The sequence below is a fragment of the Burkholderia sp. AU39826 genome, from assembly GCF_020419965.1.
Taxonomy (GTDB): domain Bacteria; phylum Pseudomonadota; class Gammaproteobacteria; order Burkholderiales; family Burkholderiaceae; genus Burkholderia; species Burkholderia semiarida.
This window is the reverse complement of the sequence record NZ_JAIZQG010000002.1, coordinates 455,483-916,855: the sequence shown is the minus strand read 5'-3', so window position 1 is coordinate 916,855 and position 461,373 is coordinate 455,483. Positions and strand designations below refer to the sequence as shown.

Genomic DNA, 461,373 nt, shown 5'->3' with positions numbered 1-461,373 from the left:
CAACGGCATTGTCACCGACGTTCGCACCGGACAATCGGACGGTTCACTGACCTGCTACCAGCTGACGATTCGCGACGTGCTGTCCGTGATGGAGCGACGGACCAATTCGCGGTTGTTTCGGTCGAAGAGCCTGCCCGACATCCTGGGTGTGCTGCTTCAGGAATGGCGCCAGCGCAGCTCGGCGCTCGCGGGCGCATTCGAATTCGACCTGTCCGGTCTGCAAGCCGAGCGTTACCCCGCGCGGGAACTCACACGGCAGGTCAACGAGTCGGACGCGCACTTCATTCGGCGCCTGTTGCGACGGGAGGGAGCGACCGTATTCGTCAAGGCGGGCAAGGCCGGGGAGCGGGCGAGCGGCAATGCGCACGACACGCCGGTGCATACGCTCGTCTTTGCCGACGACTCGATGAAGTTGCCGCAGACGGCCGCCGGCACCATCCGCTACCACCGTGACGCCGCCACCGAAGAGCGCGACTCGATCACGCTGTGGGCGACGAGCCGCCGGTTGATTCCGGGCAAGATCGTCCGGCCGACGTGGGACTACAAGAGCGGCCGGATGTCCCAAACCGAGCAGGCGACGATCGTCGATCAGGGCGACAGTGGCAACGACCTCGGGCATTTGCTGGCCGACGTCGTGATCGATATCCCGCACGCCGGGGATTCGTCGTCCGATCTCGACCGAATCGGCAAGGACCGGATGCTGGCGCATGAACTGCGCGCCGAATCCGTCGACGGCGTGAGCAACGTGCGTGATCTGGCCGTCGGTCACTGGTTTGCGCTCGCGGAGCATCCGCAACTCGACACGTTGCCGGCCGAACAGCGGCAGTTTGTCGTCACGTCGCTTCATCATTGCGTGCGAAACAATCTGCCGAAGGAACTGAACGAGCGCGCGCAATCGCTGTTCGCGGCAAGCCGCGTGCTGTTCAACGCGGTGCCGACCGACGTGAGCGGCAAGCCGGGCGACGAAAGCGACAGGCGCTACGAGAACACGTTCTCGTGCGTGCGGCGCGGCGTGCCGCTGACGCCTGCCTACGATCCGCACGTCGACCTGCCGCCCGTGCATCCGATGACGGCCGTCGTCGTCGGGCCGGAGGGCGAGGAGGTGTTCTGCGATGAAATGGGCCGCATCCGGGTGCGGATCCAGGGGCTGAGCGCGGACGATCATGCGCACGCGCAGGGTGCCGGCACGAGCGGCACGCCGTCCGACAGCGCACCGGTGCGCGTCGCCTGCGCGCTAGCCGGGCCGAGTTTCGGCGCGAATACGTTGCCGCGCGTCGGCATGGAAGTGCTGATCGGCCATATCGGCGGCGATCCGGACCGGCTCGTCGTGATGGGTGTGCTGGCCAATGGGCCGAACATGCCGGCGACCTTCAGTCATACCGGCGCGCTGCCGGGCAACCGCTATCTTTCCGGCACGAAGACGAAGGAAATCAAGGGGCAGCGGTACAACCAGATCCGCTTCGACGATACGCCCGGGCAGATCAGCAGCCAGTTGGCGAGCGAGCATGCGTACAGTCAGCTGAACCTCGGCTATCTGACGCAGCCGCGCGACAACGGGCAGGGGGCGGCGCGCGGCGAAGGCGCCGAATTGCGCAGCGATGCGCACGTGGCGATTCGAAGCGGCAAGGCGATGCTGATTTCGGCCTGGGAGCGGCTGCGCGCCAGTGACGGCCACCTCGCGCGGGACGAGTATCTGCAACTGATGCAGGAATGCGTCGAGCTGTTCAAGAGTCTCGGCGACTATGCGGGCCAGCATCAGGGCGTCGCGCCCGACACGCAGCCGCACGATGCACTCGTGACCACGGTGAAAGGCTGGCCGAATGGCGAGGCGTCCGGCGGCGGTGAGTCGTCAGGCGCGCCGATGGCCGCGATCGGCATCACCGCACCGGCCGGCATCAGCATGGCGACGCCGAAGACCGTGACGACCCATGCGGGCGGCAACGTCGATGTCGTCGCGCAGAACCACCTGCAGTACACGAGCGGGCAGCGGATCAACCTGCAGGCCGGGCACGGTGTCGCGATGTTTGCGCACAGCGAAGGCGTGTCGGCAATCGCCAACCAGGGGAAAGTTGCGCTGCAGAGCCAGAACGACGACACGCAGATCGATTCGGCGAAGAACATCCAGATGACGGCGGGCGGCGGCAAGCTCGCGGGCATGGCCAGCGAGCAGGTCGTGTTCGTGACGTCGGGCGGCGCGTATCTGAAGCTGCATGGCGGCGATATCGAGCTCGGGTGTCCGGGGAGTTTCACCGTCAAGTCCGCGTCGCATACGTGGGCCGGGCCGGCGAGCATGAGCGCCGACTTTCCGAAGTTCGACCAAGGCTCGCTGGGGCGCGTGCCGAAGCTGGTACGCGCCACGGACGGGCAGCCGGTCGAGGGCATGGAAGCCGAGGTGCGAAAGGCGTCGGGCGAATTGATCAAGGGGAAGACCGACGCGCAAGGCAAGCTGGCGCCGGTCAGCAGCGATCAGTTCGAACAATTGGCGGTTCGCTTTTTCAAGTCCAGAACCTGAGCTGAGTCTTCAAGAAAAACAACATGTTCAACTACAACTTTGCGCAGAACCCGGGCGGGCAACCGTCGACGGACGACCCGTCGCAGACTTCGGTGGGCGGTGGACTGGGGACGACACTGTTCAACCGCAACGACCTCGAGTGCGTGATGCAGATGCCGTTGCCGGGCGTCGTCATTTTCGTGCACGGGGTGAATTCGGAAGGGGAATGGTTCAAGGACGCCGAGAAAGGGTTGTGTGCCGGATTGAACCGGCGCATGGGGCGTTATGACGATCAACTGTTCCATTGGGGGCCGGTGGCCGGGCAGATGACGCCGGTCAGCTATATCGAAAGCCTGACGCCAGACGGTTTCCTGAATCCGGACATGTCGTCGAAGACGTACATCAAGCCCGATCCGTCCTTTTCGCCCGTCATCCACTTTCGGTGGGGCTATGCCGCGAACGCGGAGGAGCTGAAGGAGTATGGCGACAAGATCATGCTCAACGAAAAGAATTACTGGGGCGGTGGCCCGTTCGCGGGCGGGTGTACGAGTTTGCCGGATCTGTGGAACGACGGGTTGAACGATCGGCTTTTCCTGTGGCTGACCGTCCAGCACATGAATGGCATCGGCAATCGAAAAATCTACTCCACGCCACCGCGCACTTACGGTGTGCTTGGCGCGCTGCGGCTTGCACGCCTGGTCGAGTCGATCCGCAAGCGGCAGGCCGACGCGCCGATCACGATCGTGTGCCACAGCCAGGGAAACATGATCGGCCTTGCCGCTGCATTCCTTGGAGACCGCTTGCCCGAGGTGACGGATCAATGGGGCAAGAAAGGGCGCTGCGTCGCCGATACCTATGTTCTCGCCAATCCCCCGTACAGTCTCGTCGAGGCCAACATGACCGACTCGTGGGCCCAGCGCGGGGTGCGCGACAAGAACGGGCACGTGGGGCGCGAGACCTATGTCGCGCGCAAGGAAACGCTGAGGGAGTACTTCGACATCCTGCGTGCCCGGGCCGAGCTCGAGATGCCTGCGGAGGATCTGGATCGCGCAATGGAAAACGCAAGACCGTCGAAGAACGGCGGCAAACCGTATAGTGCAGCCAAGGACCGCGAGGCGCACGGGTTGTACCAGAAAAACACGTACGGCAGAGTGACGCTGTACTGTTGCCCGCACGATCAGGTCATTTCGGCCTTGACCGTTCAGGGAATCGGCTGGCGCGGGATGAGTGTCGACGAGATCAGTGCGACGAACGGGTGGGGTGTTTTCTCGCAGCGCGTGTTCGCGTCGAATTTCGAGGTGGGCGGAGAGAACAAGCTCTATCGGTATTGGCAGGATGACTGGCGCAAGGACAAGAACCAGAAGGAGGGTTTCTGGTATCCGCCGTCACCACCCGCACGGTATGGTCTTGGACGAGGCACGCATTCCAATGAAGGGTGGATCGCGAAGTTTTTCACGATTGCAACGAGCCCGGCTCTTTACCTGTTCAATTTGACTAACATGGCGGTCAATGCCGATCCGCCGAAAGACTGGGAAATCCCGATTACGGCACCGATGCTCGACAAGGAGACTCGCTTCCTTCCGCAGGCGTTGCGCTACGACAAACCGTCGGGCGCTTGCGATGCGCAGGGGAAACAGATTGAGGAAGGGCGCTTCAACGAGAGTTACGATCCGCCGTCGGCTGCGCGCGATGCCAAGAAGGAGAGCAAGCGCGATGACGATCCGTACGACAACTTCGACGCGAAGTCGGAAAAATTCAAGACTGAGGGTGATGCGCTGAAAGCGCAGGGCGATGCGGCGTCCGAGGCTGCGCAGCGGTATGAGGATCATTCGATTCTTCGCATGGAAGCGCGGAGATCCGGAAATCGTCGCTGGGTCGACAAGGATGGAAATGTGGTCGGGGAGGACAATCCGGGGGCAGCGAGTGCTGACTATACGGAATGGCGGAACAAGGAGATATTTCAGATTCTGAACGGCGGGGACAAGAATAACCCCACCAACCATTCGACCATCATGACCAACAAGGACCATGCTGAAAAGGCGTTGGCTTATGATGTTGCAATTGGGCTTTGCTATCTGACGGAGGGTGACTTTGCAGATCTCAGAAAGCAGGCGGATTGGCGATTTTTGAATGGATTGGTGAGGGATGGTCAAAATGAATTATTTGCAGAATATATAAAAAAGGGAAAATATAAGGACATGTTCTTGCATAAATGGGTTAAAAATGATCCGGTCGCAAGCATGCCCGAAAAAATCTACGACGAGCGTGATGGAGGATTTTTCCTGCGGCTGGGGAGTGCGCTATGAAGGTGATTGTTGCCACCTGGCAGCGGCGATTTGGATTGGCGATTTTCGTCATGCTGTTGGCTGCGATCGTGTTGTATGCAACGATGACGCTGCCGAGTAGTGCATCTGCCGAAAACTCAAGTGCAGGAGATCTGATGAAGAGAATGGTGCTGGTTCCTGGATTGGTGGCTGTGTTGGTATTTGTGTTTTCGACCATGTTTGCGACGTCGAGTGCCGCGGCTGCGACACCACGCACCGTGGGCGACGCTGAACCAAAAAGTGACCCCGTGAAGCCTTTTGTGGCACAAGTCGTTGGCCTTGAATGGCTCAACCCTCTGCAACGCCGGGATTATCCGGCGGAGTGGCAGTTATTATGGACATTGGGTCTGGTTTCTGCGAACAAGAATGACGATATGGTGCGCGCCAATCCTAAAAAGTACTCTGCCGTTCGAGCGATCTCAATCATCGCGGATGGCAGCTCAGGACGCGAATCATTTGGTGGATTTTACGAGAAATATATCGACGAGTTACTCGTATTGTTCCGTATTAGATATTTTACAGATTCTAATTATTTCTACACCGTAAAGCCTGGTGATAGAGGTCGATGGCGTGAGTTGGCTGGTGTGCATGTTGAATTGGCAATTCCTGGTGGCCGTCTTGATCCCATCAAGGCAAAGGCGTATTTGCGTGATCAGATAATCAGCACGTTCGAGATCGGAAATTCATCGGCAAAAGACCTGTGGAGCCACGACACACCGCCGGACGTGCATGTGACATCGGGACAGGGGAATGCCGGCTTCACGTCGCTGAACGCGGCGCTGGACTATCTGGCCGCCCACCCCGACAAAAGCGCGTGGGTGATGAACTGGGATGCACCGAGCTTCCCGCCGAACGACGAACAGATCAACGAGAACATGGTGGTGCTGTTCCTCGCCGGCCCCGACCTGAAGACCGAGCGTGAGCCGCTGGCCTGGATCGGCAAGGCTGCACGAAGCAACGTCAAGGATTTCGAGGCAAAGCAAGGCGCGAGCCGTGCGGTGCAGGCATGGAAGTCGACGATCGATACGGCGGCGAGTAATGCTGGCGTGCCGGTGTCGTCGTTGAATTACATCGTGCACGACGCGGGCAAGGGCAGCGATGCTGCATCGGCACGCATTGCCTCACTGTCGCAGACGCTGACAGAAGTTCTGCCGGAATACGATTTCCGCACGCAGACCTTCAATACATCGGCGTTGCTCGGTGACATGGGTGCCGGCGCGGCGCTGACCGATGTGGCGCTGGCGATCGGCCGCGCGAATCACCTCGGTGGAAATGTGCTCGTAGCCGGAACGACCGACGCCGAGCATCCGACGGCCGTGGTGGTGGTTGCGCCGTCGAAGCTGACACCGATCGATCCCGGCAAGGACTGGTTCCGCGCACGCGGGGAGAACAACGCGTACTTGCCGTGGTGGGGCCGCCGTCACGACGCGCGTCCGGCTCCGCAAGGCTATTCGGAATAAGGAACACGCATGCGCGGAATCATTCGGGTCGGCGACGCAACGAGCCACGGCGGTCAGGTCGTGACCGGCAGCACAGTCAGCGAAGTGATGGGGCGGCCGGTCGCGCGGCTCGGTGATGCGTGTGTCTGTCCGATTACGGGACATCAGGCCTGCTTTATCGCCGAAGGCGATCCGCAGGTCATCGTCGACGGGAAGCCGGCCGCATTCGATGGTCACAAGACATCGTGTGGCGCGACGCTGATTTCGAGTCTGGCGTCGTCCGGACGGGAATGAATTATCGGACCGGCGCTCGGGATTGGTCGGCTCGATCGGGAATATTCATGCACTGTTTCACGCTTGCCAGACGCATCGGGTGCGTCTCGATCCTCGTGGCGACACTCGTGTCGGGTTCGCCGTTGCGGGCCGAGACGAGCGCCACATCGGCGCAATCTGTCGAAGGTGCATCTGCCGCGCCATTTCTTGCTCAAGTTGTCGGACTTGAATGGCTCAATCCGCTGCAGCGTCGTGACTATCCGACCGAGTGGCAATTGCTGTGGACGCTCGGGTTGGTGAAACCGAACGCCAACGACGACATGGTGCGGACAAACCCCAAAAAATACTCGACCTTGCAGGCGGTTTCCATCGTCGCGGACGGGCGGTGGGGGCGCGAGTCGTTCGTAGGTTTCTACAAGAAATATATTCGCGAACTTCTTGTGTTGTTTCGGACGCGCTACGTGATGAACCCCGATTATTTTTACACCATCGGCTCGAAGTACAAGCGGGAGTGGCGTGAACTGGCCGGGGTGCGTGTCGAACTCGCACTTCCTGCCGGCCGTCTCGACCCGGTCGCTGCCGGCGCGTTCTTGCGCGACGAAATGGTCAATGCGTACGAAATCGGCAATCCGTCCGCAAAAAATCTATGGAGCAGCGATACGCCGCCCGATGTGCGCGTGACGTCGGGCCACGGCAATGCCGGCTTCGCGTCGCTGAACGCCGCGCTGGACTACCTGGCCGCGCATCCCGACAAAAGCGTGTGGGTGATGAACTGGGACGCGCCAGGTTTTCCCCCGCAGGACGAACAGATCAACGAGAACATGGTGGTGCTGTTCCTCGCCGGCCCGGCTCTGAAGACCGAGCGCGAACCGCTGGCATGGATCGGCAAGGCGGCGGAAGGCAACGTCGAGGATTTCGACGCGAAGCAGGGCGGCAGCCGGGGAGGGCAGGCATGGAAGTCGACGATCGATGCGGCGGCAGGCAATGCGGGCGTCGCTGTCTCGTCGCTGAACTACGTTATTCACGATGCGGGCAAGGGCAGCGCTGCCGCGTCGGCAAGGGCCGCGTCGCTTTCGCAAGGGCTCGCGCAAGCCGCGCCGGAAAGCGACCTCCGCGACGCGACCTTCAACACGTCGGCACTGCTCGGTGACATGGGCGCCGGCGCGGCGCTGACCGATGTGGCGTTGGCGATCGGCCGCGCAAACCATCTCGGCGGAAACGTGCTCGTGGCGGGGACGACCGACGCCGAGCATCCGACGGCCGTGGTCGTGGTTGCGCCGTCGAAGCTGACACCGATCGATCCCGGCAAGGACTGGTTCCGCGCACGCAGGGAGAACAACGCGTACTTGCCGTGGTGGGGCCGCCGTCACGATGCGCGCCCGGCGTCGCAAGGCTATTCGTACTAGGGCGCGACGCAAGGGCTCGCGTTAAGCGATCTGTAACAATCAGCGGAATGGCGAGCGCTTAATACTTTCAAAATACTTTCCATTTCTCTTTGCCGACGTGCCCCGAGGAACCCGGATTCGTGCTCCATCAAGGCGCTTGTCCTGACGTTGCCGGAGGCAGTGTCGGAATTTCCGCCGCATATATTACAAAAAGTATGGAAAATGAAAGATTGGCCCGGCTTGACGCGCCGCACCGTCGCCCTTTATTGTCCGTCTGCCGCCCGTGAGAGAGCACCGACGGCAATCGCGGAAGCGCGCCTCGCGCGCACGACAACACGTAGCAAAAAGCAGAAAAGGAAACGGGGTAGCCACATGAAGCCGCTATTCGACGACAAGCAATCCGATGCGGTCAGCGATCGTCCTTCCCCCCCGCCTTCGTCACCCGTCGCCGTGCCAGCCGCCGTCGCCAACGCTGCCCACGTCGTCGCGCCGGCCGCGCAGCCCACGGAACACGCGCGCCTGATCACCGTCGACGAGATCGACCAGCTCGGCGCGACGCAGGGCACGCGGATCGCCGCCTTCTCCCAGCAGATTCTTGCGAGCGTCCGGGCCTCGGACGCCGACCAGTTCGGCGACAAGCTCAACGAGCTGATCGCGACCGCGAAAGGGCTCGACCCGCGCGGCGCCGACAAGGGCGGGCTGCTCACGCAGGTCACGCGGCTGTTCCGCTCGACCAAGGAAAAGCTGCTGTCGCAATATGAATCGGTGAGCAAGCGGATGGACACGCTCGTCGTCGAGCTCGAAAACCATGCGCAGCGCCAGAAGGCCGGCATCGACGAGCTCGAGCGGATGTACAACGACAACTACGCGCTGCACAAGGAACTCGCGCAGTCGAAGGCGCACGGCGAAACGGCGCTCGCGGCGCTGCGCGCGCATCTGGCGGCCGGCCAGCAGCCGGCGGACGACGCATTCGCCGCGCAGCGCCTGCTCGACGTGAAGCGCAAGGTCGACGCGCTCGAAAGCAAGCTCGACGATCTCGACCGCGCGATGCTGATGTCGAAGCAGCTCGCGCCGCAGATCCGGATGGAGCAGGACCAGAAACGCACGCTGACGTCGAAATTCATGACGATCAAGACCGTGCTGATCCCCGCGTGGACCAACGCATTCGCGCTCTACCTCGAACAGCTCAGCACGAAGCGCGCGGCGGCGCTCGCGAACGCGACGTACGACGCGGCCGACGAGGCGATCCGCGCGCAGGCCGACCTGAATCGCCAGAACGCGCAGGAAGTCGCGAAGCTCGGCCAGCGCCCGGTGATCTCGACCGACACGTTCGAATACGCGCAGCAGCAGCTGTTCGGCGCGTTCGACGACATCACGCAGATCATCGCCGACGGCCGCCGCCAGCGCGAGCAGGACGCGCCGCGCCTGCGCCAGCTCGAACAGGACCTGATCACCCGATTTGCTCCGAAGCAGAACTGACAACCAAGAAACCTGAGAGAACACCGCATGATTACGCTTGAGAAACGCGCGGCGAAGGTCGCGATCGTCCTCGAAAAACGTCAGATCCTGAAGCCGCCCGTCGTGCGCGTCGGCGCGGCGCTCGACATCTCGGGCTCCGCGAAGCCGCTGTACCAGTCGGGCGTGATCCAGGAGACGCACGACCGGATCCTCGGCATCGCGCTGAAGTTCGACGACAACGGCGAAGTCGATACGTGGACCTTCACCGAAGGCTACGACCGCCTGCCGACCGCGACGCCGGAGAACTACGGTTCGTACATTTCCGATCATGTGCTCAATGCGCGGATCGCCAAGTGGGGCGGCACGCAGTACGCGCCGGTGATGAACGACATCGTCGACTTCTTCTTCCGCGCGCCGGAACCGAAGCGCGAAGAAAAGCGCGGCTTCCTGAGTCGGCTGTTCGGCGGCGCGGACGATACGTCCGCACCGGCCGCTTCGGCGCCCGCGAACGGCCATCTGCCCGCTTGGGTGCTGTTCGTCACCGACGGCCAGAACCCGAAGAACGACCGCAAGCGCGTGCGCCAGCTGCTGGCCGACTCGCAGCATTTCCCGCTGTACTGGTCGCTCGTCGGCGTCGGCGATCCGAGCGAATTCGACTTCCTCGCGGAAGTCGCGAACGAAATGCCGAACGTCGGCTTCCTGCATCTCGAATCGCTCGACCTGAGCGACGAACAGATCTACGAACAGCTGATCACGCAGGAATTCTGCGACTGGGTGCGCGCGAAGTAAGCGTATCCCGCCTACCCATTTTTCGAACTCGATTACCCCATCATGTTGAAAGACTTCAAGATCCCGTTGTCGCTCACGGCGCTCGCGCTGATCGCGGCCTATCTCCTCGGCGGCGTGAAGGACATGCTGATCGTCGCGGTCCTGTGCGTGCTCGAAATTTCGCTGTCGCTCGACAACGCGGTCGTCAACGCGTCGGTGCTCAAGAACTGGTCGGAGAAGTGGCGCAACCGCTTCATGGTGTTCGGCCTGCCGGTCGCGGTGTTCGGCATGCGGCTCGTGTTCCCGCTGCTGATCGTCGCGGTGATCGGCCACATCGGCCTGTGGGACGCGCTGACGCTCGCGATCGAATCGCCGGACAAGTACGCGGCGGTGCTGACGTCCGCGCATCACGAGGTGTCGGCGTTCGGCGGCGCGTTCCTGCTGATGGTGTTCTTCAAGTTCATGCTCGACACCGAGAAGGACGAACACTGGATCGGCTTGCTCGAAGGCCCGATGCGCCATCTCGGCCGCATCACCGCGCTGGAAGTGGCGCTGACGCTCGCGATCGTGATCATCGCGTCGTTCTACGTGCCGGCGGCCGAGCAGGTCAGCTTCCTGCTCGCGGGCGCGTTCGGCGTGATCGGCTTCGTGATCGCGCACGGCGTGGGTGACCTCGTCGGCGGCGAGGACACGGGCACGCGCGTGGTGCGCGAAGGCGTCGCGGGCTTCATGTATCTGGAAGTGCTCGATTCGTCGTTCAGCTTCGACGGCGTGATCGGCGCGTTCGCGCTGTCGAACAACATCTTCCTGATCGCGCTCGGCCTCGGCGTCGGCGCGGCCTACATCCGGGAGATGACGCTCGTGCTGCTGAAGAAGGGCACGCTCGCGCAGTACCGCTTTCTCGAGCACGGCGCGTTCTGGGCGATCGGCGCGCTCGCGACGATCATGTTCCTGGGCGTGAAGTTCGAGGTGCCCGAAGTCGTCACGGGCCTGATCGGCGCGGCGATGATCGCCGCGGCCGTGTGGTCGTCGATCGTCGTGCAGCGCAGGGAAGACCGCGCCGCGGTGGCGGGCAAGTAAGCGCGTCGCGCGGCACGAAAACCATCAACGAAGGGGCTGCTCCATGCGGCCCGGCATCGCCGCCGGCGTAACGGCGGTTCCCGCAGAAGAGGTTCAGATGATCAATTTGTCGAAAGGCGGTCGCGTCAATCTGTCGAAGGAAGCGCCCGGCACGCAGAAATTCCGCATCGGTCTCGGTTGGGACGCGAACGCGACGGACACGGGCACGGATTTCGATCTCGACGTGTCGGTGTTCCTGTGCAAGTACGACGAGCAGAGCAATCCGAAGCTGATCTCGGATCAGCATTTCGTGTTCTACAACAGCGAAGTGCGCACGATGGAGCGCAAGGAAACCTTCATCCAGCCAGGCGACGATTTCCCGAAGCGCGGGATGCCTTCGTCGAAGTGCCTGGGCGTCGTGCATAGCGGCGACAACCGCACGGGCAGCGGCAGCGGCGACGACGAAGTGATCTTCATCGACATGACCAAGCTCGCGGCCGATGTCGAGGAAATCTCCGTGGTCGTGACGATCGACCAGGCCGAAGCGCGCCGCCAGAATTTCGGGCAGGTCCGCAACAGCTATATCCAGATTGCCGACGAGGTGTCGGGTACGGTGATCGCGAAGTATGCGCTCGAGGAAGACTTCTCGATGGAGACGTCGGTGCAGGTCGGCAGCTTCTATCGTCGCGACGGCCACTTCATGTTCAAGGCGGTCGGCGCGGGCTACAACCGCGGCCTCGGCGATTTCGTCCGCGCATACGGCGGCGCGGTCTGACTGGCGGCGGCCCGGCGCGCGGCACGCCGCCGCGCCGGGCAGGAAGCAGCAATGACGAATCCGTCCGACGAGCCGAAGCGGCTCGAGTTCGATACGACGCCCGAGCCTACGCCCGGGCGTCTTGCGTTCGACGCGCCGACGGCGGCCGGTGCGCCGGCGCGGCCCGCCCCGCGGGCGCTCGATCTCGGGCCGGCGCCCGCGTCCGATCGAGCCGTGCGTACGGCGCCGGCCGATGCGGTCGGCCGCGCGTTGTTCGGCGAATCGAACCATCCGCAGCTCGAAGCCTGTTTCCGCGCCGCACAGGCCAGCTTTCCGAATCTCTATCCCGACTACGCACCGCGCATCGAGCGGCATATCCGGCAACTGGTGCCGCTGAAGCTCGCGACGGTCGCGACGATCGGCGACGGTGCGCTGGAGACGGCCGGCAACCTCGTCGAAGCGGTCGCCGCGACGACGCGCGAATTCAACGAGCTCGGCGCGGCCGACATGATGGCCGGGATGCTCGCGCAGGCAACGCGCAAGGCCGGCATGTTCGAACGCTGGTTCGGCGGGGCGTCCAGCCATGTCGACTACCGCGCGGCGCTCGGCGCGCTGAAGCAGTCGCTCGGCTTTTTCCCGCGCCGGACCGAGGAACTCGCCGCGAAGGTTCGCCATGCGGAAGAGAACCTCGTGGTCGTGCTCGCGGCGCTGAGCGCGGTGTCGGACGTCGTGCGGGCGCCGGACGACGCGGGCGTCGAGCGCACGCTGTTCGATCGCCGCAACATCGTCGGGCAGGCCGTCCAGCAGATCCGGATGCAGCCGGCGCAACTGCGCGGGCTCGACGAGCGCGTGACCGATCTGCTGTCGCGCGCCGATCACCTGATGAACGTCGTGCTGCCGGCGGCGCTGGCCGCGCGGCCGCCGCGCTGAGGGAACGATGCGACCGCGCGCTTCGGTGCGCGTGGTCTCGTGTCGGGCGATACGGTTTCGCGCGGGTGGCCGCGACTCTGCTATCTTCCCGGCATCTCACCGCTTTCCCGCCGATTCCCCATGACCGACCGCATCGTCGCCGCCTTCGATTTCGACGGCACCATCACGACCACCGACAGCTTCCGCCATTTCGTCCGCCAGGCGGTCGGCACGCCGCGATTCGCGTGGGCCGGGCTGCGCGCGCTGCCGTGGATCTTCGCGATGAAGGCCGGGCTGCTGTCGCGTGGCGACGCGAAGGCGAAGTTCGCGTCGTTCGCGTTCGGGCCGATCCGCGAAGACGCGCTCGATGCACACGCGCGCACGTTCGTCGACAGTTATCTGCCGAGCCTCGTGCGTCCGGAAATGCTCGAACGCATTCGCGAACATCGCGCGCGCGGGCATGAAGTCGTGCTGGTCAGCGCGTCGCCGTCGCTGTATCTGGAGAAGTGGGCGAAGACGGTCGGCTTCGACGCGGTGCTCTCGACGCGGCTCGCGTTCGAGCGCGGTGTCTTCGCCGGGCGGCTCGACGGCGAGAATTGCTGGGGGCCGCAGAAGGTCGTGCGGTTGCGCGGATGGTGGGGCAACCGGCCGCCGAAGCAGTTGTTCGCGTACGGCGACAGCCGCGGCGACAAGGAAATGGCCGAGCTCGCGAACTGGTCGTGGATTCGCGGGCAGGGGCCGATGCCGCCGATCGGCGATTGACCCCGGCGCTGACGCCGCGCTGACGCCCCGCGCTGCCCGCGTTACGCGTCGGCCTGCGCGTCGCGCGTGCCGCGAGACGGACGATAGGCGCCCCAGCGATTCGCGCGGGCGAACGTGCCGACATCGTTGAAGCGCACGCCGACTTCGCGCAGCGCCGCATGCGCGGTGCGCGCGGTCAGCTGCCGGATGTAGAACGGGTCGCGCACCACGAAGTGATGGATCGCATGCGTGCTGCCGAAATTGAAGCAGAACAACTGAAACGGCAGCATCCACCACGGGTTCAGCACCTGCGTCTGCTGGATCACGTTGCGCGAATCGATGTCGCCGAAGTAATGCATGTTCGAGCTGACGAAGTTGATGCAGAAGCTGCGCAGGAAGTTCGGCCCGAGCCACACCACCGCGAGGAAATCGACGACGCTCATCACGCGTTCGACGACGGCCGGCACCGTCACCGCGTAGCCGAACCCATGCAGTGCGAACAGGCCGACGTGATAGACGATGAACGCGTGCCACAGCGTGTAGTACAGGTGACCGATCGGCATGTACGACGACAGCTGCTCGACGCGCAGTTGCAGGCGCTCGGACGGATCCTGCACCGGCTGCGCGGCCACGTACTGCTTCACCTTGCGACGCATCGCGGCCGGCCGCAGCACGACGGCGAGCATGCCGTCCGCGATCATCAGCGCGCGCTTCACGCCCCAGCGCTCCCCGTTGGTGATGCCGAATTCCTCGAGATCCGATTCGCCGCCCGATACCTTGTGGTGATGCAGGTGCATGCGCCGCCGCGTCCACGGGTTGATCGTGCCGGGCCGCGTGAGCCAGCACAGCGCCATCATCAGGTGATACGCCCACGGTGTCTTCTTGAAGTACATCAGGTGGATCAGGTCGTGCTCGAGCTCGTGGATCAACGACGTGACGAACGCGGCGAGCGGCAGCGCGACGTACCACGCGATCGCGCCGCGCGCATACAGCCACGCGATCGCGAGCATCGCGCCGACCGACACGACCATCACGGTCGCGCCGACGAGGTTCTGGTTGTCGAGCAGCGGAAACCGCGCGCGGATCGCGTCGCTCGCGGCGTTGACTTCGCGGCGGACGTACGCGACCTTGTCTGCGTCGTGGCGAAAGGCGGTTCGTGCGGGGTGGCTCATCGACCGGGATCCATGCGGAAGGAGTGGGGCGCAATGCCGATGCGACAAGCATAGGCGCGTGCCGGCGCGCGTGCGAGGGCCGCCGGTGCCAATCGTGGTGTCATTTCGGGCCACGTTGGCCGGCGGGCGCGCACCCGACGGATGTCGGCGCGCTAGAGTGCCGGCAAGGTGTCATGGCGGGCCAGCGACGCTACAATCCGCCGAAACCGCCCGGAGTGAGCCGTATGGTCCCGTCCGTTCCGGATGCCGCGCGCCAGTTGAACAAGGCGACGGTATCGTCCGCGTATGCGCTGTTCATGCTGATGCTGGCCGAGGAGCGCGGCATCGACGGCGGCCGCATCCTCGCCGGCTCGGGCGTCGAGCGTGACCGGCTCGCGCAGCCCGATGCGCGCATCACGCCGCTGCAGCAGGCGGCGATCGTGTTCAACCTGCTCGACGCGACCGACGATCCGTCGATCGCGATCGAGATCGGCCTGCGCAGCAGCCTGACGAAAGCGGGGCTGATCGGCTTCGGGCTGATGAGCTGCGCGACGCTTGGCGAGGCGATCGCGCTCGGCATCCGTTACCTGCCGACGCGCGTGCCGTTCTTCTCGGTGCGGCTCGCGCAGCTCGACGGCATCGTCGACATCGACGTGCGCGAAGCGTTTCCGCTCGGCCGGCTGCGCCAGTTCGCGGTGGAAAACTTTCTGGTCGAGACCGCGATCCTGTTCAATTCGCTGCTGTATCCGACGCCGGGGCGCACGCTGCAGTCGCGTGCCGAACTGCATTTCGAATGGCCGGAGCCGCCGTGGTTCGAGCGCTATCGCGCGCGCCTGCCGCGCTGCCATTTCGACGCGAGCGCGAACCGCATCCGCTGCGACGCCGCGCTGCTCGACGAGCCGATCGGCACCGCGAACGCGCAGACCGCGCAGATGATCGTCCAGCAGTGCGAGGCCGAACTCGCGCGGCTCGGCTACGCGGAAAGCATCGTCGAGCGCGTGCGCAACCTGCTGATCTGCGGCGAGGGCGGCTATCCGTCGGTCGACGATATCGCGCGCGAGCTGCATGTGTCGGCGCGCACGCTCAAGCGCAAGCTGGCCGAATACGGCGCGACCTATTCGGCGCTGCTCGACGAGATCCGGCTGCGCGACGCGCTGCGGCTGCTCGAAGGCACGCGGCTGCCGGTCGACGAGATCGCGGCGCGTGTCGGCTATACCGACCGCGCCAATTTCACGCGCGCGTTCAAGCGCTGGACGGGCGTGGCGCCGAGCGAGCGGCGCTGAACGCGCCGAACGGCGCACCCGCATCGGCGTGCCGGTTCCCGCGCGGGCGCGGATGCTTCTTCAAACCTTCAGACGTTCAAACGATCGCGATCCAGTTCGCGCCGCGGCCGCCCGGCACGCGCGCGTGCAGCGACAGCGTGCCGTCGTCCGGCGCGATCGCATACACCGCGACGTGTTCCGACTGTTCGCCGCAGGCGACCAGCCAGCGTCCCGACGGATCGATCGCGAAGCCGCGCGGCTGGGTCTCGGTGGGCGTCGCGTGGGTGGGCACGAATGTGCCATCTTCGTCGCGGCGATAGCCGAGCAACTGGCTCGACGTGCGCTCGCTGACGTACGCAAAACGTTCGTCGGGCGTCAGGTGCAGATCGGCGGCCCACACGGACGGCTCGGCGGGGGCGGGCGGGCGCGCATGGCCTTGCGCGAGTTCGGCGACGGCCGGATGGCGCGCGCTCACGTGCGGGTCGCCGAGCCGGCCGGTGTCGGTGTCCCGCGCGAAGGTCGCAAGCGTCGCCTGGAATTCGCTGACGACGACCAGCGTGCGGCCGTCATCCGCGAACCGCAGGTGACGCGGGCCGAAGCCGGCGGGCACGCGCGTTTCGCCGTGTTCGACCGCGCGCAGGCCCGTGGCGTCTTCGACCAGCGCGAAACCGAACACGCGGTCCGAGCCGAGCGAGCTGACGTACGCGAAACGGTTGTCCGGCGACACGATCACCGCGTGCGCATTCGCGATGCCGCCCGCGACCTGCAGCGGCGTGCCGTCGCCGTCGCGCACGCGCGCGGCGTCGTAGAGGCTCAGCGAATTCCCGCCGTACGATGCGCCGAGCAGCCAGCGGCCGCTGCGATCGAGCGACAGGTACGCATGGCTCGCGTCGATCGCGGTCGTGCCGATGCGTGCGAGCGCGCCCGTGGCGGCGGCGACGCGGAACGCGACGATCGTCGGCTGCGCGCCGCGCGTCGCGACGTAGAGCCGCGCGCGGTCGGCCTGCACCGCGATCGGCATCGCGGCGTCGGCCGCCGGATAGCGGGCGAGCGGCGCGAGCGTGCCGTCGCCGGCGAGGGAGAACGTGGCGAGGTCGCCGTCGACGGCATTCGAGACGACGACGGTCAGGCGGTCAGTGTTCGGCATGGCGGAGCATCGGGGCGTGCGTGAAGGGTTCGTCGGCCGGCCGGCCGCGCGGCGGATCGCTGCGCCGGTGCGTGCGCGCGAACAGCGCGGCGACCGCGGCGACGAGCGAAGCGATCGCGAGCGCATACAGCCCGCCCGTGATCGAACCCGTATGTTGCTTCAGATAGCCGAAGGCCGTCGGCGCGACGAAGCCGCCGAGGTTGCCGACCGAGTTGATCAGCGCGATCACGGCCGCGGCCACGCGCGTGTCGAGATAGCCCTGCGGGATCGGCCAGAACAGCGACGCCGCCGCCTTGAAGCCGAGCGCGGCGAAGCAGACCGACGCGAACGACCACACCGGATTCGGCGACGTCGACGCGAACAGCCCGCACGCGGCGAGCACGAGCGCGAACGCGAGCCAGCGCTGCGGATGCTTCCACTTCGACGACAGCACCGCGAAGCCGTACATCGCGCCGATCGCGATCATCCACGGAATCGTGTTGTACAGGCCGACCTGGAAATCGGTGAGGCCGCCCATCTTGCGGATGATGGTGGGCAGCCAGAACGTGGCCGCGTAGATCGTCAACTGGATCGAGAAGTACAGGAAGCAGAACAGCATGATCTGCGGATCGCGCAGCAGCGCGGTGGCGCGCACCGGCACGTTCGAGCGGACGTCGCGCGTCGCGCGCTCGTCGTCCAGCGCGTTCTGGAGGGCGGTGCGTTCGTCGGCCGTGAGCCACGTCGCGTCGCGGATGTGCGATTTCAGCAGCAGCCAGCTCGCGCCGCACAGCGCAACAGAGAACAGCCCTTCGATCAGGAACATCCATTGCCAGCCCGCGAGGCCGAAGCCGCGGATCGACAGCAGGGCGCCGGTGACGGGCCCGGACAGCACCGACGCGAACGCGGAGCCGCCGAGGAAGATCGCCATCGCCTTGCCGCGCTCCTGCGGCGGCAGCCATTGCGACAGGTACAGCACGACGCCGGGGAAGAAGCCGGCCTCGGCCGCGCCGAGCAGGAAGCGCAGCGCGTAGAACGACGTGTCGTTCCACACGAACGCCATCGCGGCCGCGACGATACCCCAGGTCGCCATGATCCGCGCGAGCCAGACGCGGGCGCCGTAGCGCTGCATCAGCAGATTCGACGGCACTTCGAACAGCGCGTAGCCGACGAAGAACAGGCCGGCGCCGAGCCCGTACGCGGCCGCGCCGATGCCGATCGACGCTTCGAGGTGGCGATCGACGAAGCCGACGTTCACGCGGTCGATGTAGTTCGCGATGAACATGATCAGCACGAGCGGCAGCACGTGCCACTTCACTTTCGAGACGGCGGACGCGAGCGGATCGCGGCCGGGCAGGGCGGACGAGGGCGGGTTCAAGGGTGTCTCCGGTCGGGTGTCGGCGGGCGGAGCGGCAGCCCGCGGCGGCATCTGCGTGGCGGTTATGTAGTATGTCGTCGTATGACATGGTACGCCGGAGTGTCCTCGAAGAGGTCGCGGGTTTACCCGGGAATTTATCAAAAATTACCGAAATCTCGAGATGGAAAGCGCCTGTCTTCACATCTGATGACGTATGACATAAGGCAACATTGCACCGATCGCTGCTTCAAGGTCGGGCCGGACTGGGCGCGAGGCTCGCGGTCGAGGCGGTGCGTGAGCGTACGGCGTGTGGCCGGCGCCGGCGGAGAAAACCGGCCTCGACGGGGCGACGTTCGATATTCACGCGCTCCGTACGGTGTGCCCATACAGGAAGTCGTGCCGCCGATGAAGCGGCAGCGGCGTGATCGCGACGATCGACACGCAGTCGACCCGCAAGCCGTTTACCGGGAGCACGACTACGCTGTATCGAAAGGCGCGCTCGCGGTTGCGGCAAAATATCTGGCGCCGGAACTCGGCGTGCTCGCCACGCGAGAACGGCCGCGATTTCATGCCTTGACGATGGAGCAACGGATCATGCAGGACAACCAGTACGCGCGGCACGTGTTCGCGTTCAACGGCGACGCGGACGGCCTGTGCGCGCTTCAGCAGTTGCGGCTCGCCGAACGCGTGCACGGCACGCTCGTGACCGGCGTGAAGCGCGACATCACGCTGCTCGAGCGGATCGACGCGCGCGCGGGCGACCTCGTCACCGTGCTCGACGTGTCGCACGACCAGAACCGCGATGCCTGCGCGCGGCTGCTGCGGGCAGGCGCGACGGTCCGCTATTTCGACCATCACTTCGCGGGCGAACTGCCCGACGATCCGCGCTTTCGCGCGCATATCGACACGGCGGCCGACGTCTGCACGAGCGCGATCGTGAACCGCTATCTCGGCGGCCGGCACGTGCGCTGGGCGATCGTCGCCGCTTATGGCGACGAACTGCCGGCGCTCGGCGATGCGCTCGCGCGCGAGCATGGGGTCGACGAAGCCGAGCGCTGCACCCTCGCCGAGCTGGGGCGCTACCTGAACTACAACGCATACGGCGAATGCGTCGGCGATCTGCATTTCGATCCGGCGGCGCTCGCGGATGCGATGTTGCCGTGGGCCGATCCAGTCGATTTCGTGCGCGAGACTGCCGTGTTCGCCGCGCTGCGCGACGGCTATCGCGACGACATGGCGCTCGCGTGCGCGCTCGCGCCGCTGCGCGAGGTGCCGGGCGCGACGCTGGTCCGGATGCCCGATCATCCGTGGGCGCGGCGCGCGACCGGCATGCTCGCGAACGAACGGATGCGCAATGCGCCGCATACGGCGCTCGCGGTGCTGTCGCCGCGCGCGGGCGGCGGGCTCGTCGTCAGCGTACGCGTGCCCGACGGCCGGCCGATCGGTGCGGACGAGTTCTGCCGCGGCTTCGCGACCGGCGGCGGGCGCAAGTGCGCAGGCGGCATCAACCATCTGCCGGAAGCCGAGTTCGACGCATTCGCCGAGCGCTTCGAGGCCGCGTTCCGGCTCGACTGATCCAGCATCGATGCGCCGTGCGCCGGGCGGCCATCGCGCGGCACGTGTATCGCGAAGCAGACCAGCCGGCCGCACAGGTGGCCACGGCAGGCTTTCCTGCGTTCGTCGATGCGCGGGGCAATGCGCCAGCGATGCGCTGGGCGCACGGACCGGTCGACGTACGACAGCCTCGCAAACATCACCTGCGTGCGGCCGGCACCGCAACCTTCATCGGGTCGGCGCCGCGTGTGTGGCCGCGCACGGCGTCGCCGTGATGCGCTAGCCGTAACGGCCGGCGTCGACACCGCGCAGCGCAGCCGCGACAATACGCATCTCCTTTCCCTTTCGTCATCGAGATGCCCGTGTCCGCCCAGTCGTCCGTTGCCCCAGCGATCGTATGGTTCCGCGACGATCTGCGCGTGACAGATCAGCCCGCACTGACGCGCGCGGTCGAATCGGGCCGGCCGCTCGTCTGCGTCTTCGTCGACGGCACGGACACGGGCGCCGGGCCCGCGCTCGGCGGCGCGGCGCGCTGGTGGCTGCACGGGTCGCTGGCCGGGCTCGACGCGGCGCTCGCGCGGCATGGCGGGCGCCTGCTGCTGTTGCGCGGCGACGCGCGGCGCGAAATCGAGCGCCTCGTTCGCGACACGGGCGCCGCGGCCGTGTACTGGAACCGCCGCTATCCGCAGCCACAGCGCGACGCCGATGCGGCGTTGAAGGCGTCGCTCAAGGCGCAGGGCGTGACGGTCGAAAGCAGCAACGGCAGCCTGCTGAACGAGCCCTGGGAGGTGCTGACGGGCAGCGGCGGCCCGTACCAGGTATTCACCGCTTACTGGCGCGCGGCGCGCCGCGATCGCACGGTGGCCGCGCCGCTGCCGGCGCCCGAGCGGATCGCGTTCCATCCGTGGCCGAAGGCCGTGCGCGAGCGCGCGCTGTCGCTCGATGCGCTCGCATTGCGTCCGCATGCGCCGGACTGGGCCGGCGGCCTGCGCGAGGCGTGGCCGGCGCCCGACGAAGCCGGCGCGCACGCGCAGCTCGACACGTTTCTCACGACCTCGCTCGCCGGCTATGCGGACGCGCGCGATCGACCCGATCGCCCCGCGACGAGCCGGCTGTCGCCGTTCCTGCGCTTCGGCAACGTATCGCCGCGACAGGTGTGGCATGCGGTGCAGGGCGCCGCGAACGCGGGTGGCGCGGCGTATGCGATGCACGCCGACAAATTCCTGAGCGAGCTCGGCTGGCGCGAATTCAGCTACATGCTGCTGTATCACTTCCCGGCGCTCGCGACCGACAGCTTCCGTGCGCAATTCGATGCGATGCCGTGGCGCGACGATCCCGCCGCGTTGCGTGCGTGGCAGCGGGGCCGGACCGGCTATCCGCTCGTCGACGCGGGCCTGCGCCAGCTGTGGACGACCGGCTGGATGCACAACCGCGTTCGAATGGTCGTCGCGTCGTTCCTGATCAAGCATCTGCTGATCGACTGGCGCGCGGGTGAAGCGTGGTTCCGGGACACGCTGGTCGATGCGGATCCCGCGAACAACGCGGCGAGCTGGCAATGGGTGGCCGGCTGCGGCGCCGACGCGGCGCCGTATTTCCGCATCTTCAATCCGGTCGCGCAGGGCCGGAAGTTCGACCCGGACGGCGCGTACGTGCGGCGCTGGGTGCCCGAGCTCGCCGGCCTCGACAACACGTCGATCCATGCGCCGTGGGAAGCGTCGCCGCTGGAACTCGACGCGGCCGGCGTGCGGCTCGGCGTCGACTATCCGGCGCCGCTCGTCGAGCATGCGGCCGCGCGCGCCCGTGCGCTCGATGCACTGGCCGCGTTGCCGAAGCGCCGCTGACCATGCGCCGCGGTTTGCCGCATCAATTGCAGAACGCGACGTGCTCGAGCAGCGCGTACGCGACGCCCGAATCGAGGTAGGCCGCGCCGCACCACGCGACGAACGCGAGCATGCCGGCGGCCAGCGCCGCGCGAATCACGCCCATGCCGCAGTGCCCGATGCCGGGCGTGCGACGCGCGCGTCGTCGATCGGCAAGTGCAGCAGCGCCGCGAGCACGCCGAGCGCGATCGAGCCGATCCACAGCGGCAGGTACGAGTGCGTCGCGTCGTACACGAGCGCGCCGAGCCATACACCGAAGAAACTGCCGAGCTGGTGCCCGAAGAACACGAAGCCGAACAGCGTCGCGATGTAGCGCACGCCGAACACCTGCGAGATCACGCCGTTCGTCAGCGGCACCGTGCCGAGCCACGTGAAGCCCATCACGGCCGCGAACACGTAGACGCTGGCGGGCGACAGCGGTGCGGCGACGAACGCGGCCATCGCGAGCGCGCGCACGAGGTACAGCACCGACAGTACGTACTTGCGCCGCAGCAGCCCGCCGAGATGGCCGCACGCGTAGGTGCCGGCCACATTCGTCAGCGCGATCAGCGCGAGCGCGACGCTCGCGTGGCGCGCCGGCAGCCCGTGGTCGAGCAGGTACGCGGGCAGGTGCGTCGCGATGAACGCGAGCTGGAAGCCGCACGCGAAGAAGCCCGCATTCAGCAGCCAGAAGCCGCGATGCGCGAACGCCTCGCGCACGGCTTCGCTGATCGACTGGTCGGAGCCGGCGGCGGCGGCCGCCTGCGCGGGCCGGTCGCGCAGCAGCACGGCGAGCGGCGCGAGCAGCGCGGCGACGAGCGCCAGCGCGATGAACGCGTGCCGCCAGCCGATGCCCCCGATCAGCTCCTGCGCGACGGGCACCATGCAGAACTGGCCGAGCCCGCCGATCGCGCCGGCGACCCCGAGCGCCCAGCCGCGCCGGTCGGGCTGGAACAGCCGGCTCAGCGCGCCGTAGATCGACGCGAACGCCGAGCCCGACAGCGCGACGCCGATCACGAGCCCGGCGCCGACCGTGAACAGGCCGGTCGTGGCCGCATGCGCCATCGTGACGAGCCCGGCCGCGTACAGCAGCATGCCGGCGACTATCACGCGCACCGAGCCGAAGCGGTCGGCCACCATCCCGGTGAACGGCTGCGCGACGCCCCAGATCAGGTTCTGCAACGCCAGCGCGAGCCCGAACGCCTCGCGCGACCAGCCGTGGTCGAGCGACACGGGCGCGAGGAACAGGCCCTGCACGTGGCGGATGCCGAGCGCGGCGCCCATGATCAGGCCGCCTGCCAGCACGGGCAGCCAGCGGCGCCGGACTTCCTGCTCGATCGGGGTCATGCGTGTCTCCGGATGAAGGCGCGCGGCGAAACGGCCGCGCTCGATCCGATTAGACGAGCGCGGCTGCCGTCGCTCAAGCGATCATTCGGTCAGGTTGGCATGCGTGGCGCGAATGTGAAGGGGGCGGCGTGAGCCTGCGGTCATGCGCAGCCGCCCAGCTGCGGGTTCAGGTCGACGCCGTATCGTGCGCGTGCATCGCCGCATCGCATTCGGCTGCTTCGGCGAGCATCCAATCGCGCACGTCGACGACTTCGCGGCGCGGGGCCGGATCGTGCTGAAACAGCCAGTAGCCGTACGTTGGCGGCGGCGTCCGCGTGTGCGGCCCGAGCGCCGCCAGCCGGCCGTCGGCGAGCATTGGCGCGACGAGCGCGAGCCGGCCGAGCGCGATGCCCTGGCCCGCGATCGCGGCCTGGATCACCTGGTCGTACTGGTTGAAGCGCAGCACGCCTTTCGGGCGCGCGTCGCCGAGCCCGGCCGCGTGCAGGTGCGCGTGCCATTGCAACTGCGGTTGCGGCGGCCCGTCGAATTCGAGCAGCACGTGATCGGCGATCGCGGCGGCGCTCGTGACCGGCCGCGCGGCGAGCGCGGGATGCGCGACTGGCACGACGATCTCGTCGAACAGCCGCAGTGCGCCGGCCGGTGCGCGCTCGCGCGGGCAGTAGCGGATGCCGAGGTCGATGCCCTCGGCGCGCAAATCGAGTACCTTGTCGTTCGCGGCGACGCGCAGGTCGACCTCGGGTAGGCGCGCCTGCAGCCGCCCGAGCCGCGGCAGCAGCCACAGTGCGGTCACGCCGATGCTGGCGGTGATCGTCACGGGCTGGCGCTCGCGTCCGGCGGCGAGCGACGCGACGGTGTCCTGCAGGCCGTGCAGCGCCGCATCGGCGACGCGGAACAGTCGCTCGCCTTCCGGCGTGAACGCGATCTTACGGTAGCCGCGCTGCAGCAACGCAACGCCGAGATGCGCTTCGAGCGCATGGATCTGACGGCTGACCGCCGACTGCGTGACGCACAGGTCCTGCGCGGCGAGCGTGATGCTCATGCGGCGGCCGACGGCGACGAAACCGCGGACGAGATCGAGCGACGGGAGACGGACGAGTGGCGTTGACATGCGCGTGACTCATGCGAACGGAGCGGCAAGATTGGTTGAGAACGCGGCGCGCGTCAAGTTCAATGGAGGCGGGGTGATTGCGGAGGGCGGGGCGTTGAGCAAGTGTTGAAGCGCTAACTCCATCCAGCCACGCCATGGGACCAGAGTAGGCGCTAAAGCGCTAACTCGGGTCGACCGCCGTGGGGTTGGAGTAAGCGCTGAAGCGCTAACTCCAACCAGCCACGCCATGGGACCAGAGTAAGTGCTGAAGCACTAACTCTGGTCGACCGCCGTGGGGTTGGAGTAAGCGCTGAAGCGCTAACTCCAACCAGCCACGCCATGGGACCAGAGTAAGTGCTGAAGCGCTAACTCGGGTCGACCGCCGTGGGGGTGGAGTAAGCGCTAAAGCGCTAACTCCACCCAACCACGCCATGGGACCAGAGTAAGTGCTGAAGCACTAACTCTGGTCGACAGGAGACACGATGACGATTTCGAACGAGAACAGCGGCGCGCCACAGGCCAATCGCACGGCCGACGCGTTGCCACCCGAACCCGTGACGCTGCGCGCAGCCGACGGCTACGAACTGCGCGCCCATGTCTGGCGCCATCGCGGCGGCGGCGCCGTGCGGCCCGTGACGGTCGTCAATTGCGCGACGTCGGTGCGCTGCGACTACTACTTTCGTTTCGCGGCCTGGCTGTTCGCGCAAGGGCGCGACGTGCTCGTCTACGACTATCGCGGCATCGGCGGGTCGCGCCCGGCGCGGCTCGCGAAGCTGCACGCGAACTGGCTCGACTGGGGGCGGCTCGATTGCGAAGCCGCGCTGCACTACGCGCGCGACGCGTTTCCGGGGCAGCCGCTCGACGTGGTCGCGCACAGCATCGGCGGCTGCGTGCTCGGCCTCGCGGCATCGAACGTGCACGCGCGGCATGTGGTCACCGTCGGCGCGCAGTATGCGTACTGGCGCGATTACCTGCCGGCCGAGCGACGCCGGATGTGGTGGAAGTGGCATGTCGCGATGCCCGCGCTCGCGGCCGTGTTCGGCTACGTGCCCGCGAAGCGGCTCGGCTGGATGGAGGACACGCCGCGCGGCGTCGCACTGTCGTGGGCGCGCTCGCAGCCGCGTTTCGAGGATGGCTACATCGGCAGCGTGCTCGACGACAGCGCCACGAGTCGCACCGCGTTGCCGGCGCGCTTCGCGGGGCTGTCGGCGCCGCTGCTCGCGATCGGCATCGACGACGACGCGTTCGGCACGGTCGACGCGATCGAGCGGCTGGCCGGCTATTACACGGGCAGCAACGTCACGCATCTGCGGATCGCGCCGGCCGACATCGGCGTCGACGCGATCGGCCATTTCGCGTTTTTCCACAGCCGCTTCACCGACACGCTGTGGCCCGTCGCGCTGTACTGGCTGCAACACGGCGTGCTGCCGGCCGATGCGCCGGGCGTCGTGCACGCGCTGCACCCGGCGTCGCGCGGGCGGCTGACGGGGAGCGGCTTGCCCGGCATCGCCGCGAACGGGTGACCGCGCATCCGCGCACGCATCGCGCAGCCCCGTTCAATGCCCGATCGTGTCGCAGCGGCCGCAGGCCGGCGCGATCGATTAACATCGGACCTTTCGTTTTACCGCACCGACTGTCGCGCGCCGATGTCCATTCCGTCCGATTCCGCTTCTTCCGTTGAAACGCCCCGCGCATGGCGCATGCATGCGCTCGACGTGCCGCCCGCCGCGGCGCGCGCCGGCGTGCGGATCGCGCGCGTCGATTTCGACTGGCGCGTGCCGCTCGTGTCGGCCGCGTATGCGGCGCTGAGCGATCACGAGCGCGCCCGCGCCGCACGCTTCCTGCGGCACGAGGATGCGGTGCGCAGCGCCGCGACGCGCGCCGCGCTGCGCGACGTGCTCGGCGCGGCGCTCGGCATCGCGCCGCGTGCGGTCGCGATCGTCGTCGACGCAGCGGGGCGGCCGTCGCTGGACCCTGCGCATCGCGCGTCGCTCGACTTCAACGTGTCGCACGCGGGCGAGCATGCGCTGCTCGCGTGGGCGCCGGCGGGCCGTGTCGGCGTCGATATCGAGGGCTGCAACCGCGCGACCGACTGGCGCGCGCTGACGCGCGAAGTGTGCGCGCCCGCCGAGATCGCGTATCTCGACGGTCTGCCGCCCGGCGCGCGCGAGGGTGAATTCATGCGCGTGTGGTCCGCGAAGGAGGCGCTGCTCAAGGCGCTCGGCACCGGCATCGTCGGCGGGCTGCGCGCGTTCGCGGTCGTGCCGCCGAGCGACGCGGCGACGCCCGCGACGACGATCGTCGAGCCGGCCGCGCCTGCCGCCGGCGTCGCGGCGTTCGACGCGGCGTGGCTCGACGCGGCGCCCGGCTACGCGGCGTGCGTCGCGTGGACGCGCGCGTAAGCCGGTGTCGACGCGCGGCGCTCACTCGAGCGGCGCGTCGTTCGGCGCCGCATAGCGCGCCTTGATCACGTCGCTCATCGGGAAGTCGAACGACAGCCCCTTCGGCGGCACCGGCTTCAAGAACCACTTGTCGTACAGCGCGTCGATCTCGCCGCTTTTCATCAACTGCACGAGCACGCCGTCGACGAGCGCCTTGAATTGCGGATCGTCCTTGCGCAGCATGAACCCGTACGCTTCCGACGATTGCGGCGTGCCGACGATCCGCCAGTCGGCCGGTTTCGCGGCGAGCTGGCGCACGCCCGCGAGCAGCACGTCGTCCATCATGTACGCGGCCGCGCGGCCGGATTCGAGCGTGAGGCGTCCTTCGCCGTAGTCCTTCGCGCTGATGATCTGCATGCCCATCTTCCTTTCTTCGTTCATCTTGCGCAGCAGGCGTTCGGACGTCGTGCCCTGGTTCGTCACGACCGTCTTGCCGGCGAGATCGGGGAAGTCGCGGATACCCGAACTCGTGCGCGTGAGCAGGCGCGTCGTCGCGACGAAGAAGGTGGTCGAGAACGCGACCTGCGCATGGCGCGCGGCGAGGTTGGTGGTCACGCCGCATTCGAGATCGACGGTGCCGTTCTGCACGAGCGGAATGCGGTTCTGCGACGTGACCGGAATGAAGCGCACCTGCAGGTCGGGCTTGCCGGTGCGCGCCTTCACCGCGGCGATCACGCGGTCGCACAGGTCCTGCGAGAAACCGACGACCTTGCCGCTGGCATCGACATAGGAGAACGGCACCGACGTTTCGCGATGGCCGATCGAAATCAGGTTGGCCTGGCGGATCCTGTCGAGCGTGCCGGACAGCGGCTCCGCCGCGAAGGACGCACCGTGCGCGAGCGCGCACGCGACGACGAGCAGGGGGAAGCCGAGGCGGGCGGCGAATCGTGACGGGCAGGGCATGACGGTCTCCGTGGCGAGCGATGATTCGTATGTTGCCAAAAATAAAATAATTGCAACAGATGTTAAGAGCCGGATCGCGGCGACCGGCGCGGCGGGCCTGCTGGGCATCAGGGAAACTCCCGAGTCGGAATAATGAAAAACGGGTTGTCTAGACAAGTGTGGGTGGCTACACTTCAATCCATTCCGAACTTGTCTAGACAGGATTGCTCACATGATTACGTTGACCCCCGGCCACCTGACGCTCCCGCAACTGCGCCGGATCGCACGTGAATCCGTGCAACTGAAGCTCGACCCGGCCAGCTTCGCGAAGATCGACGCCGGCGCGAAGGCCGTCGCCGACATCGCCGCGAAGGGCGAGCCGGCCTACGGCATCAACACGGGCTTCGGCCGCCTGGCGAGCACCCACATCCCGCACGACCAGCTCGAACTGCTGCAGAAGAACCTCGTGCTGTCGCACGCGGTCGGCGTCGGCGAGCCGATGGCGCGTTCGTCGGTGCGCCTGCTGATGGCGCTGAAGCTGTCGAGCCTCGGCCGCGGCCACTCGGGCATCCGTCGTGAAGTGATGGACGCGCTGATCACGCTGTTCAATGCCGACGTGCTGCCGCTGATCCCGGTGAAGGGCTCGGTCGGCGCGTCGGGCGACCTCGCGCCGCTCGCGCACATGTCGGCCGTGCTGCTCGGCGTCGGCGAAGTGTTCATCCGCGGCGAGCGCGCGAGCGCGCTCGACGGTCTGCGCGTCGCGGGCCTCGCGCCGCTCACGCTGCAGGCGAAGGAAGGCCTCGCGCTGTTGAACGGCACGCAGGCGTCGACCGCGCTCGCGCTCGACAACATGTTCACGATCGAAGACCTGTACCGCACCGCGCTCGTCGCCGGCGCGCTGTCGGTCGACGCGGCGGCCGGCTCGGTGAAGCCGTTCGACGCGCGCATCCACGAACTGCGCGGCCACCAAGGCCAGATCGACGCGGCCGCGTCGTACCGCGAACTGCTCGAAGGCTCGCCGATCAACCAGTCGCACCGCGACTGCGACAAGGTGCAGGATCCGTACAGCCTGCGCTGCCAGCCGCAGGTGATGGGCGCGTGCCTGGACCAGATGCGCCACGCGGCCGACGTGCTGCTCGTCGAAGCGAACGCCGTGTCGGACAACCCGCTGATCTTCCCGGACACCGGCGAAGTGCTGTCGGGCGGCAACTTCCACGCGGAGCCCGTCGCGTTCGCGGCCGACAACCTCGCGCTCGCCGCAGCGGAAATCGGCGCGCTGGCCGAACGCCGCATCGCGCTCCTGATCGACGCGACACTGTCGGGCCTGCCCCCGTTCCTCGTGAAGGACGGCGGCGTGAACTCCGGCTTCATGATCGCGCACGTGACGGCGGCCGCACTCGCATCGGAAAACAAGACGCTCGCGCACCCGGCGTCGGTCGACTCGCTGCCGACCTCGGCCAACCAGGAAGACCACGTGTCGATGGCGACGTTCGCCGCGCGCAAGCTCGCCGACATCGCGGACAACACGAAGCACATCCTCGCGATCGAGCTGCTGGCCGCCGCGCAAGGCGTCGACCTGCGTGCGCCGTACCACACGAGCCCGAAGCTCGCGCCGGTGATGGAGACGATTCGCAGCCAGGTCGCGCACTACGAACTCGACCACTACTTCGCGCCGGACATCGCGGTGATCGCGAAGCTCGTCGGCGAGCGTGCGTTCGCGAAGGTCGCGCCGTTCTCGTTCGCATCGGAACAGTAAGCCGATGAGCGCGCCGGTCTACCAGGAGATCAAGGATTTCATCCTGGCCCGCATTCACGCCGGCGAGTGGGAGGAGGGCGACCAGGTGCCGTCCGAGAACGAACTGGCGCGCGAGTTCAAGGTGGCGCGCATGACCGTCAACCGCGCATTGCGCGAGTTGACGGCCGAGCAGGTGCTCACGCGCATGAAGGGCGCGGGCACCTACGTCGCGCGGCCGAAGTACGAGTCGACGCTGGTGGCGATCCGCAGCATTTCGGAAGAGGTCGGCGCGCGCGGGCATGCATACCGCGCCAGTGTGCTCGGCCTCGACACGATCCGCGCCGACGAGGCCCTCGCCGACGAGATGCAGGTGGCCGTGCGCACGAAGCTGTTTCATTCGCAGGTGCTGCACTTCGAGAACGACGAGCCCGTGCAGCTCGAAGAACGGTGGGTGAATCCGGCGGTCGCGCCGGATTACGCCGAGCAGGATTTCACGAACACGACGCCGAACCTGTATCTGATGCGCGCGGCGCCGCTGCAGCGCGTCGAGTACCGGATCGAAGCGGCGGCCCCGGCGCCGGAGCGGCGCGAGCAGCTGCGGATGGACGACGTCGAGCCGTGTCTGGTTTTACATCGGCGCACCTGGTCGCAGGGCGTCGTCGCCTCGGTGGCGAATCTGTGGCATCCCGGCAGCCGTTATCGCTTCACCGGGCATTTCTGATTCCTTATTGATTTCAATTTCCCTCGGGAGCAGTCGTCATGAACCATCCGAAACACATCGATCCCCGTCTCGATCCGACGCGCACGATCCGCGCGCCACGCGGCAGCGAGAAGACGTGCAAGACCTGGTTGGCCGAGGCGGCCTACCGGATGATCCAGAACAACCTCGATCCGGAAGTCGCCGAGCATCCGCACGCGCTCGTCGTGTACGGCGGCATCGGCCGCGCGGCGCGCAACTGGGAATGCTATGACCAGATCCTCGCGTCACTGAAGGATCTCGAGGAAAACGAAACGCTGCTGATCCAGTCGGGCAAGCCGGTCGGCGTGTTCCGCACGCACAAGGATGCGCCGCGCGTGCTGCTCGCGAACTCGAACCTCGTGCCGCACTGGGCGAACTGGGATCACTTCCACGAGCTCGACCGCAAGGGCCTGATGATGTACGGCCAGATGACGGCCGGCAGCTGGATCTACATCGGCAGCCAGGGCATCGTGCAGGGCACCTATGAAACCTTCTTCTCGGTCGCGAACCAGCACTTCAACGGCGATCCGTCGGGCCGCTGGATCCTGACGGGCGGCCTGGGCGGGATGGGCGGCGCGCAGCCGCTCGCCGCGACGATGGCCGGCTTCTCGATGATCGCGGTCGAATGCGACGAGACGCGCATCGACTTCCGCCTGAAGACGCGCTACGTCGACAAGAAGGCGACGACGCTCGACGAGGCGCTCGGCATGATCGACGAAGCGAAGCGCACCGGCAAGCCGGTGTCGGTCGGCCTGCTCGGCAACGCGGCCGACGTGTTCGCGGAACTCGTCACGCGCGGCATCACGCCGGACTGCGTGACCGACCAGACGAGCGCGCACGACCCGATCAACGGCTACCTGCCGCAAGGCTGGACCGTCGCGCAATGGCGCGAAGCGCAAAAGGTCGATCCGCAGAGCATCGTGAAGGTCGCGAAGCAGTCGATGGCCGTCCAGGTGCGCGCGATGCTCGCGCTGCAGGAACGCGGCGCGGCGACGCTCGACTACGGCAACAACATCCGCCAGATGGCGCTGGAAATGGGCGTCGAGAACGCATTCGACTTCCCGGGCTTCGTGCCGGCGTACATCCGTCCGCTGTTCTGCGAAGGCAAGGGCCCGTTCCGCTGGGTCGCGCTGTCCGGCGATCCGGAAGACATCTACAAGACCGACCAGAAGGTGAAGGAGCTGATCCCCGACGATCCGCACCTGCACAACTGGCTCGACATGGCGCGTGAGCGCATCGCGTTCCAGGGCCTGCCTGCACGGATCTGCTGGGTCGGCGTGAAGGATCGCTATCGCCTCGGCCAGGCGTTCAACGAGATGGTGAAGAACGGCGAACTGAAGGCGCCGATCGTGATCGGTCGCGACCACCTCGACACGGGCTCGGTCGCGAGCCCGAACCGCGAGACGGAATCGATGAAGGACGGCTCGGACGCCGTCAGCGACTGGCCGCTGCTGAACGCGCTGCTGAACACCGCAGGCGGCGCGTCGTGGGTGTCGCTGCACCATGGCGGCGGCGTCGGCATGGGCTTCTCGCAGCACTCGGGCGTCGTGATCGTCGCCGACGGTACGGCTGACGCGCACGAACGTCTCGGTCGCGTGCTGCTGAACGATCCGGCGACGGGCGTGATGCGCCATGCGGATGCCGGCTACGAACTCGCGCAGCGGACGGCTCGCGAAGCCGGCCTCAAGCTGCCGATGCTCGGCCGCTGAGCATGACGGCGCTCGATCAGGCGCCGGTGAACGCAACACCGGCCGTCGCGGTGATCCGCGCGGCTGATCTCGTTGCGTCGCCGTGGAAGAACGGCGGTGGCGTGACGCGCGAGATCGGCGCGTTCCCGCCCGGCGCGGCGCTCGATACGTTCGCGTGGCGCGTGAGCGTCGCGGACGTCGGCACGGCCGGGCCGTTCTCGCGTTTCGACGGCGTCGACCGCACGCTCGTGCTGCTGTCCGGCGCGGGCATGACGCTCGCCGAAGCGGGCGGCGCGCGGCACGTGCTCGACGCGCCGCTGGCCCGCGCGGATTTCGCGGGCGAGACGGCGATCGATGCGACGCTGCACGACGGCGCGACGCGCGACTTCAACCTGATGACGCGCCGTTGCGCCGCGCGTGGCGCGCTCGACGTGTGGCGCGCGGGCGCGCACCGTCTTGCGCCGGCCGATACCGTGCTGCTGTTCTGCGCGGCCGGTGCGGTCGGCGTCGACATCGACGGCATGCACTACGCGCTGGAAGACATGGACACGTTGCGGCTCGACGGGCCGCGGCGTGCGTTTGACGTCGTCGTGAGCGGAAGCGGCGCGCTGCTCGCCGTCACGCTTGCCGTCGGCGAATGAGACTGAACGCATGAAACCGACTGTCTGGCATCACCTGAGGCTGTGTCCGCACGGCCATCCCGACGAGACGATCGACGACGCGGCGATCGCCGTCGACGAAACCGGCACGATCGCGTGGCTCGGCGCGCTATCCGCGCTGCCGCACGGTTACGCGCACTGGCGGCGCGAGGACCTGCACGGCGCGTGGGTGACGCCGGGCTTCGTCGACTGCCATACGCACCTCGTGTACGGCGGCACGCGTGCCGACGAATTCGCGCAGCGCCTCGCGGGCGTCAGCTACGAGGAAATCGCGCGGCAGGGCGGCGGAATCGTGTCGACGGTGCGCGCGACGCGCGCGGCCGACGAGACGACGCTGTTCGTGCAGGCTGCCGCGCGCCTGCAGCCGCTGCTCGCCGAAGGCGTGACCGCGATCGAGATCAAATCCGGCTACGGGCTCGACCTCGCGAGCGAGCGCAAGATGCTGCGCGTCGCGCGCCAGCTCGGCGAGCGCTTCCCGGTCAGCGTTTACACGACCTTCCTCGGCGCGCATGCGCTGCCGCCCGAATATGCGGGCCGCGCGGATGCGTACATCGACGAAGTGTGCGACCGGATGCTGCCGACGCTGGCCGACGAAGGGCTCGTCGACGCGGTCGACGTGTTCTGCGAACGCATCGGCTTTTCGCTCGCGCAGACCGAGCGCGTGTTCGAGGCCGCGACGCGGCGCGGGCTGCCGGTGAAGCTGCATGCGGAGCAACTGTCGAATGCGGGCGGCACGGCGCTCGCCGCGCGCTACCGTGCGCTGTCCGCCGATCACCTCGAATTTCTCGACGAAGCCGGCATCGAGGCGATGAAGGCGGCCGGCACGGTCGCCGTGCTGCTGCCCGGCGCGTACTACTTCATCCGCGAAACGCAACTGCCGCCGATCGAGCTGCTGCGCAAGCACGGCGTGCCGATCGCGCTCGCGACCGATCACAACCCCGGCACGTCGCCGCTTGAATCGCTGCTGCTGACGCTGAACATGGGCTGCACGCTGTTCCGCATGACGGTGCCCGAGGTGCTGCAGGGCGTCACGCGCCATGCGGCCGCGGCGCTCGGCCGCGCGGATCGTCACGGCGCGCTCGAAGTCGGTCGACAGGCCGACTTCGCCGCGTGGTCGGTCGGCTCGCTGGCCGAGCTCGCGTACTGGATCGGCCGGCCGCTGTGCGAGCAGGTCGTCCGCGGCGGCACGACCGTGTTTCGCCGGATGAACGGATAAGTTTCACGTCGGCCGGGCCGGGTCGTGACGGACCGGGCCCGGCCGACGCCTTGCATGGGACCGGGCCCGGCGCGCCAGCGCGCCCTCCGGTCGATCGCCGCGACGCAGGGGCGGGCGCGATGCGCTCGCGCCTGCCGGCCGCGGTACCGGGCCGGACGACACGCTTGCGTGCTGGATCCGGTCGATGAGGACTCCAATGACCGACACGATGTTGTTCGCGGACCATGCCTACCTGCCCGATGGCTGGCGCCGCAACGTGCTGCTGCGCTGGGACGCGGCCGGCACGCTGACCGACGTGACGCCCGACACCGACGCCCCGGCGGGCGTCGCGCGCGCGGCCGGGCCGGTGCTGCCCGGCATGCCGAACCTGCATTCGCACGCGTTCCAGCGCGCGATGGCGGGGCTCACCGAATACCGCGCGAATCCCGCCGACAGCTTCTGGAGCTGGCGCGACCTGATGTACCGCTTCGCGCTGAAGATCACACCCGACGCGCTCGCGGCGATTGCACGCTGGCTGTACGTCGAGATGCTCAAGTGCGGCTACACGTCGGTGTGCGAATTCCACTACGTGCATCACGCGCAGGACGGCTCGCGCTATCCGCGGATCGCCGAGCTCGGCTCGCGCGTGGTCGACGCCGCGCGAGCGGCCGGCATCGGCATCACGATGCTGCCCGTGTCGTACCAGTTCGCGGGCTTCGGCAACAAGCCGCCGCGCGACGACCAGCGCCGTTTCATCAACACGCCCGACGGCGTGCTCGAACTGCTCGACGCGATGCGTCGCGCGGCGCCCGAGCATGGCGGGCTGCGCTACGGCGTCGCGCCGCATTCGCTGCGCGCGGTGTCCGAGAACGGGCTGCGTGCGCTGCTCGACGGGTTGCCCGACGATGCGCCGGTGCATATCCACATCGCCGAGCAGACGGCCGAGGTCGACGACTGCGTGCGCGCTTACGGCGCACGTCCCGTGCAATGGCTGCTCGATCGATTCGACGTCGATGCGCGCTGGTGCCTCGTGCACGCCACGCACGTCGATGAGGCCGAGACGGCGGCGCTCGCGAGGCGTCGCGCGGTCGCCGGGCTGTGCCTGACGACCGAAGCGAACCTCGGCGACGGCGTGTTCCCGGCCGTCGACTATCTCGCCCAAGGCGGCGTGATCGGCGTCGGCTCGGACAGCCACGCATCGGTCGAGTGGCGCTCGGAGCTGCGCCTGCTCGAATACGGGCAGCGGCTCGTGCATCGCGCGCGCAACGTGCTGGCGAGCGAATCGCAGGCGCACGTCGCCGATCGCCTGTTCGACGCGTCGCTCGCGGGCGGCGCGCAGGCGAGCGGGCGGCGCATCGGCGCGCTGCGCGCAGGCAGTCGCGCCGACTGGCTCGTGCTCGATCCCGACCATCCGGCGATCGCCGAACACGGCAGCGCGGCCTGGCTGTCGGGCATCGTGTTCGCCGAGCACGGCGAGACGCCGGTGCTCGACGTCTATACGGGCGGCGAGCGCGTCGTGAGCGGCCGCCGCCATCGCGACGAAGCCGCCGCGTATGCCGACTACCGCGCCGCGCTGGCGCAATTGCTGCGCTGACGCGCGGCAACCGGCGCGCCGCATGCGCGCGCCGGCAGACTCTTACGGTGAGGCGACATGACTGAACAACCGGCTGTATTCACGCTGAAGCAGGGCACGCTGCCGCTGCTGATCTCGATTCCGCACGCGGGCACGCACATTCCCGACGACATCGCCGCGACGATGACGCCCGACGCGCGCTTCGTCGACGATTGCGACTGGCATCTCGAGCGGCTGTACGGCTTCGCGGCCGAACTCGGCGCATCGATCCTCGTGCCGTCGCACGCGCGTTACGTCGTCGACCTGAACCGCCCGCCCGACAACGAGAACCTGTATCCGGGGCAGGACACGACGGGGCTCGTGCCGATCGATACGTTCGACAAGGCGCCGCTGTATCCGGCGAACGCGCTGCCCGGCAACGTCGAGATCATGCGTCGCCGCGACCGCTACTGGCTGCCGTATCACGACGCGCTGCAACGCGAGATCGCGCGCCTGAAGGGCGAACACGGCCGCGTGCTCGTGTGGGAAGCGCATTCGATCCGCTCGCATGTGCCGCGTTTCTTCGACGGCCGCCTGCCGGACTTCAACTTCGGCACGTCGAGCGGCGCAAGCGCGGCGCCCGGTCTCGCGGAGGCGCTGGCTGCGCGTGTGCTCGCGCACGGCGGCTACACGGCCGTCGCGAACGGGCGCTTCAAGGGCGGCTACATCACGCGTCACTATGGCGTGCCCTCGACCGGCGTCGAGGCCGTGCAGCTCGAACTGTCGCAGATCACCTACATGGAAGAGACGCGTCCGTACGCGTACGACGAAGCGCGTGCCGCGCGGATCGTGCCGCTGCTGCGGACGCTCGTCGAAACCGCGCTCGCGCATCGCTGAGCACGAGCCGCCACGATGCGGCGGCGCGGCGCGAGGGCACGTCCTGCCCCGCCGGCCCGTAGCCGGCAAGCCGATGCAATGCACAAAACGGCATCGATCGCGCGGATCGATGCCGTTTTTTTCATCTGATCGGTGTCGTCATCGACCCCTGAAAAGTTGACGCAATTTTTAGGTGATATAAGCTGAATGTCAGGAAGTCGTCATGCGCGCACCGGCGGCGAGGCCATCGACGATGGCCGGCCTGCGCCGGAATGCGCGCGAGACATCTTGCTGACGTGTCGCCACGCGGCATTGCGACACGTGTCCTGCCTCCATCAGTCAGTCGAGTACGATCGTGAAAGCCGCCAGCCCTTCGATACGCCGGACGCGAAGTCCGTCGGCGGGCGCGCCGCCTCAGGCCGGGCCGAACCGGCATGCTGATCGCGGCACGCGCGCCGCCCCGTTACGCGAGCCTCGTTTCTTTGCCATTTCCCATCGCGGCCCGCGCCGCTTCAATCTCGTGACCGCGCACCTGTTCAGCGCGGTGCAGTGCGACGGCAGCGCGTCGTTGTTGCCCTAGCGTCCCTTTCCGCTTCCGTCCCGGGCCGTACCGCCTGTTGCCGCACCGTTCGCGCGGCGGGATCGCGTCTGCGCCTGCGCTGGCGCGGCGCGATTGCACGCGCGTGCGGCGTACCCATGGACCTGCGTCGTTGCGCGCACGAGCGTGTCGTGCACGATTACCGGAGAGACGCCGATGCGTGCGCGACCGATCGTAGCCGTCACCGCCGACCGCATCCTGCGCGGCGCCCATCCGAACCACGCGGCGGGCGAGAAGTACCTCACCGCGCTCGTCGACGGCGCCGGCGCGCTGGCGTTCGTGCTGCCCGCGCTCGGCGCGCGGCAGCCGGCCGAGGCGATCGTCGCGGCGGTCGACGGGCTGCTGTTGACCGGCAGCTATTCGAACGTCGAGCCGCATCATTACGGCGGCGCCGCGAGCGCGCCCGACACGCTGCACGATCCGGCGCGCGATGCAACCGCGTTGCCGCTGATCCGTGCGGCGATCGACGCGGGCGTACCCGTGCTCGCGATCTGCCGCGGCATGCAGGAACTGAACGTCGCGTATGGCGGCACGCTGCATCAGCGGCTGCATGCGACGACCGGCTTCGACGACCATCGCGAACGGCCGGCCGATCCGCTCGAACGGCAGTACGGTCCCGCGCACGTCGTGCGGCTCGCGCCGGGCGGCCTGCTGCAGCGGATCGCGCGCGGCGCGCGCGAGGCGACGGTCAATTCGCTGCACGACCAGGGCATCGCGCGCCTGGGCGCAGGGCTTGCCGTCGAAGCGAGCGCGCCCGACGGGCTGGTCGAGGCCGTCAGCGTGCGCGGCGCGCGTGCGTTCGCGCTGGGCGTGCAGTGGCATCCCGAATGGCGCTACGCGGAGCAGCCGCTGTCGCGTGACATCTTCGCGGCATTCGGCGCGGCGTGCCGCGCGCGGATGACGCACCGCCTTCATGTGGCCGGCGGCGCGACACCGTCGCCGGCCGCATCCGACATCGATATCGACTAACGAGACCGATCATGCAACCCGAACTGAGCGAATTCCTGCGTCAGCACCGCATTACCGAAGTCGAGGCGATCATTCCCGACATGGCCGGCATCGCGCGCGGCAAGATCATTCCGCGCAACAAGTTCGAATCCGGCGAGTCGATGCGCCTGCCGCAGGCCGTCATGGTGCAGACCGTCACCGGCGACTATCCGGAAGACGGGTCGCTCACCGGCGTGACCGACCCCGACATGGTGTGCGTGCCCGATCCGTCGACGATCTGCCTGATCCCGTGGGCCGTCGACCCGACCGCGCAGGTGATCCACGACTGCGTGCACTTCGACGGCTCGCCGGTCGAGATCTCGCCGCGCTACGTGCTGCGCCGCGTGCTCGACTTGTACAAGGCAAAGGGCTGGACGCCCGTCGTCGCACCCGAGCTGGAGTTCTATCTGGTCGACATGAACGCCGATCCCGACTTGCCGCTGCGTCCGCCCGTCGGCCGCACGGGGCGAGCGGAAACGGGCCGCCAGTCGTATTCGATCGAGGCCGTCAACGAGTTCGATCCGCTGTTCGAGGACATCTACGAGTACTGCGAAATGCAGGGCCTCGATATCGAGACGCTGATTCACGAAGTCGGCGCCGCGCAGATGGAGATCAACTTCGTGCATGGCGATGCGCTGTCGCTGGCCGACCAGGTGTTCCTGTTCAAGCGCACCGTGCGCGAGGCCGCGCTGCGCCACAACATGTATGCGACGTTCATGGCCAAGCCGATGGAGGGCGAGCCGGGCTCCGCGATGCACATCCATCAGAGTCTCGCCGATGCGCGCACCGGCCGCAACCTGTTCGCCGACGAAGGCGGGGCCGTGTCGCCGCTGTTTCACAGCTATCTCGCGGGGCTGCAGAAGTACACGCCGGCGCTGATGCCGATCTTCGCGCCGTACATCAACTCGTATCGCCGCCTGTCGCGCTTCATGGCCGCGCCGATCAACGTGCAGTGGGGGTACGACAACCGCACGGTGGGCTTTCGCATTCCGCAGTCGAGCCCCGTCGCGCGACGCATCGAAAACCGGATTCCAGGTGTCGACTGCAACCCGTACCTCGCGTTCGCGGCGACGCTCGCCGCCGGCTATCTCGGCATCACGCAACAGCTCGCGCCGACCGAGCCGATCGCATCCGACGGCTACGACCTGCCGTACCAACTGCCGCGCAACCTCGAGGAAGGCATCTCGCTGATGGCCGCGTGCGAGCCGCTTGCCGGCATCCTCGGCGACAAGTTCGTGAAGGCCTATCTGGCGTTGAAGGAAACCGAATACGAAGCGTTCTTCCGCGTGATCAGCTCGTGGGAACGCAGGCACCTGCTGCTGCACGTGTAAGCGTGCGGCGCTGTTTGACGGAGAAAACATGACCGATCGAAACGAAGCACTTTCGCAGTACTCGACCGCCGAATACCGCGCGCTCGACGCCGCGCACCACATCCACCCGTTCTCGGACATGGGCGCGCTCAATCGCGCCGGCAGCCGCGTGATCGTGAAGGCCGACGGCGTTTATCTGTGGGATTCGGACGGCAACAAGATCATCGACGGGATGGCCGGCCTGTGGTGCGTGAACGTCGGCTACGGCCGCAAGGAACTCGCCGACGCCGCGTATCGGCAGATCCAGGAACTGCCGTTCTACAACACGTTCTTCAAGACCACGCACCCGCCGATCATCGAGCTTTCCGCGATGCTCGCGGAAGTGACGCCGGCCGGCTTCAACCACTTCTTCTACTGCAACAGCGGCTCGGAAGGCAACGACACCGTGCTGCGCCTCGTGCACCAATATTGGCGCGTGCAGGGCAAGCCGCAGAAGAAATACGTGATCTCGCGCAGGAACGGCTATCACGGCTCGACGATCGCGGGCGGCACGCTCGGCGGCATGGGCTACATGCACGAGCAGATGCCGTCGAAGGTCGAGCACATCGTGCATATCGACCAGCCGTATTTCTTCGGCGAAGCGCAGGCAGGAGAGACGCCCGAAGCGTTCGGCCTCGCGCGCGCGCGGCAGCTCGAGGCGAAGATCCTCGAACTCGGCGCGGAGAACGTCGCCGCGTTCATCGGCGAGCCGTTCCAGGGCGCGGGCGGCGTGATCTTCCCGCCGTCGACGTACTGGCCGGAAATCCAGCGGATCTGCCGCAAGTACGACATCCTGCTGGTGGCCGACGAGGTGATCGGCGGGTTCGGGCGCACCGGCGAATGGTTCGCGCATCAGCACTTCGGCTTCGAGCCGGACCTGATCACGATGGCGAAGGGCCTGACATCGGGCTACGTACCGATGGGCGCGGTGGGCATACACGAGCGCGTCGCGCGCCCGATCATCGACAACGGCGAATTCAACCACGGCCTCACGTATTCGGGCCACCCGGTGGCGGCGGCCGTCGCGGTCGCGAACCTGAAGCTGCTGCGCGACGAAGGGATCGTCGAGCGCGTGAAGCACGAGATCGGGCCGTATTTCCAGCGCCGGCTGCGTGCCGCGCTGGGCGATCATCCGATCGTCGGAGAGATTGCCGGGGCAGGGCTCGTCGCGGGCGTTCAGCTTGCGCGCGATCGTGTGCGGCGCGAGCGGTTCGATGCGAATGTCGATATCGGCACGATCTGCCGCGACTTCTGTTTCAACGGCAACCTGATCATGCGCGCGACCGGCGACCGGATGCTGCTGTCGCCGCCGCTCGTGATTCGCGAGGCGGAGGTCGACGAGATCGTCGACAAGGCGAAGCGTGCGTTTGACGCGACGGCGCAGCGGGTGGGGGACGTTCGGTAAGGCGTTACCTGCGAGCGGACGCGGCGGCGCATGACGTGGCGCCGCGTCGTGCAGGACACGCGCGACGCCAAAACGAAAAGGGCCCGCGTCGTGAGACGCAGGCCCTTGAATTCTTTGGTGGGCGGTACTGGGATCGAACCAGTGACCCCTGCCGTGTGAAGGCAGTGCTCTACCGCTGAGCTAACCGCCCAAAGAAGAATCAAATTATGTCAGAGCTTTTGGGGTTCGTAAAGCCCTTTGTGCAAATTTTTTTCAAACAGCTGCCAACGCCATTGCACGCGCCGCGCGCTCAGCCCGCGAGCGCGGGCAGCGCATCGATCGATGCGCGCACGTAGCCGGCAAAGCGCCGCGCCACCGGTTCGGCGGTGCCGCTGCGTTTCAGCGCGAGCGTGCGCGATTCGAGCGACGCATCCTTCAGCGGCACGAACGCGAGCCGATCGCTTTTCGCCCGCTGCAGCACCTGCGGCACCAGCGCGATGCCCATTCCGAACTCGATCATCGACAGGATCGTCTGCCACAGCCGCGCCTCGTGGCGGATCAACGGACTGAACCCCGCGTTCACGCACTGCGCGATGATCAGGTCGTGATAATGCGGCGCGGCGTCGCGCGGAAACAGGATGAACGGTTCCGTCGCGAGCGTGGCGAGCGCGACCTGCCTGCGCCGCGCGAGCGGATGCGCGGCCGGCAGGCAGCACACGAACGGCTCCGCATAGACGGGCGCCGATTCGACGTCGGGCGGGAAGTGGCCCCAGTGCGCATAGCCGAGATCGATCTGGCCGCGCTGGATCGCCTGCACCTGCGCGTGCGTGTTCATCTCGCTCAACACGACCTCGACGCCCGGATAGTCGGCCTCGAAGCGCCGCACCGCGTCCGGCAGCCCGCGATACAGCATCGAGTGGACGAAGCCGATCCGCAGCCGGCCCGCGAGCCCCGACGCGGAGCGCACCGTCAGGCGCTCCGCTTCGTCCGCCTGCAGCAGTAGCCGGCGCGCCTCGCCGAGCAGCACCTCGCCCGCGTTGGTCAGCGCGACCGTCTTGTTGGTGCGCGAAAAGAGCTGCACGCCGAGCGCGTCCTCGAACTTGCGGATGTCGAAACTCAGCGCCGGCTGCGAGATGAACAGGCGCTTCGCCGCGCGCCCGAAATGCAGCTCCTCGGCAACGGCCACGAAGTAGCGCAACTGCCTCAGTTCCATGGTGTCTCCTCCCGGCGGCGGCATCGATAAGCGACATCTATCGTACCGGACAAATCCTGTATTGGACGCTTATCGATCGCGCGCCTACGCTCTGCGGGAGGCTTGACGCAGGGCCGGCCGGTGCCGCGACACCGGCCCGGCCAATGCGCAGGCAACCCAGGAGACGCACGCATGAACGATACCGCTCGCACGCCGGACACCGGCGCATCCAATATCCCCGACAGCCGGGGCCTCAATTTCTTCACCGTCGATCCCGATCTCGGCGCGTTGCTGAAGCTGCATCTCGGCGACGCGTGCTATGCCGAACTCGAGCCGCGGCTGCGCGCGCTCGGCGCCCGCGTATCGGGCGAACTCGACGAATGGGCGTCGCGCGCGGACAAGCATCCGCCCGTGCTCGAGCACCGCAACCGGCGCGGCGAGGCCGTGCAGCGGATCGACAAGGATCCGGCCTACGTCGCGCTCGAACGCGTCGCGTATGCGGAGCTCGGGCTCGCGTCGCTGAGCCACGGATCCGAAACCGTGCCGCCGCTCGTCAAGTACGCGCTGACGTTCCTGTTCGTGCAGGCGGAATTCGGGCTGTGCTGCCCGGTCAGCATGACCGATTCGCTGACGCGCACGCTGCGCCGCTTCGGCGATCCTGCGCTCGTCGCGCGCTATCTGCCGAAGCTCGCGTCGCGCGACTTCGACACGCTGTACCAGGGCGCGATGTTCATGACCGAGCAGGCGGCCGGCTCCGACGTCGGCCGGATCGCGACGCGCGCGACCCGCGAAACCGACGCGCACGGCGAGACCGTCTGGCGCCTGACCGGCGACAAGTGGTTCTGCTCGAACGCGGACGCCGATCTCGCGATGGTGCTCGCACGGCCCGACGGCGCGCCCGACGGCATCAAGGGCCTCGCGCTGTTCCTGCTGCCGAAGACGCTGCCGGACGGCACGCGCAACCGCTACCGGATCGTGCGCCTGAAGGACAAGCTGGGCAGCCGTTCGATGGCGAGCGGCGAGATCGTGCTCGAAGGCGCGCAGGCTTGGCTGATCGGCGAGATCGGCCGCGGTTTTCACCAGATGGCCGACATGATCAACATGTCGCGGCTGTCGAACGGCGTGCGCGCGGCGGGGCTGATGCGGCGCGCGCTGAACGAGGCGCTGCACGTCGCCGCGCATCGCGAGGCGTTCGGCCGCAAGCTGATCGAGATGCCGCTGATGCAGCGCCAACTGATGAAGATGCTGCTGCCGGCCGAAGCCGCGCGCGCGATGTTCATGCAGATTGCGTTGCTGTTGCCGCAGGCCGACGCGGGCGACGAGCAGGCGGCGCGCTGCGTGCGGATCCTGACGCCGCTGATCAAGTTCCGCGCCTGCCGCGACGCGCGCCGCGTGACGGGCGACGCAATGGAAGTGCGCGGCGGCACCGGCTATATCGAGGAATGGAGCGACGCGCGGCTCGTGCGCGACGCGCACCTCGGTTCGATCTGGGAAGGCACGAGCAACATCGTCGCGCTCGACGTCGCACGCGCCGCGCAGCGCGAGCATGCGCTCGACGCGCTGCGCACGTTCCTCGGCGATCGTCTGGGCGCGGCGCCGCTGCCCGACGCGAGCCGCACGGCGCTGCGGCGCATCCTCGCGCGGGCGTGCGATGCGCTCGCGAGGGTGGCCGGAGAAGGCGACGACGCGCGCGTGCGGCAGGCCGCGTCCGCGCTGTATTACGCGAGCGCGGCCGTGCTGATGGCCTGCGAGGGCGCACGGCTCGCACCGGATTTCAGGCGTCTCGCGCTCGCACACCTGATCGTGCGTCACAAGCTGCTGCCGGTCGATCCGCTCGCGCCGGCGCCGCGCGACGACGAATCGGTCGCGTCCGACGCGCTGCTGCGCGGCCTGCCGGTCGCGCTCGACACGGCGCTCGACCTGCTGCCGGAGGTCGAGCGATGAACGCGACGCGTGGCGCACTGAACGGCCTGAAGGTCGTCGACCTGAGCCGGGTGCTCGGCGGCCCGTATTGCACGCAGGCGCTCGCCGACCACGGCGCGACGGTGGTCAAGATCGAGCCGCCCGCCGGCGACGAGACGCGCGGCTGGGGGCCGCCGTTCCTCGGCGACACGGCCTGGTACTTCATGGGCGTGAACCGCAACAAGGAAGGGCTCGCGCTCGACCTGTCGCGCGAAGAAGGGCGCGCGATCCTGCGGCGCCTGCTCGAAGAAGCCGACGTGCTCGTCGAGAACTTCAAGCCGGGCACGCTCGCGCGATGGGGGATGGACTACGCACGCGACCTGCAGCCGCGCTTTCCGCGCCTGATCCACTGCGCGGTGACGGGCTTCGGCGACGACGGTCCGCTCGGCGGGCTGCCGGGCTACGACGCGGTGATCCAGGCGATGGCCGGGCTGATGAGCGTGAACGGCGAACGCGACGGCGACGCGACCCGCATCGGCCTGCCGATCGTCGACATGGTCACGGGGCTGAACGCACTCGCCGGCATCCTGCTGGCGCTCGCGGAGCGCGAGAAGAGCGGGCGCGGGCAGTCGATCGACGTGGCGCTGTACGACTGCGGCGTGTCGCTGCTGCATCCGCACCTGCCGAACTTCTTCGGGTCGGGCCGCGTGCCGGAACGCAGCGGCAACGCGCATCCGAACATCGCGCCGTACGACAGCTACCGCACGGCGACCGCGCCGATCTTCCTCGCGGTCGGCAACGACCGGCAGTTCGCGCGGCTCGTCGCGCATCTCGGCGCACCGGCGCTCGCCGGCGATCCGCGCTTCGTCGACAACCGCAGCCGCTGCGCGCATCGCCCGGAGCTGAAGGCGGAACTGGAAGCGCGGCTCGGCGCGCACGCGTGCGCGCCGCTCGCGCGCGACCTGATGGCGGCCGGTGTGCCGTGCGGGCCGGTGCGCACGGTGGCCGACGTCGCGCACGATCCGCATGCGCTGCATCGCGAGCTGTTCGTCGAGATCGGCGCGTATCGCGGCACCGCGTCGCCGGTGAAGCTGTCGCGCACGCCGGCCACCTACCGGTCGGCGCCGCCCGCGCTCGGCCGCGACACGCGCGCGGTGCTCGATCGGCTCGGCGTCGATCGCGCGCTTCAGCAGCAATTGCTCGATGCCGGCGTGCTGAAGGTCGGGCCGGACGAGACGTGACGGGCCGAGGGCGCCCGCAAACGAACGTCGTCCCGAACGGACCGACGCCGACATCAAGCAACGCAACGTAGCCCAACCTCGCGAGCCGGCGGCGCAAGATCGGCCCTCCGGCAACGCGCGCGACCGTCGCGCCGCCGATCACAAACATGGAGACATCGATGAGCCGTCCGCAATCCCCGCCCGCCGCGCAGCCGCGGCCTGGCCGCGCCGCCCTCGCGGCGTTCGTCGGCACCACGATCGAGTGGTACGACTTCTACATCTACGGCACGGCCGCGGCGCTCGTGTTCGGCAAGGTGTTCTTTTCCAGCACGATGGACCCCGGCGTCGCGACGCTGCTCGCGTTCGTCACGTTCTGGGCCGGCTTTGCCGCGCGGCCGCTCGGCGGGATCGTGTTCGGGCATCTCGGCGATCGCGTCGGCCGCAAGACGGCGCTCGTGATCACGCTGGTGATGATGGGGCTCGCGACGACCGGCATCGGGCTGCTGCCCGGCTATGCGTCGATCGGCGTGTGGGCGCCCGCGGGCCTCGTCGTGCTGCGCGTGCTGCAGGGCATCGCGGTCGGCGGCGAGTGGGGCGGTGCGGTGCTGATCGCGAGCGAGAATGCGCCGAAGCATCGCAGCATCCTGTATGCGGCGTTCGCGCAGCAGGGTTCGCCCACCGGCAACCTGCTGGCCACGGCCGCGTTCTTCGCGCTGAGCGCGCTGCCGACGCCGTCGTTCCTGATGTGGGGCTGGCGCATTCCGTTCCTGCTGTCTGCCGTGCTCGTGATCATCGGGATGGTGATCCGGCTGAAGCTCGAGGAATCGGTCGACATGCAGCGCGTGCTCGCGCGCAAGCGCACGGTGAAGCTGCCGCTGCGCGACGTGGTGCGCGACCACTGGGTCGTCGTGCTGCTCGCGGCCGGCACGCTGCCGGTGATCAACGTCACGTATTTCCGCAGCACGTTCGCGCTGTCGTGGGCGACCAAGGAACTCGGTTATGCGCAGGGTACGTTCCTCGGCATCCTGTCGATCTCGCTCGTCGTGCAGTTCCTGATGCAGCCGGTCGGCGCGTGGTTCGTGTCGAAGGTCGACATGCGGCGCGCGATGTGCTGGATCCTGATCCCGGAAATCGTGCTGATGCCCGTGATGTTTCATGCGCTCGCGACGGGTTCGTACTGGGTCGCCGTCGCGGGCATGTGCGTCTCGACGATTCCGTCGGCGATGTTCTACGGCGCGGTCGGCGGCGTGCTCGCGCGCGTGTTCCCGGCCAACATCCGCTATACGGGCCTGTCGCTCGCGTATCAGTTGAGCGCGCTCGTCGTCGGCGGCGGCACGCCCGTGCTCGCGCAGGCGATCCTCAATGCGACGGGCAGCATCGTCGGCGTCGCGATCGCGTCGGGGCTCTATGCGCTCGTGTCGCTTGTCTGCATGGTGGCGCTGCTCAATCGCACCGGACATCGCGCCGACGAACTGTCGAGCGCCGAGCGCAGCGATGCGGCCGAGTGGGGCACCGAGCATACGGGCGCAGGGAACCCGGGCGGCGAAGCCGCGCCACCCGACGATCGCGGCACGTTGAAACCCGCGGGTTGAGCCGGCAGGCTGGCGCGATGCGCCGAGGCGGCGGCGCGGCGATTCCGCGGCATCGGGCGCCGGGCGGGCCGCGCGTCTTGTTTGCCTTCGCTCGCGCCAGATCAGGTGTCCCAAAAGCAAACGGCACCGTGCGATACACGGTGCCGTTTGCTTGGGGCTTTTGCTTCACCTCGCGACGCCGCCGGCATGGCCGGCCGTCGCGAGTCGCGTCGTCGCTCAGCCTTCCGTCGGCGGCACGTAGCCGGACGCCTGGTCCGCGCCGTCGCCGAAGAAGTACTTCTCCGTCTGCTTCATCAGATACTGGCGCGCGCGCGGGTCGGCCATGTTCAGGCGGTTTTCGTTGATCAGCATCGTTTGCTGCTTGAGCCAGCCTTGCCACGCTTCCTTCGAGACGCTCTCGTAAATGCGCTTGCCGAGTTCGCCCGGCAGCGGCGGGAAATCGAGGCCTTCGGCTTCCTTGCCGAGCTTCGCGCATTGGATCATTCGAGCCATCGTGTACTTCTCCTGTAATCGGTGTCTGGGGGGAAGGGCAGTCGTGCCGGTGCTCAGAGCTGCTTCATCAGCACGAGCGACTTGCGCTGCCAGTTATAGAGTTTGCGGCGGTCTTCCGGCAGGTCGTCGACGCTGACCTTGACGAAGCCGCGCTTGAGGAACCAGTGCTCGGTGCGCGTCGTGAGCACGAAGATGTGCGTGAGGCCGCGCGCGCGGGCGCGCTGCTCGATGCGCTTGAGCAGGCGTTCGCCGTCGCCCGAGCCCTGCGCTTCGGGCGCGACCGTCAGGCACGCCATCTCGCCGATCTTCTCCTGCTGGTACGGGTACAGCGCCGCGCAGCCGAACAGCACGCCATCGTGCTCGATCACCGAGAAGTGGTCGATGTCGCGTTCGATCTGGTGGCGGCCGCGCCGCACCAGCGTGCCGTCCGATTCGAGCGGCTCGATCAGCGACAGGATGCCGCCGACGTCGTCCGGCGTCGCTTCGCGCAGGCTTTCGAGGTTCTCGTACGAGATCATCGTGCCGACGCCGTCGTGCAGGAACAGTTCGAGCAGCATGCTGCCGTCGAGCGATTGCGGAATCAGGTGCGCGCGGGTCACGCCGCCGCGGCACGCGCGGATCGAATGCTTGAGGAAGAATGCGTCGTCGCCCTGGATGTTGCCGGAATCGAGCAGCTCGGCGGCCGCGTCGAGCGACATTTCGCGCACCAGGTCGCCTTCGTCGTCGACGATGCCGGGCCCTTCGGTCAGGAAGATGATCTTGTCGGCGCGCAGCGCGATCGCGGCCGCCGACGCGACGTCCTCCATCGACAGGTTGAACGCCTCGCCGGTGGGCGAGAACCCGAGCGGCGACAGCAGCACGAGCTTGCGGCTCGCGAGCGAATGACGGATCGATTCGGCGTCGATCTTGCGCACGATGCCCGTGTGCGCGAAATCGACCCCATCGAGAATCCCCACCGGCCGCGCGGTCACGAAGTTGCCCGACACGACGCTGATGTGCGCGTGCGCCATCGGCGAGTTCGGCAGCCCCTGGCTGATCGCGGCCTCGATGTCGAGACGCACTTCGCCGGCCGCTTCCTTCGCGGATTCGAGCGCGCGCGCATCGGTGATGCGCAGCCCGTGCGAAAACTCGGATTCGACACCGTGCAGGCTCAACTGCTCCTCGACCTGCGGGCGCGAGCCGTGCACCAGCACGATCTGGATGCCCATCGCCTGCAACAGCGCGATGTCGGATACGAGCGCGTTCAGCAGCCCCTGCTGCACCACCTCGCCGCCGAACCCCACGACGAACGTGCTGTTGCGGAACTTGTGGATATAGGGCGCGACGGAGCGCATCCAGTCGACGAACTGCGCGTGGCTGGCGGCCGAATCGTCGGCGGCCGGCGGCGTCGCGGCGCCGGTCTGAGCGGGAGGGAGGTCGGTTTGGGAATTCATGGGCGGGATTATAATGCGCCCCCATGTCGAATGTTTCTAAAAGTCCCGCGCCGACGCGGGCCAATACGCCGTCGGCGAAGCACCCGGATGGTGCGGCCGACGCGCGCGAGCAGCCCGGCCAGCCGCCGCGCGGGCAGCAGGACAAGCCGGCGGGCACGCCGGCACATGCGCCGCGCGGGCCGCGCAATGACGAACGGCGCGGCGACGCGCGCCAGCCGGCCGCGAAGGGCGCGCCGCAGGCCGCGGGCGAGCGTGCCCCGCGCCGCGAGCGTGCGCCGCGGGCCGCCGTCGCACCGAACCCCGTCCCGCCGATCACGTACCCCGAAAGCCTGCCCGTGTCGGGCAAGCGCGACGAAATCGCGCGCGCGATCGCCGGCCACCAGGTCGTCATCGTCTGCGGTGAAACGGGCTCGGGCAAGACCACGCAGTTGCCGAAGATCTGTCTCGATCTCGGCCGCGGGCTCGGCGCCGGCGGCACGGGCCTGATCGGCCATACGCAGCCGCGGCGCCTAGCCGCATCGTCCACCGGCCGCCGGATCGCCGAGGAACTCGGCACGCCGTTCGGCGAGGTGGTCGGCTACAAGGTGCGCTTTACCGACAATCTCGCGCCGGGCGCGTCCGTGAAGCTGATGACGGACGGCATCCTGCTCGCCGAGACGCAGACCGACCCGTTGCTGAAGGCGTACGACACGCTGATCATCGACGAGGCGCACGAGCGCAGCCTGAACATCGACTTCCTGCTCGGCTATCTGAAGGAGATCCTGCCGCGGCGGCCCGACCTGAAGCTGATCGTCACGTCCGCGACGATCGACGCCGACCGCTTCGCGCGCCATTTCGGCACCGACGAGCGTCCGGCGCCCGTGATCGAGGTGAGCGGGCGGCTGTATCCGGTCGAGATGCGTTACCGCCCTGTGGCCGAGGATCGCCCGGCGGTGAAGAACGCGGAAGGCACGGGCGGCCGCGATCGCGTGAAGACCGCGCGCGAGGCCGAGCGCGACCTGATGGACGCGATCGTCGACGCGGTCGACGAGCTGTGCCGCGAAGGCCCCGGCGACGTGCTGGTGTTCCTGCCCGGCGAGCGCGAGATCCGCGAGGCGGCCGAGGCGCTGCGCAAGCACCATCCGCCGCATACCGAGATCCTGCCGCTGTTCGCGCGGCTGTCGGCGGCCGACCAGGACAAGGTGTTCAAGGCGTCGAACGCGCGCCGCATCGTGCTCGCGACCAACGTGGCCGAAACCTCGCTGACGGTGCCGGGCATCCGCTACGTGGTCGACACCGGTCTCGCGCGCGTGAAGCGCTATTCGTACCGGAACAAGGTCGAGCAGTTGCAGGTCGAGTCGATCTCGCAGGCGGCCGCGAACCAGCGCGCGGGCCGCTGCGGCCGCGTGGCCGACGGCGTGTGCATCCGCTTGTACGAGGAAAGCGACTACCAGGCGCGCGCACGCTTCACCGATCCGGAAATCCTGCGTTCGTCGCTCGCGTCGGTGATCCTGCGGATGAAGTCGCTGCACCTGACGGCGATCGAATCGTTCCCGTTCCTCGAGCCGCCGCCCGGCCGCGCGATCGCGGACGGCTACCAGTTGCTGAACGAGCTCGGCGCGGTCGACGACGACAACGCGCTGACGCCGCTCGGCCGCGAGCTCGCGCGGCTGCCGCTCGACCCGCGCGTCGGCCGGATGATTCTGGCCGCGCGCGACCAGCAGTCGCTGCGCGAGGTGCTGATCATCGCGAGCGCGCTGTCCGTGCAGGATCCGCGCGATCGCCCGATCGAAGCGCAGGAGCAGGCCGACCAGGCGCACCGCCGGTTTGCCGATGAGCGCTCCGAATTCCTGCAGTGGCTGAAGATCTGGGCGTGGTTCGAGGAAGCCGTCGCGCACAAGAAGTCGAATCGCCAGCTCGTCGACGCCTGCCGGCAGAATTTCCTGTCGCACCTGCGGCTGCGCGAGTGGCGCGACGTGCATTCGCAACTGCTGACCGTCGTGCGCGAGCACGGCTGGCGACTCAACGAAGTCGAGGCCACCTACGAACAGATTCATCTGGCCCTGTTGACGGGCCTGCTCGGCAACATCGGGATGAAAGCGGACGACGATCCGCATTACCTCGGCGCGCGCGGCATCAAGTTCTACCTGTGGCCCGGCTCCGCGCTCGCGAAGAAGGCCGGCCGCTGGGTGATGGCGGCCGAACTCGTCGAGACGAGCCGGCTGTACGCGCGCTGCCTCGCGAAGATCGAGCCCGAGTGGGTCGAGAAGATCGGCGCGCATCTGCTGAAAAAATCGCTGTCGGAGCCGCACTGGGAAAAGCGTCCGGCGCAGGTGAGCGCGTTCGAGCGCGCGACGCTGTACGGGTTGCCGATCTACCACCGGCGGCGCGTCGCGTTCGGCAAGCAGGACCCGGCGCGCGCACGTGAATTGTTCATCCGCGGCGCGCTGGTCGAAGGCGAATTCGACACGAAGCTGCCGTTCTTCGCGCACAACCGCAAGCTGCTCGCTGACATCGAGCAGCTCGAACACAAGTCGCGCCGCCAGGACGTGCTGGTCGACGACGAGCTGATCTACGCGTACTACGACCATGCGATTCCGGAAGGCATCCACACGGGCGCCGCGTTCGAGCGCTGGTATCGCGACGAGGTGAGGAAGGGCGGCCAGCCCGACGACAAGCAGCGGCTGCTGTACCTGTCGCGCGACGACCTGATGCGCCACGAGGCGGCCGGCGTGACGACCGACCTGTTCCCGAAGCGCGCGACGATGGCCGGCGTCGAGATGGCGCTTACGTACCACTTCGAGCCAGGCACGCCGCGCGACGGCGTGACGCTCGCGGTGCCGCTCTTCGCGCTGAACCAGGTCGACGCGCGCCGCTGCGAGTGGCTCGTGCCGGGGATGCTGAAGGAAAAGGTGCAGTTGCTGTTGAAGTCGCTGCCGCAGAAGCTGCGCCGGCACTGCGTGCCGCTGCCCGAGTACGCGGCGGGCTTCGTCGAGCGGATGGGGCGCGAGGGCTTTGGCGCGGGCGGGCTCGTCGAGGCGCTGATCGCCGACGTGCGCGGCGAGACGCAGGTCGCGATGAAGACGGCCGATTTCAAGCTCGAGACGTTGCCCGCGCACCTGTTCATGAATTTCAAGGTGATCGACGAGCACGGCCGCCAGCTCGCGATGGGGCGCAATCTCGCGCAGCTTCGCCAGGAGCTCGGTGCGCAGGCGCAGCAGCAGTTCCAGAAGATCGCGGCGGCGTCGACGCTCGCGCCGGGCGGCGACGCCGGCGCGGGCGATGCAGCCGGCACGCCGGCGCCGGCCGCCGCGCAGGCTTCGGCCGCGAAGGGCGGCAAGCCGGGCAAGGGCGCGGCCCCGCAGACGGCCGCCCCACGGATGGCCGCCCCGACGGAAGCCGGCGCGACGGCGTTGTACGAGAACCTGACGACATGGAATTTCGGCAAGCTGCCCGAGCTGCTGGAAATCCGCCGGCGCGGCCAGACGCTGTACGGCTATCCGGCGCTCGTCGACCGCGGCACGCATTGCGACGTCGAGGTGTTCGATTCGCCGGAGGAGGCCGCGCGCATTCACCGGGCCGGCTTGCGGCGGCTGTTCGCGCTGCAGTTGAAGGAGCCGATCAAGTTCCTGGAAAAGAACCTGCCGGGCCTGCGCGAGATGGCGATGCAGTACATGTCGCTCGGCACGCAGGACGAGTTGCGCGACCAGTTGATCGACACGGCGCTCGACCGCGCGTGCCTGCAGGACCCGCTGCCCGACGACGACGCGAGCTTCCACACGCGCCGCGACGAGGGCAGGAGCCGGCTGAACCTGCTCGCGCAGGAAATCGCGCGGCTCGTCGGGCAGATCCTGGCCGAATATACGGGCCTCGTGAAGAAGCTCGCGCAGGCGAAGCCGTTCGCGCAGGCCCATGCGGACCTGCAGCAGCAACTGGCCGCGCTGGTCGGCAAGCGCTTCGTGATCGACACGCCTTACGCGCAGCTTGCGCATTTCCCGCGCTATCTGAAGGGCATCGCGCTGCGGATCGACAAGCTGAAGGCCGATCCGGCGCGCGACGCGAAGCAGTCGGCCGAGCTGCTGCCGCTCGTCCAGCAGTACCAGCGCGCGGTGTCGCAGCGCGGCGGCGTCGCCGATGCGCGGCTCGCGGAATTCCGCTGGCTGCTGGAGGAACTGCGGATTTCGCTGTTCGCGCAGGAACTGCGCACGCCGATGCCGGTCTCTGTCAAGCGTCTGCACAAGGTCTGGGAGTCGATGCAGCGCTAGCGCGACATCGGTCGGCCGGGCCTGCACGGGCAGCCGGGGCCTGCGCCGCGGCGGCCCGTGCGGCCGCCCGGCGTGCGGCAAGGTGGCGCAAAAGCGGCGCAATCCCGGCATGGGTCAACCGGAGGGGCCCGCCGAACGTTCTACAATCACTGCTGTTCCACGACGTGAGTCTTCATGCGCACTTTCCTTTCCTTCGGCCGCACGCTTGCGCTGGCCGCCGCCGTGCTGGCGCCCGCCGCACACGCGAATAACGTGATCGTCCTCAATTCGGCCGAAGCGACGCTTTCCCTGATCGACCAGCAGACCCGCGAAGTCGTTTCCACGATGCCGACCGGCAAGGAACCGCACCATTTGATGGCGACGCCCGACAATGCATCGCTGATCGTCGCGAATTCGGTCTCGAACAGCCTGATGTTCCTCGATCCGAAGACGGGCAAGCTGCAGCGCACCGTCGAAGGGATCGACGATCCTTACCAGCTCGGCTTCTCGCCCGACCGCAAGTGGTTCGCGGCGGCCGGTTTGCGGCTCGATCGCGTCGACATCTACGGCTACGACGGCCGCGACCTGAAGCTCGTGAAGCGCGTGCCGCTCGCGGTGATGCCGAGCCACCTCGCGTTCACGAAGGACAGCAAGACGCTGCTCGTGTCGCTGCAGGTGTCCGGCGAGATCGCGGCGATCGATCTGCCGACGCAGACGGTCAAGTGGAAGATGAAGGTCGGCAAGGTGCCGGCCGGCCTGTGGCTCACGCCCGACGACAAGTTCCTGCTGGTCGGGATGACCGGCGCGGATTACGTCGCGGTCGTCGACTGGCGCAACCAGAAGGTCGTCAAGCAGATCTACACGGGCAAGGGCGCGCACAACTTCCGCTCGCTCGCCGACGGCACGCACGTCGCGGTCACCAACCGCGTCGCGAACACGATCAGCATCATCGACGAGAACGCGCTCACCAACGTCGGCGACATCACCGGCCTGCTGCCGGGCCCCGACGACATGGAGCTGTCCGCCGACAAGAAGACGCTGTGGGTGACGTTCCGTTTCGCGAAGAAGGTCGGGATCATCGATCTGGCCTCGCGCAAGCTGGTGCAGACGATCGCCGTCGGCCGCTCGCCGCACGGGATCTACTTCTACGACCGCGCGCCGTGGAAGGCGGCGAACGGCGCGTAACGGGCGGAGGCGGACGATGCTGCACCTGATCGATGCGTTCGTGTCGGACATCCAGACCTGGCTGTACGTCGACGTCGTGCAGCCGCTCCTCTTCAAGTTCAACCTGATGGACTACGACGAGGACACCTACGACGCGCTGTACTGGGTGATCATCGGCGCGCTGCAGATGGTGCTGATGTTCGCGCTGCTGCGCCCGCTCGAGGCGCTGCTGCCGGTCGAGCGCTGGAAGAACCGCCGTGCGGTGCGTGTCGACGTGATCTACACGGCGATCTCGAAGCTCGGCATCTACACGCTGTTCTTCTTCTTCGCGCTGCAGCCGGTGTTCGACAACTTCCAGGCGTGGCTGCGCCTGCATGGCGTGTCGAACGTCAACCTCGACTACCTGTGGCCGGGCGTGACCTCGCAGCCGATCGTCGCGTTCGCGATCTACCTCGTCGTGCTCGATTTCGCCGGCTACTGGTATCACCGCTGGCAGCACAAGTTCGGCATCTGGTGGGAGCTGCACGCGGTTCATCACAGCCAGCGTCAGATGTCGCTGTGGTGCGACGACCGCAACCACCTGCTCGACGACGTGATCCAGTCGTGTTTCTTCGCGGCGATCGCGCTCGTGATCGGCGTGACGCCGTCGCAGTTCGTCGTGCTGACCGCGGTCACGAACTTCCTGCAGAGCATCCAGCATACGAATGCGCGGCTGTCGTACGGCCGCATCGGCGAGCGCCTGCTCGTCAGCCCGATCTTCCACCGCCGGCACCATGCGGTCGGCTACGGCCACGAAGGCACCAAATATGGCTGCAACTTCGGCGTGCTGTTCCCGTGGTGGGACATGATGTTCGGCACCGCGTCGTGGAACCGCACGGTCGAGCCGACCGGCATCCGCGAGCAGGTCGAGGGCGTGTCCTACGGCGACGGCTTCTGGTCGCAGCACGGCCTGGCGTTCGTGCGGATCTTCCGGCGCCTGTTTCCCGCGAAACGCGGCGCGGCGTCGGCCTAATCCCGAGCGGGCCTTTCTCCCGTTGAACGGCTTTCCCACACGGCCCGCATGCGCTTTGGCGCATGCGGGCCGTGTGGTTTATCCTTTCCCCGTTTTTCTCCGTCAATCCACACTCCATAGGCTCGCATGAACGACTTGCTGCGTTCCTTCGTCCGGGCGCTCGCCAGCGCGCTGCACCCGCGCATGCTGTGGCTCACGCTGATGCCGTTCGTCGTCTCGGCGCTGCTGTGGGGCGCCGTGCTGTGGTTCTCGTGGCAGACGCTGATCGACGTCGCGCGCGGCGCGCTCGACGGCTTCGTGCTGACGGCCGCGCTGTATCGCGCGTTCGATGCGATCGGCATGTCGCAGCTGCACGCGGTCGTCGCGCCGTTCGTGGTCGTGTCGCTCGCGATTCCGCTGATCGTGCTGACCGTGCTGCTGCTGATCGCGACGATCTCGATGCCGGTCGTGATCAAGCACCTGTCGAACCGGCAGTTCGCGGCGCTCGAGCCGAAGCGGGGCGGCACCTTCTTCGGCAGCGTAGTCAATTCGCTCGGCGCGGCAATCGTCGGCGTCGTGCTGCTCGTCGTCACGATCCCGCTGTGGCTGGTTCCGCCGTTCTTCGCGCTGCTGCCGCCGGTGATCTGGGGCTGGCTCACGTATCGCGTGATGACCTACGACGCGCTCGCGCTGCACGCGAGCCGCGACGAGCGCCGCGCGCTCGTGCGCCGGCATCGCTGGCCGCTGATCGGCATCGGCGTCGCGACCGGGCTGCTCGGCACCGTGCCGACCTTCGTGTGGGTTTCGTCGGTCTGGATGATGGTGCTGTTCCCGTTCGTCGCGGCCGCCATGATCTGGGTATACGCTTTCATCCTCGTCTTCTCGGCGCTGTGGTTCGGGCACTACTGCCTGCGCGCGCTGGAGGACCTGCGCGCCAGCGCGCGCGCCACCGCAATCGACATGGGGCAGGCATGAGCATCGGCATCATCATCATCGGCGACGAAATCCTTTCGGGCCGCCGGCAGGACAAGCATCTGGCGAAGGTCATCGAGCTGCTCGGCGCGCGCGGCCTCGCGCTCGACTGGGCCGAATACGTCGGCGACGATCCGGCACGCATCACCGCGACGCTCGTGCGTGCGATCGCGTCGGGCGACATCGTGTTCTCGACGGGCGGGATCGGCGCGACCCCCGACGACCATACGCGCCAGTGCGCGGCCGCCGCGCTCGGCGTGCCGCTCGAGCTGCATCCGGAAGCGAAGGTGCTGATTTCGGAACGCATTCGCGAGACGCACGCCGACCCGGCCACGCCGGTCGATTTCGAATCGCCGGAGAACCAGCATCGATTCAACATGGGCGTGTTTCCGGCGGGCGCGACGATTATCCCGAACGGCTACAACCGGATTCCCGGCTTCTCGGTCGGCCATCTCCACTTCGTGCCGGGCTTCCCGGTGATGGCGTGGCCGATGATCGAATGGGTGCTCGATACGAAGTACGCGCATCTGCATCACGCGACGCCGCACGCCGAGCGCTCGCTGGTCGTGTTCGAGTTGCCGGAATCGACGCTGACGCCGCTGATGGAGAAGATCGAGCGCGATTTCCCCGGCGTGCGCGTATTCAGCCTGCCGAGCGTCGGCGACGCGGAGCGCGGCGGCATCTACGCGCGCCGTCACATCGATCTCGGCGTGAAGGGCGAGCCGGAAGCGGTCGCGGCCGCGTTCGTGAAGCTGCGCGAAGGCGTGCACCTGCTCGGCGGCGACGTCGTCGAGCCCGATACGCCGCGTGCCTGAGCGGCCTGCAACGGGGCCGTACCAAAAACAACGGGCCGCGCAATGCGGCCCGTCATCGGCATGTCATCGCCCGGCTCGACGATGAGGCTGTCGCAACCGGCGGGCGCGGCGCGCCGTCAGGCGCCGATCCACGGGAGTTTGCGGAAGCACCAGCCGTCGACCGTCTTGCGGTGGCCTTCGGCGTCCTTGGCGCCCTCGAAGCCTTCCAGCAGGTCGAAGGCCTTCGTGAAACCGGCCTGCGCGGACGCGACCGCGGCGAGCTTCGAGCGCGCGGCGCTGCGGCACAGGAACAGGATGGGCGTATCGGCCGGGAGGGCCGCCTTCAGTTCGTTGACGAATTCGGCGTTCGGCACGCCGCCCGGGTAGCGCGTCCATTCGACGTGCAGGTACTGGCCGTCGCCGACGAGCGGGCGGCCGACCCAGTCGAGCTCGGCGCGCGTGCGCACGTCGACGAGGCGCGCCGACGGGTCGAGCTGCAGCAGTTCGAACGCCTCGACCGGCAGCAGCGCGCCGGCGTAGTTGAGCGCGCCTTGTGCGCGGCGTTCGTCGGCCTTCGCGTAAAGCTGGTCGAGCGTACTCATGGCAGGGTCTCCGTATCGGTCAAACGAGCATTCTAGCGCGGCGGCGTCGCGCGGATGCCGGCGTGAGCGGTGGTGCAGGCACGGACCACGCGTTCACCAAAAAAGTGCAAAATGGCGCGAATGCACCAGGATGATTCGGCTTCGCCGCCGTATCCGCACGAGCGCACCATTGCGGTGCGTCCCGGCCAGCGCCAGTACGGCGGAGAGCCCTGCAATTGCGCAGGCGAGCCCCGCCACGGCGCGGGCTGGCGTGATCCGCGTCGGTTTTGCGATGGTTGGCACGGAAGCTGCTATATAGAATTCGGTCGAATCGGGGCGCGCTGCGCCAAAGCAAGACCCCGGTCAGCTCGATAAACGAGGCGGTTTCCCAGTCCGCCGGAATTGTTCAATCAGGAGAAGAGGTTATGAGTAAAACCGTCGCCGACGTCATGCAGCTCGTGAAGGACGAGGACGTCAAGTTTGTCGATTTCCGCTTCACGGATACGCGCGGCAAGGAGCAGCACGTGTCGGTGCCGGTTTCGGCGTTTGACGAAGACAAGTTCGAAAGCGGGCATGCATTCGACGGTTCGTCGATCGCGGGCTGGAAGGGCATCGAGGCGTCGGACATGCTGCTCATGCCGGATCCGAACGCAGCGTTCGTCGACCCGTTCTACGAAGAGTCGACTCTCGTGCTGACCTGCGACGTGGTCGAGCCGGCCGACGGCAAGGGCTACGAGCGCGATCCGCGTTCGCTCGCGAAGCGCGGCGAAGCGTACCTGAAGAGCACGGGCATCGGCGACACGGCCTACTTCGGTCCGGAACCGGAATTCTTCATTTTCGACTCGGTCCAGTGGAACACGGACATGTCGGGCTGCTTCGTGAAGATCAACTCGGAAGAAGCGCCGTGGTCGGCAGGCAAGGAATTCGAAGGCGGCAACACGGGCCACCGTCCGGGCACGAAGGGCGGCTACTTCCCGGTCGCGCCGGTCGACACGTTCCAGGACATGCGTTCGGAAATGTGCCTGCTGCTCGAACAGCTCGGCATCCCGGTCGAAGTGCACCACCACGAAGTGGCGGGCCAGGGCCAGAACGAAATCGGCACGAAGTTCTCGACGCTGGTTCAGCGCGCCGACTGGACGCAATGGTCGAAGTACATCATCCATAACGTCGCCCACTCGTACGGCAAGACGGCGACGTTCATGCCGAAGCCGGTCGTCGGCGACAACGGTTCGGGCATGCACGTTCACCAGTCGATCTGGAAGGACGGCCAGAACCTGTTCGCGGGCAACGGCTACGCCGGCCTGTCGGAACTGGCGCTGTTCTACATCGGCGGCATCATCAAGCACGCTCGTGCACTGAACGCGATCACGAACCCGACGACGAACTCGTACAAGCGTCTGGTCCCGCACTTCGAGGCACCGGTCAAGCTCGCGTACTCGGCGCGCAACCGTTCGGCATCGATCCGCATTCCGCACGTGTCGAACCCGAAGGGCCGCCGTATCGAAACGCGCTTCCCGGATCCGATGGCGAACCCGTACCTGTGCTTCACGGCGCTGATGATGGCCGGCCTCGACGGGATCCAGAACAAGATCCATCCGGGCGAAGCAGCGGACAAGAACCTGTACGACCTGCCGCCGGAAGAGGATGCAAAGATCCCGACCGTGTGCGCGGGCCTCGACCAGGCACTCGAAGCGCTCGACAAGGATCGCGAGTTCCTGACGCGCGGCGGCGTGTTCACGGACGGCATGATCGACGCGTACCTCGCGCTGAAGGAGCAGGAGCTGGCGAAGTTCCGCATGACGACGCACCCGATCGAGTTCGAGATGTACTACTCGCTCTAATCGGCGATGGCGCTTCGATTCAGCGCCGTCATGCCGGTTCGTTCCCGTCGCGCGGCTTGCGGCGGGAACGGCGGAGTCTGAAAGGGGACGGCGTCCGGCCGTCCCTTTTTTGTTCCGACGATTTTCATTTTCTGGCCCGGTGAGGCGCGACAAGCACGCAGATGGTTCTGAAGAATCTGATCAAGGCGAAAACGGGGCAGCCCGAACGACTGACGGACGACGAGCGGCTCGCGCGCTCGGGTCTGCTGGCGGGGCTCGAAGCACTGCCGACGGTCGTGATCGTGCTCGACCGCAAGACGCTGCGGGTCGCGTTCGCGAACCCGTCCGCGGAGGCGATGCTCGACATTTCGCGGCGGCAGCTCGCGCAGCGGCCGTGGGGCGAGATTTTCCCGAACGCGAACGAGCTCGCGTCGACGATCACCGCGATCGGCCAGGAACGCTTTCACGCGACGCACCTCGATACCGTGCTCGACCGGCCCGGCCGCGAACCGCTGCATGTGCATGCGATCGTCGGCTTCCTCGAGAACGCGCCCGATTTCGTGCTCGTCGAGCTGTTCGAGAACGAACGGCAGTCGCGCACCGACCGCGAAGAGCGCATCCACGACCTGACCGCGGTCAACAAGCAACTGATCCGCAACCTCGCGCACGAGATCAAGAACCCGCTCGGCGGCATTCGCGGCGCAGCCCAGCTGCTCGAATTCGAACTGGGCGAGCGCGAGCGCGGCGAATTGCGCGAATACACGCAGGTGATCATCAAGGAGTCCGACCGCCTGCAGACGCTCGTCGACCGGTTGCTGGAGCCGCACCGGCATCCGCATATCGTCGGCGACGTGAACATTCATGAAGTGTGCGAACGCGTGCGCGCGGTGATGCTCGCGGAATTCCCGCGCGGGCTCACGATCGAGCGCGACTACGACGTGAGCGTGCCGGACCTGCGCGGCGACAAGGAGCAGTTGATCCAGGCGCTGCTGAACATCGTGCGCAACGCCGCGCAGGCGCTGCGCGAACGAATCGCGCAGGGCGACGCGAAGATCGAGCTGCGCACGCGCATCGCGCGCAAGGTCACGATCGCCAAGCGCCTGTACCGGCTGGCACTGGACTTGCACGTGATCGACAACGGGCCCGGCATTCCGGAAGAGATCCGCGACCGGATCTTCTATCCGCTCGTGTCCGGGCGCGACGACGGCAGTGGCCTCGGCCTCACGCTCGCCCAGACGTTCGTGCAGCAGCACGACGGGATGATCGAGGTCGAAAGCCGGCCCGGCCGTACCGAATTTCAGATTCTGTTGCCGCTCGACCATTGAGCGGCGACATGCGATTCACCCATACCTGACCGACCTATGAAGCCGATCTGGATAGTAGACGACGACCAATCGATCCGCTGGGTGCTTGAGAAGGCACTCGCCCGGGACAGCTTCGCGACGAAGAGCTTCGCGAACGTGCGCGACGCGCTGGCCGCGCTCGACCACGAGACGCCGCAGGTGCTCGTGTCCGACATCCGGATGCCGGGCGGCTCGGGCCTCGAGTTGCTGCAGGCGATGCACGAGCGCCTGCCGGGCCTGCCCGTCATCATCATGACGGCGTTCTCCGATCTCGACAGCGCCGTCGCGGCGTTCCAGGGCGGCGCGTTCGAATACCTCGCGAAGCCGTTCGACGTCGACAAGGCCGTCGAGCTGATCCGCCGCGCGGTGGAAGAAAGCCTGCGCGGCGGCGCGCCGCAGGACGAGCGCGTGGCCGAGGCGCCCGAGATGCTCGGGCAGGCGCCCGCGATGCAGGACATGTTTCGCGCGATCGGCCGGCTGTCGCATTCGGCCGCGACCGTGCTGATCACCGGCGAGTCGGGCACCGGCAAGGAGCTCGTCGCGCGGGCGCTGCACCGTCACAGCCCGCGCGCGAACGGGCCGTTCATCGCGCTGAACACGGCGGCGATTCCGAAGGATCTGCTCGAATCCGAACTGTTCGGCCACGAGCGCGGCGCGTTCACCGGCGCGCAGACGACGCGGCAGGGCCGCTTCGAGCAGGCCGAGAACGGCACGCTGTTCCTCGACGAAATCGGCGACATGCCGTTCGACCTGCAGACGCGCCTGTTGCGCGTACTGTCGGACGGGCAGTTCTATCGGGTCGGTGGCCACAATCCGCTGCGCGCGAACGTGCGCGTGATCGCCGCGACGCACCAGAATCTCGAGTCGCGCGTGCGGCAGGGGCTGTTCCGCGAGGACCTTTACCACCGGCTCAACGTGATCCGGCTGCGCCTGCCGCCGCTGCGCGAACGCAGCGAGGACATCGCGCTGCTCACGCGCCACTTCCTGCAGAAAAGCGCGCGCGATCTCGGCGTCGAGCCCAAGCGCGTGTCCGACGACGCGCTCGCGTACCTGAGCTCGCTGCCGTTTCCCGGCAACGTGCGGCAGCTCGAGAACCTCGCGAACTGGCTGACCGTGATGGCGCCCGCGCAGACGGTCGAGATCAAGGATCTGCCGCCCGATCTCGTACCGGCCGGCGCGCCCGCTGCGCCGGCCGCCGCGACGGGCGACGGCACGGACGCGCTCGGCAGCGGCGGCCATGCGGCGGCCATGCCTGCCGCGGTTGGTGCCGCGCCGACGGCGGCCGCGCCCGTCGCCAGCGCGGCGAACGGCGGTGCGCCTGCCGGCTACCCGGTGTGGGAGCACGGGTTGCGCACCGAAGTCGCGCGGCTGTTGCGCGAGAACTCGGCCGACGTGATGGACGAACTCGCGCGCCGCTTCGAGGCGGCCGTGATCCGCGAGGCGCTCGACTTCACGCGCGGCCGCAAGGTCGAGGCCGCGGAGCGGCTCGGCATCGGCCGCAACACGATCACGCGCAAGATCCAGGAACTCCATCTGGAGCCCTGAGCTCGATTCGCGGCATGCGCGTGCCCGCGCATGCCGCGATCGGACATAATCGCGGTTTGCACGCAGTTTGCCATTCCGCCGATCCTCCATGTCCGATTCCTTCCGCTGGCCCGCCGGGGCCGACCCGTTCCGTTTCCTCGAAGCGCTCGACAGCAAGCGCGCCCGCACGTGGGTTGACGAGCAGAATGCGCGTACGCGCGCCGCGCTGCGCGACGACGATGCCTATCGCGCGCTGACCGCGCGTCTCGCGAAAGCGTATCTGCCGCGCGAACGCCCGGTGATTCCGACCCGCTGGCGCGACTGGGCGTACGACCTGTGGCAGGACGATCTCCACCCGAAGGGGCTGTGGCGCCGCACGCGCTGGGACGACTGGCGTGCCGGCCGTCCCGACTGGGAAACGCTGCTCGATATCGACGCGCTCGGCGCCGAAGAGGGCGAGTCGTGGGTGTTCGAGCAGGAGGCGATCCTGTATCCGGACGGCGATCGCGTGCTGCTGTCGCTGTCGCCGGGCGGCGCCGACGCGGTCGTCGTGCGCGAGTTCGATCTCGTCGAGCGCCGGTTCGTCGACGGCGGCTTCACGATCGACGAGCCGGGCCATCACACGGTCGGCTGGATCGATCGCGACACCGTCTACGTGAGCTGGGATCGCGGCGAAGCGCATGCGACCGCGGCCGGTTATCCGTATGAAGCGCGGCGCTGGGTGCGCGGCACCGCGCTCGCCGACGCGCCGGTCGTGTTCAAGGGCGAGCCGGACGACATCAGCGCGGGTGCGTGGTTCGATCCGATCGACCGCCGCCACATCGCGTGGCGCAGCGTCGATTTCTTCGATGCACACGCGTACCGGCTGACCGACGCGGGCGAATGGGCGCGCTACGACGTGCCGACGCACGTCGAGGTCGGGTTCTGGGAGGGCTGGCTCGTGCTGGAGCCGCGCCTCGACTGGGATTGCGATGGCGTGCGCCACGCGGGCGGCTCGCTGCTCGCGATCCGCGAGCAGGCGTTCCTCGCCGGCGCGCGCGACTTCACGACGCTGTTCGCGCCGCAGCCGACGACGTCCGCCTGTACGTGGACGCACACGCGCACCACGCTGATCGCGAGCTGGCTCGACGACGTGCACAACCGCACGATGCTGTGGCAGCCGCGGCAGCGCGACGACGGGTCGTGGACGTGGGATGCGCGGCCGTTCGAATGGCCGGGCGATGCGCAGATCGATGTCGAGCCCGTCGAAGCGACGCTGAACGACGAGGTGTACGTCGACGTCGATACGTATCTCGATCCGCCCGAATGCTGGCTGGCCGATCTGGCCGACCGCGCGGACGATGCGGGCGCGCGCCGCGTGCTGCTCGACCGGCCGCCGATGCAGTTCGATGCGTCCGGGCTCGTCGTGCGCCGCGCGAGCGCGCGTTCGCGGGACGGCACGGTGGTGCCGTACACGCTAATCGGGCCGCGCGATGCGCTCGACCCGACGGAGGGCATGGCGCGGGTCGCGCGGCCGTGCCTGTTGTCGGGCTACGGCGGCTTCGCGATCCCGAACCTGCCGGGTTACAGCGATGCGTTCGGCATCGGCTGGCTCGAACGCGGCGGCGTGATGGCGTTCGCGCACATCCGCGGCGGCGGCGAATTCGGGCCGCGCTGGCACGTCGACGCGCAGCGCGAACACCGGCAGCGTTCGTTCGACGATTTCATCGCGGTCGCCGAGGATCTGGCCGCGACGGGCGTGACGACCGCCGCGCAGCTCGGAATCGAGGGCGGCAGCAACGGCGGGTTGCTGGTCGCCGCGTGCATGATGCAGCGGCCGGAGCTGTTCGGTGCGGTGCTGTGCCGCGTGCCGTTGCTCGACATGCAGCGCTATCCGAAGCTGCACGCGGGCGCCGCGTGGCTCGACGAATACGGCGACCCGGACGATCCGCGCGAGGGCGCGGCGCTGGCCGCGTATTCGCCGTATCACCGTGTGCGCGAAGGTGTCGTGTATCCGCCGTTGTTGCTGACGACGTCGACGCGCGACGACCGCGTGCATCCCGCGCATGCGCGCAAGATGGCCGCGCGCATGCAGGCGCTCGGTCACGAACGGGTGTGGTACTGGGAGAACACCGACGGCGGCCACGGCACTGCGGACGATCTCGAACGCGCGCAAGCCGATGCAGCCGAATTCGGTTTCCTGTGGGCCCATCTCGGGCCGGCGCCCGCGCGGCGCTGATCGCGCGCGGGCGCGTGCGCGATCAGCCGACGATCGCGACGACGGGCGTGTGGTCGGACGGCTGTTCCCACGTGCGCGGCGTGCGATCGACTTCGCACGACGCGCAGGTCGCCGCGAGCGCCGGCGACAGCAGGATGTGGTCGATGCGCAGCCCTGCGTTGCGGCGGAACGCCATCATCCGGTAGTCCCACCACGTGAAGGTTTTCTCCGGCTGTTCGAAGCGGCGGAACGCATCGACGAAGCCGAGTTCGATCAACTGCTTGAAGTGCGCGCGCTCCTGCGGCGACACGAGATTCTGGCCTTCCCATTTCGCGGGATCGTGCACGTCGCGGTCTTCCGGCGCGATGTTGTAGTCGCCGAGCAGCGCGAGCTTCGGATAGCGTTGCAGCTCGGTGCGCAGCCACGCGTGCAGCGCGTCGAGCCATTGCATCTTGTAGACGAACTTGTCGGAGTCGAGCGCCTGGCCGTTCGGGAAGTACGCGGACACGATGCGCACGCCGTCGACCGTCGCGGCGATCACGCGCTGCTGCGGATCGTCGAAGCCGGGGATGTTGCGCACGACGTCCGATTCGTCGACGGCGAGCGTGTCGCGCACGAGGATCGCGACGCCGTTGTAGGTCTTCTGGCCAGCGAACCAGCTGCGGTAGCCGATCGCCTCGAGATCGGCGCGCGGGAATTTCTCGTCCGGCAGCTTCAGTTCCTGCAGGCACAGTACGTCGGCTCCGCTTTGCGCGAGCCAGTCGAGCACGTGCTGTTTGCGGACGTTGAGCGAGTTGACGTTCCAGGTGGCGATTTTCATGAACGGGAGAGTGCGTGCGGCGTGAATGCGAAGGCCGCCATCTTACCGCGAGCATGGGGTGCGAACGCGCGCGTCATGCGGTGCGTGCCTGGGCCGCGCATCGTCGCCCGGGCAGCGGAAGCAGAAACTGTGACAAAGGTATTGACGTGAGTACTTCCTCACCCTATAATTTACTTCTCTGACGCGGGGTGGAGCAGTCTGGCAGCTCGTCGGGCTCATAACCCGAAGGTCACAGGTTCAAATCCTGTCCCCGCAACCAAGCACACCAGACGATGTGCCGCGCAATCGACCGATGCGCACTTCGTCTACGAAAAACCCGGCTCCGCGCCGGGTTTTTTGTTTTCCGTGCCCGCTCGTTACGTCGGCGCGCCCGCGTGAAGCGAGTCGCGTGATTCGCGGGCCGGGCGCGCGGCGATGCGCACGCCGGGAGCGTGAATCCTGACGCACGGAACAATGCGGCGATGCTCTCGGGCGGCGATAGTCGATCCGCGCCGGCGCGCGTCATTCACCGCGCCGCCCACTCGACGGCAGCCTTTGCGTGCAGCGCGGTCGTATCGAAGACCGGCAGCGGCGAGTCGTCCGCGCCGATCAGCAGCGTGATTTCCGTGCAGCCGAGGATCACGGCTTGCGCGCCGCGCTTCGCCAGTGCGTCGATGATCGACACATACGTCGTGCGCGATTCCGCCGAAATGACGCCGTGGCACAGCTCGTCGTAGATGATCCGGTGCACGTCGTCGCGCCCGCGCTCGTCCGGCACGAGCACGTCGAGCCCGAACTTCTCGCGCAGCCGCGCCGCATAGAACGGCAACTCCATCGTATAGCGCGTGCCGAGCAGCGCGACGCGCTCGACGCCCGCGTCGCGCAGCGCGCTGCCGGTCGGATCGGCGATGTGCAGGAACGGCAGCGTCACCGCGGCTTCGATCGCGTCGTGCACGCGATGCATCGTATTGGTCGTCAGGACCACGAGATCGGCGCCGGCCGCTTCGAGCTGCCGGGCGGCGTCGGCCATCCGTTCGCCGAGCGCGGCCCAGTCGTGCGTGCGCTGCAGCGCTTCGATTTCGGCGAAGTCGACCGTGACCAGCACGCTCTTCGCGTTGTGATGCCCGCCGTGCAATGCCTTCGAGTGCCGGTTGATCATCCGGTAGTACTCGGCCGACGATTCCCAGCTCATGCCGCCGATCAGTCCGATCGTCTTCATCCGTTACCTTTGCGTTTCGTGTATCGCGGCAGACGAGTATAGGTGCCGCCGCCCGTGCCCGGCCGGTACGATCCGCACAAACCGGGCCGGTACGGCGCAGCCGGTGGCGGAGGGCCGGTGGCGGAGGGCCGCTGCCGGAGGGCCGCTGCCGGACGGCCGGTTGAGGCGACGGGCGAGGGGGCCGGCTCCGGACGGCCGGTTCGCGCAGCCGGCCCCTGACGTACGCGGCAGTTGAAACCGGCACTGTGTTTTTGTACAGTATCGGCACCGTGAACTCGACCACCATCCCGCCTGCCGATCCGCACGCACCGTCCGGCGACGCGCCGCCGCGCATGCGCAAGATCATTCATTGCGACTGCGACTGCTTCTACGCGTCGGTCGAGATGCGCGACGACCCGTCGCTGCGCAACCGGCCGCTCGCGGTCGGCGGCCGCCCCGACCAGCGCGGCGTGATCGCGACCTGCAACTACGAGGCGCGGCGCTACGGCGTGCATTCGGCGATGTCGTCGGCGCTGGCGATGCGCAAGTGTCCGGACCTGCTGATCCTGCCGTCCGCGATGGACAAGTATCGCGCGGCGTCGCGACAGATCATGGCGATCTATCGCGACTACACGCCCGACGTCGAGCCGCTGTCGCTCGACGAGGCGTACCTCGACGTCAGCGGGTCGTCGCGTTGCCAGGGCAGTGCGACGCTGATTGCGCGCGAGATCCGCGAACGGGTGCGCGACACGGTCGGCGTGACCGTGTCGGCGGGCGTCGCGCCGAACAAGTTCATCGCGAAGATCGCGTCCGACTGGAACAAGCCCGACGGGCTGTTCGTCGTGCGGCCGCCCGAGATCGACGCGTTCGTCGCGGCGCTGCCGGTGCGCAAGCTGCACGGCGTCGGCAAGGTGACGGCCACGCGGCTCGACCGGCTCGGCATCCAGACCTGCGCGCAATTGCGCGACTGGCCGCTGATCGATCTGCACCGCGAATTCGGCGCGTTCGGGCGGCGCCTGTACGAACTGTCGCGCGGGATCGACGAACGGCCCGTGCAGGCCGACCAGGAGCGCAAGTCGGTCAGTGTCGAGACGACCTACGTGACCGACCTGACGACGCTCGAGCAATGCGCGGACGAAATTCGCCGCCTCGTCGTGCAGCTCGACGCGCGGATCGAGCGCGCGGGCGCCGCGCGATCGATCCGCAAGCTGTACGTGAAGATCCGCTTCGCCGATTTCCAGCGCACGACGGTCGAGTGCGTGGCCGACGCGACGAATGCCGAGACGGCCGTCACGCTGCTCGCGAAGGGGTTGTTGCGGCGCGCGCAGCCGGTGCGGCTGCTCGGCGTTGGCGTGCGCATCGACGAGGACACGGCCGAGCGCCACGGGCAATTCCTGCTGTTCGACGACGAAACGGGCGACGACACGCCCGCGCCATGAAAAAAGGCACCGCCGAAGCGGTGCCTGTCGAGGCAGCCGGACGAACCCGGCAGCGCGCGCTCAGTGCGCGGACGCCGCCATCCCGTTGTGGCGCAGCAGCGCGTCGATCTGCGGCTCGCGGCCGCGGAACGCCTTGAACGATTCCATCGCGGGGCGGCTGCCGCCGACCTCGAGGATTTCGCGGCGATAGCGGGTGCCGGTTGCCGCATCGAGCACGCTGCCGCTGGCGGCGGCGGCTTCCTCGAACGCCGCATACGCATCGGCCGATAGCACCTCGGCCCACTTGTAGCTGTAGTAGCCGGCCGCATAGCCGCCCGCGAAGATATGGCTGAACGTGTTCGGCCAGCGCGAGAACGCCGCCTGCGGGATCACGTGATAGCGCTCGTTGATCTCGCGCGCGAACGCGGTCACGCCGGTGGCGCCGGCCGGGTCGAAATCGACGTGCAGCAGCATGTCGAACATCGAGAACACGATCTGGCGCAGCGTGCCGAGCCCGCTCTGGAAGTTCTTCGCGGCGATCATCTTGTCGAACAGCTCGCGCGGCAGCGCGGCGCCCGTATCGACGTGCGACGACATCGACGACAGCACGTCCCATTCCCAGCAGAAGTTTTCCATGAACTGCGACGGCAGTTCGACCGCATCCCATTCGACGCCGTTGATGCCCGACACGCCGAGCTCGTCGACGCGCGTGAGCATGTGGTGCAGCCCGTGACCGAATTCATGGAACAGCGTGATGACTTCGTCGTGCGTGAAGCACGCGGGCTTGCCGCCGACCGGCGCGGAGAAGTTGCAGGTCAGGTACGCGACGGGCGTCTGCACGTCGCTGCCGCGCTTCGCGCGCGAGCGCGCGTCGTCCATCCACGCGCCGCCGCGCTTGCCTTCGCGGGCGTACAGGTCGAGATAGAACTGCGCGACGAGCGAGCCGTCGCGGTTCTCGACGCGGAAGAAGCGTACGTCCTTGTGCCACACCGGCGCGTCGTCCGGCTTGATCTTCACGCCGAACAGCGTTTCGGTGACGGTGAACAGGCCCTTCAGCGCGGCCGGTTCCGGGAAGTACTGCTTGACCTCGTTTTCCGAGAACGCATAGCGTTGCTGGCGGAGCTTTTCGGCCGCGTACGCGACGTCCCACGGTGCGAGTTCGGCGAGGCCGAGCTCCTTCGCGGCGAACGTGCGCAGCTCGTCCCAGTCCTTCTCCGCGTGCGGGCGGGCGCGCGTCGCGAGATCCTCGAGGAACGCGATCACCTGCTGCGGCGATTCGGCCATCTTCGGCGCGAGCGACACTTCGGCGAAGTTGCGGTAGCCGAGCATCTGCGCCTCTTCGCGGCGCAGCTTGAGCGCGTCGGCGACGATCGCCGTGTTGTCCCATTCGGCCTTGCCGTCGCCGTATTGCGGCCCGAGTTCCGACGCGCGCGTCGCATACGCGCGATAGAGCGTCTCGCGCAGCGCGCGGTTGTTCGCGTACTGCAGCACCGGGAAATACGACGGGAAATGCAGCGTGAATTTCCAGCCTTCCTTGCCGTCCTTCTGCGCGGCCTCGCGGGCGGCCTCGATCGCATCGCCGGGCAGGCCGGCCAGTTCGGCTTCGTCCTTCGCGAAGTACGCGTACGCGTTGGTCGCGTCGAGCACGTGATCGGAGAACGCCTTCGACAGCGCGGCCTGTTGTTCCTGCAGCTCCGCGAAGCGCGGCTTCTGCTCCTCGGGCAGCTCGGCGCCCGACAGGCGGAAGTCGCGCAGCGCGTTGTCGAGAATCTTCTTGCGCTCGGTGGACAGCGTCGCGTATTCGGCGCTCGCGGCGATCGCCTTGTACTTTTCGTACAGCGCGAGATTCTGGCCGACGCTCGACCAGAACTCGGTCACGCGCGGCAGGTTTTCGCCGTAGGCAGCGCGCAGTTCGGGCGTGTCGGCGACCGCGTTCAGGTGGCCGACGATGCCCCATGCGCGGCCGAGCGGCTCCGTGGCCTGCTCGACCGTCTCGACGACGGCGGCCCAGGTCGCCGGCGTCTCGCTGGCGCTCGCGGCTTCGACTGCGCGGTTGGCGGCATCGAGCAGTGTATCGAGCGCGGGCGTCACGTGTTCCGGGCGAATCTCGCCGAAACGGGGCAGGCCGGAGAAGTCGAGGAGCGGATTGGTATGGGCGCTGGCGGACATAAGACTCCCTGTCTGTTGCCGGATGAACCGGGATGAAAAGGGTAACGGCGGCTGGGCGCGAGCGCGCCCGATACCGACATTATTGGGGCGCATCGCGTGCTTTCCAATCGTTAGTTTCTAATGACGCGATTGACGCAGGGTCGGATGCGCAGCGACGGGCGTGGCCGGGAACGGCATTCGGCGGCCGGCGGCCCGACGGTAGGCCGCCGCGGGCCGGGGCGGCGCAGGCGGGGCGAGCGCGGCTGGCGGGACACCGGCGCGCGCAAGCGCGCGCCGGCTGAGCGGGTAGTGCGTCAGGCCGCGGCGGCAGCCGCGCGTTCGGCGGATTCGATCGTGTTGATCAGCAGCATCGTGATGGTCATCGGGCCGACGCCGCCCGGTACCGGCGTGATGTAGCCGGCGACTTCCTTCACGCCCGCGAAATCGACGTCGCCGCACAGCTTGCCCGCGTCGTCACGGTTCATGCCGACGTCGATCACCGTCGCGCCCGGCTTGACCATGTCGGCGGTCAGGATGTTGCGCTTGCCGACCGCGGCGACCACGACGTCGGCCTGGCGCGTATGCGCGGCGAGGTCGCGCGTCTTGCTGTGGCAGATCGTCACGGTCGCGCCGGCGTCGAGCAGCATCATCGCCATCGGCTTGCCGACGATGTTCGAGCGGCCGATCACGACCGCGTTCGCGCCTTGCAGCGCGATGCCGTGCGCTTCGAACATCTTCATCACGCCGTACGGCGTGCACGGGCGGAACAGCGGCTTGCCGGTCATCAGCGCGCCCGCGTTCGCGACGTGAAAACCGTCGACGTCCTTTTCCGGCGCGATCGCCTCGATCACCTTGTGGCTGTCGATATGCGCGGGCAGCGGCAGCTGGACGAGGATGCCGTGGATCTTCGGATCGCGGTTCAGCTCGTCGATGCGCGCGAGCAGGTCGGCTTCCGACAGCGTGTCCGGGTAGGCATCCTTCTGCGAGAAGAAGCCGTTGTCCTCGCACGCCTTGATCTTGTTGCGCACGTAGACTTCGCTCGCCGGGTTGGCGCCGACGAGGATCACCGCGAGACCGGGCTGGTGGCCGCGTGCGGTCAGCGCGGCGGCGCGTTCGGCGGCCTGGGCGCGCAGGGTCTTCGAAAGGGCGTTGCCGTCGATGAGGAGGGCTGTCATGGTGGTGGGTTCTGCCGGGAAGTTGGGATGCGGGCGTACGGCGCCCGAAAGCGCCGTAGCAAAGCACGTAATTATACCGTTCGCCTGCTGCCGTCCGACAGCGAATCAACGGGAAGCGTCATGGCCGCGGCGCGCGCGCGCCGGGAAAAACGGCGCGCCGCCGCGCGAGTGGGCCGCATCGCGCGGGGCGGCAAGCGCCGGTTGCGGGCCGGGCGGCGCTGCCGCCGCGGCCCGGGAACACGCTCAGGCCTGTTTCTTCGACAGCGCGAGGCGCAGCAGGTCGGCCACCGTGTTGACGTTGAGCTTTTCCATGATGTTCGCGCGGTGCGCCTCGACCGTCTTGATGCTGATGCCGAGATCGTCGGCGATCTGCTTGTTCAGGCGGCCCGCGATGATCCGCTCGAGCACCTGCTGCTCGCGCGCGGTCAGCTTCGACAGGCGTTCGCTCGCGGCACGCTGCTCCTGCACGCTCTTGCTTTCGCTTCGGGCCTTGTCGAGCATCCGCTCGACGAGCTTGCGCAGCTCGGCTTCGTCGAACGGTTTCTCGATAAAGTCCATCGCACCCTTTTTCATCGTCGACACGGCCATCGGCACGTCGCCGTGACCGGTGACGAAGATGATCGGCAGCGCGGCGTTGTCGGCGATCAGGCGTTCCTGCAGCTCGAGGCCGCTCATGCCCGACATCCGCACGTCGAGGATCAGGCACGCGATCTGGCCGGCCTGCTGCGCCGGCTGGTACGCATCGAGGAACTGCTCGGCGCTCGAGAAGCATTGCACGCGATAGCCGTTCGCCTCCAGCAGCCAGCGCAGCGAGTCCCGTACGGCCTCGTCGTCGTCGACGACAAAGACGGTTTCCTGAGTGGTGGTGACAGGGCTATTCATAGTTCTCCCGTAACGGTATGTGATGCCGATGCCTCGCGCCCCCCTTGGCCGAGATCAGCGGGTTCCCCAATGGGCAGGCTGCAGTGGAACGTCGCGCCGGAAATGCGGCCATCCGGCTCGACGTTGTTGACCACCCACAGACGCCCCCGATGCGATTCGATGATCGAACGGCAGATGTTCAGCCCCATGCCCATGCCGTCGGACTTGGTGCTGTAAAACGGTTCGAACAGGCGCTCGGCGGTCGCTTCGTCGACGCCCGGGCCCTGGTCGATCACACGGATGTCGACGAAGCCCGCATCGATGTCGGCGACGACGCGGATCACGCCGTCCACCGACGCCGGCTTCACGTCGGCCATCGCCCGGCTGCGTTCTTCATCAGGTTCACCAGCACCTGCTCGATCAGCACGGGGTCGACATAAATAATAGGCATTCTTGCGAGGATTTCCGTGACGATCCGGATCCTGCGCTTTCTGGCCTCGATTTCGGCGAGCCCGACCGCGTCGGCGACGATGTCCGCGACCCGCGCCGGCTGGCGCTTCGGCTCGCTGCGCTTCACGAATTCGCGGATCCGCTTGACGATCATCCCGGCGCGCAGCGCCTGCTGCGCGGTCTTTTCCAGCGCGGGCTGCAGCGTCTCGGGCGTGCCGCGGCCGCTCTTCACGAGCGCGAGCGTGCCCGAGCAGTAGTTGTTGATCGCGGCGAGCGGCTGATTCAATTCGTGAGCAATCGACGACGCCATTTCACCCATCGTCATCAATCGGCTCGTGAACTGCAGCTTTTCTTCCTGCTGGTGCGCGAGCTCCTGCGCCTTCTTGCGGGTCGTGATGTCGGTCGCGATCTGCATCTGCGCGAGGTGGCCGTCCACCCACTGGATGTACTGGCGGCGCACCTCGAACCACTTCTGGATGCTCTCGACGTACACCTCCTGCGCGTCGGCGGTGCTGCTCGTCAGCGCGGCGGCCGGCAGGCCCGCGAACGCGTCGACCATGTCGATCGAGTCGGACGACGCCTGCGCGCGGTCGAAGCCGCCGCCCGACAGCTCCAGATGGCCGTCCGGGCGAATGCCGAACAGGTGGCGGTAGTAGCGGTTCGCGAACAGCAGCTCGGCTTCGTCGGCGGCGAGCACCGACACCGCGGCGTCGAGGCTTTCGAGCACCGTCGTGAAGCGCTCGTGCGCGGCGGCGAGTTCCTCCCGCGCGCGCTTCGGCTCGGTGATGTCGGTCATCGACGACATCCAGCCGGTCTGGCGGCCCGAGCTGTCGATCAGCGGCGATACGTACAGGCGCGCATGGAACAGCGTGCCGTTCTTGCGCCGCACGCGCAGCTCGAAGCCCGAGCTCGGCGCCTTGCCGCGCAGCGTCATGTCGAGCTGGCGCTGCATTTCCGGGTACGCGTCGCGCGGCCAGTACGGGAACGGCGCGACCTTGCCGACGAGATCGGTTTCGTCCCAGCCCGTCATCCGGCAGAACGCCGGGTTCACGTGCGTGATGCGGCCGTGCATGTCCAGCACGCGCATGCCGATCAGCACCGAGTTTTCCATCGCGCGGCGGAAGAACGCCTCCGCGTACAGCGCCTGCTGCGCCTCGAAGCGCTGGCGCGTGTGCTTCCACAGGCTCCAGAGGCTCCACAGCACGAAGCACGACAGGCCGGCGACGAGCCACACGAGCGTGTTGTTGGTGAGGTTCGTGAGCTGCGGGAACGCATACACACGCACCGTCAGCCCCTGGCCGGGCGGATCGAGCGGCAGGTCGTAGTGCGAGTCGCGCGGCAGGCGCGGGCGCGTCGACGTGGACGATAGCTCGCGGTTGTTCGAATCGGTGATCGAGATCTTGTACTTCGACGACAATTCCTGCGGGATGTCGTGCTTCAGGATCCCTTCGACCGAGAACACCGCGGCGATCGCGCCGAGATATTCGCGGTCGCCGCGCATCACGGGCGTCTGCAACGTGATGAAGCCGTTGCCGAAGTCGTCGTAGATCAGCGGCGAATAGGCCTGGCGGCGCGTGCTGCGCGCCTCGTCGTACGCGCCGCGCACGGCCTCCTGCATCTGCGCGTCGCCGGGCTTCGCGAGCCGCTGGCCGAGCAGCGGCGGATGCACGGTCGGCCAGCGCTGCACACCGGGCGCGGTGTACCAGTTCAGGTAGAGGATTTCCGGATGCGTCTGCATGACGTCCGCGACGGCCATCTGGAATGCGTTCTGGTCGAGCCGGCCGGATGCGAGGTCGCGCGACAGCGCCTGCAACTGTTCCTGCGCGCCCGTCATCGACAGGCGGATCTGCTGCTGGGCCCACGCGACGTTGCGAAAGAGGGTGTCTTCCTGCTGCTGCTGTTCGCGCCGGTTGAGGCTCCACAGGATGAGGCTCATCACGACGAGGAACACCAGGATCGACAGCAGCGGCGTCAGCAGATAGGAGTTGGACCACCACGGTCCGTGGTGCCAACGGGACGGCTGCGACTCCGCCGGCGGGCCCGGCGGTCGCGCCGAGCGTGCGAAAAGCCGATCGGTCAACATGGCAGGATTGTAGCGCAGCGCAATACATGGAAAACCGCTACCGGATATGTTGAACGGAAACGGTTTTGTTCCGACGAGACGGCCCGGGGAGCCCCGAAACAAGGGTGCAGCGCAGCAATATTCCGCATGGCGAGAAAAGATCTCACAATTCGAAAATTTTGTTGCGCAGGCCCGTCCACGCTCATTACAATCCGTCGGAGCTTGCCCGCAGCCGGTCGCGTCGCGTCGTCTGCACGAGAGCGATCCTCACATTCCAGGACCCAGGAGACGAGAATGTCCGCTGTACCGAACGAAGTGATGAAATATGTCGCCGCCGAACGTGACGACGACCCGCAAGAAACCGTCGAGTGGCTCGAGTCGCTCGATGGCGTGATCTCCTCCGTGGGCACTGGCCGCGCGCACTACCTGATCGAAAAGCAGATCGAATTCGCCCGCATGCACGGCGAACACCTGCCGTTCTCCGCCAATACCCCGTATATCAACACGATTCCGGTCGAAGCCCAGGCGAAGATTCCGGGCGACCAGGACATCGAGCACCGCATCCGTTCGTACACGCGCTGGAACGCGCTGGCGATGGTGCTGCGTGCAGGCAAGGACACGAACGTCGGCGGCCACATCGCATCGTTCGCATCGGCCGCGACGCTCTACGACGTCGGCTACAACCACTTCTGGCACGCGGCGTCCGACCAGCACGGCGGCGATCTCGTGTTCGTGCAGGGCCACTCGTCGCCGGGCGTGTACTCGCGCGCGTTCCTGCTCGGCCGCCTGTCGGAAGAGCAGCTCGACAACTTCCGCCAGGAAGTCGACGGCAAGGGCATCTCGTCGTACCCGCACCCGTGGCTGATGCCGGACTTCTGGCAGTTCCCGACCGTGTCGATGGGCCTCGGCCCGATCATGGCGATCTACCAGGCACGCTTCATGAAGTACCTCGAGTCGCGCGGCATCGCGAAGACGGAAGGCCGCAAGGTGTGGGCGTTCCTCGGCGACGGCGAGACGGACGAGCCGGAATCGCTCGGCGCGATCGGCATGGCGAGCCGCGAGAAGCTCGACAACCTCGTGTTCGTGATCAACTGCAACCTGCAGCGTCTCGACGGCCCGGTGCGCGGCAACGGCAAGATCATCCAGGAACTGGAATCGGAATTCCGCGGCGCCGGCTGGAACGTGATCAAGGTCATCTGGGGCAGCCGCTGGGATGCGCTGTTCGCGCGCGACAAGTCGGGCGCGCTGATGCGCCGCATGATGGAGTGCGTCGACGGCGAATACCAGACGTACAAGTCGGAGTCGGGCGCGTACGTTCGCGAGCACTTCTTCAACACGCCTGAGCTGAAGGCGCTCGTCGCCGACTGGTCGGACGACGACATCTGGGCGCTGAACCGCGGCGGCCACGATCCGCACAAGATCTACGCGGCGTTCCACGAAGCCACGAACACGAAGGGCGCGCCGACCGTCATCCTCGCGAAGACCATCAAGGGCTACGGGATGGGCGAGTCGGGCCAGGCGATGAACATCACGCACCAGCAGAAGAAGCTGCCGGTCGAGCAACTGAAGAAGTTCCGCGACCAGTTCCGCCTGCCGATCACCGACGAGCAGATCGCCGACGTGCCGTACCTGAAGTTCGAGGAAGGCTCGAAGGAACTCGAATACATGCGCCAGAAGCGCATGGACCTCGGCGGCTACCTGCCGCACCGCCGCGAGAAGGCGACGTCGCTGCCGGTGCCGGCGCTCGACGCGTTCGAGCCGCTGTTGAAGGGCACGGGCGAAGGCCGCGAGATCTCGACGACGATGGCGTTCGTGCGGATCCTGAACATCCTGCTGAAGGACAAGGCGCTCGGCAAGCGCGTCGTGCCGATCGTTCCGGACGAATCGCGCACGTTCGGCATGGAAGGCCTGTTCCGCCAGATCGGTATCTGGAACCAGGAAGGCCAGAAGTACGTGCCGGAAGATTCCGACCAGCTGATGTTCTACAAGGAATCGCAGACCGGCCAGATCCTGCAGGAAGGCATCAACGAAGCGGGCGGCATGTGCGACTGGATCGCGGCGGCGACGTCGTATTCGACGCACGGCGAGATCATGGTGCCGTTCTACATCTTCTATTCGATGTTCGGCTTCCAGCGGATCGGCGACCTCGCCTGGGCGGCGGGCGACATGCGTTCGCGCGGCTTCCTGCTCGGCGGCACCGCGGGCCGCACGACGCTGAATGGCGAAGGCCTGCAGCACGAAGACGGCCACTCGCTGCTGTGGGCGGCATCGGTGCCGAACTGCGTGAGCTACGACCCGACGTTCGGCTACGAACTCGCGGTGATCATCCAGGACGGCCTGCGCCGCATGGTGCAGGACCAGGAAGACGTGTACTACTACATCACGGTGATGAACGAGAACTACGAGCACCCGGCGATTCCGCAGGGCGAGCACGTGGCGGCCGACATCATCAAGGGCATGTACGCGTTCAGGAAGGCCGACGCCGACAAGAAGGCGCCGCGCGTCCAGCTGCTCGGCGCGGGCACGATCTTCAACGAAGTGATCGCCGCCGCCGACCTGCTGAAGAACGACTGGGGTGTCGCCGCCGACCTGTGGAGCGTGCCGAGCTTCACCGAGCTCGCGCGCGAAGGCCACGACGTCGAGCGCTGGAACCTGCTCCATCCGACCGAGGAGCGTCGCCTGTCGCACGTGCAGAAGTGCCTGAAGGACACGCAGGGCCCGGTCATCGCGTCGACCGACTACGTCCGTGCGCTGGTCGACCAGATCCGCGGCCAGATCGACCGCCGCTTCGTCGTGCTGGGCACCGACGGCTTCGGTCGTTCGGACACCCGCGAGAAGCTGCGTCACTTCTTCGAGGTCGACCGTCACTGGGTCACCGTCGCCGCGCTCAACGCGCTGGCCGACGAAGGCACGATCGAGCGCAAGGTGGTCGCGGACGCGATCGCCAAGTACAACCTCGATCCGTCCAAGCCCAACCCGATGACCGTTTAAACGCACACGCCGTGTAATGCCGCGCGCCGCTCCCGCGAGGAGCGCGCGCGGCCATGGAGACAGAAACAGATGAGTCAAGCGATCGAAGTGAAGGTGCCGGATATCGGCGATTACAAGGACGTGCCGGTCATCGAGATCGGCGTGAAGGTCGGCGATACGGTCGAGCCCGAGCAGTCGCTCGTCACGCTCGAGTCCGACAAGGCGACGATGGACGTGCCGAGCCCGGTCGGCGGCGTCGTGAAGGAAATCAAGGTCAAGGTCGGCGATTCCGTGTCGGAAGGTTCGCTGATCGTGCTGCTCGAAGGTAGCGCAGGCGCCCAGGCGAACGGCGCGGCTGCGCCGGCCGCGGCTCCGGCTCCGGCTCCGGCAGCAGCGCCGGCACCGGCCGCCGCGGCGCCCGCCGCCGCCCCGGCAGCCGCCGGCGGTACGCTCGAGGTGAAGGTGCCCGACATCGGCGACTACAAGGACGTCCCGGTGATCGAGATCGGCGTGAAGGTCGGCGACACGGTCGAGAAGGAACAGTCGCTCATCACGCTCGAATCGGACAAGGCGACGATGGACGTGCCGAGCCCGGCCGCCGGCGTCGTGAAGGACATCAAGGTGAAGGTGGGCGATTCGGTGTCGGAAGGCACGCTGATCGTGCTGCTCGAAACCGCCGGTGCACCGGCTGCCGCCGCGCCGCAGGCCAGCGCGCCGGCTCCGGCCGCGCCGGCGCCCGCGCCTGCTGCCGCACCGGCGCCCGCGCAGGCCGCGCCCGCACCGGCTGCTGCCGCGCCGGCCGCTGCGCCGTCGGGTGAATACCGCGCGAGCCACGCGTCGCCGTCCGTGCGCAAGTTCGCACGCGAACTCGGCGTCGAAGTCGCGCGCGTGCAGGGTAGCGGTCCGAAGGGCCGCATCACGAAGGAAGACATCACGGGCTTCGTGAAGGGCGTGATGACGGGCCAGCGCGCGGCACCGGCCGCGGCAGCCGCGCCGGCAGGCGGCGGCGAGCTGAACCTGCTGCCGTGGCCGAAGGTCGACTTCTCGAAGTTCGGCCCGTTCGAGGCGAAGCCGCTGTCGCGCATCAAGAAGATCTCGGGCGCGAACCTGCATCGCAACTGGGTGATGATCCCGCACGTCACGAACAACGACGAAGCGGACATCACCGAGCTCGAAGCGCTGCGCGTCCAGTTGAACAAGGAACACGAGAAGGCGGGCGTGAAGTTCACGATGCTCGCGTTCGTGATCAAGGCAGTCGTCGCCGCGCTGAAGAAGTTCCCGACCTTCAACGCGAGCCTCGACGGCGACAACCTGGTGTTCAAGCAGTACTACCACATCGGGTTTGCAGCTGACACGCCGAACGGTCTCGTCGTGCCGGTGATCCGCGATGCGGACAAGAAGGGGCTCGTCGATATCGCGAAGGAAATGGCCGAGCTGTCGAAGGCCGCGCGCGACGGCAAGCTGAAGCCGGACCAGATGCAGGGCGGCTGCTTCTCGATCTCGTCGCTCGGCGGCATCGGCGGGACGAACTTCACGCCGATCATCAATGCGCCGGAAGTCGCCATCCTCGGGTTGTCGCGCGGCCAGATGAAGCCGGTGTGGGACGGCAAGCAGTTCGTGCCGCGGCTCACGCTGCCGCTGTCGCTGTCGTATGACCATCGCGTGATCGATGGCGCCGAGGCCGCGCGATTCAATGCGTATCTCGGGGCGTTGCTCGCCGATTTCCGTCGCATCATTCTTTGATGAGCGGGGAGGGGGCTCGCGAGGGCGTGGGTTTGTTTTTGGTGCTCCACGCCCTTTCGTTGAACCTGTTTTGCCAACGGTCTGCTAGCGTCGCCCCTGCGCGGGGCGGCGGTCACTTTTCTTTGTCTTCCAAAGAAAAGTAACCAAAAGAAAGGCGCGTCCTTGGGCGGACGGCAAAGGTGGTCCTGCCCAACGTCCCGTGCTCTTGTCAGGCCGCATGGCGTCAGTTTCCGCTTTTTCGCCAGCCCCTCCCTCTCTCTCCGCAGTCAATCAAGAAGGGGACAGTCATGAGTCTCATCGAAGTCAAGGTTCCGGATATCGGCGATTTCAGCGGCGTCGATGTCATCGAAGTCAACGTCAAACCCGGCGACGTGATCGAAAAAGAACAAACCCTCATCACGCTCGAATCCGATAAAGCCTCCATGGAAGTGCCCAGCGACGTCGCCGGCACCGTCAAGGAAGTCAAGGTCAAAGCCGGCGAGAAAGTCTCGCAAGGCACCATCATCGCCATCGTCGAAGCCTCGGCAGGCGCAGCCGCTCCCGCGAAAGCACCCGAAGCGCCGAAGCCCGCAGCCGCCGCACCGGCGCCGGCCGCAGCCGCGTCGGCACCCGCGCCGCAAGCCGGCAGCTACGCAGGTGCCGCCGACATCGAGTGCGACATGCTCGTGCTCGGCGCCGGCCCCGGCGGCTACTCGGCCGCGTTCCGCGCCGCCGATCTCGGCATGAAGACCGTGCTCGTCGAACGCTATTCGACGCTCGGCGGCGTGTGCCTGAACGTCGGCTGCATCCCGTCGAAGGCGCTGCTGCACACGGCACTCGTCATCGACGAAGCCGCGGCGCTCGCGTCGCACGGCATCACGTTCGGCAAGCCGCAGGTCGATCTCGACAAGCTGCGCGACTTCAAGGGCGGCGTCGTCAAGAAACTGACGACGGGCCTCGCCGGCATGGCGAAGGCGCGCAAGGTCGAAGTGGTCACCGGCGTCGGCGCGTTCGTCGATCCGTTCCACATGGAAGTGCAGGGCGAAAACGGCAAGAAGGTCGTCAAGTTCAAGCAGGCGATCATCGCCGCCGGCTCGCAAGCGGTGAAACTGCCGTTCATGCCGGAAGACCCGCGCATCGTCGATTCGACGGGCGCGCTCGAACTGCGCCAGTTGCCCAAGCGCATGCTCGTGATCGGCGGCGGCATCATCGGCCTCGAAATGGCCACGGTGTACGCGACGCTCGGCGCGGAGATCGACGTCGTCGAAATGATGGACGGCCTGATGATGGGCGCCGACCGCGATCTCGTGAAGGTCTGGGAAAAGTACAACGCGAAGCGCTTCGGCAACGTGATGCTGAAGACCAAGACGGTCGGCGCGGAAGCGAAGGAAGACGGCATCTACGTGAAGTTCGAGGGCGAGAAGGCGCCCGCGGAAGCGCAGCGCTACGACCTCGTGCTCGTCGCGGTGGGCCGCAGCCCGAACGGCAAGAAGATCGGCGCCGACAAGGCCGGCGTCGCGGTCACGGATCGCGGCTTCATCGACGTCGACAAGCAGATGCGCACGAACGTGCCGCACATCTTCGCGATCGGCGATATCGTCGGCCAGCCGATGCTCGCGCACAAGGCCGTGCACGAAGGCCACGTCGCCGCGGAAGCCGCGCACGGCGAGAAGGCGTATTTCGACGCACTGCAGATCCCGTCGGTGGCGTACACCGATCCGGAAGTGGCGTGGGCCGGCAAGACGGAAGACCAGTGCAAGGCCGAAGGCATCAAGTACGGCAAGGCCGTGTTCCCGTGGGCCGCGTCGGGCCGCGCGATCGCGAACGGCCGCGACGAAGGCTTCACGAAGCTGATCTTCGACGAGGAAACCCATCGCGTGATCGGCGGCGGCATCGTCGGCCTGAACGCGGGCGACCTGATCAGCGAAGTGTGCCTTGCGGTCGAGATGGGCGCGGACGCGGAAGACATCGGCAAGACGATCCATCCGCACCCGACGCTCGGCGAATCGGTCGGCATGGCCGCCGAACTGTACGAAGGCGTCTGTACGGACCTGCCACCGCAACGCAAGAAGTAACGCGAGCGGTACGGCCGGCCACGCGCCGGCCGTGAAAAAACGCCGTCGCCCGGGTCATCCGGCCGACGGCGTTTTCTTTTGCGGGGCGTGCGACGGGCTCGAATGTGGCGGGCAGTTGCCGCCCGCGCACGTTCCGGCGCCGGAAACGAAAAAGCCGCGCTGCGCGCGGCTCTTTCAGGAGCAGGGGACGCTTACGCGGCCGGCTTGCTCGAACGACGTGCGGCGGCGGCGGTGGCAGCCTTCGTGGCGACGGCGGCAGCGGCGTTGAAGTTCGTTTCAGCGATTTCCACTGCTTGCTTCGTGGCCTTCTGAACCGTTTCGTACGTGGTGTTCGCAGCGTTCAGTGCCGACTTCAGTGCGGCGACGGCCGTTTCCGAACCAGCCGGGGCGTTCTTCGCGACGTTGTCGACGAGCGCCTGGACCTTCTTGTTCTGCTCGTCGAATTGCGCTTCGGCAACCTTCGCGAATTCGGCTTGCGTCGACGATGCGATTTCGTACAGGTGACGGCCGTACGACAGCACCTTTTCCGCGACCGGCTGCGACAGGCTCGCCTGCAGCGCGATCAGTTCCTGCGCGTCCTTCACCGACAGCAGGCGCTGTGCATTTTCCTGGCCTTCGGCCAGCGTCGACTTCACGACTTGCAGGTTGAGTTCGATCAGCTTCTCGACGCCTTCGAACGCCTTGGTCGTCAGACCGAACAGGCTTTCGAGGTTGGCTTTTTGGGCGGCGGCGATTTGCTCGGGGGTCAGCAAGGACATGTCAGGCTCCTGAAAAGCGATCGCGTCGATCGCAGGATAAAGGGCACTACACTGGGGAACTTCGGCGCCGCGTGCTTTGTGCAACGCAGCAATGAGGCCTATTTTAGGGCAGAGAAATCGGATGTCAAGCATTTTTTGTGCGTTGCACAATCGCGACAAATTATCGATAAAACAACGAGTTATCGCGCCCGTTCGGAATCGGTTTCAGGCGCGTTCCCACATGGTGCGCACGGCGGCGGGGCAAACGCGTCGCACCATGATCATGCACAGGTAAACCTGACAGGCCCATGGAACGTTATCCTTCTGTTCCTGTCGAAAAACGCGCCGTTTCGATGCGCGTGCCGTGGCGACGTGCCGCCGCCACGGTCGAGACCGGCGCCCTTGGCACGCCGAGCCCCGGATACGTAGTTTCCCCGCTTTAAATCGCCTCCAAAGTGACGTTATCTCAATTAACCGTGCGGTAATCGGGAGACGGGCGCTGTCGGGCAGTGCGTCCCATGGATTTTTTCGATGGGAGCGGGAGAGTCGATTGGCCAGAGGTGGGCCGACTCTTACATTCCGGTTTAAAGACGATCGGTAAGTGCCTAATATTGCTCTTTTTTTAAGCTTTAACTACACTTGCGGAAACCTCCCGCCCGCTTTGTCCAGACCCCAATGAAAGCCGAATCGTTTTCACCGCGCAGATTGTTGCAGAGCATGACGCTCGGCACCGCTGTGTCGGTCGCAGTCGCGTTGCTGGCGACTACCGCGTCCGTCACGCCTGCTGACGCCTTCGCCGCCACTGCGAAGACCCAAGCCGCCAAGAAAAAGGCCGTCGCTCCTGCTTCGTCCGCGAAGAAGAAGTCGGCCGGGGCGACCTCCGACAAATCCGCCAAGGTCGCCTCGGCCGATGCGCCGCGCGCGAAGGCGTCGCGAAAGCGCGTGACGCTCGCGGCGAACAGCGTGCACGGCGGCCATCGCGGCGCGGTGCGCAAGGTCGCGTTCCAGCCGCGCCGCCCGACGGTCGGCCAGGCGTTCGGCCTGCACGACACGCCCGACGCGCTCGCGCTGCGCTCGAGCGTCGCGTACGTCGTCGACCAGAATACCGGCGAGCCACTGTTCGACAAGAATTCGCACGCGGTCGTGCCGATCGCGTCGATCTCGAAGCTGATGACGGCAATGGTCGTGCTCGACTCGAAAGCGCCGATGGCCGACCAGATCGAAGTCACCGACGAAGACCGCGACTACGAGAAGGGCACGGGCTCGCGCCTGTCGGTCGGCTCGGTGCTGTCGCGCGAGGACATGCTGCACATCGCGCTGATGGCGTCGGAAAACCGCGCGGCGGCAGCGCTGTCGCGTTACTACCCGGGCGGCCGTCCGGCGTTCATCGCGGCGATGAACGCGAAGGCGAAGTCGCTCGGCATGACCGACACGCACTTCGAGAATTCCACCGGCCTGTCGAGCTCGAACGTGTCGAGTGCGCGCGACCTCGTGAAGATGGTCAATGCGGCGTACCAGTATCCGATGATCCGTCAGTTCTCGACCGATCGCACCTACGAGGTGTACACGGGCAAGCGCAACCTGGTCTACAACAGCACCAATGCGCTGATCCGCGGCAACGGCTCGTGGGACATCGGCCTGCAGAAGACGGGCTTCATCAACGAAGCGGGTGAATGCCTGGTGATGCAGGCGACGATCCACGGCCGGCCGATGGTGATGGTGCTGCTCGATTCGTTCGGCAAGTACTCGCGCTTCGCCGACGCCTCGCGCCTGCGCAACTGGCTCGATGCCGGCGGCGGCGAGCGCCTGACGGCGGCCAACACGCCGAACGGCGGTACCTGATCGTCCACGGCGGTTCGCCGCCATGCCGATCGCCGCAACGAAGAAGCCCCGCAATCGCGGGGCTTTTTTTGTCCGACGAATCGGGAGCCGGGCCGGTGCCGGGCCGACGGCGAGGCTTACGCCTGCCGCTGCAGCCCGTCCACGTCTTTCTCGGGCGCCGGCCGGTAGCCGAGCGATTCCGAGATGGTGAGTGCCGTCCGGCTCAACTGGCCGAGCCACGCGTCCTGCAGCCGGTCGGCCGGCGCCGACAGCGACAGGCCGGCAACGAGCTTCCCGGAATCGTCGTAGATGCCGGCCGCGATGCAGCGCACGCCGAGTTCGAGCTCCTCGTTGTCGCGCGCGCACGACTGCTGGCGGACGATCGTCAGCTCGCGTTCGAGCTTCGCGATATCGGTGATGCTGTTCTGCGTATGGCCGGACAGCCCCGTGCGCGTCGCATAGGCACGCACGCGCGACGTCTCGTCGGCCGCGAGGAACAGCTTGCCGACCGACGTGAGATGCAGCGGCGCGCGGCCGCCGATCGCGCGGACGACCTGCATTCCCGAGCGCTCGGAGTACGCGCGCTCGATATAGACGATCTCGTCGCCCTGGCGCACCGACAGGTTCACGGTCTGCCCGGTGAGGCGGTGCAGCTCGCGCATCGGCATCAGCGCCGCGTCGCGCACCGACAGGCGCGCCTTCACGAGATTGCCGAGCTCGAGCAGCCGCATGCCGAGACGGTACGTGCCGGGATCGGAGCGGTCGACGAGGCGGCAGGTCACCATGTCGTTGAGGATGCGGTGCGCGGTCGACGGGTGCAGTTCCGTACGCTGCGCGAGTTCCTTCAGGCTGACGGGGTCGCTGTGCGCGGCGAGCGCGTCCAGCAACCGCATCATGCGTTCGATCACCTGGATCGACGTTTTTGAATCGGGGGTGGGTTGGCTCATGTCGGGGGAGGAATCGATTGACGCGTCAGGCGGTGTTGGACCGATTGTATCTCGTATCGTGAAAAAAGCGAACGCCGTTCGAGGAAGTCCTCGTTTCGTGCGCTGCGGGCTTGCGCGCGGGCCGGCGTTGGTCTTGCCGGTCAAACGTCGGATAATGAGAGCCGTTTTCTCGAAGGAGCACGTATGCGAGTCGGTTTGTTCGTGACCTGCCTGGTCGACCTGATGCGCCCCGAAATCGGTTTTTCGGCGCTCAAGCTGATTCGCGACGCCGGCTACGAGGTGATCGTGCCGCCCGCGCAGACCTGCTGCGGCCAGCCGGCCTACAACTCGGGCGACCGCGCGCTGGCGCGCGACCTCGCGGAAAAGACCCTGCGCGAGTTCGAGCAGTTCGATTACGTCGTCGTGCCGTCGGGTTCGTGCGGCGGGATGATCCGCGCGCACTACGGCGACCTGTTTCGCGACGATCCCGAACTGATGGGGCGCTACACGCGCTTCCAGCAGAAAGTCCACGAACTGACCGATTTCCTCGCGAACGTCGCGAAGGTGTCGCTCGCGCCGGGCGAGTTCGCCGGGCCGGTCACCTATCACGATTCGTGCTCGGGCCTGCGCGAGCTCGGCGTGAAGGCGCAGCCGCGCGCGCTGCTCGCGCAGCGCGGCGTCGCGGTGACCGAGATGAAGGATTGCGAGCACTGTTGCGGCTTCGGCGGCACGTTCGCGGTCAAGTACGGCGACATCTCGGCGGCCATCGCGGACGAGAAATGCGCGAACGTGCGCGCGTCGGGCGCGGGCACGGTCGTGCTCGGCGATCTCGGCTGCATGTTGAACATCGAAGGGCGGTTGCGCCGCACCGGCGACCGCGACACGCGCGTGCTGCACGTCGCGCAGGTGCTGGCGGGCGACGTCTGACGCCCGGTTCCGCTCACTTTCCCCGATACCGCGATGCAAGTCCAATCGATGCATTTCAAGGCGCGCGCCGGCCAGAAGCTGGCCGACCAGCGCCTGCAGCAGAACCTGAAGAAACTGTCGACGAAGTTCGTGTCCGCCCGCGCCGACGCGATGACCCTGATCGACTTCCCGGCCACGCGCGCCGCGCTCAAGGCGCGCCGCAACCGCGCGCTGGAGAATCTCGACGTGTGGCTCGAGGCATTCGAGCGCGAGGCGACGCGGCGCGGCACGACGGTGCTGTTCGCCGAAACGACCGCCGACGCCGCGCGGCTCGTGGCCGACATCGCGCGCCGGCACGACGTGAAGAAGGTCATCAAGACCAAGTCGATGGTGTCCGAGGAAATGCGGCTGAACGCGGTGCTCGCCGAGATGGGCGTGCAGTCGATCGAGACGGACCTCGGCGAATACATCCTGCAGATCAACGACAACGAGCCGCCGAGCCACATCATTGCGCCCGTCGTGCACAAGGACAAGGACGAGATCGCCGACCTGTTCGCGCGCACGCACCGGCGCGAGCGGCTCACCGAGATTCCGGACATGACGCGCGAGGCGCGCGAGGTGCTGCGCCCGCATTTCATGTCGGCCGACATGGGCGTGACGGGCGGCAACTTCGTGATCGCCGAGACGGGTTCGGTGGCGATCGTGACGAACGAAGGGAACGAGGGCATGTGCACGGTCATGCCCCGCGTGCATGTCGCGGTGACGGGCATCGAGAAGGTGCTGCCGACGCTCGAGGATCTCGCGACCGCGATGCGGCTGCTGCCGCGTTCCGCGACTGGGCAGAAGACGTCGAACTATTTCTCGCTGCTGACCGGGCCGCGCGGGCCCGGCGACGAGGACGGCCCCGAGCACAACTATGTGGTGCTCGTCGACGGCGGCCGCACGGGCCTGATCGGCGGCGAATTCCAGGAGATGCTCCGCTGCATCCGCTGCGGCGCGTGCATGAACCATTGCCCGGTGTACCAGAAGGTCGGCGGTCATGCGTACGGCTGGGTCTATCCGGGGCCGATGGGATCGGTGCTGACGCCGAGCTACGTCGGGCTCGATCGCGCGCTCGACCTGCCGCAGGCGGCGACGCTGTGCGGCGAATGCGACAGCGTATGTCCGGTCGGGATTCCGTTGTCGCACCTGTTGCGCACGCTGCGCGAGAAGCAGGTCGAGCGCCATCTGCGGCCGTGGCGCGAGCGGGCGGCGCTCGCCGCGTGGGGTTTCCTTGCGCGGCGGCCGATGCTGTATGCGCTGACGACCAAGCTCGCGGTGCGCGTCCTCGAGCGGCTGGGCGGCAACGGCGGCATGCTGCGGCGCCTGCCGATGATGGGCGGCTGGATGAACACGCGCGACATGCCGACACCGACCGGGCGCACGTTCCGCGAACTGTACGCGGCGTCGCAAAGCCACCTCGGCTGACACTGTTCAGTGAGCAGCAACAGTGCGTTCGCTATTCGCATATTTATCTCGATAGATGCGATCTATAGAATCTTGGCTGTAGTCCCCGGAATCGGGTTTCGGGGTACGAGGTCAAGGAGGTACGCATCATGAAAAAGACAATATCGATGTACTGGCCGCTGGCAATCGTGGTTCCGCTGGCGGCGGCTGCCTATCTGCATGCGATGGCCGATGCGCCGTCGCGCGGCCCGCTCGCGGCTCATCAGGCGTCCGCCGAACTCGCGCGCGCGGTGTCGTTCGGGCTGGTCGACGACGCGGCGAAGCCGCTGCCGGCCGCATCCGGCGACGTCGTGATCGCTGCGCCCAAGGCGCTGTAAGGCACGTCGCCGTCGCTTCGCGCGGCGGCGCGATTTCGGGCGCCTTTGTATAATGGCGCGTTCTTCTTCCCACGCGGTTCGCCGCGGTTTTCCGATAGTGCGATGACCCGCGTAGCGATCTGTTTCGTCTGTCTCGGCAATATCTGCCGTTCGCCCACGGCGGAAGGCGTGATGCGCCACCAGGTGGGCGCGGCCGGGCTGGCCGACCGGATCGCGATCGATTCGGCCGGCACCGGCGATTGGCACGTCGGCGAGCCGCCCGACTCGCGCGCGCAGGCGGCGGCCCGCACCCGCGGCTATGACCTGTCGGCGCTGCGGGCGCGGCAGGTGAGCGCGGCGGATTTCGAGCGTTTCGACCTGCTGCTGGCGATGGACGAAGCCAACCTCGCGGAATTGCGCCGGCGCTGTCCGCCGGCGCATCGCGACAAGGTGCGCCTGCTGATGGAATTCGCGCCGGGCGCGGCCGAGACCGAGGTGGCCGATCCTTATTTAGGCGGCGAGCAGGGCTTCGAACAGGTGCTCGATCAGGTCGAGCGCGCGTGCGCGGGCCTGCTGGACACGCTGCGCAGTCGCGCCGCGCGCTGATCGACACGGGAAATTCAGCGGTCTGCGAATACCCTGTCGAAGACATGGATACTTGACTAAAATCGTCAAATATTTATACTTGACCAAAATCGTCAAGATTGCAGTCCCCTAGACACCATGAGACTCACCACCAAAGGCCGTTTCGCCGTCACGGCGATGATTGACTTGGCACTGCGCCAGGAGCAGGGCCCGGTGACGCTTGCAGGCATCAGCCAGCGCCAGCGGATTTCGCTCTCGTATCTCGAACAGCTGTTCGGCAAGCTGCGCAGGCATGAAATCGTCGAATCCGTGCGCGGCCCGGGCGGCGGCTACAACCTCGCGCGTCGCGCGCAGGACGTCACCGTTGCCGACATCATCATCGCGGTCGATGAACCGCTCGACGCCACGCAGTGCGGCGGCAAAGGCACGTGCGACGGCTCGAAGCAGCCCGACGGCCATTGCATGACGCACGAGCTGTGGTCGACGCTGAACCAGAAAATGGTCGAATACCTCGATTCGGTGTCGCTGCAGGATCTCGTCGATCAGCAGCGCGCACGCGAGGGCGCCCCTGCGGTGCTGCGCGACCGTCGCGCGCCGGAGCCCGTCGCCGCACCGGCCGAGCCCGTGCGCACGATGCCGCTCGGCCCCAATTCGGTGTTCAACATCGCGAGTTCGTGAGCGCGAAGGCGCCCGTCACACCCCATAACGCACATAGTCCCTGCACAGAATACCCGGAGCGACAGATGACCCAAGAGACTCTCCACCTGCCCATCTATATGGATTACAGCGCGACGACGCCCGTCGATCCGCGCGTGGTCGACAAGATGGTGCCGTACCTGCGCGAGCAGTTCGGCAACCCGGCGTCGCGCAGCCACGCTTATGGCTGGGACGCGGAGCGTGCGGTCGAGGAAGCGCGCGAACAGGTGGCCGCACTCGTGAACGCCGATCCGCGCGAGATCATCTGGACGTCCGGCGCCACCGAGTCGGACAACCTCGCGATCAAGGGCGCCGCGAACTTCTACAAGGGCAAGGGCAAGCACATCGTCACGGTGAAGACCGAGCACAAGGCCGTGCTCGACACGTGCCGCGAGCTCGAGCGCGACGGTTTCGAAGTCACCTACCTCGACGTGAAGGAAGACGGCCTGATCGATCTCGACGTGCTCAAGGCCGCGCTGCGCCCCGACACGATCCTCGTGTCGGTGATGCACGTGAACAACGAGATCGGCGTGATCCAGGACATCGAGACGATCGGCGAAATCTGCCGCGAGAAGGGCATCGTGTTCCACGTCGATGCCGCGCAGTCGACCGGCAAGGTCGAAATCGATCTCGCGAAGCTGAAGGTCGACCTGATGTCGTTCTCGGCCCACAAGACGTACGGCCCGAAGGGCATCGGCGCGCTGTACGTGCGCCGCAAGCCGCGCGTGCGCATCGAGGCGCAGATGCACGGCGGCGGTCACGAGCGCGGCATGCGTTCGGGCACGCTGCCGACGCACCAGATCGTCGGCATGGGCGAGGCGTTCCGCATCGCGCGCGAGGAAATGGCGACCGAGAACGAGCGCATCCGCATGCTGCGCGACAAGCTGCTGCGCGGCCTGTCGCAGATCGAGGAAACCTACGTGAACGGCGACATGGACCACCGTGTCCCGCACAACCTGAACATCAGCTTCAACTTCGTCGAAGGCGAGTCGCTGATCATGGCGATCAAGGACGTCGCGGTGTCGTCGGGCTCCGCGTGCACGTCGGCGTCGCTGGAGCCGTCGTACGTGCTGCGCGCGCTCGGCCGCAACGACGAGCTCGCGCACAGCTCGATCCGCTTCACGGTCGGCCGCTTCACGACGGAGCAGGAAGTCGACTTCGTGATCGATCTGCTGAACAGCAAGATCGCGAAGCTGCGCGAACTGTCGCCGCTCTGGGAAATGCACCAGGAAGGCATCGATCTGTCGACGATCGAATGGGCCGCGCACTGATACCGCATTGAATGCAACCGCGGGCGGATTGACGCACGCAGACGTAACGAGTCAAGGAGTCTGAGTCATGTCTTACAGCAACAAGGTTCTGGATCACTACGAAAACCCGCGCAACGTCGGTTCGTTCGCGAAGGACGACGACACGGTCGGCACGGGCATGGTCGGCGCGCCGGCGTGCGGCGACGTGATGAAGCTGCAGATCCGCGTCGGCGCGGACGGCGTGATCGAAGACGCGAAGTTCAAGACCTACGGCTGCGGTTCGGCGATCGCATCGAGCTCGCTCGTCACCGAATGGGTGAAGGGCAAGACGCTCGACGAGGCACTGTCGATCAAGAACACGCAGATCGCCGAGGAACTCGCGCTGCCGCCGGTGAAGATTCACTGCTCGATCCTCGCGGAAGACGCGATCAAGGCAGCCGTGGCCGACTACAAGAAGCGCCACGACACCAAGGAAAGCGATCAGGCAGCAGCCTGAGCGGCATCGAGCGTTGTGAAGGAACGCGGTGCGTCGTCCAGGCGCCCCGCGGCAAGGACATCATGGCAATTACACTGACCGAAAAAGCAGCACAACACGTCCAGAAATACCTCGTCCGCCGCGGCAAGGGTGTGGGCCTGCGGCTTGGCGTTCGCACGACCGGGTGCTCGGGGCTCGCGTACAAGCTCGAGTATGTCGACGAGCTGGCTCCCGAGGATCAGGTGTTCGAGAGCCATGGCGTGAAGGTCGTCGTCGATCCGAAGAGCCTCGCCTATATCGACGGCACCGAGCTCGACTTCGCCCGCGAAGGCCTGAATGAAGGGTTCAAGTTCAACAACCCGAACGTGAAGGACGAGTGCGGGTGCGGGGAATCGTTCCGCGTGTGACGCGGCTCCCTCCGCGCGATGCGGGCAAGAGGCGGCACGGGCCGCCTTTTTAATGTGCGGCGTTTGCCGCGCGACGAACCGGAATTGAACGCGACGATGGTTTCGCTGAAAGACAGCCATTTCGACCTGTTTCACCTGCCGGCGCAATTCGCGCTCGACGAGACGGCGCTCGACGCCGCCTATCGGACGGTGCAGACGCAGGTGCACCCGGACCGCTTCGCGGCGGCCGGCGACGCGCAAAAGCGCATCGCGATGCAATGGGCCACGCGCGCGAACGAAGCGTACCGCACGCTGCGCGATCCGCTGAAGCGCGCGTCCTATCTGCTGTCGCTGCGCGGCGTCGACATCGGCGCGGAAAACAACACGGCGATGGAGCCGGCGTTCCTGATGCAGCAGATGGAGTGGCGCGAGGGCATCGAGGATGCCGCGGCCGCCCGCAACGTCGACGCGCTCGACGCGTTGCTCGCCGAATTGCGCGACGAGAAGCGCGTGCGCGTCGAGCGCCTCGGCACGCTGCTCGACAGCGGTGCCGACCAGGCCGCCGCGGAAGCCGTGCGTCAGCTGATGTTCATCGAACGGGTCGCGTCGGAAGTGGGCGCGCAGATCGAGCGCCTCGAAACTTAACCGCGTGCCTCGCGGCACGCGCAGCAAACGGGCCGAGCGCCCGAACGAACCAAGATGGCTTTACTGCAAATTTCCGAACCGGGCATGGCGCCGGCGCCGCACCAGCGGCGACTCGCCGTCGGGATCGATCTCGGCACGACGAACTCGCTCGTCGCCGCCGTGCGCAACAGCGTGCCCGAAGTCCTGCCGGACGAAGCCGGCCGCGTGCTGCTGCCGTCGGTGGTCCGTTACCTCGAGAAGGGCGGCCGCCGCATCGGCCACGAAGCGAAGGAGCAGGCCGCGACCGATCCGCGCAATACGATCGTGTCGGTCAAGCGCTTCATGGGCCGCGGCAAGGCCGAGGTCGAAGGCGCGGCGAACGCGCCGTACGAATTCGTCGACGCGCCTGGCATGGTGCAGATCCGCACGATCGACGGCGTGAAGAGCCCGGTCGAAGTGTCGGCCGAGATTCTCGCGACGCTGCGCTATCGCGCGGAAGACACGCTCGGCGACGAGCTGGTCGGCGCGGTGATCACGGTGCCCGCCTACTTCGACGACGCGCAGCGCCAGGCGACCAAGGACGCCGCGCGCCTCGCCGGCCTCAACGTGCTGCGCCTGCTGAACGAACCGACCGCCGCGGCGATCGCCTACGGTCTCGACAACGCGGCCGAAGGCCTGTACGCGGTGTACGACCTCGGCGGCGGCACGTTCGACCTGTCGATCCTGAAGCTGACGAAGGGCGTGTTCGAAGTGCTGGCCGCGGGCGGCGATTCCGCGCTCGGCGGCGACGATTTCGACCACGCGCTGTTCGATCACGTGCTCGCGCAGGCCGGTATCGACGCGAAGACGCTCGCGCCCGAGGACGTGCGCTTGCTGCTCGATCGCGTGCGCGTGCTGAAGGAAGCGCTGTCGTCCGCGCCGGAGGCCGCGCTCGACGTGACGCTGTCGAGCGGCGCGCACCTCGTGCAGACGATTTCGCACGACACGTTCGCGTCGCTCGTCGAGCCGCTCGTGCAGCGTACGCTCACGCCGACCCGCAAGGCGCTGCGCGATGCACAGGTCACGCCGGCCGACATCAAGGGCGTGGTGCTCGTCGGCGGCGCGACGCGCATGCCGGTGATCCGCGACGCGGTCGCGAAGTATTTCGGCCAGCCGCCGCTCGTGAACCTCGATCCGGACCAGGTGGTCGCGCTCGGCGCGGCGATCCAGGCCGATCTGCTCGCGGGCAATCGCGGCACCGGCGACGACTGGCTGCTGCTCGACGTGATTCCGCTGTCGCTCGGTGTCGAGACGATGGGCGGCCTCGTCGAGAAGATCATTCCGCGCAACTCGACGATTCCGATCGCGCGTGCGCAGGAATTCACGACCTTCAAGGACGGCCAGACCGCGATGGCGATCCACGTCGTGCAGGGCGAGCGCGAGCTTGTCGCCGACTGCCGGTCGCTCGCGCGCTTCGAGCTGCGCGGCATTCCGCCGATGACGGCGGGCGCCGCACGCATTCGCGTGACCTATCAGGTCGACGCGGACGGCCTGTTGTCGGTGTTTGCGCGCGAGCAGTTGTCGGGCGTCGAGGCATCGGTCGTCGTGAAGCCGTCGTACGGCCTCGCCGACGACGACATCGCGAAGATGCTGGAAGACAGTTTCAAGACCGCCGAAATCGACATGCGCGCCCGTGCGCTGCGCGAAGCGCAGGTCGAGGCCGAGCGGATGCTCGAGGCGACGCAGGCCGCGCTGGCGGCCGACGGCGAACTGCTCGATGCCGGCGAGCGCGCGCGGGTCGACGCGCTGGCTGCCGCCCTGCGCGCGGTCGCGCAGGGCGACGATACGAATGCGATCGAAGCGGCGACCAAGGCGCTGGCCGACGGTACCGACGAATTCGCGGCGCGCCGGATGGACAAGAGCATCAAGCGCGCGCTGTCGGGCCGCCGGCTCGACGAGATCTGAACCCACGAACCGCGCATCGGCCGGCCACGGCCCGCGCGCTAATGAACCACGCGGCGCCTGGCGCCGCACCCTGACTGACGGAACGGACATGCCTCAACTGGTGGTGCTGCCTCACGTCGAACTGTGCCCGGATGGCGCGGTGATCGACGCGACGCCCGGCAAGAGTATCTGCGACAACCTGCTCGACAACGGGATCGAGATCGAGCATGCATGCGAGAAGTCGTGCGCATGCACGACGTGCCACGTGGTGATCCGCGAAGGCTTCAACGATCTCGCGCCGTCCGAGGAGGACGAGGACGATCTGCTGGACAAGGCGTGGGGCCTCGAGCCGACGTCGCGCCTGTCGTGCCAGGCGATCGTGAAGGAAGATTCGGACCTGGTGGTCGAGATTCCGAAGTACTCGATCAACCACGCGAAGGAAAATCACTGACCGAAACCGGAGGCAGGCGATGAAATGGACCGATTCGCGTGAAATAGCCATTGCACTGGCGGACAAGCACCCGGACATCGACCCGCAGCGGATCAACTTCGTCGACCTGCGCCAATGGGTGCTCGCGCTCGACGGCTTCGACGACGATCCGGCGCACTCGGGCGAGAAGATCCTCGAGGCGATCCAGGCGCACTGGATCGACGAATCCGACTTCGACGACGAGGACTGACCGACCCGGCCGGGGCCACGGCGTACGCTGCAATGGTGTACGCCGCGCCAATGAAAAAACGGCTCGTGAGCGCCTGCTCGCGAGCCGTTTTCGTTTTGGGCGAAGTGCCCGCGCGCGACGCGTGGGCAGCGACGCCGGCGATGACGCGATCGGGAGCTTACGCGCCGACCAGCGTGCCGTTCTCGATCCGCACGCGCTGGCCCTGGCCGAACGGCGGCGGGTTGTGGTACGTGAACGTGCGCATCGCGCCGCTTTCCATCTGCACTTGCACCTGATAGTCGGTTTCCGCGCGGACCTGTTTCTCGACCTGGTTGCCGGCGAGACCGCCGCCCAGCGCGCCGATGATCGTCATCGCGGTGCGACCGTTGCCGTGGCCGAACTGGTTGCCGAGCAGGCCGCCGGCCGCCGCGCCGCCCACGGCGCCGATGCCCGAGCTCTGGCCCGGCGTGCGCGTTTGCGTGATCGAGACGACCGTGCCGCAACTCTGGCAGTAGGCTTGCGCAGGCGCCGACGGCTGCTGCGCATATTGCGGCGGCTGCGGGGCGGTCGTGTGACGGCGGTGCGGCGCAGCCGGGCGCGGCGCGGGCTTCGGCTCGGCCTGCGCGACGGCGGCCTTCTGCTGCGCGGCGGCCTGTTCCGCGGCCTGTCGTTGCGCTTGCGCGGCCAGCGCGGCGCTGGCGGCCGCGGCCGTATCGACCGCCGGCTGCGACGCGATCAGCGCGGCCTGGGTTTGGCCGTTCTGTTCGTTGCTGCTGGTGGCTTTCGGGAAGACGCCCGTGATCGCTGCCGTCGCCGCGAGACTGGCGACGATGACGGCGCCGGCCGCGGTGGCGATCAGCGGGTGGAGGCGTTGCTTTTGCGGCGTGGTCTGATTCTGGTTGTCCATTTTTTTCTCCAATGTCGATCCGGATCGGCGCGTGGCGCCGGAGCTGGATCCCACGCTCGGGAGCGATCAGACTTGGCGTTCCTGCGCCTCGTTCTGGTCCCGTGGTCATGCGTGGTGACGCAACAGGAGTGTCGTCCACGGCCCCGGGGCACGCCGTATCAAGGTGTAACGAATTGCAGCGGGGCGTCGGCGGCGGTTTCCGGGAAAACCCGCAGAAGGGCGTCGCGACGAGGGAATAAAACGGGGGAGGATCGAAGGCCGGCGGACGCCGGCTGGCGGGATTTACGCGTCGTTACAAAGGCGACGCGTGCGCGCCGCGGGGCGCGGCGCACACGCGGTTGCGGCTGTCAGTCCTCGCGGCGCAGATGCGGGAACAGCAGCACGTCGCGGATCGTCGGGCTGTCGGTCAGCAGCATCACGAGACGGTCGATGCCGATCCCGCAGCCGCCGGTCGGCGGCATCCCGTATTCGAGCGCGCGGATGTAGTCGGCGTCGAAGAACATCGCTTCCTCGTCGCCTGCATCCTTCTGCTCGACCTGCTTCTTGAAGCGCGCGGCCTGGTCTTCCGGATCGTTCAGCTCCGAGAAGCCGTTCGCGATCTCGCGGCCGGTCATGAACAGCTCGAAGCGCTCGGTGATGCCCGGCACCGTATCCGATGCGCGTGCGAGCGGCGACACCTCGACCGGGTAGTCGATGATGAACGTCGGTTCCCACAGCTGCGCTTCGGCCGTTTCCTCGAAGAGCGCGAGCTGCAGCGCGCCGATGCCGGCGTTCAGGAACGCCGGCTGCGACACGTCGACGCCGAAGCGCTTCAGCTCGGTGCGCAGGAATGCGTCGTCCGACAACTGGCCGTCGGTGTAGTCCGGTGCGTACTTCTGGATCGCCTGCGTGATCGTCAGGCGATGGAACGGCTTCGCGAGGTCGAGTTCGCGGCCCTGATACTGGATCGTCGCGGTGCCGAGCGCGTCGATCGCCGCCTGGCGGATCAGTTGCTCGGTGAAGTCCATCAGCCAGCGGTAGTCGGTGTACGCGGCGTAGAACTCCATCATCGTGAATTCCGGGTTGTGCCGCGGCGACACGCCTTCATTCCGGAAATTGCGGTTGATCTCGAACACGCGCTCGAAGCCGCCGACGATCAGGCGCTTCAGGTACAGCTCCGGCGCGATGCGCAGGAACATCTGCATGTCGAGCGCATTGTGATGCGTGACGAACGGCTTCGCGGCCGCGCCGCCCGGGATCGGGTGCAGCATCGGCGTCTCGACTTCCATGAAGTCGGCGTTGTCCATGAACTTGCGGATCGACGCGATCGTCTTCGTGCGGGCGCGGAACGTGTCGCGCGTTTCCGGGGTGACGATCAGGTCGACGTAGCGCTGGCGGTAGCGCATTTCCTGGTCGGACAGGCCGTGGAACTTGTCCGGCAGCGGACGCAGCGCCTTCGACAGCAGGCGCAGCTCCTTGCACTGGACCGACAGCTCGCCCTTGTTGGTGCGGAACAGCACGCCGCGCGCGGCGACGATGTCGCCGAGGTCCCACTTCTTGAACGCGTCGTAGGTGTCGGCGCCGACGTCGTTCGGCGTCACGAAGAACTGGATCTGGCCCGAGCCGTCCTGCACCGTCGCGAAGCTCGCCTTGCCCATCACGCGCTTGAGCATCATGCGGCCGGCCACCGACACCTCGACCGGGTTCGCTTCGAGCGCGGCCTTGTCCGAATCGGCGAATTTCGCCTGCAGGTCGGCTGCGTGGTGCTCGGGCCGGAAGTCGTTCGGATAGGCGACGCCTTGCTCGCGCAACGCGCGCAGCTTCTCGCGGCGCTCGGCGATGATCTGGTTTTCGTCCGCCGTGACGGCGGGCTGCGTTTGGGTCGGTTCGGTCATGATGGTCGGAATTCGGAGTGGGGTGCGGCAACGCAAACGGAAAGGGCGGCGCGGGGCAGGCCGCGCCGCGGCGCTTACACGCCCTGTTTGAGGCTCGCGCTGATGAAGTCGTCGAGGTCGCCGTCGAGCACCGCACGCGTGTTGCTCATTTCGACGTTCGTACGCAGGTCCTTCACGCGGCTCTGGTCGAGCACGTACGAGCGGATCTGGTGGCCCCAGCCCACATCGGTCTTGCTCGATTCGAGCTTGTCCTGCTCGGCCTGGCGCTTGCGCATTTCGACTTCGTACAGGCGCGACTTCAGCATCGCCATCGCTTCCGCGCGGTTGCGGTGCTGCGAGCGGTCGTTCTGGCACTGCACGACGATGCCGGTCGGCATGTGCGTGATCCGCACCGCGGAGTCGGTCTTGTTGATGTGCTGGCCGCCCGCGCCCGATGCGCGGTACGTGTCGATGCGCAGGTCGGCCGGGTTGATCTCGACTTCGATCGAGTCGTCGATTTCCGGATAGACGAACACCGACGAGAACGACGTATGGCGGCCGCCCGACGAGTCGAACGGCGACTTGCGCACGAGGCGGTGGATGCCCGTTTCGGTGCGCAGGAAGCCGTACGCGTATTCGCCCGTGACCTTGACCGTCGCGTTCTTGATGCCGGCGACGTCGCCGTCGGACTCTTCGAGCACTTCGGCCTTGAAGCCCTTGCGTTCGCAGTAGCGCAGGTACTGGCGCAGCAGCATCGATGCCCAGTCGCACGCCTCGGTGCCGCCGGCGCCGGCCTGGATGTCGATGAAGCAGTTGTTCGGATCGGCCGGGTTCGAGAACATCCGGCGGAACTCGATGTCGCCGACGCGCGCCTCGAGCTTCGCGGCGTCTTCTTCCGACGCGAGAAGCGTGTCCTCGTCGCCTTCCTCGCGTGCCAGCTCGAACAGGTCGAGCGCGTCGCGCAGGTCGCTATCGAGTGCGGTGAGCGTCATGACGACGCCTTCGAGCAGTTTCTTCTCGCGGCCGAGCGCCTGGGCGTTCTTCGAATCGTTCCAGACGTTCGGGTCTTCGAGTGCCTTGTTGACTTCGGTCAGACGCGCAGCTTTGGCGTCGTAGTCAAAGATACCCCCGAAGCTCGCCCGCGCGATTGCGCAGGTCGAGCAGGGAGCTTTCGATCGCGTTGAGACGTTCCGCTTCCATGATCGTTCGCTGTTCCGGCTTCGTAAAAAAGCGGAATTATAGCCGATCGGCAAACTTGCCCGGTGACGCAAACGGTGCTCGCGCATGCGTGGAGGGCCCGTCCAACGCGGCGCGCGAGCGTGCGGCGGCGCGTCGCGGGACGGTCGCCGGCTCAGCCGGCCGCGTGTTCGACGATCAGCTGCACGCGCGTGACGCCGTTCCACGTATCGGCGACGAGCCGGTACGCGACCAGCGCGCGCGCCGGCAGCGGCTCGGTGTGGTTGAACCAGATCGCGTTGAAGCGCTGGCGGCCGCGCGCGAGCTGCAGCTTCAGGTGCTTTTCCTTCACGAGCGACTGCGACACGACGTCGAATTCGCCCGAGAAAAGCGGGGCCGGAAACCCTTGCCCCCACACGGCTTCGTCCAGCAGGCCGACGAACTGCGGCGTGAAGTACGCATCCTCGAGCTCGCCGTCGGTCTCGATCACGCGGGCCAGCGCGTCGTCGGACAGCCATTCGCGCGCGACGGCCTCGAACGCGGCCGCGAAGCGCGGCACGTTTTCGGTGTCGAGCGTGAGGCCGGCCGCCATCGCATGGCCGCCGAACGCGACGATCAGGTCCGGCTCGCGCTTCGACACGAGATCGAGCGCGTCGCGCAGGTGGAAGCCCGCGATCGACCGGCCGGAACCCTTGACGCGCCGGCCTTCGTCGTCGGCGTGCGCGAACGTGAACGACGGACGGTGGAATTTCTCCTTGAGCCGGCCGGCGACGATGCCGATCACGCCCTGGTGCCACGCGGGATTGAACAGCGTGATCGTGCACGCGTCGGCCGGATCGACGTCGGCGAGATCGGCGAGCGCCTGCTGCTGCATGCCGGCCTCGATCTCGCGGCGTTCGCGGTTCATCACGTCGAGCTGCTGCGCGAGATCCCACGCGCGGCCGATGTCGTCGGTGATCAGGCACTCGATGCCGAGCGACATGTCGGACAGCCGGCCGGCCGCGTTCAGGCGTGGACCGAGGCCGAAGCCGAGATCGAACCCCGACGCGGTGCGCGCTTCGCGCGCGGCGGCGCGGAACAGCGCGGCGACGCCTGGCTGCATGCGGCCGTTGCGGATGCGCTGCAGGCCCTGCGCCACGAGCACGCGGTTGTTGCCGTCGAGCCGCACGACGTCGGCGACGGTGCCGAGCGCGACGAGGTCGAGCAGGCCGTCGAGACGCGGCTCGGCTTCCTTGCTCGCGAACGCGCCGCGGCGGCGCAGCTCGGCGCGCAGCGCGAGCAGCACGTAGAACATCACGCCGACGCCGGCGAGGTGCTTGCTCGGGAACGCGCAGCCGGGCTGGTTCGGGTTGACGATCGCGCGCGCGGCGGGCAGCGCGTCGCCGGGCAGGTGGTGGTCGGTCACGAGCACGTCGATGCCGCGCGCGTTCGCGGCTTCGACGCCGGCGACGCTCGCGATCCCGTTGTCGACGGTGATCAGCAGGTCGGGCTTGCGCGCGGCCGCGAGTTCGACGATCTCCGGCGTGAGGCCGTAGCCGTATTCGAAGCGGTTCGGCACCAGGTAGTCGATCTGCGCGCCGAACATGCGCAGGCCGCGCACCGCGACCGCGCAGGCGGTCGCGCCGTCGCAGTCGTAGTCGGCGACGACGAGCAGGCGCCGCTTGTCGGCAATCGCGTTGGCGAGCAGCGACGCCGCATCGGCGCAGCCTTTCAGCTCGGTGGGCGGGACGAGGCGCGCGAGCGCGGTCTCGATGTCGGCGGGCGACTGCACGCCGCGCGACGCGTACAGGCGCGCGAGGACGGGGTGCAGGCCGTGGCGCGCGAGCACTTCGGCGTCGGCGGGCGCGACGGGGCGGGTAACGATCCGGGTCATACGGGGTGGCTGGTCATTCGAACAGGGAGGCGAGCGCGCGGCGGCGCCAGAACTTGCGCAGGTCGCCGCGCGTCGCGTGCAGCGTCACGGAGCTCGTGTCGCCGCACAGCGTGAAATCGACGCTCGCCAGCTCGCCGTTGTGCAGCGCGGCGAGCGCCGGCGCGAACCAGTCGCGCTCGAGCGCGGCGAGGCCGTCGTGCCACCGCGCCCAGTCCTGCTCGATGAACGGGGTGGTCAGCGCCGGCAGATCGACGAGCGTCGCGCCGTCGGCGGCGGGCAGCGCGACGAACGTCGCGGGCGGGCTGCCGGCTTCGGTTTGCGCGGCGCGCGCGAGGCCGAGCGCGGCGGGCGACGCGGACAGCACGCGCGCGAACGGCTTGCCGACCGGCTTCAGCGTACCCTGCGCATGGAACCAGATCGAATTGACGGCCGGCAGGCCGCGCGCCTCGCGGGCTTCGTTGACCGGATGCTGGAACCACGCCATCTGCACTTCGTTCTGCAGTTTCATCCACATCCGCGAGCGCTCGCCCGTATGGGCCTCGTGCGGCAGCCAGATCTCGATGTTGCGGCCGCTGGCGCGCAGTGGCGCGGCGCCGGCGAGGCGCGCGAGCTGGTCGCTCGACAGGTACCAGCGCGCCGGGTTCGGCGCTTCGAGCCGCACGCCGAGCTCCTCGATCAGCGGCCGCGCGACCGCGAGCAGCGCGGCCGCGTCGCCGTCGTCGAGCGCGAGGGCGGCCGGATCGACGAGCACCAGGTGATCGTGCGCGATTTCGACGTGCACGGGCTCGACGCATGCCCACGCGTGCGTGCCGGGGTCGCCGCCGTCGGCCAGCAGCATGTAGGGCGCGAGCGGCGCCTCGTCCGCGGCGTTGCCCTGCGTGGCGCCGAACCGGCTTGCCAGCCAGCGCTCGTGCGGCAGCGTGCGCTGGAAGTCCTCGCCGGCCACGCGCTCGACGAGGCTTGCGCGGGCGAGCAACTTTTGAAGCGCGGGGCTGTCCAGCGTGTGCAGGGACGAGGCCGCATCGGCCGCCGACGGCAGCGCGAACGGAACGAGAAAATGGAGGCGTCGGTCGTGCATGATGGTGCGCATTGTATGGCAAACTGCGCGCGTGATCGGGCCGGCTGACGGCCCGTTCGCGTCCGGCGGCCGTTTTTCGACCGTGCCGGGGGGCCGGCCGCTACCGGCCACGACCCGGCGGCGGTCCGGCCGCCGCGCACCTGTCCGCCGTAACCAGCAGAAAGGATTCGCTTGAAACTTCCGTACGAATGGCAGATCGGCTGGCGCTACACGCGCGCCGGCAAACGCACGACCGGCAACGGCTTCATTTCCTTCATCGCGCTCGTATCGATGCTCGGGATCGCGCTCGGCGTCGCGGCGCTGATCGTCGTGCTGTCGGTGATGAACGGCTTCCAGAAGGAGGTGCGCGACCGCATGCTGTCGGTGCTCGCGCACGTCGAGGTGTTCTCGCCGACGGGTTCGATGCCCGACTGGCAACTGACCGCGCAGGAAGCGCGCCGCAATCCGTCGGTGATCGGCGCGGCGCCATATGTCGACGCGCAGGCGCTGCTCACGCGCCAGGACGCGGTGAGCGGCGTGATGCTGCGTGGCGTCGAGCCGGCGCTCGAGCCGCAGGTGTCGGACATCGGCAAGGACATGAAGGCGGGGCAGCTGGCCGCGCTCGTGCCCGGCCAGTTCGGCATCGTGCTCGGCGACGCGCTCGCCGGCAACCTCGGCGTGACGGTCGGCGACAAGGTCACGCTGGTCGCGCCCGAAGGCTCGATCACGCCGGCCGGCATGATGCCGCGCCTGAAGCAGTTCACGGTCGTCGGCGTGTTCGAGTCCGGCCACTACGAATACGACAGCACGCTCGCGATGATCAACATCCGCGACGCCGAGGCGCTGTTCCGGATGAGCGCGCCGACCGGCGTGCGGCTGCGGCTCACCGACATGCAGAAGGCGCCGCAGGTCGCGCTCGAGCTGTCGCATACGCTGTCGGGCAGCCTGTACATCCGCGACTGGACCCAGCAGAACAAGACCTGGTTCTCGGCCGTGCAGATCGAGAAGCGGATGATGTTCATCATCCTCACGCTGATCATCGCGGTGGCCGCGTTCAACCTCGTGTCGTCGCTCGTGATGACCGTGACCAACAAGCAGGCCGACATCGCGATCCTGCGCACGCTCGGCGCGCAGCCGGGGTCGATCATGAAGATCTTCGTCGTGCAGGGCGTGACGATCGGTTTCGTCGGCACCGCGTCCGGCGTCGCGCTCGGCTGCCTGATCGCGTGGAGCATCCCGTGGCTGATTCCGATGATCGAGCACCTGTTCGGCGTGCAGTTCCTGCCGCCGTCGGTGTACTTCATCAGCGAGCTGCCGTCCGAACTCGTCGCGAGCGACGTGATCCGGATCGGGCTGATCGCGTTCGCGCTGTCGGCCGTCGCGACGCTTTATCCAAGCTGGCGCGGCGCGAAGGTGAAGCCGGCGGAGGCGCTCCGCTATGAATGACCGCGCGGCCGCATTCGCGGATTCACGACAACAACACAACGGACAGGATTCGGCAGGTATGCAGGAATACGTGCTTCAGGCGCGCGGGATCACGAAGGCGTTCGTGCAGGGCGGCTTCAACGTGCAGGTGCTCAACAACACCGAGCTGACGGTGCGGCGCGGCGAGAAGCTCGCGGTCGTCGGGGCGTCGGGCTCCGGCAAGAGCACGCTGCTGCACGTGCTGGGCGGGCTCGACGAGCCGAGCGCCGGCGAAGTGTCATTGCTCGGCAAGCCGTTTACGCAGCTCGCCGAGCGCGAGCGCAACGAACTGCGCAACCGCGCGCTCGGCTTCGTCTACCAGTTCCATCACCTGCTGCCCGAGTTCACGGCGCTCGACAACGTCGCGATGCCGCTGCGCATCCGCCGGATGACGACCGAGGACGCACGCGGGCAGGCACAGGCGATGCTCGAACGCGTCGGTCTCGGCCCGCGTGCGAAGCATCGGCCGGGCGAATTGTCGGGCGGCGAACGGCAGCGCGTCGCGATCGCGCGTGCGCTGGTCACGAAGCCCGCGTGCGTGCTCGCCGACGAGCCGACCGGCAACCTCGACGGCACGACGGCCGACACGGTGTTCAACCTGATGCTCGAACTGTCCGAGACGCTCGAAACGAGTTTCGTGATCGTCACGCACGACCCCGATCTCGCCGCGCGCTGCGACCGCATCATGCGGCTGCGCGACGGCGTGTTGCACGAGGAGCCGGCGCTGCCGGTGTAAAAAAGCCACGCCATTGGCCGTGCCGGGTTCGCCCCGGCACGATACAACGGTGCAGGACCGCTGCCATGTGGATCGACACGCATTGCCATCTCGATGCCGCCGAATTCGACGCCGACCGCGACGCGGTTGCGCACGCCGCGCGCGCGGCCGGCGTGTCGCGCATCGTGATCCCGAGCATCGGGCGCGACAATTTCACGACGGTGCGCGAACTCGCGCAGCGCACGCCCGGCGCGGCGTACGCGCTCGGCATCCATCCGATGTATACGCCGCAGGCGCGCGACGCGGATCTCGACCGGCTGCGCATGGAGATCGAGGCGAGTCTCGACGATCCGCGTTTCGTCGCGATCGGCGAAATCGGGCTCGACTATTTCGTGCCGGGGCTCGATGAAGAGCGCCAACAGTTCTTCTACCAGGGCCAGCTCAGGCTCGCGCGGGAATTCGACTTGCCCGTGCTGTGTCACGTGCGCAAGTCGCAGGACCGCGTGCTGGCCGGGCTGCGCCGTTTCGGCGTGCGGCGCGGCATCGCGCATGCGTTCAACGGCAGTTTCCAGCAGGCCGAAGGGTATCTGGCGCAAGGCCTGCATCTCGGCTTCGGCGGCAACGTGACCTTCACGCGCGCGCGGCAGATCCGCCGGCTTGCCGCCGAGTTGCCGCTCGACGTGCTCGTCGTCGAAACCGACGCGCCCGACATCGCGCCCGAATGGGCATACAAATCCCGCAACACACCCGACCAGGTGCCGCGCATCGGCGGCGTGCTCGCCGAATTGCGCGGGCTCGATACTGGCGAACTGGCCGTATGCACTTCGGCTAACGCGCTCGCCGCGCTGCCGCGACTCGCACTTTCGTCCGCATAATCGTTGCCGGAAGGCGCCGCCCGGGCAGGGCTGGCGCCGGGTCGACGAGGAGGCGGAATGCGCGTGTGGTGGATCGCGTTCGCGCTCGGCGTCGTCGTGCTGCAGCGGCAGGCGGCGTTGCCGGGGGCGATCGCATGGACGGTCGGAGCAGCCGTGCTCGCGGGCTGCGCGGCGCTGGGCGCGTGGTGCATGCGTCGACGGCGCACGCGTGCGGTCGTGGCATGCGGCTGGATGCTGTGTGTGTTCGCGGCCTGCGTCGCGGGGTTCGGCTATGCGGCCGCGCGGGCCGAGTGGCGGCTCGGCGACAGCCTCCCGCCGGAGTGGGAAGGGCGCGACATCGTCGTCACGGGTGTGATCCGCGGATTGCCGGTCGTCGACGAGACGGGGGCGCGGCTGCTGTTCGCGGTCGAATCGAACGATGCGGGGCTCGCCCGTTTTCCGCCATTGATCCGCTTGTCGTGGCGCGCATACGGCGCACCCGCGACACGCGATGCGCTTCCCGATTTGCGGGCGGCCCAGCGCTGGCGTTTCGTCGTGCGTCTCAAGCGTCCGCATGCCGAGGCCAATCCCGGCGTGCGCGACAGCGAGGCGGCGTGGCTCGCGGCAGGCATTCGCGCGATCGGCTATGTCAGTGCGCCGCGTCGGGCCGTATTGCTCGATGCGCGCGCGGCGGGATGGCGTGCATCGATCGACCGGGTGCGCGACGCGCTGCGGGCACGCATCGGCGAGGTGCTCGGCACCGATGCGGCGCACCGCGGCATCGTCGCCGCGTTGGCGATCGGCGACCAGTCGGGCATCGGCGACGACGACTGGCGCGTCCTGCGCAATACGGGCACGAGCCATCTGGTCGCGATTTCGGGTCTCCATGTCGGGCTGGTCGGCGCGATCGCCGGCTGGCTCGTGTCGATGGTGTGGCGCCGCCTGCGCTGGCGCGCGCGGGCCGCGACGCTCGTGTTGCCGGCGCCGTACGCGGCCGCGCTTGCCGCGCTGGTCGCTGCTGCGGGCTACGCCGCGCTCGCCGGCTTCAACGTGCCGGCACAGCGCGCGTGGTGGATGATCGCGGGCGGCGGCGTCGCGTATCTGGCCGGCCGCAGTGTGCCGACCTCCGCGGTGCTGTGCGCGGCGCTCGGCGGCGTGCTGCTCGCCGATCCGTGGGCCGTGCTGTCGGCCGGATTCTGGCTGTCGTTCGGCGCGGTCGCCGTGATCTTGCAGGCCGTCGCCGGCTGGCGCGCGGTGCGGGAACTCGATGAGAACGACGGGATCGACGAGAACGACGAAACGGGCGCGGAAAGCCGCACGGCCGGCTTGCGGAGGCGATTGCGCGGGTGGGCGACGCGCTGCCGGCGCCGCATCGCCGAGGCCACGCGCGTGCAGTACGCGGTGACGATCGGTCTCGCGCCGCTCACCGCCGCCTGGTTCGCGCAGGTTTCCCTGTCGGGCCCGTTCGGCAATGCGTTCGCGATTCCGTGGGTCAGCTCGGTCGTCACGCCCGTCGTGCTGGCCGGCATCGCGTTGCCGGCGCCGTTCGATGCCGGTGCGTTCATGCTCGCCCATACGGCGCTCGCACCGATGATGACGCTGCTCGGGCACCTGGCCGACTGGCCGGCCGGCGTGCTCTGGCTGCGCATGCCCGAGTGGCCGGTACTGGCGCTGGCATGCGTGGGCGTCGCGTGGGCGCTGATGCCGCGCGGCTGGCCGTTGCGCTGGGCGGCGCCGCTCACGTGGCTGCCGCTTGTCGCGCCGGCGCCCGACGCGCCGCCGGCAGGCGGCTTCCGGCTGACCGTGCTCGACGTCGGGCAGGGCGCGGCGGTGCTGGTCGAAACCGCGCGGCGGACCTTGCTGTTCGATGCGGGGCCCGGCGCGGAATCGACGCATGCCGGTACGCGGATCGTCGCGCCGGCGTTGCGGGCGCGCGGCATCGCGGCGATTGATTCGCTCGTGCTCAGTCATGCGGATGCCGATCATGCAGGCGGTGCTTCGGCCGTCTATGCGGCGACCGACGTGCGCCAGCTGCTGGCCGGCATCGCGCCGCGGCACCGGCTGTGGCGCGAGGCGCAGGCGGTCGGCGTGGCCGATCGGCTGCCGTGCGCGGCCGGGCAGCGCTGGACCTGGGACGGTGTCGTCTTTACGATGCTGTGGCCGCCGGACGGGGTGGGCACGGGTTCGTCGAACGGGCAATCGTGCGTGCTGCGCATCGACGCGGGCGGCACGTCGGCCCTGCTGACGGGCGACATCGAGGCGGCCGCCGAGCGCCGGCTGGTGGCCGATGCGCGCGATGCGCTGCCCGCGCAGATCCTGGTCGTTCCGCATCACGGCAGCCGCACGTCGTCGGTCGAACCTTTCCTCGATTCGGTCGGGCCGCGCGTCGCGGTATTTCCTGTAGGCTATCGCAATCGTTTCGGGCATCCGCACCGGACCGTGCTCGCCCGCTACGAGGCGCGCGGGATTCCGCTGCCGCGCACCGATCGCGACGGCGCCGTGCGGTTCGACGTCGCGCCGGCCGGCGGCGGGTTCGCATTCGCGCGCTATCGCGACGAACGGCGCCGGTACTGGATGGACCGGTAAGCGTGGCGACGGCCGGCGTGCCGTGCCGAAGCCCGGTTCCGACAGAAATATGACGCATGGGAATGGCACAAGCGCTGACGCACCCCCTCCCGTCGACCGCGAAGCATGGGACGAGAGTAAGCGCTAAAGCGCTAACTCCCGTTGACAAAGGAGACACCGGCATTTGAAGGACATCCTCCACTTCTCGCACGCGAACGGCTTCCCGGCGTCGACGTACCGGACGATCTTCGCCGAACTCGCCGACGACTACGAGCTGCGCTACATCGAACGGATCGGCCACGACCGCCGCTACCCGGTGACGCGCGACTGGCCGCATCTCGTCGAACAACTGCTCGACGATATCGGCAGCCGCTACGAGCGCCCGGTCTGGCTCGTCGGCCATTCGCTCGGCGGCTACCTGTCGCTGATGGCCGCGCTGAAGAAGCCGCAGTGGGTGCGCGGCGTCGTGATGATCGATTCGCCGATCATCGCGGGCTGGCGTGCCGGCGCGTTGCGCGCGAGCCAGTGGGCGGGGCTCGACGAGCGGCTGTCGCCGGCCGCGGCGACGCGCAACCGGCGCACGCGCTGGATGAGCCGCGACGAAGTCTGGCGGCACTTCCGCGAGAAGCCCGCGTTCGCGCGCTGGGACGAACGGATGCTCGCTGACTATATCGACTACGGCATCCCGCAGGCCGGCCCCGACGGCGCACGCGCGCTCGCGTTCGACCGGCAGGTCGAATACCTGATCTACCGGACGCTGCCGCACACGCTCGGCCCGCGGCTCGCACACGGCGCGCCGGTGCCGCTCGGCTTCCTCGCCGGCACGCGCTCGCGCGAGGTGCGGCAGGTCGGGCTCGATGCGACGCGCCGTGCGACGCGCGGGCGCATCGAATGGCTGGAAGGCAGTCATCTGTTCCCGATGGAGCGGCCGATCGAGACCGCCCGCGCATTGCAGCGGATGCTGAATTCGCTGAAGGCGGAAGAGGGCGGCATTTCGGGCGGCATTTCGCAGGCCGGCGCGCCGCTCGCGAGGCGCGCCTGACGTTTCGTCCCGTGCGCCGAGCGCCCGCCGGCGCATGCGCGTGGCGCCGACCGGCCGGCCGGTTCGCGCCGGCGCGCACCGCCGCGCACCGCCGCGCGGGGCGGTACGAAAGGGCGCGATCATCGCGTCAATTGCTGAGAAAAGGGCGGGCTTTACGGTATAATCCGTTTTTCCCGCGAGCATCCAGCGATGACCAAATATGTTTTCGTCACCGGCGGCGTAGTTTCTTCCCTCGGCAAGGGTATTGCCGCCGCCTCTCTCGCCGCGATCCTCGAATCGCGCGGTCTGAAAGTCACCCTCCTCAAGCTCGATCCCTACATCAACGTCGACCCCGGCACGATGAGCCCGTTCCAGCACGGCGAAGTGTTCGTGACGGAAGACGGAGCGGAGACCGACCTCGACCTCGGCCACTATGAGCGCTTCATCAGCACGAAGATGCGCAAGGCCAACAACTTCACGACCGGCCAGATCTACGAATCGGTGATCCGCAAGGAGCGCCGCGGCGACTATCTCGGCAAGACCGTGCAGGTCATTCCGCACATCACGAACGAAATCCAGGCGTTCATCGAGCGCGGGGCGGCATCGGCCACCTGCGGCGAGCCGGACGTCGCGATCGTCGAGATCGGCGGCACGGTCGGCGACATCGAGTCGCTGCCGTTCCTCGAGGCCGCGCGCCAGATGAGCCTGCGCCTCGGCCGCAACAGCGCATGCTTCGTGCACCTGACGCTCGTGCCGTACGTCGCGACGGCCGGCGAGCTGAAGACGAAGCCGACCCAGCACAGCGTGCAGAAGCTGCGCGAGATCGGCATCCTGCCGCACGTGCTGCTGTGCCGTGCGGACCGTCGCATTCCCGACGACGAATCGAAGAAGATCTCGATGTTCTCGAACGTGCCGGAAGACGCCGTGATCTCGGTGTGGGACGCCGACAGCATCTACAAGATTCCGCAGATGCTGCACGACCAGGGCCTCGACCGGATCATCTGCGAGGAGCTGAAGCTGTCGCCGAAGGACGCCGACCTGAGCATGTGGTCGACGCTCGTCGAAAAGCTCGAGAACCCGCAGCACGAAGTGACGATCGGCATGGTCGGCAAGTACGTCGACCTGACCGAGTCGTACAAGTCGCTGATCGAGGCGCTGCGCCATGCGTCGATCCACACGTCGACCAAGGTCAACATCGAATACATCGACTCGGAAGAGCTCGAGACGAACGGCGTCGACAGCCTCAAGCATCTCGACGCCGTGCTGGTGCCGGGCGGTTTCGGCCGTCGCGGCACGGAAGGCAAGATCGCCGCGGTTCGCTACGCGCGCGAGTCGAAGGTGCCGTATCTCGGCATCTGTCTCGGCATGCAGCTCGCGGTGATCGAATTCGCGCGCGACGTCGTCGGCCTGAAGCAGGCGAACAGCACGGAATTCGATCCGGACACGCCGGAGCGCGTGGTCGCGCTAATCACCGAATGGTACGACCGCGAAGGCAAGGTCGAGACGCGCACCGAGGAATCCGACCTCGGCGGCACGATGCGTCTGGGTTCGCAGCGCTGCCCGATCAAGCCGGGCACGATGGCCGAGGAAATCTACGGCAAGGACGTGAACGAGCGCCATCGCCACCGTTATGAAGTCAATAACCGCTTCGTGCCCCAGCTCGAAGCCGGCGGCCTTATCATCAGCGCCCGTACCCCGAGCGAGGATCTGCCGGAGATGATGGAGCTGCCGCGTTCGATGCACCCGTGGTTCGTCGGCGTCCAGTTCCACCCGGAATTCACGTCCACGCCGCGTGACGGTCATCCGCTGTTCAAGTCGTTCGTCGAAGCCGCGCTCGCCAACAAGCAAGCGCGCGGAGTGCAAGCATGAAGCTGTGCGATTTCGAGGTCGGTCTCGCTCAACCGTTCTTCCTGATCGCGGGTACCTGCGTCGTCGAATCGGAGCAAATGACGATCGACACGGCCGGCCGCCTGAAGGAAATCTGCGAGAAGCTGAACGTTCCGTTCATCTACAAGTCGTCCTACGACAAGGCGAACCGCAGCTCGGGCAAGTCGTTTCGCGGCCTCGGAATGGACGAGGGGCTGCGGATCCTCGGCGAGGTGAAGCGCCAGCTCGGCCTGCCGGTGCTGACCGACGTGCATTCGATCGACGAGATCGAGCAGGTCGCGTCGGTCGTCGACGTGCTGCAGACGCCGGCGTTCCTGTGCCGCCAGACCGATTTCATCCATGCGTGCGCGCGCTCGGGCAAGCCCGTGAACATCAAGAAGGGCCAGTTCCTCGCGCCGCACGACATGAAGAACGTGATCGACAAGGCGCGCGACGCGGCGCGTGAAGCCGGGCTGTCTGAAGATCGCTTCATGGCGTGCGAGCGCGGCGTCTCGTTCGGCTACAACAACCTCGTGTCGGACATGCGTTCGCTCGCGATCATGCGCGAGACGAACGCGCCGGTCGTGTTCGATGCGACCCACTCGGTGCAGCTGCCGGGCGGGCAGGGCACGAGCTCGGGCGGCCAGCGCGAATTCGTGCCGGTGCTCGCCCGTGCGGCGGTCGCGACGGGTGTCGCGGGCCTCTTCATGGAAACGCACCCGAATCCGGCCGAGGCGAAATCGGACGGCCCGAACGCGGTGCCGCTGAACCGGATGAGCGCGCTGCTGGAGACCCTCGTCACGCTCGACCAGGCGGTGAAGCGCAATCCGTTCCTGGAAAACGATTTCAATTAAAGATCGAATGAACCTTGCGACGGCTTCGCGCGTCTGTAGCGAAAGCGGTTCCGGCACGCACGCCGTCGCAGTTTGAAGAATCCATCGTCATTCTCAGAGGAAACCCATGAGTGCAATCGTAGATATCATCGGCCGCGAGATTCTGGATTCGCGCGGCAACCCCACCGTCGAATGCGACGTGCTGCTCGAATCGGGCACGATGGGCCGCGCGGCGGTGCCGTCGGGCGCGTCCACCGGCTCGCGTGAAGCGATCGAGCTGCGCGACGGCGAAGCCGGCCGCTACAACGGCAAGGGCGTGCTGAAGGCGGTCGAGCACATCAACACCGAAATCTCCGAAGCCATCATGGGCCTCGACGCGTCGGAACAGGCGTTCCTCGACAAGACGCTGCTCGAGCTGGACGGCACCGACAACAAGTCGCGCCTCGGCGCGAACGCGATGCTGGCCGTGTCGATGGCCGTCGCGAAGGCCGCCGCCGAAGAGGCCGGCCTGCCGCTGTACCGCTACTTCGGCGGCTCGGGCGCGATGCAACTGCCGGTGCCGATGATGAACATCGTCAACGGCGGCGCGCACGCGAACAACAGCCTGGACATCCAGGAATTCATGATCGTCCCGGTCAGCCAGCCGACGTTCCGTGAAGCGCTGCGTTGCGGCGCCGAAGTGTTCCACGCGCTGAAGAAGATCCTCAGCGACCGCGGCATGAGCACGGCGGTCGGCGACGAAGGCGGTTTCGCGCCGAACTTCGGCAGCAACGACGAGTGCCTGTCGACGATCCTGCAGGCGATCGAGAAGGCCGGCTACCGCGCGGGCGAAGACGTGCTGCTCGCGCTCGACTGCGCGGCATCCGAGTTCTACCACGACGGCAAGTACCAGCTCGCGGGCGAAGGCCTGCAACTGTCGTCGGCCGAATTCACCGACTACCTCGCGACGCTCGCCGACAAGTTCCCGATCGTGTCGATCGAGGACGGCATGCACGAAAGCGACTGGGACGGCTGGAAGCTGCTGACCGACCGCCTCGGCAAGAAGGTGCAGCTCGTTGGCGACGATCTCTTCGTCACGAACACGCGCATCCTGAAGGAAGGCATCGAGAAGGGCATCGCGAACTCGATCCTGATCAAGATCAACCAGATTGGTACGCTGACCGAAACGTTTGCGGCGATCGAAATGGCGAAGCGCGCGGGCTACACGGCCGTGATCTCGCATCGCTCGGGCGAAACCGAAGATTCGACGATCGCGGACATCGCGGTCGGCCTGAATGCCGGCCAGATCAAGACGGGTTCGCTGTCGCGCAGCGACCGTATCTCGAAGTACAACCAGCTGCTGCGCATCGAGGAAGACCTCGGCGACATCGCGAGCTACCCGGGTAAATCGGCTTTCTATAACCTGCGCTAACGCGCTACTATCGGGTTCGTCATCTCGACGCCGCTCTGTGCCTGTGCGCGGAGCGGCGCTTCTTATATCTGCGTCTCTTACATGCGGCTTGTCACTGTCGTCCTGATTGCCTTGCTGGCGCTCATTCAGTACCCCCTATGGTGGGGACACGGCGGCTGGCTGCGGGTGCATGAATTGCGTCAGCAGCTTGACGACCAGCTCCGGAAGAACGCGGACGAGAAGCTGCGCAACGAGCGCACCGCCGGCGAAGTGCAGGATCTGCAGAGCGGCACCGCGGCGATCGAGGAGCGTGCGCGCTACGAGATGGGCATGGTCAAGGACGGCGAAGTATTCGTGCAGTTCGTATCGCCGAACGCGCCTGCGGGGCCGACGAACAACACGCCGGCGAATACGTCGACGCGCGGTACCGTCTCGGCGGCGCCCGTGCGGGTGGTGCCGAATCCGCAGTCGATCGCGAAGCCGTCGCGGCATCATGGCGGCGACAAGGGCAAGGCCGCGCATCACTGAGCGCGATACCTCGAACCCATTGAAAAAGCGCGGGAAATACCGCGCTTTTTTATTTCCTACCAGTCGTCAATCGATCGGGCGATGCCTGCTCACCACCACCAGCCCGGGTAGCCGTAGCCGATGCCCGAGCCCCAGCGATTGCCCCATCCGCCGCCGTAATATCCGCCGTAGACCGTCACGGGCGGCGGCGAGTAATAAGCCCACGCGCGCGCGGCCGCTTCCGCCGCCATCGCGCTGTTCTGCTCGCGCAGGACTTGCTGATCGATCTCGTCGTAGCGCTTGCGTTCGGCGCTCGACAGCACGGGCGGCTGACCACCCGACGCGCCCGGTTCGGGCAGGCGGCTCAGGATCGTGGAAGTCGGCGGCGGCATCGCGCAGCCGGCAAGCGCGAGCGTGCCGGCGGTCATGCTCGTCAGGACGATGGTGCGGATGGCGCAAAAGGGGCGGCGATTCATGTGTTTCTCCTGCGGTGCGCCGACCGTGGAAAGCGGCTCGTGCCGAAGGCCGAACCTCCGGCGCCTGAGCCGCGCATGCGGCGCTCGTGCGTCATTATGCGCCCGTGCCACGCCGGTGGCGGGCACGGGCGCTCGGCCCACGCGCGGCTCAGTGACGCTGGTCGGTCGCGGGCGCGATACCGGTTTCGACACCGGGCGCCGCGAACAGTTGCGCGACGTCGACCGGATCGAATTCATAGCGCTGGTTGCAGAACTCGCAGTGGATCTCGACGTGGCCGCGCTCGACGATCACGCTGTCGACTTCTTCACGACCGAGCATGCGCAGCATCGCACCGACCTTCTCGCGCGAACACGAGCACTGGAAGCGCGTGCTGGCCGGTTCGAAGTGCTGGACGTTTTCCTGCCAGAACAGCCGCCGGAACACCACTTCCGGTTCGACCTCGAGCAGTTCCTTCGCGGACAGCGTGCCGCCGAGCGTGCACACGCGTTCCCACGTGTCGATATCGGTTTCGGCGTTGCGCGGCACGATGCCGCCGTCGCCCGGCAGCTTCTGCAGCAGCATGCCGACCGCGCGGTCGCGGTCGGCGGCGAGCCACAGCCGCGTGTCGAGCTGTTCCGAGTGGCGCATGTACTGCTCGAGCACCTGCGACACCGATTCGAGCGGGCCGTCGACGCCGTTCAGCGGCACGATGCCCTGATACGGCTGCTGACCCGGCAGCTTGTCGGCCGGGTCGAGCGTGATCACGCAGCGGCCGTGGCCGCTCGCGTTGACGAGCGACGCGAAGCGCGTGTCGTCGCCGATCGTCTGCGCGGCGTCACCCGAGAACTTCGCGGTCGCACGCATCGACAGATCGGACCCGCACTGGACGACCAGCATCTGGACCGGCCCGTCGCCGAAGATCTGCATGATCAGGGTGCCGTGAAATTTCAGGTTCGCGGACAGCAGCGCGCACGCGGCCATCATCTCGCCGAGCACCGTGCGCACGGGAGCAGGGTAGTCGCGGCGGGCGAGCACCTCCTGCCACGTGTTGCGCAGCGAAACGATCTCGCCGCGCACGGGCGCCGCATTGAACATGAATTTCTGTAACTGGTCGCTCACTCTTCTTCCTTGAAATCCGTGCGAATCACCCGATCCGCACGAGTTGCTCCTTGAAATGCGCGCGCCGCTCGACATACGTCTTCGCGTTTGCGCGCAGCCGCGCGATGTCTTCTGCCGACAGCTCGCGCACGACTTTCGCCGGTGCGCCGAGGATCAGCGAGTTGTCCGGGAACGTCTTGCCTTCCGTCACGACCGCGCCGGCACCAACCAGACAGTTGCGGCCGATGACCGCGCCATTCAAGACCACCGCCTGAATCCCGATCAGCGAACCTTCGCCGATCGTGCAGCCGTGGAGCATCGCCTGGTGCCCGATCGTCACGTTCTCGGCAATCGTCAGCGGAAAGCCCGGGTCGGTATGCAAAACGGCGCCTTCCTGGACGTTGCTGCCGGCGCCGACCGCAATCGTCTCGTTGTCGCCGCGAATCGTCGCGCCGAACCATACGCTCGCGTTTTCCTCGAGCACGACCTTGCCGATGATGGCCGCCGTATCGGCGACGAATACGCTTTCGTGGATCGTCGGGGTCGTATCGCCCAGCTTGTAGATCGTCACGGAGTCTCCTTGGTGATCTTCGATGACCGGCGCCGGTAGAATGGCGCGTCCGGTTTGCCCGGCGCCTGGCGCCGCGGAACAAACGCATATTGTAAACCGTCGCGTGCCTGTGCTCCCACGCCGCGTACGCAAGGTGTCCCTGTTTATGAGCATCGCGTCTTCTTCTTTCGGCACGGCGCCCGCCTGTGTGCGCAGCGTGGCGCTGGATGCGCTGCGAGCTGCCGAGCCGGCGGCGAAAGCCGCGCAGGTACGCGCGCTGCACGATGCGCTGCGGGCCGGGCAGGCCGCGATCGTGCCGTTGCTTCAACTGCGCGAACCGGCCGATCTGCCCGGGCGTCCGGCGCGGCCGCCGCTCGTCGAGCCGCGCGAGTTGCAGCGGCGCAGCATGCGATCGCCCGAAGGGCGCGCCGTGCTGCTGCACGCGCTCACCCATATCGAATTCAATGCGATCAACCTGGCGCTCGACGCGGTCTGGCGCTTCGCGGGCATGCCCGACGGGTTCTACGCGGACTGGCTGAAGGTCGCGGCCGAGGAGGCCTATCACTTCACGCTGCTGTCCGATCGTCTCGCGGCATTCGGGCATGCATACGGCGATTTTCCCGCGCACAACGGGCTGTGGGAGATGTGCGAGCGGACCAAGGGCGACGTGCTGGCGCGCATGGCGCTCGTGCCGCGCACGCTCGAGGCCCGCGGGCTCGACGCGTCGCCGCCGATCCGCGCGCGGCTCGTGCAGGCGGGCGACGATGCGTCGGCCGCGATCCTCGACGTGATCCTGCGCGACGAAATCGGCCATGTCGCGATCGGCAACCGCTGGTTCCGCCATCTGTGCGACGCAGCCGGCCGTGACCCCGTGCCGACCTATCGGCAGCTCGCCGAGCAGTACCACGCGCCGCGGCTGCGTGGTCCGTTCAATTTCGATGCGCGGCGCGATGCCGGCTTCGAGCAGGCCGAACTCGACGAACTGGCCGCGCAGGACGCGGCGGACGGGCGCACCGCGCATTAGCCGGATCGCGTTCGGCCGCGTCCGGGTGGTCGTGGGCCGGCTCGCGCGTCTCGCCGATGGTGTCTGCCGCCCGGCCCTCGAACGGCCTCGCCGCTAGAGCGGCACCTCGATTGCCGGCCGCCGGAACCGGAGCGTCGCCGCTATAATCGAACGACCATTCTTTTTTTGGCGGCTGCGATGAGTGCCTCGAGTTCTGTTTCCGATTTCGTCACGGTGCGCGGCGTCCGGCTGCATGTGCGGCGCTGGGGCCGGCCCGACGCACCGACGCTGTTCATGCTGCACGGCTGGATGGACGTCGCGGCGTCGTTCCAGTTCGTCGTCGATGCGCTCGCCGGCGACTGGCAGGTGATCGCGCCGGACGCGCGCGGCTTCGGGCTGTCCGACTGGCCGGTCGCGCGACAGGGCGGCGGTCACTACTGGTTCCACGAATACCTGGGCGACCTCGATGCGCTCGTCGACCGCTACGCACCGACCGGCGAGATCAACCTGGTCGGACACAGCATGGGCGCGAACGTCGTGTGCCTGTATGCCGGCGCGCGGCCGGAACGCGTGCGGCGCGTCGTCGACCTCGAAGGTTTCGGGCTCGCGCCGGCGCGAGCCGACCAGGCGCCGCGCCGGCTGCGCGGCTGGCTCGACGAACTGCGCGAGCCGCCCGCGCTGCGGCCGTACGCATCGCTCGACGACGTGGCGGCGCGCCTGATCAAGACCAATCCGCGGCTCGACCCGCGCCGCGCCGCGTTTCTGGCCGCCCACTGGTCGAAACGCGGCGACGACGGCCTCTACCATCTGCTGGCGGACCCGGCGCACAAGATGCCGGGCCCGCTGCTGTACCGGCTCGACGAAGTCATGGCGATCTGGAAGCAGGTGCGTGCGAAGGTGCTGCACGTCGAGGCCGTCAATTCGCCGACGCTTGCGCACCTTGCCGGCGACATCCCGCTGCCCGAATTCAAGGCGCGCTTCAATGCATTCCCCGACTGGCGCGAGAAGCTCGTCGAGGATGCCGGCCACATGGTGCATCACGACCAGCCCGAGCAGATCGCGGCGCTGATCGAGGCGTTCTGCGCGTAGGCCCGTGGCGCCGGCGGCAGGGCACGCGGGCGGCGCAATTGCGGCGTTGCAGTAGAATGAGGCCTTACCTGCGATGCTGATAATGAACGCCGATCTCCACTGCCATTCCAATGTTTCCGACGGGTTGCTGTCGCCTGCCGACGTCGCGCGCCGCGCGCATGCGGGCGGCGTGACCCTGTGGGCGCTGACCGACCACGACGAGATCGGCGGCCAGGCGGCGGCGCGCAGCGAGGCGGAAGCGCTCGGCATGCGCTACCTGAGCGGCGTCGAGATTTCGGTCACGTGGGCGTCGCGCACCGTGCACATCGTCGGGCTGAACATCGATCCCGCCCATCCGGCGCTGGTCGACGGCCTGTACCGCACGCGCCACGGCCGCGCGGCGCGCGCGCTGGCGATCGCGGAGCAGCTCGCGACGCTCGGCATTCCCGGCGCCTACGAAGGCGCGCTGAAATACGTGTCCAATCCCGACCTGATCTCGCGCACGCACTTCGCCCGCTTTCTCGTCGAGAACGGCCATGCCGAGTCGACGTCCGACGTGTTCGACCGCCTGCTCGGCGACGGCAAGCCCGGCTTCGTCGCGCATCGCTGGGCGTCGCTGTCCGACGCGGTCGGCTGGATCCGCGCGGCAGGCGGCGAAGCGGTGGTCGCGCATCCGGGCCGCTATCGCTATACGCCGGTCGAATTCGACGCGTTCTTCGGCGAGTTCATCGATCTCGGCGGCCGCGCGATCGAGGTCATTACGGGCAGCCACACGCCCGACCAGTACCGCGAATACGCGGACGTCGCGCGCCGCTTCGGCTTCGAAGTATCGCGCGGCTCGGATTTCCATGCGCCGGGCGAGGGCCGCATCGAGCTCGGCAGCCTGCCGCCGCTGCCGCCCGACCTGACGCCGGTCTGGGAGCGCTGGCTCTGACGCCGGGCGGCTTCGGGCCGCCCGTGTCGCCGCCGCTGCGCGCATCCGACTTCTCCCTCTTTACGTGTCCCCATGTCCCAGTTCTTCAGGATTCATCCGGATAATCCGCAGCCGCGCCTGATCAAGCAGGCGGTGGAGATCGTCAGCAAGGGCGGCGTGATCGCGATGCCGACCGATTCGAGCTATGCGCTCGCGTGCCATCTCGACGACAAGGACGCGGTCGAACGCGTGCGCCGGATTCGCGGCCTCGACGAAAAGCAGCATCTGTCGCTGCTCGTGCGCGACCTGTCGGAGCTCGCCAATTTCGCGATGGTCGACAACCGCCAGTACCGGCAGATCAAGTCGGTGACGCCGGGCCCGTACGTGTTCATCCTGCAGGCGACGAAGGAAGTGCCGCGCCGGCTGTCGCACCCGTCGCGCAAGACGATCGGGCTGCGCGTGCCCGATCACGCGATCACGCTCGCGCTGCTGGAGTCGCTCGGCCAGCCGCTGCTCGGCACGACGCTGATCCTGCCGCCGGACGACGAACCGCTGAACGATCCCGAGGAAATCCGCACGCGGCTCGAGAAACAGGTCGACCTCGTGATCGACGGCGGCGCGTGCCCGCGCGAGCCGTCGACGGTGATCGACCTGACCGGCGATGCGCCCGAACTCATCCGCGCGGGGCGCGGCTCCCTCGAACCCTTCGGGCTCTCGGCCGCATGACGCGCCGTGCCATTTTTGCGCGAGTGCGCTTGTTACAATAACGCGATATGGATGCTTCCCTGATACAGACCATCGCCGTCTACGCGCTACCCGTGATCTTCGCGATCACGCTGCACGAGGCCGCGCATGGCTATGCCGCGCGTCTGCTCGGCGACAATACCGCCTATGCGATGGGGCGCGTGTCGTTCAATCCGATGCGTCACATCGATCCGCTCGGCACGATCGCCATTCCGCTCGCTATGTACTTCCTCACCGGCGGCGCGTTCCTGTTCGGCTATGCGAAGCCGGTGCCGGTGTCGTTCGGCAACCTGCGCAATCCGCGCTGGGGCAGCCTGTGGGTCGCCCTCGCGGGCCCGGCCTGCAACTTCGTGCAGGCGCTCGTCTGGGGCGTGCTGACCCTCGTGCTGCCGGCCGTCGGCGTCGACGAGCCGTTCTTCACGCGCATGGCGTTGGCCGGCGTCAGCGCGAACCTCGTGCTCGGCGTGCTGAACCTCTTTCCGCTGCCGCCGCTCGACGGCGGCCGCATCCTGGCGGCGCTGCTGCCGACCAGGCAATCGATCGCGCTGTCGCGCATCGAGCCGTACGGTTTCATCATCGTCCTCGTGCTCGTCACGACGGGCGTGCTGACGAACTTCTGGCTGCGTCCGCTCGTCAATGTCGGCTATGCCGTGCTGAGCGCCATCCTGTCTCCCTTCGCCTCGCTTTTCTAACGACAATCATGTTCCCAGAACGTATTTTCTCCGGCATGCGACCCACCGGATCGCTGCACCTCGGTCATTACCACGGCGTGCTGAAAAACTGGGTGAAGCTGCAGTCCGAGTACCCGTGCTTCTTCTGCGTCGTCGACTGGCATGCGCTGACGACGCACTACGAGACGCCCGAGGTCATCGAGAAGAACGTATGGGACGTGCTGATCGACTGGCTCGCGTCCGGCATCGATCCGGCGCAGGCGACGCTGTTCATCCAGAGCAAGGTGCCCGAGCACGCGGAACTCGCGCTGCTGCTCGGCATGAGCACGCCGCTCGGCTGGCTCGAACGCGTCCCGACCTACAAGGAGCAGATGGAGAAGCTGAAGGACAAGGACCTGTCCACCTACGGCTTCCTCGGCTACCCGGTGCTGATGGCCGCCGACATCCTGCTGTATCGCGGCTCGCTCGTGCCGGTCGGCGAGGATCAGGTGCCGCACGTCGAGATGACGCGCGAGATCGCGCGCCGCTTCAACTACCTGTACGGCCGCGAGCCCGGTTTCGAGGAGAAGGCGCTCGAAGCCGCGAAGAAGCTCGGCGGCAAGCGCGCGAAGCTCTATCACGAGCTGCGCAACGCGTATCAGCAGGAAGGCGACGACGAGGCGCTCGAACAGGCGCGCGCGATGCTGCAGGAATCGCAAAGCCTGTCGATGAGCGACCGCGAGCGCCTGTTCGGCTATCTCGAAGGCGCGCGCAAGATCATCCTGGTCGAGCCGCAGGCGCTGCTGACCGAGGCGTCGCGGATGCCGGGCCTCGACGGGCAGAAGATGTCGAAGTCGTACGGCAACACGATCGGCCTGCGCGAAGACGCCGAGACGATCACGAAGAAGGTCCGCACGATGCCGACCGATCCCGCGCGCGTGCGCCGCACCGATCCGGGCGATCCCGACAAGTGCCCGGTGTGGCAGCTTCACCAGGTCTACACAGACGAAGCGACGCACGAGTGGGTGCAGAAGGGCTGCCGCTCGGCGGGCATCGGCTGTCTCGACTGCAAGCAGCCGGTCGTCGAGGGCATCCTGCGCGAACAGCAGCCGATGCTGGAGCGCGCGCAGAAGTACATGGACGACCCGTCGCTGCTGCGCGCGATCGTCGCGGACGGTTGCGACAAGGCGCGCAAGTACGCGACGGAAACGATGCGCGACGTGCGCGACGCGATGGGCCTGTCGTACAACTGATCCGGCGCATGAGTGAATCCGTCATCGCCGCCGCGGGCGGCCACGTCGGCCAGGCCGAGCCGTCGCGCTGGGTCGCGCAATGGGCGCGGCTCGTGCCGGCCGGCGGTGCGGTGCTCGACGTTGCCGCCGGCGGCGGCCGCCATGCACGCTGGTTCGCGTCGCGCGGCCATCCGGTCGTCGCGCTCGACCGCGATCCGGTCGCACTGGCCGCGTTGCGCGCGATTCCCGGCGTCGACGCCCGCGCGGCCGATCTCGAAGGCGCGCCATGGCCGCTGCCGGCCGACGAGCGGTTCGCGGCCGTGATCGTCACGAACTATCTGCATCGCCCGCTCTGGCCCCATCTATTCGATGCCGTGGCGCCGGGCGGTGTGCTGGTCTACGAAACCTTCGCGCAAGGAAACGAAACGGTCGGAAAGCCGTCCAACCCCGCGTTCCTGCTCGCCCCGGGCGAGTTGCTGGACGCCGTGCGCGGGCACCTGCGGGTGGTCGCATACGAGGACGGTTTCGTCGCCGCGCCGCGCGAGGCGTTCGTCCAGCGTCTTTGCGCGGTGCGCGAGGGCGCGACCCCGAAGGCGGGGGCGGGAATTCCACGTTACGAACTGCCCGGCTAATCCGCTACAATCTCAACGTTTACCGGTACACAATCAATCGCGTTTCATGGCTAACGGCACCCAAGACGGCATTCAAATCCGCGGCAGCATCCCCGCGATCGTCACCCCGATGCTCGAAGACGGCAGTCTCGACCTGCCGGCGTTTCGCAAACTGATCGACTGGCACATCGCGGAAGGCACCGATGCGCTCGTCGTCGTCGGTACGAGCGGCGAGTCGGCAACGCTCAACGTCGAAGAGCACATCCTGATGATCCGCACGGCGGTCGAGCATGCGGCGAAACGCATCCCGATCATCGCGGGCGCGGGCGGCAATTCGACCGCCGAGGCGATCGAGCTGACGAAGCACGCGAAGGCCGTCGGCGCGGACGCGACGCTGCAGGTCGTGCCGTACTACAACAAGCCGACGCAGGAAGGCATGTACCGCCACTTCCGGACGATCGCCGAAGCGGTCGACCTGCCGGTGATCCTGTACAACGTGCCGGGCCGGACGGTCGCGGACATGGCGCACGAGACGACGCTGCGCCTCGCGGAAGTCCCGGGCATCATCGGCGTGAAGGAAGCGACCGGCAACATCGATCGCGCCGCGCACCTGATCAAGGCCGCGCCGAAGCATTTCGCGATCTACAGCGGCGACGATCCGACCGCGATCGCGCTGATGCTGCTCGGCGGCCACGGCAACATCTCGGTGACCGCGAACGTCGCGCCGCGCGCGATGAGCGAGCTGTGCCGCGCGGCGCTGGCCGGCGACGTGCAGACGGCCCGCACGCTGCACATGAAGTTGCTGTCGCTGCACAAGAACCTGTTCATCGAAGCGAACCCGATCCCCGTGAAGTGGGCGCTGCAGGCGATGGGCAAGATGCAGGGCGGTATCCGGCTGCCGCTCACGGCGCTCGACGAGCGCTGCCACGATGCCGTGCGTTCGGCCCTCGTCGAGGCCGGCGTTCTCTGATGGCAAGGCGGCCGCGTCCTGCGGCCGCCGGCTCGACCCCTGATCAACCCGCACCGGCCGGCTCCGTCCGGCGCCGCTCCTGACGAGCGTTCTAGCAAGACGAAGGATTTCATGAAACGTTTCGCCTTTTCCTCTCGCGCCATCCAGTTGTCGGTGGTGGCGCTGGCGCTGGGCGCGCTCGCTGGCTGCGATACGCTGAACGATTACCTGGCCCCCGACCGGGTCAACTACAAGAACACCGGTTCGGCGCCGCCGCTCGCGGTGCCGAGCGACCTGAAGCCGGTGCCGACGACGCAGCAGTTCGTCGCGCCCCCGACCAACGCCGGGCTCGGCACGCTGCCGCCGCGGGCCACGACGAAGGCCGGCAACGCGACCGACGGCATCCCGAGCGCGCAGGATCCGCTCGGCATGCACATCGAGCGCGACGGCGACCGCCGCTGGCTCGTCGTCGACGGCCGCACGCCCGAGCAGCTGTGGCCGATCCTGAAGGAGTTCTGGCAGGAGAACGGCTTCTCGCTGAAGACCGATGCGCCGTCGACGGGCATCATGGCCACCGACTGGGCCGAGAACCGCGCGAACATTCCGGACGACTGGTTCCGCCGCACGATCGGCAAGGTCATCGATTTCGCGTATTCGTCGGGTACGCGCGACCGCTTCCGCACGCTCGTGAACCGCACGTCCGACGGCAACACCGACATCTCGATCACGCACAGTGCGATGGAAGAGATGATGGTCGGCCCGCAGGGCGGCACGTCGTCGCGCTGGGAAGAGCGGCCGCGCAACCCGGTGCTCGAAGCCGTGTTCCTGTCGAAGCTGATGCAGAAGTTCGGGCTGACCGACGCGCAGGCAAAGCAGTTGCTGACCGATGCGCGCCCCGCGACGGCGCCGGCGCAGGTCAGCGACACGAGCGGCGGCGCGGCGACACTGCAACTGGCCGAGTCGTTCGATCGCGCCTGGCTGCGTGTGGGTCTCGCGCTCGACCGGACCAACTTCACGGTCGACAATCGCGACCGCGAGAAGGGCGTGTACACCGTGCGCTATGCGAATTCGATGGAAGAGCTCAAGCGTGACGGCCTGTTCGGCAAGCTGTTCTACGGCGGCCCGTCGGCGGCGAAGCCGGGCAAGGAGTTCCTCGTCAACGTGCGCGCGCAAGGCACCGGCGGCACGCAGGTCGCGGTGATCGGCGCGAATGGCCAGATCGACAACTCGTCGGACGCGCAGCGGATCATCTCGCTGCTGCACGCGCAACTGAACTGAACGCGTGCGATTCGCCAGCCTCGGAAGCGGCAGCGAAGGCAACGCGCTGGTCGTCGAGGCCTCGAGCGGCACGACGACTACCCGCGTGCTGCTCGACTGCGGCTTTTCCGCCAAGGAGGTCGAGCGCCGGCTCGGCCGACTGAATCTCTGCATCGCCGATCTCGATGCGATCCTCATTACCCACGAACACAGCGACCACGTCGGCAGTGCGCTGACGCTCGCGCGCCGCGCGTCGCTGCCGCTCTACATGAGCTGGGGCACCGCGCGCGCGGTCGGCGCGGACGAGGCCGATGTCGATCTGCACGTGCTGTGGGGCGACGAGACGGCCGCGATACGCGATCTGGCCGTGATGCCCTATACGGTTCCCCACGATGCGCGGGAACCGCTCCAGTTCGTGTTCATGGACGGAAGCCGCCGGCTCGGCGTGCTGACGGACGTCGGGATGGCCACGCCGCACATCACGGCCGTCCTGAGCGGCTGTGACGCGCTGGTGCTCGAATCCAACCACGATACCGCGATGCTGGCCGCCAGCCGCTATCCGCAGTCGCTGAAGGCGCGGATCGGCGGCAACCACGGCCACCTGAGCAACGACGCGGCGGCCGACATCCTCGCGTCGCTCGAGCGCAGCCGTCTCCAGCACCTGGTCGCGGCCCATCTGAGCCAGCAGAACAATCTGCCGGAACTGGCTCGCCAGGCGTTTGGCGGCGTGCTCGGGACGGACGGGGAAGACGTGATCGTGGCCTCGCAGGACACGGGCTTCGACTGGCTGACGCTCGGATGAGCAGGGCGGGGCCGCCGCGGCGGCCCGAAGCGACTGCCGGGCGCTCGATTCGAAAGCGGCAGACGTAAAAAAACCGGCCCTCGGGCCGGTTTTTTTCAGCTGACGCTGAAGGCTTACTGGCTTGCGCCCGAAGCCGGAGCAGCCGTCGCTGCCGAAGCAGCCGACGCCACTGCAGCAGCAGCGTCGCTCGCAGCAGCCGTTGCCGACGAAGCAGCAGCCGAAGCGTCGCTCGCAGCACCAGCAACTGCCGAAGCAGCCGACGAAGCAGCAGCAGCCGCGTCGCTTGCAGCCGACGAAGCAGCTTGATCAGCGCTCTTGTTGCAAGCAGCCAGTGCAACAGCAGCCAACAGGGAAGCTACGAGGAGGGATTTCTTCATGATCACGTCCTTTTATGGTTAAAGGTAAGCAACAGCGCGAAACAATACCGGTAATGTGCTCCAACACCGACCTGGGCCGCTGGTGGAGATGCACTTCTTAGAGCGTGAATCTTCCCTACGGCTTGGGCGGAAATTATATGCACTTTCCTATCGACCGTCGACAAATGCGGGGTCAATACGTTGTCTTTCCCATACAGAATTTGATCTGTACGGGCATACGGGGCGACTCACACTAATTCCGGCTTCCGACCCGTATCCAGCCCGCACGATACCACTCGTGCAACAAGGCTGTCATCGAGGGAACCCGGGATAGTGTTACAAACCGTTTCGCCTCCATCTGGCGTTGATTGGCCAGTTCGGGCAGCCATTCATCGGCTTGCTCGAGTGGTCCTTCCTCGCCATTAATGAAGTACGAGCGCGCGTTATACATCAATGCGGCCCTTCTGTCGAGACGCACGCCGCGGCGAGACGCCTGCGTGACGAACGCCGCCTCGGACAGCGGGCGCTCGGGCGGGTCGAAAACGACGTTCGATTTGGGCTCGCTCAGATAGCAGCCGAGGAATTCGGCGACGTCGCGCTTGCGCCAGCGGATCGCGTCGACGATCTCGGCGACACGTTCGACCATGGCCGGCGGCAGTTGCGCGGGCGCATCGACGGCCGGCTGCTTCGGATCGCGGTAGAGATCGTCGCCGCCAGCGTCGCGCAGGCCGCCGCGCTCCGCGAGGTAGTACAGGAACTGGGCGCCCAGCTCGCCCGCGGACGGGGCCCGGAAGCCGATCGAGCAGGTCATGCACTCGCCCTCGGCGACGCCGTCATGCGCGATGTGCGGCGGCAAATACAGCATGTCGCCGGGCTCCAGCACCCATTCGTCGCTCGGCTCGAAGTTTTCGAGAATCTTCAGCGGCACGTCCGGCTGCAGCGACAGATCCTTCTGCGCGCCGACCCGCCAGCGGCGCCGGCCCTCGACCTGCAGCAGGAATACGTCATACGAATCGAAATGCGGGCCGACGCCGCCGCCGTCCGTCGCATACGAGATCATCAGGTCGTCCAGCCGCGCGTCGGGGATGAAGCGGAAGCGGTCGAGCAGCGCGCGCGCCGCGTCGACGTGCAGATCGAGCCCCTGCACGAGCAGGGTCCAGGATTTGCGCGTGACCGCAGGCAGCGAATCGGGCTCGAACGGGCCATGCACCAGTTGCCACTTGTTACGAAAATGGGTGATCAATCGCGATTCCGCGTCATAGTCGGCGGCGAGCTCGAACAATGCATCGCGCGTGACCGGCGACGCGACGCCGGGAATCGCCTGGCGGATCAGCAGCGGCTTCTTTTGCCAGTAGCCGCGCATGAATTGCGCCGGCGTAAGGCCGCCGAGCAGCGGCGTGGGAAGATCGGGGGGCGGCGCGCCGAGCGGGGCGGCAGCGGCTTGCCGCGGTTCGGCTTGAGACCGGTTGCGCATCGTATAATGAGACTTGTATTTGGGAGAATTGGATGAAAATCGCAAAAAACACCGTCGTGTCGGTCACTTACAAGCTGTCGGACACACAGGGCAACCTGATCGAGGAAAGCGACGAGCCGATGGTCTATCTGCACGGCGGCTATGATGGCACGTTCCCCAAGATCGAGGAACAGCTCGACGGCCACGAGGCTGGCTACCAGGCGCAGATCCAGCTCGAGCCGCAGGACGCGTTCGGCGACTACGATCCCGAACTTGTGAAGATCGAGCCGCGCGACCGTTTTCCCGAGCCGCTCGAAGTGGGCATGCAGTTCGAAGGCACGCCGGAAGACGGTGACGAGGAAGTCGACTCGCTGATCTATACGGTCACCGATATCGCCGAAGACAAGGTCGTGCTCGACGGCAATCACCCGCTGGCGGGCATGGCGCTGCGTTTCGCGCTGACCGTGAAGGACGTGCGCGAAGCCACCGAAGACGAAATCGAGCACGAGCACGCGCATGGCGCGGAAGGGCTCGAGATCGTCGACGAGGACGACGACGAAGACGGCGAGGCGCCGTCAGGGCGCACCCTGCACTGAGCTTGCCGGCAGGCCCGGCACCGGCCCCGATGCAGGGGGCGGCGCAGGCCACGACGCGCCGCCCGGTGCGGCGCCGTCGCCCTGCAACGGCGGCGCGACCGACGACGCATCGGGCAGCGCCGGTAGCGCGGGGATTTCCGGCATCTGCGGCAGCGGCACGTCGTCGCGCGGCACGAGCGGCAGCGTGGGCGGCACCGGCAGGTTCTTCGGTACTTCCTGCAGGCTCACGTTGAAGATCGTCTGTCGTGCCGACGATACGCTCACCTTCACCCACTGATTCGCCGGATGGCGCGGTCCGATCGTGACGCGCGTCACGTTTCCTACCAGCTCACCGTCGTCGCCATGCAGCGGACGGTCGATCAGAAAGCCGTTCGCCAGCGGTTCGCCGCTCGCGTGCACCACCAGTATCGGACCTCGGAACGTCGCCGCGGCCTTCACCAGCGTTCGTTTCAGCTCGCGGAAGCCGTCGCGTACGCGCGGCCGGTTGAAGCGCAGCCACGCGAAGCGCTCCGAGCGTTCATAGCGTTCGAACTGCGGATCGCCTTCGAAAATCACGACCATCGCGCGCGCTTCGCGCCGCTTCGCATATTCAGCCGCGTGGTCGATCCAGAAGCTGTTCGCGATCACGCGGTCCTCGAATTCGCCGTTGCGGCCGCCCGCCGTCAAATAATGGTTGTTCGGCGCCGGCACGTTGAGCGCGACGTAGACGATGTCGTCGCGCATCCAGCGGGCGTTCTCGCGATACGGCCGGAACCGTGCGACTTCGCTCTCCCGCGTAATCTGCAGCGCACGCGGGTCGGGCAGAGCAGAATCGGCGAGCAGCGTCTGCCGCAGGAAATCGAGCCGCTCGACCGGGTCGTAGCCGCCTCCCGCCGCGGTGTTGCAGGCGATCCAGTCGTCGTGGCCGGGAATGAACACGAGCGGCACGCGCGCCGAATCCAGGATCGCGCCGCGCTGCGAATACAGCGTGTCGCGGCATGCTTCCTTCGAGCCTTTGAGATCGCCCGCATAGACGACGAACGCGAGGTTGCGCTCCCGTGCGATCGCATCGAGCAGCCGCTGCGCGGCTGGTTCGTCCGCCGGGGCGTTGATGACGCCCGACACGACCGCGAACGAGTAGGGCGCGGCGCTGCGCTTGGGCGGCGCGGCCAGCGCACCGGCCTGCGCGAACGCAACAACCGCCGCGACGAGCGCGGCGGCGGCGCGGGCCGGCAGGCCCCGCGCAATGCGCTTACGCGTGCCCGTCGGCATCGTGCGACCGGACCAGCGTGCGCAGTTCGTACAGCAGGTCGAGCGCCTCGCGCGGCTTGAGATCATCGGGATCGATGTCGCGCAGTTTTTCGAGCGCCGGGTGCGGCGTGTCGGGCAGCGCCGGCGCATCCGCGCATTCGAGATCGTCGACGGCCGCCGGCGGCGCGCTGAAGAGATCGAGTTGCGGCGTGTGCTGGGAGGCCGACTGCTGTTCGAGATACGCGAGGTGCTTGCGTGCGGCGCGGATCACCGGCGCCGGGACGCCCGCGAGCTGCGCGACCTGAAGACCGTAGCTCTGGTTCGCCGGGCCTTCGTTGACCGCGTGCAGGAACACGATGCCGTGGCCGTGCTCGACCGCCGACAGATGGACGTTGGCCGCTTGCGGGAATTCGGCCGGCAGTTGCGTCAGCTCGAAGTAGTGCGTCGCGAACAGCGTGTAGCACGCGTTGTGCGCCAGCAGGTGGCGCGCGATGGCCCAGGCGAGCGCGAGGCCGTCGAAGGTCGACGTACCGCGGCCGATCTCGTCCATCAGCACCAGGCTTTGCGGCGTCGCGTCGTTGAGAATCGCCGCGGCCTCGGTCATCTCGACCATGAAGGTCGAGCGGCCGCCCGCGAGATCGTCGGCCGCGCCGATGCGCGTGAATATCCGGTCGATCGGGCCGAAGCACGCCGACTTCGCCGGCACGTAGCTGCCGACGTACGCCATCAGCGCGATCAGTGCGGTCTGCCGCATGAACGTCGACTTACCGCCCATGTTCGGCCCGGTGATCAACAACAGCTTGCGCTCGGGGCCGAACCGGCAGTCGTTCGCGATGAACTGCTCGACCTGCGCTTCGACGACCGGATGGCGCCCCTGTTCGATTTCGATGCCGATCTCGTCGGTGAAGGTGGGCGCGACCCAGTCGAGCGCGCGTGCGCGTTCGGCGAAGGCGGCGAGCAGGTCGAGCTCGGCGAGGGCTGAGGCGACGCGCTGGCATTCGGGGATGAACGGCAGCAGCGCCTGCAGCACCGAGTCGTACAGCGCGCGCTCGCGCGCCAATGCGCGTTCCTGCGCGGACAGCGCCTTGTCCTCGAAGGTCTTCAGTTCCGGCGTGATGTAGCGCTCCGCGTTCTTCAGCGTCTGGCGACGGCGGTAGTCGTCGGGCACCTTGTCGGTCTGGCCGCGCGTGACCTCGATGTAGAAGCCGTGCACCTTGTTGTATTCGACGCGCAGGTTCGCGATGCCGGTGCGCGCGCGCTCGCGCGCTTCGAGGTCGATCAGGAACTGCCCGCAGTTCTCCGAAATGTCGCGCAGCTCGTCGAGCTCGGCATCGTAGCCGCGCGCGATCACGCCGCCGTCGCGCACCATCGCGGCCGGCTCGGTGGCGATCGCGCTCGTCAGCAGGTCGAGGCATTCGGCGGGCGGCGCGAGCGCCGCGTCGACGCGCGCGAGCGCATCCGCGTTCGCGACGATCGCGCCGATGCGCTCGCGCAGCGCCGGCAGCGCGGCGAACGTGTCGCGCAGGCTCGACAGGTCGCGCGGGCGCGCGGACAGCAGCGCGAGCCGCCCGGTGATCCGTTCGACGTCGGCGATCTGGCGCAGTGCGCTGCGCAGCGCATCGAGGCTCGCGCTGGCCGGTGCATCGAGCAGCGCGCCGATTGCCTGCTGGCGCGACTGCGCGGCGACCGATGCGCGCGGCGGATGATGCAGCCAGTGACGCAGCAGGCGGCTGCCCATCGTCGTGCAGCAGGTGTCCAGCAGCGAATACAGCGTGGGCGACTCGGTGCCGCGCAGCGTCTCGGTCAGTTCGAGATTGCGGCGCGTGGCCGGATCGAGCCCGATGTATTCGGTTTCGTTCTCGACCTTCAGGCTGCGCACGTGCCGCAGTTGCTGGCCTTGCGTGGCCGCGGCATAAAGCAGCAGCGCGCCGGCCGCGCCGCACGCACTCGTCAGCGAATGCGCGCCGAAACCGTCGAGGCTCGCGACGTCGAGCTGGTCGCACAGACGCTGCGTGCCCGATGCGATGTCGAAGTGCCAGGCCGGCACGCGCTTGGTTGCGCCCGCGCCGGCGGGAATGGCGTCGGTTGCCCCGTCAGGCGTCAGGATTTCGGCCGGCCGGATGCGTTCGAGCGCGGCGGCGAGCTGCTCGGGCTCGATTTCGGCGAGCCGCAGCGCACCGCTCGCGAGGTTCAGCCACGCGAGGCCGATGTTGACCGCGACGCCGCGCTTGTTGTGGCCGGTGCACATCGCGAGCAGGTAGACGTCGTTCTTGTCGGACAGCAGCGCGGCATCGGTCAGCGTGCCGGGCGTGACGACGCGCACGACCTTGCGCTCCACCGGGCCCTTCGACGTGGCCGGATCGCCGATCTGCTCGCAGATCGCGACCGATTCGCCCATCTTCACGAGCTTCGCCAGATATTGCTCGACCGCGTGATGCGGGACGCCGGCCATCTTGATCGGCGTGCCGGCCGACGCGCCGCGCTGCGTGAGGGTCAGGTCGAGCAGGCGTGCCGCTCTTTCCGCATCCTCGAAGAACAGCTCGTAGAAGTCGCCCATCCGGTAGAAGACGAGCGTGTCCGGATGATCGGCCTTGATGCGCAGGTACTGCTGCATCATTGGAGTGTGGCCTGCGAAGGCTTCGGGCGACAGCGTGGTCATAGGTCAGGCATGAAGTTGTTGCTTGGGTTGCCCGAGTTTACCAGTGGCATCGACGTGAACGCGCGAAGTTGGCCGTTTGGTCGACTGCCGGCGCTGTCTTGCAGCGGCAGCCGAGTTCGCGCGGTCGCTCGCGAGCGCTTGCCACGAGGCACCGAAGAAAGGGCGCATGGCCGTGGGCGGCGCGTCTTTCGCCCTTCCGAAGCGTTGCAACGAGCGGGGCGGGCCCGGCGGCGCTCGGCTGGCGAGCCTGCGCGCGCCGACCCCGTGCCGCTAATCAGGACGCGTGCCCCGACGTCAGGCTGAGCGCGACCGCTTGCGCGACTTCGATACCGTCGATCGCCGCCGAATAGATGCCGCCGGCATAGCCGGCGCCTTCGCCGGCCGGATACAGGCCTTCGACGTTCATGCTCTGGTAGTCGTCCTTGCGTCGAATCCGGATCGGCGACGACGTGCGCGTCTCCACGCCGGTGAGCACGGCATCGTGCATCGCGAAGCCGGCGATCTTCTTGTCGATCTCGGGCAGCGCTTCGCGGATCGCTTCGATCACGTAGTCCGGCAGCGCGGTACTGAGATCGGTCGGCGTCACGCCGGGCTTGTACGACGGCTCCACCGCACCGAGCGACGTCGACGGCCGGCCCGCGATGAAGTCGCCGACCAGCTGGCCGGGCGCGCGGTAATCGCCGCCGCCGAGTTCGAACGCGCGCGTTTCCCATTTACGCTGGAACGCGATGCCGGCGAGCGGGCCGCCCGGATAGTCGTCCGGCGTGATGCCGACGACGATGCCCGCGTTCGCATTGCGCTCGGCGCGGGAATACTGGCTCATTCCGTTGGTGACCACGCGGCCGGGCTCCGAGGTCGCGGCGACCACCGTGCCGCCCGGGCACATGCAGAAGCTGTAGACCGCGCGCCCGTTGCTTGCGTGGTGGACCACCTTGTAGTCGGCCGCGCCGAGCTGCTTGTGGCCCGCGAACTTGCCGAAGCGGCTGCGATCGATCACGCCTTGCGGATGCTCGATCCGGAACCCGAGCGAGAACGGCTTGGCTTCGATATAGACGCCGCGGTCGTGCAGCATCTGGAACGTATCGCGCGCGCTGTGGCCCACGGCCAGCACCACGCGGTCGCACCGCAATGTTTCCCCGTTCGACAGCTTGAGCGCGCGCACCTTGCCCTGGTCGATTTCGATGTCGTCGACACGGGTTTCGAAGCGCACTTCGCCGCCGAGCTCGTGGATCGACGCACGCATTTTTTCCACCATGCTGACGAGGCGGAACGTGCCGATGTGCGGGCGGCTCAGGTACAGGATGTCGTCGGGCGCGCCGGCCTTGACGAATTCGTCAAGCACCTTGCGGCCATAGTGGTTCGGATCCTTGATCTGGCTGTACAGCTTGCCGTCGGAAAACGTTCCCGCGCCGCCTTCGCCGAACTGCACGTTGGATTCGGGATTGAGCACGCTCTTGCGCCACAGGCCGAAGGTGTCCTTGGTGCGCTCGCGCACGGCCTTGCCGCGTTCGAGGATGATCGGACGGAACCCCATCTGCGCGAGGATCAGCCCCGCGAACAGTCCGCACGGGCCCATGCCGATGACGACCGGACGCAGGAAATCGGCGTGCTCGGGCGCCTTGGTGACGAAGTGGTACGTCATGTCGGGTGTCACGCCGCAATGCGGCTTGCCGGCGATGCGCTCGAGCGCGGCCGCCTCGTCCTTGACTTCGACGTCGACGATATACGTGAGCTTGATGTCGGCACGCTTGCGCGCGTCGTGCGCGCGGCGGAACACGGTGTAACGGAGCAACCCGTCTGGCGCCACGCCGAGCTCAGCGAGGCGCGCGCGAATCGCGGCCTCGAGTGCGCTCTCGGGGTGGTCGAGGGGGAGTTTGATTTCGCTTAGCCGTAACATGGGGACTCGGATGCGATTGCCACGGCGCCGTGGCGGTGTTGATACAGGCGGGGCCGGCATGCCGGCGGCCTCGTTCGCCGCGCGCGCATGCCGGACGCAAACCATTCGCCGTCGTTGCGGCAGAAGCGGAGCGAGCGGCAACACGCCGACCCGCACGCGCCACGCGAGCAACTTCAGGATAGGCGCACGAAGCGATCCGTGTGCACGGAAGATTTATCCGTGCGCCAGACGATCGGCGCGCCATCGTGACGATGCCGCGCGAGCGGTTTGCGCGAAAGCCGCGCCGCGCGGGCGCGGCCCGGGCTTACTCCGCTGCCGGATGCACGCGGCTGTAGCGGTTCAGGATCGGGATCATCTGCGCGTAGATCTTCGGGTTCGCGGCGACGATCTCGTGGCGATGCAGGAAATCGGCGTCGCCCGTGTAGTTGCCGACGAGGCCGCCGGCCTCGGTGATCAGCAGGCTGCCCGCCGCCATGTCCCACACGTTGATGCCTTGCTCGAAGAACGCGTCGAGGCGGCCGGCCGCGACGTTCGCGAGATCGAGCGCCGCCGCGCCCGGGCGGCGCAGGCCCGTGCAGGCCTGCGTCATTTCGGTGAAGAGGCGTGCGTAGGCGTCGAGGCCGTCCTTCTCGCGGAACGGGAAGCCCGTGCCGACCAGCGCGTCGGACAGGCGGTCGCGGCGGCCGACGCGGATGCGGCGGTCGTTCAGGTACGCGCCGCGGCCGCGGGTAGCCGTGAACAGGTCGTTCTTGTTCGGATCGTAGACGACGGCCTGCGTGACGACGCCCTTGTGCTCGAGCGCGATCGAGACGCAGTAGTACGGGAAGCCGTGGATGAAGTTGGTCGTGCCGTCGAGCGGATCGATGATCCACTTGAATTCGGATTCGTTCTCCGATTCGCCCGATTCCTCCGCGAGGATCGCGTGATCGGGGTAGGCGGTCTTCAGCGTCTCGATGATCGCGTCTTCGGCGGCTTTGTCCACTTCGGTGACGAAGTCGTTCTGCTGCTTCTTGCGGATCTCGATCAGGTCGAGATCGAGGGACGCGCGATTGATGATCTGTCCGGCGCGGCGCGCAGCCTTGACAGCAATGTTGAGCATGGGATGCATGAGCCTGGATCCTGTAGCCGGCGGCACGGGCCGCCACGAAGTGGGACAACCGCCCGGAACGGCGCAAGCGTGCCGGGGCGAGGTGAGACGCGAATTGACAAAGAGCGGGGTACGACCCGCGCTGCGCCGAGCGCAACGCGTAAAGGCATGATTTTACCCGATTTTCGGCGGTTTCAGGCGACCGGCATGCGGGGAAACCCCCACTGGCCGTCCGGACGAGTGGGTTTGCGCGGGCGATGGCGATACCATACGGCCATTCTGATGAACCGAGTCGTATCGTAGTGGAAACCCCGCAGAACACCGCCGCGCCGTCCGAATCGGGCGCGGCCTCGTCCGCGCCGCCGTCCGGCGGCTTCACGTCCACCCGCTTCGTGCTCGTCGAGCCGAGCCACCCCGGCAACGTCGGGGCAGCCGCCCGCGCGCTGAAGACGATGGGCTTCTCGCGCCTCGTGCTGGTCGCGCCGCGCGTGCCGCACGTGCAGCGCGACCCCGACGCGATCGCGATGGCCAGCGGCGCGGACGACGTCCTCGCGTCCGCGCATGTCGTGCCGACGCTCGGCGAAGCGCTGTCCGGCGTTCACTGGTCGATCGCGCTGACCGCGCGCACGCGCGAATACGGGCCGCCGCGTCTTGCACCGCGCGCGGCCGCCGCGCAGGCAAGCGCGCAGGTCGGCGCGGCCGACATCGCGCTCGTGTTCGGCAACGAGCGCACCGGTCTCGCGAACGAGCATGTCGACCAGTGCAGCGCGCTCGCGCATATTCCGGCCAACCCTGCCTACAGTTCGCTGAACCTCGCGCAGGCCGTGCAGGTGCTCGCATACGAGTTGCGCGTCGCGTTTCTCGAACAGGCGAGCGAGCCGTCGGCGCAGCCGCCGGCCGAAGCCGGCACGCTCGCGCAGAGCGACGAGATCGAGCGGATGTACGTGCACCTCGAGAACGCATTGATCGCGCTCGACTTCCTCGACCCGCGCAATCCGAAGAAGCTGATGCCGCGGCTGCGGCGCCTGTTCGCGCGCACCGGCCTCGAGCGCGAGGAGGTCAACATCCTGCGCGGCATCGCGAAGCACATCCTGCTGAAGTCGGGCAAGCCGGGCGGCGACGCGTAAGCGGCCGACGCTCCGATTGCCGGGCGCGGGGAATCCGGTGGCAGGCCGTGCCTCGACCCACCGGAAGCGTCGAAGCTTCTATTTCTCCGACCGACCCACCCTGCAAGCGCCGCCACAGCAAGCGTCCCGGCAGAATACCCGCGCCGACGGCGGGGTGAACGCGCGGCCGCGTGCGGCCGCGCGCGACTGGCCCTACAATCGCCGGACATCATAAGCAAATGACCCGGTGCGATAACGGCCGGCATTGCCGGCGATGCGCGCCGGCCTTTTCCCAGACCACATCATGTTCACGAGACTGCGCGAAGACGTTGCAACGATTCGCGAGCGGGATCCCGCCGCTCGCAGTGCGTGGGAAGTGCTGACCTGTTATCCGGGGCTGCACGCGCTCGTGCTGCACCGATTCGCGCACGCATGCTGGCGCGCGAAACGCTACTGGCTCGCGCGGTTCGTGTCGCAGGCCGGCCGGTTCCTGACCGGAATCGAGATCCATCCCGGCGCGACGATCGGCCGGCGCGTGTTCATCGATCACGGCATGGGTGTCGTGATCGGCGAGACGGCGATCATCGGCGACGACTGCACGATCTATCAGGGCGTGACGTTGGGCGGCACGTCGCTCACGCGCGGCGCGAAGCGCCACCCGACGCTCGAGGCCGGCGTGATCGTCGGTGCCGGCGCGAAGGTGCTTGGCGGTTTCACGGTCGGCGCGGGCGCGAAGATCGGCTCGAACGCGGTGGTCGTCAAGCCGGTGCCGGCGGGCGGCACGGCGGTGGGCAACCCGGCGCGCATCGTGATGCCGGCGCAGCCGAAGCCGCAGGCCGAGCGTGCGGCGTTCAGCGCGTACGGGATCACGCCGAACGCCGACGATCCGATGTCGCTCGCGATTCACGGTCTGATCGATCATGCGGCGAAGGAAAGCCGCCGCGTCGACGAGATCGTCGCGGCGCTCGAGCGGCTCGGCACGCATCTGGAAACGCTGCAGGGCGCCGACGCGGCGCGCCTCGACCTGCGCAGGCTGTCGGCGGTGCTCGAAGGCAAGACGGTCGAACGCCAGACGTAACGAACGCGATCGACGCCGATCGCTGTCGGTCAGTGCGATAGCAGCGGCGGCGTCAGTCGAGCGGCATCGCGTGGATGCCTTCCGCGTCGACGCGCAGGTAGCCGCCGCGCGGCGTGCCGTGATCGAGATCCCAGTCGGGCAGCACCCAGCGGATCCCGCCCGGCTCGGCGTGGCGCGCGGGGCGGTGCGTGTGGCCGTGAATGATCACGCTCGCGCGGCTTTTCCGGAACAGCGCGGCCACGCCTTCTTGCGTGACGTCGTACACGGCCGACGCAGGGCGCATGCGGCCCGCTTCGCTGCTCGAGCGCATGCGTTGCGCGAGCGCGCGGCGCCACCGGAACGGCCACGCGAGAAACAGCCATTGCGCGACGCGGTTGCGCGCGAAGCGACGGAACACCTGGTAGCCGCGGTCGGCCGTGCATTGCGCGTCGCCGTGCGCGAGCACGATGCGCTGGCCGAACGCCATGATCAGCGAAGGGTCGGGCAGCAGCATCGCGCCGGCGGCCTTCATGAAGCGCCGGCCGAGCAGGAAATCGCGGTTGCCGTGCATCACGTAGAGCGCGATGCCGCGTTCCGAGAACGTGTGCATCAGCGCGGCCATACGCGCGGCGAACGGATCGTCGTCGAGGACGTCGTCGCCGATCCAGTATTCGAACAGGTCGCCGAGGATGAACACCGAATCGGCGCTGTCGGCGGTGTATTTGACGAAATGCTCGAACGCGGCGACCGTCTTCGGAATCGCCTCGCTCAGGTGCAGATCGGACAGAAACAGGAACGGGCGTGCGGCTTGCGCGTACTCGCGCTCGCCCGGCACGCCCGCGGAGACGCTTCGCGGCGGACTCTCCTGCAACATCGAAGTGCCTCCGTAACGGCGGGTGCGTCAGACCACCACGGCCTTTTCGATCACGACGTCGTCGGTCGGCACGTCCTGATGGAAGCCGGCGTTGCCCGTCTTGACGCCCTTGATCTTGTCGACCACGTCCTGGCCTTCGACGACCTTGCCGAACACCGCGTAGCCCCAGCCCTGCGGCGTCGGCGACGAGTGGTTCAGGAAGTCGTTGTCGTTCACGTTGATGAAGAACTGGGCAGTCGCCGAGTGCGGATCGTTCGTGCGCGCCATCGCGATAGTGTAGTTGTCGTTCTTCAGGCCGTTGTTCGCCTCGTTGTCGATCGGCGCGTCGGTCGGCTTCTGCTTCAGGCCCGGCTCGAAGCCGCCGCCCTGGATCATGAAGCCGTTGATCACGCGATGGAACACGGTGCCGTCGTAATGGCCCTTCTTCACGTAGTTCAGGAAGTTCTCGACCGTCTTCGGTGCCTTCGCGGCGTCGAGCTCGAGCTTGATCACGCCGTGGTTCGTGTGCAGTTCAACCATGATGAATTCCTTCGGTGAGGCAGTTTAAATGGCACGCGGCCGGTCGTGCGACGCGGCCGCGTGAGGCGCCGGACGTGCCGGCAGGTGCTTACTTCGAGACGATGCTCGCCGATTCGATCACGACCGGTTGCGCCGGCACGTCCTGCATCGGGCCGCGCGAGGTCGTCGCCACGCCTTCGATCTTCTTCACGACGTCGAGACCCGACACGACCTTGCCGAACACCGCATAGCCGTTGCCGTCCGGGTTCGGGTAGTCGAGGCCGCCGTTGTCGACGGTATTGATGAAGAACTGCGCGGTGGCCGAATTCGGGTCGCTCGTGCGGGCCATCGCGATCGTGCCCGTCAGGTTCTTCAGACCATTGCGGCTCTCCAGCGGGATCGGCGCGCGGGTCGGCTTTTCCTCGAAGTTGGTCTTGTAGCCGCCGCCCTGGATCATGAAGCCCTTGATCACGCGATGGAAGATCGTGCCGTTGTACTGGCCGGCCTTCACGTAATCGAGGAAGTTGGCGACCGACTTCGGCGCCTTCTCCGGGTAGAGCTCGACGCGGATGTCGCCCTGCGAGGTCTTCAGCTGCACGACGGGGTGCGCGGTGGCCGATTGCGCGAATGCGGGCGCGGTCGCGAGAAGGGCGGCGCCGCCAAGCGCCAGCAACAGACGTTTCATTGCGATCCTCAGGTTGGGAGGGAAGGAAGGCCGCGCCGCTTAGCGCGACGGCGCGACGTACGGCGCCGCCAGTGCGCCCGACGGACCGCTGAACTGGAACGTCGGCGACATCGGCAGCGTGGTGGTGCTCACGTTCGCGGCGGCGCGCTCGGTGTAATCGCGCGTGGCGGGCGTCGTCGCGCGCGCGTTCGGCGCGGCTTTCGACGGCGACACGATCTTCTGCAGATCGGCGAGGCGCTGCGCGGTCGCGCCGCTCGTGCGGCCGAGCGATTGCGCGCGCTTGTACGATTCGGCCGCGAGGCGCAGGTAGAGATCGCCGAGGTTCTCGTACGCGAGCGTGTAGCTCGGGTTCGACTGCGTCGCGGTGACGAGCGCGGTGCGCGCTTCGTCATAGCGGCCGTGCTTCGCGTAGAGCGCCGCGAGGTTGTTGTACGGCTCGGGCAGCTCGGGGTACGCCTGCGTGATCGCGACGAACTGCTGGATCGCGTCGTCGTCGCGGTTCAGGCGGGCCAGCACGGTGCCTCGCTTGAACTGCGCCTGCACGTCGTGCGGGTTCGACGCGATGCGCGCGTCGAGCTGCGCGAGCGCCTGCTTCCACTGCTTGCCGGCGATCGACGCGTCGATTTCGGGCGTGCCGTCGGCGACCGCCGGGGCTTTCTGCGCATGCGCCGCGGGTGCCGCGAAAAGCGTCAGCGCGACGCCCATGACGGTGGTCGCAACGAGGGTCGCAGCGCTCGGCGCGCGGCCGCGATGAGGTTTCATAGGCGTAAATCGGAATGTTATACTCCGAGCCATTCTAACAAAACGTCTGCGCGTTCCGGCGAGCGGCAGACAGTCTTTCTTAGCCTCTCGTGGCCGTCACCGCTGTGCTTGCAGCCTGACCGCCCCATGTGATAACGAGGACGCGCGGCCCGGCGCCGCAGCAGATGGTCCGTCCGTTTCACATGCTGGGCGAGCTTCGCCAGGGCGGTTTCCTTCGGCTCACGGTTCATCTCTATGGAATCACTGCGCATCTACAACACGCTCGCGCGTGACAAGCAAGTTTTCGTGCCGCGCCAGTCCGGCGAAGTGCGGATGTACGTATGCGGGATCACCGTCTACGACTATTGTCACGTGGGCCACGCGCGCATGCTGGTCGTGTTCGACCTCGTCCAGCGCTGGCTGCGTGCGATCGGCTACCGGGTCACGTACGTGCGCAACATCACCGACATCGACGACAAGATCATCCGGCGCGCGGTCGAGAACGGCGAGACGATCAAGTCGCTGACCGATCGCTTCATCGGCGCGATGCACGAGGACGAGGCCGCGCTCGGCATCCAGCGGCCCGACATCGAGCCGCGCGCGACGCAGTTCATCCCGCAGATGCTCGGCATGATCGAGACGCTCGAGACGAACGGCTACGCGTATCAGGCGGCCGATGGCGACGTCAATTACTCGGTGCGCAAGTTCGCGAGCTACGGGAAGCTGTCGGGCAAGTCGCTCGACGACCTTCGCGCGGGCGAGCGCGTCGCCGCGAACGATGCGAAGCAGGATCCGCTCGACTTCGTGCTGTGGAAGCGCGCGAAGCCGGAAGATCCGGAAGGCACGTCGTGGGCGTCGAAGTACGGGATGGGCCGCCCGGGCTGGCACATCGAATGCTCGGCGATGGGCTGCTCGCTGCTCGGCAATCATTTCGACATCCACGGCGGCGGGCAGGATCTGCAATTCCCGCACCACGAGAACGAGATCGCGCAGAGCGAGGGCGCGACCGGCGAGACGTTCGTCAATTACTGGATGCACAACGGCTTCGTGCAGGTCGACAACGAGAAGATGTCGAAATCGCTCGGCAACTTCTTCACGATCCGGGAAGTGCTCGAGCGTTACGACGCGGAAGTCATGCGCTTCTTCATCGTGCGCACGCATTACCGTTCGCCGCTCAATTACAGCGACGTGCATCTCGACGATGCACGCGCATCGCTCACGCGTCTGTACACCGCGCTGAAGGACGTCGAGCCCGACACGCTCGCGCTCGACTGGAACGAGCCGCACGCACAGCGTTTCGCGGCCGCGATGAACGACGATTTCAACACGCCGGTCGCGGTGGCGACGCTGTTCGAGCTGGCGGGTGAAGTCAACCGCACGCGCGACGCGTCGCTCGCACGGCAACTGAAACAGCTGGCGGGCCTGCTCGGCCTGCTGGGCCGCGAACCGCGCGCGTTCCTGCAGCAGGCGTCCGGCGCCGCGCAGGCGGGCGGGCTCGCGGCCGACGAGATCGAAGCGAAGATCGCCGCGCGCGTCGCGGCGAAGCAAGCGAAGGACTATGCCGAAGCGGACCGGATCCGGGCGGAATTGCTCGAAGCCGGCATCGCACTTGAAGACAAACCGGGCGGATCGACCGAATGGCGTCGCGTATGAGCGCGGTGCGTTCCACTGACCGATCCGTCAGGTAGGAGGCAAGATGGCAACGGCCAGAAAAGCGCCGGTCAGGCGCGCGACCCCGGTCGCCGCGCGTCCGGCAGCCAAGCGCGTACCGGCGGCGAAGGCGGACGCGACGCGCGCCGTGCCGAACGGCGCGCTGAACGGTCATGCGCAGCCGGCGGCCGCGCCGCCGGCCGCCGACGCGGCCCGCAAGACACGTGCGTCGGAAGCGGATGGCGAGGAGGTCGTCGTGCGTCCCGCCTATTGGGACAAGGCATGCGCGGACCTCGTCAAGCGCGACCGGATCCTGAAGAAGCTGATTCCGAAGTTTGGTCCCGCGCATCTCGTGAAACGCGGCGACCCGTTCGTCACGCTCGCGCGCTCGGTCGTCGGCCAGCAGATTTCGGTGCCGTCCGCGCAGTCGCTGTGGGCGCGCATCGAGGACGCCTGCCCGAAGCTCGCGCCGCAACCGGTGATCCGGCTCGGCGCGGACAAGCTGATCGCGTGCGGGCTGTCGAAGCGCAAGACGGAATACATCCTCGATCTTGCGAAGCATTTCGTGTCGGGGGCGCTGCACGTCGACAAATGGACGTCGATGGACGACGAGGACGTGATCGCGGAACTCACGCAGATCCGCGGCATCAGCCGCTGGACCGCCGAGATGTTCCTGATCTTCAACCTGTCGCGGCCGGACGTGCTGCCGCTCGACGACCCGGGCCTGATCCGTGCGATCAGCGTCAATTACTTCAGCGGCGAACCCGTCACGCGCAGCGAGGCGCGCGAGGTCGCGGCCAACTGGGAGCCGTGGCGCACCGTCGCGACCTGGTACATGTGGCGCAGCCTCGATGCGCCCGACGTCGACGCCTGAGTGCAGGCTATCGAGTTTTGAACATCAATAGTTGAGAGCCGGTTTTGCGCGCCGCCCGCGCGGGTAGAATACGCGCTGCCGCAAGACCCAAGGATTCGAACACATGAAGACCACGTTTCTGGATTTCGAACAGCCGATCGCCGAACTCGAGGCAAAGATCGAAGAGCTGCGATTCGTGCAGGACGACTCGGCTGTCGATATTTCGGAAGAAATCGAGCGGCTGTCGAAGAAAAGCCAGCAACTGACGAAGGACCTCTACGCGAACCTGACGCCGTGGCAGGTTTCGCAGATCGCGCGGCATCCGCAGCGTCCGTACACGCTCGATTACGTCGCGGAACTGTTTACCGATTTTCACGAGCTGCATGGCGATCGCGCGTTCGCGGACGACCTGTCGATCGTCGGCGGTCTCGCGCGCTTCGGCGGCCATCCGTGCATGGTGATCGGTCACCAGAAGGGCCGCGACACGAAGGAGCGCGCCGCGCGCAACTTCGGGATGCCGCGTCCGGAAGGCTATCGGAAGGCCGAGCGCCTGATGCGTCTGGCCGAGAAGTTCGGGCTGCCGATCTTCACGTTCGTCGACACGCCGGGCGCGTACCCGGGCATCGGCGCGGAAGAGCGCGGCCAGTCGGAGGCGATCGGTCGCAACCTGTACGTGATGGCCGAGCTGAAGACGCCGATCATCACGACGGTGATCGGCGAGGGCGGTTCGGGCGGCGCGCTGGCGATCGCCGTGGCCGATACCGTGATGATGCTGCAGTTCTCGACCTACTCGGTGATCTCGCCGGAAGGCTGCGCGTCGATCCTGTGGAAGAGCGCTGCGAAGGCGCCCGAAGCCGCGGAAGCGCTGGGCCTGACCGCGCACCGCCTGAAGGCGCTCGGCCTGATCGACAAGATCATCAACGAGCCGCTCGGCGGCGCGCATCGCGATCCGAAGGGCATGGCCGCGCTGCTGCGCCGTGCGCTGGCCGATTCGCTGCGCCAGTTCCAGGGCATGAGCATCGATGCGCTGCGCGAGCGCCGCTTCGAGCGCCTGATGGCCTACGGCAAGTTCAAGGAAACCACGCCGGGCGCATGACCGGCCGTGTATTCAATGCGCGCGCCGCGGCGCGCGCGTCCCGCTCGTGATCCCGCCCACCGAATTCTCCGCCGACCGTGTCGTCCTCGACGCGGTCGGCGTTGCGCTTTCCGGCCTGCCGCCGGATGCGCGCATCGCGATCGCCTACAGCGGCGGCCTCGATTCGACGGTGCTGCTCGATGCGACCGTGCGCGTCGCGGGCGCATCGCGCTGCGTCGCGTTGCACGTGCATCACGGCCTGAGCGCGAATGCCGACGCATGGGTCGCGCATGCCGAAGGGCAAGCGGCGCGGCTCGGCGTCGCATTCGAATCGATGCGCGTCGACGTGCCGCGCGACAGCGGGCTCGGTATCGAGGCGACGGCGCGCGAGCGTCGCTACGCGGCGCTCGACGCGATGGGCGAACGCCACGGCGTGGCAGCGCTGTGGCTCGCGCAACATGCGGACGACCAGGCCGAGACCGTGCTGCTGCAACTGTTGCGCGGTGCGGGAATCGCGGGGCTTGCCGCGATGGCGCCGCGTTATCGCCCCGACGGCGTGAGCATCGAGCGCGTGCGCCCATTGCTGCGACTGTTGCGCGCGCAACTCGAGCGCTATGCGGAGCAGCACGCGCTCGCGTGGATCGACGACGAATCGAACGGTGACACGCGCTATGCGCGCAATGCGCTGCGCGTCGACGTGCTGCCGGCGCTGGCCGTGCATTTCCCTGGCTTTCGCGATGCGCTCGGTCGCGCGGCGCAGCACGCGGCGGCGGCTCAGCGGTTGCTCGACGATCTGGCCGAGCTGGATTTCGCCGTCGCCGCGCGCGATGACGGGCAGGCGCTGTCGCGCGACGCGCTGATCGGATTCGACGACACGCGCGGCGCGAACCTGCTGCGCTTCTGGATGCGCCGGCTCGGTTTGCCGGGCGCGTCGGCCGCCCGGCTCGCCAACATGATGCGACAACTGCGCGCGGCGCACGATGCGCATGCGCTGCGCGTCGATCACGCGGGGCAGTGCCTGCGGCTCTATCGCGATGTCGTCTACTGGGAAGCCGGCGACAGCAGCGAACCGGCCGACGACGGTACGGGTACGCCGCAACCGGAGGCGGCGCTCGCATGGGACGGACAGCAAGTGTGGCACCTGCCGGCATGGCGCGGCACGTTCGTGTTTGCGCCCGCCGACGCGGGCAGCGCCGACGCGGTGCCGGAGGAGCTGCTGCGCGGTGCGCGGCTGGCGGTGCGCCCCCGGGCCGGAGGCGAACGGATGCGGACGTCGCCGGGCGGGCCGGGCCGAACGCTGAAGAACCTGTTCCAGGAGCGCGGGGTGCCGGCCTGGCAACGCGACGTGCCGCTGCTGTTCGCGGGCGACCGGCTGATCTACGTGCCGCGGCTGGGTGTCAATCGCGACATCGGCATGCCTGACGGGGCGGCACCCGGCGCCGCCGCATGGCGCCGGATCGAGTGGCGTCCCGACCTGCTGATCGCGTAACGGCGGCACGCTTCCGGCGGCGCGATGGCGCGCCCATTTTCACCATTTGGTAAACAGCGCCGGAACGGTCGCCGCCACGGCGCGCGGCTTGTCAAGCGGGCTTCTATCGGGTACGCTCGGTCGTTTGCTCGGCTCGATTTTTGAGCGTTTTGTGCAGGTTTTCCGCGTGACGTACCCGGTTTGCGCGGCCTGATCGGCCTTCCGGGCAAAATCCGTCACGCTTGCGTGTTGCGTCCCAGCCGTCCCCCTTGTCGTCCGTCCACAGCCACAAGCCGCGTGACCGAACGGCTATGCGGCCTGCCCAGCGCGCCCGTGCGGCTTCTCCTCCAGTTCAGAACGACAATGGCACTCATCGTACACAAATACGGCGGCACTTCGATGGGCTCGGTCGAGCGCATCAAGAACGTCGCGAAACGCGTCGCAAAATGGCATCAGGCCGGGCACCAGATGGTGGTCGTGCCTTCGGCGATGTCCGGCGAAACCAACCGTCTGCTCGGTCTTGCGAAAGAGATTTCGAGCCAGCCGAGCCCGCGTGAGCTCGACATGATCGCGTCGACCGGCGAGCAGGTCAGCGTCGGCCTGCTGTCGATCGCGCTGCAGGAAATCGGTGTCGAGGCCGTGAGCTATGCCGGCTGGCAAGTGCCGATCAAGACCGACAGCGCGTTTACGAAAGCACGCATCCACTCGATCGACGACGAGCGCGTGAAGGACGACCTGAACGCGGGCAAGGTCGTGATCATCACGGGCTTCCAGGGCGTCGATCCGGACGGTCACATCACGACGCTGGGCCGTGGCGGCTCGGACACGTCGGCGGTGGCGGTGGCGGCTGCGCTCGGTGCCGAAGAGTGTCTGATCTATACCGACGTCGACGGCGTCTACACGACCGATCCGCGTGTCGTCGAAGAGGCGCGCCGCCTCGACCGCGTGACGTTCGAGGAGATGCTGGAAATGGCCAGCCTCGGCTCGAAGGTCCTGCAGATCCGCTCGGTCGAATTCGCCGGCAAATACCAGGTGAAGACGCGTGTGCTGTCGAGCCTGACCGATCCGCTGATTGCGCTCGACGAAGAAATGCGCTCGGGCACCCTGATTACTTTTGAAGAAGACGAGACCATGGAAAAGGCAGTCATTTCCGGCATCGCGTTCCAGCGCGACGAAGCACGCATTGCGGTGATGGGCGTGCCCGACAAGCCGGGCATCGCATATCAGATCCTCGGCCCGGTGGCCGATGCGAACGTCGACGTCGACATGATCATCCAGAACCAGAGCGTCGAAGGCAAAACCGACTTCACGTTCACGGTCGGTCGCGGCGACTACCAGAAGGCGATGGACATCCTCACCAACCAGGTGCAGGCCCATGTGAGCGCCGAGCGCGTGCAGGGCGATCCGAAGGTGTCGAAGGTGTCGGTCGTCGGCGTCGGCATGCGTTCGCACGTGGGCGTCGCGAGCAAGATGTTCCGCACGCTGTCGGAAGAGGGCATCAACATCCAGATGATCTCGACGTCCGAAATCAAGATCTCGGTGCTGATCGACGAGAAATACATGGAGCTGGCCGTCCGCGCGCTGCACAAGGCTTTCGAACTCGACCAGGCATCGTGAATTTTTCGTGATGCATTGAAGAAAATGCATCACGGAATTTGACGTACGGTTCGAAACCCTATATTATCTCGTTCTCGTCGCACTGCCTCCCTGGTGCGAGCGAAAGTTTGGGAGACGTGGCCGAGAGGTCGAAGGCACTCCCCTGCTAAGGGAGCATCTGGGCCAAAACCTGGATCGAGGGTTCGAATCCCTCCGTCTCCGCCAAAAGCGGTGACAAAGCCCCGCAAGTTCTCGGACTTGCGGGGCTTTTTCTTTTTCAGCCCCTCACTAGGCCCATCAGCAAGCGTGCGCTGGGCAGGGCTTGTCGTCGGTGTGAGGCATTTATTGATGCCGCGGCGCTGTCTTCGATGGCGAGTGCCGGACGGAAAGGGAATCGAGGGAGAAAGGTGACAAGGGACGCGAGCCGTTCGGTTCTGCGAGGCACTGAAGGTGGGGCTGCACGCGAGACTGTGTGATTGTCCAGTACGTTGTCATCGGTTGCTGCCCGGACAGCGGAACCCACGGCGCAGCCGGCGGCGCTGCCGGCGAGGTCGGCAATTACTGCACCTGCGAGCCCGCCGAAGACCATCCCGAGTGGTCCAGCGATCGAGCCAACGACTGCGCTGGTTTCCGCGCCGGCGAGCGCGGCTACCATGCCGCCCGTTGCCCCCGCGACGCTGCCGATCGTGCTACCGGCCTTGCGGCCGCGATTGCGCGAGTCGATACGCGAGGACAGACGACGCGGACAGCGGATTGCCGGATTGGGCGACGACGGCGCGGTGGCCTTGGTTGGCGCCGGGTCGGGTTTGCCCGGTTCGCTCCATCAACGATTCGATCGCGTCGCGCAGGTCGTGGCGGCCTTCGCTCGCAGCCGGATGCGAAGGCGGTTCTTCGCGCCGGCCGAACGACGGATAGCTATCGGCCGATTCGACGCTGGCTTCGCGCGTTGCGTGAATGACGTGATCGGGATGCGGCGCGAGTGCTTCCTATTCGTCGAATTCGTCGACGGCGGTGCGCTGAGTGGTGGCGCTGTGAGTCGGCGGGGGAGTGACAGGCGTGTGTCGGCGTGCTGGCCAGTCCTCAATAGCGAGCCAATGGAAACCCACCGCGACCATGGGAACGATCGCGAGGCCCAGCCCGATCAGCGCAAAGGTTGGGGGATCGGGGGTCACGAGAACTCCTGAGTGAAGTGCGCCGATGCGGAGACGCATCGGCGGAGCGGCCGTAGAAAGAAAATTGATTATCGGTTGTGCGCCAAGTCGCCCTCGCAATTCTGTCAGGGATTTTTGAGATGATGGGTAAGGTAATATTCGCCCGGATTGCCATTACAATGCCGCCGCATCGTTGCGGACGATGGCGATATGTAACTTGCCACGGTCGGGATGCCCGGGCAACGATTGACGTTCTTTGACGCTGACTTATACGTTTCAATTAGATTCCAGCGATGTTCGATGCCGTGAGAGCGGATCGAAAGAAAAAATCGCGAGTAGACCAAAATCATGAACAAGAACCAATATCGGCTGGTGTACAGCCGCGTGCGCGGTATGCTGATTGCAGTCGAAGAGACGGCCGGCAGGACGGGGAAAACAAGTGCGGGCGAAACACGCCGTGCCGCCAAGTGCGGCGGCGGGTATCCGGCAGCGAAGTTCGCGCTGCGCGTCGCCGCATTCGGCGCGTTGGTCGCCGCCGGCGCGAATCCAATGTGGGCGACTGCGCAGATCGTCGGCGCGGGGCCGCACGCACCCACGGTGGTGCAGACGCCCAACGGTCTGCCGCAAGTCAACATCAACAAGCCGAGCGCTGCCGGCGTGTCGCTGAACACCTACAACCAGTTCGACGTTCAGAAGAACGGCGCGATCCTGAACAACGCGTCGGCGATCGTCAACACGCAGCAGGCCGGCTATATCAACGGCAATCCGAACCTGAGCACGGGGCAGGCGGCGCGCATCATCGTCAACCAGGTCAACAGCACGGCGGCCAGCCAGATCAAAGGGTATGTCGAGATCGCAGGGAGTCGCGCGGAAATCGTTCTCGCGAACCCGGCCGGGATCGTCATGGATGGCGGCGGTTTCATCAATACGTCGCGCGCGGTTCTGACGACCGGCGTGCCGCAGTTCGGCGCGGACGGTTCGCTGACGGGCTTCAATGTAAGTCGCGGCTTGGTGACCGTGCAAGGCGCGGGGCTGGATGCGTCCACGGTGGATCAGACCGATATCATTGCGCGCGCTGTACAGGCTAACGCCGCGATCTATGCAAAGAATCTCAACGTAATCGCGGGTGCGAATCAGGTCAATCACGACACGCTGGCCACGACGCCGATCGCGGGTGACGGTCCTGCCCCGGCTGTCGCGATCGATGTGGCTCAGTTGGGCGGCATGTATGCCAATAGGGTGTTTTTGGTCGGCAACTCCGCGGGCGTGGGTGTCGCGAACGCCGGCACGATCGCGGCACAGGCGGGCGATTTGACGCTGCAATCGGATGGCCGGCTCGTGCTCACGGGCAAGACGACTGCTAGCGGCAATCTCGCGATGTCGGCGGCCGGCGGTATCCAGAACAGCGGCACGACGTATGCGCAGCAGTCGCTGTCGGCCAGTACGCGCGCCGATCTCACGAACACCGGGACACTCGCGGCGCAGCAGAACACGACGGTCAACGCCGGTAACGTCAATTCGACCGGCACGCTCGCCGCGGGTGTAAGCAACGACGGCTCCGTTGGGCACAGTGGTGACCTGAGCCTGACGGCGTCGGGCCAACTGAACGCAACGGGCCAGAACGTCGCAGGCGGCAACGCGTCGGTGAACGGCGCCAGCGTGAATCTCTCCGGCTCTCAGACGGCAGTGAACGCTAATCTGTCGCTGAACGCGGCGGCTGGCGATTTGAACCTGTCGAACGCGACGACGAGCGCGCAAGGCGCTATCCAGGCGAACGCGTCGGGCACCGTGATCAATGACCACGGCATCCTGTCGAGCGGCGGCGGCATGACGCTGACCGGCGGCAATCTGTCGAACCAGGGCGGAAAGATTTCGTCGCAAGGCCCACTGGCGGTTGATGTCGGAGCGCAGATCGCCAACCAGTCCGGCGAACTGGTATCCGAAAGCACGATGGCAGTGCGGGGCGGAGCAATCGCGAACAACCGAGGGACGATCCAGAGCGCCGCCGGCATGACAGTATCCGGCGCGTCGTTGGACAACACGGCGGGCCGGATCACATCGCTCAACAGCGATGGCCTGACAGTGACGACCGGCGGTGCGTTGACCAACGCCGCAGGCACGACCGCGAACGGCGGGCAGGGCGGCATCATTGGCGGCAATGGCGACGTCACCGTGCGAGGCGGTAATGTCGCGAACCACGGCAGGATCACATCCAATGCAGACCTGCATGTCTTCGGGCAATCGGTCGACAATGCCAATGGCGTTTTGCAGGCCGCACAGAAGGTGGCGGTCGATGCGGGCGCGCGCCTGACCAACAACGGCGGTTCGATCGCCGGTCAGGCCGCCACACTGACCGGTACGACCCTCGACAATAGTGCGGGCACCGTGCAGGCCAACCAGGTGTCGTTGAATGCAACCGACCTCGTGAACCACGGTGGCACGATTACGCAGACCGGCACCGGCGTGATGAGCGCGAACGTGTGGGGGACGCTGGACAATTCCAACGGCGGTACGTTGCAAACCAACAGTACCGACCTGACGCTCGGGGCGGTGACGCTCGTCAACGATGGCGGCACGATCACGCATGCCGGCAATGGTACGTTGACCATCGATAACGGTACGGGCCGAGTGTCGAATGTCGGCGGCACTATTACCGGCAACGGGCGTGTTGCAGCTCGAACGGGGATGCTGAACAACACGGCCGGGGTAATCAGCAGCCAAACCGGATTGACGGCAGCCGTCGCCGGCGCGCTCGACAATACCAGAGGCAAGCTGCTGTCGAATGCCGACCTCGGCATCGCAGGCGGCACGCTGAAAAACGATAACGGGAGGATCAGCGCGAATACGAACGCTTCGATCCGGAGTGGAACCATGTCGAACAGCGGCGGCTCGATCGCTGCGTCGACGCTGAGCGTGACCGCGAGCGAACTGCTCGACAACAGTCAAGGCACGCTGGAGGCGAATCAACTCGCATTGACCGCGCCGAATTTGACGAACCATAACGGGACGATCACCCAGTATGGTTCGTCGGCCATGAACGTCGACGTCAGCAACGCGATCGACAATTCGTCGGGCGGCGTGATCCAGACCCGCAGTACCGACCTTACGCTGTCTCCTGCGACGCTGATCAACGATCACGGCACGATCACGCACGTCGGGACTGGCACGCTGACGCTCGGCAATGGAGCGAACGCGATCAGCAATGCGGGCGGGAAGATCGTCGGCAATGGCCGGGTCGACGCCCGGTCCGCAACGCTCGACAACACGGCGGGTTCGATCACTGCGCAGATGGGGCTGGCGGCCGAGGTCAGCGAAACGCTTAATAACGCGAACGGCAAATTGCTGTCGAGCACGGACCTGGGCGTGACCGCCGGTATGCTCGTCAACGACGGTGGACAAATCGGCGCGAGTGCGAATGCGACGATCCAGACCGGGTCGATGACGAACAAGCAAGGGTCGATCGTTGCACCGAATCTTGTTGTGAAGGCCAGCAACCTGCTCGATAACAGCCAAGGCAGACTCGAGGCAAACCAGCTCGCATTGACGGCGGCGAACCTGGCAAACCGTGGTGGCACGATCACTCAATACGGAACGTCGGCGATGGCTGTCGACGTCAGCGGCACACTCGACAACTCGTCGGCCGGCGTGATCCAGACCAACAGTACGGACCTCACGCTCAGGCCGGCCGAGCTGAACAATGCGGGCGGAACGATCACGCATGCCGGTACGGGTACCCTGACGATCGCGCCGGGCAATGGAGCCGGCTCGCTGAACAATGCTTCGGGCACCATCGTGACCAAGGGGCAGGCCATCGTCAACGCGGGCAACTGGAACAATGCGAACGGGATTCTCGCCGCGCAACGCGGTGTGAACGCGGCGATTGGCGGCGACGTGAACAATACGCAGGGCCTGCTGCGCTCGAATGCTTCACTATCGCTCTCGGCCGGCGGCGCAATATCCAACCGCGGCGGTCACGTCCAGGCGGGCCAGTCGACAGCCGGTGACGCGAGTACGCTCGATCTTCGAGCGGCGTCGCTCGACAATACGGACGGTGCCGTCGTCGATCTCGGCACGGGCCAGATGAACGTCCACGGTGGGGCCTGGATCGCGAATAGCCATGCCGGCAACGTGTCAGGCATGGGCGCGATCACCGGCAACGGTGATGTCACCATCGGCGCGGCATCGATCAGTAACACGCAAGGCGGTCAGCTCAGCGGCGGCTCCCTGCACGTAAACGCAAATACCGTCGACAACAGTGGCGGCGCGATCGGTAACGTCGCGAATACGAACGGCGACGTGACCGTGGCGACAGGCGGTGCGATCACGAACACGAATGGCCGAGTCAGTTCTACGCGCAATCTGACGATGTCGGTTGCCACGTTGCTGGGCGGCGGGGCGTACAGTGCGGCGCGCGACGTGAACGTGAATCTGCAGGGCGACTACGTGTCGACGTCCGACACGAAGTTCAACGTCGGTCACGATCTCACGTTCACGCTGCCAGGCACCTTCACGAACAATGCGAACCTGCAGTCGGTGAACAACCTGAGCGTCAATGCAGGCAACATCGTGAACGTGGGCGCACTGACGGCAGGTGGGCTGTTGCGGACGCAATCGGCCAATTTGTACAACACGGGCGCGCTCGTCGGCGCGAGTGCGTCGCTCAATGCGACGGGTACGATTTCGAACGTCGGGCCGACTGCGCTGATCGGCGGATCCGACGCCAACGGCACGCTCGAAATACTCGCGCGTGACATCGAGAACCGGGACGATACGTCGTCCGCCGACACGATGGCGACGACGGCCCTCTTCGGCATGGGTAAGGTCGTATTGGCGGGCGGCAAGGACGCGAGCGGCAATTACACGAATGCGGCGCTGGTCAACAATGCGTCGGCGCTGATCCAGTCCGGTGGCGACATGGAACTGCATGCGGACCGCGTCACGAACACGCGTCGTCAGATGCAGACATCGGGCGGGACCACGAGCGTCGATCCCGCGGTGCTGGAGCAACTTGGCATCAGCATGTCGGGTTGCATTGCGTACTACATGGCCGCTTGTAGTGGTCAGGATGTTCATTGGATCAACCTCTCGCGCGATCCGAACTTTCCGGATTACGATCCGGCACCCATCATCGCGAAGCTGCAGGCCCAGCCGGGCGGTGTATTTACCGTTCCGCCACACGATGGGCAATGGAACAGCGGTTATCAATACACGACTTATACTGGCACGGCAGTGGCGAGCACGGTTACGGCGTCGAGTGCTGCCGGTCAGATCGTATCGGGCGGCAAAATCAATGCGACGACGGTCGGGAACCTTCAGAACTACTGGAGCCACATCACGGCCGTGGGCAACGTCGACATGCCGCAGCATTACGACGGCGACGGTTGGGCGGCTTCCGGCCAGCAGGCGCCGGCCGTGACTGTCACGTATTCGGGCTATTACCACTACAACAACTACGACAATAGCGAGCACAACTGGACATTGCCGTTCGGCGACATGCCGTTCGTCGGCGGTCACCCCGGCGGTTACGCCCAGGCGGCGCCGGCCGATGTCAAGAAGTATGCGATTGCCGGTTACGACTCGACGTTGGGCTCGAACGGCACGATCTCGGGCACGGGCGTCAGCATCAACAACACGGCGGGCAATGCGTCGATTCCGTCGCTCGGGCTGCTCCCCGGCCAGGAAGTGCCGGGTCTGACGTTTGGAAGTCTGAACGGTAATGCCGCGGTGTCGAAAACGTCAGGCGGTATGGTAACGGGGCAGGTTTCCGGCACCGGCGCGGAAGGCGGGACCGTAACGAGCAAGCCCGTTCAGCCCATCAGCCCGATCATTGCCGGCGCGACGGCGCAAAGGGTGCTGGACAACCTCGCGATTCCGCAGGGCGGGTTGTACAGGCCGAGCCAGTCGCCGAACGCGAGCTACGTTATCGAGACGAACCCGGCGTTCACGAATCAGAAGACCTTCCTGTCGAGCGACTACTTTTTCAACCAGATTGGCGTCGATCTGACGCACGTCCCCAAGCGTCTCGGCGACGGGTTCTACGAGCAGCAACTCGTCAGAAACGAGGTGACGGCGCTCACGGGCAAGGCCGTGCTCGGCCCGTACACCGATTTGCAGGCGATGTATCAGTCGTTGATGGCTGCTGGCGCGGATCTGGCGAAATCGCTTGATTTGCCGGTGGGTGCGAGCCTGTCCGCCGATCAGGTATCCAAGCTGACCGGCAACGTGATCATGATGGAAACGCGCATGGTCGACGGTCAGTCGGTACTTGTGCCGGTCGTGTATCTGGCGCAGGCGAACCAGCAGAACGTCAATGGTCCGCTGATCACCGCCACCGATATCGATCTGAAGGACGCGCAGAACTTCACGAACAGCGGCACGGTGAAGGCCGACAACACGCTGTCGATTCAGGGCAAGCAGATCGACAACGCGTTCGGCGCGCTGCAAAGCGGCGGGCTGATGTCGCTGACGACGGACGGTCAGGTCGATTTGACTTCGGCCAAGGTGAAGGCCGGCAGCCTGAATCTGAATGCCGGTGGCGATCTGATTCTGAACACTGCGACGAACACCAGCACCCAGGTAAGTCGTGACGGTGCGACGAGCGTCAAGACGACACTCGGGCCGACCGCGCAACTCGATGTGGTCGGCGATGCGTCGATCAAGACCGGCGGAAATTTCCAGCAGATTGCGGGTAGCCTGACGGTCGGCGGCAATCTCGGTGCTAACGTCGGCGGTGACTGGACGCTCGGCACGCAACAGGTCGGCGAACACAAGGTCGTCCAGCGGGCGAACGGCGTGTCGAACACCGATCTCAATAGCGTGGTCGGGAGTTCGGTGAAGGTGGGGGGGCAGTCTAACGTCGTAGTCGGGGGCGACCTGACGGCAAAGGGGGCGCAGATCGACCTCGGCCAAGGTGGGACGATTGCCGCCAAGGGCAATGTCACGCTAGGAACGGCGAGTTCTACGTCGACGGTGAATGCGAACAGTTCGGGTGACGACGGCAGCCGAAGCTATGCGGGAACGCTGCATTCATCGAGCCAGACGCTGGCCGGCACGACGCTGACCGCTGGCAACACAATCAATATCGTATCGGGCAAGGACATTACGCTAAGCGGCAGTGCGATCAGCCTGGAGAAGGGCAATGCGAATCTGCTGGCGGTAGGCGACGTGAATGTGGGCGCGGCGACTGAGTCACGCGAATATAACTCGCACGAAACGCACAGCCACAGCAACGTCGTCAGCGGTTCGAAGGTCGCGAGCGGGATCGATCAGACCGCGACCTATAGCGTAGGCAGCACGATTTCCGCGGATGGCGTCACGGTCAAGAGCGGGCGGGACATCAACGTGACGGGAAGCAATATCGTCGGCACGAACGATGTGGTGCTGTCGGCTGCTCGCAACGTGAACGTCACGACATCGCAGGATACGGTTCAAACGTCGACGTACTACGACAAGAAAGAAACCGGCCTGATGTCGAACGGCGGGCTGTCGGTGTCCGTCGGCTCGCGTTCGCAATCCAACAAGCAGCAAACCGCGTCGGTGACGAACAACGGCAGTGCGATCGGCGCGCTGAACGGGAATTTGACCGTAAGCGCGGGCAACGATCTGCATGCGACCGGCAGCGTTCTGCATGCCGGTAACGACGTCGATCTTTCCGGCAAGACGGTGAAGATCGATGCGGCGACTGATACGACGAACTTCGCCGAGCAGCAGCAGTTCCGCCAGTCGGGCCTGACGGTTGGGGTGACCAATCCGGTCCTGGCGGCAGTACAGACCGGACGGCAGATGGCGAACGCGGCGCAAAACGTGGGCGGCGACCCGCGCCTGATCGCGCTGGCGGCAGCGACCACGGGCCTTGCGGCGAAGAATACCTACGACTCGCTGAAGCAGATGGGCGGCGATCCGATGAAGGCGGCGGCGAGCGTCGGAATTAATGTGTCGCTCGGGGCCAGCAAGAGCGACAGTCAGATGTATGCGCAGTCGAGTTCTGCGGTGGGGAGTACTGTATCGGCAGGCCGCAACGTGTCGATCTCCGCTACGGGCGCAGGTAAAGACAGCAATATCGACGTGGTCGGCAGCACGATTTCGGCTGGCAACGACGCGAAGCTGAAGGCCGATGGGAATGTGAAACTGCAGGCGGCGGAAAACACCAGCAGTCAGCACAGCACGAACAGCGGATCTAGTGCTTCGGTGGGTTTGTCGTTCACCGTCGGCGCAAAAACTGGCGTTGCGCTTACGGCAGGCGTTGCAGGCAATCGCGGCAACGCGGACGGCGATTCGTCGACGTGGACGAACACGCATGTGACCGCCGGCAACCAGCTCGCGATCCAGTCAGGCGGTGATACGAATCTGAAGGGCGCAGTCGCGTCGGGCAAGCAGGTGGTCGCCGATGTCGGCGGCAACCTGAACATCGAGAGCCTGCAAGACAAGGACCATTACGGCTCGAAACAACAGAACGCAGGCGTTTCGGTGAGTGTGTGCCCACCGCCGTGCGTATCGAGTGTGGCCGCTAGTGTGGGCCAGACGAAGATGAATAGCGATTACGCGAGCGTGATCGAGCAATCCGGAATCAAGGCGGGCGACGGCGGCTTCCAGGTCGACGTGAAAGGCAATACCGATCTCAAGGGCGGCGTGATCGCGAGCAGCGACCAGGCCGTCCAGGACAATCTGAACACGCTGAGCACCGCGACGCTCACCCATAGCGACATCGAGAACCACGCATCGTACGACGCATCGTCGATCGGGCTTTCGGGCGGCTATGGCGGCACCATCGGCAAGGATCAGAAGGGCAAGGCGGATAACGTGAATCCGGTGCCTGGGACCAGTGTGCCGAGCAAGGGCGGGGTGTCAGTTGCGTCACCGGTGGTGATAGGCGCATCGGGTGACGCGAGCTCGACCACGAAGAGCGGTGTGAGCGGTGGTACGGTCACGATTACCGATGGCACGAAGCAACAGCAACTGACGGACCAAACTGCCGCCGAAGCGGTAGCGAACATCAATCGCGACACGTCGAACACGAGCAGCGCGCTCGCGCCGATCTTCGACAAGGACAAGATTCAGGCCGGGTTCGACATCACGAGCCAGTTTATCAATCAGGTCGGAACCTTCGTCGACAATCGTTTGAAGGAAGCGGACGCGGCACGGGCTGCCGCCAAGAATCCGAATTTGACGCCCGAGCAACGATTGCAGGCGCAGCAGCAGGCCGACCAGTTGACGGCGGAATGGGGCCCAGGCGGTACGTACCGGCAAGTGCTGTCCGCACTGACCGCAGCTGCGGGTGGCAACGTGACCGGTGGCGCCGGCCAGTTTGCGCAGGCCGGTGTGGTGAATTACCTGCAGCAGCAAGGCGCGTCGTACATCGGCAAGCTGGTCGAAAACGGCACGGTGACGGAAGGTAGCCCGCTGCATGCTGCACTGCACGCGATTGTTGGATGTGCGGGTGCGGCTGCCAGCAGCCAAAGCTGCAGCGCCGGCGCGATGGGCGCGGCGGCATCCAGTCTGCTGACGAATCTGTTTGCGCCCCCGTCTCCTGACATGACCGAGCAGGAGAAGGAAGCGAAACAAAATCTGATTTCGTCCATCGTGGCCGGCGTGGCGGCTGAATCCGGGGTGGGCGGCGCCTCGGGCGCGGCCACGACAACGACCAGTGCTGCCGCGGCCGCGCAGAACAATTGGCTTGCGACTGAACAGAAGGTGCAGGCGCAGAAGGAGTTGATGGCCTGTGCGAATCTGATGTGCGCTGTTCAGACAACAGGAAAGTGGGCAACAGTATCGTCAGTACAGGATGCCGCGACGCTGGCCGGATTTGGCAAGGGGCTTGCGCAGGCAGGCTGGAACGACGTTAGTGGGTTGGCGGAATTCCTAAGTGACCCGGTGACCGGGCTGAAAGGGATGTATGACTTGATCAACAGCAAGGAGATGCGCGACCAGCTTGGACAGGCCGTCGTTGACAACCTGAATGCCAAGATCGGAGAGATTCAGACCGCGCTGCGCGTCGGCGGGACTGATCAGGCGCTGCAACTCGGTGAAAATATAGGCGATCTGGCCTGGCAGGTCGGGTCCGTGGTGGCTGGCGTCGGCGGTGCTGTGAAGGCCGGCGTGGGCCTTGCCAAGGTCGGCATCACGGTCGGTCGCGATATGCTTGATAGCATGGCGCTCGCGGGGCGTAGTGCGACCGTGGTCGATGCCGGCATTACGTGGGGGAAGGGCATTGGTACGCAGGGACTTCCGTGGGAAAATTATCTTGAGACTAAGATGCCTGCGGGATCACGTTTGCCACCGAATTTCAAGACGTTCGATTTCTACGATATTGAAACCCGAACAGCGACAAGCGCCAAGACATTGGACACGACATTGCAATCTCGGGTCACCAACCCGCAGCAGGTATATGCGTCGGTGAAAGGCAACATTGACGCTATGTTGAACTATGACAAACCTTACACCCTCCTTGGCACGCGGGTCGATCCTGCACAAATAGTGAGTAAAGAACTGCAACTTGCAGTGCCGGAACAAACAAACGCGGTGCAGTGGGAGCAGATCAATCGGGCTATCCAGTACGGTGAGAGCCAGGGTGTTAAGGTTGTTGTGACAACGGTAAAGGGGAAGTGAATTGAGTGACGTTAAGCCTTGGCGCGGTGCGGCCATTTATCGAAATCGAGATTTCATTTTCATTGGAACGCAGTCTGGATATAGTGTTTCAATCGCAGATCCGGATGGCGGTGCACATTTCCTCGACACAGATGCTGATGACGAAACACTCGGTCGTTGTCTCAACGATGCGTTGTCGAAAAGCCGTTTCATTACCCCACAGCAACGTGCGGAAAATCAGCTTTTCTTCGACTTTCGGCTGGTTGGAGAGAACTATAAGAAATGGGTCGATGGCCTTCTTACACGGTTTGGGTACAAAACCAAGCAAGCCCTGTTCAAGAAAATGATCTTGTGTCATGCAAAAGTAGTTGACGGTGTTCTAACGCTTGATCCAAACCGTCATGACAAGCTCGAAGCGTGGGAAGGGTTAGGCGACGACGCCAAAGTCATCCTTCCATCCGATTCTTCAGAAGCAGAAATCGGCGCTGCTCTGCGAGTCGCGTTGGAGCGATGCATTCCTTAAATCGACGAACCCGATTGATAAGAACAACATCCATGAGCATTGTCCGACGGGGGAGTTGCATTGCGGCCTCGCTGCTGTCCGTGACAGTAGGCGTAGCTGCACAGGAAATCCCGCAACATACGATCATTCCGGGTAACGATCAGCAATCCAGACAGCAGGAAGAGGCGCGCCAGCGTGAACGGGCGGTCTCCGCACCCGGGGTGCGATCGGGCGTCGTGGCGCGCGTTGGGTATCCCACGCTACCGTCGGAAACGCCCTGCTTTCGAATCGAGCGTTTTGCGCTCGACGTACCCGATGCGCTACCCACGGCCCTGAAATCGCAAGGCGCGTCGGCATTGCCGATGGATCGCTTCGCCTTCGCGCGTGAATGGCTTGAGCACTATGCTGGTCAGTGCATCGGAAAACAGGGCCTCGACATCCTCGTCAAGGGTTTGTCGCAAGCGATCCTAGCGCGCGGGTACGTCACGACGCGTGTGCTACTTCCTGAACAGGATCTCTCGACCGGTATCCTCAAGTTTTCGCTGATCCCGGGTGTGGTCCGCCACGTGCGCTTCGCCGATGAGAAACTGCGCGGCACGTGGAAGACCGCATTTCCAACGGGCGACGGCGAACTGCTGAACCTGCGCGATCTCGAACAGGGCCTCGAGCAAATGAAACGCGTGTCGAGCCAGGACGTTTCGATGCAAATCGTTCCGGGCGAGCTGCCCGGCGAAAGCGATGTCGTACTCGACGTGAAGCGAGGCAAACCGTGGACCGTCGTCGCGTCCGTCGACAACTCAGGCACGCGTGCGACTGGCAAGCTGCAAGGCAATCTGTCGCTCGGCATCGACAATCCGCTCGGCCTGAACGACATTTTCAACGTCGGCGTGAGCCAGGATCTGGAATTTGGTGACAAGCGCCTCGGCTCGCATGGCTGGAACGGCTTCTATTCGATCCCGTGGGGCTACTGGACGGCCACGCTGTCCGCTTACACGAACACGTACTACCAGCAGATTGCTGGCGTGAATCAGACATTCGTCGCGAGCGGCAATTCAAAGACGGTCGATTTCAAACTGGCCCGCGTGCTGTCGCGTAGTCAGAACGATGTGTTCGGCGCCTACGCTCGCCTGTCGCGTCGTTTCGGACAAAGCTTTATCGAAGACACAGAGATCTCGCAGCAGCGCCGCAACAACACGATGATCGAACTCGGCCTGACCGATCGCCACTACTTCGGCGGCGCGCAGTTTGATGGCTCACTTGCATATCGTCAAGGTGTCGGTGGGCTGGGTGCTCAGGACGATACGATGGCAGCGGGTGGTGGACCGACCTATCGCTTCAAGATGGCGGTGCTCGACGCGAACTTGTCGGTGCCGTTTGCCATCGGTAAGCAGCCATTCCGCTATGTCGGCACATTCCACGGCCAGTACACCGGAAACACGCTTTATTACATCGACGACTTGACGATTGGCAGTCGCTATACAGTGCGCGGTTTCGATGGCGAGACGATGCTCGCCGCAGCACGCGGCTTCTACTGGCGCAACGAATTGCAGGCGCCGATCGGGCAGACGGGACAGGCAGTTTATGCGGGGCTCGACTACGGTCGCGTATGGGGCCCGCAGCCTGTCGCCCTCGTCGGGACGCACTTGGCCGGCGCCGTGATCGGCATAAAGGGGAGCGTGGGCACGCGATTCGGAGCCTATGCGTACGATCTCTTCGCGGGTACGCCTGTCTACAAGCCGTCGGGTTTTCCGACCGCGCGAGTGACGCTCGGTTTTCAGGTGACTGCTCAGTTCTGAAGACAATGAGCCAAGGTACTTCTTCGACACGCACGCGTCGCAGGCAGGCCCGGTGTGGCATATGTCGTCTGGTCGAGATTGCCGCCGAGCGGGGCTTGTGGGGCCGCTTGAGTTATTAGGGCACGGCCGCACGAGAAGGGGCGGGCGAGGGCACCTCATTGCCCAATATGCGCTGCACTACATCGAATGAAGTAAAAATGAAAGCACTTCTGTAAGGCAGGGAGTGCCGTGCGATCGCGAGATCGCGGAATGCCGACCTTGCCGTTCCGACCCTTCCAAATGCCCTGCCGACATCAAAAATGCGGCGCTGCGTCTATTTTCGTCGCGCCCGACCTCGGGCAATACAAAAAATTGCTCATAAAAATCAGCGAACTACGCTGACGCCGAAAAACAGTGCTCTGCTGCGCTGCAGAAAATAATCAATCGCCTTATGCTGGTTAACCCGATCGCGTTTGAGCGGCATCAAGTTTTCCGCTGATGTCGCTTTACATTTAGCCAACATTGGCGATTCACGAAATCTACCTGTCGATTTGATTTCGTTCCTTTCGTCGCGCCTGTCCCCGATGCAGGGTGCGACTTCCTCAAGGCGTTGTTGACATGCATGATTTTCCCTTCCTGAGCCTGGCCATCTGGGTTCCGATACTGTTCGGCGCGGGCCTGCTGCGCGCCGGTTCCGATCAGCATTCACGGCGAATACGGCTGATCGCGCTCGTCGGCGCGATCGCCGGACTGGCGCCCGTCGTGCCGCTGGTTGCCGGCTTCGACGCGCATTCGGCTGCGATGCAGTTCGTCGAAAGACGCGACTGGCTCGCGGCATTCAATGCCGGATGGCGGGTCGGCATCGATGGCGCGTCGCTGTGGCTCGTCGTGCTGACCGCGTTCACGACGCTCGTGGTGGTGGTCGCGTCGTGGGAATCGGTCACGGTGCGCGTCGCGCAGTACTACGCGTCGTTCCTGATCCTGTCGGGGCTGATGGTCGGCGTGTTCGTCGCGCAGGACGGGCTGCTGTTCTTCATCTTCTTCGAGGCGACGCTGATCCCGCTGTACCTGCTGATCGGCACGTGGGGGCGCGAGCGCCGCGTGTATGCGGCCGTGAAGTTCTTCTTCATCTCGTTCGCCGGCTCGCTGTTGTTGCTGATGGCGATGCTGTACCTGTACGCGCAGTCGCATACGTTCGACATGGCCGTATGGCGCACGCTGCAGCTCGGCTTCGCGCCGCAGTTGCTAGTGTTCGTCGGCTTTTTCGCCGCGTTCGCGGTCAAGGTGCCGATGTGGCCGGTCCACACGTGGCTGAGCGACGTGTACACCGACGGCCCGACGGGCGCCGCGCTGATGCTCGCGATGCTCAAGCTCGGCGGGTACGGGTTCCTGCGCTTCGCGCTGCCGATCACGCCCGACGCGAGCCATTTCTTCGCGCCGGCCGTGATCGCGCTGTCGCTGTTCGCGATCGTCTACGCGAGCCTGATCGCGCTCGCGCAGACCGATCTCGGCAAGCTGCTCGCGTATTCGACGGTCGCGCACATGGGAATCGTCACGCTCGGGCTGTTCCTGTTCAACCGGATCGGCGTCGAAGGCGCGATCGTGCAGCTCGTGTCGTACGGCTTCGTGGCTGGCGCGATGCTTTTGTGCGTGAACGTGCTCGTGGACCGTACCCGGCAGCGCGAGATCGCCGCGTACGGCGGCGTGGCGGGCGTGATGCCGCGTTTCGCGACCTTCACGCTGCTGTTCGCGATGGCCAACGTCGGCCTGCCGGGCACGTCGGGGTTCGTCGGCGAGTTCATGGTGATCATGGGCGCGATCCGCTTCAACTTCTGGATCGGCGCGATCGCGGCGCTCACGCTGATCCTCAGCGCGTCGTACACGCTGTGGATGCTCAAGCGCGTCGTGTTCGGCAAGGTCGCGAGCCAGCAGATCGCGAAGCTCGCCGACCTGAACCGTCGCGAGATCGTGATGTTCGCGTCGCTCGCGCTGATCGTGCTGGCGGTCGGCATCGATCCGAAGCCGTTCACCGATGCGATCGATCCGACCGTCGGCAAGCTGATCCAGGAAGCGAGCCATTCGAAAGTGCCGGCAGGGGACGCCCCCGCGCCGGCGCTGCCGTCGTACATGGCGTCGACGCACGACTGATCGCGGCACGTCGAGCCGCGCCACGCCGCGCAAGCCCGCCGCATCGCGCGGCGCGCATGGTTGCGCGCGCATCGATCCGAAGCCCGGCACGGCAAGTGCCGGGCCCGCTTTCGGCTGCGTGAAATTGCCCCGCGACAATGTGACTCACGGCAGATTTTGCAATGATGATTTGCCGCATGCACCGGTTTTTCATCGCACTCGCGCGACGTATGATTCGGCCAATTTCGTGAATCGAATGCGCATCGGGCATACGCAAACGGATTCAATGACCCGCGGGGCTGTGTGATGAGAAGAAGGGCTTCAAGAGGCTGGGCGGCGCTGATGTCAATCGGCGCGGCGTTGAGCCTGTCAGGTTGTAATTTAGATGTACTAAATCCGAAAGGAAGCGTGGGCGCGGCCGAAAAGGCGCTGATCGCGACGTCCACCTGGGCGATGCTGATCGTCGTCGTGCCGGTGATCCTGCTCACGTTGTGGTTCGCGTGGCGTTACCGCGCGTCGAACCGCAACGCCGCGTACGCGCCGAACTGGTCGCACTCGACCGCGATCGAGGTCGTGATCTGGACGGTGCCGACGCTGATCATCCTGTTCCTGGGCGTGCTCACGTGGAAGACCACGCACGAGCTCGATCCGTACAAGCCGCTCGAATCGGCCGTGAAGCCGATCGACGTCGAGGTGGTCGCGCTCGACTGGAAGTGGCTGTTCATCTATCCGGAGCTTGGCATCGCGTCGGTGAACCAGCTCGCGATTCCGGTCGGCACGCCGGTGAACTTCCGCATCACGTCGGATTCGGTGATGAATTCGTTCTTCATCCCGCAGCTCGGCGGCCAGGTCTACGCGATGGCCGGCATGCAGACGCGCCTGCACCTGATCGCCGACGAGCCGGGCAACTACGCGGGCACGTCCGCCAACTTCAGCGGCCGCGGTTTCTCCGACATGAAGTTCCGCACGCTCGCCGAGCCGCGCGAGCAGTTCGATGCGTGGGTGCAGAAGGTGAAGGCGTCGCCGGAACGGCTCGACGCGACGGTGTACGGCACCGTCGCGCAGCCGAGCGAGAAGGCGCCGGTGCGCTATTTCTCGTCGGTCGATCCGCGGCTCTTCCACAACATCATCGCGAAATACAACGATGGCCACGTCCTCGACCTGAAGGACGCCGCCTGCGGCACGAAGGGGTAACGCATGTTCGGCAAACTCACACTTTCGGCGATCCCGTTCGATCAGCCCATCATCATGGGGGCCGGCGCCTTCATGGGGCTGGTCGTGCTGGGCATTCTCGCCGCGCTGACGATCACCGGCCGCTGGAAATGGCTGTGGACGGAATGGCTGACCACGGTCGACCACAAGAGACTCGGCGTGATGTACATCATCGTCGCGCTGATCATGCTGCTGCGCGGCTTCGCCGACGCGATCATGATGCGCATGCAGCTCGCGCTCGCGTACAACGCGCCCGGCTACCTGCCGCCGCACCACTATGACCAGATCTTCACGGCACACGGCGTGATCATGATCTTCTTCATGGCGATGGTGTTCATGGTCGGCCTGATGAACCTCGTCGTGCCGCTGCAGATCGGTGCGCGCGACGTCGCGTTCCCGTTCATCAACTCGCTGTCGTTCTGGATGACGGCGGTCAGCGCGATCCTGATCAACGTGTCGCTCGTGATCGGCGAATTCGCGCAGACGGGCTGGCTCGCGTACCCGCCGCTGTCGGAGCTGCAGTTCAGCCCGGGGGTAGGGGTCGACTACTACCTGTGGGCGCTGCAGATCTCCGGCGTCGGCACGCTGCTGACCGGCGTGAACTTCTTCGTGACGATCATCAAGATGCGCGCGCCGGGCATGACGCTGATGAAGATGCCGGTGTTCACGTGGACGGCCCTCTGCACGAACGTGCTGATCATGGCGTCGTTCCCGATCCTGACCGCGACGCTCGCGCTGCTCGGCCTCGACCGTTACCTCGGCATGCACTTCTTCACGAACGAAGCCGGCGGCAACGCGATGCTGTACCTGAACCTGATCTGGGCGTGGGGCCATCCGGAGGTGTACATCCTGATCCTGCCGGCGTTCGGGATCTTCTCGGAAGTCATCGCGACGTTCGCGAAGAAGCCGCTGTTCGGCTACAAGACGATGGTGTACGCGACCTGCGCGATCATGGTGCTGTCGTTCCTCGTGTGGCTGCATCACTTCTTCACGATGGGCTCGGGCGCGAACGTGAACGCGTTCTTCGGGATCATGACGATGATCATCGCGATTCCGACCGGCGTGAAGGTGTTCAACTGGCTGTTCACGATGTACCGCGGCCGGATCGAGTTCACGACGCCCGTGCTGTGGACGATCGGCTTCATGGTTACGTTCACGCTCGGCGGCATGACCGGCGTGATGATGGCGATTCCGGGCGCGGACTTCGTGCTGCACAACAGCCTGTTCCTGATCGCGCACTTCCACAACGTGATCATCGGCGGCGTGCTGTTCGGCTATCTCGCGGGCTTCAACTACTGGTTCCCGAAGGCGTTCGGCTTCAAGCTGAACGAGAAGCTCGGCAAGGCCGCGTTCTGGTTCTGGCAGGTCGGCTTTTACGTCGCGTTCGTGCCGCTCTACGTGCTCGGCTTCATGGGCATGACGCGCCGCCTGAACCACTACGACAACCCGGCATGGCATCCGTGGCTGCTGGTCGCCGCATTCGGCGCCGTGCTGATCGCGATCGGCATCGCGTGCCAGCTGCTGCAGCTGGTGGTCAGCATCCGCAACCGCCATCTGCCGGAATACCGCGACACGACGGGCGATCCGTGGGGCGGCCGCACGCTCGAGTGGGCGACGTCGTCGCCGCCGGCCGACTACAACTTCGCGGTGATCCCGCAGGTGCGCACGCTCGACGCGTACGCGGACATGAAGGCGCGCGGCGAAGGCCGGCCGAACCCGGCGGCGATTCGCGACATCCACATGCCGTCGAATACGTGTGCGGGCCTCGTGATCGCGATCTTCAGCCTGGTGCTCGGCTTCGCGCTGGTGTGGCACATCTGGTGGATGGCGATCGGCGGGCTCGTGGGCATCATCGCGACGCTCGTGATCTACAGCTCGCGCGATAACGACGGCTATTACATCCCTGCGTCGACGGTACGCAAGACCGAAGACAAGCAGCCGACGCGGCGCACGGTCGCGCGCGTCGACGACGTGGAACTGGAGGCCAACTGATGTTGCAGAAAACCTTGAGCGCGACCCTGCTCGAGCACGACGACCATCCGCCGTCGCATTCGGTGTTCGGGTTCTGGCTGTACCTGATGACCGACTGCGTGATCTTCGCGGCGCTGTTCGCGACGTTCGCGGTGCTGGGCAATCAGTACGCGGGCGGTCCGACCGCGAAGGACCTGTTCGACATTCCGGGCGTCGCGGTGGAAACCGCCGCGCTGCTGCTGTCGAGCATCACGTACGGTTTCGCGATGCTCGCGGCGTACAAGCAGCGGCGCGGCGCGCTGCTCGCCTGGCTCGCGGTGACGTTCGTGCTCGGCGCGGCGTTTCTCGCGATGGAGCTGCGCGAGTTCTCGCACCTGATCGCGGAAGGCGCCGGCCCGCAGCGCAGCGCGTTCCTGTCGGCGTTCTTCACGCTGGTCGGCACGCACGGGCTGCACGTGACGGCGGGCCTGTTGTGGATGATCGTGCTCGCCGCGCAGATCATGTCGCGCGGCGGCGACCTGACCGATCGCGACCTGCGGCGCCTGACGTGCCTGAGCCTGTTCTGGCACTTCCTCGACATCGTGTGGATCTGCGTGTTTTCCTTTGTCTATCTCGCGAGCGTGATCTAAATGGCCCATTCGCATTCGTCTCAACTCGAAGAAGGGCACGGCAGCGTCGGCGGCTACGTCGCCGGTTTCATCCTGTCGGTGCTGCTCACGGCCGCGTCGTTCGGCCTCGTGATGGGCGGCGTGCTGTCGCCGCATGCGTCGCTGATCGGGCTCGCCGTGCTCGCGTTCGTGCAGATCGTCGTGCACCTCGTGTACTTCCTGCACATGAACGGCTCGTCGGGCCAGCGCTGGAACGTGATGGCGTTCAGCTATACGGTGCTGACCGCGGCGATCCTGATCGTCGGCACGCTGTGGGTGATGCACAACGTCAGCATGAACATGATGTCGCGTTGAGCGCCGGCGTGGCGCGTCGCGTCCACGTCGATGCGCGTTCATGAAGAAAGGCGGCACGCGCGTGCCGCCTTTTTGCTTTCCGGCTGCGTTGCGCCGGCCGTGCGGTCAGTGGTGCGCGCCCGCGTCGGCCGTCAGCGCGTGCGTGCAGTCGGCGCGGTATTCGGCGGCGAGCCGATGCTTCGCATCGGCGAGATCGTCGGGGTAATACGGGCTGGCGTGGGCCGGCTCGTAGCCGACCTGCTCGAGTTCGGTCAGCTCGCGCACGAGGTCCGCGCGCGTGACGCCGCTGCCCGTATGCACGAACGGGTACGCGGTGCATTCCTGCGGGGTGAGGTGGGGCCCCGCGAACGCGGCGGTGCTGGCGCATGCGAGCAGCATGCAGGCGAGGGTGGTCGACAGTTTCATCCGGTAGCTCCTGGTTTCGCGGCCCGTTGCCGCACGATGTCAGCGTAGACGGCCGCGGTCGCGGGGCAGGCGACGGACGGATGAAACATTTTTCACGCGCGCTTGCCGCGATGCCGGATGAAGCTATTTTCATCTTGCGCCGCACGGCGATCGCGGCGCTTACGATAGTGGCGGGCGCGTGGTATGCGCCCGTCTCGGAGTTCATTGCGAGGGCAACCATGCGAGTACTGACGGTCGAGGACGATGCGGTGACCGCGAACGAAATCGTCGGCGAACTGACCGCACGCGGCTTCGCGGTCGACTGGATCGACAACGGCCGCGAAGGGATGATGCGCGCGATGAGCGCGTCGTACGACGCGATCACGCTCGACAGGATGCTGCCGGGCGCGGACGGTCTCGCGATCGTGACCGCGATGCGCACGGTCGGCATCGACACGCCGGTGCTGATGCTGAGCGCGCTCGGCGACGTCGACGAGCGCATTCGCGGGCTGCGCGCGGGCGGCGACGATTACCTGACGAAGCCGTTCGATTCCGGCGAACTGAGCGCGCGCATCGAAGTGCTGCTGCGCCGCCGGCAGGCATCGGGCGTGCCGCAGCAGACGCTGCTGAAAGTCGGCGCGCTCGAGCTCGACCTCATTTCGCGCCGCGCGCGCCGCGGCGCCGACGAGATCGCGCTGCTGCCGACCGAGTTCCGCGTACTCGAATTCATGATGCGCAACGCAGGCCAGACGATCACGCGCACGATGCTGTTCGAGGCCGTGTGGGGTTATCACTTCGATCCCGGCACTAACCTGATCGACGTCCACATGGGCCGGCTACGCAAGAAGATCGATCCGCCCGGCGCGAACCCGATGATCCAGACGGTGCGCGGATCGGGCTACATGCTCGCTTGACGGAGGCTCGGATGGACGCAGCCCGCGCGGCGAACTTCACGCGCCGCTGGCATACGACGACGTTTCGCTGGCTGTGCGCGTACGCGGCGATCTTCTCGGTGTCGCTGCTGCTGCTCGCGGGCGTGATCAGCGTGGCCGCGACCCACACGATGACGCGCGACACCGACGAGGTGCTCGCGTGGCAACTGATCTATTTCGATTCGATTCCCGATGCCGAGCTGCCGCTCGCGATCCATCGGCGGCTCGAGCACGAGCACATGCACACGAATTTCTACGGGCTGTTCGATGCGAGCGGGCGCCGCGTGGCGGGCGACATCACGACACCGCCCGCGCTGCGCACCGATCGCCACGGCCGTACGCTGGACCGCACGCTCGTGCTGCTCGACGGCCAATCGTCGCCGATCGCGCGCGCGATGGCCGTGCGCCGCGACAACGGGATGACGCTGGTGGTCGCGCGCGACCTGTCGCATTTCATCCAGATCCGCGACGTCGCGATTCGCGGGCTCGTGATCGGCGGCGTGATGATCCTGATCGCGGGCGTCGCGGGCGGCAGCATGCTCGGCATGCGGCAGATGCGCCGCGTCGCCGCGATCCGGCGCGTCACGCGGCAGATCGCCGAAGGCGATCTCGGCAAGCGGCTGCCAGTGGGCGGCTACGACGAACTCGATCTGCTCGCGCATCTCGTGAACCACATGCTCGACGAAGTCGAGCGGCTGATGGGCGAGGTGCGGCATACCTGCGACGGGATCGCGCACGACCTGCGCACGCCGCTCGCACGCGTGCATACGATGCTGGCGCGGCTCTCGGGCCAGCCGTTCTGCGCACACGATCCCGCGTCGGCGGCGCTGCTGGCGTCGGCGCGCGACGAGACCGACCGGCTGCTCGAACGTTTTCGCGCGATGCTGCGCATCTCCGAGATCGGCACGCTGAGCCGGCGCGGCGGTTTTGCCGCGGTCGACGTCGCGGCCTTGCTGCGCGATGTGTGCGAGCTTTACGAACCGCTGGCCGAGGCCGTCGACGTGTCGTTCGCGCTCGACGCGGCCGCGGTCGACGGCATCCATGGCGACCGCGCGTTGTTGTTCGAGGCGTTCAGCAATCTCGCGGACAACGCGATCAAGTTTACGCCGCCGGGCGGCCGTGTGCGCGTCGTGCTCCAGGCGACGCCGCACGGTCCGCTCGTCCGGTTCGAGGACACCGGGCCCGGTATCCCGCCCGCCGAGCGCAATGCAGTGCTCGAACGCTTCTATCGCGGCGAACGCACGCGTCATGTGAACGGCTCCGGGCTCGGGTTGAGCGTCGTGTCGGCGGTGATGCGCGTGCACGATTTCGCGCTGCGAATCGGCGATGCGCGGCCGGCCGGTGCGGCGATCACGGTCGAATGCTGGCCGCGCTCGCTCGCGTGACGGCGCAGGAACCCGATCGATGCGCATCCTGCTGATTGCGCCGCCGAACCCCGGCGCGTCGCGGCTCGACAAGGCGTTTCGGGAAAGCATGCACGGCGTCGAGCGCGTCGACGAATGGCGCGATGGCTGTTTTGCGGCGACGCAGGGCCGGTTCGACGCGATCGTGATCGTCGCGACCGATGCCGCCGCGCGCCCGGCGATCCTCGAAGGATTACCGCGGCTCGCCGCGTCGGCCGGCGGCGCGACGATTGCCGCGATCGTCGCCGGCGCCACGCCCGCCCGGCGCGCGCAAATGCTGAAGGCCGGCTGCGACGTATGTCTTGCCCATCCGTGTTCGTTCGTCGAACTGCACGAGCGGTTGCGCGCGCTGTGGCGCCGCGCGGGCGTCGTCGCCACGCGTGAATCGGTTCGACTCGATACGGCCACGCGCGCGCTCGAGGAGCATGGCCGGCGGCTCGCGCTCACCGCGCGGGAATTTCGCGTGGTCGAATGCCTGCTACGTGAAGCGGGGCGGCCGGTCGGCCGCGACGCCGTGCTGCGTTATGCGTGGGACGATGCCGACATCGAACCCGAGACGGTCAATGCGCTGGTCGTGCGGTTGCGGCGCAAGCTGGTTGCACACGCGTTCTCCGCCCGGATCGAAACGGTCGCGAGATTCGGTTTCCGGTTCGATACGGGCGGGTGACGGATATCGGCGCTCGGCAAGAAGGGGTTTGACGGGCCCGGTCCGGCCCGCCCGGAGGGCGTGGGGCCGCTTGACGCCGGGCGCGACGCGGGATGAAAGATGTTCAAGGGAGGAAAGAGCAGGGGACGGGGGCGGGCGCCGATTGTTACAAGACGTTAGCGCGGGCTTCCCGTTGCGATGCCGCGCATCAGTTCTTACAAACTTGAAATATGCGGGCGCGGCGCTTGCCGCTATAGTCGAATCACACATGACACAACCAGAAGAGGAATCCATGAAGACTTTGCGTGTTGCCTCGCTCCTGACCGGTATGACGGCCTTGCTCGTGTCGGGCGCAGCAATGGCGGGAGTCAATGTCGGGATCAACGTCGGCGTGCCGGCACCGGTCTACGTCGCGCCCGCGCCCGTGTATGCGCCGCCGCCTCCGCCGCCGGTCGTCTACCAGCCGGCGCCGGTCTATGCGCCGGCGCCCGTGTACGGGCCGGCGCCGGCGATCGTGATCGGCTGGCACGGCGACCGCTACTGGGACGGCCGCCGCTACTGGGGCCGCGACGAATGGTATCGCCACCATGGTCGCGGCTGGGGCGATCGCGGTCACTGGGATCACGGCCGCCACAACGGCTGGCGCTGACGGGCGGCTCGCGCATGCGTGCCGCGTGCGCGACAACTGCTCGCGAAGAAGACCGCCCGCGTCGGCGGTTTTCTTTTGGCTCGACGGATGAATGGGTAGAATCGCTCCACGTTACTACCCTCATTCGACGACAGGGCCTCTATGACGAAGGGTTCGCCCCGGGCCGCCGCCACGCGCGCCCGCTTCGGCGTGCTGCGGGCTGCCGGCCGCGTGGCCGCGGTGCTCGCGCTGCACGCGGCGCTCGCCGCGCCGGCCGCGCACGCGGCCTATGCGATTGCGCAGTACGGCGAGCCGAAGTATCCGCCGGGCTTCAAGCATTTCGACTACGTGAATCCCGACGCGCCGAAGGGCGGCACGCTCGTGCTCGCGAACCCGAACCGGCTGACGTCGTTCGACAAGTTCAATCCGTTCACGATGCGCGGCAACGCCGCGCCCGGCATCGACATGCTCTTCGAGAGCCTCACGACGGGCAGCTCCGACGAACCGGCGTCCGCATACGGGCTGTTGGCCGACGACATCGACGTCGCGCCGGACCGCCGTTCGGTCACGTTCCACCTGAATCCGCGCGCACGTTTCTCGAACGGCGATCGCGTGAGCGCCGACGACGTCAAGTTTTCGTTCGATACGCTGAAGAGCAAGCAGGCCGCGCCGCAGTTCGGCGCGTATTTCGCGGAGATCGCGAAGGCCGTGGTCGTCGATCCGGCGACCGTGCGTTTCGAGTTCCGCAGCGCGAATCGCGAGCTGCCGCTGATCGCCGGCGGCGTGCCCGTGTTCTCGCGCAAGTGGGGATTGCGCGCGGACGGCTCGCGCATCCCGTTCGACCAGCTCGCGTTCGAGCAGCCGATCGGCAGCGGCCCTTACGTGATCGAGCGCTACGACAACGGCCGCACGATCACCTACCGGCGCAACCCCGCGTACTGGGGCGCCGACCTGCCGGTGCGGGTCGGCACCCACAACTTCGAGCGGATCGTCTACAAGCTGTACGGCGACGGCGTCGCGCGGCTCGAGGCGTTCAAGGCCGGCGAATACGACGTGCTCGTCGAGTACATCGCGCGCAACTGGGCGCGGCGCGACGTCGGCAAGCGCTTCGACAGCGGCGAACTGATCAAGCGCGAATTCCGCCAGCATAACGGCGCCGGCATGCAGGGCTTCTTCATGAACCTGCGCCGGCCGCTGTTCCGCGACGTGCGCGTGCGCCAGGCGCTCGACCTCGCGTTCGACTTCGAATGGCTGAACCGCCAGCTGTTCTACAGCGCGTACACGCGCCTCAACAGTTATTTCGCCGATACCGACCTGCAGGCGACCGGTACGCCTGGCGAAGGCGAGCTGAAGCTGCTGGAGCCGCTGCGCGCGCAGCTCGATCCGGCCGTGTTCGGCCCGATGGTCACGCAGCCGGACACGAACCCGCCGGGCTCGCTGCGCGCGAACCTGCTGAAGGCGCGTGCGCTGCTCGCGCAGGCCGGCTGGACCTATCGCGACGGCGCGCTGCGCAACGCGAAGGGCGAGCCGTTCGCGTTCGAGATCCTCGACGATGCGGGCGGCGCGATGGAAGGCGTCGTGACCGCCTACCAGCGCAACCTGGCGAAGCTCGGCATCGACGTGCGGTTTCGCACGGCCGATTACGCGCTGCTGCAAAAGCGCCTCGATGCGTTCGACTACGACATGACGACGATCCGCCTGCCGGGCGTGCAGGTGCCGGGCGCCGAGCAGTACTCGCGTTACGCGAGCAAGTTCGCCGACGAGCCGGGTTCCGACAACTTCATCGGACTGAAATCGCCGGCCGTCGACGCGTTGCTGCACGCGCTCGGTGCCGCGCAGACGCGCGAGGAACTGCTCGACGCGACGCACGCGCTCGACCGCGTGCTGATGCACGGCTACTACGCGGTCCCGCAGTGGTACAGCACGACGCACCGCATCGCGTACAAGCGCACGCTCGCCTATCCGCGGACGCTGCCGCTGTACTATTCGGCCGAGGGCTGGGTCGTGTCGACCTGGTGGGCGAAGCCCGATCACTGACCCGCGCCGGCCCTTCGTCCAACCCACCACCCGATCACGAGTCGACGCCCTATGTGGAGCTACATCCTCAAACGCCTGCTGCTGATGATCCCGACGCTCGTCGGCGTGCTGACGCTCACGTTCGCGGTGATCCAGTTCGTGCCGGGCGGCCCGGTCGAGCAGGCCGTGCAGGAGTTGCGCAAGGGCGCGACGGAGCAGGGCGCGACGCCGTTCGGGATGCGTGCGCACACCGGCGTCGACGCGCAGCAGCTCGCGCAACTGAAGGCGCTGTACGGCTTCGACAAGCCGCCGCTCGAACGCTACTGGCTGATGCTGAAGCGCTTCGCGCGCTTCGATCTCGGCGACAGCTACTTCCGCCACCAGAGCGTGTGGGCGTTGGTCGTGCAGAAGCTGCCCGTGTCGATCAGCATCGGGCTGTGGACGTTCTTCCTCACGTACCTGATCTCGGTGCCGCTCGGCATCGCGAAGGCCGTGCGCAACGGTTCGCCGTTCGACGTCGCGACGAGCCTCGTCGTGCTCGTCGGGTACGCGATTCCGGGCTTCGTGCTCGGCGTGCTGCTGCTCGTGCTGTTCGGCGGCGGTTCGTTCTGGCAGCTCTTTCCGCTGCGCGGCCTCACGTCGGACAACTTCGCGCAGCTGTCGCTCGCCGGCAAGGTGCTCGACTACCTGTGGCACATCGCGCTGCCGATCACCGCGTCGGTCGTCGGCAGCTTCGCGGTCGTCACGATGCTCACGAAGAACGCGTTCCTCGACCAGATCCGCCGGCAATACGTGCTGACCGCGCGCGCGAAGGGGCTCTCCGAGCGCAGCGTGCTGTGGAAGCACGTGTTCCGCAACGCGATGCTGCCGCTAATCGTCGGCTTCCCGGCCGCGTTCATCGGCGCGTTCTTCACCGGCAGCCTGCTGATCGAGACGCTGTTCTCGCTGGACGGCCTCGGGCTGCTGTCTTACGAATCGGTCGTGCGGCGCGATTACCCGGTCGTGCTCGGCACGCTGTACCTGTTCACGCTGATCGGGCTCGCGACCAAGCTGATCTCCGATCTTTGCTATGTGTGGGTCGATCCGCGCATTCAATTCGACAACCTGGAGCGCTGACATGAAACGAGCCGTTCGCATGCCCGGCGTCATCGGGCGAGGCGCGCGATGAACCGGGCCGTCGCATCCCCCCGCATCGATGCCGCGCGCGCGCGCGTGTCGCCGTCGCCCGCGCGCCGCGTGTGGCAGCGCTTCAGGCAGCAGCGCCTCGGCTACTGGAGCTTCGTGATCTTCGTCGTGGCCTTTGCCGCGAGCCTTGCGGCGCCGCTGTGGTCGAACGACAAGCCGCTCGTCGTGCGCTACGACGGCCAGACCTATTTCCCGATGTTCCATGCGTACCCGGAGACGACCTTCGGCGGCGATTTCCCGACGCCGGCCGACTATCTCGATCCGTACGTGCGCAAGCGGCTCGAGGCGCCCGGCAACTTCGTCGTCTATCCGCCGAACCGCTATTACTACGACACGCTGAACTACTTCTCGAACGTGCCGAATCCGGCGCCGCCGTCGCGCGAGAACTGGCTCGGCACCGATGCGCAGGGCCGCGACCTGCTCGCGCGGCTCGTGTACGGGTTCCGTGTGTCGGTCGAGTTCGGGCTGATCCTGACCGTGATCGGCACGCTGCTCGGGATCGCCGCGGGCGCGGTGCAGGGCTTCTTCGGCGGGCGCATCGATATCGTCGGGCAGCGGCTGATCGAGATCTGGAGCTCGCTGCCGGAGCTGTACCTGCTGATCATCTTCGCGTCGATCTTCGAGCCGAGCTTCCTGCTGCTGATCGTGCTGCTGTCGCTGTTCGGCTGGATCGGGCTCGCCGACTACGTGCGCGCGGAATTCCTGCGCAACCGCACGCAGGACTACGTGCGCGCGGCCCGCGCGATGGGGCTGACGAACTGGCAGATCATCTGGCGCCACGTGCTGCCGAACAGTCTGACACCGGTGATCACGTTCCTGCCGTTCCGGATGAGCGGCTCGATCCTCGCGCTCACCAGCCTCGATTTCCTCGGCCTCGGCGTGCCGCCGCCGACGCCGAGCCTGGGCGAGCTGCTCGCGCAGGGCAAGGGCAATCTCGATGCGTGGTGGATCTCGCTGTCGACGTTCGGCGTGCTGGTCGCGACGCTGCTGCTGCTGACCTTCATGGGCGATGCGCTGCGCAACGCGCTCGACACGCGGATCGCCGATTCGGTGCGCGCCGCGGGAGGCCAGCGATGAGCGAGTCGACCGTATCGACGCAACACGAGCCGCTGCTGTCGCTCGAGCGTCTGCACGTCCGTTTCGGCGACACGGTCGCGGTGGACGACGTGACGCTCGCGATCGGGCGCGGCGAGCGCGTCGCGCTCGTCGGCGAGTCGGGGTCCGGCAAGAGCGTGACCGCGCTGTCGATCCTGCGGTTGCTGCGCGACGCCGAGGTCACGGGCGCGATCCGCTTCGCGGGGCAGGACCTCGCGGCCAAGAGCGAGCGCGAGATGCGCGGGCTGCGCGGCTCGGACATCGCGATGATCTTCCAGGAGCCGATGACGGCGCTCAATCCGCTGTATACGATCGGCGTGCAGATCGGCGAGACGATCGTGCTGCACGACGGCGTATCGGCCGTGGAGGCGCGCAAGCGGGCGATCGCGCTGCTCGCGCGCACCGGCATCGCGGAGCCGGACAAGCGCGTCGACAGCTACCCGCACCAGTTGTCGGGCGGCCAGCGGCAGCGCGCGATGATCGCGATGGCGCTCGCGTGCCGGCCGCGCCTGCTGCTCGCCGACGAGCCGACCACCGCGCTCGACGTGACGATCCGCGCGCAGATCGTCGATCTGCTGCTGGAACTGCAGCGCGAGGAAGCGGAAAAGCGCGGGATGGCGATCCTGCTGATCACGCACGACCTGAATCTCGTGCGGCACTTCGCGCAGCGCGTCGCGGTGATGGAGCACGGCCGGCTGGTCGAGAGCGGGCCCGTCGAGCGGATCTTCGCGGCGCCCGAGCATCCGTATACGCAGCGGCTGCTGAACAGTCGGCCGCAGCGGGCGGTCACGCCGGTGATGCCGATCGCGCCCGTCGTGCTCGACGCGCGCCACGTGAGCGTGCAGTTCGCGCGCAAGCGGCCGGGCTTCGCGGGTTGGTTCGGCACGGTGCCGGTGACGGCCGTGGCCGACGTGTCGGTGTCGGTGCGGCAGGGCGAAACGCTCGGGATCGTCGGCGAATCGGGATCGGGGAAGTCGACGCTCGCGATGGCGCTGCTCGGGCTGCAGAAGACGGCCGGCGGCGAGATCGAATTCCAGGGACGCGCGCTGTCGACCTATCGCGGCCGCGAGCAGACCGCGCTGCGCTCGAACATGCAGGTGGTCTTTCAGGATCCGTTCAGTTCGCTTTCGCCGCGTCACACGATCGAGCGGATCGTCGGCGAGGGGCTCGAGCTGCACCGCCCGGACATGACGCCCGATGCGCGCCGCGCGAAATCGCTCGCGGTGCTGCGCGAAGTCGGCCTAGACCGCACGGTGCTGCACCGTTATCCGCACGAATTCTCGGGCGGCCAGCGCCAGCGGATCGCGATCGCGCGCGCGCTGGTGCTGGAGCCGCGCATCCTGATCCTCGACGAGCCGACCTCGGCGCTCGACGTGTCGATCCAGCAGCAGGTGCTGAAGCTGCTCGCGAATTTGCAACAGAAATACAACCTCGGCTACGTCTTCATCAGCCACGACCTGGAGGTGATCGGCGCGATGGCGCACCGCGTCGCGGTGATGCAGGACGGCGCCGTCGTCGAGTCGGGGGAGGTGGCCGACGTCTTCGCGAGACCGTCACATCCTTACACACAAAAGCTGTTGAAAGCGGTCTGGAAAGCGTGATAGGCGTCCAATGGTCTGACCATCTCGATTGTATTTTTTAATTTGTTTTGACAAACGATTACGCGCTGGCTAGTATCGACCGAAATTTTCCGCCAATCAGCTGATTTTTAAGCACATTCCATCGACCAATGCAGCATCGATCCCTGACCCAGGCATGCGCGCGCACCATCGCCGGGCTATTCATCGGCGCCCTGTTCGCAGCAGCTCCCGGCGCGTTCGCCGACGAAGTCAGCAGTTTTAACCAGAATGTCACCAATTCGACTCAGATCGGGTCGGGTTCCTCCCTCCAGCAGACCAGCGCGCAGCCGTCCGGCGGCGCGAAGTCGTTCCTTGCCGGCATGGCGGGCAAGGCAGGCGACGTGGTGGTCGGCGCGCTGAACATGATCGGCGTGCGGTATCGCTGGGGCGGCAACTCGCCGGATTCGGGCCTCGACTGCAGCGGTTTCGTGCGCTACGTGTTCCAGGACACGCTCGGCATGTCGCTGCCGCGTCGCGCGGAAGAGATGAGCCGTGTCGGCGAGAAGGTGAGCATGAGCAACCTGAAGCCGGGCGATCTCGTGTTCTTCAACACGATGCGCCGCACGTTCTCGCATGTCGGCATCTACATCGGCGACAACAAGTTCGTGCATTCGCCGTCGACGGGCAGCACCGTCCGCGTCGACGATCTCGACAGCGGCTATTGGGAAAAGCGTTTCACCGGCGCGCGCCGGATCGAATCGGAATTCCCGATGAAGCCCGAAGACCTGCGTCAGCGCGTGCGCGCGACGCTCGGCGACGATTCGGCGAACGGCAGCAACTGACGTTGGCCGGTCGGTCAGGCCGGACAATAAAAAACCCTGTCACCGGAAGGCGGCAGGGTTTTTTGTTTTGAGGCCGGCGCGGACGACGGACGAGGCGGAAATCGTTCGTCGGCCACCGGCAGGCGCGTGTGCCGCGGCCTCCCGCCCATCGTGTTATGCGGCGGCAGTCACGCCACGCGCCGCCGCGAGCTTGCGCTGCAGTTCCGGCATGATGCGCGCGACCGCTTCCTCGCCCGCGAGGATCGCCGCGTTGCGCTGGTTGAAGTCGCTGCCGCCCATCGCCGCGAGGTTCGGACGAATCACGACGTCCGCATACTTGTCGAGTTCGTAGGTCTTGATCGTCTGACCCATGATCGTGAAGGTCTGCAACAGCATCTCGATCGGGTTGTTGGTCGCCGCGCCGTCGGGCCGGGCCGAGATGTCGACCGCGATCACGAAGCTCGCGCCCATCTTGCGCGCGAACGATGCGGGCACCGGGCTCACGAGGCCGCCGTCCACATATTCGCGGCTGCCGATCTTCACCGGCTCGAACACTGACGGCACGCTGCACGACGCGCGCACCGCGAGCCCCGTGTTGCCTTGCTGGAACAGGATCGGCTGGCCGCTTTGGAGGTCCGTCGCGACGATGCCGAGCGGCTTCGCCATCTTCTCGATCGGCCGGTTGTTGAGCGTCTTGTTCAGGAAATTCTGCAGCGCCACGCCTTGCAGCAGGCCGCGCGAGCGGAACGGCAACGCCCAGTCGCTGATCGACGCCTGGTCCATGTCGAGGGCGATCTTGTTGATCTGCAGCGCGTTCATGCCCGACGCGTAGAGCGCGCCGACCACCGAGCCCGCGCTTGTCCCGGCGACGATCTCGATCGGGATGCCGCGCGCCTCGAGCGCCTTCAGCACGCCGATGTGCGAGAAGCCGCGCGCGGCGCCGCCGCCGAGCGCGATGCCGATCTTCACCGGCTTCTCCTGCGGCAATGCCGTGCCGGGGCGGGACTTGTCGCCGAAGGACGTACAGGCGGCGAGGCTGGCGGACGCGCACGCGATCGTGAAGTGGCGGCGCGACAGGCGAGGGGACGACATCGAATGGTTCTCCGGCGGCTTGGCGCGGCGGGTCGTGCGGCCCGCGGCTGCGATGGTTTCCGAGGCCGCGCGGTGGGTTCCGTGCGGCCGGCGCGGCGCCGGCTGGCGGCCGCGGCGCGCACATCATAAAGCAAGCGGCGCGCTTGGCGCGATGTCCGGCGCGAGTATAATTCCGGCTTCTTTCCCGTTCCGGGCGTCGCCGGCTCCGTTGCTGTCCACGCTGCCGCCACCGTCCCGCGTCGAATCATTCATGCGCCCCAGGCGTTCGAGTTACCGTTTATGACCCGTCCTGTCCGTACCCGCTTCGCGCCGAGTCCCACCGGCTTCATCCACCTCGGCAACATCCGCTCCGCACTCTATCCGTGGGCGTTCGCCCGCAAGATGAAAGGCACGTTCGTGCTGCGCATCGAGGATACCGACGTCGAGCGCTCGTCGCAGGAAGCGGTCGATGCGATCCTCGAAGGGATGCAATGGCTCGGGCTGGATTTCGACGAAGGTCCGATCTACCAGATGCAGCGGATGGACCGCTATCGCGAAGTGCTCGCGCAGATGCTCGAGAAGGGCCTCGCGTATCCGTGCTACATGTCGGCCGAGGAACTCGACGCGCTGCGCGAACGCCAGCGCGAGGCCGGCCTGAAGCCGCGCTACGACGGTACGTGGCGTCCGGAGCCCGGCAAGGTGCTGCCGGAGCCGCCGGCCGGCGTGAAGCCGGTGCTGCGCTTTCGCAATCCGCTGACGGGCACGGTCGTGTGGGACGACGCGGTGAAGGGGCGTGTCGAGATCTCGAACGAGGAACTCGACGACCTCGTGATCGCGCGCCCGGACGGCACGCCGATCTACAACTTCTGCGTGGTGGTGGACGACATGGACATGGGCATCACGCACGTGATCCGTGGCGACGACCACGTGAACAACACGCCGCGCCAGATCAACATCCTGAAGGCGCTCGGCGGCGAGCCGCCCGTCTATGCGCACCTGCCGACCGTGCTGAACGAGCAGGGCGAGAAGATGAGCAAGCGGCATGGCGCGATGAGCGTGATGGCGTACCGCGATGCGGGCTTCCTGCCTGAAGCCGTGGTCAACTATCTCGCGCGTCTCGGCTGGTCGCACGGCGATGCGGAAATCTTCTCGCGCGAGCAGTTCGTCGAATGGTTCGATCTCGAGCATCTCGGCAAGTCGCCCGCGCAGTACGACCACAGCAAGCTGAGCTGGCTGAACGCGCACTACATCAAGGAAGCCGACAACGCACGCCTTGCGGAACTCGCGAAGCCGTTCCTCGACGCGCTCGGCATCGACGACGCGGCGATCGCGACGGGCCCGGCGCTCGATGCGGTGGTCGGCCTGATGAAGGATCGTGCGACGACGGTCAGGGAGATCGCGGAAGGCGCGACGATGTTCTACCGTGTGCCGGCGCCCGACGCGGACGCGCTCGCGCAGCACGTGACCGATGCGGTACGGCCGGCGCTGGCCGATCTCGTCGCCGCGCTGAAGGCGGCCGAGTGGACGAAGGAGGCGGTGTCCGCCGCGCTGAAGGCGACGCTCGCCGCGCACAAGCTCAAGATGCCGCAGCTCGCGATGCCGGTGCGTCTGCTGGTGGCGGGCACGACGCATACGCCGTCGATCGACGCGGTGCTCGTGCTGTTCGGTCGCGACGTCGTGGTGTCGCGCATCGAGGCCGCGCTGGCCTGAGTTCGTGCGTCATTGAAGCTGTCTGCGCGTGAGCGCGCGGCAGCTTCGCAAAAAATTTCGCACGAATCGCAAAAAGGGTATTTACAAGATCAAAGTAGGTCCATATAATCTCATTTCTGTTCTGCAAGGGGGTATAGCTCAGCTGGGAGAGCGCTTGCATGGCATGCAAGAGGTCAGCGGTTCGATCCCGCTTACCTCCACCATCAGAACAAACCGAATTGATTGGCGAAGCAGCGGTAAGTAATAAATGCTTCACAAAATGATTCAAAGCAGTTAGAATTTCGGCCTTCGCTGTTGACTGGAAGTAAATAGCGAAAGTCAGACAAATCTGAAAAGATTTTGTCCCCTTCGTCTAGAGGCCTAGGACATCACCCTTTCACGGTGAGTACAGGGGTTCGAATCCCCTAGGGGACGCCAGATTCAGCGGCGTTTCGTAGAAGTGTCGCGAGGCTTGCAGGAACGTAACCGACGTCCTGCAGGTTGGGTAAGAAAGCTGGAGCGGTAGTTCAGTCGGTTAGAATACCGGCCTGTCACGCCGGGGGTCGCGGGTTCGAGTCCCGTCCGCTCCGCCAGAACGAAGCCCGTTCAAGACGTTTTTGAGCGGGCTTTTGTATTAAGGATGTAAGCAGTACGTTGTCCCCTTCGTCTAGAGGCCTAGGACATCACCCTTTCACGGTGAGTACAGGGGTTCGAATCCCCTAGGGGACGCCAGATTCAGCGGCGTTTCATGGAAGTGTCGCAACGCGTGCAGGAACGTGACGAGATCCTGCAGGCGGTAGTGCAGAAAGCTGGAGCGGTAGTTCAGTTGGTTAGAATACCGGCCTGTCACGCCGGGGGTCGCGGGTTCGAGCCCCGTCCGCTCCGCCAGAACGAAGCCCGTTCAAAAGCGTTTTTTGAACGGGCTTTCTCGTTAAGGATGTAAGCAGTACGTTGTCCCCTTCGTCTAGAGGCCTAGGACATCACCCTTTCACGGTGAGTACAGGGGTTCGAATCCCCTAGGGGACGCCAGATTTCGGCGTCGTTCGAACAAACGACGCGCCGGCAGGAGGTAACCGACGCCTGCCAGGCAAGCAGCAAGACTGGAGCGGTAGTTCAGTCGGTTAGAATACCGGCCTGTCACGCCGGGGGTCGCGGGTTCGAGTCCCGTCCGCTCCGCCAAAAAATGAAGAAGCCCGCCTCGTGCGGGCTTTTTCATTTGCATCGTTCGCCGTGCCCGCGCGCGGGCACGTGACTGCGGAGTGGAGGAAGCCGCCTGCGCGGCTTCCGGCGGGACTCGAAGGGCTGCGCGTGCACGCGCGGCCGCGGCCTGCAGGATGTAGGCGAGTCCCGTCCGCTCCGCCAAAAAATGAAGAAGCCCGCCTCGTGCGGGCTTTTTCATTTGCACCGTCGCTTGCGCCTTCCGCTCATGCCTCACCCCGCATGCTGCATCGAGCACCGCGCCCCTACGAGAAATTCGCGATTGCATCCGTACGCGACTGCGCTATCGTGGCGGGATGCGTTTCCGACTCCTGCGCGATGCTCGATCCGACCGACCTGCGACTCCTGTATCAGCTCCGGCCCGCGGAGCCCGATGATTTTCCGTATGCCGAAGCGTTGACGCACGGCAACATGGGCGGCTACTACAAGCGCCATGGGCTCGTATGGCGCAGCGACCTGTTCTATGCGAGCTGGCGCGAATCCGAAAACTTCATCCTCGAGGCCGACGGCGAGCGCATCGGCGTGCTGCGCGTGACCGAGGAGGGCGATTCGCTGCATATCCGCGACGTGCAGATCGCGGCCGGCCATCGCGGGCAGGGCGCCGGCACCTACATGCTCGAGATGTCGCATCGCTGGGCACGTGCGCGCGGGCTGCACGAACTGCAGTTGCGCGTGTTCGTCGACAACCCTGCCGCGCGTTTGTACCTGCGCATGGGCTACCAGGTGACCGGCCCGCGGCTCGCGCAACTCGGCTCGATCCGCCACATGGTGCGGCCGGTCTGACGGCCCGGCGCGCTGGCGCGCGAGGATCAGCGCGCCGTGTCGATCGCGCCGTCGTCGTCCCGCGCGTCGTCGTCCGCGACGCGGCCTTCCGGGCCTCGATGTTCGTAGCCGCGCAGCATGAACGCACGCGGGCTTTCGCCGAATGCCCGGCGGAACATGGCCGAGAACGCGCTCTGGCTCTGGTAGCCGAGTTCGCGCGCGATATGCGACAGCGGGCGCCCCTGGTTCAGCAGCGGGATCGCCCGCGCGAGCAGCGCCTGCTGACGCCACTGCGAAAAGCTCACCCCGAGTTCCTGCTTGAAGAGTCGCGAGATCGTGCGCGTGCTCGCGCCGACCTCGCTCGCCCAGTGTTCGAGCGATTCCGCATGCGCGGGGTGCGCGAGTACGGATTCGCACAGAAGACGCAACCGTTTCTCGTCGGGCATCGGCACCGCGAGCGGCAACGGTTCGGCATGACTCAGTTCGTCGAGCACGAGCCCGCACAGCAGGTGCTCGCGCGCGGTGCTCAGCTCGCGCGCGTCGAGTGCGACGATCAGTTCGCGCAGCAGCCCCGTCACCTCGACGACGCGGCACGCATCGAGGCCGCCCGGCACGATCGATTCGTCGATGTACAGCGTGCGCAAGTAGGCCTCTTCGACGATCGTGACTTCGTGCGTCACGTGCGGCGGCACCCAGATCGCGCGGGACGGCGGCACCATCCAGGTCGTGCCGGTCGTCGCCACGCGCAGCACGCCGCGCGATGCGTATGCGAGTTGCGCCCACGCATGCGTGTGCAGCGGAATGCGGTGGCCGGCATCGACCTGCCGTGCGCGCACGCGCATCGGATGAACGGCGGTCGGCGCGAATTCCGGCGGGATGTCGATGACGTCGTACGGGTTCGATACGTCGGCTGGAGCGGGCGGATTCATGAACGGTTCGGGCGGCGCGGCGGCGATGCCGTCATTTTAGAAGGCGCAGCGCGTGCGCATGCGGCGGTTTGTCGGGTCATCATGCCGGGTTCAAATGAACTTTGTGTGGGCATCGGCGAATCCGGAGCGGCGCCGCAGCCGCGCGCGCCGACCGTTCGAACCATCGGGCCGGTATCGCGGTCTATCGATGCGTGCGCCAGATCGCGCCCATCGTGCACCGATCGCACGCAAACACGGCAACACACGAATTGAAGAGGAGAACCACGATGCGCCACGTATTCGTCTATGGCACCTTGAGAGCCGGACAGGCCAACGACATCGGCCATGCGGCCGCCCGCCACGGCATCGCCGCGCCGACGCTGCTGGGCGCGGCCGCGCTGCCGGGTGAGCTGTACGATTTCGGCACGTATCCGGGCATGATTGCCGGGACGGCCGGCAAGTCGCTGGTGTGGGGCGACGTCTACGAGGTCGACGAGCGGCTCGTCCCGGTGCTCGACGAGATCGAGCGCGTCTATCCGGGCGTCGACTCGCTGTTCAAGCCGCAGGAGGTAACGGTCGAGCTCGGCGGCCGGCAGTATGCCTGCCTGTATTATCCGGTCGCCGCGCACGCGGCAGCCGGGCGCCCGCGTATTACGTCGGGCGACTGGGTCCAGCACCGGCGCGAGCAGGAAGCCGCCGCCTGAGCGTGCCTGCCGGCGGCGGCTGGCATCGCCGGAAAAAGGAAGCGCCCCGCGGGGCGCTTCTTTCATGCCGTCCTCCATGCGGCCGGCGGTGCGGCGTGGGGCCGGCCGCCGATCGCAACGGACGTGCCGTCAGATTTCCTCGTACAGCGGCAGCGTCAGGAATTCGGTGAAGCCTTCCGACGTCGACATCTGCTCGAAGATCGCCGCGGCGCGTTCGTACGGCTGCGTGTTACCGCCGACCGCGCGCTTCACGTTGTCGAGCTCGATCTTCGCGAATCCGCGCACGAGCTCGGCCGTGACCTTGCGGCCGTCGTCGAGCACGCCCTTCGGCGAGCGGATCCATTGCCACACCTGCGAGCGGGAAATCTCGGCCGTCGCCGCGTCTTCCATCAGGTTGTGGATCGGCACGCAGCCGTTGCCGTCGAGCCACGCGCCGAGGTAGTGGATCCCGACGTTGATGTTGTTGCGCAGGCCGGCTTCGGTGATCGGCGCTTCCGGCTGGAAGTCGAGCAGGTTCTTCGCTTCGACCTGCACGTCGTCGCGCTGCTTCGCGATCTGGTTCGGCTTGTCGCCGAGCACCTTGACGAATTCCTCCATCGCGATCGGCACGAGGCCCGGGTGCGCGACCCAGCCGCCGTCGTAGCCGTCGGTCGCGTCGCGCTGCTTGTCCGAGCGCACGCCGCCCATCGCCTTGTCGTTCGCTTCCGGATCGTTCTTGATCGGAATCAGCGCGCTCATCCCGCCGATCGCCGGCGCGTTGCGCTTGTGGCAGGTCTTCAGCAGCAGCAGCGCGTATGCACGCATGAACGGCACCGTCATCGTGATCTTCGAACGGTCGGCCAGGCAGAAGTCGCGGTCGTTCTTGAACTTCTTGATCGCCGAGAAGATGTAGTCCCAGCGGCCGGCGTTCAGGCCCGAGCTGTGCTCGCGCAGCTCGTACAGGATCTCGTCCATCTCGAACGCGGCGAGGATCGTCTCGATCAGCACCGTCGCGCGGATCGTGCCGCGCGGCACGCCGACCGCTTCCTGCGCGGCGACGAAGATGTCGTTCCACAGGCGCGCCTCGAGATGGCTTTCCATCTTCGGCAGGTAGAAGTACGGGCCCGAGCCGCGCGCGAGCAATTCCTTCGCGTTGTGGAACAGGAACAGCGCGAAATCGAAGATGCCGCCGGACACGCGCTGGCCGTCGACCGTCACGTGCTTCTCGTCGAGGTGCCAGCCGCGCGGGCGCACGATCAGCGTCGCGACCTTGTCGTTCAGCTTGTACGACTTGCCGTTCTGTTCGAGCGAGATCGTGCGGCGCACCGCGTCCTTCAGGTTGATCTGGCCGTCGATCTGGTTCGTCCAGCTCGGCGCGTTCGAATCCTCGAAGTCCGTCATGTACGAATCGGCGCCCGAGTTCAGCGCGTTGATGATCATCTTGCGCTCGACGGGGCCCGTGATCTCGACGCGGCGGCATTGCAGGTCGGCCGGCAGCGGCGCGACCTTCCAGTCGCCTTCGCGGATCGCCTTCGTCTCGGCGAGGAAATCAGGGCGTTCGCCCGCGTCGAGGCGCTTCGTGCGCTCGATGCGGGCCTGCAGCAGCGCCTGGCGGCGCGATTCGAACGCGCGGTGCAGCGCCGCGACGAGTGCCAGCGCGTCGGGCGTCAGGATCGCTTCGTAACCCGGCTTGATTTCGCCGGTGATCGTCATGCCTTGCGGCAGCGTGATCGGGGTGCTCATGAGTCTCATCTCCTTGGTCGGTCAGTTGCGGTTTCGGTGAAGGGGGAAGGCGGCATCCGCGAGCGTCATGCACCCGGGCCGGGGCGCGTGCGGTTCGCGGGTCTGCCGGACGGAGCCGGGGCGGGTGTGGCGAGGAAGGCGAGCAGGTCGGCCATGCCGGTGCCGGCGCCGTCGGGCGGCGCGCCGAGTTCCTCGGCGGGCGCGCCCGTGCGATTGAGCCAGAACGTCGTGTAGCCGAACCAGGTCGCGCCGGCGACGTCCCACGCGTTCGACGACACGAACACGATGTCGCGCGGATTCGCTCCGAACGCGGCGGTGCCGAGCGCATAGGCGGCCGGACTCGGCTTGTACGCGCGCACGGCGTCGGCCGACAGCACGCGATCGAACAGGCCGGACATGCCCGCGCTCTTGATCGCGATGTCGAGCATCTGCGGGGTGCCGTTCGACAGGATCGCGAGCGGCCGGCGCGGGTCGAGCGCGCGCAGCTTGCGCAGCGCGGGCACCGTGTCGGGATAGGTGGACAGGCACGCGTATTCGTCCATCAACCGCTTCTCGGCCGCGCCGTTCAGCGCGAGCCCGAGCCGGCGCGCGGCGAACCGCAGCGCATCGAGCGTGATGTCCCGGAACGGGCGGTAGTGCGCGCCGGCCGGATCGGCGAGCGTGCGCAGCTGCGAGTATTCGATCTGCTTGCGTCGCCACAGCTGCGACAACCGTTCCCCGTGTCCGGGGAACATCTGCTCTGCCGCGGCCAGCACGGCACGCACGTCGAACAACGTGCCGAATGCGTCGAAGAGAATGGCGTCGGGAGAGGAGAGTGTCGTTGTGGCCGACATAGCCTTGCGCTCCAGTTTCAGAGGTCGGGTCGATTGTATTCGTGATAGAAGATGCTAAAAAATACGCTAAACATCACTTGATCTTTTACTTTCATATACCTAATCTGAGCGGCTCAAGCTATTTGAAGGGCGGCGATGCCGTCCTCTCGCGAGCGTCATGGACCGGTTCAAACAGATCGAAACGTTCGCCGCGGTCGCGGCAAAAGGCAGCCTGTCGGCGGCCGCGCATGCGGAAGGGGTCGCGCCGGCGATCATCGGCCGCCGCCTCGACGCGCTCGAGGAGCGGCTCGGCGTCAAGCTCCTGGTGCGCACGACGCGCAAGCTCACGCTGACGTTCGAGGGTTCGGCGTTCCTCGAGGATTGCCAGCGCATCATCAACGACATGCAGAACGCGGAAGCGAGCGTGTCCGCCGGCGGCGTGAAGGCCAGCGGCCACCTGCGCATTTCCGCGCCAGCCGGCTTCGGCCGCCGGCACGTCGCGCCGCTCGTGCCCGAATTCAGCGTCGGGCACCCGGACGTGTCGGTCACGCTCGACCTGTCCGACCGGATGGTCGATCTCGTCAACGAAGGATTCGATTGCGCGGTGCGGCTCGGCGAGCTGCCCGACTCGTCGCTGGTATCGCTGAAGCTCGGCGAGAATCGCCGCGTGTGCGTCGCGTCTCCCGCATATCTCGAGCGGCGCGGCATGCCGGTCACACTCGCGGAACTGGCGCGGCACAACTGCCTCGCGCTCGCGGCGAACGCGAACCAGCAGCGCGGCTGGACGTTCCAGGAGGACGGCAAGGTCGTGTCGATCCGCGTGAACGGCACGATGGAATGCTCGGACGGCGCGGTGCTGCACGAGTGGTGCCTCGCCGGCCATGGCCTGGCGTGGCGCTCGTGGTGGGAAGTCGGCGAGGACATCGCGGCCGGCCGGCTCGTCAGCGTGCTCGACGCGTTCGCCGCGCCGCCGATCGGCATCCATGCGGTGTTTCCGCAGCGCCGCCATCTGCCGTTGCGCGTGCGCCTGTTTCTCGATTACCTGAAGCATACGTACGAGCGGCCCGGCTATTGGGGCGGGTAGGCGACACGCGCCCGCGTGTTTCCGATATGAGGGCGAACCCGCTGGCGGCGCGGCGTGCGCGGTTTCGCGCACTACAATCGTAAGAGGCATGCGCGCCGTGTCGCGGCCGGCTCGGCCGGCGCCGCGGCGTGTGGCGTGCAATCGACGAAGGAGGGCGCGATGTTCCGGCACATCCTCGTTCCAACCGACGGTTCCGAACTGTCGCAAAAGGCGATCGACGGTGCGATCGACCTGGCTCGTGCGGTCGGCGCGCGCGTGACGGCCTACGCGTGCCTGCCGCAATACCCGTACTCGCCGTTTTCCGAAGTGATCATCGAGCCGCCCGCGGATTTCCGCGCGCGCAGCGAGCGCGAGGCGCGTGCGCATCTCGACGAGGTGGAAGCGGCCGCGCAGGCGGCCGGGGTCGCGTGCGACACGTGGACGAGCGTGCATCCGTCGCCGTATCTCGGCATCATCGAGGCGGCCGAACGCGGCGGGTGCGACGTGATCTTCATGGCGTCCCACGGACGCCGCGGGCTCGGCAGCCTGCTGATCGGCAGCGAGACGCAGCGCGTGCTGACCCATACGAAAATTCCGGTGATCGTCTATCGGTAGGGCAGCGCCGGCCGTGGCCGGGCGGCTGCACCGCGGAAAAAGGGCGCGCCGGACCAAGCCGGCGCGCATCGTTGCTGGCGGCCCGCAGGCCGCGCGGCCGGTCGCGCGATGGGACTCGCGCGCCTGCCGTCTCCTCCCTGATTGTTGTTCCGGTGGCCGACGCCGCGGCGTCGCGAGACGCGGCGGGCATCGGCGTAGCGCCTGCGCGCGTTATGCGACCTTCTTGCCGTCGAAGAACTGTTCGTCCTCGGTCGACCCGTGCAGCGCGGTCGTCGACGCTTCCCGTTCGACCGTCTGCGTGACCGCGTCGAAGTAGCCCGTACCGACCTCGCGCTGATGCTTGACGGCCGTGAAGCCCTTGTCGGCGGCCGCGAACTCGGCCTGCTGCAGTTCGACGAACGCGCTCATCTGCGTGCGGGCATAGCCGTGCGCGAGGTTGAACATCGAGTAGTTCAGCGCATGGAAGCCGGCCAGCGTGATGAACTGGAACTTGTAGCCCATCGCGCCGAGCTCCTTCTGGAACTTCGCGATCGTCGCGTCGTCGAGGTTCTTCTTCCAGTTGAACGACGGCGAGCAGTTGTACGACAGCAGCTTGCCCGGAAACTGCTTGTGGATCGCTTCCGCGAACTTCTTCGCGTACTCGAGATCCGGCTTGCCCGTTTCGCACCAGATCAGGTCCGCGTACGGCGCATACGCGAGGCCGCGCGAGACCGCCTGCTCGAGGCCCGGCTTCGTGCGGAAGAAGCCTTCCACCGTGCGCTCGCCCGTCAGGAACGGCTTGTCGTTGTCGTCGACGTCGGACGTGATCAGATCGGCCGCTTCCGCGTCGGTGCGGGCGATCAGCACGGTCGGCGTGCCCATCACGTCGGCCGCGAGACGCGCGGCCGACAGCTTCGCGACGGCTTCGCGCGTCGGCACGAGCACCTTGCCGCCCATGTGGCCGCACTTCTTCACCGACGCGAGCTGGTCCTCGAAGTGAACGCCCGATGCGCCTGCCTCGATCATCGCCTTCATCAGCTCGAACGCGTTGAGCACGCCGCCGAAACCGGCTTCCGCATCGGCGACGATCGGCGCGAAGAAGTCGACGTAGCCTTCGTCGCCCGGGTTCTTGCCTTCCGACCACTGGATCTGGTCGGCGCGCGTCAGCGTGTTGTTGATGCGCTTCACGACGAGCGGCACCGAGTTCGCCGGATACAGCGACTGGTCCGGGTACATTTCGCCCGCGACGTTGGCGTCGCCGGCCACTTGCCAGCCGGACAGGTAGATGGCCTTCAGGCCGGCCTTCACCTGCTGCATGGCCTGGTTGCCGGTCAGCGCGCCGAGTGCGTTGACGAACGGCTCGTTGTTGACGAGGCTCCACAGTTTTTCCGCACCGCGCTTGGCCAGCGTGTGTTCGATCGGGACCGAGCCGCGCAGGCGGACCACGTCCTCAGCCAAGTAGCTGCGCTTGATGCCCTTCCAGCGCGGATCGGTTTCCCATTGCTGTTGCAGTTCCTGTGCCTGTTGCTGACGCGACATGATGAGCTCCTTGATGCGATGTATGCCTGCCGAATCTGACGGGGATGCTGTTCGCGAAGCGGGGAAGCAGTGCGTTCCGTTTCGCGAGGTCTTGTATAAGAGTCTAGGCAAATCGACGGGAGTGAAACAGGGGCCGCTTCGTGAGGTGCGTAATTTTTTAATTGTTTTGAATCAATAGCTTGCGCGCGTAGTTTCGAGATAAGAAATGCATTTTCCTATCCTGCAATCGCGTGGGTTGTGCCGTGCAGCATGATTTTTTACGACACAAAAATTTTTTCCGTATTGTGAAATATGCGGAAGGGGCGAAAAAAAACCGGCGCGGATGCGCCGGTCGGCTGGGATGGGCGGGTTGCCGATCCGCTGGGCGGCCGACGGCCGCCCGTGTGTGCTTACGATGCCGAATTGCTGCGGCGCGGGCCGCCGCTGCGCTGGCCGTCGCGACGCGGGCCGCCGTCGCGGCTGCCGCCGGGCTTGCCGCTCCAGCCGCCGCCATTGCCGCCGCCGTAGCTGCGGCCGTTGCCGCTGCCGCCATAACCGCCGCCCGGCTTGCCGCCGAAACGGCGACCGCCGTTACCGCCGCCCGGACGGCCGCGGCCGCCGGTGCCGCCGTTACGGGGGGGCGCCTTGCGCGGCTCGAAGCCTTCGATCACGTTGACCGGCAGCGGCGAGCGCACGAAGCGCTCGATGCGCTTGAGCGCGCCTTGCTCGGCGTGATGCACGAGGCTCACCGCGATACCCGAACGGCCCGCGCGGCCGGTACGGCCGATACGGTGCACGTAATCTTCCGCGAACTTCGGCAGGTCGTAGTTGAACACGTGCGTGATGCCCGGGATGTCGATGCCGCGTGCCGCGACGTCGGTGGCCACCAGCACGCGCACGCGGCGCTCGCGCAGCGCACGGATCGTGCGGTTGCGCGCGCCCTGCGGCAGGTCGCCGTGCAGCGCGGCCGATTCGAAGCCTGCGTCGGCGAGACGGCCGGCGAGCTGGTCGGCGTCGATCTTGGTCGCCGTGAAGATGATCGCCTGGTCGAGCGCGTCGTCGCGCAGCAGGTGATCGAGCAGGCGATCCTTGTGATCGCGGTCGTCGACGTAGTGGACGGTCTGCGCGATGTTCGCGCGCGATTCGAGGCGCTGCTGGATCTCGATGCGTTCCGGATCCTTCAGCAGGCGGCTCGTCAGCGAACCGATCTTGCCGTCGAGCGTGGCCGAGAACAGCATCGTCTGGCGCGATTCCGGCGTGGCGGCGACGATCGTTTCGATGTCTTCGATGAAGCCCATGTCGAGCATGCGGTCGGCTTCGTCGAGCACCAGCATCTTCAGTTCCGACAGGTCGATGCGGCCGCGCTCGAGGTGGTCGAGCAGGCGGCCCGGCGTGGCAACCAGGATTTCCGGGTTCTTCGCGAGCAGCATCAGCTGCTGGCCATAGGCGACGCCGCCGAGGATGCTGACCGTGCGCAGGCGCTTCAGGTGCTTGCCGTACGTCGACGCGGCCGTCGTGACCTGCATCGCGAGTTCGCGGGTCGGCGTCAGCACGAGCAGGCCCGGGCGCGCGACGGGTTGCGGGCGGCGCGCGCGGCGATCGCCCTGGTTCGGTTCACGCGGGGCGCGCGGTTGCTGCGCCTGCGTCTTCTGGAGCTGCGCGAAACGTTCGATCGCGGGCAGCATGAATGCGGCCGTCTTGCCCGAACCGGTCGGGCTCGACACCAGCAGGTCGCGGCCGGCGATGCCGGCCGGAATCGCGCGCTGCTGGACCGGCGTCGGCTTCACGTAGCCGGCGGCCTGCAGCGCGGAGATGATCTCCGGCGACAGCCCGAGCGACGCGAAGCTCGGCTCGTCCGACGCCGGTTCGACCGCGGCCGGTGCGGCGGCGTCGTCGAGACCGAGCGCCTGGTCGGCGATCGCGTTGAGCGGGCTGGTGTTGATGCTCGAAGTCATAACAATCCTTGAAACACAGTGGGTGAAACGTCGGCGCCAATCGCGCATACCCAAGTCGTCGGATTCAGCGAGCAAATCGGGAAACGGGTGCAATCCGCCGAACCGTCGGCGGATGAGGCATTAGAAGCTGTTTTGGGTGCGGCGCGCTTCAGGAGCGGGGCCGCCAGCCTAGTTGACGACCGCAAGGGTCGAAGCAGGAGGGGACAGGTTCTAAACCGGATTGGAGCTTAACGCTACGAGGCGTCGGGCCGGAACGGCTTGCGAGCCGAGCGCGGGAGATGACGCAGGCAGCATTATAAAGAAATTTGCTGCGCTGCGCCACTGATTTGATTGCCTATTGCGATGACCGTGATTCGGTCAGGACGCCGTGCCGTTTTTCAGCGATTCGACGAGTTCGACGTACTGCTGCTTCGCCGCATCCTGCGACGTGCCCTTCAGGGCTTCCCAGGCATCGTACTTGTATTTGCCGACGATGTCGGTGAAGCCGGGCTTGTCGCCGTGCGCATCGCCGTCGGTCGCCTGCTTGAAGAGCGCATACAGGCGCAGCAGGGTCAGGTTGCCCGGCCGTTCGGTCAGTTGCTTGACGTCGATCTGGGCCTGGTCGAATTGCGCGGTGAGGTCGCTCATCGGGTGTCTCCGTAAGGGTTTCAGGTCGGCCGATCTTAACAAGCGGACCGCCGCGCGGGGTCGAGCGATCCTTCCAAACCGCGGACGACGCCGCACGCGCGACAGATCGGGCCCGATCGCCCGTGGGAGCGGGGCGGCGCATTACAATGTCGCCCATGACGCAAACAGTGCTCCTCGCCATCGATACGTCGACCGAATACTGCTCGGTCGCGTTGCTGCGCTCGGCCCACGCCGATGACGCCGTTTCCCCCCCGCAAACCTGGGTCCGTCACGAGCTGACGGGCGCCGTGTCGAGCACGCGCGTGCTGCCGGCGATCCAGGAACTCTTCGCCGAATCCGGGCTGACGCTCGCCGACTGCGACGCGATCGCGTTCGGCGCGGGCCCGGGCTCGTTCACGGGCCTGCGGACCGCGACGGGCATTGCCCAGGGCCTCGCGTTCGGCGCCGGGCTGCCGGTCGTGCCGATCGGCACGCTGCTCGCGTGCGCCGAACATGCGCGGCTGCGTACGCCCGGTACGACCCGCGTGCTCGCCGCGCTCGACGCGCGGATGGACGAAGCCTACTGGGCGGATTTCGAATGGGACGCCGCCGCCGGCGACTGGCGCACGCGGCATCCGGCGTCGCTCGACGCACCAGGCGCCGTCGGCGTGCCCGACGCGCCGTTCACGCTCGCCGGCAATGCGGCCGCAGCGTTCGGCGCGCAATTGCCGGCCGCCGCGCGGGCGGCCTCGATCGACGGCGATGCGTTGCCGCATGCGCTGGCGGTCGCGCATGCCGCGCTGCGCGCGTTTCGCGCCGGGCGTGCGGTGCCGGCCGACCACGCCGCGCCCGAGTACGTGCGCGACAAGGTCGCGCAGACGACGGCCGAGCGCGTCGCGGCACGAGCGGCACAGACGGGCGGGGCGAAGGGATGACGGGCGTCCTGCTGAGCGACCGCTATCTGGCGCCGATGACGGACGCCGATCTCGACGAGGTCGTCGCGATCGAGCACGTCGCGTACGAATTTCCGTGGAGCCGCGGCAACTTCGAGGATTCGTTGCGCAACGGCTATCTGGGCGTGTGCCTGCGGCACGTGACGGGGTCGCTCGTCGGCTATTGCGTGCTGATGCCCGTGATCGACGAGATGCATTTGCTGAACCTGTGCGTCGCGCCGGCCGCGCAGCACGCGGGCGCGGGCCTCGCGCTGCTGCGCGAGGCGGTGCGCATTTCGCGCGCGGAGGGGCTCGACGGCGTGCTGCTCGAAGTGCGGCCGACCAATTCGCGCGCGATTCATCTGTACGAACGCTTCGGCTTCGTGACGATCGGCCGGCGCAAGAATTACTATCCGGCGAAGCATCGCAGCCGGGAGGACGCGATCGTGATGCGTCTGACGCTGAACAAGGACGAGGGGGACACGCATGGCGTGGGCTGAAGCGGCGCTCGAGGAACTGGGTCTCGCGCAAATCTGGGTGCGGCGCGGGCAGCGCGCGGACGAAGGCGCGGCCGCCGACGCGCCGGCCGTCGTACAGGCCGCGACGGCCGACGATGGTCACGCCGTCGCGGCCGAGCGGCCGGTGCGCGCCGCGCGGGCGCCGGTGCGGGACGATGCGCCCGCGGCCGTCGCGCATGGCGCGGCCGGCGGTGTGCCGGCTCGCGAGTCGCCGGCGGCGCACGGCGTCGTCGATCGCGATCGCCCGCCCGCGCAGGCCGCATCGACCGCATCGGCGGCATCGCCCGATACGATGCCGCCGAAGGGTGACGCGCCGCCGGCAGGTGACGACGATTTCGCGTGGTTCGACGCGGCACCGCCGGGCGAATCCGTGCCCGTGCCGGCCGTCGAATCGCGCCCCGCCGGCATGCCGGTCGCCGCGCTCGACTGGGATGCGCTGGCCGAGCGCGTGGCCGGCTGCACGCTGTGCCGCCTCTGCGAGAAGCGGACCAACACCGTATTCGGCGTCGGCGACCGCGAAGCGGACTGGATGCTGATCGGCGAAGCGCCGGGCGAGAACGAGGACAAGCAGGGCGAGCCGTTCGTCGGCCAGGCCGGCAAGCTGCTCGACAACATGCTGCAGTCGCTGTCGCTCAAGCGCGGCGACAACGTCTACATCGCGAACGTGATCAAGTGCCGGCCGCCCGGCAACCGCAATCCGGAGCCGGACGAGGTCGCGCGCTGCGAGCCGTATCTGCAGCGCCAGGTCGCGCTCGTGAAGCCGAAGCTGATCGTCGCGCTCGGCCGTTTCGCGGCGCAGACGCTGCTGAAGACGGACGCGAGCATCGCGTCGCTGCGCGGCCGCGTGCATGCGTACGAGGGCGTGCCGGTGATCGTCACGTACCACCCGGCCTACCTGTTGCGCAGCCTGCAGGACAAGGCGAAGGCGTGGGCCGACCTGTGCCTCGCGCGCGACACGTTCCGGCGTGCGCAAGGCGCCGACGCGAACGGTCCGACCGGGCCATGACGACCGGCGCGGCGTACGCGTTCGTCGATACGCTGCATGACGTCGCGGTGCGCGATCTGGGCTGGCTGCTGGCCAGCCCGAGCCTGCTCACCGCGGTACCGGGCGCGTCGCTCGCGCGCCCGTGGCCGGATGCGGCGGGCCAAGCGGCCGTCGAAGCCTGGCTTGCCGCGCTCGATGCGCACCCCGGGCCGCTGCATCGCGCGCTCGACGGGTTCCGGCCCACGCGGCTCGGCCGCTACGCCGAATGCCTGCTCGAATACTTTCTGACGCACGGGCCGGCGCTGCGGCTCGTCGCGGCCAATCTGCCGCTGCGCAGCAATGGCCGCACGCTCGGTGAAGTCGATTTTCTGGTCGATGCGCCGGACGGCCGGCGCCTGCACTGGGAACTCGCGGTGAAGTGCTATCTGTGCGCGCCGGTGCGCGGCGGCGCGGCGCTCGCCGACTTCGTCGGCCCCAATCTCGTCGACCGCTTCGACCGCAAGCGCAGCCGGCTGCTCGACCATCAGTTGCGGCTCGGCCAGCACGACGCTTTTGCCCGGCTCGGCTACGGCGCGCCGTCCGACGCGCAGATGTTCATCAAGGGCTGGCTGTTCCATCCGCACGGCGCGCCGGTGTTGCCAGTATCCGCCGAAATCGCGCCGGATCACCCGCGCGGTTTCTGGCTCACGCACGCGCAGTGGCCGGCGTGGGCGGCCGCGCAGCGTGACGGCGCCGCATGGAGCGTGTTGCCGCGACTGGCGTGGCTGGCGCCGCGGCGTGCCGTCGCCGGCGCCGGTTTCGAGCCCGAGCCGCTGGCGAGCGCACCGGAGTTGCCGGCCGTGCTGGCGGCGCGCGGAGCGCCCGACCTGATCGCGATCCACGAAAGGACCGGCGACGGCACGTGGCGCGAGACGGCGCGCGGTTTCGTCGTGCCCGACGACTGGCCGGCGCGCGCGCAGGCGTTCGCCGCACAGGATCGCTGACGCCGCGCGAGCGGCCGCTCACCACCAGCGATGAAAATGGTGGACCGGGCCGACGCCGTGGCCGACGTCGAGGTGGGCGCTCGCGACGATTGCGCCGGTCAGGTAGGTTTTGGCCTCGCGTACCGCGCTTTCGAGGTCGGGCTGCTGCGGCAGCAGCGCCGCGATCGCCGACGACAGCGTGCAGCCGGTGCCGTGCGTGTTGCTGACCGGCACGCGCGTGCCGTCGAGCCGCACGGTGCGCGTCGTTTCGACGAGCCAGTCGGGACTCGCGGACGCGTCGGGCAGGTGGCCGCCCTTCATCAGTACGGCGCGTGCGCCCGTCTGCAGCAAGGCCCGGCCTTGCCGGACCATGTCGTCTTCGGTGGTGGCGGGTGCGTCGTTGAGCAGCGCGGCTGCCTCGGGCAGGTTCGGCGTGACGACCGTCGCAAGCGGCAGCAGCGTGTCGCGTAGCGCGTCGACGGCATCGGGCGCGAGCAGCGCGTGCGCGCTCTTCGAGATCATCACCGTGTCGAGCACGACGAAGCGCGGCGCGTAACGGCGCAGCGCGTCGGCCACCGCCTGCACGATCGCCGCGTTCGCGAGCATCCCGATCTTGACCGCATCGATGCGGATGTCGCCGAACACCGCGTCGAGCTGCGCGGTCACGAAGGCGGCGTCCGGCGCATGCACGCCCGTCACGCCGCGCGTGTTCTGCGCGGTCAGCGCGGTGATCACGCTCGCGCCATACGCGCGGAGCGCGGAAAACGTCTTCAGGTCGGCCTGGATGCCCGCGCCGCCGCCCGAATCGGAGCCGGCGATCGTCAGGATGTTGGGTATCGGGTGCGTCATGAGGGCAATGCGCCGGTTCGAGGCCCGGCGCCGGCGGACGAAAACCGAAAGTGTAGCGTCAGTGCCGCGATTCGCCGATCAGCGCGACCGAGTCGAACTGACGCTGGTTCGCCTGATGGCGGCGCATCACGAGCCACATCGTCAGGCAGACGAACGTGCCGAACAGCACGATCACGACGCCGACCGGCACGTCGAGCCACACGAGCACCGCATACAGGCACAGCATCACGAGCACCGACAGGTTCTCGTTGAAGTTCTGCACCGCGATCGAATGGCCGGCCGACAGCAACACGTGGCCGCGATGCTGCAGCAGCGCGTTCATCGGCACGACGAAGTAGCCGGACAGCGCGCCGACGCCGATCAGGAAGATGTAGGCGACGATCAGGTAGAACGGCAGGCGCAGATGGCCGACATGCACGGCCCAGTGCGACGGGAACAGGTCGCGCGTGTAGAACGCCATCAGCATCACCGCGATGCCCATGATGATGCCGACGGGCAGCACGGTCAGCGACTTCTTCAGCGGGATCCGGGCGGCGGCGGCGATCGCGCCGGCCGCGACGCCGACCGCGACCACGGCCTGCAGGATCGCGCCTTCGGACAGCGACATGTTGAGCGACACCTCGGCCCACTTCAGCACGATGAACTGCAGCGTCGCGCCCGCGCCCCAGAACAGCGTCGTGACCGCGAGCGAGATCTGGCCGAGCTTGTCGCGCCAGAGCACCATGAAGCAGTCGGCGAAATCGGTGAGCAGCTTGACCGGGCCGCGCTCCTGCTTCGGATAGCGGGCGCCCGTGTCGGGAATGCGCAGGTTGAACAGTGCGGCGACCACGTAGATCGCCATGATGATCGCCATCGCCGCTTCGGCGGGCGTGCCGATCCAGGCGGGCGTGTGCGCGATCACGTGCGACGCGATGTGCGGGCTGATCAGCGCGCCGCCGAGCACGGTGCCGAGGATGATCGAGCTGACGGTCGTGCCTTCGATCCAGCCGTTCGCGGCGACCAGCCGGTCGGCCGGCAGCAGCTCGGTGAGAATGCCGTACTTGGCCGGCGAGTAGGCTGCCGCGCCGAAGCCGACGATCCCGTACGCGATCAGCGGGTGGGCGCCGAACAGCATGATCAGGCAGCCGATCACCTTGATCGAGTTCGTGATGAACATCACGCGGCCCTTCGGACGTGAATCCGCGAACGCACCGACATACGCCGCCAACACCACATACGACAACACGAAGAACAGCTTCAGCAGCGGTGTCATCCAGTTGGGGGCGTGGAGATCTTTCAGCAGGGCGATGGCGGCGATGAGGAGCGCATTGTCGGCCAGCGACGAAAAAAACTGCGCGGCCATGATGGTGTAAAAACCTTTTTTCATCTGATGCGATGCTTTCGTCGCTGCGGCAGGGCCGCGTAGGCCGCCTGGTATGCGATCGGCTTATTCCGTTCGAAATGGGTTGTGCGCACGGCTTTATAACATGAAAATACGCGAATTCGGACTAGCAAGATTCCCCGATCGTTCCGCAAATTGTCGGCTTCGGTGCTCAAAAGGCGCGGTAAGCTGATGATTCGCAAGCGTCTTTACGTAAATTTCCCATGCCGCGCCCGATCTCCGCCACCATCCACACCGCCGCTCTCGCGAACAATCTCTCCGTCGTCCGCCGCTTTGCCGGCCCGTCCAAGGTCTGGGCGGTCGTCAAGGCCAACGCGTACGGCCACGGTCTCGCCCGCGTGTTTCCGGGCCTGCGCGGCACCGACGGTTTCGGCCTGCTCGACCTCGACGAGGCCGTGAAGCTGCGCGAGCTCGGCTGGGCCGGCCCGATCCTGTTGCTCGAAGGCTTCTTCCGCTCGACCGACATCGACGTGATCGACCGCTACAGCCTAACCACGACGGTCCACAACGACGAGCAGATGCGGATGCTGGAAACGGCGCGGCTGTCGAAGCCCGTCAACGTGCAGCTCAAGATGAACAGCGGGATGAACCGGCTCGGTTACGTGCCGGAGAAATACCGCGCCGCTTGGGAGCGCGCCCGCGCGTGCCCCGGCATCGGCCAGATCACGTTGATGACCCATTTTTCGGACGCGGACAACGAGCGCGGCGTCGCCGAGCAGCTCGCGACGTTCGAGCGCGGCGCGGAAAACATCGCCGGCGCGCGCAGTCTCGCGAATTCGGCGGCCGTGCTGTGGCATCCGGATACGCACTTCGACTGGGTGCGGCCGGGGATCGTGCTGTATGGGGCGTCGCCGTCCGGGCTGTCGTCCGACATCGCGGACACGGGGCTGAAGCCGGCGATGACGCTCGCGTCGGAGCTGATCGCGGTGCAGACGATCGGAAAGGGGCAGGCGATCGGCTACGGCTCGACGTTCTCCGCGCAGGCGCCGATGCGCATCGGCGTCGTCGCGTGCGGCTACGCGGACGGCTATCCGCGCGTGGCGCCCGAAGGCACGCCGGTGATCGTCGACGGCATCCGCACGCGGATCGTCGGCCGCGTGTCGATGGACATGATCACCGTCGACCTGACGCCGTGCCCGCAGGCCGGCGTCGGCGCGCGCGTCGAGCTGTGGGGCAACGCGCTGCCGATCGACGACGTCGCGCGCCATTGCGGGACGATCGGCTACGAGCTGATGTGCGCGGTCGCTGCCCGCGTGCCGGTGCGAGCGGAATAAGGGCGTCGCGCGTGGCCAAACAGAAAACCGTATACGTCTGCAGCGAGTGCGGCGGACAGACCCCGAAATGGCAGGGCCAGTGCCCGTCGTGCCAGGCGTGGAACACCCTCGTCGAATCGGTTGCCGAGTCGCCGGCCGCCCATCGTTTCCAGTCGCTCGCGAAGCGCGCGCCGGTGCAGCGCCTCGTCGACATCGAGGCCGCCGACGTACCGCGCTTCTCGACCGGCATCGGCGAATTCGATCGCGTGCTGGGCGGCGGGCTGGTGCCGGGCGGCGTCGTGCTGATCGGCGGCGATCCGGGCATCGGCAAGTCGACGTTGCTGCTGCAGTCGCTCGCGGATATCGCGAGCGAGCGGCGCGCGCTCTATATCAGCGGCGAGGAATCGGCCGCGCAGATCGCGTTGCGCGCGCAACGGCTCGCGCTGCTCGACGGCGGCGCGCCGGCGGCCGAACTGAAGCTGCTCGCCGAGATCCAGCTCGAGAAGATCCAGGCCGCGATCGATGCGGAGCGGCCGGACGTGGCCGTGATCGACTCGATCCAGACCGTCTATTCGGAGGCGCTCACGTCGGCGCCCGGTTCGGTCGCGCAGGTGCGCGAGTGCGCGGCGCAGCTCACGCGCATCGCGAAACAGTCGGGCACCGCGATCATCATGGTCGGGCACGTGACGAAGGAGGGCAACCTTGCCGGCCCACGCGTGCTCGAGCACATCGTCGACACGGTACTGTACTTCGAAGGCGACACGCATTCGTCGTTCCGGCTCGTGCGTGCGTTCAAGAACCGTTTCGGCGCGGTCAACGAGCTCGGCGTGTTCGCGATGACCGAGCGCGGGCTGCGCGGCGTAGCCAACCCGTCCGCGCTGTTCCTGTCGCAGCACGAGCAGGTCGTCCCCGGCTCGTGCGTGCTCGTCACGCAGGAAGGCACGCGCCCGTTGCTCGTCGAAATCCAGGCGCTCGTCGATACGGCGCACGTGCCGAACCCGCGCCGGCTCGCGGTCGGCCTCGAGCAGAACCGGCTCGCGATGCTGCTCGCGGTGCTGCACCGGCACGCGGGCATCGCGGCCTTCGATCAGGACGTGTTCCTCAACGCGGTGGGCGGCGTGAAGATCACCGAGCCGGCCGCCGACCTCGCGGTGCTGCTCGCGATTCACTCGTCGATGCGCAACAAGGCGCTGCCGAAAGGGCTGATCGTGTTCGGCGAGGTGGGTCTGGCGGGCGAGATCCGGCCGTCCCCGCGCGGGCAGGAGCGGCTGCGCGAAGCGGCGAAGCTCGGCTTCACATCCGCGCTGATTCCGAAGGCGAATGCGCCGAAGCAGCCGATCGAAGGGCTGAACGTGATGGCCGTCGAGCGGCTCGAGCAGGCGATCGACCGCGTGCGCGATCTTGAATGAGCGGCCCGGCCCGTGCACGGGCCGTATCGAGCCGGGCGATCTGTCGCGTAATTCGCTGTAAAGAATATGTAGGCTGATGTAACCCGCCGGACATCGCTTTTCCCTATCCTTGGCCGGATTGTCGAACCGCGCAATGCGAAGGGAACCTATGTTGAAATCGTATGGGGAAGCGCCTGGCGGACGCCTTTACAACCTGCGCGGCTGCCGCGTGTCGGAGCCGATCCGCCAGCCGTGGGGCGGCGGATGCCGGATCGTCGAATGGATCGACGAAGAAGGGCGGCTGGCGCGCAAGGTCGTGTCCGAGGACGTGACGGAAGCGGAAGTCGCCGCGGCGATCCGCCGGCCGACCAAAGGGCGCCGGCACCTGATGGGCGACGACGAGCAGATGCCGCGCGACACGCTGCCGCGCCGCTGAGCGGATGGTGCGGCGGGCATAAGGGCCGGCCGCCGCAGCCGCGTCGGACGCAGCGGTGACAAAGAGGCCGGGCGAGCGTGTCCGGCCTCGTCGTTTCCGGGGGCGGGGCGCGGCCAGGCGGGTTCGTGGGGCGTCGACACCCGACCGCCGCGGCGCACCCGCCGCCGATGAAGCGATCGGCTACGGCGCCCGGGCCGCGTTCAGCCGATCTGCTCGAGTTCTTCCTGCACGGCGAGCCAATCGGCCTCGACCGTCTCGAGCCGAGTCGTGACCTCGCCGAGCTTGCGGATCGCGTCGGTCAGCTCCGTCTTGCGCGCGGCCTCGTAGCTCGCCGGATCGGCGACGAACGCGTCGAGGCGCGCTTTCTCCGCGTGCAGCGTTTCCATTTCCTTCTCGAGCTTCGTGATGCGGTTCTGCAGCGGCTTTTTCAGTTGCGACAGCCGCTGGCGTTCCTCGGCGGCCAGGCGTTTCTGATCCTTGCGGTTGATGCCCGGATCGGCGCCCGCGGCTGCCGCGCTGTCGGCCTTCGCGGCCGCGCGTTGCTCGGCCGCATGCTGCAGCAGCCAGTCGCGGTAGTCGTCGAGGTCGCCGTCGAACGGCTGCAGCCGGTGCTTCGCGACCAGCATGAACTGGTCGGTCGTCGCGCGCAGCAGGTGGCGATCGTGCGACACGAGGATCAGCGTGCCTTCGAATTGCGCGAGCGCCATCGTCAGCGCGTGGCGCGTTTCGAGGTCGAGGTGGTTCGTCGGTTCGTCGAGCAGCAGCAGGTTCGGCTTTTGCCAGATGATCAGCGCCAGCGCGAGGCGGGCTTTCTCGCCGCCCGAGAACGGCCCGACCGGGCTGGTCGCCATGTCGCCCGAGAAATTGAAGCCGCCGAGGAAGTCGCGCAATTCCTGTTCGCGCGTGTCGGGTGCGAGCCGCGCCAGGTGCGTGAGCGGCGAATCGTCCTCGCGCAGCGTTTCGAGCTGGTGCTGCGCGAAGTAGCCGATCGTCAGCCCCTTGCCGTCGCGCACGTGCCCGGACAGCGGCGCGAGCGTGCCGGCCAGCGTCTTGATCAGCGTCGACTTGCCTTGGCCGTTCGCACCGAGCAGGCCGATGCGCTGGCCGTTCTGGATCGACAGCGCGACGCGCTCGACGATCGGGATGTCCGTTCCGTCGTCGGCGTGGTAGCCGCAGCGGACGTCCTCCATCACCATCATCGGGTTCGGCGCGGCGTCGGGCGTGCGGAATTCGAACGTGAACGGCGACGCGATGTGCGCGGGCGCGATCAGCTCCATCTTCTCGAGCGCCTTCATCCGGCTTTGCGCCTGCTTGGCCTTGGTCGCCTTGGCCTTGAAGCGGTCGACGAAGCTCTGCAGGTGCTCGATCGTCTTCTGCTGCTTTTCGTAGGCGCTTTGCTGCAGCGCCAGTTGCTGCGCGCGCAGCACCTCGAACTGCGAGTAGTTGCCGCCGTAGCGCTTCACCTGGCGATTTTCCAGATGCAGCGTGACGTTGCAGATCGAATCGAGGAATTCTCGATCGTGCGAGATCACGATGAGCGTGCCGGCGTAGCGGTGCAGCCAGTCTTCAAGCCAGACGATCGCGTCGAGGTCGAGGTGGTTCGTCGGTTCGTCGAGCAGCAGCAGATCGGAGCGGCACATTAGCGCCTGCGCGAGGTTCAGGCGCATGCGCCAGCCGCCGGAGAAGCTCGCGACGGATTCGCGGGTTTGCGCGAGCGTGAAGCCGAGGCCGAGCAGCAGCGCTTCGGCGCGGGCAGGCGCGGTGTAGCCGTCGGCATCGGCGAACGCCGCGTGCGCGTCGGCTTCGGCCGCGCCGTCATGCGCGGCCGACGCGGCGGCGATACGCGCCTCGATCTCGCGCAGCGCGGTGTCGCCGTCGAGCGTATAGTCGAGCGCCGAGCGGTCGACCGCGGGCGTTTCCTGCGACACGTGGGCGATCCGCCACGACGGCGGCATCGAGAAATCGCCTCCGTCGGAATGCAGCTCGCCGCGCAGGACGGAAAACAGCGTCGACTTGCCGGCGCCGTTCGCGCCGATCAGGCCGGCTTTCTCGCCGGGATTGAGCACGAACGAGGCCGACTCGAACAGCGGCTTGGTGCCGCGCGCAAGGCTGAACTGATTGAAACGGATCACGGCGGAAATGGCTGGCCAAAACCGCTATTCTAGACTGCGCGCCGCGTGCGCCGGGCATCGGCCGATCGGCGGATGCCGCAACGGCGCGATTTCGCCTAGACTCCACGTCGATCCGGTTTCGTAAAAGGAGTGCCCGATGTCCACCCTGTATTCGTTCAGCGCGGAGACGCTCGCCGGTGCGCCGGTATCGCTCGACGCATATCGCGGCAAGGTGCTGCTGATCGTCAATACCGCGAGCGAGTGCGGTTTCACGCCGCAGTACGCGGGCCTGCAGAAGCTGTACGACCAGTACGCGGCGCGCGGCTTCTTCGTGCTCGGCTTCCCGTGCAACCAGTTCGGCAGGCAGGAGCCGGGCGACGCCGCGCAGATCGGTGCGTTCTGCGAACGCAACTACGGCGTCACGTTCCCGATGTTCGCGAAGATCGACGTGAAGGGCGACCATGCGCATCCGCTGTATCGCTACCTGACCGACGAGGCGCCCGGCATTCTCGGCCTCAAGGCGATCAAGTGGAATTTCACGAAATTCCTGATCGACCGCGAAGGGCGCATCGTCAAGCGCTACGCGCCGTCCACCAAGCCCGAAGAAATCGCCGCGGACATCGACAAGCTGCTTTGACGGCGACGCACGGCATGCGCCGCGGCCGTTACAGGATCGGCGCGAACAGCCGCGCGACGTGCATCGCGATGCGCCGCCAGGCGGGCGACCGACGGTATTCGTCCGCATCGACCTCGTATGCCTGCGCGAAGTCGGCATCGAGCATCGTTTCCACCTCGTCGGCGAACGCGCGATCGACGGTCATGACCATGACCTCGAAATTGAGGCGGAACGAGCGGTTGTCGAGATTCGCGCTGCCGACCGCCGCCGCGATGCGGTCGATCAGCACGACCTTCTGGTGCAGGAAGCCGGGCCGGTAGCGGAACACTTTCACGCCCGCATCGACCAGCTCGCGTGCGTAAAGCTTCGACGCCTCGAACACGACGTAGTGATCGCGCCGGCTCGGGATCAGGATGCGCACGTCGACGCCGCGCATCACGGCGAGCTTCAGCGCGCAGACCACGGCTTCGTCGGGAACGAGGTACGGCGTGGTGATCCAGACCCGTTCGCGGGCGGCATTGATCGATTCGACGAAGAACAGCGAGCCGGTTTCCTGCTTGTCGGCCGGCCCCATCGGCACCGCGAGGCAATGCATGCCGTCGCCAGGCTGCGCGGGCGGCGGCAGCGCGATGGGCGGCAGCTTCTGCGTCGCCCAGTGCCAGTCTTCGGCGAACACGTATTGAATACTCGCCACCACGGGGCCGCGGATCTCGATGTGGGTGTCGCGCCATGGCGACAGCCGCGAATTCGCGCCGAGATATTCGACGCCGACGTTGTGGCCGCCGACGAACGCGCGATTGCCGTCGACGACGACGATCTTGCGGTGGTTGCGGAAGTTCAGCTGGAAGCGGTTGACGAATTTCCGGTTGGTCGCGAACGGATGGACCTCGACGCCGCCCCGGCGCAACGCGTCGACGTAGCGGTGCGGCAGGTCGAAGCTGCCGATGCTGTCGTACAGCACGCAGCAGCGCACGCCGGCCGCCGCACGCGCGAGCAGCGAGTCGCGCAGCATCCGGCCGAGCGCGTCGTCGCGCACGATGAAGAACTGGACGAGCACGTAGTCGCGCGCGGCGTCGATCGCCGCCAGGATGGCCGAGAACGTCGCGTCGCCGTTGACGAGCGTGCGCACCGAATTGCCGCCGAGGAACGGCATGCCGCCGAGCCGCGTGAGCGCGAGCACGGCGGCCTGTCCCAGCGCGTCCGCGGCCGGCCCGTCGGTCGCGTCGGCGGTGCGCCACGGCGAGCGAGGCGTGTGCGTGCGCAACATTTCCAGCTCGTGGCGCCGGGCGTCGACGTAGCCGGAGAATTTGCTGCGGCCGAGGAACAGGTACGGAACGAGCGTCAGGTACGGCATGGCCGTGAGCGAGACGGCCCACGCGATCGCGCCTTGCGACGTGCGCGTGTTCATGATTGCGTGGCACGCCGCGACGATCCCGAGCACGTGGATGATCAGGATCAGGGTGCCGAGATGTAGCCAGTCGAGGGTCATGAGTGCGTAAAGAACTGCCGAGGGACTGCCGGGAGAGCTCCCGAAGGGATTCCGCAGGTCGTGCGGCCGGGCGGCCGCCTACGCGCATCTTACCCAACCGTGCGGCGCAACGGTGCGCCGCACGGCGGATGGCCCGCACACGCTCAGGCCTTGCGCGGCAGGTCCGATGCCTGGATCAGGAACACCGCGTCGTCGCCCGCGCTGGTGGGCAGCCACGTGAGCTCGAGGCCGCCGAACGCCGCTTCGACGTTCTCGCGCTCGTTGCCGATCTCGACGACGAGCACGCCGTCGTCATGCAGCCAGCGGTGCGCGTCGGCGACGATGCGCCGCACGATGTCCATCCCGTCGTCGCCGCCGGCGAGCGCCATTTCCGGCTCGTGCCGGTATTCGGGCGGCAGCGCGGCCATCGACGTGGCATTGACGTACGGCGGGTTCGTCAGGATCACGTCGTAGCGCGAGTCGGGATCGGTGCGGAACGCGGGCAGCGGTGCGTAGAGATCGCCACGGTGCAGCCCGATGCGATCTTCGAGGCCGTAGTCGCGCACGTTGATTGCCGCGACTTCGAGCGCCTTTTCCGACAGGTCGACCGCGTCGATCTCCGCGTTCGGGAACGCGCTCGCCGCGAGGATCGCGAGGCAGCCGGAGCCGGTGCACAGTTCGAGCACCGCGCCGACCTGCTCGGGATCGGCGACATACGGCTGCAGCCCGTCGTCGAGCAGTTCGCCGATGAACGAGCGCGGCACGATCACGCGTTCGTCGACGTAGAAGCGGTGGCCGTGCATCCACGCTTCGTGCGTGAGGTACGCGGCCGGTACGCGATCGGTCGCGCGTCGTTCGATCACCGCGAGCACGGCCGCGATTTCGTCGGGCAAGAGGCGCGCGTCGAGGAACGGTTCGAGCGTGTCGAGCGGCAGGTCGAGCGTATGCAGCACGAGGTAGGCCGCTTCGTCGTACGCGTTGTCGGAACCGTGGCCGAACGCGAGCTTCGCTTTCGAGAAGCGCGTGACCGCGTAGCGCAGCAGGTCGCGGACCGTGGCAAAAGGTGTCGTCATGCGAGGCTCCGTCAGGCGATCAGTTGTTCGAGCACGCGTCGGTACACGTTCTTCAGCGGGTCGACGAAGCGCAGCTCGATGTGCTCGTCGATCTTGTGGATGCTGCCGTTCGGCGGGCCGAACTCGATCACTTGCGGGCAGATGCGCGCGATGAAGCGGCCGTCCGACGTGCCGCCCGTCGTCGACAGCTCGGTCGTGATGCCGGTCTCGGCGCGGATCGCGGTTTCCAGCGCGCCCGACAGTTCGCCGCGCGGGGTGAGGAACGGCAGGCCGCTCACCGACCACTTCAGCGTGTATTCGAGGCCGTGCTTGTCGAGGATCGCATGCACGCGGGCCTGCAGGCCCTCGACCGTGCTCGCGGTCGAGAAGCGGAAGTTGAACAGCAGGTCGGCGTGGCCGGGGATCACGTTGGTCGCGCCGGTGCCGGCGTGCAGGTTCGACACCTGCCAGGTGGTCGGCGGGAAGTATTCGTTGCCGGCGTCCCACTGCTCGGCGGCGAGCTCGGCGAGCGCCGGCGCGAGCAGGTGGATCGGGTTCTTCGCGAGGTGCGGATACGCGATGTGGCCCTGCACGCCCTTGACGACCAGTTCGCCGGACATCGAGCCGCGGCGGCCGTTCTTGACGACGTCGCCGAGCTCGGCGGTCGACGTCGGTTCGCCGACGATGCAGTAGTCGAGCCGCTCGCCCCGTGCCTGCAGCAGCTCGACGACCTTCACGGTGCCGTCGGTGGCCGGGCCTTCCTCGTCGCTCGTGATCAGGAACGCAATCGCGCCGCGGTGGCCGGGATGGGCCGCGACGAATTCCTCGGACGCGACGACGAACGCCGCGAGCGACGTCTTCATGTCGGCCGCGCCGCGGCCGTACAGCTTGCCGTCGCGATGGGCGGGGATGAACGGCGGCGAGGTCCACTGTTCGAGCGGGCCGGTCGGCACGACGTCGGTGTGGCCCGCGAACGCGAGCAGCTTGCCGTCACGGCCGTCGGTGCCGCGCTTGACGGCCCACAGGTTGGTCACGCCGTGCGACGCGATGGTCTCGCATTCGAAGCCGAGCGCGGCGAGGCGCTCGGTCATGATCTGCTGGCAGTGCTGGTCGTCGGGCGTCACGGACGCGCGGGCGATCAGCTGTTCGGTAAGGGCTAGGGTGGCGGACATGGTTCGGACCACTTTCGATAAAAAATGCCGGCGCGGTGGCCGGCAGCGACAGGGCGTCGGGCCAGCGCAAGCCCGTTATTAGCGTGAACAGGCCCGCCCGCAGGCGCGGCGCGGGCCGCCCTATGCGGCAAACAGCGCCGCGTATTGGTCGGCCGCGAAGCCGAGCGATTTCACGCGGCCGTTGACGACGAGCACGGGGCGCTTGATGACCGACGGCTTGTGGATCATCAGCGCGACCGCGCCGGTCTTCGTTTCGGCGGCCGCCTTCATCGCGTCGTCCAGGCCGCGCCACGTCGTGCCGCGCTTGTTCACGAGCGCGTCGAGCGACACGTCCTTCAGCCAGTCTTCGATCAGCGGCGCGCTGACGCCGAGCTTCTTGAAATCGTGGAACTCGAATTCGACGCCGTGATCGTCGAGCCACACGCGGGCCTTCTTCACGGTGTCGCAGTTCGGAATGCCGTAGACGACCACGGTGTGCGGCTTCGCCATCAGTCGCCTCGCAGCAGCTCGTTCAGGCCGACCTTCGCACGCGTCTTCGCGTCGACCTTCTTGACGATCACCGCGCAGTACAGGCTGTGCGAGCCGTCCTTCGACGGCAGGTTGCCGGCGACGACGACCGAGCCGGCCGGGATGCGGCCGTAGCTGACCTCGCCCGTCTCGCGATCGTAGATCTTCGTGCTCTGGCCGAGGTACACGCCCATCGAGATCACCGAGTTTTCCTCGACGATCACGCCTTCGACGACTTCCGAGCGCGCGCCGATGAAGCAGTTGTCCTCGATGATGACCGGGTTCGCCTGCAGCGGCTCGAGCACGCCGCCGATGCCGACGCCGCCCGACAGGTGCACGTTCTTGCCGATCTGCGCGCACGAACCGACCGTCGCCCACGTGTCGACCATCGTGCCTTCGTCGACGTACGCGCCGATGTTGGTGTACGACGGCATCAGCACGACGTTCCTCGCGATGAACGAGCCGCGGCGCGCGATGGCCGGCGGCACGACGCGGAAGCCGCCCGCGGCGAAGTCTTCAGCCGTGTAGTTCGCGAACTTCGACGGCACCTTGTCGTAGAACTGCGAGTAGCCGCCGGCCGGCATCGGCGCGTTGTCCTCCAGGCGGAACGACAGCAGCACGGCCTTCTTCAGCCACTGGTGGACCGTCCAGTTGCCGTCGATTTTCTCGGCGACGCGCAGCGCGCCCTTGTCGAGTTGCTCGATCGCGTGAGCGACGGCCTCGCGGACGTCGGCGGGCGCGGCCTTCGGCGACAGCTCGGCGCGGTTTTCCCAGGCGGTATCGATGATTTGCTGAAGTTGTTGCGACATGTTCGTTTTCGCAGGAGATGGATGGAATTGATCGGGATGGACGTCTTACCGCGCGAGAGCCCGGCAGAAATCGACGATGCGTTGCGCGCCCTCGACGCATTCGGGGGTGCCCGCGACGAGCGCGATCCGGATGAAATCGCGGCCCGGGTTCGCGCCGTGCGCATCGCGCGCGAGGTACGAGCCGGGCAGAACCGTCACATTATAGTCGGCGTACAGGCGGCGGGCGAACTCGGTGTCCGACAGGCCGGTGCGCGACACGCTGGCCCACAGGTAGAACGCGGCGTCGGGCAGTTTCACGTCGATCACGTCGGCGAGCATCGGCGTGACCGTATCGAACTTCTGCCGGTACAGCGCGCGGTTCTCGCGCACGTGCGCCTCGTCGTTCCACGCGGCGATGCTCGCGTGCTGCCACACCGGCGACAGCGCGGCGCCGTGATACGTGCGGTACAGCAGGAATTTCCTGAGCAGCGCGGCGTCGCCGGCGACGAAGCCCGAGCGCATGCCCGGCACGTTGGAGCGTTTCGACAGGCTCGACAGCATCACGAGGCGCTCGAAGCCGCGGCCGAGGCGGTGCGCGGCCTCGAGGCCGCCGAGCGGGGGCGCCGCTTCGTCGAAATAGATTTCCGAGTAGCACTCGTCGGACGCGATCACGAAACCGTGGCGGTCGGACAGCGCGAACAGCTCGCGCCAGTCGTCGAGCGTCAGCACGGCGCCTGTCGGGTTGCCCGGCGAGCACACATACAGCAGTTGCGTGCGCGCCCACACGTCGTCGGGCACGGCCGCGTAGTCGCACGCGAAGTTGCGGGCCGGGTCGCTGTTCGCGAAATAGGGTTCGGCACCGGCCAGCAGCGCCGCGCCTTCGTAAATTTGATAGAAAGGATTCGGACAGAGTACGATCGCCTTCTTGCCGTCCGCGGTCGCGCGCGCGTCGATCACGGTCTGCGCGAGCGAGAAGAGCGCCTCGCGCGAGCCCGACACCGGCAGCACCTGCGTGGCCGGATCGACGGCCGGCAGCCCGTAGCGGCGCTCGAGCCAGCGTGCGATCGACATGCGCAGCGCGTCCGAGCCGGCGGTGGCCGGATACGACGCGAGGCCGTCGAGCGCGGCCACCACGGCGTCGCGGATCAGCGCCGGCGTCGCGTGTTTGGGCTCGCCGATGCCGAAGCTGATCGGTTTCAGGTCGCCGGAAGGCGTCACGTCCTTGAACAGGGCGCGCAGCTTTTCGAAGGGATAGGGCTGGAGCGAGTCGAGTCGAGGGTTCACGGGCGAAGCGGCCATCGCGGCCGGTTGGAGCGAAAGAAGCGGCGGGCGCGCCGCGCGGCTGCGAACGGCGCCTCGGGCGCGCGGGTCGCAGCGGATGATTATAGCGTGACGGAATGCGGTCACGGCCTGCCGGCGCGGCGGCCGGGGCCGCTCGAATAAAGGGTATCGAACCAATTGACGTCCTCGTCCGCCTAAAGGCGGAGGATTCCCACACCTGGCGATGCACGTCCGCATCGGAGAATGTTCAGCGCAGCGTTGATATCACGATCATGTTCGACACCACAGTCACTGCAGGTCCACTCTCTTATTCGCAGTCCCGCGATACCTTTCGGCCGCGTCGTGCTGTCTTGCGACCCGCACGACGAACAGGACTGGGTCGAACCGCTTTCGTCGACTTCCTCGAACGTGGCCCCGTGCGCGATCGCTTTGTAGCGGAGCTTGTTTCGGAAGGACGACCAGGATGCGTCGTAGACGCTCTTCGCCATCCTGGTTCTGGCAAGTTTGACGGCAGATACGTCGCCGACAGCGATGTAATCGAAACGCCGCACCAGATCGAACGCGAGCTTATGCTGGAAATCGGCACGGGCATTCGCGACCTTGGCGTGCAACTTCGCGATATGACGCTTGTGCTTTCGCGCCCGTTGCGCTTTCTCCAGCTTTTCCGCCGCCCGTCGACCGAACTGTTCATTGGGCAGCTTCTCGCCGGTCGAAAGTGTGGCGAAGTCTTTCAGACGAGATCGATGCCGACGCCGGAACGGATCGGGCGGGCCTGCACATCGGGCATCTCGATCACGATGTTCAGGAACCAGTTGCCGCGCGCATCCTGCGCAAAGTTGGTCCCGTCCTTGATCTTGCCTTCGGGAAGCGCTCGGCTGTTGAACACGCGAAACGTGTTGCCGGCGAAACGGAACGCGTCACCCTCGCGCTTCAGGTCACGGCCCTTCAGCGGCACCCAGCCCAGCGATTTCCTGCCGCGATAGCGCAGGTAGGGCCGTCGGTGCTGACTGCGCGACTTCGCATATTGCTCGCACGTCGCGTTGATCGTGCCGGAGTGGATGCCGAGTTCCTTGCTGCTCCCCGTCGTCAGCACGTTCAGATCGAACCCCGTCGGCCACTTCTTGCTCCACTTGAGCGCGTGCTTCTGCGTGTCATTGCAGAAGTTCCAGACGTAGTTCACCGCGCGGCTCTGCTTGTTAAGCAGTCCGTTGAGCGATTTCACCCGGTAGCGGTAGACAAGGATCATGCCGGTGATCCTAACCTGTGGGAAAAGCTGCCTGTCAACAGCACGCCTTTCCTTCCCGCCATCAATGGCGGGGTTTCTCGGAGCAAATTCTGATGAACAACGCGGTACGCGGCAGCCTGCCGACGCTGGCCATCCTGATCGGCGCGTCGGTATGGGGCCTGATCTGGTATCCGCTGCGGATCCTCGCGTCGCTCGGCGTGACGGGCACGCTGGCGAGCGCGCTGACGAGCCTCGTCGCATTCCTGTTCGTGATCGTCGCGCGGCGCCGCACGATCGCGACGCTGCGCTGGCACTGGGTGCTGCCGGGCATCGCGGTGACGGCCGGCGTGACGAACCTCGGTTTCGTGTGGGGCACGATCCACGGCGAGGTGCTGCGCGTGATGCTGCTGTTCTACCTGACGCCGGCCTGGACCGCGATCTACGCGCACTTCCTGCTGCGCGAGCGGCTGACCTGGGCCGGCGCGGGGCTTGCGGCGCTGTCGATCGGCGGCGCGATGCTGATGCTGTGGTCGCCGGCGCTCGGCTTGCCGCTGCCGGCCAACCCGGCCGAATGGGCGGGCCTCGCGGCCGGCCTGAGCTTCGCGATGAGCAACGTGCTGGTGATCAAGGCGAGCCGCGAGCTGCCCGACATGCGCGCGGAAATGCGCACCGCGACGCTGTTCGGCGGCGCGGCCGTGTTCGGCGCGATCGCGTCGCTGTTCGAGGGGCTGCCGGCCGCGCCGGCAAGCGGCCAGCTTGGCGTGGCCGCATTGATCATCGCGGCGATCGGCGTGACGATGGCGTCGAACAACCTGCTCGTCCAGTACGGCCTTGCGCGTGTGCCGGCGAACCGTGCATCGATCATCATGCTGTTCGAGATCGTGATCACCGCGCTGTCCGCGTGGGTGTTCGCGAACGAGCTGCCGAGCGCGCGCGAGTGGGCGGGCGGCGCGTGCATCGTGCTGGCGACGCTGCTGTCGAGCCGGGTCCATCGTGCCGCGCCGGCACCGGACAAACCCGGCGACGGTCGGGACGGCGCACGCGCGATGGTATGATGGAAGCCGTTTGCGGGGCCCAACGCTGGATGCGCGCGGCCCCGTTTTTGAATTCCGGGGCGCGTGGCGCGCAGGGGCTCTCCGGCCCCGCGCCGTGCGGCCCCGTCCGTCTCACACCTTCTTCACATCCGATACCGCCGTGCGTCTGAGCTCGATCAAACTCGCTGGCTTCAAATCCTTCGTCGATCCCACGCATTTCCAGGTTCCGGGCCAGCTCGTCGGCGTGGTCGGCCCGAACGGATGCGGCAAGTCCAACATCATCGATGCCGTGCGCTGGGTGCTCGGCGAGTCGCGCGCGTCCGAGCTGCGCGGCGAATCGATGCAGGACGTGATCTTCAACGGTTCGACCGCCCGCAAGCCCGGCAGCCGGGCCAGCGTCGAACTGATCTTCGACAACTCCGACGGCCGCGCGGCCGGGCAGTGGGGCCAGTACGGCGAAATCGCCGTGAAGCGCGTGCTGACGCGCGACGGCACGTCGAGCTACTACATCAACAACCTGCCGGCGCGCCGCCGCGACATCCAGGACATCTTCCTCGGCACGGGCCTCGGGCCGCGCGCGTACGCGATCATCGGGCAGGGCATGATCGCGCGGATCATCGAGGCGAAGCCCGAAGAGCTGCGCGTGTTCCTCGAGGAAGCCGCCGGCGTGTCGAAGTACAAGGAACGCCGCCGCGAAACCGAGAACCGTCTGCACGACACGCGCGAGAACCTGACGCGCGTCGAGGACATCGTCCGCGAACTCGGCGCGAACCTCGAAAAGCTCGAGGCGCAGGCGGTGGTCGCGACCAAGTACAAGGAACTCGTCGCCGATGGCGAGGAGAAGCAGCGCCTCTTGTGGCTGCTGCGCAAGAACGAGGCGGCCGGCGAGCAGCAGAAGCAGCAGCGCGCGATCGAGCAGGCGCAGATCGACCTCGAGGCGCAGACGGCCAAGCTGCGCGAAGTCGAGGCGCAGCTCGAGACGCTGCGCGTCGCGCACTACTCGGCGAGCGACGCGATGCAGGGCGCGCAGGGCGCGCTCTACGAGGCGAACGCCGAGGTGAGCCGCCTCGAAGCGGAAATCAAGTTCATCGTCGAATCGCGCAATCGCGTGCAGGCGCAGATCGCCGCGCTGAACGCGCAGCGCGAGCAGTGGCGCGCGCAGGCCGAGAAGTCGCAGGACGAGCTCGAGGAAGCCGAAGAGGCGCGCGCGATGGCCGACGAGAAGGCCGCGCTCGCCGAAGACAACGCGGCCGCGAAGCACGATGCGCTGCCGGCGCTCGAAGCGAAGTGGCGCGACGCGCAGGCGCAGCTCAACGACGAGCGCGCGCGGATCGCGCAGACCGAGCAGTCGCTGAAGCTCGAAGCCGCGCACCAGCGCAACGCCGACCAGCAGCTCCAGCAGCTTCAGCAGCGCCACGAGCGCCTGAAGAGCGAAGCGGGCGGGCTCGACGCGCCGGACGAGACGCAGCTCGAAGAACTGCGCATGCAGTTGGCCGAGCAGGAAGAGATTCTCGCTGAAGCGCAGGCGCGCCTCGCGGACGCGCAGGAAACGGTGCCGCGTCTCGACGGCGAACGTCGTGCCGCGCAGGAGCGCGTGCAGGCCGAAGCCGCGCAGATCCACCAGCTCGAGGCGCGCCTCGCCGCGCTGAAGCAGCTGCAGGAGAACGTGCAGACCGAAGGCAAGGTGCAGCCGTGGCTGGACAAGCACGAGCTCGGCGCGCTGCCGCGGCTGTGGAAGAAGCTGCACGTCGAGGCCGGCTGGGAAGCGGCGCTCGAGGCCGTGCTGCGCGAGCGCCTCGCCGCGCTCGAAGTGTCGAATCTCGACTGGGTGAAGGCATTCGCGGCCGACGCGCCGCCCGCGAAGCTCGCGTTCTACGCGCCGCCCGCGGCTGGCGAGCCGCCCGCCGCGGCGGCCGGGCTGCGGCCGGTGCTGTCGCTCGTGCGCATCGACGACGCCGGTATCCGCGCGGTGCTGAACGACTGGCTCGGCAACGTGTACGTCGCCGACGACGTCGCGCAGGCGCTCGCCACGCGCACGCAGTTGCCGGCAGGCGGCGCGTTCGTCGTCAAGGCCGGCCACATCGTCACGCGCGTCGGCGTGCAGCTGTACGCGGCCGATTCGGAGCAGGCCGGGATGCTGGCCCGCCAGCAGGAAATCGAAAACCTGACGCGCCAGGTGCGCGCGCAGGCGCTGCTCGCCGACGAGGCGCGCACGGCGGCCGTGCGGGCGGAAGCCGCGCACACGCAGGCCACGCAGGCGCTCGGCGACGTGCGCGCGCAGGCCGAGCGCGCGACGCAGCGCGTGCATGCGCTGCAGATGGACGTGCTGAAGCTCGCGCAGGCGCACGAGCGTTATACGCAGCGCAGCACGCAAATCCGCGAGGAACTCGAGGAAATCGGCGCGCAGATCGAGGAGCAGCGTGCATTGCGCGCGGAGTCGGAAGCGAATTTCGAGCGCTTCGACGGCGAGCTCGCGGAACTGCAGGCGCGCTTCGAGGACAACCAGCTCGCGTTCGAGTCGCTCGACGAATCGCTGACGCAGGCGCGTCAGGAAGCGCGCGACCTCGAGCGCGGCGCGAACGACGCGCGCTTTGCCGCCCGCAACGCGGCGACCCGCATCGACGAACTCAAGCGCACGATCCAGGTCGCGCACGAGCAGAGCGAGCGCGTCGCCGCGTCGCTGGAAGACGCGCGCGCCGAACTCGAGACGATCAACGAGCAGACCGCGCACACGGGCCTGCAGGACGCGCTCGAGATTCGCGCGGTGAAGGAAGAAGCGCTGCAGGCCGCGCGCATCGAGCTCGACGACCTGACCGCGAAGCTGCGCGCGTCGGACGAGCAACGGCTCGTCGCCGAGCGTTCGCTGCAACCGCTGCGCGACCGCATCACCGAGCTGCAACTGAAGGAGCAGGCCGCGCGCCTGTCCGTCGAGCAGTTCGCCGAGCAACTCGCGGCCGCCGAGGTCGACGAGGCCGCGCTGGCCGCGAAGCTGACGCCGGATCTCAAGCCGTCTTACCTGCAGGGCGAAGTCACGCGCCTGAACAATGCGATCAACGCGCTCGGGCCGGTGAACATGGCCGCGCTCGACGAGCTGAAGGCCGCGAGCGAGCGCAAGGTGTTCCTCGACGCGCAATCGGCCGACCTGATCGACGCGATCACGACGCTCGAGGACGCGATCCACAAGATCGACCAGGAGACCCGCACGCTGCTGCAGGGCACCTTCGACGAGGTCAACCGTCATTTCAGCGATCTGTTCCCGCGCCTGTTCGGCGGCGGGCAGGCGAAGCTGATCATGACGGGCGACGAGATTCTCGATGCCGGCGTGCAGGTGATGGCGCAGCCGCCGGGCAAGAAGAACGCGACGATTCACCTGCTGTCGGGCGGCGAGAAGGCGCTGACCGCGACCGCGCTGGTGTTCGCGATGTTCCAGTTGAACCCGGCGCCATTCTGTCTGCTCGACGAGGTCGACGCGCCGCTGGACGACGCGAACACCGAGCGTTTCGCGAACCTCGTGCGCGCGATGTCCGACAAGACGCAGTTCCTGTTCATCTCGCACAACAAGATCGCGATGGAGATGGCGCAGCAGCTGATCGGCGTGACGATGCAGGAGCAGGGCGTGTCGCGGATCGTCGCGGTGGATATGGAAACCGCCGCGGGTTTTGCCCAGAATTGACGTTTGACGAAACCGGACCGCGTTCGCGCGGCGCATGGCGCCCGTTCGCGGTCCCGACGAAAAAGAATTGCTGATGGAGCGTGCATGGACGAGTTGACACTCGGTTTGATCGGCGCGGGCGCCGTCGTGGTGGGCGGCGTCGTGGTCTACAACGCATGGCAGGGCGCGAAAGTGCGGCGCAGGATGCCGCGCCCGATGCCGGAGGAAGCGGCCGAGGCGATGAACCGCCCCGAGCGCGACGAAGAGCCGCCGTTCATCGAGCCGGTGCGTCAGCCGGTGCGTCGCGAGCCCGCGGCGCCGGTCTCCGCGGGTACGGCGGCCACGGCCGAAGCCGCGCGCGTCGAGCCGACCTTTGGTGCAGCCGCGGGCGGCGCCGCGCCGGCCGATACGCCGGCCGACCTGCAGGCCGAGGCGACGGGCGTCGACACGTCGGCCCAACCGACCGAACCGGCCGCGGGCGAGGAAGCCGTGCCCGCCGCCACGCACGAGGCGGCGGCCGAGCCGACCGAACCGGTGTTGCCGGCCGCGACGACGATCTCGTCGGCGCCGCCCGCGATCGTCGATCGCCGGATCGACTGCATCGTGCCGATCCGTCTCACCGGGCCGCTGCCGGGCGACAAGATCCTGCCGATCGCGCAGCGGCTGCGCCGCGCGGGCAGCAAGCCCGTGCACATCGAAGGCAAGCCGGAAGGCGGCCAGTGGGAGCTGCTGCAGAACGGCGTGCGCTACGAAGAGCTGCGCGCGGCCGCGCAGCTCGCGAACCGCGGCGGCGCGCTGAACGAGCTCGAATTCTCCGAATTCGTGACGGGCGTCCAGCAGTTCGCCGACGCGATCGACGGCGCGCCGGAATTCCCGGACATGATGGAAACGGTCGCGATGGCGCGCGAGCTCGACGCGTTTGCCGCGCAGTGCGACGCGCAACTGTCGATCAACGTGATGTCGGACGGCGCGCCGTGGTCCGCGAACTACGTGCAGGCGGTCGCGTCGCAGGACGGGCTGCTGCTGTCGCGCGACGGCACGCGCTTCGTGAAGCTCGACGCGAAACAGAATCCGGTGTTCATGCTGCAGTTCGGCGATACGAACTTCCTGCGCGACGACCTGACGTACAAGGGCGGCAACATGATCACGCTGGTACTCGACGTGCCGGTGGCCGAAGAGGACATCCTGCCGTTCCGGCTGATGTGCGATTACGCGAAGTCGCTGTCCGAGCGGATCGGCGCGCGCGTCGTCGACGATTCGCGCCGGCCGCTGCCGGAGTCGACGCTGCTCGCGATCGAGCAGCAGTTGATGAAGCTGTACGCGAAGCTCGAGGAAGCCGGCATTCCGGCCGGTTCGCCGGTCACGCGCCGCCTCTTCAGCCAGTAACGCGATCGCGCGGACGGCGGCCCCTGGCGCCGTCGTTCGTCGCCGCGGCGCACACCGCTCGGTGTGCGCCGCAGCATGCCATCGGGCCCGCATTGCGCACCCCGCCGCGGCGTCAAACTGAGATAATCGGACATCCGATTTTTTCAGAACGAATCTGCCGCCAGCATGGCCCGAACCCAAGCCGAACCGCCAGCCAGCCAGCCCGACGCGCGCGCCGCGTGGCTGCGCGACCAACTCGAGCGGGCGAACTACGCCTATTACGTGCTCGATCAGCCGGATCTGCCCGACGCCGAATACGACCGGCTGTTCCGTGAGCTGCAGCAGCTCGAAACCGACCATCCCGAACTCGTGACGCCCGATTCGCCGACGCAGCGCGTCGGCGGCGAAGCGGCCGGCGGCTTCACGCCGGTCGTCCACGATGCGCCGATGCTGTCGCTGAACAACGGCTTCGCCGACGAGGACATCGTCGCGTTCGACAAGCGCGTCGCCGACGCGCTCGCCAAGACGACCGATCTCGCCGGCTCGGTGACGGACCCCGTCGAATACGCGTGCGAACTGAAGTTCGACGGCCTCGCGATTTCGCTGCGCTACGAGCAGGGCGTGTTCGTGCAGGCGGCGACGCGCGGCGACGGGACGACCGGCGAGGACGTGACCGAGAACGTGCGCACGATCCGCTCGATTCCGCTGAGGCTGAAGGGCAAGCACGTGCCGGCCGTGCTCGACGTGCGTGGCGAGGTGCTGATGTTCAAGCGCGATTTCGCGCGCCTGAACGAACGCCAGCGCGCGGCCGAGCAACGCGAATTCGCGAACCCGCGCAACGCGGCGGCCGGCAGCCTGCGCCAGCTCGACTCGAAGATCACCGCGCAGCGGCCGCTGTCGTTCTTCGCATACGGGATCGGCGTGCTCGACGGGATGCCGATGCCCGACACGCACAGCGCGCTGCTCGACTGGTACGAGTCGCTCGGCCTGCCGGTGAACCGCGAGCGCGCGGTCGTGCACGGCGCCGAAGGCCTGCTCGACTTCTTCCGCAAGGTGGGCGAGAAGCGCGAGTCGCTGCCGTACGACATCGACGGCGTTGTCTACAAGGTCAACCGGCGCGACGAGCAGGAGCGCCTGGGCTTTGTGTCGCGCGCGCCGCGCTTCGCGCTTGCACACAAGTTCCCTGCGCAGGAAGCGCTGACGAAGCTCGTCGCGATCGACGTGCAGGTCGGCCGCACCGGCGCGATCACGCCGGTCGCGCGTCTCGAGCCGGTGTTCGTCGGCGGCGCGACCGTGACCAACGCGACGCTGCACAACGAGGACGAAGTGCGCCGCAAGGACATCCGGATCGGCGACACCGTGATCGTGCGCCGCGCGGGCGACGTGATTCCGGAAGTGGTTGGCGCGCTGCTCGACCGGCGCCCGGCGGATGCGGCCGAATTCGTGATGCCGACCGAATGCCCGGTGTGCGGCTCGAAGATCGAGCGCCTGCCGGACGAGGCGATCGCGCGCTGTACGGGCGGGCTGTTCTGCCCGGCGCAGCGCAAGCAGGCGCTGTGGCATTTCGCGCAGCGCCGCGCGCTCGACATCGACGGCCTCGGCGAGAAGATCATCGATCAGCTCGTCGAGCTGAATCTGGTGCGCACGCCGGCCGACCTGTTCAATCTCGGCTTCGCGACGTTGGCCGAACTCGACCGGTTCGCCGAGAAATCCGCGCAGAATCTGCTCGATTCGCTCGAGAAGGCGAAGCATACGACGCTCGCGCGCTTCATCTACGGGCTCGGCATCCGCCATGTCGGCGAATCGACCGCGAAGGATCTCGCGAAGCATTTCGGCTCGCTGACGCCGATCATGGACGCGTCGATCGAGGAACTGCTCGAAGTCAACGACGTCGGGCCGATCGTCGCCGAGTCGATCCACCAGTTCTTCGCGGAAGAGCACAACCGGACCGTGATCGAGCAGTTGCGCGCGCCCGGCAAGGTCACGTGGCCCGAAGGCCCGCCCGCGCCGAAGGCGCCGCAGGGCGTGCTGGCCGGCAAGACGGTCGTGCTGACGGGCACGCTGCCGACTCTCACGCGCGATGCGGCGAAGGAGATGCTCGAAGCGGCGGGCGCCAAGGTGGCCGGTTCGGTGTCGAAGAAGACGGATTACGTGGTCGCGGGCGCCGAAGCCGGCAGCAAGCTCGCGAAGGCCGAGGAACTCGGCATCCCCGTGCTGGACGAAGACGGTCTGCACCAACTCCTGGAGGGCAATACGCCATGATTCGCGAGATCCTGAAGATGGGCGATCCGCGCCTGCTCGAAATCGCCCAACCGGTCGAGCGGTTCGATACCCCCGAGCTGCACGAGATCGTCGCGGACATGTTCGAGACGATGCATCACGCGAACGGCGCCGGGCTGGCCGCGCCGCAGATCGGCATCGGGCTGCAGATCATCATCTTCGGCTTCGGCAACAACAACCGCTATCCGGACGCGCCGCCGGTGCCCGAGACCGTGCTGATCAACCCGAAGATCGAGTATCTGCCGCCGGACATGGAAGAGGGCTGGGAAGGCTGCCTGTCGGTGCCGGGCATGCGCGGCGTCGTCAGCCGCTACGCGAAGGTGCGCTACAGCGGTTACGACCAGTTCGGCCAGAAGATCGATCGCGTCGCCGAAGGATTCCACGCGCGCGTGGTCCAGCACGAATACGATCACCTCATCGGCAAGCTGTATCCGATGCGGATTACCGACTTCACGCGCTTCGGCTTCACCGAGGTGCTGTTCCCGGGGCTCGATCCGGCCGACGACGACTGATCGTCCGCGCTTTGCGCGGAAAAGAAAAAGCCCGCGCAAGCGGGCTTCGTCATGGCACGTCGCGCGTGCCCGAGGTCAGAACGTCTCGTCGGCCGACAGGTAGCGCCATTGGCCCTGCGGCAGCGCGCCGAGCATCACGCGGCCCATCCGCACGCGCTTCAGGCCGATCACGTCGAGGCCGACCAGTTCGCACATGCGGCGGATCTGGCGCTTCTTGCCTTCGCGCAGCACGAAGCGCAACTGTTCGCCGTTCTGCCAGCTCACCATCGCCGGCTTCAGCGGAACGCCATCGAGCTCGAGGCCGTGGCGCAGCTTCGCGAGCGATTCCGCCGGGAAGTGCTGGTCGATGTCGATCAGTCGCTCGCCGAAGCGCACGCGCACCAGGTATTCCTTGTCGATGTCCGACTGTTCGCCGATCAGCTGCTTCGCGATCACGCCGTTCTGCGTCAGCACGAGCAGGCCGGTGGAGTCGATGTCGAGACGGCCGGCCGGCGCAAGCGCATGCAGATGCTGCGGCGAGAAGCGCAGCGGCGAATGATCGCCGCTCCAGCGGTTCGCGCGCGTGATCAGCACGGACGCCGGCTCGTAGCCGTCTTCCGCCTGGCCCGACACGTAGCCGACCGGCTTGTGCAGCAGGATCGTCACCTGCGCGGCCTGCGCGGCGCTCGCCCGCTCGTCGATCTCGATCTTCTGATCGGCGCGCACCTTGGTGCCGAGCGTGTCGATGCGTTCGCCGTCGACGAGCACCCAGCCCTTTTCGATCCATTCGTCGGCTTCGCGGCGCGAGCACATGCCGAGCTCGGACATCCGCTTCGACAGGCGCATCAGGCCCGTTTCGTCGCCGTAGTCGACATCGGCCGCCGCCGCGCGCTTGACGGGTTGCGCGGTCTTCACCGCGCCGAACGAACGGCGCTCGCCGTCGCGCGCGGGGCGGGCCGGGCGATCGCCGAAGCTGCGCTTCGCGCCTTCGCCGGCCGGCTTGTCGCGGTAGGACGGGCGTTTGCCGTCGTCGGTGCCTGCCGTGCGGCGCGGGCGTGCGTCGTCATCACGACGGGGCGGGCGATCGGACGACGGGCGGCGGTCGCCATAGCTGCGCTTCGCGCCTTCGCCGGCGACCTTGTCGCGGTAGGACGGGCGTTTGCTGTCGTCACCGCCCGCTGCACGGCGCGGACGCGTATCGTCGTCGCTGCGGCGCGGCGGGCGATTCGATGACGTATTGCGGTCGCCATAGCTGCGTTTCGCACCTTCGCCGGCGGCCTTGTCGCGATAGGACGGGCGCTTGCTGTCGTCACTGCCTGCTGCGCGACGCGGACGGGCGTCGTCATCACGGCGGGGAGGGCGGTCGGAAGACGTGCGACGCTCGCCGAAGCCGCGCTTCGCGCCTTCGCCGGCCGCGTTGTCGCGATAGGACGGACGCTTGCCTTCGTCGGCACCGGCACGGCGCGGCCGCGCATCGTCATCGTTGCGGCGCGGCGGGCGATCCGACGACATGCGACGATCGCCGAAACCGCGCTTCGCGCCTTCGCCGGCCGCGTTGTCACGATAGGACGGACGCTTGCCTTCGTCGGCACCGGCACGGCGCGGCCGCGCATCGTCATCGTTGCGGCGCGGCGGGCGATCCGACGACGTGCGACGATCGCCGAAGCCGCGCTTCGCACCTTCGCCGGCCGCATTGTCGCGATACGGCGCGCGCGTGCCGCGCTCGGCGCCGCCGTCACGCGGCGCGCGCTTGGCCGGTGCGCGATCCGCGCCGGGGCGTTCGGCGCCGGCGGCGCCGCGCGGATTGAACGAGCGCTCGCCGGTGGCGGCCGCCGCGGGCGCCTTCTTCGGGCGGGCCGGCTTGTCCGCCGCGGGCGGCGCGGCGGGGCGTACCGCCTTGCGGGCGACGAGGCTGCCGGAGCGGACGGGGGCGCGAGTCGGCGACGCCGGCTTCGGATTCTTGACGGTTAATTTGGTGCGCATAAACGCTGGGATTCATTCAGACTGCGATCGCACGCAGCAATTCGGTTTCGAGCTGGATCTGCAGGCGGTTGTCGGACAGGCCGGCACCCGCGAGCAGGAAGATGTCTTCGACGCGCTCGCCGAGCGTATTGATCCGCGCCGCATGGACGCCGATCCGATGTTCGGCGAGTACGCGCGCGATCGAATAGAGAAGGCCCGGCCGGTCGTTGGCCGACACGGACAGGATGTAGTACTGACCGCGCTCGTCGGCCCGCAGGTCGACGCGCGGCGTGATCGGAAACGTCCGCGACAGCCGCGACAGGCGGCCCTTCGACGGCTCCGGCAGCGATGCGGTTTCGGCCAGCCGCGTCGCGAGCTGCTGCTCGACGAGATTCGCGATGTCGCGGTAGCGCACGTCGCGTTCGGTCTGCGTGACGATGAAGTTGTCGAGCGCATAGCCGTGCCGTGTCGTGCTGACGCGCGCGTCGAGCACCGACAGCCCGTTGCGGTCGAAATACGCGCAGATGCCCGCGAACAGGTCGGGGCGGTCCTTCACGTACACGAGCACCTGCAGCGCGTCGCCTATCGGCGACGGCCGCGCGCGGACGATCGCGGTTTCGGCGTTCACGTGCCGGTACAGCACGCGCGTCTGCCACGCGATGTCGGCCGCGTCGTGACGCAGGAAGAAGCCGACGTCGAGCTGATCCCACAATGCGCGGTGCGCGTCGTCGGGCACGGTTTCCAGGCGCAGCAGCGCCAGCGCCTGCTCCTGCCGCGACTTCAGCTCCGAATGCGCGTCGGGGTTCGCGCCGCCGAGCACCGCGAGCGTGATGCGGTACAGATCCTCGAGCAGCTTGCCCTTCCACGTGTTCCATACCTTCGGGCTCGTGCCGCGGATATCGGCGACGGTCAGCAGGTAGAGCGCGGTGAGGTAGCGTTCGTTGCCGACGACTTCGGCGAAGCGCTTGATGACTTCGGGATCGCTCGTGTCCTGCTTCTGCGCGACCTGGCTCATCGTCAGGTGATGCTGGACGAGCCACACGATCAGCGCCGCGTCGTCGCCGTCGATCCCGTGCTCGCGGCAGAAGCGCCGCGCGTCGGCCATCCCGAGCGTCGAGTGATCGCCGCCGCGGCCCTTCGCGATGTCGTGGAACAGCGCCGCGACGTACAGCACCCACGGGCGCTCGAAGTTGCCGATCAGCTGGCTGCAGAACGGGTATTCGTGCGCATGCTCGGCCACCGCGAAGCGGCGGATGTTGCGCAGCACCATCAGGATGTGCTGGTCGACCGTGTACACGTGGTACAGGTCGTGCTGCATCTGGCCGACGATGCGGCGGAAATTCAGCAGGTAGCGGCCGAGCACGCTCGTCTGGTTCATCAGCCGGAACGCATGCGTGATGCCTTCGGGCTGCTGCAGGATCCGCATGAACGTGCGGCGGTTCTGCGGATCGCGGCGCCACGCGTTGTTCATGATTTCGCGCGAGTTGTACAGCGCCCGCAGCGTGCGGGCGGACAGGCCTTTCACGCCGCGCGTCGTCTCGTACAGCAGGAACGCTTCGAGGATCGCGTCGGGATGGCGCTCGAACACGCCGTCGTCGACGATCTCGAGCATGCCCTGTTTCTCGACGAAGCGATCGGCCGACAGCACGCGCGTGATGCCGCTCGTCGCGGGGAAGAGCTGCGCCTCGATGTTCTGGATCAGGATCGTCGCGAGCTGCGTGACGGCCTTCGCGGCCCAGTAGTAGCGGCGCATCAGTTGCTCGCTCGCGCGCTTGGCCTGCGTCGGCTGGTAGCCGAAGCTCTCGGCGGCCTGCGTCTGCAGGTCGAACACGAGCATGTCCTGGCGGCGCCCGGCGATCACGTGCAGCCGCGCGCGCAGCGTCTTCAGGAAGCCTTCGTTGCGACGCAGCTCGCGTGCTTCGCGGTCGGTGATGAGCCCGCGCGTGTCGAGTTCGCGCCAGCTGCTGCCGAAGCCGGCCGCGCGCGCGATCCACAGGATCGTCTGCAGGTCGCGCAGCCCGCCCGGGCTTTCCTTCACGTTCGGCTCGAGGCTGTACGGCGTGTCCTGGAACTTCGCATGGCGCTGGCGCATCTCGAGCACCTTCGCGGTGAAGAACGCGCGGGCGTCGAGCGCTTCGTGGTAGCGCACGGTGAAGCGCTCGAACAGCGCGGTGCTGCCGACGATGCGGCGCGCTTCGAGCAGCGAGGTCTGCACCGTGACGTCCTGCGACGCCTCCTCGATGCACTGCGCGACCGTGCGCACGCTGCTACCGATCTCGAGGCCGAGATCCCACGCCATCCCGATGAAGCGCTCGATGCGCGCGTCGAGCGCCGCGTCGTGCGCATCGGGCAGCAGCACGAGGATGTCGACGTCGGAATAGGGCGCGAGCTCGCCGCGTCCGTAGCCGCCGACGGCGACGAGCGCGAGCGTCGCGGGCAGCTCGCATTCGTCCCACACGCGCTTCAACGCGTCGTCGGTGAGTTTCGACAGCGCGTGCATCAGCGACGCGACGTTCGCCGCGCGGCGAAAACGCTCGAGCATTTCCGTCTTGGCGGCCTTGAATTCGGCGCGCCGCGACAGCGCTTCGGGCGAGGGGGCAGCGTGAGCGCTCATGGGCAGCCGTTCAGGTGCGAAAGTGGGGCGGGCTGGCGTGACGTCGCTCAGACGGCGGCGGCCGGTTGCGCGAACACGGGGCGCGCCGGCGTGCCGGCCGACACGGTCAGCACTTCGTAGCCGGTTTCGGTGACGAGCACCGTGTGCTCCCACTGCGCGGACAGGCTGCGGTCGCGCGTCTTGACCGTCCACTGGTCGGGCATCGTGCGGATGTCGCGCTTGCCGGCGTTGATCATCGGCTCGATCGTGAAGATCATGCCGGCCTTCAGCTCGACGCCGGTGCCCGGGCGGCCGTAGTGGACGACCTGCGGATCCTCGTGGAACACCGTGCCGATGCCGTGGCCGCAGTATTCGCGCACGACGCTGTAGCCTTGCGCTTCCGCGTGCTTCTGGATCGCGTAGCCGATGTCGCCGAGGTGCGCGCCGGGCTTGACCTGGTCGATGCCGAGCCACATGCATTCGTAGGTGGTCTGCACGAGGCGCTTCGCGAGGATCGACCCCTCGCCGACGATGAACATCCGGCTGGTGTCGCCGAAATAGCCGTTCTTGATCACGGTGATGTCGATGTTCAGCGCATCGCCGTTCTTGAGCACCTTCTCGCCGGGAATGCCGTGGCAGATCACGTCGTTGACCGAAATGCAGGTGGCCTTCGGGTACGGCGGATAGCCGGGCGGCTGGTAGTTCAGCGGCGCGGGGATCGTGCCTTGCTCGTTGAGCATGTACTCGTGGCAGAGGCGGTCGAGTTCGGCGGTCGTGACGCCCGCGACGACGTGCGGCGTGATGAAGTCGAGCACTTCGCTCGCGAGACGGCAGGCGACGCGCATCTGGGCGATATCGTGTTCGTTTTTGAGCGTAATAGCCATCGAGGTATGCCTGCAATGCGGTGAATTGACGGATTATCGCACCTTATGGCGGGCCTCGCAGCCCCTGCGGGCCGCGCGGATGCGGGTTTTCGCGGATTGTCCGGCCCGCTGCCGCACGGCACGCGAAAGTGCCGCGCGACTTGAGAGCGGACAATTCCGCGTGCTATACTCTCTGGCTAAGTCGATATCCAAATGCCGAAATTTCCCCGTCTTGGGGCGGCATCGCGATGAAAGGCTTACGGCACGGGCGTTTTGCACGTGCCGAATCGCAAGCCGGCGCAACCAGGGTGCCGGCCGCGCGGCATCCGCGCCCTTCGGGCGGGTTCGCGCGGCGGTACGGCAGCCGGCTTAAGACCCAACCCTCGTGGAGAATTTACATGGCAGTCACGATGCGCCAAATGCTGGAAGCGGGTGTCCACTTCGGTCACCAGACGCGCTTCTGGAACCCGAAGATGGCTCCGTTCATTTTCGGTCACCGCAACAAGATTCACATCATCAACCTCGAAAAGACGCTGCCGATGTTCACGGACGCACAGAAGTACGTGCGCCAGCTGGCAGCGAACCGCGGCACGATCCTGTTCGTCGGCACGAAGCGCCAGTCGCGTGACACGATCGCCCAGGAAGCGCAGCGTGCGGGCATGCCGTACGTCAACGCACGCTGGCTCGGCGGCATGATGACCAACTTCAAGACGCTGAAGGTGTCGATCAAGCGCCTGAAGGACATGGAAGCGGCTGTCGAGGCAGGCGAGCTCGAGAAGATGAGCAAGAAGGAAGCGCTGCTGTTCGAGCGCGAAATCGCCAAGCTGCAGAAGTCGATCGGCGGCGTGAAGGACATGGGCGGCATTCCGGACGCGATCTTCGTCGTCGACGTCGGCTACCACAAGATCGCCGTCACGGAAGCGAACAAGCTGGGCGTGCCGGTCATCGCCGTGGTCGATACGAACCACTCGCCGGAAGGTGTGGATTACGTGATCCCGGGTAACGACGACTCGAGCAAGGCAGTCGCGCTGTACGCGGAAGGCGTGGCCGACGCGATCCTCGAAGGCCGTGCGAACGCGGTCAACGAAGTGGTCCAGGCTGCACGCGGCGACGACGAGTACGTCGAGGAAAACGCGTAACTGGCCCCGAGCCGGCGCAAAAAGGGGGCTCTCAACAGGCCCCCTTTTTTTAAGCTTGTGCGCCGGACCTGATCGCGCCGAATCGGCGCGGGTCCGGAAACGAATCTCGGCCGTTCGCGTCCAAGCGGGCGGCGTTGTGAATACAGACTCAAGGAGCGAATGATGGCGGCAATTACCGCAAGCATGGTGGCAGAACTGCGCGCAAAGACCGACGCACCGATGATGGAGTGCAAGAAGGCGCTGACGGAAGCCGACGGCGATCTGGCCAAGGCTGAAGAACTGCTGCGCGTCAAGCTCGGCAACAAGGCGAGCAAGGCCGCGTCGCGCGTGACGGCGGAAGGCGTCGTCGCATCGTTCGTCGGCGGCAACGCAGGCGCGCTGGTCGAACTGAACTGCGAAACCGACTTCGTCGCGAAGAACGACGACTTCCTCGCGTTCTCGAAGACGGTGGCGGAACTCGTCGCGACGCAAAACCCGGCCGACGTGGCGGCACTGTCGGCGCTGCCGCTCGACGGCTCGACCGTCGACGCAGTGCGTCTGGCGCTGATCGGCAAGATCGGCGAGAACGTGTCGATCCGCCGTTTCGTCCGTTTCGAAACCGCGAACAAGATCGCCACGTACCTGCACGGCGCGCGTATCGGCGTGATCGTCGAGTACACGGGCGCGGACGAGCAGGTCGGCAAGGACGTCGCGATGCACATCGCGGCGATGAAGCCGGTCGCGCTGTCGTCGGCCGACGTGCCGGCGGAACTGATCGAGACGGAACGCCGCGTGGCCGAGCAGAAGGCCGCGGAATCGGGCAAGCCTGCCGAAATCGTCGCGAAGATGGTCGACGGCAGCGTCCAGAAGTACCTGAAGGAAGTGTCGCTGCTGAACCAAACGTTCGTGAAGAACGACAAGCAGACGATCGAGCAGATGCTGAAGGCAGCGAATGCCGCGGTGCAGAAGTTCGCGCTGTTCGTCGTCGGCGAAGGCATCGAGAAGCGCCAGGACGACTTCGCCGCCGAAGTGGCCGCGCAAGTCGCCGCAGCAAAGCAGCAGTAAGCAGTCAGGCAGTAACCGCGGCGGGCGTCCGCTCCGCCGCGGCCGGCGGCGCCGCCGGCCGGCCGGGTACCCCGGCCCGGTCGTCGGCGCTTGCCCGAATCAGTATTTCGCCCCTACAGTTCGTGGTTGTCATCCTCTCGTCGCTCGGAAGCCCCTATGTCCAATGCCTATAAACGCGTCCTCCTCAAACTCTCCGGCGAAGCGCTGATGGGCGACGACGCCTTCGGCATCAATCGCGCGACGATCGAGCGGATGGTGGCGGATATCGCAGAAGTCGTGCGCCTCGGCACGCAGCTCGCGGTCGTGATCGGTGGCGGTAATATTTTCCGCGGCGTCGCGGGCGGCGCGGCCGGCATGGACCGCGCGACGGCCGACTACATGGGGATGCTGGCGACGATGATGAACGCGCTGGCGCTGCAGGACGCGATGCGCCACGCGGGCATCGAGGCGCGCGTGCAGTCGGCGCTGCGGATGGACCAGGTCGTCGAGCCGTACATCCGGCCGCGCGCGATCCGTCAGCTCGAGGAAGGCCGTGTCGTGATCTTCGCGGCCGGCACCGGCAACCCGTTCTTCACGACGGATACCGCGGCCGCGCTGCGCGGCTCGGAAGTGGGCGCCGAAGTCGTGCTGAAGGCGACCAAGGTCGATGGCGTATATTCTGCCGATCCGAAGAAGGATCCGTCGGCTACGCGCTATACGACGATCAGCTTCGACGAGGCGATCAGCCGCAACCTGCAGGTGATGGACGCGACGGCGTTTGCGCTGTGCCGCGACCAGAAGCTGCCGATTCGCGTGTTTTCGATCAACAAGCCGGGTGCGCTCAAGCGCATCGTGCTGGGCGAGGACGAAGGTACGCTCGTCCACGTGTAAACTCCCGCGGATGCGGGCGACTGACGGCGGGCCACCGGCTATGTGCAACTGGCTGCGGGTTGCCGGCCGCGGCGCGCGACATGCGCCGGTCGGCGCTCGCGTTCTTTGAAGGTTTGAAGGTTCGGAGGTTGAAATGAGTGTCGCTGATGTCAAGAAGGGCGTCGAGCAAAAGATGCAGCGCTCGATCGAAGCGTTCAAGAACGATCTGGCCAAGATCCGTACGGGCCGTGCACACACCGGTCTGCTCGATCACGTTCAGGTCGACTACTACGGCTCGATGGTGCCGATCTCGCAGGTCGCGAACCTGACGCTCGTCGACGCGCGCACGATCGGCGTGCAGCCGTGGGAAAAGAACATGGTCGCGAAGGTCGAGAAGGCCATCCGCGAAGCCGATCTGGGCCTGAATCCGGCCACGGCCGGCGACCTGATCCGCGTGCCGATGCCCGCGCTGACGGAAGAGCGCCGCCGCGAGCTGACCAAGGTCGTGAAGAGCGAAGGCGAAACGGCCAAGGTCGCGATCCGCAACCTGCGCCGCGACGCGAACGAAGCGCTCAAGAAGCTCGTGAAGGACAAGGAAATCTCGGAAGACGACGAGCGCCGCGCAAGCGACGACGTGCAGAAGCTGACCGACAAGCACGTGGCCGAAGTCGACAAGCTCGTGCAGACCAAGGAAGCCGAGATCATGACGGTCTGACGACCGTCCTCGCGCGCCGCCTTCTTCCCGCATTACTGTCTCAACGGCCATGACCTATACCAGCTCTACCGTTCGCGTGCCTGACGTCGGCGTCGTGCCGCGTCACATCGCGATCATCATGGACGGCAATGGCCGTTGGGCGACCGAACGCCGCTTGCCGCGCGTCGCGGGGCACACCCGCGGCGTCGATGCCGTGCGGGCGGTGGTCGAAGGCTGCGCGCGCGCCGGCGTCGAATACCTGACGCTGTTCGCGTTCAGTTCGGAAAACTGGCGCCGGCCGAACGACGAAGTGTCGTTCCTGATGCGGCTGTTCATCACCGCGCTCGAACGCGAGGTGGGCAAGCTGCATGCGAACGGGATCCGCCTGCGTGTCGTCGGCGATCTCGACCGTTTCGAGCCGCGCATCCGTGAACTGATTCGCCGCGCCGAAACCAAGACGGCGCGTAATACCCGTCTGACGCTCACCATCGCGGCCAACTACGGCGGCCGGTGGGACATCCTGCAAGCGACGAAGAAGCTCGTCGAGCAGGCCGTGCGCGAAGGTCGCGAGATCGAAGTGACCGAGGACGCTTTCGCGCCGCACCTGGCGATGGCCTACGCGCCGGAGCCCGATCTCTTCATCCGCACGGGCGGCGAGCAGCGCGTCAGCAACTTCCTGCTGTGGCAGCTCGCGTACGCCGAATTCTATTTCACCGACAAGTACTGGCCGGATTTCGACGGCGCGGCACTGGCCGACGCGATGGCGTCGTATACCGAGCGCGAGCGCCGTTTCGGGCGCACGAGTGCGCAGCTCGAACCGCAATCGCAGAACGCCGACTCCCTTTCATGCTGAAAACCCGTGTGATCACGGCGATCGTGATGCTGGCCGTGCTGCTGCCGGTGACGCTGTTCGCGCCGCTCGCCGGGTTCGGCGCGCTGATCGGCGTCGTGCTGGTGTTCGCCGCGTGGGAGTGGGCGCGCCTGCTGAAGCTCGGCGGCGCCGCGCCTGTCGTCTATGCGCTCGTCGCGGCGCTCGCGCTCGCGGCCACCGCGCCGCTCGGCGTCGACGCGGCTTCGTCCCGTCCCCTTTTCATGGCGGCTGGCGTGTTCTGGCTGCTGGTCGGCCCGTTCGCGCTGCGGCGCAAGCCCGAACTCGCGGGCGGCGTGTGGCGACCGTTCCTGCTGGCCGCCGGCCTCGTCGTGTTCGCCGCCTGCTGGCACGCGCTCGTGGCAGCCCGCGCGCAGGGCGTGCCGTTCGTGCTGTCGCTGCTTCTGGTCGTCTGGCTGGCCGATATCGGCGCATACTTCGCCGGCAAGGCCTTCGGAAAGCGTAAACTGGCCATCACGATCAGCCCCGGCAAGAGTTGGGAAGGCGCGATCGGCGGCTGGTTCGCGGTGATGGTCGTCGCCGGTGTCGCGATGGCCGTACACGCTTTCGAACCGACCCTGTTTTCCGCGCTCGCCGCGCGCTACGGAATGCCCGGCGCGTGGGCCGCACTGACGCTGCTGGTTGCATACAGCGTGATCGGCGACCTGTTCGAGTCGCTGCTGAAGCGGCAGGCGGGCGTGAAGGATTCGAGCGGACTGCTGCCGGGCCACGGCGGCGTGCTCGATCGGGTCGACGCGCTGCTGCCGGTGCTGCCGCTCGCGATGCTGCTGCTTGGTTAAACCATTATTTCTGTTATGCAAAAACGCCTGACATTGCTCGGTTCCACGGGCTCGATCGGAGACAGCACGCTCGACGTGGTCGCGCGCCATCCCGAGCGCTTCTCGGTCTACGCGCTGACCGCGCACCGCAACGGCGACAAGCTCGTCGAGCAGTGTCTGCGCTTCGCGCCTGAAGTGGCGGTGGTCGGCGATGCCGCGACGGCCGCGCACGTCGACGCGAAACTGCGCGCGGCGGGCAGCAAGACGGTCGTGCTGCACGGGCCGCAGGCGCTCGTCGACGTGTCGAAGAGCGACGGCTGCGACACGGTGGTCGCCGCGATCGTCGGCGCGGCCGGCCTTGCGCCGAGCCTGGCGGCCGCGCGCGCCGGCAAGCGGATCCTGCTCGCGAACAAGGAAGCGCTCGTGATGTCGGGCGCGATCTTCATGGACGCCGTGCGCGACCATGGCGCGATCCTGCTGCCGGTCGACAGCGAACACAACGCGATCTTCCAGTGCATGCCGCGCGACGCGGCCGAGCACGGCGGGATCTCGAAGATCATCCTGACCGCGTCGGGCGGCCCGTTCCGCACGCGCGAGCCGGCCACGCTCGTCGACGTGACGCCGGACGAGGCGTGCAAGCACCCGAACTGGGTGATGGGCCGCAAGATCTCGGTCGATTCCGCGACGATGATGAACAAGGGCCTCGAGGTGATCGAGGCGCACTGGATCTTCGGGCTGCCGGGCGACCGGATCGACGTGCTGATCCATCCGCAGAGCGTGATCCATTCGCTCGTGTCGTATCGCGACGGCTCGGTGCTCGCGCAGCTCGGCAACCCCGACATGCGTACGCCGATCGCGCACGCGCTCGCGTTTCCCGAGCGCGTCGACGCGGGCGTCGATCAGCTCGACCTCGCGCAGATCGCCCAGTTGTCGTTCGAGAAGCCCGATTACGCGCGCTTCCCGTGCCTCGCGCTCGCGCTGAAGGCGCTCGAGGAAGGCGGTATCGCGAGCGCCGCATTGAACGCGGCGAACGAAGTGGCGGTCGAAGCATTTCTCGAGCGCCGGATCGGCTTCATGGCGATCGCGGCGACGGTCGACGCCGTGCTCAACACGCTGCCGAACCGCGCGCCCGACGGGCTCGACGACGTCCTCGCGGCGGATGCCGAGGCTCGCCGCCTCGCCGCCGCGATCATTGCGAAAGCGCCTGCGCCACGCGTGGAGCGTGCGGTCTGAATGGAGTGCTCATGAACGTACTGGTCGAACTGGTCGCGTTTGCGGTGGCGATCGGGGTGCTGGTCGTCGTGCATGAGTATGGACACTATCGCGTCGCGCGCTGGTGCGGCGTGAAGGTGCTGCGTTTCTCGATCGGCTTCGGCCAGCCCGTCGCGCGCTGGGTCAGCCGCAGGACGGGCACCGAGTGGACGCTGTCCGCGCTGCCGCTCGGCGGCTACGTGAAGATGCTCGACGAGCGCGATCCAGGCCCAGGCGGCATTCCGCCCGAGGAACTCGGGCAGGCATTCAACCGCCAGTCGGTCTACAAGCGCATCGCGATCGTCGCGGCTGGACCGATTGCGAACTTCCTGCTGGCAATCGTGCTGTTCTCCGCCATATTCGCCACCGGCGTGACCGAGCCGACCGCGATCGTCGCGCCGCCGGCCGCCGGCACGGTGGCGGCTCGCGCGGGCTTCGACGGCAGCGAGACGGTCGTGTCGATCCGCGACGTGCGCGTGAGCGACGCGCAGGGCGGCGAGTCGGAGCCGGTGCGATCGTGGTCGGACCTGCGCTGGAAGCTGCTGTCGGCCGCGCTCGACCATCGCGAGGTCGTGCTCGGCGCGCGCGACGGCAATGCGACTTTCGATTTCCGCGTCGACCTGCGCAACGTGCCCGACAGCCAGCTCGACGACGACTTCATGGCCCATCTCGGCTTCGAGGCCGGCGGCGGCACGTTGTCGGTCGCGTCGGTGCAGCCGGGCAGTGCGGCGGAGCAGGCGGGCCTGAAGGCCGGCGACAAGCTGGTCGCGCTCGACGGCAAGCCGATCGGCGGCGCGTCGCGTTTCATCGATACGGTGAAGCACCATGCGGGCCAGCCGCTCGCGCTGCAGATCGAACGCAACGGCGCCGCGCGGACAGTATCGATCGTGCCGCAGATGCAGCGCGACGACGAATCGGGGCAGCAGGTCGGCCGGATCGGCGCGGCGCTGTCGATGCACGCGCCATCGGTGGACGTGCGCTACGGGCCGATCGAGAGCCTGCGGCTCGGCGCGCACCGCACGTGGGACATTTCCGTGTATTCGCTGAAGATGTTCGGGCGGATGATCACGGGCAACGCGTCGTTGAAGAACCTGTCGGGCCCGGTGACGATCGCCGACTACGCGGGCAAGAGCGCACGGCTCGGTCCGTCGGCGTTCCTGTCGTTCCTCGCCCTTGTCAGCATTAGCCTTGGCGTCCTGAACTTGTTGCCGATTCCCGTTTTGGACGGGGGGCATCTGTTATATTATGCGGTTGAAGCCGCGACCGGGAAAGCCGTCTCGGAGCGCTGGCAGCTGATTCTGCAAAGAGCCGGGTTGATCTGCATCGTCGCGTTGTCGGCGATCGCGCTGTTCAACGATCTGGTTCGGTTAATCCATTTCTGAAGCGTCAGGCGGCGGCCGCTGGCCAGCCGCCCGATTTGATGCAGCTAAATATTGGGGATGCATGTTGTTCAAACCTCATCGCTTTGTACCTAAGACAGTTGCAGCGGCCGCGCTCGCCGCGCACGGCCTCGCGGCGCATGCAGCGGCACCGTTCGTGGTGCAAGACATCAAGATCGAGGGGCTGCAGCGCGTCGAAGCGGGTTCGGTGTTCGCCTATCTGCCGATCAAGCAGGGCGATACCTTCACGGACGACAAGGCATCCGAAGCAATCCGCGCGTTGTACGCGACGGGCTTTTTCAACGACGTGCGCGTCGCCACGCAGGGCAACGTCGTGATCGTGCAGGTGCAGGAGCGGCCGGCCATCGCGTCGATCGACTTCACCGGCACGAAGGAATTCGACAAGGACAACCTGACGAAGGCGCTGCGTGCGGTCGGCCTCGCCGACGGCCGCTACTACGACAAGGCGCTCGTCGACAAGGCGGAGCAGGAGCTCAAGCGCCAGTACCTGACGCGCGGCTTCTATGCGGCCGAAGTCAAGACGACGATCACGCCGGTCGACGCGAACCGCGTGTCGATCCTGTTCGCGGTGGCCGAAGGCCCGAGCGCGAAGATCCGCCAGATCAACTTCATCGGCAACAAGGCGTTCAGCACGAGCACGCTGCGCGACGAGATGCAGCTGTCGACGCCGAACTGGTTCTCCTGGTACACGAAGAACGACCTGTACTCGAAGGAAAAGCTCACGGGCGACCTCGAGGCCGTGCGCTCGTACTACCTGAACCGCGGTTACCTCGAGTTCAACATCGAGTCGACCCAGGTATCGATCTCGCCGGACAAGAAGGACATGTACCTGACGGTCACGCTGCACGAAGGCGAGCCGTACACGGTGTCGGGCATCAAGCTGTCGGGCAACCTGCTCGATCGCGAGGCCGAACTCAACAAGCTGATCAAGATCAAGCCGGGCGACCGCTTCTCGGCCGAAAAGCTGCAGCAGACCACCAAGTCGATCGTCGACAAGCTCGGCGAATACGGCTACGCATTCGCGACCGTCAACGCGCAGCCGGACATCGACCAGGCGAACCACAAGGTGAACCTGAACCTCGTCGTCGATCCGAGTCGCCGCGTGTACGTGCGCCGCATCAACGTGGTCGGCAACACGCGTACGCGCGACGAAGTGGTGCGCCGCGAAATGCGCCAGCTCGAAAGCTCGTGGTTCGACTCGAACCGCCTCGCGCTGTCGAAGGACCGCGTGAACCGCCTCGGCTACTTCACCAACGTCGACGTGACGACGGTGCCGGTCGAAGGCACGAACGATCAGGTCGACGTGAACGTGAAGGTCGACGAAAAACCGACCGGCGCGATCACGCTGGGCGCCGGCTTCTCGTCGACGGACAAGGTCGTGCTGTCGGCCGGCGTGTCGCAGGACAACGTGTTCGGCTCGGGCACGAGCCTGTCGGTGAACGTCAACACCGCGAAGAGCTACCGCACGCTGACCGTCACGCAGGTCGATCCGTACTTCACGGTCGACGGCATCAAGCGGATCACCGACGTCTACTACCGCACGTACCAGCCGCTCTACTATTCGACGAGCTCGAGCTTCCGGATCATCAGCGCGGGCGGCAACCTGAAGTTCGGCATTCCGTTCTCGGAAGTCGACACCGTCTACTTCGGCGCGGGCTTCGAACAGAACCGCCTCGACGTCGATTCGAACACGCCGCAGAGCTACCAGGATTACGTGAACGAGTTCGGCCGCGTGTCGAACACGGTGCCGCTGACGGTGGCATGGTCGCGCGACGCGCGTGACAGCGCGCTGATTCCGAGCCGCGGCTACTTCACGCAGGCGAACATGGAGTACGGCGTGCCGGTCGGCAAGATCCAGTACTACAAGGCCGACCTGCAGGCGCAGTACTACTATTCGTTCTCGCGCGGCTTCATCCTGGGCCTGAACCTGCAAGGCGGCTACGGTAACGGTATCGGCAACCCGTACCCGATCTTCAAGAACTACTACGCGGGCGGTATCGGCTCCGTGCGGGGCTACGAGCCGAGCTCGCTGGGCCCGCGCGACACGAAGACGAACGACCCGATCGGCGGTTCGAAGATGCTGGTCGGCAACATCGAGCTGACGTTCCCGCTGCCGGGCACCGGCTACGACCGCACGCTGCGCGTGTTCACGTTCCTCGACGGCGGTAACGTGTGGGGCAACGCGCCGGGCGGCACGAGTACGGGCGCCAACGGCCTGCGCTACGGCTACGGTGTGGGTCTCGCGTGGATCTCGCCGATCGGCCCGCTGAAGCTGAGCCTCGGCTTCCCGCTGCAGAAGCACGAAGGCGACCAGTACCAGAAATTCCAGTTCCAGATCGGGACGGCGTTCTGACCGAACGCATGACAACAGCAACGAGAGGGTAATTTTGCTAACCGGTAAGTTTTCGAAACGAGTGATGTGCGCGCTGACCGTTGCGCTGGCCTTGGGCGCGGCAACGGTGCACGCACAGGACGTCGCCCGCATCGCGGCGGTCAATTCGGATCGGATCCTGCGCGAGTCGGCGCCCGCGAAGGCGGCGCAGACGAAGCTCGAAGCCGAGTTCGCGAAGCGTGACAAGGATCTGCAGGACCTGGCGGCCCGTCTGAAGTCGATGTCCGATTCGCTCGACAAGAACGGCACGTCGCTGTCGGCGGCCGATCGCGCGCAGAAGCAGCGCGATCTCGCGCAGCTCGACACCGACTTCCAGCGCAAGCAGCGCGAGTTCCGCGAAGACCTGAACCAGCGGCGCAACGAAGAGCTGGCGGCCGTGCTGGAAAGGGCGAACAAGGTCATCAAGCAGATCGCCGAGCAGCAGAATTACGACCTGATCGTGCAGGAAGCCGTGTACGTCAGCCCGCGCATCGACATCACCGACAAGGTGCTCAAGGCGCTCGCGTCCGGCTCGACGAACTGAACGGAGCAGACGACGAATGGCATTGACGCTTGAGGCACTCGTAAAGCGGTTCGGCGGCGAGATCGCCGGCGACGCACAGTGCACGGTCGGCGGCCTCGCGCCGCTCGACCAGGCAGGCCCTCAGCAGCTCGCGTTCCTCGCGAACCCGAAGTACCTGTCGCAGGTCGAGACGACCCGCGCCGGCGCGGTGCTGATCGCGCCGAAGGATCTGGAAAAGCTGGGCGCGGCCGCGAAGGGTCGCAACTTCATCGTGACGCCGAATCCGTACGCGTACTTCGCGCGCGTCGCGCAGATGTTCATCGATCTCGCCACGCCGCCGCGCGCGGCCGGCGTGCATCCGAGCGCGACGATCGATCCGGCCGCGAAGGTCGCCGCGACCGCGGTGATCGGCCCGCACGTGACGGTCGAGGCCGGCGCGGTGATCGAAGACGGCGTGCAGCTCGACGCGAACGTATTCGTCGGCCGCGGTACGACGATCGGCGCCGGCTCGCACTTCTATCCGAACGCATCGGTGTACCACGGCTGCAAGATCGGCCCGCGCGCGATCGTCCATGCGGGTGCCGTGATCGGCTCCGACGGCTTCGGCTTCGCGCCGGATTTCGTCGGCGACGGCGACGCGCGCACCGGCAGCTGGGTCAAGATTCCGCAGGTCGGCGGCGTGACGATCGGCCCGGACGTCGAAATCGGCGCGAACACGACGATCGACCGCGGTGCGATGGCGGATACCGTCATCGAGGAATGCGTGAAGATCGACAACCAGGTCCAGATCGGCCACAACTGCCGGATCGGCGCGTACACAGTGATCGCCGGCAGCGCCGGCATCGCGGGCAGCACGACGATCGGCCGCCATTGCATGATCGGCGGCGCGGCCGGGATCGCCGGCCACGTGACGCTCGGCGACTATGTCATCATCACCGCGAAGTCGGGCGTATCGAAGTCGCTGCCGAAGGCCGGCATCTATACCAGCGCGTTCCCGGCCGTCGACCACGGCGAGTGGAACAAGAGCGCCGCGCTCGTGCGCAACCTCGACAAGCTGCGCGAGCGCATCAAGGCGCTCGAAGCCGCGCTCGCCGCCCAGGGCGGCACCCACGCCTGAGCGCATCATGCGAGACCATGAACCGGGCACGGCCAGCGCAACCGGCCCGGTTCGTCAGACTGGGCCGCGCGGCGGCCCGCTTCAGCCTTTGCATCACCACCGCGCAGCCTCTGCGTGAGACGAACCATCATGAGCACTGAAAAAATCAATCTCGACATCCACAAGATCCTCACGCTGCTGCCGCATCGCTACCCGATTCTGCTCGTCGACCGCGTGCTCGAACTCGAACCGCACAAAGGGATCAAAGCGCTGAAGAACGTGTCGATCAACGAGCCCTTCTTCCAGGGGCATTTCCCGAAGCGGCCGGTGATGCCGGGCGTGCTGATCCTCGAGGCGCTCGCGCAGGCCGCGGCGCTGCTGACGTTCTCGGAAGAGCAGCCGAAGGATCCGGAGAACACGCTGTATTACTTCGTCGGGATCGACGGCGCGCGCTTCAAGCGCGTGGTCGAACCGGGCGACCAGCTGATCCTGAACGTGACGTTCGAGCGCTACATCCGCGGCATCTGGAAGTTCAAGGCGGTGGCGGAGGTGGACGGCAAGGTCGCGGCGGAAGCCGAGCTGATGTGCACGGTCAAGACGGCCGACGCGGCGCCCTGAGCGACGCGGCACGCATGGGCAACATAACGCGAGCAACGCGACACATGATATCGAGAGGCAACGGCGCATGACCAGGATTCATCCTACCGCGATCGTCGAGCCGGGCGCGCAGATCGACGAATCGGTCGAGATCGGCCCGTACGCGATCGTCGGCCCGCACGTCACGATCGGCGCGCGCACGACGATCGGCTCGCACAGCGTGATCGAAGGCCATACGACGCTCGGCGAGGACAACCGCATCGGCCATTACGCGTCGGTCGGCGGGCGTCCGCAGGACATGAAGTACAAGGACGAGCCGACGAAGCTCGTGATCGGCAACCGCAACACGATCCGCGAATTCACGACGATCCACACGGGCACCGTGCAGGACGTCGGCGTGACGACGCTCGGCGACGACAACTGGATCATGGCCTACGTGCACATCGGCCACGACTGCCGGGTCGGCAACAACGTGATCCTGTCGAGCAACGCGCAGATGGCCGGCCACGTCGAGATCGGCGACTTTGCGATCATCGGCGGCATGTCGGGCGTGCACCAGTTCGTGCGCATCGGCGCGCATTCGATGCTGGGCGGCGCGTCGGCGCTCGTGCAGGACATCCCGCCGTTCGTGATCGCGGCGGGCAACAAGGCCGAGCCGCACGGGATCAACGTCGAAGGGCTGCGCCGGCGCGGCTTCTCGGCCGACGCGATCTCGGCGCTGCGCAGCGCGTACCGCGTGCTGTACAAGAACAGCCTGTCGCTCGAGGAAGCGAAGGTGCAACTGCGCGAGCTCGCGGAAGCGGGCGGCGACGGCGATGCACCGGTGAAGGCGCTCGTCGAGTTCATCGACGCGTCGCAACGCGGCATCATCCGCTAAGCGATGCCGCTTCCGACCAACCAGCTCCGGCTCGCGATGGTGGCCGGCGAACCGTCGGGCGACCTGCTCGCGGCCTCGCTGCTCGGCGGCCTGCGCGAGCGGCTGCCCGAATCGGCCCAGTATTACGGGATCGGCGGGCCGCGCATGATCGCGCAGGGCTTCGACTCGCACTGGCAGATGGACAAGCTGACCGTGCGCGGCTATGTCGAGGCGCTGGGCCAGATTCCCGAGATCCTGCGGATTCGCGGCGAACTGAAGCGCCAACTGCTCGCCGAGCGGCCGGACGCGTTCATCGGCGTCGACGCGCCCGATTTCAACTTCAACGTCGAACAGGCCGCGCGCGACGCGGGCATCCCGTCGATCCACTTCGTGTGCCCGTCGATCTGGGCGTGGCGCGGCGGCCGGATCAAGAAGATCGCGAAATCCGTCGACCACATGCTGTGCCTGTTCCCGTTCGAACCGGCGATCCTCGACAAGGCCGGCGTCGCATCGACCTACGTCGGTCATCCGCTCGCCGACGAAATCCCGCTCGAACCCGATACGCACGGCGCGCGCATTGCGCTCGGCCTGCCGGCCGACGGCCCCGTGATCGCGGTGCTGCCGGGCAGCCGGCGCTCGGAGATCGCGCTGATCGGCCCGACGTTCTTCGCGGCGATGGCGCTGATGCAGCAGCGCGAGCCGGGCGTGCGATTCGTGATGCCGGCCGCGACGCCCGCGCTGCGCGAACTGCTGCAGCCGCTCGTCGACGCGCATCCGCAGCTCGCGTTGACGATCACCGACGGCCGTTCGCAGGTCGCGATGACGGCCGCCGACGCGATCCTCGTGAAGAGCGGCACCGTCACGCTGGAAGCCGCGCTGCTGAAAAAGCCGATGGTGATCTCGTACAAGGTGCCCTGGCTGACCGGGCAGATCATGCGCCGGCAGGGCTACCTGCCGTATGTCGGCCTGCCGAACATCCTGGCGGGGCGCTTCGTCGTGCCGGAGCTGCTGCAGCATTTCGCGACGCCCGAGGCGCTCGCCGATGCGACGCTCACGCAATTGCGCGACGACGCGAACCGCCGCACGCTGACCGAAGTGTTCACTGAAATGCATCTTTCGCTGCGGCAGAACACGGCCGCGAAGGCGGCCGAGGCCGTCGTGCGCGTGCTCGAACAACGCAAGGGGCGCGCATGACCGCAGTCCGTGCGCCACGTCGCAATGCGTCGGCCGACGTGCAGGGCGGTTTCGATTTCAGCCGCCCGGACGAGATCGTCTGCGGCGTCGACGAAGCCGGCCGCGGCCCGCTCGCAGGGCCGGTGGTGGCCGCCGCGGTGATCCTCGATCCGGCTCGGCCGATCGACGGGCTCGACGATTCGAAAGCGCTTTCCGCGAAGAAGCGCGACATGCTGTACGAGCTGATCGTCGCGCGTTCGCACGCGTATTGCGTCGCGTCGGCGAGTGTCGACGAGATCGATACGCTGAACATCCTGCACGCGACGATGCTCGCGATGAAGCGGGCCGTCGAAGGCCTGTCGGTGCTGCCGACGCTTGCGCAGATCGACGGCAACCGCTGCCCGACGCTGAGCGTGCGCGCCGAGGCGATCGTCAGCGGCGACGCGCTCGTGCCGAGCATCTCGGCCGCGTCGATCCTCGCGAAGGTCACGCGCGATCGCATGCTGGTCGACCTGCACGAACGCTTCCCGGTGTACGGCTTCAACGTGCATGCGGGCTACGGCACCGCGAAACATCTTGCCGCACTGCGCGAGCACGGCCCGTGCGAAGCGCACCGGCGCTCGTTCGCGCCGGTTCGTGCGGCGCTCGATCTGATTCGATGAAAAGCATCACTTCCCGCGACAACCCGCTGTACAAGCGCCTGAAGGCGCTCGCGGGTTCGACACCCCAGCAGCGCCGCAGCGGCCAGGCGCTGCTCGAAGGTTTCCATCTCGCGAGCGCGTACCTCGATACGGGCGCGACGCCGGAGCTGTGCGTCACGACCGAAGGCGCGCTCGGCCACGCGGAGGCGCAGGCGATCGTCGCGCGCATCGACGCGCAGCGGGTCGTCTCGCTGCCGCACGCGCTGTTCGGGCAGTTGTCGAACGTCGTCAACGGCGTCGGCTTCCTGCTGCTGGTCGACCGGCCGGCGCACCCGCTGCCCGCGCGCGTGACGCATACGTCGATCGTGCTCGACGGCGTGCAGGATGCCGGCAACGTCGGCTCGATCCTGCGCAGCGCGGCGGCGGCCGGCGTGCGTCACGTGTTCTGCGCGCCGGGGACGGCCTATGCGTGGTCGTCGAAGGTGCTGCGCTCGGGCATGGGCGCGCATTTCCTGTTGTCGATCCATGAGGACGTCGAAGCCGCGGCGCTTGCCGAACGCCTCGACGTACCGGTCGCGCTGACCGATTCGCACGGCGCGCGGGCGGTCTACGACTGCGATCTGTCGGGGCCCGTCGCATGGGTGTTCGGCAATGAAGGCGCCGGCGTGTCGGCATTCTGGCGCGACGCGGCCACGCATCGTGTGACGATTCCGCAGCCGGGTGGGATGGAGTCGCTGAACGTCGCCGCCGCCGCCGCGGTGTGCCTGTTCGAGCAGGTGCGGCAGCAGCGGCCCGCGTGACGCCGCACGCGCGCAATTGATTACCGTAAAACGAAACAAGGCCGCGTTCGACGCGGCCTTGTTGCTTTCGGCGGCGGCTGGACAGCCGCCCGCGCATCCGCGCTCAGTACGACTGCCGGTCGAGGCGGATTTCCTGCAGGATCGTCGTCGCGATTTCCTCGATCGACTTGTGCGTCGACGACAGCCACTTGATCCCTTCGCGGCGCATCATCGCCTCGGCCTCGTTGATCTCGTAGCGGCAGTTCTCGGGCGCCGCGTACTTGCTGCCGGGCCGGCGTTCGTTGCGGATCTCCGACAGGCGCTGCGGGTCGATCGACAGCCCGAACAGCTTCTCGCTGTACGGCGCCAGCGCCGACGGCAGCTTGCCGCGTTCGAAATCCTCCGGAATCAGCGGATAGTTGGCGGCCTTCACGCCGTACTGCATCGCGAGATACAGGCTCGTCGGCGTCTTGCCGCTGCGCGACACGCCGACCAGGATCACGTCGGCCTCCGACAGGTTGCGGTTCGACTGGCCGTCGTCGTGCGCGAGCGAGAAGTTGATCGCCTCGATCCGCGTCTTGTATTCCTCGGTGTCCGCGTTCTGGTGGCCGCGGCCCATCGCGTGGCTCGACTTGAGCTCCAGTTCCTGCTCGAGCGGTTCGACGAAGCGCTGGAACATGTCGAGCACGAGCGCGTTCGAGCGTTTGACGATGTCGTTCGACTCGCTGTCCACGAGCGTCGTGAACACGATCGCGCGACGGCCGTCGTGCACGGCGGCCTCGTTGATCTTCTCGACGGTCGCGTAGGCCTTGTCGAGCGAGTCGACGAACGGCACGCGCACGAGACGGAATTTCTGGTCGAACTGGGAGAGGATCGAGTGCGCGAAGGTTTCGGCAGTGATCCCGGTGCCGTCGGAGACGATGAATACGGTAGGCAGCATGAATCTGGACGTCGAGCGTGAAGGGCGGTTGCGCGGACCGCTGGAGGTTCGCCTCCACACGCAGTGACAAGGTCGCGCCACATCCGGCAGCCGGCACGGTAGAATAGCGGCAACCTGTTGGATAAGCAATTGCGGGGCGGGGCGCGAACGGCGGCCCCTAGCTGGGCCGCACGATTCCAGAATTCCCGGCAAGTCTGGCGATTTGTCTGAAAATATCGCCCTTCTGCCGGGATTTTTGCAAATCGGGTCTGAACATTTTCGCCGCTGCGAATGCTTATCTAACAGGTTGCGCAAGACGCGCCGCGCCTTTTTGCAAGCGCCCGCGTTCGAGCCCACTTGCGCGATCGAGCATTTTTTTCACACTTAGGGGCTTGTATGACTAACGCAGCAAACGTCGCAAAGGACCAGGCGTATGTAATTCCGTTCGAGCAGTTGCGGATGACCGATGTGGAAATTGTGGGCGGCAAGAATGCGTCGCTCGGCGAGATGATCAGCCAGCTTTCCGAAGCAGGCGTTCGCGTACCCACCGGTTTCGCCACGACCGCGCTCGCATTCCGCGATTTCCTCAAGCACAACGACCTCACTGATCGCATCGCCAAGCGTCTCGAGTCGCTCGACATCGACGACGTGAAGGCGCTCGCCGAAGCCGGTGCCGAAATCCGCAAGTGGATCGTCGACGCGCCGCTGCAGCCGCGCCTCGAGCAGGAAATCCGCGCGCAGTTCGAAGTGCTGAAGAACGGCTCGCCGAGCGAGCTGTCGTTCGCCGTGCGCTCGTCGGCGACCGCGGAAGACCTGCCCGACGCATCGTTCGCGGGCCAGCAGGAGTCGTATCTGAACGTCGTCGGCATCGACGACGTGCTCGACCGCATGAAGCACGTGTTCGCGTCGCTGTACAACGACCGCGCGATCTCGTACCGCGTGCACAAGGGCTTCACGCACGCCGAAGTCGCGCTGTCGGCCGGCGTGCAGCGCATGGTCCGCTCGGACGTCGGCGCCGCCGGCGTGATGTTCACGATCGATACCGAATCGGGCTTCAAGGACGCCGTGTTCATCACGTCGAGCTATGGCCTGGGCGAAACCGTCGTGCAGGGCGCGGTGAACCCGGACGAGTTCTACGTGTTCAAGACGACGCTCGCGCAGGACAAGTATCCGATCATCCGCCGCTCGATCGGCTCGAAGCTGATCAAGATGGAATTCACGCAGCCGGGCGAGCCGGGCCGCGTGAAGACGGTCGACGTGCCGCACGAGCAGCGCAACCGCTACTCGATCACCGACGAAGACGTGATCGAGCTCGCGAAGTACGCGGTCATCATCGAGAAGCACTACCAGCGTCCGATGGACATCGAGTGGGGCAAGGACGGCCGCGACGGCAAGATCTTCATCCTGCAGGCACGCCCGGAAACGGTGAAGAGCCAGGCATCCGGCAAGGCCGAGCAGCGCTTCAAGCTGAAGGGTCAGTCGCAGGTGCTCGCGACGGGCCGTGCGATCGGCCAGAAGATCGGTGCGGGCCCCGTGCGCGTGATCCAGGATCCGTCGGAAATGGAACGCGTGCAGCCGGGCGACGTGCTGGTGGCCGACATGACCGACCCGAACTGGGAGCCGGTGATGAAGCGCGCGGCGGCGATCGTCACGAACCGCGGCGGCCGCACCTGCCACGCGGCGATCATCGCGCGTGAGCTCGGCGTGCCGGCGGTGGTCGGCTGCGGCGATGCGACCGACATCCTGAAGGACGGCGCGCTCGTCACCGTGTCGTGCGCGGAAGGCGACGAAGGCAAGATCTACGACGGGCTGCTCGAGACGGAAGTCACGGAAGTGCAGCGCGGCGAACTGCCGGAAATCCCGGTCAAGATCATGATGAACGTCGGCAATCCGCAGCTCGCGTTCGACTTCTCGCAACTGCCGAACGGTGGTGTTGGCCTCGCGCGTCTCGAGTTCATCATCAACAACAACATCGGCGTGCACCCGAAGGCGATTCTCGAGTACCCGAACATCGACCAGGACCTGAAGAAGGCGGTCGAGAGCGTCGCGCGCGGCCACGCGTCGCCGCGTCAGTTCTACGTCGACAAGCTGACGGAAGGCGTCGCGACGATCGCGGCGGCGTTCTATCCGAAGCCCGTGATCGTGCGTCTGTCCGACTTCAAGTCGAACGAGTACAAGAAGCTGATCGGCGGTTCGCGCTACGAGCCGGACGAGGAAAACCCGATGCTGGGCTTCCGCGGCGCGTCGCGCTACATCGCCGACGACTTCGCGCAGGCGTTCGAGATGGAATGCCGTGCACTGAAGCGCGTGCGTGACGAGATGGGCCTGACCAACGTCGAGATCATGGTGCCGTTCGTGCGGACCGTGAAGCAGGCGGAGCGCGTCGTCGGCCTGCTCGAGAAGTTCGGCCTGAAGCGCGGCGAAAACGGCCTGCGCCTCGTGATGATGTGCGAAGTCCCGACCAACGCGATCCTCGCCGAAGAGTTCCTGGAACACTTCGACGGTTTCTCGATCGGCTCGAACGACCTCACGCAGCTCACGCTCGGCCTCGACCGCGATTCGGGCATGGAACTGCTCGCAGTCGACTTCGACGAACGCGACCCGGCCGTCAAGTTCCTGCTGAAGCGTGCGATCGATACCTGCCGCAAGATGGGCAAGTACGTCGGTATCTGCGGCCAGGGCCCGTCCGATCACCCGGATTTCGCGCAATGGCTGACCGACGAAGGCATCGCGTCGATCTCGCTGAACCCGGACACGATCATCGATACGTGGCAGGCGCTCGCCAACCGGAAGTAACGATCCGTCATGCGACTTCGGCGAAAGGGCGGTCCACCGCGTTTTCGTTGAAGGCAAAATGCAAGGTTCATGCTATAAACACCCCGGTAAGCACCGGGGTGTTTTTTTTCGTCGGTACGCGCCGGCTGCCCCTGGAGCGCCGGCCGCTTCGCCCAGTTGCGAGCGCGGCGAATATAGTGAGCATCGGGGGCGTTTTTCGGGAGACCACAATGATGTCGGGGCATCTGTTCTGGTGGGTCGCGGTGGGCGTGCTGGTCGTCGCCGAGTTGCTGACGGGCACGTTCTATCTGTTGATGATCGCACTCGGCTTTCTCGCGGGCGGCTTGCTGCAACTGGCCGGTTTCGCGCCGCACGTGCAGTTCGGCGCGGCGGCCGCGGTGGCGATCGTCGCGATGATCGTGCTGCGCCGGTCGGGGCTCGGCCGCAAGCAGAAGCGCGACACGTCGGCGAATCCCGACGTCAATCTCGATATCGGCTCGACCGTCACGGTCGACGCGTGGCGTGACGGCCGCGCGCGCGTGCAGTATCGCGGCGCCGACTGGGACGTCGAGCTCGCGCACGGCGAGCGCGACGATGCGCACGTGTACCAGGTGAGCGCCGTGCGCGGCAATTGTCTCGTGGTCGTGGCGAAACCCGCGGGCTGATCGTCCGCCAATACAACAAGGAGGGAATATTTCATGGATTCGCTGATCATCTGGGTTGTCCTGCTCGTCATCGCGGTCGTGATCGTGTCGAAGACGGTGAAGATCGTGCCGCAGCAGCATGCATGGGTGCTCGAGCGCTTCGGGCGCTATCACGCGACGCTGTCGCCTGGTCTCAATATCGTGCTGCCGTTCGTCGATCGGATCGCGTACCGGCACGTGCTGAAGGAAATTCCGCTCGACGTGCCCAGCCAGGTCTGTATCACGCGCGACAACACGCAGTTGCAGGTGGACGGCGTGCTGTACTTCCAGGTGACCGATCCGATGAAGGCGTCGTACGGGTCGAGCAACTTCGTGCTGGCGATCACGCAGCTCGCGCAAACCACGCTGCGCTCGGTGGTCGGCAAGCTCGAACTCGACAAGACGTTCGAGGAACGCGATTTCATCAACCACAACATCGTGTCGGCGCTCGATCAGGCCGCGGCGAACTGGGGCGTGAAGGTGCTGCGCTACGAGATCAAGGACCTGACGCCGCCGAAGGAAATCCTGCATGCGATGCAGGCGCAGATCACCGCCGAGCGCGAAAAGCGCGCGCTGATCGCCGCCTCCGAAGGCCGCAAGCAGGAACAGATCAACCTCGCGTCGGGTGCGCGCGAAGCGGCGATCCAGAAGTCCGAAGGTGAGCGGCAGGCCGCGATCAACCAGGCGCAGGGCGAAGCCGCCGCGATTCTGGCGGTGGCCGAGGCGAACGCGCAGGCGATCCAGAAGATCGCGAGCGCGATCCAGTCGCAAGGCGGGATGGATGCCGTGAACCTGAAGGTCGCCGAGCAGTATGTCGGCGCGTTCGCGAATCTCGCGAAGCAGGGCAACACGCTGATCGTGCCGTCGAACCTGTCGGATCTCGGCACCGCGATTTCGTCGGCGCTGACGATCGTCAAGAGCGCGGGGGCGGCGTCCGGCGCGAAGGGCTGAGCCGATATCGATGCGCGCGCGGCTGCCGCGTGCGCATCGTCGCGCAGCCGCGCGACCGGCAGGCGCGATTCACGGCGTCCAAAGCAACACGGCCCGCTTCGAGCGGGCCGTGTCGTTTGCGATGAATGCCGTGTGCGTCAGGTGCCGGCGCGCATGATGCGTGCCTTCTCGCGTTCCCAGTCGCGCTTCTTCTCGGTTTCGCGCTTGTCGTGCAGCTTCTTGCCTTTCGCGAGTGCGATGTCGCACTTCACGCGGCCGCCCTTGTAGTGGAAGTTCAGCGGCACGAGCGTGTAGCCGCGCTGCTCGACCTTGCCGATCAGTTTCTTGATTTCCTCGCGGTGCAGCAGCAGCTTGCGCGTGCGAACCGGGTCGGGCTTGATGTGCGTCGAAGCCTCGGGCAGCGGACTGATATGGGTCCCGATCAGAAAGATCTCGGCGTTCTTCACCACGACGTAGCCTTCCTTGATCTGGCCGCGTCCGGCGCGCAGCGCCTTGACTTCCCAGCCCTCCAGCACGAGCCCCGCTTCGTAGCGTTCCTCGATGTGATAATCGAAGTGCGCTTTCCTGTTGTCGATGATGCTCATGAAAGGATTGGGCCAACTCGTTTAAAATCACGATTTTAGCAAAGCGGGGCGGCAATTGCCCGGCTTGGCGTTTCCACTTTCAGCGATGCCGCGCGATTTATGGCAGATGTCCAGAAAACCGTATTGATTCGCCATTCGGCGGAACAGATGTTCGACCTCGTCACCGACGTGGCCGACTACCCCAATTTCCTGCCCTGGTGCGGCGGTGTCGAGATTCGCCGTCAGGACGAGAGCGGAATGGAAGCGCGCATCGACATCAACTTCAAGGGCATCAAGCAGCATTTCGCGACGCGCAACACGCAGCAGCGCCCGACCCGCATCGACATGGAGTTCGCGGACGGGCCGTTCAAGAAGTTCACGGGTTCGTGGCGCTTCATCCCGCTGCGCGCCGATGCGTGCAAGATCGAATTCGCGCTGCACTACGAGTTTTCGAGCATCCTGCTCGAGAAGATCATCGGGCCGGTGTTCAGCCACATCGCGAACACGTTCGTCGATTCGTTCGTGAAGCGCGCGGACCAGCGGTACGGAAAGGGGTGACGCGATGCTGTCGATCGAAGTCTGCTACGCATTGCCGGACCGCCAGACGCTGATTCCGCTGTCGCTGCCCGAAGGGGCGACCGTGCGCTCGGCCATCGACGCGAGCGGTGTGCTCGCACTGCACCCGGAGATCGATCTCGCGCACGCGAAGACGGGCGTCTACGGCAAGCTCGCGCCGCTCGATGCGCCGCTCGTCGATCACGACCGCGTCGAGATCTATCGTCCGCTGATCGTCGATCCGAAGCTCGCACGCCAGCGGCGTGTCGACAAATCCCGCCGCGACGGCTCGATCGAGGGCCGCAAGTGGATGCACAAGGACGCGCGCTGACGCGTCGTGCGCTCAGGTTGGTCCGATCAAACGCCGCGGCGCTCAGTGGGCCGCGGCGTTTGCGTTTGCGGGCGCGCCGCCCGGCGTGTCGCCGTGCCGTCGCACCGAGCCGTATACGCCCGCGAGCAGCAGCACGAGCGCGGCGATCTCGAGTGCGCGCGGCATCCGCTGGTCGTACACGAACGCATACAGCATCGCGAACACGGTTTCGAACACGATCAACTGGCCCGACAGCGTGAGCGGCAGCCGCTTCGACGCGGCATTCCACAGCCCGTTGCCGAGCCACGACGCGCCGATCGCGAGCACGAGGTTCAGCAGCCAGAACAACTGCCAGCGCGATGCCGGCACGGCCGCCTGCACGGTGCCGGCCGGCAGCGCGAGGATCGCCAGCCAGCAGAGCCCGCCGATCAGGCCCGTCACGACACCCCACAGCACCGACCATTCGTTGCCGCCGAAGCGGTGATGGCGCTGCAGGTAGCGTGTGTTCGCCACCGCATACCAGGTCCAGCTCGCGAGCGCGCCAGCCGCGCAGGCGATACCCGCGAGCTTCTGGGCGAGCGTCGTCGCGTGCGCGGCTTCGGACGTAAACAGATCGACGTTGATGCAGACGATGCCCGCGATCACCAGCGCGAGCGGGACGGCGAGCCGCCGCAGCGGCATCGCGCCGTGGTCGCCGAGGCCCGCGAGCGTGACGGTCACCGGCAGCACGCCGACGATCAGCGAACTGGGCGCTATGCCGATCAGGTGCACGGCGCCGGACAGCAGCATGTAATACGCGACGTTGCCGATGACGGCGAGCCTCACCAGTGCGACGAGGTCCGCGCGGGTCAGCCGATCGAGCAGCGAGCGGGCGGCCGGCAGCGCGGCCGCGAGCGACACGAGGCCGTACATCGTGTAGCGGCCGGCGCTCAGCAGCAGCGGCGAGAAATCGGTCAGCAGCCGCGGAACGAGAAACACCATGCCCCACAGGGCGCCTGCCAGGACACCGTACACCACGCCGCGCTGCATCGACCGCTCCGAACGAATGACTGAGGTGCGCGCATCTTAGCGATGCCGGCGCGGCGGCGTCTTGTTCATTCCTGCACTCGCGGCCGGCTGCGGCCGTCACGCGGCTTCGGCGGGCGGCGAATCATTCGTCCGCCGAATCGGGGGTTGGCCGCGTGCCGTCGCCGGCAGCATCTGTGCGCGTCGGGCGGCGCACGGCACGCAGCTTGCCGCTGTTGCCGCCGCCGCAGTAGAAGCGGTCGCGGCCATCGGATTCGAGGCCCGACACGCCGACGCCGGGCGGCATGTCGACCTGCTCGAGCACTTCGCCCGTGCGGGGATCGATGCGCCGCAGGTCGCTGCGGTCGGCTTCCCACGTGCCGTGCCACAGCTCGCCGTCGACCCACGTCACGCCGGTGACGAAGCGGTTCGACTCGATCGTGCGCAGCACGGCGCCCGATTGCGGATCCACCTGATGAATCTTGCGCTCGCGGTACTGGCCGACCCACAGCGTGCCTTCCGCCCACGCGAGCCCCGAATCGGCGCCGCCGCCGGGCGCCGGAATCGTCGCGAGCACGCGGCCCGATTCGGGGTCGATCTTCTCGATGCGGTCCTCGACGATCTGGAACAGGTGGCGGCCGTCGAACGCCGTGCCCGCGTGCGCGGCGACGTCGAGCGAGCGGACGATCGTGCCGCGCTCGGGGTCGAGCGCATTCAGCTTGTCGCCGGACGCGTACCACACGTGCCGCCCGTCGAACGTGACGCCGTGCACGCCGTCGACGCCCGGAAACGGGCCGTACTCGTGAAGGATGTCTGCGGTGGAGCGCTTCATGTTCGTCACCTCGTCGTTCGATGAGGCCATCCTAATCGCCCGGCAGCGCAAGCGGGAGTAACAAGGTCGTCGCGAATCCGGGCAGCGGCGGCGTGAGCCAGCGGCGCGCGCGTCCGCGGCCGAGTGTCTGCACCTTGCCGGTTTGCGCGAGCGCATCGAGCGCGCGCTGCACGGTGCGCTGGCTCGCGCCGAGCGCGAGCGCCAGCGCGGAGCTCGACCACGCTTCGCCGTCGGCGAGCAGCGCGAGCACGGCCGCGTGCCGATCGTCGACCGGCCGCGCGAGGACGACGGTTTCGCGCACGCCGAGCGGTTCGAGCGCGAAGCCGCGCGGTGTCGCGACGACGTTCGCGAGCGGGCGCAGCACCGCGCGTAGCCGGCCGATCTCGACACGTAGCCGCGCGCGATGCGATTCGTCGGCGTGTTTCGCGCGGAACGCGGCGTAGACGAGCGCGTTTCTCGACACGTCGGCCGGCCAGGCTTCGCCGAGCGCACGGGCGAGCACGAACAGCACCGGGCGTCGCGCGAGCGACACGGTCGTGCGCGCATCGCGCACCGTGTGGCGGCACGCGTCGACGACGAGCGCATTCGACTCGAACAGCGTCTCGACTTCGTCGAGCGGCACGAGCCGCGACGTGCCGCGCGCGATGAGCCGCGCGGCCGGTGCGTCGAGCACGCGCGCCGCGGTGTCGACCTCGGCCGCCAGCGCGGCGATGCCGGCGGCGCGGGCGGCTGTCCGTGCGCGGTCGAGCGCCGCGCGGGCCGCGTGCGTGCGGATGCGGCGCATCGCGATGCCGGCCGCGATCAATTCATGGGCGGCGCGCGACGCGGGCGGCAGCGGCGCGGGGTCGAGATGCGCGAGCAGCCGCTCGGCCTCGTCGAGATGGCCGATCAGCAGCAAGCGTCGTACGCCGAGATAGCGGCCATGCGCGGCGTTCGCACGGTCGCCATGCGCGTCGAGCGTCGCGCAGGCCGCGTCGAGCGCGCGCGTCGGCCAACGCAGGTCGCGCGACGCGAGCGCGATTTCCGCTTCCGCGACGACGCAGCGTGCCCGTGCGACCGCTTCCTTCGCGCCGAATGCGCGTGCGGCGCCGCGCACGAGCGACCGTGCCCGTTCGAAATCGCCGAGCTGCGCCAGCGCGATCCCGCGCAGCGCGAGCGCCGGCGCATCGTCGCGCAGCGCGACGCGGTTCAGCGCGCCGAGCGCGTCACCGGCCGCGAGCGCGTGCGCGGCCGCCGTGATCAGCGAATCCATTCGAATCCCGACACACTTGTCACTCCCTTCGGTCCGATGCCCGCCACTAATCTAGCACCACGCACACGGCCCGTACGCCGCGCCCGGAAACCCATCGGAAGGAGGACCCCACCATGACGACCCATCTCACCGGCACCCGCGACGAATGGCTGGCCGCGCGCCGCGCGCTGCTCGACGCGGAAAAGGCGCTGACGCGGCACAGCGACGAACTCGCGCGGCAGCGCCAGGCGCTGCCGTGGGTGCGCGTCGACAAGACCTACCGGTTCGACACCGAAGCAGGGCAGGCGACGCTCGACGACCTGTTTGGCGGCCGTTCGCAACTGCTCGTCTATCACTTCATGTTCGGCCCCGACTACAAGGCCGGCTGCCCGTCGTGCTCCGCGCTCGCCGATGGCTTCGACGGCTTTGCCGTGCATCTGGCGCATCACGACGTGACGCTCGCGGCCGTGTCGCGCGCGCCGCTCGCGAAACTGCTCGCGTACCGGCAGCGGATGGGGTGGACGTTCCCGTGGGCGTCGTCGGTCGGCAGCGATTTCAACTTCGACTTCAACGTGTCGTTCACCGAAGCGCAGCAGCGCGCTGGCGACGTCGAATACAACTATGCGAAGGCTGGACACGCGATGGACATGGATCCGCCGCCGGCGCCCGTCGTGCAGTTCGCGGCCACGTGCGGCACCGATCCGGTCACGTATGCGCTCGATCGGCCGGGAATGAGCGCGTTCGTGCGCGAGGACGGCGCCGTCTATCACACGTATTCGACCTACGCGCGCGGCCTCGACGGATTGTGGGGGATGTACCAGTGGCTCGATCGCGCGCCGCGCGGACGCAACGAGGCCGGCCCGTGGTGGCGCCGTCACGACGAATACGCGCGTGGCTGAGCGGGCCGGCCACGGGCGGGAGCGCGCGATGACGCGAACGGCAACCGGCGAGGCGGCCCCCGATCCTCGGGCATTCGGCGTGGCGGCCACCGCCGTGTTCGCGCTCGCCGCGGTGGCGACGCTCGCGCAGCATGCGTCGATGGCCGCGATGGGCGGCGAACCGATGCCCGGCGGCTGGATGGCCTCGGCCGCCTGGCTGCGGCCGTGCGGCCAGGGCGCCGGCCGCGCATTCGCGGCGTTCGCCGGAATGTGGGGCGCGATGACGGTGACGATGATGCTGCCGGTGCTCGCGCCGCAGCTCTGGCATTTCCGGTGGCGCATCGGCCCGCAGGCGGCGGCGCGGTCGGCCTGGCTCGTCGTCGTCGCGGGGGCGGGATATTTCTCGGTCTGGATGGCGCTCGGGGCGCTCGTGTTGCCGGCCGGCGCTGCGCTGACGGCGGCCGCTGCCCGTCTGCCGGCGCTCGTCGGGGCGATGCCGTTCGTGGCCGGCGCCGTCGTGCTGGCCGCGGGCACGTTGCAATTCACCGGGTGGAAGGCGCGGCGGCTCGCGTGCTGCCGGCACCCGACGGCGCACGACGTGCATCGGCCACGGGCAGCGGGCGTCACGGCATGGCGGTACGGCGTGCACGCCGCGATCCGATGCGGCGCATGTTGCGGGAATCTGATGGCGGTCGCGCTGGCGGCCGGCATGATGGACCTGCGCGTGATGGCCGCCGTGACGGTCGCGATCGCCGTCGAACGCGTTGCGCCTGCCGGCTGGCGCGTGTGGCGGATCGTCGGTTGCGGGACGGTGGCGGGCGGCATCGCGATGATCGCCCGTGCGGCCGGTCTGGTGTGAGGTCGGGCAGGCAAGCCGCTTCGGCGTGCGGGTCGCCGGGCCGTGCGCGGCCGCCGCCGTCGCGCCCGTGTCGCCTCGCCGCGACACGCGCACGTGCGTCCGGCCGCCGGCTGCGCGAATGGCTCGACGCAGCGGTGAAACGAAAGTCGATCGAAAACGAACCGAACGGCGATCCGAACGATTCGGCCCCCGAACCGCCGAAACCGGCTAAGCCGTTGTTCGTGTTGTGAAAAATCACGGCGCTTCGCGTATAATTCGCTTTTGCGCCCATAGGATTTGCCATGCGTCTGATCCAAAAAGCACTCACTTTCGATGACGTGCTCCTCGTTCCCGCCTTCTCCGACGTTCTCCCGCGCGACACCAGCCTCAAGACCAAGCTGACCCGCAACATCTCCCTGAACATGCCGCTCGTGTCCGCCGCGATGGACACGGTCACCGAAGGTCGCCTCGCGATCGCGATGGCGCAGCAGGGGGGCGTCGGTATCGTCCACAAGAACCTCACGCCGGCCGAGCAGGCCCGCGAAGTCGCGAAGGTCAAGCGTTTCGAGTCGGGCGTCGTCCGCGACCCGATCACGGTGCCGCCGCAAATGAAGGTGCGAGACGTGATCGCGCTGTCGCGCCAGCATGGCATCTCGGGCTTCCCGGTCGTCGAAGGCCCGCAGCTCGTCGGCATCGTCACGAACCGCGACCTGCGTTTCGAAACGCGCCTCGACGAGCCGGTCAAGTCGATCATGACGCCGCGTGAGCGCCTCGTCACGGTCAAGGAAGGCACGCCGCTCGCCGAAGCGAAGGCGCTGATGCACAGCCACCGCCTCGAGCGCGTGCTGGTCGTCAACGACGCGTTCGAGCTGCGCGGCCTGATGACCGTCAAGGACATCACGAAGCAGACCGAGCACCCAGACGCGTGCAAGGACGAACACGGCAAGCTGCGCGCAGGCGCGGCGGTCGGCGTCGGCCCGGACAACGAAGAGCGTGTCGAGCTGCTGGTGCAGGCCGGCGTCGACGTGATCGTCGTCGATACCGCGCACGGCCACAGCAAGGGCGTGCTCGAGCGCGTGCGCTGGGTCAAGCAGAACTTCCCGCACGTCGAGGTGATCGGCGGCAACATCGCGACGGCCGCCGCCGCGAAGGCGCTCGTCGAATACGGCGCGGACGCGGTCAAGGTCGGTATCGGCCCGGGCTCGATCTGCACGACGCGCATCGTCGCGGGCGTCGGCGTGCCGCAGATCAGCGCGATCGCGAACGTCGCGGAGGCGCTGAAGGGCACCGGCGTGCCGTGCATCGCCGACGGCGGCGTGCGCTTCTCGGGCGACGTGTCGAAGGCGCTCGCGGCCGGCGCGAACGCGGTGATGATGGGCAGCATGTTCGCGGGCACCGAAGAGGCGCCGGGCGACGTGTTCCTGTACCAGGGCCGCCAGTACAAGTCGTACCGCGGCATGGGTTCGGTCGGTGCGATGAAGGACGGCGCGGCTGACCGCTACTTCCAGGACAACTCGGCGAACATCGACAAGCTCGTGCCGGAAGGCATCGAAGGCCGCGTCGCGTACAAGGGTTCGGTCAACGCGATCCTGTTCCAGCTGGTCGGCGGCGTGCGCGCGAGCATGGGCTACTGCGGCTGCCGCACGATCGACGAGCTGCACGAGAAGGCGGAATTCGTCCAGATCACCGCGGCGGGCATGCGCGAGTCGCACGTGCACGACGTGCAGATCACGAAGGAAGCACCGAACTACCACGTGGACTGATCGCCGATGAAACCGCTGCTGCGAGCCGTGCTGATCGTCGATGCCGTGCTGCTGCTGGCGTTCGGCGCGCTGTTCGTGCTGACGCCCTGGCAGGCGCTGTTCAACGCGCTGCAACTAGCGAACATCCAGCCCGCGATGCTGGGCCAGGCGTTCGGCATCGCGCTGCTCGGGCTCGCGTGGCTCGCGTTTCATGCGGCGTTCAACGGCGATCTCACGGCGCCCGTCGCGCGCCCGGTCGGCCACGTGTACTGGCTGACCGGCGTGCTGACGGTCGTGTGGTCGATCGGCACCGGCAGCGGGCCGGCGCTCTCGGCCGCCGGCCGGGTGCTGTCGGCCGTGGCCGGCGTCGCGCTGATCGTGCTCGGCCTCGGCGGCGTGCGGCTCGCATCGGCCGTGCGCCGGCGCGAAAGGGCCGGCAAGGCGCAGGCGCTCGAGGGCCGCGATGCGAAGCGTCCGGTCGAACCGGCGCCGGCCTCCGTGGCGCAGCCGCGAGTCGAGCCGGTCGTCAGCCGTCCGGTGGCGCCTGCGGCGCCTGCGGCGCCGGCCGCGGCTACCCCGTCGGCAACATCCGACCGTGCGTCAGGCAGCGTCGCGTTCGACGCGCGCCCGCCGTCGCAGGATTGACCGGCGATGCGTCGCGCGAGCCGCCTGCCGCCCGACGCCGCTGTCCATGCTTTTGACGCAGCGCTCGATGCGCTGCTTTTCTTATTCTCTTCATCCCGTCCGCAGCCATGCACGACAAAATCCTGATTCTCGACTTCGGTTCGCAAGTCACCCAACTGATCGCGCGCCGCGTGCGCGAAGCGCACGTCTACTGCGAAATTCACCCGAACGACGTGTCCGACGACTTCGTCCGCGAGTTCGCGCCGAAGGCGGTGATCCTGTCGGGCAGCCACGCGAGCACGTATGAAGACCACCAGCTGCGTGCGCCGCAGGCCGTGTGGGATCTCGGCGTGCCGGTGCTCGGCATCTGCTACGGGATGCAGACGATGGCCGTGCAGCTGGGCGGCAAGGTCGAGTGGAGCGACCATCGCGAATTCGGCTACGCGGAAATGCGTGCGCACGGCCATACGCGCCTGCTCGACGGCATCGAGGATTTCACGACGGCCGAAGGCCACGGGATGCTGAAGGTCTGGATGAGCCACGGCGACAAGGTGGCCGAGCTGCCGCCGGGCTTCGCGCTGATGGCGTCGACGCCGAGCTGCCCGATCGCCGGCATGGCCGACGAGGCGCGCGGCTACTACGCGGTTCAGTTCCACCCGGAAGTCACGCACACGGTGAAGGGCCGGCAGATCATCGAACGCTTCGTGCTGCAGATCGCCGGCGCGAAGCCCGACTGGATCATGAAGAACCACATCGAGGAAGCCGTCGCGAAGATCCGCGAGCAGGTCGGTGACGAGGAAGTGATTCTCGGCCTGTCGGGCGGCGTCGATTCGAGCGTCGCGGCCGCGCTGATCCATCGTGCGATCGGCGATCAACTGACGTGCGTGTTCGTCGACCACGGCCTGCTGCGCCTGAACGAAGGCAAGATGGTGCTCGACATGTTCGAGGGCCGCCTGCATGCGAAGGTCGTGCACGTCGACGCGTCTGACCAGTTCCTCGGCCATCTGGCCGGCGTGACCGATCCGGAAGCGAAGCGCAAGATCATCGGCCGCGAGTTCGTCGAGGTGTTCCAGGCGGAAGCGAAGAAGCTGTCGAAGGCGAAGTGGCTCGCGCAGGGCACGATCTACCCGGACGTGGTCGAATCGGGTGGCACGAAGACGAAGAAGGCGACGACGATCAAGAGCCACCACAACGTCGGCGGCCTGCCGGAAACGCTCGGCCTGAAGCTGCTCGAACCGCTGCGCGACCTGTTCAAGGACGAAGTGCGCGAGCTGGGCGTCGCGCTCGGCCTGCCGCCGGAGATGGTGTACCGCCATCCGTTCCCGGGCCCGGGCCTCGGCGTGCGGATTCTCGGCGAAGTGAAGCGCGAGTACGCGGATCTGCTGCGCCGCGCGGACGCGATCTTCATCGAGGAACTGCGCGGCACGGTCGCGACCGCGCAGGATGCGGCGGCCGGCCTGTGCGGCGACGCCGACGTCGGCAAGAGCTGGTACGACCTGACGAGCCAGGCGTTCGCGGTGTTCCTGCCGGTGAAGTCGGTCGGCGTGATGGGCGATGGGCGGACGTATGACTATGTGACGTCGTTGCGGGCCGTGCAGACGACCGACTTCATGACCGCGCATTGGGCGCATCTGCCGTATGCGCTGCTCGGCCGTGCGTCGAACCGGATCATCAATGAAGTGCGCGGGATCAACCGGGTCGTGTACGACATCTCGGGGAAGCCGCCGGCGACGATCGAGTGGGAGTGATTCGGCGTCCGGCATCGGCCGGCATCTGCTGGCAGTAAAACACACCTAAGCCCGCGATTTTGCGGGCTTTTTTGTATTCCTGTCTGGTAATGGCTGGTATCTTCCGGCACCCTCAAGCACGTTTTCCTTATGGTATGAACGATGGTATCGTTTCTGCGTGATGCCATGACGTGCTGTCGATACCATGCGCCTGCCTTGCGGCGCATCATGGTATTGGTTATGGGTAACACATTGATTTTTCGTGTTTTTCATCCGGAATTGGACGGTCCTCAGATCATGGTATTTGAACCGAATCTGAACATCGATCATGCTGACCGATACCAAGCTGCGCAACCTCAAACCGAAGGACAAGCTGCACAAGGTGAACGACCGCGATGGCCTCTATGTTGCCGTCACGGCTGCCGGGGCTATCTCGTTTCGTTATAACTATTCGATCCACGGCTGGCAGGAGACCATCACGTTTGGCCGGTACGGAGTCGAGGGCATTACCCTTTCGGAGGCGCGCGAGCGTCTTGGTGAGGCCAAGAAGATAATTGCGGCCGGAAAGTCGCCGGCCAAGGAGAAGGCGCGGGACAAGGCCCGCATCAAGGATGCGGAGACTTTCGACGCCTGGGCGGAAAAATGGCTGCGTGGGTACCAGATGGCTGACTCCACGCGGGACATGCGGCGTTCAGTCTACGAGCGCGAGCTGAAGCCCAAATTGGTAGCCAGAAGTTGGCGGAGATTACGCATGAAGACCTGCGGATGTTAACGGACGCCATCGTGGAGCGCGGTGCTCCGGCAACCGCAGTGCATGCTCGCGAGGTGGTATTGCAGGTCTTTCGCAGGGCTGTCGAGCGCGGGCAGAAGGTCGAGAACCCCGCAGAACTGGTGCGCCCAACATCCATCGCCAAGTTTGAGCCGCGTGATCGTGCGCTGACGCCCGAAGAAATCGGATTGATGTACCAGTACATGGAGCGCATCGGCACGAGACCATCCATCCGGGCCGCCGCCAAGCTGTTGCTGCTGACGATGGTGCGCAAGAGCGAGCTGACCAACGCGACCTGGAACGAGATCAGTTTCAGTGACGCGCTTTGGACGATTCCGAAGGAGCGAATGAAGCGACGCAATCCGCATCTGGTGTTCCTGTCCCGGCAGGCGCTGGATATCTTCATTGCCCTCAAAACCTTTGCTGGTGGATCGGACTACGTGCTGCCGTCGCGGTATGACTCGGACTCGCCCATGAGCAGCGCCACGCTCAACCAAGTGCTGACGCTGACATACCGGCTGGCGCAGAAGGAGGGGAAGTCGCTCGCCAAGTTCGGGCCACATGACTTGCGGCGAACGGCCAGCACGCTGCTGCATGAGGCCGGCTACAACACGGACTGGATTGAAAAGTGCTTGGCGCACGAACAGAGGGGAGTCAGGGCTGCCTACAACAAGGCTGAGTATCGAGAGCAGCGCACGGAGATGTTGCAGGATTGGGCGGACATGATCGACGAATGGACGCTAAAGCAGCCAAAGGAGCTAGCCAGTTGAAATCTGCGGTTAGATGTATAGGCCGAGACCTGACCGGTCAGTCAACGTCAGCTTAGGTCTCGGACAATACGACCACTCGTCGCCAATGGCGGTGATCGACTGCTGCCTGATGCGGTCGGCCGAAGCTAACCCATTGCTGCCTTTCAGTTCAATGCCGAGGGCTATCGCAGATTGCGAACTGGAACGGCCATTCGCGCAGTGTCTCGACTGGCAAGTGATCGGCCTTTGCGGAAATCCACGCGTGAGCCACGATCTGATTGCTTCCGGCCGTGTTCGAGTCGTTCGCCTCACTATCGGGTGCGCCTAGGGTTCCCGCAGCCCGGCCTCGGCTCGCGGAATAAAGCCAGTGGGGGATGGCACCCTACTCCGCGACATGGGAGACGCGCCATGTATCATTCGGAACTGACGGATTTCCGGCCGGCTAGAAGGGGTTTCCACTGACGGAGGCCTTTGGGGGATCGAGGCGCGGCGCGATCTACGGTCGAAGTTACGTCCCGACCGATGTCTAAACCTTTTGTCATGCGGCGCAGGTTCGAACTCAATTCATGAAACTTGAGCGACTACATCTCTACAATTTTCGGTGCTTCCAGAAGCTCACCATCGACTTCGATGAGAAGCTCACGGTCATTACCGCTAATAACGGTGCTGGAAAGACAGCACTACTTGACGCAATTGCCATTGGATTCGGTCGGTATCTTGTGAAGCTTCCGGGAGTCACCGGTCGGAGCACATCCGAAACCGATCTTCACATTAGTAGCGGCGAACAGCGCGCACCATTTCTTGCCATGGGATGGGAGGCTCGGACACAAGACGATCGAGTCATTGCTTGGTCCGGAGCACGTCGGCGTGACACATCTAAAAGCGTTCTTAATTCCCGAAAGGCGGCAGCCAAAGACCACGAATGGATGAATTGGGGGTTAAGCGGAATTAACGAATTCGTTGATGATATCGTCGAGGCGGAAGCGGAAAATCGATCTTACTTCCTTCCGGTAATTGCGTATTATGGAACCAACCGAGCGATTAGAGAGGAAGTGCATCGTCGCCGTAACTTTAGGAAATCGTTTTCGCGTTTTGATGCACTCGCCGGTGCATTGGACCCGGATTCGCGATTTCGCGCGGCGTTTGAGTGGTTTAATGCCATGGAGGATGCCGAGAGGCGGGAGCGGGATGCTCGACGAGATTTTGCATTTCGACTGCCTGAACTTGAAGTTGTGCGGGAAGCTGTAGTGCGGCTCCTCGGCGAGGATTTCATGGCCCCTCGCACTGAAATTCGCCCGTTGCGATTTGTTATTGATCAGAAGATCGATGAGCAAAGGACGCGGACCTTGCGAATTAGTCAACTGAGCGATGGCTACCGTGTCGTCCTCGGAATGACAATGGACCTGGCACGCCGGATTGCGCAAGCGAATAAACCGCGCGATGCAAAAAGCGCCTTAGATTTACCTGCCATCGTGCTGATTGATGAGGTTGATCTACATTTGCACCCCTCTTGGCAGCAACGAGTCTTGACCGACCTAACCAATGTCTTCCGCGGCGCCCAGTTCATCGTTACCACGCACAGTCCTCAACTACTGACGACCGTGCGTCGGGCGAATATTAGATTCCTCGCCAAGAACGAAGAAGATACCTTATACGTCGGAATTCCAGGGGAGGAGACTTATGGCATCGAAAGTCAAAATGCGCTCAATGATGTAATGCGAGTTAATCCGACGCCCCCAGTTCCGCCTGCCGATTGGTACGCGAATTACGTAGCCATGATTGAAAATGGAGCGCATGAGGGCATGGAAGGGCGTGCTTTACGAAAAAAGCTAATCAATCTATACGGCTCAACTCACGATTTGATTTCGAATGCAGACCGTCTCATACGATTTCAGAAATTTAAATTAAATCGGAAAAAGAAAAATACGTGAGGATTGGTGTATGCATAAATTAAATCGCGGCTTAGTCGAGGCCCCACCATGCCTTTCAAATTATGATCACACGACGCACGAATGGAGCGACTTTGGTGGAGGCTGCAAGCGTCGTCTTCGGCTCGCGCTTCAGTCAATGCAGGGCGAGAAAATATTGGCGGACGACGCAGACGACTGCGAGGAGTCAATTTCCGGACTTCGATGTGCGTATTGTGAGGCTCAGATCTTCCATGGTGGTCATATTGAACATTTTCGGAGAAAAAACAAAGCCCACTTTCCGGAGTTGATGTTCTCGTGGACAAACCTCTTCATTGCCTGTGGGTCTCTGGAGCATTGCGGACACTACAAAGATCGAAGGGGCAGCTTTTATGATCCGGACGAGTTAATAAAGCCTGATGAGCATGATCCGGACGAATACCTGTATTTCCACTCTTCAGGCGAAGTCAGAGTCAGGGAAAGGACGCCAAAGGTGCAGGCAGAAGAGAGGCGCGCGGCTGAAACTATCAGAGTTTTCAATCTTAACGCCGGCTCATTGCGCGGGAAGAGAAAAAGTGCTGTCGATCGATACAGGAATCCCGAAGATCTTGAAGAGATAATGAGTTGGACTGACGAAGATCGAGCTCTTTATATTCAGCAAGAGATTGATGAGACTCAGTGGCTCCCATTTAGCACCACGATTCGCCATTTCTTTGAGAAGCTGAAGTAAATAACCTTCCCTCAGTTTTTGTGGCGTAGATGTCTATGTACAAGATGAAATGCGAGGAAACCTGGCGGAGGCGCGCTTAGAGTATGAGCCGGGTAATACTGCTATGACGCTAGCCCACAAAACTGTCCCATTTGAAAGTGGAAAATTCCAGCATGACGTTGTCATCGAGACCAGGAGGTCATGCCGTGAAGAAGAGTAAGTTCACCGAAGAGCAGATCGCATACGCATTGAAGCAGGCCGAGCTGGGTACGCCTGTCGCGGAGGTCTGCCGCAAGATGGGGATCAGCGACGCGACGTTCTACAATTGGCGGACGAAATATGGCGGCCTGTCGCCCTCGGAGCTACGCCGGCTGAAGCAACTTGAGGAAGAGAACGCCAAGCTCAAGCGGCTCGTGGCCGATCTGTCGCTGGACAAGGCCATGCTGCAGGACGTGCTGTCAAAAAAATCTGAAGTCTTCTCGGCGCCGTGAGCTTGTCACGGACTTGATGCAGCGTTTCGGCGCAAGCCAGCGACAGGCCTGCGCATTGTTGCAACTGTCCCGTACGGTCTACCGCTACGAGTCGGTCGCGCGGGATCAAAGCGTACTGGAAATGCGCATCAAGGAGATTACGGAAGTGCGGGCGCATTACGGTGCGCCCCGCGTGTACGTGATGCTTCGCCGGGAAGGCTGGAGAGACAACCACAAGAGAGTAGAACGCGTGTATCGCGAACTGGGCCTTTCGTTGCGCCATAAGCGACCTCGACGGAACAAGTCGGCTCGCCGCCGCCAGCCGAAGCAGTCAGTAAGTGCAATCAACGAAATCTGGAGTATGGATTTCGTTGCGGACGCGCTGTTTGATGGTCGACGCTTGCGCACGCTCACGATCGTGGACAACTACACGCGGGAATGCTTGGCGATTGAAGTCGATGGCTCATTGCGTGGCGAGCACGTTGTCGCTGCGCTGACTCGGCTCGCGCATCATCGTCCGCTTCCCCGCTATATCAAGGCAGACAACGGCAGCGAGTTCATTTCGAAGGCGCTCGACAAATGGGCGTACGAAAATGGCGTGGAGATTGACTTCTCGCGTCCTGGCAAGCCGACCGACAATGCGAAGAATGAATCCTTCAACGGGCGCTTTCGGGAGGAGTGCCTCAACGCACACTGGTTCTTGTCGCTGGAAGACGCCAGACGCAAAATCGAAGTCTGGCGCGAGTACTATAACGAGACGCGTCCTCACTCTGCGCTGCAGTGGATGACACCGGCGGAATTCGCCCGCCAGTGCACCGATCGGGCCGGTTCGGCCCGCCCCGAAGAGCCGGAATTTTCCAGCTAAGACTGGGACGGAAATTGGGCTAGCCTCAATTTGCGCCGAAGTGAGTTAGTCGGGCTCATCAGCGGCTATCGCTTGGATTTTAGCGGCTAAAATGACATGTAATCTTGGGTGGGGGCGGATCGAGCCAATCCCTGATGTGTCAACGAACAGTCAGGGTGGACAGCATGTGCTCACATGGCATGTTCATCAAGCGGTAGTTTTCTCGACATAATGAAGATCACGGCTGACATCGACGCAGCGCGGATCGAATATCTAATGAGACGGACGGGGCATGTATCTCGACAAGCTGACGCTGAACAATTTTCGTTCCTTTGCGGAGTCGGAAATTCCACTGTGCAAGGATCTCACGCTTTTCGTCGGAGAGAATAATGGCGGCAAGAGCAACGCGATCGACGCTATCCGCCTCCTGACCGCGCCGCTCGGTGGGCGGCGAGAGCTTTATTGCGAGACGACCGACGTCAGGTTTGGAAGTGCAGAGCGAAAGTTTGAGCTAAGCGCCACCTTTACGGAATTGAGCCCGGCGCAGCAGGGCCGGATGATCTCGGCCGCGACCGATGCGGCAATCAGTGGATGCGCGTTTGGTCTCAAATATGATGAGACGACCCGGCGCTTTCCAATCCGGCCGACCCTGTGGGCGGGGCATCAGCGGGGGAATCCTGAGCCTGGGTGCCATGAGATGATCCGCCACGTGTATTTGCCGCCGTTGCGCGATGCGAAGCGGGCGCTTGCCTCGGGCAATCCGACGCGGATTTATGCCCTGCTGAACCACTTCCTTGAAGGTGGTGATCCGGAGGATCTGGCCAAAAGCCTGCGGCGCGGTGCCGAGGCGGAGATTCTCGGCAAGGTTGGCGGAGCTGTAGAAATTGGTTTGAGCGCCTTAACGGCCGGTGTTCGTCGCCAAGCGGCATCGTTGGGTTTCGCGAGCGATGAGAAACTGATCGATATCGCGCGTGACCTACGCTTCAAGCTCGCCGATCACGGCATCGAACCTGAAGATCTTCGCTACTCAGGGCATGGCTACGCGAACCTTCTCTACATGGCCACGATTGCAGTCGAGCTGGAGAAGATTAACGACGCTGACCTTACGCTCTTCCTCGTCGAGGAGCCGGAGGCGCATCTTCATCCGCAGCTGCAAGCCGCAGTCCTGAGCTTCCTAGATGAGCAGGCTGAGAAATCACGCAATCCGCGCAAAGGCCACCAAGGGCCCGCGGGAGAGTTGCAGGTAATCGTGGCGACCCATTCACCGAACCTGTCGGCGTGGGTTGAAAGCAAGAGGCTTGTCTTTTTCCGCTCCTTTCTTCCGGCACCGGTGAAGGATGCTCCCGGAGACGTTGGCGAGGAACCACAGCCGCTGGCCGAGGCGCCTGCCGAGATCAGGCCAGAAATCGAGCCGATCCCGGTCATGCCGGTCGGTCACCCGCGACGCGTGACGCGATGCATTCCGCTTGCGGCGCTGGCGCTCGATCCGGTTGAGCGCCGCAAGGTCGATCGTTATCTTGACGTGACTAAATCGGCCTTCCTCTTCGGAGGTCGCGTGCTTCTGGTGGAAGGCATAGCCGAGGCGCTTCTGCTACCGGTTATGGCCAAGAAGATCGTGTTGAAGGACGATGCGGATCGGCTTCGCATCTTCCGCTCGGCCGTGTTTGTGCCGATCGACGGGGTCGATTTTCAGCCATATGCCAAGCTTCTTTTATCGCCCTTCAATGATGTGCGGATCGCAGACCGTCTCATCATTTTGACGGATGGCGATGGCGGGGACGTGGCAGAGGGCGCGGAGAGGCCCGGCGCCGCGCGGAAGCGCGATCTGGATGCGCTAGCCGTTGGGCTGGGCGCAGGCGAACTACTAGAGGTCGTCATCAATGACTATTCACTTGAGACGGAGTTGGTGCGTGCCGGCAACGCGGCCGTCCTCAGGAACGTCTATCTCAAGCTGCACCCGCGCTCTGCTGACAAGTGGGACGCCGCAGTCGCGCTGGCTGACGTGGCGCAGGCGGTGGCGATCCAGAAACTGTTCGAGACGACGCGCAAAGGGGACTTCGCTCAGATCGTCGCCGAGGAAATCAATAGGGGTACGGCATTCACGGTGCCGGTCTATCTGAAGGCGGCAATTGAGGCGCTGGTAAAGTGATCGCCGAGCCATTTAAGCCGACCGATGAGCAACGGCGGGTGATCGAACATTCTGGCTCGGCGTTCGTCGCTGCGTGCCCGGGCGCTGGTAAAACCCGCGTTATGGTCGAGCGAGCGCGGAAGCTTCTTGGCGATAGACCGACAGGCCGCGGAATTGCCTTTCTGTCCTTTACCATCGCCGCAGTCTCGGAATTGGAGGACCGATTGCGTCGAGAGGGGCTTGTCGAGACTCCGGTCTTCCCGCATTTCATCGGCACCTTTGACGCGTTTCTCTGGCAATTTCTCATCGCGCCGTTCGGCATTGACGGCTGCGACGCAAGGCCCAGATTGATCCCCGACAAGGATGATTGGTCGATACAGCCATTTGCGGGCGCACAAGCCCTGCCGCTGGAGTGCTTCGACCGTACAACGGGAAACGCAATCCCGATTCTGGTCCAGCGCCACGGATTTCGCGGCAAGATCAAGGCGCACGAAACAGCGGCGCGGAATACGCGCGCGCGATTTTGGGAGCGCGGTGAACTCGACTTCGCCGATGCGCGTTCCGTCGCACTTGCGCGCCTTCGCGATCCCGCGTGTGGTGCGGTGCTTGGGCCGGCGTTTGCAGCGCGCTTTCTCGAACTCATTGTTGATGAGGCGCAGGATTGCAATCCAGTCGATTTGGAGATTATCGATTGGTTCCGCATGGCGGGCGTGCCTGTAAAGGTGATTTGTGACCCAAACCAGGCAATTTACGGATTCCGCGGCGGCGTGGCGCGGGAGCTTGGTCAGTTCGCAGAGACATTCGACATGGCGGAGCGATTGCCCATGAACGGAAATTTCCGTTCGAGTGGGCACATCGCAAAGGGAATCGTGGCCTTGCGCGCACCCGACATGCGCGCGTCAGTCGACAAGGCTCTCGGAGAGTATCGCGACGAGCCGACGGCGGTGCATATCCTGTCATATTCCGGCAAAGGCGTGCCCTCGACAATCGGGGCAAAGTTCCAGGAACTGGTGGCGGCGATGGGCCTTGCAGCGCGAGATTGCCCAGTGGTCTCGGCAACACGGCGGACCGGCGCGAATGCCCTTGGCTATCCCCAGGATTCAGGAGTTCGAGATCTCAGCTACAGGCTGGCAGTCGCGGTCAGCGATTTTCACCTCTCGTTCGAGGTCGGAGGGCGGAAGGACGCGCTAGTCGCCATCCATCGGATCATGCTCGAAGTGAGTGGCCAGATAGCTGGAAAGACATATCATCAGCATCTTGCCGACGGTGACATTGCTCCAGAAACTTGGCGACCAGATGCTCTAGCGTTGGCTCACGCCCTTCAGTTCAATCCGGAGCGATTTGCCACCGCCGAGGCATGGCATGATGAGGCACGCCGACTGCTAGCACCATTGCTCCCGGCGGACGGTCCATCCATCAATCAGCGTCTTCGTCGCAATGGTGATTTGGAGAAAGCACTGTCGGGTGCACCGGCGTCTGGCCACGCCGCGCGGACGATCCATAGTGTAAAGGGCATGGAGTTTCCCGCAATCTGCGTAGTGATGTCGCCAAGCACAGCCAAGGGAATTGTCGACTTCCTGACTGGTGGCGTAGCGGGTGACAACGAGGAAGCCCGCAAGATCTATGTCGGAGCATCGAGGGCGCAACGCCTTCTGGCGATCGCGTTGCCGCGGACGCAGGCTCCCCGCCTTCAGCGCTTGATGGCGACAATGGGTGGGGCGGTCGAACTCGTTGCACTCTAGCACCATGCGTTACTTGGCCTCCGGAGCGCTTTGGGCCGCTCGCTTGTGGATTGTGGCGGCATCGATCATCTGCGCTCGGATCCAAAACTCCTTGACCGAACTCCTGACCATAGCTAGTTCATAAACCGTGAATTACCGCTACGCAGAGGCATTAGATGGACAAAGTAACAATAGTAAGTATTGCTAGCGCTCTTGGACGTTTTGCTAACACTATGAGGCTTTACGGCGAGGCCTACTTGAGATACCGAGACTTGGCCGCGATCGACCGAGAGGAGGCTATCCACAATCTCGATCGAGCATTCGAGCATAATCTCGAGGGATTTCATACCTTGTATGATGTGTCGCAGCAGGTATTCGATTTCCATGGCCATCCAGATTGCAGCCTGCTAATTTCTCTACGCAATGCCCTCCACCATCGTGATCATCCCTTGTTCCACAGCTTGCTCCAGACGATTTGGTTAGACGGGAAGCCAGAACGGCTGCTGGGAGTTGAGTACCTAATGGCTCGCCATCGAACAACAGGCGGGAATCCTCCGCCGATGATGCATCTGATCAAGTTAGAAGACGTTTATGAACGACTCGATCCGCGTCGTGAGTCGGTCTATTTAAATCAAATGGGTAAGGCCAATGCCCTATCTAGGTTCGTCACTCTGGAAAATGGTCTTGCGTTCGAGAAGGTGTGGGATAAAGCAAAAAAAGATCACTACCCTTTCAAGCAAGTGTATTTAGATGTCTTGCCAATATTCAACAGTGCTGTTTCGCGCATTTTTGCTGTGTTGGATGCGGCACGAATTCCATTTCAAGGGTTTGACGCGAATGTCTACAAATCTACGTTTATGCAAGAATTGATAATAGATTCTCAACATTTCGATTTTTTCGGTCTGCGCATGCATGCGTTACAGATAGAAACCGGTCCGAAGCTCACAATTCAAGAAGCCTCTATCAGCCGGGGCTGTACCTATGGGTAATGGAGGGTGAGTAGACGTTATGCCATCGGGGCAAGATGATGTGGGGTGTTAAGCTCCCGGCAAGGAGAGCGGAATCAAATGAAAGACATATCGCATGACGAGGTTATGGCTGAACTGTTCCGTGCCGATTTAACCTATTCAGCGGACATGCTTGCCGAAGTCGGCCATGAGGGCAGTTCGGCCGAACTGGCCATACTGTTGGGATAGATAGCCGTGGAGTTCGGACAGGATGGCACCGACTCGGATTGTAAAACGGGGCAACTATGACCCAAGCAGCTTGGACTCGTGACGGTCGTCCGGTGGACGCAGCCTCCATTCCCGGCGGTGAGTGGGATGCATTGAAACAGACGGCGCAGTTAGGTGACTTCGTCATGCCGTGCTGCAAAGCACCGGCCGTGCTCAAGACAAGCATCAATGGTATGCCTTTCTTCGCCCATTTGTCGGACGAGTGCAGTACTGCGCCCGAGACGAAATGGCACAAGTCGGGCAAGACAGCAGTGATGGCAGCCTTAACCGACCTGGGGATCGAGAGTCGTGACGAAGTACCGGGTCGATCGCCGAGCGGTAACAAGTGGGAGGCCGATGTTCTCTTCTCGTTTTCCGGTCGTACCATCGTAATTGAACTGCAACGCTCCTACCAACACCTACGCGACTTCACGCGTCGGCAGGAGCGGTACACTGCATCGGGCGTTGAGTGCTATTGGTTAGTACGCGAAGAGACATTCATTACCCTAGCCAAGGCTACTTCGCGCCTGCTGTTGAAGCGCGATTTCGGTAATGTATTTCCTCCTAGCGGCATCGGCACCGGCATGCTGGCCGAGTTGCCGGTAGCGATGCTGGACACCGAGGGCGAGCAGTTGATTCAGTTCGGCGGGTTCAAGGTCGCGACTGTGCCGGTGTGGCTGGCAGGCATCCTCAATGGTGAATACCAATATCGCGGTGGCTCGTGGAATCTTGGTTGAGCTTCAGTGTTCAACATGGCATTCTTGATGGCATTGCATTGAGGTTGTCTTCTAATGCATTGAAAAAAGAGCGTTTTTTTGTGTTGTTAATAATCGAGTGGGAGTGAGCATTTCGGCTAAATCGGCGTTCGATTCCGCTTGTGTCGTGGCGCATCGCTTGATGTCGCGATAGTTCGCAAGCGGATGACCGATTCGGTTGGCTTGCTGCCCCGGCTCACGCAGGGGCAAGAAGCGGCCTGGCAATGGATTGCCAGGCCGTTTTGCGTTAACGCATGAAGTCGGCGAGCGTGGCGTTTTCCGTTCCGGGGCCGGATACGTCACACATGCGCCCGCCCGAGCGACCGCAGATACATCGGCACTTTCGCCTTGGTCGTCGCCTGAACCCGTGACATCAGCGCATGATCGATGCGATCCAGCCCATAAGTCCGCGAAATGTCCTGCTGCAACCGGCACCACAGATGGCCGGCCATCTCCGCATCGACCATCGCGCGGTGCGCACGGCCCGATTGCGGCAGCCGCAGCATCTCGGCCAGGCTCGACAGGCGGTGACTGCGCGCGTCCGGGTAGATCCGTCGCGCCACCAGCATCGTGCACGCAAACGCATGGTCGGCCGACATGCCGAGCATCCCGAGTTCCGACTGCCAGAAGCGTTTGTCGAAACCGGCGTTGTGGGCCACGACCGCATGCTGGCCGACGAACGCCGCCGCTTCCTTCATGACTTCGGAAGCCGGGGGCGCCGCCGCGATCATGTCGTTCGTGATGCCCGTGAGCGCGACGACGTCGGACGGGATGCGTCGGCCTGCATTCATCAAACTCTGGAAACGGTCGACGACCTGCCCGTCGCGCAGCAGGATGACGGCAATTTCGGTTGCACGGTCGCCCAGATTCGGCGACAGCCCGGTTGTTTCGAAGTCCAGTACCGCGACGGTTTGCATGGTTGAATTCGGGTGCTTCATTAGAGGATGTCGAGTGTGGCCGAGAGGGTAGCATCTTCGGGCGCGCGAACGGCGGGTTCGTCGAGCGGGCAGGCTGTCGATTGACGATAATGAAAATCTCGCTCCAGGCCAGTCGGACATGCTGCCGTGACTCAACTGACGCTACCCGGATTCGATGCGCCGCCGCCGGTTCCCGTGCACCGCTTCTTTTTCGCCGTGATGCCGGATCCGGCCACGGCCGTGCGCATTGCCGGCATGGCCAACAGCTTGCGACTGGAGAAGGACAGTCCAGTGGGCCCGGAGCGTCTGCACATCACGCTCGGCTCTCTAGGCGACTTCGCGTACGTGCCGGACGCTACGCTTGCGCGGGCCCGCGCGGTGGCGGACCGCATGGATGGGCCGTCTTTCTCCGTGAAGTTCGACAGGATCATCAGCTTCAACGGGCGGCCCGGTCATCAGCCGCTCGTGCTGATGGGGCGGGCCGGTCTGGGACACTTGATCGACTTTCGACGGCAGTTGCGACGTGCGCTGAAACAAGAGGCGGGGCTGAGCATTCTTCCTGCAGGTTTCACCCCGCACGTGACGCTGCTGTATGGCGCGCCAAGGCCCGATGAGTATCGGATCGAGCCGATTACCTGGTCCGTCTTCGACTTCGTCCTGATCGATAGCTGGCTCGGCAAGTCGCACTACGACGTGTTGGGGCGCTGGCCGCTGACGACCGGCAGCCCGTCGGGATGATTTTCAGTCTCGACCGCACCCGCGATAACGAAGATGAATCAGCGGATAAGGCCGCCCTTGTCCATCCAGCTCCGATCGCCCGCAGCGCTCGAATCCGAGCCGTTCATAGAATCGTGCCGCCGCTTCGTTCTGTTCGTTGACGTCGGTCGACAGGTCGGGATGGCGCTTGATCGCCTCTTCGACGAGCAGCCGCCCGACCCCCGCGCGATGGTGGGCGGGATCGACGAACAGCGCTTCCATGTGGCTGCCGTCGAGCAGCATGAAGCCGATCGGGCGATCGGTTTCGTCGACGGCCAGATCGAGCGGTGCGCTCGGCAGAAACGCGACGACTTCGCATTCGATCGCGCGACGATCGTCTTCGCTCAGGAAGTGATGCGTGGCATCGACGGCTTGGCGCCAGATGTCCAGTACGCGTGTGCCGTCGGCCTCGGTGGATTGTCGAATTCTGATCATGGTTTGATATGGGATGACTTGGCGCTCGCCGGGGGCCGCCTCGGTGACGGAGCGAACGCGTCGCGGTAATGCACAAGCGACAGCGAAGTGTCACGCGGATGGCAGTCGCGCGTGCTCCAGCACCGCCGCCCGCTCCATCGCCCGTCGCGCGACATCGCGCACACCCGCGCTCATCGGCAAATCGTCGCGGTCGAGTTCGTCGAGGCCGAACCAGCGCGCGTCGAGCGCGTCGTCGCCGGCGGCTGGCGTGCCGCGCAGCCATCTGCACAGCACCGCGACCATGATGAAATGCTGGCGCACGGCGCCGTGCGCATCGTAATCGAACGCGTCCAGCGCGGTAAAGGCGTCGAGCGCCTCCACGTCGATCGTCGTTTCTTCCGCGATCTCGCGCACGACCGCCTCGGCAAGCGGCTCGCCCGGCTCGATCTTGCCGCCGGGGAAGCCCCAGCAGCCGGCATCGGGCGGGTTCGCGCGGCGCACGAGCAGCACGTCGCGCTCGCGCAGCACGATGCCGATCACGGCGGGAACGGGGCGCAAGGGTGCAGCGTTGCCGGTAGCGGACGTGCCGGTAGCGGACATGGTCGGGCCTATCCGTTGGTTCGAACAAATGCGGGCGCGGGGGCACCGCTCATCGCGCGTCCCCGGTACGCCGTTCGATCGCGCGGATCACGGCGACCATATCGGCCGCGCCATGTCCGGCCTGTTCGGTTTCGCCGTAAAGCGCATGGCAGATGTCGAGCAGCGGCGACGCGATGCCGATGCCGCGCGCGGACTCGGCGACGAGGCGCGCGTTTTTCAGCACGTCGCTGATCGCGGCCTGCACCGAGAAATCTTCTGTGACGAACTTGCCGAGCTTCACGCGCGACACGTCGCTCGCCATCGGGCCGGCATTCAGCACGTCGGCGAAGCGCGCGAGGTCGATGCCGTGACGTTGCGCGAAGTGCGTGGCTTCGGCGAGACCGGTGACCATCGTGATCAGGAACAGGTTGACCGCGAGTTTCATCGTCAGCGCCGCCGGCACGTCGCCGCACACGAAGCTGTCGCGGCACAGCGGCTTCACGAGCGTGCGGATGGCATCGACATCGTCCGGCGCGCCGGCCAGCATCACGACGAGCTGACCGGCTTCGGCCGGCTTGCGCGAGCCTGATACCGGCGCCTCGACGTAGCGGCCCGACGCGGCGGCGATGTCGTCGGCGAGCGCGCGAGAATACTCGGGCGCATTCGTGCCCATGTTGACGATCGTGTGTCCACCGACCCGCGCGGCAAAAGCACGTGTGCCGCGGGCGAGAGCGGCATCGATGGCCGCGTCGTTCGCGAGCATCAGGATCACGGTGCGGCAGGACGCGAATACGTCGTCGATGCCGTCGGCCACCCGTGCGCCGGCGTCGCGCAGTGCATCGTCGCTGCCGTGCGAACGACTCCACACGACGAGCGGCGTGCCGGCCCGCGCGAGATTGAGCGCCATCGGCGTGCCCATCACGCCGAGGCCGATGAATCCGACTGCGGTTTGCATGATGCTGCTCCCACGGTGGGTGATGCGATCGTGGGCGTCAGTATCGCAGCGTTTGCGCATGCCTGCCATCCGGCCCGCGCGACCGCGGCAGCCGGGTCATCGCCGCGACGCGATCTCCGCCAGGTACGGCCACGGATAGATGCCGCGTGCATGGCCGTCGCCGAACAGGAAGCGCACGCCGTAGCCGAGCGCTTCCACGCCGTCCAACGTCAGGCTGGCCCGCGCGTCGATATGGCCGCCATCGAAGCGGATTCTCCGGCATTGCGCACACGGGCAATCGCCGCGCAACCGCGCATAGCCGATGCGTTGCGTGACGCCGCCGGGCCAGTGCAACGTCAGTGCATGCGCGGGGTGATCGAGTTCGATTTCGGTCGGCGCGATCATCGCGCCGCCTCGTCGATCTGTCCGATCGCGATCCGCGCGGCCTTGCGGACTTCGGGGTCGCGATCGTCGAGTGCGCCGTGCAGCGCGGGCAGCGTCTCCCGGGCTCGCAATTCGCCGAGCGCGAGTGCGGCTTCCTTGCGCAGATTGCTGATCGCATGCGAGAGCAGCGCGACGACGGCCGATGCCGCGGCCGCATCGCGCAATTGGCCGAGTGCGCGGACGGCGCGCACGCGCACCTGCCAGTAATCGTCGTCGAGCGCGGCGACGAGCGGGTCGCGCGCAACGGCGGCGCGCAGCTTGCCGAGCGTGGCAGCGGCTTCCTCGCGTACCTGCCATGCGGCGTCGCGCAGCGCGGCGAGCAATGCGGTGACGACGGCCGCATCGCTCGCCGAAGCAAATCCGATTGCGCCGACCGCGGCGCGGCGCACGTCCACATCGGTGTCCGTGGTCGCGACGCGCGCGAGCGGCGGCAGCGCGCGGCCGTCCTTGAGCCAGCCGAGCACGACGACCGCCTCGGCGCGGACGTTCGCATCGCTTGCATCGAGCGCGCGCAGCGCCGGCGCGAACGCATCGGGGTCGCGCAACTCGCGCAAGCCGCGCAGCACGGCGGCGCGCACGAACGGCTCGGGCCGGTCGGCCCAGCGGCACAGCACGGCGCCCGATGCCGCGCTCTTCAGTTCGGACAGGCTTTGCGCGGCGGTCGCGCGCACGCCGTCGTCCGGATCGAGCAGCGCGTGGCACAGCGCGTCGACGACATCGGGCTGCTCCCACGCGTCGAGCACGCGTGCAGCCTCGCGGCGCACATCGGCCGACGCATCGTCGCGCAGCGCCGCGACGAACGACGGCACGAGTTCGGGCGCTTCGAGGTCGGCGAGTTCGAGCAGCGCGATGCGGCGCACCGATGCATCGGCTGCGGCGAGGCGCGCGACGAGCACGGCGTGATCGGCGTGATCGCCGGCCGGCACGCCCGGCAGCGGAAAAGCGGAGGAAGAAGCGGTCATGGATAAAGTCGGTGCGGTGGACGGGCCGGCATGCGTACTGATGCGACCTTCGCGCAATAGCGCGAGACAGCGGCGCTCGATGTCGACGAAAGCCGGCTCGGTCGTGCCGTCGCCGGTGCGGGGCCGTGCGCCGTGTCAGCGCAGCAGGTAAGGGATGTCGACCTTGACCGCGCCGGTCGGGCAATCGCGTTCGCACGGCATGCAGTACCAGCATTCGTCGAACTGCATGTAGGCCTTGCCCTTGGTGACGTCGATCGCGAGCAGGTCGAGCGGGCATACGTCGACGCACACGGTGCAGCCCTTGTCGGCGATGCACAGCGACTCGTCGATCGTCACGGGCGCGCTGCTGCGCTGGAAGATGTCGTGCGGGGTATGCGGCATGGCAAGGTTCCTCAAAGGGCGGCCGCGAGCGCGGCCGGTTCGCGGATGCGCAATTGCGCGTAGGCGCCGCGTTCGTCGTCGGCAAGCGGCACGACGTACGGCTCGACCGGCCGCTTCTCGCTGCGCATCGCGCCTGCGGCATCCTTGCGCAGCCAGGTGTGGCAGAACCATTCGGCATCGTTGCGATGCGGAAAATCGACGCGATGGTGGTACAGGCCCCAGCGGCTTTCGGTGCGGAACAGCGATGCACGTGCGGCCATTTCCGCGCAGTCGCGGATCGCGCGCACTTCGGCCGCGCGCATCAGCTCGTGCGGATGGTTCGCTTTGATCTCTTCGATATCCTCGGTAATGGCGTCAAAGCGTTGCAGCCCGATTTCCATCTTGCGCGTCACCTTCGGCGGTTGCAGGTAGTCGTTCACCATGCGGCGCAGCTTGTACTCGACCTGCGCCGGCGCGAGGCCGCGCTCGCGCAGCAGCGGTGCGAGCACGCGGGTGCGCTCGGCGTCGACCTGTTCGTCGTCCACCGGCGCATGGTCGCGGCCGGCCACGTAATCGGCCGCGTTCTGCCCGGCGAACCAGCCGTACGTAAACGCCCCGAGCATGTAGTTGTGCGGGACGGCCGCCATGTCGCCCGCTGCGTAAAGCCCCGGCACGGTCGTCTCCGCGCGTGCATTCACGTACACGCCGGATGCGCTGTGGCCGCTGCAGAAGCCGATTTCGGAGACGTGCATCTCGACCATCTGGCGGCGGTAGTCGGTGCCGCGCCCCGCATGGAAGCGGCCGCGGCTCGGCCGTTCGTTCGTATGCAGGATCTGCTCGATGGTTTGGATCGTTTCTTCCGCGAGATGGTCGAGCTTCAGGAATACCGGACCGTTGCCGCTTTGCAGTTCCTGGTAGAACTCCCACATCATCTGGCCGCTCCAGTAGTCGCATTCGATGAAGCGTTCGCCCTTGCCGTTCGCGGTGAAGCCGCCCAGGGGCCCCGTCACGTACGCACACGCCGGGCCGTTGTAGTCCTTGATCAGCGGATTGATCTGGAAGCATTCGAGATTCGCGAGCGCCGCGCCCGCGTGATAGGCCATCGCGTAACCGTCGCCCGCGTTGGTCGGGTTCTCGTACGTGCCCATCAGGTAGCCCGATGCCGGCAGGCCCAGGCGGCCGGCCGCGCCGCAGCACAGGATCACGGCCTTCGCGCGGATCGCGTGGAACTCGGCGGTGCGGCAGTCGAAGCCGAGCACGCCGCTCGCGCGGCCCTGCGCGTCGGTCAGCACGCGCGTCGCGACGATCCGGTTCGTGATCGCGATGCGCGCGCGCTTCAGTTGCCGGTACAGCACCTTCTTGATGTCGTGTCCTTCCGGCATCGGCAGCACGTACGAGCCCATGTGATGGACCTTCTTCACCGCGTAGTCGCCGGTGCCGTCCTTCTCGAACTTCACGCCCCAGCGGTCGAGCTGCTCGATCGTCGTGAAGCTGTGCGCCGCGTACGCGTACACGGCCGCTTGATCGACGATCCCGTCGTTGGCGATCGTGATCTCGCGCGTGTACTGCTCGGGCGTCGCATGGCCGGGAATCACCGCGTTGTTCAGGCCGTCCATCCCCATCGAGATCGCGCCGCTGCGTTTGACGTTGGCCTTCTCGAGCAGCAGCACGCGCAGCGACGGATCGCGCTCCTTCGCCTTGATGGCCGCCATCGGCCCGGCCGTGCCGCCGCCGACCACGACGATGTCGTATTCGTGCACATGGGTGTTCATCGTGGGTTCCTTGCAGGTTTGCGCGTCTTCTGCCGGTCGACGCGCAACCGGTACTGGAAGGCGTCGCCGCGGAAGTACAGGTATTCGTAGTCGATCGGCGCCCCCGACGCGTCGTGCGTGAGGCGCTCGATGCGCAGCACGGGGCTGCTTTCCTCGACGTGCAGCGCGTCGACGATGTCGTCGTCGGCGAGGATCGCGTCGATCGACACGTCGGCGTGGCCGAGCGGGATGCCGCAGTCGTTCTCCAGGATCAGGAAGATGTCGCGGGTCGCGAGATCGGCGCCCGCGAGCCGCTTGCCGAGCGCCTCCGGCACCCAGGTCTGTTCGAGCGACACGGGTTCGCGGTTCAGCAGCCGCACGCGATGGATCTCGACGAGCGGCGCGCCTTCCGGCACGTTCAGCTTCGTCGCGAGATGGCGATCGGCCTTCACGGTGCGCAGGCTGCGCAACTGGTTGACGATCTCGTAGCCCATCGACGACATCGCCTCGGCGAACCCTTGCAGCGACGTCACGTTCTGGAAGGCCTTCGGCTTCGACACGAACGTGCCCTTGCCGTGCAGCTTGAACAGCAGGCCTTCCTTCTGCAGGTCGCCGAGCGCCTGGCGCACCGTGATGCGGCTGACGTCGAACATCGCGCACAGTTCGTGCTCGGACGGCATCCGGCTGTGCGGCGCATAGGTGCCGTCGAGAATGCGCGCGCGCAGCGTGTCCTTGATCTGCACGTAGAGCGGGGCCGCTGACAGCGGCACGACGTTGGGTGGGGGCATCGGTCAACTTGTTATGACAAGATGAGGCGAGTGTAGCCAGCGCAAGGGCGCGCCCCAACCAAGCATTTCTGATTTCGATTTCCCGTGGCGGAAAAAGGGGGGCGGCGGCGCGAGCGGGTGACCCGACCCTTGCGAGGCGAGCGGGATCGCCGACAATAAAAGGCGTGGCCCGATGCGCGCCGCATGTCGATTTCCGGATGCGTCGCCCGTCGTATCGATGTCGACCGGGCAGTGCGCCGCGCCATGCGGCCGGCACCCCGGTTTTCCGCGAATGGCGCAACGAACGAGGAGAAACCCCATGACACGCCACATGCCGGATTCCCGATACCGCTGGGTCATTGTCGCCGCGGGCGGCCTGATGGGCTGCGTCGCGATCGGCGCGATGTTTTCGTTGCCGGTGTTCCTGCGGTCCATCGCGCACGATACGGGCTGGTCGATGACCGGCATTTCCGCGGCGATGACGCTCGGCTTCATCGCGATGGCGTTTGCGAGCATGGCGTGGGGCAGCCTGTCGGATCGCGTCGGCACGCGGCCCGTCGTCATCGCGGGGGCCGTGCTGTTGTCGGCCAGCCTGGCGCTCGCGAGCCGCGCGCCGTCGCTGCTGGTGTTCCAGCTCACCTTCGGGCTGGCCGTCGGCAGCGCGACGGCCGCGATATTCGCACCGATGATGGCGTGCGTGACCGGCTGGTTCGACACGCACCGCAGCCTCGCGGTGTCGCTCGTGTCGGCCGGCATGGGAATGGCGCCGATGACGATGGCGCCGCTGGCCGCGTGGCTCGTGTCGGTGCGAGACTGGCGCACGTCGATGCTGCTGATCGCCGTGCTGGCGGCCGTCGTGATGATTCCGGTGTCGCTCTGGTGCGCCGGGCGCCCGCGCTTGAGCAGGCGCCCGCGCCCGTGCAGGCGGCGGCCGAGTCGGCGACTGCCGGCGCGCCGGCCCCGACGATGTCGGTCGCGGATGCGCTGCGCTCGCCGCAGTTCATGGTGCTGGTGCTGACCAACTTCTTCTGTTGCGCGACGCATTCGGGCCCGATCTTCCATACGGTCAGCTATGCGGTGACCTGCGGGATTCCGCTGATCGTCGCCGTGTCGATCTACAGCGTCGAAGGGCTGGCCGGCATGGGCGGCCGGATCGCGTTCGGGATACTCGGCGACCGCCTCGGCGCCAAGCGCATGCTGGTCGCCGGACTGCTCGCGCAGGCGTTCGGCGCGCTCGGCTACTACTTCGTGCGCACGCTCGACGGCTTCTACGCGGTCGCGACGCTGTTCGGCTTCATCTATGCGGGCGTGATGCCGCTGTATTCGGTGCTCGCGCGCGAGAATTTCCCGCTGCGCATGATGGGCACGGTGATCGGCGGCTGCGCGATGGCCGGCAGCCTCGGGATGGCCGCGGGCCCGGTGGCCGGCGGGCTGATCGTCGATGCGCTCGGCAGCTACGGCTGGCTGTACCTCGGCTCGTTCGCGATCGGGATCGGCGCGTTCCTGATCGCGACGCTGTTCCGCCCGTTCGCGAAAGCGCGACAGGAAACGGTGGCTGCGTAATCGGGCGGGGAGTGGGGCGCCTCGCGTTTTCTCGGGGCGGGCAGTGGCCAGCGCCTGGCTCGGATAAAAAATGGGTCGGACATCGCGCCCGTTCGGACGCGGTCGAACGGCGCTCGGCCTGCTGCGGCGCAGCAGCGCGGCAAGTGGCTGCGATCGGCGCGCATGCGCTGCGATTCGGCCCCTAAAAGCACAATATCGAGCATGTATTCGAAGGGCCTGTCATACCGGCGTCACCCTGATAGAATTCGGCCTGCCGCATTGTTCCGATTGACTGATGAGATTGCTTGACGCTCTGGTCGAACAACGTATTGCCGCCGCCGCCGCGCGGGGCGAGTTCGACGATTTGCCGGGTACCGGCGCGCCGCAGGCGCTGGATGACGACCTGCTCGTGCCCGAGGAGGTGCGGGTGGCTAACCGTATCCTGAAGAATGCGGGCTTCGTGCCGCCGGCCGTCGAACAACTGCGCGCGCTGCGCAACCTGCACGACGAGGTGCAGGCGGTCAGCGACCGCGCCGCGCGCTGCCGGCTGCAAGCGAAGATCCTCGCGCTCGACATGGCGCTCGAATCGCTGCGCGGCGGCCCGATGGTGATGCCGCGCGACTACTGCCGGCGTATCGCGGAACGCCTGTGCGAGCGCGGGCTCGACGAAGCGCCCGCCGAAGCGGGGCCGATGTGACGTCCGGCGCGCTGCCCGACGCAGCCCCTGCTGGCCTTGCGGCAGCCGCCTCGGGCGCCGAACCCGTCGCCGATTCTCCCGTTCTGGAAGCCGCGCCCATCTCGGCGCGCGATCTGCATTTCATGCGTCTTGCGCAGGCCGCCGCCGAAGAGGCGCGCGCGGCCGGCGAAGTGCCGGTCGGCGCGGTGCTCGTGCGCGGCGACGAAGTGATCGCGCGCGGCTTCAACCATCCGATCGGCGGGCACGACCCGTCCGCGCATGCCGAAATGGCCGCGCTGCGCATGGCCGCGCAGCACCTGCGGAATTACCGGATGCCCGGCTGCGAGCTGTATGTGACGCTCGAGCCGTGCCTGATGTGTGCGGGCGCGATCATGCACGCCCGCATCGCGCGGGTCGTCTATGGCGCGGCCGACCCGAAGACGGGCGCGTGCGGCAGCGTGATCGACGCATTCGCGAATCCGCAACTGAACCACCACACCGAAGTGACGGGCGGCGTGCTCGCCGACGAATGCGGCGCCGCGCTGAAGTCGTTCTTCGCCGAGCGCCGACGCGCGCTGCGCGAAGCACGGCTTGCCCGCGACGCCGAATCCGGCGCGTCATAGGCGCGTCGCCGCCGCGCCCGTCGTTGTGGGCGCGCATGGTTTCGTGAACCGCCCACGGTTCGGACCCTCTAAGCAGGTTTGACGACCTCCGACACCTTCCGCCATGTCCTTCCAGCCCGCCGCGTCCTATACCATCCGCCTGCTGGCGCCGTCCGGCTATCCGCACGACCCCGACGCGATCAACCGCGCGCTCGAGCGCCTGAGCACCGCGCAGCAGCGCATCGAGAACATCGAGGCGACGCAGCGCCGCTTCCAGCGTTTCGGCGGCACCGACGGCGAGCGGGCAGGCGACCTGAACCGCCTCGCCGATCCCGCACGGCCGTTGCCGGACATCGGGCTCGCGGTGCGCGGCGGCTACGGCGCCGCGCGCATCCTGCACGGGCTCGACTATCGCGGGCTCGAACGCAGGCTGCGCGACCAGCCGGTCGCGCTCGTCGGTCACAGCGACTTCACGGCGATCCAGTTGGCGCTGTACGCGAAGGCGCGCATCAAGACGTTCGGCGGCCCGATGCTGTCGGCCGATTTCGGCGCGGAAACGCCGAGCGACTTCACGATGCAGCATTTCTGGCAGACGCTGACGCAGCCGAGCACGACGATCGTGGCCGACGCCCCGCAGGTGCAGGCGGTGAACGTGACGGGCACGCTGTGGGGCGGCAACCTCGCGATCCTCACGTCGCTGGTCGGCACGCCATACATGCCCGACATCGAGGGCGGCATCCTGTTCATCGAAGACGTCAACGAGCAGCCGTTCCGGATCGAGCGGATGATCTATCAGTTGCACCTGTCGGGGCTGCTCGCGCGCCAGCAGGCGCTCGTGCTCGGCCAGTTCACCGGCGCGCGGCCGTTCGAGTACGACAACGGCTACGACATGCAGGCGATGATCGATCAGGTGCGCGCGGTGGTCGGGATTCCGGTCGTCACGGGGCTCCAGTTCGGCCATGTGCCCGACCTGTTGACGCTGCCGTTCGGCGCACAGGCGCAACTGGTCGCGAATGCGCACGGGTTCAGGCTCACGCTGTCGGACTATCCGCATCTCGGCTGACGCCGGCGATGCCGGCGCGATCGATCGAAAGGCGGGGTTCCCGCCTTTTTCTTTATGCAAATGCGCAACTAACCGTCGATATTTTTCGTTGACGCCGACCTGAGTTTCGCCCGGTTTTGCACCATTTTTGTCAACAAAATGGCCGCGCGGGTATACGACGAGAAGGGCCCCCGTCTTGCCTGTGAGGCTTGATATGCATGGATTTCGTGCGCGTTGCACCGAATGGAGGCACGCCGGCGCACGCCGATTGTGCGAAATCCTTCAAAAGAATTGTTGACAATCTTTGTGTCCACCCTAGGATGAGGACCATCACACGATGCCGATCATGAACGAGCCCGATTCCCCTCCGTCCGGTGCGGCCAGCCCTGAAGCGATCGCCGAGCGGATCCGCACCGCGATCCTCGAGCATCGGCTCGCGCCCGGCGCGAAGCTCACGGAGGCGCAGCTCTGCGACGTGTTCGGCGTGAAGCGCGGAACGATCCGCCAGGCGCTCGCGCAGCTCGCGACCGACAAGCTGGTCGACCTGGAGCCGAACCGCGGCGCGTTCGTCGCGAGCCCGACGCTGCAGGACGTGCACGAAGTGTTCGAGATGCGCCGGATCATCGAGCTGGCCGTGGTCGAGCGGCTCGCGACGGGCCCCGGCGCCCGGCGGCTGAAGGGCGTCGCGGCGCTGATCGACAAGGAGCGCAAGGCGTTCGAGCGGCACGACTTCGCGGCGTGGATCCGGCTGTCGGGCGAATTCCATACGGCGCTTGCCGCGCTGATGGGCAATGCGACGCTCAGCGAGTGCCTCGAAGGGCTCGTCGCACGCTCGACGCTGATGTCGGCGCTGTACGAATCGCACGGGCGCAGCCCGTGCTCGTGCGACGACCACGACGAGATCCTCGCCGCGCTGGAGGCGGGCGATCCGAAGCAGGCGGTGACGCTGATGGCGCGCCACCTGCAGCATGTCGAACTGAAGATGCTGGACCGGCCCGCGCAAGGGCAGGTCGATTTGCGCGAAGTGTTCGGCGGCGCCTGAGCGGCGACGCGAACGCGGCCGCGCGCCACAGAACGAGCGAAATGCAGGCCCCCGGCGTTTGCCGCGGGCCGCTGGTCCGACTCCGGGCGACGATCCGGGGCGATATCGATGACGGTGGAGCGGCCTTGCGGCCGCGTCAAGGAGAAGTCATGGCTCAGTTCAGTGTGGTGCACGACAGCGCCTATCCGGCGGAAGAAGGCGGCGAGGGCGGTGGTCCGGCACTGCCGGATGGTTACAGCGAACGTCTGTACAACGAAGATTTGGCACCCCTTAAAAATCAGACGTGGGGTGCGTACAACATCTTCGCGTTCTGGATGTCGGACGTCCACAGCGTCGGCGGCTACGTGTTCGCGGGCAGCCTGTTCGCGCTCGGGCTGACGAGCTGGCAGGTGCTGATCGCGCTGATCGTCGGCATCGGCCTCGTGAACGCGCTGTGCAACCTGATCGCGCGGCCGAGCCAGCAGATCGGCGTGCCGTATCCGGTCGCGTGCCGCGCGACGTTCGGCGTGCTCGGCGCGAACGTGCCGGCCGTGATCCGCGGGTTGATCGCGATCGCGTGGTACGGGATCCAGACGTATCTGGCGTCGAGCGCGCTCGTGATCGTCGTGCTGAAATTCTTCCCGCAATGGCTGCCGTACGCGGACGTCCATCGCTACGGCTTTCTCGGGCTGTCGGCGGTCGGCTGGGCCGGCTTCATGCTGCTGTGGGTGCTCCAGGCGTTCGTGTTCTGGAACGGGATGGAGACGATCAAGAAGTTCATCGATTTCGCGGGCCCGGCCGTCTACGTCGTGATGTTCATCCTCGCCGGCTACATGGTGTGGCGCGCGGGCTGGCGCAACATCGGCATCAACCTCGGCGGCGTCAAGTATCACGGCGCGGAAGTGATTCCGGTGATGATCACCGCCGTGTCGCTCGTCGTGTCGTACTTCTCCGGGCCGATGCTGAACTTCGGCGATTTCTCGCGCTACTGCCGCTCATTCGGCGACGTGAAGCGCGGCAATTTCTGGGGGCTGCCGGTCAACTTCCTCGCGTTCTCGCTCGTCACGGTGATCACCACCGCCGCGACGCTGCCGGTGTTCGGCGAACTGATCACCGACCCGGTCGCGACGGTCGGCCGCATCGACCATCCGACCGCGGTGATCCTGGGCGCGCTGACGTTCACGATCGCGACGATCGGCATCAACATCGTCGCGAACTTCGTGTCGCCCGCGTTCGATTTCTCGAACGTCGCGCCACGCCTGATCAGCTGGCGCGCGGGCGGGATGCTCGCCGCCGTCGCGTCGATCTTCATCACGCCGTGGAACCTGTTCAACAACCCGGCCGTGATCCACTACACGCTCGACGTGCTCGGCGCGTTCATCGGCCCGCTGTACGGCGTGCTGATCGCCGATTTCTATCTCGTCAAGCGCGGCCGCCTCGTGCGCGACGACCTGTACACGATGTCGGAAAGCGGCGCCTACTGGTATACGGGCGGCGTGAATCGCCGTGCGCTTGCGGCGCTGCTGCCGGCCGCGGTGATCGCGGTCGCCTGCGTGATGGTGCCGGGTTGGGAGGGCGTCGCGAATTTCTCGTGGTTCATCGGCGCGGGGCTCGGCTTCGTGTTCTACCGGATGCTCGCGAGCGCGAAGGCGTAAGGAGCGGGCGATGAAGATCCGACTGATCAATCCGAATACGACGCAGCGGATGACCGACGCGATGGGCCGCTGCGCGCGCGAGGTCGCGGCCGCCGGCACGGAGATCGTGGCCGTGAGCCCGCCGATGGGGCCGCCGTCGATCGAAGGGTATTACGACGAGGCGCTCGCGACGCCGGGGCTGCTTGCCGAGATCGCGCAAGGCGAGCGCGACGGTTGCGACGCGTACGTGATCGCGTGTTTCGGCGATCCGGGCCTGTATGCGGCGCGCGAGCTTGCGCGCGGGCCGGTGATCGGCATCGCCGAGGCCGCGATGCATGCGGCGAGCGTGCTCGCGCCGGGATTTTCGGTCGTGACGACGCTCGCGCGCACCTGCGGGATGGCGTGGCACCTCGCGGAGCGCTACGGGATGAAGCGGTTCTGCCGCAACGTGCGCGCGACCGATGTCGCGGTGCTCGAACTCGACCGGCCCGGCTCGGCCCCGCGCCGGATCATCGTCGACGAATGCCGGCGCGCGCTCGACGAGGACGGCGCCGACGCGATCGTGCTCGGATGCGCGGGCATGGCCGAATTCGCGCACGAGATCGAGCAGCAGATCGGCGCGCCGGTGGTCGAGGGCGTCACGGCGGCCGTGAAGTGGGCCGAGGCGCTCGTCGCGCTGCGCCTCGCGACCGCGAAGCGCGGCGACTACGCGCGCCCGCTGCCGAAGCGCTACGACGGCGCGTTCGCCCGCTTCAGCCCGCCGGATGGCGAAGCGGCGCAGCCGGGCCCGAATTTGCCGCAACCGCACATACACACCGTCTGACACGCACTATCTGCGCCGCTGTATGGGCGCGTATGAGCGTTTTCGCTACACTGGGCCGTCATCGCATCGGCTCGTGCGGCCGGCCTCGCGGGCGCCGTGCAGCCGATGCGAACCCATTACTTCAGCAAGGCTTTCGCCGCACCTCGAACCCATGCCACTCGATCCCAACTATCCTCGCGACCTGATCGGCTACGGCCGCCATCCCGTGCAGGCGAACTGGCCGGGGCGCGCCCGCGTCGCCGTGCAATTCGTGCTGAACTACGAGGAGGGCGGCGAGAACTGCGTGCTGCACGGCGATCCGGGCTCCGAGCAGTTCCTGTCCGAAATCGTTGGCGCGGCCGCGTACCCGGACCGCCACATGAGCATGGAGTCGATCTACGAATACGGGTCGCGGGCCGGCGTGTGGCGCATCCTGCGCGAGTTCGAGAAGCGCGGATTGCCGCTGACGGTATTCGGCGTCGGCATGGCGATCGAGCGTCATCCGGAGCTTGCGCGCGCATTCGTCGAGCTCGGCCATGAAATCGCGTGCCACGGCTGGCGCTGGATCCACTACCAGAGCATGACGCCGGAGCTCGAAGCCGAGCACATGCGCCTCGGGATGGAGGCGATCGAGCGCGTGACGGGCGAGCGTCCGCTCGGCTGGTACACGGGCCGCGACAGCCCCAATACGCACCGCCTGGTCGCCGAATACGGCGGCTTCCTGTACGACTCCGACAACTACGGCGACGACCTGCCGTTCTGGATGGACGTCGAGGTGTCGGGCGGCCGCACGTCGCCGCAACTGATCGTGCCGTACACGCTCGACACGAACGACATGCGTTTCGCGACGCCGCAGGGCTTCAACACCGGCGACCACTTCTTCCAGTACCTGCGCGACGCCTTCGACGTGCTGTACGCGGAGGGCGACGAGGCGCCGAAGATGCTGTCGATCGGCATGCACTGCCGGCTGCTCGGCCGGCCGGGCCGGTTCCGCGGGCTGCAGCGTTTTCTCGACCACATCGAGCAGCACGATCGCGTATGGGTGACGCGCCGTGTCGATATCGCGCGTCACTGGCGTGAACATCATCCGTATCAGCCCAATCATCGAAACGAAGGGAAAGCATGAAGGCGATGCGTTACACGTTGGAGCAACTGAACACGATGGCGCCCGGCGCATTCGTCGCGGCGCTGTCGGGCATCTTCGAACATTCGCCGTGGGTGGCCGAGGTCGCCGCGGGCAAGCGGCCGTTCGCGAGCATCGACGCGCTGCACGAGACGATGTCGGATGCGGTGGAAACCGGTGGCGAAGCGCGCCAGCTCGCCCTGATCAACGCCCACCCGGAGCTGGCCGGCAAGGCCGCCGTGCGCGGCGAGCTGACGGCCGAGTCGACCCGCGAGCAGAGCGGCGCGGGCCTCGACCAGTGCACGCAGGAAGAATTCGACAAGCTGCTGACGCTGAACCGCACGTATCGCGAGAAATTCGGCTTCCCGTTCATCCTCGCGGTGCGCGGCTATGACCGGCACGGCATCATCGCGAACTTCGAGTCGCGCGTGAATCATTCGCGCGACGAGGAGCTGCGCGCGAGCCTCGACCAGATCTACCGGATCGCGCGCTTTCGCCTCGACGACCTGATCGACGCCTGACGTCGCCGTCTGACACCGCACTCTGGGCCGCCGCGTCGCGGCGGCCCGATCGCCTCACTGAAACAAGGAAACATCATGGCTGTTCCGCTTCTCGATCCGAACGCACCCGATTTCACGCGGCGCTACGTGAACCTTGCCGACCCGCGTCTCGGTGCGCAGGCGCTCGAGGCCAGCGACGATTTCTTCGCGCCGAAGGAGCGGATGCTGAACCCCGAGCCGGCCGTCTTCATTCCCGGCAAGTACGACGATCACGGCAAGTGGATGGACGGCTGGGAAACGCGCCGCAAGCGTACGACCGGCTACGACTGGTGCATCGTCAAGCTCGCGCGGCCGGGCGTGATCAAGGGCTTCGACATCGACACGAGCCACTTCACCGGCAACTTTCCGCCGGCCGCGTCGATCGAGGCCGCGTTCGTGGCCGACGGCGCGCCGACGCAGGCGACCGACTGGGTCGAGATCGTGCCGTCGACGACGCTGCAGGGCAACAGCCACCACTACGTCGAAGCGAGCGACGCGCGTGCGTTCACGCACCTGCGCGTGAACATCTACCCGGACGGCGGCATCGCGCGCCTGCGCGTGTACGGCCAGCCGCAGCTCGACTGGGCCGGCGCGAGCGCGACCGAGCAGTTCGATCTCGCGGCGATGGAAAACGGCGGCTACGTGGTGGCCGCGAACAACCAGCACTTCGGCGTCGCGTCGAACCTGCTGCTGCCGGGCCGCGGCGTGAACATGGGCGACGGCTGGGAAACCCGCCGCCGCCGCGAACCGGGCAACGACTGGGCGATCATCGCGCTCGCGCAGCCGGGCGTGATCCGCAAGATCGAAGTCGATACCGCGTTCTTCAAGGGCAACTACCCGGACCGCTGCTCGATCCAGGCCGCGTACGTGTCGGGCGGCACCGACAGTTCGTTGATCACGCAGTCGATGTTCTGGCCGGTGCTGCTCGGCGAGCAGAAGCTGCAGATGGACAAGCAGCACTACTTCGAACATGAGATCGCGTCGCTCGGCCCCGTCACGCACGTGCGGCTGAACATCATTCCGGACGGCGGCGTGTCGCGCCTGCGCCTGTGGGGGACGCTCGACAAATGAAGACGCTTGCCATCGAACCGCTGACCAGGGAAGCCTTCGCGCCGTTCGGCGACGTGATCGAAACGGAAGGGGCGAAGCAGATCCCGATCAACCTCGGCACGACGATCCGCTTTCACGATCTCGCGAAAGTCGACGTGGCCGACGAAGGCGGCCGCCCGCTCGTCAACCTGTTTCGCGGCCAGCCGCGCTCGCTGCCGTTCGAAGTGAAGATGCTGGAGCGGCACCCGCTCGGCAGCCAGGCGTTCGTGCCGCTGAACGACCGGCCGTATCTCGTCGTCGTCGCGCCGGCGGGCGATCTCGATCCGGCGAAGATCCGCGCGTTCGTCACGAGCGGCTGGCAGGGCGTGAACTACGCGAAGGGCGTGTGGCATCACCCGCTGATCGCGCTCGGCGGCGTCAGCGACTTCATCGTCGTCGATCGTGGCGGCGACGGCCTGAACCTGAACGAGCAGGATCTGCCGGAATCGCTGTGGCTCACCGACGACGCGCTGCATGCGTTGACGGCCTGAGTCGGGCCGATCGTCCGTCGATCGAAACCCGCGCGATTCGCGCGGGTTTTTTCATGCGCGTCGTTTTCAGGCGAATCAGGCCGCCGCGCCCTTGCGCGTATCGCGCGCACCCTGACCGCGGCGGCGGCGGCTCGCGACCGGCGCATGCCGCGCCATCAGCTCGGCCACCCAGTCGACGAATACGCGCAGCTTCGCGCTGACGTGCCGGTTCGGCGGGAAGGCGACATACATCGGCATCGGTTCGAGTTGCCACTGCTCGAACAGCGGCACCAGCTCGCCGCTCGCGCGATGCGCGGCGGCCATGTAGTCCGGCAGCCACAGGATGCCGAGCCCCGCGAGGCCGGCTTCGAGGTACGCATTGCCGTCGTCGACCGCGAGCACGTAGCGCCCGCGCACGTTGACCTGCTCGCCGTCGCGTGCCATCGCGAACGGCAGCGTCTTGCCGGTGCGCGCCCACAGAAAGCCGACGACCCGGTGATGCGTATCCTCGAGTTCATCTGGATGCGATGGCGTGCCGGCGCGCGCGAGATAGGCGGGCGATGCGTACACGCCGAGCCGCAGGTCGCCGATGTGGCGTGCGACCAGCGCGCGGTCGGTCGGCTCGCCGCCGCGCACGACGCAATCGACGTTCTCGCCGATCACGTCGACCACGCGGTCGCTCACGCCCATGTCGAGCTGGATGTCCGGATGGCGCGCATGAAACGCGGGAAGCGCCGGGATCAGGATCAGGCGCGCGAACGGGGTCGGCACGTCCACCCGCAGCCGCCCGCGCGGCGACGCCGACGCCGCGGACAGGCTCGTTTCGGCATCGTCCATGTCGGCCAGCAGCCGCACGACGCGCTCGTAGTATGCGGCGCCGTCCGCGGTGACGACGACCTTGCGGGTCGTGCGATTGAACAATTTCACGCGCAGTCGCGCCTCGAGCTGCTGCACCAGTTGCGTGACGGTGGTGCGGCTCATGTGCAGCGTGTCGGCTGCCTTCGTGAAGCTGCCGGCTTCCACCACGCGGACGAACGCCTGCATTGCGTCGAATCGATCCATCGGGTCGGGGCTCCGCGTCGGTCGCAGATTGTTTGGGGCGAGCAAACAGTGTTGGACAGGGTTGCCGGTTTATCCGCCGCGCAACGGTCCTTAAAGTGCCTCCATCGTTGATGCAAGGGCATGTCGCCCGACAAGACCGATGGAGGTGTCGAATGGCAAAGCGTAGCGTAGTTTTCCCGCCGGGTCGCCAGGCGCTGTACGACCGCAACCGTTACTCGCCGGCGCTGCGCTCGAACGGCTTCCTGTTCGTGTCCGGGCAGGTCGGCAGCCGCGAGGACGGTTCGCCCGAGCCGGAACTCGGCGCGCAGGTCCGCCGCGCGTTCGACAACCTGAATGCGGTGCTGCGGGCGGCCGGCTGCACGTTCGACGACGTCGTCGACGTGACGGTGTTCCTCGTCGATCCCGAGGCGACGTTCGAGCGCGTCTGGGAAATCGTGCCCGAATACTGGGGCGACGCACCGCATCCGACGCTGACCGCCGTCGGCGTGACCTGGCTGTACGGCTTCCAGTTCGAGATCAAGGCGATTGCGCGGCTGCCGGAGACGGTCGACGCGTGAGTCGAGCGTTGCGGTTCGACGTTCCGCGAAGCGGACGACGCGATGCGCGGCTGACGCGCGAAGCGCATTCAGCCCCGCGCGGGCAAAAAAAACGGGCCCGTCACCGGGCCCGAGAACGAAGAGGCTGGCGCCGGCGAATGATTTCCGGCGCCCGGCGGGCGGCTTACTTGACCGCGCCGCCCTCGAACCACGCGGCGAGCTTCGTCCGCTCGTCGTCGGTCATGTGCGTGACGTTGCCGATCGGCATCGCCTTCAGGCGCACGGCCTGGTCGTAGATGCGCTGTGCGTTCTTCGACACTTCGTCGGGCGTGTCGAACATCACGCCGGCGGGCGCGCTGCCCATCAGCGTCGGCTTGGCCGAGTGGCACGCGACGCAGCGCTGCTGCAGGATCGGCATGATGTCGTTGATCACGATCTTCGGTGCGTTGGCCGCTTGCGCTTCCGGCGCCACCGGCTTCGGCATCGTCCACACCAGCGCGCCCGACAGCAGCGCGACGCCGCCGATCGGCAGGTACCACAGCTGCTTGCCGCGGTGACGCATCACGAAGAACTGGCGAATCAGCGCGCCGGCCAGCATGATCAGCACGAGCACGACCCAGTTGAACTTGTTCGTGTACGTCATCGCATAGTGGTTCGACAGCATCGCGAACACGACCGGCAGCGTGAAGTACGTGTTGTGCACCGAACGCTGCTTGCCGCGCTTGCCGTAGATGGGGTTCGGCTCCTCGCCCTTGAGCATCTTGTCGACCATCTTGCGCTGGCCCGGGATGATCACGAAGAACACGTTCGCCGACATGATCGTCGCGAGCATCGCGCCGACGATCAGGTAGGCGGCCCGGCCCGAGAAGATGTGGCATGCGAGGTACGCGGCGATGACGACGTATAGGCCCACGCAGATGCCGAGCACGCGGTCGTTGGTGCCGAGGATGCGGCACAGCGAGTCGTAGACGATCCAGCCGGCCGCGAGGAAGCCGAGCGCGGAGGCGACGGCGACCACCGGGCCCATGTCGAGCACGTTCTTGTCGATCAGGTACGTGTTCGGGGCGAGCAGGTACAGCACGAAGAACAGCGTGAAGCCCGACAGCCACGTCGTGTACGACGGCCACTTCGACCAGTGCAGGTCGTCCGGCATTTCCGGCGGGGCGACCGTGTACTTCTGCATGTTGTAGAAGCCGCCGCCGTGGACGTGCCACAGCTCGCCGAACACGCCGCGCTTGCGCTGGTTCGCGTCGGTCGGCGGTTTCAGGCTGTTGTCGAGCGCGACGAAATAGAACGACTCGCCGATCCACGCGATGGCGACGATGACGTGCAGCCATCGCAGCGCGAGGTTCAGCCAGTCGGTGATGAAGCCTTCCATGAAACTCCTCCAGACTCAGATCGTTTGTCTTGATGCAGGCGCTGATTCGTGTGTCAGCTGCCGCGATAGGTGCTGTACGACCACGGCGACACGAGCAGCGGCACGTGGTAGTGCGCGCCGGTGTCGGCGATGCCGAAGCGCAGCACGACGCGGTCGACGAAGCGGGGTTCGGGCACCTTCACGCCGAGCGACGCGAAGTAGTCGCCGGCATGGAACACGAGTTCGTATTCGCCGGCGGCGAGCGCGGCGCCTTCGAGCAGCGGTTCGTCGCAGCGGCCGTCGCTATTGGTCAGCACGGTCTTGATCGCGCGGCGCGATTCGCCGTCCAGCGCGTAGAGGTCGACCTTGATGGCCGCGCCGGGACGGCCGTGCGCCGTATCGAGTACGTGGGTAGTGAGCTTTCCCATTCGTTGTGTCCTTGTGTGAATGCGAGGTTCGGCGGCGACCCGATCCATGACTGTGCGGCGGATCGAGGCTCCACGTCACGTGGCTACATACCCGTCGGCGAGCGTGAAGCGAGCGCCGTGCAGGCATTGTAAAAAGGTTCCCCGTGCAAATACGTGCGCGATATCGAAGATAATGCGCCGCGCATGAGCGGCTGTCGACGGCCCGCCCGACAGGGCTTCGCGCGTGGATGCCGGGCGCCCGGCGGGGTGGCGGGCGGCGTACCATACCGAATCCCTGAAGGACGGTATTCGGGATCGCGCATTGTGCGCGGCGCGCGCTTGGGCGATCCTCCCGCCGTGCGCGTCGGCCCGTGGCCCGCGCGTACCCCGAAGACGGCGAGCACGCCGGGTAACCGGGCCAGGGCGTTCGAACGGACGCAGGCACCGGGGCGTGCCGCGATTCAGCGTTCGAACGGCTGTGTGACCGCCTCCAGGGCAATCCGGGAGGCAGACCGACGCGGAGAACGCATGAATCTCGAGCAGCACGCCGGCGCACGCGCGCCGAACCCCACCTCATCCCGCCCGACGACGCTGCTGGTCAAGCACGCCGACGTGCTCGTGACCATGGACGACACGCGCCGCGAGCTGCGCGACGCGGGGCTCTACATCGAAGACAACCGGATCGTCGCGGTCGGCCCGAGCGCCGAGCTGCCCGACACGGCCGACGAAGTGCTCGACCTGCGCGGCCACCTCGTGATCCCGGGGCTCGTGAACACGCATCACCACATGTACCAGAGCCTCACGCGCGCGGTGCCGGCCGCGCAGAACGCCGAACTGTTCGGCTGGCTCACGAACCTGTACCGGATCTGGGCGCACCTGACGCCCGAGATGATCGAGGTGTCGACGCTCACCGCGATGGCCGAGCTGCTGCAGTCGGGCTGCACGACGTCGAGCGACCATCTGTACATCTATCCGAACGGCAGCCGGCTCGACGACAGCATCGGCGCCGCGCGGCGGATCGGCATGCGCTTTCACGCGAGCCGCGGCGCGATGAGCGTCGGCCAGCGCGACGGCGGGCTGCCGCCCGATTCGGTCGTCGAGCGCGAACCGGATATCCTGCGCGACACGCAGCGCCTGATCGAGACCTATCACGACGAAGGGCGCTACGCGATGCTGCGCGTGGTGGTCGCGCCGTGCTCGCCATTCTCGGTGAGCCGCGAGTTGATGCGCGACGCGGCCGTGCTCGCGCGCGAATACGGCGTGTCGCTGCACACGCACCTCGCGGAGAACGTCAACGACATCGCATACAGCCGCGAGAAGTTCGGGATGACGCCCGCCGAGTACGCGGAAGACCTCGGCTGGGTCGGTCACGACGTGTGGCATGCGCACTGCGTGCAGCTCGACGATGCGGGCATCGGCCTGTTCGCGCGCACCGGCACGGGTGTCGCGCATTGCCCGTGCTCGAACATGCGGCTCGCGTCCGGCATCGCGCCGGTGAAGAAAATGCGGCTCGCGGGCGTGCCGGTGGGGCTCGGCGTCGACGGTTCCGCGTCGAACGACGGCGCGCAGATGGTCGCCGAGGTACGCCAGGCGCTGCTGTTGCAGCGCGTCGGCTTCGGGCCCGACGCGATGACCGCGCGCGAAGCGCTCGAGATCGCGACGCTCGGCGGCGCGAAGGTGCTGAACCGCGACGACATCGGCGCGCTGAAACCCGGCATGGCCGCGGATTTCGCCGCGTTCGACCTGCGTCAGCCGCTGTTCGCGGGCGCGCTGCACGATCCGGTTGCGGCGCTCGTGTTCTGCGCGCCGTCGCAGACGGCGTACACGGTGGTGAACGGCAAGGTGGTGGTGCGCGAAGGGCGGCTGGCGACGCTCGATCTGCCGCCCGTGATCGAGCGTCATAACGCGCTTGCGCACGCGCTCGTGGAAGCGTCGCGCTGACGCGTCGGCGCGGAGGTCGCGCAGCACGTTGCGGATCGGGTGCGTGGCCGTTGCGGCCACCGCCCGCCGCGCAACCCGCCGCGGCCACGCGCAACGGCGTGACCGGCGCGCGCGCGGGGCGCGCCCTGTGCGCTTACGCCTCGATCAGCGTGCGGGTGGCTTCGGCGACGAGGCTGCGCAGCCAGCGCACTTCGTCGGAGTAATGGCAGCGCTCGTGCCACAGCTGGTAGTACTGCATCGGCGGGAAGTCGAGCGGCGCGGGCACGACCGACAACGGCAGGAACTTCGCGTAATGATCGGCGAACAGCCGCGTGGTCGTGAAGATCAGGTCCGACTTCACGAGCACGTAAGGCGCGAGGTTGAAGTACGGCAGCGTGACGACCACGTGGCGCTTGAGCCGTTCGCGCGCGAGATGCACGTCGATCGCGCCGCGCTGGCCGACCGAGTACGGCGTCGGCGCGAGATGCGGCGCGTTCAGGTACTGGTCGAGCGTGAGCCCGCCGCGCTTCGCGAACGGGTGCGTGTTGCTCATCAGGCAGACGATTTCATCGACGAACAGGTTCGACAGGTGCAGTTGCTCGGGTGGCTCGGGCCAGTTGCCGACGACGATGTCGAGCTTGCCGTCTTCCAGCGCGAGCTCGTAGTCGAACGCGGGGCCGAGCGAGTGGAACTCGAGCGTCGCATTCGGCGCGGCCAGGCGAAAGCGTTCGACGACGGTCGGCACGAACAGCACGTTCAGGTAGTCGGGGCAGCCGATCCGGTAGCAGCGGATCGACGTCGCCGGGTCAAAGTTGTGCTGCTGGAACTTGATGCGCTCGATTTCGCGCAGCGCGTTCTGCACGGGCTCGAGCAGGCGCAGCCCGTATTCGGTCGGCACCATGCCGGACTTGCCGCGCACCAGCAGCGGATCGCCGGTGATGTCGCGCAGGCGCCGCAGCGCGGCGCTGATCGCCGGTTGCGACTGGTTCAGTTTGACGGCCGCGCGCGTGACGCTGCGCTCCATCAACAAGGTGTGCAAGACGCGCAAGAGGTACGTGTCGATCGCCTCGCGTTGCTGACTCATGTTATCTCCGGGTTATATGGCTGGGCTGATCGAGGAGTGGGTGGGGTATATCGTTTTTAATATGAACGAAAATCAGCGTCAAGAGATGGATACCCGCAGGCATCCGCCGGCCGGGCCGCGACAAGGGGCCTGAACGGATGGGCGCGCGGCGCCGCGCGGATCCGTATTGCGCGGATCCGGACCGCGGCGCGGCGGGTGGCGACGGGCGCGTCAGTCGTCGATGCGCATGCCGACCTTCAGCGTGACCTGCCAGTGCACAACCTGATCGCCTTCGATGTGGCCGCGGGTTTCGGTCACCTGGAACCAGTGCAGGTTGTGCAGCGTCTTGCCGGCTTTCGAGATCGCGTTGCGAATCGCGTCGTCGCTCGATTGCCGCGACGATCCGGTCAGCTCGATCATCTTGTACACGTGGTCGCTCATGATGCCTCCCTGGGATATCGATCTGTTTTGCCGGTGCAAGGTGCGGTCCCGAGGCGGTCCCGCTACGGTTCCGCTACGGTTCCGCTACGGTTCCGCTACGGTTGCGCGTGCGTGCCCGGCTTCTTGAGTGATAGGTATGATGGGCGGCAACTGCAACCCATATCGGAGACGACGAACGTGGAAGTCGGATTTTGCGGACCGGGTTTGATGGGCGCGCCGATGATTCGGCATTTGCTGGCGGCCGGGCATCGCGTGAGCGTGTGGAACCGCTCGCGCGAGAAGGCCGAGGCGCTGGTGAAGGACGGCGCGCAGGTGGTCGGCACGCCGCGCGAGCTGGCCGAGCGCGTCGAGACGGCGTTCGTGTGCGTGCTCGACGGCCGGGCGGTCGGCGACGTCGTGTTCGGCGAGCACGGGCTGCTTTCCGGTGACGCGAGCGCGCGTCGCGTGCGGCGCATCGTCGATCATTCGAGCATTCCGCCCGCCGTCACGCGTGACTATGCGGCGCGTGCGGCCGCGCTCGGCGTCGGCTGGGTCGATGCGCCGGTGTCCGGCGGCGTGCCGGGCGCGCAGGCCGGCACGCTCGCGGTGATGGCCGGCGGCCGCGCGGCCGATCTCGATGCGGTGCGCCCGTTGATCGATACGTACGCGTCGCGCATCACGCACATGGGCGACGCGGGGGCGGGCCAGACGGCGAAACTGTGCAACCAGGCGATCGTCACCGCGACGGTCACCGCGATCGCCGAGGCGGTCGGCCTGGCGCAGGCGAGCGGCATCGACGCCGCGCGCCTGGCCGAGGCGCTGGCCGGCGGATGGGCCGATTCGGTGCTGCTGCAGACGTTCGTGCCGCGCATGACGTCGGGGGGCCATCCTGCGATCGGCGCGCTGAGTACGTTTCAAAAGGATGTCGACGCCATCGCGGACGCCGCGCGCGACACGGGCGCGGTGATGCCCGTGTCGGCCACCGTGCAGCAGGTGCTGAGGCTCGGCGCCGCGCAGGGGCTGGCCGGCGCCGATTTCGCCGCGTTCATCGACATCGTGCGGCCGGGCAACGGTCGCCGGCAGGCGCCGTGACGGGCAAGCAGGGCGCGTGAATGGCAGATGGGCCGCCCGGAGGCGGCCCATCGAATGACTGGCGGATCAGCCGAGCGAGCGGGGTGTCGTATCGCCGGCGTTCTGGCGGCCGAGGCCGCCGCGCAGGCTCGCTTTCGTGCCCGCACCAAACTCGGGCAGGATGCGCGCACGCGCGCGACTGGCGAACACGAGGAAGCCGAAGCCGTTCGCTTCGTACCAGTAACCACCGTTCTCGAGGCCGTCGAGGGGTTGCTCGAGCGCGTTGGCGATCGATTCGATGCAGCGCTTGCGCAGCTCGGCGATGGCCGGATAGGGCGGCTGCGCGCCGCGCACGCTGCACAGGAGCACGTCGAGGCCGGGCAGCACGTGCGCATAGAGGACGGGCTCGTCCTGCGCGCGGGCGCGGGCAATCTTGGTGTCGAGCTGGGCAAACGGCTTCGAGTGGCGCAAGACCGCGAGGAACGACTCCTGGCCATCCTGCGGCGCACGCCGACGTTTTTTCGGGAAGGACATAAACACTCGCCTCAAAAACAATTGCAAGAAATGCGGCACTTTCATGCGACCCACTCCCGGCTATGTACGCCGCATGTCGATCCTTTATAGCACACGAAAATGCTGCATTCGTGCAGTACGACGATCAATGTCTCCCGTCGACCTGCTCGCCATGATCGACACAGCCAGCGTCTTGGCGCCCGTACTGTCGTTTAGTCTCCATCATAGACCTGCTTTTCCCGCGCGTGCATTCGCCCGTCACAAAAAAGTGAGATGGGCCGCATGCGGCGGTGCATCGCATGCGCAATAAAAAGGCCCGCACGGGGCGGGCCTGGCACGCGAAGCGTGGCGCGATCAGCGCTGCTTGAGCGAATCGCGGATCTCGCGCAGCAGCACGATGTCTTCCGGCGTCGCGGCCGGCGCGGCTTCTTCCGGCTTGCGCAGCTTGTTGATGAATTTCACCATCAGGAAAATGATGAACGCGAGGATCACGAAATTGATCGCCACGGTGATGAACGAACCGTAGCCGAATGCGGCGACGCCCGCGGCCTGCAGGTCCTTGAACGAATCGGGATTACCCTTGAACGACGGGGGGATGGTGCCGAGCAGAATGAACTTGTTCGAGAAATCCAGGCCGCCGGTCAGCACGCCGATGACCGGCATGATGAGGTCCTTCACGACCGAGTCGACGATCTTCGAGAACGCGCCGCCGATGATCACGCCGACGGCGAGATCCATCACGTTGCCCTTGACGGCGAACTCCTTGAATTCCTTGATGATGCTCATGAGCGGCTTTCTCCTGTTTGGGGGCGGGGGAGGCGTGCCGCGACGCGCAGGATTGCCTTGCGTCGAATGAGGGTCGGTGGCACGCCGATGGCCGCATGATAGCGAACGTGCCCCATTGCCGGTAGTCCATCTTGAAATGATTGACAAATCCGCGCATCGGCAGCGGGCGGCCATGCGGCAGCGCGCGGCGTGCGCGGCCGGGCGTCGAGACGGACGTCGACGCCTGGCCGTCGGTGCTTCAGGTGTTGTCGTCGGTCCAGCCGTCGTCGTTGCTGCCGAGGTCCATGCCGCCACCGCCACCATTGCCGTCGCTCCAGCTCGAATCGTCGCCGCGGCCGAGGTCGAAGCCCGGGTCGGCCTCCTGCCGGTGGCGTTCGCCGTCGACGATCACGTCGCGTTCGACCACGCGCTCGCGGCCGCCCGACATCGCTTCGCCGAGCAGCACGCCGGTCAGGAGCCCGCCCATCCCGCCGCCGAAACCGCCGCCTTGCTGAATCACGACGGGCGGCTGCTGTTGCGGATAGGGCTGTTGCGGCGGATAGGGCTGCTGCTGATACGGCTGGCCCTGGGCGCCCGTCATGCGGTCGGCTTCCTGCGCATACACGGAGCCGCTGCCGTTCGCCGGCGCCGCGGGCTGCGCCGCCGGGTCGGGACGGCCTTCGACGCGCGCCTTCACGCTGGCGTGGCGCTGTTCGAGTTCATCGACGCGATACGGCGGCACCGGATTCTTGCCGCTCGAGAGCGTCTCGACGAGCGTGCGCGCGTCGTTCTCGATCGCTTCGAGCTCGCCGGTCAGCGCCGCGGCGCCGGGCGCCGTCGACAGCTTCGCATCGAGCTTCAGCGGCCGGATGTCGTTCAGCACGTCGGTCGCGCGCTTGAGCTGCGTGCGGCGTTCGTCGTCGGCGCGGCCGTCGTCGGCCGTGCGCGCGCGTCGCAGCGTCCAGCGCAGCACCAGCGCGATCACGGCGACGATCAGCCCGAGGCCGATCCACATGCCGGTCGACGGGCCGTGTTTTTCGGCCGGCGCGACGGCGGGAGCGGGCCCCGGCTGCAGGGTGCCCGCCTGCGTGGCCGACGGCGTGTTGCCGCTCACGCGCGCGGCATCGGCGCGAATGCGCGACTCCGTCTGCGCGAAGCGCGACGCGTCGGTGAACTTCAGTTGCGGATCGAGCGATTTCGCGCGCTGCAGTTGCGCGAGCGCGTCGGACGCGCGGCCTTCCCGGTCCAGCACCTGCGCATACAGGTAGCGCGCGTGCGCGTTGTTCGGATGGGCATCGATGACTTGCGACAACTGCGTGTCGGCTTGCTGCCAGTTGCGCTGCGCGATCGATTGCTCGACCTGCTGCAGCGACGGGACCGCAAACGCGGCGGACGACAGCAACATCAGCGAGAGGCCGAGTGCGGCGAGAGATTTCTTCATGGTCGAACCGGGCGCGAGGCGCCCGTCTCCTGACGATCGGTTCGCGCCGCGCGCCCGGGCCGGGGCGCGACGCGGGGGCTCGCGGCGGCGGTTACTGCGCGGGCGTATCGAGCTGCTTCTTCAGCGCGGCGAGACGATCTTCGACCGACGGGCCCTTGTTCAACGCGGCGAGCTTGTCCTCGAGCGCCTTGCCGCTCGACGTGTCGGCCGAATTGAGGCGCGCGTCCGAGCGGGCGTTCTGCAGCGCGACCTTGTCCTCGAGCTTCTGGAAATCCTCGGACAGGTTCTTGCCGCCGATGCCGCCCAGCGCGCTGGCGGCCACGTCCTTCGCCTGCGCGATTTCCTGCTTGGCCTGCAGGATGTTCGAGCGCGCGTTGAGGTCGTTGCGGCGCTGGCGCATGTCGGCGATCTGCCCCTTCAGCTTGTCGACCGACGGCTCGAGCGTCGCCAGTTCGGCCGCGAGCGCATCGCGCTCGGCTTCCGCGTTGGACTGTGCGGCGAGCGCCTCGCGGGCGAGCGCTTCGTCGCCGGCCTGCAGCGCACGCTTCGCGCCGTCCTCGTACTTCTTCACCTTGTCGTCGGCCGCATCGCGCTTGCTGCGCTGGGTGGCGACCTGTGCCTCGATTTCGATCAGCGAATTCTCGGCACGGCCGATGCTGTCGTCGAGCTCCCGCACGATCTGCCGTGCGTCGCGCGACGGATCCTGTACCGAATCGGCCGCATCGTTCAGCAGGCCTTTGATCGTGCGCGAAATAGAGTCGAAAAGCGACATGAAATCCTCCGTGGTTGAAAGGCGCCGCGTGACCGCGGCAATGCCCGCTGCGAGCTGGTCCCGCTACGGTCCCGCTACGGTTCCGCTTCGGTCCCGCTACGGTTCCGGCCCGCGTGAGCCGGCGGATATTACACCACCGGTTCACTTAAATACGGCTTAAACGCGCGAGTTCAAGCGGCTCGTGCATCAGGATGCCAAACCTTTCGCGGCTGAAAGAAACGCGTGCGCACGCGCCGTGTCGCGTGTCCATCATAGGCCGAGGATGCCGACAATACGTGCCGGAAATCACGGCATTGCGGGAATTTTTACAAAAAATCGCGAAGGCCCCCGGTCGATTTCATTAAAATGCGCTGTCACGTCGCGGGAACGGATCGCCGCGCGGCGGGGTCTGTCGACGTGACAGCCGCATCTCGATGCACCCACTCTGATTCATCCGCTTGCATTTCCGCATGCGTCCGAGGGCGCCACGACCGCCCGCCATTCCGACATGCCAATTATCAAACGACCGCCTTCTTCTTCCGACAGGAACGAACCCCACTACACGCTGCGCCGTTCGCCGTCCGGAGCCTATTACCCCGATGACGACGATCGCGACGACGGCCGCCGTGCGCAGCAGCGCGGCGGCGGAGGCGGAGGGCGCCGCCGCACGTTCGGCTCGCGCGTCGCGCTGTGGTTCGTCGGCCTCATCGCGACGCTTGCGGTCGTCGGCGCGCTGATCGTCGGTTACGCGCTCGTCGTGATGGCGCCGCAACTGCCGTCGCTCGATGCGCTGACGAATTACCAGCCGAAGGTGCCGCTGCGCGTGTTCACCGCCGACCACGTGCTGATCGGCGAGTTCGGCGAGGAGCGCCGCAGCCTCGTGCGCTTCCAGGACATTCCCGACGTGATGAAGAAGGCCGTGCTCGCGATCGAGGACTACCGCTTCTACGAGCACGGCGGCGTCGATTTCCTCGGCATCCTGCGCGCGGGCGTGGCCGACCTGATGCACGGCGGCGCGCGTCAGGGCGCGAGTACGATCACGATGCAGGTCGCGCGCAACTTCTTCCTGTCGAGCGAGAAGACCTACACGCGCAAGATCTACGAAATGCTGCTCGCGTACAAGATCGAGAAGGCCCTGACGAAGGACCAGATCCTCGAGCTGTACATGAACCAGATCTATCTCGGCCAGCGTTCGTACGGCTTCGCGGCCGCCGCGCGCGTGTACTTCGGCAAGGACCTGAAGGACATCACGCTCGCGGAAGCGGCGATGCTCGCGGGGCTGCCGAAGGCGCCGTCCGCGTACAACCCGGTCGTCAATCCGAAGCGCGCGAAGGTGCGTCAGGAATACATCCTGAAGCGCATGCTCGACATCGGCTACATCACGCAGCCGCAGTACGACGCAGCGATCAAGGAAGAGATTCACGTGCGCACGCCGGGCAATCAATACGCGGTGCACGGCGAGTACGTCGCCGAGATGGTGCGGCAGATGATGTACGAGCAATACAAGGACGAAACCTACACGCGCGGGCTGACCGTCACGACGACGATCAATTCGGCCGACCAGGAAGCCGCATACCAGGCCGTGCGTCGCGGCATTCTCGACTACGAGCGCCGCCACGGTTATCGCGGCCCCGAAGCGTCGATCAACCTGCCCGCGACCGGCGACGAGCGCGACGAGGCGATCGACGACGCGCTCGCCGACCACCCGGACAACGGCGACCTGCAATCGGCGGTCGTGCTGTCGGCATCGCCGAACGCGGTCGAGGTGCAGTTCGTCGGCGGGGCGACCACGACGATCGGCCCGGCCGGGCTGCGTTTCGTGTCGGCCGCGCTGGGCCCGCGCGCGAACAACGCGCTGCGCATCAAGCCGGGCTCGGTCGTGCGCGTGCTGAAGGACGGCAAGACGGGCTGGCAGGTCGTGCAGTTGCCGCAGGTCGAAGGCGCGCTCGTCGCGATCGCGCCGCAGGACGGCGCGATCCGCTCGCTCGTCGGCGGCTTCGACTTCAACAAGAGCAAGTTCAACCACGTGACGCAGGCGTGGCGGCAGCCGGGCTCGTCGTTCAAGCCGTTCATCTACTCGGCGTCGCTCGACAAGGGGCTCGGGCCGGCGACGATGATCAACGACGCGCCGCTGTATTTCCCGCCGAGCGTGCCGGGCGGCACCGCGTGGGAGCCGAAGGACGACGACCAGCCGGACGGCCCGATGACGATGCGCACCGGCCTGCAGCGTTCGAAGAACCTCGTGTCGATCCGGATCCTCGCGTCGATCGGCACGCAGTACGCGCAGCAATACGTGACGCAGCGCTTCGGCTTCGATCCGGCGAAGACGCCGCCGTACCTGCCGATGGCGCTCGGCGCGGGGCTCGTGACGCCGCTGCAGCTCGCGACCGGCTATGCGGTGTTCGCGAACGGCGGCTACAAGGTCGACCCGTACCTGATCGCCGAAGTCGACGACGCGCGCGGTCAGCCGATGCAGAAGTCGCAGCCGGTGGTCGCGGGCAGCACGGCGCCGCGCACGATCGAAGGCCGCAACGCGTACGTGATGAACAGCCTGCTGCATTCGGTCGCGACGGCCGGCACGGGCGCGGGCACCAACGCGCTGGGCCGCAACGACCTGCAGGGCAAGACGGGTACGACGAACGATGCGAAGGATGGCTGGTTCGCCGGCTACCAGCAGTCGCTCGTCGCGGTGGCTTGGATGGGCTTCGACCAGCCGAAGAGCCTGGGCAGCCGCGAATTCGGCGCGCAGCTCGCGCTGCCGATCTGGGTGAACTACATGCGCACCGCGCTGAACGGCGTGCCCGAGCAGCAGATGCCGATGCCGGACGGCCTGACCACGATCGACGGCGAGCTGTACTACGCCGATCGCACGCCGGGCAACGGCTTCGTCGCGAACGTCGACATCAACCCGGCCGAGAACGCGATCAGCGCGAACGACGCCCTCGGTTCGGCCGGCGCGGCAGGGCTGGCGCCGCCGCCCGTCACGCCGCAGGAGAAGCAGCAGATCATGGACATGTTCGAGAGCAAGTAAGCGATACGCCGTTCTCCGCGCATGCGACGGGCGCCTTCGGGCGCCCGTTTTTTTTGCGTGCGGCCGGGCAGCAAAGACGGTGAATCAGAACGACGCGCAGGCCGGCACGACGGTCATGCCGACCGATTGCTGATGAAATCGCTCGACGTACGCTTGCCGGATCGCGGCGAGCCGTGCGCGCGTGTCCGGCGTATCGTCGGCGATGATACGGATCACGAAACTGTCTTCGCGCGTGATCGCGCCGCTCGCGCGGTCGCGCCACTGGCCGTGCGTGTCCCAGTACGTGAGGCCGTCGGGGAAGCGGGGCGTGACCGTGTCGGCGAGGAATGCCGCGCGTTCGGCATCGGTGACGGGGCCGCGCCCGGCGATGTCGCGCCCGAACAGCAGGTCGGCCTGCAGCATGCGGCTTTCGCCCGGCCGCGCGCAGGACGCAGATTGCGCGGGGAAGGTGGACGAGGGTGGCGCCGCGCAACCGGCGAGCAGGGCGAGCACCGCAGCGCATGCGGCCAGCCGCCGCATCTGCCCATTTCGTGACGATCGACCTTCGCGCGCGCAAAACGCCGCCCGCTCAACCACTTGCGCGCTTGTCCGGCGGGTTATCAACAGGGCTGTCAACATAATCTGGGGATAACCCCCGGTCGGTCCGCGAACGCACGACGCGTGGTCAGTGCTGCAGTTGCGCATGCGCGAGGTGCATGCCGAGCGTGGCGGGATCGGTGTTCGTGCCCGACAGCAGCACGCCGACGCGCTTGCCCTGCAGCGTTTCGCGCAGCGGGCCGAGGAGCGCCGCGAGCGCGGCCGCGCAGGCCGGCTCCACCGACAGTTTCAGGTGCGAGAACAGGAACAGCATCGCGGCGCGCAGTGCATCGTCGGAGACGGTGACGATGCGATCGAGATGGCGCCGGCACAGCTGATAGCTGTATTCCTCGGTATGCGGCGCCATCAGCGAATCGGCGATCGACTGCATCGCGCTCATCTTGATCGTGTGATTGGCCGCGAAGCTGCGGCTCATCGCGTCGGCGCCTTCCGGCTCGACGCCGTACACGTGCACGCGCGGATTCGCGAGCCGCAGCGCGGTCGCCATGCCGGCCGCGAGCCCGCCGCCGCCGATCGGCACGATCACCGCGTCGAGGTCCGGCGTCTGCGTCGCCCATTCGTAGCCGAGCGTCGCGGTGCCGAGGATCGTGTGATAGCCGTTGAACGGATGAATGAAGAAGCGGCCTTCCTCGGCCTCGATGCGCCGCACCAGGTCGAATGCCTGCGACGCGCTGCCCGCGAGCACGACTTCCGCGCGGTACTGCTTGCACTGCGCGATGCGCGTCGGGCTCGCGGTATGGAACATCACGACTTTCGCGCTGCTGCCGAGCCGCATCGCCGCGTACGCGACGGCCGCCGCGTGATTGCCGGCCGACACGCAGGTGACGCCCGCGTTCTTGCGGGCTTCGTCGAGCGCGAGCACGTGCGTGAACGCGCCGCGTGCCTTGAAGCTGCCGCTCGCCTGCAGCAGTTCGAACTTGAAGTTGACGTGCGTGCCTTCGAGGGAGGGCAGGTCGGCGCGCTCGAATACGGGCGTGCGCGCGACCCACGGCGACAACGCGAAATGCTGCGCGGCGATTTCGTCGAGCGTCGGAATCGGCTCGCCGTCGATCGTCGTATGGGCCGTGCCCTGTTGTTCAGTCGACATGACGTGGCGGGTGGCGGAGTGGGCCGGCCCGCGCACGCGGGCCGGCGTGGCGGGAGGTAGTCAGTGCGCGTCGACCGACATGCTGCGGATGAACTTGCGCAGGAATTGCTCGCAGCCGGCGAGCTGCGCGAGCTCGACATATTCGTTCGGCTTGTGCGCCTGCTCGATGTTGCCGGGCCCGCACACGACGCTCGGGATGCCCGCGCGGGCGAACAGCCCGGCCTCGGTGCCGTACGCGACCTTGCGCTTGTCCTGGTCGGCCGTCAGCGCGCGCACGAGCTGCGTGATCGCCGCCTGCTCGGTCGCGTCGAGGCCGGGCGCCGCCGCGATCTTCGAGAACTCGATCGCGGCGCCCGGATGCTCGCGCAGCATCTGCGGCAGCAGCGTTTCCTGCGCGTAGGCTTCGATGCGCGCGAAGATCTGTTCGGGATCGAGCGTCGGCAGGTTGCGGAATTCGAAGTCGAAGCGGCACTCGGCCGGCACGGTGTTGATCGCGTTGCCGCCCTGGATCGTGCTCGTCTGCGCGGTCGTGAACGGCACGTCGTACAGTTCGTCGAACGGGCCTTCGGCGCGAAAGCGCTCGGCGATGTCGCGGATGTGGCAGATGAGGCGCGCCGCATACTCGATCGCGTTGAGCCCCTTCGGCGTCAGCGACGAATGCGCGGCGTGGCCGCGCACGCAGCAGCGGTACGCGTTGATGCCCTTGTGCGCGATGATCGGCCGCATGCTGGTCGGCTCGCCGACGATGCAGCCGGACGGCTGCACGCCGCGCTTCACGAGATCGGCGATCATCAGCGGCGCACCCGCGCAGCCGATTTCCTCGTCGTAGGACAGCGCGAAATGGATCGGCTGCGAGAGCTTCGTCGCCTGCATCTCGGGCAGCAGCGCGAGCGCCGCGCCGATGAAGCCCTTCATGTCGCAGGTGCCGCGGCCGTACAGGCGGCCGTCGCGGATTTCCGGCGCGAACGGGTTGCTGTCCCATTGCTGGCCGTCGACCGGCACGACGTCGGTATGGCCCGACAGCACGATGCCGCCGTTCGTCGAACCGTCGTGCGCGGGCACGGTGGCAAACAGGTTCGCCCAGCCGTCGCGCGCATCGTGCGTGATCGTCGACGCGATGCCCTTCGCGGCGAGCGCGTCGCGCACCGTCTCGATCAGGCCGAGGTTCGGCACGCGGCTCGTCGTGTCCATCGACACGAGTTGCTTGACCCAGGGCAGGCTGACGAGCGATGCATCGCCTTCGGTGGCGGCGGACGGCGCCGTCGCGTCGAGAGTGGACATGGCAAAACTCCGTCTGATGAATGAGAAATCATACTCAAAAACGCGCCCGGCCGCCTTCGCCGGGCGCGATGCGGTGCAGCAACGTCGCGCCCGTCAGGATCGCATCGGCGCCGCGTCGGCGCTGCATCAACGGGCCGCGACGGCCGCCCCCTGTTTCGGGGCGAGCGCGCGCAGCGTTTCCTTGATCGTCGACACGCGGATCGCGAGGTCGGGCGAGCGCGTCTCGATGCGCAGCTTGTCCTGGCCCGCGAGCTTGATGTGGCGATGCTTCTGCACCATCTCGATGATCCGCATCGGATCGATCGGCGGGTTCGGCTCGAACTGCAGCCCGATCGCGGCCTCGCTCGCGTCGATCTTCACGATGCCGAGCGGCTTCGCGGCGATCCGCAGCCGGTGCGTCTCGACGAGCGCGTGCGCCTGCGGCGGCAGCTTGCCGAAGCGGTCGATCAGTTCCTCCTGGATGCCGTCGATCGCGTCGCCGTGCTCGCAGTTCGCGAGCCGCTTGTACAGCGACAGCCGCTCCTGCACGTCCGCGCAGTAGTCGGCCGGCAGGATCGCGGGCGCATGCAGGTTGATTTCGGTCGTCGCGGCGAGCGGGGCGGTGAGGTCGGGCTCCTTGCCGTTCTTCAGCGCCTTCACCGCGTCGTTCAGCATGTCCGTATAGAGCTGGAAGCCGATCTCGTGGATTTCGCCCGATTGCTTGTCGCCGAGCACCTCGCCGGTGCCGCGGATCTCGAGGTCGTGCATCGCGAGATAGAAGCCCGAGCCCAGTTCCTCCATCTGCTGGATCGCTTCCAGCCGGCGCTGCGCCTGCTTGGTCAGCGACTGCGGATCGTGCACCAGCAGGTACGCATACGCCTGGTGGTGCGAGCGGCCGACGCGGCCGCGCAACTGGTGAAGCTGCGCGAGGCCGAACTTGTCCGCGCGGTGCATGATGATCGTGTTCGCGCTCGGCACGTCGATGCCGGTCTCGATAATGGTCGTGCACAGCAGCACGTTCGCACGCTGCGCGACGAAATCGCGCATCACGCGTTCGAGCTCGCGCTCGTGCATCTGGCCGTGCGCGATCACGATGCGCGCCTCGGGCACGAGCGCCTCGAGCATCGCCTTGCGGTTCTCGATCGTCTCGACCTCGTTGTGCAGGAAGTACACCTGGCCGCCGCGCTTCAGCTCGCGCAGCATCGCCTCGCGGATCACGCTTTCTTCCTCGCGGCGCACGAAGGTCTTGATCGCGAGCCGCTTCTGCGGCGCGGTCGCGATCACCGAGAAATCGCGCAGCCCTTCGAGCGCCATGCCGAGCGTACGCGGGATCGGCGTCGCGGTGAGCGTCAGCACGTCGACTTCCGCGCGCAGCGCCTTCAGCGCTTCCTTCTGGCGCACGCCGAAGCGGTGCTCCTCGTCGATGATCACGAGGCCGAGGCGCTTGAACTGCACGTCCGACGACAGCAGCTTGTGCGTGCCGATCACGATGTCGACGCTGCCTTCGTTGATCTGCGCGATCGCCGCGTTCACTTCCTTCGCGGTCTTGAAGCGCGACAGCTCGACGATGCGCACCGGCCAGTCCGCGAAGCGGTCGGCGAAGGTCTGCGTGTGCTGCTCGGCGAGCAGCGTCGTCGGCGACAGCAGCGCGACCTGCTTGCCGCCCATCACCGCGATGAACGCGGCGCGCAGCGCGACCTCGGTCTTGCCGAAGCCGACGTCGCCGCACACGAGGCGGTCCATCGGCTTGCCGCTCGTCATGTCGCCGATCACGGCCGCGATCGCCGCGGCCTGGTCGGGCGTTTCCTCGAAGCCGAAGCTTTCCGCGAATTTCACGTAGTCGCGCGGGTCGAGCGCGAACGCGTGGCCCTCGCGGGCCGCGCGGCGCGCGTACAGGTTCAGCAGCTCGGCGGCCGTGTCGCGAATCTGCTGCGCGGCCTTGCGCTTCGCGCGCTCCCACTGGCCGGAGCCGAGCGCGTGCAGCGGTGCGCTGTCGGGATCGGCGCCGCTGTAGCGCGAGATCACGTGCAGTTGCGCGACGGGCACGTAGAGCTTGCTGTCGCCCGAGTATTCGAGATGCAGGAATTCGGTCTCGCCTTCGCCGAGATCCATCGACACGAGGCCCATGTAGCGGCCGATGCCGTGCTGCGCGTGCACGACCGGATCGCCGACCTTCAGCTCGGACAGGTCGCGCACCATTGCGTCGACGTTGCTCGCCTGTTCCTGCCGGCGGCGGCCCGCGCGGCGGCCGAGCGCGCCGTAGAGCTCCGTTTCGGTGACGATCGCGTAGCCTTCGCCCGGCACCGCGAAACCGTTCGCGAGCGGCGCGACGCCGAGCGCGAAGCGCGCGTCGCTCGCGAGCCAGCTCGCGAAATCGTCGTTCGAGGACGGCCGCAGGTGATGTTCCGCGAGCAGTTGCAGGATCGTTTCCCGACGGCCGGCCGATTCGACGGTGAGCAGCACGCGCTTGCCCGACGATTCGACGAACGTGCGCAGCGACGCGAGCGGATCCTCCGCATGGCGGTCGACGGTGAGCTCGGGCAGCGCGGTCGCCCAGCCGCCGGCCGGCTGCGCGGGCAGCACGACGCGCGCGAACGGCTTCGCGAACGCGAAGAAATCCTCGTCGGACAGGAACAGCCGCTGCGGCTCGAGGATCGGCCGCTCGCGATCGTGCGCGAGGAACGCGTGACGCTGCTTCGTATCGGCCGTGAAGCGGCGGATCGACGCTTCGAGGTCGCCGGTGAACACGAGGTGCGCGTCCTGCGGCAGGTAGTGGAACAGCGTGGCCGTCTCGTCGAAGAACAGCGGCAGGTAATACTCGATGCCGGCCGACGGCACGCCGTTGCCGATGTCCTTGTAGATCGGCGCGCGGCTCGGGTCGCCCTCGAAGGTTTCGCGCCAGCGGCTGCGGAAGGCCGTGCGCGCGGCCTCGTCGAACGGGAACTCGCGGCCGGGCAGCAGGCGCACGTCGCGCACCGGGTACAGGCTGCGCTGCGTGTCGGGGTCGAACGCGCGGATCGAGTCGACCTGGTCGTCGAACAGGTCGATCCGGTACGGCAGCGGCGAGCCCATCGGGTACAGGTCGATCAGCGAGCCGCGCACGCAGTATTCGCCGGGCCGCACGACCTGGCTCACGTGCTCGTAGCCGGCCAGCGTGAGCTGCGATTTCAGCTTCGCCTCGTCGAGCCGCTCGCCCTGCGCGAACGCGAACGTGTACGCGGCCATGAACGACGCGGGCGGCATCCGGTACAGCGCGGTGGTCGCGGGCACCAGCAGGATGTCGCAGCGGCCCTCGCCGAGGTCGTGCAGCGTCGCCAGCCGCTCGGACACGAGGTCCTGGTGCGGCGAGAACGTGTCGTACGGCAGCGTTTCCCAGTCGGGCAGCAGGCGCACGCGCGCGTCGGGCGAGAAGTAGCGGATTTCCTGCGACAGCCGCTGCGCGTCGACCGCGTTCGCGCAGATCACCGCGAGGAGCGGCACGTCCTGGCGGTTTTCGGCGAGATAACGGGCGATGGCGAGCGCGTCGGCGGAGCCGTGCGCGCCGTCGAAGGCGAAACGCTGGCCGGGCTTGACGCGGGCAACGGGTGAAGCGGACGGGGTGGAAGCGTTATCTGGCATAGGGACGACAGGGGTGGCGTGCACGGGCGCATCGCGGTGCGCCGGTCGAGACGAAAGACCTATTATAAAATCCGCTTCTCGATTTCACCTTTCCGGCGTTTCCCTTCGTGACTCCCCGACTTTTCGCCCTGATTCCCTGTGCCGGCACGGGCAGCCGTTCCGGTTCGGCCGTGCCGAAGCAATACCGCACGCTGGCCGGCCGCGCGCTGCTGCACTACACGCTCGCCGCGTTCGACGCGTGCAGCGAGTTCGCGCAGACGCTCGTCGTGCTCGCGCCCGACGATACCCATTTCGACGCGCGCCGCTTCGCGGGCCTGCGCTTCGCGGTGCGCCGCTGCGGCGGCGGCTCGCGGCAGGCGTCGGTGCTCAACGGGCTGCTGGAGCTGGCGGAATTCGGCGCGACCGACCACGACTGGGTGCTCGTGCACGACGCCGCGCGCCCGGGCATCACGCCGGCGCTGATCCGCACGCTCGTCGCGACGCTGAAGGACGACCCGGTCGGCGGGATCGTCGCGCTGCCGGTGGCCGATACGCTCAAGCGCGTGCCGGCCGGCGGCGACGCGATCGCCCGCACGGAGCCGCGCGACGCGCTGTGGCAGGCGCAGACGCCGCAGATGTTCCGTATCGGCATGCTGCGCGAAGCGATCCTGCGCGCGCAGCGCGAAGGGCACGACCTGACCGACGAAGCGAGCGCGATCGAATGGGCCGGCCATACGCCGCGCGTCGTGCAGGGCAGCCTGCGCAACTTCAAGGTCACGTACCCGGAAGATTTCGCGCTCGCGGAGGCGATCCTCGCGCGCCCCGAAAACGCTTCCTGACTTTCACTTCTCTCAATCGGAACACGCATGGATTTCAGAATCGGACAAGGCTACGACGTGCACCAGCTCGTCGAAGGGCGCCCCCTCATCATCGGCGGCGTGACGATTCCGTACGAGCGCGGCCTGCTCGGCCACTCGGACGCGGACGTGCTGCTGCACGCGATCACCGACGCGCTGTTCGGCGCGGCGGCGCTCGGCGACATCGGCCGCCATTTCTCCGACACCGACGCGGCGTTCAAGGGCGCCGACAGCCGCGTGCTGCTGCGCGCGTGCGCCGAGCGCGTGAAGGCGGCCGGCTTCACGATCCAGAACGTCGACAGCACCGTGATCGCGCAGGCGCCGAAGCTCGCGCCGCATATCGACGGGATGCGCGCGAACATCGCCGCGGATCTCGGGCTGCCGCTCGAGCGCGTGAACGTGAAGGCGAAGACCAACGAGAAGCTCGGCTATCTCGGCCGCGGCGAGGGGATCGAGGCGCAGGCCGCCGCGCTGCTGGTGAAGCAGGGCGGCTGACGTCCGGCCGTGGCGGCGTGCGGTTCGCGCCGCATGCCGCGCCGCCGAAATGAAAAATGCCACGCGCATGCGTGGCATTTTCGTTGGAAGCGGGCGCCGCGTATGGCGAGCGCCGCGCAGCCGCTCATTCGCTCATTCGCCTTCGGCGGCGATCACCTGCGCGGCGGCGTTGATCACCGACGCGATGCGGCCGACGTCGCGCAGTTGCGTGACGGTCATCCCTTGCTCGTTCTTCAGCAGCGCATAGTGCGACTTCACGCAGAAGTGGCACTTGCCGACGATCGACGCGGCGAGCGCGTACATCTCGAACTTGCGCTTGTCGACGCCGCCGTGCGTCGCATACGCGCCCATCCGCAATTCGGCGCGCTGCGTCTTCAGGTCGGCGTCGTCGGCCATCTCGACATACGGATACCACGTGTTGTTCATCCCCATCAGCGCGGCCGCCGTCAGCACGGCGTTCGTCTCTTCGGGCGACAGCACGCCGGCTTCGCGGATCGTCTTCACGAGCACCGTGCTCTTCGCCGCGATGGCCGCCGCCAGCGCCACGCCGACCGCGTCGGTGCCTTCGAGCGATGAGCGCGAGATCGTGCCGTCGAGGTTCAGGCGAATGTCTTTCGCGTAGTCGGGGATACGTGCCTTAATCGAGTCGATGAATTCCATTGATATCTCCTATGGGTTGGCCGTTAAAAAAGCCCGCAGGCAGGACGTGCGCCGCGGGCTTCGTGCATCGATGCGCTTACAGCGTTGCGCCGCCGACTGCACGGTTGCACGGGCACAGTTCGTCCGTTTGCAGGCCGTCCAGAATACGCAGGACTTCTTCCGGGCTGCGGCCGACGTTCAGGTTGTTCACCGAAACGTGCTGGATCGTGTTGTCCGGATCGACGATGAACGTCGCGCGCAGGGCCACGCCGGCTTCCTTGTCGCGCACGCCGAGCTGGTCGATCAGTTCGCCCTTGACGTCGCCGAACGAGTAGTGGTTCAGCTTGTCGAGATCCTTGTGCTCACGGCGCCATGCGAGCTTGACGAATTCGTTGTCCGAGCTGCCGCCGAGCAGGACGGCGTCGCGCTCTTCGAACTGCTTCGTGAGCTTCGCGAATTCGACGATTTCCGTCGGGCACACGAACGTGAAATCCTTCGGATAGAAGTAGATGATCTTCCACTTGCCCGGGAACGACGCTTCGGTGATCGTCTCGAACGCCGACTGGCCGTTTTCCTCATGATTGTTGAAGCCCGGCTTCGCGGCTACGACGGTGAATGCTTCGAGTTTATCGCCCACGGTTTTCATGCGGATACTCCTGTGTGAGTTGGGAAGAAGACTGAGTCAAGCTACCTCGGTGCTGCAACGATGATGTGACAGCATGCCGAAGACTATAACACTATTAATAAGGCACTTCAATAGATTTTGACTAACGACCCTCATAGCTTTTATCAACCGGGCCGATAGTGTGACGCGCAAGATGCGTGCGCGAGCGTGTCACGCGGTCGCACGCGCCTTGCCGGCGCCCGGGAACTCGAGCGTGACTTCCAGGCCCGCTTCGGGGTGGCGGTTGCGCAGGCGCAGCGCGCCGCGATAACGGCTGACGAGCCGCAGCACGATCGCCATCCCGAGGCCCGTGCCGTCCGCCTTGGTGCGCGCGGTGTCGACGCGGTAGAACGGCCGCATCACGAGCGGCAGTTGATCCTCCGGGATGCCGGGGCCTTCGTCGCTCACCGCCAGTTCGACACGCGCATGCGACACGCGCGTCTCGAGCGTGATGCGCGAGATGCCGTCCTGCTTGCTCTGGCCGTACTTGCGCGCGTTCTCGACGAGGTTGCCGATCACGCGACGCATGTCGGTCTCGTCGGCTTCGATGATCGCGCTCGGCGCGAGGCGCGTGCGGATCTCGACGCCGTCCTCGCCCGACACGCGCGCGGCGACTTCGTGCGCGATCGACGACAGGTCGACCGGTTCCGGCTTGCGCTGCGACGGGCGTGCGTAGTCGATGAAGGCCGCGATGATGCGGTCCATCTGCTCGATGTCGTCGACCATCGCATCCTTCGTCGCCTGGTCGGACGGGCTCATCTCGGTTTCGAGCCGCAGCCGCGCGAGCGGCGTGCGCAGGTCGTGCGAGATGCCCGCGAGCATCAGCGCGCGATCGGCCTCGAGCTGTTCGAGGTCGCGCACCATCTGGTTGAAGCTGCGGTTGGTTTCGGCCGCGACGCCCATCCCGCGCTCGGGCAGCGGCTCGGGCGCCTGGCCCGAACCGACCTGGCGCGCGGCGAGCGCGAGCCGCGAGAACGGCCGGTTCACGAGGCTCGTGATGAACGCGGAGCCGAACAGCGACAGCGCGAGCGCGAACAGCCCCCAGCCGGCCCACTGCAGGCCCGTGACGTTGTCGAGCTGGTCGCGGTCGAGCGCGACCCAGTAATCGTCGTCGTCGATCTTGAAGCTGATCCATACGCCGGGAATGTCGTTGACCGACTGCGCGATCACGGTATCGTCGCCGAGGCGGCTGCGAATGTCGTGCTCGATCAGGCGGTTCAGCGATTCGTCGGGCTGCAGCTTGAACTTGTCGGTTTTCTCGCGCGGGTACACGCGCACGCCCTCGTTGCTCTCGAGATCCTGCAGCAGCGCGCGCCGCAAGTCGGGATCGGAATAGAGCAGGGCGGTGCGCGTGAGCTTCACGACCGCGACGAGCTGGAGCGCGACGCGCTGCGCACGCGGCTCGCGCTCGATCACGCGAAAACTCTGGAACCACGCGGCGAGACTGACCGAGATCAGCAGCGCGATCAGCAGGAAGGTGCGCCAGAACAGCCCGCCGAACGCGAGCTGCAGAAGGCGCCGGTCGATACGCATGGGACGGGCCGTGGGCGGGGCGAAACCGGGAAGAAAAAACTCAGGCGGCGCCGTCCGGGATGAACACGTAGCCGAGGCCCCAGACGGTCTGGATGAAGCGCGGGCTGCCCGGATCCGGTTCGATCAGCTTGCGCAGGCGCGAGATCTGCACGTCGAGGCTGCGGTCGAACACTTCGTATTCGCGGCCGCGTGCGAGTTCCATCAGCTTTTCGCGCGACAGCGGCTGGCGCGGATGACGCGCGAAGACTTTCAGCACCGAGAATTCGCCGGTGGTCAGCGGAATTTCCTGGCCGGACTTCGTCAGCGTGCGCGTGGCGAGGTTCAGCGAGAATTCGCCGAACTCGAACACCTCGGTGGTTTCCGACGGCGCGCCCGGCAGTTCGGCCGGCGCCTGGCGGCGCAGCACCGCATGAATGCGCGCGACCAGCTCGCGCGGATTGAACGGCTTCGGCAGGTAATCGTCGGCGCCCATCTCGAGGCCGACGATGCGATCGACGTCTTCGCCCTTCGCGGTGAGCATGATGATCGGCGTGCGGTCGTTGCTGCCGCGCAGGCGGCGGCAGATCGACAGGCCGTCTTCGCCGGGCAGCATCAGGTCGAGCACGAGCAGGTCGAAACGCTCGCGTACCCAGAGCTTGTTCATCGCGGTCGCGTTTTCCGCGACGTAGACGTTGAAACCCTGCTCGCCGAGGTAGCGGCGCAGCAGATCGCGCAGGCGAGGGTCGTCGTCGACGACGAGAATCTTGGAGGGGTTTTTCGTTTCCATGATCGGCATCTTATCGCGAATGGGAATTGACGCACGGCCGCGTATTTTCGTGCGTTACAGTCGGTTACAAAATTTACCCGTAGTGTCGCGCCGAGTAAAGGCAGGCTATATAGATTCCTTTACTCGAAGCCGAAATTCGGTAGATACTCCCCTGCACTCCATCTTTCATCTTTGCACACCCGAATTCCGCAGGGTTTTTCAAGTACCAGAGGTAGCCGGTTGCCGCGTGACGAAGGGAACAAATCGACCAAAGAAGCGAGGACGGTCATGCGATCTGCCCGGATTGCACTGATGCTGACGATCGCGCTTGCCGGTCCGTATGCGTCGAACTTCGCGTATGCGCAGCGCCCCGAGCAGGGCGCACCGTCGCGCAAGCTGCCGCGCGGCAAAGCGTCGCAACCCGATCGCGCCGCCGACATGACGGCCCGTTCCGCCGTGCCTCCCGATCTCGAACAGCGCCGCCGCGACGGGCACATGACGCCCGAAGAGCGGCACCTGTTGCGCCAGCACATCGAAGACGCCGTTCGCGAGCTGTACAAGCGTTGATGCGTGCCGTCGTTTTTCGTGCGCGGAAGTGCCCGCGCGGAAAGAATTCGTAGCACTTTTTCCGTCAACTTTCGGCCGCCGAATGCCGTTGTACGGGCATCCGCACCGCCGGTGCGTTCCGGGAGTCCATGACGATGAAAGCGAACGCTGCCGCACCGGCGCCGTCGCCTGCCATGCAGTCGCCGCTCGATGCCGACGACGCGCTGTTTTTTCTCAGCCGCACCGGTTTCTCTCCCACACCCGCCGAGGTCGCGCGCATCGTCGGCATGACGCGCGCGCAGGTCGTGGCCGACACGCTCGGCAATGCGCGGCGCGAGCCCGTCACGACGTGGCCCGACTGGCTCGCCGAGCCGCCGCCGACGCGCGCGCAGCGCCAGGCGCTCACGCCCGACATGCGGCGCGACGAGCAGCGCGAGCGCAATCGCCGCTACGATGCGTTGCGGGCGGCCTGGATCAACGAGATGGTCGCGACGCCGTCGCCGCTCACCGAGCGCATGACGCTGTTCTGGCACGGGCACTTCACGTCCGGGCAGGACAAGGTGCCTTACCCGCAGACGATGGCCGCGCAGAACGCGCTGTTTCGCCGCGAGGCGCTCGGCAACTTCGGCACGCTGCTGCATGCGGTCGCGAAGGATCCGGCGATGCTGCAGTATCTCGACGGCGCGAGCAATCGCAAGGGGCGGCCGAACGAGAATTTCGCGCGCGAGGTGATGGAGCTGTTCACGCTCGGCGAAGGGCGCTACACGCAACACGACGTGACCGAAGCCGCGCGCGCGATGACGGGCTGGACGGTCGATCCCGACACGCTGCGCTTCGCGGTGCGGCCCGACTGGCACGATGCCGGTGACAAGACGATCCTCGGCGAAACCGGGCCGTTCGACGGCGACGGCTTTCTCGACATCCTGCTGAAGCGGCCGGACACCGCGCGCTTCATCGCCGGCAAGCTGTGGCGCGAGTTCGTGTCCGATACGCCGGAGCCGGGTGCGCTCGATGCGGTGGCCGACCGGTTTCGCGCGAGCGGCTACGACGTTCGCGCGGCGCTCGCGGCGCTGTGGTCGACCGACGCGTTCTGGGATCCGCGCAACCGCGGCGTGCTCGTCAAGTCGCCGGTGGAATTCGTCGTCGGCTCGGTGCGGCTGTTCGACGTCGCGTACGGCGATCCGCTGATGCTCGCGAACACCGTGCGCACGCTCGGGCAGAACCTGTTCTATCCGCCGAACGTGAAGGGCTGGCCGGGCGGCGCGCTGTGGATCAACAGCACCACGCTGCTGTCGCGCAAGCAGTTCGTCGAGCAACTGTTCCGCGCGACCGAGACGGCCGGCATGCGGCCGCCGGCCCGTGCGGTCCCGACGCCGCCGAACGCGCGGGCACAGGCGATGCCGGTGGCCGACGCGGCGTCGGCCGGCATGCGCGGCACGCCACCGAAGCCGGCGCGCGGCGGCCTGCGGTTCGATCTCGAGCGCTGGCTGGCCCAGTATCGTGCGCGGCCGCAGGCGATCGCGGGATTGTCGACCGAGCTGCAGTTGCAGCATGCGGTGCTGCAGCTTTCTCCGGTCGCCGCGATCGACACGGATTCGACCGGCAGCGCGTATCTCGAGGCGCTGCTGATGGATCCGGCCTATCAACTGAAATGATGCGAACGATGACGAAGTGGGCAGCCGCCGCGGCCAAGGCGCCGGGCGGAAAACCGAAGGATGTGCGATGAACCGACGTGATTTTCTGACGCTGACCGGTGCCGCGGCCGCCGCCGGCGTGTCGATGTGGCAGGCGCCTGCGACGGCGGCTGGCGCGACGCAGGCAGGGCGAAAGCCGGCGACCGGGTATGCGAACGTGCTGATTCTCGTCGAGCTCAAGGGCGGCAACGACGGCCTCAACACGGTCGTGCCGTACGCGGATCCGCTGTACTACCAGTGCCGGCGCAGCATCGGCATCAAGCGCGACCAGGTGCTGCAGCTCGACGCGCAGACGGGGCTGCATCCGTCGCTCGCGCCGCTGATGCCGCTTTGGCGCGACGGTCAGGTCGCGGTCGTGCAGGGCGTCGGCTATCCGCAGCCGAACCTGTCGCATTTCCGTTCGATCGAGATCTGGGATACCGCGTCGCGCTCGGATCAGTACCTGCACGAAGGCTGGCTCACGCGCACGTTCGCGCAGGCGCCCGTTCCGCCCGGTTTCGCGGCGGACGGCGTCGTGCTCGGCAGCGCCGAGATGGGGCCGTTGTCGAACGGCGCGCGCGCGATCGCACTCGTCAATCCCGCGCAGTTCATCCGTGCGGCCCGGCTCGCCGAGCCGTCGTCGCTGCGCGAGCAGAACCCGGCGCTCGCGCACATCATCGACGTCGAGAACGACATCGTGAAAGCGGCCGACCGGCTGCGCCCGCGCGGCGGGATGCGTGAATTCAGGACGACGTTTCCGGCCGGCGCATTCGGCACGTCGGTGAAGACCGCGATGCAGGTGCTGGCCGCGTGCGAAGCGTCGGGGCCCGGCGTGCAGGACGGTGTCGCGGTGCTGCGCCTGACGCTCAACGGCTTCGACACGCACCAGAACCAGCCGGCGCAGCACGCCGCGCTGCTCAAGCAGTTCGCGGAAGGGATGAGCGCGATGCGCGCCGCGTTGATCGAACTCGGGCGCTGGAACGAGACGCTCGTGATGACGTATGCGGAATTCGGGCGGCGCGTGCGCGAGAACCAGAGCAACGGCACCGATCACGGCACGGCCGCGCCGCACTTCGTGATGGGCGGCCGCGTGGCCGGCGGGCTGTACGGCGCGCCGCCGGCGCTCGCGCGGCTCGACGGCAACGGCAATCTGCCGGTCGCGGTCGATTTCCGCCAGCTTTACGCGACCGTGCTTGGGTCCTGGTGGGGGCTCGATGCGACGCGCGTGCTACAGCAGCGCTTCGACACGCTGCCGCTGCTGAAGGCGTGATGCGCGCTGCTCAGCGGCGGCGCGCGGCGCGCCACGCGATCCACAGCTTGCGGATCGGCGTCAGCGCGATGCGCTGGTGCAGCACCTGGTAGCCGTCGCGCGCGATTTCGTCGAGCAGCGCGCCGGCCAGCGCGATCTGCGCACGCAGCGTGCGCTGCGCGCGGCGTTCGGCGGCGGGGATCGCCGCATCGGCCGCCGCGAGCGCGTCGCGCGCACGGGTCGTCTGGAATTGCAGCAATTCGGTGAAGGCGGGGCTGTAGCGGCGGTTCAGCAGATCGGCCGCGGTCACGTTGTAGCGCTGCAGTTCGTCGATCGGCAGATAGATACGGCCGTGGCGCGCGTCGTTGCCGAGTTCCTGCACGAATTGCGCGAGCATCAGCGCGCGGCCGACATCCGCGGCCCACGATTGCGGTGCGGCCGGATTCGCCGAACTGGCGCGCGCGACCAGCGACGCGAAGGTGCCGCCGACCTGCGCGATATAGCGCTGCAGGTTCGCGAAGTCGAGGTAGCGCGCCTGTTCGAGATCCATCCCGTAACCGTTGACGAGCGTGCGCAACGCGTCGGCTTCGGCGGCGATCGCCGGGTGATGCTGCGCGAGCGCCTTCGTGACCGGGTGCGACGGCTGCCCGTCGGCCAGTGCCGCGAGTTCCTTGTGCCACCACGCGAGCTTCGTGTGGCCGACCGTCGGATCGCTGGTTTCCTTGACGGTTTCCTCGAGTTCGCGGCGCAGCGCGAACAGCGCGGTCAGGCGCGGCTGCGTGGCGAGCGGCGCCTGGCGCAGCGCGTAGTAGACGCTGGAGCCTGCGGGGGCGGCCTTTTGCTGACAGTAGTCGTCGAAGTTCACGGGCTGAATCGGGTGGGGCGGGTTCGGGGGACGCGCGGCGGCGCGTTGCCGAAACGTCGAGCGCGGCATTCTAGCACCGCGGCACGACGGGCGCCGGCAGGGCGAGACAAGACCGCAGGGATCGGGTAGAATCTCGCGCTCGCCTGATCGGGCGTGCCGGTTTTCGGGCCGGCGTGAAGTCCCGGGCGCGTGGAGCACGCATCTTGCGTGCCGCGCGGTCAGGCGACGGAAATGCGCGTGAGTGGCGAAATTGGTAGACGCACCAGGTTTAGGTCCTGACGCCCGCAAGGGTGTGCCGGTTCGAGTCCGGCCTCACGCACCAGAAGTCGAACGTGTCCCGTCACGGGCCGTTCGCGAAAAAGCGCTGCCGGTCGGCTGACCGCAGCGCTTTTTTGTTGATGGCCCTCAGCGGCGATGATGCCGCTCGCGCAGGCACGGTAAATCGGCGATGTGTAATATGACGCAACCATTCATGCACGCGGGCTGTTCAACCGGGGACCGTCGATGACCAACACCGTACGCACGATCGGCGTTCTGGCGCTGATGCTGGCGATGCCGGCTGTCGCGGCCACGCCTGCCGACAACGTGGCGTGGAGCACGGGACCGGGGCCGACCGCCCGGAAGCCGCTGGACTGTCCGACGTCCACTTCCACTTCTGCGGGGTGGCGGATCGCAGGCGGCGAGCGTCCTTCCGCGGAGTCCATGCTGAAATCGGTCGGTACGGTGCTGGCCGTGTCCGCGCTCAGTGTTGTATCGAAGGGCAGGCTGCAACAATCCGGAACCGCATGCCGGCCTGCAAATGGCTCGTAGATGAGCGCCGCGTCGTTCGACAAGCAAGCGCCGCGCGTCGCCCGAGCGCGCCGCTTCGTCGTTTCCGCCACGCCTATTCCCAGAAGCTGCGGATCGCGACGGCCACGATCACCGGCACCGAGAACACCAGCGGAATCGCGAAATACTGTGCTTCGCGATCGACGACCCAGCTATAGATCACCCATGCCGCACCGATCGCGAACGTGATCAGGCCGACCGTCACGGCGGCGATGTTCAAGGCCAGCTTCGACGGCTGGCGGCGCGTTTTGGTGTTGTCGTCGTGATCGCGCGGGGACGATTTCATCGGAAGAGTGCGGCCTCGTGCCGGAACAAGGGTAAAGGCACAGGAAACCCCATCCGCGCGGATCGCGCAAGGGCCGGCGCGGGCCGGCCCCGCCACGTCCGTTCCCGCCCGTTACAACCCGAACGACGCGGCCAGTTCGTCGAGCAGTTCGCGCTGAAACGCGACGAACCGCTCGCCCGGCTGCTGCGCGATCGCGAGGTCGAGCATCGGATCGGCGACCTCGGTGCGCACGCCGGACAGTTCCTCGACGATCGCGAGCCCGCAGAACGGCACGTACGCCTCCGAATAGCCGCCTTCGTGAACGATCACGAGCCGCCCGCCGCAATGGCGCTGCGCGGCGTCCTTCACCGCGCGCGTCATGAACCGGTAGCTGTCGGTATGCAGCTGCATGCGCGCGAGCGGATCGACCGCGCTCGCGTCGAGGCCGCTCGCGACGACGATCAGCTCGGGGCGAAAACGGGCGAGCGCCGGCAGCACGATCCGCTCGAACGCATATCGGTAGGCATCGTCGCCGCTGCCCGCGAGCAGCGGCACGTTCAGGTTCGCGCCGATGCCCGCGCCTTCGCCTCGGTCGTCCGCGCCGCCGTAGCCGGGCGGAAAGCAGCGATCCTGGTGCAGCGAGATCGTCAACGTATCCGGATCGTCGTAGTAGATCGACTGCGTGCCGTTGCCGTGATGCACGTCCCAGTCGATCACCGCGACGCGCTCGATGCCGTGCTTCGCGCGCGCGGCCTCGATCGCGATCGGGATGTTCGCGAGCAGGCAGAAGCCCATCGGGCGGTCGCGCAGGCAGTGATGGCCGGGCGGACGCGACAGCGAGAACGCATTCGCCGCGCGCTCGCCGACGACCGCGTCGACCGCCGCGATCGCCAGGCCGGCCGACAGCGCGGCGATCTCGTAGCTGCCCTTGCCGAATGGCGCGAGATCGCCGAGGTCGCCGCCGCTCGCGTCGCTCAGCGCGCGGAACGCGTCGAGATAGTGCGCCGGGTGAATGCGCAGCAGGTCGGCCGTCGTCGCGGGTGCCGCGCCGCGCAGGTCGAGCCGGGCGGCCAGCCCCGACGCCTGCACGAGCGACAGGAGGCGGCGCTTCGAATCGGGCGATTCCGCGTAGCCCGCGCTCGACGGCGGCTGGACCCAGCCGCCGACCGGGAGGAACAGCGCGTGCGTGCCGCCGGTGTGCCAGAAAGTGCGTTCGTCGGTGAAGAAGGCAGTGCGATTCATGGGTGCTTGACCTGTCACGGTTGGGAGGAAACGGAGGGGCGCGCGCGGCGATCGATGTGGCGCAGCGCGGCGAACGACACGATCGCGACGGCCGTCGCGGCCACGAACAGCGCGCGCATCGTGCCGCCGGCGTCGAGCATCAGGCCGGCCAGCAGCGGGCCCGCGGCGAGCCCCGCGCCGATCACGAAGTTGAGCGTCGCGACGAGCCGCCCAGACGTGTCGATCTGCGCGACCGTCGCGAGAATGAACGGCAGCACGAAGGTCCATGCGAACTTGAACCCGAAGATCGCCGCGCTGTAGCTGCCGCCGTGGCGCATCGCGGCGAGCGCGACGAGCGATGCCGCGAGCAGCGCGTAGCCGGCCGCGAGCATCGCGCGCCGCGCGAGCCGGCCGCCCGCGCACGATGCGAGCGCCGCGCCGGCGATGCCCATCACGCTCGCGATCGCGAGCACGTTGCCGGTCGACTGCGGATCGAGCCCGGCCTCGGCCGCCGCGCGGCTCGCGAACGTCCATACGCTGCCGATCGCGAGATAGAACGTCAGCACCGCGCCGATCGCGAGCACCACGAAGCTTCGGGGCGTCTGGGGCGCGTCGCCGTGCGCGGTGCGCGCGGATGCCGTTCGCATGCCGAGCGACGACGGAAACCCGCGCGACAGCGGCGCCGCGAGCAGCGCGAGCACGGCGAGCGCGACGTACAGCGCGCGCAGCCCGAACGCGGCGAACACGTGCGGCAGCACGAACAGGCCGATCGCGCCCGCGATCAACTGGCCGACGACCCACAGGCCGTACACGCGGTCGCTGTTTCCGCTCGTCGCGGCGCTCGTCATGCAGAGCACCATCAGCGAGCCGCCGCCGAGCGCGGTGATGGCGCGCAGCGCGAGCAGCGCGGCAAAACCGGGCATCCACAGCGCGGTCAGCAGGTTGCCCGCGCCGAACAGCGCGATGGCGAACGCGGCGACGCGGCGCGCGTCGATCCGGCCGAGCCACAGGTACGAGGGCACGGTCGCGAGGCTGAACGCGCCGAGTTCGACGAAGAAGTAGGTGCCGATCTGCGATGCGGTCAAGCCGAGCTGCGTCGCGAGCTGGCCGGCGACGGCGGGCGCCACGAGCAGCAACAGCGGCGTGATGGCCGCGAACACGACGAGCGCAACGAGCGTCGAGCGTGCGAACGTCGACGCGCGGCCGTCGGGCGAGCGGGCGGCATCCGGGGACAGGATTTTCATGGCGGGATCTCGTCGAGGGAATCAGAACAGGTGGTACATGCCGACCATCGCGCCGAACTGCGACGCGCCGGCAAGCGGTGTCGGGTCGTATTCGTAGACGGTCTGCGAGCTTTGCCCGCCGTTGCGCGCATAGCCGAGGTTCACGTAGGCGACGGTGCGTTTGGACAGCGCGTACGTGGTACTCGCGATGAACAGCGTCGGGTGGCCGATCGCCGGCGTGCGCGAATCGGTGTGGTAGACGCCGGCGTTCAGGCCGATCCCGTTCGATATCAGGTAACGCGCACCGCCCCACACGATCGTGCGCGCCGCGTCGAGGTCGCCGGTCAGGCGTTCGACGCCTGCATGGACGGTGAGCGGCAGCGCGGCGAACGCATAGCGTGCGGCGAGCGTGCCCAGTTCGCGACGCCGCGCGGATGCATCGCCGGCCGCCGATACGTCGCCGTGCGCCTGGTGCAGCACCGCGCCGACCGACAGGCCGTTGCTCGTGTACTGGCCGCCGAGCTCGAGCACGCGGCCGGCGCGCGTATTGCCGGCGACGCCGGAGGTCGCGGCGAGCACCTCGACGTCGAAGCCGGCAAAGGTCGGCGACTGGTATTTGACCGAGTGGTCGATGAAGTTCGCGTTCATCGGCACGAGCACGCCCTGGCCGCTGTACGACCCATACCAGAGCGGGTCGTAGAACAGCGTCTTGTCGAACAGCACGCTGAACTGGCGGCCGAGCGTGACGGTGCCGACCGGCCCCGCGATCCCCACGTATGCGCCGCGAAAGAACGCATAGCCGGGCACGGTCGCGGTGCCATCGTTGAGGTCGAGGCCCTGTTCGAGCTTGAACAGCGCACGCCAGCCGCCGCCGAGATCCTCGTGGCCCTTGATCCCGATCTGCGAAGGCAGGATGCCGTAGTTTTGCAATCGCACGGCCGAGTGATGTCCGTCGGCGTGCGTCAGGTACTGCACGCCGACGTCGAGCGCGCCGTACAGCGTGAGGGCGGACTGCGCGTGCGCGGCGCCGCCGCATGCGGCGAGCGTCGCGGCGGCCGCGGCCATGCGGATGAAGCGGGGTGTCGTCACGTGGGGTTCTCCATACCGTGCTGCATCGATTTGTCGTTGGTGTTGTCGCGACGCAGTGTCCGTAGCGGGAAAACCTTCGAACAGTCGTCCAGATGAACGGTGCGGAAAACCCGCGGTGCCCCGCATGAACGCCTTGCGATGCCGGCGCGCGCGGTGCTGCGCAGCAGCAATGCGCGGTGCACCGTTCAAATGGATGGGGTTGACGAGCGTTCCGGCACCGTGGCCCGCCAAAAAAGCGGCTCGCTATAATCGGCCGGTGTCGTTGCGCACATCAGCAGCCCGACCGGGCAGGGGAGCGGAAAGTGAGGATCACGACGGATATCGGGCAGGACCTCGACGCGCTGCGCGACGTGCCGGCCGCCATCGTGCTCGACGAATTCGCGTGGCCGACGCGGCCGTCCCGGCGCGCCGATTTCGACGGCGTCACGCGTGGCGACGCGCCGCAGCGCGAACTCGGCCTGATGCTGCTCGACCTGTACGCGGTGGCCGCGCAGTCCGCCATCGGCGAATTCGAGTACCGGTTCTTTTCGCTGCTGCAGGCCCTCATTCCGTTCGATGCCGCGTGGACGGGCGTCGCGACCCATGTGCCGACCGGCCCCGTGATGCACAACAGCTTTTTGTACCGGTTGCCGCACGCGTTCTTCACCGACTGGAAGCGTGTGCGCGATTGCGATCCGCTTGCGCACCGCACGCTGCACGGCGCGCACGGTCGCGCGGTGCGGCTGACGGTCATCGAGCCGGGGCTCGATGCACGATTTCGCGATTGGTGCGTGAAGTACGGGCTCGCGCAACTGATGTTCGTTTGTACGATCGATCGCCGCTTCGGCCTGACGACGTTCGTGTCGATTTACCGCCAGGGCCTGAATCGGCCGTTCGGCGACAACGACGCACATCGTTTCGAGGAACTCATTCCGCACCTCGCGGCGGCGTTGACGATCAATCGCGCCGCGCAGCTCACGCGCGAACGCGAGCGCGCCGACACGGTCGCCCCGGCCGCGCGAGCGTTGTGCGACAACTTCGGCGTGCTGCACCATGCCGATCCCGGTTTCGACGACGTGCTGCGCGCCGAGTGGCCGGCCTGGGCGGGCCCGCGCGTGCCGGAGGCGCTCGTCGCGCACCTGCGACGCCAGTCGGGCCAGCCGTTCGTCGGCGACGCGCTGCGCATCCAGTGCGTGCCCGTCGCGGGGTTGTTCCAGATCGAGGCACGGCCGCGCTCGCTGCTCGACCGGCTCAGCCCGCGCGAGCTCGCGGCGATCCGCTATTACGGTGCCGGGCGCTCGCACAAGGAAGTCGCGCAGCAGATGGCGATCTCGCCGACGACCGTGCGCCATTACCTGCGCTGCGCGTACCGCAAGCTCGGCATGCACGACAAGAGCCAGATCGCCGGCGTGCTCGGTGCGACGACGGGCGGTACGGCCGACGACGAGGCGGTGGAAGCCGGCGGCATGCCGCGCTGACGCGCACGCATGACCGGGTGCCGCGGGGAGCGCCCGGCGTTGTCGGAATGGTTGTGCCCGCAACTATTGAGCGTTATGCTCGTCTGCTCTCGGAAGACGGAATCCCATCATGAACGACACGAATTCAGGGTCGGTGCGCGCGGCGGTGGTCGGGGTCGGCGCGATCGGCGGATTGCTCGCGGCCGCGTTGTCCAGAGCCGGCATGACCGTGAGCGCGTACGCACGCGGCGCGACGCTCGATGCGCTGAATACGCACGGCGTGCGCGTGATCGACGAGGCGGGCGCAACGTCGTCGGTGCCGGTGCGGGCAAGCGACGATGCGGCCGCGCTCGGCGTGCAGGACTACGTGGTGATCGCGCTGAAAGCGCAGGCGCTGCCGGCGCTGGCCGCGCGCATTGCGCCGCTGGTCGGGCCCGACACCGTGATCGTCGCGGCGATGAACGGGTTGCCGTGGTGGTTCACGCACGGGCTCGAAGGAGCGCTCGACGGCGTGCCGCTCGAGGCGGTCGATCCGGCCGGTGCGGTGTCGGCGGCATTGCCGCCCGCGCGGGCGATCGGCTGCGTCGTGCACCTGTCGTCGAGTACCGACGCGCCGGGCGTCGTGCGGCGCGGGCGCGGCAACCGGCTGATCGTGGGCACGCCCGATCCGCGGCTCGACGTGCCCACGGCGCGGTTCGCCGCGGCACTCTCGGCCGGCGGTTTCGACGTCGAGTCGACGCCCGCGATCCGGACCGAGATCTGGACGAAGCTCTGGGGCAACATGAACATGAATCCGCTGAGCGCGCTGACCGGTTCAACGGCCGAGCAGTTGCTCGATGATCCGTTCACGCAGGATCTGGCGTTGCGGATGATGGACGAGGCGGCCGCGATCGGCGCGAAGCTCGGCCTGTCCACCGGGATGAGCGGTCCCGAGCGGATCGCGGTCACGCGCAAGCTCGGCGCGTTCAAGACGTCGATGCTGCAGGATTTCGAAGCGGGGCGCCCGCTCGAGATCGGGCCGATTCTCGGCGTGTTTCCGGAACTCGGCCGCAAGCTTGGCGTGCCGACCCCGTACTGCGACGCAGTGCTTGGATTGTTGCGTCAGCGCGCGACGAACAGCGGGTTGTAGTGTGCGCCAGGCCGGCGCGAATGCGCGGCTGCCGGCAACGCGCGCTTCGCGCGAGATCGCCGCGTGATGTAAAACGGGCCGACCGGATCGCGTGTGACGCGACCCCGTGCGGCCAGTCTGATTCATCGGATCAATGCGGCCCGCGGCAAGCGGCCGTCCGGCGATGCCGGGGCCGACGCGACGCTCAGTCGTCGCGCTCGGTCGCGTGCGCGACGACCTTGTCGAGCAGCCGCTCGAACGTCTGACGTTCGCTGTCAGACAGGCATGCGAGCAAGCCGTCGTTCCACTTGCGCACGATCGGCATGATCTTGCGATACAGCGCGCGGCCGTCGGCAGTCAGCGCGATCAGCACGATCCGGCCGTCCTCCTCGCTCGCGCCGCGCTCGAGCAGCCCCTGGCGCAGCAGCGCTTCGGCCGCGCGGCTCGCCTGGCTCTTGTCGAGATTGGTGTGGCGTGCGAGATCCATGATCGAGAACGGACCGAACGCGCCGACGGCGGCGATCACGCGCGCCTCGGGCAGCGAAATGTCGAGCTTGTGCCGGTACACCTCGCCGATTCCGCGGTCGGAGTGCTTCGTGAGCACATGGAGGCGATAGGTCAGAAACTGATCGAGCCCGGCTTGACGGCCTTTCATGTCGAATCCTGAAGAAAAAGGGCGGGCCCGATTGTTCCTGTATCGCGCGCTCGGGTCAACGGTCAGTGTGCGCCGTACTTCAGCCGTGTCAACTGTTCTGCTTCGTTCGCGAGCAGATTCGCCGCATCACGGATTGCGACGTCGAGCGTGATCGGCCCGGGAGCCGGCGAGAAGCAGCCGGAGAAATGCTCGGACAGGCGCGGCAGCGCGGCCGGATCGACCGCGCCCGACAGCAGCGACGCCGGGACGCCGGCGGCCCGCGCGTGCCGGCACGCGATGAACGGCGCCTTGCCGTGCAGCGTCTGCACGTCGGAGCGGCCTTCGCCGGTGATCAGCCAGTCGGCGCCGGCCAGTGCGGCGTCGAGCCCGACCTGGCGCGCGACCACTTCGGCGCCTGCCTCGAAGCGTGCGCCGAGCATGTGCAGCGCGAAACCGAGGCCGCCCGCGGCGCCCGCGCCCGGCAGATCGCGGCCGCGGCGGTCGAGCGCGGCCTCGAGCAGATCGGCGAAGCGGGCAAGGGCGGCATCGAGGGTCGCGACCTGCGTTGCCGTCACGCCCTTTTGCGGACCGAACACCGCGGTGGCGCCATGCGCGCCCGTCAGCGGATTGTCGACGTCGGACATGCCGATGAATTCGGTTTCCTTCAGCCGCGGATCGAGTCCCGACGCGTCGATGCGCGCGACGTCGGCGAGCCGCGACGGCACCGGCTCGACCGGCTGGCCGCTCGCGTCGAGGCACTGCAGGCCAAGGCCCGCGAGAAGCCCCGCGCCCGCGTCGTTGGTGCTGCTGCCGCCGAGCGCGACGAAGAAGCGGCGCACGCCTTCGTCGAGCAGCAGGCGGATCGCTTCGCCCATCCCGCGCGTGCTGCGCGCATCGACCGGCACGCTCATGCCGACCGGGTCGGTGATGCCGACGATCTCGGCCGTCTCGACGATCGCGGTGCGCGCGTCGATCACGCCGACCGCCGCATCGCGCGCCGCGAGCGACGCGCCGGCCACCCGCAGCGTGCGCCGCGTACCGCCGCCCGCCAGCATCGCGTCGAGCGTGCCTTCGCCGCCGTCGGCCATCGGGCAGCAGCGCACGACGGCGTCGGGCCGGGCACGGCGAATGCCGGTGGCGATCGCGTCCGCGACCTGCTCGGCGGAAAGCGAGCCTTTGAACGAATCGGGCGCGATGACGACGACAGGCGCGGACGGGCGGTGCGGCATGGTGTCTCCAAAAGGCGTGATTGGTATGAAGGTCGGGCCACGACGGTGGCTCGCACGTTATCGGAGCTTACAGGATGGCGGGGCCGGGGAGGATACGCCGTTCGGCATAGCGGCGATCCGCGTGCAGGGGCGTGCGACGGGCCGCAGACAGGGCCGGGACAACCTGTGTCGCGCCGATCTGGCGGTATGAGGAAAATTGTTTGCTAGAATAGTCGATTCTTCCGGCCAAAGCCGTGCTCCGAGCCGCTTGCGCTAGCCATCCGGCGCGTGCAGGGATGGCGTGGCGCCCCGGCGCGGCGTGTGAGTGTGCGCACCTCGCGCTGCAGGCAGGCACGGCAAGGAAAACCCGATTCGCTCGAATAATTTTAGGACGATTGAAGCCATGGCTAACGTTGTTGAGAACCTCGGCAAGCTTGAACGCCGTGTGACGATTTCTTTGCCGAAAGACACCGTGCAGAAGGAAATCGACGCCCGCATCCAGAAACTCGCGAAGAACGTGCGCATGCCGGGTTTCCGCCCGGGCAAGGTGCCGCTGAAGATGGTCGCGCAACAGTACGCGGGTCAGGTCGAGGCGGAAGTGCTGAGCGACAAGATCGGCCAGGAATTCTTCACGATCAGCCGCGCGGAAAACCTGCGCGTCGCCGGCCAGCCGAGCTTCGAGCCGAAGCAGGAGCAGGCCGAGGACGCATACGCGTTCGACGCGACGTTCGAGGTCTACCCGGAAGTGAAGATCGGCGATCTGGCGACGGCTGAAGTCGAGCGCTCGACCACGACGATCGGCGACGCCGAAATCGACCGCACGCTGGACATCCTGCGCAAGCAGCGCGTGCACTACCACGCACGCGGCGAAGCCGGCGAGCACGGCGACGGCGGCGCGGACACCGCGGCGAAGAACGGCGACCGCGTGACGGTCGACTTCGTCGGCAAGATCGACGACGTCGCGTTCCAGGGCGGCACGGCCGAAGATTTCCCGTTCGTGCTCGGCGAAGGCCGCATGCTGCCGGAATTCGAAACGGCGGCGCTCGGCCTGAAGGTCGGCGAACAGCGTACGTTCGACCTCAAGTTCCCGGACGACTACCACGGCAAGGACGTCGCCGGTAAAACGGCGCAGTTCACGGTCACGATGAAGAAGATCGAATGGCCGCACCTGCCGGAAATCGACGCGGAATTCGCGAAGTCGCTCGGCATCGAAGACGGCGATCTCACGAAGATGCGCGCCGAGATCAAGGAAAACCTCGAGCGCGAAGCGAAGCGCCGCACGCAGTCGATCGTCAAGAACCAGGTGATGGACGCGCTGCTGAAGATTTCCGAACTCGACGTGCCGAAGGCGCTGATCGAGCAGGACCAGCAACGTCTCGTCGAAATGGCTCGCCAGGACCTGGCGCAGCGCGGCGTGCCGAACGCGAAGGACGCACCGATCCCGGCCGAAATGTTCGCCGAGCAGGCCGAGCGCCGCGTGAAGCTGGGCCTCGTGCTGGCCGAGCTGGTGAAGGCGAACGGCCTCGAAGCGAAGCCGGAGCAGATCCGCGCGGAAGTCGACGAGTTCGCGAAGAGCTACGAAGACCCGAAGGAAGTGGTCCGCTGGTATTATTCCAACCAGCAGCGCCTCGCCGAGATGGAAGCGTTCGTCGTTGAAAGCAACGTCGTCGACTTCGTGCTGGGCAAGGCAAAGGTGACGGACAAGGAAGTGAGCTTCGAGGCACTCGCGAGCGCATCGGCGCAAGCGTAACTGTCGCTCTTGCGGCGTGCCGGCTGTCGGAGCGACGGCCCGCACGCCGTTTTTACGTCAAGCGCACGGTTGCCATTAATATGGCGATTGAGCGGGCGGCTTCCTTCCGTTCAATTTTCCAATCGAACAAGGTTCATTGAATGATCACTCGCGCTGAATTGCTGGACATGCTTGCTTCGAACGCGCCGCAGGGTTTCGAGGCGCAAGCGCTGGGGCTGGTGCCGATCGTCGTCGAAACGAGCGGCCGCGGCGAGCGTTCGTACGATATCTATTCGCGTCTCCTGAAGGAGCGCCTGGTGTTCATGGTCGGCGAAGTGAACGACCAGACCGCCAACCTCGTGGTCGCGCAATTGCTGTTCCTCGAGAGCGAGAATCCCGACAAGGACATCAGCCTCTACATCAACAGCCCGGGCGGCTCGGTGTCGGCCGGCATGGCGATCTACGACACGATGCAGTTCATCAAGCCGGACGTGTCGACCCTGTGCATGGGCCTCGCGGCCAGCATGGGCGCGTTCCTGCTCGCGTCGGGTGCGAAGGGCAAGCGCTTCGCGCTGCCGAATTCGCGCGTGATGATTCACCAGCCGCTCGGCGGCGCGCGCGGCCAGGCATCCGACATCGAGATCCAGGCACGCGAGATCCTCTACCTGAAGGAGCGGTTGAACAACCTGCTCGCGCAGCACACGGGCCAGGACGTCGAGCGCATCGCGCGCGACACCGACCGTGATAACTTCATGTCGAGCGAGGACGCGAAGGCGTACGGGCTGATCGATCAGGTGCTGCTGAAGCGCCCGTGAGCTTAAACGGGGTGCCGCCCCGATTCGGGCCGGCGCCCTCAAACGTCCCGAGTGCCCTGAGCATCTGCGGCAAGCGCATCCAGCCGGCTCCGGTCGCGCCCTAGGCGCGGCGTCCGGAGCAATCGGCGTATCATGTCATCTACCTGTCCGGAGGCTCTACATTCATGGCGGACAAAAAAGGTTCGAACAGCGAAAAGCTGTTGTATTGCTCGTTTTGCGGAAAGAGCCAGCATGAGGTGAAAAAACTCATTGCGGGCCCGTCGGTGTTCATCTGCGATGAATGTATCGACCTCTGCAACGAAATCATTCGCGACGAGGCGGCTGCCGCCGGCGTCGAGGCCAGCCTGTCCCGGTCGGATCTGCCGAGCCCGCAGGAAATTCGCGACATCCTCGATCAGTACGTGATCGGCCAGGAGCGCGCGAAGAAAATCCTCGCGGTGGCCGTGTACAACCACTACAAGCGCCTGAAGCACCTCGACAAGAAGGACGACGTCGAGCTGTCGAAGAGCAACATCCTGCTGATCGGCCCGACGGGCTCCGGCAAGACGCTGCTCGCGCAGACGCTCGCGCGGTTGCTCAACGTGCCGTTCGTGATCGCCGACGCGACGACGCTGACCGAAGCCGGCTACGTCGGCGAGGACGTCGAGAACATCATCCAGAAGCTGTTGCAGAATTGCAACTACGAGGTCGACAAGGCCCAGCGCGGGATCGTCTACATCGACGAAATCGACAAGATCAGCCGCAAGTCGGACAACCCGTCCATCACGCGCGACGTGTCGGGCGAGGGCGTCCAGCAGGCGCTGCTGAAGCTCGTCGAGGGCACGATGGCGTCGGTGCCGCCGCAAGGCGGCCGCAAGCACCCGAACCAGGATTTCATCCAGGTCGACACGACCAACATCCTGTTCATCTGCGGCGGCGCGTTCGACGGTCTCGAAAAGGTGATCACCGATCGTACCGAGAAAACCGGCATCGGCTTCGGCGCGACGGTCAAGAGCAAGCAGGAGCGCGACGCGGGCGAGGTGCTGCGCGAAACGGAACCGGAAGACCTGATCAAATTCGGTCTGATCCCCGAATTGATCGGCCGCCTGCCGGTGGTCGCGACGCTCGGCAAGCTCGACGAAGCCGCGCTGATGAAGATCCTGGTCGAGCCGAAGAATGCGCTCGTCAAGCAGTATCACAAGCTGTTCGCAATGGAGCGCGTCGAGCTGGAAATCCGGCCGGGCGCGTTGCAGGCAGTCGCCCGCAAGGCGATCCGCCGCAAGACCGGCGCGCGCGGTTTGCGTTCGATCATCGAACAGGCGTTGCTCGACGTGATGTACGAGCTGCCGACGATGAAAGGGGTCAGCAAGGTCATCATCGACGAGAACGTCATCGATGGGGACGGCAAGCCCTTGCTGATCTACGAGGACACGCCGAAGGTGGCGGGTTCGAACTGACCGGCTTGCCGACGATGTTCATCGAAAAAGGCCGTTCATGAGTCCGTGGGCGGCTTTTTTTCGTTTATCTTGTGGGTAACTCTGACTCGACACGCGGTGGTTACTTTCTTACCGAATATTTCCCGCACTTGAAGGCTTGCAATTCGTTGTGGCGGCCTCAATTACCGAACAATTGATTCCACTCATGGGGAAATGAAATGTCAGGCACCCAACTTCTCCCGCCGGAACGCATCACGCTCCCGCTGCTGCCGCTGCGGGATGTCGTCGTTTTCCCGCACATGGTCATTCCGCTCTTCGTGGGCCGGCCGAAATCGATCAAGGCCCTCGAAGCAGCGATGGAAGGCGGCAAGCACATCATGCTCGTCGCCCAGAAAACCGCGGCCAAGGATGAACCGACCGAAAAGGACATGTACGAGGTCGGTTGTATTGCCAACATTCTGCAGATGCTGAAGCTGCCGGACGGCACCGTGAAGGTGCTCGTCGAAGGCCTGCAGCGCGCGAAGGCGTTGTCCATCGAGGAACAGGAGACGCAATTCTCCTGCGACGTGATGCCGCTCGAGCCCGATCACGCCGACAGCGCTGAAACGGAAGCGCTGCGCCGCGCGATCGTGTCGCAGTTCGACCAGTACGTGAAGCTGAACAAGAAGATCCCGCCGGAGATCCTCACGTCGCTGTCGGGCATCGACGAAGCGGGCCGTCTCGCCGACATGATCGCCGAGCGCCTGCCGCTCAAGCTCGACCAGAAGCAGCACATCCTCGAGATGTTCCCGGTCATCGAGCGCCTCGAGCATCTGCTCGCGCAGCTCGAAGCCGAGATCGACATCCTGCAGGTCGAAAAGCGCATCCGTGGGCGCGTGAAGCGCCAGATGGAAAAGAGCCAGCGCGAGTACTACCTGAACGAACAGGTCAAGGCGATCCAGAAGGAGCTGGGCGAGGGCGAGGAGGGCGCGGATCTCGAGGAACTCGAGAAGCGCATCAACGCCGCGCGCATGCCGAAGGAAGCCAAGAAGAAGGCCGACGCCGAGCTGAAGAAGCTGAAGCTGATGTCGCCGATGTCGGCGGAAGCGACCGTCGTGCGCAACTACATCGACACGCTGATCGGCCTGCCGTGGCGCAAGAAGAGCAAGGTCAACAACGACCTGTCGAACGCCGAGCAGGTACTCGACGAGGATCACTTCGGCCTCGAGAAGGTCAAGGAACGGATCCTCGAGTATCTCGCGGTGCAACAGCGCGTGGACAAGGTCAAGGCGCCGATCCTGTGCCTCGTCGGGCCCCCGGGCGTCGGCAAGACCTCGCTCGGCCAGTCGATCGCGCGTGCGACGAACCGCAAGTTCGTCCGGATGGCGCTCGGCGGCGTGCGTGACGAAGCCGAGATCCGCGGTCACCGCCGCACGTACATCGGCTCGATGCCGGGCAAGATCCTGCAAAGCCTCGCGAAGGTCGGCGTGCGCAATCCGCTCTTCCTGCTCGACGAAGTCGACAAGATGGGCATGGATTTCCGCGGCGATCCGTCGTCGGCGCTGCTCGAAGTGCTCGATCCGGAACAGAACCACACGTTCGCCGACCACTACATCGAAGTCGATTTCGATCTGTCGGACGTGATGTTCGTCGCGACGTCGAACTCGCTGAACATCCCGCCGCCGCTGCTCGACCGGATGGAAGTGATCCGTCTGTCGGGCTACACGGAAGACGAGAAGGTCAGCATCGCCCAGCGTTACCTGCTGCCGAAGCAGAAGAAGAACAACGGGCTGAAGGAAGGCGAGGTCGAGGTCACCGAACAGGCGATCCGCGACATCATCCGCTACTACACGCGCGAAGCCGGTGTGCGTTCGCTCGAGCGGGAAGTGTCGAAGATCTGCCGCAAGGTCGTGAAGATGCTGCTGCTGAAGAAGGCGTCGGGTGCGATCAAGGTCGATGGCGAGAACCTCGACACGTTCCTCGGCGTGCGCAAGTACGACTTCGGCCTCGCGGCGAAGGAAAACCAGGTCGGTCAGGTGACGGGCCTCGCGTGGACGGAAGTCGGCGGCGACCTGCTGACGATCGAAGCCGCGGTGATGCCGGGCAAGGGCAACGTGATTCGTACGGGCTCGCTCGGCGACGTGATGAAGGAGTCGGTCGAGGCTGCGCGTTCGGTCGTGCGCTCGCGTTCGCGGCGTCTCGGCATCAAGGACGAAGCGTTCGAGAAGCAGGACATCCACATCCACGTGCCGGAAGGCGCGACGCCGAAGGATGGTCCGTCCGCCGGCGGTGCGATGACGACCGCGCTGGTGTCGGTGCTGACGGGGATTCCCGTGCGGGCCGACGTCGCGATGACGGGCGAAATCACGTTGCGTGGCGAAGTGCTGCCGATCGGCGGGCTGAAGGAAAAGCTGCTGGCGGCGCATCGCGGCGGCATCAAGCTCGTGCTGATTCCGGAAGAGAACGTGAAGGATCTCGCGGACATTCCGGACAACGTGAAGAACGCGATCGAGATCGTGCCGGTCCGCTGGATCGACAAGGTGCTGGAGCTCGCGCTCGAGCGTTCGCCGACGCCGCTGCCGCCGGAAGAAGAAGCGAAGGCAGCGGCGCCGGTCGGTGAGGCGGCGAAGGATGCCGGCTCGACGGAAGTCGTCAAGCACTGAGACCCTGACGACCGTCGTTGTTGACGGTTGTTCACGAAACCCGCGGCGATGCCCGCGGGTTTTTTTATGCGCGTCGGCATCGGGCGAGCGCGGGCGTTAAAAAAATTCACGCACGGGCTTGGCAAAATGATCGGGGATGAATTAAACTTGCGGGCTCGCTGATTGTTGATGCGGAAACGCAGATCGCAGTCGGAACGAATCGGAAACGGGTGCTTAGCTCAGCTGGTAGAGCGGCGCCCTTACAAGGCGTAGGTCGGGGGTTCGAACCCCTCAGCACCCACCAGTTTCACGATTCAGCCAGACCAAGGAGCGGTAGTTCAGTCGGTTAGAATACCGGCCTGTCACGCCGGGGGTCGCGGGTTCGAGTCCCGTCCGCTCCGCCAAACAAACAACAATGCCCGCCTCGTGCGGGCATTGTTGTTTGTGCGTTGTGGTTTTGCGCCCGCTGGCGGGCGCGTGACTGTGGAGCGGAGGAAGCCGCCTGCGTTTTATCCCGTCCCACCCCGTATGTTGTAATATCGGACGTTTTGTCCAATTTTCCCGTCACGCATGCTCGATTTCTTCCGTAATCACCAGCGCCTGATGATGGCGCTCCTGCTCCTGATCGTGTTGCCGGGGCTGGGTTTCGTCGGGATCCAAGGCTTCCGCGGCTTCTTCGACGACAGTGCGAACGTCGCGGCGGTCAACGGACACAAGATCACGCGGGTCGAATTCGACGGCGCGTTCCGTCAGCAGATCGACCAGGCGCGCCAGGCGCTCGGCGGGCAGTTCGACATCAAGATGTTCGATACGCCCGAGCATCGCAAGCAGGTGCTCGACGGCCTGATCCAGCAACGCGTGCTGGCCGACGAGACGCAACGCCTGCACCTGACCGCCTCCGACAACGCCGTGCGCGATGCGCTGATGAGCGACCCGATGATCGCGTCGCTGAAGAAGCCCGACGGCACGATCGACGTCGAACGCTATGCGCAACTGCTGTCGTTCCAGGGGATGACGCCCGAGCAGTACCAGGAGCGCGTGCGCTACAGCCTCGCGCTGCAGCAGATTCCCGCAAGCATCGTGTCGAGCGCGTTCACGCCGAAGAGCCTCGCGCAACGCCTGTCCGAACTCGCCGCGCAACAGCGCGAAGTGCAGGCGCTCGTGCTGAAGACGAGCGACTTCGCAGCGAAGGTCCAGCCGACCGACGCGCAGCTCGCCGCGTACTACGACGCGCACAAGCAGAGCTTCGCGACGCCGGAAACCGCGACGATCCAGTACCTCGTCTATTCGCCGGCAGCGGCGGCCGCGAGCGCGCAGCCGACCGAGGCGGACATCAAGAAGTTCTACGACGACAACCCGACGCACTTCCGTACCGAAGCGCAGGTGCGCGTGAGCCACATCTTCATCGCCGCGCCGGGCAACGCGAGCGCGGCCGACAAGGCAGCCGCGAAGGCGAAGGCCGAGCAACTGCTCGCCGACGTGAAGGCGCATCCGGACCAGTTCGCGCAGATCGCGCAGAAGAACTCGCAGGACGCGCCGTCGGCGGCGAAGGGCGGCGACCTCGGCTTCATCACGCGCGGTTCGACCGCGGGCGGCAAGGCGTTCGACGATGCCGCGTTCTCGCTGAAGCAGGGCGAGGTCAGCGGTATCGTGCAGTCGGATCTCGGTTTCCACATCCTGAAGGCGACCGAAGTGAAGCCGGCCGTCGTCAAGCCGTTCGCGGAAGTGAGAGACCAGATCGCAGTCGACCTGAAGCAGCAGTACGCATCGAAGGCGTTCTCGGACAACGCGGAAGGCTTCACGTCGACCGTCTATGAAAAGGCGAAGACGCTGCAGCCGGCCGCGGACAAGTACAAGCTGACGATCCAGACGGCCACGGTCACGCCGACGCCGAATCCGCAACTGCCGCCGACGAGCCCGTTGAACAATCCGAAGTTCCTGGCCGCCGTGTTCGCGAACGACGCGGTGAAGAACCAGAACAACACGCAGGCGATCGACGTCGGCAACAACACGCTGATCTCGGCGCGCGTGACCGAGCACAAGCCGGCCGCGGTGCCCGCGCTCGACGCGATCAAGGATGTCGTGCGCCAGAAGGTCATCGCCGAGCAGGCCGCGGAACTCGCGAAGAAGGACGGTGCGGCGAAGCTGGCCGAACTGCAGAAGTCGAAGTCGACGGACGGCTTTACGGCCGCGCAGAAGGTGTCGCGCACGCAGTCGCAGGGCCTGACGCCGGCTGCGCTGAGCGCCGTCTACAAGGTCGATGCGAAGACGCTGCCGGCTTACGTCGGTGTCGACCTCGGCGCGGACGGCTATGCGATCTATCGCGTGAACGCGGTCATTCCGGGTTCGGCGGTCGATCCGCAGCAACTGGCGGCCGCGCAGCAGCAGATGGCCCAGGTCGACGCGCAAAGCGAAGGCGAGGCGTATCTCGCCGCGCTGCGCGATCGCTCGAAGGTGAAGCTGTACGGCAGCACGACGGCCAGCCAGCAGCAGGACGGCGACAACTGAGCGTCGTTTCGCCCGCAACCATCGAAAAGCCCCGCTCGAAGCGGGGCTTTTCGTTTTCCGGTGCGTCGGCTGCGGTCAGCCGCGCGGCTTGCCGAGCAGCGGCTTCAATGTCGGCCACACGTTGTCGAGCAGAATGCCCTGGGCCTGCTGCGCGGGATGCATCTGGTCGGCCTGGAACATCTCGGGCTTGTTCTCGATGCCGGCCAGCAGGAACGGCACGAGCGGCACGCCGAGGTCCTTCGACAGCCGCGTATAGAGCGCGTGGAACTTCTGCGTGTAGTCGGGGCCGTAATTGGGCGGCACGTACATGCCGACCAGCACGACCTTTGCCTGCGCACGCCGTGCGCCGGCGATGATGTCGCGCAGGTTCTGCTCGGTCGTCGCGAGCGGCACGCCGCGCAGCGCGTCGTTCGAACCGAGTTCGACGACGACGATCGACGGCTTGAGCCGCTGCAGCACCGCCGGCAGCCGCGCACGGCCGCCGCTCGTGGTGTCGCCGCTGACGCTGGCGTTCGCGACGCTATAATCGATTCGCTCGGTGGCGAGCCGTTGCCGCAGCAGCGCCACCCAGCCAGTGTCGCGCGGCAATCCGTATTCGGCCGACAGGCTGTCGCCGAGCACGACGATCACGGGCGGGCTCGATGCCGGCGCCGTCGCGGCGCGTGCGGGTACGGTGACGGCCAGCAGCGTGCCCAGCAGCGCGGCGGCCGTCGCGCGTCTTTTCCAGCGAAATGTCGTGTCCATGTTCAAGATTACCGATCCGATCATCGAAGTCCATGACGTGTGCAAGCGGGTTGCCGATGCAACGGGCGAGCTGACGATCCTCGACGGCATCACGCTCGCCGTGCAGCCGGGCAGCAGCCTCGCGATCGTCGGTGCGTCGGGCTCGGGCAAATCGACGCTGCTCGGCCTGCTCGCGGGGTTGGACAGCGCGACGAGCGGCACGGTTCGCCTGCTCGGCCGCGCGCTCGACCCGCTGGACGAGGACGAACGCGCGGCGCTGCGCAACGGCGCGGTCGGATTCGTGTTCCAGTCGTTCCAGTTGATGCCGCACCTGACGGCGCTCGAGAACGTGATGCTGCCGCTCGAACTGCAGGGCGGCATCAGCGCGCGCGACGCGGCCGACCGCGCCCGCGCGCTGCTCGTGCAGGTCGGTCTCGGCGAACGCACCGCGCATTATCCGAAGCTGCTGTCGGGCGGCGAACAGCAGCGCGTCGCGCTCGCCCGCGCGTTCGTCACGCGCCCGGCGATCCTGTTCGCCGACGAGCCGACCGGCAGCCTCGACGCGGCCACCGGCCACGCGGTCATCGACCTGATGTTCGAGCTGAACCGCGCGCATGGCGCGACGCTCGTGCTCGTCACGCACGATACCGAACTCGCGCGCCGCTGCGCGACGACAGTCACCATCGACGCCGGGCGCATCGTCGCGCCGCACACAATCGCTCCGCGTGACGCGTGAATATCCGTTCCGGCCGCGCATGGTGAATTGCGCGGCCGGCACGGTTGCGACGCCGTCGCGTCAGTCCTTTTTCAACGCTTGAGCGCCGCACGGGCGCGCTCGATCAACGCCGTGGTCGACGAGTCGTGCTTCGCCGGATCGACCGATTCGGCCGACAGGTCGGCTTCGACGACCTTGCCGAGAATCTTGCCGAGCTCGACGCCCCACTGGTCGAACGGATTGATGTCCCACACCGTCGCCTGCACGAGCACCTTGTGCTCGTAAAGCGCGATCAGCGCGCCGAGCGTGCGCGGCGTCAGCGCATCGACGAGCAGCGTCGTGGTCGGGCGGTTGCCGGGGAACGTCAGGTGCGGCGCGAGCGCTTCCTTGCCCGGCCCGGCCACCTTGCGCGCTTCTTCGAGCGTGCGGCCGAGCATCAGCGCCTCGCTCTGCGCGAAGCAGTTCGCGAGCAGTTTCGGATGATGGCTCGCCAGCGGATGCTCGGGCGTCAGCACCGCGATGAAATCGATCGGCACGATCGTCGGCCCCTGGTGCAGCATCTGGAAGAATGCATGCTGGCCGTTGGTGCCCGGCTCGCCCCACGTGACGGCCGACGTCGGGTAGTCGACGAAGGTGCCGTCCAGGCGCGCGGATTTGCCGTTGCTCTCCATTTCGAGCTGCTGCAGGTACGACGGCAGGTAGTGCAGCGCTTCCGAATACGGCGCGACGAGATAGCTCTGCGAGCCGAAGAAATTCCGGTACCAGATGCCGATCAGGCCGAGCAGCACCGGCAGGTTGCGCTCGAGCGGCGCTTCGCGGAAGTGGCGGTCCATGTCGTTCGCGCCGGCCAGCAGCTCGTCGAACCGTTCGGGGCCGACCGCGATCATGATCGACAGGCCGACCGCCGACCACAGCGAATAGCGGCCGCCGACCCAGTCCCACATTTCGAACACGTTGTCCGCGGCGATGCCGAACTTCACGACTTCGGCCGGGTTCGCCGACACGCCGACGAAGTGTTTCGCGAGCGCGTCCTCGGGGCAGCCGCGCGCGACGAACCAGTCGCGCAGCGAGCGTGCGTTGGTCATCGTCTCGAGCGTCGTAAACGTTTTCGACACGATGATCGCGAGCGTTTCCTCGGGATCGACCTGTTCGAGCACGCGCGCGAGATCGGCACCGTCGACGTTCGACACGAAGTGGGTCGAGATCTCGGGCGTCGCGACGTGGTGCAGCGCATGCACGACCATCTTCGGCCCGAGATCGGAACCGCCGATGCCGATATTGATCACGTGGCGAATACGCTTGCCCGTATAGCCCGTCCACGTGCCGCCGCGCACGGCGCGCGCGAACGTCGCCATCTTCGCGCGCTCGGCACTCACCTGCGCGTGAAACGGCGCCTGCGGGTCGGTCGCCCGCAGCGCGGTGTGGAGTGCGGCGCGGCCTTCGGTCGGGTTGACGATCTCGCCCGCGAACATCGCGTCGCGGCGCGCTTCGACGCCCGCGTCGCGCGCGAGCTGCACCAGCAGGCGTACCGTTTCGTCGTCGATACGGTTCTTCGAGAAATCGGCCGCGAGACCGCCGCCGGCAATCGTGAAGCGCTCGGCGCGGGTGGGCGTGCGGTCGTTTTCCGGCGCGAACCAGTCGCGCAGCCGCGCGTGGCGGATCTGTTCGAAGTGGGATTGAAGGGCAGTCCAGGCGGGGAGCGATTTCAGCGTCATGGCGGTTCGAGTGAAGCGTGAATCGGGAGGAATGCCGCGCCGGCTCATCGGGATCGGAAAGCCGGCGGACGAGAAGGCCCGCCGTGCGGCGGGGCAGTCAGTATAGCGGCGTTACGTGTCGGCGCGCGGCGACGGATAAAAAAGGCGATTGATCAGCGTGCGCACCATCGGCGCGAGCTCGCCCGCGGTCAGCCCGGCCGGGCCGGTGCCGTTCGCGGTCAGCGTGTCGGCCGCGAGGCCGTGCAGGTAGACGCCGGCCAGCGCGGCCTCGTACGGCGCGACCCGCTGCGCGAGCAGCGCTCCGATCAGGCCGCCGAGCACGTCGCCGGTGCCGCCGGTGGCGAGCGCCGCGTTGCCGGTCGGATTGATCGTCACGCGGCCGTCGGGCGCCGCAATCACCGTGCCCGAGCCTTTCAGCACGGCGATGGCCGCGTAACGGGCGGCGAGCGCCTGTGCGGCCGCGACGCGATCGCGTTGCACGGCGGCGGTGTCGCTGCCGAGCAGGCGTGCGGCTTCGAGCGGATGCGGCGTCAGCACGCATGGATTGCCGCGCGCGCCGCGCGTGGCGACGGCGGCCGCGAGGTCCGCGTGCGTCGCGACGAGATTCAGTGCGTCGGCATCGAGCAGCGTCGCGGTGTCGTGCGCGAGCACGTCGCGCACGAGCGTCGCCGCGGCCTCGCGCGTGCCGAGCCCGCAACCGGCCGCGATCGCGGACATCGCGCCGAGGTCGAGGGTGTCGGCCGGATGCAGCATCAGTTCGGGAAAGGGCGGATCGTACGGCGGCGCACCCGCGCCAAGGAAGCCGACGTGCACCTTGCCGGCGCCGGCGAACAGCGCGGCGCGGGCGGCGAGGATCGGCGCGCCGCACATGCCCGTGTCGCCGCCGAGCACCGCGAGGCTGCCGTACGTGCCCTTGTGGGATGCGAACGCGCGCACGGGCAGCGCCGCGGCGAACCGCGCGGCTGCGTTCAGCACGATGGCCGGCGCGGCCGGCGGCGCGACGTCGAGCGACGCGACGTGGATTTCACCGGCGAGGTCGCGGCCGTCGCCCGTGTAGAGGCCGGGCTTCGCGCCAATGAAGGTGAGCGTGTGGGTGGCCGCGACGGCGACGCCCGCGCCGACGATCCGGCCCGTGTCGCTGTCGAGCCCGCTCGGCACGTCGAGCGCGAGCACGCGGCCGCCGCCGCGCGCATGGGCGGCGATGCGCGCGGCCTGCTCGGCGAACGGGCCGTCGAGCGCGCGGCCGAGACCGATGCCGAACAGCCCGTCGACGACCCACGCGTAGCTATCCAGCGACGCGGGCGCGGTGGCCGACAACGGCACGCCGGCCGAGCGCGCGAGATCGAGCGCCCATTGCGCGTCGTCCGGCTTGACCGGCACCGGCATCCACGCATGCGTCGCGACGCCGAGCTGCTGGAGCTGCGCGGCGGCCACCAGTGCGTCGCCGCCGTTGTTGCCGGGGCCGACCGCGAACCAGACGGGGCGTTCGTCGCCGGCCATGCGCTCGGACAGCCAGTGTGCGGCGGCGGTGCCGGCGCGGCCCATCAGCGTGTGCGGCGGCAGCGCGGCGGTGGCGTCGGCTTCGGCAGCGCGCAGGTCGGCGACGCGCAGCAGCGCGATCGGATCGGAATCGGGAAGCGGGTGGGTAGCGGTCATCGCGGGATCGTGGCGGCTGGCAAGGATGCCGCCACGGGACGGCCCGCGGCGGTCAGGTCGTGAAGCGGCCGGCGCTCAGCGCGGCGAGCGTGTCGGCGGGCCAGTGCTGGACGTTGCCGCCCAGATAGTCGGCCACCACTTTAGCAGACCCGCACGCGAGCCCCCAGCCGGCCGGGCCATGGCCGAAATTGACGAACACGCGCGGATGCGGGGTCGGACCCACGACGGGCAGCCCGTCCGGCGACAGCAGTTGCATGCCTTGCCACGACAGCGCGGCCGAAATCCGCGCCGCGCCGGGTACCCAATCGTGGACGGCCTGGCCGAGCAGTGCGAGCGCGGCCTCGGACAGCGGCTCGGCGAGCGGCTTCGCGGTATCGGCGAGACTCTGCAGCACGGCGCCGCCGCCGATGCGCAGCCGCTGGTGGGTGCGCGTGATCGAGATCCGCTTGATCGAATCGACGACGCTCAGGTGTGGCGCATGCTCTTCGTATGCAACCGGCGCGGTGAGCGTGTGGGTGCGCACCGGGTGCAGCGGCAGGCGCCAGCCGAGCCGTTCGAGCAGTGCGAGGCTGCCGGCGCCGGCAGCGACCACGATCGCGTCGGCGGACATCACGTCGACCTCGCGCGCCTTCGCCGGGTTTCCATTGCCCGGCGGCACGAGTTCGACCGCGGCGCGGCCGTTGTCGACGCGGATCGCGGCGACATCCGCGCCGAAGCGGAACTGCACGCCGTGCTCGTCGAGCGTCTGCTTGACCAGTTTCGCGAACAGCGGGCAGTTGCCGGTGCGCTCGGTTTCGAGCAGCACGCCGCCCGCAAAGCCGGGTTCGGCCGGCACCGACGGCTCCAGCGCCGTGCATGCGTCGGCGGTGAGCGTGCGGTACGGCTGGTCGAGCGTGCGCAGCAGGTCGAGCGCGGGTTGCAGCGCGTCCCAGTCGCGCGGATCGCGCACGACGTGCAGGATGCCCGGCTTCTGCTCGAATTCGAGCTCGAGGCGCGCCTCGATATCGGCGAGCGTGTCGCGCGACACGTCGATCAGCGGGCGCAGCCGCGCGTACTGCGCGGCGAACGCGTCGGGCTCGCGCAGCGCGCCGAGCTGCTTGACGAAGCGGCGCACGCCGCCGTTCAAGCCCGGTTTGTAGACGATGCCGCTGTCGCGCGGCTGGCGCTGGCGCATGAAAGTCGGACCGAACCAGACGTCGAGGGGGCTCGGCAGCAGCGCGCCGCCGTCGCCGTAGGTCGCGCCTTGCGCGACGGTCGCGTGGCGTTCGACCACGCACACGCGATGGCCGGCCGCGCGCAGCTGGTAGGCGGTGGCGACGCCGCTGATCCCGCCGCCGATGACGATCACATCCATGGATTGCTTCGATGACGGGCGGCGCGCACGCCGCCCGGTGAGAATTCGCTGAGGGCCCGGGCCCGGTGAACCCGGAATGATAGCGCCAAAAGTGCGCGAGCCGGCGCCGGCCGAGCATGGGTCGTGCGGGCGCGCCACGACGGCGCGGCGCACGGGCTGCTCGGGCCGGCCCGGCGGGCGGCCGTGCGCGCCCCGCGCGCGGGCACCGGTGCGGTGCATGAGGCGCACCGATCGGCCGGTCTGGGACGCCCGACTTCCGGGTATAATTACGGCCTTCCTTTCGCCCCACGTCGCCACCTCGCGCGACTCATCGACGTCAGTCCAGCCCATGGCTCACTTCTCGTGTTTTCCCGGCGCTTCGGCCCTCTCCGATTTCCGTCAAACCCGTCTGCTCGACACGCTCAGGCAAATCGACGCCAACATCGTCGCGGTGCGCGGCCAGTTCCTGCACTTCGTCAATGCGGCCGAGCCGCTGTCGGCCGACGACAGCGCGCGCATCGACGCGCTGATGCACTACGGCGAGCCGTTCCAGCCGGCGGGCGAGAAGGGCGCGACCGAGACCTTCGTCGTGCTGCCGCGCTTCGGCACGGTCTCGCCGTGGGCGAGCAAGGCGACCGACATCGCGCAGCACTGCGGCCTCACGCACGTGCGCCGCATCGAGCGCGGCGTCGAATTCACGGTCACGCTGAAGTCGGGCCTGCTCGGCGGCAAGAAGGCGCTGTCGGACGACGCCCGTGCGGCCGTCGCGGCCGCGCTGCACGACCGGATGACCGAAAGCGTGGTCGCGGCTCGCGACGACGCGAAGCATCTGTTCGACGAGCTGCCGGCCAAGCCGCTGTCGACCGTCGACGTGCTGGGTGTCGGCCGCGCCGCGCTCGAGCAGGCGAACGTCGAGCTGGGCCTCGCGCTCGCCGACGACGAGATCGACTACCTGGTCGACGCGTTCCGCAAGCTCGAACGCAATCCGACCGACGTCGAGCTGATGATGTTCGCGCAGGCGAACAGCGAACACTGCCGCCACAAGATCTTCAACGCGCAGTGGACGATCGACGGGCAAGCGCAGGACATGTCGCTGTTCGCGATGATCCGCAACACCGAGAAGCTGAGCCCGCAGGGCACGATCGTCGCGTATTCGGACAACTCGTCGATCATGGTCGGCGCCGAAGCCGAGCGCTGGTTCCCGCGCAAGTCGGGTGCCGCGGGCGAGCCGGGTGAACGTTATGGTCGCCACACCGAGCTCACGCACACGCTGATGAAGGTCGAGACGCACAACCACCCGACGGCGATCTCGCCGTTCCCGGGGGCGGCGACCGGCGCGGGCGGCGAGATCCGCGACGAAGGCGCGACGGGCCGCGGCGCGCGTCCGAAGGCCGGCCTCACGGGCTTCACCGTGTCGAACCTCGACCTGCCGGACGCCCGCCGGTCGTGGGAAAACGATCGCGACGCCGCGCAGCCGATGGCCGAGCGCAACCCGAACGAAGCGCACGGCCCGTACGGCCGTCCGGACCGCATCGCGTCGCCGCTGCAGATCATGATCGACGGCCCGCTCGGCGGCGCCGCATTCAACAACGAATTCGGCCGTCCGAACCTCGGCGGCTACTTCCGCGTGTACGAACAGAACGTCGGCGGCACGGTGCGCGGCTATCACAAGCCGATCATGATCGCGGGCGGCCTCGGCAACATCGCGGATCAGCACACGCACAAGCACGACGTGCCGGCGGGCTCGCTGCTGATCCAGATCGGCGGCCCCGGCATGCGGATCGGCATGGGCGGCGGCGCCGCGAGCTCGATGGCGACCGGCGCGAACACGGCCGAGCTCGACTTCGACTCGGTGCAGCGCGGCAACCCGGAAATCGAGCGTCGCGCGCAGGAAGTGATCAACGGCTGCTGGCAGCTCGGCGCGGAAAACCCGATCCTGAGCATCCACGACGTCGGCGCGGGCGGCCTGTCGAACGCGTTCCCCGAAATCGTCGACGGCGCGGGCAAGGGCGCGCGCTTCGAGCTGCGCAAGGTCGCACTCGAGGAATCGGGCCTGTCGCCGCGCGAAATCTGGTCGAACGAGGCGCAGGAGCGCTACGTGCTGGCGATCGCGCCGGCCGACCTGCCGCGCTTCGAGGCGATCTGCGCGCGCGAGCGTTGCCCGTTCGCGGTGGTCGGTGTCGCGACCGACGAGCGCCAGCTGAAGCTCGTCGACGACGAAGCGACGGGCGCCGGCGAATACCCGGTCGACATGCCGATGGAAGTGCTGCTCGGCAAGCCGCCGCGCATGCACCGCGACGTCGTGCGCGTGAAGACCGAGCGCGCGCCGGTCGACGTGACGGGCATCGCGCTGTCGGAAGTCGCACTCGACGTGCTGAAGCACCCGACGGTCGGCAGCAAGTCGTTCCTGATCACGATCGGCGACCGTTCGGTCGGCGGGACGTCGGTGCGCGACCAGATGGTCGGCCCGTGGCAGGTGCCGGTGGCCGACTGCGCGATCACCGCGCTCGACTACGCCGGCTTCAGGGGCGAGGCGATGACGATGGCCGAGCGTACGCCGCTCGCGGTCATCGATGCGCCGGCATCGGGCCGCATGGCGGTCGGCGAAGCGATCACGAACATCGCGAGCGCGCCGATCGCGTCGCTCGACAAGCTGAAGCTGTCGGCGAACTGGATGGCCGCGTGCGGCACGGCTGGCGAAGACGCCGCGCTGTTCGACACGGTCAAGGCGATCGGCATGGAGCTGTGCCCGGCACTCGGGATCGGCATCCCGGTCGGCAAGGACTCGCTGTCGATGAAGACGAAGTGGGACGAGCAGGGCGTCGCGAAGGAAGTCGTGTCGCCGGTGTCGCTGATCATCTCCGCGTTCGCACCGGTCGAGGACGTGCGCCGCCATCTCACGCCGCAACTGCGCCGCGTGGCGGATGCGGGCGACAGCGTGCTGATCGCGATCGACCTCGGCCGCGGCAAGAACCGGATGGGCGGCAGCATCTTCGCGCAGGTCACGCAGCAGGTTGGCGACACGACGCCGGACGTCGACGACGCGGAAGACCTGAAGCGCTTCTTCAACGCGATCCAGTCGCTCAATGCGCGAGATTTGCTGCTCGCGTACCACGACCGCTCGGACGGCGGCCTGTGGGCGACCGTGTGCGAAATGGCGTTCGCGGGCCACGCGGGCGTGTCGCTGAACGTCGACATGCTGACGCTCGACCCGAACCACGAATCCGACTACGGCGACGCGAAGGACTGGGCGAAGCAGACGAGCGGCCGTCGCGACGACCGCACGCTGCGCGCGCTGTTCTCCGAAGAACTCGGCGCCGTCGTGCAGGTGCGCGCGTCCGACCGCGACGCGGTGCTCGGCGCGCTGCGCGAGTTCGGCCTGTCGACGTGCTCGCACGTGATCGGCTCGGTCAACGACCGTGACGTGATCGAGGTGTACCGCGATGCGAAGAAGATCTTCGACGCGCCGCGGACCGAACTCCATCGCGCATGGAGCGAAGTAAGCTGGCGCATCGCACGCCTGCGCGACAACCCCGCCTGTGCGGATGCCGAATACGACGCGCTGCTCGACGCGGCCGATCCGGGCATCTCGCCGGTGCTGACGTTCGATCCGGCCGAGGACATCGCCGCGCCGTTCATCGCGACGGGCGCTCGGCCGCGCGTCGCGATCCTGCGCGAGCAGGGCGTGAACTCGCATCTGGAAACGGCGTACGCGTTCGACCGCGCAGGCTTCGATGCGCACGACGTGCACATGAGCGACCTGCTCGCGGGCCGCGCGACGCTGGCCGATTTCGCGGGTGCGGTCGCATGCGGCGGCTTCTCGTACGGCGACGTGCTGGGCGCCGGCGAAGGCTGGGCGAAGACGATCCGGTTCAACGCGAACCTCGCCGACATGTTCTCGGCGTTCTTCGCGCGTCCCGATACGTTCGCACTCGGCATCTGCAACGGCTGCCAGATGCTGTCGAGCATCGCGTCGATGATCCCGGGCGCGGAGGCGTGGCCGAAGTTCACGCGCAACAAGTCCGAGCAGTTCGAGGCACGCTTCTCGTTCGTCGAAGTGGAGAAGTCGCCGTCGATCTTCTTCGCGGGGATGGAAGGCTCGCGGATTCCGGTCGCGGTCGCGCACGGCGAAGGCTATGCGAACTTCTCGCAGCAGGGCGACATCGAGCGCGTCGCGGTCGCGATGCGTTACGTCGACCACCGCGGCGAAGCGACCGAGCGCTATCCGTTCAACCCGAACGGCTCGCCCGCCGGCATCACGTCGGTCACGACGGCCGACGGCCGCTTCTCGGTGCTGATGCCGCACATGGAGCGCGTGCATCGCACGGTCACGATGAGCTGGCACCCGGAAGGCTGGGGTGAGGCGAGCCCGTGGATGCGTGTGTTCCGCAACGCACGCCGCTGGATCGGCTGATCCGGGGATGATGTTCGACCCGAACGCGCCGGTCGAGGTCGTCACGCTGCGTGACGCGCGTGCGAGCGAGGCCGACGCGATCGGCCGCGTGATCCGTGCGGCGTTCGCGGGCGAGCCGCAGGGCGGGCAGTTCGAGCAGCGCATCGTCGACACGCTGCGCGCCGACGGTGCGCTGAGCGTGTCGCTCGTCGCGGAGCGCGACGGGCGTATCGTCGGGCACGTCGCGTTCTCGCCGGTTGCGATCGGCGGCGAGCCGGCCGCCAGCCAGCAGTGGTACGGGCTCGCGCCGCTCGCGGTGCGGCCCGAATGCCAGCGGCAAAGCATCGGCGCGGGGCTCGTGCGCACGGGGCTCGACGCGTTGCGGCGGCTCGGCGCGCGTGGCTGCGTCGTGCTCGGCGAGCCGGCGTATTACGCGCGTTTCGGGTTCGAACCGCACGGCGGCATCGTGTTTCCGGGCGTGCCGGCCGAGTATTTCCTCGCGCTGTCGTTCGACGAATCGGCACCGGTGCCGTCAGGTAACGTGCGTTACCACGACGTGTTCTATCCCGCCGCGTAGCGAACGCGGTGTGCGGTCACACCTGGCATGGCAAAGCCGCTCTTCGGAGCGGTTTTTTATTGCCCGTCGGCCGCGCACCGCCGCATCGCGAGACACATGTTCGCGCGCGCCAAAAGAAAAAGCCGCTCCGAAGAGCGGCTTTGCGATGCGCGTATGACGCGCGCCGGCGTTACTGAATCTTCGCCTGCTGGCGCAGACCTTCCTCGAACGCCTGCAGCTTCTGCTGCACGAGCTGCTGCGCGATCTGCGCCTTCACCTGGTCGAACGGCGGCGGGGCGATGTCGCGGATGTCGTCGACGCGGATGATGTGCCAGCCGAACTGCGTCTTCACCGGCGCGTCGGTCATCTGGCCTTTCTGCAGCTTCTGCGCGGCCGCCGCGAATTCCGGTACGTACGCCTTCGGGTCGGACCAGTCGAGATCGCCGCCGTTCTTGCCCGAGCCCGGATCCTTCGAGTATTGCTTCGCGAGATCCTCGAATTTCGCACCGCCCTTGATCTTCGCGATCAGGTCCTTCGCCTGCTGTTCGCTCTCGACGAGGATGTGGTGCAGGTGATACTCGCGGTTGCCGCCCACGCCCTTGACGAGTTCGTCGTAGCGCGCCTTCACTTCGGCGTCGGTCGGCTGGTTCTTCTTCAGGAAGCTCTCGATCATCGAGCGCAGCACGACGGTCTGCTGCGCGACGGCGACTTGCGCCTTCACGTCCGGACGATTCGGGATGCCTTCGCGGATCGCTTCCTGCATCAGGATTTCGCGGTTCACGAGTTCCTGGCGCACGGCCTGCTGCAGTTGCGGGCCGTCGGTCTGGCCTTGCTGGACGAGCTGCGCGACCATCGCGTCGGCGCGCGATTTCGGAATCGGCGTGCCGTTGACGACGGCGATGTTCTGGGCGAATGCCGGCGCCGCTGCAAAGGCAGCCGCCGCGACCCACAGGCGGGGGGATTTCAGGATCATCGGAAATTCCTGTTGAGACTAGATTGAAGATTCGTTGAATTCTTCGGGCGTGTAAGCCACGATCGCGAGCGCGTGAATGCCGCGCTGCATCGCATCAGCGAGCGCATCATACACCAGCCGGTGCCGCGCGACGCGCGGCTTGCCCGCGAACGCGGACGATACGATCGTGACCGTGAAATGACCGCCGGCGGCCGCACCCGCGTGGCCGGCGTGCTGCGCGCTGTCGTCGCGCACGGTGAGCGACAGCGGCGCGAGCGACGCGGTGAGGCGCGCTTCGATCAGCGCGATGCGTTCGTCGGCGGAGGCGTGGAGAAAGGCGTCGCTCATGTCATTCGTCCTTCAGGTACTTCGTGAGCCACAGGCTCTGCAGGATGATGAATACGACCATCGCGCCCGTCGTACCGAACAGCTTGAAGTTCACCCATTGCGATTCGGTGAAGTTGTGCACCACGTACAGGTTCGCGACGCCGAGCACCGCGAAGAACAGCGCCCACGCGACGTTCAGCTTGTCCCACACGGGGGACGGCAGCGTGAGCTGCTTGCCCATCATCTTCTCGATCAGGTTCTTGCTGAACGCATAACGCGCGGCGAGCAGCCCGATCGCAAACAGCCAGTACAGCACCGTCGGTTTCCATTGAATGAATTTCTCGTCATGCAGGACGAGGGTGGCGCCACCGAACACGACGATCACGCCCAGACTGACCCACAGCATCGTGTCGACCTTCCGGTGCCGGAAGGCGACCCACGCGACCTGGGCCAGCGTCGCGACGATCGCGACGGCGGTGGCGGTAAAGATGCCCCAGACCTTGAAGGCGACAAAAAACAGGATGATCGGAAACAGATCGAACAGGAATTTCATGGCGCTCGCAGCTGCGTGACGGGCCGCTCGTGCGGCCCGTCACCGTTGTAGGGACCCGCCAGGCATCGCCGTCGCGGATCGGGGCGGTCCGGCTCGAGGCTGGCCGCCCGGCAGATCCGCCCGGCGCCGCTCATTCGTTTTCGGGTCGGGACTCGAAGTTTAACGCAGCCGAATTGATGCAGTACCGCAAACCGGTCTTGTCGCGCGGGCCGTCCTCGAAGACGTGGCCCAGATGTGCGCCGCAGTGGTTGCAGCGCACCTCGACGCGCACCATCCCGTGCGAGTAGTCGACCTTCTCGTCGATCACCTCGCCGTTGAGCGGCTTGAAGTAGCTGGGCCAGCCGCAGCCCGAGTGGAACTTGGCGCCGGATTCGAACAGCGGCGTGCTGCAGACGACGCACTTGTAGATGCCGGCATCCTCGGTGTCGGTGTATTCGCCGGTGAACGCGCGCTCGGTCGCCGCGTGCTGCGTGACCTCGTACTGCATCGGCGTGAGCCGGCGGCGCAGCTCGGCGTCGTCCTTCTGGTACGGGTAGGTTTTGTCGTCGGAATCGTGGGACATGGGGTTCTCCTGATCGGTCGGTCGAGATGCGCGGGTTGCGGGCTTACGACGAGCAGCTCACTTCGAGCGAGCCCGCCCAGTCGGGCGGCAACGCCGCGTATGCTTCGTGCTCCGGTTGTTCGTCGAACGGGCGGCGCAGGATTCGCGCGAGCCGCTCGACTTCCGAAAAATCCTTTTCCTTCGCGCGCCGGATCGCGACTTCGGCCAGATGGTTGCGAAGCACGTATTTGGGGTTCGCGCGGTTCATTGCAACCGCGCGCGCCGCGTCGTCGCGCGTCTCCTCGGACAGCCGCGCGCGGTAGAGGTTCGCCCATGCGTCGAACGCTTCGCGGTCGATGAAGAGGTCGCGCACGGGCGCGTCGCGGCTCGCGTCGTGTTTCGACAGCTGCGCGAGCCGGCGGAACGTCAGCGTGAAATCCGCGTGGCTCGCGTGCATCGTCTCGAGCAGCTTGTTCGCGAGTTCGGCGTCGTTCTCGCGCTCGAGCTCGAGGCCGAGCTTCGCGCGCATCGCGCGTTCGAGCGCGGGACCGAAGCGTTCGGGGAATGTCGCGAGTACGGCCTGTGCATCGTCCACCGCGCGCTCGGCGCGCGCATCGTCGTCGGCGATGCCGTGCTGCAGCCCGATCAGCGGCAGCAGCGCCTGCGCGAGGCAATAGCAGTTCCAGTGCGCGATGCGCGGCTGCATCCGGTACGCATAGCGGCCGCCGGTGTCCGAGTGGTTGCAGATGTGGTTCGCGTCGAATGCGTCGACGAAGCCGAACGGACCGTAGTCGATCGTCACGCCGAGGATCGACATGTTGTCGGTGTTCATCACGCCGTGGCAGAAGCCGACGGCCTGCCATTGCGCGACGAGCTCGGCCGTGCGCAGCGTCGCGGCTTCGAGCAGCGCGAGGTACGGATCGTCCGCGTCGCGGCAGGCCGGATAGAAGCGGTCGATCACGTGATCGGCAAGCTGGCGCAGCAGGTCGGGGCGATCGTTCGAGAAGAAGTGCTCGAAGTGGCCGAAGCGCACGAAGCTTTCCGACACGCGCGTGACGACGGCCGCCGTCTCGATCTCCTCGCGCACCACCGGCTGGTCGGAGCCGATCACCGTCAGCGCGCGCGTGGTCGGGATGCCGAGGTGATGCATCGCTTCCGAGCACAGGAATTCGCGGATCGACGAGCGCAGCACCGCGCGGCCGTCGCCCATTCGCGAATACGGCGTGCGGCCGCCGCCCTTGAGCTGCAGTTCGTAGCGCCGGCCGTCGGCGCCGGGCAGTTCGCCGATCGTCAGCGCGCGGCCGTCGCCGAGCTGGCCGGCCCACACGCCGAACTGATGGCCGGAATAGACCGACGCGTACGGCATCGCGTGCGCGGGCCAGTCGCGCGTCGGGTTGCCGGCGAACAGCTCGGCGAAGCCGGGCCGCGCGGCGATCGACGGTGGCAGGTCGAGCAGTCGCGCGACTTCGTCGGAAAAGCCGACGACGTACGGCGCGGCGAGCGGCGCGGCCGGCAGCCGCGTATGAAACGCGTCGCCGAGCGTCACGAACGCACGTTCGGCGGGCGCGCCGAGCGTCGCGGCGAGGTCGGGCAGGGTGTCAGCCGCATCGGCTGCGCTTCGGGAAAACGACATGTTGAGCGCCTCTGGGTAAGCCGATATTGTAAGGCGGCGCCGCGCCGCCCGCATGGCGGCCCGCGCACCGTGCGCCGCGCCCGTCCGGGCCGCCGACGGGCGCGCCGCGGGAGCCGGTCACCGATTCGCATCCTTCACGGAGAACAAGACGATGGGTAAGCCGTTGCTGGGCCAGATGATGGATGTGCCGTTGCTCGTGTCGTCGCTGATTTCGCATGCCGCGCGGCACGCCGGCGACACGGAGATCGTGTCGAAGCGCGTGGAGGGCGACCTGCATCGCTATACGTACCGCGATTGCGAACGCCGCGCGAAGCAACTGGCGCAGGCGCTCGCCCGGCTCGGCGTCGACACCGGCGAGCGCGTCGGCACGCTGGCGTGGAACGGCTACCGGCACCTGGAGGCGTATTACGGGATCGGCGGGATGGGCGCCGTGTGCCACACGATCAATCCGCGCCTGTTCCCCGAACAGATCGCGTACATCGTCAATCACGCGGAAGACCGCTACGTCTTCTTCGACATCAATTTCGCGCCGCTCGTCGATGCGATCGCGCCGCAATGTCCGCACGTGCAGGGCTGGATCGCGATGACGGACGCCGCGCACCTGCCGTCCGGCGCCACGCCGTTCCTCTGCTACGAAACGCTCGTCGACGCCGAGGACGGCCGCTACGACTGGCCGCGCCTCGACGAGCAGCAGGCGTCGGGGCTCTGCTACACGTCGGGGACGACCGGCAACCCGAAGGGCGTGCTGTATTCGCATCGCTCGACCGTGCTGCATGCGTACGGCGCCGCGCTCCCCGACGCGATGAACCTGTCCGCGATGGACGCCGTGCTGCCCGTCGTGCCGATGTTCCACGTCAACGCATGGGGGCTGCCGTACGCGGTGCCGCTCACAGGCGGCAAGCTGGTGCTGCCCGGCAAGGATCTCGACGGGAAATCGCTGTACGAGCTGATGGAGGCCGAGCGCGTGACGTTCTCCGCGGGCGTGCCGACCGTGTGGCTCGGCCTGCTGAACTACATGCGCGAAGCCGGCGTGCGTTTCTCGACGCTGAACCGCACGGTGATCGGCGGCTCCGCGTGCCCGCCCGCGATGCTGCGCACGTTCGAGGACGAGTACGGCGTGCGCGTGATCCATGCGTGGGGGATGACCGAACTGTCGCCGCTCGGCACGCTCGCGAAGCTCAACTGGGCGCAGTCGCGGCGGCCGCTCGACGCGCAGCGCCGGCTGCTGGAGAAGCAGGGGCGCGTGATCTGCGGCGTCGACATGCGCATCGTCGGCGAGGACGGCCGCGAGCTGCCGTGGGACGGCGTCGCGTTCGGCGAACTGCAGGTGCGCGGGCCGTGGGTGATCGACCACTACTTTCGCGGCAATGAATCGCCGCTGGCGGACGGCTGGTTCCCGACCGGCGACGTCGCGACGATCGACCCCGACGGCTTCCTGCAGATCACCGACCGCAGCAAGGACGTGATCAAGTCGGGCGGCGAGTGGATCAGCTCGATCGACATCGAGAACGTCGCGATCGCGCATCCGGGCGTGGCCGAGGCCGCCTGCATCGCGTGCGCGCACCCGAAATGGACCGAGCGGCCGTTGCTCGTCGTGGTGCCGCGTGAAGGCGCGAACCTGAGCCGCGACGCGCTGCTCGCGTTCTACGAGGGCAAGGTCGCGAAGTGGTGGATTCCCGACGACGTCGTGTTCGTCGAGTCGCTGCCGCACACCGCGACCGGCAAGCTGCAGAAGCTGAAGTTGCGCGAGACGTTCCGCCATTACGTGTTGCCGACGGCGGTGGGCGCGCCGTAAGCCCTCGCGCCCGGGCAGCCGCCGGCACGCGGGGCCGGTCGCCCGATGCCGGTCGCCCCGCTCCGTCCCCGAATCGGGAACGCAATTCAAATTGAACGATCGTGCTTTTTCGTTGTATGCTGCCTGCGTTCATCCGGACATGCGGCCGTTCGACCGCGCACAATGAAGCGCAGCCAATCCGGCGCGCGATGCATGGAGGCAGGCAGATGGCAGTGGATTACTCGACTCGCGACGGCGTGGCCGTCATCACGCTCAACAATCCGCCCGTCAACGGGCTCGGCCTGTCGACCCGCCAGGGCGTCATGGACGCGCTCGATCGCGCCGCGCAGGATCCGTCGGTCACGGCCATCGTGCTGACCGGCGCGGGCCGCGCGTTCTCGGGCGGGGCCGACATCACCGAATTCAATACGCCGAAGGCGCTGCAGGAGCCGACGCTGCACACCGTGATCCGCGCGGTGGAGGCGAGCGCGAAGCCGGTCGTCGCGGCGCTGCACAGCGTCGTGATGGGCGGCGGCCTCGAGCTCGCGCTCGGCGCGCATTACCGGGTCGCCGCGCCCGGCGCGCAGGTCGCGTTGCCCGAGGTGAAGCTCGGGCTGCTGCCGGGCGCGGGCGGCACGCAGCGCCTGCCGCGCGCGGTCGGGCTCGAAACCGCGCTGAACATGATCGTGTCGGGCGCGCCGGTGCCGTCGGAGCAACTCGCGAAGAGCGGGCTGTTCGACGAAATGGCCGACGGCGACCTGCTCGACGCGGCCGTTGCGTTCGCGCGCAAGGTTGGCGCGCAGAAGGGGCCGCATCCGCGCGTGCGCGATCGCAAGATCGTCCACGAGAACGCGGCGGGCTTCATCCAGTTCGCGCGCAATTCCGCGCGGGCCGCCGCGCCGAATTTCCCCGCGCCGCACAAGTGCATCGACGCGATCGAGGCCGGCGTGCTGAACGGCTTCGACAAGGGCAGCATCGCCGAGCGCGAGGGTTTCGTCGCGCTGATGATGACGCCGGAAAGCCGCGCGCTGCGCCATGCATTCTTCGGCGAGCGCGCGGCGAGCAAGATTCCCGACGTGCCGGCCGATACGCCGTTGCGCGAGATCCGCCGGGTCGGCGTGATCGGCGCGGGCACGATGGGCGGCGGGATCGCGATGAACTTCGTCAACGCGGGGCTGCCCGTCACGCTGCTCGAGACGAAGCAGGACGCGCTCGAGCGCGGCCTCGCGACGATCCGCAAGAACTACGACGCGCAGGTGAGGAAGGGCAAGCTTACGCAGGAGAAGCTCGACGCGCGCATGGCGCTGATCGCGCCGACACTGTCCTACGACGACCTGAAGGACGCCGACCTGATCGTCGAAGCGGTGTTCGAGGAACTCGGCGTGAAGGAGCAGGTGTTCAGGAAGCTCGACGAAGTCGCGAAGCCGGGCGCGATCCTTGCGTCCAACACGTCGACGCTCGACGTCGACAAGATCGCGGCGTTCACGAAGCGCCCGCAGGACGTCGTCGGCATGCACTTCTTCAGCCCGGCGAACGTGATGAAGCTGCTCGAGGTCGTGCGCGGCGCGCGGACCGCGAAGGACGTGCTCGCGACCGTGATGGCGGTGGCGAAGAAGATCCGCAAGACGGCGGTCGTGTCGGGCGTGTGCGACGGCTTCATCGGCAACCGGATGATCGAGCAGTACATCCGCCAGGCGCTGTTCATGCTCGAGGAAGGCGCGCTGCCGGCGCAGGTCGATCGCGCGATCGAGAAGTTCGGCTTCGCAATGGGGCCGTTCCGGATGAGCGACCTCGCCGGCAACGACATCGGCTGGGCGATCCGCAAGCGGCGCTACGTCGAGCAGCCTGGCCTGCACTATTCGAAGATCGCCGACCGCCTGTGCGAGCAGGGCCGCTTCGGCCAGAAGACGGGCGCCGGCTGGTACGACTACGTGCCGGGCGATCGCAAGGCGAAGCCGTCGGCGCTCGTCGACGAGATGGTCGTCGCGTACTCGAAGGAGCGCGGCGTCGAGCGGCGCAAGATCGGCGACGACGAGATCGTCGAGCGGCTCGTGTTCGCGCTCGTCAACGAAGGCGCGAAGATCCTCGAGGAGAAGATCGCGTCGAAGGCGTCCGACATCGACATGGTCTATCTGACCGGCTATGGCTTCCCGCTGTGGCGCGGCGGCCCGATGCTGTACGCGGATACGGTCGGCCTCTACAACGTCGAGCGCGCGATTCGCCGCTATGCGGCGGCGCCGAACGGCGACGCGTGGCAGCTCGCGCCGTCGATCGCGGAACTGGCCAAGGCCGGCCGCGGGTTCAACGGCTGACGATCTCGCACGGCGGCGCGCCCGATTCACCCAGGAGAATTGAAATGAAACGCACCGACGACGTCCTGCTCGTGATCGACGTGCAATACGACTTCATGCCGGGCGGCGCGCTCGCGGTGCCCGACGGCGATGCGATCGTGCCGGTGATCAACGCGCTCGCGCAACGCTTCGACCAGGTCGTGCTGACGCAGGACTGGCACCCGCGCGAGCACGTGTCGTTCGCGGCGAACCATCCGGGCCGCGAGCCGTTTTCCACGCTTTCGCTGCCGTACGGCGAGCAGGTGCTGTGGCCCGTGCACTGCGTGCGGGACACCGACGGCGCGGCGCTGCATCGCGACCTCGACATCCCGCACGCGCGGCTCGTGATCCGCAAGGGCGGCGACGCGCAGGTCGACAGCTATTCCGCGTTCGTCGAGGCCGACCGCACGACGCGCACGGGGCTCGCGGGCTACTTGCGCGAACTCGGCGCGAAGCGCGTGTGGTGCTGCGGGCTCGCGACCGACTATTGCGTCGCATGGTCGGCGCTCGATGCGCGCGCGGCCGGTTTCGAAGCCGCGGTGATCAACGATGCGTGCCGTGCGATCGACCTGAACGGGTCGCTCGCGCACGCATGGCAGCAGATGCAGGCAGCGGGCGTCGCGCATGTGACGTCCGCCGGCGCGCGCCCGGCGGCGTAGCGCATTTCCCATCCGATTCAGGACATGAAGCAGGACCGAAGGAGACTCGCATGACCGAAGCCGTAATCGTATCGACCGCACGCACGCCGCTCGCGAAGTCCTGGCGCGGCGCATTCAACATGACGCACGGCGCGACGCTCGGCGGCCACGTGGTCGCGGCCGCGCTCGAACGCGCGAAGCTCGATCCGGCGCGCGTCGAGGACGTGATCATGGGCTGCGCGAACCCCGAAGGCGCGACGGGCGCGAACATCGCGCGGCAGATCGCGCTGCGCGCGGGATTGCCCGTGAGCGTGCCGGGGATGACGGTGAACCGTTTCTGTTCGTCGGGGCTGCAGACCATCGCGCTGGCCGCGCAGCGGATCGTCGCGGGGGAAGGCGAGATCTATGTGGCCGGCGGCGTCGAATCGATCTCGTGCGTGCAGAACGAGATGAACCGGCACATGATCCAGGAAGGCTGGCTCGTCCAGCACAAGCCCGAGATCTACTGGAACATGCTGCAGACCGCCGAGAACGTCGCGAAGCGCTACGGCATCTCGAAGGAGCGGCAGGACGCGTACGGCGTGCAGTCGCAACTGCGTGCCGCGGCCGCGCAGGAAGCCGGGCGCTTTCGCGACGAGATCGTGCCGATCACCGTGCTCGCGGGCATCGCCGACAAGGCGACGGGCCGCCTGTACACGCAGGAAGTGACGGTCTCGGCCGACGAAGGCATCCGCCCCGACACGACGCTCGAAGGCGTGTCGAAGATCCGTTCGGCCGTGCCGGGCGGCGTGATCACCGCGGGCAATGCGAGCCAGTTCTCGGACGGCGCGTCGGCATGCGTGGTGATGAGCGCCGACGCCGCGCAACGCGAAGGGCTGCAGCCGCTGGGCGCGTTCCGCGGCTTCGCGGTGGCCGGCTGCGAACCGGACGAAATGGGCATCGGCCCGGTGTTCGCGGTGCCCAAGCTGCTGAAGCAGGCCGGGCTGACAGTCGACGACATCGGCCTGTGGGAGCTGAACGAGGCGTTCGCGGTGCAGGTGCTGTACTGCCGCGACACGCTCGGGATTCCTGAGGAGCGCCTGAACGTGAACGGCGGCGCGATCGCGGTCGGCCATCCGTACGGCGTGTCGGGCGCGCGCCTGACCGGCCATGCGCTGATCGAGGGCAAGCGGCGCGGCGTGAAGTACGTGGTCGTCACGATGTGCATCGGCGGCGGGCAGGGCGCGGCCGGCCTGTTCGAAATCCTCTGATCTTTGACCGGCCGCGGCCGCGGTGGCGCTTCGGTGTCACCGCACGCCGCCGCGATGAATCGGCGCGACCGATGCGCGATTCGCAACGACGGGGAAGCAAATGGCATGCACCCGGCAATGCCGTTTCCCCTGACTTGTCAAACGAATTACCCCACCTATACTTGCTCTGACATTTGCCTTTCGGCACGATGGGTCAGATCATGCGTTGCGCGATCCGTGCCGCGAGGACTCCAATCAACGCAGCAGACCGACCGGGGACCGAATGAGTACGACCTATGCAGCCGGGGAACCGCCGCGCGTCGTCAGTGCGGCCGCAAGGCTCTACGCGAAATGCCTGCTGGTCGGATTCGCGTTGCTGCCTGCGTATCTGATTGCCTATCTGTGGTTCTTCAGCGACCGGAGCGTCGTGTTCGAGAACCACGCTTTCCATGAAATCGCGATCGCGGCGGCGACGATCGAAGGCGCGTTCGTCACCTATGTGACGTGGGTGTGCTACCGGTCGTCCGGCGAGCCGCTGCTGCGCTGGCTGACGCTCGGCTTTCTCGGTTTCGCGATGATCTATGCACTGCACGGCGCGTTCACCGGGATGGCGCATCACAATATCTGGCTGTTCCTGCTGTACGGGCCCGCGTCGCGGTTGGTGATGTCCGTGCTGCTGCTCACGGGCCTGCTGTCGTATTCGCGTCCGCCCGACCGGGTCGACAAGCGCACGAGCGCACGGACGTGGCTGCCTTGGATCGTGCTTTTCCTGATCGTCGACGTGGTGGTCGCGTACGTCGCGTATTCGCCGGTTGCCGGTGCGCTCGGCACGCGGCTGTCGATGGAAGGCGGCGCGCTGGTGTTCTCGCTGCTGAACGTGTGCCTGCTGCTCGCGCGGCGGATCCGCTCGCCGCTGATGGTGATCTACGGCGTGTCGATCATGGCGTTCGCGCTGTCGTCGCTCGCGTTCATCCTCGGCAAGCCGTGGAATCACATGTGGTGGCTCGCGCATGCGATCTTCGCGGGCGGGTTCTTCCTGCTCAGTTACGGCGTCGTGCAGGCGCTGCAGACGACGCGCTCGTTCTCGGCGATCTACAGCCAGGAAGACCTGATGAGCCGCTTGTCCGAATCGATGGCGCGCACCGAAAGCGCGCTGCAGGAGCTGCGGCGCACGAACCAGAAGCTCGAGTACATGGCCGCGACCGACCCGATGACGGGCGCGTCGAACCGCCGCCAGTTCATCGCGCAGGTCGAGCGCGAGATCGTGCGGGCCGAGCGCGACGGCACGCCGTTCTGCCTGCTCGCGCTCGATCTCGACAATTTCAAGAACATCAACGATGCCTACGGGCACCAGATCGGCGATGAAGTGCTGCGCGGCGTCGTGCGCCAGTGCCTTGAGGCGATCCGGCCGGCGGGCGCGCTCGCGCGGGTCGGCGGCGAGGAGTTCATGGCGCTCCTGCCCGAAATGCCGCTCGAGGGCGCGCGGATGACGGCCGAGCGCGTGCGTTCGTCGATCGCGAGTGCGCCGTTCGGACTGGACTTCAAGCGCGTGCAGGTGACGGTCAGCGTCGGCGTCGCGCAATACGGCGTCGACGGCGGCACGGTGGATGCGCTGCTGCGGGTGGTCGACGAGCGGCTGTACCAGGCGAAGCGGGAAGGGCGCAACCGCGTGGTGACGCGCTAGTCCGCATGCCGGCGCCGGTGCCGGCATGCACGCGCGTGGCGACGCGCGCTAGCGCGACGCCACGGCCGTCGCCTGCTTCGATCGTTCGTCCTGCATCGGCTGCGACGCCTGCCACCAGTACTTGCCCGCGCGCTGCTGCGGATCGCGGATCGCGAGATACGTCGTACTCCAGAGTTGCGCCGCGTTGGCTTCGGTCGCATCGGCGCTGCGCGTGCCGAATGCGTCGGTCTGGTACTTGCCGTTCACGTAGGACCACGTCCACATTTCCGACGTGCGCATGTCGCGTCCGTTCGAGATCACCTGCCAGATCGTCTGCCGCGCCTGCGCGAGCAGCGTGCGTGTCGTGGCCGACAGGTCCTGGCGCGCCAGCTGGCGATCGAGTCCGGCTACCCACATCGCCTGCTGCCACGACCAGACTACCGTGCCGTGATACGCGGAGCTCGTGAATTTCGGCCACAGCGACGGGTTCGCATACGCGGGGTTCGCGATCAGCATCCCGGCATCGGTCACGAGCCCGGTCGGGAACGGCCGCGTGACGTCGGTGACGATCCGCTGGAGCTGATCCTCCGGCGGCGTGCCGAACAGCAGCGCGAAGCCGCCGTCGGAATTCATCACCGGAATCGGGTTGCCCTGCTGATCGAGCGACAGTGCGTAGAAGGCCAGCGGTGCGTCGGGCGCGGCGCCGGCCGGCACGCCGGCGGACGGCGCATAGGCCGACACGTCGGTGGCTGCCTGCGCGGCCGGCACGCTGACCTGGAACAGCGGCGGCGCCTGCGTTTCCCATGTGGCCGCTTCGTTCGCCGTGTTGGCGAGCGTCGCGCGCTGCCCGGCATCGAGATACGGATCGAGCAGGCCGCGGGCGAGGAACGCGTTCGCCGCGCGCAGCGCGGCCGGCACGAGCACCGCGTTCACGTCGTACGGGTAGACGCCGCCGCCGAGGCCGTCGGTGCTGTCGCGCCAGTTGCCGACGATTTCGCCGGGCCGCAGGTGGATCAGGTTTGCCACCGACGGTTGCTGTGCGAACGGCTGCGCGGTCGTCGCGACGTGCAGCAGGTTGACGACGAGGCGGCTGCCGTTGGTCTGCCCGTCGCTGCCGCGCTGCGCCAGGTACGCGGCCGCGCGGGCCTGGCCGCGCGTATCGTCGATCAGCCACGCGGCGGCGATCGGTGCGAGCAGGTAGTCGCTGTCGATCATCTTGTAGTCGTAGGTCGGTGTCGCATCGTTCGGCCGCCCGTTCTTCTGGTTGTCGACCAGCGCGAATTCGCCGATGCCTTCCTCGTGCGCGACCTTGCCGTCGGGCGACAGGCGGCTCAGCACCGACGACAGCCCGGCCTCGATCGCCGCCGGTTCGAGCACGGGCATCAGCATGCGGACCGAGATCAGCGTGTCGCGGCCGAAGTAGGTGTCGTACTGCCACGAACCGGCCAGCAGCTTGTCGTTGAAGCTCAGGAATTCGAGCACGTTCTGGCTGACCGGGTCGGGGTTCACGGACGGCGCGAACAGGTCGGCGTGCGTGATCGGCGACAGCGGCGTCTCGCCCGACAGCGCATCGATGTGCAGCTTCAGCGTGTGCGAGCCCGCCGGCGCGTTCAGCACGAGCTTGCCGCCGGCCGCCGGCGCGATGCTGCCGCCGTCGCGCAGCGTGATGCGCAGCGCATAGCCGGGCGCGCCGTCGAGCCGGTCGCGTTGCCATTGCGCGGTGCTGCCCTGGACCGTCGGCGCGGTGAGGATCTGCTGCGGAATCGTGGCGCCGCCGTTGAAGTCGCGCAGGAAGCGCACGTTGCTGAGCACGCTCTGGCGGATCGTCAGCGTAGCGGTGTCGACCGACACGTCGGCGCCGATGCCGTACAGCGGACGGCCGTGCGCGTCCGGGGCCGACAGTGCGGCCGGCGGCGTGTCGAGGCTCCAGTTCACCGGCTGCGCGGTGTCGTCGAACCACAGTCCGGTGCCGCTGTTGCCGGCGGGGAAGACCACGAGCAGACGCGGCTTCGTGGACGAGCGCGCCAGCAGGTGCGCGGCGACCTTGTCCTGCCGGTAGAACGCGTTGATCTGGCCGCCGGTGTCCATGCGGAACGACAGCGCGGCGGTGGTCGACGGCGGGGCGGTCGATTTGACGTCGTCGTCGTTGCAGGCCGACAGCAGGCCGGCGCAGACGAGCCCGAGACACAGCGACTTCGCAAGGCGATGCATGTTGATGTCCCTCCTGATGACTCGCGATTTTTTATCTGGATGTTCCAATCGGCGGATCGTGGGTCCGTCTGATCCCGTTTTGCATTCATTGCGGCGAATGGCGGGAATTAAATCGGGGTGTTGCGCTTCTTCGAAAGGAAAACAGGTCGGCAAATAACCGGTTGGCCGATAAATGCCGAAAGCCGAAAACGGCAGAGGTGTGCGTCGATGCCCCGCGGGAAAGGCGATGAGACCGGCCTTCGCGCAGGTGAGCGGCGAATCCGGGGCGGCGCGGAAAATGATACGTAAGCCGTCGTAGGCGATTCTAAATTTGCGGGAAAGTCGAAGTCAATAATGTTTTTGTTTTCGAATGTTGAATTGAAAAATGGGATGAAATTATTGCCAGTCGCTCCGGTAAAATGTGCGATTCAATGGATTCGAATTAACGTACTCCGGATATGCGGTGACAAAACGACCGGAGATACGATGCCGGGCCGGGCATTGATGCCCAACAGGAAATGAATCGCCGCGTTGTGTCGGGCAGTGTCGAGACAGGCCGACATGCAAATCGCGGCACGCGCGAGGCCGAGCAAACCGTGTTCCTGCGCCTGTGCCGCACGGCGAGGGATCGTCGATTGATCGCTAGACAGTCCAAGGTTCACAAGCGTCATGTTTCAACGTTCTTGATAGTCATCCGGCAATGATCAATCGCTTTTTTCAACCGTTAGCGGAGCCCGTGATGCCTGCAAACAATCTCAAAGTTCGTCCTTTGGTCGGCGGGATCAAAATCGTGACCCCCAGCAAGATCGGCACTTTAGGTCTGGTCGTGGAATATGACGGCGGCACGTGCTTTGCGACGGCGGGCCATGTGTTCGGAAAGAAGGATGTGAAGGTGGGGCAGCCCGATGACGCAAACCACGTGGGCGATCTGCTCGTCAACTTCCTCGAGGAAAATCAGGATATCGCCCTCGTGACGGTGTTGTCGGGAGTCAAGGCAACGGCCAATGAGATATGGACGGACAGTGGTAAAAAACCGGTGGAGTTCGGCTCAAACGTTCGTCCCGTAAAGGGCCAGCGTTTGTGGTTGCAAGGTGCGCTCTCCGGTCTCGTGAATTGCTCGGTTGCCGAGGCGGATGCGGATATCACGGTGCCTGGCACCAACGATAAGGTCAAGAACGTCGTCCTGCTCAACCTGGACGGAGATGCGCAGACCCAACCGGGTGACAGTGGCGCGCCCGTGGTGGGAAACGTGGATGGCAAGGACGTTTGCTACGGCGTGTACGGCGGGAAAGTCGTGGTCAGCTCAAGAACGTATGGATGGTTCACGCCGTTCGAGAACCTGGTTTGGGATTAGTTCGGCGTGGTCGAATGTGACGCTGTCAAAGCCCTGGGTGCAAGCGCGCTCGGGGCTTTTGCATTGGGGCGCCGGAACGCGAACCGAGTCGACAGGCGCCGGAGCGTCGCAACGCACATGCCGACCTCAAGATACCGTCCATTGCCATCGGCAAGTTTGGTAGGCTTGTCGCCTGCGCGAGCTTGTCGGATCCTGATGCCGGGCAGGAGGGGGACCGTGAGCGAACGGCGGAAGGGTGTAAAGTGCCCGGCTGCCAAGGACGACAGGCCAATCGCCGAACCAACACGAACAGGAGCGAACGAAGTGATCAGACATATCGTCATGTGGAAGTTACGTTGACATTTGCGATCATAATATATTGATCAGTAAGAGATTGTGTTCATATGTTCGCGTCTGATACCCCCTCCAATACCCCCTTTTTTGTGCGCTGGAACGATGTGCACAGCGCGACGTAACTGTTGAGCCGTTCGACTGAATTCGTCGCCCTTCGGCCTATTGTTGCTGGTGGCGATCACCAGCCACCTGCCAAAAGCAGACCGTGGGGCGCTCTTGCTCTGACATTAACGGTCGACTAAAGACAGGCTGCCAGCTAGTTTCCTCCCGTTGTGGGCAGCCGCCGGAAGGCGAACGACTCGCGCCCGCCACTTCGAAGAAACATATAAATGCTACATTTATCGATCGTGCTTAACTTTACGCGGACGAATTGGTATGACGACCTATGTAGTTGATTTGAACATGCTGCAATCTGTGGACCTCGCCAATCTCATATCCACGGAGCCACAGGCGCGCTTTGTGCTTCCTGATGTGGCGTTTGTCGAGATGAGCAAGCATGAGGATTGGCGATTGACCATGGGGTTGGCATTAAATGTATTCGGCGGCAAAACCGAATGCATCGATATGTCCCTTTCGGTGGGAGAAGCAATGAATGAAGAGTTCGCAAGCGGCAAGCCGATTGCGACGATCCAGCTTCTTCCTGACGATTTTCGTCAATTTTTGCGCGGCTTGGTGAGCGAACTCGCAGAGAAACGCTCCGGGCCAAATGTGGCTCGGATGGATCAGAACTTTAGTGAAATCAGAAGAGAACTTTTGGCGTCTGACATCAATGCTTCTGGCGCGAAGCAGCGGGCGTTGGCTCTCGTGCAGGTCTGGCTCGACGGCATGAAACCGATTCTTATAAAAGCGATTCGAAAGCCAAATGCTGACAAACTGTTCTTCCTTAGCCTCGTTCAGGTGAACGCTGAAGAATTTTGCCGTCGCCTATTGACCGCCTCAGGGCGCTCCACTGACGAGGTGTCTGCCTTAATTCAATGCAAGCCCATGTGCTTGCGGTACCTCTATGCGATTACCAGGCACTCGCTTCTCGCGGTAAAACAGGGAGGGGGTATTCAAGCGATGGATGCTGCCAAGGAACTCAACCATCAACTCGATCTGGATTACGGAATCGTTGCGTCCTATTTCGACGGAATACTGACAAAGGATCGACGGGCTAAGGAAGCCTATGACGACCTGATGGAGATCCTGAATACATCCTCAGAAGTCGCGGCTAGTCGAGTCCGAGCGGGCTTTGTGGAACTGGGACTAATCGCTTCGCCTGATGCGGCGAATACCATGTAATCGGAACACAGATGGGCACCTACTTTTAGAAACCGAGGCACCATGGACCCTACCTCGTCGCTTATGAGGCATGGCCGCTCCGAAAAAACAAAGATCCGTTTTGGGTCGATTACGGCCCTTGATAAGGATATCCAAGTAATGCTAGACCCGATCAGATGTTGGCGGAGGGATCAGGTCTAGACTTAGATACGTTATTGGGCGGTAGACGATTCCCGCGATGTGATGGAACGAATCCATGCTTGTACTTCTGTCTCCGCCCATAGTGAGAGATTGCGAACTCGTCGTGGCCTCGGGAAACTACCTTCCTTCATCATGTCATAGACCGTCGTCTTGCCCAAGCCGACCATGTCCAGAACAGTCGGAAGTCGCAACAATCGTTCAGTCGTGGTGCTCAATTCTCTGTTCCTCGCTATTCGGTGACGGGCTGAGTTGCACGGGCGAGTTGCATTAGCCCCGCTTCAAGCGTGATCGCAGCGGTCGCGGCCCAGGTGCGCGCATCCTGCGCCGCGTTGTGGCGGGCGAATGATCCGATTTCGTCGGCCATCAGGTCTAGCAGTTCGACGTCGGCCGCGTGCGAGATGTTGGCGATCAGAGAGCGGATCTTGGTACGCAGATAGTCAATCCGCGCGAGCCTGCCTTCGCGGGCATCCACCAAGGCTTCGTCCTTCTGGTTCGCTTTTGCGGGCGTCAGCCTGTCGCAGTTCGACTGTGTCGAAGTACCGTTGACGCTCGCCAGTGCGACAGCCGAGCGCTTTTTCGCGTGTTCCCGCTTTCGCGGCAGCGGACGTGGGGTAGAAGGGGCCGAGTGAGGGGTCATTGCGCTGCCTCCGCCGCCATATCGGGCGTCCAGTCGGGATCGGGAAGCTGCAGAATGTCATCGAGCCATTGCAGGACGAACGGAAGGTCTTTCTGGCGCTTGATGTTCTCGTAGCCAAGAGCTTTTTTAAGCCATCGAGCACCTTCCTGTACCGCTTGCATTCGCGTCGGGTAGGTCGCGGTTCCTGCGCCGAACTTCAGGGGCGTCGATGCGAAGCTGTCCCCGAAGTTGTACATAGCCGCGCAAATCCACTGATCTGCTTTCGGTTGGGCCACGTAGATTTCGGCGATTGGCTTTTTCGTGCGCTTGCTGTTGGGCGAGCGAAGCGTATCGGTCGCGACGCAGCGACCGTCTTGATCCGGTGTCGTCACAGGGTAGACCCGTGCCTTTTGCGGAGCATCGAGGAGATCAGTGAGCGGCGAGAGGGCCGTATGGACGGCTCGAATCGTTCCGGGCGAAAGCTTGCCGAAAACGGGATCATGCAAGACGGCCTGTAATGCCTGCAAAAGTTGCTTTGCACACGCATCGTTGATCTTCGTCGTTTTGGGCGGGTCCGGCTTGCCGGTCGAAGTGCTACTGGTCAGTAGTTTCTTCGTGACCTTGCTTTTGCCAGTTTCCTTCGCTTTCGCAAGTCCCGAGGCGATGCGTTCGAGCGCTTTGTCGCCGCCGTGCGCGCGAATCTCTTCGATCGCGAGGGTGCCGGCGATCGACCCGGCACGTACGAGCGCGTGCAGTTCCGCCGGTGCCGTTTCAAGCAGTGCGGCATCTCGAATAGATTGCTCGGAAATGTTCAAATGGTCGCAAATGGCTTTCACGTCCATTTTATGGACATCGCGCAACTCGGCTATCGTCGTGGCGAGATCGAGCGGTGTGGAAGTCTTCGAGACGTTGCTCAAGTAGCCGTCGATCACCATCTTCGGCCGCTTCACTTCGCGGGAATCCAGCACGACAATAGGAATCCTTCCGAGATCTTTCCCGGCCTTGATTGCTGCGCCTGCCGCGAGGTAGCGGTGCTGTCCTTTGAATACGTAGAAGTAATCCTTCCCGTCGACCTTGCGCGCATAGCAGTGCAGCGGAGAACCCTTGTCGTACCCGTTCTGCATCATCAGGGCGGTCAATTCCTTGACCCACTGCGGATCGACCGGACGGACGTTGTCGCGCGGGTCGTACCGCAGCGCTTCGTATGGCGTCATCCACAAATCGGCGGACGTCGCACCGGCAGCGGCTGCCGCTGCTTTCGTGTTGCCGGTCTGAATCGGAGCGGCGAGGTCTAGCTGTTGCGTACGGTCGTCCATTACGCAACCTCCTGCGTTGCCGCCGTCCGCTTCTTGGCAGGTTTCTTCGCTTTATCGATCGCGTTCGACGCCTGGACCCCCGCTGCACGCTTGGCGTCGCGCAGGCGCTTGATTGCGTCCGCGCAGTCGCCTTCGCTCGGAATTGATATCTGCTTGGCAGCAATCTCGTTGCCGTCGAGGATCAAATACTCCGTATGTACGCTGTCCACCAACGGGCGGCGTCCGACAACGTACTTGCCGATCAGGATCGGTGTCGAAGGACGACGTGCGTTCCGGTCGTAACGCGTGATGGTGCGAAGTGAGAGAGTGTCGCGACGCTCGACGTCGACGAGGGGGAGAGTTCGGGCTTTGACTCGCGGCATGGTGGTCTCCATGACGCCGGGGGCGTGCGCCCCGGCAAGATTGGGGCGGCTTAAACGCTGACGTGATAAGCGGTCGTCGGAGCGACTACCGGATCGTCCTGGAACACATTCACGACCACAAACAGCAGGGCGGCGACGACCGTCCAGCGGAAGATCTTCGATTTTTCAAAGTTGCTTTGGCGGGCGGGTTCGGACGGCGTGATGCGAGGCGTGCTTTCCTCACGAAGCCATTCGTGGCGGTCGGCGGACTGATGGTCGAGCATTTTCATGGGCTTCTCCGAAGGCTGCGCGAGCGGCAGCGATGAAGCCGAATATTAGGCATTCCTTTGTCGATGTGCAATAGGAATGCCTAACTATTTTCCCGTATCGTTGTGCTTTGCCCGCAAGTGGGCCCGGCAGAATGCGCTGGACCTTGCTGAAAGGTGTTGTATTCTTCCGACTAAATACTGTATGTTTATACAGTGGTTAAGCGAAAATATTGCCGAGGGGAGGTTGTTGCGGGGATATGTCAACAGGGGAATTGCGCTGCAAACCGGGCGATGTGGCGATCGTCAGCCGATGCCGAAACCAGTCGCGTATCGGCATGCTGGTACGGATCATCGGCCCGCATGGCAGCGATGACTTCGATTGGGATGTTGAGATCCTTGGTGGCCCGATCAGAGGGCGCGGGATACGTTCGGGGTGCGTCGGAACGCACCACAGAGCCGCTGTATTCGACTGGAACCTTACCCCTCTTGCGGGTCAGGCGCATTCAGATCGAGAAGGTCACCAGACTGCTGTCCGCGTAGATCTTCAAACACCTTAAGGGTTTCCAGCAGCGCGATAAATGCTGCCGACGGCAATCCAAGCTTGTCTGCCTTGGCGAGTGCGTCAACTAGCGCCCGAGCATGCGTGCCGAGCGTCTCCTGTCTCTGTGGGGCGGGCGCATTGGCTCGGCGCACCATTTGACCTTCGCCTGTGGCGAGCCACCATGGGTCAACGTTCAGGAATTCGGCCGCGAGCAGCAAGTTCGCGCCCTCCATCTTTTTTGTTTTCCCGCTTAACCAGTCGCTGACCGAGGGCGCTCGCACTCGGCACGCTCGCGCCAAATCTGCAGCCTTTTTCTCAGGCGGCAACTTCATTGCCTGTTCCAGGCGTTCGGCTAGTGTCGTCATTAGGAAAGCCTAACTGAATGGGCGCAAGGAATGCCTTGCTTTTCGTGTAAGGAGCGCCTAACATGGCGGCATGAATACGCTGCTGAATCGAGACCCGTACGCGTGTGCCGTGATCGATGCATTCGGCGGAACGGCCGCGACTGCCCAACTGTGCGAAGTTCGGATGCCGTCCGTATCCGAATGGCGTCGGAACGGCATTCCGCGAGCGCGTCTGCTTTTCTTGAAGCTCGCGCGTCCTGACCTGTTTGCTTCTCTAGACGCACACGACAACTCGTTGTCACCCGCCATCGACGCGTGACAACCGTAGTTACGCGCCTCGTGAGCTGAATCTTAGTTGCGGCTGTGTGCGCGCGACAGGATGAAAGTCACTCTCTACCAATCTCCTGCTATGACCTGCCGATACGACAGTACCGAATGGCTGGACGTGCTCTATACGTCCGTTCGCAACACGCCCGGCGGTGTCGCCGACGCGGCGAACCACCTCACGATCCGGCGCGGTAAGAACATCACGCCGGAATCGCTACGCCTTCGCCTGCGTGGTGTTGGCGACAGTCGCTTGTCGATGGAAATGTTCGAGTTGCTGATCGAATGGATGCAGGAAAAGACCGAGGCAAAGGCGCACGCGCTTGATGCGCTCCATGCGCTGAATGCGCGTTTCGGGCTGGTTGCCGAATACGTCGACGAGCATGGCGCTGATGACGACACCGGGCCGGGCGTGGACGTGCATCTGGTCTCGACCGCTTTGCACCTTCAGGCTCACGTTGGCCGCGTCGCAGACGACGTGACGCGTGTTCTTGGGGAGCAGCGCATCGACGACGGCCGCGCGGAGCAGATCATCGCGACCGGCCGCAAGGGGCAGCGTCTGTTCCAGCGCCTGATCCACGCTGCTCGCAACCTTGCCGCACGTCGTCGCCGTCGTCATGAAACGGTTTAAGCCCGGCATGGGGTGCTGCCGGCCGGACCGCGAACACATCGGCCTCAGTTGCTCGCCTGAGCAGCAATTGGCGTGCGCTGTCACGACGCTCGCATCCCGATTCGAGTATGCCCCCGCCGAAGCGGGGCGATTGCTGTCCGAACTGATCGCCACGTTCCCCGACCGCCTTGCTCCGATTCTCGCGGAAGCGAACGCAGCGGGGCGCGTGCGTTTGTTCATCGAGCGAGCTGCGCGCGCATGCGCCGCGCTCGCGACCAAGGCGGAACGCCACGCGTTCCGCGACCAGCTTGCCGATCGTCTCTGCGCGCTTGACCTTGCCGCGTTCGACGATCTCATGTCGGCGGAATGGCGTCGACTACGCGGCAAATAACCGGAGACATACGTGAACGTGAACGGAATCAGCAGCGCGTTGCGACGTGGCGCGTCGCAGTACAGCCGCTCGCCGAGCGGCCGGCAGTGCTATGCGGCCGGGCGGGCCGCATGGCGAAGTTTTTCTCACAAGGTCGAGCGCGACCGCCGCCTAGTTGAGCTGGAGACCGCTCGCCGTGCGGGTTAGCAGGAAACCATTCAACGAATTGTGATCTGGCCGCTACATGCGGCCAAAGTAACTTTCATCGAGGGAATATTTGTATGGCGACACTGGACCAGATCATTCAGCAGTTGCGTGCGGCGGGTCATCCCGACCTGCCCGCCGGACATCCCGTCGCGGACGGCAAACATCACCGGTACGGGCCGCGCAAGAAATACTGGTATCAGCTTCGCGAGGTCATCAGCAAGGGCGCAGTCATCGGCTACGGCGGCACGTTCGGCCATTTTTCGGGTGACGATCCGGGCACCGAGCGATTCGAGTGGAGCGGCGCACCGATGAGCGAGGAAGTGCTCGCGGAGACGCGTCGCCGGCAGGAAGCCGCCGACCGTGAGCAGGCCGAGCGTGATGCGCGTCAGGCGAAGCTCGCCGCGAACCGCGCGCACGATCAGTGGAACCGTGCGGCAGAGCATGGCGGGTCCACCTATCTTGAACGCAAGCGCATCACGGCCGAAGGCGTGCGTTTCGACGCGGACGGCACGATCTTCGTGCCGATGTATCAGTACGGCGAGGATGCTCGGCTCGTCGGCCTGCAAAAGATCACCCCGGACGGCGCGAAACGTTTCAACAAAGGCATGGAAAAGAAGGGCGCGTCGTATCTGCTCGGCGAAGTAGGCGCAGACGACCAGATCGTGCTGATCGCCGAAGGCTACGCGACCGCGCGCTCGATCCGGATGGCGATCGACGAGGCATTCGCGGTCAACGTCTGCTTCGACGCGGGTGGCATCCTCCCGGCCGTGCGTTACCTGCGTGCGACGTATCCGGATGTGCATGTACTGGTCTGCGCCGACGACGACTGGAAGATCGAGCAGCGCATGCGCGACTGGCTCGCCGATGAGTTTGCTTTCCGGGGTGAACTAGTGTTTGGTGCCGAACCGGTGCGGATCGAGGCGAAGAACACGTGGTACATGGTCGCCGCAGCTCGTCGTCGTGACGACAACGGCGTGCCGTACGTCGAAGTGAGCTATGGCAACGACGTGATGCCGCTTCGCCGCAAGCGTTTCGAAAACACGGGCCTGAAGCGTGCGTACGAGGCGGCAGCGACGGTCGCCGACGTCAGCGTCGTCTATCCGGCATTCGCCAAGCGCGGCGAGCGCAAGCTGACCGATTTCAACGACCTGCACGTCGAGGAGGGCATCGGCGCCGTCCAGGCGCAGGTGCAGGCGGCAATCTTGCGCGTCATCGCGCCAGCGAACGAAGAGATCCGGCCGGCGTCGGTTGCCGTCTCGACCGCGGACGCCGCGCCGACGAAACCCACCGCGACGTCCGCTGCCGCGAAACAGCCGGAATGGGATGGCCGCGAGGCAGAGAGCGGCGCGCACACGTGGGAGCAGGATCTGGCGCGATCGGACAAGGGCCGGCTGCTGCCGACGCTCGGTAACGTGCACCTGATCCTGTCGAACCACAAGGCGTGGCAGGGTGTGATCGAGCAGGACGACTTCGGTGGTCGCGTGATGAAGCGCAAAGCACCGCCGTTCCCGCAGGGTGTGACGGGCGAATGGACCGACATGGACGACCAGCGGACCGTTCTCTGGTTGTCCAAACGGTATGGCCTCGATACGCGCACTGATGTCGTGATGAACGCGGTTCTGCTGGTGGCGGATGCGACCCACTTCCACGACGTGCGCGAATACCTCGAAGGTTTGAAATGGGACGGCGTGCCGCGTGTGCGCACGATGCCGTCGACATACCTGCGTGTGGCCGACAGCGAATACGTGCGGCTCGCGTTCATGAAGTGGATGATCGCCGCCGTTGCGCGCGTGATGGAGCCGGGCTGCAAGGTCGACAACGTCCTGATCCTCGAAGGCAAGCAAGGACACCGCAAATCGACGGCGCTGAAGGTGCTGGCCGGCGCACCGTGGTTCACCGATACGCCGATCCAGATCGGCAACAAGGACACGTACGCGGTGCTGGCGGGGAAGTGGGTGATCGAGCTGGCCGAGCTGGACTCGTTGAACAAGGCCGACTCGTCGGCGGTGAAGAGCTTCTTCGCGACGGCCGTCGACCGGTTCCGCAACTTCTACGGCAAGCGGGCGACCGACGTCCCGCGTCAGTGCGTGTTCGCCGGCTCGGTCAACTTCGACACGTACCTGAAAGACGAATCGGGCAACCGGCGTTACTGGCCGCTGCGTGTCGGCGGGCTGGTCGATATCGACGGCATTGTGGCCGTTCGCGATCAGCTCTGGGCGGAAGCCGTGCACCTGTATCGCTCGGGCGTCGTGTGGCACGTAGAAGAGCATGAGCGCCCGCTGTTCGAGATCGAGCAGGCGGAACGATACGAAGGCGACGTGTACGAGGACAAGATCGCCAAGGCCCTGGAATTCGTGTCGCGCACGACGATGGAAGAGATCCTCGCGGACATTCTGAAGCTCGACACGTCGAAGTGGACGCTGGCCGAGCAGCGCCGCATCGGCAAGGCGTTGAAGTCTCTCGGGTGGGTGCGCAAGCGCGAGTCGACCGGATCGCGCGGTTGGTACTACGTGAAGGAAGAACAACAGCCGGAAGCGGAGCGCGAACTGGTTGCGGCGGGTGATGACGACAGTCCGCTGTGATTGCGTGGCGCGCTGTGCCTGCACGGCAGGCGCGCCACTTGCCCCGTCTTGGCGCGCTGTGGACGTCCCATGTCCCAACGTCCCAAGGCGCGGTCTCGGGCGCGGGTGCAGGGGCGCGACATGCGCGACGTGAGCGGCGCATGTCGCATGTCGCGGGCGCGCACCCCTGCAAGCCTTTTCCCTTGGGACATTGGGACATTAGGACGAATAGGAGAGAGTTGTGATTGATTTGATGGAGCGGGCAGGTGTGGCAATGAGCGTTCGTGGTCAGTTTACCGACCCAATTGCCGATCCTAAAGTTACTTTGGGCGCACTCGCCTTTGCGAACGATCTCGGTCGCTTGCTGGTTCGGATCAAGGCAGGGCAAGAGACGAAGCCAGAGACGATCCGCAAGGCGACGTTGCTGTTTGCGCAGATGATCCGCTTGTCGGGCCGTTTTAAGCGCAGTCGGTTCACCGGCCTGAAGCGCGACGAGCGTCGCGACCAGCGTGCAGGACATGAAGTCGAGCGTGCAAAGGCCGATATCGTTGAGCGCTTCGCGTTGCGTTTGCTTGACGAGTGGATCAACGATCAGTGCGCGCGATGCGAAGGGCGCGGCATCGTGCGGCGAGACGGTCGCTACATTTGCCCGGATTGCGCAGGCTCGGGCAAGCGCCCGATCGACGAACCTGCGCGTGCGCAGGTGATTGGCGTCCCACTCGATGAATACCGCCGCCACTGGTCGCGTCGCTTTCATGACATGCATGCGTTGCTCGACCGCGTGAATGGATCGGTATCCGACACAATGCGCCGACAATTGCGAGGATGAAACATCTTTCATTCCAAGAGTAAATCGCGTAAACTTCGAACATCCTTTACTGCATCACTGGATATTCGCTGGCACCGCGCGTTAGTCGTGCAAACCTCTCGGGACATAAGAACACATAGTGGAGCCCGTTAGGTCGTGTGGGGGCGCTCGTCCCTACGAGATGAATTCTGAAGCCCTGAGTGCGAAAGCCCTCGGGGCTTGTGTTTTCTCGCGCCGAGATTCTGCGCGGAAGGTTAGTTCGTTCGGGTTTTTCCGTATATTGTGCGCAATTCACCCAAATCGTGGCGGGTACGTGCATGCAGTAACACTTGTAATCGTCGTAGCGCTTTTGTATTGTTGATGAGGGTGTGAGCGACAGGGAAAGCTCATCCCTTGCCATTGGCCGGTTGCATCGCCAATGCCTCTATACCTTGCCGCGTGTCACGGAGATTGCCATCGAGACATAACACTGTTATGGATTGTCAGCATTGTGCGACGCCGTCTGTAGCTGTGCCGTAGTGACTCGGGTTAGCGCTTTCCAAAGTGTTGATGCAGGGCGAAGGTCGGCATCGCCGCATAAGACTAAGACGCTAGGGGCAAAGAATGATTAAATCAAATTCCCGCTTGTTGTTGGTCGCCAAACGGACGTTGATACTGGGCATGTTGTCCGGATTGGTGGCTTGTACAGCTACAACTGTGGTTGATCCTAGACTTATAGAAATAAAGGGGCCGACCGGATATAGTGACTTTATTCCCCAAGATCCGCTGCCATCGCCGAAGATAACCTACTTTGATGCAAAGACCGGAAAGGAGGTTACAAAAGCATGGGTGCAACTGTCGAACGTCGAAATACGTAATATTCTTTCGAACAATCGCGCAGAAATCACCGTGGGGAAATTTGATGCGGCCGGTAATTTAACGTACTTGGTTTCGAAAGTTACGGGTTCGGCCGGCTCGTATCGCGTTGTAATGGATTATTGTGAGTACGTTGGGCAGACGGTAACTGACGATCAAGGCAATCTTATCGGGCAAGGTCGTGTCGGTGTCGGGCTTAGGCTCACGGCAGATGTGGTTACCACCAAAGCAAATGTCAATCTTGGTAGTTTGCTCGCTTTGGGAATTGCTGCGAGTAGTAATCAAATCACCGGCACAATGACCGTCGATTCAATTGGCATCAGAGTGCCGGGAGGTTCGGGGCCAATTTTGAGTAATACCGCAATCGACGAAAGCAGCATTCAAAAGACGCTTGAATCAATTGCAGTAATTCAATCCAAAATCGGCGACCCGAGCACAAAGCTTGATCCTCAACTACTGGCAGTAAAGCCCGCAGCAGCAGCCACGAAGCCGTTGGAAGTTGCTAAGAAGCTAATTTAAGCGTATGTCAAAACGGATGCCCCGAGCGTGAGAGCCCTCGGGGCTTTTTGCATTGGGGCGCTGAAATGCGAATCGAATCGACGGGCGCCGGGCCGAGCGAGGTCTGGTCGACGTGGGATGAAGATCGAAGCATGGGGCGCGTTACCGCGCGGTGCTTCGTGTTTGACGACGCGATGGACCGTGTCGTGTGGGCGATGGACCGAGCAGGCGACAGCACGACCGCCGATGTCGCGATTGGTGCGGGTCTGCCCATTTTTTGAGCAGGCGGGGACCCCACGGGCATCGCCACACGCGGGGGCTCGCACCCGCGTTTTTTCTCTACTGGCGAGTCTCCATAGGGGGTCATATTCATGCCGACTCAGCAGCAGATCGCTGTCCATCTCGACCTTGACCAGTCGGCTGTTTCGCGGTTCGTCGACAAGGTCCAGCTTGATTACCGCGTGGCGTCGATCGACGAGATCCGCGTCGCGTACATCCGGCATTTGCGCGAGATCGCGGCCGGCCGGTCCAGTGGTACGGGCATCGATCTTGTCGCCGAACGGGCGAAGACCGAGATCGTCGATCGCGAGATCAAGCTGCTGACGCTGGCCGAGAAGAAGGGCCAGCTCGTCAATGCGGCGCAGCTCGAACAGGCGTACGGCTTGATGGTCGGCGCATTTCAAACGGAGCTGCTGTCGCTGTCCGACAAGTTGGTGCAGGAGCTGCGCACGCTATACGGCGTCGAGGTGGACGTCGAATGGTTGAACGAGCACATATATGGATGCCTTGAGCAGCTTTCTGAATACGACCCAGACAGTCCACGCGGTGATTCGCCGAATCGCGAAGATGCTGCGTCCGCCGGAGCGGATTGGGACGACGGATTGGGCGCGCAAACATCGTAGGTTGAGCGCGAAGGGATCGGCCAGCCCCGGCCGGTATAACCCGAACATCACGCCGTGGGTGTTCGGCATGCACGAAGCGCTGGACGACCCGTCCGTGCAGAAGATCGTGTGCATGAAGTCGGCGCAGGTCGCGTGGACGGATGGCGTGCTGCTGAACTACATCGGCAAGCGGATCGACGTTGACCCGTGCCCGATGATCGTCATGTTCCCGAAAGAGAAGACGGCGAAGAAGTTCAACCTGGAGAAGTTCGAGCCAATGGTCGAGGTAACGCCTCGCCTGTCGGCGAAGTTGCCGGTCCACGCGGCCCGTGACAAAAACAACTTGTGGGATCACAAGACGTTCGCGCGCGGCTTCCTGAAGTTCATCACGTCGAACGCGCCGGACGAAGTGAAGTCGACGCCGGCCCCGGTCGTTGCGGTCGAGGAGCCGGACGATGCGAATACGAACGTGCGCGAGCAGGGCGATTCGATCACGCTGCTGGAGGAACGGAACAAGAGCTATTCGGCCCGGCGACGAAAGATGATCTTGGGCGGCACGCCGACCGTCGACGGCCTGTCGCGCATCCAGGAGGCTTACGCGGCATCGGATCAGCGCGTGTATCTGGTGCCGTGCCCTGATTGCGGCGAGGAGCATGAGCTGGCGTGGGAAAACGTCACGTGGAGCGAGGGCGCCGAAGTCGTACATGAGGTCTACGGCCGCGCACAACCGGAGACGGCGCGTTACACCTGCCCGCATTGCGGCTCGTTGTGGGACGACGCGACGCGTATTCGCGCGGTCCGTCGCGGGCGATGGGTTGCGACGGCACCGTTTCACGGCGTTGCCGGCTTCCGCATCAACGAGCTGGTGTCGCCGTTCCCCGGCTCGAACATGGCCGAGCTGGTCAAGAAGTGGCTGACGGCCGACAAGGCGCTGCGCGAGGGCGACGATACGAAGATGCGTTCGTTCGTGAACAACTCGCAGGGCCGGGCGTACAAGTACAAGACCGATCTGCCCGAGCTGGACGTGCTCGCGCAACGTGCGCTGCCATACGCGGAGCTGACGGTGCCGCTCGGAGGTCTGGTGTTGACGCTCGGCGTCGACGTGCAACACGACCGGCTGGCGATCGTCGTGCGTGCATGGGGACGCGGCGAGGAAAGCTGGCTCGTCTTGTGGGGCGAGATCTTCGGCAATGTGACGGAGCAGCAGCAAGACCCGATGACAGGCGGCGTATGGGGCGCGTTGACGATGCTACTGTCGCACGCATACCGGCATGAGAACGGCTGGCTGCTGCGTGTACGTGCAACGTCGATCGACTCGTCGGACGGCGCGACGTCGGACGCCGTATACAAGTATGTGCGCGCGGCGCACAAGGCTGGTTACAACGTCATGGCCGTCAAGGGCAGCAGCAACGTTGACGCGGAGATCTTCAGCGTACCGAAGGCGCCGATCGACTCGACGCGCAACAACAGCAAGGCGGCGAAGTACGGGCTGCGCCCGTATATGGTTGGCGTGAGCCGCGCGAAGGATCTGATCCTCGAAAACCGACTGAAGCTCGAAGGCGACGGGCCGGGCCGCATGCACTGGTATAGCGGTGTGCGTAGCGACTACCTGTCGCAACTCACGGCGGAGGTCAAGGTGCCGGGGCCGCGTGGCGGTAAGCGCGTGTGGAAGAAGATCAGCCCGCGCAACGAGGCGCTGGACTGCGAAGCGTACGCGCTGCACGCGTCGCGTAGCGTAAAAGTGCACCTGATGACCGAGGCGCACTGGCAGGTCGAGCAGCATCGTGCATCGCAGGTCTCGCTGTTCGATGCGGTCCCGGTGCTGGAGGCATTGCCTGCGGCGCTGCCGGCCGAGGTGCCGCCCGATCCGCCGGACGTGACCGAGATTATCGAGACGCCGCGGCCGCCGCCGCAGGTAGCAAAACCCACCGAAACCCCGCCCCCGAGCGGGGTTTCGCGCATTCAGGGGCGTCGTGTTGGTCGCTCGACGTACCTGAAGCGGCGCTAAACGAGGGAATGGCATGGCATACACAAAGCAGGATCTACAGAACATCCAGTCTGCAATCGCGAAGGGCGAGCTGGAAGTCCAGTATGCCGACCGGCGCGTGAAATATCGCTCGATCGGCGAGCTGCGCGAGGCACGCACCGAGATCATTCGCGACCTGAACGGCGCGGCCGGACGTTCGTCGATCGTCCGGCTTCGTCACGCCGGCAAGGGGGTGCGATGAAGGGGGGCTTTCCGTCACTCGCGCGGCGCGGATTCGTGGTGCCGACGCGGCTGAAGGCGGCGGCATACGAGTCGGCGAGCACGACGGGCGCGCGGGCGAAGTCGTGGCGTGCGTCGAGCGCGGGACCGAATGCGGCGGCGGCGCAAAACCTGCCGCTGCTGCGCTCGCGCGCTCGCGACGCGATCCGCAACGATCCGTGGGCGAAAACGGCGATCGCCCGGCTCGTATCGAACACGATCGGCAACGGCATTCAAGCGCACCCGCAGCATCCGAACGACGCAGTGCGCAAGATGCAAAAGCAACTTTGGGAGGATAGCTGCGAGGAGATCGACGCGGACGATCTGTTCGACATGGCAGGCGTGCAGACGCTTGCCGCTCGGGCGTTTTTCAGTGACGGCGAGGTGCTGGTACGACGCCAGTTTCGCAGCCCGAGCGAGGGCTTGGCGGTCCCGATGCAAATCCGGCTTCTCGAAGGCGATCTGCTGCCGATGGAGAAGAACGAGACCGTGCCGGGTGGTGGCGAGATCGTCAACGGAGTCGAGTTCAATGCGGACGGTCGACGCGTTGCGTATCACCTGCTGCAGCGTCATCCCGGCGAGTACGGGCGTGCATCGACGGCCAACACACAGACCGTTCGCGTGCCGGCCGACGAGATCGCGCACGTGTTCCTCGCGCTGCGCCCCGGCCAGGTGCGCGGCGTTCCCGAACTGTCGACCGTGCTGCTTCGGCTCAAGTCGTTGGACAACTTCGATGACGCGGTGCTGTTCCGGCAAGAGGTCAGCAACCTCTTTGCCGGCTTTGTCACGAAGCCACCCGCCGAGCCGGGCCTCATGGGCGATCCGGTGACCGGCGGCGAAATGCAGTACGACGTCGACGGCTTTTCGCCGGTCGTATCGCTCGAACCGGGGAGCATGCAGGAACTGGCCCCCGGCGAGGACGTGAAATTTGCGGAGCCGCCGGGCGCGGGAACTGACTACGGTCCGTTCATGCGGCAGCAACTGATGGCCGCTGCGGCATCGGTCGGCATGCCGTACGAAGTCATGACGGGCGATCTGCGCGACGTCAGCGATCGCGTGCTGCGCGTGATCTTGAACGAGTTCCGCCGGTCGATCGAGCAGATCCAGTGGAACGTGTTCATTCATCAGTTTTGCCGGAGGGTCTGGCGCTGGTGGGTCGATGCCTGCGCACTGTCAGGCGCGATGCCGATGGCGGACTACTACCGACGCCGTCGCGACTATCTGCGGGTGCGGTGGGTGCCGCAAGGGTGGCCGTATATCCATCCGGTGCAGGACGTCACGGCGAAGCGGATGGAGATCCGGTCCGGTCTCGCGAGCCGGACAGGCGCAGTGCTCTCGCGTGGCGACGATCCAGAGCAGGTCGATCAGGAGAACGCGGACGATCTCGCGCGTGAGCGCCGGCTCGGGATTCGATATGACACGCTCGAACCGGTCGACGGGGCGGGCGATCTTTCAGATGGGGAGGGCGAATGAAAGGGAAAAAGCGGTGGTGGGACATCCGTGCGCAAGCGAATGCGGCGGGCGGGAACGAGGTCGAGATCCGGATTTACGGCGACATCGGGTTTTGGGGGACGGACGCGGAGCTGTTTGCGACGAAGCTGGACGAAGTGGCGTCGACAGCGACGTCGATCGTCGTCGCGATCAACTCGATGGGCGGCGACGTGTTCGATGCGTTCGCGATCTACAACGCGCTGCGTCGGCACAGCGGCAAGGTGACCGGGCGCGTCGACGGTGTTGCAGCGTCGGCCGCGTCACTGATCCTGATGGCATGCGACACGATCGAGATGCCATCGAACGCGAGGCTGATGATTCACAACCCGAACACGGTCGCGGCCGGCGAAGCGGGGCATCTGCGCAAGCTCGCCGATCTGCTGGACAGCACGTCTGACAGCATGTTGGCGGCCTATGTCGAGCGCAGCGGCCGAACCGCAGAGGAGGTCCGCGCGATTATGGATGCCGAGACCTGGCTCACGGCCGCGCAAGCGAAGGAGCAAGGTTTCTGCGATGCGATTGTCGATCCGATCCGGATCGACGCGTATGCGGGCGCGGCACGGCTCGCGGCACGCTATGCGGCAGTGCCGGCCGAAATCCGCGCCGTGCTGGAGGACGATGGCGAGGTAACGCCCGACCCGACGCCTCATCCGCTGCCGACGCCCACACCTGCGCCCGGCCCGGACGTGTCGGTTCTCGCTGCTCACGTGTACAGCGCGTGCCGCGAAGCGCGCATCGAGCACTGCGCCGAAGGCATCGTGCTGGCGACCGGCCTGCGGGATCTCGCGACCGTCGACGCCGCGATCCGCAACGCGCAGGACATCGCCGGTATCTGTCTGGCCGCGAGCCTGACCGAGCTGACGGCCGGCTTTGTCTCGGACGGCCTGTCGCCCGATCAGGTGCGCGCGCGGCTGTTCGAGCGCATGACGGCCTCGCAGAAGCCGATCAACCATCGTGCTGCCCCGGTTGCGCCGCAAGACGCGCCCGTGGTCGCGAATGCGCCGCGTGCGGCGTCCATCTACGCGGCTCGCAAGAGCGGCAAGTAACTTTGACGTAACCCGAGGAGGGGAAACACATGTCGAACGTGAAACAACAAGGCGTGCTGCCGGCCGAATTTCTCGTGTCGGAGGGCAACGGCCAGATCTCGCGCGAGCGGATCGTCGTGAAGGCAGGTCCGGCGCTACCGGCCGGGCAGGTGCTCGGCGTGACCAGCACCGGCGAGTACGCGCCGTACGACAACGCCGCGAACGACGGTTCCGAAGTCGCTGCAGCCGTCCTCTACGCGCCGCTGGCGGCGTCCGAAACGTCGCGTCCGGCAACGGGGATCGTCCGGCTCGCCGAAGTGATTGGCGGGCTGCTCACGGGGCTCGATGCGGCCGGTCGCGGGGATCTCGCCGAGCGACACGTGATCGTCCGCTGATCGCATCACACCCCATTGAAGGCCACGCCGTCCGCGTGGCCTTTTTTGTATCCATTTTCATGTCGGAGGTTGTATGGCGGATATCGCCCTGTTTCAAGACGACGCGTTTTCGCTGTCGTCCCTGAGTGCTGCGATCAACGAGCAGCCGTATGTGCCGGGCCGGATCGGCACGCTCGGGCTGTTCGAAGAGGACGGCATCACCACGACGACGATCCAGATCGAGCGCGACGGCGACACGCTGTCGCTCGTCGCGTCTGGCCAGCGCGGTGCACCGGCCGCTGTTGTCGCGGGCAGCAAGCGCAGCATGATCCCGTTCAACACGGTGCATCTGCCGCAGCGTGCGGTGATCATGGCCGACGAAATCGCGAACCTGCGTGCGTTCGGTTCGGAAACGGAGCTGGAGGCACTCCAGACCGTCGTGAATCGCCGACTCGCGAAGATGCGCCGCCAGCTCGACGCGACGCACGAATTCCACCGCATCGGCGCAATCAAGGGCGCGGTGCTCGACGCGGACGGCAAGACGGTGCTGATCGACCTGCTGAAGTACTTCGGCATCGAGCAGACGGTTATTGCGTTCGAGCTGTCGACTGCGACCACAGAGATTCGCCAGAAATGCGTCGAGGTGCAGGACGCGATCGAAGATGCGCTCGGCGCGATGACGTACACGGGCGTGCGCGTGCTCTGCGGGCGCGAGTTCTGGAACAAGCTGATCGTCGCGAAGTCGGTGAAGGAAACGTATCTCGCCTCCGTGATGGCCGCGCAGCTGCGTGGCGATGCGCGCGACGCGTTCGACTTCGGCGGCTGCACGTTCGAGCGTTATCGCGGTCGCGTCGGCGATGTCGGGTACGTCGCCGACGACGAAGCGCATGCGGTGCCGGAGGGCGTGTCCGATCTGTTCATCACGCGTTTCGCGCCGGCCGACTACGTCGAGGCGGTGAACACGACCGGGATTCCGTACTACGCGAAGCAGGAACTGATGCCCTTCGGCAAGGGCGTCGAGATCGAGGCGCAGTCGAACCCGATCCACCTGTGCACGCGCCCGAAGGCGCTGGTCAAGCTGAAGGCGTGACATGGCATTCCGGGATCTGATCTCGGACGTCGACGCTGCGGTGCTGCGCGACCTGGGCGATGCGGACATCACGATCGACGGCCGGCCCGTCGAGGGTATGTTCGCGTCGCCTTGGCTCGGCCCGGATCTCGGTAGCCAGCGTACGCAACTGGTTGCGCCGGTGTTCCATGTGCGTGATCGCGATGCTGTTGGGGTCCGGCAGGGAAGCATCCTGATCGCGAGCGGGGAGCGTTACCGCGTGCTCGAAGCGCATCCGGACGGTACCGGCTGGACAGTCCTCATTCTCCAGTAGGCGATATGGACGATCTGAAGATCGAAATCGACATCAAAGAGGCGACGGCGGTGCTGCAAGGGTTGTCGCCGTCCGCGATGCAGGCAGCGTGGCGACGGATGTTGCGTAAGACGGCGGGGTGGATCAAGAGCCAGACGGCGAAGGAGGTCGGGGCCGCGACGAAGATCCCGCAGAAGGCGATCCGTCGCCGCCTCTACTTCTTTCTTCGCTCGGCTGATACCGGCAAGGTGTGGCTCGGCCTGAATCCGATCGAGGCGCATCGCCTTGGCAATGCGACGAAGACGCGCAAGGGGATGCGAGTCGGCCGCCAGTCGTTCGAGGGCGCGTGGCGACAGACGAATCGCAAGCCGGACGGGCCGATTTACGAGCGCGTCGGCAAGGAGCGGATGCCGTACCGGATGGTGACAGTGGCGTGGCAGCAATCGGGCGACCCGGCGTTTCGGCGGGCGGCAAAGGCATGCGAGGCGCGGCTGATGGTGATTCTCCGTCAGGAAGTGAATTACGAACTGCAGAAGGTGATGCGTCGTGCTTGAGAATCTGAAAGCGCTACATGAGGCAATCGAGCGCGGCATGCGCGCGAAGCTGCCCGCGATGAAGCGAATCGAGGCATATCCGCGGCTCGGCCAGAAGATCGACACGCCGTTGATCGCGATCGAGCTGAACGAGTTCGAACCCGGTCACGACGACGGGACCGGCGACGTGGCGCTGATTGCACGCATGCAGGCCCGCGTTGTGTTCGATCCAATCGACGATGATGCGGAGCTGGCCGTGCGCGAGGTCGCGGCGCGTGTCGCCATGGTCGTGCACGGGAACACGTGGGAGCTGCCGATCACGCCGGGTAAGGTCGTGCAGGTTGCGGAGGATCCGTTCCGGCCGCAGTTCGATACGTACTGCGTCTGGCTCGTCGAATGGACGCATGAATTCGGACTCGGGATCGAGTTGGACCCGATTCCGGACGGGTGCTCGATCTTATGGGGCGTCGACCCCGACACTGGCCCCGATAGTGAAGGGCAGTACTGGGATCCCGGTGCGGGAGGTGGCGAATCATGAGCGATTACGAGCTGGGCGAGATCGATCGCCGCATGGCCTGCATGGTGCAGCACGGAACTGTCGAGAATGTCTCGTATCAGCCGCCACAGTGCCGTGTGCGAATCGGCGATTGGGTCAGCGACTGGATGCCGTGGAAGACGGCGGCAGCGGGCGTGGTGCGCTTTTGGCGTCCGCCGTCTGTTGGCGAGCAGGCGTCGATGTTCGCGCCGTCCGGCGATCTGGCTGGCGCGTACGCAGCTCCGGGCTACTACTCGGATCAGCACGGTGGGTCGGCGCGGTCCAATCCGAACGAGACCGCATGGGATTACCCGGACGGTGCGTCGGAGGTCTATGACCACGAGAAGCACGAATACCGCGTCGACGTTCCGGCAGGCGGGCGGATCGTGTTCCGCATCGGCGCTACGGAGTTGGAGCTACGCGCGGACGGCGTGACGTTGCGCACGGAGAAATTGCTCGGCGACATTCCCGACTCGACGTTCACGGGCAACACGACGACGGAGAAGCTGTTGACGTTCAACGGCGGGATGCAGGGCAAGGGCGGCGGTGACGGCGGCCCTGCCGTCCAGGTGGAGGGCGGGGCGCGTTACACGGACGACGTCGAAATCGGCGGTAAATCGTTCCTCGGGCACTCGCACATGGAACAGGGTGACGGTGCACCCGTGTCGCCGCCGTTGTAACACGCACATTCGCAAAGTTGCTTTGCCCCGCTTCGGCGGGGTTTCGTTTTTGAGGGATTCATCATGGCAAAAGATACTCTGCAGGCAGCTACTCCGGCCGCTCCGTCCGTTGCGACGTTCCTCGATACGCGGTTCCGTAGCCGCGTGATTGTGTTCCCGAACGGCGATGTGCTGCACGTCTTTTCCGGTGAAGCGACCGCAAAGACCGCCGCACAGATCGAATACCTCGACGCGCACCCGGACTTCAAGCGGCTTGAGGAGCGCCGATGAGCCAGTCGGGTGCGCTCGTCGGCATGGACCGATGGACCGGTGCGCCGATCAGTGGCGTCGCGCACCTGAAACAGAGTCTCGGCGACATCCTCAGCACGCGCAAGGGCACTCGCCGGGAACTGCCTGAGTACGGGTCGGACATTCCGTTGATGGTCGACCTACCGGTCACGCGCGGATGGATTTCGGCGGCACAGGCTGAGGCCGCACGGGCGATCGGCCGGTGGGAACCGCGCATCAAGCTTGCTCAGGTCAAGGTGCTGTCGGTCATCGACGGCAAACCAACGTTCGCGATTCGTGGCGAGTACGACGGTACGGCCGTCGAAATCGAGGTGCCAACATGACGATTATCGATCTCGCGTCTCTGGACCCGCCTGATCTTGTCGAGGTGCTCGACTTCGAGGCGGCATTCCAGATGAAGCTGGAGTACTTCAAATCGATCTATCCCGATTGGACGGCGGCGCTGAAGTCGGATCCAGTCGTCAAGCTGATTGAGCTGGCAGCGTATGACGAGATCCGCGCGGCAGCGCGTCTCAACGACGCAGCCCGCGCGGGCATGCTCGCTTTCTCGACGGGCGCTGATCTGGAGCATCTAGCCGTGCTGCTGGATACGGAGCGCGCAGTCGTCGAGCCCGGCGATCCGGAGGCGAGTCCGCCAGTCGAGCGGCGCATGGAATCGGATGACCGGCTGAAGTTGCGCACGCAGATGTCGATGGAGCGCGCGACGGTCGCCGGGCCATTCGCGGCATACCGCGCGTTTGCAATGGACGCGTCGGCCGATGTCCTCGACGTCGCTGTCGACCGGCCGGTGGCAGGCACGGTGCGGCTCACGATCATGTCTGCACGTGGAGACGGTGTACCCGATGAGGCGTTGCTCGATCTGGTGCGCGCGAAGGTTACGCCGGAGACGGTGCGCCCGCTCAATGACACGGTTCTGGTCGAGCCGGCGATCAAGATCGAGTATGCGATTGATGGGTTGATCTATGTCGGCAGCGGGCCAGATCCAAACATCGTGCTCGACGCGCGACGTAAGGTGCTCGACGGTGTGGTGGCGAAGTCACGCCGGCTTCGTGCAGGCATGCCGCGATCCGCGATTGAAGGGGCACTCCACGCGCCGGACAGTGGCGTGACGCGTATCGAATTGCACTCGCCGGTCGCCGACGTCTTGTGCGGCCCGCGCGAATTTGCGCACTGTACGAGCATCAATCTGGAGGTCAAGGCCGATGACGCGTGAACCACTGCTGCCGTCCAATCAGACGCCGCTGGAGGCGGCGCTCGCGCGCGTGCTGCGCCCGAGCGTCGATCCCGAGATCTTGCGCACGTTGTGGGACGCGGATCGTTGTCCGACAGCGTGGTTGCCGTGGCTTGCGTGGGCGCTCGCCGTCGATGGGTGGGAACTGGCCGAATCCGAAGACGCGCGGCGAGCGCTGGTGAAGGGCTCGATGGCACTGCACCGGAAGAAGGGAACGCCGTGGGCGGTGCGGGAGGTGATCCGGCGGCTCGGTTTCGGCGAGGTAACGATCATCGAGGGGCGCAGCGGTCGACGGCGCGATGGCTCGATTGTCCGTAATGGCGAGCAACTGCACGGGAAGCCAAGCGCGTGGGCCGAGTACATCGTGAAGCTCGGAGTGCCAATTACACGCGATCAAGGTGACAAGCTGTGGCGGGCAATTGAGCGTTACGCACCAGCACGCAGCCAGCTTGCTGCGCTCGATTATGCGGCCGTGCCGATCCGACACAACGGCGTTGCGCGGCGGGACGGGCAATACACGAGAGGGAGTATTACAACATGACCAATTTGGTTGAGATTGAGCGGTGGGAGGATGGGGTCTACCAACTCGAAACATCGGATCCCGTCGTCGGTGGACCTGAGGGAATCGACAACCTGCAAGCGAAGCAGCTCGCGAACCGGACGCGCTACCTGAAAAAGGCGGTTGAGGCGCGGCAAAGTGACTTTGACGCGCACGTTGCGGCGGTCGATCCGCATCCGCAGTATGCGACGCATGCTGATCTGGCGGAAAAGTTGGCCGCGTTGGTGGCACAGTCCCCGGAAACACTCGATACGCTCAGTGAACTCGCGAAGGCACTCGGCAACGACCCGAATTTCGCGACGACGATCACGAATCAGCTCGCTCTCAAAGCGGCGCTCGATTCGCCCCTGTTCACTGGTACGCCGAAGGGGCCGACGCCGCCGCTGTTCGACAACAGCTTGCGGTTTGCGCCGACCGAATTCGTGCAGCGTGCGTTGGGGAACTTCAATCTGAGCAGCGGTACGGGCGCAGGTATCAGCGCCACGAACACGGTCCTGACCAATGACGACATCGGTGGGTTCCACTACTTCAACGGCGCCGCGAACCAGACTGTCACGTTGCCGAGCGAAACGGGTTTGCCGCCGGGTGCTGCGATTACGTTTCAGCGAGGTGCTCAGACCGGATTGACGATCAGCACAAAAAAGGCGAACGCGATTATCGATACCACAGCCGGCCTTGCCTCTTCGATCTTTGTCATGGCAGGCGAGTTTGTCGTGCTGGTATGGAGCGGTACGTACTGGCAGGCGTTCGGGTCATATACGCAGCGCGTCGGACAAACATTCGCCAATTCGCTCACGACAAGCGGTTTTCAGAAACTGCCGACCGGGCTGTTTTTTCAATGGGTCATCGGCTCCAGCGACGTGAACGGAAACATGAACCTCACGCTTCCGATCTCGTTTCCTAACGTTGTTCTCGGTGGAATGGCGAATGAGGCGAGTCCGGGTGGCTGGGGAGCGAACACGACGACCGTCTGGTCGTTCGATATGGGCGCGTCGACGCTATCAACCGCCTTCGCTCGCGTGCGCAACATTGGCGGCACGAATGGGCCCGGTATTTCCGCTGGTATTGCCGGCCGAATTCTTTGTTGGGGAAAGTGACATGGGACGCAAACTCGCAGCATACGGTGCGGACGGCACGATTATCGCTTTTTACGACACGGTGGACAGTCCCGCTCCTGATGGAGTCGCAGTCATCGAGATCACCTCAGAGCAACTGGACGGTCTCATGCGTGCCCAAGCGACCGGAAAGCGCCTTGCCGTCAAAGACGGTTCGCCTGTCGCTGTCGATCCGCCGCCACCAACGCGAGCGGAACTCGCCAATGCGAAACGTGCGCAGCGGGACTTCGCGCTGAAGGCGACGGACTGGCTCGTTTCCCGACATCAGGACGAGCAACTGTTGGGTGACGGGACGACTTTGACGGCCGACCAGTTCGCGACGCTGCTCCGCTATCGGCAATCGCTGCGGGAAGCCAGCGACCTTCCCGGCTGGCCGAATGCAGAGCTACCGTCGCCACCACCGTTTGCAGGGGCGCAGCCGGCTGCAACGGTGTAGCGCCAATCTCGACTCGTCCGTATGTGTGGCCGCTCATTGAGCGGCCTTTTTATTTGTAGCTTTCTCGGAGATCTGAATGGCTGCTACTTCTTTCTATCACGGCGTGACGACCGTGCTGGTCGACGTTGGCCCGCGCACGATCGCTGTGCCGTCGACGTCGGTCGTCGGCATCGCCGACACCTACACGCCGGGTCCGGACCTCGTCGCACCGCACGTGCCGGTGCGCATCACCAGCGAATACGACGCCGCCGCTGCATTCGGCGAGACGAGCGCGATCACGCGCGCGATTCAGGGCATCTACAAGCAGAGCAAGACGGTCATGGTGGCGGTCGGCGTCCCGGTCGATCAGACCGACGCCGAGCTGACATCCGCGATCATCGGTGGCGTGTCGGCCGGTGGTGTACGCACCGGCATGCAGGCGCTGCTCGACGGTAAATCGCTGTTCGACCTGAAGCCGCGGCTTCTGCTCGCGCCGGGGCATACGGCGAAGCAGCCGGTCGCGACGGCGGCCGACGAGCTGGCCGCGAAGCTGCGCGCAATCGCGATCCTCGACGGGCCGAACAAGACCGATGAGGACGCGATCCAATACGCGAAGAACTTCGGCAGCAAGCGGCTGTATCTCGTCGATCCCGGCGTGCGGTATTGGGACACGGCGAAGAACGCGGACGTCGACGCACCGGCATCCGCGTACGCTGCCGGTCTGTTCTGCCAGACGGATGCGGCGATCGGCTTCTGGGCGTCGCCGTCGAACAAGGAGATCGTCGGGATCAGCGGCACGAAGCGGCCGATCGAATTCCTCGACGGCGACGAGACGTGCCGTGCGAACCTGCTGAACAACTCGTTCATCACGACGATCATTCGCGAAGGTGGTTACCGCCTGTGGGGCAACCGCACGCTGTCGGCCGATCCGAAGTGGTCGTTCGTGACCCGTGTGCGTACGCTCGATATCGTGATGGATGCCGTGCAGGCCGGTCACAAGTGGGCGGTCGATCGCGGGATCACGGGGACGTATGTGAAGGACGTTACCGAAGGGCTGCGGGCGTTCATGCGCGATCTGCGCGCGCAGGGCGCGGTGATCAACTTCGAGGTGTACCCGGATCCGAAGCTCAATTCGGCGTCGCAGCTCGAACAGGGCAAGGTGTACTGGAACATCCGCTTCACGGACGTCCCGCCCGCAGAAAACCCGATCTTCCGTTTCGAAGTCACGAACGAGTGGCTGACGGAAGTTCTCGACACGCAATCGTAAGAGGTGACGCATGGTCCCGGAAACTCTCAACAACATGGCGCTGTACGTCGATGGGCGCGGCTTTGCCGGCCGCTCGCCCGAAGTGAGTCCTCCGAAGCTGAAGATCAAGACGGAGGACTATCGCGCGGGCGGCATGGACGCGCCGGTCAAGGTCGACCAAGGTATGGAGGGGCTGCAGGCGGCGTTCACCATGGGCAGCGTCGAGCGCGACGTGCTGAAGTTCTTCGGACTGGCCGACAACAACGCATTCAACGCGACGTTTCGCGGTGCGTTTCGCGACACGCGCGGCAAGGTGAAGTCGGTCGCGCTCATCATGCGCGGCATGCTGTCCGAATACGATCCCGGCAGTTGGAAGCCGGGCTCGACGTCGGAGCTGAAATACACGGCCGAGCTGTCGTACTACAAGGCCGAGATCGACGGGGCAGTGATTTGCGAGATCGACGTGCTCAACATGATCCGCATCATCGACGGCGTTGACCAGCTCGCCGACGTGCGCAAGGCGCTCGGCATGTAAGCGCTGCGGCTGGCCAATGAGCCGGTCACAGTAACTTTTCGATAACCCGAGGGGCGGTCCGTTGACCGCCCCTTGTCATTTCTGAGGTGCTGAATGGAAACCGTGAAGATCACGCTGAAGTATCCCGTCTCGTTCGACGGCGTCGTGCGCAACGAGCTGGTGATGCGCCGCCCGAAGGTGCGCGACATGCGTACCGCGAGCAAGCAGGCGCAGGGCGACGACGAGCTGCGCGAAATCGTGCTGTTCGCGACGCTGGCCGAAGTCGCTCCCGACGATATCGAAGCAATGGACATGGTCGACTACGACGCCATGCAGCGTGCGTACGAATCCTTTCGATCCGTTCGTCCGGCTTCCAATCGGGACGGTGAAGGCACTGGCCCGGCGGATGATGAAGGAGTACGGAGCGCAGCCGCAGTCGGTTGACGACATGACGATCGACGAATTGCTGTGGTGGCTGACGGATTGAGCGAGGACTGACATGGCACGCGATATTGCACTTGGCATCGTCATCGGCGGTGCGGTGTCGGCAACGCTCGGTAAGGCGTTTGCCGATACGAATTCGAAGATCGTCGGGCTGCGCAAGACTGCGAGCGAGCGCGGCATGTGGCAGCGGCAGATCGGCGAGACGATCAAGCTGCAGGAGGAGTTCCGCCGTCTGCATCTTGCCGGCGACAGCGCGGCTGACGGGATCCGGCGCAAGCTGGACAACAATGTGCGAGCGCTGCGTGACGCGGGCTTCGAGGTCGACCGGCTCGATCGCGCATACGCGCGGCTCGGCCGGACGGTGCGCGGGCTTGAGCTGAAGGCGGCGGGGCACGAGCGTCTGGCCGCCGGTCGAGAGGGCATGCGTAGCGCGACGGGTGACGCGGTGAAGCTTGGTGCGGCCGTCGCCGTACCGACCGCTGTCTCCGCGCAGTATCAGGCAATCATCCGGGATATCGCCATCAAGGCCGGCATCGCTCGCACCGAGCAGGAGCGTGCGATGTCCGAGCGCATCCGCCGTGACGCATTGTCGAACGGCATGGGGCGCAACGAGCTGGCCGACGCCGTCAACCAGATGGTTGCGGCCGGGATGGACGTCGACCGGGCGTTGAACTTCGGCCCGGCCGTGGCGAAATTCTCGGTGGGTCAGGGAGCGTCGAGCGTCGAGACCGCGCAGATGATCCAGGCGCTGCAGCAGAACGCCAACATCACCGACCCCAAGGCGATGATGAAGGCGCTGGAGGCTATCGCGTATCTCGGCAAGGAGGGCTCGTTCGAGTCCGTCGACATGGCCCGGTGGTTCCCGGTGCTGCTCGCCGAAATGAAGAAAATCGGCATCACGGGGCAGGATTCCGTGACGCAGCTCGGCGCGATGCTGCAGGTTCAGATGAAGACCGCCGGCAACGCCGACGAGGCGGCGAACAACCTGAAAAACTGGTTCTCGAAGATCGGTTCTGGCGAGACCGAGCGCAACTACAAGAAGGCCGGCGTCGACTACGAGGCGAAGATGAAAGAGGCGATCGGCAAGGGCTGGTCGACGCTGGAGGCGTCGTTCGTTCTCGCTCGGGCGTACATCGAGCGTGTCGATCCGAAGAAGGCGGCGCAGCTCGCAGCGGTGGCGAAGCAGCTCAACAGCGAGCTGGATCCCGCCAAGCGTCAGGCGCAGATGCGGGCCTTCGAGGACACGATGAAGACCGGCGACCTGTTCAACGACATGCAGGTGAAAGCGGCGCTGACGGCCTACATGCAGAACGCCGATCTGTATCAGAAGCTGAAGCGCAATGCGGCGGACGCGAACGGCGAGATCGACAAAGATCTCGCCGATCGTCGCGCAACGTCGAAGCAGATCTGGAGCGAGGTCGTCCAGCAGTGGGACGACGCGATGCGCAGCATCGGCGACGCGCTGCGGCCGGTGACGGATCTGGCCGGCAAGGTCGCGAAGCGGGCGGGCGAAACGGTGCAGCACGCGTCGGACGCCGCACCTGGTGCGACGGCGGCGGTCGTGGGTGTCATCGGCACGGCGATTGCCTTTCGTGGTGCACGTGCCGCGTGGAACATGGGGCGCGGTGTGCTCGACATCCTGCGCGGCGGTTGGATGGCGCGACGTGGTGGCGGTGGGGCGGCCGGTGGAGGTGCTGCCGGCGGGCGGCTCGGGAAGGCGCTCGACGCTTTGAGCGGCGCTGCAGGGGGCGTGCAGCGCGTGTTCGTCGTCAATTTGCCGGGCGGCGGTCTTGGTGGCGTTGCAGGGGCCGCTGGTGACTTGCTCGGCGATCTGGCCGGCGGCGGCTCTGGCGGTGGCCGCGTTCCGCGCGGTCGTCTCGGTCGTGTCATCGGTGCGTTTCGGACCGTAGCCGGCCGGTTCGCGCCTTACGCGGGGAAACTGGCCGTCGCCGGCAGTGTCCTGAAAATCGCATTCGCAGCCAAGGATGCGTATGCCGTCGCACGTAGCGATCAGCCGTCCGTGCGCAAGGCGGAAGGGTACGCGAGCATCGGTGGTTCGCTCGCAGGGGGCATGGTCGGGGCGAAGCTCGGGGCCGGTATTGGGGCGCTCGGCGGGCCGATTGGCGTCGCGGTCGGTGGCGTTCTCGGCGGTGCGATCGGTACGTTCGCCGGTGGAAAGTTACTTGGGGCGATCGCGCGGTGGGCGACGGGTTCGAAGGATGGCGACAGCGACGCGGCGAAGGCGGCCGCGAAGGTGGCGGCAGGGCCGGACTCGCCGCAGTCGCGACCGTTCAAGGTCGAGCAGCAAAACTCGTTTGCCCCGGTGTTCCACATCAAGGTCGAGGGCGGCACGGATGCGGAGATCGCGGACAAGCTGCTCGCGCGCATCAATCCGCTGATTCAGCGAACGATGACCGAGTCAATGGACAAGAGCAACCGGTCGGCCATGTTCGACGCGCCGCATCTGTAAGGGGGAGTGGATGGACTTCATTTCGAGTGTGACGCAGGCGGCAACGCAGGCGAGCATCGCGTCCGAACGTGTTCGGCACGTGGTGCGCGTGTTCGATCGGAACCGGAGCGCGAGTCAGAACACGGTCGACGTGCTGACGAAGTTGGCGACGGGAAACCTTACGTCGGCCGCTGACCTGCTGCGTGGGGCAACGAGCCTGCTGTCGGTCGCCGGTGACCTGAGTCCGCAGATCGGCACGGTGATGCGCAGTTTCTCGGCAACCGGTGCGGCCGTCAGCGGCGTGCTGAAGATGATCGGGGGCGTCAATCACCCGTTGATCCAGTCAGCCGCGCAATCCGTCATGGGCGCGTTGGGCGATGCGAAAACGCAGTTCACCGCATTGGTCGGCGAGCAGACGATGGGGGCGCTGAAGTCGTTCGCGCAGACGACGGGCCTGAGTTCGGTTCTCTCCGGCCTGTTCGACAGCGCGACGTCTTCCACCCCTCATCTGCTGACGCTATCAACGGATGACGGGGACGCGTTTCACTTCGGGCTGTCAACGGCGGCGTACGACAAGCTGCGGCGTTCGACGCGCTTCAAGATCGCTTCGCAGGAGCGCTTGAATCGCGAAGAGGCGCAGCAGCCGGTGAGTCAGGGCGGCGACACGATCACGCTGTCGGGTGTCGTGTTTCCGTCGCTCGGTGCCGGTTTCCGCCAGTTGGAAACGTTGCGCGCGATCGGCGCGAAGTTGAAGCCGGTGCAACTGACGGCCGGCACGGGCGACGTGCTCGGACGCTGGTATCTGCACAGCGTCGACGAAGAGCAGGAGGCGCTGATGTCGGACGGTGCGCCGCGCAAGCAAACCTACAGTCTGGAGTTTGGCCGCTATGGCGAAGATTTTGCGAACCTCTGACGGGGACATCCTGGACTCGCTTTGCTACGCCCATTACGGGACGTTGAAGGGCACCGTCGAGGCCGTGTACGAAGCCAATCCCGGCCTCGCGCGCGAGCCGCAGCCATTTCGGTCCGGTGTCTTGATCGCGATGCCGGATCTCGACACGCCGCGCGACGAACCGATTCAGCTCTGGTCGTGAGGGAGGGACGATGCAGGCAATTTTTCAGGTCGTCGCGAACGGCGACGACATCACGCGCGTGATTCAGGACCGCGTGCTGCGGATTCAGACAACCGACAAGCCGGGCCTCGAAGCGGACGAATGCGAGCTCGAGCTGGACGACCGGGATGGCAAGGTCCGATTCCCACCGAAGGGCGCGACGTTGAAGATCTCGCTCGGATGGGAAGGGCAGGGGCTGTCGATGCTCGGCGAGTATGCCGTCGACGAGATCGTGCTGCGCGGTCCGCCGGCGACGATCATCATCCGCGGCCGACCGGCCAACATGCGCGCGACGTCGAAGACGCAGCGCAACGGTAGCTGGACGAACGTGAAGCTGGCCGACATCGTCGGCGACGTCGCACGGCGCAATAAATGGGTCGCCGCGTGCTCGGTCGACGCAGCGATTCCGCGTGCGGATCAGTTTGGCGAAAGCGACCTGCATTTCATCACGCGTATCGCGCGGCAGTACGGCGCAACGGCGACGGTGAAGGCAGGCAAGCTGATCGTCGGGCCGATCGGCGGCGGCAAGAGCGCGAGCGGCAAGCCGCTGCCAGCGGTCACGTTGACGCCGGCCGATCTGACGGACTACGAGATCTCGTTTCCTGATCGTGCCAGCTTCGTTGCCGTACGGACGAAGGTACACGACAAGAAAACGGGGAGGAAGGTCGACCTGACGATCCCGAATCCGGACGCACCGCCGGGAGCCGCCGCTGTACATACCGAGCGCCACGCGTTCGCCAGTCCGGAGGCGGCCAAGGCGGGCGCGAAGTCGCGTCTGGAGAAGCTGAACCGGCACACCGCGCGCAGCGTGCTGCGCATGAAGGGGCGCACGGACATATCGGCCGAGAAGACCGTGAAGCTTTCCGGCTTTAAGCAGGAGGCAGACGGCGATTTTCTGGTCGATTCCGTCCGACACACCTATGCCGGTAACGGGTGGGAGACGTCGGTGGAGCTGAACGCCGGCAACAAGGGGAAGGCGAAGGTCGGCCATCGCAAGAAGCCGACGAAGAAAGTCGACCTGGTCGTACCATCGCCGCCGAAGTAACACGCGAGCGTATCAATTTCTGGCAGCCGCCTCGGGGCAACCCGGGCGGCTTTTTTATTTTCAGCGGGGGTTTGATGGGTGATGAAAAGCAGGAGGGGCTGGCCGTCCAGATCGCGACGTTGACGCAGCAGATGCGCGCCGTCGCGGCGAGCGTCGAGGACATCAAGCGATCGGTGCAGCCGTTCGCGGATCTCGACCGGCGGCTCGCGGAGATGGCAGTGCGAGCGGAGACGACGCGAGAGGACATCGGACTGCTGTGGAGTCGGTCGCGGGCGGAAGAGCGTGCTCGCGGCGAGCTGGCCGACGAGATCGCCGACGTCGATCGCAAGGTCGACGCGATGAAGAACAAGGCGACGGGCGCGATGTGGGTGCTCGGTGTGTGTCTCGGTGTGGTGCAGACGTTTCTGGTCGGTTCGATCGTCTGGGTCTTCACGCACATCAACGAGGGCGATGCGCTCAATCGTCTGCAGCAGCAGCGCATCGATTTACTGGAACAGGCGGTGAGCCGGGGAGGGAAGCAATGAACGTAACGGCGAAGATTGACGCGCTGATCGGGCGCGAAGGCGGGTTCTCGGACGATCCGAACGATCGCGGCAATTGGTATCTCGGGAAGCTCGAAGGAACCATGTGGGGTGTGACGGCCGCCGAAGCGCGCGCGTACGGATACACGGGGCCGATGAAGGACATGCCGCGCTCGACGGCCGTCGCGATCTACGAGTCGCGGTACTGGCGGCGTCCGAAGTTCGACCAGGTCGACGCGATCTCGTCGACGCTCGCGGAAAAGCTGTTCGACATCGGCGTGAACACGGGGCCGCCGACGGGCATCAAGTTCATGCAGCGGGCGCTGAACGTGCTGAACCAGAACGAAAAGACGTTCCCGGATATCTCGGTCGACGGCGGCATCGGCCCGATGACGATCACTGCGCTGAAGGCGTTCCTGCAGCAACGCGGGGCGGACGGGCATCGCGTCCTGTACGGCATGATCGCCGCGCAGCAGTCGGTGTTTTACATCGAGGCGGCCGAGCGCCGGCCGGAGAACGAGAAGTTCGAGTACGGCTGGCAACTCAACCGCGCACTGGGGGTGTGACGATGCTCGACATTCTGAAGACTGTTGCGCCGTGGCTGGTCACGGCGCTGACCGGCGGTGTGCCGGGTATCGCGGCGATGGCCGCGTCGACGATCGCGGACAAGCTTGGCTTCGGTGACGGTTCGGTGGACGCCGTGAAGGCAGCGCTGGCCGGTCAGTCGGTGACGCCCGAGCAACTGCTTGCGTTGAGGCAGGCCGACGCGGAGTTCGAGCTGAAGATGCGGCAGGCCGGTTTCGAGCACGCGGAAAGCATGGCGGGCATTCAGGTGCAGGCCGACAAGGTCGCGGCCGACGATCGCGCGAGCGCTCGCCAATACGCTGCGGCCGAGCACGACCACACGGCGCGGAACCTCGCCTACATGTACACGGTGGCGTTGTTCGTCGTGATCGGGCTGGAGTTCTATCTGGCCATCGGCGAGATCAAGATGCCCGACGTCGTGAAGAGCACGCTCGACACGCTGCTTGGCGTGCTGATCACGATGGTGATCGGCTCGAAGGAGTACTTCTTCGGCTCGTCGTCGCGAGCGGACAAGCAGGCGGACCGCATCACGCAGTTCGCCGTGTCGCCGGACATCACGGTGACGGGCGGGGCGGTCGATCCGAAGGTGATCGCGTCGGTTCCGATCGAGCATCGGACGCCGTGACGGCTGCGATGCACTGAAGAAACAGGGCGACCGGGAGAATGTTGGAGCATTCGCCCGGTCGCCTTTCCACTGTCTACGCCAGTGAATCAGCCAAGGCCCTGCTACCTACCGGTAGGCGGGCCGGATTCTACACCAAGTTCAGAAACGGCTTTCACAATGGCAAATCCCATCATTCCTTGGATCGGCGGCAAGCGCCGTTTGGCAGATCACCTGATCCCGCGTTTCCCGGCGCACGACTGCTATGTCGAAGTGTTCGCGGGCGGGGCGGCGTTGTACTTTCTGCGGCCGCCGGCCAAGGTCGAGGTCATCAACGACGTGAACGGTGAGCTGATCAACCTGTATCGCGTCGTACAGCATCACCTGGAGGAGTTCGTGCGTCAGTTCAAGTGGGCGTTGACGAGCCGGCAGGTATTCGAATGGCTCAAACAAACGGTCCCGGAAACGCTCACCGATATTCAGCGTGCTGCGCGGTTCTACTACCTGCAGAAAAGTTGCTTTGGCGGGAAGTTAGAGGGGCAGACCTTCGGAACGCGAACCGAACATCCGCCGGGCCTGAACCTGCTGCGGCTTGAGGAAGATCTGTCAGCGGCTCACTTGCGGCTCGCGAACGCGTATATCGAGCGGCTGGATTGGGCTGCATGCATTGATCGATACGACCGCCCGCATACGCTGTTCTACTTGGACCCCCCGTATTACGAGACGGAAGGGTATGGCGTTGCGTTTCCATTTGGCGAGTACGAGAAGATGGCGCAGCGCCTGCGGTCGCTCAAAGGGCGCGCGATCGTGAGCCTCAACGACCATCCCGACATTCGGCGCGTGTTCGACGGATTTCACATCGAGACTGTACCAATCCAGTATACGGTAGGAGGTGGCAAGGGCGTCGAGCGCAACGAGCTGATCATCTTCAGTTGGGACGACGCGACACACCCTGTGGGACTTTTCTGACCAATCCATGCTGACCGTACGGGCTGCTTTGTCCCGCGCGCCCCGCGCCGCGCGGGCCTTCGCAATGGCCCACCAGCGACGTTCTCCGGCCACCCGTCTGATTGCCTGCCGCATCGGTGGTCTTGAGCGTAGATCGACCAAGCTTTACCAGATACCATACAGTGCTGCGTTGTGGTCGGGGGAGCCTGGCGCATTTTGCGCCGATGCGGCATATTTATGGTATGGATCAAGAGCCAAGACCCGAGACTATTTGAAACTGTGTGTCAATGCAAAAAGTTCGAGAAAAAAAGCAACCCACATTTATCGACATATTTGCCGGTTGTGGCGGGTTAAGTTTGGGGCTCATGCAGGCCGGCTGGAAAGGGCTTTTCGCTATTGAGCACGATAAAAATGCGTTTGAAACGCTGCGTCACAATCTTCTTCAACGTCAGCGGACTATTAAATTTTCGTGGCCAAATTGGCTGCCAAAAGCGCCGCATGATGTTACCGAAGTTCTAGCGAATCATCGTGAAAGACTTCTCGCGCTCTCTCGAAAGGTCGACATGATTGTAGGTGGTCCGCCGTGTCAAGGATTTTCCTCCGCCGGGCGCCGTGATCCGAGCGATCCGCGTAATCGATTGGTCAATGCATATATCGAGTTTGTTCGTCTTGTGCAGCCGAAGGTTGTGTTAATTGAGAACGTTCGAGGTATAACGCAGGATTTCGAAGATGAAAGCGATCCAACGGGTAAAATAAATTACGCAAGATGGATTGTATCCGCGCTTTCATCGGAGTACGTGGTGTCGACGCGCATGCTCGATACATCGTCTTTTGGTGTGCCGCAAAAGCGTCATCGGTTTTTTATTATTGCTATTAGAAAAGACTGGTCGAAGAAAAATGTGGGAAATCCATTTGATTCCGTTGATCGTATTCGATCTCATTTCTTAAGGGAAAAAGGGATAGGGAATGTTCCGGTGTCAGCGAAATCGGCGCTCTCCGATCTCGAGATTCATCGAAATGGTAAAATCGACAGTCGTGATACAGTCGGATTCGAGGATATTTCGTACAAGTCTCCACTGACAGCGTATCAGAAATTAATGAATTGTCAGGCGAAAGAAGGGGTCACTGATACCAGATTGGCGCGTCATGGCCCGGATATTGTTGCTCGATTTAGGAAATTGATTGAAATATGTCACGCTGATGGGCGGCTAAATGTGTCTATTTCACCTGAATTGCGGGCGAGTTTTGGGTTGCGAAAATGTGCTATCAGGGTTCTTGATCCTGAAAGTCCTTCTCCGACGATTACTAGTATGCCGGACGATTTAATTCATTACTCTGAGCCGAGAACGCTTACGGTCCGGGAGAATGCTCGCCTGCAGAGTTTCCCAGATTGGTTTGCATTTAAGGGGAAGTATACGTCAGGAGGAGAAAGGCGCCGCCGTGAAGTGCCGCGATATACGCAGGTCGCCAACGCCGTTCCGCCGCTAGTGGCTGAGGCAATAGGCCTCGCATTGAAGGCCCATTGCTTTGGGGTGGATTAACTCTCCTTCTGACTCAATGCGCGATGCAGGTCTTCGAACATCTCCTGGTTTTTCAGGAGTAGTATTCGCAGATCTCGCATTTCATCGTTCGTCAGTTCTTCGCCCTTATTGTTGATAAGTTTTCTTGAGAATCCCTCGATCACGACGCGAACGTGAGCGAGGGTGTTGCGTTTGGGCACGACATTGCTTACGTATTTTGCTATTTCTTTTTCAATCTCGAGCTGTTTTCCGTGAATTTTTAGTATTTTTCTCAGCAAATTTGTTCGATCGGTGCTGGTATAGACTGCGTGATTTTCGAAAAGGTCTTTGACGTGCTTCAGCGCGCAAATTTCTTCCGTGGTTGTATCGAATCGTTCTTTAATTTCAGCAACTCTTTGGGTGACGAGTTCAAGGATGGCTTTTTGCGTAGCTTCATCGCTTGAGTCAAACATCAAGACGAGGCAGTCATTAACGAAGTGGTCGATATCACTCGTTGCACCCATGACCAGTCCCCGTGAGTGGTCTATATCGAGTACTTTTTTAATTAATGTTTTGAAGATTCCGTGTGCGGCGTCCGGTAAATCTTCGCGATTGGAAAGGTAAATTCCTTCAACCTCAGCTTTTTCAAGAATGGTGCGAAGATTGTTTGCCTGTGCGGAATAAAAAACCACATCTTTGTACGGCAATAATCGACGGACTTCTTGGAGTCCTCTGTCTCCGTTCGGACCGGATCCGAGATTGTAATCCATTAGAATTAAATCTACGTGATCTCCAAAGATATCGTCGGAGAGGTAGTGGGTGGCTTTGTCGACGCTTGTCGCAAACTGTACTCTTAAGCGGAATCCCTCGGCGCGGATCAGGCGTTCGATTTTTTCCCTTTGTGATTGTACTGCGCCCTGTTGGTCTTCGACCCAAAGAACGTTGAAGTCAAGTCTCATTTTGAAATCCGAATATAAAACTGCGCCCCGCGCTGACCTTCAATCCTAGCCGCTTCAATGGTTCCGTTCATCTCTCCAAGAACCTGACGGACGTGATATAGCCCTAGTCCTGAGCCATCTGTTGTAGTAAACCCTTTTTCGAAAATTTGATTTAGATCGTCGATATTCTTCTTAAATCCTGATCCATCATCCGACATGTGAATGTGTATTATGTCTTTTTCTGGATGGGAGATATCGAAAACAATATGTCTGGCATGTTGCTTGCGCGAATTGGCAATCAGATTATCGACGACAACAGATATGTCAATTGGTTTGAATGAGCGAGCAAACCGCTTCCCATCTGTCTTTACTTCTAATGATATTGGTCGACCATGTAGGAAATCGCGCGCAACGCCAGTGACATATTGTTGGATATACTCTCCTATGTCGGCATGAATTTGTTCCGCTTCGAGTCTGAAGTTCGCTTTCGTGGCGAACTTCGAAACCCCCATTATTTTTCTATTTAGTAGGGCGATTCGTTCGAGTGCGTCAATGACGTCTCTAGGTGAGACTGTGGGTTGATCTGAAATGCCGACGATGAAATTTTCAATTTGCTGTTGTATGTCGACAGCATAAATTGTTACTTGATGGTGTAGATTTAGAATCGTATCGGTATCGAGCGTCGAGATCGAAGTAAGAAATAAATTTCGCTTTCGTTCTTCTTCGAGCTTCTCACTAACTTTTGTGACTAATGTCTCCGCTGTACTTGCGCGAGCCTGTGCAGCTTCTTTTGCGGCACGTTCCTCGTCTGCTTGTCTGCGTGCATTTTCTTCTGACCGTCTAAGTTCTTCAAACCGTTTTTCGGCAGCCTCAATGCTGCTATAGAGATTTCGGTCTTCAGTTTTTTCTGCGATTGCTCGTAAATTGACCAGTGAGTTTTCAAAATGAGCTGAACGCTCATTGAGCAGGCCTATGATGGTCTTGCTGTAGTCGAGAAGTTCGATCTCGGCATTGTCAACGATTTTTGCGACGGCCAAAGTAACACGGGCCCGTCCAGGGTCAGTCATAAGGCGCGATACGTCGCTTGTGTTTTTATCTTCTTTATCGACGAATGTGACCGGAACGACGTAGCGCTCAAGTCGCTTAAGGCAGTGGTCTTGGAAGCACTCACGTAACTGCTTGGCTGCAGGCGTTTCAATCAGCCCCGTATTACGACTAGAGGCCTCCTGAAAGTCACGATCTTCACCGAATACATCGATTCTGCCGATGACGTCGCGGGTCCCGAGGAATCGGGCGTAGCCTTGCTGTTTCCGCCGATCCATTCCAAACCAATCATCCCCGACCTCTCCGATAGGGTAAACGCGGAAACCATTTCGAAAGAGAAACACCGAGCCGAACTGAACGGATGGTACGCCCATTCTTCGTGCAAAGGTCGTTTTCGCAGACTGATTTAAAAAATAAATCTGGCACTTAAAACCGGAGCGTAAGAGAAGGGGGTAGGGATTTGGTTCTCGAATGCGATATATCAATTCCCCTCGGTCAATAAGGGTACTTTCAATTTGATCCCGATCGTTTAAGATCGCGACATCGAGGAATGTCGTCTTTTCTTGAAGTGTTGAGAATATAAAATTCCCGACCTCACCGTTAACGAGCGTGTTGGGAGGCGGGTCTTCGCCCTTTTTCTCGGCAATTGCTTGAGCGGCGAGATCTTTTTGAACTTCTTGAGGTGCAATGATTGTGATGCCGAACCCGTCTGCGTGTGCTCCAAACGGGTTAATTAATTTTGCCAGGGCAGATTTTAGCCGGAGAATGCTTTCTCTGTCCCATGCCCTTCTGGTATCGCCAATCGATATGACAGTGCCATGTGGTGGGGGCGGGATTTCAGCTGGAAGTTGAAAGCCATCCGATAGTGTTGTGTACTTAAGGTCAATGCTTTCGAAATGGGCGAGGTGATCGATGTCAAATAGATCCCAGTCGACAAAAACTGAATGCACTGAGGTTGTGCTTTCGCTTCTTGGTCTTGTCTGAAGGTGTACTGTTCGTCCGAGACGGTCGGACGAAAATCGACCGATACCTTTGCTTCCTGCATAATTTCTCCGCTCAGCGATATCATCGCGAAAATCGCTTCTTTGATTTGCGTGACGCTTTGATGAATAGGCAACAAATAGCCATTTGCTACGAATGTCTTCATACGACATCCCGGTGCCATTGTCGGCAATAACAATTGAGGTTTCGTTAAAGTATACGACTACGTGAGAGGCGTTTGCGTCGAAGGAGTTTTTTACTAGCTCAAATATTGCGACTTCGTCGTCGGTGATTAATTCGCTTCCGAGAACACTTTTTAAGCCACTGCTCACGTCGAAGTGAAGCTCGTCGTTGCTTGATCTTTCATCCATGGCGGTCTGTTCATAATTGCAGGCTCAAGGCATTGTTCTTGCGCCCGCCAGGCGGGAAGCTGAAGAGGCCGTCCTGCGTCGTTTGTCATGTGGTTCGCCCGTATTCTATCTTGCCCGCGACAAATATTTGGCGCGGGATGCTAGGTGGGATCGTGGCCGAACGTTGGCCTACTTCGGAAGAGTTCGACTCTCGCTGCCGGGAGTGCCTACGCCGTGCGGCTGTTGATACTATGGCTTTTTCCTAACGATAGGCGGGGCGCGTCAGGACTTTGCACAGATTACAACGAATGTAGGTTATATCGTTGCGACCTCTTGTCTGGGATCCACCTTGTTCTACTTCCAAGGAGGCGTTGGCGCGAAGCCAAAGTGCAACCCTGGGCGAGCGTTGCCTAAATCCGTCAACGTAGGTTGTGGCGTAGCCTTTTGATTTGAGTATCAACAGCTAAGACGCAGGTACTAATGCCTCATTGGTCATTGGATAGGGGCGCTTACGGTACCCCCGTCTTGACGTGCTTCTTCCTCGACGGCGTCGAGCCAGTTCGCCCACGCTTGCATCATCTCTCGACGCTCCGGTAAGTACTTCGCATGATTGTACGTCGAGCGAGTCCTGTCCTTGTCCTTATGCGACAACTGCATTTCAACGACTTCGTCCTTCCATCCCATTTCATGGAGGTTCGTCGACGCTGTTGCCCGAAAGTCATGGCCGGTTATAGGTTCGGGGTTATCCGGAACCATGTAGTCGATCGCCCGGTTGATCGTTGCGCGACTCATGTGTGGGCGCTTTCGATTGCTATGCAGAATCGGCAAGATATACCCGTGATGTCCGTACATCTCCTGCAGCTCGCGCAGCAGTTTCAGAGCTTGTTTGGGAAGGGGAACGATATGCAGGCGTCGTGATTTGATTTTTTCCGGGGGCACCTTCCATTCGGCGGTTCCTAGGTCGATTTCTTCCCATCGCGCCCGGCAAAGCTCGATCGTTCGTGGAAACAGCATCATCAGCAATCGAATCGCAATCGCGGTTCGTCTGCTCTTGTAGGTCGGAAGTTGGCGAAAGAGCTTCTTGAGTTCTTCACGGCTCAGCGCCCGCGCATTCTCTGTCGGCGGTTTCAAGACCGAGCCACGCAGCACCGATGCGGGATCTGTATCGGCTCGCAGTGTGATCACCGCATACTGGAACACGTTGGACACGTACTGGCGCAGTTTGATTGCTACGGAAGGGGAGCCCCGCTCTTCGACTCGACGCATCAAAGCAAGCACATCATGAGCGGTAACAGAGCGCATGGGGCGGTTCCCGATGAACGGATACGCATCGGCTTCGAGCATGCGCAGAATCTCGCCAAAGTGCCGCTCGGTCCAAGTCTTCCGCTTCTTCTCCAGCCACTCGTCGCTGACTGCGCGAAAAGTTGCTTTGCCTTCGTTGATGCGCGCCGACAGCACTTCCTGCCGCGCATGTGACGGGTGTAGTCCCTTCTTGACGAGTTCGCGGGCATCGTCACGCGTCGCGCGCGCGTCTTGAAGGCTGATCGTGGGATATTCGCCAATCGCGAAGACGTTTTCCTTCCCGGCAATCCTGTACTTGTAACGCCAGAGCTTGGAGCCGGACGGCTTCACCAGCAGATACAGTCCATTGCCGTCGGTAAGTTTGGTAGGCTTGTTGCCTGCCTTCGCTTGTCGGATCTTGATGTCGGTAAGTGGCACGGTAAAAAAGGGGTATCGTCTCTGAATGGTCGAAATGATACCCCCTTTTATACCCCCTTTTTTCTCGGCTGGACACGATTTCAGGCGAACGTAAGCGAACGGTGAAAGGGCGTGCAATGCCCAACTGGTAAAGGGTTAAGGCAATTCGCCGAACCATCACGAACAGGAGCGAACGAAGTGATCAGACATATCGTCATGTGGAAGTTGAAGGAATCGGCCGCAGGCGCGACGCGCGCACAGAACGCGCTGAAGCTGAAGGAAAAGCTCGAAGGCTGCCGCGACCTCGTGCCGGGCACGCTGCAGATCGACGTCGGCGTGGCGACGCCGGGCCTCGATGCGACCGCCGACATCGTGCTCGTCTCCGATTTCGCCGACAAGGCCGCGCTCGACGCATACCAGGTGCATCCGGTTCACCAGGAAGTGAAGAAATTCGTCGTCGCGGTGGCCGAATCGCGCGAGTGCGTCGACTACATCGTCGACAACGCGTGATGAGCGACGCGGCAACCCCGACGGAAGGCCCGTCGATCGAAAGCCCGTTCGTCGATCTGCTCGGCGTGCAGCTCGTGTCCGCGAAGGATGGCGCGAGCGAGATCGTGCTGCCGCTCGAGGAGCGGCACATGAACACGTGGAGCATCGCGCACGGCGGCGTGACGATGACGCTCGCCGATATCGCGCTCGCGATGGCGGCGCGCAGCCTGACCGACGACGGCGTCGGCGTCGTCACGGTCGAGATGAAGGTGAACTTCATGCAGCCGGGCCGCGGCGAGCTGCGCGCTTACGGGCGCGTGATGCACCGCTCGACGACGATGGCCTACTGCGAAGGCGAAGTGCGCGACAGCGACGGCAATTTCGTCGCGAAGGCGCTCGGCACGTTCAAGTACATGCGCCGGCTCGCGGTCGGCCGGGACATCAAGCGGCAACGCTCGCGCACCGCGCCGGATGCGCAGCCCGGCCCGAGCGACGCGTAAGCATCCGCCACGCACGGCCCTGTCTCTTCGATGCGGCAGGGCCGTTTCGTTTTGGAGCACGGGATAACGGTACATGGCACGGCGCGCCTGCCCGGCGCGCGCGTGGCATCATGTGACGCTTGTCCGTTCACGACGCCGCACCGGCGCCGTCCACACCGATGCCGCTGAATCCGAAGATCGCTCAGGTGCTCGACATGATCGAGCGCGCGAAACGCCCGTCGTATCACCATCAGACGCCGCAGCAGGCGCGTGCCGCGTACGAGAAGAGCGCGCCGATCCTCGACGTCGCGCCGGCGCCGATGCATGCGGTGGAGGAATGCGTCGTACCGACGCGCGACGGCCGCACGATCGGCGCGCGGCTGTATCTGCCGGTCGCGCCGAGCCTCGCGGAGCCGCTGCCCGCGCTCGTGTACTACCACGGCGGCGGCTTCACGGTCGGCAGCGTCGACACGCACGATGCGCTGTGCCGGATGTTCGCGCACGACGCGCACTGCGCGGTGCTGTCGGTCGGCTACCGGCTCGCGCCCGAACACAAGTTTCCGACCGCGGTGAACGACGCGGACGACGCATTGCAGTGGCTGCATCGCGAGGCCGCCACGTTCGGCATCGACGCCGCGCGGCTGGCGGTCGGCGGCGACAGCGCGGGCGGCACGCTCGCGACGGTCTGCGCGGTGCTCGCGCGCGACGCGGGCATTCGTCTTGCGCTGCAGCTGCTGATCTACCCGGGCGTGACGGGCCACCAGGACACCGAATCGCACGCGCGGCTCGCGAGCGGCTACCTGCTGACGCAGGACACGATCCAGTGGTTCTTCACGCAATACGTGCGCGATCGGGCCGATCGCGACGACTGGCGTTTCGCGCCGCTCGACGGTACGCGCGGCGCGCCGTCGTTCGCGGGTGTCGCGCCGGCGTGGATCGCGACGGCCGAGTACGATCCGCTGAGCGACGAGGGCGCCGCGTACGCGGACAAGTTGCGCGCGGCCGGCAACGCGGTCACGCTGGTCTGCTATCCGGGGATGATCCACGAATTCTTCAAGATGGGCGGCTACGTGGCCGAGGTACGGGCCGCGCATGCCGATGCGGTCGCGGCGCTGAAGGCCGCATTCGACGAGGTTTGACGGCGAGCGCCTGACGGTGCGCACGCTGCGGGAGGATGGCGATGACGAACGGCGTGGGCAGCGTGGAAACGGGCGACTGGACGGTACTGGGCGGCGACGCTGCGCGGATCCGCGACGCGGTGTTCGTGCGCGAGCAGCAGATTCCGCCGGAATGGGAACTCGACGACGACGATCCGCTGTCGCTGCATGCGGTCGCGTACCGGACCGACGCGGCGACCGGGATGCGCCGCGCGGTCGCGACGGGGCGGCTGCTGCCGTCCGGCACGATCGGCCGCGTCGCGGTGCTGGCCGACGTGCGCGGGCAGGGCGTCGGGTCGGCCGTGCTGAATGCGCTGCTGGACGCCGCGCGGCGCCGCGGCGAAGCCGTCGTGCGGCTGTACGCGCAGGATTCGGCGGTGTCGTTCTATCTGCGGCACGGCTTCGCGGCGGTGGGCGAACCGTTCGTCGAAGCCGGCGTGCCGCACGTCGAGATGGCGCGCGCGCCGTAGCACGCCACGCGTGCGTTCAGCGCGGGCGCGCCGCGTCGATATCGAACGTGAACGCGCGCTCGAACGCGCCCGGGCGCACGGTGCGGTGCGAGCCGTCGTCGTCGCTGCGCTCCTTGACCTCGACCGTCAGCCGCACGCCTTCCTTCATCGTGACGCGCAGCGCGGTCGTGCCGCGCGTGCCGTATTCGGGCGTCTCGATGAACGCGGCCGACAGCGCGCGCTCGCGCTCGATCGGAATGCCCGTGTGCGGCAGTGCGTCGTCGTCCGCGACGTGCGGGTCGCGCATCAGCGCGATCAGTTCGTCGAGCGACGGGGTCGGATTGTCGGTGAGCAGCGTGCCGAGCTCCGCGCGCTTGCGCACCACTTTGGGCCAGGGCGTATCGAGCCGTGCATTCGACAGCGCATGCACGCCCGGCTCGATCGCGACGGGCGCGGCGACCCGGCTTTCGCCCTCGGGCGCGCGGTTGCAGAACCATGCGAGTTCGCGCCGGCGCCAGTCGCCGACGAGCAGGTTGAAGCCGTTGTAGACGGCCGCATGCTCGGCAAGCTGCGCGAGATAGTCGAGCGGCGCGACCGGCGTGCCGCCGAGAAAATCGGATACCAGCTTGCCGCGGGTCGGCGCGCCCGCGCGGATGTCGAACGGCGCGCGGTAGTTGGTCAGCGCGGCGAAGCGGCCGTCGCGCGAGACGCCGAGCCACGTGCCGCCGGCCTCGAGGTCGCGGCCGGCCAATACGCCCGGCACGTCTTCCCACCACGAGAGCGGCGCGCTGGTCCGGCGAAAGAACTCGTCGCGATTGGCCACGAGGGTAAAGACGGGACCGGCGGCGGCATCGGGCTGCCAGTCGAAGGCAATCAGACACATCGGGCGAATCTCTCGCAGGAAACGTCGCGGGCCGGCTGCGACTCGCGAGCCGGCGCGCGAACGGGTTGTCGGTGCATCAGGCTTCGGTCGGCCACGCGTACGGCAGCGCGTCGAACGCGAGCGCCGGGCCATCGGCCGAACCGAGGTGCACCGTGCCGCTGTCGAGCGCGGCGAGCTTGATCTCGACGAGCGCGTCGACGCCGCCCGCCGGCGCGGCCGCCGCGTTGACGATCATCCCGCACGGCTGGCCCGGATCGTCGCTGTGGAACAGCTCGACGCCGGCATGCACGGTATCGGTCTCGCCGGCGACGTGCGCGAGCGCGGTGCGGCGCTTGATCGTGCCGCGGTACTGGCTGCGCGCCACCACTTCCTGGCCCGGGTAGCACCCTTTCCTGAAGTTAACGGCACCGATCACGTCGAAGTTGACCATCTGCGGCACGAACTGTTCGACGGCCGGCTGCGTGATGCGCGGCTCGCCCGCGCGAACGTCGAGCCAGTCCCACACGGCGGGCGACACGACGGGCAGCGTGCCGGCGAGCGCGGCGACGCGCGCGTCGACTTCGGCGCGCGGGCCGATCCACACATAGCGCTTGCGGCCGGCCGCATCGGGCACGCGGATCAGCGCGCCGGCCGGGCCGTCGACCTTCACGTGCACGCCGTCGGGCAGCGCATCGAAGATGCCCGACAGCGCGTCGCGCACGTCGCCCGCGAAGCCGGCCACCGCGAGCGTGTCGCTCGCGTCCGTCAGCTTCGCCTTCGCGCGCAGCACGAACATCGACAGCCGCTTCTGCACGGCCGGCTGCACGTCCTTCGACACGAGCAGGCGCACGTCGTGGCCGGCGCGCCACGCGAGGAACGACGCGAGCAGTCGGCCCTTCGGCGAGCAGTACCCGGACAGCCGCGCGCTGCCGGCATCGAGATGCTCGACGTCGTTGGTGAGCTGGCTGTGCAGGAACGTCGCGGCGTCGTCGCCGGCCACGTCGATCACGCCGAACTGCGGCAGCGGCATGCAGGCGGCCGGCGCATCGAAATCGGCGGCCGACGGGCGAGGGAAAACGGGGAGCGAGGCGGATGCGGCCTGGGCAGCCGGTGAAGCGAACGGTGTGCTCATGGAATGAGGGAACAGTCAACCCTGACTTTGACGGAGGCGAGCAAGTATTATATGGGTCTTACCTGAGTCACGTTTCCATGTCCCTACTGAAGAAATGCGCCGCGACGATCGTGGCGCTGGCCGTCGTTGTGGCCGCTGCCGGCGCGGGCGGCGGGTATTACTGGGCGACCCGGCCGCTGTTGCTGGGCTCGGCATCGCTCGACGTCACGATCAAGCCGCGCAGCAGCGTGAAGAGCGTCGCGCTGCAGCTCCAGCGCGGCGGCGTGCCGGTCGAGCCGTTCGCGTTCGTCGCGATGACGCGCGTGCTCGGGCTGTCGAGCCGGCTCAAATCGGGCAACTACGAATTCAAGACCGGCATCACGCCGTATGACGTGCTGCAGAAGATCGCGCGCGGCGACGTGAACGAGTACGTCGCGACCGTCATCGAAGGCTGGACCTTCAAGCGGATGCGCGCGGAGCTCGACGCGAACCCCGATCTCACGCACGCGACGGCCGGCATGAGCGACGCCGAGCTGCTGCGCGCGATCGGCGCGCCGGAGAGCGCGGTGCAGCGCGGCAGCGGCGAGGGGCTGTTCTTCCCCGACACCTACCTGTTCGACAAGGGCACGAGCGACCTGAACATCTACCGGCGCGCCTACCGCCTGATGCAGGCGCGCGTCGACGAGGCCTGGGCCGCGCGCACGCCGGGGCTGCCGTACAAGTCGCCTTACGAAATGCTGACGATCGCGTCGATCGTCGAGAAGGAAACCGGCCATGCGGCCGATCGCGCGTTCGTCGCGGCCGTGTTCGCGAACCGGCTGCGCATCGGCATGCCGCTGCAGACCGATCCGTCGGTGATCTACGGGCTCGGCGACGCGTACGACGGCCGTCTGCGCAAGCGCGACCTGCAGGCCGACACTCCCTACAATACCTACACCCGACGCGGGCTGCCGCCCACGCCGATCGCGTTGCCGGGTGTCGCCGCGCTGCAGGCGGCGATCAATCCGGCCCCGACGAGCGCGCTCTATTTCGTCGCGAAGGGCGACGGCACGAGCGTGTTCTCGGACACGCTCGGCGACCACAACAAGGCCGTGGACAAGTACATACGAGGTCAATAATGGCGAGCGGTAAATTCATCACGTTCGAAGGCATCGACGGGGCGGGGAAGACCACCCACCTGCAATGGTTCTGCGAACGCCTCCAGGGCCGGCTGGCCGCGGCCGGCCGGCAGGTCGTCGTCACCCGCGAGCCGGGCGGCACGCAGCTCGGCGAGAAACTGCGCGAAATCCTGCTGAACCAGCCGATGGATCTCGAGACGGAAGCGCTGCTGATGTTCGCCGCGCGTCGCGAGCACCTCGCGCTCGTGATCGAGCCGGCGCTCGCGCGCGGCGACTGGGTCGTGTCGGATCGCTTCACCGACGCGACGTTCGCGTACCAGGGCGGCGGGCGCGGGCTGCCGCGTGACAAGCTCGAGACGCTCGAGCGCTGGGTGCAGGGCGGTTTCCAGCCCGATCTCACGGTGCTGTTCGACGTTGCGCCGCAGGTGGCGAGCGAGCGTCGCGGCGCCGCGCGCATGCCCGACAAGTTCGAAAGCGAATCCGATGCGTTCTTCTCGCGTACGCGCGCCGAATACCTGCGGCGCGCGGAGGAGGCGCCGCACCGCTTCGCGATCGTCGACGCGACGCGATCGATTCCCGAGATCCGCCAGCAGCTCGAACGCGTGCTCGCCGCGCTGTAACCCGCAAGGAACGCACCCCATGATCTATCCGTGGCAAACCGACGACTGGAACCGCCTGCAGCAACTGCGCGCGCAATGGCCGCATGCGTTGCTGCTGCACGGTCAGGCCGGGATCGGCAAGCTGCAGTTCGCGCAGCATCTCGCGCAGGGCTTCCTGTGCGAATCGCCGCAGCCGAACGGCGAGCCGTGCGGCGCCTGCGCGGCCTGCAACTGGTTCTCGCAGGGCAACCATCCGGACTACCGGATCGTGCTGCCCGAGGCGCTGGCGGGCGAGGCGCCGGGCGCGGCCGACGACGCGAAGCCGGCCGACGCGGACGAAGGCGGCAAGAAGACGCGGGCGCCGAGCAAGGAAATCAAGATCGAGCAGGTGCGGGCGCTGCTCGACTTCTGCGGGGTCGGCTCGCACCGCGGCGGCGCGCGCGTCGTCGTGCTGTATCCGGCCGAGGCGCTCAATGTCGCCGCGTCGAACGCGCTGCTGAAAACACTGGAGGAGCCGCCGCCCGGCGTCGTGTTCCTGCTCGTGTCGGCGCGCATCGACCGCCTGTTGCCGACGATCATCAGCCGCTGCCGCCAGTGGCCGATGACCGTGCCGGCGCCGGAGGCGGCCGCCGCGTGGCTCGCGGCGCAGGGCGTCGACCACGCCAGCGCGCTGCTCGCCGAAGCCGGCGGCGCGCCGCTCGCCGCGCTGGCGCTCGCGAGCGACGAGAATCGCCCGCTGCGCGACTACACGCTCGGGCAACTCGCGGCCGGCGCGGCGTGCGACCCGTTCGCATGCGGCGAGACGCTGCAGAAGCTGCCGGTGCCGCTGGTGCTCGGCTGGCTGCAGCGCTGGCTGTACGATCTGCTCGCGCAGCGGATGGCCGGCGCGCCGCGCTACTTCCCGACGCACGCGGCCGCCTTGGCGCGCTGCGCGGAAGCGGTCGACGCGAACGCATTCGCGCGCTTCATGAAAGCCGTGACGCGGCAGCGGACGGTCGAGAACCATCCGCTCAACGCGCGGCTCGTATTCGAGGAATTGTTTCTCGGATATCGGGAAATGTTCGCTTGATCCGGCATTGTTTCCGATGGGTTGCGAAACGATGAACGGGTCCCGCTGCGGCGCGGCCGTGGCCGCCCGGCCCGCGCACGTCGCCCGGTGCCGCCAGCCGGCGGGCGCATGAGCGCCCGTCTCACGTATTCAGGAAACACGATGTTCGTCGACTCTCACTGCCACATCAATTTCAAGGGCCTGGCCGACCGCCTGCCGGCCGTTCTCGAGAACATGCGCGAGCACGACGTCACGCATGCGCTGTGCGTGTCGGTCGATTTCGAGACGCTGCCGGACGTGCTCGCGATCGCCGAAGCGCACGACAACGTGTACGCGTCGGTCGGCGTCCATCCCGATCACGAGGACGCGCGCGAGCCGACGCTCGCGGAGCTCGTCGAGCTGGCCGCGCACCCGAAGGTCGTCGCGATCGGCGAAACCGGCCTCGACTACTACCGCCTCGAAGGCCGCTCGATCGCCGACATGGAATGGCAGCGCGAGCGTTTTCGTACGCACATCCGCGCGGCGAGCGCGACGATGAAGCCGCTGATCATCCACACGCGTTCGTCGTCGGAAGACACGCTGCGGATCATGGCCGAGGAGCGCGCGGACGTGCCGGGCGGCGTGATGCACTGCTTCACCGAGCCGTGGCCGGTGGCCGAGCAGGCGCTCGCGCAGAACTTCCATATCTCGCTGTCGGGCATCGTCACGTTCAAGAACGCGACCGACGTGCAGGACGTCGCGCGGCGCGTGCCGCTCGACCGGCTGCTGATCGAGACCGACTCGCCGTACCTCGCGCCGGTGCCGTATCGCGGCAAGCCGAATGAACCTGCGTACGTCAGCCATGTCGGACGCTTTATCGCATCCGAGCGCGGGATCGCCGTCGAGGCGCTCGCCGATGCGACGACGCAGAACTTTTTCCGGCTGTTCAAGATCGCCCGCTAACGACGCGCGCGCAGCCGACAACCCAGGGAAGGAGCCCACAACAATGACGAAGCCGACCAACCATCTGTCCAAACGCGCCCTCGTTGCCGCCGCATTCGTCGCGAGCGGCCTGTTCGCCGCCGCCGGCGCGCATGCCGAGTCGCTCGACGCGATCGTCAAGGCCGTCAAGTTCGACGACATCGCCGATATCGGCAAGCAGCTCAAGAGCGGCAAGCTCGATCCGAACACGCTCGCGCCGAACGGCGACCCGATCCTCGTGATTGCCGCGCGCGAGAAGTCCGACAAGGTCGCGGCCGCGATCGCGACGACGCCGAACGTCGACCTCGAGAAGGAAGACAAGGCCGGCGAAAACGCGCTGATGCTCGCATCGCTGAATGGCGACCTCGGCCTCGTCAAGCTGCTGATCGACAAGGGCGCGGAAGTCAGCAAGAAGGGCTGGGCGCCGCTTCACTACGCGGCGACCAACGGCCAGGACGCGGTCGTCAAGGTGCTGCTCGACCACGACGCGTACATCGACACCGCATCGCCGAACGGCACGACGCCGCTGATGATGGCCGCGCGCGGCAATCATGCGTCGACGGTCACGCTGCTGCTCGACCAGGGCGCGGATCCGCAGGTGAAGAACCAGCTCGGCATCACCGCGCTCGAGTTCGCGAAGCACTACAACGCGCCGGACGCGATCGAGATCCTGAGCAAGCGGACGACGCGTATCGGTGCGGGCACGCCGGCAGATGCTCAAAAGAGTGCAAAATAACGGTTTTTGGTGCGGCGGCGCCTGTCCGGCCAGCCGGCTTCCGGGCGGAGCAGGGCATCCGTTGCCGCACCGGCCAACGCAGCAGGCGGTCTCGGGCCGCCTTGACATAAGAAGGAACACCATGTTGCGCGCAATGTTTTGTGCCGCGGCGTTTGCCGTGCCGTTGTCGGCGGCGGCTTTCACGGGCGCGGATCTCGACCGGCTGTGCGCGAAGACGGACGTCAAGTCGCGGGCGTCGTGCGCGGCCTATATCGAAGGCGCCGCCGACGGCGTCTACAACACGATCGATGCGATCGGCGGCACCACGGGGCCGCGCGTCGGCCAGTATTTCTGCCTGCCGCCCGACATCCGGGCGCAACAGATGACGGACGCGGTGCGCAAGTACATCGCGGAAAATCCGAAGCTGGCCGACTACAACGCGAGCACCGCGGTGTCGCTCGGTCTCGGCAAGGCGTTTCCCTGCAGGAACGGCAGCTGATCTGACGCCGTGTCCGGGCGCGTGCGCGGCCCGGGCGTCGCCGACGCATCCAGGACGAAGCCAGTGGGCTTCATCACTCGAGGGCGCCGATGATTTCAATCGAGGAACTGCAGCGCATCGCCGATGCGCCGCTGCATTCGTGGCTCGGCACGCTGGGCGTGTCGGTCATCGTCATACTGGTCGTCACGGTCGTGCACCGCCTCGGCGCACGCATCGTCAAGCGCATCGCGCAGCCGTATCCGCTGATGAGCGCGATCCTGCGCTACATCGACAAGCCGTCGCTCGTCGTGCTGGCGCTGCTGGCGCTCGAATTCCTGTGGGTCCAGGCCGACGACGGCATGTCGTTCGTGCGCGGCATGCGCACCGCGGCCGCGGTCGGCTCGATCGTGTCGCTCACGTGGCTGCTGGTGCGGCTCGCGGCCGGCGTCGGCGACGCGATCATCCAGGCCCATCCGATCGATACGGCCGACAATCTGCAGGCACGGCGCGTCCATACGCAGGCCAAGGTGCTCGTGCGGACCGTGATGGTGCTGATCGTGATCATCGGCACCGGCGCCGCGCTGATGACGTTCCCGAACGTGCGCCAGATCGGCGCGAGCCTGCTGGCGTCGGCCGGCGTCGCGGGGCTGGTCGCCGGTATCGCCGCACGGCCGGTGCTCGGCAACCTGATTGCCGGGTTGCAGATCGCGCTCACGCAGCCGATCCGGCTCGACGACGTGGTCGTGATCCAGGGCGAGTGGGGGCGTATCGAGGAAATCACCGGCTCGTTCGTGTCGGTGCGGCTGTGGGACCAGCGGCGCCTCGTCGTGCCGCTGCAGTGGATCATCGAGAACCCGTTCACGAACTGGACGCGCAGCAGCGCGGAGATCATCGGCACCGTCTACCTGTCGGTCGATTACCGCACGCCGCTCGCGCCGCTGCGCGAGGAACTCGCGCGGCTGGTCCACGCCGCGCCCGAGTGGGACGGCCGCGTGCAGGTGCTGCAGGTGACCGACGCGACGGAGCGCACGATGCAGTTGCGCGCGCTCGTCAGCGCGGCCGATTCGTCGTCGTGCTGGGATCTGCGCTGCCGCGTGCGCGAAGGGTTGATCGCCTATCTGCAGGACCGCTATCCGCAATGCCTGCCGCGCAGCCGGATGGAGCTGTATCCGCACGACTCGGCGCCCGATGCGCCGAATCGCGAACGGCCGCACGTGCGCTCGCCTGCCGCCAGCACGGCGGCCAACACCGCCGCCGACCCGCAGGCCGTCGAAGGCCGCTGAGCGCGGCCCGGCCCCTGCTTGCCATTTCCCGTTCCCATGACCGCGCTGAAGACGCTTGCCATCGCCAATTACCGCTCGCTGCGCGAGCTGATCGTGCCGCTCGCGGCGCTCAACGTCGTCACGGGCCCGAACGGCAGCGGCAAGTCGAGCGTGTACCGCGCGCTGCGGCTGCTCGCCGATACCGCACAGGGCCGTGTGATCCCGTCGCTCGCGCGCGAGGGCGGCTTGCCGTCGACGTTGTGGGCCGGCCCCGAGCGCTTCTCGCGCGCGATGCTGGCCGGCGAGGTGCCGGTGACGGGCACGGTGCGCAAGGGCCCGGTGAGCCTGAAGCTCGGTTTCGCGTGCGACGATTTCGGCTATGCGATCGATCTCGGCCTGCCGTTGCCGAGCCGTTCGCAGTTCGCGCTCGACCCGGTGGTCAAGCGCGAGTGCATCTGGGGCGGCGCGGTGCTGCGCCCGTCCACGCTGCTGGTCGACCGGCAGGGCGCGCAGATCCGTGCGCGTACCGCGTCGGGCGACTGGCTGACGATTCCGCAGCCGGTCGCGAGCTTCGACAGCATGATGACCGAATTCGCCGATCCGACCGGCGCGCCCGAGATGATCGCGGTACGCGAACGGATTCGCTCGTGGCGCTTCTACGACCATTTCCGGACCGATGCGCACGCGCCGGCGCGCCAGTCGCACATCGGCACGCATACGCCGGTGCTCGCGGACGACGGCGCCGACCTGGCCGCCGCGCTGCAGACGATCCGCGAAATCGGCGATGCCGCGGCGCTCGACGCGGCGATCGACGACGCGTTCCCCGGTGCGTCGGTCGAGATCGACAACCCGGGCGGCCGCGGCCGTTTCGACGTGCTGATGCGCCAGCCGGGGCTGCTGCGGCCGCTGGCGGCGGCCGAGCTGTCGGATGGCACGCTGCGTTACCTGCTGCTCGCGGCCGCGCTGCTGACGCCGCGGCCGCCGGCGCTGATGGTGCTGAACGAACCGGAGACGAGCCTGCATCCCGATCTGCTGCCGGCGCTCGGCCGCCTGATCGCGCAGGCCGCCCGGCGTTCCCAGGTGCTGGTCGTGTCGCACGCGGCGCGGCTCATCGCGACGCTCGAGCGCGAGGCCGGCTGCGAATCGCTGGTGCTCGACAAGCAGCTCGGCGCGACCGCGCTCGTCGATGCCGACTCGCGCGACCTGCCGGCCTGGAAGTGGCCGTCGCGTTGACAGCCTGACGGTGCGCCTGGGGCGTGATCGGTCCGGCCGGGCCCCGCTGCGACGCGGCCGTGACCGGTGGGCCGAATGTATCCGGTCTGTAACAACCCCCAAAAAATGAAAGACCAGCGGTTCCGCTCATCGGGATCGCGAATAATAATGAGATATTCGGCTGGCGCCACGCCGGCCGGCGCCGCATGGACGCACGGCGGGCGCACGCAAGCGCGGAATCCCGCCGGCCGTACCGCAACGGACAGGACACAGGAGACGTGGACCATGAGAATTGCCCAGATCGCCCCGCTGACCGAATCCGTGCCGCCGAAGCTGTACGGCGGCACGGAGCGCGTCGTGTCCTACATCACCGAGGCGCTCGTCGACCTCGGCCACGATGTGACGCTGTTCGCGAGCGGCGATTCGACGACGCGGGCGACGCTCGAGGCCGTGTGGCCGCGCGCGCTGCGGCTCGATTCGTCGATCCGCGACCGGGTCGCGCCGCACATGCTGCTGATGGAGACGGTCGCGCGCCGCGCGAAGGATTTCGACGTGCTCCATTTCCACATGGACTACTACTCGTTCTCGGTCTTCAACCGGCAGGAAACGCCGTACGTGACGACGCTGCACGGCCGGCTCGACCTGCCCGAGCAGCAGCCGGTGTTCGACACCTTCAACACCGCGCCGGTGATCTCGATCTCCAATGCGCAGCGCCAGCCGCTGCCGCAGGCGAAATGGCTGACGACCGTCTATCACGGGCTGCCCGATACGCTGTACATGCCGCAGCCCGTCGAGCCGCGCTATCTCGCGTTCCTCGGCCGCATCTCGCCGGAAAAACGCGTCGATACCGCGATCCGCATCGCGCGCCAGTGCGGGCTGCCGATCCGGATCGCCGCGAAGATCGACGCGGCCGACCAGGAATACTTCGACCGCGAGATCAAGCCGCTCTTCGCGTTGCCGCACGTCGAGTACATCGGCGAGATCGCCGATCACGAGAAGGCCGAATTCCTGTCGGGCGCGCATGCGCTGCTGTTTCCGATCGACTGGCCGGAGCCGTTCGGCCTGGTGATGATCGAGGCGATGTCGTGCGGCACGCCGGTCATCGCATTCAACCGCGGCGCGGTGCCCGAAGTGGTGGACGAGGGCGTGTCGGGGTTCATCGTCGAGGATGAAATCAGCGCGGTGGCCGCGGTGAACCGGCTGCACCTGCTGCCGCGTGCGCGCGTGCGGCAGCGCTTCGAGGAGCGCTTCACGTCGCGCCGGATGGCGCAGCAGTACGTCGACGTGTACCAGTCGGTGATCCGCGCGCAGAAGCGTTCGCGCTTCAAGGTGATCGACTCGACGACCTGAGCGGTCCGATCAGCCTGGCCGACCTGACGCGCGGCGCGGGCGGATAAAAAAACGGCGATGCCCGCGAGGACATCGCCGTTTGCGCATGCCCGGCGCGCCGCGCGCGGGCGGTGCGTCAAGTCAACGTCAGATCTTGAGCTTCGTGACCTTGGTGCCGTTGATCGACACGTCGCCCATCAGGCCGGCGTTCGTCAGCACGACGACCTGGATCGGCGCGGTGGCCGTGTTGGAATCGACCGCGCCGTTCGCGCCCATCTTCACGAGCGCGACCGATGCGCCGGCGCCGGCTGCCCAGCCGTCCGAGCTGCGGAATTCGTCGAGCGCCTGCTGCGTCATGAACAGGAACACGACCGCCTTCGACTGCGCGCCGGCCTGCAGGCCGACCGACAGCGACGACGTGTTGTAGTAGCCGACGGTGCTGCCGCCTACGCGCAGCGCGCCGTTGCCGGACTGGGCGCCGACGATGAAGCCGGCCTGGAGCACTTCGGGGAAGACCAGCACGCCGCGCGATTTCGCGACGAGCTCGCGCGAGCCCTTGACGGTGGAGTACATGCGCGACAGCGTGGCGTCGACGCTCGCGTCGATCGACTGACGCTTCGACGCGTTGGTGGCGGCATTGTCCGGCTTGTCCGGGGTGGTGGTGCAACCGGTGAGCGCGAGGCTACCGACGATGAGCGCGGCGGCGGCTTTGAGCACAAGAGTCCGTTTTTGCATCGTTGTTCTCCATCGGATGATGTTCGGAGTGAGTCTCGCTCAAGGAGCGGATCACGTCGGCAGTTATATCACAGCGGATCAGGGCCACTTTTCGTTGCCACGTGAAAAAGCGTCAAATCGCGCGCGGGTGTCGCGGCGCGCCAACGGACGAAGCGGCGCCCGCGCGACGCATGCCTCGCACAGGGGCGTCGTGCGGGAACGTGCGGGCGATTGCAGGGGCGGCGCCCGCGGCGCGCCGGTGTCAGTGCGTGACGGGGGGAACGGGCGGCTTGATCGGTGGGCGGCGCAGCGCGCGACGGATCAGCGCGATCACGACGCCGCACGCGAACAGGAACGCGGCCGGGACGACCCAGTAGCCGACGAACGCATGCCACAGGTAGCCGGCGAGCGTATTGCGGCGCACGACGTATTCGTCGCGAGCCGCCTGCTGGCGCGGCGCGTTGGCCGCCAGCACATCGGCCGGGCAACCGGCCGCGCGCGCCTCGTCGGCATCCCCGCGGCACTTCGCGGCGGCGCCGGCGGCCTCCTGCGCGTCGGTGAGCTGCCAGGTGGTCAGCGCGAGCTGCAGGTCGGCCTTGTTGTAGGCCATTTCCTCGCGGATCTCGCGCACGGCGACGATCGCGACGGGCACGGCCCAGAACACGATCACGATCAGCCAGCGGCGAAACCAGCGGTGTTGTCTCCATGCCATCCAGGCCTCCGTTTGACGCGCGTGCGCGTTCGTCTCGAGGGCGGCCCGATGGCGCTTCTTGGTCTTGGGTGGGCCGCGTTGCAGCCATCATAGAAGAAAACGCGGCGAATTGCCGCACCCGAATTACCGCCCCTGTGGCGGCGTCGGGACGGCAGGCCGGAAAACGGGGAGGGACAGGCGGTGTGCGTGCGTCGATGCGCGTGCAACGAAAATGAAAATGCCGCGCCCGCCGAAGCGGTGCGCGGCATTCGAGACGGGAGCGCCGGAACTCAGGCGGCCGGCTGATTGCTCAGGCAGCTCTTCATGAACGCCTTGCGATCGTCGCCCTTCTTGCCGGTGGCCTGCGTGTTGCACGCCTTCATCTTTTCCTGCTGCGTCATCGCCTTCGCGGGCTTCGCCGACAGGCAGTCCTTCATGAACGCCTTGCGTTCGTCGCCCGTCTTGCCGGCTGCCTGCGTGTTACAGGCCTTCATCTTGTCCTGCTGGCTGTTCGCCGCGAAGGCGGGGGAAGCCAGCATGCCGCCGAGAAGCAGTGCGGCTACGAGCGATTGGATTTTCATTTCGACACTCCCATGGGGTGAATTGCGCGTGATCGACGCCGTCATGAAGCTCGACGCGACGTGGACAGGGCCACATCGCACCACGCGTTCCGATTATGGCAAATCAAGGTGAAAACACCAAAACGGCACTTTCTATAACGTTGCGGACGCCATGGCCGTTGACGGCGCACGCGGCCAGGAGATCGGGACAAACCATGACGCGCGGCGGCCGGCGCCGGCCCGTCGCGCCGGAACCTGCCGGCTCGCGGCCGCGAGCCATTACAATCGCGGCCATGAATACATCGAACACCGCATCCCCTTCGTCCGCGGCGACATTGCCGCGCATCGCCGTACTTGCCACCGGCGGCACGATCGCCGGCGCCGCGCCCGACGCGGCCAGCACGGCCGGCTACCAGGCCGGCGCGCTCGGCGTCAGTTTCCTGGTCGACGCCGTGCCGGCGCTCGCGTCGGTCGCGCGCATCGACGCGGAGCAGATCGCCAGCATCGACAGCAAGGATCTCGCGCTGCCGCTGTGGAACACGCTCGCCGCGCGGATCGACGCGCTGATGGCCGATCCCGCGATCGACGGCATCGTGATCACCCACGGCACCGATACGCTCGAGGAAACGGCGTACGCGCTGCATCTGGTCGTCCGGGGCGACAAGCCGGTCGTGCTGACGGCCGCGATGCGGCCGGCGACCGCGCTGTCGTCCGACGGCCCGCTGAACCTGCTGAACGCGGTGACGGTGGCCGCCCATCCGGCCGCGCGCGGGCAGGGCGTGCTGGTCGCGTTCAACAACCGGATCCACGGCGCGCGCGACGTCGTGAAGACGAGCACCTATGCGGTCGACGCGTTCCAGTCGCCGGAGCTCGGGGCGCTCGGCTGGGTACAGGACGGCCGCGTCGAATTCGCGCGCCGCATCACGCGCACGCGCGACACGCAACTGGCGATCGCGGCAAGCTGGCCGCCGGTCGAGGTCGTCGCGAGCTATGCGGGCGTGACGCGCACGGCCGTCGATGCGCTCGTCGGGGCCGGCGTGCGCGGCCTCGTCGTCGCAGGCACCGGCAACGGGTCGATTCATGCGACGCTGCAGGCGGCGCTCGCCGATGCGGTGAACGCGGGCGTGGCGGTGGTTCGTGCGTCGCGCGTCGGGTCGGGGCACGTGATGCGCAACGGCGCCGCGAGCGACGATGCACTCGGTTTCGTGAGCGCGGGCTCGCTGCACCCGTTCAAGGCGCGCGTGCTGCTGATGCTCGCGCTCGCGAACGGCATTCACGATCGCGACGCATTGCAGCGCGCGTTCGATACGCTGTGATTCGATGACGGGATGATCGACACGCGCCGATCGCGCGGTGCGCGTCGCCCATGAAGAAAGGCAGGCCGAGCGGCCTGCCTTTTTTGCATCAGCGCTGCGCGAATGCTCAGGACTGCGGCGGAATCACGAGCTTCTGGCCCGGGTAGATCCGGTCCGGGCTCGACAGCATCGGCTTGTTCGCCTCGAAGATCGCCGGGTACTTGTTCGCGTCGCCGTACACTTCCTTGGCGATCGCCGACAGCGTGTCGCCCGGCTTCACGTCGTGGTACCGCACTTCCGGATCGTCCGGCTGCAGGCCGTCGTCGTTGACGCCCGCGACACCCTGCACGTTGCCGGCCGCGACCTTGACCTTCGCCTTCGTGTCGAGATCGGCGACGCTGCCCGACAGCGTGACGGTGCGCGACGCGCCGTCGAACGCGACGGTCAGGTTCGACGTGTCGAGACCTTGCGAGTTGATGTAGTTCTTGATCGCATCGGCCGCGGTCTGGTTCGCGGCATTCGGATCTTCCGCTGCCTGTGCATCGGCGTGACCCAGCAGTTTTTCACCCGCCTCTTTAATAAACGAAAGAAGACCCATCGTTGCACTCCTTAGGTGGTTGAAAAGAAAACGCGCCGTGAAGTGGCGAAAAAAACACCGCGCTGGGTGCGGTCTCCGGAGGGAAACGCAGGCGCGGCGGTTTTCTCGAAAGGCGTGGCGAAAGTGTAGGCGTTCGACGCGACGATTGCATGAAAAATCGCACGCCCGAACGTAAAGAAATGTAATACGCGAAATCCGACAGGCGGACACCCGACGACGACGTCTGACCGACCAAGGCTTCCCCGGCGCCGCCGGGTGCCGCTGCGGACCCCACCACGCCGCTCTCAGCCCAGAGCGGCGTTTTTCGCCCCGTCCCGCATGCCGTTGGCGATGCAGGGCGGGGCGCCCCACCGTGATGCGCGTGTGCACCGCGCATCGATGCGACCGGCCGCGGCCGGATCGCAATCATTCGTCGCGCGCGTCCGCCATCGCAGCACAAACGCGCGTTGCGGCATCCGCGTTACGCGGCCGGCGTCTGGCCGATCTCGAAGTTCGACATGATCTCGAGCGCGCGCACGAGGGCCGAGTGATCCCATGCCTTGCCGCCGTGCGATGCGCACACGCTGAACAGCTGCTGCGCGCTCGCGGTGTGCGGCAGCGCGAGGCCGAGCTTGCGTGCGCCGTCGAGCGCGAGGTTCAGGTCCTTCTGGTGCAGCTCGATGCGGAAGCCCGGATCGAACGTGCGCTTGGTCATGCGCGCGCCGTGCACTTCGAGGATGCGCGACGCGGCGAAGCCGCCCATCAGCGCCTGGCGCACGCGTTCCGGATCGGCGCCCGAACGCGCGGCGAACAGCAGCGCTTCGCCGACCGCTTCGATGTTCAGCGCGACGATGATCTGGTTCGCGACCTTGCAGGTCTGGCCCGCGCCGTTGTCGCCGACGAGCGTGATGTTCTTGCCCATCTTCTCGAACAGCGGCTTCGCGCGCTCGAACGCCTTCTCGGGGCCGCCGACCATGATCGTCAGCGTCGCTTCGCGCGCTCCGACTTCGCCGCCGGACACCGGCGCGTCGAGGTAGTCGCAGCCGAGCGCGTTGATCTGTTTCGCGAATGCCTGCGTGTCGAGCGGCGAGATCGAGCTCATGTCGATCACGAGCTTGCCGGCGCTCAGGCCCTTCGCGACGCCGTCGTCGGCGAACAGCACGTTACGCACGTCCGGCGTGTCCGGCACCATCGAGATGATGATGTCCGCGTGCCGCGCGACTTCGGTCGAGTTCGCGACGACCTTGGCGCTGCCGCGCAGATCGTCCGGGATCGGAAACGCGCCGTTCACGACGAGTTGATGATCGCCCTTGAGCAGGTTGCGCGCCATGTGCGCGCCCATGATGCCGAGGCCGATGAAACCGATGGTTGCCATGTGAAAGTCTCCTGTGGGGCTGAAAACGGAAAGGGTGCGACTCAGGCGGCGCGACGCGCCGAGGCCGGTGCGCAACCGGCCACGCTTTGCAGCCAGCCGAGGCCTTCCGTCGTGGTGGTGCGGGGCTTGTATTCGCAGCCGACGTAGCCGGCATAGCCGAGCCGGTCGAGCAGCGCGAACAGGAACGCGTAGTTGATCTCGCCGGTGCCCGGCTCGTTGCGGCCAGGGTTGTCCGCGAGCTGGACGTGGCCGATCGACGCGAGGTTGCGTTCGATCGTCGCGGCCAGTTCGCCTTCCATGCGTTGCATGTGATAGATGTCGTACTGCAGGAACAGATTGTCCGACCCGACCGCGCGGATCACGTCGAGGCCTTCCGACGACCGGTTCAGCGCGAAGCCCGGGATGTCGAAGCGGTTGCACGGCTCGACGAGCAGGCGGATGCCTTCGCGCTTCAGCGCATCGGCGGCGAAGCGCAGGTTGTCGACGATCGTCACGAACGTCTTGTCGCGCGCCGTGCTCGCCGACGGGATGCCGACCAGGCAGTTCAGCTGCGGCACCTTCAGCGCCTTCGCGTAGTCGATCGCTCGGCCGACCCCTTCCTGGAATTCGCCGACGCGATCGGGCAGGCACGCGATGCCGCGCTCGCCCTGGTCCCAGTTGCCGGCAGGCAGGTTGTGCAGCACGAGGCGCAGGCCGTGCGTCTCGAGCCGCTCGGCGAGTTCTTCTTTCGCGTACGGATACGGAAACAGGAACTCGACGGCGTCGAAGCCCGCGTCCGCGGCCGCCTTGAAGCGGTCGAGGAACGGCACTTCGTTGAACAGCATGGTCAGGTTTGCAGCAAACTTCGGCATGAGCGTAAGCCTCTTCGGTCGGTCAAAAATGTCGTGCGGTTCAGTCGAGCATCGAGATCGCGGTCGGTGCGTGCTCGGCCTTTTCGGCGAGCTCCTCGAATTCGTTGATCGCGTCGATCTCGGTGCCCATCGAGATGTTCGTCACGCGCTCGAGGATCACCTCGACGACCACCGGCACGCTGAACTCTTCCGCGAGCGTTTGCGCCTGGCGCAGCGCCGGCTCGATCTCTTCCGGCTTGAACACGCGCAGCGCCTTGCAGCCGAGGCCTTCGGCAACCGCCACGTGGTCGACGCCATACCCGTTCAGTTCGGGTACGTTCACGTTGTCGAACGCGAGCTGCACGCAGTAGTCCATGTCGAACGCGCGCTGCGCCTGGCGGATCAGCCCGAGGTACGAGTTGTTCACGACGACGTGCACGTACGGCAGCTTGAATTGCGCGCCGGCCGCGAGCTCCTCGATCATGAACTGGAAGTCGTAGTCGCCGGACAGCGCGACGATCGGGCGGCTCGGGTCGGCCGCACGCACGCCGAGTGCGGCGGGGATCGTCCAGCCGAGCGGGCCGGCCTGCCCGCAGTTGATCCAGTTGCGTGCCTTGAACACGTGCAGGAACTGCGCGGCGGCGATCTGCGACAGGCCGATCGTGCTGACGTAGCAGGTATCGCGGCCGAACACCTTGTTCATTTCTTCATACACGCGCTGCGGCTTGACCGGCACGTTGTCGAAGTGCGTCTTGCGCTGCAGCGTGCGCTTGCGCGCCTGGCACTCGGACACCCACTCGCCGCGGTCCTTCAGCTTGCCCGCGGCCTTCCATTCCCGCGCGACCGCGACGAACAGCTCGAGGGCCGCCTTCGCGTCGGACACGATGCCGAGATCCGGGCCGAACACGCGGCCGATCTGCGTCGGCTCGATGTCGACGTGCACGAACTTGCGGCCCTTCGTGTAGACCTCGACGCTGCCCGTGTGGCGGTTCGCCCAGCGGTTGCCGATGCCGAGCACGAAGTCGGACGCGAGCATCGTCGCGTTGCCGTAGCGGTGCGACGTCTGCAGGCCGACCATGCCGGCCATCAGCGGGTGATCGTCGGGAATCGCGCCCCACGACATCAGCGTCGGGATCACCGGCACCCCGACCGTTTCGGCGAACTGCACGAGCAGGTCTTCGGCCGCCGCGTTGAGCACGCCGCCGCCCGACACGATCAGCGGCTTGTCGGCGTCGTTGAGCATCGCGAGCGCCTTCTCGATCTGCGCGCGGGTGGCCGCGGGCTTGTAGACCGGCAGCGGTTCGTACGTGTCGATGTCGAACTCGATTTCGGCGAGCTGCACGTCGATCGGCAGGTCGACCAGCACCGGGCCCGGGCGGCCCGAGCGCATCAGGTGGAACGCCTGCTGGAACACGCGCGGCACGAGCGCCGGTTCGCGCACGGTGACGGCCCACTTGGTGACCGGCTTCGCGATCGATTCGATGTCGACGGCCTGGAAGTCTTCCTTGTAGAGGCGCGCGCGCGGCGCCTGGCCCGTGATCGCGAGGATCGGAATCGAGTCGGCCGATGCGGAGTAGAGGCCGGTGATCATGTCGGTGCCGGCGGGGCCCGACGTGCCGATGCACACGCCGATGTTGCCCGGCGCCGCCCGCGTGAAGCCTTCGGCCATGTGCGATGCGCCCTCGACGTGGCGCGCGAGCACGTGGCTGATGCCGCCCGACTTGCGCATGGCCGAGTAGAACGGGTTGATCGCCGCGCCCGGCACCCCGAACGCGGTCTGGATGCCTTCCTTCTCGAGCACGAGTACGGCTGCGTCGACGGCTCTCATCTTGGCCATGAATGTCTCCTTGAATATGGCGGATCGTGCGAATCGGTCTGTTGGGGACACTTTAGGGATGCAGGAAAGGTTTGATAAGATCAGCCGAAGTCGCTTATTTCGAAACTAAAAGTATGGAATGACGGCCGGACGGGGCTTCCCGCCGGTGTCGGAGCCGAGACGGAGACGGGAGATGGACCGCTTCAAGCAGATCGAGACGTTCGTGCGCGTGGCCGATGCCGGCAGCCTCGCGGCGGCGGCGCTGGAGGAGGGCGTGTCGCCGGTGGTGCTGGGGCGGCGCATCGACGCGCTGGAGAAGCGCCTCGGCGTGAAACTGATGTACCGCTCGACGCGGCGGCTGGTGGTCAGCGAGGAGGGCGCCGCGTTCCTCGAGCGCTGCCGCGGGCTGCTGTCCGAATGGGATCAGGCCGAGAACGAGCTGGCTGCCGGCCGGCGCGCGGTCAGCGGGCACCTGATCGTGTCGGCGCCGGCCGCGTTCGGCCGCAAGCACGTCGCGCCGCACGCGCCCGGCTTCCTGGCCGACAAGCCGGAGATGCAGCTGTCGTTCAACCTGACCGACCGCGTCGTCGATCTCGTGCGCGAAGGCTACGACCTGTCGATCCGGATCGGCGGCGCGGTCGATCCGAACTTCGTCGCTGTGAAGCTCGCGTCGAACCGGCGCGTGGTGTGCGGCACGCCCGACTATTTCCGCCGGCACGGCCGGCCGAAATCGCTCGACGACCTGCTCAAGCACAACTGTCTCGCGTTCAACCTGCAGGGCGGGCAGAACCGCGGCTGGTATTTCCAGCGTCACGGCAAGATCGCGACGATGCGCGTGACCGGCAATCTCGACTGCAACGACGGCGAGCTGCTGCACCGCTGGGTGGCCGAGGGGCTCGGGCTCGGCTGGCGCTCGACGTGGGAGATCGCCGCGCAGCTCGAAACGGGCGAACTCGAGACCGTGCTCGACGAATACGCGCTGCCCGACTACGACATCCTCGCCGTCTACCCGCAGCAGCGCTACGTGCCGGCGCGCGTGCGTTACTTCATCGATTACCTGCGCGAAGCGTATGCGCGCCCCGGTTACTGGAGCACCACGCCGTAACGGCCGGCGCGCCCGGCCGCCTGCGATTTTTTGCGCTGCATGCGTGCGGCGCGGGAATAAACTCGACGCAGCAGCGGTAAGGTCATCGAGCGCGCACGTTGCCGGTCTGTCCGGGCGCCGGGCGCGGAACGGGCGCGGCGTCGGCCGCCGGGACCAGGGAGGCCATGTGGGGCAAGCCGGACAGGCGGTCGATGAACGGGCGGCGGACGATGCAGCCGCGCGCGGCGAGCGGTTTCGCATGCTCGTGCTGCCGCATCTCGACGCCGCGTACAACCTCGCGCGCTGGCTGAGCGGCAGCGCCGGCGATGCGGACGACGTCGTGCAGGACGCGTGCATGCGCGCGCTGCGCTTCGTCGATTCGTGTCGCGGCGACAACGCGCGGCCGTGGCTGCTGACGATCGTGCGCCACACCTGGTACACCGAGTGGCGGCGGCGCGCGCATGCGCACGAGGTGGCGCTGCCCGACACGCTCGACGACGCGGACGTGCCCGACGACTGGCAGCCGGCGACGGAGGACCCGCTCGCGCAGCTGCTGCGCGGCGAGAACGTGCGGCTCGTGAATGCGGCGCTCGCGAAGCTGCCGACCGAATACCGCGAGGTGCTCGTGCTGCGCGAGATGGAGGACCTGAGCTACCGCGAGATCGCGGCGATCGCCGACGTGCCGGTCGGCACGGTGATGTCGCGGCTCGCGCGCGGCCGGCGCAAGCTCGCCGCGCTGCTGGGCGCCGCGCCGGCGCCGACGACCGAAGGCCGGCCGGGCCGGACGCCGGCGGGCGGAACCGCATCGGAGGCTATCGATGGACTGTAACGAAGCGCGAGCGTTGCTGGACGCGGACGTCGACCGCGAGCTGTCGGCGCCCGATGCGTTGCGTGTCCAGCAGCATGTCGACGGGTGCGACGCGTGCCGCCGCGAACGCGCGCGGATCGTCACGCTGGTGCAGGCCGTGCGGCAGGCCGATTATCACCGCGCGCCGGACGCGCTGCGGGCGAGCATTCTTGCGAGCCTGCCGGCCGCGGCCGATGCGCCTGCCCGTGAGTCGTCGCCGGCCGAGCCGCGGCCCGAGCCCGGGTCACCGCCGCCGCGGCGGCCGCGCGGACGCGGCTGGTTTTCCTGGCTGAGCGGGCGTGGCGGGCCGGCGCGCCCGGGGCCGGCCGGCATCGGCCCGCGCGTGGCCGCGTTGCCGGGCCTCGGCTGGGGCGTCGCGCTGTTGATGGCGCTCGCGGCGGCGGGCGGAATGGCGTGGTCGGCCCGCCACGCCGACACCGAGCGAACGGTCGACGAACTCGTCGCGAGCCATGTACGGGCCGACCTGTCGGCGCGCGCCATCGACGTGATCTCGACCGACCAGCACACGGTCAAGCCGTGGTTCAACGGCCGGCTCGACTACGCGCCGCCGGTCGAGGATCTCGCGGCGAGCGGCTTCGCGCTGGTCGGCGGCCGGCTCGATTACGTCGGGCGTCGCCGTGTCGCGGTGCTCGTCTACCGCCACCGGCAGCACGTGGTCGACGTCTACGTGCAGCCGGCCGGGGAGCGGCCGGCTGCTCCGTACACGACCGTGTCGCAGGGCTATGCGCTCGACCGCTGGAACGCGGCCGGGATGACGTGGTGGGCCGTGACCGACGCCGAGCCGTCGGCGCTCGCGGCGTTCCGGACGGCCCTCGGCGCGCGGCTTGCCGGCGCGCGCAGCGAATGACGGCGCGGCCGAGGGGCGGCGCACGCGTGTTCCGACCCCGGCCGTGGAAGGGCCGGATGTCGGCCGCGGCCGCCCGCATGCCTGCTCAAGTCTTTGAAAACACGGCCGAATCCGTCCGCCGATCGTCGATTGGCCTTGCATGCGACCCGTAACCGGGTTAGAATCTTCGGCTTCTCACTTGCCACACCGGTTCAGACGCCCGGGTGGCTTTAATCCACAAGGAGTGTGTAATGCGTCATTACGAAATCGTATTCATCGTGCACCCGGATCAAAGCGAGCAAGTGCCCGCGATGATCGAGCGCTACAAGTCCACGATCACGTCGCACGGCGGCCAGATCCACCGTGTCGAAGACTGGGGCCGTCGCCAGCTGGCCTACATGATCGAGAAACTCGCGAAGGCTCACTACGTCTGCATGAACATCGAGTGCGACCAGACGACGCTCGACGAACTCGAACACGCGTTCAAGTTCAACGACGCCGTGCTGCGTCACCTCATCGTCAAGATGAAGAAGGCCGAAACCGGCCCGTCGCCGATGATGAAGGAAGTTCAGCGCGAAGAAGCCAAGAAGGCGGCTGCTGCTCAGCCGGCCGAAGCGCAGGCTTAAGTTCGTCACTTATTAAGCCATCAAGGAGCGCGCCACTCACGTGAACAGGTTGCAATTGACGGCGAGCGTCGTCGAACGCGCACCGGTGCGATATACGCCGGCCGGTGTTCCGATCGCAAGCGCCACATTGCATCACCGCACGGAAGTCGTCGAAGCAGGCATTCCCCGTCAGGTCGAAATGACGATCGAGGCGGTGGCGGCCGGTGAGGCGAGCGGCAAGCTGGAAAGTCGTGAAATGGGCGTCGAAACGCTGTTCACGGGCTTTCTGGCCAAGAAAAGCCGCAACGCGAGAACCTTGGTGTTTCACATCACTGCATTGCAGGACACAGGAAAGGACTGAAATCATGGCCCGCCCGACTGGTAAGAAATTCGACAAGCGTCGTCAGCAACAAAACCCGCTCTTCAAGCGCAAGAAGTTCTGCCGTTTCACGGCTGCAGGCGTCGAGCAGATCGACTACAAGGACACGGAAACGCTGAAGGACTTCATCGGCGAAAACGGCAAGATCACGCCGGCTCGTCTGACGGGTACGAAGGCGCACTATCAGCGTCAGCTGGATACGGCCATCAAGCGTGCGCGTTTCCTCGCGCTGCTGCCGTACACCGATCAGCACAAGGCGTAATCAGGCGACGCAATAAGGAGAATTCGAATGCAAATCATTCTGTTGGAAAAAGTCGCCAATCTGGGCAACCTCGGCGATATCGTCAAGGTCAAGGACGGTTACGCTCGCAACTTCCTGATCCCGAACCGCAAGGCTCGCCGTGCAACGAAGGAAGCGATCGCCGAATTCGAAGTGCGCCGCGCTGAACTCGAAAAGATCGCTGCTGAAAAGCTGGCAGCATCGCAGGCAGTCGGCGAGAAGCTGAACGGCCAGTCGTTCGAAATCACGCAGAAGTCGGGCGTCGACGGCCGTCTGTTCGGCTCGGTCACGAACGGCGACGTCGCGGAACTGCTGAAGAAGGCAGGCTACGAAGTCGAGAAGCTGCAAGTGCGCATGCCGGAAGGCCCGCTGAAGATGATCGGCGAGCACAACGTCCAGGTCGCGCTGCACACGGACGTCGTCGTCGACGTCACGATCAACGTGATCGGCGACCACGCGTAAGCGTATGCAAGCTTGCCGGGCGGCTTCCGTCGTCCGGACAAGGGCAGGCGCCCGGGCAACCGGGGCCTGCCTTTTTTATTGCCCGATCGCCGGCAAGCGGTGGTAGCGCTGCCGCCATCTATTCGCGATAATCCCAACCCATGAACGCGCCGCAAGATCCCCAAATCGAATCGCTGAAAGTCCCGCCGCATTCGGTCGAAGCCGAGCAGTCGGTGCTCGGCGGCCTGTTGCTCGACAACGCGGCATGGGACCGGATTGCCGATTTCCTGTCGCAGGGCGACTTCTACCGCTACGACCACCGGATCATCTACGAGCACATCGGCCGCCTGATCGCGTCGACGCGCCCGGCCGACGTCGTGACCGTGTACGAAGCGCTGACCACGTCCGGCAAGGCCGACGACGTCGGCGGGCTCGCGTACCTGAACGCCCTCGCGCAGAACACGCCGAGCGCGGCGAACATCCGCCGCTACGCGGAAATCGTGCGTGATCGCGCGGTGCTGCGCCGGCTGGTGTCGGTCGCCGACGAGATCTCGGCCGACGCCTTCAATCCGCAGGGCAAGGAAGTCCGCCAACTGCTCGACGAAGCCGAATCGAAGGTGTTCTCGATCGCCGAGGAGGGCGCGCGCGGCAACCAGGGTTTCCTCGAGATCGGCCCGCTGCTTACCCAGGTGGTCGAGCGCATCGACACGCTGTACCACACCGCGAACCCGAGCGACGTCACCGGCACGCCGACCGGCTTCGTCGACCTCGACCGGATGACGTCCGGGATGCACGGCGGCGAGCTGATCATCGTGGCCGGAAGACCGTCGATGGGTAAGGCCCAGCCGCTCGATGCGCGCGTCAGGACGCTGACGGGCTGGAAGCCGATGGGCGAGCTGGCAGTCGGTGATGCACTTGCTTCGGTCGACGGCGCAGCGTCGATCGTGACCGGGATCTACCCGCAGGGCGAACGCCAGGTGTATCGGGTCCGCTTTTCGGATGGGCGTTCGGCCGAATGCTGCGACGAGCACCTGTGGTGCGTCCATTTCCGTGAGTGGGAAAAGCCGCGCGTACTGTCGACCGCGGAGATTCGCACGTTGCTGACGCGCGAACGCTACCGGAACCGGCTGTGGATCGACATGCCGAGCGGCGAGTTCGGTCATCGCGAGGCGCTGCCGATCGATCCGTGGGTGCTCGGCGCGCTGCTGGGCGACGGTGCGCTCGGCGGGACTGCCGTGCGTTTCAGCGTGAAGGCCGAGGAAACGTTGAACCGGATGCGCGCGCGCGTCGACGCGTCGCTCGAGCTCGAATACGCGGGCCAGCACGACTGGCGCATCAAGCGCCGGCCGTCGACGGCCGCGGAAGCCCGGCCGTCCGCCAACCCGCTCAAGGCTGCTCTCGAGCAGCTCGGTGTGTGGGGGAGGACGAGCTACGACAAGTTCATCCCGCGCCTCTACCTCGATGCGGACAAGGACGCGCGGCTGGATTTGTTGCGCGGGCTGCTCGACACGGACGGCTGGGTCGAATCGTGTGGGGCGGTGCGTTATTCGACCGCCAGCGCGCAGTTGGCGAGCGACGTGCGCGAACTGGCGCGTTCGCTCGGTGCATGGTGCCAGATTGCCGAAAAGGCGACGAGCTTCACGGTCGACGGCGAACGCAAGGCCGGTGCGACGGCTTACGTTTGCACGATCAGTCATCCGGATCCGCAGAGCCTGTTCCTGTTCCAGGGCAAGCGCGACCGGCTGACGGGCGGGCGTGTGCGCCGCAAGATGCCGGTCATCGCCGCCATCGAGCCGACGCGCCGGACGGCCACGCAATGCATTTCGGTCTCGCATCCGTCGCGGCTGTACGTGACCGACGATTACGTCGTGACCCACAATACGGCCTTCTCCATGAACATCGGCGAATACGTCGCGGTCGAGTACGGGTTGCCGGTCGCGGTGTTCTCGATGGAAATGCCGGGCACCCAGCTCGTGATGCGTATGCTCGGCTCGATCGGCCGGCTCGACCAGCACCGGATGCGTACCGGCCGCCTGACGGACGAGGATTGGCCGAAGCTGACGCACGCGGTGCAGAAGATGAGCGAGGCGCAGCTCTTCATCGACGAGACGGGCGGCCTGAATCCGATGGAATTGCGCTCGCGCGCGCGGCGCCTCGCGAGACAATGCGGCAAGCTCGGCCTGATCATCGTCGACTACCTGCAGCTGATGTCGGGTTCGTCGCAGGGCGAGAACCGCGCGACCGAAATTTCGGAAATCTCGCGATCGCTGAAGAGCCTCGCGAAGGAGCTCGACGTGCCGGTGATCGCGCTGTCGCAGCTGAACCGCGGCCTCGAACAGCGCCCGAACAAGCGGCCGGTGATGTCGGATTTGCGCGAATCGGGCGCAATCGAACAGGATGCGGACGTGATCCTGTTCATTTATCGAGATGAGGTCTACAATCCCGACAGCCCTGACAAGGGGACGGCCGAAATCATCATCGGCAAGCAGCGTAACGGCCCGATCGGGCCCGTTCGGCTCACGTTCCTGGGGCAATACACGAAGTTCGACAATTTTGCCGGGGCGCAGACCTTCTACGGCGAGTAAAGCTGGTTGTAAACACCTATTTCGCCAAATGTTGTATCCAATCCCGGCGTGCGCATATGCGCACGTCGCGTCGCGACCGGAACCGGTACAATGTCGCCCGTTTTCGTGACAGTAGTTTGACAATCTCTCAGGAATCCCATGTTCGGTCGATTCATGCCCACCGAGGGCAAGTTCTTTGAACTCTTCAACTCGCACGCGAAGCACATCGTTTCCGGTGGCCGCGAGCTCGAACTGCTGATCGACAATCTCGCCGACGCCGAGATTCACAAGCAAAACGTGCAAATCGCCGAGAAGGCCGCCGACAAGCTGACGCACGAGGCGATCGATCTGCTGCACAAGACCTTCATCACGCCGCTCGATCGTGACGAGATCCACAAGCTGATCACGACGATGGACGACATCCTCGACCTGATGGAGGACGTCGCGACGGCCGTGTCGCTGTACGACGTGCAGTCCGTCACGTCCGAGGCGAGCCAGCTCGCGCATATCGTCACGCAGTCGGCGCAACACGTGCAGCAGGCCGTCGGCTTGCTGTCCGACATGAAGCAGTCGGCGCAGATCCTCAAGCAGTGCGAGGAAATCGATCGCTGGGAGTCGGAAGCCGACCGCGTGTTGCGCGCGGCGATGTCGAAGCTGTTCCGCGAGGAAGACGACGTGAAGACGCTCATCAAGCTGAAGGCGATCTACGAGCTGCTGGAAGAGATCACCGACAAGTGCGAGGACGTCGCGAACATCATCGAAGGCATCGTGCTGGAAAACGCCTGAGCGGACCACATGCATTCGATACAACTCGCCCTATGGATGGTCGCGACGCTCGTGCTCGTCGCGCTCGTATTCGACTTCATGAACGGCTTTCACGACGCGGCGAACTCGATCGCCACCGTCGTGTCGACCGGGGTGCTGAAGCCCCAGCAGGCCGTGGTGTTCGCGGCCGCGTTCAACGTGATCGCGTATTTCATCTTCCACCTGAAAGTCGCGCAGACCGTCGGTAAAGGCACGATCGATCCCGAGATCGTCGACCACTACGTCGTGTTCGGCGCGCTGGTCGGCGCGATCGGCTGGAACGTGATCACGTGGTACTACGGGATTCCGTCGAGCTCGTCGCACGCGCTGATCGGCGGCCTCGTCGGCGCGGCGCTCGCGAAGTCGGGCTGGAGCTCGCTGAACATCGACGGGCTGCTGAAGACGATCGCGTTCATCTTCATTTCGCCGCTGCTCGGCTTCATCCTCGGTTCGCTGTTCATGCTCGGCGTGTCGTGGCTGTATTTCCGTACCGCGCCCAGCAAGGTCGACCGGCGCTTCCGCCGGCTGCAGCTGCTGTCGGCGGGGCTGTACAGCCTGGGCCACGGCGGCAACGACGCACAGAAGACGATCGGTATCATCTGGATGCTGCTGATCGCGAGCGGCTACGCGTCGGCCACCGCCGATGCGCCGCCGGCGTGGGTGATCGGCGCGTGCTACCTGTCGATGGGCCTCGGCACGCTGTTCGGCGGCTGGCGCATCGTGCGCACGATGGGCCAGAAGATCACGAAGCTCAAGCCGGTCGGCGGCTTCTGCGCGGAAAGCGGTGGGGCAATCACGCTGTTCGTCGCATCGTTCCTCGGCATTCCCGTGTCGACCACGCACACGATTACCGGTGCGATCGTCGGTGTCGGCGCGACGCAGAAGCTGTCGGCCGTGCGCTGGGGCGTCGCCGGCAACATCGTGTGGGCGTGGGTGCTGACGTTGCCGGCGGCCGCGCTGTTCGCGGCTGGCGGCTGGTGGCTCGGGCATCAGATCTTCTGATCGCCGACACTTCCTGATCGACGCGAAATGCGCCGCAGGCCGAAAGGCCGCGGCGCATTTTCTTTTGGAGGCCAGCGGAGCATGTTGTCGACGTGGTCGACGGTCGCGGTTCGAGCAACGGCTCAGTAGCTGCCGTTCGCGAACCGCGCGATCGGATCGTCTGCCGTACTGGTGTGCGGGCTGATGGGCGCGGATTGCGTCGACGCACGCAACACCTGCACGGGATCGATGGTGCGCGGCGGCGTGCCGGGGGCGGGCGGCGGCTCGGCATCGAAGGCAGCGGCCTCGGCGGCCGTCAGGGCGGTCGTCGGAATCTGCGTGCCGACTTCCGCCGGGGCGGTCGGTGCTGCGTTGGCCGTCATCGCGGTCGCGCCGTCGTTCACCGACGTGGCTTGCTGCTGGGCCGCCTGCATCCGCGGTGGCGGCGGTTCATACGGATCGGTGGCCGGTGCTGCCGGTGCGGTTGCGGTGGCCGTCACGACCGGCGTGGTCGGGATGGCCGGAGCCGGCGCCTGCGTCGCTCTTGCTCGTGAAGACGCATACGCCGCCGGCTGTCGCGGCGCGGCGGCAGCCGTCACGACCGCCGGAGCAGCCGCGACCGCCGGCGGATTGCGCGGCTCGTCGCGCTTGGCCTCGTAGGTCGGCGCATCGAACGGCGTCGGGGCGGAGCGCGGCGGCGCGACGCGGCGAATGCCGTCGAAGCGCTTCGCCCAGTACGGGTTCGTCAGGTAGTCGAGCCGCACGGTGCCGCCCGTCGACGGTGCGTTGACGAAGCGCAGCTTGCCGACATAGATGCCGACGTGCGAATGCGGCCGCCCGGTCGTATTGAAGAAGATCAGGTCGCCCGGCGCGATCTCGTCGGGCTCGATCGACACGCCGCGGCCGCTCATGTCGGCGGTCGTGCGCGGCAGGTTTACGTCGGCCGCGCGGCCGATCACGTAGCGCACGAGCCCGCTGCAGTCGAAGCCGCTCGCCGGCGTGTTGCCGCCCCAGCGATACGGGACGCCGACGAGGCTCATCGCCTGGATCGAGATTTCTTCCTGGCCGACGCTGTGGTCGACGAATTTGGGGAAATTGGCCGGCGCCGGGAACGCACGCGGCGTCGTGATCTTCATGCCCGACGCGGAACGCGATGCCGATTGCGGCGGCACGCTGGAGCAGGCCGCAAGCAGGGAGACGACGGCGACGGGAACCCAGATTCGAAGCATGGCAAGGCGGGCGAGCGGTGCACTCGCGAATCGTATGACAACAGACAGACCCGATGGTAGACGCTCCGGCGGGGCTTAAGCAACCATTCCTGAGAATTTACTTGAAGTTTCGCGCGTAAACTGCGTTGTTGCGTGACGAAGCGTTACTTTTGTCTTCGACCCCAAATAAACACGGCGCTCCGAAAATGGAGCGCCGCGTGGCGTCGAAAGCCGGCCGTTCGGCCGGCCGGCGCGTTACAGGATGTCCGACGCGTAGTCGGCGAGCCGCGAGCGTTCGCCGCGCGCGAGGGTCACGTGGCCGCTGTGGCCCCAGCCCTTGAAGCGGTCGACGACGTAGGTCAGGCCCGAGCTGCCTTCGGTCAGATAGGGCGTGTCGATCTGCGCGATGTTGCCGAGGCACACGATCTTCGTGCCGGGGCCCGCGCGCGTGACGAGCGTCTTCATCTGCTTCGGCGTCAGGTTCTGCGCCTCGTCGATGATCAGGTACTTGTCGACGAACGTGCGGCCGCGCATGAAGTTCATGCTCTTCACCTTCAGGCGCGAACGGATCAGCTCCTGTGTCGCGGCACGGCCCCATTCGCCGGCCGCGTCGTCGGTCTTCTGCAGCACTTCGAGGTTGTCGTCGAATGCGCCCATCCACGGCTGCATCTTCTCTTCCTCGGTGCCGGGCAGGAAACCGATGTCCTCGCCGACGGGCACGGTCGCACGCGTCACGATGATCTCGTTGTAGCGCTTGTCGTCGAGCACTTGCGCGAGGCCGGCCGCGAGCGCGACGAGCGTCTTGCCGGTGCCGGCCTGGCCGAGCAGCGTGACGAAGTCGATCTCGGGGTTCATCAGCAGGTTCAGCGCGAAGTTCTGCTCGCGATTGCGCGCGGTGATGCCCCACACGTTGTTCTTGTGGTGGCTGTAGTCGCGCAGCGTCTGCAGCAGCGCCGTCTTGCCGTTCAGCTCGCGGACGATCGCGTGGAACGTCGGCTCGCCGTTCTGCGGCTCGAGATAGACGAACTCGTTGACGAGCATCGACGCGACGAGCGGGCCGGTCACGCGGTAGTACGTGGTGCCCGTCTTCGTGTCCTGCCAGCTCTCCATGCCCTTCGCATGCTTGGTCCAGAAGTCCTGCGGCAGTTCGCGCACGCCGTTGTACAGGAGATCCGAATCCTCGAGCACCTGGTCGTTGAAGTAGTCTTCCGCGGGCAGGCCGAGCGCGTGCGCCTTGATCCGCATGTTGATGTCTTTCGACACCAGCACGACCTGGCGGTCGGGCCGGTCGCGCTGCAGCGCGCGCACGACGCCGAGGATCTGATTGTCGGCCTTGCCTTCGGGCAAACCTTCCACCGGCGCGATATCCGCCAGCTTCGTCTGGAAGTACAGGCGCCCGAGCGCGTCGCGGCTGCCGAGGCGCGACAGCGGGATGCCGGCCGAGATCGGGCCGCCGTCGGCGACGAGCGCGTCGAGCGTGCGGCTGACCTGGCGCGCGTTGCGTGCGACTTCGGACATCCCCTTCTTGTGGTTGTCGAGTTCCTCGAGCGTCATCATCGGCAGATAGACGTCGTGTTCCTCGAAGCGGAAGAGGCTGCTCGGGTCGTGCATCAGCACGTTGGTGTCGAGCACGAACAGTTTCTGCAGTTCGGCGTCGGCGGGCTTGCGGCTGCGCGACTTCGTCGCGGCGCCCGCATCGCGCGCGGGTGCCGCGGCCGCTCCGCCAGATTTATCTGCGGCCGGCTTGTCGTTGCGTGCCACGACGGGCGCCGCGGGTTCGGCGGGCGCCGGCATCGGCTGCAGCAGCGCGGCCGTCTGCCTGGTCTTGCGGCCGCGCGCGGGCGCGCTCGGGGCATCGGGCGCCGAAGACGCGACGGCGCGCAGCGGCGCGGCCGTGTTCGCGGCTTCGATCATCGGTTGGGCCACGCTGGCCGGACCATAGTCACCGGCTGTGGATGCGTCCCCTTCGGCGGATTTCTTCGCGGCTTTCGCGGGCCGCGCTTTCGCCTTGTATTCGTCGGGCGGCAGCAGGCTGCCGAGCTTGCTGGGGGGAGTAGGCAAAGGCATGGTGTCCCTCGGGAGGAATCGTGTCGCATGGCGTGCGCCGCTGATCGCATCCTGCGTGACGTAGACGCATGCAGTTTGCGCGCGGTGGCGCACAGGAATTTCGTCTAGCCGGTTCGCCTAAGTGTCGATCAGCTCCTCGATGCGGTAAGGGCCGGACCGGGGAGGGCCGGCGCGCGTTCCATAAAAAAAGCCGCTGCCCCGTCGACAGGGACATGCGGCTCGGCTGATGCCGTCGTGATGCGCGTCAGGTGCCGGCAAGCATCGCAACGGGCACCGGCGCAGCTACGAGAAATATGGGGCGAACGGGCATTCATTGCGGCCCAATATAACGCGCCTCAAAGCGCTTGTACAGCCTTTAGCACGTCGTCCACGTGACCCGGTACCTTGATGCCGCGCCATGCGTGGCGAAGCACGCCGTCCGCGTCGATCAGGAACGTCGAGCGCTCGATTCCGCGCACTTCCTTGCCATACATTTTCTTCATCTTGATGACATCGAACAACGCGCACAGCGCTTCGTCGGCATCGGAAATCAGCGGGAACGGCAGTTCGAGCTTGGCCTTGAAGTTGTCGTGCGAGCGCAGGCTGTCGCGCGACACGCCGATGACTTCCGCACCGGCTTTCTTGAATTTCGGATAGAGATCGCGGAACTGCAGCCCTTCGGTCGTGCAGCCCGGCGTGTTGTCCTTCGGATAGAAGTACAGTACGAGCTTCTTGCCCTTCAGGTCGGACAGCGAAATGTCGCCGCCCGTGGCCGGTGCGGTGAAATCGGGAACTTGACGGTCAACTTCGACAGACACGTGTTTCTCCTATTGTTATGGAAGGGCGCCGCTGCGGCGGCGCGGTTCGGCGGGGCGTCGCGGCAACGCGCCGCGAGGGCGGGAGCGGCGACGCCGGCTCGCGCGCGAACTCAGTCGGGCTGGACGATCAGTTCGCCGGAGCGGCCGGGGATTTCGCCCCACGCGACAGGGTACGATGGCAGCGAGTCGCGGTCCAGCGTCGCGTGGTAGTCGCCCATCGTCGCAAACGTGTGGCCTTGCGCACGCCAGCCGGCGAGCAGTTGCTCGAACACGGGCGCGAGCTTCTGGCCTTCCAGTTCCGCATGCAGCGTGAACACCTGGTCGTGCGGATTGGCTTCGGTGAACTTGAGGATGTGCGCGGCGACGTTGCGCGTGTCGATGCCGTCGACGCCGAGCACTTCGTCGAGCGTCGGCAGCGTGGTCGGCATCTGCACGTGCGACAGCGTGCGGCCGCCGACGACGGGCAGGTACGGCGAGTGGCCGCGACCGTCGGATGCGTAGCGCATCCCCCACGCGTCGATCTGCTCGAACGCGGAATCGTTCATCTGCCAGCCGGCCGCGCCGTGCGTGACGGGCGGCGCGCCGAAGATCTCGATGAAGCGCGCATGGCTCTTCTGCATTTCACGCGCGGTCCAGTCGCGATCGCGCACGCGCACGTTGTCCTGCCAGACCACGTGATCCCACGTGTGGACCCCGCATTCGAAGCCGGCCTCGTGAATCGCGCGCATGTCGGCGATCGCGCGGCGGCCGATGTCGGGGCCGGGCAGCAGCACGCCGTACATCAGCTGCTTCACGCCGTAGTGTTCGACGACCGACGTGCGCGACACCTTCTTCAGGAAGCCCGGGCGGAACACGCGCCGCAGCGCCCAGCCCGTGTGATCGGGCCCGAGGCTGAAGAGGAAGGTCGCGCGCGCATTGAAGCGATCGAAGATGCGCGCGAGGTTCGGCACGCCTTCGCGCGTGCCGCGCAGCGTGTCGACGTCGATCTTGAGGACGATGCGAGCCAAGCGAACGTCCCGCTCAGCCTTGCTGTTCGACGAGCGCGCGCGCGTCGGCGACGTGGCCGCGATACGCTTCGAAGATGTTGCGCAGCGCGTCGTCGAACGTCGCTTGCGGCGCCCAGCCGAGCTCCTGCATCGTGTTGTCGATCTTCGGCACGCGGTTCTGCACGTCCTGGTAGCCGTTGCCGTAGTAGGCGCCGGACGTCGTTTCGACGAGCTTCACCTGCTTGGCCGAATCGGCGTACTCGGGGAATTCCGCGGCCAGTTCGAGCATCTTGTGCGCGAGCTCGCGAACCGAGAAGTTGTTCTTCGGATTGCCGATGTTGTAGATCTTGCCCGACGCGACGCCGCCCTTGTTCTCGATGATCTTCATCAGCGCGCTGATGCCGTCGCCGATGTCGGTGAACGCGCGCTTCTGCGAGCCGCCGTCGACGAGGCTGATGTTCTCGCCGCGCACGATGTGGCCGAGGAACTGCGTGACCACGCGCGAGCTGCCTTCCTTCGGCGTGTAGATCGAGTCGAGGCCCGGGCCGATCCAGTTGAACGGGCGGAACAGCGTGAAGTTCAGGCCTTCCATCCCGTAGCCCCAGATCACGCGGTCCATCAGCTGCTTCGAGCACGCGTAGATCCAGCGCGGCTTGTTGATCGGGCCGTAGGTGAGCGCGGAGGCATCCGGGTCGAACTGCTCGTCCGAACACATGCCGTAGACCTCGGAGGTCGACGGGAACACGAGGTGCTTGCCGTACTTGACGGCCGAGCGCACGATCGGCAGGTTCGCCTCGAAGTCGAGCTCGAACACGCGCAGCGGCTGCTGGACGTAGGTGGCCGGCGTCGCGATCGCGACGAGCGGCAGGATCACGTCGCACTTCTTCACGTGATACTCGACCCACTCCTTGTTGATCGTGATGTCGCCTTCGAAGAAATGCATCCGCTCGTGGTTGACGAGGTCGCCCAGCCGGTCGGTCTGCATGTCCATGCCGAACACTTCCCAATCGGTGGTCTCAAGAATGCGCTTCGACAGGTGATGGCCGATGAAGCCGTTCACACCCAGGATCAGGACTTTTTTTGCTTTCATGAATGACGGGAAGAATGAATGAACTGCGCGAATTCCGCGGGCGTCACGACGGTTTCACCGCCGTCGCGCTGTTGCCGGAGCTCGAGAATGGATAGGGCGCGGCTGTCGCCGCAGACGCCGAATAGCGCATTATCGCTTACGTGCAGGCCGGGCGGCAAATCCGCTGCGGCCGCCGCCATCGCGCTGCCGGGCGCCGCGAGGCGCGCGCGCGCGATCACGAAGCGCGCGCCGTGGACGTCCGTGAATGCACCCGGATACGGGGGCGCGACCGCGCGCACCAGGTTGTAGACTTGCGCGGCCGGTTTCGACCAGTCGACGCGGCCGTCCTCGGGCTTGCGCCCGCCGTAGTAGCTGCCGGTCGCGAGATCGTTCGGCAGGTGCGGCGCCTCGCCCGCGAGCAGCGCGGGCAGCACGCGCCACAGCGTCTGCTCGGCGGCCACGGTGACCTTGTCGAATACCTGCGCGGCCGTGTCGTCCGGCAGGATCGGCACCGCGGTCTGGCCGACGATCGCACCCGCGTCGGGCTTGGCGGCCATCTCGTGCAGCGTCGCGCCGGTCTCGGTCTCGCCGTTCAGCACGGCCCAGTTGGTCGGAACCCGACCCCGGTATTTCGGCAGCAGCGAACCGTGCATGTTGTACGCGCCGCGCGGCGCGATCGCGAGCAGGTCCACCGGCAGCATGTGGCGGTAGTAGAACGAGAAGATGAAATCGGGCCGCGCGTCGGACACCGCGCGGCGCAGCGCCGGATCGGCGGGATCGGCCGGCGTGAGCACCGGAATGCCGTGCTCGGCCGCGACGGCCGCGACGCTGCCGAACCAGATGTTCTCGTTCGGATTGTCCTCGTGCGTGACGACCAGCGCGACGTCGACGCCGCGCGCGAGCAGCACCTGCAGGCACCGCACGCCGACGTTGTGATACGCGAAGACGACCGCGCGCGGCTTCATCGCGCGGCTCCCGGATGGTTCGCGCCGGCCGGTACCGGCGGCACGCCGTCGTGCTGTTCGAGCACGGCCTGGATCAGGTAGCGCGGCCGCGCGCGCACCTGCTGGTAGATGCGGCCGACGTATTCGCCGAGCAGGCCGAGCGCGAAGATGATCACGCCGAGCAGGAAGAACGTGATCGCGAACAGCGTGAACACGCCTTGCACTTCCGCGCCGACGATGAAGCGGCGCACGAGCAGCAGCACGAACAGCGCGGCGGAGCCGAGCGACAGGATCACGCCGATGAACGACAGCCACTGCAGCGGCACGACCGAGAAGCCCGTCACGAGGTCGAAGTTCAGCCGGATCAGGCTGTACAGCGAATACTTCGACTGGCCCGCGAAGCGTTCCTCGTGCGCGACCTCGATTTCGGTCGGGTTCTGCGCGAACGTGTATGCGAGCGCGGGGATGAACGTGTTGACTTCGCCGCACACGTTGATCGTGTCGATGATGCGGCGGCTGTACGCGCGCAGCATGCAGCCCTGGTCGGTCATCTTGATGCGCGTGATGCGCTCGCGCAGCCGGTTCATCATCTGCGACGCCTTGCGCCGCCACAGGCTGTCCTGGCGCTGCTTGCGGATCGAGCCGACGTAGTCGTAGCCCTCGCGCATCTTCGCGATCAGCTTGCCGATTTCCTCGGGCGGATTCTGCAGGTCGGCGTCGAGCGTGATGACGATCTCGCCGCGCGACTGAGCGAAGCCCGCGAGGATCGCCATGTGCTGGCCGTAGTTGCCGTTGAGCAGCACGACGCGTGTCGTGTCCGGCCGTACGTGGAACTGATCGGCGAGCATCGCGGCCGAGCGGTCGCGGCTGCCGTCGTTGATCAGGATCACTTCGTACGGCGTGTCGAGTGCGTCGAGCGCCGGATACAGTCGCGCGAACAGCGCGGCGAGGCCGTCTTCCTCGTTGTAGACGGGGATGATGACCGAGACTTCGGGCCGGCCGGCGTCCAGATGCGCGGCGCCCGGGTGCCCGGCGCCCGGATGCCCGACGCGTGCTTCAAGGTGACTCATGTACGCTTATTTTCCGTATTGTTCGCAAATCTGATTGACGGCGTCGACCACGCGACGCACGTCGCCTTCCGTCATCTGCGTAAACAGCGGCAGCGTGACGGTCGACGCGCCGTACCGTTCGGCGTGGGGGAACATGCCCTCCTTGAAACCGCGCGCACGGTACAGCGTGAAAAGATGGATCGCCGGGTAGTGGATGCCGGTGCCGATGCCGCGTTCCTTCATCTGCGCCATGAATTCGGCGCGCGTGATCGTCAGCCGCTCGAGCGGCAGCGTGACGAGGAACATGTGCCAGTTGCCGTTCTCGAATTCGGCGACCGGCAGGCCGAGGCCGAGCTTCACGGCCGCGCCGCCGTCGAACGCGGCGAAATACGCGCGGGCGAGCGCGCGGCGCTGCGCGGTGAAGCGCTCGAGGTGCGGCAACTGGCCGAGGCCGACGCGCGCGGCGACGTCGGTCAGGTTGTACTTGCCGCCGAGCACGTCGCAGTCCATCCCGTCGAAGCCGGTGCGCGTGATGCCCTGCAGCCGGTACTTCTGCGCGAGCACGGCTTCGTCCTCGTCGTTCAGCACGAGCGCGCCGCCTTCGATCGTCGTCAGGTTCTTGTTCGCGTGGAAGCTGAACGACACGAGGTCGCCGAACGCGCCGATGCGCTTGCCGTTCCACGTCGAGCCGAATGCCTGCGCGGCATCCTCGATCACGCGCAGCTTGTGCGCGCGGGCGATCGCGTACAGGCGGTCCATGTCGACCGGTAGGCCGGACAGGAACACGGGGACGATCGCCTTCGTGCGCGGCGTGATCGCCTGCTCGAGCTTGTCGAGATCGATGTTGCGCGTGACGGGATCGATGTCCGCGAATACGGGCGTCGCGCCCGTTTCGATGATCACGTTGCTGGTCGAGACCCACGACGCCGGCGTCGTGATCACCTCGTCGCCGGGGCCGACGCCCGCGATGCGCAGGCCGATCTCGAGCGTGCAGGTACCCGAATTGAACGCGCGGACCGGGCGGCCGCCGCAGTACTCCGACAGCGCGGCTTCGAATTTCTGGCACTGCGGGCCGGTCGTGATCCAGCCCGAGCGCAGCACGTCGACGACGCCCTGGATGGTTTCCTCGTCGATCTCGGGGCGGGTGAACGGCAGAAACGGAGCGGTAGTCTGGCTCATGAACGCGTTGGGCCTGTAATGGCGTGTAATAAAAGGGTCGGGCGATCCGTCCGAAACCGGCATTAAACACCGGTTGGCCGATTCGTACCGTGATTTTTTGTAGGCGGACGCTTAACGCCGCGCGCCGTGCTCAACTGCGCGCGAGCACGAGCACGCCGATCAGGATGATGCCGATGCCGACGAGCCGCTGCATCGACAGGACTTCGCCGAACAGGTACCACGCCGCGAACGCGTTGACGACGTAGCCGAGCGACAGCATCGGGTACGCGATCGAGACGTCGACCCGCGACAGCCCGACGATCCATACGACGACGCTCAGCACGTAGCAGCCGAGGCCGCCGATGATCGGCAATTGGGTCGCGATCTTGAATCCGACCGGAATGATGTTCGCACGGCTGAATTCGAAGTGTCCAACGGCGTTGACGCCGGCTTTCAGCAAAAGTTGCGCACAGGCGTTGAGCATCACGCCGGTGACGATGCAGACGAACGAAACGGGATTCATGCGGGGGACGTCCTTACGATTGCGGTTTCTCGACGATCACGCGGCGGTTGTCGCGCGCGATCACGCGCATCGGCACGCCTTCCTTGGCCAGCGCGTCGTACTGGCCGGGCGGCATGATCGCGAGCGCATGGGTGTCCTGCTTCCAGCGCGTGATCCATTCGCCGACGGTCGGGATCCACTTGTTCGGCTCGACCGAGATCCCGAACGCGAGCTCGTCCTGGCGCTGGACCATGATCGTCGTGTGGCCCACGTAGAACGGGAACGTGTGGTCGAGCATTTCGATCGAGTAGAACGGCGTGTCGGGCGGCAGCTTCGCCAGCTCGGCGCGCACGGCCGGCGCGAGCAGCGCGCCCGAGCTGTAGCGGCCGAACTCGTCGTGCCCGGTGCCGCCGATCGTGCCGAACGCGAGCCACGCGGCGCCGAACGCGGCGAGCGCGGCGGCCGCGCCCGCCCGGCGGTTCAGCCACGCGGCCGCGAGCGTCAGCGCGGCCGAGACCGCGAGGCCGGCGTACAGCCACATCTGGAATGCGCGGTACAGCGCGTTCGGCGTGCGGGCGTCGCCCTGGTACGCGAGGAAGATGATCCCGAACGCCGCGGCGACGAAGAACACGAGATAGCCGAGCAGGTGGCGGCGGAAGCGCTCGGCCGTCATCAGCGGCAGGTACGCGCCGATGATCAGCGCGAGCGCCGGCGCGACCGGCAGCACGTACGAGATCAGCTTCGAATGCGACGCGCTGAAGAACAGGAAGATGAACGCGCTCCAGATCAGCAGCACGAGCATCGGCGAGAAGCCGTTCGGCTGGCGCGGCATGCGCAGCGCATGGCGGATGCTCTGCCACGCGACCGACAGCCACGGCAGGAAGCCGACCAGCAGCACGGGCACGAAGTAGTACAGCGGGCCCGGGCGGTTCTGTTCCGGGGTCAGATACCGGCGGAACTGCTGGACGACGAAGAAGAAGTTGAAGAACTCGGGGTTGCGCTGCTGGACGAGCACGAACCACGGCGTGACGATCGCGAAGAAGATCACGAGGCCGCTGACGAGGTACAGGCGCTTCCACAGCGCCCAGTCGCGCGCGATCAGCGTATACAGCACGAGCACGGCGCCCGGGAGGATCAGGCCGACGAGGCCCTTCGACAGCACCGCGAACGCCATCGCGGCCCAGCACGCCCACATCCAGCCGCGTACTGCGGCCGGGCGCAGCCCGGGCTGCTGCGCGAGCAGCAGCGAGCAGAGCGACAGCGCCATCCAGAACGCGAGCCCCATGTCGAGCGCGTTGAAGTGGCCCATCAGGTTCCAGTACGGCGAGCTGGCCAGCACGACGGCCGCGAGCAAGCCCGACAGCGGGTTGAACAGGCGCGCGCCGGTGTAGCCGACGAGCAGCACGCCGGCGAAGCTCGCGACGGCGGTATAGAGGCGCGCCTGCCATTCGCCGATGCCGAACCACGCGAACGTCAGCGCGTTCAGCCAGGTCTGCAGCGGCGGCTTCTCGAAGTACTTGTAGCCGTTGTAGCGCGGCGTGATCCAGTCGCCGGTGACGAACATTTCGCGCGCCATTTCCGCATAGCGGCCTTCGTCGCTCGGGATCAGGTGGCGCAGCCCGAGCGGCGCGAACCAGACGATCGCGAGCGCGACGACGAGGAGGACGAGCGTGATGCGATTGAGCGGTAGCCTCGACGGCGTATCGTTCATGGGTTTTCAGCCTGTTGGTTGTTGTGACGGGCCGCCGGCGCGGTGCGCCGGGGGCGGGCGGCCTGGCCGCGGCGATCCGGGGATCGACCCGCTGCGCCGGCCCGTGTTTTACCGCATCGGGGATTAACGTTCAATCAAGAGCGCGGCGGCGACTTTGCGGCCCTCGGCCATCAGGATGTTGTAGGTGCGGCAGGCGGCCTGGAAATCCATCGTCTCGACGCCGATCCGTTTCGCGGTGAGCGCCGCGACGAGCCGCGGGTGCGGAAAGCGCAGCCGCGCGCCGCTGCCGAAGATCACGAGTTCTGGCGTGGGGTCGAGCAGCATCGCGAAATGCTCGGGCGCGAGCGCGTCGAACGACGCCACGGGCCAGGCCTGGACCGGCGCGCCGGGCAGGACGATGACGCTCGTTTCATGGCGTTCGAGGTTGACGTCGACATAATCGGGGCCGTAGCCGGTGACGGTGTTGAGCGCGCCGCTCGTGTCCTGGTGCAGTTTCAAATCGGTATTCCGCGGTTCCGTAGGGGAATGGATTGGCAGGGCCGTGGGGCCCGGCGGGCCGGTTTCGCGCGCTCCGGCACGCGCGGACGCCTGACGGCGCGGGCCCGGCGCGGCTATGGTGCATTGCGAAAGTCGGCCAAAATCCGCTAAATTATAACTTTTTGGTCGCCCCCGGGCGCCACTTGCGTCGTGCGTCGCCACAAGCCGCGTCCGGCCGCCGCTTTTTCCCAGCCTAGACAGCGCGCACAGACCGGCCGCTTTCCAGTTTTGATCCCGTCCCCCCGGCCGCAAGGCCAACCCAGGAACCGTGTCGTCGTGAAACCGATTCAGAAGTCGAACAAGCTGCTCAACGTCTGCTACGACATCCGTGGCCCGGTGCTCGAGCACGCCAAGCGCCTCGAGGAAGAAGGCCACCGCATCATCAAGCTGAACATCGGCAACCTCGCGCCGTTCGGTTTCGACGCGCCGGACGAAATCATCCAGGACATGATCCGCAACCTGCCGGCGTCGTCCGGCTATTCGGATTCGAAGGGCGTGTTCTCGGCGCGCAAGGCCGTGATGCACTACACGCAGGAAAAGGGCGTCGTCGGCGTCGGCCTCGACGACATCTACATCGGCAACGGCGCGTCCGAGCTGATCGTGATGGCGACCCAGGCGCTTCTGAACGACGGCGACGAAGTGCTGCTGCCCGCGCCCGACTACCCGCTGTGGACGGCGGCCGTGAGCCTGTCGGGCGGCACGCCCGTGCACTACGTGTGCGACGAGCAGAACGCGTGGATGCCCGACCTCGACGACATCCGCGGCAAGATCACGCCGAACACGAAGGCGATCGTCGTGATCAACCCGAACAATCCGACCGGCGCGCTTTATTCCGACGAATTGCTGCTCGAGCTGCTCGAGATCGCGCGCCAGCACGGGCTGATCGTGTTCGCCGACGAGGTCTACGACAAGATCGTCTACGACGGTCTCGAGCACACCGCGCTGGGTGCGCTGTCGGAGGACGTGATCACCGTCACGTTCAACAGCCTGTCGAAGAGCTATCGGTCGTGCGGCTATCGCGCGGGCTGGATGGCCGTGTCGGGCCTCGGCGGCGACAATCGCCGGCGCGCGAAGGATTACCTCGAAGGGCTCGGCATCCTGTCGTCGATGCGCCTGTGCGCGAACGTGCCCGGCCAGTTCGCGATCCAGACGGCGCTCGGCGGCTACCAGAGCATCAACGAGCTGATCGTGCCGAACGGGCGCCTGTACAAGCAGCGCGAACTCGCGTATGACATGCTGACGTCGATCCCGGGCGTGACCTGCGTGAAACCGCAGGCCGCGCTGTACATGTTCCCGCGCCTCGACCCGAAGCTCTACCCGATCCAGAACGACCAGCAGTTCATTCTCGACCTGTTGCTCGAGGAACGCGTGCTGCTGGTTCAGGGCACGGGGTTCAACTGGGCGACGCCGGACCACTTCCGCGTGGTCTTCCTGCCGAACCTCGACGATCTGGCCGATTCGATCAACCGGATCGCGCGCTTTCTCGACGGCTACCGCAAGCGCCATTCGGTCTGAGCGGGCAGCGCCACACGGAACTCATTACTTCTTACTCATCGATCACACGCAGCATGGAACCGATCAAAGTTGGCCTGTTGGGCTTCGGCACCGTCGGCAGCGGCACCTTCACGGTGCTGCGCCGCAACCAGGAAGAAATCAAGCGACGCGCGGGGCGCGGCATCGAGGTGGCGCGCATTGCCGTGCGCAACCCGGCCAAGGCGCAGGCCGCGCTCGGCGGTGACGCCGCGGCCGCGCAGATCACCGACGACTTCAACGCGGTCGTCGACGATCCGTCGATCGCGATCGTCGCCGAGATGATCGGCGGCACCGGCATCGCGCGCGAGCTCGTGCTGCGCGCGATCGCGAACGGCAAGCACGTCGTTACGGCGAACAAGGCGCTGCTCGCGGTGCACGGCACCGAGATCTTCGAAGCCGCGCGCGAGAAGGGCGTGATGGTCGCGTTCGAGGCGGCCGTCGCCGGCGGCATCCCGATCATCAAGGCGCTGCGCGAAGGCCTGACCGCGAACCGCATCCAGTACATCGCGGGCATCATCAACGGCACGACGAACTACATCCTGTCGGAAATGCGCGACCGCGGCCTCGATTTCGCGACCGCGCTGAAGGCCGCGCAGGAACTCGGCTACGCGGAAGCCGATCCGACCTTCGACATCGAAGGCGTCGACGCCGCGCACAAGGCGACGATCATGAGCGCGATCGCGTTCGGCGTGCCGGTGCAGTTCGACCGCGCGTACGTCGAGGGCATCAGCAAGCTCGACGCGACCGACATCCGCTACGCGGAAGAGCTCGGCTACCGGATCAAGCTGCTCGGCATCGCGCGCCGCGCCGCGAACGGCATCGAGCTGCGCGTGCACCCGACGCTGATCCCGGAAAAGCGCCTGCTCGCGAACGTCGAGGGCGCGATGAACGCGGTCGTCGTGCACGGCGATGCGGTCGGCACGACGCTGTACTACGGCAAGGGCGCGGGCGCCGAGCCGACCGCATCGGCCGTCGTCGCGGATCTCGTCGACGTCACGCGCCTGCACACGGCCGACCCCGAGCATCGCGTGCCGCACCTCGCGTTCCAGCCGGACAGCCTGTCGAACACGCCGATCCTGCCGATCGAGGAAGTGACGAGCGGCTACTACCTGCGCCTGCGCGTTGCCGACCAGACCGGCGTGCTGGCCGCCATCACACGCATCCTCGCCGAGTCGGGCATCTCGATCGACGCGCTGCTGCAGAAGGAATCGGAGCAGATCGACGGCGCGAACGGCGAGACCGACATCATCCTGATCACGCACGAGACGGTCGAGAAGAACGTCAACGCGGCGATCGCGCAGATCGAGAGCCTCGCGACGGTGGTCTCGAAGGTAACGAAGCTGCGCATGGAAGCGCTGAACTGAGGACAGGAACGACATGAACTACATCTCCACGCGCGGCGCCGGCATCGGCGAGCGCCATACGTTCTCCGACATCCTGCTCGGCGGTCTCGCGAAGGACGGCGGGCTCTACCTGCCGGCCGAGTATCCGAAGGTGTCCGCCGACGAGCTCGCGCGCTGGCGCACGCTGTCGTACGCGGATCTCGCGTTCGAGATCCTGTCGAAGTTCTGCGACGACGTGCCGGCCGACGACCTGCGCGCGCTCACGCGCCGCACGTACACGGCCGCCGTGTACAGCAACACGCGCCATGGCGAAAACGCGTCCGACATCACGCCGCTGAAGGCGCTCGGCACCGAGAACGGCGCGGCGCTGTCGCTGCTCGAACTGTCGAACGGCCCGACGCTCGCGTTCAAGGACATGGCGATGCAGCTGCTCGGCAACCTGTTCGAGTACACGCTCGCGAAGCACGGCGAAACGCTGAACATCCTCGGCGCGACGTCGGGCGACACCGGCAGCGCGGCCGAGTATGCGATGCGCGGCAAGGCCGGCGTGCGCGTGTTCATGCTGTCGCCGCACAAGAAGATGAGCGCGTTCCAGACGGCGCAGATGTTCAGCCTGCAGGATCCGAACATCTTCAACCTCGCGGTCGAAGGCGTGTTCGACGACTGCCAGGATATCGTGAAGGCCGTGTCGAACGATCACGCGTTCAAGGCTCGGCACAAGATCGGCACCGTCAACTCGATCAACTGGGCACGCGTCGTCGCGCAGGTCGTGTACTACTTCAAGGGCTATTTCGCGGCGACGCAGTCCAACGACGAGCGCGTGTCGTTCACGGTGCCGTCGGGCAACTTCGGCAACGTCTGCGCGGGCCACATCGCGCGGATGATGGGGCTGCCGATCGCGAAGCTGGTGGTCGCGACCAACGAGAACGACGTGCTCGACGAGTTCTTCCGCACCGGCGCGTACCGCGTGCGCAGCGCCGAGAACACCTATCACACGAGCAGCCCGAGCATGGACATCTCGAAGGCGTCGAACTTCGAGCGCTTCGTGTTCGACCTGCTCGGCCGCGATCCGGCGCGCGTGATGCAACTGTTCCGCGACGTCGAGGAGAAGGGCGGCTTCGATCTCGCGGCGAGCGGCGATTTCGCGCGTGTGGCCGAATTCGGCTTCGTGTCCGGCCGCAGCAGCCACGCCGACCGCATCGCGACGATCCGCGACGTGTTCTCGCGCTACGACACGATGATCGATACGCATACGGCCGACGGCGTGAAGGTCGCGCGCGAGCATCTGGAGGCCGGCGTGCCGATGGTCGTGCTCGAGACGGCACAGCCGATCAAGTTCGGCGAGACGATCCGCGAGGCGCTCGATCGCGAAGCCGAGCGTCCGGCCGCTTTCGACGGGCTCGAGGCGCTGCCGCAGCGCTTCGAGGTCGTGAAGGCCGACGCGCAGCAGGTGAAGGACTTCATCGCCGCCCATACGGGCGCATGACGCACGGCCGGGCCTGCGGGCCCGGTCGCGCGGGACGGCCGGAATGCCGATTCGTCGAACGGATCGGGGTTCCGGCCGTTTCGTTTGGCGCGCGGGCATCATACGCCGCGCGAAACAGGTGCCAGACCCGCGCGTTCGCGCCGATCACAGTTTTCGCATGCCCGCCATATCGCGCGTCTGCGTGGCGTCGTCGCTACAATGACGTATTGATTCCAACGATCCCCGATTCCATCGATGTCGAACCCGAATCCCGCGGCGCCGCGCGCGCCGATGCTGTCGACCGCCGAGGCGCTCGCCGCGCTGCTCGACGCCGCGAAGCCGCTGCCCGGCGCCGAAACCGTCGCCACGCTCGACGCGCTCGGCCGCGTGCTGGCGGCCGACGTCAGCTCGCCGCTCGACGTGCCGCCGATGCATACGAGCGCGATGGACGGCTATGCGGTGCGTGTCGCCGACCTGCTGCACGGCGACCGGCGCCTGCCGGTGTCGCAGCGCATTCCGGCCGGGCATCCGGCCGCGCCGCTCGCGGCCGGCACGGCCGCGCGGATTTTCACCGGCGCGACGGTGCCACCGGGCGCCGATGCCGTCGTGATGCAGGAGCAGGCATCGGCCGACGGCGACGCGGTCGAGATCCTGCACACGCCGAAGGCCGGCGAATGGATCACCGCGCAGGGCGCGGACATCCGTCAGGGTTCGGTGATCCTGCCGGCCGGCACCCGGCTCACGCCGCAGGCGCTGGGTCTCGCCGCGTCGGTCGGCTGCGCGCAACTGGCGGTCGCGCGGCGGATTCGCGTCGCGGTGTTCTTCACCGGCGACGAACTGACGATGCCCGGCGAGCCGTTGAAGCCCGGCGCGATTTACAACTCGAACCGCTTCACGTTGCGCGGGCTGCTCGAGCGGCTCGGCTGCCACGTGACCGATTACGGCATCGTGCCCGACTCGCTGGCCGCGACGCGCGACACGCTGCGCGAGGCCGCCCGCGATCACGACGTGATCCTGACGAGCGGCGGCGTGTCGGTCGGCGACGAGGATCACGTGAAGCCGGCCGTGGAGGCCGAAGGCCGGCTCGCGCTGTGGCAGATCGCGATGAAGCCCGGCAAGCCGCTCGCGTACGGCGCGGTGCGCCGCGGCGACGAGCGCGCCGACGCGCATTTCATCGGGCTGCCCGGTAACCCGGTCTCGAGCTTCGTCACGTTCCTGCTGTTCGTGCGGCCGTTCCTGCTGCGCTTGTCCGGCGTACGCGACGTCGCGCCGCGCGCGTTGTCGCTGCGGGCCGATTTTTCGCAGAGCAAAGGCGACCGGCGCAACGAATTCCTGCGGGCGCGCGTCAATGCGGCCGGCGGCCTCGACCTGTTCCCGAACCAGAGCTCGGCCGTGCTCACGTCGACGGTCTGGGGCGACGGCCTGATCGACAATCCGCCGCAGCACGCGATCAGCGCAGGCGAGACCGTGCGTTTCATCCCGTTTTCCGAACTGCTGTCGTGACGCGGCGGCTCCCCGAACCATGAAGATTCAACTGAAATTTTTTGCAAGCGTGCGCGAAGCGCTGGGCGTGGCCGATGAAGAAGCCGACGTGCCGGACGGCGTGACGACCGTCGGCGACGTGCGCGCGTGGCTGCGCGCACGCGGCGGCGCGTGGGCCGACACGCTCGCCGAAGGGCGCGCGTTGCGCATGGCGTGCAACCACGAGATGACCGACCCCGACACGCGGCTCACCGAAGGCTGCGAGGTCGCGTTCTTCCCGCCCGTCACGGGCGGTTGAGGGGGGAGGCGATGGCAACGGTACGAGTCCAGACCGACGATTTCGATCTGAATGCCGAAGTGGCGGCATTGCGGGCGCGCAACCCGAAGATCGGCGCGCTCGCGTGCTTCGTCGGCACGGTGCGCGACCTGAACGAAGGCGATACGGTCGCCGCGATGGAGCTCGAGCACTATCCGGGAATGACCGAGAAGGCGCTCGAAAAGATCGCGGCCGAGGCCGGCCGGCGCTGGCCGGGTGTCGACGTCGCGATCGTGCACCGCGTCGGCAGGCTGCTGCCGCTCGACCAGATCGTGATGGTCGCGACGGTCGCGTCGCACCGCGGCGACGCGTTCGCGTCGTGCGAGTTCGTGATGGATTATCTGAAGACCGAAGCACCGTTCTGGAAGAAGGAAACGACGCCGGACGGCGAGCGCTGGGTCGATGCGCGCAGTACCGACGACGCCGCGCTCGCGCGCTGGGGCGTCGAGTCGGGCAACGCGCCGCGCTGAGCGCGGCACGCGGGCGATGCAGCGAAGTGCCGCGTGGGTGCCGTCGTCGCGTGTAAAGGGCGTTACGCGTCCGGGTCGACGCCGCGCCCGATGATCTTCGTCGGAAAAGGCTCGCCGCGGGCGCGCGACGGCAACGCGTGCGAATCGTCGCCCGCGTCGCGGCGGCGCGGCGCGATCGCGTCGAGCAGCGCCTGCTGCTCGGGCGGAATCCGGTAGTCCCAGCCGAACCGGCTCAACTGCAGGCTCTGCGCGATCCGCAGCGCGGGCTCCATGAAACGAACCGCCGCGGGCGGCGCGTAGCGCGCTTCGACGGTGTTCAGGAACAGCGACAGCCAGCGGCTGAAATGGGCCGGCTCGATCCCGTCGAGCGGCTGGTGCGCCTGCTGCACGTTGCCGCGATAGCCCTTGGTGCCGAGCACGAGGCTCGACCAGAACGTCACCATCTTCGGCAGATGGTCGTCCCAGCGGCCGGCCAGCTTCGCGTCGAATACGGGCCCCAGCAGCGGATCGGCGCGTACGCGCTCGTAGAACGCGTAGACGAGATCGCGGATGTTGTCTTCGGTCGGCTCGGCGTCGCGGGGGCGGGCCGGTACGGTATCGGGCGAGACGGGCTGGGCAGTCATGACGAAAAGGGCCGGTAGAGCGGGGCGGTGACGGCGCGACGGCGCCGGCGACGGGCAGGACGCCGGTCGGATTTTGACGCAAAATAGCGTCCAATAACCCCTGGAAAACGTGTAGATATCCCGCATCTTATTGCGCGCACGCGATCCCGGCAACCCGGGGCCGCGCCACGGCACCGTCTATCGGCCCTGCACGCCTCGCGATCGGCCCGGTTCATCGGAGCGGGGCACGATCGACCTTTTCTGTATTCGCTCATGAGACTCACCGACTACACCGACTATTCGCTGCGCGTGATGCTGTATCTGGCCGTGCGCGGCGAGGGGCTCGCGACGATCCAGGAGATCTCGGACGCCTACGGCATCTCGAAGAACCATCTGATGAAAGTCGTCCAGCGGCTCGGCGAACTGGGCTGGGTCGACACCGTGCGCGGCCGCAACGGCGGGCTGCGGCTGTTCGCCGATTCGCTGCGGCTGACGGTCGGCCAGGTCGTGCGGGCGACCGAAAACGACTTCGCGCTGGTCGGCTGCTTTTCGCCCGACGGCAGCGAGCCGCGCGGCTGCGTGATCGAGCCGCAGTGCCGGCTGAAAAGCGTGCTGGCGGCCGCGCGCGATGCGTTCTTCGCGGAGCTCGATCGTCACACGCTCGGCGAGCTGGCCGTGCCCGCATCGCCGCTCGCGGCGTTGCTCGGCATTCGTCCGGTCGCGCTCGTGCGTGCCGCGCCGGTGCCGGACGAAGCGCCGGCAGTTGAACAGACGTCGTCCAAGGCCCCCTGATGCGCGGGGCGCCGCGCGCTGCCCGCTCGCGCCATCACGCCGCCGGACCGTTTTCAGGCTATCCGGCAATTTTTGCGCTGAATCAACCCGAATTTCGCTTGAAAGCCGCATAACCATCCTCATCTTGGTGTTAATCGAAAATTGGAGGTCTCTACCAAATGAGAATCGACAAGCTCACCACCAAGTTCCAGGAAGCACTCGCGGACGCGCAAAGCCTCGCGGCAGGCCGCGACAATCAATACATCGAACCCGTTCACGTGCTCGCGGCGCTGGTCGCGCAGCACGACGGCTCGGCCCGCTCGCTGATGTCGCGCGCGGGCGTGCACGTGCAGGCGCTCCAGGGCGCGCTGAACGAAGCCATTTCGCGCCTGCCGCAAGTAACGGGCACGGGCGGCGACATCCAGATCGGCCGTGAGTTGGCCGGCCTGCTGAATCAGGCCGACAAGGAAGCGCAGAAGCTCAACGACACGTTCATCGCGAGCGAGATGTTCCTGCTCGCCGTGTCCGACGACAAGGGCGACGCCGGCAAGCTCGCGCGCCAGCACGGTCTCACGCGCAAGGCGCTCGAAGCCGCGATCGCCGCGGTGCGCGGCGGCTCGCAGGTGCACAGCCAGGACGCCGAAAGCCAGCGCGAGGCGCTGAAGAAATACACGGTCGACCTGACCGAGCGCGCCCGCGCGGGCAAGCTGGACCCGGTGATCGGCCGCGACGACGAAATTCGCCGCTCGATCCAGATCCTGCAGCGCCGCACGAAGAACAACCCGGTGCTGATCGGCGAGCCGGGCGTCGGCAAGACCGCGATCGTCGAAGGGCTCGCGCAGCGGATCGTCAACGGCGAGGTGCCCGAGACGCTGAAGGGCAAGCGCGTGCTGTCGCTCGACATGGCCGCGCTGCTCGCCGGCGCGAAGTATCGCGGCGAGTTCGAGGAACGCCTGAAGGCCGTGCTCAACGACATCGCGAAGGACGAAGGCCAGACGATCGTCTTCATCGACGAAATTCACACGATGGTCGGCGCGGGCAAGGCCGAAGGCGCGATGGACGCGGGCAACATGCTGAAGCCGGCGCTGTCGCGCGGCGAGCTGCACTGCATCGGCGCGACCACGCTCGACGAATACCGCAAGTACATCGAGAAGGACGCCGCGCTCGAACGCCGCTTCCAGAAGGTGCTCGTCGACGAGCCGAGCGTCGAGGCGACGATCGCGATCCTGCGCGGGCTGCAGGAGAAGTACGAACTGCACCACGGTGTCGACATCACCGACCCGGCGATCGTCGCCGCGGCCGAGCTGTCGCATCGCTACATCACCGACCGCTTCCTGCCCGACAAGGCAATCGACCTGATCGACGAAGCCGCCTCGAAGATCAAGATGGAAATCGATTCGAAGCCGGAAGAGATGGACAAGCTCGACCGTCGTCTGATCCAGCTGAAGATCGAGCGCGAAGCGGTGAAGAAGGAGCAGGACGAAGCGTCGCAGAAGCGCCTGCAACTGATCGAGGAAGAGATCGAGCGCCTCGGCCGCGAATATGCGGACCTGGAAGAGATCTGGACCGCCGAGAAGGCCGCGGTGCAGGGGAGCGCGCAGCTCAAGGAAGAGATCGAGAAGGTGCGGGCGGACATCGCGCGGCTGCAGCGTGAAGGCAAGCTGGAGAAGGTCGCCGAGCTGCAGTACGGCAAGCTGCCGCAGCTCGAGGCGCAACTGAAGCAGGTCACGCAGGCCGAGGAGCAGGAGCAGCACAACCCGACGCGTCCGCGCCTGCTGCGCACGCAGGTCGGTGCGGAGGAAATCGCGGAAGTCGTGTCGCGTGCGACGGGCATCCCCGTGTCGCGGATGATGCAGGGCGAACGCGAGAAGCTGCTGCACATCGAGGAAAAGCTGCACGAGCGCGTGGTCGGCCAGGACGAGGCGATCAGCGCAGTGGCCGATGCGATCCGTCGGTCGCGCGCGGGGCTCGCCGATCCGAACCGTCCGTACGGCTCGTTCCTGTTCCTCGGTCCGACCGGTGTCGGCAAGACCGAGCTGTGCAAGGCGCTGGCGTCGTTCCTGTTCGATTCGGAAGAGCACCTGATCCGCATCGACATGAGCGAGTTCATGGAGAAGCACAGCGTCGCGCGGCTGATCGGCGCGCCGCCGGGCTACGTCGGCTACGAGGAAGGCGGCTACCTGACGGAAGCCGTGCGCCGCAAGCCGTACAGCGTGATCCTGCTCGACGAGATCGAGAAGGCGCATCCGGACGTGTTCAACGTGCTGCTGCAGGTGCTCGACGACGGCCGCATGACGGACGGGCAGGGGCGTACGGTCGACTTCAAGAACACGGTCATCGTGATGACGTCGAACCTCGGCTCGCAGGTGATCCAGGCCATGACGGGCTCGCCGCAGGACGAGATCAAGGACGCCGTGTGGCTCGAGGTGAAGCAGCATTTCCGCCCCGAGTTCCTGAACCGGATCGACGACGTCGTCGTGTTCCACGCGCTCGACCGCAGCAACATCGAGTCGATCGCGAAGATCCAGCTGGCGCGCCTGCATGACCGGCTCGCGAAGCTCGACATGGCGCTCGACGTGTCGCCGGCGGCGCTCGAACAGATCGCGAAGGTCGGCTACGATCCGGTGTTCGGCGCGCGGCCGCTGAAGCGCGCGATCCAGCAGGAGATCGAGAACCCGGTCGCGAAGCTGATCCTCGCGGGCCGCTTCGGTCCGAAGGACGTGATCCCGGTCGACGTGAACGACGGCCAGTTCGTGTTCGACCGCGTCGTTCACTGATCGTCCGCCATCGGCCGCGTGCCCGGCTCACGCCGGGCGCGCAAAAACGAACACCCCGCCTCGGCGGGGTGTTTGCTTATGGAGCGGCCGAACGGGCCGCCCGGTCGCGGTGCGGGCTCAGCCCTGCTTGTTGCCGCCGAACATCCCGGCGAGCTGCGTGAGCGTGCCGAGCACGTTCGACGTGTCGACCTGGCCGCCGGCCGGCACTTCGCCGTTCGGCGTCGCGCCGTTGACGACGTGCGGCAACACCTGCGCGAGGATCGACGAGGCCTGCGCGGGATCGATGCCGACCTTGCTCGCGAGCGAGCCGACGACGTCCGAGCCGAGCACGTTCTGCAGCGTATCCGGCGAGATCGGCTGGTTTTCGCCGGTGCCGACCCACGAACCGATGATCTCGCCGGCGCCGCCGGCCTTGAACTTCTCGATCAGCCCGTTCAGGCCGCCCGGCTGGTTGTTGATGAATTCGAGCGCGGTCGTGATCAGCGCGCTTTGCGAGTTGCCGCCGGCCTGGCCGCCGATCAGACCGCCGACGATGTCGAGGAGACCCATGGTTCTTCACCTTCACTGAAAAGGGCGCCGTGACGACGGCGCCCGTTGAACGAATGCCGCGCGCACGCCGTCGCGCGCGCGGCGCACATCAGGCGCCCGACGCCGCGGCGGCGGAGGCTGCCTTGTCCTTCTTGCTCTTCTTCTTCGAACCCTTCGCCGCCTTCGTGGACGATGCGGCCGCCGGTGCGCTCGCACCCGTGTCGGCGGATGCCGCTGCCGCCGCTGCCGCCTTTTCCTTCTTCGATGCGCGCTTGGTCTTGGCCGGCTTGGCGGCTGCTTCCGGTGCGCTCGCCGCCGGCGCGGGGGCCGTGGCCGTCGTGCCGGCCGTCGCGGTCGTGGACGTCGATGCGGTGCCTGCCGACGTCGTGGTCGATGGGGTCGCCGACGTCGTCGCGGCCGGCTTCGACGGCTTCACGCCCTTCGGCGGCGTCGACGAGCCGCCGATCGTCAGGCCGTTTTCCTCGAGATGCCCGACCGACTTCGTGCCGAGACCCTTCACGCGGTTCGCGAGATCGTCGGCGTCCTTGAACGGGCCGTTCTTGGTGCGTTCGTCGATGATCGCCTTCGACTTCACGGGCCCGAGACCCTTCACGGATTCGAGCGCGGCTTGGTCGGCCGTGTTGACATCGACGGCCGCGGCAAGGCCGGCGGCGAGCGACAGCGACAGCGCGACGAACAGCATCAGCAGCTTTTTCAGCATGGCAAGGGCTCCCTGGTTCTGACGGATGAATGGTTGTTGCAACGGACGGCGGCCCGCGAGCTGGCCGGGCGTCGCCGTTAAGCATAGGACAAATGCGTGCCCTTTTTGAGACAGGCTGATCGCATCTTGCTGAAGGCTTGCGGTGCTGTAAAGGCCGAAAGCGGTCGCGGCGGGCGATTTTGACCATTCTTTACGGTGTCGCAGGGGGCCGCGAGTGAACGCCGCACTGGCCGTCAGACAATGCTTGACTTAGAGTGAACTCTAACTCCTAACCTTGTTCGTGCCATGTCGAAAACCGTATCCCAACCCTCCGCCGCCGGTCCGCTGACGATCGGGCAAGTCGCCGAACTGACGGGCGTGTCGACGCACACGTTGCGGTATTACGAGCAGGCCGGCCTGCTGCGCGCGATTTCGCGCACGGCGGCCGGGCACCGGCTCTATGCGCCGGCCGACCTTGACTGGCTGGCCTTCGTGATGCGCCTGAAGGCGACCGGCATGCCGATCGCGCAGATGCAGGCGTTCGCGGTGCTGCGCGAGCAGGGCGAGTCGACGTTCCGCGCGCGGCGCGACTTGCTGGTCGCGCATCGCGACGCGGTGCGCGCGCATATCGCGGAGCTGCAGGCGAGCCTCGATGCGATCGGCGCCAAGATCGCGTACTACGAGGCGAAGGAACGGGAAACGGAACGACGGGCGAATCTTTCTCACTCTTTATCGGAACAGGACGGACAAGATGGAACGACTCGTTGAGGATCGCTACACGCGCGGCTGGAACAAGCTCAAGGAAATCGACGGCGAAGCGGGCGAACGCGTGATCGCGGCGCTTGCGCCGATCGCGCCGGATTTCGCGCGGCTCCTGGTCGAATTCAGCTTCGGCGACATCTACAGCCGGCCGCAACTCGACCTGAAGGCGCGCGAAATCGCGACGATCGCCGCGCTGGCCGCGCTCGGCAACGCGCAGCCGCAACTGAAGGTGCATATCGAGGCCGCGCTGAACGTGGGCTGCACGCGCGACGAGATCGTCGAGGTGTTCATGCAGATGGCCGTGTATGCGGGGATGCCGGCCGCGCTCAACGCGCTGTTTGCCGCGCACGAGGTGTTCAAGCGGCGCGACGAAGCGGCCGGCGGGGCAGACCACGCGAACGAAGCGGCCGGGCAGCCCGCATGACGGCGCGCGTCACGCGCGGTGCGGCGCGACGATCCGGTGCTTCGCGATGCGCCGGTACAGCGTCGCGCGCGACATGCCGAGCGCGCGGGCGGCCGCGTCGGGCCGCCAGCGATGCGCGGTGAGCGCGGCGACGATGCGCCCGCGTTCGTCATCGGGCAGCACGCCCGCCGGGGCGCCGCCGAGTTGCGCGGCGAGCTCGGCCGGCAGGTCGTGCCGCGTCACGCGCGCGGCGTCGCACACCGCGCACGCATAGCGCAGCACGTTGCGCAGTTGCCGCACGTTGCCCGGCCACGGGTAGGCCGCGAGCTGTTCGGCGAGCGTCGCATCGAGCGTCAGCACGTGGCCGGTCGCCTGCGCTTCCTCGGCGAACACGGCGGCGATCACGTCGCGCACGTCCGCGCGTTCGCGCAGCGGCGGCAGCTCGAACGTCGCGCCGCTCAACCGGTAGTACAGATCCTCGCGGAACGTGCCGTCGGCCACCATCCGCGCAAGATCGCGGTGCGTCGCGCAGATCACGTCGAGATCGACGCGCACCGGCGTATCGCTGCCGAGCGGCACGACCTCGCCGTCGGCCAGCACGCGCAGCAGGCGCGTCTGCAGCGCGAGCGGCATGTCGCCGATTTCATCGAGAAACAGCGTGCCGCCGTCGGCGAGCGCGATCTTGCCGCGCGCGCCGTGCTTGCGTGCGCCGGTGAACGCGCCGGCCGCATAGCCGAACAGTTCGCTCTCGATCAGCGCTTCCGGCAGCGCGCCGCAGTTCACGGCGACGAACGGCCGCGCGCGCCGCGCGCCGGCGTCGTGGATCGCGCGGGCGAACACTTCCTTGCCCGCGCCGGTTTCGCCGAGCACGAGGATCGGCAGCCGCTTGCTCGCGACGCGCAGCGCGAGTTCGGCCTGTTGCGCGATGCGCGCGTCGCTGCTGTGCAGGAACGGCGTCAGCGCGCCGACGTGACGCGGCGCGGCGGTGCCCGGGCGGCGCGATGCGTGGGCGGCTCGTGCCGCGCCCGGTTCGCGGCCGGCGCGCCTTAGCGGCGCGCGCAGCCGCGCGTAGAGCGGGGCGCCGGTCGCGCGCAGCCGCAGCGCGACGATCGCGTCGAGCCGCGCGGCGTCGCGCAGCGGCATCTCGGTCGCATCGAAGATCTCGTCGATATGGCGCGGCTCGCGCAGCGCCGGCAGCGCGTCGCGCGCGTGCCGGTTCGCGGCGACGATGTTGCCGCATTCGTCGAACGCGATCAGCCACTCGGGCTGCGCTTCGACGTAGTGACGGTTCGGATGCCCGAACAATATCCAGTGCTGCGCGGTGCTGTGCACGAAGTAGCCGTCCTCGATCAGCGCCGCGCTTTGCCGCACGAGCTGGTAGACGAGGCGCTGGCTGTCGCGGCCGTCGGGCGAATGCACGGCCGACGCGTCGAGCACGCCGATCAGCTCGCCGCCCGGCGAGAAGATCGGCGCCGCGCTGCACGTGAGCGTCGTGAACGCCGCGCGAAAGTGATCGGTCTTGTGCACGGTGATCGGCGCGAGATCGGTCAGCACGCTCGCGACGCCGCAGGTTCCTTCCTCGCTTTCCGACCAGCACGAGCCGATGTGCAGCCCCGCATGACGAAAGTCGTTGCGGCGCTCGCGGTCGATCCGGTAGTCGATCGTCACGCCGTGCGCGTCGGTCAGCATCACGCAGTAGTCGGCGACGCGGATCATGTCGTGCAGCCGCGTCAGGCACTGGCCCGACGCGCGCAGGAAGGCCTCTTCCTTGTCGCGCACTTCGCGCAGCTCGGCCGCGGTCAGCACGCGCGGGCCGATCGACGAAGCGGGGTCGAGGCGATAGCGCTCCAGCGATCGCTGCCACGAAGACACGAGGCGCGCGGAATCGGCCGGCGCGGGCAGGCGCCCGGCGAGCGCGCCGAGTATGCGGTCGGCGTGCTGGGCCTGGGGGACGGCGTAGGGCATGGTCGGCTCCGGGTACGGCGGGGATGTCGCTGTTCTTGTAGCACATCCGGTCCGGCGGATCACACTGCATTGCAGCACGCGGCGCGCGTGAGACGGTCGTCTCACCGGTATCCGATGCGTCTCGCGCGATTGAGACGGCCGCCCGCGCGCGGCGCGACGGTCGTCAGGCGGGGCGTCGCGCGCGCGGCGCCGCGCGAACGCAGGGTTTGCGGGCGGAACGCCGCGCATGCGCGCGCGCCGCGACGATCGCGTCGCCGTATCGACGGCATGAGACGTGCCGGCGAATCCGACGCGCGCCGCGCCGTCACGACCGCGCATTCCGAACGTGCGCATGCCCGCCGCGCCAGCGCGGACGCGGGTTTCGCGGGCATCGCATGCACGATGGCACGCCGCTTGCAGAGATGACGGGCAAGCCGGCGCGATCGCGTCGGCGACGACGATCCGCCGCCCGTCGATGGCAGCGGACGAAACAGGCGAGGGCGGCGCGCGCAATACGCCGGCCCTGCCGACTGGATGGAGACAAACCCGTGACGACGCCCGTTACCGTCGGCGTGATCGCGAACCCCGCATCGGGGCGCGACATCCGCCGCCTCACGACGCATGCATCCGTGTTTCCGACCGCGGAGAAGGCGAACATGATCGTGCGCCTGCTGGCCGGCCTCGGCGCGATGGGCGTCGAGCGCGTGCTGACGCTGCGCGACCGCACGGGCATCGCGACGCTGCTGCTGCGCGCGATCGACACGCATCGCGCGGTCGCGCCGCACGAGCGCTGGCCCCAGGTCGAATTCGTCGACCTGCCGATCACCGACAGCGTCGCCGACACGCAGGCCGGCGCCGCCTATCTGCATCGGATGGAAGTGTCGCTGATCGTCGTGCTCGGCGGCGACGGCACCCATCGCGCGGTGGCCGCGCATTGCGGCGCGACGCCGCTCGTCGCGCTGTCCACCGGCACCAACAACGCGTTTCCCGAACATCGCGAGGCGACCGTCGCCGGCGTCGCCGCGGGGCTCGTCGCGACCGGCGCCGTGCCGGCCGAGGTCGCGTTCGTGCGCAACAAGCGGCTCGTCGTGCGCTGCGTCGCGGGCGCGCAGCCCGGGCGCGAGGAGATCGCGCTCGTCGATGTGTGCGCCGCGCGGCAGCGCTTCGTCGGCGCGCGCGCGATCTCCGGCTCGGACGACATCGACACGCTCTATCTGACGTTCGCGGAACCGGACGGCATCGGCCTGTCCGCGCTCGGCGGCGCGTGGGCGCCGCTCGAACGCAGCGCGCCGCACGGGCTCGCGATGCGCTTCGCGGATGCCGGCAAGACGGCCGGCACGCCGCTCGTCGCGCCGATCGCGCCGGGGCGCGTCGACCGCGTCGTGATGCGCAGTTGCGAGCGGCTCGAGCCGGGCGCGTGGCACGCGATTCCGTTCGAGCGCGGCACGTTCGCGTTCGACGGCGAGCGCGAGATCGAGGTCGCGCGCGGCGATCGCTACGAGATCGCACTCGACTGGGGCGGACCGTTGACGGTCGACGTCGGCCGCACGCTGCGCTACGCGTCGTCACGGCAACTGCTGCGCGATGCCGGTGCGTGGCACGACTGATACACCGGTTTCACGAAGACGTTTCGACATCCATCACGATCATCAAGGAGACATCGCCATGACAGCCCCTCTCGAAGGACAGGTCGCCATCGTCACGGGCGGCGCGCGCGGCATCGGCCGCGGCATCGCGCTGACGCTCGCCGGCGCCGGTGCCGACATCCTGCTGGCCGACCTGCTCGACGACGCGCTCGACGCGACCGCCGGCGAGGTGCGCGCGCTCGGCCGCCGCGCGGCGATCGCGAAGGTCGACGTCACGCAGGCCGCGCAGGTCGACGCGATGGTCGCGCAGGCGCTCGGCGACCTCGGCGGGCTCGACATCCTCGTGAACTGCGCGGGCGTGATCAGCATCCGTCCGGTTGCAGACCTGACCGAGCGCGACTGGGATTTCGTGATGGACGTGAACGCAAAGGGCACGTTCCTCGGCTGCCGCGCGGCGCTCGCGCATCTGAAGGCGCAGCGGCGCGGCCGGATCATCAACGTCGCGTCGATCGCGGGCAAGGAAGGCTTCCCGAATCTCGCGCACTACAGCGCATCGAAATTCGCGGTCGTCGGCTTCACCAACGCGCTGGCGAAGGAGCTCGCGCGCGACGGCGTGACCGTCAACGCGATCTGCCCCGGCATCGTCCGTACCTACATGTGGGACCGGCTGTCCGACGAATGGAAGACCGACGGCGAATCGGTCGAGGAGTCGTGGCAGCGGCACCAGTTGACGCTGATTCCGCAGGGCCGCGCGCAGACGCCGGAAGACATGGGCCGGCTCGCGCTGTTCTTCGCGACGATGGACAACGTGACGGGCCAGGCCGTGAACGTCGACGGCGGCTTCACGTTTCACTGACGGCCGCAGGCCGTGCAATCCGCCGCCACGGCATGGCCGGGGCGGCATTCGCAGTCAGACCTACCCAGGAGACACACATGACCGCTTCGACACAGCTCGGCAGGGACAAGCTGCTGGACGCCTATCGGCTGATGCGCACGATCCGCGAATTCGAGGAACGCCTGCACGTCGAATTCGCGACCGGCGAGATACCCGGCTTCGTTCACCTGTACGCGGGCGAGGAGGCGTCCGCCGTCGGCACGATGCTGCACCTCGGCCTCGACGACTACGTGGCCACCACGCACCGCGGCCACGGCCATTGCATCGCGAAGGGCGTCGACGTGCACGGGATGATGGCCGAGATCTACGGCAAGAAGACAGGCGTCTGCCACGGCAAGGGCGGCTCGATGCACATCGCCGATCTGTCGATGGGGATGCTCGGTGCGAACGGGATCGTCGGCGCGGGCGGCCCGCTCGTGTGCGGTGCGGCGCTCGCGGCCAAGTACAGGAAAACCGGCGGCGTCGGCGTGTGCTTCTTCGGCGACGGCGCGTCGAACCAGGGCGTGATCTTCGAATCGATGAACCTCGCGTCGGTGTGGCGGCTGCCCGCGATCTTCGTCGCCGAAAACAACGGCTATGCGGAAGCGACGTCGTCGAGCTGGTCGGTCGCGACCGACAACATCGCCGATCGGGCGAACGGGTTCGGGATGCCGGGCGTGATCGTCGACGGCTTCGACTTCTTCGCGGTGCACGAGGCGCTCGGCGAAGCCGTCGACCGCGCGCGCAACGGCGGCGGCCCGACGCTCGTCGAGGTGAAGTTCACGCGCTATTTCGGCCACTTCGAGGGCGATGCGCAAACCTATCGCGCGCCGGGCGAAGTGCAGAAGCTGCGCGACGAGAAAGACTGCCTGAAGCATTTCGAAACGCGCGTCGTGCGCGCCGAAGCGCTGACGACGGCCGACCTGCGCGCGGTGGACGCCCAGGTGAAGGCGCTGATCGACGACGCGGTCGCGCAGGCGAAGGCGGCGCCGCTGCCGGATGCCGCCGACCTGCTCGCCGACGTCTACGTGTCGTATCCGTGAACCCGGCCTGACCGAGCAGCCGGCACGGCGAACCGAACATTCCAGGAGACAGACATGGCAAGGAAGATTAGCTATTCGCAGGCGATCAACGAGGCGCTCGCGCAGGAAATGGCGCGCGACGACAGCGTGATCGTGATGGGCGAGGACAACGCGGGCGGCGCGGGCGCGCCCGGCGAGGACGACGCATGGGGCGGCGTGCTCGGCGTGACGAAGGGGCTGTTCCACAAGTTTCCGGGCCGCGTGCTCGATACGCCGCTGTCGGAGGGCGGCTACATCGGCGCGGCGGTCGGCGCTGCCGCGTGCGGGATGCGGCCCGTCGCGGAACTGATGTTCATCGATTTCATGGGCGTGTGTTTCGACCAGATCTTCAACCAGGCGGCGAAATTCCGCTACATGTTCGGCGGCAAGGCCGTGACGCCGGTCGTGATCCGCGCGATGTACGGCGCCGGCCTGCGCGCGGCCGCGCAGCACTCGCAGATGCTCACGTCGCTGTTCACGCACATCCCGGGGCTGAAGGTCGTGTGCCCGTCGACGCCGTACGACGCGAAGGGGCTCCTGATCCAGGCGATCCGCGACAACGATCCCGTGATCTTCCTCGAACACAAGCTGCTCTATACGCGTGAGGGCGACGTACCGGAGGAATCCTATGCGATTCCGTTCGGCGAGGCGAACGTGCTGCGCGACGGCGACGACGCGACGATCGTCACGTACGGCCGGATGGTGCATCTGGCGATGGACGCGGCCGCGACGCTCGCGAAGGACGGCATCCAGTGCGACGTGATCGACCTGCGCACGACGTCGCCGCTCGACGAGGAAACGATTCTCGAAAGCGCCGAGCGCACGGGGCGCGTGGTGGTGGTCGACGAAGCGAACCCGCGCTGCTCGATCGCGACCGACATCGCCGCGCTCGTCGCGCAGCGCGCGTTCCGCTCGCTCAAGGCGCCGATCGAGCTCGTCACCGCGCCGCATACGCCCGCGCCGTTCGCCGGCGTGCTGGAAGACCTGTATATCCCGTCCGCCGATGCGATTGCGCGGGCGGTCCTGAAGACGAGGAGCTGACACGATGTCGATTCACATGATCACGATGCCCAAGTGGGGGCTGTCGATGGAGCAGGGGCAGGTCAATGGCTGGCTGAAGGCGATCGGCGAACGCGTGGCGAAGGGCGACGAGGTGCTCGACGTCGAGACCGACAAGATCTCGTCGGGCGTCGAATGCGCGTTCGACGGCACGCTGCGCCGGCAGATCGCGCAGGAGGGCGAGACGCTGCCCGTCGGCGCGCTGCTCGGCGTGGTCGCGGCCGCCGACACGAGCGACGCCGACATCGATGCGGCGATCGCCGACTTCCAGCGCGACTTCGTGCCGAGCGCGGCGTCCGACGAGGCGGCCGGCCCGCAGCCGGAGAAGGCGCGGATCGGTGGACGCACGATCCGCTTCCTGAAGCTCGGCGACGGTTCGGGCACGCCGGCCGTGCTGATCCACGGCTTCGGCGGCGACCTGAACAACTGGCTGTTCAACCATGCGGAACTCGCCGCGCACCGGCCGGTGTGGGCGCTCGATCTGCCCGGCCACGGCGAGTCGGAGAAGGCCGTCGAGACCGGCAGTCTCGACGAACTGGCCGACGCGGTGCTTGCGCTGCTCGATGCGCAGCACATCGAGCGTGCGCACCTGATCGGCCATTCGATGGGCGGCGCGGTGGCGATGACGTTGGCCGACAGCGCGCCGGCGCGCGTGGCGTCGCTCACGCTGATCGCGAGCGCGGGGCTCGGCACCGACATCAACCGTGCATACATCGACGGCTTCGTCGCCGGCAACAGCCGCAACACGCTGAAGCCGCACCTCGGCGCGCTGTTCGCGGACGACGCGCTGGTCACGCGGCAGCTCGTCGAGGATCTCGTCAAGTACAAGCGGCTCGAAGGCGTGCAGGCCGCGCTGGAGAAGATCGCGGACGCCGCGTTCGACGGCGCCGCGCAGCGGCGCGTATTCCGCGACCGGCTCGCGTCGCTTGCGCCGCGCACGCTCGTGATCTGGGGCGAGCGCGACCAGGTGATTCCCGCGCGGCACGCGCAGGGCTTGCCGGACGGCGTGCGCGCCGAGGTGATCGCCGCCGGCGGGCACATGGTGCAGATGGAGGCGGCCGCCGACGTGAACCGCCTGA

The 461,373-nt window shown here is 66.3% G+C and carries 403 protein-coding genes, 13 tRNA genes and 7 pseudogenes (2 of these 423 only partly in view); 279 read left to right on the top strand and 144 right to left on the bottom strand.

Annotation, left to right across the window (positions count from 1 at the left end; all coding sequences use genetic code 11):
* The 11 genes from LGM42_RS08985 to LGM42_RS08935 all read left to right on the top strand — a co-directional run.
* On the top strand, nt 1–2,512 hold the 3' portion of the coding sequence (locus LGM42_RS08985) for a type VI secretion system Vgr family protein (protein WP_226232027.1). It extends 266 nt beyond the left edge of the window; only the last 2,512 of its 2,778 coding nucleotides appear in the window; the start codon falls outside the window, past its left edge; the stop codon is at nt 2,510–2,512.
* 23 nt (nt 2,513–2,535) lie between these two features.
* Nucleotides 2,536–4,797, top strand: coding sequence for a hypothetical protein (locus LGM42_RS08980; RefSeq protein ID WP_226232026.1), 2,262 nt, complete (start codon nt 2,536–2,538; stop codon nt 4,795–4,797).
* Complete coding sequence (locus LGM42_RS08975) at nt 4,794–6,275, top strand: virulence factor (protein ID WP_226232025.1); 1,482 nt, start codon at nt 4,794–4,796, stop codon at nt 6,273–6,275. Before LGM42_RS08980 ends, LGM42_RS08975 begins: the two co-directional genes overlap by 4 nt.
* A 9-nt stretch (nt 6,276–6,284) precedes the next feature.
* The gene (locus LGM42_RS08970; protein ID WP_059640028.1) at nt 6,285–6,548 is read left to right on the top strand and encodes a PAAR domain-containing protein; all 264 of its coding nucleotides are present in this window, start codon (nt 6,285–6,287) and stop codon (nt 6,546–6,548) included.
* A gap of 47 nt (nt 6,549–6,595) precedes the next feature.
* Nucleotides 6,596–7,933 (top strand): virulence factor, encoded by a 1,338-nt coding sequence (locus LGM42_RS08965; RefSeq protein ID WP_226232024.1) that lies wholly within the window; start codon nt 6,596–6,598, stop codon nt 7,931–7,933.
* Between the two features lie 351 nt (nt 7,934–8,284).
* Entirely contained in the window at nt 8,285–9,391 is a 1,107-nt protein-coding gene (locus LGM42_RS08960) for a toxic anion resistance protein (protein WP_226232023.1), read from the top strand.
* A 27-nt stretch (nt 9,392–9,418) separates the two neighbouring features.
* Complete coding sequence (locus LGM42_RS08955; RefSeq protein WP_226232022.1) at nt 9,419–10,159, top strand: VWA domain-containing protein; 741 nt, start codon at nt 9,419–9,421, stop codon at nt 10,157–10,159.
* A 42-nt stretch (nt 10,160–10,201) separates the two neighbouring features.
* A complete protein-coding gene (locus LGM42_RS08950) occupies nt 10,202–11,218 on the top strand; it encodes a DUF475 domain-containing protein (RefSeq protein ID WP_060314194.1) in 1,017 nt (338 codons plus the stop codon).
* A 97-nt stretch (nt 11,219–11,315) separates the two neighbouring features.
* Nucleotides 11,316–11,972, top strand: a complete 657-nt coding sequence (locus tag LGM42_RS08945; protein WP_060314191.1) for a TerD family protein — start codon at nt 11,316–11,318, stop codon at nt 11,970–11,972.
* A gap of 51 nt (nt 11,973–12,023) precedes the next feature.
* Nucleotides 12,024–12,881: a hypothetical protein gene (locus LGM42_RS08940; RefSeq protein ID WP_060966364.1), complete on the top strand. Its 858-nt coding sequence runs from the start codon at nt 12,024–12,026 to the stop codon at nt 12,879–12,881.
* A 120-nt stretch (nt 12,882–13,001) separates the two neighbouring features.
* Complete coding sequence (locus LGM42_RS08935) at nt 13,002–13,622, top strand: HAD family hydrolase (protein WP_060314183.1); 621 nt, start codon at nt 13,002–13,004, stop codon at nt 13,620–13,622.
* A gap of 41 nt (nt 13,623–13,663) precedes the next feature.
* Here LGM42_RS08935 and LGM42_RS08930 read toward each other — a convergent pair whose 3' ends face one another.
* Nucleotides 13,664–14,773 (bottom strand): fatty acid desaturase, encoded by a 1,110-nt coding sequence (locus LGM42_RS08930; protein WP_124864296.1) that lies wholly within the window; start codon nt 14,771–14,773, stop codon nt 13,664–13,666.
* A 224-nt stretch (nt 14,774–14,997) separates the two neighbouring features.
* Here LGM42_RS08930 and LGM42_RS08925 point away from each other — a divergent pair, with 224 nt between their 5' ends.
* Nucleotides 14,998–16,035, top strand: a complete 1,038-nt coding sequence (locus LGM42_RS08925; RefSeq protein WP_059640038.1) for an AraC family transcriptional regulator — start codon at nt 14,998–15,000, stop codon at nt 16,033–16,035.
* Between the two features lie 76 nt (nt 16,036–16,111).
* Here LGM42_RS08925 and LGM42_RS08920 read toward each other — a convergent pair whose 3' ends face one another.
* Entirely contained in the window at nt 16,112–17,161 is a 1,050-nt protein-coding gene (locus LGM42_RS08920) for a lactonase family protein (protein ID WP_060314172.1), read from the bottom strand.
* On the bottom strand, nt 17,148–18,515 hold the full coding sequence (locus LGM42_RS08915) for an MFS transporter (protein ID WP_060314169.1): 1,368 nt from the start codon (nt 18,513–18,515) through the stop codon (nt 17,148–17,150). Before LGM42_RS08915 ends, LGM42_RS08920 begins: the two co-directional genes overlap by 14 nt.
* Before the next feature lie 573 nt (nt 18,516–19,088).
* Between LGM42_RS08915 and LGM42_RS08910 the strand changes: the two genes are divergently transcribed.
* Nucleotides 19,089–20,069: an acetyltransferase gene (locus LGM42_RS08910; protein ID WP_226232021.1), complete on the top strand. Its 981-nt coding sequence runs from the start codon at nt 19,089–19,091 to the stop codon at nt 20,067–20,069.
* A 341-nt stretch (nt 20,070–20,410) separates the two neighbouring features.
* A complete protein-coding gene (locus LGM42_RS08905; RefSeq protein ID WP_226232020.1) occupies nt 20,411–21,889 on the top strand; it encodes a cryptochrome/photolyase family protein in 1,479 nt (492 codons plus the stop codon).
* 22 nt (nt 21,890–21,911) lie between these two features.
* Here the strand turns inward: LGM42_RS08905 and LGM42_RS33025 are convergent, their stop codons facing one another.
* The 3 genes from LGM42_RS33025 to LGM42_RS08895 form a co-directional block, all read right to left on the bottom strand.
* Nucleotides 21,912–22,034: a hypothetical protein gene (locus LGM42_RS33025; RefSeq protein ID WP_264168155.1), complete on the bottom strand. Its 123-nt coding sequence runs from the start codon at nt 22,032–22,034 to the stop codon at nt 21,912–21,914.
* Nucleotides 22,025–23,254, bottom strand: coding sequence for an MFS transporter (locus LGM42_RS08900; protein WP_226232019.1), 1,230 nt, complete (start codon nt 23,252–23,254; stop codon nt 22,025–22,027). Before LGM42_RS08900 ends, LGM42_RS33025 begins: the two co-directional genes overlap by 10 nt.
* Before the next feature lie 166 nt (nt 23,255–23,420).
* On the bottom strand, nt 23,421–24,362 hold the full coding sequence (locus LGM42_RS08895) for a LysR substrate-binding domain-containing protein (RefSeq protein ID WP_099316585.1): 942 nt from the start codon (nt 24,360–24,362) through the stop codon (nt 23,421–23,423).
* Nucleotides 24,363–24,823: 461 nt separating this feature from the next.
* Here LGM42_RS08895 and LGM42_RS08890 point away from each other — a divergent pair, with 461 nt between their 5' ends.
* Together LGM42_RS08890 and LGM42_RS08885 are read left to right on the top strand one after the other, a co-directional pair.
* A complete protein-coding gene (locus tag LGM42_RS08890) occupies nt 24,824–25,864 on the top strand; it encodes an alpha/beta fold hydrolase (RefSeq protein WP_226232018.1) in 1,041 nt (346 codons plus the stop codon).
* Between the two features lie 123 nt (nt 25,865–25,987).
* On the top strand, nt 25,988–26,743 hold the full coding sequence (locus LGM42_RS08885) for a 4'-phosphopantetheinyl transferase family protein (RefSeq protein WP_226232017.1): 756 nt from the start codon (nt 25,988–25,990) through the stop codon (nt 26,741–26,743).
* Between the two features lie 21 nt (nt 26,744–26,764).
* Here LGM42_RS08885 and LGM42_RS08880 read toward each other — a convergent pair whose 3' ends face one another.
* On the bottom strand, nt 26,765–27,685 hold the full coding sequence (locus tag LGM42_RS08880) for a glutamate/aspartate ABC transporter substrate-binding protein (RefSeq protein ID WP_226232016.1): 921 nt from the start codon (nt 27,683–27,685) through the stop codon (nt 26,765–26,767).
* On the opposite strand from LGM42_RS08880, the gene LGM42_RS33020 reads away from it, so the two are divergent.
* From LGM42_RS33020 to LGM42_RS08830, 11 genes are all read left to right on the top strand, one after another.
* Nucleotides 27,684–27,818, top strand: coding sequence for a hypothetical protein (locus LGM42_RS33020; protein ID WP_264168154.1), 135 nt, complete (start codon nt 27,684–27,686; stop codon nt 27,816–27,818). The genes LGM42_RS08880 and LGM42_RS33020 overlap by 2 nt on opposite strands.
* A gap of 78 nt (nt 27,819–27,896) precedes the next feature.
* On the top strand, nt 27,897–29,420 hold the full coding sequence (gene hutH, locus LGM42_RS08875) for a histidine ammonia-lyase (RefSeq protein ID WP_059578313.1): 1,524 nt from the start codon (nt 27,897–27,899) through the stop codon (nt 29,418–29,420).
* Nucleotides 29,421–29,424: 4 nt separating this feature from the next.
* On the top strand, nt 29,425–30,120 hold the full coding sequence (hutC, locus tag LGM42_RS08870) for a histidine utilization repressor (RefSeq protein WP_059578316.1): 696 nt from the start codon (nt 29,425–29,427) through the stop codon (nt 30,118–30,120).
* 38 nt (nt 30,121–30,158) lie between these two features.
* Nucleotides 30,159–31,847, top strand: a complete 1,689-nt coding sequence (gene hutU, locus LGM42_RS08865) for a urocanate hydratase (protein WP_226232015.1) — start codon at nt 30,159–30,161, stop codon at nt 31,845–31,847.
* Between the two features lie 2 nt (nt 31,848–31,849).
* Nucleotides 31,850–32,467, top strand: a complete 618-nt coding sequence (locus tag LGM42_RS08860) for a HutD family protein (protein ID WP_226232014.1) — start codon at nt 31,850–31,852, stop codon at nt 32,465–32,467.
* A 10-nt stretch (nt 32,468–32,477) separates the two neighbouring features.
* Nucleotides 32,478–33,701: an imidazolonepropionase gene (gene hutI, locus LGM42_RS08855; protein WP_060314139.1), complete on the top strand. Its 1,224-nt coding sequence runs from the start codon at nt 32,478–32,480 to the stop codon at nt 33,699–33,701.
* Between the two features lie 196 nt (nt 33,702–33,897).
* Complete coding sequence (locus LGM42_RS08850) at nt 33,898–35,274, top strand: formimidoylglutamate deiminase (RefSeq protein WP_226232046.1); 1,377 nt, start codon at nt 33,898–33,900, stop codon at nt 35,272–35,274.
* A gap of 57 nt (nt 35,275–35,331) precedes the next feature.
* Nucleotides 35,332–36,129, top strand: coding sequence for an N-formylglutamate deformylase (hutG, locus tag LGM42_RS08845; RefSeq protein WP_226232013.1), 798 nt, complete (start codon nt 35,332–35,334; stop codon nt 36,127–36,129).
* Nucleotides 36,130–36,862: 733 nt separating this feature from the next.
* The gene (locus LGM42_RS08840; protein WP_226232012.1) at nt 36,863–37,675 is read left to right on the top strand and encodes a gamma-glutamyl-gamma-aminobutyrate hydrolase family protein; all 813 of its coding nucleotides are present in this window, start codon (nt 36,863–36,865) and stop codon (nt 37,673–37,675) included.
* Nucleotides 37,676–37,686: 11 nt separating this feature from the next.
* On the top strand, nt 37,687–39,024 hold the full coding sequence (locus LGM42_RS08835) for a glutamine synthetase family protein (protein ID WP_099316577.1): 1,338 nt from the start codon (nt 37,687–37,689) through the stop codon (nt 39,022–39,024).
* Nucleotides 39,025–39,052: 28 nt separating this feature from the next.
* Nucleotides 39,053–40,447 (top strand): aspartate aminotransferase family protein, encoded by a 1,395-nt coding sequence (locus tag LGM42_RS08830; protein ID WP_226232011.1) that lies wholly within the window; start codon nt 39,053–39,055, stop codon nt 40,445–40,447.
* A gap of 115 nt (nt 40,448–40,562) precedes the next feature.
* Here LGM42_RS08830 and LGM42_RS08825 read toward each other — a convergent pair.
* Together LGM42_RS08825 and LGM42_RS08820 are read right to left on the bottom strand one after the other, a co-directional pair.
* Nucleotides 40,563–40,637, bottom strand: a tRNA-Val gene (locus LGM42_RS08825).
* 99 nt (nt 40,638–40,736) lie between these two features.
* Nucleotides 40,737–41,639 carry a LysR family transcriptional regulator gene (locus LGM42_RS08820; RefSeq protein ID WP_226232010.1) on the bottom strand — a complete coding sequence of 301 codons (903 nt, stop codon included), beginning with the start codon at nt 41,637–41,639 and terminating at the stop codon, nt 40,737–40,739.
* Nucleotides 41,640–41,810: 171 nt separating this feature from the next.
* Between LGM42_RS08820 and LGM42_RS08815 the strand changes: the two genes are divergently transcribed.
* The 3 genes from LGM42_RS08815 to LGM42_RS08805 all read left to right on the top strand — a co-directional run bounded on the left by LGM42_RS08815 (nt 41,811) and on the right by LGM42_RS08805 (nt 46,332).
* Entirely contained in the window at nt 41,811–43,562 is a 1,752-nt protein-coding gene (locus LGM42_RS08815) for an acyl-CoA dehydrogenase family protein (protein WP_226232009.1), read from the top strand.
* Entirely contained in the window at nt 43,559–44,761 is a 1,203-nt protein-coding gene (locus LGM42_RS08810; protein WP_226232008.1) for a CaiB/BaiF CoA transferase family protein, read from the top strand. Before LGM42_RS08815 ends, LGM42_RS08810 begins: the two co-directional genes overlap by 4 nt.
* Before the next feature lie 158 nt (nt 44,762–44,919).
* On the top strand, nt 44,920–46,332 hold the full coding sequence (locus LGM42_RS08805) for an MFS transporter (protein ID WP_226232007.1): 1,413 nt from the start codon (nt 44,920–44,922) through the stop codon (nt 46,330–46,332).
* A 216-nt stretch (nt 46,333–46,548) separates the two neighbouring features.
* Here the strand turns inward: LGM42_RS08805 and LGM42_RS08800 are convergent, their stop codons facing one another.
* Together LGM42_RS08800 and argA are read right to left on the bottom strand one after the other, a co-directional pair.
* Complete coding sequence (locus tag LGM42_RS08800; protein ID WP_006478357.1) at nt 46,549–46,824, bottom strand: oxidative damage protection protein; 276 nt, start codon at nt 46,822–46,824, stop codon at nt 46,549–46,551.
* Between the two features lie 53 nt (nt 46,825–46,877).
* Nucleotides 46,878–48,257 carry an amino-acid N-acetyltransferase gene (gene argA, locus LGM42_RS08795; RefSeq protein ID WP_059583282.1) on the bottom strand — a complete coding sequence of 460 codons (1,380 nt, stop codon included), beginning with the start codon at nt 48,255–48,257 and terminating at the stop codon, nt 46,878–46,880.
* A gap of 23 nt (nt 48,258–48,280) precedes the next feature.
* Between argA and hrpA the strand changes: the two genes are divergently transcribed.
* The 5 genes from hrpA (at nt 48,281) to LGM42_RS08770 (ending at nt 56,422) form a co-directional block, all read left to right on the top strand.
* On the top strand, nt 48,281–52,501 hold the full coding sequence (hrpA, locus tag LGM42_RS08790; protein WP_226232006.1) for an ATP-dependent RNA helicase HrpA: 4,221 nt from the start codon (nt 48,281–48,283) through the stop codon (nt 52,499–52,501).
* Between the two features lie 174 nt (nt 52,502–52,675).
* Complete coding sequence (locus LGM42_RS08785; RefSeq protein WP_059583285.1) at nt 52,676–53,665, top strand: beta-propeller fold lactonase family protein; 990 nt, start codon at nt 52,676–52,678, stop codon at nt 53,663–53,665.
* Nucleotides 53,666–53,681: 16 nt separating this feature from the next.
* Complete coding sequence (locus LGM42_RS08780; RefSeq protein WP_059583286.1) at nt 53,682–54,656, top strand: sterol desaturase family protein; 975 nt, start codon at nt 53,682–53,684, stop codon at nt 54,654–54,656.
* Nucleotides 54,657–54,782: 126 nt separating this feature from the next.
* Complete coding sequence (locus LGM42_RS08775; protein WP_226232005.1) at nt 54,783–55,610, top strand: EI24 domain-containing protein; 828 nt, start codon at nt 54,783–54,785, stop codon at nt 55,608–55,610.
* On the top strand, nt 55,607–56,422 hold the full coding sequence (locus LGM42_RS08770; RefSeq protein WP_226232004.1) for a competence/damage-inducible protein A: 816 nt from the start codon (nt 55,607–55,609) through the stop codon (nt 56,420–56,422). Before LGM42_RS08775 ends, LGM42_RS08770 begins: the two co-directional genes overlap by 4 nt.
* A gap of 116 nt (nt 56,423–56,538) precedes the next feature.
* On the opposite strand, the gene LGM42_RS08765 is transcribed toward LGM42_RS08770, so the two are convergent.
* Nucleotides 56,539–57,003: a rhodanese-like domain-containing protein gene (locus LGM42_RS08765; protein ID WP_059583291.1), complete on the bottom strand. Its 465-nt coding sequence runs from the start codon at nt 57,001–57,003 to the stop codon at nt 56,539–56,541.
* Nucleotides 57,004–57,407: 404 nt separating this feature from the next.
* On the opposite strand from LGM42_RS08765, the gene glnA reads away from it, so the two are divergent.
* From glnA to LGM42_RS08745, 4 genes are all read left to right on the top strand, one after another.
* On the top strand, nt 57,408–58,823 hold the full coding sequence (glnA, locus tag LGM42_RS08760) for a type I glutamate--ammonia ligase (RefSeq protein WP_059583292.1): 1,416 nt from the start codon (nt 57,408–57,410) through the stop codon (nt 58,821–58,823).
* Nucleotides 58,824–58,984: 161 nt separating this feature from the next.
* Nucleotides 58,985–60,127: a nitrogen regulation protein NR(II) gene (gene glnL / locus LGM42_RS08755; protein ID WP_059583294.1), complete on the top strand. Its 1,143-nt coding sequence runs from the start codon at nt 58,985–58,987 to the stop codon at nt 60,125–60,127.
* A 36-nt stretch (nt 60,128–60,163) separates the two neighbouring features.
* Nucleotides 60,164–61,690, top strand: coding sequence for a nitrogen regulation protein NR(I) (gene ntrC / locus LGM42_RS08750; protein WP_226232003.1), 1,527 nt, complete (start codon nt 60,164–60,166; stop codon nt 61,688–61,690).
* A gap of 88 nt (nt 61,691–61,778) precedes the next feature.
* Nucleotides 61,779–63,887, top strand: coding sequence for a prolyl oligopeptidase family serine peptidase (locus tag LGM42_RS08745; RefSeq protein WP_226232002.1), 2,109 nt, complete (start codon nt 61,779–61,781; stop codon nt 63,885–63,887).
* 22 nt (nt 63,888–63,909) lie between these two features.
* Here LGM42_RS08745 and xth read toward each other — a convergent pair whose 3' ends face one another.
* Nucleotides 63,910–64,686 (bottom strand): exodeoxyribonuclease III, encoded by a 777-nt coding sequence (gene xth / locus LGM42_RS08740; RefSeq protein WP_226232001.1) that lies wholly within the window; start codon nt 64,684–64,686, stop codon nt 63,910–63,912.
* A 182-nt stretch (nt 64,687–64,868) separates the two neighbouring features.
* Here xth and LGM42_RS08735 point away from each other — a divergent pair.
* Nucleotides 64,869–64,945 (top strand) — tRNA-Met (locus LGM42_RS08735).
* Nucleotides 64,946–65,191: 246 nt separating this feature from the next.
* Here LGM42_RS08735 and LGM42_RS08730 read toward each other — a convergent pair.
* On the bottom strand, nt 65,192–65,884 hold the full coding sequence (locus LGM42_RS08730) for an aspartate/glutamate racemase family protein (RefSeq protein ID WP_059583301.1): 693 nt from the start codon (nt 65,882–65,884) through the stop codon (nt 65,192–65,194).
* A gap of 245 nt (nt 65,885–66,129) precedes the next feature.
* On the opposite strand from LGM42_RS08730, the gene dinB reads away from it, so the two are divergent.
* Nucleotides 66,130–67,302, top strand: a complete 1,173-nt coding sequence (dinB, locus tag LGM42_RS08725) for a DNA polymerase IV (protein ID WP_226232000.1) — start codon at nt 66,130–66,132, stop codon at nt 67,300–67,302.
* 60 nt (nt 67,303–67,362) lie between these two features.
* On the opposite strand, the gene LGM42_RS08720 is transcribed toward dinB, so the two are convergent.
* The 4 genes and pseudogenes from LGM42_RS08720 to fixL all read right to left on the bottom strand — a co-directional run bounded on the left by LGM42_RS08720 (nt 67,363) and on the right by fixL (nt 73,998).
* Nucleotides 67,363–69,450: a M3 family metallopeptidase gene (locus LGM42_RS08720; protein WP_226231999.1), complete on the bottom strand. Its 2,088-nt coding sequence runs from the start codon at nt 69,448–69,450 to the stop codon at nt 67,363–67,365.
* Between the two features lie 293 nt (nt 69,451–69,743).
* A complete protein-coding gene (gene folD, locus LGM42_RS08715) occupies nt 69,744–70,604 on the bottom strand; it encodes a bifunctional methylenetetrahydrofolate dehydrogenase/methenyltetrahydrofolate cyclohydrolase FolD (RefSeq protein WP_059583307.1) in 861 nt (286 codons plus the stop codon).
* A 243-nt stretch (nt 70,605–70,847) separates the two neighbouring features.
* Nucleotides 70,848–71,486 carry an oxygen response regulator transcription factor FixJ gene (fixJ, locus tag LGM42_RS08710; RefSeq protein WP_006493245.1) on the bottom strand — a complete coding sequence of 213 codons (639 nt, stop codon included), beginning with the start codon at nt 71,484–71,486 and terminating at the stop codon, nt 70,848–70,850.
* A pseudogene (gene fixL, locus LGM42_RS08705) lies at nt 71,483–73,998 on the bottom strand (oxygen sensor histidine kinase FixL). Before fixL ends, fixJ begins: the two are co-directional and overlap by 4 nt.
* 273 nt (nt 73,999–74,271) lie before the next feature.
* Between fixL and aceE the strand changes: the two are divergent.
* From aceE to lpdA, 3 genes are all read left to right on the top strand, one after another.
* Nucleotides 74,272–76,968, top strand: a complete 2,697-nt coding sequence (aceE, locus tag LGM42_RS08700) for a pyruvate dehydrogenase (acetyl-transferring), homodimeric type (RefSeq protein WP_059583310.1) — start codon at nt 74,272–74,274, stop codon at nt 76,966–76,968.
* 69 nt (nt 76,969–77,037) lie between these two features.
* Nucleotides 77,038–78,690, top strand: coding sequence for a dihydrolipoyllysine-residue acetyltransferase (gene aceF / locus LGM42_RS08695; RefSeq protein WP_226231998.1), 1,653 nt, complete (start codon nt 77,038–77,040; stop codon nt 78,688–78,690).
* Between the two features lie 287 nt (nt 78,691–78,977).
* On the top strand, nt 78,978–80,744 hold the full coding sequence (gene lpdA, locus LGM42_RS08690; protein ID WP_226231997.1) for a dihydrolipoyl dehydrogenase: 1,767 nt from the start codon (nt 78,978–78,980) through the stop codon (nt 80,742–80,744).
* A 191-nt stretch (nt 80,745–80,935) separates the two neighbouring features.
* Here lpdA and LGM42_RS08685 read toward each other — a convergent pair whose 3' ends face one another.
* The gene (locus LGM42_RS08685) at nt 80,936–81,502 is read right to left on the bottom strand and encodes a phasin family protein (protein ID WP_034188948.1); all 567 of its coding nucleotides are present in this window, start codon (nt 81,500–81,502) and stop codon (nt 80,936–80,938) included.
* A gap of 654 nt (nt 81,503–82,156) precedes the next feature.
* Here LGM42_RS08685 and pbpG point away from each other — a divergent pair.
* Nucleotides 82,157–83,323 (top strand): D-alanyl-D-alanine endopeptidase, encoded by a 1,167-nt coding sequence (gene pbpG, locus LGM42_RS08680; RefSeq protein WP_059583315.1) that lies wholly within the window; start codon nt 82,157–82,159, stop codon nt 83,321–83,323.
* A gap of 116 nt (nt 83,324–83,439) precedes the next feature.
* On the opposite strand, the gene LGM42_RS08675 is transcribed toward pbpG, so the two are convergent.
* Nucleotides 83,440–84,249 carry an IclR family transcriptional regulator gene (locus tag LGM42_RS08675; RefSeq protein WP_006478384.1) on the bottom strand — a complete coding sequence of 270 codons (810 nt, stop codon included), beginning with the start codon at nt 84,247–84,249 and terminating at the stop codon, nt 83,440–83,442.
* A gap of 183 nt (nt 84,250–84,432) precedes the next feature.
* Between LGM42_RS08675 and LGM42_RS08670 the strand changes: the two genes are divergently transcribed.
* The 12 genes from LGM42_RS08670 to iscX all read left to right on the top strand — a co-directional run bounded on the left by LGM42_RS08670 (nt 84,433) and on the right by iscX (nt 93,555).
* Nucleotides 84,433–85,155 (top strand): (Fe-S)-binding protein, encoded by a 723-nt coding sequence (locus tag LGM42_RS08670; RefSeq protein ID WP_124658711.1) that lies wholly within the window; start codon nt 84,433–84,435, stop codon nt 85,153–85,155.
* 33 nt (nt 85,156–85,188) lie between these two features.
* Nucleotides 85,189–86,601, top strand: a complete 1,413-nt coding sequence (locus tag LGM42_RS08665; RefSeq protein WP_226231996.1) for a lactate utilization protein B — start codon at nt 85,189–85,191, stop codon at nt 86,599–86,601.
* Between the two features lie 128 nt (nt 86,602–86,729).
* Nucleotides 86,730–86,957 (top strand): hypothetical protein, encoded by a 228-nt coding sequence (locus tag LGM42_RS08660; RefSeq protein ID WP_059643905.1) that lies wholly within the window; start codon nt 86,730–86,732, stop codon nt 86,955–86,957.
* 102 nt (nt 86,958–87,059) lie between these two features.
* Nucleotides 87,060–87,542, top strand: a complete 483-nt coding sequence (locus tag LGM42_RS08655) for a low molecular weight protein-tyrosine-phosphatase (RefSeq protein ID WP_226231995.1) — start codon at nt 87,060–87,062, stop codon at nt 87,540–87,542.
* A gap of 117 nt (nt 87,543–87,659) precedes the next feature.
* The gene (iscR, locus tag LGM42_RS08650; protein ID WP_006401955.1) at nt 87,660–88,199 is read left to right on the top strand and encodes a Fe-S cluster assembly transcriptional regulator IscR; all 540 of its coding nucleotides are present in this window, start codon (nt 87,660–87,662) and stop codon (nt 88,197–88,199) included.
* A 65-nt stretch (nt 88,200–88,264) separates the two neighbouring features.
* A complete protein-coding gene (locus LGM42_RS08645) occupies nt 88,265–89,488 on the top strand; it encodes an IscS subfamily cysteine desulfurase (RefSeq protein WP_059583323.1) in 1,224 nt (407 codons plus the stop codon).
* Nucleotides 89,489–89,555: 67 nt separating this feature from the next.
* A complete protein-coding gene (gene iscU / locus LGM42_RS08640; protein ID WP_006478389.1) occupies nt 89,556–89,963 on the top strand; it encodes a Fe-S cluster assembly scaffold IscU in 408 nt (135 codons plus the stop codon).
* Nucleotides 89,964–90,025: 62 nt separating this feature from the next.
* Nucleotides 90,026–90,349 carry an iron-sulfur cluster assembly protein IscA gene (gene iscA / locus LGM42_RS08635; RefSeq protein ID WP_011885413.1) on the top strand — a complete coding sequence of 108 codons (324 nt, stop codon included), beginning with the start codon at nt 90,026–90,028 and terminating at the stop codon, nt 90,347–90,349.
* Nucleotides 90,350–90,445: 96 nt separating this feature from the next.
* Nucleotides 90,446–90,973 carry a Fe-S protein assembly co-chaperone HscB gene (gene hscB, locus LGM42_RS08630; protein ID WP_006491598.1) on the top strand — a complete coding sequence of 176 codons (528 nt, stop codon included), beginning with the start codon at nt 90,446–90,448 and terminating at the stop codon, nt 90,971–90,973.
* A 54-nt stretch (nt 90,974–91,027) separates the two neighbouring features.
* A complete protein-coding gene (hscA, locus tag LGM42_RS08625) occupies nt 91,028–92,896 on the top strand; it encodes a Fe-S protein assembly chaperone HscA (RefSeq protein ID WP_226231994.1) in 1,869 nt (622 codons plus the stop codon).
* Nucleotides 92,897–92,984: 88 nt separating this feature from the next.
* Entirely contained in the window at nt 92,985–93,326 is a 342-nt protein-coding gene (gene fdx, locus LGM42_RS08620) for an ISC system 2Fe-2S type ferredoxin (RefSeq protein ID WP_059583325.1), read from the top strand.
* Nucleotides 93,327–93,345: 19 nt separating this feature from the next.
* Entirely contained in the window at nt 93,346–93,555 is a 210-nt protein-coding gene (gene iscX, locus LGM42_RS08615) for a Fe-S cluster assembly protein IscX (protein ID WP_060310132.1), read from the top strand.
* 157 nt (nt 93,556–93,712) lie between these two features.
* On the opposite strand, the gene LGM42_RS08610 is transcribed toward iscX, so the two are convergent.
* The 5 genes from LGM42_RS08610 to LGM42_RS08590 form a co-directional block, all read right to left on the bottom strand.
* Nucleotides 93,713–94,441 (bottom strand): glycine zipper 2TM domain-containing protein, encoded by a 729-nt coding sequence (locus LGM42_RS08610; protein ID WP_226231993.1) that lies wholly within the window; start codon nt 94,439–94,441, stop codon nt 93,713–93,715.
* Nucleotides 94,442–94,788: 347 nt separating this feature from the next.
* The gene (lysS, locus tag LGM42_RS08605; RefSeq protein ID WP_006478395.1) at nt 94,789–96,315 is read right to left on the bottom strand and encodes a lysine--tRNA ligase; all 1,527 of its coding nucleotides are present in this window, start codon (nt 96,313–96,315) and stop codon (nt 94,789–94,791) included.
* Between the two features lie 74 nt (nt 96,316–96,389).
* Nucleotides 96,390–97,494 (bottom strand): peptide chain release factor 2 gene (gene prfB / locus LGM42_RS08600; protein WP_099316561.1). Its coding sequence is split into 2 segments (ribosomal slippage): nt 96,390–97,412 and nt 97,414–97,494, totalling 1,104 coding nucleotides; the frame shifts between segments, so codons are not numbered across the junction.
* 151 nt (nt 97,495–97,645) lie between these two features.
* Nucleotides 97,646–99,343: a single-stranded-DNA-specific exonuclease RecJ gene (recJ, locus tag LGM42_RS08595; protein ID WP_226231992.1), complete on the bottom strand. Its 1,698-nt coding sequence runs from the start codon at nt 99,341–99,343 to the stop codon at nt 97,646–97,648.
* Nucleotides 99,344–99,356: 13 nt separating this feature from the next.
* Nucleotides 99,357–100,433, bottom strand: a complete 1,077-nt coding sequence (locus tag LGM42_RS08590; RefSeq protein WP_226231991.1) for a regulator — start codon at nt 100,431–100,433, stop codon at nt 99,357–99,359.
* A gap of 159 nt (nt 100,434–100,592) precedes the next feature.
* On the opposite strand from LGM42_RS08590, the gene LGM42_RS08585 reads away from it, so the two are divergent.
* The 9 genes from LGM42_RS08585 to ftsB all read left to right on the top strand — a co-directional run bounded on the left by LGM42_RS08585 (nt 100,593) and on the right by ftsB (nt 111,636).
* Nucleotides 100,593–101,846, top strand: coding sequence for a lipoprotein-releasing ABC transporter permease subunit (locus LGM42_RS08585; RefSeq protein ID WP_226231990.1), 1,254 nt, complete (start codon nt 100,593–100,595; stop codon nt 101,844–101,846).
* Between the two features lie 58 nt (nt 101,847–101,904).
* On the top strand, nt 101,905–102,600 hold the full coding sequence (gene lolD, locus LGM42_RS08580) for a lipoprotein-releasing ABC transporter ATP-binding protein LolD (protein ID WP_059583336.1): 696 nt from the start codon (nt 101,905–101,907) through the stop codon (nt 102,598–102,600).
* A gap of 65 nt (nt 102,601–102,665) precedes the next feature.
* Entirely contained in the window at nt 102,666–103,454 is a 789-nt protein-coding gene (locus LGM42_RS08575; protein ID WP_226231989.1) for a TatD family hydrolase, read from the top strand.
* A gap of 57 nt (nt 103,455–103,511) precedes the next feature.
* Complete coding sequence (locus LGM42_RS08570) at nt 103,512–106,019, top strand: DNA internalization-related competence protein ComEC/Rec2 (protein ID WP_226231988.1); 2,508 nt, start codon at nt 103,512–103,514, stop codon at nt 106,017–106,019.
* 163 nt (nt 106,020–106,182) lie between these two features.
* Nucleotides 106,183–107,040 (top strand): alpha/beta fold hydrolase, encoded by an 858-nt coding sequence (locus tag LGM42_RS08565; protein WP_099316556.1) that lies wholly within the window; start codon nt 106,183–106,185, stop codon nt 107,038–107,040.
* A 189-nt stretch (nt 107,041–107,229) separates the two neighbouring features.
* A complete protein-coding gene (locus LGM42_RS08560; protein ID WP_034207739.1) occupies nt 107,230–108,888 on the top strand; it encodes a CTP synthase in 1,659 nt (552 codons plus the stop codon).
* Nucleotides 108,885–109,739 carry a 3-deoxy-8-phosphooctulonate synthase gene (gene kdsA / locus LGM42_RS08555; RefSeq protein WP_226231987.1) on the top strand — a complete coding sequence of 285 codons (855 nt, stop codon included), beginning with the start codon at nt 108,885–108,887 and terminating at the stop codon, nt 109,737–109,739. The genes LGM42_RS08560 and kdsA overlap by 4 nt, the downstream gene beginning before the upstream one ends.
* Before the next feature lie 106 nt (nt 109,740–109,845).
* Nucleotides 109,846–111,129 (top strand): phosphopyruvate hydratase, encoded by a 1,284-nt coding sequence (gene eno / locus LGM42_RS08550; RefSeq protein ID WP_006478406.1) that lies wholly within the window; start codon nt 109,846–109,848, stop codon nt 111,127–111,129.
* 81 nt (nt 111,130–111,210) lie between these two features.
* Nucleotides 111,211–111,636 (top strand): cell division protein FtsB, encoded by a 426-nt coding sequence (ftsB, locus tag LGM42_RS08545; RefSeq protein ID WP_059583348.1) that lies wholly within the window; start codon nt 111,211–111,213, stop codon nt 111,634–111,636.
* An 89-nt stretch (nt 111,637–111,725) separates the two neighbouring features.
* Here the strand turns inward: ftsB and LGM42_RS08540 are convergent, their stop codons facing one another.
* From LGM42_RS08540 to LGM42_RS08530, 3 genes are all read right to left on the bottom strand, one after another.
* Nucleotides 111,726–112,091 (bottom strand): hypothetical protein, encoded by a 366-nt coding sequence (locus LGM42_RS08540; RefSeq protein ID WP_226231986.1) that lies wholly within the window; start codon nt 112,089–112,091, stop codon nt 111,726–111,728.
* A 148-nt stretch (nt 112,092–112,239) separates the two neighbouring features.
* Nucleotides 112,240–113,190 carry an Hsp33 family molecular chaperone HslO gene (hslO, locus tag LGM42_RS08535; RefSeq protein WP_226225024.1) on the bottom strand — a complete coding sequence of 317 codons (951 nt, stop codon included), beginning with the start codon at nt 113,188–113,190 and terminating at the stop codon, nt 112,240–112,242.
* 25 nt (nt 113,191–113,215) lie between these two features.
* On the bottom strand, nt 113,216–113,740 hold the full coding sequence (locus LGM42_RS08530) for a gamma carbonic anhydrase family protein (protein WP_226231985.1): 525 nt from the start codon (nt 113,738–113,740) through the stop codon (nt 113,216–113,218).
* A 145-nt stretch (nt 113,741–113,885) separates the two neighbouring features.
* Between LGM42_RS08530 and LGM42_RS08525 the strand changes: the two genes are divergently transcribed.
* The 10 genes from LGM42_RS08525 (at nt 113,886) to LGM42_RS08480 (ending at nt 122,948) form a co-directional block, all read left to right on the top strand.
* On the top strand, nt 113,886–114,743 hold the full coding sequence (locus tag LGM42_RS08525) for a ferritin-like domain-containing protein (RefSeq protein ID WP_226231984.1): 858 nt from the start codon (nt 113,886–113,888) through the stop codon (nt 114,741–114,743).
* Nucleotides 114,744–114,920: 177 nt separating this feature from the next.
* Nucleotides 114,921–115,811, top strand: a complete 891-nt coding sequence (locus LGM42_RS08520; RefSeq protein WP_059583355.1) for an alpha/beta fold hydrolase — start codon at nt 114,921–114,923, stop codon at nt 115,809–115,811.
* 82 nt (nt 115,812–115,893) lie between these two features.
* On the top strand, nt 115,894–116,724 hold the full coding sequence (locus tag LGM42_RS08515) for a 3',5'-nucleoside bisphosphate phosphatase (protein ID WP_060310162.1): 831 nt from the start codon (nt 115,894–115,896) through the stop codon (nt 116,722–116,724).
* Between the two features lie 72 nt (nt 116,725–116,796).
* Nucleotides 116,797–117,429 carry an L-threonylcarbamoyladenylate synthase gene (locus tag LGM42_RS08510; RefSeq protein ID WP_059583357.1) on the top strand — a complete coding sequence of 211 codons (633 nt, stop codon included), beginning with the start codon at nt 116,797–116,799 and terminating at the stop codon, nt 117,427–117,429.
* Nucleotides 117,430–117,476: 47 nt separating this feature from the next.
* Nucleotides 117,477–118,139, top strand: coding sequence for a site-2 protease family protein (locus tag LGM42_RS08505; protein WP_059583358.1), 663 nt, complete (start codon nt 117,477–117,479; stop codon nt 118,137–118,139).
* Nucleotides 118,140–118,147: 8 nt separating this feature from the next.
* Complete coding sequence (locus tag LGM42_RS08500) at nt 118,148–119,350, top strand: tryptophan--tRNA ligase (protein WP_006487046.1); 1,203 nt, start codon at nt 118,148–118,150, stop codon at nt 119,348–119,350.
* An 8-nt stretch (nt 119,351–119,358) separates the two neighbouring features.
* Nucleotides 119,359–119,961: a class I SAM-dependent methyltransferase gene (locus tag LGM42_RS08495; protein WP_060966320.1), complete on the top strand. Its 603-nt coding sequence runs from the start codon at nt 119,359–119,361 to the stop codon at nt 119,959–119,961.
* Nucleotides 119,962–120,007: 46 nt separating this feature from the next.
* On the top strand, nt 120,008–120,910 hold the full coding sequence (dapA, locus tag LGM42_RS08490; RefSeq protein ID WP_059583362.1) for a 4-hydroxy-tetrahydrodipicolinate synthase: 903 nt from the start codon (nt 120,008–120,010) through the stop codon (nt 120,908–120,910).
* A 111-nt stretch (nt 120,911–121,021) separates the two neighbouring features.
* On the top strand, nt 121,022–122,167 hold the full coding sequence (gene bamC / locus LGM42_RS08485; protein ID WP_059643943.1) for an outer membrane protein assembly factor BamC: 1,146 nt from the start codon (nt 121,022–121,024) through the stop codon (nt 122,165–122,167).
* A gap of 4 nt (nt 122,168–122,171) precedes the next feature.
* Nucleotides 122,172–122,948: an MBL fold metallo-hydrolase gene (locus LGM42_RS08480; protein WP_060310121.1), complete on the top strand. Its 777-nt coding sequence runs from the start codon at nt 122,172–122,174 to the stop codon at nt 122,946–122,948.
* Nucleotides 122,949–123,254: 306 nt separating this feature from the next.
* Here the strand turns inward: LGM42_RS08480 and LGM42_RS33185 are convergent.
* Nucleotides 123,255–123,501 (bottom strand): annotated as a pseudogene (locus tag LGM42_RS33185) (hypothetical protein).
* Nucleotides 123,502–123,557: 56 nt separating this feature from the next.
* On the bottom strand, nt 123,558–124,778 hold the full coding sequence (locus LGM42_RS08475) for a cupin domain-containing protein (RefSeq protein WP_226231983.1): 1,221 nt from the start codon (nt 124,776–124,778) through the stop codon (nt 123,558–123,560).
* 32 nt (nt 124,779–124,810) lie between these two features.
* Between LGM42_RS08475 and LGM42_RS08470 the strand changes: the two genes are divergently transcribed.
* A complete protein-coding gene (locus tag LGM42_RS08470; protein WP_059583368.1) occupies nt 124,811–125,353 on the top strand; it encodes an FKBP-type peptidyl-prolyl cis-trans isomerase in 543 nt (180 codons plus the stop codon).
* Here the strand turns inward: LGM42_RS08470 and LGM42_RS08465 are convergent.
* From LGM42_RS08465 to LGM42_RS08450, 4 genes are all read right to left on the bottom strand, one after another.
* Nucleotides 125,333–126,604 (bottom strand): hypothetical protein, encoded by a 1,272-nt coding sequence (locus tag LGM42_RS08465; protein ID WP_226231982.1) that lies wholly within the window; start codon nt 126,602–126,604, stop codon nt 125,333–125,335. The two genes, LGM42_RS08470 and LGM42_RS08465, sit on opposite strands and share 21 nt — an antisense overlap.
* Nucleotides 126,585–129,242 carry a DNA mismatch repair protein MutS gene (gene mutS, locus LGM42_RS08460; RefSeq protein ID WP_226231981.1) on the bottom strand — a complete coding sequence of 886 codons (2,658 nt, stop codon included), beginning with the start codon at nt 129,240–129,242 and terminating at the stop codon, nt 126,585–126,587. Before mutS ends, LGM42_RS08465 begins: the two co-directional genes overlap by 20 nt.
* Nucleotides 129,243–129,516: 274 nt before the next feature.
* Entirely contained in the window at nt 129,517–131,139 is a 1,623-nt protein-coding gene (locus tag LGM42_RS08455) for an NAD(P)/FAD-dependent oxidoreductase (RefSeq protein WP_060310075.1), read from the bottom strand.
* Nucleotides 131,140–131,443: 304 nt separating this feature from the next.
* Nucleotides 131,444–132,247, bottom strand: coding sequence for an inositol monophosphatase family protein (locus LGM42_RS08450; RefSeq protein ID WP_059608913.1), 804 nt, complete (start codon nt 132,245–132,247; stop codon nt 131,444–131,446).
* A 281-nt stretch (nt 132,248–132,528) separates the two neighbouring features.
* Here LGM42_RS08450 and LGM42_RS08445 point away from each other — a divergent pair, with 281 nt between their 5' ends.
* On the top strand, nt 132,529–133,353 hold the full coding sequence (locus LGM42_RS08445; RefSeq protein WP_060310074.1) for an RNA methyltransferase: 825 nt from the start codon (nt 132,529–132,531) through the stop codon (nt 133,351–133,353).
* A 283-nt stretch (nt 133,354–133,636) separates the two neighbouring features.
* Nucleotides 133,637–134,410: a serine O-acetyltransferase gene (cysE, locus tag LGM42_RS08440; RefSeq protein ID WP_059583378.1), complete on the top strand. Its 774-nt coding sequence runs from the start codon at nt 133,637–133,639 to the stop codon at nt 134,408–134,410.
* A 52-nt stretch (nt 134,411–134,462) separates the two neighbouring features.
* Here the strand turns inward: cysE and LGM42_RS08435 are convergent, their stop codons facing one another.
* From LGM42_RS08435 to LGM42_RS08420, 4 genes are all read right to left on the bottom strand, one after another.
* Nucleotides 134,463–135,263, bottom strand: coding sequence for a UDP-2,3-diacylglucosamine diphosphatase (locus tag LGM42_RS08435; RefSeq protein WP_226231980.1), 801 nt, complete (start codon nt 135,261–135,263; stop codon nt 134,463–134,465).
* Nucleotides 135,264–135,290: 27 nt separating this feature from the next.
* A complete protein-coding gene (locus LGM42_RS08430) occupies nt 135,291–135,782 on the bottom strand; it encodes a peptidylprolyl isomerase (RefSeq protein WP_006483987.1) in 492 nt (163 codons plus the stop codon).
* An 88-nt stretch (nt 135,783–135,870) separates the two neighbouring features.
* Nucleotides 135,871–136,446 (bottom strand): peptidylprolyl isomerase, encoded by a 576-nt coding sequence (locus LGM42_RS08425; RefSeq protein WP_059583382.1) that lies wholly within the window; start codon nt 136,444–136,446, stop codon nt 135,871–135,873.
* A gap of 39 nt (nt 136,447–136,485) precedes the next feature.
* A complete protein-coding gene (locus tag LGM42_RS08420) occupies nt 136,486–137,208 on the bottom strand; it encodes a tetratricopeptide repeat protein (protein WP_060310072.1) in 723 nt (240 codons plus the stop codon).
* Between the two features lie 234 nt (nt 137,209–137,442).
* Between LGM42_RS08420 and cysS the strand changes: the two genes are divergently transcribed.
* The 6 genes from cysS (at nt 137,443) to LGM42_RS08390 (ending at nt 144,054) form a co-directional block, all read left to right on the top strand.
* Nucleotides 137,443–138,840, top strand: a complete 1,398-nt coding sequence (gene cysS, locus LGM42_RS08415; protein ID WP_226231979.1) for a cysteine--tRNA ligase — start codon at nt 137,443–137,445, stop codon at nt 138,838–138,840.
* Between the two features lie 43 nt (nt 138,841–138,883).
* Complete coding sequence (locus LGM42_RS08410) at nt 138,884–139,711, top strand: DNA-3-methyladenine glycosylase family protein (protein ID WP_060310070.1); 828 nt, start codon at nt 138,884–138,886, stop codon at nt 139,709–139,711.
* A gap of 103 nt (nt 139,712–139,814) precedes the next feature.
* A complete protein-coding gene (locus LGM42_RS08405) occupies nt 139,815–140,786 on the top strand; it encodes an acetyl-CoA carboxylase carboxyltransferase subunit alpha (protein ID WP_006401892.1) in 972 nt (323 codons plus the stop codon).
* A gap of 46 nt (nt 140,787–140,832) precedes the next feature.
* A complete protein-coding gene (gene tilS, locus LGM42_RS08400; RefSeq protein WP_226231978.1) occupies nt 140,833–142,254 on the top strand; it encodes a tRNA lysidine(34) synthetase TilS in 1,422 nt (473 codons plus the stop codon).
* Between the two features lie 342 nt (nt 142,255–142,596).
* Entirely contained in the window at nt 142,597–143,850 is a 1,254-nt protein-coding gene (locus tag LGM42_RS08395) for an aspartate kinase (protein ID WP_226231977.1), read from the top strand.
* 110 nt (nt 143,851–143,960) lie between these two features.
* Nucleotides 143,961–144,054, top strand: a tRNA-Ser gene (locus LGM42_RS08390).
* A 761-nt stretch (nt 144,055–144,815) separates the two neighbouring features.
* Here LGM42_RS08390 and LGM42_RS08385 read toward each other — a convergent pair.
* On the bottom strand, nt 144,816–145,001 hold the full coding sequence (locus LGM42_RS08385; RefSeq protein ID WP_226231976.1) for a hypothetical protein: 186 nt from the start codon (nt 144,999–145,001) through the stop codon (nt 144,816–144,818).
* Between the two features lie 327 nt (nt 145,002–145,328).
* On the opposite strand from LGM42_RS08385, the gene LGM42_RS08380 reads away from it, so the two are divergent.
* The 8 genes from LGM42_RS08380 to cyoD all read left to right on the top strand — a co-directional run bounded on the left by LGM42_RS08380 (nt 145,329) and on the right by cyoD (nt 164,113).
* Nucleotides 145,329–155,585: a hemagglutinin repeat-containing protein gene (locus tag LGM42_RS08380; protein ID WP_226231975.1), complete on the top strand. Its 10,257-nt coding sequence runs from the start codon at nt 145,329–145,331 to the stop codon at nt 155,583–155,585.
* A gap of 1 nt (nt 155,586) precedes the next feature.
* The gene (locus LGM42_RS08375; protein WP_226231974.1) at nt 155,587–156,087 is read left to right on the top strand and encodes a contact-dependent growth inhibition system immunity protein; all 501 of its coding nucleotides are present in this window, start codon (nt 155,587–155,589) and stop codon (nt 156,085–156,087) included.
* A gap of 32 nt (nt 156,088–156,119) precedes the next feature.
* Complete coding sequence (locus tag LGM42_RS08370; RefSeq protein WP_226231973.1) at nt 156,120–157,862, top strand: ShlB/FhaC/HecB family hemolysin secretion/activation protein; 1,743 nt, start codon at nt 156,120–156,122, stop codon at nt 157,860–157,862.
* 597 nt (nt 157,863–158,459) lie between these two features.
* Nucleotides 158,460–159,989, top strand: a complete 1,530-nt coding sequence (locus tag LGM42_RS08365; RefSeq protein ID WP_059573654.1) for a complex I subunit 4 family protein — start codon at nt 158,460–158,462, stop codon at nt 159,987–159,989.
* 285 nt (nt 159,990–160,274) lie between these two features.
* Nucleotides 160,275–161,162 carry a ubiquinol oxidase subunit II gene (gene cyoA, locus LGM42_RS08360; RefSeq protein WP_059608796.1) on the top strand — a complete coding sequence of 296 codons (888 nt, stop codon included), beginning with the start codon at nt 160,275–160,277 and terminating at the stop codon, nt 161,160–161,162.
* Between the two features lie 3 nt (nt 161,163–161,165).
* Nucleotides 161,166–163,172 carry a cytochrome o ubiquinol oxidase subunit I gene (gene cyoB, locus LGM42_RS08355; protein ID WP_226231972.1) on the top strand — a complete coding sequence of 669 codons (2,007 nt, stop codon included), beginning with the start codon at nt 161,166–161,168 and terminating at the stop codon, nt 163,170–163,172.
* Nucleotides 163,172–163,780 (top strand): cytochrome o ubiquinol oxidase subunit III, encoded by a 609-nt coding sequence (gene cyoC, locus LGM42_RS08350; protein WP_059573657.1) that lies wholly within the window; start codon nt 163,172–163,174, stop codon nt 163,778–163,780. The genes cyoB and cyoC overlap by 1 nt, the downstream gene beginning before the upstream one ends.
* On the top strand, nt 163,781–164,113 hold the full coding sequence (gene cyoD / locus LGM42_RS08345) for a cytochrome o ubiquinol oxidase subunit IV (protein ID WP_059573658.1): 333 nt from the start codon (nt 163,781–163,783) through the stop codon (nt 164,111–164,113).
* A 105-nt stretch (nt 164,114–164,218) separates the two neighbouring features.
* Here cyoD and LGM42_RS08340 read toward each other — a convergent pair whose 3' ends face one another.
* Nucleotides 164,219–164,518: a DUF4148 domain-containing protein gene (locus LGM42_RS08340; RefSeq protein ID WP_059643974.1), complete on the bottom strand. Its 300-nt coding sequence runs from the start codon at nt 164,516–164,518 to the stop codon at nt 164,219–164,221.
* 218 nt (nt 164,519–164,736) lie between these two features.
* On the opposite strand from LGM42_RS08340, the gene LGM42_RS08335 reads away from it, so the two are divergent.
* The 9 genes from LGM42_RS08335 to LGM42_RS08295 all read left to right on the top strand — a co-directional run bounded on the left by LGM42_RS08335 (nt 164,737) and on the right by LGM42_RS08295 (nt 174,803).
* Nucleotides 164,737–165,411, top strand: coding sequence for a response regulator transcription factor (locus LGM42_RS08335; protein WP_059573726.1), 675 nt, complete (start codon nt 164,737–164,739; stop codon nt 165,409–165,411).
* A gap of 11 nt (nt 165,412–165,422) precedes the next feature.
* Nucleotides 165,423–166,814, top strand: coding sequence for a sensor histidine kinase (locus tag LGM42_RS08330; protein WP_060310065.1), 1,392 nt, complete (start codon nt 165,423–165,425; stop codon nt 166,812–166,814).
* A gap of 19 nt (nt 166,815–166,833) precedes the next feature.
* A complete protein-coding gene (locus LGM42_RS08325) occupies nt 166,834–167,499 on the top strand; it encodes a response regulator transcription factor (RefSeq protein WP_059643980.1) in 666 nt (221 codons plus the stop codon).
* Nucleotides 167,500–167,770: 271 nt separating this feature from the next.
* On the top strand, nt 167,771–168,127 hold the full coding sequence (locus tag LGM42_RS08320; RefSeq protein ID WP_060310064.1) for a hypothetical protein: 357 nt from the start codon (nt 167,771–167,773) through the stop codon (nt 168,125–168,127).
* A gap of 141 nt (nt 168,128–168,268) precedes the next feature.
* Complete coding sequence (locus tag LGM42_RS08315; protein ID WP_060310063.1) at nt 168,269–170,143, top strand: extracellular solute-binding protein; 1,875 nt, start codon at nt 168,269–168,271, stop codon at nt 170,141–170,143.
* Nucleotides 170,144–170,194: 51 nt separating this feature from the next.
* Nucleotides 170,195–171,238, top strand: coding sequence for a microcin C ABC transporter permease YejB (locus LGM42_RS08310; protein WP_059573664.1), 1,044 nt, complete (start codon nt 170,195–170,197; stop codon nt 171,236–171,238).
* Between the two features lie 48 nt (nt 171,239–171,286).
* Complete coding sequence (locus tag LGM42_RS08305) at nt 171,287–172,384, top strand: ABC transporter permease (RefSeq protein ID WP_124864426.1); 1,098 nt, start codon at nt 171,287–171,289, stop codon at nt 172,382–172,384.
* Nucleotides 172,381–174,003, top strand: a complete 1,623-nt coding sequence (locus tag LGM42_RS08300) for an ABC transporter ATP-binding protein (protein WP_226231971.1) — start codon at nt 172,381–172,383, stop codon at nt 174,001–174,003. The genes LGM42_RS08305 and LGM42_RS08300 overlap by 4 nt, the downstream gene beginning before the upstream one ends.
* 128 nt (nt 174,004–174,131) lie before the next feature.
* Nucleotides 174,132–174,803 carry a C40 family peptidase gene (locus LGM42_RS08295; RefSeq protein ID WP_060310060.1) on the top strand — a complete coding sequence of 224 codons (672 nt, stop codon included), beginning with the start codon at nt 174,132–174,134 and terminating at the stop codon, nt 174,801–174,803.
* 153 nt (nt 174,804–174,956) lie between these two features.
* Here LGM42_RS08295 and LGM42_RS08290 read toward each other — a convergent pair whose 3' ends face one another.
* Nucleotides 174,957–175,874 (bottom strand): patatin-like phospholipase family protein, encoded by a 918-nt coding sequence (locus LGM42_RS08290; RefSeq protein WP_060310059.1) that lies wholly within the window; start codon nt 175,872–175,874, stop codon nt 174,957–174,959.
* Nucleotides 175,875–176,153: 279 nt separating this feature from the next.
* Between LGM42_RS08290 and gltX the strand changes: the two genes are divergently transcribed.
* From gltX to LGM42_RS08245, 9 genes are all read left to right on the top strand, one after another.
* Nucleotides 176,154–177,563 carry a glutamate--tRNA ligase gene (gene gltX / locus LGM42_RS08285; RefSeq protein WP_124658734.1) on the top strand — a complete coding sequence of 470 codons (1,410 nt, stop codon included), beginning with the start codon at nt 176,154–176,156 and terminating at the stop codon, nt 177,561–177,563.
* A 127-nt stretch (nt 177,564–177,690) separates the two neighbouring features.
* Nucleotides 177,691–177,766 (top strand) — tRNA-Ala (locus LGM42_RS08280).
* Between the two features lie 138 nt (nt 177,767–177,904).
* A tRNA-Glu gene (locus LGM42_RS08275) sits at nt 177,905–177,980 on the top strand.
* Between the two features lie 78 nt (nt 177,981–178,058).
* Nucleotides 178,059–178,135 (top strand) — tRNA-Asp (locus LGM42_RS08270).
* Between the two features lie 63 nt (nt 178,136–178,198).
* Nucleotides 178,199–178,274 (top strand) — tRNA-Glu (locus LGM42_RS08265).
* A gap of 79 nt (nt 178,275–178,353) precedes the next feature.
* A tRNA-Asp gene (locus LGM42_RS08260) sits at nt 178,354–178,430 on the top strand.
* Nucleotides 178,431–178,495: 65 nt separating this feature from the next.
* Nucleotides 178,496–178,571 (top strand) — tRNA-Glu (locus tag LGM42_RS08255).
* Between the two features lie 73 nt (nt 178,572–178,644).
* A tRNA-Asp gene (locus LGM42_RS08250) sits at nt 178,645–178,721 on the top strand.
* Nucleotides 178,722–179,078: 357 nt separating this feature from the next.
* Nucleotides 179,079–179,543, top strand: coding sequence for a GNAT family N-acetyltransferase (locus tag LGM42_RS08245; protein WP_059573669.1), 465 nt, complete (start codon nt 179,079–179,081; stop codon nt 179,541–179,543).
* Between the two features lie 26 nt (nt 179,544–179,569).
* Here the strand turns inward: LGM42_RS08245 and LGM42_RS08240 are convergent, their stop codons facing one another.
* The gene (locus LGM42_RS08240; protein WP_060966287.1) at nt 179,570–180,451 is read right to left on the bottom strand and encodes an AraC family transcriptional regulator; all 882 of its coding nucleotides are present in this window, start codon (nt 180,449–180,451) and stop codon (nt 179,570–179,572) included.
* Nucleotides 180,452–180,717: 266 nt separating this feature from the next.
* Here LGM42_RS08240 and LGM42_RS08235 point away from each other — a divergent pair, with 266 nt between their 5' ends.
* Nucleotides 180,718–181,134 carry a gamma-glutamylcyclotransferase gene (locus LGM42_RS08235; RefSeq protein ID WP_059573728.1) on the top strand — a complete coding sequence of 139 codons (417 nt, stop codon included), beginning with the start codon at nt 180,718–180,720 and terminating at the stop codon, nt 181,132–181,134.
* A 129-nt stretch (nt 181,135–181,263) separates the two neighbouring features.
* Here LGM42_RS08235 and aceB read toward each other — a convergent pair whose 3' ends face one another.
* Both aceB and LGM42_RS08225 read right to left on the bottom strand, forming a co-directional pair.
* Complete coding sequence (gene aceB / locus LGM42_RS08230; protein ID WP_226231970.1) at nt 181,264–182,856, bottom strand: malate synthase A; 1,593 nt, start codon at nt 182,854–182,856, stop codon at nt 181,264–181,266.
* Nucleotides 182,857–182,921: 65 nt separating this feature from the next.
* Nucleotides 182,922–183,689 carry a haloacid dehalogenase type II gene (locus LGM42_RS08225; RefSeq protein ID WP_060316864.1) on the bottom strand — a complete coding sequence of 256 codons (768 nt, stop codon included), beginning with the start codon at nt 183,687–183,689 and terminating at the stop codon, nt 182,922–182,924.
* A gap of 157 nt (nt 183,690–183,846) precedes the next feature.
* Between LGM42_RS08225 and LGM42_RS08220 the strand changes: the two genes are divergently transcribed.
* Nucleotides 183,847–184,752, top strand: coding sequence for a LysR family transcriptional regulator (locus LGM42_RS08220; RefSeq protein WP_059573672.1), 906 nt, complete (start codon nt 183,847–183,849; stop codon nt 184,750–184,752).
* A 159-nt stretch (nt 184,753–184,911) separates the two neighbouring features.
* Nucleotides 184,912–185,346: a universal stress protein gene (locus LGM42_RS08215; protein ID WP_226232045.1), complete on the top strand. Its 435-nt coding sequence runs from the start codon at nt 184,912–184,914 to the stop codon at nt 185,344–185,346.
* A 210-nt stretch (nt 185,347–185,556) separates the two neighbouring features.
* Here the strand turns inward: LGM42_RS08215 and aceA are convergent, their stop codons facing one another.
* From aceA to LGM42_RS08200, 3 genes are all read right to left on the bottom strand, one after another.
* Nucleotides 185,557–186,864, bottom strand: a complete 1,308-nt coding sequence (aceA, locus tag LGM42_RS08210) for an isocitrate lyase (RefSeq protein ID WP_059645325.1) — start codon at nt 186,862–186,864, stop codon at nt 185,557–185,559.
* Nucleotides 186,865–187,253: 389 nt separating this feature from the next.
* On the bottom strand, nt 187,254–188,798 hold the full coding sequence (locus LGM42_RS08205; RefSeq protein ID WP_226231969.1) for a DEAD/DEAH box helicase: 1,545 nt from the start codon (nt 188,796–188,798) through the stop codon (nt 187,254–187,256).
* Between the two features lie 357 nt (nt 188,799–189,155).
* Nucleotides 189,156–189,425, bottom strand: a complete 270-nt coding sequence (locus tag LGM42_RS08200) for an acyl-CoA-binding protein (RefSeq protein ID WP_011885170.1) — start codon at nt 189,423–189,425, stop codon at nt 189,156–189,158.
* A gap of 146 nt (nt 189,426–189,571) precedes the next feature.
* Between LGM42_RS08200 and tsaB the strand changes: the two genes are divergently transcribed.
* Genes tsaB through LGM42_RS08180 form a run of 4 tightly spaced genes read left to right on the top strand, consistent with a single transcriptional unit; the run spans nt 189,572 to nt 192,822 of the window.
* Complete coding sequence (gene tsaB / locus LGM42_RS08195) at nt 189,572–190,339, top strand: tRNA (adenosine(37)-N6)-threonylcarbamoyltransferase complex dimerization subunit type 1 TsaB (RefSeq protein WP_060316853.1); 768 nt, start codon at nt 189,572–189,574, stop codon at nt 190,337–190,339.
* A complete protein-coding gene (gene rimI, locus LGM42_RS08190; RefSeq protein WP_059573676.1) occupies nt 190,336–190,836 on the top strand; it encodes a ribosomal protein S18-alanine N-acetyltransferase in 501 nt (166 codons plus the stop codon). Before tsaB ends, rimI begins: the two co-directional genes overlap by 4 nt.
* Complete coding sequence (locus tag LGM42_RS08185; protein WP_060316850.1) at nt 190,823–191,860, top strand: uracil-DNA glycosylase; 1,038 nt, start codon at nt 190,823–190,825, stop codon at nt 191,858–191,860. The genes rimI and LGM42_RS08185 overlap by 14 nt, the downstream gene beginning before the upstream one ends.
* Nucleotides 191,857–192,822 (top strand): DUF1853 family protein, encoded by a 966-nt coding sequence (locus LGM42_RS08180; protein WP_060316846.1) that lies wholly within the window; start codon nt 191,857–191,859, stop codon nt 192,820–192,822. Before LGM42_RS08185 ends, LGM42_RS08180 begins: the two co-directional genes overlap by 4 nt.
* An 18-nt stretch (nt 192,823–192,840) precedes the next feature.
* Here the strand turns inward: LGM42_RS08180 and thiD are convergent, their stop codons facing one another.
* Both thiD and lplT read right to left on the bottom strand, forming a co-directional pair.
* Nucleotides 192,841–193,650: a bifunctional hydroxymethylpyrimidine kinase/phosphomethylpyrimidine kinase gene (gene thiD, locus LGM42_RS08175; RefSeq protein ID WP_226231968.1), complete on the bottom strand. Its 810-nt coding sequence runs from the start codon at nt 193,648–193,650 to the stop codon at nt 192,841–192,843.
* Between the two features lie 58 nt (nt 193,651–193,708).
* Nucleotides 193,709–195,016, bottom strand: coding sequence for a lysophospholipid transporter LplT (gene lplT, locus LGM42_RS08170; protein ID WP_059573680.1), 1,308 nt, complete (start codon nt 195,014–195,016; stop codon nt 193,709–193,711).
* Between the two features lie 218 nt (nt 195,017–195,234).
* On the opposite strand from lplT, the gene alr reads away from it, so the two are divergent.
* The 3 genes from alr to LGM42_RS08155 all read left to right on the top strand — a co-directional run bounded on the left by alr (nt 195,235) and on the right by LGM42_RS08155 (nt 198,108).
* The gene (gene alr, locus LGM42_RS08165) at nt 195,235–196,305 is read left to right on the top strand and encodes an alanine racemase (RefSeq protein WP_059645348.1); all 1,071 of its coding nucleotides are present in this window, start codon (nt 195,235–195,237) and stop codon (nt 196,303–196,305) included.
* Between the two features lie 11 nt (nt 196,306–196,316).
* Complete coding sequence (radA, locus tag LGM42_RS08160; RefSeq protein ID WP_060316840.1) at nt 196,317–197,693, top strand: DNA repair protein RadA; 1,377 nt, start codon at nt 196,317–196,319, stop codon at nt 197,691–197,693.
* 148 nt (nt 197,694–197,841) lie between these two features.
* Entirely contained in the window at nt 197,842–198,108 is a 267-nt protein-coding gene (locus LGM42_RS08155; RefSeq protein ID WP_060316836.1) for a DUF2866 domain-containing protein, read from the top strand.
* A 200-nt stretch (nt 198,109–198,308) separates the two neighbouring features.
* Here LGM42_RS08155 and LGM42_RS08150 read toward each other — a convergent pair whose 3' ends face one another.
* Nucleotides 198,309–200,240 (bottom strand): ATP-binding cassette domain-containing protein, encoded by a 1,932-nt coding sequence (locus tag LGM42_RS08150; RefSeq protein ID WP_226231967.1) that lies wholly within the window; start codon nt 200,238–200,240, stop codon nt 198,309–198,311.
* A 136-nt stretch (nt 200,241–200,376) separates the two neighbouring features.
* Here LGM42_RS08150 and LGM42_RS08145 point away from each other — a divergent pair, with 136 nt between their 5' ends.
* Complete coding sequence (locus LGM42_RS08145) at nt 200,377–200,856, top strand: glutathione peroxidase (protein ID WP_060316830.1); 480 nt, start codon at nt 200,377–200,379, stop codon at nt 200,854–200,856.
* 28 nt (nt 200,857–200,884) lie between these two features.
* On the opposite strand, the gene cls is transcribed toward LGM42_RS08145, so the two are convergent.
* The 7 genes and pseudogenes from cls to LGM42_RS08110 form a co-directional block, all read right to left on the bottom strand.
* The gene (gene cls, locus LGM42_RS08140) at nt 200,885–202,324 is read right to left on the bottom strand and encodes a cardiolipin synthase (protein WP_060010433.1); all 1,440 of its coding nucleotides are present in this window, start codon (nt 202,322–202,324) and stop codon (nt 200,885–200,887) included.
* 143 nt (nt 202,325–202,467) lie between these two features.
* Nucleotides 202,468–203,376: a 50S ribosomal protein L3 N(5)-glutamine methyltransferase gene (gene prmB / locus LGM42_RS08135; RefSeq protein ID WP_226231966.1), complete on the bottom strand. Its 909-nt coding sequence runs from the start codon at nt 203,374–203,376 to the stop codon at nt 202,468–202,470.
* Between the two features lie 11 nt (nt 203,377–203,387).
* Entirely contained in the window at nt 203,388–204,527 is a 1,140-nt protein-coding gene (gene dapE / locus LGM42_RS08130) for a succinyl-diaminopimelate desuccinylase (protein ID WP_060316822.1), read from the bottom strand.
* Between the two features lie 120 nt (nt 204,528–204,647).
* On the bottom strand, nt 204,648–205,016 hold the full coding sequence (locus tag LGM42_RS08125; protein WP_034207673.1) for an ArsC family reductase: 369 nt from the start codon (nt 205,014–205,016) through the stop codon (nt 204,648–204,650).
* Complete coding sequence (dapD, locus tag LGM42_RS08120; protein WP_059573688.1) at nt 205,016–205,843, bottom strand: 2,3,4,5-tetrahydropyridine-2,6-dicarboxylate N-succinyltransferase; 828 nt, start codon at nt 205,841–205,843, stop codon at nt 205,016–205,018. The genes LGM42_RS08125 and dapD overlap by 1 nt, the downstream gene beginning before the upstream one ends.
* A gap of 45 nt (nt 205,844–205,888) precedes the next feature.
* Nucleotides 205,889–207,121, bottom strand: coding sequence for a succinyldiaminopimelate transaminase (gene dapC, locus LGM42_RS08115; protein WP_226231965.1), 1,233 nt, complete (start codon nt 207,119–207,121; stop codon nt 205,889–205,891).
* A 176-nt stretch (nt 207,122–207,297) separates the two neighbouring features.
* Nucleotides 207,298–208,349, bottom strand: a pseudogene (locus LGM42_RS08110) (RNA-guided endonuclease InsQ/TnpB family protein).
* Between the two features lie 92 nt (nt 208,350–208,441).
* Here LGM42_RS08110 and LGM42_RS08105 point away from each other — a divergent pair.
* From LGM42_RS08105 to def, 5 genes are all read left to right on the top strand, one after another.
* Nucleotides 208,442–209,383 (top strand): DMT family transporter, encoded by a 942-nt coding sequence (locus LGM42_RS08105; RefSeq protein WP_060316806.1) that lies wholly within the window; start codon nt 208,442–208,444, stop codon nt 209,381–209,383.
* A 139-nt stretch (nt 209,384–209,522) separates the two neighbouring features.
* On the top strand, nt 209,523–213,035 hold the full coding sequence (gene smc, locus LGM42_RS08100; RefSeq protein WP_059645383.1) for a chromosome segregation protein SMC: 3,513 nt from the start codon (nt 209,523–209,525) through the stop codon (nt 213,033–213,035).
* Between the two features lie 84 nt (nt 213,036–213,119).
* Nucleotides 213,120–214,400: a cell division protein ZipA C-terminal FtsZ-binding domain-containing protein gene (locus LGM42_RS08095; protein WP_059573693.1), complete on the top strand. Its 1,281-nt coding sequence runs from the start codon at nt 213,120–213,122 to the stop codon at nt 214,398–214,400.
* 165 nt (nt 214,401–214,565) lie between these two features.
* Nucleotides 214,566–216,641, top strand: a complete 2,076-nt coding sequence (gene ligA, locus LGM42_RS08090) for an NAD-dependent DNA ligase LigA (RefSeq protein ID WP_226231964.1) — start codon at nt 214,566–214,568, stop codon at nt 216,639–216,641.
* Nucleotides 216,638–217,171, top strand: a complete 534-nt coding sequence (gene def / locus LGM42_RS08085; protein ID WP_059573695.1) for a peptide deformylase — start codon at nt 216,638–216,640, stop codon at nt 217,169–217,171. The genes ligA and def overlap by 4 nt, the downstream gene beginning before the upstream one ends.
* Before the next feature lie 75 nt (nt 217,172–217,246).
* Here the strand turns inward: def and LGM42_RS08080 are convergent, their stop codons facing one another.
* Genes LGM42_RS08080 through map form a run of 3 tightly spaced genes read right to left on the bottom strand, consistent with a single transcriptional unit; the run spans nt 217,247 to nt 222,589 of the window.
* Entirely contained in the window at nt 217,247–219,133 is a 1,887-nt protein-coding gene (locus tag LGM42_RS08080; RefSeq protein WP_226231963.1) for a pseudouridine synthase, read from the bottom strand.
* Between the two features lie 16 nt (nt 219,134–219,149).
* Complete coding sequence (locus LGM42_RS08075; protein WP_226231962.1) at nt 219,150–221,726, bottom strand: [protein-PII] uridylyltransferase; 2,577 nt, start codon at nt 221,724–221,726, stop codon at nt 219,150–219,152.
* Between the two features lie 47 nt (nt 221,727–221,773).
* Nucleotides 221,774–222,589, bottom strand: coding sequence for a type I methionyl aminopeptidase (gene map, locus LGM42_RS08070; RefSeq protein WP_059573697.1), 816 nt, complete (start codon nt 222,587–222,589; stop codon nt 221,774–221,776).
* Nucleotides 222,590–222,966: 377 nt separating this feature from the next.
* Between map and rpsB the strand changes: the two genes are divergently transcribed.
* From rpsB to LGM42_RS07990, 16 genes are all read left to right on the top strand, one after another.
* Complete coding sequence (rpsB, locus tag LGM42_RS08065; RefSeq protein WP_006483818.1) at nt 222,967–223,707, top strand: 30S ribosomal protein S2; 741 nt, start codon at nt 222,967–222,969, stop codon at nt 223,705–223,707.
* A 162-nt stretch (nt 223,708–223,869) separates the two neighbouring features.
* Nucleotides 223,870–224,751 (top strand): translation elongation factor Ts, encoded by an 882-nt coding sequence (gene tsf / locus LGM42_RS08060; protein WP_006483826.1) that lies wholly within the window; start codon nt 223,870–223,872, stop codon nt 224,749–224,751.
* Between the two features lie 156 nt (nt 224,752–224,907).
* A complete protein-coding gene (gene pyrH, locus LGM42_RS08055; protein ID WP_006402648.1) occupies nt 224,908–225,621 on the top strand; it encodes a UMP kinase in 714 nt (237 codons plus the stop codon).
* Between the two features lie 133 nt (nt 225,622–225,754).
* The gene (gene frr, locus LGM42_RS08050; protein ID WP_006483822.1) at nt 225,755–226,315 is read left to right on the top strand and encodes a ribosome recycling factor; all 561 of its coding nucleotides are present in this window, start codon (nt 225,755–225,757) and stop codon (nt 226,313–226,315) included.
* Between the two features lie 49 nt (nt 226,316–226,364).
* A complete protein-coding gene (gene uppS, locus LGM42_RS08045) occupies nt 226,365–227,147 on the top strand; it encodes a polyprenyl diphosphate synthase (RefSeq protein WP_034201584.1) in 783 nt (260 codons plus the stop codon).
* Nucleotides 227,141–227,962 carry a phosphatidate cytidylyltransferase gene (locus tag LGM42_RS08040; protein WP_059573698.1) on the top strand — a complete coding sequence of 274 codons (822 nt, stop codon included), beginning with the start codon at nt 227,141–227,143 and terminating at the stop codon, nt 227,960–227,962. The genes uppS and LGM42_RS08040 overlap by 7 nt, the downstream gene beginning before the upstream one ends.
* A gap of 15 nt (nt 227,963–227,977) precedes the next feature.
* Entirely contained in the window at nt 227,978–229,174 is a 1,197-nt protein-coding gene (locus tag LGM42_RS08035; RefSeq protein ID WP_059645400.1) for a 1-deoxy-D-xylulose-5-phosphate reductoisomerase, read from the top strand.
* Between the two features lie 11 nt (nt 229,175–229,185).
* Nucleotides 229,186–230,574, top strand: coding sequence for an RIP metalloprotease RseP (gene rseP / locus LGM42_RS08030; protein ID WP_226231961.1), 1,389 nt, complete (start codon nt 229,186–229,188; stop codon nt 230,572–230,574).
* A gap of 61 nt (nt 230,575–230,635) precedes the next feature.
* Nucleotides 230,636–232,945: an outer membrane protein assembly factor BamA gene (gene bamA, locus LGM42_RS08025; protein ID WP_059573701.1), complete on the top strand. Its 2,310-nt coding sequence runs from the start codon at nt 230,636–230,638 to the stop codon at nt 232,943–232,945.
* 64 nt (nt 232,946–233,009) lie between these two features.
* A complete protein-coding gene (locus LGM42_RS08020; protein ID WP_048248617.1) occupies nt 233,010–233,507 on the top strand; it encodes an OmpH family outer membrane protein in 498 nt (165 codons plus the stop codon).
* A gap of 16 nt (nt 233,508–233,523) precedes the next feature.
* Entirely contained in the window at nt 233,524–234,603 is a 1,080-nt protein-coding gene (gene lpxD, locus LGM42_RS08015; protein ID WP_060966269.1) for a UDP-3-O-(3-hydroxymyristoyl)glucosamine N-acyltransferase, read from the top strand.
* Nucleotides 234,604–234,732: 129 nt separating this feature from the next.
* Entirely contained in the window at nt 234,733–235,200 is a 468-nt protein-coding gene (gene fabZ / locus LGM42_RS08010) for a 3-hydroxyacyl-ACP dehydratase FabZ (RefSeq protein ID WP_006402657.1), read from the top strand.
* A 67-nt stretch (nt 235,201–235,267) separates the two neighbouring features.
* Nucleotides 235,268–236,056 carry an acyl-ACP--UDP-N-acetylglucosamine O-acyltransferase gene (gene lpxA, locus LGM42_RS08005; RefSeq protein WP_059573703.1) on the top strand — a complete coding sequence of 263 codons (789 nt, stop codon included), beginning with the start codon at nt 235,268–235,270 and terminating at the stop codon, nt 236,054–236,056.
* A 3-nt stretch (nt 236,057–236,059) separates the two neighbouring features.
* Nucleotides 236,060–237,229 (top strand): lipid-A-disaccharide synthase, encoded by a 1,170-nt coding sequence (gene lpxB, locus LGM42_RS08000; protein WP_059573704.1) that lies wholly within the window; start codon nt 236,060–236,062, stop codon nt 237,227–237,229.
* Nucleotides 237,226–237,870 (top strand): ribonuclease HII, encoded by a 645-nt coding sequence (gene rnhB, locus LGM42_RS07995; RefSeq protein ID WP_060316782.1) that lies wholly within the window; start codon nt 237,226–237,228, stop codon nt 237,868–237,870. Before lpxB ends, rnhB begins: the two co-directional genes overlap by 4 nt.
* The gene (locus LGM42_RS07990; RefSeq protein ID WP_226231960.1) at nt 237,867–238,649 is read left to right on the top strand and encodes a TrmH family RNA methyltransferase; all 783 of its coding nucleotides are present in this window, start codon (nt 237,867–237,869) and stop codon (nt 238,647–238,649) included. The genes rnhB and LGM42_RS07990 overlap by 4 nt, the downstream gene beginning before the upstream one ends.
* Nucleotides 238,650–238,752: 103 nt before the next feature.
* Here the strand turns inward: LGM42_RS07990 and LGM42_RS07985 are convergent, their stop codons facing one another.
* Entirely contained in the window at nt 238,753–239,568 is an 816-nt protein-coding gene (locus LGM42_RS07985; protein WP_011549549.1) for a pyruvate, water dikinase regulatory protein, read from the bottom strand.
* Nucleotides 239,569–239,943: 375 nt separating this feature from the next.
* Here LGM42_RS07985 and ppsA point away from each other — a divergent pair, with 375 nt between their 5' ends.
* From ppsA to LGM42_RS07970, 3 genes are all read left to right on the top strand, one after another.
* Complete coding sequence (gene ppsA / locus LGM42_RS07980) at nt 239,944–242,343, top strand: phosphoenolpyruvate synthase (protein WP_059573707.1); 2,400 nt, start codon at nt 239,944–239,946, stop codon at nt 242,341–242,343.
* Nucleotides 242,344–242,552: 209 nt separating this feature from the next.
* Complete coding sequence (locus tag LGM42_RS07975; protein WP_060316775.1) at nt 242,553–242,987, top strand: NfeD family protein; 435 nt, start codon at nt 242,553–242,555, stop codon at nt 242,985–242,987.
* A gap of 33 nt (nt 242,988–243,020) precedes the next feature.
* On the top strand, nt 243,021–243,956 hold the full coding sequence (locus LGM42_RS07970) for an SPFH domain-containing protein (protein ID WP_226231959.1): 936 nt from the start codon (nt 243,021–243,023) through the stop codon (nt 243,954–243,956).
* 137 nt (nt 243,957–244,093) lie between these two features.
* On the opposite strand, the gene smpB is transcribed toward LGM42_RS07970, so the two are convergent.
* Nucleotides 244,094–244,540, bottom strand: a complete 447-nt coding sequence (gene smpB, locus LGM42_RS07965) for an SsrA-binding protein SmpB (protein ID WP_006478511.1) — start codon at nt 244,538–244,540, stop codon at nt 244,094–244,096.
* Between the two features lie 99 nt (nt 244,541–244,639).
* Between smpB and LGM42_RS07960 the strand changes: the two genes are divergently transcribed.
* Entirely contained in the window at nt 244,640–245,077 is a 438-nt protein-coding gene (locus tag LGM42_RS07960; RefSeq protein WP_006483809.1) for a type II toxin-antitoxin system RatA family toxin, read from the top strand.
* Between the two features lie 4 nt (nt 245,078–245,081).
* A complete protein-coding gene (locus LGM42_RS07955; RefSeq protein ID WP_050012887.1) occupies nt 245,082–245,405 on the top strand; it encodes an RnfH family protein in 324 nt (107 codons plus the stop codon).
* Nucleotides 245,406–245,447: 42 nt separating this feature from the next.
* On the opposite strand, the gene LGM42_RS07950 is transcribed toward LGM42_RS07955, so the two are convergent.
* The 3 genes from LGM42_RS07950 to LGM42_RS07940 all read right to left on the bottom strand — a co-directional run bounded on the left by LGM42_RS07950 (nt 245,448) and on the right by LGM42_RS07940 (nt 248,473).
* Entirely contained in the window at nt 245,448–246,413 is a 966-nt protein-coding gene (locus tag LGM42_RS07950; protein ID WP_226231958.1) for a DMT family transporter, read from the bottom strand.
* Between the two features lie 121 nt (nt 246,414–246,534).
* Entirely contained in the window at nt 246,535–247,221 is a 687-nt protein-coding gene (locus tag LGM42_RS07945) for a glutaminyl-peptide cyclotransferase (RefSeq protein WP_059573731.1), read from the bottom strand.
* A gap of 31 nt (nt 247,222–247,252) precedes the next feature.
* Entirely contained in the window at nt 247,253–248,473 is a 1,221-nt protein-coding gene (locus LGM42_RS07940; RefSeq protein WP_226231957.1) for a helix-turn-helix domain-containing protein, read from the bottom strand.
* A 113-nt stretch (nt 248,474–248,586) separates the two neighbouring features.
* On the opposite strand from LGM42_RS07940, the gene LGM42_RS07935 reads away from it, so the two are divergent.
* The 14 genes and pseudogenes from LGM42_RS07935 to LGM42_RS07875 all read left to right on the top strand — a co-directional run bounded on the left by LGM42_RS07935 (nt 248,587) and on the right by LGM42_RS07875 (nt 265,509).
* Nucleotides 248,587–249,351: a DUF899 domain-containing protein gene (locus LGM42_RS07935; RefSeq protein WP_059573712.1), complete on the top strand. Its 765-nt coding sequence runs from the start codon at nt 248,587–248,589 to the stop codon at nt 249,349–249,351.
* Nucleotides 249,352–249,379: 28 nt separating this feature from the next.
* Complete coding sequence (locus LGM42_RS07930) at nt 249,380–250,189, top strand: DUF2182 domain-containing protein (RefSeq protein WP_226231956.1); 810 nt, start codon at nt 249,380–249,382, stop codon at nt 250,187–250,189.
* 281 nt (nt 250,190–250,470) lie between these two features.
* Nucleotides 250,471–251,931, top strand: a complete 1,461-nt coding sequence (gene guaB / locus LGM42_RS07925; protein ID WP_034207642.1) for an IMP dehydrogenase — start codon at nt 250,471–250,473, stop codon at nt 251,929–251,931.
* 6 nt (nt 251,932–251,937) lie between these two features.
* A complete protein-coding gene (locus tag LGM42_RS07920) occupies nt 251,938–252,555 on the top strand; it encodes a hypothetical protein (RefSeq protein WP_226231955.1) in 618 nt (205 codons plus the stop codon).
* Between the two features lie 107 nt (nt 252,556–252,662).
* Nucleotides 252,663–254,282, top strand: coding sequence for a glutamine-hydrolyzing GMP synthase (gene guaA, locus LGM42_RS07915; RefSeq protein ID WP_059573715.1), 1,620 nt, complete (start codon nt 252,663–252,665; stop codon nt 254,280–254,282).
* A 307-nt stretch (nt 254,283–254,589) separates the two neighbouring features.
* Nucleotides 254,590–255,800, top strand: a pseudogene (locus tag LGM42_RS07910) (tyrosine-type recombinase/integrase).
* Between the two features lie 545 nt (nt 255,801–256,345).
* Nucleotides 256,346–257,710, top strand: coding sequence for an AAA family ATPase (locus LGM42_RS07905; protein ID WP_226231954.1), 1,365 nt, complete (start codon nt 256,346–256,348; stop codon nt 257,708–257,710).
* A gap of 10 nt (nt 257,711–257,720) precedes the next feature.
* Complete coding sequence (locus LGM42_RS07900) at nt 257,721–258,416, top strand: retron system putative HNH endonuclease (protein ID WP_226231953.1); 696 nt, start codon at nt 257,721–257,723, stop codon at nt 258,414–258,416.
* 185 nt (nt 258,417–258,601) lie between these two features.
* Nucleotides 258,602–259,730 (top strand): IS3 family transposase gene (locus tag LGM42_RS07895; protein WP_226231952.1). Its coding sequence is split into 2 segments (ribosomal slippage): nt 258,602–258,864 and nt 258,863–259,730, totalling 1,131 coding nucleotides; the frame shifts between segments, so codons are not numbered across the junction.
* A gap of 271 nt (nt 259,731–260,001) precedes the next feature.
* A complete protein-coding gene (locus LGM42_RS07890; RefSeq protein ID WP_226231951.1) occupies nt 260,002–261,858 on the top strand; it encodes an ATP-dependent nuclease in 1,857 nt (618 codons plus the stop codon).
* Nucleotides 261,855–263,579, top strand: coding sequence for a UvrD-helicase domain-containing protein (locus LGM42_RS07885; RefSeq protein ID WP_226231950.1), 1,725 nt, complete (start codon nt 261,855–261,857; stop codon nt 263,577–263,579). Before LGM42_RS07890 ends, LGM42_RS07885 begins: the two co-directional genes overlap by 4 nt.
* Nucleotides 263,580–263,734: 155 nt before the next feature.
* On the top strand, nt 263,735–264,547 hold the full coding sequence (locus tag LGM42_RS07880) for a hypothetical protein (RefSeq protein WP_226231949.1): 813 nt from the start codon (nt 263,735–263,737) through the stop codon (nt 264,545–264,547).
* A 78-nt stretch (nt 264,548–264,625) separates the two neighbouring features.
* Complete coding sequence (locus LGM42_RS33015; RefSeq protein ID WP_264168133.1) at nt 264,626–264,754, top strand: hypothetical protein; 129 nt, start codon at nt 264,626–264,628, stop codon at nt 264,752–264,754.
* A 56-nt stretch (nt 264,755–264,810) separates the two neighbouring features.
* Entirely contained in the window at nt 264,811–265,509 is a 699-nt protein-coding gene (locus tag LGM42_RS07875; RefSeq protein ID WP_226231948.1) for a competence protein CoiA, read from the top strand.
* Between the two features lie 317 nt (nt 265,510–265,826).
* On the opposite strand, the gene LGM42_RS07870 is transcribed toward LGM42_RS07875, so the two are convergent.
* Nucleotides 265,827–266,444, bottom strand: a complete 618-nt coding sequence (locus tag LGM42_RS07870; protein WP_059645438.1) for a PolC-type DNA polymerase III — start codon at nt 266,442–266,444, stop codon at nt 265,827–265,829.
* Nucleotides 266,445–266,591: 147 nt separating this feature from the next.
* Here LGM42_RS07870 and LGM42_RS07865 point away from each other — a divergent pair, with 147 nt between their 5' ends.
* Entirely contained in the window at nt 266,592–267,182 is a 591-nt protein-coding gene (locus LGM42_RS07865; protein ID WP_226231947.1) for a 2'-5' RNA ligase family protein, read from the top strand.
* A gap of 3 nt (nt 267,183–267,185) precedes the next feature.
* On the opposite strand, the gene LGM42_RS07860 is transcribed toward LGM42_RS07865, so the two are convergent.
* From LGM42_RS07860 to LGM42_RS07825, 9 genes and pseudogenes are all read right to left on the bottom strand, one after another.
* Complete coding sequence (locus tag LGM42_RS07860) at nt 267,186–267,635, bottom strand: acetyltransferase (RefSeq protein WP_226231946.1); 450 nt, start codon at nt 267,633–267,635, stop codon at nt 267,186–267,188.
* 90 nt (nt 267,636–267,725) lie between these two features.
* A complete protein-coding gene (locus LGM42_RS07855) occupies nt 267,726–268,214 on the bottom strand; it encodes an NUDIX hydrolase (protein ID WP_226231945.1) in 489 nt (162 codons plus the stop codon).
* Nucleotides 268,215–268,263: 49 nt separating this feature from the next.
* Nucleotides 268,264–269,208 (bottom strand): NAD(P)-dependent oxidoreductase, encoded by a 945-nt coding sequence (locus tag LGM42_RS07850; RefSeq protein WP_226231944.1) that lies wholly within the window; start codon nt 269,206–269,208, stop codon nt 268,264–268,266.
* A gap of 36 nt (nt 269,209–269,244) precedes the next feature.
* On the bottom strand, nt 269,245–269,532 hold the full coding sequence (locus tag LGM42_RS07845) for a gamma-butyrobetaine hydroxylase-like domain-containing protein (protein WP_226231943.1): 288 nt from the start codon (nt 269,530–269,532) through the stop codon (nt 269,245–269,247).
* Nucleotides 269,529–270,533, bottom strand: coding sequence for a HEAT repeat domain-containing protein (locus tag LGM42_RS07840; protein ID WP_226231942.1), 1,005 nt, complete (start codon nt 270,531–270,533; stop codon nt 269,529–269,531). Before LGM42_RS07840 ends, LGM42_RS07845 begins: the two co-directional genes overlap by 4 nt.
* A 48-nt stretch (nt 270,534–270,581) precedes the next feature.
* Nucleotides 270,582–270,662: pseudogene (locus LGM42_RS33180) on the bottom strand (ABC transporter ATP-binding protein); the annotation flags it as partial.
* 6 nt (nt 270,663–270,668) lie between these two features.
* Nucleotides 270,669–270,914: a ferredoxin family protein gene (locus tag LGM42_RS07835; protein WP_006490846.1), complete on the bottom strand. Its 246-nt coding sequence runs from the start codon at nt 270,912–270,914 to the stop codon at nt 270,669–270,671.
* Between the two features lie 11 nt (nt 270,915–270,925).
* A complete protein-coding gene (locus LGM42_RS07830; RefSeq protein ID WP_226231941.1) occupies nt 270,926–272,665 on the bottom strand; it encodes a fumarate reductase/succinate dehydrogenase flavoprotein subunit in 1,740 nt (579 codons plus the stop codon).
* The gene (locus tag LGM42_RS07825) at nt 272,662–273,432 is read right to left on the bottom strand and encodes a GntR family transcriptional regulator (protein WP_226231940.1); all 771 of its coding nucleotides are present in this window, start codon (nt 273,430–273,432) and stop codon (nt 272,662–272,664) included. Before LGM42_RS07825 ends, LGM42_RS07830 begins: the two co-directional genes overlap by 4 nt.
* A gap of 172 nt (nt 273,433–273,604) precedes the next feature.
* On the opposite strand from LGM42_RS07825, the pseudogene LGM42_RS07820 reads away from it, so the two are divergent.
* The 11 genes and pseudogenes from LGM42_RS07820 to LGM42_RS07770 all read left to right on the top strand — a co-directional run bounded on the left by LGM42_RS07820 (nt 273,605) and on the right by LGM42_RS07770 (nt 283,972).
* A pseudogene (locus LGM42_RS07820) lies at nt 273,605–274,974 on the top strand (MFS transporter).
* Between the two features lie 274 nt (nt 274,975–275,248).
* Complete coding sequence (locus LGM42_RS07815; protein WP_012328731.1) at nt 275,249–275,650, top strand: DnaJ family domain-containing protein; 402 nt, start codon at nt 275,249–275,251, stop codon at nt 275,648–275,650.
* 11 nt (nt 275,651–275,661) lie between these two features.
* On the top strand, nt 275,662–276,252 hold the full coding sequence (gene tadA, locus LGM42_RS07810; protein ID WP_081083347.1) for a tRNA adenosine(34) deaminase TadA: 591 nt from the start codon (nt 275,662–275,664) through the stop codon (nt 276,250–276,252).
* Nucleotides 276,253–276,355: 103 nt separating this feature from the next.
* Complete coding sequence (gene ldcA, locus LGM42_RS07805) at nt 276,356–277,294, top strand: muramoyltetrapeptide carboxypeptidase (RefSeq protein WP_059608799.1); 939 nt, start codon at nt 276,356–276,358, stop codon at nt 277,292–277,294.
* Nucleotides 277,295–277,610: 316 nt separating this feature from the next.
* On the top strand, nt 277,611–278,315 hold the full coding sequence (locus LGM42_RS07800; RefSeq protein WP_060316692.1) for a GntR family transcriptional regulator: 705 nt from the start codon (nt 277,611–277,613) through the stop codon (nt 278,313–278,315).
* A gap of 149 nt (nt 278,316–278,464) precedes the next feature.
* Nucleotides 278,465–279,949, top strand: a complete 1,485-nt coding sequence (locus LGM42_RS07795) for an NCS1 family nucleobase:cation symporter-1 (RefSeq protein WP_226231939.1) — start codon at nt 278,465–278,467, stop codon at nt 279,947–279,949.
* 10 nt (nt 279,950–279,959) lie between these two features.
* Nucleotides 279,960–280,751 (top strand): aspartate/glutamate racemase family protein, encoded by a 792-nt coding sequence (locus LGM42_RS07790; protein WP_226231938.1) that lies wholly within the window; start codon nt 279,960–279,962, stop codon nt 280,749–280,751.
* Between the two features lie 151 nt (nt 280,752–280,902).
* Nucleotides 280,903–281,856 carry an allantoinase PuuE gene (puuE, locus tag LGM42_RS07785; protein ID WP_059585148.1) on the top strand — a complete coding sequence of 318 codons (954 nt, stop codon included), beginning with the start codon at nt 280,903–280,905 and terminating at the stop codon, nt 281,854–281,856.
* Entirely contained in the window at nt 281,853–282,374 is a 522-nt protein-coding gene (gene uraD / locus LGM42_RS07780) for a 2-oxo-4-hydroxy-4-carboxy-5-ureidoimidazoline decarboxylase (RefSeq protein ID WP_059585149.1), read from the top strand. Before puuE ends, uraD begins: the two co-directional genes overlap by 4 nt.
* 75 nt (nt 282,375–282,449) lie before the next feature.
* Nucleotides 282,450–283,463 carry an allantoicase gene (alc, locus tag LGM42_RS07775; RefSeq protein ID WP_059609106.1) on the top strand — a complete coding sequence of 338 codons (1,014 nt, stop codon included), beginning with the start codon at nt 282,450–282,452 and terminating at the stop codon, nt 283,461–283,463.
* Entirely contained in the window at nt 283,460–283,972 is a 513-nt protein-coding gene (locus LGM42_RS07770) for an ureidoglycolate lyase (protein WP_226231937.1), read from the top strand. The genes alc and LGM42_RS07770 overlap by 4 nt, the downstream gene beginning before the upstream one ends.
* A gap of 75 nt (nt 283,973–284,047) precedes the next feature.
* On the opposite strand, the gene LGM42_RS07765 is transcribed toward LGM42_RS07770, so the two are convergent.
* Nucleotides 284,048–285,013 (bottom strand): LysR family transcriptional regulator, encoded by a 966-nt coding sequence (locus LGM42_RS07765; RefSeq protein WP_226231936.1) that lies wholly within the window; start codon nt 285,011–285,013, stop codon nt 284,048–284,050.
* A 152-nt stretch (nt 285,014–285,165) separates the two neighbouring features.
* Here LGM42_RS07765 and LGM42_RS07760 point away from each other — a divergent pair, with 152 nt between their 5' ends.
* Nucleotides 285,166–285,570 carry a RidA family protein gene (locus LGM42_RS07760; protein WP_059585153.1) on the top strand — a complete coding sequence of 135 codons (405 nt, stop codon included), beginning with the start codon at nt 285,166–285,168 and terminating at the stop codon, nt 285,568–285,570.
* A 163-nt stretch (nt 285,571–285,733) separates the two neighbouring features.
* On the opposite strand, the gene LGM42_RS07755 is transcribed toward LGM42_RS07760, so the two are convergent.
* Entirely contained in the window at nt 285,734–286,927 is a 1,194-nt protein-coding gene (locus LGM42_RS07755) for a urate hydroxylase PuuD (protein ID WP_089464898.1), read from the bottom strand.
* Between the two features lie 53 nt (nt 286,928–286,980).
* The gene (gene uraH, locus LGM42_RS07750; RefSeq protein WP_060966249.1) at nt 286,981–287,334 is read right to left on the bottom strand and encodes a hydroxyisourate hydrolase; all 354 of its coding nucleotides are present in this window, start codon (nt 287,332–287,334) and stop codon (nt 286,981–286,983) included.
* 507 nt (nt 287,335–287,841) lie between these two features.
* On the opposite strand from uraH, the gene LGM42_RS07745 reads away from it, so the two are divergent.
* Nucleotides 287,842–289,254 carry an 8-oxoguanine deaminase gene (locus LGM42_RS07745; RefSeq protein ID WP_059585156.1) on the top strand — a complete coding sequence of 471 codons (1,413 nt, stop codon included), beginning with the start codon at nt 287,842–287,844 and terminating at the stop codon, nt 289,252–289,254.
* Between the two features lie 133 nt (nt 289,255–289,387).
* On the opposite strand, the gene LGM42_RS07740 is transcribed toward LGM42_RS07745, so the two are convergent.
* Both LGM42_RS07740 and LGM42_RS07735 read right to left on the bottom strand, forming a co-directional pair.
* Complete coding sequence (locus LGM42_RS07740) at nt 289,388–290,317, bottom strand: LysR substrate-binding domain-containing protein (protein ID WP_006478550.1); 930 nt, start codon at nt 290,315–290,317, stop codon at nt 289,388–289,390.
* A gap of 210 nt (nt 290,318–290,527) precedes the next feature.
* Complete coding sequence (locus LGM42_RS07735; RefSeq protein ID WP_006493215.1) at nt 290,528–290,737, bottom strand: dodecin; 210 nt, start codon at nt 290,735–290,737, stop codon at nt 290,528–290,530.
* 177 nt (nt 290,738–290,914) lie between these two features.
* Here LGM42_RS07735 and LGM42_RS07730 point away from each other — a divergent pair, with 177 nt between their 5' ends.
* Nucleotides 290,915–291,808 (top strand): NAD(P)-dependent oxidoreductase, encoded by an 894-nt coding sequence (locus LGM42_RS07730; protein ID WP_104012063.1) that lies wholly within the window; start codon nt 290,915–290,917, stop codon nt 291,806–291,808.
* A gap of 66 nt (nt 291,809–291,874) precedes the next feature.
* On the opposite strand, the gene LGM42_RS07725 is transcribed toward LGM42_RS07730, so the two are convergent.
* The 4 genes from LGM42_RS07725 to LGM42_RS07710 form a co-directional block, all read right to left on the bottom strand.
* Complete coding sequence (locus LGM42_RS07725; protein ID WP_006488003.1) at nt 291,875–292,321, bottom strand: hypothetical protein; 447 nt, start codon at nt 292,319–292,321, stop codon at nt 291,875–291,877.
* 333 nt (nt 292,322–292,654) lie between these two features.
* The gene (gene mscL / locus LGM42_RS07720) at nt 292,655–293,086 is read right to left on the bottom strand and encodes a large conductance mechanosensitive channel protein MscL (protein WP_059585158.1); all 432 of its coding nucleotides are present in this window, start codon (nt 293,084–293,086) and stop codon (nt 292,655–292,657) included.
* Between the two features lie 238 nt (nt 293,087–293,324).
* The gene (locus LGM42_RS07715; RefSeq protein WP_226231935.1) at nt 293,325–294,506 is read right to left on the bottom strand and encodes a tetratricopeptide repeat protein; all 1,182 of its coding nucleotides are present in this window, start codon (nt 294,504–294,506) and stop codon (nt 293,325–293,327) included.
* Nucleotides 294,507–294,597: 91 nt separating this feature from the next.
* Nucleotides 294,598–295,278 carry a PspA/IM30 family protein gene (locus LGM42_RS07710; RefSeq protein ID WP_059585160.1) on the bottom strand — a complete coding sequence of 227 codons (681 nt, stop codon included), beginning with the start codon at nt 295,276–295,278 and terminating at the stop codon, nt 294,598–294,600.
* Between the two features lie 487 nt (nt 295,279–295,765).
* Between LGM42_RS07710 and LGM42_RS07705 the strand changes: the two genes are divergently transcribed.
* Nucleotides 295,766–298,288: a penicillin-binding protein 1A gene (locus LGM42_RS07705; RefSeq protein ID WP_226231934.1), complete on the top strand. Its 2,523-nt coding sequence runs from the start codon at nt 295,766–295,768 to the stop codon at nt 298,286–298,288.
* Between the two features lie 84 nt (nt 298,289–298,372).
* Here LGM42_RS07705 and LGM42_RS07700 read toward each other — a convergent pair whose 3' ends face one another.
* The 4 genes from LGM42_RS07700 to mfd all read right to left on the bottom strand — a co-directional run bounded on the left by LGM42_RS07700 (nt 298,373) and on the right by mfd (nt 304,850).
* Nucleotides 298,373–298,807, bottom strand: a complete 435-nt coding sequence (locus tag LGM42_RS07700) for a DUF3574 domain-containing protein (RefSeq protein ID WP_226231933.1) — start codon at nt 298,805–298,807, stop codon at nt 298,373–298,375.
* A gap of 145 nt (nt 298,808–298,952) precedes the next feature.
* Entirely contained in the window at nt 298,953–299,972 is a 1,020-nt protein-coding gene (locus tag LGM42_RS07695; RefSeq protein ID WP_124658588.1) for a threonine/serine dehydratase, read from the bottom strand.
* A gap of 60 nt (nt 299,973–300,032) precedes the next feature.
* Nucleotides 300,033–301,253: an acetylornithine deacetylase gene (argE, locus tag LGM42_RS07690; RefSeq protein WP_226231932.1), complete on the bottom strand. Its 1,221-nt coding sequence runs from the start codon at nt 301,251–301,253 to the stop codon at nt 300,033–300,035.
* A gap of 126 nt (nt 301,254–301,379) precedes the next feature.
* Nucleotides 301,380–304,850, bottom strand: a complete 3,471-nt coding sequence (gene mfd / locus LGM42_RS07685) for a transcription-repair coupling factor (protein WP_226231931.1) — start codon at nt 304,848–304,850, stop codon at nt 301,380–301,382.
* 107 nt (nt 304,851–304,957) lie between these two features.
* Between mfd and ispD the strand changes: the two genes are divergently transcribed.
* Together ispD and ispF are read left to right on the top strand one after the other, a co-directional pair.
* A complete protein-coding gene (gene ispD, locus LGM42_RS07680) occupies nt 304,958–305,668 on the top strand; it encodes a 2-C-methyl-D-erythritol 4-phosphate cytidylyltransferase (protein WP_059585166.1) in 711 nt (236 codons plus the stop codon).
* Between the two features lie 27 nt (nt 305,669–305,695).
* On the top strand, nt 305,696–306,181 hold the full coding sequence (ispF, locus tag LGM42_RS07675) for a 2-C-methyl-D-erythritol 2,4-cyclodiphosphate synthase (protein ID WP_006488015.1): 486 nt from the start codon (nt 305,696–305,698) through the stop codon (nt 306,179–306,181).
* A gap of 132 nt (nt 306,182–306,313) precedes the next feature.
* Here ispF and LGM42_RS07670 read toward each other — a convergent pair whose 3' ends face one another.
* From LGM42_RS07670 to ompR, 4 genes are all read right to left on the bottom strand, one after another.
* Entirely contained in the window at nt 306,314–306,841 is a 528-nt protein-coding gene (locus tag LGM42_RS07670) for a carboxymuconolactone decarboxylase family protein (RefSeq protein ID WP_006478562.1), read from the bottom strand.
* A gap of 76 nt (nt 306,842–306,917) precedes the next feature.
* Complete coding sequence (locus LGM42_RS07665; RefSeq protein ID WP_034207560.1) at nt 306,918–307,466, bottom strand: peroxiredoxin; 549 nt, start codon at nt 307,464–307,466, stop codon at nt 306,918–306,920.
* Between the two features lie 189 nt (nt 307,467–307,655).
* Nucleotides 307,656–309,017 carry an ATP-binding protein gene (locus tag LGM42_RS07660; protein WP_059585168.1) on the bottom strand — a complete coding sequence of 454 codons (1,362 nt, stop codon included), beginning with the start codon at nt 309,015–309,017 and terminating at the stop codon, nt 307,656–307,658.
* Nucleotides 309,018–309,057: 40 nt separating this feature from the next.
* On the bottom strand, nt 309,058–309,792 hold the full coding sequence (gene ompR / locus LGM42_RS07655; protein ID WP_006478565.1) for a two-component system response regulator OmpR: 735 nt from the start codon (nt 309,790–309,792) through the stop codon (nt 309,058–309,060).
* A gap of 258 nt (nt 309,793–310,050) precedes the next feature.
* Between ompR and LGM42_RS07650 the strand changes: the two genes are divergently transcribed.
* The 3 genes from LGM42_RS07650 (at nt 310,051) to LGM42_RS07640 (ending at nt 313,251) form a co-directional block, all read left to right on the top strand.
* Nucleotides 310,051–310,329: a hypothetical protein gene (locus LGM42_RS07650; RefSeq protein WP_059585169.1), complete on the top strand. Its 279-nt coding sequence runs from the start codon at nt 310,051–310,053 to the stop codon at nt 310,327–310,329.
* 134 nt (nt 310,330–310,463) lie between these two features.
* A complete protein-coding gene (locus LGM42_RS07645; RefSeq protein ID WP_226231930.1) occupies nt 310,464–311,963 on the top strand; it encodes a DUF1800 domain-containing protein in 1,500 nt (499 codons plus the stop codon).
* Between the two features lie 67 nt (nt 311,964–312,030).
* A complete protein-coding gene (locus LGM42_RS07640; RefSeq protein WP_226231929.1) occupies nt 312,031–313,251 on the top strand; it encodes a DUF1501 domain-containing protein in 1,221 nt (406 codons plus the stop codon).
* Nucleotides 313,252–313,261: 10 nt separating this feature from the next.
* Here the strand turns inward: LGM42_RS07640 and hpnD are convergent, their stop codons facing one another.
* Nucleotides 313,262–314,095, bottom strand: a complete 834-nt coding sequence (gene hpnD, locus LGM42_RS07635; RefSeq protein ID WP_226231928.1) for a presqualene diphosphate synthase HpnD — start codon at nt 314,093–314,095, stop codon at nt 313,262–313,264.
* A gap of 235 nt (nt 314,096–314,330) precedes the next feature.
* Between hpnD and LGM42_RS07630 the strand changes: the two genes are divergently transcribed.
* Nucleotides 314,331–314,417: transfer RNA gene (locus LGM42_RS07630), tRNA-Leu, on the top strand.
* 148 nt (nt 314,418–314,565) lie between these two features.
* Here the strand turns inward: LGM42_RS07630 and LGM42_RS07625 are convergent.
* From LGM42_RS07625 to LGM42_RS07605, 5 genes are all read right to left on the bottom strand, one after another.
* Nucleotides 314,566–314,928, bottom strand: coding sequence for a hypothetical protein (locus tag LGM42_RS07625; RefSeq protein ID WP_155644593.1), 363 nt, complete (start codon nt 314,926–314,928; stop codon nt 314,566–314,568).
* A 50-nt stretch (nt 314,929–314,978) separates the two neighbouring features.
* Nucleotides 314,979–315,209, bottom strand: coding sequence for a hypothetical protein (locus LGM42_RS07620; RefSeq protein WP_059585171.1), 231 nt, complete (start codon nt 315,207–315,209; stop codon nt 314,979–314,981).
* 111 nt (nt 315,210–315,320) lie between these two features.
* Nucleotides 315,321–316,430 (bottom strand): class II histone deacetylase, encoded by a 1,110-nt coding sequence (locus tag LGM42_RS07615; protein WP_226231927.1) that lies wholly within the window; start codon nt 316,428–316,430, stop codon nt 315,321–315,323.
* A 14-nt stretch (nt 316,431–316,444) separates the two neighbouring features.
* Nucleotides 316,445–317,653, bottom strand: a complete 1,209-nt coding sequence (locus tag LGM42_RS07610; RefSeq protein WP_226231926.1) for an MFS transporter — start codon at nt 317,651–317,653, stop codon at nt 316,445–316,447.
* Between the two features lie 21 nt (nt 317,654–317,674).
* A complete protein-coding gene (locus LGM42_RS07605) occupies nt 317,675–318,721 on the bottom strand; it encodes a porin (RefSeq protein WP_226231925.1) in 1,047 nt (348 codons plus the stop codon).
* A 302-nt stretch (nt 318,722–319,023) separates the two neighbouring features.
* On the opposite strand from LGM42_RS07605, the gene LGM42_RS07600 reads away from it, so the two are divergent.
* Both LGM42_RS07600 and LGM42_RS07595 read left to right on the top strand, forming a co-directional pair.
* The gene (locus LGM42_RS07600) at nt 319,024–320,178 is read left to right on the top strand and encodes a helix-turn-helix transcriptional regulator (RefSeq protein ID WP_060316608.1); all 1,155 of its coding nucleotides are present in this window, start codon (nt 319,024–319,026) and stop codon (nt 320,176–320,178) included.
* 109 nt (nt 320,179–320,287) lie between these two features.
* Nucleotides 320,288–321,286, top strand: coding sequence for a 2-dehydropantoate 2-reductase (locus LGM42_RS07595; protein ID WP_226231924.1), 999 nt, complete (start codon nt 320,288–320,290; stop codon nt 321,284–321,286).
* A gap of 184 nt (nt 321,287–321,470) precedes the next feature.
* On the opposite strand, the gene LGM42_RS07590 is transcribed toward LGM42_RS07595, so the two are convergent.
* Nucleotides 321,471–321,920 (bottom strand): MarR family winged helix-turn-helix transcriptional regulator, encoded by a 450-nt coding sequence (locus LGM42_RS07590; protein ID WP_060316602.1) that lies wholly within the window; start codon nt 321,918–321,920, stop codon nt 321,471–321,473.
* Between the two features lie 62 nt (nt 321,921–321,982).
* Entirely contained in the window at nt 321,983–323,128 is a 1,146-nt protein-coding gene (locus LGM42_RS07585) for a glycerate kinase (protein ID WP_059645528.1), read from the bottom strand.
* 382 nt (nt 323,129–323,510) lie between these two features.
* Here LGM42_RS07585 and tig point away from each other — a divergent pair, with 382 nt between their 5' ends.
* The 7 genes from tig to LGM42_RS07550 all read left to right on the top strand — a co-directional run bounded on the left by tig (nt 323,511) and on the right by LGM42_RS07550 (nt 332,195).
* Nucleotides 323,511–324,857 carry a trigger factor gene (tig, locus tag LGM42_RS07580; protein ID WP_059585179.1) on the top strand — a complete coding sequence of 449 codons (1,347 nt, stop codon included), beginning with the start codon at nt 323,511–323,513 and terminating at the stop codon, nt 324,855–324,857.
* Between the two features lie 140 nt (nt 324,858–324,997).
* A complete protein-coding gene (gene clpP, locus LGM42_RS07575) occupies nt 324,998–325,651 on the top strand; it encodes an ATP-dependent Clp endopeptidase proteolytic subunit ClpP (RefSeq protein ID WP_006496351.1) in 654 nt (217 codons plus the stop codon).
* Between the two features lie 164 nt (nt 325,652–325,815).
* The gene (clpX, locus tag LGM42_RS07570) at nt 325,816–327,087 is read left to right on the top strand and encodes an ATP-dependent Clp protease ATP-binding subunit ClpX (protein ID WP_006489345.1); all 1,272 of its coding nucleotides are present in this window, start codon (nt 325,816–325,818) and stop codon (nt 327,085–327,087) included.
* A 197-nt stretch (nt 327,088–327,284) separates the two neighbouring features.
* Nucleotides 327,285–329,708 (top strand): endopeptidase La, encoded by a 2,424-nt coding sequence (gene lon, locus LGM42_RS07565; protein ID WP_059585180.1) that lies wholly within the window; start codon nt 327,285–327,287, stop codon nt 329,706–329,708.
* A 207-nt stretch (nt 329,709–329,915) separates the two neighbouring features.
* Nucleotides 329,916–329,991: transfer RNA gene (locus LGM42_RS07560), tRNA-Val, on the top strand.
* A gap of 23 nt (nt 329,992–330,014) precedes the next feature.
* Nucleotides 330,015–330,091 (top strand) — tRNA-Asp (locus LGM42_RS07555).
* Nucleotides 330,092–330,257: 166 nt separating this feature from the next.
* Nucleotides 330,258–332,195, top strand: a complete 1,938-nt coding sequence (locus tag LGM42_RS07550; RefSeq protein WP_060316596.1) for a SurA N-terminal domain-containing protein — start codon at nt 330,258–330,260, stop codon at nt 332,193–332,195.
* A gap of 75 nt (nt 332,196–332,270) precedes the next feature.
* Here the strand turns inward: LGM42_RS07550 and LGM42_RS07545 are convergent, their stop codons facing one another.
* Complete coding sequence (locus tag LGM42_RS07545) at nt 332,271–332,939, bottom strand: arylesterase (protein ID WP_060316593.1); 669 nt, start codon at nt 332,937–332,939, stop codon at nt 332,271–332,273.
* Here LGM42_RS07545 and LGM42_RS07540 point away from each other — a divergent pair.
* On the top strand, nt 332,938–333,654 hold the full coding sequence (locus LGM42_RS07540) for an ABC transporter ATP-binding protein (RefSeq protein ID WP_226231923.1): 717 nt from the start codon (nt 332,938–332,940) through the stop codon (nt 333,652–333,654). The genes LGM42_RS07545 and LGM42_RS07540 overlap by 2 nt on opposite strands.
* 71 nt (nt 333,655–333,725) lie before the next feature.
* On the opposite strand, the gene pgi is transcribed toward LGM42_RS07540, so the two are convergent.
* From pgi to LGM42_RS07525, 3 genes are all read right to left on the bottom strand, one after another.
* On the bottom strand, nt 333,726–335,348 hold the full coding sequence (pgi, locus tag LGM42_RS07535; RefSeq protein ID WP_226231922.1) for a glucose-6-phosphate isomerase: 1,623 nt from the start codon (nt 335,346–335,348) through the stop codon (nt 333,726–333,728).
* Between the two features lie 111 nt (nt 335,349–335,459).
* A complete protein-coding gene (locus LGM42_RS07530) occupies nt 335,460–337,004 on the bottom strand; it encodes an NAD(P)H-hydrate dehydratase (protein ID WP_226231921.1) in 1,545 nt (514 codons plus the stop codon).
* Between the two features lie 52 nt (nt 337,005–337,056).
* Nucleotides 337,057–338,358 (bottom strand): FAD-dependent oxidoreductase, encoded by a 1,302-nt coding sequence (locus LGM42_RS07525; protein ID WP_226231920.1) that lies wholly within the window; start codon nt 338,356–338,358, stop codon nt 337,057–337,059.
* A 328-nt stretch (nt 338,359–338,686) separates the two neighbouring features.
* Here LGM42_RS07525 and purL point away from each other — a divergent pair, with 328 nt between their 5' ends.
* Nucleotides 338,687–342,751, top strand: a complete 4,065-nt coding sequence (gene purL, locus LGM42_RS07520) for a phosphoribosylformylglycinamidine synthase (protein ID WP_226231919.1) — start codon at nt 338,687–338,689, stop codon at nt 342,749–342,751.
* A 7-nt stretch (nt 342,752–342,758) separates the two neighbouring features.
* Nucleotides 342,759–343,307, top strand: a complete 549-nt coding sequence (locus LGM42_RS07515; RefSeq protein WP_059585188.1) for a GNAT family N-acetyltransferase — start codon at nt 342,759–342,761, stop codon at nt 343,305–343,307.
* A gap of 169 nt (nt 343,308–343,476) precedes the next feature.
* Here the strand turns inward: LGM42_RS07515 and LGM42_RS07510 are convergent, their stop codons facing one another.
* From LGM42_RS07510 to LGM42_RS07490, 5 genes are all read right to left on the bottom strand, one after another.
* A complete protein-coding gene (locus tag LGM42_RS07510; RefSeq protein WP_050013274.1) occupies nt 343,477–344,259 on the bottom strand; it encodes a peptidylprolyl isomerase in 783 nt (260 codons plus the stop codon).
* Nucleotides 344,260–344,277: 18 nt separating this feature from the next.
* A complete protein-coding gene (locus LGM42_RS07505; RefSeq protein ID WP_050013273.1) occupies nt 344,278–344,586 on the bottom strand; it encodes a BolA family protein in 309 nt (102 codons plus the stop codon).
* A 1-nt stretch (nt 344,587) separates the two neighbouring features.
* Entirely contained in the window at nt 344,588–345,118 is a 531-nt protein-coding gene (locus tag LGM42_RS07500; protein ID WP_059585190.1) for a septation protein A, read from the bottom strand.
* Between the two features lie 130 nt (nt 345,119–345,248).
* The gene (msrB, locus tag LGM42_RS07495; RefSeq protein WP_059585191.1) at nt 345,249–345,680 is read right to left on the bottom strand and encodes a peptide-methionine (R)-S-oxide reductase MsrB; all 432 of its coding nucleotides are present in this window, start codon (nt 345,678–345,680) and stop codon (nt 345,249–345,251) included.
* A gap of 43 nt (nt 345,681–345,723) precedes the next feature.
* Nucleotides 345,724–347,292: a protein adenylyltransferase SelO gene (locus LGM42_RS07490; RefSeq protein ID WP_059585192.1), complete on the bottom strand. Its 1,569-nt coding sequence runs from the start codon at nt 347,290–347,292 to the stop codon at nt 345,724–345,726.
* Nucleotides 347,293–347,443: 151 nt separating this feature from the next.
* On the opposite strand from LGM42_RS07490, the gene LGM42_RS07485 reads away from it, so the two are divergent.
* From LGM42_RS07485 to LGM42_RS07465, 5 genes are all read left to right on the top strand, one after another.
* Nucleotides 347,444–349,087, top strand: coding sequence for a 3-(methylthio)propionyl-CoA ligase (locus LGM42_RS07485; RefSeq protein ID WP_226231918.1), 1,644 nt, complete (start codon nt 347,444–347,446; stop codon nt 349,085–349,087).
* A 206-nt stretch (nt 349,088–349,293) separates the two neighbouring features.
* The gene (locus tag LGM42_RS07480; protein ID WP_060966923.1) at nt 349,294–351,378 is read left to right on the top strand and encodes a 3-hydroxyacyl-CoA dehydrogenase NAD-binding domain-containing protein; all 2,085 of its coding nucleotides are present in this window, start codon (nt 349,294–349,296) and stop codon (nt 351,376–351,378) included.
* Between the two features lie 44 nt (nt 351,379–351,422).
* Nucleotides 351,423–352,055 carry a bifunctional nicotinamidase/pyrazinamidase gene (gene pncA / locus LGM42_RS07475; protein ID WP_226231917.1) on the top strand — a complete coding sequence of 211 codons (633 nt, stop codon included), beginning with the start codon at nt 351,423–351,425 and terminating at the stop codon, nt 352,053–352,055.
* Nucleotides 352,056–352,105: 50 nt separating this feature from the next.
* Nucleotides 352,106–353,284, top strand: coding sequence for an acetyl-CoA C-acyltransferase (locus LGM42_RS07470; RefSeq protein WP_059585195.1), 1,179 nt, complete (start codon nt 352,106–352,108; stop codon nt 353,282–353,284).
* A 262-nt stretch (nt 353,285–353,546) separates the two neighbouring features.
* Nucleotides 353,547–354,947 carry a GGDEF domain-containing protein gene (locus LGM42_RS07465; protein ID WP_226231916.1) on the top strand — a complete coding sequence of 467 codons (1,401 nt, stop codon included), beginning with the start codon at nt 353,547–353,549 and terminating at the stop codon, nt 354,945–354,947.
* Between the two features lie 48 nt (nt 354,948–354,995).
* Here LGM42_RS07465 and LGM42_RS07460 read toward each other — a convergent pair whose 3' ends face one another.
* Both LGM42_RS07460 and LGM42_RS07455 read right to left on the bottom strand, forming a co-directional pair.
* Nucleotides 354,996–357,137: a hypothetical protein gene (locus LGM42_RS07460; RefSeq protein ID WP_226231915.1), complete on the bottom strand. Its 2,142-nt coding sequence runs from the start codon at nt 357,135–357,137 to the stop codon at nt 354,996–354,998.
* A gap of 407 nt (nt 357,138–357,544) precedes the next feature.
* Nucleotides 357,545–357,787, bottom strand: coding sequence for a hypothetical protein (locus LGM42_RS07455; protein ID WP_226231914.1), 243 nt, complete (start codon nt 357,785–357,787; stop codon nt 357,545–357,547).
* A gap of 68 nt (nt 357,788–357,855) precedes the next feature.
* Here LGM42_RS07455 and LGM42_RS07450 point away from each other — a divergent pair, with 68 nt between their 5' ends.
* Nucleotides 357,856–358,470: a serine protease gene (locus LGM42_RS07450; protein ID WP_226231913.1), complete on the top strand. Its 615-nt coding sequence runs from the start codon at nt 357,856–357,858 to the stop codon at nt 358,468–358,470.
* A gap of 708 nt (nt 358,471–359,178) precedes the next feature.
* Nucleotides 359,179–360,084 carry a hypothetical protein gene (locus LGM42_RS07445; protein ID WP_226231912.1) on the top strand — a complete coding sequence of 302 codons (906 nt, stop codon included), beginning with the start codon at nt 359,179–359,181 and terminating at the stop codon, nt 360,082–360,084.
* A 191-nt stretch (nt 360,085–360,275) separates the two neighbouring features.
* On the opposite strand, the gene LGM42_RS33320 is transcribed toward LGM42_RS07445, so the two are convergent.
* From LGM42_RS33320 to LGM42_RS07415, 6 genes are all read right to left on the bottom strand, one after another.
* Nucleotides 360,276–360,455 carry an AlpA family phage regulatory protein gene (locus LGM42_RS33320; protein ID WP_226232044.1) on the bottom strand — a complete coding sequence of 60 codons (180 nt, stop codon included), beginning with the start codon at nt 360,453–360,455 and terminating at the stop codon, nt 360,276–360,278.
* Between the two features lie 38 nt (nt 360,456–360,493).
* Nucleotides 360,494–360,901 carry a hypothetical protein gene (locus LGM42_RS07435; RefSeq protein ID WP_226231911.1) on the bottom strand — a complete coding sequence of 136 codons (408 nt, stop codon included), beginning with the start codon at nt 360,899–360,901 and terminating at the stop codon, nt 360,494–360,496.
* Nucleotides 360,898–362,196, bottom strand: a complete 1,299-nt coding sequence (locus tag LGM42_RS07430) for a pyridoxal phosphate biosynthetic protein PdxJ (RefSeq protein WP_226231910.1) — start codon at nt 362,194–362,196, stop codon at nt 360,898–360,900. Before LGM42_RS07430 ends, LGM42_RS07435 begins: the two co-directional genes overlap by 4 nt.
* Entirely contained in the window at nt 362,196–362,558 is a 363-nt protein-coding gene (locus LGM42_RS07425) for a beta-hexosaminidase (RefSeq protein ID WP_226232043.1), read from the bottom strand. Before LGM42_RS07425 ends, LGM42_RS07430 begins: the two co-directional genes overlap by 1 nt.
* A gap of 50 nt (nt 362,559–362,608) precedes the next feature.
* A complete protein-coding gene (locus LGM42_RS07420; RefSeq protein ID WP_226231909.1) occupies nt 362,609–362,827 on the bottom strand; it encodes a hypothetical protein in 219 nt (72 codons plus the stop codon).
* A 456-nt stretch (nt 362,828–363,283) separates the two neighbouring features.
* Nucleotides 363,284–363,712, bottom strand: coding sequence for a transcriptional regulator (locus LGM42_RS07415; RefSeq protein WP_226231908.1), 429 nt, complete (start codon nt 363,710–363,712; stop codon nt 363,284–363,286).
* A gap of 70 nt (nt 363,713–363,782) precedes the next feature.
* Here LGM42_RS07415 and LGM42_RS07410 point away from each other — a divergent pair, with 70 nt between their 5' ends.
* From LGM42_RS07410 to LGM42_RS07235, 36 genes are all read left to right on the top strand, one after another.
* A complete protein-coding gene (locus LGM42_RS07410) occupies nt 363,783–364,010 on the top strand; it encodes a hypothetical protein (protein ID WP_226231907.1) in 228 nt (75 codons plus the stop codon).
* A 90-nt stretch (nt 364,011–364,100) separates the two neighbouring features.
* Nucleotides 364,101–364,646, top strand: coding sequence for a hypothetical protein (locus LGM42_RS07405; RefSeq protein ID WP_226232042.1), 546 nt, complete (start codon nt 364,101–364,103; stop codon nt 364,644–364,646).
* Nucleotides 364,633–365,016 carry a hypothetical protein gene (locus tag LGM42_RS07400; RefSeq protein WP_226231906.1) on the top strand — a complete coding sequence of 128 codons (384 nt, stop codon included), beginning with the start codon at nt 364,633–364,635 and terminating at the stop codon, nt 365,014–365,016. The genes LGM42_RS07405 and LGM42_RS07400 overlap by 14 nt, the downstream gene beginning before the upstream one ends.
* Nucleotides 365,017–365,276: 260 nt before the next feature.
* The gene (locus tag LGM42_RS07395) at nt 365,277–367,784 is read left to right on the top strand and encodes a VapE domain-containing protein (RefSeq protein WP_226231905.1); all 2,508 of its coding nucleotides are present in this window, start codon (nt 365,277–365,279) and stop codon (nt 367,782–367,784) included.
* A 220-nt stretch (nt 367,785–368,004) separates the two neighbouring features.
* Entirely contained in the window at nt 368,005–368,592 is a 588-nt protein-coding gene (locus LGM42_RS07390) for a hypothetical protein (RefSeq protein WP_226231904.1), read from the top strand.
* Nucleotides 368,593–369,174: 582 nt separating this feature from the next.
* Nucleotides 369,175–369,945 carry a hypothetical protein gene (locus tag LGM42_RS07385; RefSeq protein ID WP_226231903.1) on the top strand — a complete coding sequence of 257 codons (771 nt, stop codon included), beginning with the start codon at nt 369,175–369,177 and terminating at the stop codon, nt 369,943–369,945.
* A gap of 65 nt (nt 369,946–370,010) precedes the next feature.
* Nucleotides 370,011–370,205 carry a hypothetical protein gene (locus LGM42_RS07380; RefSeq protein ID WP_226231902.1) on the top strand — a complete coding sequence of 65 codons (195 nt, stop codon included), beginning with the start codon at nt 370,011–370,013 and terminating at the stop codon, nt 370,203–370,205.
* A gap of 90 nt (nt 370,206–370,295) precedes the next feature.
* Entirely contained in the window at nt 370,296–370,826 is a 531-nt protein-coding gene (locus tag LGM42_RS07375) for a MarR family transcriptional regulator (protein WP_226231901.1), read from the top strand.
* 1 nt (nt 370,827) lies between these two features.
* Nucleotides 370,828–372,813 carry a phage terminase large subunit family protein gene (locus tag LGM42_RS07370; RefSeq protein WP_226231900.1) on the top strand — a complete coding sequence of 662 codons (1,986 nt, stop codon included), beginning with the start codon at nt 370,828–370,830 and terminating at the stop codon, nt 372,811–372,813.
* A 13-nt stretch (nt 372,814–372,826) separates the two neighbouring features.
* The gene (locus LGM42_RS07365) at nt 372,827–373,033 is read left to right on the top strand and encodes a phage head-tail joining protein (protein WP_059609091.1); all 207 of its coding nucleotides are present in this window, start codon (nt 372,827–372,829) and stop codon (nt 373,031–373,033) included.
* Nucleotides 373,030–374,523, top strand: coding sequence for a phage portal protein (locus LGM42_RS07360; protein WP_226231899.1), 1,494 nt, complete (start codon nt 373,030–373,032; stop codon nt 374,521–374,523). Before LGM42_RS07365 ends, LGM42_RS07360 begins: the two co-directional genes overlap by 4 nt.
* Entirely contained in the window at nt 374,520–375,587 is a 1,068-nt protein-coding gene (locus LGM42_RS07355; protein ID WP_226231898.1) for a head maturation protease, ClpP-related, read from the top strand. The genes LGM42_RS07360 and LGM42_RS07355 overlap by 4 nt, the downstream gene beginning before the upstream one ends.
* A gap of 29 nt (nt 375,588–375,616) precedes the next feature.
* On the top strand, nt 375,617–375,961 hold the full coding sequence (locus LGM42_RS07350; RefSeq protein WP_226231897.1) for a head decoration protein: 345 nt from the start codon (nt 375,617–375,619) through the stop codon (nt 375,959–375,961).
* A gap of 73 nt (nt 375,962–376,034) precedes the next feature.
* Complete coding sequence (locus LGM42_RS07345) at nt 376,035–377,030, top strand: major capsid protein (RefSeq protein ID WP_226231896.1); 996 nt, start codon at nt 376,035–376,037, stop codon at nt 377,028–377,030.
* A 1-nt stretch (nt 377,031) separates the two neighbouring features.
* Entirely contained in the window at nt 377,032–377,322 is a 291-nt protein-coding gene (locus tag LGM42_RS07340; protein ID WP_226231895.1) for a hypothetical protein, read from the top strand.
* Between the two features lie 5 nt (nt 377,323–377,327).
* On the top strand, nt 377,328–377,855 hold the full coding sequence (locus LGM42_RS07335) for a phage tail protein (RefSeq protein ID WP_226231894.1): 528 nt from the start codon (nt 377,328–377,330) through the stop codon (nt 377,853–377,855).
* Nucleotides 377,848–378,372, top strand: a complete 525-nt coding sequence (locus LGM42_RS07330) for a hypothetical protein (protein ID WP_226231893.1) — start codon at nt 377,848–377,850, stop codon at nt 378,370–378,372. Before LGM42_RS07335 ends, LGM42_RS07330 begins: the two co-directional genes overlap by 8 nt.
* Nucleotides 378,369–379,049 carry a phage baseplate assembly protein V gene (locus LGM42_RS07325; RefSeq protein ID WP_226231892.1) on the top strand — a complete coding sequence of 227 codons (681 nt, stop codon included), beginning with the start codon at nt 378,369–378,371 and terminating at the stop codon, nt 379,047–379,049. Before LGM42_RS07330 ends, LGM42_RS07325 begins: the two co-directional genes overlap by 4 nt.
* Nucleotides 379,050–379,112: 63 nt before the next feature.
* A complete protein-coding gene (locus LGM42_RS07320) occupies nt 379,113–379,319 on the top strand; it encodes a hypothetical protein (RefSeq protein ID WP_226231891.1) in 207 nt (68 codons plus the stop codon).
* Nucleotides 379,316–379,660 carry a GPW/gp25 family protein gene (locus LGM42_RS07315; protein ID WP_226231890.1) on the top strand — a complete coding sequence of 115 codons (345 nt, stop codon included), beginning with the start codon at nt 379,316–379,318 and terminating at the stop codon, nt 379,658–379,660. The genes LGM42_RS07320 and LGM42_RS07315 overlap by 4 nt, the downstream gene beginning before the upstream one ends.
* Nucleotides 379,657–380,550, top strand: a complete 894-nt coding sequence (locus LGM42_RS07310) for a baseplate J/gp47 family protein (protein ID WP_226231889.1) — start codon at nt 379,657–379,659, stop codon at nt 380,548–380,550. The genes LGM42_RS07315 and LGM42_RS07310 overlap by 4 nt, the downstream gene beginning before the upstream one ends.
* Nucleotides 380,540–381,109 carry a phage tail protein I gene (locus tag LGM42_RS07305; protein ID WP_089468117.1) on the top strand — a complete coding sequence of 190 codons (570 nt, stop codon included), beginning with the start codon at nt 380,540–380,542 and terminating at the stop codon, nt 381,107–381,109. The genes LGM42_RS07310 and LGM42_RS07305 overlap by 11 nt, the downstream gene beginning before the upstream one ends.
* Nucleotides 381,106–382,224, top strand: coding sequence for a hypothetical protein (locus LGM42_RS07300; protein WP_226231888.1), 1,119 nt, complete (start codon nt 381,106–381,108; stop codon nt 382,222–382,224). Before LGM42_RS07305 ends, LGM42_RS07300 begins: the two co-directional genes overlap by 4 nt.
* A gap of 1 nt (nt 382,225) precedes the next feature.
* Nucleotides 382,226–382,678, top strand: coding sequence for a phage tail assembly chaperone (locus LGM42_RS07295; RefSeq protein WP_226231887.1), 453 nt, complete (start codon nt 382,226–382,228; stop codon nt 382,676–382,678).
* Between the two features lie 76 nt (nt 382,679–382,754).
* Nucleotides 382,755–383,924, top strand: a complete 1,170-nt coding sequence (locus LGM42_RS07290) for a phage tail sheath family protein (protein ID WP_226231886.1) — start codon at nt 382,755–382,757, stop codon at nt 383,922–383,924.
* Nucleotides 383,925–383,934: 10 nt separating this feature from the next.
* Nucleotides 383,935–384,438, top strand: coding sequence for a phage major tail tube protein (locus LGM42_RS07285; protein WP_089468114.1), 504 nt, complete (start codon nt 383,935–383,937; stop codon nt 384,436–384,438).
* Between the two features lie 93 nt (nt 384,439–384,531).
* Nucleotides 384,532–384,861, top strand: a complete 330-nt coding sequence (locus LGM42_RS07280) for a phage tail assembly protein (RefSeq protein WP_226231885.1) — start codon at nt 384,532–384,534, stop codon at nt 384,859–384,861.
* A 55-nt stretch (nt 384,862–384,916) separates the two neighbouring features.
* Entirely contained in the window at nt 384,917–387,331 is a 2,415-nt protein-coding gene (locus LGM42_RS07275; RefSeq protein WP_226231884.1) for a phage tail tape measure protein, read from the top strand.
* Between the two features lie 10 nt (nt 387,332–387,341).
* Nucleotides 387,342–388,223 carry a phage tail protein gene (locus tag LGM42_RS07270; RefSeq protein WP_226231883.1) on the top strand — a complete coding sequence of 294 codons (882 nt, stop codon included), beginning with the start codon at nt 387,342–387,344 and terminating at the stop codon, nt 388,221–388,223.
* On the top strand, nt 388,198–388,404 hold the full coding sequence (locus LGM42_RS07265; RefSeq protein ID WP_226231882.1) for a tail protein X: 207 nt from the start codon (nt 388,198–388,200) through the stop codon (nt 388,402–388,404). The genes LGM42_RS07270 and LGM42_RS07265 overlap by 26 nt, the downstream gene beginning before the upstream one ends.
* A gap of 10 nt (nt 388,405–388,414) precedes the next feature.
* Nucleotides 388,415–389,467, top strand: a complete 1,053-nt coding sequence (locus LGM42_RS07260) for a phage late control D family protein (protein WP_226231881.1) — start codon at nt 388,415–388,417, stop codon at nt 389,465–389,467.
* A 119-nt stretch (nt 389,468–389,586) separates the two neighbouring features.
* Nucleotides 389,587–389,991 (top strand): hypothetical protein, encoded by a 405-nt coding sequence (locus LGM42_RS07255; RefSeq protein ID WP_226231880.1) that lies wholly within the window; start codon nt 389,587–389,589, stop codon nt 389,989–389,991.
* The gene (locus tag LGM42_RS07250) at nt 389,988–390,554 is read left to right on the top strand and encodes a glycoside hydrolase family 108 protein (RefSeq protein ID WP_226231879.1); all 567 of its coding nucleotides are present in this window, start codon (nt 389,988–389,990) and stop codon (nt 390,552–390,554) included. The genes LGM42_RS07255 and LGM42_RS07250 overlap by 4 nt, the downstream gene beginning before the upstream one ends.
* 2 nt (nt 390,555–390,556) lie before the next feature.
* Nucleotides 390,557–391,198 (top strand): hypothetical protein, encoded by a 642-nt coding sequence (locus LGM42_RS07245; RefSeq protein ID WP_226231878.1) that lies wholly within the window; start codon nt 390,557–390,559, stop codon nt 391,196–391,198.
* A gap of 156 nt (nt 391,199–391,354) precedes the next feature.
* Nucleotides 391,355–392,143 carry a DNA adenine methylase gene (locus LGM42_RS07240; protein WP_226231877.1) on the top strand — a complete coding sequence of 263 codons (789 nt, stop codon included), beginning with the start codon at nt 391,355–391,357 and terminating at the stop codon, nt 392,141–392,143.
* Nucleotides 392,144–392,409: 266 nt separating this feature from the next.
* Nucleotides 392,410–393,663, top strand: a complete 1,254-nt coding sequence (locus LGM42_RS07235; protein ID WP_226231876.1) for a DNA cytosine methyltransferase — start codon at nt 392,410–392,412, stop codon at nt 393,661–393,663.
* On the opposite strand, the gene LGM42_RS07230 is transcribed toward LGM42_RS07235, so the two are convergent.
* The 3 genes from LGM42_RS07230 to LGM42_RS07220 form a co-directional block, all read right to left on the bottom strand.
* Nucleotides 393,660–394,580: a hypothetical protein gene (locus LGM42_RS07230; protein WP_226231875.1), complete on the bottom strand. Its 921-nt coding sequence runs from the start codon at nt 394,578–394,580 to the stop codon at nt 393,660–393,662. The two genes, LGM42_RS07235 and LGM42_RS07230, sit on opposite strands and share 4 nt — an antisense overlap.
* Nucleotides 394,577–396,955: an ATP-binding protein gene (locus tag LGM42_RS07225; RefSeq protein WP_226231874.1), complete on the bottom strand. Its 2,379-nt coding sequence runs from the start codon at nt 396,953–396,955 to the stop codon at nt 394,577–394,579. The genes LGM42_RS07230 and LGM42_RS07225 overlap by 4 nt, the downstream gene beginning before the upstream one ends.
* 471 nt (nt 396,956–397,426) lie before the next feature.
* Nucleotides 397,427–398,653 (bottom strand): tyrosine-type recombinase/integrase, encoded by a 1,227-nt coding sequence (locus LGM42_RS07220; RefSeq protein ID WP_226231873.1) that lies wholly within the window; start codon nt 398,651–398,653, stop codon nt 397,427–397,429.
* 177 nt (nt 398,654–398,830) lie between these two features.
* Here LGM42_RS07220 and LGM42_RS07215 point away from each other — a divergent pair, with 177 nt between their 5' ends.
* The 4 genes from LGM42_RS07215 to LGM42_RS07200 all read left to right on the top strand — a co-directional run bounded on the left by LGM42_RS07215 (nt 398,831) and on the right by LGM42_RS07200 (nt 401,227).
* Nucleotides 398,831–399,142: a Dabb family protein gene (locus tag LGM42_RS07215; protein WP_060316552.1), complete on the top strand. Its 312-nt coding sequence runs from the start codon at nt 398,831–398,833 to the stop codon at nt 399,140–399,142.
* Nucleotides 399,142–399,621, top strand: coding sequence for a PaaI family thioesterase (locus LGM42_RS07210; protein ID WP_006483907.1), 480 nt, complete (start codon nt 399,142–399,144; stop codon nt 399,619–399,621). The genes LGM42_RS07215 and LGM42_RS07210 overlap by 1 nt, the downstream gene beginning before the upstream one ends.
* 158 nt (nt 399,622–399,779) lie before the next feature.
* Complete coding sequence (locus LGM42_RS07205) at nt 399,780–400,739, top strand: alpha/beta hydrolase (protein ID WP_226232041.1); 960 nt, start codon at nt 399,780–399,782, stop codon at nt 400,737–400,739.
* 41 nt (nt 400,740–400,780) lie between these two features.
* Nucleotides 400,781–401,227 carry a GNAT family N-acetyltransferase gene (locus LGM42_RS07200; protein WP_226231872.1) on the top strand — a complete coding sequence of 149 codons (447 nt, stop codon included), beginning with the start codon at nt 400,781–400,783 and terminating at the stop codon, nt 401,225–401,227.
* 16 nt (nt 401,228–401,243) lie between these two features.
* Here LGM42_RS07200 and LGM42_RS07195 read toward each other — a convergent pair whose 3' ends face one another.
* Together LGM42_RS07195 and LGM42_RS07190 are read right to left on the bottom strand one after the other, a co-directional pair.
* The gene (locus LGM42_RS07195) at nt 401,244–402,089 is read right to left on the bottom strand and encodes an NRDE family protein (protein WP_059585242.1); all 846 of its coding nucleotides are present in this window, start codon (nt 402,087–402,089) and stop codon (nt 401,244–401,246) included.
* Nucleotides 402,090–402,165: 76 nt separating this feature from the next.
* Complete coding sequence (locus LGM42_RS07190; protein ID WP_226231871.1) at nt 402,166–403,200, bottom strand: YgfZ/GcvT domain-containing protein; 1,035 nt, start codon at nt 403,198–403,200, stop codon at nt 402,166–402,168.
* Between the two features lie 77 nt (nt 403,201–403,277).
* Here LGM42_RS07190 and mltG point away from each other — a divergent pair, with 77 nt between their 5' ends.
* The 9 genes from mltG (at nt 403,278) to LGM42_RS07145 (ending at nt 411,921) form a co-directional block, all read left to right on the top strand.
* Nucleotides 403,278–404,297 carry an endolytic transglycosylase MltG gene (mltG, locus tag LGM42_RS07185; RefSeq protein ID WP_059585244.1) on the top strand — a complete coding sequence of 340 codons (1,020 nt, stop codon included), beginning with the start codon at nt 403,278–403,280 and terminating at the stop codon, nt 404,295–404,297.
* Nucleotides 404,297–404,917, top strand: a complete 621-nt coding sequence (gene tmk / locus LGM42_RS07180; RefSeq protein ID WP_006478605.1) for a dTMP kinase — start codon at nt 404,297–404,299, stop codon at nt 404,915–404,917. The genes mltG and tmk overlap by 1 nt, the downstream gene beginning before the upstream one ends.
* A gap of 19 nt (nt 404,918–404,936) precedes the next feature.
* The gene (locus LGM42_RS07175; RefSeq protein ID WP_059585245.1) at nt 404,937–405,965 is read left to right on the top strand and encodes a DNA polymerase III subunit delta'; all 1,029 of its coding nucleotides are present in this window, start codon (nt 404,937–404,939) and stop codon (nt 405,963–405,965) included.
* A 141-nt stretch (nt 405,966–406,106) separates the two neighbouring features.
* Nucleotides 406,107–406,886 (top strand): TatD family hydrolase, encoded by a 780-nt coding sequence (locus LGM42_RS07170; RefSeq protein ID WP_226231870.1) that lies wholly within the window; start codon nt 406,107–406,109, stop codon nt 406,884–406,886.
* A 43-nt stretch (nt 406,887–406,929) separates the two neighbouring features.
* Nucleotides 406,930–407,640: an ankyrin repeat domain-containing protein gene (locus LGM42_RS07165; RefSeq protein ID WP_060316539.1), complete on the top strand. Its 711-nt coding sequence runs from the start codon at nt 406,930–406,932 to the stop codon at nt 407,638–407,640.
* A 121-nt stretch (nt 407,641–407,761) separates the two neighbouring features.
* Nucleotides 407,762–408,118, top strand: a complete 357-nt coding sequence (locus LGM42_RS07160; protein ID WP_059585248.1) for a Rap1a/Tai family immunity protein — start codon at nt 407,762–407,764, stop codon at nt 408,116–408,118.
* 89 nt (nt 408,119–408,207) lie between these two features.
* Nucleotides 408,208–409,380, top strand: coding sequence for a mechanosensitive ion channel family protein (locus tag LGM42_RS07155; RefSeq protein ID WP_060966215.1), 1,173 nt, complete (start codon nt 408,208–408,210; stop codon nt 409,378–409,380).
* A gap of 36 nt (nt 409,381–409,416) precedes the next feature.
* A complete protein-coding gene (locus tag LGM42_RS07150; protein ID WP_226231869.1) occupies nt 409,417–410,592 on the top strand; it encodes an AAA family ATPase in 1,176 nt (391 codons plus the stop codon).
* A gap of 264 nt (nt 410,593–410,856) precedes the next feature.
* Nucleotides 410,857–411,921 (top strand): glycosyltransferase family 4 protein, encoded by a 1,065-nt coding sequence (locus LGM42_RS07145; protein WP_060316529.1) that lies wholly within the window; start codon nt 410,857–410,859, stop codon nt 411,919–411,921.
* A 126-nt stretch (nt 411,922–412,047) separates the two neighbouring features.
* Here LGM42_RS07145 and LGM42_RS07140 read toward each other — a convergent pair whose 3' ends face one another.
* From LGM42_RS07140 to LGM42_RS07130, 3 genes are all read right to left on the bottom strand, one after another.
* Complete coding sequence (locus tag LGM42_RS07140) at nt 412,048–412,635, bottom strand: YSC84-related protein (RefSeq protein WP_059585252.1); 588 nt, start codon at nt 412,633–412,635, stop codon at nt 412,048–412,050.
* Between the two features lie 241 nt (nt 412,636–412,876).
* A complete protein-coding gene (locus LGM42_RS07135) occupies nt 412,877–413,326 on the bottom strand; it encodes a hypothetical protein (RefSeq protein ID WP_226231868.1) in 450 nt (149 codons plus the stop codon).
* 269 nt (nt 413,327–413,595) lie between these two features.
* Entirely contained in the window at nt 413,596–413,886 is a 291-nt protein-coding gene (locus LGM42_RS07130) for a PsiF family protein (RefSeq protein ID WP_059585254.1), read from the bottom strand.
* A gap of 272 nt (nt 413,887–414,158) precedes the next feature.
* Here LGM42_RS07130 and LGM42_RS07125 point away from each other — a divergent pair, with 272 nt between their 5' ends.
* A complete protein-coding gene (locus LGM42_RS07125) occupies nt 414,159–415,181 on the top strand; it encodes an asparaginase (RefSeq protein WP_059585255.1) in 1,023 nt (340 codons plus the stop codon).
* 106 nt (nt 415,182–415,287) lie between these two features.
* Here the strand turns inward: LGM42_RS07125 and lysM are convergent, their stop codons facing one another.
* From lysM to gcl, 4 genes are all read right to left on the bottom strand, one after another.
* Nucleotides 415,288–415,758, bottom strand: a complete 471-nt coding sequence (gene lysM / locus LGM42_RS07120) for a peptidoglycan-binding protein LysM (protein ID WP_059585256.1) — start codon at nt 415,756–415,758, stop codon at nt 415,288–415,290.
* A gap of 460 nt (nt 415,759–416,218) precedes the next feature.
* Nucleotides 416,219–417,112 (bottom strand): 2-hydroxy-3-oxopropionate reductase, encoded by an 894-nt coding sequence (locus LGM42_RS07115; RefSeq protein ID WP_059585257.1) that lies wholly within the window; start codon nt 417,110–417,112, stop codon nt 416,219–416,221.
* Between the two features lie 41 nt (nt 417,113–417,153).
* Nucleotides 417,154–417,963 (bottom strand): hydroxypyruvate isomerase, encoded by an 810-nt coding sequence (hyi, locus tag LGM42_RS07110; RefSeq protein ID WP_059645599.1) that lies wholly within the window; start codon nt 417,961–417,963, stop codon nt 417,154–417,156.
* Nucleotides 417,964–418,003: 40 nt separating this feature from the next.
* Nucleotides 418,004–419,779 carry a glyoxylate carboligase gene (gene gcl, locus LGM42_RS07105; protein ID WP_226231867.1) on the bottom strand — a complete coding sequence of 592 codons (1,776 nt, stop codon included), beginning with the start codon at nt 419,777–419,779 and terminating at the stop codon, nt 418,004–418,006.
* A gap of 172 nt (nt 419,780–419,951) precedes the next feature.
* Between gcl and LGM42_RS07100 the strand changes: the two genes are divergently transcribed.
* The 10 genes from LGM42_RS07100 to LGM42_RS07055 all read left to right on the top strand — a co-directional run bounded on the left by LGM42_RS07100 (nt 419,952) and on the right by LGM42_RS07055 (nt 428,611).
* Complete coding sequence (locus tag LGM42_RS07100; protein WP_059585260.1) at nt 419,952–420,863, top strand: LysR family transcriptional regulator; 912 nt, start codon at nt 419,952–419,954, stop codon at nt 420,861–420,863.
* A 166-nt stretch (nt 420,864–421,029) separates the two neighbouring features.
* Nucleotides 421,030–421,671 (top strand): RNA polymerase sigma factor, encoded by a 642-nt coding sequence (locus LGM42_RS07095; protein WP_226231866.1) that lies wholly within the window; start codon nt 421,030–421,032, stop codon nt 421,669–421,671.
* On the top strand, nt 421,661–422,557 hold the full coding sequence (locus tag LGM42_RS07090) for an anti-sigma factor family protein (protein WP_226231865.1): 897 nt from the start codon (nt 421,661–421,663) through the stop codon (nt 422,555–422,557). Before LGM42_RS07095 ends, LGM42_RS07090 begins: the two co-directional genes overlap by 11 nt.
* 230 nt (nt 422,558–422,787) lie before the next feature.
* Entirely contained in the window at nt 422,788–423,162 is a 375-nt protein-coding gene (gene rpsF / locus LGM42_RS07085) for a 30S ribosomal protein S6 (protein ID WP_006486255.1), read from the top strand.
* Nucleotides 423,163–423,202: 40 nt separating this feature from the next.
* Nucleotides 423,203–423,502: a primosomal replication protein N gene (gene priB, locus LGM42_RS07080; RefSeq protein ID WP_011549649.1), complete on the top strand. Its 300-nt coding sequence runs from the start codon at nt 423,203–423,205 to the stop codon at nt 423,500–423,502.
* 4 nt (nt 423,503–423,506) lie between these two features.
* Nucleotides 423,507–423,782 (top strand): 30S ribosomal protein S18, encoded by a 276-nt coding sequence (gene rpsR / locus LGM42_RS07075; protein ID WP_004193360.1) that lies wholly within the window; start codon nt 423,507–423,509, stop codon nt 423,780–423,782.
* A gap of 27 nt (nt 423,783–423,809) precedes the next feature.
* On the top strand, nt 423,810–424,262 hold the full coding sequence (gene rplI, locus LGM42_RS07070) for a 50S ribosomal protein L9 (RefSeq protein ID WP_006486256.1): 453 nt from the start codon (nt 423,810–423,812) through the stop codon (nt 424,260–424,262).
* 140 nt (nt 424,263–424,402) lie between these two features.
* Nucleotides 424,403–426,826 carry a replicative DNA helicase gene (dnaB, locus tag LGM42_RS07065; RefSeq protein ID WP_226231864.1) on the top strand — a complete coding sequence of 808 codons (2,424 nt, stop codon included), beginning with the start codon at nt 424,403–424,405 and terminating at the stop codon, nt 426,824–426,826.
* Between the two features lie 138 nt (nt 426,827–426,964).
* Entirely contained in the window at nt 426,965–427,591 is a 627-nt protein-coding gene (locus LGM42_RS07060; RefSeq protein ID WP_006486252.1) for a DUF47 domain-containing protein, read from the top strand.
* A 9-nt stretch (nt 427,592–427,600) separates the two neighbouring features.
* Complete coding sequence (locus LGM42_RS07055) at nt 427,601–428,611, top strand: inorganic phosphate transporter (protein WP_059585265.1); 1,011 nt, start codon at nt 427,601–427,603, stop codon at nt 428,609–428,611.
* A 122-nt stretch (nt 428,612–428,733) separates the two neighbouring features.
* Here the strand turns inward: LGM42_RS07055 and LGM42_RS07050 are convergent, their stop codons facing one another.
* Together LGM42_RS07050 and LGM42_RS07045 are read right to left on the bottom strand one after the other, a co-directional pair.
* On the bottom strand, nt 428,734–429,819 hold the full coding sequence (locus LGM42_RS07050) for a C40 family peptidase (RefSeq protein ID WP_226231863.1): 1,086 nt from the start codon (nt 429,817–429,819) through the stop codon (nt 428,734–428,736).
* 234 nt (nt 429,820–430,053) lie between these two features.
* On the bottom strand, nt 430,054–431,865 hold the full coding sequence (locus LGM42_RS07045) for a PhoH family protein (RefSeq protein ID WP_059645620.1): 1,812 nt from the start codon (nt 431,863–431,865) through the stop codon (nt 430,054–430,056).
* On the opposite strand from LGM42_RS07045, the pseudogene LGM42_RS07040 reads away from it, so the two are divergent.
* Nucleotides 431,761–432,002, top strand: a pseudogene (locus LGM42_RS07040) (hypothetical protein); the annotation flags it as partial. The gene LGM42_RS07045 and the pseudogene LGM42_RS07040 overlap by 105 nt on opposite strands.
* Nucleotides 432,003–432,200: 198 nt before the next feature.
* Here LGM42_RS07040 and LGM42_RS07035 read toward each other — a convergent pair.
* The 9 genes from LGM42_RS07035 to LGM42_RS06995 all read right to left on the bottom strand — a co-directional run bounded on the left by LGM42_RS07035 (nt 432,201) and on the right by LGM42_RS06995 (nt 440,579).
* Complete coding sequence (locus tag LGM42_RS07035; protein WP_059645625.1) at nt 432,201–432,662, bottom strand: peroxiredoxin; 462 nt, start codon at nt 432,660–432,662, stop codon at nt 432,201–432,203.
* 110 nt (nt 432,663–432,772) lie between these two features.
* The gene (locus LGM42_RS07030; protein ID WP_060316507.1) at nt 432,773–433,669 is read right to left on the bottom strand and encodes a polysaccharide deacetylase family protein; all 897 of its coding nucleotides are present in this window, start codon (nt 433,667–433,669) and stop codon (nt 432,773–432,775) included.
* A 13-nt stretch (nt 433,670–433,682) separates the two neighbouring features.
* Nucleotides 433,683–434,738 carry a bifunctional UDP-4-keto-pentose/UDP-xylose synthase gene (locus tag LGM42_RS07025; RefSeq protein ID WP_006478632.1) on the bottom strand — a complete coding sequence of 352 codons (1,056 nt, stop codon included), beginning with the start codon at nt 434,736–434,738 and terminating at the stop codon, nt 433,683–433,685.
* On the bottom strand, nt 434,735–435,682 hold the full coding sequence (locus LGM42_RS07020) for a formyltransferase (RefSeq protein WP_060316503.1): 948 nt from the start codon (nt 435,680–435,682) through the stop codon (nt 434,735–434,737). The genes LGM42_RS07025 and LGM42_RS07020 overlap by 4 nt, the downstream gene beginning before the upstream one ends.
* The gene (locus tag LGM42_RS07015) at nt 435,679–436,731 is read right to left on the bottom strand and encodes a glycosyltransferase (RefSeq protein WP_060316500.1); all 1,053 of its coding nucleotides are present in this window, start codon (nt 436,729–436,731) and stop codon (nt 435,679–435,681) included. Before LGM42_RS07015 ends, LGM42_RS07020 begins: the two co-directional genes overlap by 4 nt.
* Nucleotides 436,732–436,737: 6 nt before the next feature.
* Complete coding sequence (locus tag LGM42_RS07010) at nt 436,738–437,889, bottom strand: DegT/DnrJ/EryC1/StrS family aminotransferase (protein ID WP_059585271.1); 1,152 nt, start codon at nt 437,887–437,889, stop codon at nt 436,738–436,740.
* 130 nt (nt 437,890–438,019) lie between these two features.
* A complete protein-coding gene (locus LGM42_RS07005) occupies nt 438,020–438,391 on the bottom strand; it encodes an EamA family transporter (RefSeq protein WP_059585272.1) in 372 nt (123 codons plus the stop codon).
* 13 nt (nt 438,392–438,404) lie between these two features.
* Nucleotides 438,405–440,081: a glycosyltransferase family 39 protein gene (locus tag LGM42_RS07000; protein WP_060316494.1), complete on the bottom strand. Its 1,677-nt coding sequence runs from the start codon at nt 440,079–440,081 to the stop codon at nt 438,405–438,407.
* A gap of 123 nt (nt 440,082–440,204) precedes the next feature.
* Nucleotides 440,205–440,579: an Mth938-like domain-containing protein gene (locus LGM42_RS06995; protein WP_059645648.1), complete on the bottom strand. Its 375-nt coding sequence runs from the start codon at nt 440,577–440,579 to the stop codon at nt 440,205–440,207.
* A 315-nt stretch (nt 440,580–440,894) separates the two neighbouring features.
* Here LGM42_RS06995 and LGM42_RS06990 point away from each other — a divergent pair, with 315 nt between their 5' ends.
* The 6 genes from LGM42_RS06990 to LGM42_RS06965 all read left to right on the top strand — a co-directional run bounded on the left by LGM42_RS06990 (nt 440,895) and on the right by LGM42_RS06965 (nt 447,227).
* Nucleotides 440,895–442,133 carry a pyridoxal phosphate-dependent aminotransferase gene (locus LGM42_RS06990; protein WP_059585275.1) on the top strand — a complete coding sequence of 413 codons (1,239 nt, stop codon included), beginning with the start codon at nt 440,895–440,897 and terminating at the stop codon, nt 442,131–442,133.
* Nucleotides 442,134–442,186: 53 nt separating this feature from the next.
* Complete coding sequence (locus tag LGM42_RS06985) at nt 442,187–443,515, top strand: homoserine dehydrogenase (protein ID WP_059585276.1); 1,329 nt, start codon at nt 442,187–442,189, stop codon at nt 443,513–443,515.
* Between the two features lie 13 nt (nt 443,516–443,528).
* On the top strand, nt 443,529–444,980 hold the full coding sequence (thrC, locus tag LGM42_RS06980) for a threonine synthase (protein ID WP_124658618.1): 1,452 nt from the start codon (nt 443,529–443,531) through the stop codon (nt 444,978–444,980).
* A 234-nt stretch (nt 444,981–445,214) separates the two neighbouring features.
* The gene (gene glp, locus LGM42_RS06975; RefSeq protein ID WP_059585278.1) at nt 445,215–446,462 is read left to right on the top strand and encodes a gephyrin-like molybdotransferase Glp; all 1,248 of its coding nucleotides are present in this window, start codon (nt 445,215–445,217) and stop codon (nt 446,460–446,462) included.
* A gap of 19 nt (nt 446,463–446,481) precedes the next feature.
* Entirely contained in the window at nt 446,482–446,739 is a 258-nt protein-coding gene (moaD, locus tag LGM42_RS06970) for a molybdopterin converting factor subunit 1 (RefSeq protein ID WP_059585279.1), read from the top strand.
* A gap of 11 nt (nt 446,740–446,750) precedes the next feature.
* Nucleotides 446,751–447,227 carry a molybdenum cofactor biosynthesis protein MoaE gene (locus LGM42_RS06965; RefSeq protein ID WP_060316491.1) on the top strand — a complete coding sequence of 159 codons (477 nt, stop codon included), beginning with the start codon at nt 446,751–446,753 and terminating at the stop codon, nt 447,225–447,227.
* 62 nt (nt 447,228–447,289) lie between these two features.
* On the opposite strand, the gene LGM42_RS06960 is transcribed toward LGM42_RS06965, so the two are convergent.
* The gene (locus LGM42_RS06960) at nt 447,290–447,850 is read right to left on the bottom strand and encodes a group III truncated hemoglobin (RefSeq protein WP_226231862.1); all 561 of its coding nucleotides are present in this window, start codon (nt 447,848–447,850) and stop codon (nt 447,290–447,292) included.
* A 252-nt stretch (nt 447,851–448,102) separates the two neighbouring features.
* Between LGM42_RS06960 and LGM42_RS06955 the strand changes: the two genes are divergently transcribed.
* Together LGM42_RS06955 and clpB are read left to right on the top strand one after the other, a co-directional pair.
* Nucleotides 448,103–448,621, top strand: a complete 519-nt coding sequence (locus tag LGM42_RS06955; protein ID WP_059645665.1) for an Rrf2 family transcriptional regulator — start codon at nt 448,103–448,105, stop codon at nt 448,619–448,621.
* A 158-nt stretch (nt 448,622–448,779) separates the two neighbouring features.
* Entirely contained in the window at nt 448,780–451,377 is a 2,598-nt protein-coding gene (gene clpB, locus LGM42_RS06950) for an ATP-dependent chaperone ClpB (RefSeq protein WP_060316478.1), read from the top strand.
* A gap of 117 nt (nt 451,378–451,494) precedes the next feature.
* Here the strand turns inward: clpB and LGM42_RS06945 are convergent, their stop codons facing one another.
* Together LGM42_RS06945 and LGM42_RS06940 are read right to left on the bottom strand one after the other, a co-directional pair.
* Entirely contained in the window at nt 451,495–451,926 is a 432-nt protein-coding gene (locus LGM42_RS06945) for a YidB family protein (RefSeq protein ID WP_099316472.1), read from the bottom strand.
* Nucleotides 451,927–452,014: 88 nt separating this feature from the next.
* Nucleotides 452,015–452,626 carry a ComEA family DNA-binding protein gene (locus tag LGM42_RS06940; protein ID WP_124861762.1) on the bottom strand — a complete coding sequence of 204 codons (612 nt, stop codon included), beginning with the start codon at nt 452,624–452,626 and terminating at the stop codon, nt 452,015–452,017.
* Between the two features lie 285 nt (nt 452,627–452,911).
* On the opposite strand from LGM42_RS06940, the gene LGM42_RS06935 reads away from it, so the two are divergent.
* Both LGM42_RS06935 and LGM42_RS06930 read left to right on the top strand, forming a co-directional pair.
* Nucleotides 452,912–453,373, top strand: a complete 462-nt coding sequence (locus LGM42_RS06935) for a MerR family transcriptional regulator (RefSeq protein ID WP_060316471.1) — start codon at nt 452,912–452,914, stop codon at nt 453,371–453,373.
* Entirely contained in the window at nt 453,357–453,791 is a 435-nt protein-coding gene (locus tag LGM42_RS06930) for a carboxymuconolactone decarboxylase family protein (RefSeq protein WP_059585287.1), read from the top strand. Before LGM42_RS06935 ends, LGM42_RS06930 begins: the two co-directional genes overlap by 17 nt.
* 9 nt (nt 453,792–453,800) lie before the next feature.
* Here the strand turns inward: LGM42_RS06930 and LGM42_RS06925 are convergent, their stop codons facing one another.
* Nucleotides 453,801–455,735 carry a sigma-54-dependent Fis family transcriptional regulator gene (locus LGM42_RS06925; protein ID WP_226231861.1) on the bottom strand — a complete coding sequence of 645 codons (1,935 nt, stop codon included), beginning with the start codon at nt 455,733–455,735 and terminating at the stop codon, nt 453,801–453,803.
* 527 nt (nt 455,736–456,262) lie between these two features.
* Here LGM42_RS06925 and LGM42_RS06920 point away from each other — a divergent pair.
* The 5 genes from LGM42_RS06920 to LGM42_RS06900 form a co-directional block, all read left to right on the top strand.
* Nucleotides 456,263–457,321 (top strand): ATP-NAD kinase family protein, encoded by a 1,059-nt coding sequence (locus LGM42_RS06920; RefSeq protein WP_226231860.1) that lies wholly within the window; start codon nt 456,263–456,265, stop codon nt 457,319–457,321.
* A 58-nt stretch (nt 457,322–457,379) separates the two neighbouring features.
* Complete coding sequence (locus LGM42_RS06915; protein WP_060316456.1) at nt 457,380–458,156, top strand: SDR family NAD(P)-dependent oxidoreductase; 777 nt, start codon at nt 457,380–457,382, stop codon at nt 458,154–458,156.
* 77 nt (nt 458,157–458,233) lie between these two features.
* Entirely contained in the window at nt 458,234–459,217 is a 984-nt protein-coding gene (locus LGM42_RS06910) for a thiamine pyrophosphate-dependent dehydrogenase E1 component subunit alpha (RefSeq protein ID WP_059645684.1), read from the top strand.
* Between the two features lie 54 nt (nt 459,218–459,271).
* Nucleotides 459,272–460,276 (top strand): alpha-ketoacid dehydrogenase subunit beta, encoded by a 1,005-nt coding sequence (locus tag LGM42_RS06905; RefSeq protein WP_226231859.1) that lies wholly within the window; start codon nt 459,272–459,274, stop codon nt 460,274–460,276.
* A 4-nt stretch (nt 460,277–460,280) separates the two neighbouring features.
* On the top strand, nt 460,281–461,373 hold the 5' portion of the coding sequence (locus LGM42_RS06900; RefSeq protein WP_226231858.1) for an acetoin dehydrogenase dihydrolipoyllysine-residue acetyltransferase subunit. The gene runs 23 nt beyond the window's last position; 1,093 of the gene's 1,116 nt are visible here — the first part of the coding sequence; it begins with the start codon at nt 460,281–460,283; its stop codon lies off the right edge, out of view.

Bases quoted from the DNA above. Each gene is read 5' to 3' on its own strand.
- LGM42_RS07125 (WP_059585255.1), top strand. From the start codon at position 414,159: ATGAATACATCGAACACCGCATCCCCTTCGTCCGCGGCGACATTGCCG.
- LGM42_RS07505 (WP_050013273.1), bottom strand. From the start codon at position 344,586: ATGAGCGACGCCTTTCTCCACGCCTCCGCCGACGAACGCATCGCGCTG.
- LGM42_RS07955 (WP_050012887.1), top strand. From the start codon at position 245,082: ATGCTGTCGATCGAAGTCTGCTACGCATTGCCGGACCGCCAGACGCTG.
- frr (WP_006483822.1), top strand. From the start codon at position 225,755: ATGAGTGTCGCTGATGTCAAGAAGGGCGTCGAGCAAAAGATGCAGCGC.
- LGM42_RS07460 (WP_226231915.1), bottom strand. From the start codon at position 357,137: ATGCATCGCCTTGCGAAGTCGCTGTGTCTCGGGCTCGTCTGCGCCGGC.
- LGM42_RS08295 (WP_060310060.1), top strand. From the start codon at position 174,132: ATGCAGCATCGATCCCTGACCCAGGCATGCGCGCGCACCATCGCCGGG.
- dnaB (WP_226231864.1), top strand. From the start codon at position 424,403: ATGAACGCGCCGCAAGATCCCCAAATCGAATCGCTGAAAGTCCCGCCG.
- lpxA (WP_059573703.1), top strand. From the start codon at position 235,268: ATGACCAGGATTCATCCTACCGCGATCGTCGAGCCGGGCGCGCAGATC.
- hutI (WP_060314139.1), top strand. From the start codon at position 32,478: ATGAAACCGACTGTCTGGCATCACCTGAGGCTGTGTCCGCACGGCCAT.
- LGM42_RS07950 (WP_226231958.1), bottom strand. From the start codon at position 246,413: ATGCAGCGCGGCGTGGTGTACGGTGTCCTGGCAGGCGCCCTGTGGGGC.
- LGM42_RS08225 (WP_060316864.1), bottom strand. From the start codon at position 183,689: ATGTCGGCCACAACGACACTCTCCTCTCCCGACGCCATTCTCTTCGAC.
- LGM42_RS08240 (WP_060966287.1), bottom strand. From the start codon at position 180,451: ATGAATCCGCCCGCTCCAGCCGACGTATCGAACCCGTACGACGTCATC.
- LGM42_RS07225 (WP_226231874.1), bottom strand. From the start codon at position 396,955: ATGGATGAAAGATCAAGCAACGACGAGCTTCACTTCGACGTGAGCAGT.
- LGM42_RS08475 (WP_226231983.1), bottom strand. From the start codon at position 124,778: ATGCGCAACCGGTCTCAAGCCGAACCGCGGCAAGCCGCTGCCGCCCCG.
- LGM42_RS08820 (WP_226232010.1), bottom strand. From the start codon at position 41,639: ATGGAACTGAGGCAGTTGCGCTACTTCGTGGCCGTTGCCGAGGAGCTG.
- LGM42_RS07670 (WP_006478562.1), bottom strand. From the start codon at position 306,841: ATGGAATTCATCGACTCGATTAAGGCACGTATCCCCGACTACGCGAAA.
- LGM42_RS07500 (WP_059585190.1), bottom strand. From the start codon at position 345,118: ATGAAATTCCTGTTCGATCTGTTTCCGATCATCCTGTTTTTTGTCGCC.
- LGM42_RS06965 (WP_060316491.1), top strand. From the start codon at position 446,751: ATGGCAACGGTACGAGTCCAGACCGACGATTTCGATCTGAATGCCGAA.
- LGM42_RS08970 (WP_059640028.1), top strand. From the start codon at position 6,285: ATGCGCGGAATCATTCGGGTCGGCGACGCAACGAGCCACGGCGGTCAG.
- LGM42_RS07230 (WP_226231875.1), bottom strand. From the start codon at position 394,580: ATGAGACTTGACTTCAACGTTCTTTGGGTCGAAGACCAACAGGGCGCA.
- ispF (WP_006488015.1), top strand. From the start codon at position 305,696: ATGGATTTCAGAATCGGACAAGGCTACGACGTGCACCAGCTCGTCGAA.
- LGM42_RS07870 (WP_059645438.1), bottom strand. From the start codon at position 266,444: ATGCAAACCGTCGCGGTACTGGACTTCGAAACAACCGGGCTGTCGCCG.
- LGM42_RS07435 (WP_226231911.1), bottom strand. From the start codon at position 360,901: ATGACCCCTCACTCGGCCCCTTCTACCCCACGTCCGCTGCCGCGAAAG.
- iscR (WP_006401955.1), top strand. From the start codon at position 87,660: ATGAGACTCACCACCAAAGGCCGTTTCGCCGTCACGGCGATGATTGAC.
- LGM42_RS07515 (WP_059585188.1), top strand. From the start codon at position 342,759: ATGATGTTCGACCCGAACGCGCCGGTCGAGGTCGTCACGCTGCGTGAC.
- hutH (WP_059578313.1), top strand. From the start codon at position 27,897: ATGATTACGTTGACCCCCGGCCACCTGACGCTCCCGCAACTGCGCCGG.
- LGM42_RS08510 (WP_059583357.1), top strand. From the start codon at position 116,797: ATGTCCCAGTTCTTCAGGATTCATCCGGATAATCCGCAGCCGCGCCTG.
- LGM42_RS08500 (WP_006487046.1), top strand. From the start codon at position 118,148: ATGTTCCCAGAACGTATTTTCTCCGGCATGCGACCCACCGGATCGCTG.
- pbpG (WP_059583315.1), top strand. From the start codon at position 82,157: ATGAAAGCCGAATCGTTTTCACCGCGCAGATTGTTGCAGAGCATGACG.
- LGM42_RS08610 (WP_226231993.1), bottom strand. From the start codon at position 94,441: ATGGACAACCAGAATCAGACCACGCCGCAAAAGCAACGCCTCCACCCG.
- hutC (WP_059578316.1), top strand. From the start codon at position 29,425: ATGAGCGCGCCGGTCTACCAGGAGATCAAGGATTTCATCCTGGCCCGC.
- LGM42_RS08770 (WP_226232004.1), top strand. From the start codon at position 55,607: ATGAGCATCGGCATCATCATCATCGGCGACGAAATCCTTTCGGGCCGC.
- LGM42_RS07755 (WP_089464898.1), bottom strand. From the start codon at position 286,927: ATGGAAGGCTTCATCACCGACTGGCTGAACCTCGCGCTGCGATGGCTG.
- LGM42_RS07200 (WP_226231872.1), top strand. From the start codon at position 400,781: ATGACGAACGGCGTGGGCAGCGTGGAAACGGGCGACTGGACGGTACTG.
- cyoC (WP_059573657.1), top strand. From the start codon at position 163,172: ATGTTGCAGAAAACCTTGAGCGCGACCCTGCTCGAGCACGACGACCAT.
- LGM42_RS08315 (WP_060310063.1), top strand. From the start codon at position 168,269: ATGACGAAGGGTTCGCCCCGGGCCGCCGCCACGCGCGCCCGCTTCGGC.
- LGM42_RS08720 (WP_226231999.1), bottom strand. From the start codon at position 69,450: ATGTCCGCCAGCGCCCATACCAATCCGCTCCTCGACTTCTCCGGCCTG.
- LGM42_RS07900 (WP_226231953.1), top strand. From the start codon at position 257,721: ATGCATAAATTAAATCGCGGCTTAGTCGAGGCCCCACCATGCCTTTCA.
- LGM42_RS08470 (WP_059583368.1), top strand. From the start codon at position 124,811: ATGAAAATCGCAAAAAACACCGTCGTGTCGGTCACTTACAAGCTGTCG.
- LGM42_RS08455 (WP_060310075.1), bottom strand. From the start codon at position 131,139: ATGTTACGGCTAAGCGAAATCAAACTCCCCCTCGACCACCCCGAGAGC.
- lpdA (WP_226231997.1), top strand. From the start codon at position 78,978: ATGAGTCTCATCGAAGTCAAGGTTCCGGATATCGGCGATTTCAGCGGC.
- LGM42_RS07400 (WP_226231906.1), top strand. From the start codon at position 364,633: ATGAAACGGTTTAAGCCCGGCATGGGGTGCTGCCGGCCGGACCGCGAA.
- LGM42_RS07425 (WP_226232043.1), bottom strand. From the start codon at position 362,558: ATGCCGCGAGTCAAAGCCCGAACTCTCCCCCTCGTCGACGTCGAGCGT.
- LGM42_RS07660 (WP_059585168.1), bottom strand. From the start codon at position 309,017: ATGCGTATCGACCGGCGCCTTCTGCAGCTCGCGTTCGGCGGGCTGTTC.
- clpX (WP_006489345.1), top strand. From the start codon at position 325,816: ATGGCGGACAAAAAAGGTTCGAACAGCGAAAAGCTGTTGTATTGCTCG.
- LGM42_RS08505 (WP_059583358.1), top strand. From the start codon at position 117,477: ATGGATGCTTCCCTGATACAGACCATCGCCGTCTACGCGCTACCCGTG.
- LGM42_RS07305 (WP_089468117.1), top strand. From the start codon at position 380,540: ATGACGCGTGAACCACTGCTGCCGTCCAATCAGACGCCGCTGGAGGCG.
- LGM42_RS07090 (WP_226231865.1), top strand. From the start codon at position 421,661: ATGGACTGTAACGAAGCGCGAGCGTTGCTGGACGCGGACGTCGACCGC.
- LGM42_RS07815 (WP_012328731.1), top strand. From the start codon at position 275,249: ATGAGATTGCTTGACGCTCTGGTCGAACAACGTATTGCCGCCGCCGCC.
- ldcA (WP_059608799.1), top strand. From the start codon at position 276,356: ATGTCCTTCCAGCCCGCCGCGTCCTATACCATCCGCCTGCTGGCGCCG.
- hutG (WP_226232013.1), top strand. From the start codon at position 35,332: ATGACTGAACAACCGGCTGTATTCACGCTGAAGCAGGGCACGCTGCCG.
- LGM42_RS07175 (WP_059585245.1), top strand. From the start codon at position 404,937: ATGATCTATCCGTGGCAAACCGACGACTGGAACCGCCTGCAGCAACTG.
- LGM42_RS07000 (WP_060316494.1), bottom strand. From the start codon at position 440,081: ATGAACGATACGCCGTCGAGGCTACCGCTCAATCGCATCACGCTCGTC.
- iscA (WP_011885413.1), top strand. From the start codon at position 90,026: ATGGCAATTACACTGACCGAAAAAGCAGCACAACACGTCCAGAAATAC.
- LGM42_RS07155 (WP_060966215.1), top strand. From the start codon at position 408,208: ATGATTTCAATCGAGGAACTGCAGCGCATCGCCGATGCGCCGCTGCAT.
- LGM42_RS08920 (WP_060314172.1), bottom strand. From the start codon at position 17,161: ATGCCGAACACTGACCGCCTGACCGTCGTCGTCTCGAATGCCGTCGAC.
- LGM42_RS07540 (WP_226231923.1), top strand. From the start codon at position 332,938: ATGTTCAAGATTACCGATCCGATCATCGAAGTCCATGACGTGTGCAAG.
- LGM42_RS07420 (WP_226231909.1), bottom strand. From the start codon at position 362,827: ATGAAAATGCTCGACCATCAGTCCGCCGACCGCCACGAATGGCTTCGT.
- iscX (WP_060310132.1), top strand. From the start codon at position 93,346: ATGAAATGGACCGATTCGCGTGAAATAGCCATTGCACTGGCGGACAAG.
- LGM42_RS08040 (WP_059573698.1), top strand. From the start codon at position 227,141: ATGCTGAAAACCCGTGTGATCACGGCGATCGTGATGCTGGCCGTGCTG.
- tig (WP_059585179.1), top strand. From the start codon at position 323,511: ATGGCTAACGTTGTTGAGAACCTCGGCAAGCTTGAACGCCGTGTGACG.
- LGM42_RS07700 (WP_226231933.1), bottom strand. From the start codon at position 298,807: ATGCGGCGGCTGGCCGCATGCGCTGCGGTGCTCGCCCTGCTCGCCGGT.
- rpsB (WP_006483818.1), top strand. From the start codon at position 222,967: ATGGCAGTCACGATGCGCCAAATGCTGGAAGCGGGTGTCCACTTCGGT.
- LGM42_RS08950 (WP_060314194.1), top strand. From the start codon at position 10,202: ATGTTGAAAGACTTCAAGATCCCGTTGTCGCTCACGGCGCTCGCGCTG.
- LGM42_RS08495 (WP_060966320.1), top strand. From the start codon at position 119,359: ATGAGTGAATCCGTCATCGCCGCCGCGGGCGGCCACGTCGGCCAGGCC.
- lolD (WP_059583336.1), top strand. From the start codon at position 101,905: ATGCAGGAATACGTGCTTCAGGCGCGCGGGATCACGAAGGCGTTCGTG.
- LGM42_RS07835 (WP_006490846.1), bottom strand. From the start codon at position 270,914: ATGCCGCATACCCCGCACGACATCTTCCAGCGCAGCAGCGCGCCCGTG.
- lpxD (WP_060966269.1), top strand. From the start codon at position 233,524: ATGGCATTGACGCTTGAGGCACTCGTAAAGCGGTTCGGCGGCGAGATC.
- LGM42_RS08925 (WP_059640038.1), top strand. From the start codon at position 14,998: ATGGTCCCGTCCGTTCCGGATGCCGCGCGCCAGTTGAACAAGGCGACG.
- LGM42_RS08080 (WP_226231963.1), bottom strand. From the start codon at position 219,133: ATGCGCACCAAATTAACCGTCAAGAATCCGAAGCCGGCGTCGCCGACT.
- LGM42_RS33025 (WP_264168155.1), bottom strand. From the start codon at position 22,034: ATGGGCGTGATTCGCGCGGCGCTGGCCGCCGGCATGCTCGCGTTCGTC.
- uraH (WP_060966249.1), bottom strand. From the start codon at position 287,334: ATGGGAAAGCTCACTACCCACGTACTCGATACGGCGCACGGCCGTCCC.
- cyoA (WP_059608796.1), top strand. From the start codon at position 160,275: ATGAGAAGAAGGGCTTCAAGAGGCTGGGCGGCGCTGATGTCAATCGGC.
- LGM42_RS07850 (WP_226231944.1), bottom strand. From the start codon at position 269,208: ATGCGCAAACGCTGCGATACTGACGCCCACGATCGCATCACCCACCGT.
- LGM42_RS07010 (WP_059585271.1), bottom strand. From the start codon at position 437,889: ATGAGCCAGACTACCGCTCCGTTTCTGCCGTTCACCCGCCCCGAGATC.
- msrB (WP_059585191.1), bottom strand. From the start codon at position 345,680: ATGTCCCACGATTCCGACGACAAAACCTACCCGTACCAGAAGGACGAC.
- LGM42_RS08935 (WP_060314183.1), top strand. From the start codon at position 13,002: ATGACCGACCGCATCGTCGCCGCCTTCGATTTCGACGGCACCATCACG.
- LGM42_RS08835 (WP_099316577.1), top strand. From the start codon at position 37,687: ATGCAACCCGAACTGAGCGAATTCCTGCGTCAGCACCGCATTACCGAA.
- LGM42_RS07385 (WP_226231903.1), top strand. From the start codon at position 369,175: ATGATTAAATCAAATTCCCGCTTGTTGTTGGTCGCCAAACGGACGTTG.
- LGM42_RS08220 (WP_059573672.1), top strand. From the start codon at position 183,847: ATGGACCGGTTCAAACAGATCGAAACGTTCGCCGCGGTCGCGGCAAAA.
- LGM42_RS08850 (WP_226232046.1), top strand. From the start codon at position 33,898: ATGACCGACACGATGTTGTTCGCGGACCATGCCTACCTGCCCGATGGC.
- LGM42_RS08590 (WP_226231991.1), bottom strand. From the start codon at position 100,433: ATGCGCACCATCATGCACGACCGACGCCTCCATTTTCTCGTTCCGTTC.
- guaB (WP_034207642.1), top strand. From the start codon at position 250,471: ATGCGTCTGATCCAAAAAGCACTCACTTTCGATGACGTGCTCCTCGTT.
- LGM42_RS07245 (WP_226231878.1), top strand. From the start codon at position 390,557: ATGCTCGACATTCTGAAGACTGTTGCGCCGTGGCTGGTCACGGCGCTG.
- LGM42_RS08215 (WP_226232045.1), top strand. From the start codon at position 184,912: ATGTTCCGGCACATCCTCGTTCCAACCGACGGTTCCGAACTGTCGCAA.
- dapC (WP_226231965.1), bottom strand. From the start codon at position 207,121: ATGGCCGCTTCGCCCGTGAACCCTCGACTCGACTCGCTCCAGCCCTAT.
- alc (WP_059609106.1), top strand. From the start codon at position 282,450: ATGGCTGTTCCGCTTCTCGATCCGAACGCACCCGATTTCACGCGGCGC.
- LGM42_RS06925 (WP_226231861.1), bottom strand. From the start codon at position 455,735: ATGCCCTACGCCGTCCCCCAGGCCCAGCACGCCGACCGCATACTCGGC.
- cysE (WP_059583378.1), top strand. From the start codon at position 133,637: ATGTTCACGAGACTGCGCGAAGACGTTGCAACGATTCGCGAGCGGGAT.
- mscL (WP_059585158.1), bottom strand. From the start codon at position 293,086: ATGAGCATCATCAAGGAATTCAAGGAGTTCGCCGTCAAGGGCAACGTG.
- LGM42_RS07055 (WP_059585265.1), top strand. From the start codon at position 427,601: ATGCATTCGATACAACTCGCCCTATGGATGGTCGCGACGCTCGTGCTC.
- LGM42_RS07285 (WP_089468114.1), top strand. From the start codon at position 383,935: ATGGTCCCGGAAACTCTCAACAACATGGCGCTGTACGTCGATGGGCGC.
- clpB (WP_060316478.1), top strand. From the start codon at position 448,780: ATGAGAATCGACAAGCTCACCACCAAGTTCCAGGAAGCACTCGCGGAC.
- LGM42_RS07020 (WP_060316503.1), bottom strand. From the start codon at position 435,682: ATGAAGCCGCGCGCGGTCGTCTTCGCGTATCACAACGTCGGCGTGCGG.
- xth (WP_226232001.1), bottom strand. From the start codon at position 64,686: ATGAAAATCGCCACCTGGAACGTCAACTCGCTCAACGTCCGCAAACAG.
- LGM42_RS07790 (WP_226231938.1), top strand. From the start codon at position 279,960: ATGAAGATCCGACTGATCAATCCGAATACGACGCAGCGGATGACCGAC.
- LGM42_RS07430 (WP_226231910.1), bottom strand. From the start codon at position 362,196: ATGGACGACCGTACGCAACAGCTAGACCTCGCCGCTCCGATTCAGACC.
- eno (WP_006478406.1), top strand. From the start codon at position 109,846: ATGAGTGCAATCGTAGATATCATCGGCCGCGAGATTCTGGATTCGCGC.
- LGM42_RS33020 (WP_264168154.1), top strand. From the start codon at position 27,684: ATGACGGTCTCCGTGGCGAGCGATGATTCGTATGTTGCCAAAAATAAA.
- LGM42_RS07545 (WP_060316593.1), bottom strand. From the start codon at position 332,939: ATGGACACGACATTTCGCTGGAAAAGACGCGCGACGGCCGCCGCGCTG.
- LGM42_RS08540 (WP_226231986.1), bottom strand. From the start codon at position 112,091: ATGAATCGCCGCCCCTTTTGCGCCATCCGCACCATCGTCCTGACGAGC.
- LGM42_RS06985 (WP_059585276.1), top strand. From the start codon at position 442,187: ATGGAACCGATCAAAGTTGGCCTGTTGGGCTTCGGCACCGTCGGCAGC.
- pgi (WP_226231922.1), bottom strand. From the start codon at position 335,348: ATGACGCTGAAATCGCTCCCCGCCTGGACTGCCCTTCAATCCCACTTC.
- ntrC (WP_226232003.1), top strand. From the start codon at position 60,164: ATGAAGCCGATCTGGATAGTAGACGACGACCAATCGATCCGCTGGGTG.
- LGM42_RS07645 (WP_226231930.1), top strand. From the start codon at position 310,464: ATGAAAGCGAACGCTGCCGCACCGGCGCCGTCGCCTGCCATGCAGTCG.
- bamC (WP_059643943.1), top strand. From the start codon at position 121,022: ATGAAACGTTTCGCCTTTTCCTCTCGCGCCATCCAGTTGTCGGTGGTG.
- LGM42_RS06910 (WP_059645684.1), top strand. From the start codon at position 458,234: ATGACCGCTTCGACACAGCTCGGCAGGGACAAGCTGCTGGACGCCTAT.
- LGM42_RS08125 (WP_034207673.1), bottom strand. From the start codon at position 205,016: ATGGCGAAGCCGCACACCGTGGTCGTCTACGGCATTCCGAACTGCGAC.
- LGM42_RS07240 (WP_226231877.1), top strand. From the start codon at position 391,355: ATGGCAAATCCCATCATTCCTTGGATCGGCGGCAAGCGCCGTTTGGCA.
- rpsR (WP_004193360.1), top strand. From the start codon at position 423,507: ATGGCCCGCCCGACTGGTAAGAAATTCGACAAGCGTCGTCAGCAACAA.
- LGM42_RS07140 (WP_059585252.1), bottom strand. From the start codon at position 412,635: ATGCAAAAACGGACTCTTGTGCTCAAAGCCGCCGCCGCGCTCATCGTC.
- ompR (WP_006478565.1), bottom strand. From the start codon at position 309,792: ATGCCGATCATGGAAACGAAAAACCCCTCCAAGATTCTCGTCGTCGAC.
- LGM42_RS07770 (WP_226231937.1), top strand. From the start codon at position 283,460: ATGAAGACGCTTGCCATCGAACCGCTGACCAGGGAAGCCTTCGCGCCG.
- LGM42_RS08075 (WP_226231962.1), bottom strand. From the start codon at position 221,726: ATGAGCGCTCACGCTGCCCCCTCGCCCGAAGCGCTGTCGCGGCGCGCC.
- LGM42_RS07005 (WP_059585272.1), bottom strand. From the start codon at position 438,391: ATGAATCCCGTTTCGTTCGTCTGCATCGTCACCGGCGTGATGCTCAAC.
- mutS (WP_226231981.1), bottom strand. From the start codon at position 129,242: ATGACCACGCTGTCGCCCGAAGCCTTCGCAGGCCACACTCCAATGATG.
- LGM42_RS08780 (WP_059583286.1), top strand. From the start codon at position 53,682: ATGCTGCACCTGATCGATGCGTTCGTGTCGGACATCCAGACCTGGCTG.
- LGM42_RS08730 (WP_059583301.1), bottom strand. From the start codon at position 65,884: ATGAAGACGATCGGACTGATCGGCGGCATGAGCTGGGAATCGTCGGCC.
- LGM42_RS07760 (WP_059585153.1), top strand. From the start codon at position 285,166: ATGGCAAAGCGTAGCGTAGTTTTCCCGCCGGGTCGCCAGGCGCTGTAC.
- LGM42_RS08810 (WP_226232008.1), top strand. From the start codon at position 43,559: ATGAACGCGACGCGTGGCGCACTGAACGGCCTGAAGGTCGTCGACCTG.
- LGM42_RS07415 (WP_226231908.1), bottom strand. From the start codon at position 363,712: ATGACGACACTAGCCGAACGCCTGGAACAGGCAATGAAGTTGCCGCCT.
- LGM42_RS07765 (WP_226231936.1), bottom strand. From the start codon at position 285,013: ATGGATCGATTCGACGCAATGCAGGCGTTCGTCCGCGTGGTGGAAGCC.
- fixJ (WP_006493245.1), bottom strand. From the start codon at position 71,486: ATGAATAGCCCTGTCACCACCACTCAGGAAACCGTCTTTGTCGTCGAC.
- tsaB (WP_060316853.1), top strand. From the start codon at position 189,572: ATGTCGCCCATGACGCAAACAGTGCTCCTCGCCATCGATACGTCGACC.
- LGM42_RS07825 (WP_226231940.1), bottom strand. From the start codon at position 273,432: ATGCCCCCACCCAACGTCGTGCCGCTGTCAGCGGCCCCGCTCTACGTG.
- cyoD (WP_059573658.1), top strand. From the start codon at position 163,781: ATGGCCCATTCGCATTCGTCTCAACTCGAAGAAGGGCACGGCAGCGTC.
- LGM42_RS07395 (WP_226231905.1), top strand. From the start codon at position 365,277: ATGGCGACACTGGACCAGATCATTCAGCAGTTGCGTGCGGCGGGTCAT.
- LGM42_RS07695 (WP_124658588.1), bottom strand. From the start codon at position 299,972: ATGTCGACTGAACAACAGGGCACGGCCCATACGACGATCGACGGCGAG.
- LGM42_RS07115 (WP_059585257.1), bottom strand. From the start codon at position 417,112: ATGGCAACCATCGGTTTCATCGGCCTCGGCATCATGGGCGCGCACATG.
- LGM42_RS08860 (WP_226232014.1), top strand. From the start codon at position 31,850: ATGACGGCGCTCGATCAGGCGCCGGTGAACGCAACACCGGCCGTCGCG.
- LGM42_RS07595 (WP_226231924.1), top strand. From the start codon at position 320,288: ATGAACGACACGAATTCAGGGTCGGTGCGCGCGGCGGTGGTCGGGGTC.
- lysM (WP_059585256.1), bottom strand. From the start codon at position 415,758: ATGGGTCTTCTTTCGTTTATTAAAGAGGCGGGTGAAAAACTGCTGGGT.
- LGM42_RS07975 (WP_060316775.1), top strand. From the start codon at position 242,553: ATGATGTCGGGGCATCTGTTCTGGTGGGTCGCGGTGGGCGTGCTGGTC.
- aceF (WP_226231998.1), top strand. From the start codon at position 77,038: ATGAGTCAAGCGATCGAAGTGAAGGTGCCGGATATCGGCGATTACAAG.
- cyoB (WP_226231972.1), top strand. From the start codon at position 161,166: ATGTTCGGCAAACTCACACTTTCGGCGATCCCGTTCGATCAGCCCATC.
- LGM42_RS07310 (WP_226231889.1), top strand. From the start codon at position 379,657: ATGACGATTATCGATCTCGCGTCTCTGGACCCGCCTGATCTTGTCGAG.
- rseP (WP_226231961.1), top strand. From the start codon at position 229,186: ATGAACGTACTGGTCGAACTGGTCGCGTTTGCGGTGGCGATCGGGGTG.
- LGM42_RS08660 (WP_059643905.1), top strand. From the start codon at position 86,730: ATGAAAAAGACAATATCGATGTACTGGCCGCTGGCAATCGTGGTTCCG.
- LGM42_RS07410 (WP_226231907.1), top strand. From the start codon at position 363,783: ATGAATACGCTGCTGAATCGAGACCCGTACGCGTGTGCCGTGATCGAT.
- LGM42_RS07260 (WP_226231881.1), top strand. From the start codon at position 388,415: ATGCAGGCAATTTTTCAGGTCGTCGCGAACGGCGACGACATCACGCGC.
- LGM42_RS07640 (WP_226231929.1), top strand. From the start codon at position 312,031: ATGAACCGACGTGATTTTCTGACGCTGACCGGTGCCGCGGCCGCCGCC.
- LGM42_RS07315 (WP_226231890.1), top strand. From the start codon at position 379,316: ATGAGCCAGTCGGGTGCGCTCGTCGGCATGGACCGATGGACCGGTGCG.
- LGM42_RS08775 (WP_226232005.1), top strand. From the start codon at position 54,783: ATGAACGACTTGCTGCGTTCCTTCGTCCGGGCGCTCGCCAGCGCGCTG.
- LGM42_RS07705 (WP_226231934.1), top strand. From the start codon at position 295,766: ATGCCAATTATCAAACGACCGCCTTCTTCTTCCGACAGGAACGAACCC.
- thiD (WP_226231968.1), bottom strand. From the start codon at position 193,650: ATGACGCACCCGATACCCAACATCCTGACGATCGCCGGCTCCGATTCG.
- LGM42_RS07455 (WP_226231914.1), bottom strand. From the start codon at position 357,787: ATGACGCTTGTGAACCTTGGACTGTCTAGCGATCAATCGACGATCCCT.
- LGM42_RS08105 (WP_060316806.1), top strand. From the start codon at position 208,442: ATGAACAACGCGGTACGCGGCAGCCTGCCGACGCTGGCCATCCTGATC.
- LGM42_RS08365 (WP_059573654.1), top strand. From the start codon at position 158,460: ATGCATGATTTTCCCTTCCTGAGCCTGGCCATCTGGGTTCCGATACTG.
- LGM42_RS07015 (WP_060316500.1), bottom strand. From the start codon at position 436,731: ATGAGTCACCTTGAAGCACGCGTCGGGCATCCGGGCGCCGGGCACCCG.
- iscU (WP_006478389.1), top strand. From the start codon at position 89,556: ATGTCTTACAGCAACAAGGTTCTGGATCACTACGAAAACCCGCGCAAC.
- dapE (WP_060316822.1), bottom strand. From the start codon at position 204,527: ATGTCCGCCACCCTAGCCCTTACCGAACAGCTGATCGCCCGCGCGTCC.
- LGM42_RS08665 (WP_226231996.1), top strand. From the start codon at position 85,189: ATGCAAGTCCAATCGATGCATTTCAAGGCGCGCGCCGGCCAGAAGCTG.
- LGM42_RS07270 (WP_226231883.1), top strand. From the start codon at position 387,342: ATGGACTTCATTTCGAGTGTGACGCAGGCGGCAACGCAGGCGAGCATC.
- LGM42_RS08310 (WP_059573664.1), top strand. From the start codon at position 170,195: ATGTGGAGCTACATCCTCAAACGCCTGCTGCTGATGATCCCGACGCTC.
- glnA (WP_059583292.1), top strand. From the start codon at position 57,408: ATGAGTAAAACCGTCGCCGACGTCATGCAGCTCGTGAAGGACGAGGAC.
- hutU (WP_226232015.1), top strand. From the start codon at position 30,159: ATGAACCATCCGAAACACATCGATCCCCGTCTCGATCCGACGCGCACG.
- LGM42_RS08675 (WP_006478384.1), bottom strand. From the start codon at position 84,249: ATGAGCCAACCCACCCCCGATTCAAAAACGTCGATCCAGGTGATCGAA.
- LGM42_RS06935 (WP_060316471.1), top strand. From the start codon at position 452,912: ATGTCGAAAACCGTATCCCAACCCTCCGCCGCCGGTCCGCTGACGATC.
- LGM42_RS07195 (WP_059585242.1), bottom strand. From the start codon at position 402,089: ATGTGTCTGATTGCCTTCGACTGGCAGCCCGATGCCGCCGCCGGTCCC.
- LGM42_RS08525 (WP_226231984.1), top strand. From the start codon at position 113,886: ATGAGCATCGCGTCTTCTTCTTTCGGCACGGCGCCCGCCTGTGTGCGC.
- gltX (WP_124658734.1), top strand. From the start codon at position 176,154: ATGACCCGTCCTGTCCGTACCCGCTTCGCGCCGAGTCCCACCGGCTTC.
- LGM42_RS07610 (WP_226231926.1), bottom strand. From the start codon at position 317,653: ATGAAAATCCTGTCCCCGGATGCCGCCCGCTCGCCCGACGGCCGCGCG.
- LGM42_RS08895 (WP_099316585.1), bottom strand. From the start codon at position 24,362: ATGTCAACGCCACTCGTCCGTCTCCCGTCGCTCGATCTCGTCCGCGGT.
- LGM42_RS08955 (WP_226232022.1), top strand. From the start codon at position 9,419: ATGATTACGCTTGAGAAACGCGCGGCGAAGGTCGCGATCGTCCTCGAA.
- LGM42_RS08340 (WP_059643974.1), bottom strand. From the start codon at position 164,518: ATGAAACTGTCGACCACCCTCGCCTGCATGCTGCTCGCATGCGCCAGC.
- LGM42_RS07585 (WP_059645528.1), bottom strand. From the start codon at position 323,128: ATGCCGCACCGCCCGTCCGCGCCTGTCGTCGTCATCGCGCCCGATTCG.
- aceB (WP_226231970.1), bottom strand. From the start codon at position 182,856: ATGAGCACCCCGATCACGCTGCCGCAAGGCATGACGATCACCGGCGAA.
- LGM42_RS07880 (WP_226231949.1), top strand. From the start codon at position 263,735: ATGGACAAAGTAACAATAGTAAGTATTGCTAGCGCTCTTGGACGTTTT.
- LGM42_RS08205 (WP_226231969.1), bottom strand. From the start codon at position 188,798: ATGACTTCGAGCATCAACACCAGCCCGCTCAACGCGATCGCCGACCAG.
- LGM42_RS08145 (WP_060316830.1), top strand. From the start codon at position 200,377: ATGTCCACCCTGTATTCGTTCAGCGCGGAGACGCTCGCCGGTGCGCCG.
- LGM42_RS07620 (WP_059585171.1), bottom strand. From the start codon at position 315,209: ATGAAATCGTCCCCGCGCGATCACGACGACAACACCAAAACGCGCCGC.
- moaD (WP_059585279.1), top strand. From the start codon at position 446,482: ATGAAGATTCAACTGAAATTTTTTGCAAGCGTGCGCGAAGCGCTGGGC.
- LGM42_RS08965 (WP_226232024.1), top strand. From the start codon at position 6,596: ATGCACTGTTTCACGCTTGCCAGACGCATCGGGTGCGTCTCGATCCTC.
- LGM42_RS07845 (WP_226231943.1), bottom strand. From the start codon at position 269,532: ATGATCGCGCCGACCGAAATCGAACTCGATCACCCCGCGCATGCACTG.
- LGM42_RS08095 (WP_059573693.1), top strand. From the start codon at position 213,120: ATGGACGAGTTGACACTCGGTTTGATCGGCGCGGGCGCCGTCGTGGTG.
- LGM42_RS07875 (WP_226231948.1), top strand. From the start codon at position 264,811: ATGACCCAAGCAGCTTGGACTCGTGACGGTCGTCCGGTGGACGCAGCC.
- LGM42_RS08975 (WP_226232025.1), top strand. From the start codon at position 4,794: ATGAAGGTGATTGTTGCCACCTGGCAGCGGCGATTTGGATTGGCGATT.
- LGM42_RS08900 (WP_226232019.1), bottom strand. From the start codon at position 23,254: ATGACCCCGATCGAGCAGGAAGTCCGGCGCCGCTGGCTGCCCGTGCTG.
- LGM42_RS07920 (WP_226231955.1), top strand. From the start codon at position 251,938: ATGAAACCGCTGCTGCGAGCCGTGCTGATCGTCGATGCCGTGCTGCTG.
- LGM42_RS07665 (WP_034207560.1), bottom strand. From the start codon at position 307,466: ATGAAAACCGTGGGCGATAAACTCGAAGCATTCACCGTCGTAGCCGCG.
- LGM42_RS07050 (WP_226231863.1), bottom strand. From the start codon at position 429,819: ATGCTTCGAATCTGGGTTCCCGTCGCCGTCGTCTCCCTGCTTGCGGCC.
- LGM42_RS08405 (WP_006401892.1), top strand. From the start codon at position 139,815: ATGAAGACCACGTTTCTGGATTTCGAACAGCCGATCGCCGAACTCGAG.
- LGM42_RS08180 (WP_060316846.1), top strand. From the start codon at position 191,857: ATGACGACCGGCGCGGCGTACGCGTTCGTCGATACGCTGCATGACGTC.
- LGM42_RS08425 (WP_059583382.1), bottom strand. From the start codon at position 136,446: ATGAAACGTCTGTTGCTGGCGCTTGGCGGCGCCGCCCTTCTCGCGACC.
- LGM42_RS07855 (WP_226231945.1), bottom strand. From the start codon at position 268,214: ATGTCCGCTACCGGCACGTCCGCTACCGGCAACGCTGCACCCTTGCGC.
- LGM42_RS07480 (WP_060966923.1), top strand. From the start codon at position 349,294: ATGGCAGTGGATTACTCGACTCGCGACGGCGTGGCCGTCATCACGCTC.
- LGM42_RS08370 (WP_226231973.1), top strand. From the start codon at position 156,120: ATGAGCATTGTCCGACGGGGGAGTTGCATTGCGGCCTCGCTGCTGTCC.
- LGM42_RS08435 (WP_226231980.1), bottom strand. From the start codon at position 135,263: ATGTTGCAGGAGAGTCCGCCGCGAAGCGTCTCCGCGGGCGTGCCGGGC.
- LGM42_RS07135 (WP_226231868.1), bottom strand. From the start codon at position 413,326: ATGGCATGGAGACAACACCGCTGGTTTCGCCGCTGGCTGATCGTGATC.
- LGM42_RS08575 (WP_226231989.1), top strand. From the start codon at position 102,666: ATGTGGATCGACACGCATTGCCATCTCGATGCCGCCGAATTCGACGCC.
- LGM42_RS08785 (WP_059583285.1), top strand. From the start codon at position 52,676: ATGCGCACTTTCCTTTCCTTCGGCCGCACGCTTGCGCTGGCCGCCGCC.
- lon (WP_059585180.1), top strand. From the start codon at position 327,285: ATGTCAGGCACCCAACTTCTCCCGCCGGAACGCATCACGCTCCCGCTG.
- LGM42_RS08335 (WP_059573726.1), top strand. From the start codon at position 164,737: ATGCGAGTACTGACGGTCGAGGACGATGCGGTGACCGCGAACGAAATC.
- LGM42_RS06955 (WP_059645665.1), top strand. From the start codon at position 448,103: ATGAGACTCACCGACTACACCGACTATTCGCTGCGCGTGATGCTGTAT.
- smpB (WP_006478511.1), bottom strand. From the start codon at position 244,540: ATGAGCATCATCGACAACAGGAAAGCGCACTTCGATTATCACATCGAG.
- LGM42_RS08020 (WP_048248617.1), top strand. From the start codon at position 233,010: ATGTGCGCGCTGACCGTTGCGCTGGCCTTGGGCGCGGCAACGGTGCAC.
- LGM42_RS08380 (WP_226231975.1), top strand. From the start codon at position 145,329: ATGAACAAGAACCAATATCGGCTGGTGTACAGCCGCGTGCGCGGTATG.
- LGM42_RS07250 (WP_226231879.1), top strand. From the start codon at position 389,988: ATGAACGTAACGGCGAAGATTGACGCGCTGATCGGGCGCGAAGGCGGG.
- hrpA (WP_226232006.1), top strand. From the start codon at position 48,281: ATGTCGAATGTTTCTAAAAGTCCCGCGCCGACGCGGGCCAATACGCCG.
- LGM42_RS07045 (WP_059645620.1), bottom strand. From the start codon at position 431,865: ATGCCTTTGCCTACTCCCCCCAGCAAGCTCGGCAGCCTGCTGCCGCCC.
- LGM42_RS07985 (WP_011549549.1), bottom strand. From the start codon at position 239,568: ATGCTGCCTACCGTATTCATCGTCTCCGACGGCACCGGGATCACTGCC.
- thrC (WP_124658618.1), top strand. From the start codon at position 443,529: ATGAACTACATCTCCACGCGCGGCGCCGGCATCGGCGAGCGCCATACG.
- LGM42_RS08430 (WP_006483987.1), bottom strand. From the start codon at position 135,782: ATGGTTGAACTGCACACGAACCACGGCGTGATCAAGCTCGAGCTCGAC.
- LGM42_RS07235 (WP_226231876.1), top strand. From the start codon at position 392,410: ATGCAAAAAGTTCGAGAAAAAAAGCAACCCACATTTATCGACATATTT.
- LGM42_RS07890 (WP_226231951.1), top strand. From the start codon at position 260,002: ATGTATCTCGACAAGCTGACGCTGAACAATTTTCGTTCCTTTGCGGAG.
- LGM42_RS08515 (WP_060310162.1), top strand. From the start codon at position 115,894: ATGAACGCCGATCTCCACTGCCATTCCAATGTTTCCGACGGGTTGCTG.
- LGM42_RS07300 (WP_226231888.1), top strand. From the start codon at position 381,106: ATGACCAATTTGGTTGAGATTGAGCGGTGGGAGGATGGGGTCTACCAA.
- LGM42_RS07380 (WP_226231902.1), top strand. From the start codon at position 370,011: ATGCGAATCGAATCGACGGGCGCCGGGCCGAGCGAGGTCTGGTCGACG.
- LGM42_RS07130 (WP_059585254.1), bottom strand. From the start codon at position 413,886: ATGAAAATCCAATCGCTCGTAGCCGCACTGCTTCTCGGCGGCATGCTG.
- LGM42_RS07715 (WP_226231935.1), bottom strand. From the start codon at position 294,506: ATGAAGAAATCTCTCGCCGCACTCGGCCTCTCGCTGATGTTGCTGTCG.
- LGM42_RS08880 (WP_226232016.1), bottom strand. From the start codon at position 27,685: ATGCCCTGCCCGTCACGATTCGCCGCCCGCCTCGGCTTCCCCCTGCTC.
- guaA (WP_059573715.1), top strand. From the start codon at position 252,663: ATGCACGACAAAATCCTGATTCTCGACTTCGGTTCGCAAGTCACCCAA.
- LGM42_RS08200 (WP_011885170.1), bottom strand. From the start codon at position 189,425: ATGAGCGACCTCACCGCGCAATTCGACCAGGCCCAGATCGACGTCAAG.
- pyrH (WP_006402648.1), top strand. From the start codon at position 224,908: ATGTCCAATGCCTATAAACGCGTCCTCCTCAAACTCTCCGGCGAAGCG.
- LGM42_RS07450 (WP_226231913.1), top strand. From the start codon at position 357,856: ATGCCTGCAAACAATCTCAAAGTTCGTCCTTTGGTCGGCGGGATCAAA.
- folD (WP_059583307.1), bottom strand. From the start codon at position 70,604: ATGACAGCCCTCCTCATCGACGGCAACGCCCTTTCGAAGACCCTGCGC.
- def (WP_059573695.1), top strand. From the start codon at position 216,638: ATGATTCGCGAGATCCTGAAGATGGGCGATCCGCGCCTGCTCGAAATC.
- LGM42_RS07210 (WP_006483907.1), top strand. From the start codon at position 399,142: ATGAGCGACGCGGCAACCCCGACGGAAGGCCCGTCGATCGAAAGCCCG.
- LGM42_RS06905 (WP_226231859.1), top strand. From the start codon at position 459,272: ATGGCAAGGAAGATTAGCTATTCGCAGGCGATCAACGAGGCGCTCGCG.
- LGM42_RS07335 (WP_226231894.1), top strand. From the start codon at position 377,328: ATGGACGATCTGAAGATCGAAATCGACATCAAAGAGGCGACGGCGGTG.
- glp (WP_059585278.1), top strand. From the start codon at position 445,215: ATGTCGAACCCGAATCCCGCGGCGCCGCGCGCGCCGATGCTGTCGACC.
- LGM42_RS07100 (WP_059585260.1), top strand. From the start codon at position 419,952: ATGGACCGCTTCAAGCAGATCGAGACGTTCGTGCGCGTGGCCGATGCC.
- LGM42_RS33015 (WP_264168133.1), top strand. From the start codon at position 264,626: ATGAAAGACATATCGCATGACGAGGTTATGGCTGAACTGTTCCGTGCC.
- LGM42_RS06915 (WP_060316456.1), top strand. From the start codon at position 457,380: ATGACAGCCCCTCTCGAAGGACAGGTCGCCATCGTCACGGGCGGCGCG.
- LGM42_RS07350 (WP_226231897.1), top strand. From the start codon at position 375,617: ATGTCGAACGTGAAACAACAAGGCGTGCTGCCGGCCGAATTTCTCGTG.
- LGM42_RS07375 (WP_226231901.1), top strand. From the start codon at position 370,296: ATGCCGACTCAGCAGCAGATCGCTGTCCATCTCGACCTTGACCAGTCG.
- cls (WP_060010433.1), bottom strand. From the start codon at position 202,324: ATGACCCTCGACTGGCTACATCTCGGCACCCTGATCCTGATCATCCAC.
- fdx (WP_059583325.1), top strand. From the start codon at position 92,985: ATGCCTCAACTGGTGGTGCTGCCTCACGTCGAACTGTGCCCGGATGGC.
- LGM42_RS08800 (WP_006478357.1), bottom strand. From the start codon at position 46,824: ATGGCTCGAATGATCCAATGCGCGAAGCTCGGCAAGGAAGCCGAAGGC.
- lpxB (WP_059573704.1), top strand. From the start codon at position 236,060: ATGCCGCTTCCGACCAACCAGCTCCGGCTCGCGATGGTGGCCGGCGAA.
- LGM42_RS08330 (WP_060310065.1), top strand. From the start codon at position 165,423: ATGGACGCAGCCCGCGCGGCGAACTTCACGCGCCGCTGGCATACGACG.
- tsf (WP_006483826.1), top strand. From the start codon at position 223,870: ATGGCGGCAATTACCGCAAGCATGGTGGCAGAACTGCGCGCAAAGACC.
- uppS (WP_034201584.1), top strand. From the start codon at position 226,365: ATGACCTATACCAGCTCTACCGTTCGCGTGCCTGACGTCGGCGTCGTG.
- LGM42_RS07470 (WP_059585195.1), top strand. From the start codon at position 352,106: ATGACCGAAGCCGTAATCGTATCGACCGCACGCACGCCGCTCGCGAAG.
- LGM42_RS07365 (WP_059609091.1), top strand. From the start codon at position 372,827: ATGGCATACACAAAGCAGGATCTACAGAACATCCAGTCTGCAATCGCG.
- ftsB (WP_059583348.1), top strand. From the start codon at position 111,211: ATGCGGCTTGTCACTGTCGTCCTGATTGCCTTGCTGGCGCTCATTCAG.
- LGM42_RS07355 (WP_226231898.1), top strand. From the start codon at position 374,520: ATGAAAGGGAAAAAGCGGTGGTGGGACATCCGTGCGCAAGCGAATGCG.
- LGM42_RS08300 (WP_226231971.1), top strand. From the start codon at position 172,381: ATGAGCGAGTCGACCGTATCGACGCAACACGAGCCGCTGCTGTCGCTC.
- tmk (WP_006478605.1), top strand. From the start codon at position 404,297: ATGGCGAGCGGTAAATTCATCACGTTCGAAGGCATCGACGGGGCGGGG.
- LGM42_RS07840 (WP_226231942.1), bottom strand. From the start codon at position 270,533: ATGACCGCTTCTTCCTCCGCTTTTCCGCTGCCGGGCGTGCCGGCCGGC.
- LGM42_RS07150 (WP_226231869.1), top strand. From the start codon at position 409,417: ATGACCGCGCTGAAGACGCTTGCCATCGCCAATTACCGCTCGCTGCGC.
- LGM42_RS07025 (WP_006478632.1), bottom strand. From the start codon at position 434,738: ATGAAAGCAAAAAAAGTCCTGATCCTGGGTGTGAACGGCTTCATCGGC.
- LGM42_RS07340 (WP_226231895.1), top strand. From the start codon at position 377,032: ATGGCATTCCGGGATCTGATCTCGGACGTCGACGCTGCGGTGCTGCGC.
- LGM42_RS08655 (WP_226231995.1), top strand. From the start codon at position 87,060: ATGACCCGCGTAGCGATCTGTTTCGTCTGTCTCGGCAATATCTGCCGT.
- glnL (WP_059583294.1), top strand. From the start codon at position 58,985: ATGGTTCTGAAGAATCTGATCAAGGCGAAAACGGGGCAGCCCGAACGA.
- map (WP_059573697.1), bottom strand. From the start codon at position 222,589: ATGGCTATTACGCTCAAAAACGAACACGATATCGCCCAGATGCGCGTC.
- LGM42_RS08395 (WP_226231977.1), top strand. From the start codon at position 142,597: ATGGCACTCATCGTACACAAATACGGCGGCACTTCGATGGGCTCGGTC.
- LGM42_RS07550 (WP_060316596.1), top strand. From the start codon at position 330,258: ATGCTCGATTTCTTCCGTAATCACCAGCGCCTGATGATGGCGCTCCTG.
- LGM42_RS08805 (WP_226232007.1), top strand. From the start codon at position 44,920: ATGAGCCGTCCGCAATCCCCGCCCGCCGCGCAGCCGCGGCCTGGCCGC.
- ppsA (WP_059573707.1), top strand. From the start codon at position 239,944: ATGACTAACGCAGCAAACGTCGCAAAGGACCAGGCGTATGTAATTCCG.
- LGM42_RS07740 (WP_006478550.1), bottom strand. From the start codon at position 290,317: ATGAGTCAGCAACGCGAGGCGATCGACACGTACCTCTTGCGCGTCTTG.
- LGM42_RS07490 (WP_059585192.1), bottom strand. From the start codon at position 347,292: ATGTCGTTTTCCCGAAGCGCAGCCGATGCGGCTGACACCCTGCCCGAC.
- gcl (WP_226231867.1), bottom strand. From the start codon at position 419,779: ATGGCCAAGATGAGAGCCGTCGACGCAGCCGTACTCGTGCTCGAGAAG.
- LGM42_RS07970 (WP_226231959.1), top strand. From the start codon at position 243,021: ATGGATTCGCTGATCATCTGGGTTGTCCTGCTCGTCATCGCGGTCGTG.
- aceE (WP_059583310.1), top strand. From the start codon at position 74,272: ATGTCCGCTGTACCGAACGAAGTGATGAAATATGTCGCCGCCGAACGT.
- prmB (WP_226231966.1), bottom strand. From the start codon at position 203,376: ATGACGACACCTTTTGCCACGGTCCGCGACCTGCTGCGCTACGCGGTC.
- rimI (WP_059573676.1), top strand. From the start codon at position 190,336: ATGACGGGCGTCCTGCTGAGCGACCGCTATCTGGCGCCGATGACGGAC.
- LGM42_RS07445 (WP_226231912.1), top strand. From the start codon at position 359,179: ATGACGACCTATGTAGTTGATTTGAACATGCTGCAATCTGTGGACCTC.
- LGM42_RS08420 (WP_060310072.1), bottom strand. From the start codon at position 137,208: ATGAAACCTCATCGCGGCCGCGCGCCGAGCGCTGCGACCCTCGTTGCG.
- LGM42_RS07290 (WP_226231886.1), top strand. From the start codon at position 382,755: ATGGCTGCTACTTCTTTCTATCACGGCGTGACGACCGTGCTGGTCGAC.
- rnhB (WP_060316782.1), top strand. From the start codon at position 237,226: ATGACCGCAGTCCGTGCGCCACGTCGCAATGCGTCGGCCGACGTGCAG.
- LGM42_RS07485 (WP_226231918.1), top strand. From the start codon at position 347,444: ATGGGTAAGCCGTTGCTGGGCCAGATGATGGATGTGCCGTTGCTCGTG.
- LGM42_RS07280 (WP_226231885.1), top strand. From the start codon at position 384,532: ATGGAAACCGTGAAGATCACGCTGAAGTATCCCGTCTCGTTCGACGGC.
- LGM42_RS08450 (WP_059608913.1), bottom strand. From the start codon at position 132,247: ATGCATCCCATGCTCAACATTGCTGTCAAGGCTGCGCGCCGCGCCGGA.
- LGM42_RS07530 (WP_226231921.1), bottom strand. From the start codon at position 337,004: ATGACCGCTACCCACCCGCTTCCCGATTCCGATCCGATCGCGCTGCTG.
- fabZ (WP_006402657.1), top strand. From the start codon at position 234,733: ATGAGCACTGAAAAAATCAATCTCGACATCCACAAGATCCTCACGCTG.
- cysS (WP_226231979.1), top strand. From the start codon at position 137,443: ATGGAATCACTGCGCATCTACAACACGCTCGCGCGTGACAAGCAAGTT.
- LGM42_RS07320 (WP_226231891.1), top strand. From the start codon at position 379,113: ATGGCAAAAGATACTCTGCAGGCAGCTACTCCGGCCGCTCCGTCCGTT.
- LGM42_RS07275 (WP_226231884.1), top strand. From the start codon at position 384,917: ATGGCACGCGATATTGCACTTGGCATCGTCATCGGCGGTGCGGTGTCG.
- LGM42_RS08815 (WP_226232009.1), top strand. From the start codon at position 41,811: ATGAACGATACCGCTCGCACGCCGGACACCGGCGCATCCAATATCCCC.
- LGM42_RS08560 (WP_034207739.1), top strand. From the start codon at position 107,230: ATGACCAAATATGTTTTCGTCACCGGCGGCGTAGTTTCTTCCCTCGGC.
- LGM42_RS07710 (WP_059585160.1), bottom strand. From the start codon at position 295,278: ATGTCGCTTTTCGACTCTATTTCGCGCACGATCAAAGGCCTGCTGAAC.
- lysS (WP_006478395.1), bottom strand. From the start codon at position 96,315: ATGACCGAACCGACCCAAACGCAGCCCGCCGTCACGGCGGACGAAAAC.
- LGM42_RS07905 (WP_226231954.1), top strand. From the start codon at position 256,346: ATGAAACTTGAGCGACTACATCTCTACAATTTTCGGTGCTTCCAGAAG.
- LGM42_RS07615 (WP_226231927.1), bottom strand. From the start codon at position 316,430: ATGAATCGCACTGCCTTCTTCACCGACGAACGCACTTTCTGGCACACC.
- puuE (WP_059585148.1), top strand. From the start codon at position 280,903: ATGCCACTCGATCCCAACTATCCTCGCGACCTGATCGGCTACGGCCGC.
- LGM42_RS08410 (WP_060310070.1), top strand. From the start codon at position 138,884: ATGGCAACGGCCAGAAAAGCGCCGGTCAGGCGCGCGACCCCGGTCGCC.
- mfd (WP_226231931.1), bottom strand. From the start codon at position 304,850: ATGCCAGATAACGCTTCCACCCCGTCCGCTTCACCCGTTGCCCGCGTC.
- uraD (WP_059585149.1), top strand. From the start codon at position 281,853: ATGAAGGCGATGCGTTACACGTTGGAGCAACTGAACACGATGGCGCCC.
- LGM42_RS07650 (WP_059585169.1), top strand. From the start codon at position 310,051: ATGCGATCTGCCCGGATTGCACTGATGCTGACGATCGCGCTTGCCGGT.
- hyi (WP_059645599.1), bottom strand. From the start codon at position 417,963: ATGCCGAAGTTTGCTGCAAACCTGACCATGCTGTTCAACGAAGTGCCG.
- rplI (WP_006486256.1), top strand. From the start codon at position 423,810: ATGCAAATCATTCTGTTGGAAAAAGTCGCCAATCTGGGCAACCTCGGC.
- LGM42_RS07795 (WP_226231939.1), top strand. From the start codon at position 278,465: ATGGCTCAGTTCAGTGTGGTGCACGACAGCGCCTATCCGGCGGAAGAA.
- LGM42_RS07170 (WP_226231870.1), top strand. From the start codon at position 406,107: ATGTTCGTCGACTCTCACTGCCACATCAATTTCAAGGGCCTGGCCGAC.
- LGM42_RS07345 (WP_226231896.1), top strand. From the start codon at position 376,035: ATGGCGGATATCGCCCTGTTTCAAGACGACGCGTTTTCGCTGTCGTCC.
- LGM42_RS07465 (WP_226231916.1), top strand. From the start codon at position 353,547: ATGAGTACGACCTATGCAGCCGGGGAACCGCCGCGCGTCGTCAGTGCG.
- clpP (WP_006496351.1), top strand. From the start codon at position 324,998: ATGATCACTCGCGCTGAATTGCTGGACATGCTTGCTTCGAACGCGCCG.
- argE (WP_226231932.1), bottom strand. From the start codon at position 301,253: ATGTCCACTCTCGACGCGACGGCGCCGTCCGCCGCCACCGAAGGCGAT.
- mltG (WP_059585244.1), top strand. From the start codon at position 403,278: ATGTCCCTACTGAAGAAATGCGCCGCGACGATCGTGGCGCTGGCCGTC.
- purL (WP_226231919.1), top strand. From the start codon at position 338,687: ATGGCTCACTTCTCGTGTTTTCCCGGCGCTTCGGCCCTCTCCGATTTC.
- kdsA (WP_226231987.1), top strand. From the start codon at position 108,885: ATGAAGCTGTGCGATTTCGAGGTCGGTCTCGCTCAACCGTTCTTCCTG.
- alr (WP_059645348.1), top strand. From the start codon at position 195,235: ATGCCGCGCCCGATCTCCGCCACCATCCACACCGCCGCTCTCGCGAAC.
- LGM42_RS08245 (WP_059573669.1), top strand. From the start codon at position 179,079: ATGCTCGATCCGACCGACCTGCGACTCCTGTATCAGCTCCGGCCCGCG.
- LGM42_RS07145 (WP_060316529.1), top strand. From the start codon at position 410,857: ATGAGAATTGCCCAGATCGCCCCGCTGACCGAATCCGTGCCGCCGAAG.
- LGM42_RS08670 (WP_124658711.1), top strand. From the start codon at position 84,433: ATGCGAGTCGGTTTGTTCGTGACCTGCCTGGTCGACCTGATGCGCCCC.
- hscB (WP_006491598.1), top strand. From the start codon at position 90,446: ATGGTTTCGCTGAAAGACAGCCATTTCGACCTGTTTCACCTGCCGGCG.
- dapD (WP_059573688.1), bottom strand. From the start codon at position 205,843: ATGTCGCAACAACTTCAGCAAATCATCGATACCGCCTGGGAAAACCGC.
- LGM42_RS08980 (WP_226232026.1), top strand. From the start codon at position 2,536: ATGTTCAACTACAACTTTGCGCAGAACCCGGGCGGGCAACCGTCGACG.
- LGM42_RS08940 (WP_060966364.1), top strand. From the start codon at position 12,024: ATGACGAATCCGTCCGACGAGCCGAAGCGGCTCGAGTTCGATACGACG.
- argA (WP_059583282.1), bottom strand. From the start codon at position 48,257: ATGAATTCCCAAACCGACCTCCCTCCCGCTCAGACCGGCGCCGCGACG.
- LGM42_RS08290 (WP_060310059.1), bottom strand. From the start codon at position 175,874: ATGTCGTCCCCTCGCCTGTCGCGCCGCCACTTCACGATCGCGTGCGCG.
- LGM42_RS07800 (WP_060316692.1), top strand. From the start codon at position 277,611: ATGCCGATCATGAACGAGCCCGATTCCCCTCCGTCCGGTGCGGCCAGC.
- LGM42_RS08235 (WP_059573728.1), top strand. From the start codon at position 180,718: ATGCGCCACGTATTCGTCTATGGCACCTTGAGAGCCGGACAGGCCAAC.
- LGM42_RS08830 (WP_226232011.1), top strand. From the start codon at position 39,053: ATGACCGATCGAAACGAAGCACTTTCGCAGTACTCGACCGCCGAATAC.
- LGM42_RS07940 (WP_226231957.1), bottom strand. From the start codon at position 248,473: ATGGATTCGCTGATCACGGCGGCCGCGCACGCGCTCGCGGCCGGTGAC.
- LGM42_RS08885 (WP_226232017.1), top strand. From the start codon at position 25,988: ATGTCCATTCCGTCCGATTCCGCTTCTTCCGTTGAAACGCCCCGCGCA.
- LGM42_RS08185 (WP_060316850.1), top strand. From the start codon at position 190,823: ATGGCGTGGGCTGAAGCGGCGCTCGAGGAACTGGGTCTCGCGCAAATC.
- LGM42_RS08320 (WP_060310064.1), top strand. From the start codon at position 167,771: ATGAAGACTTTGCGTGTTGCCTCGCTCCTGACCGGTATGACGGCCTTG.
- LGM42_RS07165 (WP_060316539.1), top strand. From the start codon at position 406,930: ATGACGAAGCCGACCAACCATCTGTCCAAACGCGCCCTCGTTGCCGCC.
- ligA (WP_226231964.1), top strand. From the start codon at position 214,566: ATGGCCCGAACCCAAGCCGAACCGCCAGCCAGCCAGCCCGACGCGCGC.
- LGM42_RS07205 (WP_226232041.1), top strand. From the start codon at position 399,780: ATGCCGCTGAATCCGAAGATCGCTCAGGTGCTCGACATGATCGAGCGC.
- LGM42_RS08840 (WP_226232012.1), top strand. From the start codon at position 36,863: ATGCGTGCGCGACCGATCGTAGCCGTCACCGCCGACCGCATCCTGCGC.
- LGM42_RS07060 (WP_006486252.1), top strand. From the start codon at position 426,965: ATGTTCGGTCGATTCATGCCCACCGAGGGCAAGTTCTTTGAACTCTTC.
- LGM42_RS08765 (WP_059583291.1), bottom strand. From the start codon at position 57,003: ATGAGTACGCTCGACCAGCTTTACGCGAAGGCCGACGAACGCCGCGCA.
- LGM42_RS07325 (WP_226231892.1), top strand. From the start codon at position 378,369: ATGAGCGATTACGAGCTGGGCGAGATCGATCGCCGCATGGCCTGCATG.
- recJ (WP_226231992.1), bottom strand. From the start codon at position 99,343: ATGACCCGGATCGTTACCCGCCCCGTCGCGCCCGCCGACGCCGAAGTG.
- LGM42_RS08745 (WP_226232002.1), top strand. From the start codon at position 61,779: ATGTCCGATTCCTTCCGCTGGCCCGCCGGGGCCGACCCGTTCCGTTTC.
- dapA (WP_059583362.1), top strand. From the start codon at position 120,008: ATGGCTAACGGCACCCAAGACGGCATTCAAATCCGCGGCAGCATCCCC.
- LGM42_RS07190 (WP_226231871.1), bottom strand. From the start codon at position 403,200: ATGAGCACACCGTTCGCTTCACCGGCTGCCCAGGCCGCATCCGCCTCG.
- LGM42_RS07960 (WP_006483809.1), top strand. From the start codon at position 244,640: ATGGCAGATGTCCAGAAAACCGTATTGATTCGCCATTCGGCGGAACAG.
- LGM42_RS07860 (WP_226231946.1), bottom strand. From the start codon at position 267,635: ATGATCAGAATTCGACAATCCACCGAGGCCGACGGCACACGCGTACTG.
- lplT (WP_059573680.1), bottom strand. From the start codon at position 195,016: ATGAAAAAAGGTTTTTACACCATCATGGCCGCGCAGTTTTTTTCGTCG.
- LGM42_RS08645 (WP_059583323.1), top strand. From the start codon at position 88,265: ATGACCCAAGAGACTCTCCACCTGCCCATCTATATGGATTACAGCGCG.
- LGM42_RS08890 (WP_226232018.1), top strand. From the start codon at position 24,824: ATGACGATTTCGAACGAGAACAGCGGCGCGCCACAGGCCAATCGCACG.
- LGM42_RS07295 (WP_226231887.1), top strand. From the start codon at position 382,226: ATGGGACGCAAACTCGCAGCATACGGTGCGGACGGCACGATTATCGCT.
- LGM42_RS08945 (WP_060314191.1), top strand. From the start codon at position 11,316: ATGATCAATTTGTCGAAAGGCGGTCGCGTCAATCTGTCGAAGGAAGCG.
- LGM42_RS08465 (WP_226231982.1), bottom strand. From the start codon at position 126,604: ATGCCGACGGGCACGCGTAAGCGCATTGCGCGGGGCCTGCCGGCCCGC.
- LGM42_RS08520 (WP_059583355.1), top strand. From the start codon at position 114,921: ATGAGTGCCTCGAGTTCTGTTTCCGATTTCGTCACGGTGCGCGGCGTC.
- LGM42_RS07990 (WP_226231960.1), top strand. From the start codon at position 237,867: ATGAAAAGCATCACTTCCCGCGACAACCCGCTGTACAAGCGCCTGAAG.
- LGM42_RS08685 (WP_034188948.1), bottom strand. From the start codon at position 81,502: ATGTCCTTGCTGACCCCCGAGCAAATCGCCGCCGCCCAAAAAGCCAAC.
- LGM42_RS07405 (WP_226232042.1), top strand. From the start codon at position 364,101: ATGACCTGCCGATACGACAGTACCGAATGGCTGGACGTGCTCTATACG.
- hscA (WP_226231994.1), top strand. From the start codon at position 91,028: ATGGCTTTACTGCAAATTTCCGAACCGGGCATGGCGCCGGCGCCGCAC.
- LGM42_RS06930 (WP_059585287.1), top strand. From the start codon at position 453,357: ATGGAACGACTCGTTGAGGATCGCTACACGCGCGGCTGGAACAAGCTC.
- aceA (WP_059645325.1), bottom strand. From the start codon at position 186,864: ATGTCGCGTCAGCAACAGGCACAGGAACTGCAACAGCAATGGGAAACC.
- LGM42_RS08305 (WP_124864426.1), top strand. From the start codon at position 171,287: ATGAACCGGGCCGTCGCATCCCCCCGCATCGATGCCGCGCGCGCGCGC.
- LGM42_RS08960 (WP_226232023.1), top strand. From the start codon at position 8,285: ATGAAGCCGCTATTCGACGACAAGCAATCCGATGCGGTCAGCGATCGT.
- LGM42_RS07930 (WP_226231956.1), top strand. From the start codon at position 249,380: ATGACGCGAACGGCAACCGGCGAGGCGGCCCCCGATCCTCGGGCATTC.
- pncA (WP_226231917.1), top strand. From the start codon at position 351,423: ATGAAACGCACCGACGACGTCCTGCTCGTGATCGACGTGCAATACGAC.
- LGM42_RS08910 (WP_226232021.1), top strand. From the start codon at position 19,089: ATGCAGGACAACCAGTACGCGCGGCACGTGTTCGCGTTCAACGGCGAC.
- LGM42_RS07265 (WP_226231882.1), top strand. From the start codon at position 388,198: ATGGCGAAGATTTTGCGAACCTCTGACGGGGACATCCTGGACTCGCTT.
- LGM42_RS07160 (WP_059585248.1), top strand. From the start codon at position 407,762: ATGTTGCGCGCAATGTTTTGTGCCGCGGCGTTTGCCGTGCCGTTGTCG.
- LGM42_RS08035 (WP_059645400.1), top strand. From the start codon at position 227,978: ATGCAAAAACGCCTGACATTGCTCGGTTCCACGGGCTCGATCGGAGAC.
- LGM42_RS07935 (WP_059573712.1), top strand. From the start codon at position 248,587: ATGACGACCCATCTCACCGGCACCCGCGACGAATGGCTGGCCGCGCGC.
- bamA (WP_059573701.1), top strand. From the start codon at position 230,636: ATGTTGTTCAAACCTCATCGCTTTGTACCTAAGACAGTTGCAGCGGCC.
- LGM42_RS06960 (WP_226231862.1), bottom strand. From the start codon at position 447,850: ATGACTGCCCAGCCCGTCTCGCCCGATACCGTACCGGCCCGCCCCCGC.
- rpsF (WP_006486255.1), top strand. From the start codon at position 422,788: ATGCGTCATTACGAAATCGTATTCATCGTGCACCCGGATCAAAGCGAG.
- LGM42_RS07510 (WP_050013274.1), bottom strand. From the start codon at position 344,259: ATGATCCTGAAATCCCCCCGCCTGTGGGTCGCGGCGGCTGCCTTTGCA.
- LGM42_RS06940 (WP_124861762.1), bottom strand. From the start codon at position 452,626: ATGCTGAAAAAGCTGCTGATGCTGTTCGTCGCGCTGTCGCTGTCGCTC.
- LGM42_RS07725 (WP_006488003.1), bottom strand. From the start codon at position 292,321: ATGTCCTTCCCGAAAAAACGTCGGCGTGCGCCGCAGGATGGCCAGGAG.
- LGM42_RS08570 (WP_226231988.1), top strand. From the start codon at position 103,512: ATGCGCGTGTGGTGGATCGCGTTCGCGCTCGGCGTCGTCGTGCTGCAG.
- LGM42_RS08930 (WP_124864296.1), bottom strand. From the start codon at position 14,773: ATGAGCCACCCCGCACGAACCGCCTTTCGCCACGACGCAGACAAGGTC.
- LGM42_RS07525 (WP_226231920.1), bottom strand. From the start codon at position 338,358: ATGGATGTGATCGTCATCGGCGGCGGGATCAGCGGCGTCGCCACCGCC.
- LGM42_RS07360 (WP_226231899.1), top strand. From the start codon at position 373,030: ATGAAGGGGGGCTTTCCGTCACTCGCGCGGCGCGGATTCGTGGTGCCG.
- LGM42_RS07745 (WP_059585156.1), top strand. From the start codon at position 287,842: ATGAATCTCGAGCAGCACGCCGGCGCACGCGCGCCGAACCCCACCTCA.
- LGM42_RS07590 (WP_060316602.1), bottom strand. From the start codon at position 321,920: ATGAAAGGCCGTCAAGCCGGGCTCGATCAGTTTCTGACCTATCGCCTC.
- LGM42_RS08325 (WP_059643980.1), top strand. From the start codon at position 166,834: ATGCGCATCCTGCTGATTGCGCCGCCGAACCCCGGCGCGTCGCGGCTC.
- LGM42_RS07945 (WP_059573731.1), bottom strand. From the start codon at position 247,221: ATGAAGCGCTCCACCGCAGACATCCTTCACGAGTACGGCCCGTTTCCG.
- LGM42_RS07830 (WP_226231941.1), bottom strand. From the start codon at position 272,665: ATGAACACCCATGTGCACGAATACGACATCGTCGTGGTCGGCGGCGGC.
- LGM42_RS08155 (WP_060316836.1), top strand. From the start codon at position 197,842: ATGTTGAAATCGTATGGGGAAGCGCCTGGCGGACGCCTTTACAACCTG.
- LGM42_RS07735 (WP_006493215.1), bottom strand. From the start codon at position 290,737: ATGAGCGACCACGTGTACAAGATGATCGAGCTGACCGGATCGTCGCGG.
- LGM42_RS06945 (WP_099316472.1), bottom strand. From the start codon at position 451,926: ATGGGTCTCCTCGACATCGTCGGCGGTCTGATCGGCGGCCAGGCCGGC.